This is a genomic window from Blastococcus sp. VKM Ac-2987, assembly GCF_026967805.1.
Taxonomy (GTDB): domain Bacteria; phylum Actinomycetota; class Actinomycetes; order Mycobacteriales; family Geodermatophilaceae; genus Blastococcus.
In genome coordinates this window covers 667587-1115896 of the sequence record NZ_JAPVBG010000001.1, presented here as the reverse complement: position 1 = coordinate 1115896, position 448310 = coordinate 667587, and the positions used below count along the sequence as shown (strand labels likewise).

Annotated in this window: 449 protein-coding genes, 5 tRNA genes, 1 other RNA gene and 5 pseudogenes (1 of these 460 only partly in view); 257 read left to right on the top strand and 203 right to left on the bottom strand. The window is 73.3% G+C overall.

Features of this window, described 5'->3' with window-relative positions; genetic code table 11:
• Nucleotides 1-162 precede the first annotated feature (162 nt).
• The 4 genes from O2W17_RS05515 to O2W17_RS05500 form a co-directional block, all read right to left on the bottom strand.
• The gene (locus tag O2W17_RS05515) at nucleotides 163-363 is read right to left on the bottom strand and encodes a hypothetical protein (RefSeq protein ID WP_269191392.1); all 201 of its coding nucleotides are present in this window, start codon (nucleotides 361-363) and stop codon (nucleotides 163-165) included.
• Nucleotides 364-444: 81 nt separating this feature from the next.
• Nucleotides 445-1410 (bottom strand): DMT family transporter, encoded by a 966-nt coding sequence (locus tag O2W17_RS05510; protein ID WP_269191391.1) that lies wholly within the window; start codon nucleotides 1408-1410, stop codon nucleotides 445-447.
• A 64-nt stretch (nucleotides 1411-1474) separates the two neighbouring features.
• Nucleotides 1475-2206 carry a B3/B4 domain-containing protein gene (locus tag O2W17_RS05505; protein WP_269191390.1) on the bottom strand — a complete coding sequence of 244 codons (732 nt, stop codon included), beginning with the start codon at nucleotides 2204-2206 and terminating at the stop codon, nucleotides 1475-1477.
• Nucleotides 2206-2796 carry a helix-turn-helix domain-containing protein gene (locus O2W17_RS05500; protein ID WP_269191389.1) on the bottom strand — a complete coding sequence of 197 codons (591 nt, stop codon included), beginning with the start codon at nucleotides 2794-2796 and terminating at the stop codon, nucleotides 2206-2208. The genes O2W17_RS05505 and O2W17_RS05500 overlap by 1 nt, the downstream gene beginning before the upstream one ends.
• 85 nt (nucleotides 2797-2881) lie before the next feature.
• Here O2W17_RS05500 and O2W17_RS05495 point away from each other — a divergent pair, with 85 nt between their 5' ends.
• Genes O2W17_RS05495 through O2W17_RS05485 form a run of 3 tightly spaced genes read left to right on the top strand, consistent with a single transcriptional unit; the run spans nucleotide 2882 to nucleotide 5240 of the window.
• Nucleotides 2882-4087, top strand: coding sequence for a trans-sulfuration enzyme family protein (locus O2W17_RS05495; protein WP_269192047.1), 1206 nt, complete (start codon nucleotides 2882-2884; stop codon nucleotides 4085-4087).
• A complete protein-coding gene (locus O2W17_RS05490) occupies nucleotides 4084-4956 on the top strand; it encodes an MOSC domain-containing protein (protein WP_269191388.1) in 873 nt (290 codons plus the stop codon). Before O2W17_RS05495 ends, O2W17_RS05490 begins: the two co-directional genes overlap by 4 nt.
• A gap of 17 nt (nucleotides 4957-4973) precedes the next feature.
• On the top strand, nucleotides 4974-5240 hold the full coding sequence (locus O2W17_RS05485) for a hypothetical protein (protein ID WP_269191387.1): 267 nt from the start codon (nucleotides 4974-4976) through the stop codon (nucleotides 5238-5240).
• Between the two features lie 132 nt (nucleotides 5241-5372).
• Here O2W17_RS05485 and O2W17_RS05480 read toward each other — a convergent pair whose 3' ends face one another.
• Complete coding sequence (locus tag O2W17_RS05480; protein ID WP_269191386.1) at nucleotides 5373-5642, bottom strand: hypothetical protein; 270 nt, start codon at nucleotides 5640-5642, stop codon at nucleotides 5373-5375.
• A gap of 217 nt (nucleotides 5643-5859) precedes the next feature.
• On the opposite strand from O2W17_RS05480, the gene O2W17_RS05475 reads away from it, so the two are divergent.
• Nucleotides 5860-6057 carry a hypothetical protein gene (locus O2W17_RS05475; protein WP_269191385.1) on the top strand — a complete coding sequence of 66 codons (198 nt, stop codon included), beginning with the start codon at nucleotides 5860-5862 and terminating at the stop codon, nucleotides 6055-6057.
• A gap of 34 nt (nucleotides 6058-6091) precedes the next feature.
• On the opposite strand, the gene O2W17_RS05470 is transcribed toward O2W17_RS05475, so the two are convergent.
• The 7 genes from O2W17_RS05470 to O2W17_RS05440 form a co-directional block, all read right to left on the bottom strand.
• Nucleotides 6092-7276, bottom strand: a complete 1185-nt coding sequence (locus O2W17_RS05470; RefSeq protein ID WP_269191384.1) for an NAD(P)/FAD-dependent oxidoreductase — start codon at nucleotides 7274-7276, stop codon at nucleotides 6092-6094.
• A gap of 180 nt (nucleotides 7277-7456) precedes the next feature.
• The gene (locus O2W17_RS05465) at nucleotides 7457-8326 is read right to left on the bottom strand and encodes an RNA polymerase sigma-70 factor (RefSeq protein WP_269191383.1); all 870 of its coding nucleotides are present in this window, start codon (nucleotides 8324-8326) and stop codon (nucleotides 7457-7459) included.
• A complete protein-coding gene (locus tag O2W17_RS05460; RefSeq protein WP_269191382.1) occupies nucleotides 8323-8913 on the bottom strand; it encodes a carboxymuconolactone decarboxylase family protein in 591 nt (196 codons plus the stop codon). The genes O2W17_RS05465 and O2W17_RS05460 overlap by 4 nt, the downstream gene beginning before the upstream one ends.
• A 158-nt stretch (nucleotides 8914-9071) precedes the next feature.
• Nucleotides 9072-9587, bottom strand: a complete 516-nt coding sequence (locus O2W17_RS05455; RefSeq protein WP_269191381.1) for a hypothetical protein — start codon at nucleotides 9585-9587, stop codon at nucleotides 9072-9074.
• Between the two features lie 130 nt (nucleotides 9588-9717).
• Entirely contained in the window at nucleotides 9718-10275 is a 558-nt protein-coding gene (locus O2W17_RS05450; protein WP_269191380.1) for a hypothetical protein, read from the bottom strand.
• A 73-nt stretch (nucleotides 10276-10348) separates the two neighbouring features.
• Nucleotides 10349-10585, bottom strand: a complete 237-nt coding sequence (locus O2W17_RS05445) for a hypothetical protein (protein ID WP_269191379.1) — start codon at nucleotides 10583-10585, stop codon at nucleotides 10349-10351.
• 78 nt (nucleotides 10586-10663) lie between these two features.
• A complete protein-coding gene (locus tag O2W17_RS05440) occupies nucleotides 10664-11203 on the bottom strand; it encodes a dihydrofolate reductase family protein (protein ID WP_269191378.1) in 540 nt (179 codons plus the stop codon).
• Between the two features lie 149 nt (nucleotides 11204-11352).
• On the opposite strand from O2W17_RS05440, the gene O2W17_RS05435 reads away from it, so the two are divergent.
• From O2W17_RS05435 to O2W17_RS05425, 3 genes are all read left to right on the top strand, one after another.
• Entirely contained in the window at nucleotides 11353-11805 is a 453-nt protein-coding gene (locus O2W17_RS05435; RefSeq protein WP_269191377.1) for a nuclear transport factor 2 family protein, read from the top strand.
• 129 nt (nucleotides 11806-11934) lie between these two features.
• Nucleotides 11935-12279: a PspC domain-containing protein gene (locus tag O2W17_RS05430; RefSeq protein WP_269191376.1), complete on the top strand. Its 345-nt coding sequence runs from the start codon at nucleotides 11935-11937 to the stop codon at nucleotides 12277-12279.
• 144 nt (nucleotides 12280-12423) lie between these two features.
• Entirely contained in the window at nucleotides 12424-13002 is a 579-nt protein-coding gene (locus O2W17_RS05425) for a gamma carbonic anhydrase family protein (RefSeq protein WP_269191375.1), read from the top strand.
• Between the two features lie 55 nt (nucleotides 13003-13057).
• On the opposite strand, the gene O2W17_RS05420 is transcribed toward O2W17_RS05425, so the two are convergent.
• The 3 genes from O2W17_RS05420 to O2W17_RS05410 are packed head-to-tail and all read right to left on the bottom strand — an operon-like array spanning nucleotide 13058 to nucleotide 16504.
• A complete protein-coding gene (locus O2W17_RS05420) occupies nucleotides 13058-13813 on the bottom strand; it encodes a succinate dehydrogenase/fumarate reductase iron-sulfur subunit (RefSeq protein ID WP_269191374.1) in 756 nt (251 codons plus the stop codon).
• A complete protein-coding gene (locus O2W17_RS05415; protein WP_269191373.1) occupies nucleotides 13810-15657 on the bottom strand; it encodes a fumarate reductase/succinate dehydrogenase flavoprotein subunit in 1848 nt (615 codons plus the stop codon). The genes O2W17_RS05420 and O2W17_RS05415 overlap by 4 nt, the downstream gene beginning before the upstream one ends.
• Before the next feature lie 16 nt (nucleotides 15658-15673).
• Nucleotides 15674-16504: a hypothetical protein gene (locus O2W17_RS05410; protein ID WP_269191372.1), complete on the bottom strand. Its 831-nt coding sequence runs from the start codon at nucleotides 16502-16504 to the stop codon at nucleotides 15674-15676.
• 398 nt (nucleotides 16505-16902) lie between these two features.
• Here O2W17_RS05410 and O2W17_RS05405 point away from each other — a divergent pair, with 398 nt between their 5' ends.
• From O2W17_RS05405 to O2W17_RS05380, 6 genes and pseudogenes are all read left to right on the top strand, one after another.
• Nucleotides 16903-17256 (top strand): PspC domain-containing protein, encoded by a 354-nt coding sequence (locus O2W17_RS05405; protein ID WP_269191371.1) that lies wholly within the window; start codon nucleotides 16903-16905, stop codon nucleotides 17254-17256.
• Nucleotides 17257-17365: 109 nt separating this feature from the next.
• Nucleotides 17366-17983, top strand: a complete 618-nt coding sequence (locus tag O2W17_RS05400; RefSeq protein WP_269191370.1) for a hypothetical protein — start codon at nucleotides 17366-17368, stop codon at nucleotides 17981-17983.
• Between the two features lie 140 nt (nucleotides 17984-18123).
• Complete coding sequence (locus O2W17_RS05395; protein WP_269191369.1) at nucleotides 18124-19113, top strand: LLM class flavin-dependent oxidoreductase; 990 nt, start codon at nucleotides 18124-18126, stop codon at nucleotides 19111-19113.
• 46 nt (nucleotides 19114-19159) lie between these two features.
• Nucleotides 19160-20065, top strand: coding sequence for a DUF1028 domain-containing protein (locus O2W17_RS05390; RefSeq protein WP_269191368.1), 906 nt, complete (start codon nucleotides 19160-19162; stop codon nucleotides 20063-20065).
• 168 nt (nucleotides 20066-20233) lie between these two features.
• Nucleotides 20234-20431 (top strand): hypothetical protein, encoded by a 198-nt coding sequence (locus O2W17_RS05385; protein ID WP_269191367.1) that lies wholly within the window; start codon nucleotides 20234-20236, stop codon nucleotides 20429-20431.
• Nucleotides 20432-20435: 4 nt separating this feature from the next.
• Nucleotides 20436-21820 (top strand): annotated as a pseudogene (locus O2W17_RS05380) (putative bifunctional diguanylate cyclase/phosphodiesterase).
• Nucleotides 21821-21956: 136 nt separating this feature from the next.
• Here the strand turns inward: O2W17_RS05380 and O2W17_RS05370 are convergent.
• The 3 genes from O2W17_RS05370 to O2W17_RS05360 are packed head-to-tail and all read right to left on the bottom strand — an operon-like array spanning nucleotide 21957 to nucleotide 25447.
• Complete coding sequence (locus O2W17_RS05370) at nucleotides 21957-22754, bottom strand: succinate dehydrogenase/fumarate reductase iron-sulfur subunit (RefSeq protein WP_269191364.1); 798 nt, start codon at nucleotides 22752-22754, stop codon at nucleotides 21957-21959.
• A 23-nt stretch (nucleotides 22755-22777) separates the two neighbouring features.
• Nucleotides 22778-24724: a fumarate reductase/succinate dehydrogenase flavoprotein subunit gene (locus O2W17_RS05365; protein ID WP_269191363.1), complete on the bottom strand. Its 1947-nt coding sequence runs from the start codon at nucleotides 24722-24724 to the stop codon at nucleotides 22778-22780.
• 12 nt (nucleotides 24725-24736) lie between these two features.
• Nucleotides 24737-25447 carry a succinate dehydrogenase cytochrome b subunit gene (locus O2W17_RS05360; RefSeq protein ID WP_269191362.1) on the bottom strand — a complete coding sequence of 237 codons (711 nt, stop codon included), beginning with the start codon at nucleotides 25445-25447 and terminating at the stop codon, nucleotides 24737-24739.
• Between the two features lie 155 nt (nucleotides 25448-25602).
• Here O2W17_RS05360 and O2W17_RS05355 point away from each other — a divergent pair, with 155 nt between their 5' ends.
• Together O2W17_RS05355 and O2W17_RS05350 are read left to right on the top strand one after the other, a co-directional pair.
• Nucleotides 25603-26211 carry a sulfite oxidase-like oxidoreductase gene (locus O2W17_RS05355; protein ID WP_269191361.1) on the top strand — a complete coding sequence of 203 codons (609 nt, stop codon included), beginning with the start codon at nucleotides 25603-25605 and terminating at the stop codon, nucleotides 26209-26211.
• The gene (locus O2W17_RS05350; RefSeq protein WP_269191360.1) at nucleotides 26204-26941 is read left to right on the top strand and encodes an FAD-binding oxidoreductase; all 738 of its coding nucleotides are present in this window, start codon (nucleotides 26204-26206) and stop codon (nucleotides 26939-26941) included. The genes O2W17_RS05355 and O2W17_RS05350 overlap by 8 nt, the downstream gene beginning before the upstream one ends.
• 42 nt (nucleotides 26942-26983) lie before the next feature.
• Here the strand turns inward: O2W17_RS05350 and O2W17_RS05345 are convergent, their stop codons facing one another.
• The 5 genes from O2W17_RS05345 to O2W17_RS05325 all read right to left on the bottom strand — a co-directional run bounded on the left by O2W17_RS05345 (nucleotide 26984) and on the right by O2W17_RS05325 (nucleotide 32260).
• The gene (locus O2W17_RS05345; protein WP_269191359.1) at nucleotides 26984-28441 is read right to left on the bottom strand and encodes a M1 family metallopeptidase; all 1458 of its coding nucleotides are present in this window, start codon (nucleotides 28439-28441) and stop codon (nucleotides 26984-26986) included.
• 165 nt (nucleotides 28442-28606) lie between these two features.
• The gene (locus O2W17_RS05340; protein ID WP_269191358.1) at nucleotides 28607-29212 is read right to left on the bottom strand and encodes a response regulator transcription factor; all 606 of its coding nucleotides are present in this window, start codon (nucleotides 29210-29212) and stop codon (nucleotides 28607-28609) included.
• Complete coding sequence (locus O2W17_RS05335; RefSeq protein ID WP_269191357.1) at nucleotides 29209-30408, bottom strand: sensor histidine kinase; 1200 nt, start codon at nucleotides 30406-30408, stop codon at nucleotides 29209-29211. Before O2W17_RS05335 ends, O2W17_RS05340 begins: the two co-directional genes overlap by 4 nt.
• Nucleotides 30409-30446: 38 nt before the next feature.
• Nucleotides 30447-31274, bottom strand: a complete 828-nt coding sequence (locus O2W17_RS05330; protein ID WP_269191356.1) for an ABC transporter permease — start codon at nucleotides 31272-31274, stop codon at nucleotides 30447-30449.
• Nucleotides 31274-32260, bottom strand: coding sequence for an ABC transporter ATP-binding protein (locus O2W17_RS05325; RefSeq protein ID WP_269191355.1), 987 nt, complete (start codon nucleotides 32258-32260; stop codon nucleotides 31274-31276). Before O2W17_RS05325 ends, O2W17_RS05330 begins: the two co-directional genes overlap by 1 nt.
• Nucleotides 32261-32528: 268 nt before the next feature.
• On the opposite strand from O2W17_RS05325, the gene O2W17_RS05320 reads away from it, so the two are divergent.
• Complete coding sequence (locus tag O2W17_RS05320) at nucleotides 32529-33359, top strand: formate/nitrite transporter family protein (RefSeq protein WP_269191354.1); 831 nt, start codon at nucleotides 32529-32531, stop codon at nucleotides 33357-33359.
• Between the two features lie 23 nt (nucleotides 33360-33382).
• On the opposite strand, the gene O2W17_RS05315 is transcribed toward O2W17_RS05320, so the two are convergent.
• Genes O2W17_RS05315 through O2W17_RS05305 form a run of 3 tightly spaced genes read right to left on the bottom strand, consistent with a single transcriptional unit; the run spans nucleotide 33383 to nucleotide 35528 of the window.
• On the bottom strand, nucleotides 33383-33928 hold the full coding sequence (locus O2W17_RS05315; protein WP_269191353.1) for a DUF1990 family protein: 546 nt from the start codon (nucleotides 33926-33928) through the stop codon (nucleotides 33383-33385).
• A gap of 41 nt (nucleotides 33929-33969) precedes the next feature.
• Nucleotides 33970-34365, bottom strand: a complete 396-nt coding sequence (locus tag O2W17_RS05310) for an EAL domain-containing protein (RefSeq protein WP_269191352.1) — start codon at nucleotides 34363-34365, stop codon at nucleotides 33970-33972.
• Entirely contained in the window at nucleotides 34362-35528 is a 1167-nt protein-coding gene (locus O2W17_RS05305) for a putative bifunctional diguanylate cyclase/phosphodiesterase (protein ID WP_269191351.1), read from the bottom strand. Before O2W17_RS05305 ends, O2W17_RS05310 begins: the two co-directional genes overlap by 4 nt.
• Nucleotides 35529-35675: 147 nt before the next feature.
• Here O2W17_RS05305 and O2W17_RS05300 point away from each other — a divergent pair, with 147 nt between their 5' ends.
• From O2W17_RS05300 to O2W17_RS05290, 3 genes are all read left to right on the top strand, one after another.
• Complete coding sequence (locus O2W17_RS05300; protein ID WP_269191350.1) at nucleotides 35676-36527, top strand: HipA family kinase; 852 nt, start codon at nucleotides 35676-35678, stop codon at nucleotides 36525-36527.
• A complete protein-coding gene (locus O2W17_RS05295; protein ID WP_269191349.1) occupies nucleotides 36524-36928 on the top strand; it encodes a DUF3037 domain-containing protein in 405 nt (134 codons plus the stop codon). Before O2W17_RS05300 ends, O2W17_RS05295 begins: the two co-directional genes overlap by 4 nt.
• A gap of 110 nt (nucleotides 36929-37038) precedes the next feature.
• Nucleotides 37039-39297 carry a PhoX family protein gene (locus O2W17_RS05290; protein WP_269191348.1) on the top strand — a complete coding sequence of 753 codons (2259 nt, stop codon included), beginning with the start codon at nucleotides 37039-37041 and terminating at the stop codon, nucleotides 39295-39297.
• Nucleotides 39298-39379: 82 nt separating this feature from the next.
• Here the strand turns inward: O2W17_RS05290 and O2W17_RS05285 are convergent, their stop codons facing one another.
• From O2W17_RS05285 to O2W17_RS05270, 4 genes are all read right to left on the bottom strand, one after another.
• The gene (locus O2W17_RS05285; protein WP_269191347.1) at nucleotides 39380-39670 is read right to left on the bottom strand and encodes a 4a-hydroxytetrahydrobiopterin dehydratase; all 291 of its coding nucleotides are present in this window, start codon (nucleotides 39668-39670) and stop codon (nucleotides 39380-39382) included.
• A 24-nt stretch (nucleotides 39671-39694) separates the two neighbouring features.
• Entirely contained in the window at nucleotides 39695-40420 is a 726-nt protein-coding gene (locus O2W17_RS05280; RefSeq protein WP_269191346.1) for a phosphoadenylyl-sulfate reductase, read from the bottom strand.
• 163 nt (nucleotides 40421-40583) lie between these two features.
• Nucleotides 40584-42257: a nitrite/sulfite reductase gene (locus O2W17_RS05275; protein WP_269191345.1), complete on the bottom strand. Its 1674-nt coding sequence runs from the start codon at nucleotides 42255-42257 to the stop codon at nucleotides 40584-40586.
• A 258-nt stretch (nucleotides 42258-42515) separates the two neighbouring features.
• Complete coding sequence (locus O2W17_RS05270) at nucleotides 42516-42998, bottom strand: RrF2 family transcriptional regulator (RefSeq protein WP_269191344.1); 483 nt, start codon at nucleotides 42996-42998, stop codon at nucleotides 42516-42518.
• A 27-nt stretch (nucleotides 42999-43025) separates the two neighbouring features.
• Between O2W17_RS05270 and O2W17_RS05265 the strand changes: the two genes are divergently transcribed.
• On the top strand, nucleotides 43026-43781 hold the full coding sequence (locus O2W17_RS05265; protein WP_269191343.1) for a (deoxy)nucleoside triphosphate pyrophosphohydrolase: 756 nt from the start codon (nucleotides 43026-43028) through the stop codon (nucleotides 43779-43781).
• A gap of 160 nt (nucleotides 43782-43941) precedes the next feature.
• Here O2W17_RS05265 and O2W17_RS05260 read toward each other — a convergent pair whose 3' ends face one another.
• Nucleotides 43942-44115, bottom strand: coding sequence for a CsbD family protein (locus O2W17_RS05260; RefSeq protein ID WP_269191342.1), 174 nt, complete (start codon nucleotides 44113-44115; stop codon nucleotides 43942-43944).
• Nucleotides 44116-44538: 423 nt separating this feature from the next.
• Here O2W17_RS05260 and O2W17_RS22280 point away from each other — a divergent pair.
• A pseudogene (locus O2W17_RS22280) lies at nucleotides 44539-45822 on the top strand (peptide ABC transporter substrate-binding protein); the annotation flags it as partial.
• Nucleotides 45823-45886: 64 nt separating this feature from the next.
• Here O2W17_RS22280 and O2W17_RS05250 read toward each other — a convergent pair.
• Nucleotides 45887-45963, bottom strand: a tRNA-Pro gene (locus O2W17_RS05250).
• 329 nt (nucleotides 45964-46292) lie between these two features.
• Between O2W17_RS05250 and O2W17_RS05245 the strand changes: the two genes are divergently transcribed.
• The 6 genes from O2W17_RS05245 (at nucleotide 46293) to O2W17_RS05220 (ending at nucleotide 51715) form a co-directional block, all read left to right on the top strand.
• Nucleotides 46293-47216: an ABC transporter permease gene (locus tag O2W17_RS05245; protein WP_269191340.1), complete on the top strand. Its 924-nt coding sequence runs from the start codon at nucleotides 46293-46295 to the stop codon at nucleotides 47214-47216.
• Complete coding sequence (locus O2W17_RS05240) at nucleotides 47209-48150, top strand: ABC transporter permease (protein WP_269191339.1); 942 nt, start codon at nucleotides 47209-47211, stop codon at nucleotides 48148-48150. Before O2W17_RS05245 ends, O2W17_RS05240 begins: the two co-directional genes overlap by 8 nt.
• A complete protein-coding gene (locus O2W17_RS05235) occupies nucleotides 48147-49199 on the top strand; it encodes an ABC transporter ATP-binding protein (protein WP_269191338.1) in 1053 nt (350 codons plus the stop codon). The genes O2W17_RS05240 and O2W17_RS05235 overlap by 4 nt, the downstream gene beginning before the upstream one ends.
• A complete protein-coding gene (locus O2W17_RS05230; protein WP_269191337.1) occupies nucleotides 49192-50301 on the top strand; it encodes an ABC transporter ATP-binding protein in 1110 nt (369 codons plus the stop codon). The genes O2W17_RS05235 and O2W17_RS05230 overlap by 8 nt, the downstream gene beginning before the upstream one ends.
• An 89-nt stretch (nucleotides 50302-50390) precedes the next feature.
• Nucleotides 50391-51284, top strand: a complete 894-nt coding sequence (gene mshB / locus O2W17_RS05225) for an N-acetyl-1-D-myo-inositol-2-amino-2-deoxy-alpha-D-glucopyranoside deacetylase (protein ID WP_269191336.1) — start codon at nucleotides 50391-50393, stop codon at nucleotides 51282-51284.
• On the top strand, nucleotides 51281-51715 hold the full coding sequence (locus O2W17_RS05220) for a hypothetical protein (protein ID WP_269191335.1): 435 nt from the start codon (nucleotides 51281-51283) through the stop codon (nucleotides 51713-51715). Before mshB ends, O2W17_RS05220 begins: the two co-directional genes overlap by 4 nt.
• On the opposite strand, the gene O2W17_RS05215 is transcribed toward O2W17_RS05220, so the two are convergent.
• Nucleotides 51663-52439 carry a GNAT family N-acetyltransferase gene (locus O2W17_RS05215; RefSeq protein ID WP_269191334.1) on the bottom strand — a complete coding sequence of 259 codons (777 nt, stop codon included), beginning with the start codon at nucleotides 52437-52439 and terminating at the stop codon, nucleotides 51663-51665. The genes O2W17_RS05220 and O2W17_RS05215 overlap by 53 nt on opposite strands.
• 50 nt (nucleotides 52440-52489) lie before the next feature.
• Nucleotides 52490-55390 carry an EAL domain-containing protein gene (locus tag O2W17_RS05210; RefSeq protein ID WP_269191333.1) on the bottom strand — a complete coding sequence of 967 codons (2901 nt, stop codon included), beginning with the start codon at nucleotides 55388-55390 and terminating at the stop codon, nucleotides 52490-52492.
• A 182-nt stretch (nucleotides 55391-55572) separates the two neighbouring features.
• On the opposite strand from O2W17_RS05210, the gene fdxA reads away from it, so the two are divergent.
• Together fdxA and dapC are read left to right on the top strand one after the other, a co-directional pair.
• The gene (fdxA, locus tag O2W17_RS05205; protein WP_269191332.1) at nucleotides 55573-55899 is read left to right on the top strand and encodes a ferredoxin; all 327 of its coding nucleotides are present in this window, start codon (nucleotides 55573-55575) and stop codon (nucleotides 55897-55899) included.
• On the top strand, nucleotides 55896-57017 hold the full coding sequence (dapC, locus tag O2W17_RS05200) for a succinyldiaminopimelate transaminase (RefSeq protein WP_331254277.1): 1122 nt from the start codon (nucleotides 55896-55898) through the stop codon (nucleotides 57015-57017). Before fdxA ends, dapC begins: the two co-directional genes overlap by 4 nt.
• Here dapC and O2W17_RS05195 read toward each other — a convergent pair.
• Nucleotides 57007-57957 carry an AraC family transcriptional regulator gene (locus O2W17_RS05195; protein WP_269191331.1) on the bottom strand — a complete coding sequence of 317 codons (951 nt, stop codon included), beginning with the start codon at nucleotides 57955-57957 and terminating at the stop codon, nucleotides 57007-57009. The genes dapC and O2W17_RS05195 overlap by 11 nt on opposite strands.
• A gap of 81 nt (nucleotides 57958-58038) precedes the next feature.
• On the opposite strand from O2W17_RS05195, the gene O2W17_RS05190 reads away from it, so the two are divergent.
• Nucleotides 58039-58302 carry a hypothetical protein gene (locus O2W17_RS05190; RefSeq protein WP_269191330.1) on the top strand — a complete coding sequence of 88 codons (264 nt, stop codon included), beginning with the start codon at nucleotides 58039-58041 and terminating at the stop codon, nucleotides 58300-58302.
• 4 nt (nucleotides 58303-58306) lie between these two features.
• A complete protein-coding gene (locus tag O2W17_RS05185) occupies nucleotides 58307-58768 on the top strand; it encodes an anthrone oxygenase family protein (protein ID WP_269191329.1) in 462 nt (153 codons plus the stop codon).
• Between the two features lie 16 nt (nucleotides 58769-58784).
• Here the strand turns inward: O2W17_RS05185 and O2W17_RS05180 are convergent, their stop codons facing one another.
• Nucleotides 58785-59489, bottom strand: coding sequence for a hypothetical protein (locus tag O2W17_RS05180; RefSeq protein WP_269191328.1), 705 nt, complete (start codon nucleotides 59487-59489; stop codon nucleotides 58785-58787).
• A 70-nt stretch (nucleotides 59490-59559) separates the two neighbouring features.
• Nucleotides 59560-60540: a 2,3,4,5-tetrahydropyridine-2,6-dicarboxylate N-succinyltransferase gene (gene dapD, locus O2W17_RS05175; protein ID WP_269191327.1), complete on the bottom strand. Its 981-nt coding sequence runs from the start codon at nucleotides 60538-60540 to the stop codon at nucleotides 59560-59562.
• Between the two features lie 73 nt (nucleotides 60541-60613).
• Here dapD and dapE point away from each other — a divergent pair, with 73 nt between their 5' ends.
• From dapE to O2W17_RS05150, 5 genes are read left to right on the top strand one after another with little or no spacing between them, the layout of a single operon-like run.
• Nucleotides 60614-61741: a succinyl-diaminopimelate desuccinylase gene (dapE, locus tag O2W17_RS05170; protein WP_269191326.1), complete on the top strand. Its 1128-nt coding sequence runs from the start codon at nucleotides 60614-60616 to the stop codon at nucleotides 61739-61741.
• Nucleotides 61738-62568 (top strand): TIGR00730 family Rossman fold protein, encoded by an 831-nt coding sequence (locus tag O2W17_RS05165; protein WP_269191325.1) that lies wholly within the window; start codon nucleotides 61738-61740, stop codon nucleotides 62566-62568. The genes dapE and O2W17_RS05165 overlap by 4 nt, the downstream gene beginning before the upstream one ends.
• A 1-nt stretch (nucleotide 62569) precedes the next feature.
• The gene (locus tag O2W17_RS05160; protein ID WP_269191324.1) at nucleotides 62570-62938 is read left to right on the top strand and encodes a DivIVA domain-containing protein; all 369 of its coding nucleotides are present in this window, start codon (nucleotides 62570-62572) and stop codon (nucleotides 62936-62938) included.
• Nucleotides 62931-63383, top strand: coding sequence for an SRPBCC family protein (locus O2W17_RS05155; RefSeq protein ID WP_269191323.1), 453 nt, complete (start codon nucleotides 62931-62933; stop codon nucleotides 63381-63383). The genes O2W17_RS05160 and O2W17_RS05155 overlap by 8 nt, the downstream gene beginning before the upstream one ends.
• Nucleotides 63384-63396: 13 nt before the next feature.
• Nucleotides 63397-64299 carry a DMT family transporter gene (locus O2W17_RS05150; RefSeq protein WP_269191322.1) on the top strand — a complete coding sequence of 301 codons (903 nt, stop codon included), beginning with the start codon at nucleotides 63397-63399 and terminating at the stop codon, nucleotides 64297-64299.
• On the opposite strand, the gene O2W17_RS05145 is transcribed toward O2W17_RS05150, so the two are convergent.
• Genes O2W17_RS05145 through O2W17_RS05125 form a run of 5 tightly spaced genes read right to left on the bottom strand, consistent with a single transcriptional unit; the run spans nucleotide 64300 to nucleotide 68886 of the window.
• On the bottom strand, nucleotides 64300-65802 hold the full coding sequence (locus O2W17_RS05145; protein WP_269191321.1) for a glycosyltransferase family 39 protein: 1503 nt from the start codon (nucleotides 65800-65802) through the stop codon (nucleotides 64300-64302).
• A gap of 21 nt (nucleotides 65803-65823) precedes the next feature.
• Nucleotides 65824-66333, bottom strand: coding sequence for a hypothetical protein (locus O2W17_RS05140; RefSeq protein WP_269191320.1), 510 nt, complete (start codon nucleotides 66331-66333; stop codon nucleotides 65824-65826).
• Nucleotides 66330-67568, bottom strand: a complete 1239-nt coding sequence (locus O2W17_RS05135; protein ID WP_269191319.1) for a molybdopterin-dependent oxidoreductase — start codon at nucleotides 67566-67568, stop codon at nucleotides 66330-66332. Before O2W17_RS05135 ends, O2W17_RS05140 begins: the two co-directional genes overlap by 4 nt.
• Entirely contained in the window at nucleotides 67565-68236 is a 672-nt protein-coding gene (locus tag O2W17_RS05130) for a TIGR04282 family arsenosugar biosynthesis glycosyltransferase (protein WP_269191318.1), read from the bottom strand. The genes O2W17_RS05135 and O2W17_RS05130 overlap by 4 nt, the downstream gene beginning before the upstream one ends.
• Nucleotides 68233-68886 carry a glycosyltransferase family 2 protein gene (locus O2W17_RS05125; RefSeq protein WP_269191317.1) on the bottom strand — a complete coding sequence of 218 codons (654 nt, stop codon included), beginning with the start codon at nucleotides 68884-68886 and terminating at the stop codon, nucleotides 68233-68235. Before O2W17_RS05125 ends, O2W17_RS05130 begins: the two co-directional genes overlap by 4 nt.
• 88 nt (nucleotides 68887-68974) lie before the next feature.
• On the opposite strand from O2W17_RS05125, the gene O2W17_RS05120 reads away from it, so the two are divergent.
• Nucleotides 68975-70342: a hypothetical protein gene (locus tag O2W17_RS05120; RefSeq protein ID WP_269191316.1), complete on the top strand. Its 1368-nt coding sequence runs from the start codon at nucleotides 68975-68977 to the stop codon at nucleotides 70340-70342.
• 10 nt (nucleotides 70343-70352) lie between these two features.
• On the opposite strand, the gene O2W17_RS05115 is transcribed toward O2W17_RS05120, so the two are convergent.
• On the bottom strand, nucleotides 70353-71417 hold the full coding sequence (locus O2W17_RS05115) for an NAD-dependent epimerase/dehydratase family protein (RefSeq protein WP_269191315.1): 1065 nt from the start codon (nucleotides 71415-71417) through the stop codon (nucleotides 70353-70355).
• Between the two features lie 78 nt (nucleotides 71418-71495).
• Here O2W17_RS05115 and O2W17_RS05110 point away from each other — a divergent pair, with 78 nt between their 5' ends.
• The 3 genes from O2W17_RS05110 (at nucleotide 71496) to O2W17_RS05100 (ending at nucleotide 73906) form a co-directional block, all read left to right on the top strand.
• Nucleotides 71496-72038: a DNA-3-methyladenine glycosylase I gene (locus O2W17_RS05110; RefSeq protein WP_269191314.1), complete on the top strand. Its 543-nt coding sequence runs from the start codon at nucleotides 71496-71498 to the stop codon at nucleotides 72036-72038.
• A gap of 111 nt (nucleotides 72039-72149) precedes the next feature.
• Nucleotides 72150-72317, top strand: a complete 168-nt coding sequence (locus O2W17_RS05105; protein WP_012947303.1) for a DUF3117 domain-containing protein — start codon at nucleotides 72150-72152, stop codon at nucleotides 72315-72317.
• Between the two features lie 104 nt (nucleotides 72318-72421).
• Entirely contained in the window at nucleotides 72422-73906 is a 1485-nt protein-coding gene (locus O2W17_RS05100) for a leucyl aminopeptidase family protein (RefSeq protein ID WP_269191313.1), read from the top strand.
• A 9-nt stretch (nucleotides 73907-73915) separates the two neighbouring features.
• Here the strand turns inward: O2W17_RS05100 and O2W17_RS05095 are convergent, their stop codons facing one another.
• Nucleotides 73916-74593, bottom strand: a complete 678-nt coding sequence (locus tag O2W17_RS05095; RefSeq protein ID WP_269191312.1) for a class I SAM-dependent methyltransferase — start codon at nucleotides 74591-74593, stop codon at nucleotides 73916-73918.
• A 129-nt stretch (nucleotides 74594-74722) separates the two neighbouring features.
• Between O2W17_RS05095 and O2W17_RS05090 the strand changes: the two genes are divergently transcribed.
• Nucleotides 74723-76189, top strand: a complete 1467-nt coding sequence (locus O2W17_RS05090; RefSeq protein ID WP_269191311.1) for a hypothetical protein — start codon at nucleotides 74723-74725, stop codon at nucleotides 76187-76189.
• A gap of 72 nt (nucleotides 76190-76261) precedes the next feature.
• The gene (locus O2W17_RS05085; RefSeq protein WP_269191310.1) at nucleotides 76262-77278 is read left to right on the top strand and encodes a class I SAM-dependent methyltransferase; all 1017 of its coding nucleotides are present in this window, start codon (nucleotides 76262-76264) and stop codon (nucleotides 77276-77278) included.
• Nucleotides 77279-77288: 10 nt separating this feature from the next.
• Here the strand turns inward: O2W17_RS05085 and O2W17_RS05080 are convergent, their stop codons facing one another.
• The 3 genes from O2W17_RS05080 to O2W17_RS05070 all read right to left on the bottom strand — a co-directional run bounded on the left by O2W17_RS05080 (nucleotide 77289) and on the right by O2W17_RS05070 (nucleotide 81759).
• Complete coding sequence (locus O2W17_RS05080; RefSeq protein WP_269191309.1) at nucleotides 77289-78791, bottom strand: phytoene desaturase family protein; 1503 nt, start codon at nucleotides 78789-78791, stop codon at nucleotides 77289-77291.
• A gap of 49 nt (nucleotides 78792-78840) precedes the next feature.
• Nucleotides 78841-80505 carry a SpoIIE family protein phosphatase gene (locus O2W17_RS05075; protein WP_269191308.1) on the bottom strand — a complete coding sequence of 555 codons (1665 nt, stop codon included), beginning with the start codon at nucleotides 80503-80505 and terminating at the stop codon, nucleotides 78841-78843.
• 135 nt (nucleotides 80506-80640) lie between these two features.
• Entirely contained in the window at nucleotides 80641-81759 is a 1119-nt protein-coding gene (locus O2W17_RS05070; RefSeq protein ID WP_269191307.1) for a spore photoproduct lyase family protein, read from the bottom strand.
• 52 nt (nucleotides 81760-81811) lie between these two features.
• Here O2W17_RS05070 and O2W17_RS05065 point away from each other — a divergent pair, with 52 nt between their 5' ends.
• Nucleotides 81812-82396, top strand: coding sequence for a LamB/YcsF family protein (locus O2W17_RS05065; protein WP_269191306.1), 585 nt, complete (start codon nucleotides 81812-81814; stop codon nucleotides 82394-82396).
• 4 nt (nucleotides 82397-82400) lie between these two features.
• On the opposite strand, the gene O2W17_RS05060 is transcribed toward O2W17_RS05065, so the two are convergent.
• The 9 genes from O2W17_RS05060 to glgA form a co-directional block, all read right to left on the bottom strand.
• Nucleotides 82401-83129, bottom strand: coding sequence for a GAF domain-containing protein (locus O2W17_RS05060; RefSeq protein ID WP_269191305.1), 729 nt, complete (start codon nucleotides 83127-83129; stop codon nucleotides 82401-82403).
• 116 nt (nucleotides 83130-83245) lie between these two features.
• Nucleotides 83246-84052, bottom strand: coding sequence for an ABC transporter ATP-binding protein (locus O2W17_RS05055; RefSeq protein WP_269191304.1), 807 nt, complete (start codon nucleotides 84050-84052; stop codon nucleotides 83246-83248).
• Complete coding sequence (locus tag O2W17_RS05050) at nucleotides 84049-85149, bottom strand: FecCD family ABC transporter permease (protein WP_269191303.1); 1101 nt, start codon at nucleotides 85147-85149, stop codon at nucleotides 84049-84051. The genes O2W17_RS05055 and O2W17_RS05050 overlap by 4 nt, the downstream gene beginning before the upstream one ends.
• A 10-nt stretch (nucleotides 85150-85159) precedes the next feature.
• Nucleotides 85160-86146, bottom strand: coding sequence for an ABC transporter substrate-binding protein (locus O2W17_RS05045; protein ID WP_269191302.1), 987 nt, complete (start codon nucleotides 86144-86146; stop codon nucleotides 85160-85162).
• 285 nt (nucleotides 86147-86431) lie between these two features.
• The gene (lepB, locus tag O2W17_RS05040; protein WP_269191301.1) at nucleotides 86432-86980 is read right to left on the bottom strand and encodes a signal peptidase I; all 549 of its coding nucleotides are present in this window, start codon (nucleotides 86978-86980) and stop codon (nucleotides 86432-86434) included.
• A gap of 161 nt (nucleotides 86981-87141) precedes the next feature.
• Nucleotides 87142-88470 carry a sensor histidine kinase gene (locus O2W17_RS05035; RefSeq protein ID WP_269191300.1) on the bottom strand — a complete coding sequence of 443 codons (1329 nt, stop codon included), beginning with the start codon at nucleotides 88468-88470 and terminating at the stop codon, nucleotides 87142-87144.
• 9 nt (nucleotides 88471-88479) lie between these two features.
• A complete protein-coding gene (locus O2W17_RS05030) occupies nucleotides 88480-89154 on the bottom strand; it encodes a response regulator transcription factor (protein WP_269191299.1) in 675 nt (224 codons plus the stop codon).
• A gap of 216 nt (nucleotides 89155-89370) precedes the next feature.
• Nucleotides 89371-89781: a response regulator gene (locus O2W17_RS05025; protein ID WP_269191298.1), complete on the bottom strand. Its 411-nt coding sequence runs from the start codon at nucleotides 89779-89781 to the stop codon at nucleotides 89371-89373.
• Nucleotides 89782-90179: 398 nt separating this feature from the next.
• A complete protein-coding gene (glgA, locus tag O2W17_RS05020) occupies nucleotides 90180-91364 on the bottom strand; it encodes a glycogen synthase (protein WP_269191297.1) in 1185 nt (394 codons plus the stop codon).
• A 73-nt stretch (nucleotides 91365-91437) separates the two neighbouring features.
• On the opposite strand from glgA, the gene glgC reads away from it, so the two are divergent.
• Complete coding sequence (gene glgC / locus O2W17_RS05015) at nucleotides 91438-92658, top strand: glucose-1-phosphate adenylyltransferase (RefSeq protein WP_269191296.1); 1221 nt, start codon at nucleotides 91438-91440, stop codon at nucleotides 92656-92658.
• Nucleotides 92659-92671: 13 nt separating this feature from the next.
• Here glgC and O2W17_RS05010 read toward each other — a convergent pair whose 3' ends face one another.
• Nucleotides 92672-93331 (bottom strand): O-methyltransferase, encoded by a 660-nt coding sequence (locus tag O2W17_RS05010; protein ID WP_269191295.1) that lies wholly within the window; start codon nucleotides 93329-93331, stop codon nucleotides 92672-92674.
• 199 nt (nucleotides 93332-93530) lie between these two features.
• Here O2W17_RS05010 and sigE point away from each other — a divergent pair, with 199 nt between their 5' ends.
• The 4 genes from sigE (at nucleotide 93531) to O2W17_RS04990 (ending at nucleotide 96690) form a co-directional block, all read left to right on the top strand.
• Entirely contained in the window at nucleotides 93531-94124 is a 594-nt protein-coding gene (sigE, locus tag O2W17_RS05005; RefSeq protein WP_269191294.1) for an RNA polymerase sigma factor SigE, read from the top strand.
• Nucleotides 94121-94690 (top strand): anti-sigma factor family protein, encoded by a 570-nt coding sequence (locus tag O2W17_RS05000; RefSeq protein ID WP_269191293.1) that lies wholly within the window; start codon nucleotides 94121-94123, stop codon nucleotides 94688-94690. The genes sigE and O2W17_RS05000 overlap by 4 nt, the downstream gene beginning before the upstream one ends.
• A gap of 116 nt (nucleotides 94691-94806) precedes the next feature.
• Nucleotides 94807-96243, top strand: a complete 1437-nt coding sequence (locus O2W17_RS04995; RefSeq protein WP_269191292.1) for a S1C family serine protease — start codon at nucleotides 94807-94809, stop codon at nucleotides 96241-96243.
• A gap of 81 nt (nucleotides 96244-96324) precedes the next feature.
• Complete coding sequence (locus O2W17_RS04990) at nucleotides 96325-96690, top strand: twin-arginine translocase TatA/TatE family subunit (protein ID WP_269191291.1); 366 nt, start codon at nucleotides 96325-96327, stop codon at nucleotides 96688-96690.
• A gap of 221 nt (nucleotides 96691-96911) precedes the next feature.
• On the opposite strand, the gene O2W17_RS04985 is transcribed toward O2W17_RS04990, so the two are convergent.
• Nucleotides 96912-98063, bottom strand: a complete 1152-nt coding sequence (locus tag O2W17_RS04985; RefSeq protein WP_269191290.1) for an Mrp/NBP35 family ATP-binding protein — start codon at nucleotides 98061-98063, stop codon at nucleotides 96912-96914.
• A gap of 156 nt (nucleotides 98064-98219) precedes the next feature.
• On the opposite strand from O2W17_RS04985, the gene O2W17_RS04980 reads away from it, so the two are divergent.
• The 4 genes from O2W17_RS04980 to O2W17_RS04965 are packed head-to-tail and all read left to right on the top strand — an operon-like array spanning nucleotide 98220 to nucleotide 100081.
• On the top strand, nucleotides 98220-98342 hold the full coding sequence (locus O2W17_RS04980; protein WP_269191289.1) for a hypothetical protein: 123 nt from the start codon (nucleotides 98220-98222) through the stop codon (nucleotides 98340-98342).
• An 11-nt stretch (nucleotides 98343-98353) separates the two neighbouring features.
• Nucleotides 98354-99046 carry an AzlC family ABC transporter permease gene (locus tag O2W17_RS04975; protein WP_269191288.1) on the top strand — a complete coding sequence of 231 codons (693 nt, stop codon included), beginning with the start codon at nucleotides 98354-98356 and terminating at the stop codon, nucleotides 99044-99046.
• Nucleotides 99043-99354 (top strand): AzlD domain-containing protein, encoded by a 312-nt coding sequence (locus O2W17_RS04970; RefSeq protein WP_269191287.1) that lies wholly within the window; start codon nucleotides 99043-99045, stop codon nucleotides 99352-99354. The genes O2W17_RS04975 and O2W17_RS04970 overlap by 4 nt, the downstream gene beginning before the upstream one ends.
• Before the next feature lie 58 nt (nucleotides 99355-99412).
• On the top strand, nucleotides 99413-100081 hold the full coding sequence (locus tag O2W17_RS04965) for a DUF6518 family protein (RefSeq protein ID WP_269191286.1): 669 nt from the start codon (nucleotides 99413-99415) through the stop codon (nucleotides 100079-100081).
• Nucleotides 100082-100090: 9 nt separating this feature from the next.
• Here the strand turns inward: O2W17_RS04965 and O2W17_RS04960 are convergent, their stop codons facing one another.
• Together O2W17_RS04960 and O2W17_RS04955 are read right to left on the bottom strand one after the other, a co-directional pair.
• Nucleotides 100091-100624, bottom strand: a complete 534-nt coding sequence (locus O2W17_RS04960; RefSeq protein WP_269191285.1) for a DUF1003 domain-containing protein — start codon at nucleotides 100622-100624, stop codon at nucleotides 100091-100093.
• Complete coding sequence (locus tag O2W17_RS04955; protein ID WP_269191284.1) at nucleotides 100617-101855, bottom strand: magnesium transporter MgtE N-terminal domain-containing protein; 1239 nt, start codon at nucleotides 101853-101855, stop codon at nucleotides 100617-100619. The genes O2W17_RS04960 and O2W17_RS04955 overlap by 8 nt, the downstream gene beginning before the upstream one ends.
• 24 nt (nucleotides 101856-101879) lie before the next feature.
• Here O2W17_RS04955 and O2W17_RS04950 point away from each other — a divergent pair, with 24 nt between their 5' ends.
• The 3 genes from O2W17_RS04950 (at nucleotide 101880) to O2W17_RS04940 (ending at nucleotide 104817) form a co-directional block, all read left to right on the top strand.
• Nucleotides 101880-102785, top strand: a complete 906-nt coding sequence (locus O2W17_RS04950; RefSeq protein WP_269191283.1) for a PhzF family phenazine biosynthesis protein — start codon at nucleotides 101880-101882, stop codon at nucleotides 102783-102785.
• A complete protein-coding gene (locus O2W17_RS04945; RefSeq protein WP_269191282.1) occupies nucleotides 102782-103705 on the top strand; it encodes a DMT family transporter in 924 nt (307 codons plus the stop codon). The genes O2W17_RS04950 and O2W17_RS04945 overlap by 4 nt, the downstream gene beginning before the upstream one ends.
• A gap of 158 nt (nucleotides 103706-103863) precedes the next feature.
• On the top strand, nucleotides 103864-104817 hold the full coding sequence (locus tag O2W17_RS04940; protein WP_269191281.1) for an HpcH/HpaI aldolase/citrate lyase family protein: 954 nt from the start codon (nucleotides 103864-103866) through the stop codon (nucleotides 104815-104817).
• Nucleotides 104818-104884: 67 nt separating this feature from the next.
• Here the strand turns inward: O2W17_RS04940 and O2W17_RS04935 are convergent, their stop codons facing one another.
• Together O2W17_RS04935 and O2W17_RS04930 are read right to left on the bottom strand one after the other, a co-directional pair.
• Complete coding sequence (locus tag O2W17_RS04935) at nucleotides 104885-105592, bottom strand: M23 family metallopeptidase (RefSeq protein ID WP_269191280.1); 708 nt, start codon at nucleotides 105590-105592, stop codon at nucleotides 104885-104887.
• A gap of 49 nt (nucleotides 105593-105641) precedes the next feature.
• Nucleotides 105642-106079, bottom strand: coding sequence for a DUF4190 domain-containing protein (locus O2W17_RS04930; RefSeq protein WP_269191279.1), 438 nt, complete (start codon nucleotides 106077-106079; stop codon nucleotides 105642-105644).
• 196 nt (nucleotides 106080-106275) lie between these two features.
• Here O2W17_RS04930 and O2W17_RS04925 point away from each other — a divergent pair, with 196 nt between their 5' ends.
• Nucleotides 106276-107475 (top strand): acyl-CoA dehydrogenase family protein, encoded by a 1200-nt coding sequence (locus O2W17_RS04925; RefSeq protein WP_269191278.1) that lies wholly within the window; start codon nucleotides 106276-106278, stop codon nucleotides 107473-107475.
• Nucleotides 107476-107537: 62 nt separating this feature from the next.
• Here O2W17_RS04925 and O2W17_RS04920 read toward each other — a convergent pair whose 3' ends face one another.
• The 5 genes from O2W17_RS04920 to O2W17_RS04900 form a co-directional block, all read right to left on the bottom strand.
• Nucleotides 107538-108053, bottom strand: a complete 516-nt coding sequence (locus O2W17_RS04920) for a DUF4230 domain-containing protein (RefSeq protein ID WP_269191277.1) — start codon at nucleotides 108051-108053, stop codon at nucleotides 107538-107540.
• Nucleotides 108054-108104: 51 nt separating this feature from the next.
• On the bottom strand, nucleotides 108105-108896 hold the full coding sequence (locus O2W17_RS04915) for an ABC transporter permease (protein WP_269191276.1): 792 nt from the start codon (nucleotides 108894-108896) through the stop codon (nucleotides 108105-108107).
• Nucleotides 108893-109843, bottom strand: a complete 951-nt coding sequence (locus tag O2W17_RS04910) for an ATP-binding cassette domain-containing protein (protein WP_269191275.1) — start codon at nucleotides 109841-109843, stop codon at nucleotides 108893-108895. The genes O2W17_RS04915 and O2W17_RS04910 overlap by 4 nt, the downstream gene beginning before the upstream one ends.
• Nucleotides 109844-109855: 12 nt before the next feature.
• Entirely contained in the window at nucleotides 109856-110647 is a 792-nt protein-coding gene (locus O2W17_RS04905) for a DUF4097 family beta strand repeat-containing protein (protein ID WP_269191274.1), read from the bottom strand.
• Nucleotides 110648-110729: 82 nt separating this feature from the next.
• On the bottom strand, nucleotides 110730-111233 hold the full coding sequence (locus tag O2W17_RS04900; RefSeq protein WP_269191273.1) for a toxin-antitoxin system HicB family antitoxin: 504 nt from the start codon (nucleotides 111231-111233) through the stop codon (nucleotides 110730-110732).
• Between the two features lie 98 nt (nucleotides 111234-111331).
• On the opposite strand from O2W17_RS04900, the gene O2W17_RS04895 reads away from it, so the two are divergent.
• The 6 genes from O2W17_RS04895 to O2W17_RS04870 all read left to right on the top strand — a co-directional run bounded on the left by O2W17_RS04895 (nucleotide 111332) and on the right by O2W17_RS04870 (nucleotide 119525).
• Nucleotides 111332-112267, top strand: a complete 936-nt coding sequence (locus O2W17_RS04895) for a quinone oxidoreductase family protein (RefSeq protein WP_269191272.1) — start codon at nucleotides 111332-111334, stop codon at nucleotides 112265-112267.
• 88 nt (nucleotides 112268-112355) lie between these two features.
• Nucleotides 112356-112667: an EthD family reductase gene (locus tag O2W17_RS04890; protein ID WP_269191271.1), complete on the top strand. Its 312-nt coding sequence runs from the start codon at nucleotides 112356-112358 to the stop codon at nucleotides 112665-112667.
• A 194-nt stretch (nucleotides 112668-112861) separates the two neighbouring features.
• Complete coding sequence (locus tag O2W17_RS04885; RefSeq protein ID WP_269191270.1) at nucleotides 112862-117217, top strand: FtsK/SpoIIIE domain-containing protein; 4356 nt, start codon at nucleotides 112862-112864, stop codon at nucleotides 117215-117217.
• Between the two features lie 105 nt (nucleotides 117218-117322).
• Complete coding sequence (locus O2W17_RS04880) at nucleotides 117323-117619, top strand: hypothetical protein (protein ID WP_269191269.1); 297 nt, start codon at nucleotides 117323-117325, stop codon at nucleotides 117617-117619.
• Nucleotides 117616-118863: a hypothetical protein gene (locus O2W17_RS04875; RefSeq protein WP_269191268.1), complete on the top strand. Its 1248-nt coding sequence runs from the start codon at nucleotides 117616-117618 to the stop codon at nucleotides 118861-118863. Before O2W17_RS04880 ends, O2W17_RS04875 begins: the two co-directional genes overlap by 4 nt.
• On the top strand, nucleotides 118860-119525 hold the full coding sequence (locus O2W17_RS04870) for a hypothetical protein (protein WP_269191267.1): 666 nt from the start codon (nucleotides 118860-118862) through the stop codon (nucleotides 119523-119525). The genes O2W17_RS04875 and O2W17_RS04870 overlap by 4 nt, the downstream gene beginning before the upstream one ends.
• Before the next feature lie 245 nt (nucleotides 119526-119770).
• On the opposite strand, the gene O2W17_RS04865 is transcribed toward O2W17_RS04870, so the two are convergent.
• Nucleotides 119771-120067: a WXG100 family type VII secretion target gene (locus tag O2W17_RS04865; protein ID WP_269191266.1), complete on the bottom strand. Its 297-nt coding sequence runs from the start codon at nucleotides 120065-120067 to the stop codon at nucleotides 119771-119773.
• Nucleotides 120068-120282: 215 nt separating this feature from the next.
• Here O2W17_RS04865 and O2W17_RS04860 point away from each other — a divergent pair, with 215 nt between their 5' ends.
• The 4 genes from O2W17_RS04860 to catC all read left to right on the top strand — a co-directional run bounded on the left by O2W17_RS04860 (nucleotide 120283) and on the right by catC (nucleotide 124509).
• A complete protein-coding gene (locus O2W17_RS04860; protein WP_269191265.1) occupies nucleotides 120283-121824 on the top strand; it encodes an acetolactate synthase large subunit in 1542 nt (513 codons plus the stop codon).
• A 110-nt stretch (nucleotides 121825-121934) separates the two neighbouring features.
• Entirely contained in the window at nucleotides 121935-122438 is a 504-nt protein-coding gene (locus O2W17_RS04855; protein ID WP_269191264.1) for an OsmC family protein, read from the top strand.
• Nucleotides 122439-122594: 156 nt separating this feature from the next.
• Nucleotides 122595-124073 carry an esterase gene (locus O2W17_RS04850; protein ID WP_269191263.1) on the top strand — a complete coding sequence of 493 codons (1479 nt, stop codon included), beginning with the start codon at nucleotides 122595-122597 and terminating at the stop codon, nucleotides 124071-124073.
• A 145-nt stretch (nucleotides 124074-124218) separates the two neighbouring features.
• Nucleotides 124219-124509 carry a muconolactone Delta-isomerase gene (catC, locus tag O2W17_RS04845; protein WP_269191262.1) on the top strand — a complete coding sequence of 97 codons (291 nt, stop codon included), beginning with the start codon at nucleotides 124219-124221 and terminating at the stop codon, nucleotides 124507-124509.
• A 10-nt stretch (nucleotides 124510-124519) separates the two neighbouring features.
• Here catC and O2W17_RS04840 read toward each other — a convergent pair whose 3' ends face one another.
• Together O2W17_RS04840 and O2W17_RS04835 are read right to left on the bottom strand one after the other, a co-directional pair.
• Nucleotides 124520-125515 carry a MaoC family dehydratase gene (locus tag O2W17_RS04840; RefSeq protein ID WP_269191261.1) on the bottom strand — a complete coding sequence of 332 codons (996 nt, stop codon included), beginning with the start codon at nucleotides 125513-125515 and terminating at the stop codon, nucleotides 124520-124522.
• Nucleotides 125512-126411, bottom strand: coding sequence for an HpcH/HpaI aldolase/citrate lyase family protein (locus O2W17_RS04835; protein ID WP_269191260.1), 900 nt, complete (start codon nucleotides 126409-126411; stop codon nucleotides 125512-125514). The genes O2W17_RS04840 and O2W17_RS04835 overlap by 4 nt, the downstream gene beginning before the upstream one ends.
• A 46-nt stretch (nucleotides 126412-126457) precedes the next feature.
• Between O2W17_RS04835 and O2W17_RS04830 the strand changes: the two genes are divergently transcribed.
• The 3 genes from O2W17_RS04830 (at nucleotide 126458) to O2W17_RS04820 (ending at nucleotide 129738) form a co-directional block, all read left to right on the top strand.
• On the top strand, nucleotides 126458-127255 hold the full coding sequence (locus O2W17_RS04830; RefSeq protein ID WP_269191259.1) for a GntR family transcriptional regulator: 798 nt from the start codon (nucleotides 126458-126460) through the stop codon (nucleotides 127253-127255).
• Between the two features lie 129 nt (nucleotides 127256-127384).
• Nucleotides 127385-128572 (top strand): CaiB/BaiF CoA transferase family protein, encoded by a 1188-nt coding sequence (locus O2W17_RS04825; protein WP_269191258.1) that lies wholly within the window; start codon nucleotides 127385-127387, stop codon nucleotides 128570-128572.
• 14 nt (nucleotides 128573-128586) lie between these two features.
• The gene (locus O2W17_RS04820) at nucleotides 128587-129738 is read left to right on the top strand and encodes an acyl-CoA dehydrogenase family protein (protein WP_269191257.1); all 1152 of its coding nucleotides are present in this window, start codon (nucleotides 128587-128589) and stop codon (nucleotides 129736-129738) included.
• A gap of 42 nt (nucleotides 129739-129780) precedes the next feature.
• On the opposite strand, the gene O2W17_RS04815 is transcribed toward O2W17_RS04820, so the two are convergent.
• The 3 genes from O2W17_RS04815 to O2W17_RS04805 form a co-directional block, all read right to left on the bottom strand.
• Nucleotides 129781-130368: a TetR/AcrR family transcriptional regulator gene (locus tag O2W17_RS04815; RefSeq protein ID WP_269191256.1), complete on the bottom strand. Its 588-nt coding sequence runs from the start codon at nucleotides 130366-130368 to the stop codon at nucleotides 129781-129783.
• A 67-nt stretch (nucleotides 130369-130435) separates the two neighbouring features.
• Nucleotides 130436-131278 carry an alpha/beta fold hydrolase gene (locus tag O2W17_RS04810; RefSeq protein ID WP_269191255.1) on the bottom strand — a complete coding sequence of 281 codons (843 nt, stop codon included), beginning with the start codon at nucleotides 131276-131278 and terminating at the stop codon, nucleotides 130436-130438.
• Complete coding sequence (locus O2W17_RS04805) at nucleotides 131275-132072, bottom strand: hypothetical protein (protein ID WP_269191254.1); 798 nt, start codon at nucleotides 132070-132072, stop codon at nucleotides 131275-131277. Before O2W17_RS04805 ends, O2W17_RS04810 begins: the two co-directional genes overlap by 4 nt.
• A 308-nt stretch (nucleotides 132073-132380) precedes the next feature.
• Here O2W17_RS04805 and O2W17_RS04800 point away from each other — a divergent pair, with 308 nt between their 5' ends.
• From O2W17_RS04800 to O2W17_RS04725, 16 genes are all read left to right on the top strand, one after another.
• Nucleotides 132381-133568, top strand: coding sequence for an ABC transporter substrate-binding protein (locus O2W17_RS04800; RefSeq protein WP_269191253.1), 1188 nt, complete (start codon nucleotides 132381-132383; stop codon nucleotides 133566-133568).
• 48 nt (nucleotides 133569-133616) lie between these two features.
• Nucleotides 133617-134504 (top strand): branched-chain amino acid ABC transporter permease, encoded by an 888-nt coding sequence (locus tag O2W17_RS04795; RefSeq protein ID WP_269191252.1) that lies wholly within the window; start codon nucleotides 133617-133619, stop codon nucleotides 134502-134504.
• A complete protein-coding gene (locus O2W17_RS04790) occupies nucleotides 134501-135433 on the top strand; it encodes a branched-chain amino acid ABC transporter permease (protein WP_269191251.1) in 933 nt (310 codons plus the stop codon). The genes O2W17_RS04795 and O2W17_RS04790 overlap by 4 nt, the downstream gene beginning before the upstream one ends.
• Nucleotides 135423-136178, top strand: a complete 756-nt coding sequence (locus O2W17_RS04785; protein ID WP_269191250.1) for an ABC transporter ATP-binding protein — start codon at nucleotides 135423-135425, stop codon at nucleotides 136176-136178. Before O2W17_RS04790 ends, O2W17_RS04785 begins: the two co-directional genes overlap by 11 nt.
• Nucleotides 136159-136902, top strand: coding sequence for an ABC transporter ATP-binding protein (locus tag O2W17_RS04780; protein WP_269191249.1), 744 nt, complete (start codon nucleotides 136159-136161; stop codon nucleotides 136900-136902). The genes O2W17_RS04785 and O2W17_RS04780 overlap by 20 nt, the downstream gene beginning before the upstream one ends.
• Nucleotides 136899-138530, top strand: coding sequence for an AMP-binding protein (locus O2W17_RS04775; RefSeq protein WP_269191248.1), 1632 nt, complete (start codon nucleotides 136899-136901; stop codon nucleotides 138528-138530). The genes O2W17_RS04780 and O2W17_RS04775 overlap by 4 nt, the downstream gene beginning before the upstream one ends.
• On the top strand, nucleotides 138527-139576 hold the full coding sequence (locus O2W17_RS04770) for an alcohol dehydrogenase catalytic domain-containing protein (protein ID WP_269191247.1): 1050 nt from the start codon (nucleotides 138527-138529) through the stop codon (nucleotides 139574-139576). The genes O2W17_RS04775 and O2W17_RS04770 overlap by 4 nt, the downstream gene beginning before the upstream one ends.
• On the top strand, nucleotides 139569-139964 hold the full coding sequence (locus O2W17_RS04765; RefSeq protein ID WP_269191246.1) for a Zn-ribbon domain-containing OB-fold protein: 396 nt from the start codon (nucleotides 139569-139571) through the stop codon (nucleotides 139962-139964). Before O2W17_RS04770 ends, O2W17_RS04765 begins: the two co-directional genes overlap by 8 nt.
• The gene (locus O2W17_RS04760; protein WP_269191245.1) at nucleotides 139957-141105 is read left to right on the top strand and encodes an acetyl-CoA acetyltransferase; all 1149 of its coding nucleotides are present in this window, start codon (nucleotides 139957-139959) and stop codon (nucleotides 141103-141105) included. The genes O2W17_RS04765 and O2W17_RS04760 overlap by 8 nt, the downstream gene beginning before the upstream one ends.
• Nucleotides 141106-141121: 16 nt before the next feature.
• Nucleotides 141122-141574 carry a MaoC/PaaZ C-terminal domain-containing protein gene (locus tag O2W17_RS04755; protein WP_269191244.1) on the top strand — a complete coding sequence of 151 codons (453 nt, stop codon included), beginning with the start codon at nucleotides 141122-141124 and terminating at the stop codon, nucleotides 141572-141574.
• Nucleotides 141571-142758 carry an acyl-CoA dehydrogenase family protein gene (locus tag O2W17_RS04750; RefSeq protein WP_269191243.1) on the top strand — a complete coding sequence of 396 codons (1188 nt, stop codon included), beginning with the start codon at nucleotides 141571-141573 and terminating at the stop codon, nucleotides 142756-142758. Before O2W17_RS04755 ends, O2W17_RS04750 begins: the two co-directional genes overlap by 4 nt.
• Nucleotides 142755-143531, top strand: coding sequence for an enoyl-CoA hydratase/isomerase family protein (locus O2W17_RS04745; protein WP_269191242.1), 777 nt, complete (start codon nucleotides 142755-142757; stop codon nucleotides 143529-143531). Before O2W17_RS04750 ends, O2W17_RS04745 begins: the two co-directional genes overlap by 4 nt.
• Before the next feature lie 28 nt (nucleotides 143532-143559).
• Nucleotides 143560-144795, top strand: a complete 1236-nt coding sequence (locus O2W17_RS04740; protein ID WP_269191241.1) for a CoA transferase — start codon at nucleotides 143560-143562, stop codon at nucleotides 144793-144795.
• A 46-nt stretch (nucleotides 144796-144841) separates the two neighbouring features.
• On the top strand, nucleotides 144842-145483 hold the full coding sequence (locus O2W17_RS04735) for a flavin reductase family protein (protein WP_269191240.1): 642 nt from the start codon (nucleotides 144842-144844) through the stop codon (nucleotides 145481-145483).
• An 88-nt stretch (nucleotides 145484-145571) separates the two neighbouring features.
• A complete protein-coding gene (locus O2W17_RS04730) occupies nucleotides 145572-146786 on the top strand; it encodes an MFS transporter (RefSeq protein ID WP_269191239.1) in 1215 nt (404 codons plus the stop codon).
• A gap of 173 nt (nucleotides 146787-146959) precedes the next feature.
• Nucleotides 146960-148693 (top strand): hypothetical protein, encoded by a 1734-nt coding sequence (locus tag O2W17_RS04725; RefSeq protein ID WP_269191238.1) that lies wholly within the window; start codon nucleotides 146960-146962, stop codon nucleotides 148691-148693.
• Nucleotides 148694-148775: 82 nt separating this feature from the next.
• On the opposite strand, the gene O2W17_RS04720 is transcribed toward O2W17_RS04725, so the two are convergent.
• Nucleotides 148776-148910, bottom strand: a complete 135-nt coding sequence (locus tag O2W17_RS04720) for a hypothetical protein (RefSeq protein WP_269191237.1) — start codon at nucleotides 148908-148910, stop codon at nucleotides 148776-148778.
• A gap of 169 nt (nucleotides 148911-149079) precedes the next feature.
• The gene (locus O2W17_RS04715; RefSeq protein ID WP_269191236.1) at nucleotides 149080-149571 is read right to left on the bottom strand and encodes a hypothetical protein; all 492 of its coding nucleotides are present in this window, start codon (nucleotides 149569-149571) and stop codon (nucleotides 149080-149082) included.
• An 11-nt stretch (nucleotides 149572-149582) separates the two neighbouring features.
• On the opposite strand from O2W17_RS04715, the gene O2W17_RS04710 reads away from it, so the two are divergent.
• Entirely contained in the window at nucleotides 149583-149720 is a 138-nt protein-coding gene (locus O2W17_RS04710; protein WP_269191235.1) for a hypothetical protein, read from the top strand.
• Between the two features lie 169 nt (nucleotides 149721-149889).
• Here the strand turns inward: O2W17_RS04710 and O2W17_RS04705 are convergent, their stop codons facing one another.
• On the bottom strand, nucleotides 149890-150309 hold the full coding sequence (locus O2W17_RS04705) for a hypothetical protein (protein WP_269191234.1): 420 nt from the start codon (nucleotides 150307-150309) through the stop codon (nucleotides 149890-149892).
• 118 nt (nucleotides 150310-150427) lie between these two features.
• The gene (locus O2W17_RS04700) at nucleotides 150428-150730 is read right to left on the bottom strand and encodes a hypothetical protein (protein ID WP_269191233.1); all 303 of its coding nucleotides are present in this window, start codon (nucleotides 150728-150730) and stop codon (nucleotides 150428-150430) included.
• A 676-nt stretch (nucleotides 150731-151406) separates the two neighbouring features.
• Between O2W17_RS04700 and O2W17_RS04695 the strand changes: the two genes are divergently transcribed.
• Together O2W17_RS04695 and O2W17_RS04690 are read left to right on the top strand one after the other, a co-directional pair.
• On the top strand, nucleotides 151407-151883 hold the full coding sequence (locus tag O2W17_RS04695; RefSeq protein ID WP_269191232.1) for a hypothetical protein: 477 nt from the start codon (nucleotides 151407-151409) through the stop codon (nucleotides 151881-151883).
• A gap of 80 nt (nucleotides 151884-151963) precedes the next feature.
• On the top strand, nucleotides 151964-153055 hold the full coding sequence (locus tag O2W17_RS04690; protein WP_269191231.1) for a DUF4062 domain-containing protein: 1092 nt from the start codon (nucleotides 151964-151966) through the stop codon (nucleotides 153053-153055).
• A gap of 322 nt (nucleotides 153056-153377) precedes the next feature.
• Here O2W17_RS04690 and O2W17_RS04685 read toward each other — a convergent pair whose 3' ends face one another.
• The gene (locus tag O2W17_RS04685; RefSeq protein ID WP_269192045.1) at nucleotides 153378-154280 is read right to left on the bottom strand and encodes an IS3 family transposase; all 903 of its coding nucleotides are present in this window, start codon (nucleotides 154278-154280) and stop codon (nucleotides 153378-153380) included.
• A gap of 45 nt (nucleotides 154281-154325) precedes the next feature.
• Between O2W17_RS04685 and O2W17_RS04680 the strand changes: the two genes are divergently transcribed.
• The 7 genes from O2W17_RS04680 (at nucleotide 154326) to O2W17_RS04650 (ending at nucleotide 157627) form a co-directional block, all read left to right on the top strand.
• On the top strand, nucleotides 154326-154511 hold the full coding sequence (locus O2W17_RS04680; RefSeq protein ID WP_269192061.1) for a hypothetical protein: 186 nt from the start codon (nucleotides 154326-154328) through the stop codon (nucleotides 154509-154511).
• Between the two features lie 478 nt (nucleotides 154512-154989).
• Nucleotides 154990-155211, top strand: a complete 222-nt coding sequence (locus O2W17_RS04675) for a hypothetical protein (protein ID WP_269191230.1) — start codon at nucleotides 154990-154992, stop codon at nucleotides 155209-155211.
• A 102-nt stretch (nucleotides 155212-155313) separates the two neighbouring features.
• The gene (locus O2W17_RS04670; protein ID WP_269191229.1) at nucleotides 155314-155646 is read left to right on the top strand and encodes a hypothetical protein; all 333 of its coding nucleotides are present in this window, start codon (nucleotides 155314-155316) and stop codon (nucleotides 155644-155646) included.
• Nucleotides 155643-156104 carry a GNAT family N-acetyltransferase gene (locus tag O2W17_RS04665; protein WP_269191228.1) on the top strand — a complete coding sequence of 154 codons (462 nt, stop codon included), beginning with the start codon at nucleotides 155643-155645 and terminating at the stop codon, nucleotides 156102-156104. Before O2W17_RS04670 ends, O2W17_RS04665 begins: the two co-directional genes overlap by 4 nt.
• Nucleotides 156105-156566: 462 nt before the next feature.
• On the top strand, nucleotides 156567-156752 hold the full coding sequence (locus tag O2W17_RS04660; protein WP_269191227.1) for a hypothetical protein: 186 nt from the start codon (nucleotides 156567-156569) through the stop codon (nucleotides 156750-156752).
• A gap of 155 nt (nucleotides 156753-156907) precedes the next feature.
• Nucleotides 156908-157273: a hypothetical protein gene (locus O2W17_RS04655; RefSeq protein ID WP_269191226.1), complete on the top strand. Its 366-nt coding sequence runs from the start codon at nucleotides 156908-156910 to the stop codon at nucleotides 157271-157273.
• A 105-nt stretch (nucleotides 157274-157378) separates the two neighbouring features.
• Nucleotides 157379-157627 (top strand): hypothetical protein, encoded by a 249-nt coding sequence (locus O2W17_RS04650; RefSeq protein WP_269191225.1) that lies wholly within the window; start codon nucleotides 157379-157381, stop codon nucleotides 157625-157627.
• 799 nt (nucleotides 157628-158426) lie between these two features.
• On the opposite strand, the gene O2W17_RS04645 is transcribed toward O2W17_RS04650, so the two are convergent.
• Nucleotides 158427-159476: a hypothetical protein gene (locus tag O2W17_RS04645; RefSeq protein WP_269192060.1), complete on the bottom strand. Its 1050-nt coding sequence runs from the start codon at nucleotides 159474-159476 to the stop codon at nucleotides 158427-158429.
• 113 nt (nucleotides 159477-159589) lie between these two features.
• Between O2W17_RS04645 and O2W17_RS22200 the strand changes: the two genes are divergently transcribed.
• A complete protein-coding gene (locus O2W17_RS22200; protein WP_331254269.1) occupies nucleotides 159590-159760 on the top strand; it encodes an ATPase, T2SS/T4P/T4SS family in 171 nt (56 codons plus the stop codon).
• Between the two features lie 587 nt (nucleotides 159761-160347).
• Here O2W17_RS22200 and O2W17_RS04635 read toward each other — a convergent pair.
• The 5 genes from O2W17_RS04635 to O2W17_RS04615 form a co-directional block, all read right to left on the bottom strand.
• On the bottom strand, nucleotides 160348-162594 hold the full coding sequence (locus tag O2W17_RS04635; RefSeq protein WP_269191224.1) for a major capsid protein: 2247 nt from the start codon (nucleotides 162592-162594) through the stop codon (nucleotides 160348-160350).
• Nucleotides 162595-162761: 167 nt separating this feature from the next.
• Nucleotides 162762-163565 carry a hypothetical protein gene (locus tag O2W17_RS04630; RefSeq protein WP_269191223.1) on the bottom strand — a complete coding sequence of 268 codons (804 nt, stop codon included), beginning with the start codon at nucleotides 163563-163565 and terminating at the stop codon, nucleotides 162762-162764.
• Between the two features lie 267 nt (nucleotides 163566-163832).
• Nucleotides 163833-164468 carry a recombinase family protein gene (locus O2W17_RS04625; RefSeq protein ID WP_269191222.1) on the bottom strand — a complete coding sequence of 212 codons (636 nt, stop codon included), beginning with the start codon at nucleotides 164466-164468 and terminating at the stop codon, nucleotides 163833-163835.
• Nucleotides 164469-164568: 100 nt separating this feature from the next.
• Nucleotides 164569-164847: a hypothetical protein gene (locus O2W17_RS04620; protein WP_269191221.1), complete on the bottom strand. Its 279-nt coding sequence runs from the start codon at nucleotides 164845-164847 to the stop codon at nucleotides 164569-164571.
• Nucleotides 164848-165865: 1018 nt separating this feature from the next.
• The gene (locus O2W17_RS04615; RefSeq protein WP_269191220.1) at nucleotides 165866-166552 is read right to left on the bottom strand and encodes a hypothetical protein; all 687 of its coding nucleotides are present in this window, start codon (nucleotides 166550-166552) and stop codon (nucleotides 165866-165868) included.
• 3384 nt (nucleotides 166553-169936) lie between these two features.
• On the opposite strand from O2W17_RS04615, the gene O2W17_RS04610 reads away from it, so the two are divergent.
• Nucleotides 169937-170479, top strand: a complete 543-nt coding sequence (locus O2W17_RS04610; protein ID WP_269191219.1) for an Ltp family lipoprotein — start codon at nucleotides 169937-169939, stop codon at nucleotides 170477-170479.
• A 123-nt stretch (nucleotides 170480-170602) separates the two neighbouring features.
• Here the strand turns inward: O2W17_RS04610 and O2W17_RS04605 are convergent, their stop codons facing one another.
• Nucleotides 170603-170761 carry a hypothetical protein gene (locus tag O2W17_RS04605; RefSeq protein WP_269191218.1) on the bottom strand — a complete coding sequence of 53 codons (159 nt, stop codon included), beginning with the start codon at nucleotides 170759-170761 and terminating at the stop codon, nucleotides 170603-170605.
• A gap of 48 nt (nucleotides 170762-170809) precedes the next feature.
• Complete coding sequence (locus O2W17_RS04600) at nucleotides 170810-170989, bottom strand: hypothetical protein (RefSeq protein ID WP_269191217.1); 180 nt, start codon at nucleotides 170987-170989, stop codon at nucleotides 170810-170812.
• A 234-nt stretch (nucleotides 170990-171223) separates the two neighbouring features.
• Here O2W17_RS04600 and O2W17_RS04595 point away from each other — a divergent pair, with 234 nt between their 5' ends.
• The gene (locus tag O2W17_RS04595) at nucleotides 171224-172126 is read left to right on the top strand and encodes a hypothetical protein (protein ID WP_269191216.1); all 903 of its coding nucleotides are present in this window, start codon (nucleotides 171224-171226) and stop codon (nucleotides 172124-172126) included.
• A gap of 301 nt (nucleotides 172127-172427) precedes the next feature.
• Nucleotides 172428-173129 carry a hypothetical protein gene (locus O2W17_RS04590; RefSeq protein WP_269191215.1) on the top strand — a complete coding sequence of 234 codons (702 nt, stop codon included), beginning with the start codon at nucleotides 172428-172430 and terminating at the stop codon, nucleotides 173127-173129.
• Nucleotides 173130-173216: 87 nt separating this feature from the next.
• Here the strand turns inward: O2W17_RS04590 and O2W17_RS04585 are convergent, their stop codons facing one another.
• Complete coding sequence (locus tag O2W17_RS04585) at nucleotides 173217-173804, bottom strand: hypothetical protein (protein ID WP_269191214.1); 588 nt, start codon at nucleotides 173802-173804, stop codon at nucleotides 173217-173219.
• Nucleotides 173805-174493: 689 nt separating this feature from the next.
• Here O2W17_RS04585 and O2W17_RS04580 point away from each other — a divergent pair.
• From O2W17_RS04580 to O2W17_RS04570, 3 genes are read left to right on the top strand one after another with little or no spacing between them, the layout of a single operon-like run.
• Nucleotides 174494-174700 (top strand): hypothetical protein, encoded by a 207-nt coding sequence (locus O2W17_RS04580; RefSeq protein ID WP_269191213.1) that lies wholly within the window; start codon nucleotides 174494-174496, stop codon nucleotides 174698-174700.
• Nucleotides 174690-175157: a TadE/TadG family type IV pilus assembly protein gene (locus O2W17_RS04575; RefSeq protein WP_269191212.1), complete on the top strand. Its 468-nt coding sequence runs from the start codon at nucleotides 174690-174692 to the stop codon at nucleotides 175155-175157. Before O2W17_RS04580 ends, O2W17_RS04575 begins: the two co-directional genes overlap by 11 nt.
• Nucleotides 175154-175621, top strand: coding sequence for a hypothetical protein (locus O2W17_RS04570; RefSeq protein WP_269191211.1), 468 nt, complete (start codon nucleotides 175154-175156; stop codon nucleotides 175619-175621). Before O2W17_RS04575 ends, O2W17_RS04570 begins: the two co-directional genes overlap by 4 nt.
• Before the next feature lie 161 nt (nucleotides 175622-175782).
• Here the strand turns inward: O2W17_RS04570 and O2W17_RS04565 are convergent, their stop codons facing one another.
• Both O2W17_RS04565 and O2W17_RS04560 read right to left on the bottom strand, forming a co-directional pair.
• Entirely contained in the window at nucleotides 175783-177387 is a 1605-nt protein-coding gene (locus O2W17_RS04565) for an esterase/lipase family protein (protein WP_269191210.1), read from the bottom strand.
• Between the two features lie 5 nt (nucleotides 177388-177392).
• Complete coding sequence (locus O2W17_RS04560; RefSeq protein WP_269191209.1) at nucleotides 177393-178019, bottom strand: hypothetical protein; 627 nt, start codon at nucleotides 178017-178019, stop codon at nucleotides 177393-177395.
• Between the two features lie 460 nt (nucleotides 178020-178479).
• Here O2W17_RS04560 and O2W17_RS04555 point away from each other — a divergent pair, with 460 nt between their 5' ends.
• On the top strand, nucleotides 178480-178683 hold the full coding sequence (locus O2W17_RS04555) for a hypothetical protein (protein ID WP_269191208.1): 204 nt from the start codon (nucleotides 178480-178482) through the stop codon (nucleotides 178681-178683).
• A gap of 42 nt (nucleotides 178684-178725) precedes the next feature.
• Here the strand turns inward: O2W17_RS04555 and codB are convergent, their stop codons facing one another.
• The 4 genes from codB to O2W17_RS04535 form a co-directional block, all read right to left on the bottom strand.
• Nucleotides 178726-180018 (bottom strand): cytosine permease, encoded by a 1293-nt coding sequence (gene codB / locus O2W17_RS04550; RefSeq protein WP_269191207.1) that lies wholly within the window; start codon nucleotides 180016-180018, stop codon nucleotides 178726-178728.
• Nucleotides 180015-180503: a nucleoside deaminase gene (locus O2W17_RS04545; protein WP_269191206.1), complete on the bottom strand. Its 489-nt coding sequence runs from the start codon at nucleotides 180501-180503 to the stop codon at nucleotides 180015-180017. The genes codB and O2W17_RS04545 overlap by 4 nt, the downstream gene beginning before the upstream one ends.
• Before the next feature lie 175 nt (nucleotides 180504-180678).
• Nucleotides 180679-182193, bottom strand: coding sequence for a tannase/feruloyl esterase family alpha/beta hydrolase (locus O2W17_RS04540; protein ID WP_269191205.1), 1515 nt, complete (start codon nucleotides 182191-182193; stop codon nucleotides 180679-180681).
• A 248-nt stretch (nucleotides 182194-182441) separates the two neighbouring features.
• A complete protein-coding gene (locus tag O2W17_RS04535; protein ID WP_269191204.1) occupies nucleotides 182442-182678 on the bottom strand; it encodes a hypothetical protein in 237 nt (78 codons plus the stop codon).
• Nucleotides 182679-182747: 69 nt separating this feature from the next.
• On the opposite strand from O2W17_RS04535, the gene cutA reads away from it, so the two are divergent.
• From cutA to O2W17_RS04520, 3 genes are all read left to right on the top strand, one after another.
• Nucleotides 182748-183074 carry a divalent-cation tolerance protein CutA gene (gene cutA / locus O2W17_RS04530; RefSeq protein WP_269191203.1) on the top strand — a complete coding sequence of 109 codons (327 nt, stop codon included), beginning with the start codon at nucleotides 182748-182750 and terminating at the stop codon, nucleotides 183072-183074.
• Between the two features lie 150 nt (nucleotides 183075-183224).
• Complete coding sequence (locus O2W17_RS04525; protein ID WP_269191202.1) at nucleotides 183225-184949, top strand: putative bifunctional diguanylate cyclase/phosphodiesterase; 1725 nt, start codon at nucleotides 183225-183227, stop codon at nucleotides 184947-184949.
• 121 nt (nucleotides 184950-185070) lie between these two features.
• The gene (locus O2W17_RS04520) at nucleotides 185071-186099 is read left to right on the top strand and encodes a lipase family alpha/beta hydrolase (protein WP_269191201.1); all 1029 of its coding nucleotides are present in this window, start codon (nucleotides 185071-185073) and stop codon (nucleotides 186097-186099) included.
• A 21-nt stretch (nucleotides 186100-186120) separates the two neighbouring features.
• Here the strand turns inward: O2W17_RS04520 and O2W17_RS04515 are convergent, their stop codons facing one another.
• On the bottom strand, nucleotides 186121-186411 hold the full coding sequence (locus tag O2W17_RS04515) for a DUF6343 family protein (RefSeq protein ID WP_269191200.1): 291 nt from the start codon (nucleotides 186409-186411) through the stop codon (nucleotides 186121-186123).
• A gap of 46 nt (nucleotides 186412-186457) precedes the next feature.
• Between O2W17_RS04515 and prfB the strand changes: the two genes are divergently transcribed.
• The 14 genes from prfB (at nucleotide 186458) to ssrA (ending at nucleotide 197577) form a co-directional block, all read left to right on the top strand.
• Nucleotides 186458-187567: a peptide chain release factor 2 gene (gene prfB, locus O2W17_RS04510; RefSeq protein ID WP_269191199.1), complete on the top strand. Its 1110-nt coding sequence runs from the start codon at nucleotides 186458-186460 to the stop codon at nucleotides 187565-187567.
• A 193-nt stretch (nucleotides 187568-187760) separates the two neighbouring features.
• Nucleotides 187761-188441 (top strand): cell division ATP-binding protein FtsE, encoded by a 681-nt coding sequence (gene ftsE, locus O2W17_RS04505; protein ID WP_269192043.1) that lies wholly within the window; start codon nucleotides 187761-187763, stop codon nucleotides 188439-188441.
• A 60-nt stretch (nucleotides 188442-188501) separates the two neighbouring features.
• A complete protein-coding gene (gene ftsX, locus O2W17_RS04500; RefSeq protein ID WP_269191198.1) occupies nucleotides 188502-189386 on the top strand; it encodes a permease-like cell division protein FtsX in 885 nt (294 codons plus the stop codon).
• A 129-nt stretch (nucleotides 189387-189515) separates the two neighbouring features.
• Nucleotides 189516-189992, top strand: coding sequence for an SsrA-binding protein SmpB (gene smpB / locus O2W17_RS04495; RefSeq protein WP_269191197.1), 477 nt, complete (start codon nucleotides 189516-189518; stop codon nucleotides 189990-189992).
• Between the two features lie 42 nt (nucleotides 189993-190034).
• The gene (locus O2W17_RS04490; protein ID WP_269191196.1) at nucleotides 190035-190559 is read left to right on the top strand and encodes a hypothetical protein; all 525 of its coding nucleotides are present in this window, start codon (nucleotides 190035-190037) and stop codon (nucleotides 190557-190559) included.
• A gap of 49 nt (nucleotides 190560-190608) precedes the next feature.
• Nucleotides 190609-191529: an NADP-dependent oxidoreductase gene (locus tag O2W17_RS04485; protein WP_269191195.1), complete on the top strand. Its 921-nt coding sequence runs from the start codon at nucleotides 190609-190611 to the stop codon at nucleotides 191527-191529.
• Entirely contained in the window at nucleotides 191526-192419 is an 894-nt protein-coding gene (locus tag O2W17_RS04480; protein ID WP_269191194.1) for an amidohydrolase family protein, read from the top strand. The genes O2W17_RS04485 and O2W17_RS04480 overlap by 4 nt, the downstream gene beginning before the upstream one ends.
• Complete coding sequence (locus tag O2W17_RS04475; RefSeq protein WP_269191193.1) at nucleotides 192416-192796, top strand: VOC family protein; 381 nt, start codon at nucleotides 192416-192418, stop codon at nucleotides 192794-192796. Before O2W17_RS04480 ends, O2W17_RS04475 begins: the two co-directional genes overlap by 4 nt.
• A 44-nt stretch (nucleotides 192797-192840) precedes the next feature.
• The gene (locus O2W17_RS04470) at nucleotides 192841-193839 is read left to right on the top strand and encodes a GNAT family N-acetyltransferase (protein WP_269191192.1); all 999 of its coding nucleotides are present in this window, start codon (nucleotides 192841-192843) and stop codon (nucleotides 193837-193839) included.
• Nucleotides 193840-193848: 9 nt separating this feature from the next.
• The gene (locus O2W17_RS04465; RefSeq protein WP_269191191.1) at nucleotides 193849-194730 is read left to right on the top strand and encodes an SCO6745 family protein; all 882 of its coding nucleotides are present in this window, start codon (nucleotides 193849-193851) and stop codon (nucleotides 194728-194730) included.
• A 1-nt stretch (nucleotide 194731) separates the two neighbouring features.
• The gene (locus O2W17_RS04460; protein WP_269191190.1) at nucleotides 194732-195277 is read left to right on the top strand and encodes a carboxymuconolactone decarboxylase family protein; all 546 of its coding nucleotides are present in this window, start codon (nucleotides 194732-194734) and stop codon (nucleotides 195275-195277) included.
• 285 nt (nucleotides 195278-195562) lie between these two features.
• The gene (locus tag O2W17_RS04455; RefSeq protein WP_269191189.1) at nucleotides 195563-196711 is read left to right on the top strand and encodes a magnesium and cobalt transport protein CorA; all 1149 of its coding nucleotides are present in this window, start codon (nucleotides 195563-195565) and stop codon (nucleotides 196709-196711) included.
• Nucleotides 196712-196728: 17 nt separating this feature from the next.
• Entirely contained in the window at nucleotides 196729-197139 is a 411-nt protein-coding gene (locus O2W17_RS04450; RefSeq protein ID WP_269191188.1) for a protein-tyrosine phosphatase family protein, read from the top strand.
• Between the two features lie 63 nt (nucleotides 197140-197202).
• Nucleotides 197203-197577: a transfer-messenger RNA gene (ssrA, locus tag O2W17_RS04445) on the top strand.
• A 431-nt stretch (nucleotides 197578-198008) separates the two neighbouring features.
• Here the strand turns inward: ssrA and O2W17_RS04440 are convergent.
• Together O2W17_RS04440 and O2W17_RS04435 are read right to left on the bottom strand one after the other, a co-directional pair.
• Nucleotides 198009-199181, bottom strand: coding sequence for an acyl-CoA dehydrogenase family protein (locus tag O2W17_RS04440; RefSeq protein ID WP_269191187.1), 1173 nt, complete (start codon nucleotides 199179-199181; stop codon nucleotides 198009-198011).
• A 13-nt stretch (nucleotides 199182-199194) separates the two neighbouring features.
• Nucleotides 199195-200754 carry an AMP-binding protein gene (locus O2W17_RS04435; protein WP_269191186.1) on the bottom strand — a complete coding sequence of 520 codons (1560 nt, stop codon included), beginning with the start codon at nucleotides 200752-200754 and terminating at the stop codon, nucleotides 199195-199197.
• Between the two features lie 205 nt (nucleotides 200755-200959).
• Here O2W17_RS04435 and O2W17_RS04430 point away from each other — a divergent pair, with 205 nt between their 5' ends.
• The 6 genes from O2W17_RS04430 to O2W17_RS04405 all read left to right on the top strand — a co-directional run bounded on the left by O2W17_RS04430 (nucleotide 200960) and on the right by O2W17_RS04405 (nucleotide 205517).
• Nucleotides 200960-201940, top strand: a complete 981-nt coding sequence (locus O2W17_RS04430) for a tripartite tricarboxylate transporter substrate binding protein (protein WP_269191185.1) — start codon at nucleotides 200960-200962, stop codon at nucleotides 201938-201940.
• A complete protein-coding gene (locus tag O2W17_RS04425) occupies nucleotides 201924-202412 on the top strand; it encodes a tripartite tricarboxylate transporter TctB family protein (protein ID WP_269191184.1) in 489 nt (162 codons plus the stop codon). Before O2W17_RS04430 ends, O2W17_RS04425 begins: the two co-directional genes overlap by 17 nt.
• A gap of 25 nt (nucleotides 202413-202437) precedes the next feature.
• A complete protein-coding gene (locus tag O2W17_RS04420; RefSeq protein ID WP_269191183.1) occupies nucleotides 202438-204015 on the top strand; it encodes a tripartite tricarboxylate transporter permease in 1578 nt (525 codons plus the stop codon).
• A gap of 106 nt (nucleotides 204016-204121) precedes the next feature.
• Nucleotides 204122-204718 (top strand): TetR/AcrR family transcriptional regulator, encoded by a 597-nt coding sequence (locus tag O2W17_RS04415; RefSeq protein WP_269191182.1) that lies wholly within the window; start codon nucleotides 204122-204124, stop codon nucleotides 204716-204718.
• Between the two features lie 83 nt (nucleotides 204719-204801).
• Nucleotides 204802-205176, top strand: a complete 375-nt coding sequence (locus O2W17_RS04410) for a YidH family protein (RefSeq protein ID WP_331254268.1) — start codon at nucleotides 204802-204804, stop codon at nucleotides 205174-205176.
• A 26-nt stretch (nucleotides 205177-205202) separates the two neighbouring features.
• Nucleotides 205203-205517 (top strand): DUF202 domain-containing protein, encoded by a 315-nt coding sequence (locus O2W17_RS04405; RefSeq protein ID WP_269192041.1) that lies wholly within the window; start codon nucleotides 205203-205205, stop codon nucleotides 205515-205517.
• 32 nt (nucleotides 205518-205549) lie between these two features.
• Here O2W17_RS04405 and O2W17_RS04400 read toward each other — a convergent pair whose 3' ends face one another.
• From O2W17_RS04400 to O2W17_RS04385, 4 genes are all read right to left on the bottom strand, one after another.
• On the bottom strand, nucleotides 205550-207295 hold the full coding sequence (locus tag O2W17_RS04400; protein ID WP_269191181.1) for a DUF2207 domain-containing protein: 1746 nt from the start codon (nucleotides 207293-207295) through the stop codon (nucleotides 205550-205552).
• Nucleotides 207296-207402: 107 nt separating this feature from the next.
• On the bottom strand, nucleotides 207403-207963 hold the full coding sequence (locus tag O2W17_RS04395; RefSeq protein ID WP_269191180.1) for an isochorismatase family protein: 561 nt from the start codon (nucleotides 207961-207963) through the stop codon (nucleotides 207403-207405).
• Between the two features lie 261 nt (nucleotides 207964-208224).
• Nucleotides 208225-209283, bottom strand: a complete 1059-nt coding sequence (locus tag O2W17_RS04390; RefSeq protein ID WP_269191179.1) for a potassium channel family protein — start codon at nucleotides 209281-209283, stop codon at nucleotides 208225-208227.
• 74 nt (nucleotides 209284-209357) lie between these two features.
• On the bottom strand, nucleotides 209358-211100 hold the full coding sequence (locus tag O2W17_RS04385; RefSeq protein WP_269191178.1) for a class I adenylate-forming enzyme family protein: 1743 nt from the start codon (nucleotides 211098-211100) through the stop codon (nucleotides 209358-209360).
• 76 nt (nucleotides 211101-211176) lie between these two features.
• Here O2W17_RS04385 and O2W17_RS04380 point away from each other — a divergent pair, with 76 nt between their 5' ends.
• Together O2W17_RS04380 and O2W17_RS04375 are read left to right on the top strand one after the other, a co-directional pair.
• The gene (locus O2W17_RS04380; RefSeq protein ID WP_269191177.1) at nucleotides 211177-212028 is read left to right on the top strand and encodes a patatin-like phospholipase family protein; all 852 of its coding nucleotides are present in this window, start codon (nucleotides 211177-211179) and stop codon (nucleotides 212026-212028) included.
• A 153-nt stretch (nucleotides 212029-212181) separates the two neighbouring features.
• On the top strand, nucleotides 212182-213342 hold the full coding sequence (locus O2W17_RS04375; protein ID WP_269191176.1) for a glycerophosphodiester phosphodiesterase: 1161 nt from the start codon (nucleotides 212182-212184) through the stop codon (nucleotides 213340-213342).
• 47 nt (nucleotides 213343-213389) lie between these two features.
• Here O2W17_RS04375 and O2W17_RS04370 read toward each other — a convergent pair whose 3' ends face one another.
• Both O2W17_RS04370 and O2W17_RS04365 read right to left on the bottom strand, forming a co-directional pair.
• Complete coding sequence (locus O2W17_RS04370; protein ID WP_269191175.1) at nucleotides 213390-214985, bottom strand: long-chain-fatty-acid--CoA ligase; 1596 nt, start codon at nucleotides 214983-214985, stop codon at nucleotides 213390-213392.
• Nucleotides 214986-215049: 64 nt separating this feature from the next.
• Nucleotides 215050-215703, bottom strand: coding sequence for a TetR/AcrR family transcriptional regulator (locus O2W17_RS04365; RefSeq protein ID WP_269191174.1), 654 nt, complete (start codon nucleotides 215701-215703; stop codon nucleotides 215050-215052).
• A 106-nt stretch (nucleotides 215704-215809) separates the two neighbouring features.
• Here O2W17_RS04365 and O2W17_RS04360 point away from each other — a divergent pair, with 106 nt between their 5' ends.
• The 3 genes and pseudogenes from O2W17_RS04360 to O2W17_RS04350 form a co-directional block, all read left to right on the top strand.
• Nucleotides 215810-217030, top strand: a complete 1221-nt coding sequence (locus O2W17_RS04360; protein ID WP_269191173.1) for an acyl-CoA dehydrogenase family protein — start codon at nucleotides 215810-215812, stop codon at nucleotides 217028-217030.
• Complete coding sequence (locus tag O2W17_RS04355) at nucleotides 217027-218019, top strand: acyl-CoA dehydrogenase family protein (protein ID WP_269191172.1); 993 nt, start codon at nucleotides 217027-217029, stop codon at nucleotides 218017-218019. The genes O2W17_RS04360 and O2W17_RS04355 overlap by 4 nt, the downstream gene beginning before the upstream one ends.
• Nucleotides 218020-218094: 75 nt before the next feature.
• A pseudogene (locus O2W17_RS04350) lies at nucleotides 218095-218967 on the top strand (enoyl-CoA hydratase-related protein); the annotation flags it as partial.
• Between the two features lie 61 nt (nucleotides 218968-219028).
• Here the strand turns inward: O2W17_RS04350 and O2W17_RS04345 are convergent.
• Nucleotides 219029-219529 (bottom strand): MarR family winged helix-turn-helix transcriptional regulator, encoded by a 501-nt coding sequence (locus O2W17_RS04345; RefSeq protein ID WP_269191171.1) that lies wholly within the window; start codon nucleotides 219527-219529, stop codon nucleotides 219029-219031.
• 87 nt (nucleotides 219530-219616) lie between these two features.
• On the opposite strand from O2W17_RS04345, the gene O2W17_RS04340 reads away from it, so the two are divergent.
• The 6 genes from O2W17_RS04340 to O2W17_RS04315 all read left to right on the top strand — a co-directional run bounded on the left by O2W17_RS04340 (nucleotide 219617) and on the right by O2W17_RS04315 (nucleotide 224432).
• Nucleotides 219617-220177: a YceI family protein gene (locus O2W17_RS04340; RefSeq protein ID WP_269191170.1), complete on the top strand. Its 561-nt coding sequence runs from the start codon at nucleotides 219617-219619 to the stop codon at nucleotides 220175-220177.
• Between the two features lie 144 nt (nucleotides 220178-220321).
• The gene (locus O2W17_RS04335; protein WP_269191169.1) at nucleotides 220322-220663 is read left to right on the top strand and encodes a hypothetical protein; all 342 of its coding nucleotides are present in this window, start codon (nucleotides 220322-220324) and stop codon (nucleotides 220661-220663) included.
• 102 nt (nucleotides 220664-220765) lie between these two features.
• The gene (gene typA / locus O2W17_RS04330; protein WP_269191168.1) at nucleotides 220766-222658 is read left to right on the top strand and encodes a translational GTPase TypA; all 1893 of its coding nucleotides are present in this window, start codon (nucleotides 220766-220768) and stop codon (nucleotides 222656-222658) included.
• A 266-nt stretch (nucleotides 222659-222924) separates the two neighbouring features.
• Nucleotides 222925-223425, top strand: coding sequence for a DUF5994 family protein (locus O2W17_RS04325; RefSeq protein ID WP_269191167.1), 501 nt, complete (start codon nucleotides 222925-222927; stop codon nucleotides 223423-223425).
• A gap of 72 nt (nucleotides 223426-223497) precedes the next feature.
• Nucleotides 223498-224091: an NAD-dependent epimerase/dehydratase family protein gene (locus tag O2W17_RS04320; protein WP_269191166.1), complete on the top strand. Its 594-nt coding sequence runs from the start codon at nucleotides 223498-223500 to the stop codon at nucleotides 224089-224091.
• Nucleotides 224037-224432, top strand: a complete 396-nt coding sequence (locus O2W17_RS04315; protein ID WP_269191165.1) for a hypothetical protein — start codon at nucleotides 224037-224039, stop codon at nucleotides 224430-224432. Before O2W17_RS04320 ends, O2W17_RS04315 begins: the two co-directional genes overlap by 55 nt.
• A 16-nt stretch (nucleotides 224433-224448) precedes the next feature.
• On the opposite strand, the gene O2W17_RS04310 is transcribed toward O2W17_RS04315, so the two are convergent.
• Entirely contained in the window at nucleotides 224449-225429 is a 981-nt protein-coding gene (locus tag O2W17_RS04310; RefSeq protein ID WP_269191164.1) for a sulfite exporter TauE/SafE family protein, read from the bottom strand.
• 280 nt (nucleotides 225430-225709) lie between these two features.
• Nucleotides 225710-226273, bottom strand: a complete 564-nt coding sequence (locus O2W17_RS04305) for a sigma-70 family RNA polymerase sigma factor (protein ID WP_269191163.1) — start codon at nucleotides 226271-226273, stop codon at nucleotides 225710-225712.
• Between the two features lie 74 nt (nucleotides 226274-226347).
• Here O2W17_RS04305 and O2W17_RS04300 point away from each other — a divergent pair, with 74 nt between their 5' ends.
• Genes O2W17_RS04300 through O2W17_RS04280 form a run of 5 tightly spaced genes read left to right on the top strand, consistent with a single transcriptional unit; the run spans nucleotide 226348 to nucleotide 231279 of the window.
• On the top strand, nucleotides 226348-226992 hold the full coding sequence (locus O2W17_RS04300) for a zf-HC2 domain-containing protein (protein ID WP_269191162.1): 645 nt from the start codon (nucleotides 226348-226350) through the stop codon (nucleotides 226990-226992).
• Nucleotides 226989-228770, top strand: coding sequence for a copper resistance CopC/CopD family protein (locus O2W17_RS04295; RefSeq protein WP_269191161.1), 1782 nt, complete (start codon nucleotides 226989-226991; stop codon nucleotides 228768-228770). The genes O2W17_RS04300 and O2W17_RS04295 overlap by 4 nt, the downstream gene beginning before the upstream one ends.
• A 39-nt stretch (nucleotides 228771-228809) precedes the next feature.
• Nucleotides 228810-229541, top strand: a complete 732-nt coding sequence (locus O2W17_RS04290; RefSeq protein ID WP_269191160.1) for a YcnI family copper-binding membrane protein — start codon at nucleotides 228810-228812, stop codon at nucleotides 229539-229541.
• A complete protein-coding gene (locus O2W17_RS04285) occupies nucleotides 229538-230206 on the top strand; it encodes an SCO family protein (protein ID WP_269191159.1) in 669 nt (222 codons plus the stop codon). Before O2W17_RS04290 ends, O2W17_RS04285 begins: the two co-directional genes overlap by 4 nt.
• Nucleotides 230203-231279 (top strand): hypothetical protein, encoded by a 1077-nt coding sequence (locus O2W17_RS04280; protein WP_269191158.1) that lies wholly within the window; start codon nucleotides 230203-230205, stop codon nucleotides 231277-231279. Before O2W17_RS04285 ends, O2W17_RS04280 begins: the two co-directional genes overlap by 4 nt.
• A gap of 16 nt (nucleotides 231280-231295) precedes the next feature.
• Here O2W17_RS04280 and O2W17_RS04275 read toward each other — a convergent pair whose 3' ends face one another.
• Genes O2W17_RS04275 through O2W17_RS04260 form a run of 4 tightly spaced genes read right to left on the bottom strand, consistent with a single transcriptional unit; the run spans nucleotide 231296 to nucleotide 235644 of the window.
• The gene (locus tag O2W17_RS04275) at nucleotides 231296-232111 is read right to left on the bottom strand and encodes a phosphocholine cytidylyltransferase family protein (RefSeq protein ID WP_269191157.1); all 816 of its coding nucleotides are present in this window, start codon (nucleotides 232109-232111) and stop codon (nucleotides 231296-231298) included.
• Nucleotides 232098-233231 carry a CDP-glycerol glycerophosphotransferase family protein gene (locus O2W17_RS04270; protein WP_269191156.1) on the bottom strand — a complete coding sequence of 378 codons (1134 nt, stop codon included), beginning with the start codon at nucleotides 233229-233231 and terminating at the stop codon, nucleotides 232098-232100. Before O2W17_RS04270 ends, O2W17_RS04275 begins: the two co-directional genes overlap by 14 nt.
• Nucleotides 233228-234013, bottom strand: a complete 786-nt coding sequence (locus tag O2W17_RS04265; protein WP_269191155.1) for an HAD family hydrolase — start codon at nucleotides 234011-234013, stop codon at nucleotides 233228-233230. Before O2W17_RS04265 ends, O2W17_RS04270 begins: the two co-directional genes overlap by 4 nt.
• 41 nt (nucleotides 234014-234054) lie before the next feature.
• On the bottom strand, nucleotides 234055-235644 hold the full coding sequence (locus tag O2W17_RS04260) for a mannitol dehydrogenase family protein (RefSeq protein ID WP_269191154.1): 1590 nt from the start codon (nucleotides 235642-235644) through the stop codon (nucleotides 234055-234057).
• 429 nt (nucleotides 235645-236073) lie between these two features.
• Here O2W17_RS04260 and O2W17_RS04255 point away from each other — a divergent pair, with 429 nt between their 5' ends.
• From O2W17_RS04255 to O2W17_RS04240, 4 genes are all read left to right on the top strand, one after another.
• Nucleotides 236074-236865 (top strand): M23 family metallopeptidase, encoded by a 792-nt coding sequence (locus O2W17_RS04255; RefSeq protein ID WP_269191153.1) that lies wholly within the window; start codon nucleotides 236074-236076, stop codon nucleotides 236863-236865.
• A 25-nt stretch (nucleotides 236866-236890) separates the two neighbouring features.
• Entirely contained in the window at nucleotides 236891-237304 is a 414-nt protein-coding gene (locus tag O2W17_RS04250) for a helix-turn-helix domain-containing protein (RefSeq protein ID WP_269191152.1), read from the top strand.
• A 20-nt stretch (nucleotides 237305-237324) separates the two neighbouring features.
• Complete coding sequence (locus O2W17_RS04245; protein ID WP_269191151.1) at nucleotides 237325-237738, top strand: VOC family protein; 414 nt, start codon at nucleotides 237325-237327, stop codon at nucleotides 237736-237738.
• Between the two features lie 105 nt (nucleotides 237739-237843).
• Nucleotides 237844-237916 (top strand) — tRNA-Ala (locus tag O2W17_RS04240).
• 152 nt (nucleotides 237917-238068) lie between these two features.
• Here the strand turns inward: O2W17_RS04240 and O2W17_RS22275 are convergent.
• A pseudogene (locus tag O2W17_RS22275) lies at nucleotides 238069-239142 on the bottom strand (site-specific integrase); the annotation flags it as partial.
• Nucleotides 239143-239215: 73 nt separating this feature from the next.
• Entirely contained in the window at nucleotides 239216-239515 is a 300-nt protein-coding gene (locus O2W17_RS04235) for a helix-turn-helix domain-containing protein (RefSeq protein ID WP_269191150.1), read from the bottom strand.
• 106 nt (nucleotides 239516-239621) lie between these two features.
• Between O2W17_RS04235 and O2W17_RS22270 the strand changes: the two genes are divergently transcribed.
• From O2W17_RS22270 to O2W17_RS04225, 3 genes are all read left to right on the top strand, one after another.
• Nucleotides 239622-239801 (top strand): DUF433 domain-containing protein, encoded by a 180-nt coding sequence (locus O2W17_RS22270; RefSeq protein WP_442864536.1) that lies wholly within the window; start codon nucleotides 239622-239624, stop codon nucleotides 239799-239801.
• 1757 nt (nucleotides 239802-241558) lie between these two features.
• The gene (locus O2W17_RS04230; RefSeq protein ID WP_269191149.1) at nucleotides 241559-246235 is read left to right on the top strand and encodes a hypothetical protein; all 4677 of its coding nucleotides are present in this window, start codon (nucleotides 241559-241561) and stop codon (nucleotides 246233-246235) included.
• A 2-nt stretch (nucleotides 246236-246237) separates the two neighbouring features.
• The gene (locus tag O2W17_RS04225; protein ID WP_269191148.1) at nucleotides 246238-247245 is read left to right on the top strand and encodes an ATP-binding protein; all 1008 of its coding nucleotides are present in this window, start codon (nucleotides 246238-246240) and stop codon (nucleotides 247243-247245) included.
• Between the two features lie 1658 nt (nucleotides 247246-248903).
• On the opposite strand, the gene O2W17_RS04220 is transcribed toward O2W17_RS04225, so the two are convergent.
• Together O2W17_RS04220 and O2W17_RS04215 are read right to left on the bottom strand one after the other, a co-directional pair.
• Nucleotides 248904-249758 (bottom strand): hypothetical protein, encoded by an 855-nt coding sequence (locus O2W17_RS04220; protein WP_269191147.1) that lies wholly within the window; start codon nucleotides 249756-249758, stop codon nucleotides 248904-248906.
• A complete protein-coding gene (locus O2W17_RS04215) occupies nucleotides 249748-256227 on the bottom strand; it encodes a hypothetical protein (RefSeq protein WP_269191146.1) in 6480 nt (2159 codons plus the stop codon). The genes O2W17_RS04220 and O2W17_RS04215 overlap by 11 nt, the downstream gene beginning before the upstream one ends.
• 357 nt (nucleotides 256228-256584) lie before the next feature.
• On the opposite strand from O2W17_RS04215, the gene O2W17_RS04210 reads away from it, so the two are divergent.
• Nucleotides 256585-257310, top strand: a complete 726-nt coding sequence (locus tag O2W17_RS04210; RefSeq protein ID WP_269191145.1) for a TIGR02391 family protein — start codon at nucleotides 256585-256587, stop codon at nucleotides 257308-257310.
• Nucleotides 257311-257763: 453 nt separating this feature from the next.
• Here the strand turns inward: O2W17_RS04210 and O2W17_RS04205 are convergent, their stop codons facing one another.
• The 4 genes from O2W17_RS04205 to O2W17_RS04190 form a co-directional block, all read right to left on the bottom strand.
• Complete coding sequence (locus tag O2W17_RS04205) at nucleotides 257764-258234, bottom strand: tyrosine-type recombinase/integrase (protein ID WP_269191144.1); 471 nt, start codon at nucleotides 258232-258234, stop codon at nucleotides 257764-257766.
• Between the two features lie 207 nt (nucleotides 258235-258441).
• Entirely contained in the window at nucleotides 258442-262287 is a 3846-nt protein-coding gene (locus O2W17_RS04200) for a hypothetical protein (RefSeq protein ID WP_269191143.1), read from the bottom strand.
• A gap of 219 nt (nucleotides 262288-262506) precedes the next feature.
• On the bottom strand, nucleotides 262507-263595 hold the full coding sequence (locus tag O2W17_RS04195; RefSeq protein WP_269191142.1) for a zinc-dependent alcohol dehydrogenase: 1089 nt from the start codon (nucleotides 263593-263595) through the stop codon (nucleotides 262507-262509).
• A complete protein-coding gene (locus O2W17_RS04190) occupies nucleotides 263592-264548 on the bottom strand; it encodes a Gfo/Idh/MocA family protein (RefSeq protein ID WP_269191141.1) in 957 nt (318 codons plus the stop codon). Before O2W17_RS04190 ends, O2W17_RS04195 begins: the two co-directional genes overlap by 4 nt.
• A gap of 118 nt (nucleotides 264549-264666) precedes the next feature.
• Here O2W17_RS04190 and O2W17_RS04185 point away from each other — a divergent pair, with 118 nt between their 5' ends.
• From O2W17_RS04185 to O2W17_RS04175, 3 genes are all read left to right on the top strand, one after another.
• Nucleotides 264667-265635, top strand: coding sequence for a glucosyl-3-phosphoglycerate synthase (locus O2W17_RS04185; protein WP_269191140.1), 969 nt, complete (start codon nucleotides 264667-264669; stop codon nucleotides 265633-265635).
• Nucleotides 265632-266798 carry a glycosyltransferase gene (locus O2W17_RS04180; protein WP_269191139.1) on the top strand — a complete coding sequence of 389 codons (1167 nt, stop codon included), beginning with the start codon at nucleotides 265632-265634 and terminating at the stop codon, nucleotides 266796-266798. The genes O2W17_RS04185 and O2W17_RS04180 overlap by 4 nt, the downstream gene beginning before the upstream one ends.
• A 174-nt stretch (nucleotides 266799-266972) precedes the next feature.
• Nucleotides 266973-267296 (top strand): STAS domain-containing protein, encoded by a 324-nt coding sequence (locus tag O2W17_RS04175; RefSeq protein WP_269191138.1) that lies wholly within the window; start codon nucleotides 266973-266975, stop codon nucleotides 267294-267296.
• Here O2W17_RS04175 and O2W17_RS04170 read toward each other — a convergent pair.
• The gene (locus O2W17_RS04170; RefSeq protein WP_269191137.1) at nucleotides 267283-267906 is read right to left on the bottom strand and encodes a TetR/AcrR family transcriptional regulator; all 624 of its coding nucleotides are present in this window, start codon (nucleotides 267904-267906) and stop codon (nucleotides 267283-267285) included. The genes O2W17_RS04175 and O2W17_RS04170 overlap by 14 nt on opposite strands.
• A 100-nt stretch (nucleotides 267907-268006) precedes the next feature.
• On the opposite strand from O2W17_RS04170, the gene O2W17_RS04165 reads away from it, so the two are divergent.
• Both O2W17_RS04165 and O2W17_RS04160 read left to right on the top strand, forming a co-directional pair.
• Nucleotides 268007-269278 carry a flavin-containing monooxygenase gene (locus tag O2W17_RS04165; RefSeq protein ID WP_269191136.1) on the top strand — a complete coding sequence of 424 codons (1272 nt, stop codon included), beginning with the start codon at nucleotides 268007-268009 and terminating at the stop codon, nucleotides 269276-269278.
• 16 nt (nucleotides 269279-269294) lie between these two features.
• Nucleotides 269295-270251: an NAD-dependent epimerase/dehydratase family protein gene (locus O2W17_RS04160; RefSeq protein WP_269191135.1), complete on the top strand. Its 957-nt coding sequence runs from the start codon at nucleotides 269295-269297 to the stop codon at nucleotides 270249-270251.
• 11 nt (nucleotides 270252-270262) lie between these two features.
• Here O2W17_RS04160 and O2W17_RS04155 read toward each other — a convergent pair whose 3' ends face one another.
• The 4 genes from O2W17_RS04155 to O2W17_RS22265 all read right to left on the bottom strand — a co-directional run bounded on the left by O2W17_RS04155 (nucleotide 270263) and on the right by O2W17_RS22265 (nucleotide 272602).
• Entirely contained in the window at nucleotides 270263-270556 is a 294-nt protein-coding gene (locus O2W17_RS04155) for a flagellar FlbD family protein (protein WP_269191134.1), read from the bottom strand.
• A gap of 193 nt (nucleotides 270557-270749) precedes the next feature.
• Nucleotides 270750-271688 (bottom strand): siderophore-interacting protein, encoded by a 939-nt coding sequence (locus tag O2W17_RS04150; RefSeq protein WP_269191133.1) that lies wholly within the window; start codon nucleotides 271686-271688, stop codon nucleotides 270750-270752.
• Nucleotides 271689-271902: 214 nt separating this feature from the next.
• A complete protein-coding gene (bfr, locus tag O2W17_RS04145) occupies nucleotides 271903-272364 on the bottom strand; it encodes a bacterioferritin (protein ID WP_269191132.1) in 462 nt (153 codons plus the stop codon).
• Nucleotides 272365-272371: 7 nt separating this feature from the next.
• Complete coding sequence (locus tag O2W17_RS22265; protein WP_442864507.1) at nucleotides 272372-272602, bottom strand: (2Fe-2S)-binding protein; 231 nt, start codon at nucleotides 272600-272602, stop codon at nucleotides 272372-272374.
• 140 nt (nucleotides 272603-272742) lie between these two features.
• On the opposite strand from O2W17_RS22265, the gene O2W17_RS04140 reads away from it, so the two are divergent.
• The 3 genes from O2W17_RS04140 to O2W17_RS04130 are packed head-to-tail and all read left to right on the top strand — an operon-like array spanning nucleotide 272743 to nucleotide 275268.
• The gene (locus tag O2W17_RS04140; RefSeq protein ID WP_269191131.1) at nucleotides 272743-273525 is read left to right on the top strand and encodes an isocitrate lyase/PEP mutase family protein; all 783 of its coding nucleotides are present in this window, start codon (nucleotides 272743-272745) and stop codon (nucleotides 273523-273525) included.
• A 7-nt stretch (nucleotides 273526-273532) separates the two neighbouring features.
• Nucleotides 273533-274057 carry a class I SAM-dependent methyltransferase gene (locus tag O2W17_RS04135; protein ID WP_269191130.1) on the top strand — a complete coding sequence of 175 codons (525 nt, stop codon included), beginning with the start codon at nucleotides 273533-273535 and terminating at the stop codon, nucleotides 274055-274057.
• 32 nt (nucleotides 274058-274089) lie between these two features.
• Nucleotides 274090-275268: an acyl-CoA dehydrogenase family protein gene (locus O2W17_RS04130; protein ID WP_269191129.1), complete on the top strand. Its 1179-nt coding sequence runs from the start codon at nucleotides 274090-274092 to the stop codon at nucleotides 275266-275268.
• A gap of 59 nt (nucleotides 275269-275327) precedes the next feature.
• On the opposite strand, the gene O2W17_RS04125 is transcribed toward O2W17_RS04130, so the two are convergent.
• The 5 genes from O2W17_RS04125 to O2W17_RS04105 are packed head-to-tail and all read right to left on the bottom strand — an operon-like array spanning nucleotide 275328 to nucleotide 279861.
• Nucleotides 275328-275573, bottom strand: a complete 246-nt coding sequence (locus O2W17_RS04125) for a hypothetical protein (protein ID WP_269191128.1) — start codon at nucleotides 275571-275573, stop codon at nucleotides 275328-275330.
• A complete protein-coding gene (locus O2W17_RS04120) occupies nucleotides 275570-277054 on the bottom strand; it encodes a glycosyltransferase (protein ID WP_269191127.1) in 1485 nt (494 codons plus the stop codon). The genes O2W17_RS04125 and O2W17_RS04120 overlap by 4 nt, the downstream gene beginning before the upstream one ends.
• The gene (locus O2W17_RS04115) at nucleotides 277051-277800 is read right to left on the bottom strand and encodes a histidinol-phosphatase (protein WP_269191126.1); all 750 of its coding nucleotides are present in this window, start codon (nucleotides 277798-277800) and stop codon (nucleotides 277051-277053) included. Before O2W17_RS04115 ends, O2W17_RS04120 begins: the two co-directional genes overlap by 4 nt.
• Nucleotides 277797-278786, bottom strand: a complete 990-nt coding sequence (locus O2W17_RS04110) for an ATP-grasp domain-containing protein (protein ID WP_269191125.1) — start codon at nucleotides 278784-278786, stop codon at nucleotides 277797-277799. The genes O2W17_RS04115 and O2W17_RS04110 overlap by 4 nt, the downstream gene beginning before the upstream one ends.
• On the bottom strand, nucleotides 278779-279861 hold the full coding sequence (locus O2W17_RS04105; RefSeq protein ID WP_269191124.1) for a response regulator: 1083 nt from the start codon (nucleotides 279859-279861) through the stop codon (nucleotides 278779-278781). The genes O2W17_RS04110 and O2W17_RS04105 overlap by 8 nt, the downstream gene beginning before the upstream one ends.
• Nucleotides 279862-280107: 246 nt before the next feature.
• Here O2W17_RS04105 and O2W17_RS04100 point away from each other — a divergent pair, with 246 nt between their 5' ends.
• A complete protein-coding gene (locus O2W17_RS04100; protein ID WP_269191123.1) occupies nucleotides 280108-280818 on the top strand; it encodes a response regulator transcription factor in 711 nt (236 codons plus the stop codon).
• A 185-nt stretch (nucleotides 280819-281003) separates the two neighbouring features.
• On the opposite strand, the gene O2W17_RS04095 is transcribed toward O2W17_RS04100, so the two are convergent.
• The 11 genes from O2W17_RS04095 to ypfJ all read right to left on the bottom strand — a co-directional run bounded on the left by O2W17_RS04095 (nucleotide 281004) and on the right by ypfJ (nucleotide 290133).
• Nucleotides 281004-281660, bottom strand: a complete 657-nt coding sequence (locus O2W17_RS04095) for a response regulator (RefSeq protein ID WP_269191122.1) — start codon at nucleotides 281658-281660, stop codon at nucleotides 281004-281006.
• The gene (locus O2W17_RS04090) at nucleotides 281654-282076 is read right to left on the bottom strand and encodes a hypothetical protein (RefSeq protein WP_269191121.1); all 423 of its coding nucleotides are present in this window, start codon (nucleotides 282074-282076) and stop codon (nucleotides 281654-281656) included. Before O2W17_RS04090 ends, O2W17_RS04095 begins: the two co-directional genes overlap by 7 nt.
• On the bottom strand, nucleotides 282073-282705 hold the full coding sequence (locus tag O2W17_RS04085; protein ID WP_269191120.1) for a signal peptidase I: 633 nt from the start codon (nucleotides 282703-282705) through the stop codon (nucleotides 282073-282075). The genes O2W17_RS04090 and O2W17_RS04085 overlap by 4 nt, the downstream gene beginning before the upstream one ends.
• Before the next feature lie 32 nt (nucleotides 282706-282737).
• Entirely contained in the window at nucleotides 282738-283355 is a 618-nt protein-coding gene (locus O2W17_RS04080) for a TasA family protein (RefSeq protein WP_269191119.1), read from the bottom strand.
• A 222-nt stretch (nucleotides 283356-283577) separates the two neighbouring features.
• Nucleotides 283578-285359 carry a sensor histidine kinase gene (locus O2W17_RS04075; RefSeq protein WP_269191118.1) on the bottom strand — a complete coding sequence of 594 codons (1782 nt, stop codon included), beginning with the start codon at nucleotides 285357-285359 and terminating at the stop codon, nucleotides 283578-283580.
• Nucleotides 285356-285793, bottom strand: a complete 438-nt coding sequence (locus O2W17_RS04070) for a response regulator transcription factor (RefSeq protein WP_269191117.1) — start codon at nucleotides 285791-285793, stop codon at nucleotides 285356-285358. The genes O2W17_RS04075 and O2W17_RS04070 overlap by 4 nt, the downstream gene beginning before the upstream one ends.
• Nucleotides 285794-286001: 208 nt before the next feature.
• Nucleotides 286002-286733: a DUF3618 domain-containing protein gene (locus O2W17_RS04065; protein WP_269191116.1), complete on the bottom strand. Its 732-nt coding sequence runs from the start codon at nucleotides 286731-286733 to the stop codon at nucleotides 286002-286004.
• Nucleotides 286734-286759: 26 nt separating this feature from the next.
• Complete coding sequence (locus O2W17_RS04060; protein WP_269191115.1) at nucleotides 286760-287287, bottom strand: phage holin family protein; 528 nt, start codon at nucleotides 287285-287287, stop codon at nucleotides 286760-286762.
• Between the two features lies 1 nt (nucleotide 287288).
• Complete coding sequence (locus tag O2W17_RS04055) at nucleotides 287289-288134, bottom strand: hypothetical protein (protein ID WP_269191114.1); 846 nt, start codon at nucleotides 288132-288134, stop codon at nucleotides 287289-287291.
• Between the two features lie 297 nt (nucleotides 288135-288431).
• On the bottom strand, nucleotides 288432-289211 hold the full coding sequence (locus O2W17_RS04050; protein WP_269191113.1) for an enoyl-CoA hydratase/isomerase family protein: 780 nt from the start codon (nucleotides 289209-289211) through the stop codon (nucleotides 288432-288434).
• A gap of 1 nt (nucleotide 289212) precedes the next feature.
• Complete coding sequence (gene ypfJ, locus O2W17_RS04045; protein WP_269191112.1) at nucleotides 289213-290133, bottom strand: KPN_02809 family neutral zinc metallopeptidase; 921 nt, start codon at nucleotides 290131-290133, stop codon at nucleotides 289213-289215.
• Nucleotides 290134-290244: 111 nt separating this feature from the next.
• Between ypfJ and O2W17_RS04040 the strand changes: the two genes are divergently transcribed.
• The gene (locus tag O2W17_RS04040; RefSeq protein WP_269191111.1) at nucleotides 290245-290688 is read left to right on the top strand and encodes a nitroreductase family deazaflavin-dependent oxidoreductase; all 444 of its coding nucleotides are present in this window, start codon (nucleotides 290245-290247) and stop codon (nucleotides 290686-290688) included.
• A 21-nt stretch (nucleotides 290689-290709) separates the two neighbouring features.
• Here the strand turns inward: O2W17_RS04040 and O2W17_RS04035 are convergent, their stop codons facing one another.
• Nucleotides 290710-291771 (bottom strand): winged helix DNA-binding domain-containing protein, encoded by a 1062-nt coding sequence (locus O2W17_RS04035; RefSeq protein ID WP_269191110.1) that lies wholly within the window; start codon nucleotides 291769-291771, stop codon nucleotides 290710-290712.
• A 90-nt stretch (nucleotides 291772-291861) separates the two neighbouring features.
• Between O2W17_RS04035 and O2W17_RS04030 the strand changes: the two genes are divergently transcribed.
• The 6 genes from O2W17_RS04030 (at nucleotide 291862) to O2W17_RS04005 (ending at nucleotide 295444) form a co-directional block, all read left to right on the top strand.
• Nucleotides 291862-292440, top strand: coding sequence for a class I SAM-dependent methyltransferase (locus tag O2W17_RS04030; RefSeq protein WP_269191109.1), 579 nt, complete (start codon nucleotides 291862-291864; stop codon nucleotides 292438-292440).
• Between the two features lie 30 nt (nucleotides 292441-292470).
• Nucleotides 292471-292596 (top strand): hypothetical protein, encoded by a 126-nt coding sequence (locus O2W17_RS04025; protein ID WP_269191108.1) that lies wholly within the window; start codon nucleotides 292471-292473, stop codon nucleotides 292594-292596.
• A 108-nt stretch (nucleotides 292597-292704) separates the two neighbouring features.
• Entirely contained in the window at nucleotides 292705-293004 is a 300-nt protein-coding gene (locus O2W17_RS04020) for a hypothetical protein (protein WP_269191107.1), read from the top strand.
• Between the two features lie 42 nt (nucleotides 293005-293046).
• Nucleotides 293047-294666, top strand: coding sequence for an ABC-F family ATP-binding cassette domain-containing protein (locus tag O2W17_RS04015; RefSeq protein WP_269191106.1), 1620 nt, complete (start codon nucleotides 293047-293049; stop codon nucleotides 294664-294666).
• A 121-nt stretch (nucleotides 294667-294787) separates the two neighbouring features.
• Nucleotides 294788-295048 carry a 50S ribosomal protein L31 gene (rpmE, locus tag O2W17_RS04010; RefSeq protein WP_269191105.1) on the top strand — a complete coding sequence of 87 codons (261 nt, stop codon included), beginning with the start codon at nucleotides 294788-294790 and terminating at the stop codon, nucleotides 295046-295048.
• Nucleotides 295049-295051: 3 nt separating this feature from the next.
• Nucleotides 295052-295444, top strand: coding sequence for a hypothetical protein (locus O2W17_RS04005; RefSeq protein ID WP_269191104.1), 393 nt, complete (start codon nucleotides 295052-295054; stop codon nucleotides 295442-295444).
• 69 nt (nucleotides 295445-295513) lie between these two features.
• On the opposite strand, the gene O2W17_RS04000 is transcribed toward O2W17_RS04005, so the two are convergent.
• A complete protein-coding gene (locus tag O2W17_RS04000) occupies nucleotides 295514-296416 on the bottom strand; it encodes an oxidoreductase (protein ID WP_269191103.1) in 903 nt (300 codons plus the stop codon).
• Between the two features lie 77 nt (nucleotides 296417-296493).
• Nucleotides 296494-297675, bottom strand: coding sequence for a zinc-dependent alcohol dehydrogenase (locus O2W17_RS03995; RefSeq protein WP_269191102.1), 1182 nt, complete (start codon nucleotides 297673-297675; stop codon nucleotides 296494-296496).
• Between the two features lie 277 nt (nucleotides 297676-297952).
• Here O2W17_RS03995 and O2W17_RS03990 point away from each other — a divergent pair, with 277 nt between their 5' ends.
• The 3 genes from O2W17_RS03990 (at nucleotide 297953) to O2W17_RS03980 (ending at nucleotide 301510) form a co-directional block, all read left to right on the top strand.
• The gene (locus tag O2W17_RS03990; RefSeq protein WP_269191101.1) at nucleotides 297953-299437 is read left to right on the top strand and encodes a M23 family metallopeptidase; all 1485 of its coding nucleotides are present in this window, start codon (nucleotides 297953-297955) and stop codon (nucleotides 299435-299437) included.
• Nucleotides 299438-299550: 113 nt separating this feature from the next.
• Nucleotides 299551-300468 (top strand): cation diffusion facilitator family transporter, encoded by a 918-nt coding sequence (locus O2W17_RS03985; protein ID WP_269191100.1) that lies wholly within the window; start codon nucleotides 299551-299553, stop codon nucleotides 300466-300468.
• A 37-nt stretch (nucleotides 300469-300505) separates the two neighbouring features.
• Nucleotides 300506-301510: a cytochrome c oxidase assembly protein gene (locus tag O2W17_RS03980; RefSeq protein WP_269191099.1), complete on the top strand. Its 1005-nt coding sequence runs from the start codon at nucleotides 300506-300508 to the stop codon at nucleotides 301508-301510.
• An 83-nt stretch (nucleotides 301511-301593) separates the two neighbouring features.
• Here the strand turns inward: O2W17_RS03980 and O2W17_RS03975 are convergent, their stop codons facing one another.
• Nucleotides 301594-303180, bottom strand: a complete 1587-nt coding sequence (locus O2W17_RS03975) for an MFS transporter (RefSeq protein WP_269191098.1) — start codon at nucleotides 303178-303180, stop codon at nucleotides 301594-301596.
• 79 nt (nucleotides 303181-303259) lie between these two features.
• Here O2W17_RS03975 and O2W17_RS03970 point away from each other — a divergent pair, with 79 nt between their 5' ends.
• From O2W17_RS03970 to serB, 4 genes are all read left to right on the top strand, one after another.
• Nucleotides 303260-303769, top strand: coding sequence for a metallophosphoesterase family protein (locus O2W17_RS03970; protein ID WP_269191097.1), 510 nt, complete (start codon nucleotides 303260-303262; stop codon nucleotides 303767-303769).
• Between the two features lie 11 nt (nucleotides 303770-303780).
• Nucleotides 303781-304623: a putative RNA methyltransferase gene (locus tag O2W17_RS03965; protein WP_442864535.1), complete on the top strand. Its 843-nt coding sequence runs from the start codon at nucleotides 303781-303783 to the stop codon at nucleotides 304621-304623.
• 64 nt (nucleotides 304624-304687) lie between these two features.
• A complete protein-coding gene (gene ctaD / locus O2W17_RS03960; RefSeq protein WP_269191095.1) occupies nucleotides 304688-306445 on the top strand; it encodes an aa3-type cytochrome oxidase subunit I in 1758 nt (585 codons plus the stop codon).
• Between the two features lie 148 nt (nucleotides 306446-306593).
• A complete protein-coding gene (gene serB, locus O2W17_RS03955; RefSeq protein WP_269191094.1) occupies nucleotides 306594-307868 on the top strand; it encodes a phosphoserine phosphatase SerB in 1275 nt (424 codons plus the stop codon).
• Here the strand turns inward: serB and O2W17_RS03950 are convergent.
• Genes O2W17_RS03950 through O2W17_RS03940 form a run of 3 tightly spaced genes read right to left on the bottom strand, consistent with a single transcriptional unit; the run spans nucleotide 307855 to nucleotide 310113 of the window.
• Nucleotides 307855-308211, bottom strand: a complete 357-nt coding sequence (locus O2W17_RS03950) for a hypothetical protein (protein ID WP_269191093.1) — start codon at nucleotides 308209-308211, stop codon at nucleotides 307855-307857. The two genes, serB and O2W17_RS03950, sit on opposite strands and share 14 nt — an antisense overlap.
• A 34-nt stretch (nucleotides 308212-308245) precedes the next feature.
• Nucleotides 308246-308812 (bottom strand): isochorismatase family protein, encoded by a 567-nt coding sequence (locus O2W17_RS03945; RefSeq protein WP_269191092.1) that lies wholly within the window; start codon nucleotides 308810-308812, stop codon nucleotides 308246-308248.
• Nucleotides 308813-308829: 17 nt separating this feature from the next.
• Nucleotides 308830-310113 (bottom strand): nicotinate phosphoribosyltransferase, encoded by a 1284-nt coding sequence (locus O2W17_RS03940; RefSeq protein WP_269191091.1) that lies wholly within the window; start codon nucleotides 310111-310113, stop codon nucleotides 308830-308832.
• A gap of 60 nt (nucleotides 310114-310173) precedes the next feature.
• On the opposite strand from O2W17_RS03940, the gene clpS reads away from it, so the two are divergent.
• Entirely contained in the window at nucleotides 310174-310470 is a 297-nt protein-coding gene (gene clpS / locus O2W17_RS03935; RefSeq protein WP_269191090.1) for an ATP-dependent Clp protease adapter ClpS, read from the top strand.
• A gap of 31 nt (nucleotides 310471-310501) precedes the next feature.
• Nucleotides 310502-310999 (top strand): DUF2017 family protein, encoded by a 498-nt coding sequence (locus tag O2W17_RS03930; RefSeq protein ID WP_269191089.1) that lies wholly within the window; start codon nucleotides 310502-310504, stop codon nucleotides 310997-310999.
• Here the strand turns inward: O2W17_RS03930 and O2W17_RS03925 are convergent.
• On the bottom strand, nucleotides 310938-311291 hold the full coding sequence (locus O2W17_RS03925; protein ID WP_269191088.1) for a hypothetical protein: 354 nt from the start codon (nucleotides 311289-311291) through the stop codon (nucleotides 310938-310940). The two genes, O2W17_RS03930 and O2W17_RS03925, sit on opposite strands and share 62 nt — an antisense overlap.
• Before the next feature lie 104 nt (nucleotides 311292-311395).
• Between O2W17_RS03925 and O2W17_RS03920 the strand changes: the two genes are divergently transcribed.
• The 6 genes from O2W17_RS03920 to O2W17_RS03895 all read left to right on the top strand — a co-directional run bounded on the left by O2W17_RS03920 (nucleotide 311396) and on the right by O2W17_RS03895 (nucleotide 315982).
• Nucleotides 311396-311881 (top strand): M67 family metallopeptidase, encoded by a 486-nt coding sequence (locus tag O2W17_RS03920; RefSeq protein WP_269191087.1) that lies wholly within the window; start codon nucleotides 311396-311398, stop codon nucleotides 311879-311881.
• Between the two features lie 121 nt (nucleotides 311882-312002).
• On the top strand, nucleotides 312003-312281 hold the full coding sequence (locus tag O2W17_RS03915) for a MoaD/ThiS family protein (RefSeq protein ID WP_104528681.1): 279 nt from the start codon (nucleotides 312003-312005) through the stop codon (nucleotides 312279-312281).
• A gap of 49 nt (nucleotides 312282-312330) precedes the next feature.
• Entirely contained in the window at nucleotides 312331-313281 is a 951-nt protein-coding gene (locus O2W17_RS03910; RefSeq protein WP_269191086.1) for a PLP-dependent cysteine synthase family protein, read from the top strand.
• Between the two features lie 126 nt (nucleotides 313282-313407).
• Nucleotides 313408-314232, top strand: coding sequence for a glutamate racemase (gene murI / locus O2W17_RS03905; protein WP_269191085.1), 825 nt, complete (start codon nucleotides 313408-313410; stop codon nucleotides 314230-314232).
• The gene (locus O2W17_RS03900; protein ID WP_269191084.1) at nucleotides 314229-314972 is read left to right on the top strand and encodes an MBL fold metallo-hydrolase; all 744 of its coding nucleotides are present in this window, start codon (nucleotides 314229-314231) and stop codon (nucleotides 314970-314972) included. The genes murI and O2W17_RS03900 overlap by 4 nt, the downstream gene beginning before the upstream one ends.
• A 65-nt stretch (nucleotides 314973-315037) precedes the next feature.
• Nucleotides 315038-315982: a DNA polymerase domain-containing protein gene (locus O2W17_RS03895; protein ID WP_269191083.1), complete on the top strand. Its 945-nt coding sequence runs from the start codon at nucleotides 315038-315040 to the stop codon at nucleotides 315980-315982.
• Between the two features lie 16 nt (nucleotides 315983-315998).
• Here O2W17_RS03895 and O2W17_RS03890 read toward each other — a convergent pair whose 3' ends face one another.
• Nucleotides 315999-316559 carry a GNAT family N-acetyltransferase gene (locus O2W17_RS03890; protein WP_269191082.1) on the bottom strand — a complete coding sequence of 187 codons (561 nt, stop codon included), beginning with the start codon at nucleotides 316557-316559 and terminating at the stop codon, nucleotides 315999-316001.
• A 131-nt stretch (nucleotides 316560-316690) separates the two neighbouring features.
• Between O2W17_RS03890 and O2W17_RS03885 the strand changes: the two genes are divergently transcribed.
• Nucleotides 316691-317281: a QsdR family transcriptional regulator gene (locus O2W17_RS03885; RefSeq protein WP_269191081.1), complete on the top strand. Its 591-nt coding sequence runs from the start codon at nucleotides 316691-316693 to the stop codon at nucleotides 317279-317281.
• Nucleotides 317282-317329: 48 nt separating this feature from the next.
• Here O2W17_RS03885 and O2W17_RS03880 read toward each other — a convergent pair whose 3' ends face one another.
• Nucleotides 317330-317971 carry a dihydrofolate reductase family protein gene (locus O2W17_RS03880; RefSeq protein ID WP_269191080.1) on the bottom strand — a complete coding sequence of 214 codons (642 nt, stop codon included), beginning with the start codon at nucleotides 317969-317971 and terminating at the stop codon, nucleotides 317330-317332.
• Between the two features lie 161 nt (nucleotides 317972-318132).
• Here O2W17_RS03880 and O2W17_RS03875 point away from each other — a divergent pair, with 161 nt between their 5' ends.
• Nucleotides 318133-318615 carry a DUF4262 domain-containing protein gene (locus O2W17_RS03875; RefSeq protein WP_269191079.1) on the top strand — a complete coding sequence of 161 codons (483 nt, stop codon included), beginning with the start codon at nucleotides 318133-318135 and terminating at the stop codon, nucleotides 318613-318615.
• A 4-nt stretch (nucleotides 318616-318619) separates the two neighbouring features.
• Here O2W17_RS03875 and bcp read toward each other — a convergent pair whose 3' ends face one another.
• Nucleotides 318620-319108 carry a thioredoxin-dependent thiol peroxidase gene (gene bcp, locus O2W17_RS03870; RefSeq protein ID WP_269191078.1) on the bottom strand — a complete coding sequence of 163 codons (489 nt, stop codon included), beginning with the start codon at nucleotides 319106-319108 and terminating at the stop codon, nucleotides 318620-318622.
• A 51-nt stretch (nucleotides 319109-319159) separates the two neighbouring features.
• Entirely contained in the window at nucleotides 319160-319564 is a 405-nt protein-coding gene (locus O2W17_RS03865; protein ID WP_269191077.1) for a YjbQ family protein, read from the bottom strand.
• Nucleotides 319565-319654: 90 nt separating this feature from the next.
• On the opposite strand from O2W17_RS03865, the gene rph reads away from it, so the two are divergent.
• The 5 genes from rph to O2W17_RS03840 all read left to right on the top strand — a co-directional run bounded on the left by rph (nucleotide 319655) and on the right by O2W17_RS03840 (nucleotide 323485).
• Nucleotides 319655-320377, top strand: coding sequence for a ribonuclease PH (gene rph, locus O2W17_RS03860; protein ID WP_269191076.1), 723 nt, complete (start codon nucleotides 319655-319657; stop codon nucleotides 320375-320377).
• On the top strand, nucleotides 320374-320985 hold the full coding sequence (rdgB, locus tag O2W17_RS03855) for an RdgB/HAM1 family non-canonical purine NTP pyrophosphatase (RefSeq protein WP_269191075.1): 612 nt from the start codon (nucleotides 320374-320376) through the stop codon (nucleotides 320983-320985). Before rph ends, rdgB begins: the two co-directional genes overlap by 4 nt.
• A gap of 127 nt (nucleotides 320986-321112) precedes the next feature.
• Nucleotides 321113-321628, top strand: a complete 516-nt coding sequence (locus O2W17_RS03850; protein ID WP_269191074.1) for a DinB family protein — start codon at nucleotides 321113-321115, stop codon at nucleotides 321626-321628.
• 41 nt (nucleotides 321629-321669) lie between these two features.
• Nucleotides 321670-322590 (top strand): DUF6910 family protein, encoded by a 921-nt coding sequence (locus O2W17_RS03845; RefSeq protein ID WP_269191073.1) that lies wholly within the window; start codon nucleotides 321670-321672, stop codon nucleotides 322588-322590.
• A gap of 103 nt (nucleotides 322591-322693) precedes the next feature.
• Nucleotides 322694-323485: a hypothetical protein gene (locus O2W17_RS03840; RefSeq protein WP_269191072.1), complete on the top strand. Its 792-nt coding sequence runs from the start codon at nucleotides 322694-322696 to the stop codon at nucleotides 323483-323485.
• Here the strand turns inward: O2W17_RS03840 and O2W17_RS03835 are convergent.
• Nucleotides 323482-324402: a LysR family transcriptional regulator ArgP gene (locus O2W17_RS03835; protein ID WP_269191071.1), complete on the bottom strand. Its 921-nt coding sequence runs from the start codon at nucleotides 324400-324402 to the stop codon at nucleotides 323482-323484. The genes O2W17_RS03840 and O2W17_RS03835 overlap by 4 nt on opposite strands.
• Before the next feature lie 71 nt (nucleotides 324403-324473).
• Here O2W17_RS03835 and O2W17_RS03830 point away from each other — a divergent pair, with 71 nt between their 5' ends.
• Nucleotides 324474-325091 carry a LysE/ArgO family amino acid transporter gene (locus O2W17_RS03830; RefSeq protein WP_269191070.1) on the top strand — a complete coding sequence of 206 codons (618 nt, stop codon included), beginning with the start codon at nucleotides 324474-324476 and terminating at the stop codon, nucleotides 325089-325091.
• A 23-nt stretch (nucleotides 325092-325114) separates the two neighbouring features.
• Here the strand turns inward: O2W17_RS03830 and O2W17_RS03825 are convergent, their stop codons facing one another.
• Together O2W17_RS03825 and O2W17_RS03820 are read right to left on the bottom strand one after the other, a co-directional pair.
• On the bottom strand, nucleotides 325115-325633 hold the full coding sequence (locus O2W17_RS03825) for a hypothetical protein (protein WP_269191069.1): 519 nt from the start codon (nucleotides 325631-325633) through the stop codon (nucleotides 325115-325117).
• A gap of 67 nt (nucleotides 325634-325700) precedes the next feature.
• Nucleotides 325701-325781, bottom strand: a tRNA-Leu gene (locus O2W17_RS03820).
• Between the two features lie 88 nt (nucleotides 325782-325869).
• On the opposite strand from O2W17_RS03820, the gene O2W17_RS03815 reads away from it, so the two are divergent.
• Both O2W17_RS03815 and O2W17_RS03810 read left to right on the top strand, forming a co-directional pair.
• Nucleotides 325870-326166, top strand: coding sequence for a DUF3618 domain-containing protein (locus O2W17_RS03815; protein WP_269191068.1), 297 nt, complete (start codon nucleotides 325870-325872; stop codon nucleotides 326164-326166).
• 4 nt (nucleotides 326167-326170) lie between these two features.
• The gene (locus O2W17_RS03810; RefSeq protein WP_269191067.1) at nucleotides 326171-326659 is read left to right on the top strand and encodes a DUF427 domain-containing protein; all 489 of its coding nucleotides are present in this window, start codon (nucleotides 326171-326173) and stop codon (nucleotides 326657-326659) included.
• Between the two features lie 7 nt (nucleotides 326660-326666).
• On the opposite strand, the gene O2W17_RS03805 is transcribed toward O2W17_RS03810, so the two are convergent.
• The gene (locus tag O2W17_RS03805; protein ID WP_269191066.1) at nucleotides 326667-327281 is read right to left on the bottom strand and encodes a TetR/AcrR family transcriptional regulator; all 615 of its coding nucleotides are present in this window, start codon (nucleotides 327279-327281) and stop codon (nucleotides 326667-326669) included.
• A 124-nt stretch (nucleotides 327282-327405) separates the two neighbouring features.
• Between O2W17_RS03805 and O2W17_RS03800 the strand changes: the two genes are divergently transcribed.
• Nucleotides 327406-328503, top strand: a complete 1098-nt coding sequence (locus O2W17_RS03800) for an EAL domain-containing protein (RefSeq protein WP_269191065.1) — start codon at nucleotides 327406-327408, stop codon at nucleotides 328501-328503.
• 19 nt (nucleotides 328504-328522) lie between these two features.
• Here the strand turns inward: O2W17_RS03800 and O2W17_RS03795 are convergent, their stop codons facing one another.
• Nucleotides 328523-329104, bottom strand: a complete 582-nt coding sequence (locus tag O2W17_RS03795; protein WP_269191064.1) for a histidine phosphatase family protein — start codon at nucleotides 329102-329104, stop codon at nucleotides 328523-328525.
• A 57-nt stretch (nucleotides 329105-329161) separates the two neighbouring features.
• Between O2W17_RS03795 and O2W17_RS03790 the strand changes: the two genes are divergently transcribed.
• The 4 genes from O2W17_RS03790 to O2W17_RS03775 all read left to right on the top strand — a co-directional run bounded on the left by O2W17_RS03790 (nucleotide 329162) and on the right by O2W17_RS03775 (nucleotide 332267).
• Nucleotides 329162-330016, top strand: coding sequence for an aldo/keto reductase (locus tag O2W17_RS03790; RefSeq protein ID WP_269191063.1), 855 nt, complete (start codon nucleotides 329162-329164; stop codon nucleotides 330014-330016).
• Nucleotides 330017-330152: 136 nt separating this feature from the next.
• A complete protein-coding gene (locus O2W17_RS03785; protein ID WP_269191062.1) occupies nucleotides 330153-331307 on the top strand; it encodes an acyl-CoA dehydrogenase family protein in 1155 nt (384 codons plus the stop codon).
• The gene (locus O2W17_RS03780; protein ID WP_269191061.1) at nucleotides 331300-331983 is read left to right on the top strand and encodes a PaaI family thioesterase; all 684 of its coding nucleotides are present in this window, start codon (nucleotides 331300-331302) and stop codon (nucleotides 331981-331983) included. Before O2W17_RS03785 ends, O2W17_RS03780 begins: the two co-directional genes overlap by 8 nt.
• A 62-nt stretch (nucleotides 331984-332045) precedes the next feature.
• Nucleotides 332046-332267: a hypothetical protein gene (locus O2W17_RS03775; protein ID WP_269191060.1), complete on the top strand. Its 222-nt coding sequence runs from the start codon at nucleotides 332046-332048 to the stop codon at nucleotides 332265-332267.
• Nucleotides 332268-332271: 4 nt separating this feature from the next.
• On the opposite strand, the gene O2W17_RS03770 is transcribed toward O2W17_RS03775, so the two are convergent.
• Genes O2W17_RS03770 through O2W17_RS03760 form a run of 3 tightly spaced genes read right to left on the bottom strand, consistent with a single transcriptional unit; the run spans nucleotide 332272 to nucleotide 335655 of the window.
• On the bottom strand, nucleotides 332272-333390 hold the full coding sequence (locus tag O2W17_RS03770; RefSeq protein ID WP_269191059.1) for an NAD-dependent epimerase/dehydratase family protein: 1119 nt from the start codon (nucleotides 333388-333390) through the stop codon (nucleotides 332272-332274).
• 49 nt (nucleotides 333391-333439) lie between these two features.
• Nucleotides 333440-334801 carry an MFS transporter gene (locus O2W17_RS03765; RefSeq protein WP_269191058.1) on the bottom strand — a complete coding sequence of 454 codons (1362 nt, stop codon included), beginning with the start codon at nucleotides 334799-334801 and terminating at the stop codon, nucleotides 333440-333442.
• 26 nt (nucleotides 334802-334827) lie between these two features.
• On the bottom strand, nucleotides 334828-335655 hold the full coding sequence (locus O2W17_RS03760; RefSeq protein WP_269191057.1) for an alpha/beta fold hydrolase: 828 nt from the start codon (nucleotides 335653-335655) through the stop codon (nucleotides 334828-334830).
• A 74-nt stretch (nucleotides 335656-335729) separates the two neighbouring features.
• On the opposite strand from O2W17_RS03760, the gene idi reads away from it, so the two are divergent.
• From idi to O2W17_RS03745, 3 genes are all read left to right on the top strand, one after another.
• Nucleotides 335730-336269: an isopentenyl-diphosphate Delta-isomerase gene (gene idi, locus O2W17_RS03755; protein WP_269191056.1), complete on the top strand. Its 540-nt coding sequence runs from the start codon at nucleotides 335730-335732 to the stop codon at nucleotides 336267-336269.
• A 103-nt stretch (nucleotides 336270-336372) separates the two neighbouring features.
• On the top strand, nucleotides 336373-337146 hold the full coding sequence (locus O2W17_RS03750; protein WP_269191055.1) for an SDR family NAD(P)-dependent oxidoreductase: 774 nt from the start codon (nucleotides 336373-336375) through the stop codon (nucleotides 337144-337146).
• Nucleotides 337147-337151: 5 nt separating this feature from the next.
• Nucleotides 337152-337436, top strand: a complete 285-nt coding sequence (locus O2W17_RS03745; RefSeq protein ID WP_269191054.1) for a hypothetical protein — start codon at nucleotides 337152-337154, stop codon at nucleotides 337434-337436.
• Nucleotides 337437-337448: 12 nt separating this feature from the next.
• Here O2W17_RS03745 and O2W17_RS03740 read toward each other — a convergent pair whose 3' ends face one another.
• The 3 genes from O2W17_RS03740 to O2W17_RS03730 are packed head-to-tail and all read right to left on the bottom strand — an operon-like array spanning nucleotide 337449 to nucleotide 341615.
• A complete protein-coding gene (locus tag O2W17_RS03740; RefSeq protein WP_269191053.1) occupies nucleotides 337449-339818 on the bottom strand; it encodes a SpoIIE family protein phosphatase in 2370 nt (789 codons plus the stop codon).
• Entirely contained in the window at nucleotides 339815-340456 is a 642-nt protein-coding gene (locus tag O2W17_RS03735) for a biliverdin-producing heme oxygenase (protein ID WP_269191052.1), read from the bottom strand. The genes O2W17_RS03740 and O2W17_RS03735 overlap by 4 nt, the downstream gene beginning before the upstream one ends.
• A gap of 28 nt (nucleotides 340457-340484) precedes the next feature.
• Nucleotides 340485-341615, bottom strand: coding sequence for a PucR family transcriptional regulator (locus tag O2W17_RS03730; RefSeq protein ID WP_269191051.1), 1131 nt, complete (start codon nucleotides 341613-341615; stop codon nucleotides 340485-340487).
• A gap of 176 nt (nucleotides 341616-341791) precedes the next feature.
• On the opposite strand from O2W17_RS03730, the gene O2W17_RS03725 reads away from it, so the two are divergent.
• Both O2W17_RS03725 and pruA read left to right on the top strand, forming a co-directional pair.
• Nucleotides 341792-342721 carry a proline dehydrogenase family protein gene (locus tag O2W17_RS03725; RefSeq protein ID WP_269191050.1) on the top strand — a complete coding sequence of 310 codons (930 nt, stop codon included), beginning with the start codon at nucleotides 341792-341794 and terminating at the stop codon, nucleotides 342719-342721.
• Between the two features lie 14 nt (nucleotides 342722-342735).
• On the top strand, nucleotides 342736-344361 hold the full coding sequence (pruA, locus tag O2W17_RS03720) for an L-glutamate gamma-semialdehyde dehydrogenase (RefSeq protein ID WP_269191049.1): 1626 nt from the start codon (nucleotides 342736-342738) through the stop codon (nucleotides 344359-344361).
• A 104-nt stretch (nucleotides 344362-344465) separates the two neighbouring features.
• Here pruA and O2W17_RS03715 read toward each other — a convergent pair whose 3' ends face one another.
• Nucleotides 344466-345467 carry a type IV toxin-antitoxin system AbiEi family antitoxin domain-containing protein gene (locus O2W17_RS03715; RefSeq protein WP_269191048.1) on the bottom strand — a complete coding sequence of 334 codons (1002 nt, stop codon included), beginning with the start codon at nucleotides 345465-345467 and terminating at the stop codon, nucleotides 344466-344468.
• 125 nt (nucleotides 345468-345592) lie between these two features.
• Nucleotides 345593-346141, bottom strand: coding sequence for a DUF488 domain-containing protein (locus tag O2W17_RS03710; RefSeq protein WP_269191047.1), 549 nt, complete (start codon nucleotides 346139-346141; stop codon nucleotides 345593-345595).
• 102 nt (nucleotides 346142-346243) lie between these two features.
• On the opposite strand from O2W17_RS03710, the gene O2W17_RS03705 reads away from it, so the two are divergent.
• The gene (locus O2W17_RS03705) at nucleotides 346244-347395 is read left to right on the top strand and encodes an MFS transporter (protein ID WP_269191046.1); all 1152 of its coding nucleotides are present in this window, start codon (nucleotides 346244-346246) and stop codon (nucleotides 347393-347395) included.
• 6 nt (nucleotides 347396-347401) lie between these two features.
• Here the strand turns inward: O2W17_RS03705 and O2W17_RS03700 are convergent, their stop codons facing one another.
• The 4 genes from O2W17_RS03700 to O2W17_RS03685 all read right to left on the bottom strand — a co-directional run bounded on the left by O2W17_RS03700 (nucleotide 347402) and on the right by O2W17_RS03685 (nucleotide 350867).
• Nucleotides 347402-347743: a hypothetical protein gene (locus tag O2W17_RS03700; RefSeq protein ID WP_269191045.1), complete on the bottom strand. Its 342-nt coding sequence runs from the start codon at nucleotides 347741-347743 to the stop codon at nucleotides 347402-347404.
• Nucleotides 347744-347874: 131 nt separating this feature from the next.
• Complete coding sequence (locus tag O2W17_RS03695) at nucleotides 347875-348717, bottom strand: ABC transporter permease subunit (protein ID WP_269191044.1); 843 nt, start codon at nucleotides 348715-348717, stop codon at nucleotides 347875-347877.
• On the bottom strand, nucleotides 348714-349640 hold the full coding sequence (locus O2W17_RS03690) for an ABC transporter ATP-binding protein (protein ID WP_269191043.1): 927 nt from the start codon (nucleotides 349638-349640) through the stop codon (nucleotides 348714-348716). The genes O2W17_RS03695 and O2W17_RS03690 overlap by 4 nt, the downstream gene beginning before the upstream one ends.
• Before the next feature lie 111 nt (nucleotides 349641-349751).
• Complete coding sequence (locus O2W17_RS03685) at nucleotides 349752-350867, bottom strand: NAD(P)-binding domain-containing protein (RefSeq protein ID WP_269191042.1); 1116 nt, start codon at nucleotides 350865-350867, stop codon at nucleotides 349752-349754.
• A gap of 150 nt (nucleotides 350868-351017) precedes the next feature.
• Between O2W17_RS03685 and O2W17_RS03680 the strand changes: the two genes are divergently transcribed.
• The 6 genes from O2W17_RS03680 (at nucleotide 351018) to O2W17_RS03655 (ending at nucleotide 357636) form a co-directional block, all read left to right on the top strand.
• A complete protein-coding gene (locus tag O2W17_RS03680) occupies nucleotides 351018-352331 on the top strand; it encodes an ATP-grasp domain-containing protein (protein ID WP_269191041.1) in 1314 nt (437 codons plus the stop codon).
• 243 nt (nucleotides 352332-352574) lie between these two features.
• Nucleotides 352575-353369 (top strand): ABC transporter ATP-binding protein, encoded by a 795-nt coding sequence (locus O2W17_RS03675; RefSeq protein ID WP_269191040.1) that lies wholly within the window; start codon nucleotides 352575-352577, stop codon nucleotides 353367-353369.
• Nucleotides 353366-354277 (top strand): ABC transporter ATP-binding protein, encoded by a 912-nt coding sequence (locus tag O2W17_RS03670; RefSeq protein ID WP_269191039.1) that lies wholly within the window; start codon nucleotides 353366-353368, stop codon nucleotides 354275-354277. Before O2W17_RS03675 ends, O2W17_RS03670 begins: the two co-directional genes overlap by 4 nt.
• Complete coding sequence (locus tag O2W17_RS03665; protein ID WP_269191038.1) at nucleotides 354274-355164, top strand: branched-chain amino acid ABC transporter permease; 891 nt, start codon at nucleotides 354274-354276, stop codon at nucleotides 355162-355164. Before O2W17_RS03670 ends, O2W17_RS03665 begins: the two co-directional genes overlap by 4 nt.
• On the top strand, nucleotides 355157-356395 hold the full coding sequence (locus tag O2W17_RS03660; protein ID WP_269191037.1) for a branched-chain amino acid ABC transporter permease: 1239 nt from the start codon (nucleotides 355157-355159) through the stop codon (nucleotides 356393-356395). The genes O2W17_RS03665 and O2W17_RS03660 overlap by 8 nt, the downstream gene beginning before the upstream one ends.
• Complete coding sequence (locus tag O2W17_RS03655) at nucleotides 356392-357636, top strand: ABC transporter substrate-binding protein (RefSeq protein WP_269191036.1); 1245 nt, start codon at nucleotides 356392-356394, stop codon at nucleotides 357634-357636. The genes O2W17_RS03660 and O2W17_RS03655 overlap by 4 nt, the downstream gene beginning before the upstream one ends.
• Before the next feature lie 54 nt (nucleotides 357637-357690).
• On the opposite strand, the gene O2W17_RS03650 is transcribed toward O2W17_RS03655, so the two are convergent.
• Nucleotides 357691-358848, bottom strand: coding sequence for an MFS transporter (locus O2W17_RS03650; protein ID WP_269191035.1), 1158 nt, complete (start codon nucleotides 358846-358848; stop codon nucleotides 357691-357693).
• A gap of 598 nt (nucleotides 358849-359446) precedes the next feature.
• Between O2W17_RS03650 and O2W17_RS03645 the strand changes: the two genes are divergently transcribed.
• Nucleotides 359447-360061: a hypothetical protein gene (locus O2W17_RS03645; RefSeq protein ID WP_269191034.1), complete on the top strand. Its 615-nt coding sequence runs from the start codon at nucleotides 359447-359449 to the stop codon at nucleotides 360059-360061.
• Nucleotides 360062-360343: 282 nt separating this feature from the next.
• Here O2W17_RS03645 and O2W17_RS03640 read toward each other — a convergent pair.
• A tRNA-Lys gene (locus O2W17_RS03640) sits at nucleotides 360344-360419 on the bottom strand.
• 253 nt (nucleotides 360420-360672) lie between these two features.
• On the opposite strand from O2W17_RS03640, the gene O2W17_RS03635 reads away from it, so the two are divergent.
• The 4 genes from O2W17_RS03635 to O2W17_RS03620 all read left to right on the top strand — a co-directional run bounded on the left by O2W17_RS03635 (nucleotide 360673) and on the right by O2W17_RS03620 (nucleotide 363788).
• A complete protein-coding gene (locus O2W17_RS03635; RefSeq protein WP_269191033.1) occupies nucleotides 360673-361869 on the top strand; it encodes a L,D-transpeptidase in 1197 nt (398 codons plus the stop codon).
• Between the two features lie 79 nt (nucleotides 361870-361948).
• Entirely contained in the window at nucleotides 361949-362350 is a 402-nt protein-coding gene (locus O2W17_RS03630; RefSeq protein WP_269191032.1) for a hypothetical protein, read from the top strand.
• A 66-nt stretch (nucleotides 362351-362416) separates the two neighbouring features.
• On the top strand, nucleotides 362417-363496 hold the full coding sequence (locus O2W17_RS03625; protein WP_269191031.1) for a sialidase family protein: 1080 nt from the start codon (nucleotides 362417-362419) through the stop codon (nucleotides 363494-363496).
• Between the two features lie 10 nt (nucleotides 363497-363506).
• The gene (locus tag O2W17_RS03620; protein WP_269191030.1) at nucleotides 363507-363788 is read left to right on the top strand and encodes a MoaD/ThiS family protein; all 282 of its coding nucleotides are present in this window, start codon (nucleotides 363507-363509) and stop codon (nucleotides 363786-363788) included.
• Nucleotides 363789-363867: 79 nt separating this feature from the next.
• On the opposite strand, the gene O2W17_RS03615 is transcribed toward O2W17_RS03620, so the two are convergent.
• Entirely contained in the window at nucleotides 363868-364110 is a 243-nt protein-coding gene (locus O2W17_RS03615; RefSeq protein WP_269191029.1) for a hypothetical protein, read from the bottom strand.
• A gap of 177 nt (nucleotides 364111-364287) precedes the next feature.
• Nucleotides 364288-366075 carry an AMP-dependent synthetase/ligase gene (locus tag O2W17_RS03610; RefSeq protein WP_269191028.1) on the bottom strand — a complete coding sequence of 596 codons (1788 nt, stop codon included), beginning with the start codon at nucleotides 366073-366075 and terminating at the stop codon, nucleotides 364288-364290.
• Between the two features lie 133 nt (nucleotides 366076-366208).
• Between O2W17_RS03610 and O2W17_RS03605 the strand changes: the two genes are divergently transcribed.
• The 4 genes from O2W17_RS03605 (at nucleotide 366209) to O2W17_RS03590 (ending at nucleotide 371486) form a co-directional block, all read left to right on the top strand.
• Nucleotides 366209-367351 carry an acyl-CoA dehydrogenase family protein gene (locus tag O2W17_RS03605; RefSeq protein ID WP_269191027.1) on the top strand — a complete coding sequence of 381 codons (1143 nt, stop codon included), beginning with the start codon at nucleotides 366209-366211 and terminating at the stop codon, nucleotides 367349-367351.
• A 53-nt stretch (nucleotides 367352-367404) separates the two neighbouring features.
• Nucleotides 367405-368619 carry an acetyl-CoA C-acetyltransferase gene (locus O2W17_RS03600; RefSeq protein ID WP_269191026.1) on the top strand — a complete coding sequence of 405 codons (1215 nt, stop codon included), beginning with the start codon at nucleotides 367405-367407 and terminating at the stop codon, nucleotides 368617-368619.
• Between the two features lie 13 nt (nucleotides 368620-368632).
• A complete protein-coding gene (locus O2W17_RS03595) occupies nucleotides 368633-370783 on the top strand; it encodes a 3-hydroxyacyl-CoA dehydrogenase NAD-binding domain-containing protein (RefSeq protein ID WP_269191025.1) in 2151 nt (716 codons plus the stop codon).
• A gap of 67 nt (nucleotides 370784-370850) precedes the next feature.
• Nucleotides 370851-371486, top strand: coding sequence for a TetR/AcrR family transcriptional regulator (locus O2W17_RS03590; RefSeq protein ID WP_269191024.1), 636 nt, complete (start codon nucleotides 370851-370853; stop codon nucleotides 371484-371486).
• A 59-nt stretch (nucleotides 371487-371545) separates the two neighbouring features.
• Here the strand turns inward: O2W17_RS03590 and O2W17_RS03585 are convergent, their stop codons facing one another.
• Together O2W17_RS03585 and O2W17_RS03580 are read right to left on the bottom strand one after the other, a co-directional pair.
• On the bottom strand, nucleotides 371546-373054 hold the full coding sequence (locus tag O2W17_RS03585; RefSeq protein WP_269191023.1) for an alanine/glycine:cation symporter family protein: 1509 nt from the start codon (nucleotides 373052-373054) through the stop codon (nucleotides 371546-371548).
• Nucleotides 373054-373491: a universal stress protein gene (locus O2W17_RS03580; protein WP_269191022.1), complete on the bottom strand. Its 438-nt coding sequence runs from the start codon at nucleotides 373489-373491 to the stop codon at nucleotides 373054-373056. Before O2W17_RS03580 ends, O2W17_RS03585 begins: the two co-directional genes overlap by 1 nt.
• Before the next feature lie 215 nt (nucleotides 373492-373706).
• Between O2W17_RS03580 and O2W17_RS03575 the strand changes: the two genes are divergently transcribed.
• Nucleotides 373707-373862 (top strand): hypothetical protein, encoded by a 156-nt coding sequence (locus O2W17_RS03575; RefSeq protein ID WP_269191021.1) that lies wholly within the window; start codon nucleotides 373707-373709, stop codon nucleotides 373860-373862.
• Between the two features lie 77 nt (nucleotides 373863-373939).
• Here the strand turns inward: O2W17_RS03575 and O2W17_RS03570 are convergent, their stop codons facing one another.
• The 3 genes from O2W17_RS03570 to O2W17_RS03560 all read right to left on the bottom strand — a co-directional run bounded on the left by O2W17_RS03570 (nucleotide 373940) and on the right by O2W17_RS03560 (nucleotide 377132).
• On the bottom strand, nucleotides 373940-375055 hold the full coding sequence (locus tag O2W17_RS03570; RefSeq protein WP_269191020.1) for an AI-2E family transporter: 1116 nt from the start codon (nucleotides 375053-375055) through the stop codon (nucleotides 373940-373942).
• A 122-nt stretch (nucleotides 375056-375177) separates the two neighbouring features.
• On the bottom strand, nucleotides 375178-375576 hold the full coding sequence (locus O2W17_RS03565) for a MerR family transcriptional regulator (RefSeq protein ID WP_269191019.1): 399 nt from the start codon (nucleotides 375574-375576) through the stop codon (nucleotides 375178-375180).
• Between the two features lie 65 nt (nucleotides 375577-375641).
• Nucleotides 375642-377132, bottom strand: a complete 1491-nt coding sequence (locus tag O2W17_RS03560) for a SulP family inorganic anion transporter (RefSeq protein ID WP_269191018.1) — start codon at nucleotides 377130-377132, stop codon at nucleotides 375642-375644.
• 312 nt (nucleotides 377133-377444) lie between these two features.
• Here O2W17_RS03560 and pgi point away from each other — a divergent pair, with 312 nt between their 5' ends.
• Entirely contained in the window at nucleotides 377445-379076 is a 1632-nt protein-coding gene (gene pgi / locus O2W17_RS03555) for a glucose-6-phosphate isomerase (protein WP_269191017.1), read from the top strand.
• Nucleotides 379077-379250: 174 nt separating this feature from the next.
• Here the strand turns inward: pgi and O2W17_RS03550 are convergent, their stop codons facing one another.
• Nucleotides 379251-379706, bottom strand: a complete 456-nt coding sequence (locus tag O2W17_RS03550) for a hypothetical protein (protein WP_269191016.1) — start codon at nucleotides 379704-379706, stop codon at nucleotides 379251-379253.
• A 200-nt stretch (nucleotides 379707-379906) separates the two neighbouring features.
• On the opposite strand from O2W17_RS03550, the gene O2W17_RS03545 reads away from it, so the two are divergent.
• Nucleotides 379907-381622, top strand: coding sequence for a bifunctional metallophosphatase/5'-nucleotidase (locus O2W17_RS03545; RefSeq protein ID WP_269191015.1), 1716 nt, complete (start codon nucleotides 379907-379909; stop codon nucleotides 381620-381622).
• A gap of 151 nt (nucleotides 381623-381773) precedes the next feature.
• Here O2W17_RS03545 and O2W17_RS03540 read toward each other — a convergent pair whose 3' ends face one another.
• The 5 genes from O2W17_RS03540 to orn form a co-directional block, all read right to left on the bottom strand.
• Nucleotides 381774-382511 (bottom strand): acetoacetate decarboxylase, encoded by a 738-nt coding sequence (locus O2W17_RS03540; RefSeq protein ID WP_269191014.1) that lies wholly within the window; start codon nucleotides 382509-382511, stop codon nucleotides 381774-381776.
• Nucleotides 382511-383458, bottom strand: a complete 948-nt coding sequence (locus O2W17_RS03535; protein WP_269191013.1) for a 3-hydroxyacyl-CoA dehydrogenase NAD-binding domain-containing protein — start codon at nucleotides 383456-383458, stop codon at nucleotides 382511-382513. Before O2W17_RS03535 ends, O2W17_RS03540 begins: the two co-directional genes overlap by 1 nt.
• A 180-nt stretch (nucleotides 383459-383638) precedes the next feature.
• Nucleotides 383639-385000, bottom strand: a complete 1362-nt coding sequence (locus O2W17_RS03530; protein ID WP_269191012.1) for a heparin lyase I family protein — start codon at nucleotides 384998-385000, stop codon at nucleotides 383639-383641.
• A gap of 363 nt (nucleotides 385001-385363) precedes the next feature.
• Nucleotides 385364-385439 (bottom strand) — tRNA-His (locus O2W17_RS03525).
• An 88-nt stretch (nucleotides 385440-385527) separates the two neighbouring features.
• Nucleotides 385528-386175: an oligoribonuclease gene (gene orn / locus O2W17_RS03520; protein WP_269191011.1), complete on the bottom strand. Its 648-nt coding sequence runs from the start codon at nucleotides 386173-386175 to the stop codon at nucleotides 385528-385530.
• A 157-nt stretch (nucleotides 386176-386332) separates the two neighbouring features.
• Between orn and O2W17_RS03515 the strand changes: the two genes are divergently transcribed.
• Together O2W17_RS03515 and O2W17_RS03510 are read left to right on the top strand one after the other, a co-directional pair.
• Entirely contained in the window at nucleotides 386333-387517 is a 1185-nt protein-coding gene (locus tag O2W17_RS03515; RefSeq protein WP_269191010.1) for a hypothetical protein, read from the top strand.
• A 151-nt stretch (nucleotides 387518-387668) separates the two neighbouring features.
• Complete coding sequence (locus tag O2W17_RS03510; RefSeq protein ID WP_269191009.1) at nucleotides 387669-389450, top strand: hypothetical protein; 1782 nt, start codon at nucleotides 387669-387671, stop codon at nucleotides 389448-389450.
• Nucleotides 389451-389464: 14 nt separating this feature from the next.
• Here the strand turns inward: O2W17_RS03510 and O2W17_RS03505 are convergent, their stop codons facing one another.
• The gene (locus tag O2W17_RS03505) at nucleotides 389465-390091 is read right to left on the bottom strand and encodes an SACE_7040 family transcriptional regulator (protein ID WP_269191008.1); all 627 of its coding nucleotides are present in this window, start codon (nucleotides 390089-390091) and stop codon (nucleotides 389465-389467) included.
• Nucleotides 390092-390182: 91 nt separating this feature from the next.
• Here O2W17_RS03505 and O2W17_RS03500 point away from each other — a divergent pair, with 91 nt between their 5' ends.
• From O2W17_RS03500 to O2W17_RS03490, 3 genes are read left to right on the top strand one after another with little or no spacing between them, the layout of a single operon-like run.
• Nucleotides 390183-391796, top strand: coding sequence for a carboxyl transferase domain-containing protein (locus O2W17_RS03500; RefSeq protein WP_269191007.1), 1614 nt, complete (start codon nucleotides 390183-390185; stop codon nucleotides 391794-391796).
• Nucleotides 391797-391803: 7 nt separating this feature from the next.
• The gene (locus O2W17_RS03495) at nucleotides 391804-393801 is read left to right on the top strand and encodes an ATP-binding protein (protein WP_269191006.1); all 1998 of its coding nucleotides are present in this window, start codon (nucleotides 391804-391806) and stop codon (nucleotides 393799-393801) included.
• The gene (locus O2W17_RS03490; RefSeq protein ID WP_269191005.1) at nucleotides 393801-394955 is read left to right on the top strand and encodes an acyl-CoA dehydrogenase family protein; all 1155 of its coding nucleotides are present in this window, start codon (nucleotides 393801-393803) and stop codon (nucleotides 394953-394955) included. Before O2W17_RS03495 ends, O2W17_RS03490 begins: the two co-directional genes overlap by 1 nt.
• Before the next feature lie 206 nt (nucleotides 394956-395161).
• Here O2W17_RS03490 and O2W17_RS03485 read toward each other — a convergent pair whose 3' ends face one another.
• The 5 genes from O2W17_RS03485 to O2W17_RS03465 are packed head-to-tail and all read right to left on the bottom strand — an operon-like array spanning nucleotide 395162 to nucleotide 399224.
• On the bottom strand, nucleotides 395162-396844 hold the full coding sequence (locus tag O2W17_RS03485; RefSeq protein WP_269191004.1) for a DUF885 domain-containing protein: 1683 nt from the start codon (nucleotides 396842-396844) through the stop codon (nucleotides 395162-395164).
• A gap of 34 nt (nucleotides 396845-396878) precedes the next feature.
• Nucleotides 396879-397238: a LuxR family transcriptional regulator gene (locus O2W17_RS03480; protein WP_269191003.1), complete on the bottom strand. Its 360-nt coding sequence runs from the start codon at nucleotides 397236-397238 to the stop codon at nucleotides 396879-396881.
• 21 nt (nucleotides 397239-397259) lie between these two features.
• A complete protein-coding gene (locus tag O2W17_RS03475; protein WP_269191002.1) occupies nucleotides 397260-398273 on the bottom strand; it encodes an NADPH:quinone reductase in 1014 nt (337 codons plus the stop codon).
• 35 nt (nucleotides 398274-398308) lie between these two features.
• Complete coding sequence (locus O2W17_RS03470; RefSeq protein WP_269191001.1) at nucleotides 398309-398725, bottom strand: hypothetical protein; 417 nt, start codon at nucleotides 398723-398725, stop codon at nucleotides 398309-398311.
• 58 nt (nucleotides 398726-398783) lie between these two features.
• Nucleotides 398784-399224 carry a cupin domain-containing protein gene (locus O2W17_RS03465; RefSeq protein ID WP_269191000.1) on the bottom strand — a complete coding sequence of 147 codons (441 nt, stop codon included), beginning with the start codon at nucleotides 399222-399224 and terminating at the stop codon, nucleotides 398784-398786.
• 52 nt (nucleotides 399225-399276) lie between these two features.
• On the opposite strand from O2W17_RS03465, the gene O2W17_RS03460 reads away from it, so the two are divergent.
• Entirely contained in the window at nucleotides 399277-400101 is an 825-nt protein-coding gene (locus tag O2W17_RS03460) for an alpha/beta hydrolase (RefSeq protein WP_269190999.1), read from the top strand.
• On the opposite strand, the gene O2W17_RS03455 is transcribed toward O2W17_RS03460, so the two are convergent.
• The 3 genes and pseudogenes from O2W17_RS03455 to O2W17_RS03445 form a co-directional block, all read right to left on the bottom strand.
• Nucleotides 400088-402691: a bifunctional FO biosynthesis protein CofGH gene (locus O2W17_RS03455; protein WP_269190998.1), complete on the bottom strand. Its 2604-nt coding sequence runs from the start codon at nucleotides 402689-402691 to the stop codon at nucleotides 400088-400090. The genes O2W17_RS03460 and O2W17_RS03455 overlap by 14 nt on opposite strands.
• A gap of 140 nt (nucleotides 402692-402831) precedes the next feature.
• Nucleotides 402832-402960 carry a hypothetical protein gene (locus O2W17_RS03450; protein ID WP_269190997.1) on the bottom strand — a complete coding sequence of 43 codons (129 nt, stop codon included), beginning with the start codon at nucleotides 402958-402960 and terminating at the stop codon, nucleotides 402832-402834.
• A 24-nt stretch (nucleotides 402961-402984) separates the two neighbouring features.
• Nucleotides 402985-403209: pseudogene (locus tag O2W17_RS03445) on the bottom strand (serine hydrolase); the annotation flags it as partial.
• Nucleotides 403210-403475: 266 nt separating this feature from the next.
• Here O2W17_RS03445 and O2W17_RS03440 point away from each other — a divergent pair.
• The 5 genes from O2W17_RS03440 to O2W17_RS03420 are packed head-to-tail and all read left to right on the top strand — an operon-like array spanning nucleotide 403476 to nucleotide 407571.
• Complete coding sequence (locus O2W17_RS03440) at nucleotides 403476-404975, top strand: 2-hydroxymuconic semialdehyde dehydrogenase (RefSeq protein WP_269190995.1); 1500 nt, start codon at nucleotides 403476-403478, stop codon at nucleotides 404973-404975.
• Nucleotides 404972-405757, top strand: coding sequence for a 2-keto-4-pentenoate hydratase (locus tag O2W17_RS03435; protein ID WP_269190994.1), 786 nt, complete (start codon nucleotides 404972-404974; stop codon nucleotides 405755-405757). Before O2W17_RS03440 ends, O2W17_RS03435 begins: the two co-directional genes overlap by 4 nt.
• Entirely contained in the window at nucleotides 405754-406179 is a 426-nt protein-coding gene (locus O2W17_RS03430) for a RidA family protein (protein WP_269190993.1), read from the top strand. Before O2W17_RS03435 ends, O2W17_RS03430 begins: the two co-directional genes overlap by 4 nt.
• A 28-nt stretch (nucleotides 406180-406207) precedes the next feature.
• Complete coding sequence (locus O2W17_RS03425; RefSeq protein WP_269190992.1) at nucleotides 406208-406786, top strand: 3-hydroxyanthranilate 3,4-dioxygenase; 579 nt, start codon at nucleotides 406208-406210, stop codon at nucleotides 406784-406786.
• A 5-nt stretch (nucleotides 406787-406791) separates the two neighbouring features.
• Nucleotides 406792-407571, top strand: a complete 780-nt coding sequence (locus tag O2W17_RS03420; protein WP_269190991.1) for an alpha/beta hydrolase — start codon at nucleotides 406792-406794, stop codon at nucleotides 407569-407571.
• A gap of 44 nt (nucleotides 407572-407615) precedes the next feature.
• Here the strand turns inward: O2W17_RS03420 and O2W17_RS03415 are convergent, their stop codons facing one another.
• Nucleotides 407616-408056 (bottom strand): Lrp/AsnC family transcriptional regulator, encoded by a 441-nt coding sequence (locus tag O2W17_RS03415; RefSeq protein ID WP_269190990.1) that lies wholly within the window; start codon nucleotides 408054-408056, stop codon nucleotides 407616-407618.
• 145 nt (nucleotides 408057-408201) lie between these two features.
• Here O2W17_RS03415 and O2W17_RS03410 point away from each other — a divergent pair, with 145 nt between their 5' ends.
• From O2W17_RS03410 to O2W17_RS03380, 7 genes are all read left to right on the top strand, one after another.
• A complete protein-coding gene (locus tag O2W17_RS03410) occupies nucleotides 408202-409119 on the top strand; it encodes a tryptophan 2,3-dioxygenase (protein ID WP_269190989.1) in 918 nt (305 codons plus the stop codon).
• A 5-nt stretch (nucleotides 409120-409124) separates the two neighbouring features.
• Nucleotides 409125-410453 (top strand): kynureninase, encoded by a 1329-nt coding sequence (kynU, locus tag O2W17_RS03405; protein ID WP_269190988.1) that lies wholly within the window; start codon nucleotides 409125-409127, stop codon nucleotides 410451-410453.
• Nucleotides 410450-411802: an FAD-dependent oxidoreductase gene (locus O2W17_RS03400; RefSeq protein ID WP_269190987.1), complete on the top strand. Its 1353-nt coding sequence runs from the start codon at nucleotides 410450-410452 to the stop codon at nucleotides 411800-411802. The genes kynU and O2W17_RS03400 overlap by 4 nt, the downstream gene beginning before the upstream one ends.
• Complete coding sequence (locus O2W17_RS03395) at nucleotides 411799-412842, top strand: amidohydrolase family protein (protein ID WP_269190986.1); 1044 nt, start codon at nucleotides 411799-411801, stop codon at nucleotides 412840-412842. The genes O2W17_RS03400 and O2W17_RS03395 overlap by 4 nt, the downstream gene beginning before the upstream one ends.
• A gap of 133 nt (nucleotides 412843-412975) precedes the next feature.
• Nucleotides 412976-414268, top strand: coding sequence for an amidohydrolase family protein (locus tag O2W17_RS03390; protein ID WP_269190985.1), 1293 nt, complete (start codon nucleotides 412976-412978; stop codon nucleotides 414266-414268).
• Nucleotides 414265-415881: an amidohydrolase gene (locus O2W17_RS03385; protein ID WP_269190984.1), complete on the top strand. Its 1617-nt coding sequence runs from the start codon at nucleotides 414265-414267 to the stop codon at nucleotides 415879-415881. The genes O2W17_RS03390 and O2W17_RS03385 overlap by 4 nt, the downstream gene beginning before the upstream one ends.
• Nucleotides 415874-417103, top strand: a complete 1230-nt coding sequence (locus O2W17_RS03380; RefSeq protein ID WP_269190983.1) for an amidohydrolase family protein — start codon at nucleotides 415874-415876, stop codon at nucleotides 417101-417103. The genes O2W17_RS03385 and O2W17_RS03380 overlap by 8 nt, the downstream gene beginning before the upstream one ends.
• A 27-nt stretch (nucleotides 417104-417130) precedes the next feature.
• Here the strand turns inward: O2W17_RS03380 and O2W17_RS03375 are convergent, their stop codons facing one another.
• Nucleotides 417131-417667, bottom strand: a complete 537-nt coding sequence (locus tag O2W17_RS03375; RefSeq protein ID WP_269190982.1) for a helix-turn-helix domain-containing protein — start codon at nucleotides 417665-417667, stop codon at nucleotides 417131-417133.
• A 152-nt stretch (nucleotides 417668-417819) separates the two neighbouring features.
• Between O2W17_RS03375 and O2W17_RS03370 the strand changes: the two genes are divergently transcribed.
• The 15 genes from O2W17_RS03370 to O2W17_RS03300 all read left to right on the top strand — a co-directional run bounded on the left by O2W17_RS03370 (nucleotide 417820) and on the right by O2W17_RS03300 (nucleotide 432737).
• Nucleotides 417820-419466 carry an ABC transporter substrate-binding protein gene (locus O2W17_RS03370; RefSeq protein WP_269190981.1) on the top strand — a complete coding sequence of 549 codons (1647 nt, stop codon included), beginning with the start codon at nucleotides 417820-417822 and terminating at the stop codon, nucleotides 419464-419466.
• A gap of 74 nt (nucleotides 419467-419540) precedes the next feature.
• Entirely contained in the window at nucleotides 419541-420623 is a 1083-nt protein-coding gene (locus O2W17_RS03365) for an ABC transporter permease (protein WP_269190980.1), read from the top strand.
• Complete coding sequence (locus O2W17_RS03360) at nucleotides 420620-421555, top strand: ABC transporter permease (protein WP_269190979.1); 936 nt, start codon at nucleotides 420620-420622, stop codon at nucleotides 421553-421555. The genes O2W17_RS03365 and O2W17_RS03360 overlap by 4 nt, the downstream gene beginning before the upstream one ends.
• A gap of 1 nt (nucleotide 421556) precedes the next feature.
• A complete protein-coding gene (locus O2W17_RS03355) occupies nucleotides 421557-422600 on the top strand; it encodes an ABC transporter ATP-binding protein (protein WP_269190978.1) in 1044 nt (347 codons plus the stop codon).
• Complete coding sequence (locus tag O2W17_RS03350; protein ID WP_269190977.1) at nucleotides 422597-423565, top strand: ABC transporter ATP-binding protein; 969 nt, start codon at nucleotides 422597-422599, stop codon at nucleotides 423563-423565. Before O2W17_RS03355 ends, O2W17_RS03350 begins: the two co-directional genes overlap by 4 nt.
• Before the next feature lie 99 nt (nucleotides 423566-423664).
• A complete protein-coding gene (locus O2W17_RS03345; RefSeq protein WP_269190976.1) occupies nucleotides 423665-423970 on the top strand; it encodes a TIGR04076 family protein in 306 nt (101 codons plus the stop codon).
• Complete coding sequence (locus O2W17_RS03340; protein ID WP_269190975.1) at nucleotides 423967-425088, top strand: LLM class flavin-dependent oxidoreductase; 1122 nt, start codon at nucleotides 423967-423969, stop codon at nucleotides 425086-425088. The genes O2W17_RS03345 and O2W17_RS03340 overlap by 4 nt, the downstream gene beginning before the upstream one ends.
• A complete protein-coding gene (locus tag O2W17_RS03335) occupies nucleotides 425085-426218 on the top strand; it encodes an alpha/beta hydrolase (RefSeq protein ID WP_269190974.1) in 1134 nt (377 codons plus the stop codon). The genes O2W17_RS03340 and O2W17_RS03335 overlap by 4 nt, the downstream gene beginning before the upstream one ends.
• Entirely contained in the window at nucleotides 426215-426658 is a 444-nt protein-coding gene (locus O2W17_RS03330) for a YybH family protein (RefSeq protein ID WP_269190973.1), read from the top strand. Before O2W17_RS03335 ends, O2W17_RS03330 begins: the two co-directional genes overlap by 4 nt.
• Nucleotides 426655-427638 (top strand): NADPH:quinone oxidoreductase family protein, encoded by a 984-nt coding sequence (locus O2W17_RS03325; protein ID WP_269190972.1) that lies wholly within the window; start codon nucleotides 426655-426657, stop codon nucleotides 427636-427638. The genes O2W17_RS03330 and O2W17_RS03325 overlap by 4 nt, the downstream gene beginning before the upstream one ends.
• Nucleotides 427638-428441: an IclR family transcriptional regulator gene (locus O2W17_RS03320; RefSeq protein ID WP_269190971.1), complete on the top strand. Its 804-nt coding sequence runs from the start codon at nucleotides 427638-427640 to the stop codon at nucleotides 428439-428441. The genes O2W17_RS03325 and O2W17_RS03320 overlap by 1 nt, the downstream gene beginning before the upstream one ends.
• Before the next feature lie 94 nt (nucleotides 428442-428535).
• Nucleotides 428536-429369: a 2-keto-4-pentenoate hydratase gene (locus tag O2W17_RS03315; protein ID WP_269190970.1), complete on the top strand. Its 834-nt coding sequence runs from the start codon at nucleotides 428536-428538 to the stop codon at nucleotides 429367-429369.
• On the top strand, nucleotides 429366-430316 hold the full coding sequence (locus O2W17_RS03310) for an acetaldehyde dehydrogenase (acetylating) (protein WP_269190969.1): 951 nt from the start codon (nucleotides 429366-429368) through the stop codon (nucleotides 430314-430316). Before O2W17_RS03315 ends, O2W17_RS03310 begins: the two co-directional genes overlap by 4 nt.
• Nucleotides 430313-431350, top strand: coding sequence for a 4-hydroxy-2-oxovalerate aldolase (gene dmpG / locus O2W17_RS03305; protein ID WP_269190968.1), 1038 nt, complete (start codon nucleotides 430313-430315; stop codon nucleotides 431348-431350). Before O2W17_RS03310 ends, dmpG begins: the two co-directional genes overlap by 4 nt.
• 139 nt (nucleotides 431351-431489) lie before the next feature.
• Nucleotides 431490-432737 (top strand): multidrug effflux MFS transporter, encoded by a 1248-nt coding sequence (locus tag O2W17_RS03300; RefSeq protein ID WP_269190967.1) that lies wholly within the window; start codon nucleotides 431490-431492, stop codon nucleotides 432735-432737.
• Nucleotides 432738-432746: 9 nt separating this feature from the next.
• Here O2W17_RS03300 and O2W17_RS03295 read toward each other — a convergent pair whose 3' ends face one another.
• The 6 genes from O2W17_RS03295 to O2W17_RS03270 form a co-directional block, all read right to left on the bottom strand.
• Complete coding sequence (locus O2W17_RS03295) at nucleotides 432747-433592, bottom strand: ABC transporter permease subunit (RefSeq protein WP_269190966.1); 846 nt, start codon at nucleotides 433590-433592, stop codon at nucleotides 432747-432749.
• Nucleotides 433589-434548 (bottom strand): ABC transporter ATP-binding protein, encoded by a 960-nt coding sequence (locus O2W17_RS03290; RefSeq protein ID WP_269190965.1) that lies wholly within the window; start codon nucleotides 434546-434548, stop codon nucleotides 433589-433591. The genes O2W17_RS03295 and O2W17_RS03290 overlap by 4 nt, the downstream gene beginning before the upstream one ends.
• A 19-nt stretch (nucleotides 434549-434567) precedes the next feature.
• Nucleotides 434568-435653, bottom strand: coding sequence for a hypothetical protein (locus O2W17_RS03285; protein WP_269190964.1), 1086 nt, complete (start codon nucleotides 435651-435653; stop codon nucleotides 434568-434570).
• Nucleotides 435637-436158, bottom strand: coding sequence for a sigma-70 family RNA polymerase sigma factor (locus tag O2W17_RS03280; protein ID WP_269190963.1), 522 nt, complete (start codon nucleotides 436156-436158; stop codon nucleotides 435637-435639). Before O2W17_RS03280 ends, O2W17_RS03285 begins: the two co-directional genes overlap by 17 nt.
• A gap of 168 nt (nucleotides 436159-436326) precedes the next feature.
• The gene (locus O2W17_RS03275) at nucleotides 436327-437955 is read right to left on the bottom strand and encodes a thiamine pyrophosphate-binding protein (protein WP_269190962.1); all 1629 of its coding nucleotides are present in this window, start codon (nucleotides 437953-437955) and stop codon (nucleotides 436327-436329) included.
• The gene (locus O2W17_RS03270) at nucleotides 437952-438455 is read right to left on the bottom strand and encodes a flavin reductase family protein (RefSeq protein ID WP_269190961.1); all 504 of its coding nucleotides are present in this window, start codon (nucleotides 438453-438455) and stop codon (nucleotides 437952-437954) included. The genes O2W17_RS03275 and O2W17_RS03270 overlap by 4 nt, the downstream gene beginning before the upstream one ends.
• 35 nt (nucleotides 438456-438490) lie before the next feature.
• On the opposite strand from O2W17_RS03270, the gene O2W17_RS03265 reads away from it, so the two are divergent.
• Nucleotides 438491-439912, top strand: coding sequence for a dihydrolipoyl dehydrogenase family protein (locus O2W17_RS03265; protein ID WP_269190960.1), 1422 nt, complete (start codon nucleotides 438491-438493; stop codon nucleotides 439910-439912).
• 62 nt (nucleotides 439913-439974) lie between these two features.
• Entirely contained in the window at nucleotides 439975-440781 is an 807-nt protein-coding gene (locus O2W17_RS03260; protein ID WP_269190959.1) for an SGNH/GDSL hydrolase family protein, read from the top strand.
• A gap of 69 nt (nucleotides 440782-440850) precedes the next feature.
• Here the strand turns inward: O2W17_RS03260 and O2W17_RS03255 are convergent, their stop codons facing one another.
• Nucleotides 440851-442776 carry a putative bifunctional diguanylate cyclase/phosphodiesterase gene (locus tag O2W17_RS03255; protein WP_269190958.1) on the bottom strand — a complete coding sequence of 642 codons (1926 nt, stop codon included), beginning with the start codon at nucleotides 442774-442776 and terminating at the stop codon, nucleotides 440851-440853.
• Nucleotides 442777-442974: 198 nt separating this feature from the next.
• Between O2W17_RS03255 and O2W17_RS03250 the strand changes: the two genes are divergently transcribed.
• Nucleotides 442975-444009 (top strand): LLM class flavin-dependent oxidoreductase, encoded by a 1035-nt coding sequence (locus O2W17_RS03250; protein ID WP_269190957.1) that lies wholly within the window; start codon nucleotides 442975-442977, stop codon nucleotides 444007-444009.
• A 136-nt stretch (nucleotides 444010-444145) separates the two neighbouring features.
• Here O2W17_RS03250 and nadC read toward each other — a convergent pair whose 3' ends face one another.
• Genes nadC through nadA form a run of 3 tightly spaced genes read right to left on the bottom strand, consistent with a single transcriptional unit; the run spans nucleotide 444146 to nucleotide 447758 of the window.
• Nucleotides 444146-445045: a carboxylating nicotinate-nucleotide diphosphorylase gene (gene nadC, locus O2W17_RS03245; RefSeq protein WP_269190956.1), complete on the bottom strand. Its 900-nt coding sequence runs from the start codon at nucleotides 445043-445045 to the stop codon at nucleotides 444146-444148.
• Entirely contained in the window at nucleotides 445042-446742 is a 1701-nt protein-coding gene (locus tag O2W17_RS03240) for an L-aspartate oxidase (RefSeq protein WP_269190955.1), read from the bottom strand. Before O2W17_RS03240 ends, nadC begins: the two co-directional genes overlap by 4 nt.
• Before the next feature lie 2 nt (nucleotides 446743-446744).
• Nucleotides 446745-447758, bottom strand: a complete 1014-nt coding sequence (gene nadA / locus O2W17_RS03235; protein ID WP_269190954.1) for a quinolinate synthase NadA — start codon at nucleotides 447756-447758, stop codon at nucleotides 446745-446747.
• A gap of 71 nt (nucleotides 447759-447829) precedes the next feature.
• Between nadA and O2W17_RS03230 the strand changes: the two genes are divergently transcribed.
• A protein-coding gene (locus O2W17_RS03230; RefSeq protein WP_269190953.1) for an NUDIX hydrolase crosses the window boundary here: on the top strand, nucleotides 447830-448310 show its 5' portion. The gene runs 230 nt beyond the window's last position; only the first 481 of its 711 coding nucleotides appear in the window; the start codon lies at nucleotides 447830-447832; the stop codon falls past the right edge of the window.

The following is a 448310-nucleotide window of genomic DNA, read 5'->3' as shown; positions in this document are numbered from 1 at the left end:
ACCAAATCGCGCACCTCGGGCAGCCCGGGAGGACCGGCCCGGCCCAAGGACGCGGAGCGTTCATCGCTCATGTGTGACGAGATATCTGTGAGCCGTTGCGATGTCGCAGGTACCCGTGGTCAGCGCCGCGGGTGAGATGTGCTGGAGGTCGCCAGTGACCCGTCAGCGTTCTCCTGTACTGCTCCGGTCGACCTCCGGTTCGCAGGACTCGACGAGCATCGCCAGCGCGGCGGTGCACCAGCGGTGGCCGACGGTGTTCGGGTGCGGTGGCTGATCGCCTTCTCCGGTGAACATCCAGCCGCCGTCCCGGCTCTGCGCGGCAAGATGTGCGGCCAGCATCTCGACCAGTCCGGGTGTCATCACGTGCCGATCGCCGTGAACCTCACATGGACTGGCCTGGCGCGCTGCGGCTGCCCCGGCGTAGCAGCGCTGTCGCGCGGCCGATCACGCTGGCCCTTCGCCGCGCGGGCGCTGTTCCGGCGGCAGTGCTGAATCTCGTTGGACGTCATCTCGACCCTGGTGAGGCCGAGCCCGGAGTCTGAGCTCGCTGACCAGCACGCCGGCGACGATGAGTGCGGCGCCGACGATGGCGAGGCCGGGCAGTCGGTCGCCGGCGAGGCGACCGATGACGCCGCCCCACACCGGCTCGCCGGCGTAGATGACCGTCGCCCGGGTCGGTGACACCGACTGCTGCGCCCAGTTCATGGTGATCTGGATGAGGCAGCTGGCGGCCCCGAGACCGAGCGCGGCGGCGATCCAGAGCCATGAGAAGGAGGGGACGGCCTCGCCCACGACCGGCATCATCGCGACCGACAGGGCGCCGCCGACGAGCAGCTGCACCACCGTGATCCGGCCGAGGTCGACGGTGCCGGCGAACAGGCCGATGAGGACGATCTCCGCTGCGATGGCGGCGGTGCTGACCAGCGTCAGCACCTCGCCGGTGCTCAGCGTCAGCCCCGCCGAACCGGGGTCGGCCAGCAGGAGCAGCCCGGTGAAGGCGAGCGCCACCCCGGCCCAGGCCGCGGGCTTGGGCGCGCGGCGGAACACCGCCCACTGCAGCAGTGGCACGAGCGGGACGTAGAGCGCGGTGAGGAACGCCGAGGTGCTGCTGGGAATCGTCTGCAGCCCGACGGTCTGCAGCGCATAGCCGAGGAAGATCGTCACGCCGATCGCCGCGCCGGCACCCAGCTCGCGCCGCGTGAGCCCGGTCAGCGTGTGCCGGAAGACGACCAGGCTGATCGCGCCGGCGGCGAGGAAGCGTAGGCCGACGAAGAGCAGCGGCCCGCCGTGCTGCATGGCGAGGTGGACGACGAGGAACGTCGCGCCCCAAACCGCGGTGACGGCGATCAGCGCCAACTCCTGCCGGCTGAACCGGATACCCCACCGGGGACGACGCCTCGTGTGCAACATTCAACTCACCCCTCGGCCGGCCAGGCGCGCCACAGAATGTCGTGGGCGTCGCCCCAGGGGTGGATCAGCACGGGGCATCTCCGTCGGGGAGGGTGAGCAGCCGGCGGTGGAAGGTGGCTTCCGGGCTGAGGGCGAGCAGGCTCTCGGTGAGCGCGTCGGCCGCGGCGTGCGCGTCGTCATCGGTGAGCGGCTCGAGCACGTCGAGGATGAAGACGGCACTGGTGGTGGCGGTGGTGATGCCGGTGCGGGTGCACTGCCGCCAGTTCCAGCGGCGGCAGGTGACGCCGACGTCGTCGCGCCAGACGACCTCGCCGACCTCCGGGTGCTCGACGACCGCCTCGCCGCCGGCGATGGTGTCGAACGGCTCGGTGCCGTCGGCACGGACGAGTCGCGGCGGGCTGGCGTAGGCGGCGCGGTCCTCCCCACCGAAGGGCAGCATGGAGCCGATGGAGACGGCGTTGTAGACGTCGGTGATCCGGTCGATGCGCGGCAGCCCGGCGGGGTCGAGCCGGCGCATCAGCGCCTCCACGCTCGGCCGGGTGCGCTGCGGCTTGGCACCGAAGGACCGGTAGGCCTCCCGCCACGCGGCAAGATGCGGCAACTCCTCGGGCCGGCGCCCGTCGAGCCGCTCCCGCGCGGTGTCCTCGGCAGCGGCGAGAACCCGCTCGCTGACCGCATCGCTCGGGCCGCCCTGCAGGCCGTCGGCGGTCAGCAGCACCACCCGGTAGTCCGGCCGCAGCGCGAACACCGCGTCGTCGACGGTGGCGGCGGCGAGCCACTGCTGGGGGTCGGTCATCAACGGCTCCCGGTGACGTGGGGCTGGAACACTGTGAGGGCGAAGCGGGCGGGGCCGGCGGCGTCGGCGGGGGTGGCGTAGCCGTGGGCGACGTCGCCGGCGAAGGCCGCGGAGTCGCCCACTGTCAGCCGCTCGGTGCGGTCGCCGACGCGCAGGTCCACGGCGCCCTCCAGGACGAGCAGCAGTTCCCGGGTGCCGGCGCTGTGCGCCTCGCTGGTGTTCGCATCGCCCGGCTGCAGCGTCCAGTCCCACAGCTCGACGACGTCGGGTGGCGCGGTTCCGGCGACCAGCAGCGCCTGCCCGCCGTGGTCGCCGTGCCACAGCACCGGCGCCCGCCCGGCCGCCGTCACGGTGAGGGCATGCGGGCGTTCGACGTCGACCAGCACCGGCAGCCCGACACCGAGGGCGTCACTGATCCGCAGCAGCGTGGCGATGCTGGGGTTGCCTTCGCCGTGCTCGATGGTGATGACCATGCGGCGGCTGACGCCAGAGCGGTCGGCCAGCTCGTCGAGGGTCCAGCCGCGGGCGGTCCGGTGCTGCCGCACCCGCTGCCCGATCTGCTCGTTGACCGCGACCACTTCGGCCGTCATCTGGGCCGCCTCCCTTGCGTCATCCCCGCCGCACCCGGCTACGCTGCCTCCTAGAGTGCAACATAGTGCATCAGGAGGTGCGGTGATGGCTGTGCAGGGGCACCGGTCGAGCGACGCGGGGCTGCGGTTGGAGACCCGGCTGGCGGTTCTCGGCCGCGGGGGCTCCGAGCCGGGACGGCCGTTGAACGTCCCCATCATCCCGGCGTCGAACTTCCGCGCCGCACCGGACGGCGGCGCCGGCCGGGAGTACTCCCGCGACGACGGAACCCCCGGCTGGGAGGCGCTCGAGGAGCTGGTCGGTGACCTGGAGGGTGGCCCGGCGGTCGCCTTCTCCTCCGGGATGGCCGCGATCGCCGCGGTGCTCGAGTTGCTGCCGGTCGGCGCCCGGGTGGTCGCACCCCGGGACAGCTACACCGGACTGCGCGCCCTGCTCGCCGATGGTGCTGCGGCCGGCGGTCGCTGGCAGGTGCGCACCGCCGACATGACCGACGCCGAAGCGCTCGCCGCCGCGGTCGCCGACTCCGACCTGGTGTGGCTGGAGACGCCGAGCAACCCGCTGCTGGACGTCGTCGACATCGCCGAGGTCGCCACGGCCGCCCGGGCGGCCGGTGCCCTCGTCGCGGTCGACAACACCTTCGCCACCCCGCTGCTGCAGAACCCGCTGTCCCTCGGCGCGGACTTCGTGGTGCACAGCGCGACCAAGTCCATCGGTGGCCACTCCGACCTGCTGCTGGGCCTGGTGGTGTGCCGCCGCGACGAGGACCGGGCACGGCTGAGCCGGCGCCGCGAGGTCGCCGGGGCCACACCCGGCGCACTGGAGGCCTTCCTCGCCCTGCGCGGTGCCCGCACCCTGGCTGTCCGGCTGCGACAGGAGCAGGAGACCGCCGGCGAACTCGCCCGCCGACTGGCGGCACATCCGGCGGTCGGCCGGGTGCGCTACCCGGGCCTGCCCGACGACCCGAACCACACCCGCGCCGCCGAGCAGATGCGCGGCTTCGGGACGGTGCTCAGCTTCGAGCTGGCCGACGCCGGCACCGCCGATGCCGTCTGTGCCGCTCTGCGCGTCATCTCGCACGCCACCAGCCTCGGCGGGGTGGAGTCGACCATCGAGCGGCGGGCGAAGCTCCCCGGCCAGGAGCACGTCCCTGCCGGCCTGCTGCGCCTGAGCGTGGGCTGCGAGCACGTCGAGGACCTGTGGACCGACCTGCACACCGCCCTTGAGGCCCCCGCCGCGGAAGCCCCCGCCGCGTCCACCGTCCGTTCGACAGTTCCCGCCGGGAGTCACCCGTGATCGACACGGACCTGCCGACCGCGCCGGCGACCAGCCCGCTGGCCCGCGGGTTCGCCGCCTGCCTGGCCGCGGTCACCGAGGTACCGGTGACCGACCTGCCACTGCCCGCCGGTGACCTGCCCCAGGCTCTCGGCGCGTGGCGGTCGTGGCTGGCCGGGCGAGGGTTCGGCCTGGTGCCCATCGCCGACCCCACCGCCTTCCAGTGGGCCGGGTGGTGGCTGGCGGTCGTCCAGACCACTGACACGGAGGCCGCCACGGTGGCCTTCGGGACACCGCCGGGCATCGTGCTCAGCCCGCAGGACCCCGCCCTCCTCGGTCAGCCGACCGCGGAGCTGCCCATCACCGCCGCCTACGCCGTCGCTTCCCTCGACCCGGTGCTGCCCGCAGCGACGGCGACGCCCGATCTGCACGGCACGGTCGAGGGCCTGGCGGTCGCTCCCGCGGCCGAGGCCGAGATGCGGCTGCTCGAGGTCGCCTCCGCCCGCGCCGGCCGCGGCCTCGACGGTGACCGCTACGCCGCCGGCGCCGGCACTTTCAGCCCTCGCGCCGGCCACCGGCCCGGCTACGACCTGACACTGATGGCCGCCGAGGTCCTCGACGAGCTCATCGCCGCCGGGCACGCCGTCGACTTCGCCGCCACCCGCCGCAACGTGCTCACCCGCGGCATCGACGTCAACGCCCTCGTCGGCCACACCTTCCACATCGGCGACGTGCTCTGCGCAGGCCGACGGCTGTGCGAGCCCTGCGTCCACCTGGACCGGCTCAGCGGGCCCGGCCTGCTCCGGCCACTCATCCACAAGGGCGGACTCCGGGTCGACGTCCTCACCGACGGCGAGATCCGCCTCGGAACACCGATCCGGCCCGCCTGACCCGGCTGGAGCCGCCCGTGTCCGACGGGACCGCGTTCGCCGTCGTCGACGCGTTCCCGACCGAGCACCCGTTCTCGGGCAACCTGGCCGGTGTGCTGCTCGACGAGTTGCCCGATCCCGGCTGGATGCAGGGCGTGGCGGACGAGCTGGCACAAGCAACAAGAATCCCAACTCTGGTCGTCGCCCACCAACGACGCCCGACCATGAGGCGCTGGTCAGTGGCACGTTTCGGTCGTAGTCAGAGCCGTCCGATCACGCTGGCGACGTTCCGCTTCAACGTGTGAGCTCCGGCGGGGCTCATCGCGGACCCGGTTGCCGTAGCCGGTGCCGTCGACACCGGAACAGCCGCCGACTGCGCTCGCCGACCGTCGGAACGGTCGGGCGGGTGCGCAGTCGGCGACCTCGGCTCAGGTGGGTCAGTCGCCGGTCTTGGTGACGCCGAACATCAGCACGCGACGCTCGACGTCGTAGTGCACCGTGCTGGTGTTGCTGAGCAGGTCCTGCAGGTTGTCGGCGTCGTCGGGGTCCAGGGTGAGCACCTCTTCCCAGGCGCCCTGGTCGAGCACCAGCTGCAGGGTGTACGTCCCGGGCTTGCCGGGCTCCCCGGCGGTCCAGCTGAACTGGTAGTGGCTGAGCTGGCGGACCTTGATGCTGTTGTCGGTGACCGGTTGGGGTACCTCGGGCATGACGTCTCCTTGGCTGCGTGAGGTGCTCGGGTCGTCGAGCCCCCGGCCCATACCCGGTGTGCGCCGGTTCACCACCGGCCGGCGCCGCAGCCAGGTCGCCGGTCCGGTGGAACAGTTGCCTACAGGAGCTGGTTCTCCCTGCCGATGTGTCCGGCAGCCCGGATGTCCGGTGGTCACGCCGGGACGACCAGTCGGAACCGATGACCGAGGAGACCTGATGGACTACCTGCGACAGCTGCAGGCGGAACGGCCGCTGCTCTTCGGACTCCTGCTCCTGGTGGGCTTCCTGGTCGCCTTCCAGCTGGCGATCTTCGTCATCCAGCTGCTCGTCGGACCCTTCGGGCTCCCGGGCTGGGCGCCTCTCGTGATCCTGGTCGGCGGCCTCGTCCTCATCGCCCGCCGGCAGCAGCGCTAGCGGGGATCCGGGCCCCGGTCTTCCGTTCGGCGGGTCAGACCTTGCCGCGGAGGATGCGGTGCCAGTAGACGTGCGGGAGGCCGTAGCGGTCGAAGAGCCAGGCCCACCGGCGCGGCTTGAAGGGGTCGATGAAGGGCACCGACGGGCTGGCGGCGCCGTCGCGGTCGACCTCGTTGAGCATCAGCTTGCGGTGGCTCAGGGTGATCGGCATGACCGTGTAGCCGTCGTAGCGCTTCAGCTCCTTGCCCTCCCGGGCGGCCGCGATGTTCCGGGACAGGACGTCGACCTGCTTCCGCAGCGCCCCGCCCGAGGGCCGGGTGGCGAGGTCGGCCGCGTCGCCGATCGCCCAGATCGACCCGTGCCGGCGCGACCGCAGGGTCTCCGGGTCGACGTCCACCAGCCCGGGTGAGGCGTCGACGGCCAGGTCGGCGTCGGCGATCCAGCCCGGTGCCCGGTAGTGCGGCACGGCGTGGGCGAAGGCGACGTCCTCGAGCACACGACGGCCGGTGCGCGAGGTGATCTCGAGGGCGTGGACGTCCCAGTCCACCCGCTCCACGCGCGCCTCGCGCAGCACCGCGACGCCGTAGTCCGCGAACGCCTCCTCGAGGACCCGGTCGGCCTCCGGGAGACCCGTGGCGGTCGCCGCCGGCAGCACCAGCGTGACGTCGAGGGCGGGCAGGACGCCGGTGCGCCGCCAGTGGTCGCACGCCATGAGCAGCGGCTTGAGCGCGGTCGGGGCGCACGACGCCGGCTCCGGCGGCACGGTGAAGACGACGGAACCCTCGCGCAGCGAGGACAGCCTCGGCCAGACCTGCGGCGTGCTGCCCGGCACGTAGGTGGAGGCCACCCACCCGTCGGCGTACGCCTGCAGCAGCCCCGGGGTCGCCTCCCAGTCCTCCACGAGTCCGGGGCAGAGGACGAGGGTGGTGCCGTGCAGCGTCCGCCCGCCGCGGGTACGCACGGTCGTGGCGCCCGGGTCGACGGACTCCACGCTGTCGCGGACCCAGGTGCACCCGTCGGGGACGACGTCGGCCATCGGGCGTTCCAGGTCGGCCATCGTCGCCTCCCCGGCGCCGACGTAGTTCAGCAGCGGCTTGTACCGGTGCAGCGGCTGGGGAGCCACGACGGCGACGTCCCGGACGCCGTCGCGCAGCAACCGCGCCGCCAGGGATATGCCGGCGTTGCCGCCACCGACGATGAGCACCTCGTGCTGTTCCATGCCGCCTCCTCGCTGAAGGCCGCGGACCTCTGTCAGCGCCGCAGCTCGACCACCGTGTCGGGCCTGCCCAGGATGCAGGCGTTCCGAACGGCGCACGCGCGGCTGATCAGGTCGTCCGCGCCACACGCCGGGGACCGAGCCGGCGACGGGTGCGGTCCGGCCAGGCGGCGGACACCCGCGTCACCGCCGCAGCTCGGCCACCGTGTCGAGCCGGCCCAGCTTGTGCGGGTTCCGCACGGCGTACATGCGGCTGATCCGCCCGTCCTCGACGACGAACGTGATCGCCGTGTCGAACTCGCCACCCGCATCGATCCGTGCCGCGACGCCGCCGTTCACCAGCGGGGTGGTGATCACGACGCCGGGCGCGAACGCCGCGAAGCGGGCGAGCGCGTTGGCCACCCGCTCCCGGCCGGCGATCGGACGCCGGGCGGCGGGCGCGAGCCCCCCGCCGTCGGCGACCACCACGACGTCCGGGGCCAGCACGTCCAGCAGGCCGTGCACGTCGCCGGCGGTGACGGCGGCGAGGAACCGGTCCACGACCCGTTGCTGCTCGGCGCGGCTCACCGTCGTCCGCGGACGGCGGGCGGCCACGTGCTCGCGCGCCCGGTGCGCGACCTGCCGGACCGCGGCGGCCGACCTGCCCACCGCCTCGGCGATCTCGTCGTACGGCACGGCGAACACCTCGTGCAGCACGAGGACGGCGCGCTCGGTCGGGCCGAGGGTCTCCAGCACGGTCAGCATCGCCATCGAGACGCTCTCCGCCAGTTCGACGTCGTCGGCCACGTCGGGGCTGGTCAGCAGCGGTTCGGGCAGCCACTCGCCGACGTAGTCCTCGCGGCGCCGGGAGACCGTGCGCAGCCGGTTGAGCGCCTGCCGGGTGACGATCCGCACCAGGTAGGCCCGCGGGTCGCGCACCGCCGCGTGGTCCACCTCGGCCCACCGCAGCCAGGTCTCCTGCACCACGTCGTCGGCGTCGGCGGCGGAGCCGAGCAGCTCGTAGGCGACTGTGAACAGCAGGCTGCGGTGGGCGAGGTAGGGGTCGTCGGTCATGCCGAGGCCAGGCCGTCCGCCGAGCGGGTCGCCAGCGGCGGCAGGCCGCAGGAGGCCGCGAACTCCTCGGACCGGATGCCGAGGGCGACGTTGGTCCGCGCGCTGAGGTTCATCGCGCCGACCCGGGCGGTCAGCTCGACGAGCGCGGGCGCACCCAGCTCGGCGAGCAGGGCGGCCGACAGCTCGTCGGTCACGGCCGGCGGCGTCCGGCTCATCGCCTCGGCGTACTCCATGACCCGCCGCTCGAGGGGGCTGAACACGGTCGACTGCCGCCACCGCGGCACCTCCCGCGCCTTGGCCTCGTCCAGCCCGCGGTCGTGGGTCGTGAAGTAGTGCAGGTCCAGGCAGAAGCTGCAGCCGACCTCGCCGGCCGCTGCCATGGACGCGAACGTCGCGAGGTCGCGGTCCAGCCGGTTCCACGAGTCGGCCTTCCGGCCGAGCCCCATCAGGGCCTTGAACACGGCCGGGTGGTGCCACAGCACGCCGACCGACTCCGGGACGGAACCGAACAGCTTGCGGGTGATCGCCTTCACCAGGCCGCCGTAGACGCCGGTGACCTCGGTCGCGGGGATGCGGGTGCTCGCCATGTCTCCTCCAGGTGTGTGGTGGTCCGACATGGAGACACCGGCCGCGCAGCCCGTGTGACACCCGCAGCTCCTGGAGCCGTAGGGAAGGTCGTCCGCACACGACCGGGTGGCCGTCGGGTCGGTGCCGCGACGGCCACCCGGGCGGGCGGCGTGGCCGGTCAGGTGGTGACGAGACCACGCATGTTCTCGGTGACCACCAGGGCGAAGCGGCGCGCCACGCGCAGGCTCTGGTCGGCCAGCGCGTAGGTGGTCTCGATGACCTCCTCGGGCCGGACGAGGACGGCGGGCACGAGGCTGCGCACGATCGTCGTCATGCCCTGCACGAGGCCGGCGACGGCGTCCTCGCTGCTGTCCGCCGCCGAGGCGAGCTGCCGACGGGCCTGCTGCTGCTCCTGCTCGCGCAGCTCCGCGAGCAGGTCGCGGCGGACGGCGAGCACCAGCTGGCGGGCCCGCTCGTCGTGGGAGCCGTTGCGCGACTCCTGCAGGACCTGGGCGGACAGCAGCTCCCGGGCCCGGTCCTCGGCCTCGTCGCGGGTGCGAGCCAGCTCCGCCATCTCGACGGGGGCGCCGGCGGTGGTGTCCTGCTCCTGCCGGGGCGCGTCGTCCTCGGCGCGCTTGCCACGGGTCGCTGCGGTGTCGGGTGCGGTCGAGGGCTTGGGGGACGGCGTGGTCATGGCTTCCTCCTGGAGGGATTCCGTTCGGGGCACCGTCCAGGCTCCGGCCCGGAGGTGGCCCGCAGGAGAGCAGCGCGCGCACGCCGGGGTAGCGCACAGCCAACAGACGACTCCCTCTCGCGGCGGCGGGCTACGGGCCCTGCAGGAAGCGGCCGACGACGCCGGCCCAGCGCTCCCGGGCCGCCTCGTTGAGCTCCGGCGTCCGCAGCCCCATCTGGTTCACCACGATGGAGGCGGTCGCGCCCTTCTTCGGCTCGCTGGTGACGACGACGGCGGAGCCGTCGCGGGCCCGGGTCCGCCAGGTGATCCGCCGGTCGGTGCCGCTGACCCGCGGTTCGCCGTCGACGACCATCTCCTGCACGTCCGCGTCGCCCGCGGCGAACGCCTGCCACCGCTCCATGAGCTCGGCCATCCCCATCGGCGTCGACCTGCTGACGCTCGTCTGGAACGTCCCGTCGGGCCGCTGACCGGGCTCCCGCCGGCCGATGTGCTGCTCGTAGGCGACCGTGACCGCCTGGGTCCACCAGCCGAGCCGCTCGACGGTGCCGTCGAGCTCGGCGTAGACCTCCAGCGCGATGGCCTTGTGGTCCAGGTGCTCGGCGCCGATGCCGTCCATGAACCGCAGCCACTCGTCCCACCTGCGGTGGGTGGCCCGCTCGACGGGCCCGATCCGGGCATTCGTGACCATGCCCCTGCCCTCCTCCGCGACGGCGACGCCTGGATGGTGCCGTCGCCGTCGCGGCACATCAAGGCCCGGGCGCTCAGCCGGCGAGGCGGGCGCACTCCTCGCACCGGGCGGCCGCGCGGTCGGACGTCCAGTCCTGGGCCGCGGTCGCGCGCACCAGCTGCCCGCAGAGCGAGGCCTCGAGCCCGTCCACGACCGGCTTGGCGACCGCGTGCGCGACGTCGTGCGCGCGCGCGAAGCCGTCGTCCCCCGGCAGGACGTCAGGTCCGATCCACCCGACCCGGATGCCGATCACGAAGAGGCTCGCCGTCATGCCGAGAGCGTGCGCACCCCAGGTGTCGGCCAGGTGGCGTGCGGCCGAACACTCGGCGTGTGGTGCCGGGGGACGGGCTCAGGCGCCCCGGACCGGCCGGTACACCAGGTGCAGGACGCCGGTGGGGAAGGCCTCGGAGTGCGTCAGCTCCAGCGGCGTGCGGCCCAGCTCGTCGGTCCACCGGCGCTCGCCGGAGACCACGATCGGGTCCACCATCAGCACCAGCTCGTCGAGCAGGCCGGCGTCCAGCAGGGACCGCACCGTGGTGAGGCTGCCGGACATGCCGATGGTGCCCTCGGTGCGCGCCTTCAGCGCCCGCACGTCGTCCAGGCTGCGCAGCACCGTGGTGCCGGCCCAGTCCGAGCTCTCCAGCGTCGAGGACAGCACGTACTTCGGGACGGGGTTGATGAACTCGGCGAAGTCGTCGGTGTCGTTGCCCGGCCAGTACTGCGACCACTGGTCGTGGAGCAGGCGGCCCATCAGGTAGGCCTCGCACCGCCCGGTGTGGCGGTCCACCGCCTTGCCCATCGCGTCGTCGAAGTACGGGAAGTGCCACTGGTCGGGGCGCTCGGCGGAACCGTCGACGGTGGTGAACAGGTTGGCGGCGATCAGACCCACGGGGGGCTCCTTCGTGTCGGGTGGACGTCGGGGGAGTAGACCCGACATCGATCGCGAACTCATCGCCCGGCGCGCTCGCCGGTCCCGCGAGCTCCGGGCAGGGTGGGGACGGGTGGCCGGGAGGCGGCCGCCGACCCGAGGAGGCCCGCGTGTCCCGTCCCCCGTTCCCACCGTTCACCGTCGAGACCGCCCGGCAGAAGGTGCAGGCGGCCGAGGACGGCTGGAACAGCCGGGACCCGGATCGCGTCGCGCAGGCCTACACCGAGGACACCGTCTGGCGGAACCGGGACGAGTTCGTGCGCGGCCGGGACGAGGTGGTCGCCTTCCTGACCCGCAAGTGGGAGCGCGAGCTGGACTACGCGCTGCGCAAGGAGCTCTGGGCGTTCACCGGCGACCGGATCGCCGTCCGGTTCCAGTACGAGTGGCACGACGCCGAGGGCCGGACCTGGCGCTCCTACGGCAACGAGAACTGGGAGTTCGCCGCCGACGGCCTCATGCACCGGCGCGAGGCCAGCATCAACGACGTGCCCATCGCCCCGGAGGAGCGCTGGATCCTCGGCCCGCGCGAGGACGGCGACACGACGCCGCTGCCGCTGCGCTGAGCACCGCCGTCAGGACGTCGTCGTCGGCATCCGGGGCGACGTGACGGGGGAGACCCTGAGCGCGAAACCAGGGCCGGATCCGGGGATCTCCGGATGTCCGCCGGGCGGCGGCAGCGGCACGCTCGAGCCATGACGAACTCGGTTCCCCTCCCTCCCCCCGCAGACGCTCCCGGTGGCGCGCAGCAGCTCCCGCCCGGCCGACCGGAGCTGCGGCGCAGCAGCACCGACAAGATGGCCGGCGGTGTGTGCGGCGGCCTGGCCGACTACACCGGCATCGACGCCGTGCTCTGGCGCGTCGGCTTCGTGGGCCTCACCGTCGCCGGTGGCGCCGGCGTGCTGGTCTACCTGCTCCTGTGGGTCCTCATGCCGTCGGGCCCGGCCCGCAGCGACGAGACCCCGAGCCCCCTGGAGCAGCTCGTCCAGCGCCTGCACGACGCACTGAGCCGAACCCGCGCGACGCCTCCGACCGGCTGACCGCCGTCCGGACGTGGAGGGGCCCGCGGCCGACCGGTCCACCGCGGCGGGCCGAGCGCGCCCTCCACGGTGCCGCGACCGATCCCCTCCTCGATCGCGGGCCGATCCGCAAGACTGGCCGCGAGGACGACCGGGAGGCGCGGGATGGCTGACAACTACATCGCGGAGCTGCACTTCGGTGCGCCGAAGATCGACGAGGAGGCGTTCGTGGCGCCGACGGCGGTCGTGGTGGGTGCCGTCACCCTCGGCGCGCGGTCGAGCATCTGGTACGGCGCGGTCGCCCGGGCCGACGAGGAAGTGATCGTCATCGGCCCCGACTCCAACGTGCAGGACGGCTGCTCGCTCCACTCCGACCCCGGCTTCCCCCTGACCGTCGGGCGCGGGGTCACCGTGGGGCACCGGGTCGTGCTGCACGGCGCGCAGATCGACGACGACGTCCTCGTGGGCATGGGCAGCGTGGTCATGAACGGGGTGCACATCGGTGCGGGTTCGATCGTCGCGGCCGGCGCCGTCGTCACCCCGAACACGACCGTGCCACCCCGATCGGTGGTGGCGGGCGTCCCCGCCACCGTCGTCCGGGCGGCCACCGACGACGACCTCGCCCACATCCGCGGCAACGCCGAGAGCTACACCGGCCGGCTGCCGGCCGCGCGCAAGGTGCGCCCGGTGGTCCGCCGCCCGTTGCCGCCGGCGGGGCCGGTCTTCGGCGACGGCATGCCCTGACCACCGACGAGGGGGCACCGCCCCGGGTGTGCGAGGGGTGGGGAGGCCGGCGCCCTCACCCCTTCGGACGACGCCCGATCTTCGAGCCCAGCCAGGTCAGCGGGTCGAACCTCCGGTCCACGACGCGCTCCTTCAGCGGGATGATGCCGTTGTCGGTGAGGTGGATGCCCTCGGGGCACACCTCGCTGCAGCACTTGGTGATGTTGCAGTAGCCGAGCCCGAAGTCGTCCTGGGCCGCGTCGCGGCGGTCCACGGTGTCCAGCGGGTGCATGTCCAGCTCGGCCAGGCGGATGAGGAAGCGCGGCCCGGAGAACGCGGCCTTGTTCTCCTCGTGGTCCCGGAGGACGTGGCAGGTGTCCTGGCAGAGCCAGCACTCGATGCACTTGCGGAACTCCTGCGAGCGCTCGACGTCCACCTGCTGCATCCGGTGATTCCCGTCCGCCTCCCGCGGCTTCGGCGTGAACGCCGGTATCCGCGCCGCCTGCTCGTAGTTGAAGGACACGTCCGTGACCAGGTCGCGGATGACCGGGAAGGTGCGCAGCGGGGTGACGGTCACCGTCTCCGCCTCCCCGAACGTGCTCATCCGGGTCATGCACAGCAGCCGCGGCCGGCCGTTGATCTCCGCGCTGCACGAGCCGCACTTGCCTGCCTTGCAGTTCCAGCGGACGGCGAGGTCGCCGGCCTGGGTCGACTGCAGCCGGTGGATGACGTCGAGCACCACCTCGCCCTCGTTCACCGCCACCGTGAACGTCTGCAGGCCGCCGCCGTCGGCGTCGCCCCGCCAGACCCGGAACGTCGCGTCGTAGCTCATGACGCCGAGACCTCCTCGAAGACCTCGGCCAGCTCGGCCGGCATCTGAGGGAGCGGTTGGCGGGTGAGCGCCACCGAGCCGTCGGGCGCGCGAGAGCAGATCAGGTTCGTCCTCGCCCACTCGTCATCGGTCGCGGGGAAGTCGTCGCGGGTGTGCCCGCCCCGGCTCTCCTCGCGCTGCAACGCCGCCCGGGCGATGCACTCGCTGACCACCAGCATGTGCGGCAGGTCCAGCGCCAGGTGCCAGCCCGGGTTGTACTGCCGATGCCCCTCGACCGACAGGTTCGCCACCCGTTCCTTCAGCTCGGCGATGCGCTCGAGCGCCCGCTCCATCTCCGGGGCGGTCCGGATGATCCCGACCAGGTCGTGCATCGTCTGCTGCAGGTCGTGCTGCACGGTGTAGGGGTTCTCGCCACCCTCCCGGTCGAACGGTGCCAGGGCGGCGCGGGCGGCGTCGGCCAGGTCCTCGTCCGGGAGCGCGATCCGGCCGGTCCGCCGCAGGGCGTGCTCGGCCGCGGCCAGGCCCGCACGCCGGCCGAAGACCAGCAGGTCCGACAGCGAGTTACCGCCCAGCCGGTTGGAGCCGTGCATGCCGCCGGCGACCTCACCGGCGGCGAACAGGCCGGGCACGCAGGCGGCCTCGGTGTCGGGGTCCACCTCCACGCCGCCCATGACGTAGTGGCAGGTGGGCCCGACCTCCATGGCCTCGGCGGTGATGTCGACCTCGGCCAGCTCCTTGAACTGGTGGTACATCGACGGCAGTCGCTTGCGGATGTACTCGGGCGTCCGCCGGGACGCGATGTCGAGGTACACGCCGCCGTGCGGGGTGCCGCGGCCGGCCTTCACCTCGCTGTTGATGGCGCGGGCGACCTCGTCGCGGGGGAGCAGCTCGGGCGGCCGCCGGTTGTTCTTCTTGTCGTCGTACCAGCGGTCCGCCTCCTCCTCCGTCTCCGCTGTCTCCTTGCGGAAGAAGTCGGGGATGTAGTCGAACATGAAGCGGTTGCCGGCGGAGTTCTTCAGGATGCCGCCGTCCCCCCGGACGCTCTCGGTCACCAGGATCCCGCGCACCGACGGCGGCCAGACCATGCCCGTGGGGTGGAACTGGACGAACTCCATGTTGACCAGCGTCGCGCCGGCCTGCAGTGCCAGGGAGTGGCCGTCGCCGGTGTACTCCCAGGAGTTCGACGTCACCTTGTAGGACTTGCCGATCCCGCCCGTGGCGAGCACCACCGAGGGCGCCTGCCAGGCGACGAACCGGCCCGATTCCCGCCAGTAGCCGAAGGCGCCGGTCACCTCTTCCCGACCGCCGTCCTCGGCCGCTCCGTCGTCACCCGCCCCACCACCCCGACCGGTGAGCAGCCGGGTGACCGTGCACTCCATGTAGACGTCGATGCCCAGGGCGACGGTGCGCTGCTGGAGCGTGCGGATGAGCTCCAGGCCCGTCCGGTCACCGACGTGGGCGAGGCGGGCGTAGCGGTGGCCGCCGAAGTCGCGCTGGCTGATCAACCCGTCGGGGGTGCGGTCGAACAGCGCGCCCCAGTCCTCGAGCTCGCGCACCCGGTCCGGAGCCTCCTGCGCGTGCAGCTGCGCCATCCGCCAGTGGTTGAGCATCTTGCCGCCGCGCATGGTGTCCCGGAAGTGCACCCGCCAGTTGTCCTCGGGGTAGGCATTGGCCATCGCGGCGGCGATGCCGCCCTCGGCCATGACCGTGTGCGCCTTGCCGAGCAGCGACTTGCACACCACCGCTGTGCGGGCGCCGTTCTCGTGGGCTTCGATGGCGGCCCGCAGGCCTGCACCTCCCGCCCCGATGACGACGACGTCGTACTCGTGCCGCTCGAGCTCCATCAGGAGGGCCCCACTCTCAGAAGAATCGGAGATCCGTGATCGTGCCGGTGGCCAGCAGGAAGACGTAGAAGTCGGCGAAGGCGACGCCGAACAGCGAGATCCAGGCGTACTGCATGTGCCGGGCGTTCTGCTTCGACACCCAGGTCCACGCCTTGTAGCGCAGCGGGTGCGCGGAGAAGTGGTTCAGGCGTCCACCCACGATGTGCCGGCAGGAGTGGCAGGAGATCGAGTACATGAAGAGCAGGACGGCGTTCGCCAGCAGGATCAGCGTGCCGAGCCCCATGTGGCCCCACTCGCCGGTCTCGTCCCGGAAGCTGCGGAAGGCCTCGTAGAACAGGATCACGTTGAAGACCAGTGCCGCGTACAGGAAGTAGCGGTGGATGTTCTGCCCGACGAGCGGCAGACGCGTCTCACCGGTGTACCGGCGGTGCGGCTCGGCGACCGCGCACGCCGGCGGGGAGAGCCAGAACGAGCGGTAGTAGGCCTTGCGGTAGTAGTAGCAGGTCAGCCGGATACCGAGCGGCAGCACGAGGATGTAGATCGCCGGGGAGATCCAGGACGGGCCGGTGAAGAACTCCGGGAAGCTGTCGCCCTCGCACCTGGTGGTGATGCAGGGCGAGTAGAAGGGCGAGATGTAGGGCGTGGCGTAGTAGTGCGCGTTCTGGAATGCCCGGAACGTCGAGTACGCGATGAACAGCACGAGCACGACGACGGTGACCAGCGGCTGCACCCACCACCGGTCGGTGCGCAGGGTGCGCTCGGGGATCGCGGCGCGGCGCGGCGCCGGCCCGCCGTCGCCTCGCCCGGGGATGACCCCCCCGGTCCCCCGGGGAGCGGTGGCGGTCACGACGCCGGGAGATCCGGGTCGGCGCCGGTCGCCCGGACCACGGCCACGTCCTGCCAGATCGGCATCGCTGCCTCCAGCTTCGTCGCTGACGCCGACGGCGCGGCGGGGAGGAGCGCAGTGGATCACGGACCCCCGGTGGACGAAAGGGCTTTGGTGGCGACGTCGGCGAGACGTCCGGCGAGTCGTCCGCACCTCTTCCCGTCGGCGTTCGTCGGCCCGACCATCCGGAACCGGTGCAGTCCACCGCCTGTTCGCCGAGACGGGGAGAGCTCCCGTCACGTCGTCGAGGGAGCGACCGGCGAGGGTCTGCTGCGGCCCCGACCCCGACCCGGGAACCAGGGTCGGATCCGTGGGTTCCCCGATGGTCCCGAGCAGTCCACGCTCGGCACGCTGATGGCATGACGAACACCGAACCGTTCACGGACCAGCCGACCACCGAGCATCCGGCCCGGCACCAGCCGCTCCCGGCCGTCCGCGCCGTCCCGCAGCTCCGCCGCAGCAGCACCGACCGGATGATCGGGGGCGTCTCCGGCGGCCTGGCCGACCACACCGGCATCGACGCGGTGCTCTGGCGGGTCGGCTTCGTCGGTCTCGCCGTCGCCGGTGGCGCCGGCGTGCTGGTCTACCTGCTCCTGTGGGTGCTCATGCCGTCCGGCCCGGCCCGCAGCGACGAGACCCCGAGCCCCCTGGAGCGGCTCGTCCAGCGCCTGCACGACGCCCTCACCGGACGCCGGACGGCGACACCCCGCTGAGCCCGGCGCGGCGCCGGCGGACGACACGGCGACCGGCGCAGGCCCGCGACCGGCGCCGGTCCGCCAGGATGAGCCTCCCCGCACTCCCGACCCGCAACGGAGCACCCTCGTGACCGTTCCCCCCGCGCACCAGCCGGCCCCGATGGTCGTGCCGACGTTCTTCATCAGGCAGCGGGTCACCCTCATGGTGAACCGCTACGAGATCCTGTCGGCCGGCCCGGACGGCGGCGAGGGGCCGCTCCTCGCCTTCGCCCAGCAGAAGCGGATGAAGCTGCGGGAGGAGGTCGCCTTCTACTCCGACGAATCGATGAGCCGGCGGGTGTTCTCCTTCAAGGCCCGCCAGCGGCTCGACGTCGGCGCCGAGCACGACGTCCTCGACGAGCACGGCCAGCCGATCGGCTACTTCCGCAAGCAGTTCGGCGCCAGCCTGCTGCGCTCGACCTGGAACCTCTCGGCGCCCGGTGTCGAGGCGGTCGGCCAGGAGCGCAACCAGTTCATCGCGGTGCTGCGCCGGGTGTGGAACTTCATCCCCTTCCTGAACAACATCCCGGTGCCGTTCCTCTTCCACTTCGACTTCACCGACAGCCGGACCGGCGCGCTGGTGATGAGCAGCGAGAAGCGCGTCGCGTTGCGGGACCGGTACACGGTGACGGTCCCCGACGCCCGCCTGGACTTCCGGGTGGCGGCGGCGATGGCCGTGGCCCTGGACGCGCTGCAGAGCCGCTGACCGGCCCTCACAGGGCGTCGTCCGTACTCCGGGCGTTCCGCCGGACGCACGGGGCGGGCGGAACGCTCCCGGAGCGCGGGAAGCACCCGGGCCGGGACGGCGTTGCGACGGGCAACCGACGTGAAAGGCCTGCACCGCACATGAGCATCAAGCTGTCCGTCCTCGACCTGGCTCCCATCCTGCGTGGGGAGACCCCGGGCAGCGCCATCGCCGCCAGCGTCGCCCTCGCCCAGCGCGCGGAGCAGCACGGGTACGAGCGGGTCTGGTACGCCGAGCACCACAACATGCCGAGGATCGCGTCGTCGGCCACCAGCGTGCTGATCTCGCACGTGGGCGCGCACACCAGCACCATCCGGCTCGGGGCGGGCGGGGTCATGCTGCCCAACCACTCGCCGCTGACCATCGCCGAGCAGTTCGGCACCCTCGACGCGATGTACCCCGGCCGCATCGACCTCGGCCTCGGTCGCGCTCCCGGCAGCGATCAGAACACGATGTACGCCCTGCGCCGCGACCCGCGCTCGGCCGACACCTTCCCGCAGGACGTCCTGGAGCTGCAGGCCTACCTGGCCGGCGAGACCCGCGTGCCCGGCGTCGACGCCATCCCCGGCAAGGGCTCCCGCGTGCCGCTGTACATCCTCGGTTCCTCGATGTTCGGGGCCACGCTGGCCGCGGCCCTGGGCCTGCCCTACGCGTTCGCCTCGCACTTCGCGCCGGCCATGCTCGAGCCGGCCGTCGCGGCCTACCGGCGCGAGTTCCAGCCGTCGGAGCAGCTCGCCGAGCCCTACGTCATCGCCGGGGTCAACGTCGTGGCGGCCGACAGCACCGCCGCCGCCCAGGAGCAGCTGCAGGCCGTGCGGCGCAACCTCGCCATCGGCCTCTTTGGCCGCGGGCAGGCCCTCACCGACGCGCAGGCCGACCAGCTGCTCGCCCAGGGCGCCGGGCACCACGTGAGCACGATGCTCACGCACACCGCCGTCGGCACGCCGGCCGAGGTGCGCGAGCACCTGGACGCCTTCAGCGAGGTCGCCGACGCCGACGAGCTCATCGTGGCCCACCAGTCGGGCTCCCTCGAGGGCCGGCTCCGGTCGGTCGAGCTCCTGGCCCAGGCGATGGAGCCGGTCACCGCGTGACCGGCCGGTGTTTCGCCCCCCGGGGAGCCACGGGTAGATCGCGGGCGTGACGTACTCGATCGTGGCCCGTGACCCGGAGACCGGGGAGATGGGCGTCGCCACCCAGTCGCAGGCCTTCGCGGTCGGCAACAGCGTGCCCTTCGCCCTGCCCGGGCACGGGGTCATCGCCACGCAGTCCATGGCCGAGCCGATGTACGGCGCGGTGGGGCTCGATCTGCTCCGCGGTGGCTTCACCGCCCAGGAGGTGCTGACCGCGCTCAGCAGCGTCGACCCGCAGCCGGAGCGGCGGCAGGTCGCCGTCCTCGGCGTGAACGGCGACCTGGCCGCCTACACCGGCCAGAGCTGCGTCGACTCCGCCGGGCACCTGATGGGCGACACCTGCGTGGCCCTGGCGAACATGGCCAGCTCGCCGGCGGTGTGGGAGGCGATGGTGGAGCGGTTCGAGGGCTCCGCCGGGCCGCTGGCCCAGCGGTTGCTCACCGCGCTGGTGGCGGGGGAGGAGGCCGGCGGGGACTTCCGGGGACGCCGGTCGGCGGCGATCATGGTCATCCGCGCGACCACCACCGGTCGCCCCTGGCACGACATGGTGGTCGACCTGCGGGTCGACGACGCCGCGGACCCGCTCGCCGTCCTCGCCGACCTCACCGTCACCCGCGCCCGCTACCAGGACGTCGTCCGCGCGTTCCAGCAGGCCATCGACGGCGACCCGGTCACCGCCGACCGCGAGCTGGAGCTGCTCCGGCCCATGGACCCGGTGACCGAGCCCGACCAGCTCATGTGGCGGGCGGTCGTGGCAGCGCTGGCCGGCCGGGAGGAGGCCGCCCGGGAGATGCTGGTCGAGCTCGCCGCGTCCGCACCGCAGTTCCTGGAGGCCGCGAGCAGGTTCGGCAAGGCCGGGCTGATGCCCGCCGACGTCGTCGAGCGGATCATGCCGCCGGTGCCCGCCACCTGACCCAGCCGTCCCCGGGTCGCCCGCGCGGGGCGCTCACCCCCACGGGAGAGCGCCATCGTGAGCCGCATTTCAGTCGATCCCGTACCGCGCCGATCGCGTGGTCATGGAACGCCGCCGACCGGGGACCACGCGCCGCAGGCCTGCGACGCGGACCGCACCCTGCGCGCCGTGCGGATGACCGCGGCGTTCTCGACCGGCATCTGGGTGGCCTGCATCGCGCTGGCCGCGCTCGGGGTGCCCTACGTCGGGGAGTCGCTGGCCGCCGGCGGGAAGCTGGTCTTCCTCGCTGCGCTCACCGTCATGTTCGGGATGCGGGCGGGCGTCGCCTCCACCGGGCGGCGGGCGTGGTGGTGCTTCGCGGGGTGACCCGGTGGCCGGCGCGCTGGCCCTCGGGGCGGTCCTCGCCGCGCTGGCGAGCACCGCGCTCACCTTCCGCGCCGTCCGCGCGCTGGCCGACAGCCGCCGGCAGGCGCGCACCGACGAGCTGACCGGGCTGCCCAGCCGCCGGTCGGTGTTCGAGGCGCTGGACGGGATCGACGCCCGGCTGCTCAGCGGCGAGGAGCTCGCCGTCCTGGTGCTGGACCTGGACCGCTTCAAGGAGATCAACGACTCCCTCGGCCACGGCGTCGGCGACGCCCTGCTCAGCGAGGTCGCCATCCGGCTGCAGGACCAGGTGCGCGCCGGGGACCTGCTGGCCCGGCTGGGCGGCGACGAGTTCGTCGTCCTGGCCCAGGACCTCGACGTCGACGGCGCCCTGGCGATGGCCGAGCGGCTGCGCAGCCACCTGCAGCGGCCGTTCCGGCTGGGCGGCATGGAGCTGACCGTCGACGCCGCCGTCGGCGTGGCCGTCGGGCCCGGGCACACCGAGCGCGCCGTGGAGCTGCTCCAGTTGGCCGACCTGGCCATGTACTCGGCGAAGGCCGGCCGGCTGGGCGCCGCCGTGTACGACGAGGACCGCGACGGGCACGGCCGGCACCGGCTGGAGGACGTCACCGCACTCCGGCGGGCGCTCGAGCGCGGGGAGCTGGTCCTGCACTACCAGCCGAAGCTCGCCCTGCCGACCGGCACGGTGGAGGGCGTCGAGGCGCTCGTCCGCTGGCGGCACCCGACGCGAGGGCTGCTCTACCCGGACGCCTCCATCGACCTCGCGGAGTCCGCCGGCCTCATGGCCCCCCTGACCACGCAGGTCGTCGACATGGCGCTGGCCCAGTGCCGGCGCTGGGCGGACCAGGGCCGCTCCCTGACGATGGCGGTCAACGTCAGCCCGTCGAACCTGGTCGACCAGACCTTCCCCGACGACGTCGCCCGGCTGCTGGCCGCGCACGGGCTGCCGGCGACCAGCCTCGTCCTCGAGGTCACCGAGAGCCTGCTGATGGAGGACCGCGAGCGGGCCGTCCGCGTGCTCGGCCGGCTGCGGGAGCCGGCGTGGGCGTGGCCATCGACGACTACGGCACCGGGCACTCCAGCCTGGCCTACCTCGCCGCCCTGCCCGTCACCGAGCTGAAGCTGGACCGCACCTTCATCGCCGCGATGACCGGCAGCGCCCGCGCCGCCTCCATCGTCACCTCCACCCTCCAGCTGGCGCACGCCCCCGGGCTGGTGCTGGTCGCCGAGGGGGCGGAGGACGCCGCGACGGTCGAGGCGCTGGCGGAGCTCGGCTGCGACGTCGTCCAGGGTTTCCACCTGAGCCGGCCGCTGCCGCCGGAGGAGCTGGAGGCGTGGCTGCACGAGCGGGCGCAGGTCGCGGTCGGCTGACCGGCGCCCACGAGCCCGGGGCGGGCAGCACGGGCGCGGTGTGGCAGCCCGCACGGGGCCGGGAGACGCGACGGGCGGGCACCCGGCATGGGTGCCCGCCCGTCGCGGGAGCCCCGTCACCACGACGGGGCGGTGCTCAGCTCTTCGGCCGTGCGCCGGCGCGCAGGGCGCCGAGCAGGTCGTGGTTGAGCCGGGAGATCGTCTCCATCGAGATGCCCTTGGGGCAGGAGGCGGAGCACTCGCCGATGTTGGTGCAGCCGCCGAAGCCCTCGCGGTCCTGCTGCGCCACCATGTTGACCACGCGGTCGTTGCGCTCGGGCTGACCCTGGGGGAGCAGCCCGAGGTGCGTCACCTTGGCGGCGGTGAACAGCATCGAGGAGGCGTTGGGGCAGGCCGCCACGCAGGCGCCGCAGCCGATGCAGGTCGCGGCGTCGAACGCGGCGTCCGAGTCGGCCTTGGGCACCGGCGTCGCGTGCGCCTCCGGCGCGGTCCCGGTCGGCACGCTGATGTAGCCGCCGGACTGGATGATCCGGTCGAACGCCCGCCGGTCGACGGCGAGGTCCTTGATGATCGGGAAGGCCGTGGCCCGCCACGGCTCGATGTCGATCGAGTCGCCGTCCTTGAAGGACCGCATGTGCAGCTGGCAGGTGGTCGTCTGCTGCGGGCCGTGCGCCTGGCCGTTGATCATGACGCCGCACATGCCGCAGATTCCCTCGCGGCAGTCGTGGTCGAAGGCGACCGGGTCGTCGCCCTGCATGATCAGCTGCTCGTTGAGCACGTCGAGCATCTCGAGGAACGACATGTCGGGGGAGATGTCGGTGATCTTGTAGGTCACCATCTTGCCCTTGACCGTCGGCCCCTGCTGGCGCCAGATCCGCAGCGTCAGGTTCATCCCGCGCTTCTCGGCGCCGGGGTTGCCGACGCTGGAAGTCATGGGGGCGTCGTGCCGTGTGGCTGTCACTTGTAGCTCCGCTGGGCGAGGTGGACGTACTCGTACTCGAGGTTTTCCTTGTGGAGGACCGGCGGCTGACCCTCCGGCGTCCACTCCCAGGCGGCGACGTAGGCGAAGTTCTCGTCGTCGCGGAGCGCTTCGCCCTCGGGGGTCTGGCTCTCGGCCCGGAAGTGACCGCCGCAGCTCTCCCGGCGGTGCAGCGCGTCGACGCACATGAGCTCGCCGAGCTCGATGAAGTCGGCGACGCGGCCGGCGTGCTCCAGCGTCTGGTTGAACGAGTGCCAGTCGCCGCCGACCTTGAGGTTGCTCCAGAACTCCTGGCGGATCTCCCGGATGCGGTCGATGGCCTTGCGCAGGCCCTCGTCCGTGCGCTCCATGCCGCAGAGGTCCCACATCAGCTGGCCGAGCTCGCGGTGGAAGGACGCCGGGGTGCGGTTGCCGTTGATGCTCAGCAGCCGCTGGGTCTGCTCCTGGACGCCCTGCACCGCCTCGACGACGGCCGGGTGGCTCTCGTCGATCTTGTCGAAGGGCCCGTCGGCGAGGTAGCTGCTGATCGTGGACGGGAGCACGAAGTAGCCGTCGGCGAGGCCCTGCATCAGCGCTGAAGCGCCGAGCCGGTTGGCGCCGTGGTCGGAGAAGTTGGCCTCACCGATCACGAACATGCCGGGGATCGTCGACTGCAGGTCGTAGTCGACCCACAGGCCGCCCATCGTGTAGTGCACGGCGGGGAAGATCCGCATCGGCGTCACGTAGGGGTCCTCGCCCGTGATCTGGGCGTACATGTCGAACAGGTTCCCGTACTTGGCCTCGACCGCCGGGCGACCCAGGCGCTTGATCGCCTCGGCGAAGTCCAGGTAGACCCCCAGCCCGCCGGGGCCCACGCCGCGGCCCTCGTCGCAGACGTTCTTGGCCTGGCGCGAGGCGATGTCGCGGGGCACCAGGTTGCCGAAGGAGGGGTAGAGCCGCTCGAGGTAGTAGTCGCGCTCGTCCTCGGGGATGTCGTTGGCGGGGCGGTCGTCGCCACGCTCCTTGGGCACCCACACGCGGCCGTCGTTGCGCAGCGACTCCGACATCAGGGTCAGCTTCGACTGGTAGTCGCCCTTGACCGGGATGCAGGTGGGGTGGATCTGCGTGTAGCAGGGGTTGGCGAAGTACGCGCCGCGCTTGTGCGCCCGCCAGATCGCCGTCGTGTTGGAGCCCTTGGCGTTCGTGGACAGGTAGAAGACGTTGCCGTAGCCGCCGCTGGCGATGACGACGGCGTCGGCGAAGTGCGTGCTGATCTCGCCGCTGACCAGGTCGCGGGCGACGATGCCGCGGGCGCGGCCGTCCACGACGATCAGGTCGAGCATCTCGGTGCGGGCGTTCTGCTCGACGCTGCCGGCGGCGATCTGCCGCTCCAGGGCCTGGTAGGCGCCGTACAGCAGCTGCTGACCCGTCTGGCCCCGCGCGTAGAACGTCCGGGACACCTGGGTGCCACCGAAGGAGCGGTTGTCCAGCAGGCCGCCGTACTCGCGGGCGAACGGCACGCCCTGCGCGACGCACTGGTCGATGATGTTGACGCTGACCTCGGCGAGGCGGTGCACGTTGTCCTCGCGCGAGCGGAAGTCGCCACCCTTGACGGTGTCGTAGAACAGCCGGTGCACGCTGTCGCCGTCGTTGCGGTAGTTCTTGGCGGCGTTGATCCCGCCCTGGGCGGCGACGCTGTGCGCACGGCGCGGGCTGTCCTGGTACCAGAACGACTTGACCCGGTAGCCTGCCTCGCCGAGCGTGGCGGCGGCCGAGCCGCCGGCCAGGCCGGTGCCGACGACGATGATCGTCATCTTCCGACGGTTGGTCGGGTTCACCAGCCGACCGCGGAACTGGCGCTCGCTCCAGCGCTCGCCGATCGGCACGTCGGTCGGGGCCTTGGTGTCGGCGATCGGCTCGCCTTCGGTGAAAAGCTCGAGAGACATCTGGGGAGCTCCTTAGTCGATGAGCCCGAAGAGGACGGACAGGGGCACGAGCAGGAAGCCGAGGGTGATGGCGGTCGCGAACGCCACGGCGAAGAGGCTGACGGTCTTCTCGCGGCGGCGGTTGCTCTGCCCCAGGGTCTGCGTGGCGCTCCAGATGCCGTGCCGGAGGTGCATGCCCAGGAGGATCACCGAGATGGCGTAGAAGATCGTGACGAAGGGGTTCTGGAAGCTGGCGACGAGCCGCTCGTACGGCGTGCTGTCGAAGCCCTCGGCGTTCACCGTCCCCAGGGTGAGGTCGAGGATGTGGTAGATGATGAAGGCGCCGATGATCACCCCGCCCCAGCGCATCGTGCGCGAGGCGTAGCTCTGCGCCGTGGCCTTCTTGGTCACGTAGCCCTGGGGGCGGGCCCGCTTGGCCTGGCGCCACAGCGACACGGCGGCCCAGAAGTGCGCCACCACCGCGACCAGCAGCACGATCCGGATGACCCAGAGCGTGGTCTCACCCGGCAGCGCCGGGTTGCCGACCGTCCGGATCCAGCCCGAGTACGAGTTGAACGCCTCGGCACCGGAGAAGGCCTTCAGGTTCCCGATCACGTGCGCGATCAGGTACAGCACCATGATGATGCCGGTGACCGCCATGACGGCCTTCTTGAAGACCGAGTTGGTCTTCGCAACTTTCGGGGTCCTGCGCTGCGCGTGCTCCACCGTCACCACAAGTGCCACGCTAGGACCACACGGTGCTTGCCACCAACCAAACGCGAGGTGACACACCTCATGTAAGGGGACCCTCACCGCAGGTCAGAGGGGTTCCGCGGGTATCCGCGCACGTCGAAGGCGTGACGGTGGTCCAGCGGCCCGCGGTAGGGGATCGTGTGCTCGTGCCCACCCCCACGCGTGGTTTCCTCGGCCGCCGTCGCGAGCGCGACACGCGGCTGCCCCCCGGTCAGTACGACGTCGGCAGCGACTGGCCGGTGCTCACCGCCGAGCCGACCCCCCGCATCGCTCCCGAGTCCTGGAGCATCACCGTCGACGGGAGGGTGGAGTCGCCGACGACGTGGTCCTGGGACGAGGCCCACCGGCTGCCGCTCGCGGAGTACCGCGGCGACATCCACTGCGTCACCACGTGGTCGAAGTTCGACACCCGGTTCTCCGGGATCAGCGTCGACACGCTGCTGGAGGCGGCGCGGCCGACGGCCGAGGCGCACTTCGTGATGGCGACGTCCAAGACGGGGTACACGACGAACCTGCCGCTGGCCGACGTCACCGGGGGGAAGGCCTGGCTGGTCTGGGACTTCGACGGTCGCCCGCTGACCCCGGAGCACGGCGGGCCGGTCCGGCTGCTGGTCCCGCACCTGTACTTCTGGAAGAGCGCCAAGTGGATCCACAAGCTGACCCTGCTGGTCCGCGACCAGCCGGGCTTCTGGGAGCAGAACGGCTACCACGACCGCGGGGACCCGTGGCGGCAGCAGCGGTACCAGGGTGACTGAGGCCCTGGACCCGGTCGTGCTGGGCGCCGGCGTCGCCGGTGCGCCCACCGGTGGCTGGCGCACCGCCACCGTCGCGGGCGTCCGCCGTCCGGTGCCCCGCTCGGTGCAGCTGCGGCTCGACGTGGCCGACCGGATCGACCACCTCCCCGGGCAGCACTACGTCGTCCGGCTGACCGCGCCCGACGGCTACACCGCGCAGCGGTCCTACTCGGTCGCGTCGGCGCCCGGCGACCCGCTGGTGGAGCTGTTCGTCGAGCGGCTGGACGACGGCGAGGTCTCCACCCACCTCGCCGACGTCGTCGAGCCCGGGGACGAGCTCGAGGTGCGCGGCCCGATCGGGGGGTGGTTCGTCTGGGACGGGACGACCCCGGCGCTGCTGGTCGCCGGCGGCAGCGGCGTCGTCCCCTTCGTGTCGATGCTGCGCACGGCGCGCGCGCTCGGGCGGGCCGACCTGCTCCGTACGGCGGTCTCCGTCCGGGCGCTGGAGCTGCTGCCCTACGCCGACGAGCTCCACGACGCCGGGGCGCTGATCGCCACGACGCGGGAGCCGAGCGGCATCCGCCCGGCCGGCCGGCTCACCGCGGCCGACCTCGTCCCGCTGTGGGAACCGGGGCAGACCGCCTTCGTCTGCGGCTCGGCCGCGTTCGCCGGCGCGGCCACCCGGCTGCTCGAGACCCTGGGCATCCCGGCGGCGGACATCCGGGTGGAGCAGTTCGGTCCGAGCGGCTGAGGAGCCAGGCCGGCCCCCCGGCCGCTCGGACGGCAGCCGGCGTCAGCCGGCCGCGGTCGGGTTCCCGGGGGTGAACAGCCACCGCTGGAACAGCTCGTCCAGCTGCTGACCGGACACCTTCTCCGCGAGCGCGATGAACTCCTCGGTGGTGACGGTGCCGCCGGCCTGCGACGCCACCCACTCCCGGACGATCGCGAAGAAGGCCTCGTCGCCGACCTCGTTGCGCAGCGCCTGCAGGGTCATCGCGCCGCGGTAGTACACCGCGATGTCGAAGAGGTTCTCCGTCGCCGCTCCCGGGTCCCCGATGGTGAGCTCCCAGAACTCCGGGGGCGCGTCGGCGGCGATGTTGTCGAACGCCTCCTGCGGGGTCTGCAGCCCCTCCCGCTCCAGCCAGAGCCATTCGGCGTAGGTGGCGAACCCCTCGTTGAGCCAGATGTGCCGCCACTCGTCGATGCGCAGCAGGTCGCCGGTCCACTGGTGCGCGAGTTCGTGCACCACCACGAGGTCACCGCTCACCGGGTCGGAGAAGAACGCCGAGGAGTAGATCGGCCGGGTCTGCGTCTCCAGCGCGAACTGGAACTCCGGCAGGTCGTCGACGATGCCGCCGGAGGCGCGGAACGGGTACGGGCCGAAGACGCCCGAGAGGAACTCGGTGATCTCGGGCTGCCGGGCCAGCGACCCCTCGGCCAGCTCGCCGACGCTGGGGCCCTCGGTCGCCGGGTCGGGGTCCATGGTGAACAGGTCGGGGTCCAGTGCGTCCCAGTACCCGATGCCGTCGGCGACGTACTCCCGCAGGTCGAACTCACCGATCGCCAGCGTCACCAGGTAGGTGGCCATCGGCTCCTTCGCGCGCCAGTCCCAGGTGGTCCACCCGTGCGCGGTCCGACTGTTCCGGAGGACGCCGTTCGAGACCGCCTCCAGCCCGGCGGGAACGGTGGCGCGGACGGTCACGGAGGCGGCGTCCCGGGGGTGGTCGTTGGCCGGGAACCAGGTGGCCGCGACGTCGGGCTGGCCGGCCACGATCGCGCCGTCGTCGGTGTGCATGAACCCCGAGGTGCCCAGTGCGTCGGTGATGGTCTCCGGGACGCCGTCGTAGGTGACGGTGGTGGCGTACTTCTGCCCCGCGCGCAGCGGCTTGGCGGGGGTGACTGTGAGCTCGCCACCCTCGCGCACCCAGGTCGCGTCCGCGGAGCCCACCCGTACCGACCGGACCTCCATGCCCTCCAGGTCGAGGTTGAAGCTCGAGAGGTCATGCACGGCCCGCGCCGTGATAGTCGCGACCCCCTGGAGGACGTCGGTCGCGGGGTCGTAGCGGATGTCCAGGTCGTAGTGCTCGACGTCGTACCCGCCGTTCCCGTCGAGCGGGAAGTAGGGATCCCCGATGCCGGGGGCTCCGGGCGAACCCGTACCGGGGCGATCGTCGCCGGCGGAGGCGACCCCGGTGCTCAGACCGAGCGCCGCCACCGTCGTCATGGTCAGAAGCGAGAGTTTCCGGGACATGGCTGCTCCTCCGAGCCGTCGCGGGTCTCCTGTGCGCGGAGGGCGACGGTAACGACTCCGGGCGGTGGCGTTTCGCCGCCCGGACCGGCCGTCGTGCACCGGCAGCGTGGGGCCACCGGGCGGACACGCACGGTCGCTCGGTGCGACCGGCGGTCCCGGCCGGGATCAGATCCAGCCGTGCCGGCGGGCCTCCGTGACGGCGGCGTGCCGGTTGGGCGCACCGAGCTTGGCGGCCGCGGCGGAGAGGTGGTTGCGGACCGTGCCGGGGGAGAGGTGCGCCTTCGCGGCGATCTCCTCCACCGGCGCACCGCCGGCGGCCAGCTCGAGGATGTCGGCCTCGCGCGGGGTGAGCGGGCTGTCCCCGGCGCTGATCGCCTCGGCGGCCAGCTCCGGGTCGACGTAGCGCCCACCGCCGTGCACGGTCCGGACGACGGTGGTCAGCACCGCGGAGCTCACCGTCTTGGGCAGGAAGCCGCGGACGCCCGCTTCCAGCGCCCGCTTGAGGTGGCCGGGGCGGCCGTGCCCGGTCACGATGACCAGCCCGCAGCCGGGGACGACCGCGGCGAGGTCCGCGGCCAGCGAGATGCCGTCGCGGTCGGGCAGCTGCAGGTCCAGAACGGCGACGTCGGGGGCGTGCGCCCGCGCCATGGCCAGCGCCTCCCCGGCCGACGCCGCCTCCGCGACCACCTCCAGGTCCTCCTCCAGACCGAGCAGGGCCGCGAGCGCCGAGCGGATCAGGTTCTCGTCGTCGGCGAGCAGCACCCGGATCACGCGGGGACCCGCGGCAGGGTCGCGTCGAGCAGGAAGCGGCCGCCCGCGGACCGCGCGGACAGCCGCCCGTCCAGGCCGGCCAGCCGCTCGGCCAGGCCGGTGAGGCCGTTGCCCCGGCCGGGGCCGGCCTCCCCGGCGCCGTCGTTGACCACGGACAGCCGCACCTCCTCGGACGTCACGGACAGGGTGATCGTGCACTCCGCGGCACGGCTGTGCCGGAGCACGTTGGTCACCGCCTCGCGCACCACCCAGCCCAGCGCCGTGTGCACCTGCGGCGGCAGCCCCGCCCCCGCGTCCTCGCCGACGACGGTGCACGCCACCCCGGCCGCCCGCAGCACCGACCGCGCGCCCGCCAGCTCGCCGGCCAGGTCCGCCGAGCGGTAGCCGCGCACCACCTCCCGGACCTCCCGCAGCGACCCCTCGGCGATGCGGGCGATGTCGCCGAGCTCCTCGGCGGCGCCGGGCTGGCCCCGGCGCACCAGCTCGCCGGCCAGTTGGCTCTTCACCGCGATGGTGGACAGGTCGCGGCCCATGACGTCGTGCAGGTCGCGGGCGAAGCGCAGCCGCTCCTCGGCGAGCGCCAGCTGCAGCGCGACCCCGCGGCTGCGCGCCGTCTCCTGCACCACGTCGAGCACCCAGACGGAGAACCGGAAGGCGAGCACCACCCCGATGACCGCCAGGGTGAGCGCGATCCCCTGCGCCACGGCCGCGGGAGCCGGCGTCCCGTCGAGGTGGCCGGCGAAGCCGCTGAGCACCCCGATGGTGACCGTGTGCGGCAGCAGCTGCCGGGTGGTCCAGACCGTCGCGCACGCGGTCAGCACCGTGCCGAGGGGCAGCGCCACCGACCACGGCACGGCGGGCGTGGACCCGCCGGTGCCGAACGCCCAGGCGCCCGCCGCCGCCATCAGCCCCGCGGCCGCGAAGGCGCCGGCGACGGTGCGGTAAGGCAGCGGCTCGCCCCGGCGGTGCGCGGCCAGGCCACGGCGGGTCACGAGCACCCCGCCGACCGCCGTCGCGACGGCGCCGGCGACGAACAGGCCGACGGCGAGGTCCGGCACCGGCTCGGCGGCGGAGCCGAGCACCGCGACGGCGAAGAGCGGGAGCGCGCCGAGCAGCGAGTAGAACGACCACCGCGTGTAGAGCTCGATGCGCTCGGGGTCGGAGCGGCTGCCCCACCAGCGGGTCACGGTCGGCACGGCGCCCATGCTGCCCGACCGCCGCGCCGGCGCCGTGCTCACCGCCGTGGCGCCCAGCGGAACCCCCGCCGGGCGAGCACGCCGGCGACGAGGAGCCAGCCCGCGAGCACCGCCAGAGGCAGCGCGGCAGCGGTCCACGCGCCGGCCCAGCCCACCGCATCGCCGCTCCAGGTCAGCCCCGCCAGACCGAGCTGGCTCAGCTCGACGGCGGGGGTGAGCGGCAGGAACCGCGCGGCGGTGGCGAGCGGGTCGGGCAGCACCGACAGCGGGAAGAACAGCCCGGACAGCGAGGTGGAGATCAGCAGCAGTGGGAGCGCGGTGATCTGCGCGCTCTCGGGCGTGCGGGTGAAGGCGGTGCTCGCGGCGGCCAGCAGCAGCATCAGCGCGCCGCCGCCGATCAGCGCGACCAGCGGCAGGACGACGTCCACCGGCATCGCCCACTCGCCGAGGACGGCGACCCCGGCGCCGACGAGGAGCACCTGGCCCACCGTGATCAGCAGGGTGGGGGTGGCGGTCCCGAGGATCACCTCGGCGCCGGTGAGCTCGCCGGTGCGCATCCGCTGCAGGACCAGGTCCTCCCGGCGGGCGACGAACGTGGTGAGCAGGTTGGTGTAGGTCAGGAAGACGAGCATCACGCCGATGGCGCTGACCAGCAGCCGGGGACCGACCGGGACCGCGCCGTCACCGAACCCGAGCAGCGGGACGGCGGCGACCAGCAGCAGCGGCAGCAGCGCCGAGTTCACCACGGCGGTGCGGTTGCGCAGGTAGAGCCGGGTCTCGGCGCCGGCGAGGGCGAGGGTGCGCCGGATCCGGCTCGGCCCGGCGGGCGACGTCGTGGGCGGGGTGGCGGTCGGAGGGACGGGCATCAGGCGCTCCTGCTCTCGAGGACGGATCGGTCGGTGGCCGGTGCGGCGCCGTCGGCGACCGCCAGGAAGGCCTGCTCCAGGGAGGCCGACCGGGCCTGCAGCCCGGCCAGCTGCACGCCCTCGGCGGCGGCCCAGCCCAGCAGCGCCGTCAGCGCCGCCTGCAGGTCGCGGGTGTGCAGCTCCACCCGGGGAGCGGGGGCGACCACCCGCACGCCGGGGAGCGGCGGCAGCGGGGGAGCGGCCGGCGGGAGCGAGAAGCGGATGCCGGCCGGCTGGGTCGCGTTGATCTCCTCCGGTGTGCCCTCGAGCTCGATCCGTCCCGCGCGGAGGATGGCGATCCGGTCGGCCAGCTCCTCGGCCTCCTCGAGGTGGTGCGTGGTCAGGACGACGGCGGTCCCGCCCCGCACCATCTCGCGGACCAGCGACCACACCGTCCGCCGGCTCTCCGGGTCCAGCCCGGTCGTGGGCTCGTCGAGCACCAGGACCCGCGGGCGGCCGAGGAGGGCGAGGGCGAGGTCGAGGCGGCGGCGCTCGCCGCCGGAGAGGCTGCGCACCCGGACGTCGGCGCGGCCGGCCATGCCGACCTGGGCGAGCGCCTCGGCGACCGGGCGGGGGCGGGTGAGGGTCCGGGCCCAGGTGGCGACCGTCTCCTCGACGGTCAGGTCGCCCGGCAGCCCGCTGGTCTGGAGCAGCACCCCCAGGTGCGGCCGGACGGCGGCGTGCTCGCGGCCGGGGTCGGCGCCCAGGATGCGGACGGTGCCGCCGTCCGGTGGCGACAGGCCCTCGAGCACCTCCAGCGCGGAGGTCTTGCCCGCGCCGTTCACCCCGAGCAGCGCGAACACCTCACCGGGGTGCACCTCGAAGGAGATCCCGCGGACCGCCTCGAAGTCGCCGTAGCGGCGCCGCAGATCGGTGACCTCCACCGCCGGTGGTCCGGCCTCCCGCGGTCCGGGCCGGGGGCGGGGGGAGTCGTCGACGGTGGTCATGCGCAGCCTCCTCGGCGCGTCCCGCCGGCCGCCGTCGGGCCGGTCCTCCGGGACGCAGCTCCTACGCTGCCGCCCGGGCGGGCCCGGCACAGGTGCCGTCGTGCACGACCTGCGGCGTCGTCCGCACGCCCGACCCGTGACGCGTGTCATGGGCCGCTCCGGTGAGCCGCGGTCCCGCCCGGGTGTGGCCGGGGTGCCCCCGGGTACGCGGCCGGGACGGACGTGCCGCCCGTTCCCGGTCCCGGTGTCCGACGATCGGAGGAGCACCGTGGAGGACGTGGAGCAGGACCGGAAGCGCGCGGAGCTGGGCGACACCGACGCCCCCGCCGAGGACGAGGTCGCCGAGGCGTTCGAGAAGATCGTCAGCGAGGGCGCCCAGCGCCTGCACCGCCGGTGGCGCGAGGTGCTCGCCACGGGCCTGGCCGGCGGGCTGGAGATCGCCGTCGGCGTGCTCGCCCTGCTGGCGGTCCTGGAGGCCACGGGCAGCGAGCTGCTCGCCGGCCTGGCGTTCAGCATCGGCCTGATCGCGCTGATGCTCGGGCGCAGCGAGCTGTTCACCGAGGGCTTCCTGGTCCCGGTCACCGCGGTGTTCGCCGGGCGGGCGAGCACCGCCCAGCTGGCGAAGCTGTGGGCCGGGACGCTGGTCGCCAACCTCGTCGGCGGCTGGCTGGTCATGTGGGTGGTCGTGCTCGCCTTCCCCGAGCTGGCGGACACCGCGATCGAGTCGGCGACGCACTTCGTCGAGGCGCCGCTGGACGTCCAGTCGGTTGCCCTGGCCTTCCTGGCCGGCAGCGTCATCACGCTGATGACCCGCATGCAGCACGGCGCGCACTCGGAGACCGGGAAGATCGTCGCCTCCGTCATCGGCGGCTTCCTGCTCGCCGGGCTGGTGCTGTTCCACTCGATCCTGGACTCGCTGCTGATCTTCGGTGCGCTGCACGCCGGCGCCCCGTTCGGCTACTTCGACTGGCTGGGCTGGTTCTGGTACACCCTGCTGCTCAACATGGCCGGGGGCCTGTTCGTGGTCACCCTGATCCGCCTCGTGCGGAGCAAGGAGCTGATCGAGCGGGAGCGGGCGGCGGTCGCCTCCGGTCACTGAAGCGCCGGGGTGTGCCGGGACCGTCAGCCCCGGGCGGCCCGGCGGATCGTCGAGACGTACCGGGCGGTGCCCAGCCGCTGGAGCGCCAGGCTGAGCGGGCCGGCCAGCCGGGCCGCCGGCGAGGCCAGCCGGAAGAACACCCGGATCCGGTAGACGACGTCGCCCTCCGGGGTCAGCTGCACGGTGAACCGCTCCTCGCCGCTCTCCGGGTGGCCGGGCAGCGTGCCGTAGGCGAACCCGCGCTCGGTGTCCTCGGTGCGGGCCCAGACGACCCGGCAGGGGAGGTCGTAGCCGAACCGGGGCAGCCCGGCGGTGAGGATCACGACGGTGCCCGGCACGCCGGCCGGCCCGTCGGCGCGCACCCGGAACCCGGCACCGCGCTGCGCCCGCCAGCCGAGGACCGCGGCCGTGGCCCGCTCGAACGCCGCCGGCCCGGTGCCCACGACCGCGGCGTGCTCGGCGGAGCGGTAGCCGGCCGGCAGCTCGGGGTCGCCGGTCGCGCCCACCTCGGGGTAGTTCAGCGGCGTACCGGTGAAGTCGGCCGGGTCGGTCGCGCGCAGGAGGCCCACCGCTGCAGTCTGCGGGGCGGGCGCCGAGCCCGCCGGGGCGCTCAGCCCACGCGGGGTGCGGTCAGCCGGGCCTCCAGGGCGGCCACGCACCCGGGCAGCTCCTCGCCGGGGAGCGGCCGGGCCAGCCAGTAGCCCTGGGCGGCGTCGCAGCCCAGGCGGCCGAGCTCCTCCCAGGTCGCGCGGGTCTCCACCCCCTCGGCGACGACCCGGAGCCCGAGGCTGTGCGCCAGGTCGATCGTCGAGCGCACGATCGTCCGGTCGCTCGCGTCGAGCTCCATCGTCTGCACGAAGGACCGGTCGATCTTCAGGGTGCTGACCGGCAGCCGGGTCAGGTAGGCCAGCGACGCGTGCCCCGTGCCGTAGTCGTCCACGGACAGCTCCAGCCCCAGGTCGCGCAGCCGGCGCAGCACCTCGACGGCGCGCGCGGGGTCCTTCATCGCCGCGTCTCGGTGATCTCCAGCTCCAGGCAGGCCGGCGGCAGGCCGTGCCGGCGCAGCTGCTCGGCCACCTGGTCGGCGAGCCCGGCGTCCAGCAGGCTGCGGGCGGAGAGGTTGACCCCGACGGTGAGCTCGAGCCCCGCGTCGCGCCACTGCCGGCACGCGGCCAGCGCCTGGTCCAGCACCGCCTCGGTGAGGGGGCGGATCAACCCGGTCTGCTCGGCGAGGGGGACGAACTCCGACGGGGGCACCAGCCCGCGCTCGGGGTGCTGCCAGCGCACCAGCGCCTCCACGCCGAGCACGCGGCCGCCCGCGACGGCCACCCGCGGCTGGTAGTGCACCAGCAGCTCGCCGTCGCGGATGGCGCGACGGAGCTCGCCGAAGAGGTTCAGCCGACCGGGGGCGCCGGCGTCGATCGACGGGCGGTAGACCGCCACCCCGAGGCGGTCGGCCTTGGCCGCGTACATGGCGACGTCGGCGTGCCGGAGCAGGTCCGCCGCGGGCCCGTCGACGGCGACGCCGCAGCTGCCGTCGACCTCCAGGATGAGCCCGTCGAGGGGAAAGGGGCGGCGGATCGCCCGGAGCGCCCGCTCGGCGGCCCGCGCGGCGCCGTCGGCGTCGCACCCCGGCAGCAGGAGGGCGAACTCGTCCCCGCCCAGCCGGGCCAGGACGGTGTCCCCCCGCAGCTCGCCGGCCAGGCGCCGCGCCACCGATCGCAGGAGCATGTCGCCGACGTCGTGACCGAGGGTGTCGTTGACCTCCTTGAACCGGTCGAGGTCCACCAGGACGACGGCCGGGGCCGGGCCGCCGGCGAGCGCCCCCGCCACGGCGGCCTCGACCTCCTCGACCAGCGCGGACCGGTTGAGCAGTCCGGTGAGGGAGTCGTGCCGGGCCCGGTGGCGGAGCTCCTGCTCGGCCGCGCGGCGGGACACCGCCTCGGCCTTGAGCTCGTCGGAGCGACGCTTGCCGAAGACCATCATCAGCAGGTGGGAGAAGGCCAGGACGAGCACCACGTCGTCCGCGGGGCCGCCGAGCAGCCGGGGCAGGTCCCAGCGGACGCTGGCCGCGGCGAACAGCACGGTGACCAGGGCGACGACGAGCGCCTCCCGCAGGACGCGCGTGCGGAGCGCGCGGATCCCGGCGGACCGCTCGGGCAGCTCCACCCGCACCTCCTCCGGCGCCGTCGTTCCGCGGGGGATCGGCCGGACGGCGCCGCCCCTTGAGCGGCCGTCCCCCGGAGGGGTGGCACGGCCCCCGGCCGGTGCGGCCGCGCGTGCACCGGCGCCGTCCCGGCGTAGGTTGACGGCACTGTGCTCCCCGCCGTCACCGCCACCCGCTACGTCACCCCGCTGCGCGAGGGTGGCTCGCTGCCCGGTCTCATGGAGGCCGACGACCTCGGCACGTACGTCGTCAAGTGGCGCGCGGCCGGCCAGGGCGTGAAGGTGCTGGTCGCGGAGGTCGTCTGCGCGGAGCTGGCCCGGGCGCTGGGGCTGCCGGTGCCGGCGCTGGTCACCGTCGACGTCGCCGCCGAGCTGGCGGTAGGGGAGCCGGACCACGAGGTGCAGGAGCTGCTGCAGCGCTCCGCCGGACGCAACCTGGGGCTGGACTACCTCCCCGGCGCGCTCGACTTCGAGGCCGGTGCCGACGGCGTGGACCCGGAGCTGGCCGGCCGGGTGCTGTGGTTCGACGCGCTGATCGGCAACGTCGACCGGTCCTGGCGCAACCCGAACATGCTCTTCTGGCACGGCCGGCTGCAGCTCATCGACCACGGCGCCGCGCTCACCTTCCACCACCACTGGCCCGGGGCCGAGGCGGCGGTCACGCGGCCTTACGACGCCTCGGCGCACGCGCTGGTCGAGTGCGCCCCCGACGTGCCGGCGGCCGACGCCGCGTTGGCCGGCCGCGTCACCCGCCCGCTGCTGGAGAGCGTGCTGGACCAGGTGCCCGACGAGTGGCTGGCCGACGACGAGCGGCCGGTCCACGCCGTCCGCGCCCGTTACGCGGGGCAGCTGCTGGCCCGCCTGGCCGCCCGGGACGCGTGGCTGCCCGGGCTGGTGTCGGCCGCGGCCGCCGGGGGAGCGGGGCGCCGGCGAGCCCGGGTCGGGGCCAACCGGCCGGGCTGGCTGGGGCCACCGCCGCCCGAGGGGATGAGCCAGCGATGAGCGCGCCGCGGGCGAGGGAGACCTTCGAGTACGCGGTGCTGCGGGTCGTGCCGCGCATCGAGCGCGGCGAGTCGCTCAACGCCGGCGTGCTCGTCTACTGCCGGCAACGCGACTACCTCGGCTCGCGGCTGCACCTCGACGTCGACCGGCTGCGGGCGCTGGACCCGACCGCCGACCCGGTGGCGATCGGCCGGGCCCTGCAGGCGGCCGCCGACGTCTGCGCGGCTGATCCGGGCGCCGGTGCGGCCGGGCGGGAGACGCTCGGCTCCCGCTTCCGCTGGCTCACCGCGCCGCGCAGCACCGTGATCCAGCCGGGGCCGGTGCACACCGGGCTCACGACGGACCCCGACGCCGAGGCCGACCGCCTGCTGTCGCTGCTGGTGCTCCCCGTGGTCGGCTGACCGCTTTAGGTGGCCAGCGCTCACCACCTGTTCACCGGCAGTGCACCGGTTCGTGGCGGTGGCGGGTTTGGGTGCGAGGGCCCGCTACCTCCTCGCCACCAGAGGGACCGATGACCGAGATCTCCGAGCCGCGCGCCCGCACGCTCCTGCCGCTGCTGAACACCGTCCGGCACGGCAGCCGCAGCCACGCGACGTGCTTCTACAAGTGCGGCAACGCCTGCGACAGCGCCGTCCCCAACCCGACTGACAACCCGACCTTCACCGACGCCGTCCAGAGCGCGTTCAGCCGGCGCAGCATGCTCAAGGCGGCCGGCATCGGCGCGCTCGTCGTCGCCGCCGGACCGGCCCTCCCGGCCGCCGCCCGGCCCGCCGCCCAGCGCGGCACCGGTGGCGCCGACGGTGCCCTGACGTTCGAGCCGGTCCAGCAGAACTTCCTCGACGAGCTCGTCGTCCCCGCCGGCTACGCCTCCAGCGTGGTCATGCGCTGGGGCGACCCGGTGCTGCCCGGTGCGCCGCCGTTCCGCATCGACCGGCAGACGCCCGAGGCCCAGGCCCTGCAGTTCGGCTACAACTGCGACTTCATCGGGTGGCTGCCGCTCGACGACCGGAACGCCCTGCTGGTGGTCAACCACGAGTACACCGACGAGCAGCTGATGTTCGCCGGTGTCGCCGACGAGGAGGGCGCCGGCGACATCCCCGACGAGCAGAAGCGCATCGCGATGATGGCGCACGGCATCTCGGTGGTGAAGGTCCGGCGGGACGGTCCGGCCGGCCGGTGGCGCGCCACGCGCGAGCGCGACCGCAACCGCCGGATCACGACCGACACACCCTTCCGGCTGACCGGGCCCGCTGCCGGGTCCGAGTACCTGAGGACCAGCGCCGACCCCGAGGGCAGGACCGTCCTGGGCACGCTGAACAACTGCGCCGGCGGGGTGACCCCGTGGGGGACGACGCTGCACGGCGAGGAGAACTTCAACCAGTACTTCGGGACGACCGCGCCGATCAGCGAGGCCACCCAGATGGCGGCGCTGCGCCGGTACGGCGTCAGCCCGGAGGACGTCCCGACCCGCAAATGGCACACCGTCGACCCGCGCTTCGACCTCAGCCAGGAGCCCAACGAGGTCAACCGCTTCGGCTGGGTGGTCGAGGTCGACCCCTACGACCCGACCTCGACGCCGAAGAAGCACACCGCCCTGGGGCGCTTCAAGCACGAGGGCGCGAACGTGCAGATCGCCGCGGACGGCCGGGTGGTCGCGTACTCGGGCGACGACGAGCGCTTCGACTACATCTACAAGTTCGTGTCGAAGAAGAAGTACCGGGCGGGCACCGACCGGGCGGCGCGCCAGCACAACATGACCCTGCTGGAGGAGGGCGACCTCTACGTCGCCCGGTTCACCGGGGACTCGCCGGCCGCCGAGATCGACGGCAGCGGGCGGTTGCCCTCCGACGGGGAGTTCGACGGCGTGGGCCGCTGGATCCCGCTGGTACTGGACGGCCGGTCGATGATCCCGGGCAAGGACGTCGCCTGGGTCCTGGTCTTCACCCGCCAGGCCGCCGACCGGCTCGGCAAGCAGCTGGACGAGAACGGCGACCTCCCCGACCCGGAGAACGTCCAGGTCGTCGACCCGTCGAAGGTGCCCACCAAGATGGACCGGCCGGAGGACATCCAGGTCAACCCGGTCAACGGGCGCGTCTACGCGGCGCTGACCAACAACTCCAACCGCACCGGCACGAACGGCCGGCCGGGGGCGGACGAGGCCAACCCGCTGACCCGCTCGTTCGCCTTCGTGCCCGCCGACGAGGAGGCCGGCACGCCGGCGGACTTCGTGGAGCGCCCGGGCAACCGCAACGGGCACGTCATCGAGTGGGAGGAGCTGGGCTCGGCCACCGGCGACACGTTCAACTGGCGGATCTTCCTCCTCTGCGGCGACCCGGAGTTCCCCGGCACGTACTTCGCCGGGTACGACAAGTCGCAGGTGAGCGCCATCTCGTGCCCGGACAACCTGGAGTTCGACCCGGCCGGCAACCTCTGGATCTCGACGGACGGGAACGTGCTCTCCACGCGCAACCAGGAGGCGGGCACCTTCGGCGGCGCGAACGACGGGCTCTTCGCCGTTCCCACCCAGGGCCCGGAGCGCGGTCACCTCAAGGCTTTCCTGACCGTTCCCATCGGCGCCGAGTGCAGCGGCCCGATGATCCCGCCGGACGGCCGGGCGGTCTTCGTCTCCGTGCAGCACCCCGGTGAGACGACCGGCTCGACGGTCGAGCACCCGTCCAGCCGGTGGCCCGACATGCAGGCGTACCGGCCGTTCCCGCGGCCGAGCGTGGCCGTCGTGTACCGCCCCGACGAGGGCCGCGTCGGCAGCTGAGCGATGCCCCCTGCTCCCCACCGCCCGCGGTGGGAGCAGGGTCCCCGGCCCCCGCGCCGCACGGTGCGGGGGCCGGCGTCGGTCAGGGGAGCAGCGCGTCGATGCGGCGGGCCAGTTCCAGGTCCAGTTCGCTCACACCACCGGCGGAGTGGCTGACCAGCAGCAGGTGCAATCGGCGGAAGCGCAGGTCGACGTCCGGGTGGTGGTCCAGCTCCTCGGCCACGTCGGCGATCGCGACGATGGCGGCGACGGCGTCCCGGAAGCTCGGCAGCTCGACCGTCCGCCGGAGGCCGTCCCCGTCGCCGGACCACAGCGGCAGACCGGGCAGGGCGGCGGCGAGCTCACCGGGGGTGAGGCGAGGAGGGCGCGGCACGCGCCCATCCTCCCGCTCAGCGGCTCAGGTGTGCAGGCCGCACTCGGTCTTGCCGCTGCCGGCCCAGCGGCCGGCGCGGGGGTCCTCGCCGGGAGCGACCGGGCGGGTGCAGGGCGCGCAGCCGATCGAGCCGTAGCCGATCTCCAGCAGCGGGTTGACCGGGATCTGGTGCTCGGCGGTGTACGCGTCGACGACGTCCTGGGTCCAGGCCGCCATCGGGTTGACCTTCACCATGCCGCGCTTGGCGTCCCAGTCGACCAGCTTCGTCCCCGCGCGCGTCGGCGACTCGTCGCGCCGCACGCCCGAGCCCCAGGCCGCGAACCCGGCCAGGGCCTGCGCCAGCGGCTTGACCTTGCGCAGCTCGCAGCACAGGTCCGGATCGCGGTCGTGCAGCTTCGGCCCGAAGGAGAGGTCCTGCTCCGCCACGGTCTGCGGCGGGGTGACGTTGTGCAGCGTGATCGGCAGCACGCTGCTGATCCAGTCCCGGGTCCCGATCGTCTCGGCGAAGTGGTAGCCGGTGTCGAGGAACACCACGTTGACGCCGGGGATCACCCGGGAGGCCAGGTGCGACAGCAGCCCGTCGGCCATGGACGACGTGACCGCGAACTGGTCACCGAACGTCTCGCCGGCCCAGCGGAGCACGGCGAGCGCCTGCTCCACCGGGTCGGCGATGCCCTCGAAGCGGGCGTCCGCGTCGGCGGCGAGCTCCGGCGTCGACGAGAGGGACCGGATCGTTCCAGCCGATGTCATTCCTGGACTCCCGTCCCAATCAGGCGGACGGAGAACGCGCGGAGGCAGGCGCCGCAGCGCCACCCCGTGGCCGACTCCCCGTCGTAGGGGGTCAGCTCCTCGTCCCCGCAGTACGGGCAGTGGAACACCGGCAGCTGCCGGGTCCTTCCCGCCGGCTCCTCCGTCACAGCAACCAGTCCTCCTCGGCGCGGGAGACGTAGTGCGCGAAGGACTCGCCGGACGTGCGGCGGTCGAGGAACCCGCGGAGCACGCGCTCGCAGTAGTCGGCCGTCTCGGCCTTGGTCACCTTGTGGCCGCGGAACTTGCGGCCGAAGGTGGCCTCCACGCCGAGGTGACCGCCCAGGTGGACCTGGAAGCCCTCGACCATCTCCCCGGCGTCGTCGCGGACCATGGAGCCCTTGAAGCCGATGTCGGCGGTCTGGAAGCGGGCGCAGCTGTTCGGGCAGCCGTTGACGTTGATGCCGATCGGCACGTCGAAGTCGGGCAGCCGCCGCTCCAGCTCCGCGTAGAGGTCCTGCGCGTGCTGCTTGGTCTCGACGATCGCCAGCTTGCAGAACTCCAGGCCGGTGCAGGCCATGGTGCCGCGGCGGAAGGCGCTGGGCCGCACCTGCAGGTCGTGCTCGGCCAGCGCCTCGACCAGCGGCTCCACCCGGTCGTCGGGCACGTCGAGGATGACCAGCTTCTGCTGCGTCGTCGTCCGGATGCGGCCCTGCCCGTACTCGTCGGCCAGGTTCGCGATCGTGGTGAGCAGCGAGCCGCTGATCCGGCCGGTGCGCAGCGCGAAGCCGACGGCGTTGCGGCCGTCCTTCTGCCGGCTGACGCCGACGTGGTCGCGCTGGTCGTGCTTGGCCGGTGCGGGCGCGGGACCGTCGGGCAGCTGCACGTGCAGGTACTCGTCCTGGAGCACCTGCCGGAACTTCTCCGGGCCCCAGTCGGCCATGAGGAACTTGATCCGGGCCCGGTTGCGCTGCCGGCGGTAGCCGTAGTCGCGGAAGACCGAGGTGCAGGCGGCCCAGACGTCGGTGACCTGCTCGGGGCGGACGAAGACGCCGATCCGCTGCGCGAACATGGGATTGGTCGACAGGCCGCCACCGACCCACAGGTCGTAGCCGGCCTCGCCCGCCTCGTTCACGACGCCGACGAAGGAGACGTCGTCGATCTCGGGCTCGGTGCAGTGGTCGACGCACCCGGACATCGACGTCTTCCACTTGCGGGGGAGGTTGCTGAACTCGGGGCTGCCGACGTACTTGTCGACCGTCGCGGCGATGACGTCGGTGGCGTCGAGGACCTCGTCCTCGAGGATGCCGGCCAGCGGGCAGCCGAGCATGACGCGCGGGACGTCGCCGCAGGCCTCCATGGTCGACAGGCCGACCGACTCCAGCCGGCGCCAGATCTCGGGGACGTCCTCGATGCGGATCCAGTGGTACTGCACGTTCTGCCGGTCGGTGACGTCGGCGACGTCCCGGCCGAACTCGGTGCTGATGCCGCCGAGGATCCGCAGCGCGTCGCTGGTCAGCTGCCCGCCGTCGATGCGGGCGCGCATCATGAAGTAGGAGTCCTCGAGCTCCTCGGGCTCCAGCACGGCGGTCTTGCCGCCGGGGATGCCCTGGGCGCGCTGGGTGTAGAGCCCCATCCAGCGCATCCGGCCGCGCAGGTCGCCGGGGTCGATGCCCTCGAAGCCGGTCTTCGCGTAGATGTCGAGGATCCGCTGGCGCACCTCGAGGCCGTCGGAGTCCTTCTTCATCCGCTCGTTGGGGTTGAGCGGTTCGCGGTAGCCCAGCGCCCACTGACCCTGACCGCGCTGCGGCCGGTTGCTGGTACGGGTGGGGGTGCTCACGTGGCGTACTTCTTCCTGCGCTCGCCGTCCGCCCGGCAGCTGGCCGGGGGTGCGGGGCGCTGCTGGATCGGGACGCAGCGGGAGGGCTGCGCGGGGGACCTGGGTCAGCGCGCGGCGCGACAGGCGGCGCTGGAGACGAGCGCCAGATCGATGTGCAGACGCGCGACGAGCAGGCTGCCGCGGTCCGTCATGCCGTCGATACTCCCACATCCCGGCCGATCCGCCGTGTGAACCACCCGACGCTCGCACCGGGAGCCCTCAGCCGGGGGCCGGGCCGCTGAACGAGCGCCACGCGGTGTCGATGGCGACGAGCTCGGCCGCGTGCGGCGGGAGCTCCCCGGCGACGACGTCGGCCACGGTGACGCCCTCGAGCACCTGGCGGTAGGCCTCGCGGGCGGCGACCCAGACGCCGGCCAGCCCGGCGGCCGGCCCCGGGTAGACGACCTCCTCGGGGCGCTGGCCGTGCACCTCGGCCAGGAAGCCCTGCTCCACGCGCATGACGCGGGCGATCGAGATCTCCGACGCCGGCAGCGCCAGCCGGTACCCGCCGTCCCGGCCGCGCTGGCTGGTGACCAGCCGGGCGTGCTGCAGGTCGGCGAGTATCGCCTGCAGGAAGCGGTTGGGGATGTTCTGGGCGGTCGCGATGCGGTCGCAGGTCAGTGCCTCGGGCGCGACCGCGGCGAGCTCCACGACGGCTCGGACGGCGTAGTCGACCCGGGCGTTGATGCGCACGGGACCCATAGTGCCGTCATCTGGGAGAGTGCCCTGGTGTTCCAGCTGCGTTTCACCACCATGGTGGAGGCGCCGCTGACCGTGGCGTTCGACGTCGCCCGCGCGCTCGGCCGCCCCTGGCCGGTGCCGCTGGAGGAGGTCGTGTCCGTCCGGCCGGAGCGGGACGTCTACGCGGTCGCCCGCGGTCGCGGCTGGGTCACCCACTCGCGCCGCTTCTCGGCCACCGGCGCCGGCACGCTCGTCGACGAGCAGGTCGACTGGGAGACCGGGCTGCCCGGGGCGTTCGGTGGCGTCGTCGACCAGATGGTGCTGCGCGGCCGGATCGTGCGGGCGATGCGGTCGCACCTCGACGCCTACGCCGCCGCGGCGGCCCTGCGGGCGCACGAGGTGGTGCAGGTCGTCGGCGCGGCCCTCGTCGACGGCGACCGCGTGCTGGTCGCGCAGCGCTCCGGCGGGCGCTTCGACGGCTGCTGGGAGTTCCCGGGCGGCAAGGTGGAGCCGGGGGAGCCGGAGCTGGCCGCGCTCGTGCGCGAGTGCGCGGAGGAGCTCGGCGTCGTCGTCGCGCCGCAGGCGTTCCTCGGCGAGGTGCCGCTGGACGGCGTCGTCGCCGGTGGCGCCCCGGGCGCCTCGACGATGCGGGTGTGGTGGGCGCGGATCGCCTCCGGCCGGCCGGTCGCCCACGAGCACGCCGACCTGCGGTGGGTCGGCGCCGGTGAGCTCGAGTCGCTCGACTGGATCCCCGCCGACCGCCCCCTGCTCCCCGCGGTCCGCGCCCTCCTCGCCCGCCTCTGACCCGCTTCTCCGCGGAGCGTGGGTTCCCGCTGGAAGGCGGGGTCGGTTTGCGCGGAAGGTCGGGAACGACGACGGGCGCCGCTCCCGGGGGAGCGGCGCCCGTCGGCTGACTCCCGGCTACCTCCTCGCGCGTGCGCTGAGGATCACCGGCAGGGTGCGCCTACTTCTTGAAGACGTCCTTGACCTTCTCGCCGGCCTGCTTCAGGTTGCCCGAGGCCTGGTCCGCCTGGCCCTCGGCCTGGAGATCCCGGTCGCCGGTCGCCTCGCCCACGGACTCCTTGCCCTTGCCCGACAGCTCCTCGGCCTTGTTCTTCATCTTGTCCATGCCGCTCATCGCGGTACCTCCGGTGCTCGTCGGTCGTGTGGATGCCGCTGTACCCCCGCCGCGTGACCGCGACACCACGGCTTTCTGACCTGCTGGAAGGCGTCCGGCGAACCCGGCGTAGCGGCCGGAGGACCGCCCGCCCGACCGGTTGAGAGGCGTGGAAGTTACGGTGCGCAGGCGGATCGTGAGCCCAGGTCACAACTCGATGACGTCCGTGGACACCCTCTTCGAGGCGTGCCTAGGGTCCACCCGTCACCGCTGGGACGTCATCTCCCGGTTGTGTTCGGTTCGTGACCAGTCAGTCGTCCATTCGCCCGCGCGGCCGTGGTTCGACCTGTCCGTTCCCCCCGCTGGTGCGGGTCGAGGGAGGCATTGCACGTGAATTTGAGCAAGCGCAGGACCGCGCTCGTGGCCGGCGGCGTCGCCGCCGCGATGCTGCTGTCCGCCTGTGGTGGCAGTGACGACAACGGCGGCGGCGGTGGCGACGGCGCTGCTGCCGACGGCGGCACCTTCAGCGTCTACGTCGGTGAGCCGGAGAACCCCCTCATCCCGGGCAACACGACGGAGAGCGAGGGCCACCAGGTCATCTCCTCCCTGTGGACGGGCCTGATCGAGTACGCCGCCGACGGCGCGGTCGAGTACACCGGCGTCGCGGAGTCGATCGAGTCCGAGGACAACACCACCTGGACCGTCGAGCTCAAGGACGGCTGGACGTTCCACGACGGCACTCCGGTGACCGCGCAGTCCTTCGTCGACGCGTGGAACTACACCGCCTACAGCCCCAACGCCCAGGGTGCGTCCTACTTCTTCTCGAACATCCTCGGGTACGACGACCTGCAGGCGCCGACCGACGACGAGGGCAACGTCACCGGTGACCCCGCCGCCGAGGAGCTCAGCGGCCTCCGGGTCATCGACGAGAACACCTTCGAGGTGGAGCTCGCCTCGCCGTTCGCCCAGTTCCCGGTGACCGTCGGCTACAACGCCTTCTGGCCGATGCCCGAGGCCTTCTTCGAGGACCCCGAGGGCTTCGGCGCCATGCCGATCGGCAACGGTCCGTTCCAGGCCGAGGGCGAGTTCGTCCCCGGTCAGGGCATCACCGTCACCCGGTACGAGGACTACGCCGGCGAGGACCCGGCCGTCGCGGAGTCCGTGGACTTCCGCGTCTACGCCGACCTGAACACCGGATACAACGACCTGCAGGCGGGCAACCTCGACGTCCTGCCGGACCTGCCGCCGGACGCCCTGGCCTCGGCCCAGGACGTGCTCGGCGACCGCTACCTCGAGGCCCCGTCCTCCGGGTTCACCTACCTCGGCTACCCGACCTACGACGAGCGGTTCTCCGACCCGCGCGTCCGTCAGGCGCTGTCGATGGGCGTCGACCGGCAGGCCATCTCCGACGCCATCTTCGCCGGTAGCCGCACGCCCGCCGACGCCTACGTCGCCCCCGTCGTCGACGGCTACCGCGAGGGTGTCTGCGAGTACTGCGAGCTGGACGTCGACGCGGCCAACGCGCTGCTCGACGAGGCCGGCTTCGACCGCAGCCAGCCGATCGAGCTGTGGTTCAACGCGGGCGCCGGCCACGACGCCTGGGTGCAGGCCGTGGGCAACCAGCTCCGCGAGAACCTCGGTCTCGACTACGTCCTCCGGGGCGAGCTCGACTTCGCCGAGTACCTGCCGCTGCTGGACGAGCAGGGCGTGACCGGTCCGTTCCGCCTCGGCTGGAGCATGGACTACCCGAGCCCGCAGAACTACCTGGAGCCGCTGTACTCCACGGCGGCGCTGCCGCCGGCGGGTTCGAACGCCACGTTCTACTCGAACCCCGAGTTCGACGCCCTGATCCAGCAGGGCAACAGCGCCTCGAGCAACGAGGAAGCCCTCGACTTCTACAACCAGGCCGAGGACATCCTGCTCGAGGACATGCCGATCATCCCGATGTTCTTCGACCTCGAGCAGGCCGGGCACTCGGAGAACGTCAGCGACGTGGTGATCGACGTCTTCGGTGACATCGACGTCGCCAACGTCACGCCCACCAGCTGACGTAGCCGCACACCGCAGGCCGCCGCCGGGGAACCCCGCCCAGACCGGGCAGGGCTCCCCGGCGGTCGGCCGCTCGGGCTCGTCCCGCATCATGGACGACGCGTCCGCGCCCATCACAGGGGAACGGCGCGTCCTGACCGAGGAGCGACATGGGCCGCTACATCGCGCGCCGCCTTCTACTCACGATCCCGGTCATGCTCGGGGCCTCTTTCCTGATCTTCGCGCTGGTCTACGCGCTGCCGGGCGACCCCATCCGGGCCCTGGGCGGCGACCGACCCCTCGCACCCGCCGTGGTGGCCCAGCTGACCGACGAGTTCAACCTCAACGACCCGCTCTGGCTGCAGTACGTCAAGTACGTCGGTGACCTGCTGCAGGGCGACTTCGGCACCGACTTCCGCGGCCGCGAGGTGCTCGACACGATCACCCAGCGGATGCCCGTCACCATCAAGCTGGCGCTGGTCGCCATTGCCTTCGAGATCGTGATCGGCATCGTCGCCGGCGTCATGGCCGGTATCCGGAAGAACGGCTTCTTCGACAACGTCGTGCTGGTGAGCACCACGCTGATCGTCTCGATCCCGATCCTGGTGCTCGCCTTCGTCGCGCAGTTCACCCTCGGGTTGCAGCTCGGCCTGTTCCCGATCGCCGGCGTCAACGACGGCTGGTACAGCTACCTGCTGCCGGGCCTGGTGCTGGCCGCCGGGTCGCTGGCCTACGTGGCCCGCCTGACCCGGACGAGCATCGCGGAGAACATGCGGGCCGACTACGTGCGCACCGCGCGCGCCAAGGGCCTGCCCCGCCGGGACGTCATCGTCCGGCACACGCTCCGCAACAGCCTGATCCCGGTCGTGACGTTCGTCGGCGCCGACATCGGCACGCTGATGGGCGGCGCGATCGTCACCGAGACCGTGTTCAACCTCCCGGGTATCGGGCGGGCGGTCTTCGACGCCGTGCGCGCCCAGGAGGGCGCGGTCGTCGTCGGCATCGTGACGCTCCTGGTGTTCGTCTTCATCTTCTTCAACCTGGTCGTCGACGTGCTGTACGCCGTCCTCGACCCGAGGATCCGCTATGAGTGAGCCGAACCTGACGACCGTGGGCCACGACGAGGCCGGGGCCGGCGGCGTGACGGGTGCGACCGACCAGCCGGGCGGGGGTCGCCAGAACAGCCTGTGGAGCGACGCCTGGCGCCAGCTCAGGCGCAACGCCTTCTTCTGGATCGGCGCCCTGTTCGGCTTGCTCTTCGTGGCGATGGCGCTCCTGCCGTCGGTCTTCGCCCGCGGCGTCGACCCGCGCTCGTGCAGCCTGTCGAACTCCAACGGCACGCCCTCGGCGGAGCACTGGTTCGGCTTCGACCAGCAGGGCTGCGACTACCTGGCCAACGTCGTCTACGGCGCCCGGAACTCGCTGATCATCGGCCTGCTCGCCGTCGTCGTGATCCTGGTGTTCGGCGTCCTCGTCGGCGCGATCTCCGGCTTCTACGGCGGGGTCACCGACAGCATCCTGTCGCGGATCGCCGACATCTTCTACGCGCTGCCGCTGATCCTGGGCGCCCTGGTCGTCCTGCGCAGCGGCATCCTGGGCCGTGGCGTGGTCGCGGTGGCGATCGCGCTGGCGATGTTCGGCTGGATGACCGCCATGCGGCTGGTCCGCTCGCAGGTCATCGCGGTGAAGAGCTCCGACTACGTCGCCGCCGCCCGGGCGATGGGCGCCTCCGACAGCCGGATCCTGCTGCGGCACATCCTGCCCAACGCCGTCGCCCCGGTGCTGGTCTACGCGACGATCACCATCGGGGTGCTCATCGCGGCCGAGGCGACGCTGACCTTCCTCGGCGTGGGCCTGCAGGCGCCGGCGATCTCCTGGGGGCTGCAGATCGACACCGGTCAGGATCTGCTCCGCACCGCGCCGCACGCCGTCCTCTTCCCGAGCCTCGTCCTCACCCTGACGGTGATGGCGTTCGTCCTCATGGGTGACGCTCTACGCGACGCCCTCGACCCGAAGCAGCGTTCATGAGCACCGCGTCCACGTCCGTCCCGTCCAGCCCGGCCCGCGGCGCCGGTGCGCCGCTCCTGGAGGTCGACGACCTCCGGGTCCAGTTCCGCACCGGTTCGGGCCTGGTCAACGCCGTCAACGGCGTGAGCTACACCGTCTCGGAGGGGGAGACCGTCGCGATCCTCGGCGAGTCCGGCTCGGGCAAGTCCGTCTCCGCCCAGGCGATCATGGGCATCCTCGACTCACCGCCGGCCGAGGTCACCAGCGGCCGGATCGTCTTCGAGGGGCGTGACCTGCTCACGCTGCCCGAGGAGGAGCAGCGCAGGGTCCGCGGGCCGGGGATCTCGATGATCTTCCAGGACGCGCTCTCCTCGCTGAACCCCGTGTACAGCGTCGGCTTCCAGATCGGGGAGATGTTCCGGGCACACCGGGGCACCTCCCGCAAGGAGGCCAAGCAGCACGCCGTCGAGCTCATGGAGCGCGTCCGCATCCCGGCCGCCAAGGAGCGGGTCAACGACTACCCGCACCAGTTCTCCGGCGGCATGCGGCAGCGCGTCATGATCGCGATGGCGCTGGCCCTGGATCCGCGCATCCTCATCGCCGACGAGCCGACCACCGCGCTCGACGTGACCGTGCAGGCCCAGGTCATGGACCTGCTCAAGGACCTGCAGCGGGACACCGGCATGGGGCTGATCCTCATCACCCACGACCTCGGTGTGGTCAACGAGGTCGCCGACAACGTGGCCGTCATGTACGCCGGCCGCATCGTCGAGCGGGGCACCGTCGACGAGGTGTTCGGCAACCCCGCGCACCCCTACACCGACGGGCTGATGCGCTCCATCCCGCAGGTTGAGGTCAAGGGCGGCCGGCTGCAGCCGATCGGCGGGCAGCCGCCGAACCTGGCCGCCATCCCCTCGGGCTGCCCGTTCCACCCGCGCTGCCCCAAGCGCCGCACCGGTGCGGAGGCCGCGCCCGGTCGCGACTGCGTGGCCGACGTCCCGCCGCTGCGGCTGGTCCTCCCGGGCCGCGAGGCGGCCTGCCACTACAGCGAGGAGGTCCTCGATGCCTGACGACAGCACCGGGAGCACCGCGGCGGGCCGGGCCGCGGAGGCGGACCGGCGAGCCGTGTCCGACGCCGCGGACGCGGCGACCCGCCCCGTGCACGCACCGGGCGAGGTGCTCCTGGAGGTCAAGGACCTCAAGAAGCACTTCCCGCTCACCCAGGGCATCGTCCTCAAGCGCACGGTCGGCCACGTCCGCGCCGTCGACGGCGTCAACCTCCGGCTGCGCCGCGGGGAGACCGTGGGCCTGGTCGGCGAGTCCGGGTGCGGCAAGTCGACGGTGACCAAGATGCTGGTGGCCCTGGAGAAGCCGACCGACGGGCAGATCCTCTACAAGGGCGACGACGTCACGAAGCTGAGCGGTCGCGGGCTCAAGCAGTACCGGCGCGAGGTCCAGATCATCTTCCAGGACCCGTACGCGTCGCTGAACCCGCGGATGACCGTGGGCGACATCGTGGCCGAGGGCTGGTCGGTGCACGCCGACATCGCGCCGAAGAAGGGCCGGCTGCAGCGCACCCAGGAGCTGATGGAACGGGTCGGGCTCAACCCCGACTTCGTGAACCGGTACCCCCACCAGTTCTCCGGTGGGCAGCGGCAGCGCATCGGCATCGCCCGGGCCCTGGCCCTGCAGCCCGAGGTCATCGTCTGCGACGAGCCCGTGAGCGCCCTCGACGTCTCGGTCCAGGCGCAGGTCGTCAACCTGCTCGAGGACCTGCAGGAGGACTTCGGGCTCTCCTACCTGTTCATCGCCCACGACCTGTCGGTGGTGCGCCACATCTCCGACCGGGTCGCGGTCATGTACCTGGGCAGCATCGTGGAGGAAGGCACCGAGGACCAGGTCTACGGCTCGCCCTCGCACCCGTACACCCAGGCGCTGCTCTCGTCGGTGCCGGTGCACGAGCCCCACCTGCGAGGGCTCAAGGAGCGGATCCCGCTCGAGGGCGACGTCCCGAGCCCGGCCAACCCGCCGTCGGGGTGCCGCTTCCGCACCCGCTGCTGGAAGGCGCAGGACATCTGCGCCGCCGAGGCGCCGGCGCTGGTCGACCGGGGGCAGGGCCACCCGTCGGCGTGCCACTTCGCCGAGGCGCGGCACGTCGTCCCGACGGAGTAGCCCAGGAGATCGCGGTCCTCCGGACCGCACCGTGCCTCCGTGGAGCCCTCCGGGCCCCGCGGCGGACGCGGCAGGGAGAATGCCGTCCCGTGATCCCTTCGCGGCGCCTGCTCCTGGTCCACGCGCACCCGGACGACGAGACGATCAACAACGGGGCCACCATGGCCCGCTACGTCGCCGAGGGGGCCGGCGTCACCCTCCTCACCTGCACGCTGGGGGAGGAGGGCGAGATCCTGGTGCCGGAGCTGACCCAGCTGGCGGCCGACCAGGCCGACCAGCTCGGGGGCTACCGCATCTGGGAACTGCGGGCCGCCATGGCCGCGCTCGGGGTCGAGGACGTCCGCTTCCTCGGCGGGGCGGGGCGCTACCGGGACTCCGGGATGATGGGCACGCCGGCCAACGAGCACCCGCGGGCCTTCTGGAACGCCGATCTGGACGAGGCGGTGGCGCACGCCGTTGCCGTCGTCCGCGAGGTGCGGCCGCAGGTCGTCGTCACCTACGACGAGTTCGGCGGCTACGGCCACCCCGACCACATCCAGGCCCACCGCGTGGCCATGGCCGCGGTCGGGGCCGCGGCCGACCCGGCCTACCGCGCCGACCTCGGGGAGCCGTGGGAGGTGGCCAAGGTCTACTGGAACGCCATGCCGCGCTCGGTGGTCCGGGAGGGCGTCGAGGCGATGGCCGCCCTCGGCGAGGCCTCGCCGTTCGACAGCCTGGGCGACATCGACGAGGTGCCCTTCGTCGTGCCCGACGAGGTGGTCACCTGCGCCGTCGACGGCCGGGCGCACGCCGGGCGCAAGGACGCCGCCATGCGCGCCCACCCGACCCAGATCACCGTCGACGGCCCGTTCTTCGCGCTGTCGAACAACCTCGGCCAGGAGGTCATGGCCGTCGAGTACTACCGGCTCGTGGCGGGGGAGCGGGGCCCCGGGAGCGGGCCGCACGACCGGGAGGACGACCTGTTCGCCGGTCTGACCGGGTGAGCCGCGGGCGGGGGGCCGTCGTGGCCTGGGGGGCCTGCGCGGTCGTCCTCGCCGCCTGGCTGGCGCTGGTCGAGGTGTTCTGGCTGCCGCTGCGGATCGGCGGCGTGCTCGTGCCGGTCTCGGTGGCCGCCGCGGTCGTGGGGAACGTGCTCCTCGTCCGGGCCGCGCTCCGGCTCAGCGGGTCGGCGGCCGTCGCCGCGCTCCCCGCCGTCACCTGGCTGGTGGTCGTGATCGGTGCGATGGTGCGCCGCCCCGAGGGGGACCTGCTGCTCGGTGCGGGCGGGGCGCTCGGCGGCGTCACCCTGGTCTTCCTGCTGCTCGGCGTGCTGGCCGGGGCGCTCGCCGCCGGTTCGGCGATGGGGGCACCGCGCCGCCCGGTCACGCCGGCGGGACGGGCGCCCACCGGTAGGCGTACCGGTGGTGCTCGGTGAACCCCAGCCGCGCGTAGAGGGCCAGCGCCGGGCCGTTGGACGCCGCGACCTGGAGCAGGCAGGAGTGGCCGCCGCGGGTTCGGGCGTCGGCGGCCAGCGCCGCCATCACGGCCGTCGCCAGGCCCCGCCGCCGGTGCTCGTCGTCGACGGTCACGGCGCTGACCACCAGCCAGCCGTCGCAGAGCCCGCCCCGGGCGACGGCGGCCGGCGGGGCCGGCTCGGGGACGAGGCGGACGGTGGCGAACCGCGGCTGGTCGGCGTTGCGCAGGACGGCGGCCGCGGACGGCGGGAGGGCGGCGCCGCGGTACCGGTAGCCGGCCAGCCAGGCCGCATCGGGGGCATCCGCGAGCTCGACCGGGACGCCGGTCCCCGGCCACGGGCCGGCGGGGGCGGTGAGGACCAGGGTGTCCTCGTCGCGGGTCCACCCCGCGGCGGCGAAGGCCGCGTCGGCGTCCTCCGCGCCGGACGAGGGGACGGCGGCGCACGGTCGCAGGCCGCGGTCGGCGTACCAGGAGGTCACGTCCGCGACGGCGGCGGCCGGCCCGGCCGGCGGGTCCCCGACGACGAGGACCGAGTTGGCCCGGCCGGTGAAGCCGCCGCCGGCGCGCAGCAGCCAGTCGCCGTAGGGCTGCTCCTCGAGCCCCCGCCAGGTGCGGGCGGCCAGCCGCTCCAGGTCGCCGACGGGCACGGGGGGGACGGAGGGGACGGCGGAGGACGCGGGCACGCTCCCGATCCTCGTGCCCGGCCGCGGCCGGAGCGGCGCCACCCCCTCGATCAGGGGCGGTGCCGGGGAGCGGAGCGCCAGGCTGCCGGGGTCGGGCGGGCGTCCAGCCAGCCGAGCACCCGCCCGGCCGGCATGGGCCGGGAGATGTGGTAGCCCTGCGCGACGTCGCAGCCCCACTCGCGCAGCGCAGCCAGCGAGTCGGCGTCCTCGACGCCCTCCACCACCATGCTCATGCCCAGGTCCCGGCTCAGCTGCAGGGTGCTGCGCACGATGGCGGCGGCCCGGGTGTCGCTGGTCAGGTGGGTGACGAAGCTGCGGTCGAGCTTGAGCTCGTCGACCGGCAGCGCCCGCAGGTAGGACAGCGACGAGTAGCCGGTGCCGTAGTCGTCGACCGACAGCCGGACGCCCAGCCGGCGGAGCCCGGCCATCACCTGCTGGCTGCGGGCGGCGTCGGCCATGAGCACGTCCTCGGTGATCTCCAGGACGAGGGCCTCGGCGGGCACGGAGAACGCGTCCAGCAGCATCGCCACCTGCTCGGGGAGGGCGACGTCCTGGAGGTTGGACACCGAGAGGTTCACCGCGACCGACAGGTCGTGGCCCTGGGCCCGCCACGAGCGGAGGTCGCGCAGGGCGCGCTCCAGCACGCGCAGCGCCAGCCGGCGCATCAGGCCGGCCTGCTCGGCGAGCGGCAGGAAGACGTCGGGGTAGAGCAGCCCGCGGTCGGGGTGGTTCCAGCGGACCAGCGCCTCGAGCCCGACCACGGTGCCGGTGCGCAGGTCCAGCTTGGGCTGGTAGTGGTTGTCCAGCTGCTCGCCGTCCAGGGCCGATCGCAGCTGCTCGAGGGTCTCCAGGCGGTCGCGGGTGGCCGGGGTGCCGTCGGGGGCCCATACCTCGTGCCCCATGCGGCCCCGCTTGGCCGCGTACATGGCGGTGTCGGCGCGGGCGAGCAGCAGGGAGCGGTCGCGGCCGTGGTCGGGGCACAGCGCGATACCGATGCTGGCGTCGACGTGCAGGGACATGCCGTCGAGCACGAAGGCGTCGCGCAGCTCTGCGCCGATGTCCTCGGCGACCTGCCGCGCGCGGTCGGCGTCGGCGTCGGGCAGCAGGACGGCGAACTCGTCACCGCCCATGCGGGCGAGCAGGTCGTCCGGGCCCAGCGCGCGCTGGAGCCTGGGGCCGACCAGGCAGAGCAGGTCGTCGCCGACGCTGTGCCCGAAGCTGTCGTTGATCTCCTTGAACCGGTCGAGGTCGATCATGACCAGCGCGCACCGGCGGTCGCGGTCGCCGTAGACGGTGTTCTCGACCTCCTCGATGAACCGGCGGCGGTTGGCCAGCCCGGTCAGGGGGTCGTGGTGGGCCTCGGTGGCCAGCTGCGCCAGGCGCAGCTGCTCGGCGGCGCGCAGCTCGGCGTTCTCGACGACGAGCGCCCCCTCCAGGGTCACCTGGCGGACGGCGTCGCGGACCGACGGGCTCCAGGTGCGCACCGACCCGACCGAACCGGTGACGACCAGTCCGAGGAGCCGGTCGCCGGACAGGAGCGGCACGCTGATGTAGGAGGCCAGCTCCAGGGCCCGGACCAGCTGGGGGTCGAGCAGGTCGCCCGCGGCGGCGTCCTCGACGAAGACCGGGGCCCGCCGCTCGGAGGTGAGCCGCCAGAGGCCCACGTCGTCCGCCGCCCGGCCGACCAGGCGGGCCTGGACCACCTGCTTGTGCGACTCCGGCCAGTCCACGTGCCGGATCTCGCCGATCCGGTCGTCGTCGTCGACCAGGTAGGCGGCGCTGCGGTCGGTGCCCGCGAGGCGCTGGACCGCGCGGGCCAGCACCTCCGCCGCCTCGGCGGCCCCGGTGACCCCCGAGCCGTCCACGAGCAGCTGGTGCACCACCCGGGCGGTCGTGAGGGAGGCGGCGCGGGCCTGGCTCGTGCGGGCCTGCTCGATCACCCCGCCGAGGTGCGCCCCGGCGGCGGCGGCCAGCCGGCGGACGTCCTCGGAGAACGGGCGCACGTGCGTGCTGTCGAGGATGAGGACGCCGGCCAGCTCCGGGGCGCGGCCCAGCGGGACGGCCAGGGCGGAGGCGATGCGGAAGGAGTCGACCCACCAGCCGGAGAGGAGGGCGGAGTCGCGGTCGGCGGTCAGGGCCTGGCCGGTGCGCAGCACCGTCTCGGCCAGCGGGAGGGCCACGGGGGCGGTGCGGAACTGCTGCCAGGTGGCGAGGTCGCGGCGCCCGTCGGCGTAGGCGGCCATCCGGGGGACGAGCCGGCCGTCCTCGAGCAGGAAGATGCAGGCGCGCTCCACCTCGCCGAGCTCGGCGAGCTGGCGGCACGCCGAGCCGAGCAGGTGGTCCATGGACTGCGCCTGCCCGGCGGACTCGATCAGGCGCAGGAGCACGGCGGCCTGTTCCAGCCGGCGCTGCTCCGACCGGCGGGTCCACGCCTCGGCCAGCGCCGCGGCCAGCTTCGGTGCGACCTGGCGCAGCAGGTGCGGTGCGGCGGCCGCCGCAGGCTCCACGGTGAGGACGCCGACGACCTCGCCGTCCAGCACCAGCGGCTCGCCGTGGCCGGAGCGGATGCCGATCCCGGCCAGCTGGCGGTCGACCGCGCGGCGGCCGTCGGCGTGCGCGACGACGGGGCGGCGGGAGGTGATGACGGCGGAGAGGAAGGGGGCGTCGGAGACCGACACGGGGGTGCGCAGCGCCGGGTGCTGCGGCGGCGGCTCCCCGGAGGCGCAGACGGCCTGCCGGAAGGGGACGGCGAGCCCGGTGGTGGCCTCGTGCACCCACACCGACACGCGGGTCGCCCCGGAGGACGAGCGGAGCCGGGACAGCAGCTGCACGAGCGCCGCCTGGGCGTCGAAGGGTGACGCCGGCGACGAACGCCGCGGCGTGGCCTCGGGATGCGACGTCTCGGACACGTCGTCGACATCGGCGCCTGCCCCGCCGCCTTTGAGCAGCACCTTCGACCACCACCCCGTCGGGGGGAGACGGTCCGGTGCGCCCGACCGCGCGGCACCCACCCGGGGGATGCGGCGGGTGGCCCGTCGAACGCCGCCGGGCGCCGGAGGTGATACTAGGTGCGCATCTGGTGCTCCGGCCGCGGCCGGTGGCGCCGTCAGATCGTCCCCGGGAGGGAAACCCCGTGACCTACGTCATCACCCAGGCCTGCGTCGACGTCCTCGACAAGGCGTGCATCGACGAGTGTCCGGTGGACTGCATCTACGAGGGTGACCGGATGCTCTACATCCACCCCGACGAGTGCGTCGACTGCGGGGCGTGCGAGCCGGTGTGCCCGGTGGAGGCCATCTACTACGAGGACGACGTCCCGGACAAGTGGAAGGACTACTACAACGCCAACGTGGAGTTCTTCTCCGACCTGGGCAGCCCCGGTGGTGCCGCCAAGACCGGCAAGGTCGGCAGGGACCACCCGCTGGTGGCCGCCCTGCCGCCGCAGGGCGAAGAGCACTGACGGCTCCCGCCGCAGGGCCCTCCCGGGCCCTGCCGGACTTCCCCTGGGACTCCCTGGCCGGGGCGCGGGCACGCGCCGCCGAGCACCCGGGCGGGGTCGTCGACCTGTCGGTCGGCACCCCGGTCGACGGCACCCCCGGGGTGCTCCGCGAGGCCCTGGCCGGGGCGGCCGACTCCCCGGGGTACCCGACGGCGCTGGGCACGGCCGCGCTGCGCACCGCCGCAGCGGGCTGGCTCCGGCGGCGCCTGGGCGTCGCGGTCCCCGATCCGCTGGGCGCCGTGCCGCCGCTGATCCCGACGGTCGGCTCCAAGGAGCTCGTCGCGCTGCTGCCGACGTTGCTGGGCCTGCAGGGCACCGCCAGCACGGTGGTCGTGCCCGAGGTCGCCTACCCGACCTACGAGGTGGGCGCCGTGCTCGCCGGCCTGGCCGTCCGCCGGATCGACAGCCCGCCGGCCGAAGGGGCCGGCATCTCCCTGGTCTGGCTGAACTCGCCGGGCAACCCGCACGGGCGGGTGCTCACCGCGGACCAGCTGCGCGGCTGGGTGGCGTGGGGCCGTGCCCACGGCGTGCCCGTGGTGGCGGACGAGTGCTACATCACCCTGGGCTGGGACGTGACGCCCCGGTCGATCCTGCACCCCGACGTGGCGGGGGAGGACCACTCCGGCCTGCTGGCCGTGCACTCGCTGTCCAAGCAGTCGACGGCGGCCGGCTACCGGGGCGGGCTGCTCTCCGGCGACCCCGAGCTGGTCCGCCGGGTGTGGGAGGTGCGCCGGCACCTCGGGCTGCTGGTGCCGGGCCCGGTCCAGGCCGCCATGGCCGCGGCCTTCGCCGACGACGCGCACGTCGACGCGCAGCGTGAGCGCTACCGCGGCCGGCGGGAGCGGCTCGCGGCCGCCGTGCGCGCCGCCGGCATGCGGATCGACCACTCCGAGGCCGGGCTGTACCTGTGGGCCACCCGCGACGAGGACTGCTGGGTCACCATCGACCGGCTGGCCGCGCTGGGGATCGTGGCCGCCCCGGGCACCTTCTACGGCCCGGCCGGCGCCCGCCACGTCCGGCTGGCCCTGACCGCCACCGACGAGCGGATCGACGCGGCGGTGCAGCGCCTCACCGCCTGACCGGTCGGCGCCGCGCGGGGTGCTCGGCCGGGCTCGCACCCGTCACCCGCTTGACCGCGGCGCTCAGCGCGAACGGCGACGCGTACCCGACCCGCCGGGCGATGGCGGCCAGCGTCAGGTCGGGGTCGCGCAGCAGGTCGGTGGCGAGCGCGATCCGCCAGCCGGTGAGGTAGGTCAGCGGCGGCTCCCCGACCAGCGCGGGAAAGCGGCGGGCCAGCGTCGCGCGGGCGACCCCCACCTCGGCGGCCAGCGACGCGACCGTCCAGGGGTGGGCGGGCTGCGCGTGCAGCAGGGCCAGCGCGGGGCCCACCACCGGGTCGCCGTGCGCGGAGTACCAGGCGGGGGCCCGGGCGTCGGGCCGGTCGAACCAGGCGCGCAGCGCCGACACGAGGGTCACGTCGAGCAGGCGGTCCAGCACGGCGCTCTGGCCCGGCGCCTCGCGGGCCAGCTCCGCGGCCAGCAGCCCGGCCAGCGCCCGGGTGCTCTCGTCGCCGGGGACGACGGCGAGCTCGGGCAACGCCCGCACCAGCCGGGACCCGACCTCCCCGGGCGCCGGGTAGGTGCCGGTGAGCAGCACCGTCCCGCCTCCCGCGTCGTTGCCCCACGTGCGCAGGCCGAGCGTGGTCATCCGGGTCGTCGTCCCGGCCGGGTCCAGCGGGGTGCAGACCTGGCCCGGGCCGACGACGACCTGCGGCGGCGTCGCCGGGTCGTCGGCCACGGTGTAGGGCCGCGGGCCGCGCAGGAGCGCGACGTCGCCGGGCCCCACGGGGGTCGCGGCACCGTCGGCGGGCAGCACCCAGGCCGAGCCGCGGAGGACGGTCATCGCGGTGAGCGGCGCCCCGTCGTCGATCCGCATGGCCCACGGCGCGCGCAGCACCGAGCGCAGCAGGAAGGCGCCCTGCGCGCGCGGCCCGGTGAGCAACCCGGAGACGGCGTCCATGCCGGCACCGTAGACGCTCGCGCATGCGAACGGGCGCTCGGGCGATGGACCGTCTCACGGTGCTGCGGCTGTGCTTCTCGCATGACGACGAGCGGGATCCTGGTGACGGGCGGTACCGGGACCGGCCGGCCGGTCCGCTTCCGATCCGAGCCGGTCGAGGAGCACCTGGCGGGGCTGGCCGCCCAGGGCGTGCCGGCCGAGGTCCGGGAGGTGATGCGGCACCTGTTCACCGAGGTGCTCGACGGCCGCGACACCGCGACCACCGACGGGGCCCGCCGGGTGCTCGGCCGCGAGCCGGCCGATGTCGCCGCGCACCTGCGCCACGCGCCGGCCGGGCGGAGCTGACCCGGTGCGCGAGGTGGTGGTGGCCGCGGCGGCGCTGGGCTCCGGGCTGGTGGCCGGGGCGTTCGCCGTCTTCAGCTTGATGGTCATGCCGGCGCTGGCCGCGCTGCCCGCCGCCGCGGGTGCTGCGGCGATGCAGTCGGTGAACCGGACGGCGATCCGCCCCGCGTTCCTCGCCCTGCTCTTCGGCACCGGGGTGCTGTGCCTGGCGGCCGCGGGAGCCGAGCTCGGCAGCGCCCGGCGGCCGGCGGTGCTCGCGGCGGCGGCGCTCTACGTGTTCGGCGTCCTGGGGGTGACGGTGGGGGCCAACGTGCCGCTCAACGACGCGCTGGCGCGGCTGGAGCCGGGCTCCGCCGGGACCGCGGACCACTGGCCCGGCTGGGTGCGCCGGTGGACCGGGTGGAACACGGTGCGGGCCCTCGCGGCCGCGGGCGCGGCGGCCCTGCTGATCGCCGCGCCGGCGGGGTGAGCGCCCGGCGGCGGGTTCAGGAGCAGTCGAGCGTGCCCGCGGCCAGGGCCGCCGTCAGCTGCTGCGCCATGCCCTCCCACTGCTGGTAGAGCTCGGGGAAGCCGGAGCGCTGCACGGCCTGGGCCATCTCGGTGAGCCGGCCGGCCTCCCAGCCGGGGACGGTCACCAGCCCGTCGTAGAACTTGCCGGCGGCGTAGACCGGGTCGCGCACCTGCTCCGGTGAGCCCCAGCCCTGGGAGGGGCGCTGCTGGAACAGGCCGAGGGAGTCCCGGTCGCCGTAGTCGAGGTTCCGCAGCCGGGACTCCTGCTGCGCGGTGGCGAGGGCGATGACGACGGCGCGGTCGGGCAGGCCGCGGTCCCAGCCGACCCGGGCGATCGTCGCGGCGTTCCCGGCCTGCTCGGCGGTCACGGTGACCGAGCCGTCGGGCACGGTGCAGGTCCCGCTCGCGGGGGCCTCCCAGTGGCGGTCGGCACCCCAGCCGACGCCGGCGAAGACAGCTGCGGCCACCAGCAGCGCCGGCCACCATCGGGCGACCGCGGGGACGGTCCCGGGACGTCGCCGTCCCGGCCGTCGGGCGGCGGGTCGGCGAGCCGGGCGGCGCGCCGGCGTGCGGCGGGCCGGCGTCCGGCGAGCGGTGCCGCGCCGGGCGGGTGGCCGGGACCGGGTGGTGGTGCCCGCCCGCGCGGCGGCGGCGTGCGCCGCGGTACGGGGGCTGGTCATCGCCTACCGACTGTAGGTGCCGTTCGCGGCATCGCCGGGACGCGGCGAGGTCACCCCGGCGGTGCGCCGCTCAGTTGGCGTGCAGCTCGGCGTTGAGCGTGCCCCAGTCGCCGTCGCGCGGGAGCGCCTCGAGCGCGCCGCTGATGCTGTTGCGCCGGAACAGCAGCCCGTTGCGGCCGGAGAGCTCCTTGGCCTTGACCGCGGAGCCGTCCGGGAGGGTGACGCGGGAGCCGGCGGTCACGTAGCACCCGGCCTCGACGACGCAGCCGTCGCCGAGGGAGATGCCGACGCCGGCGTTGGCGCCCAGGAGGCAGCCGCTGCCGATCGAGATCACCTGGGTGCCGCCGCCGGAGAGGGTGCCCATGATCGACGCGCTGCCGCCGATGTCGCTGTCGGCGCCCACGACGACGCCGGCGCTGATCCGGCCCTCCACCATGGACGGGCCGAGCGTGCCGGCGTTGTAGTTGACGAAGCCCTCGTGCATGACCGTGGTGCCCTCGGCCAGGTGGGCGCCCAGGCGCACCCGGTCGCCGTCGGCGATCCGCACGCCGGAGGGGATGACGTAGTCGACCATCCGCGGGAACTTGTCCACGCCGAAGACGGTGAGGTGGCCGACGGCGGCGCGCAGGCGGTGGGCGTTGAAGCCGGCGGCCTCCACCGGGCCCGCGCTGGTCCACGCCACGTTGGTGAGCAGGCCGAAGACGCCGGTCATGTCCGCGCCGTGCGGCCGGATCAGCCGGTGGGAGAGCAGGTGCAGCCGGAGCCAGACGTCGTGGGTGTCCACCGGCGGCGCGGCGAGGTCGGCGATGACCGTGCGGACGGCGATGACCTCGACGCCGCGGGCCTCGTCGCGGCGCACCAGGCCGCCGTAGTCGGGGCCGAGCTCGCCGGAGAGCTCGAGCGCTCCCAGCCGGGTGGTCCCGGTCGCCGCACCGGCGGGCGCACCCAACCGGGGTTCGGGGTACCAGGTGTCCAGCACGGTGCCGGACGGGGTGACGGTCGCCAGACCGGCGGCTACGGCTGAGACGGGAGCGGACGCTGCGTCGGTCACGGCCGGAACGCTACCGAGCGGCTGCCCGCGCCGCGGCGGCCGGGCCGCGGTGCGGGCCCTAGGCTGCCTCGTCGTGAGCACCCTGCCGCCGCTGGACCTGTCCGCCGACGTCCTCGCGCTGACCCGGGCCCTGGTCGACGCCCCCTCGGTGTCCGGCAGCGAGACCGCGCTGGCCGACGCGGTCGAGTCCGCCCTGCGCGGCCTCGGCGGCCTGGAGGTGGAGCGGGTCGGCGACGCGGTGCTGGCCCGGACGAACCTGGGTCTGCCGACCCGCGTGGTCCTCGCCGGTCACCTGGACACCGTGCCGATCGCCGACAACCTGCCCAGCCGGCTGGACGCGGCCACCGGCCGGCTCTACGGCTGCGGGACCAGCGACATGAAGGCCGGGGACGCGGTGATGCTGCGGCTGGCCGGCCGCTTCGGTATCCCGGGCGCGCAGCCGGCGCACGACCTGACGTTCGTCTTCTACGACAACGAGGAGGTCGAGGCGGTCAAGAACGGCCTCGGCCGGGTCGCCCGCGAGCGGCGCGGCTGGCTCTACGGCGACCTGGCGATCCTGCTGGAGCCGACCGACGGCGAGATCGAGGCGGGCTGCCAGGGCACGCTGCGCGCGGTGCTGGCGACGACGGGCCGCCGGGCGCACAGCGCCCGCAGCTGGCTCGGGGAGAACGCGGTCCACGGGCTCGCCGGCGCGCTGGCCACGCTGGCGGCCTACCGGGCCCGGGAGGTGGAGATCGACGGCTGCGCCTACCGCGAGGGGCTCAACGCCGTGGGCATCGCCGGCGGGGTCGCGGGCAACGTGATCCCCGACGAGGCCACCCTCACGGTCAACTTCCGCTACGCGCCCGACCGGGACGAGGACGCCGCCGAGGCGCACGTGCGCGAGGTCTTCGCCGAGGCGATCGCCGCCGGCGCCACGCTGACCGTCGTCGACCACTCCGGGGGAGCGCTGCCGGGGCTGGCCGAGCCGGCCGCCGCCGCCTTCGTCGCGGCCGTCGGCCGCCCGGCGCGGGCCAAGCTCGGCTGGACCGACGTCGCCCGGTTCGCCGCCTTCGGCATCCCCGCGATCAACTACGGCCCGGGTGATCCGCAGCTGGCGCACACCCGCGAGGAGCACGTCCGGGTCGACCGGCTCCAGCCGGCGGAGGACGCGCTGACCGCCTACCTGTCCGGAACCCCCGTCACGAGGAGCGAGGCATGACCACCCCACCGAGCGGCGAGCGCCGGGCGCGACCCACCCGCCACCGCGGGCCGATCATGCTGCGCGGTGGTGAGCCCGACCCGCAGCAGCGGGGATCGACCACCGACCAGCGGCTGCTCGACAAGCGGGGCCCCAGCGACTGGGTGCACACCGACCCGTGGCGGGTGCTCAGGATCCAGAGCGAGTTCGTCGAGGGCTTCGGGCTGCTCGCCGAGCTGCCGCGGGCGGTCAGCGTGTTCGGCAGCGCCCGCACGCCCCGCGACCACCGGCACTACGCGGTCGGGGTGGAGCTGGGCGCCGCGCTGTCCCGGGCCGGGTACGCGGTCATCACCGGTGGCGGTCCCGGTGTCATGGAGGCGGCCAACCGGGGCGCCTCCGAGGCCGGCGGCATGTCGGTCGGGCTGGGCATCGAGCTGCCGTTCGAGCAGGAGCTCAACGAGTGGGTCGACGTCGGCATCTCGTTCCGCTACTTCTTCGTGCGCAAGACGATGTTCGTGAAGTACGCGCAGGCGTTCGTGATCCTGCCCGGCGGCTTCGGCACCCTCGACGAGCTGTTCGAGGCGCTCACCCTGGTGCAGACCCGCAAGGTCACCCGCTTCCCGGTCGTGCTGATGGGCAGCGAGTACTGGACCGGCCTGCTCACCTGGATCCGCGAGACGATGGTCCCCGAGGGCACGATCAGCCCCCACGACCTCGACCTGGTCACGGTGACCGACGACGTCGCCGAGGCGGTGGCGGTCATCCAGGCCGCCGAGGCGTCGCGCCAGGCGGGGGACAACGGCGGGGGGATGCGGGCGCCGATCGACACCCGCCCCTCCGACGCCTGAGGTGCTCTCCTTCGTCGTCTTCGTCGTCGCCGTCCTGCTGGTCGGCGGGGTGCTGTTCGTGGTGGCGTCGCTGCTGCTCGGCCGGGGGGAGACCCAGCCCCCGGCCGAGCCGGACCGCTCGCCGGTGCACCTGCCCGACGACCGCCCGGTGGTGTCCGACGACCTCCGGGCGCTGCGGATCGCGGTCACCCTCCGCGGCTACCGGATGGCCGAGGTCGACTGGCTGATCGACCAGCTGGCGCTGACCCTGGACGAGCGCGACGCGCAGATCGCGGCGCTGCGGGCCGAGCTGGCCGCGCACGCCCGCGAGGAGCTGCCGACCGACCCGGAGGTCGTGTCGTCCGACGGAGAAGGGACCCGGGATGCCTGAGCTGGTCGAGCGGATCGAGGTCGCGGCGCCACCCGAGCGGGTGTGGGCCGCGCTGACCGCGTGGACCCGCCAGGGCGAGTGGATGCTCGCGACGGACGTGCGGACCGTCTCCGGGCCGGCGCAGGGCGTCGGTGGCCGGCTGGCCGCGCGCACGGGGCTGCCACTGCCCGGCGGCCGGCACGTCGGGCTGCTCGACACCATGGTGATCACCGCGTGGGACCCGCCGCGGCGGGTGGAGGTCGAGCACACCGGGCGGTTGGTGCGCGGCCCCGGCATCTTCGAGATCGAGCCGCGCGGGGAGCACAGCACCTTCGTGTGGACCGAGCGGCTCGACCTGCCCTTCGGGCTGCTGGGACGGGTCGGCTGGGTGCTGGCCCGGCCGTTCGCGCTCGTGGGCATCCGCCTGTCGCTGAAGCGCTTCGCCGCGTTCGCGCGCACCTTCTGACCGGCTGCGGCTCGTGAGCCGGCGGGGCTGGGCGCTGTTCGTCGCCATGTCGGTGATCTGGGGCGTGCCCTACCTGCTGATCAAGGTGGCCGTCGGCGAGGTGTCCCCGGTCTCGGTCGTCTTCGCCCGCTGCGTCGTCGGCGCCGCCCTGCTGCTGCCGTGGACGATCACCCGGGGGCAGCTGCGCCCGGCGCTGCGGCACTGGCGGCCGCTGCTGCTGTTCACGGTTCTGGAGATGACCGCACCGTGGCTGCTGCTGTCCTACGCCGAGCAGACCCTGTCCAGCTCGCTCACCGGTCTGCTGGTGGCGGGGGTGCCGTTCGTGGCCGCGCTCGCCGCCCGGCTGGCCGGGGAGGAGGAGCGGCTGACCCCGCTGCGGCTCCTCGGGATGGGGATCGGCGTCGTCGGCATCGCCGTCCTCCTGGGCCTGGACGCCGGGGGTGCCGGGCTCCTGCCGGTCGCCGCCGTCGCCCTCGTGGTCGTGGGGTACGCGACCGCACCGCTGGTGGTCAGCCGCGCGCTGCCCGAGGTGCCGGGCGTGGCCGCCGCCTCGGTCGCCCTGGTCGTCACCGCGGCGGTCTACGCGCCGTTCGCGGTGCCGCGGCTGGGGCAGGTGGCCGCCGCGCCGTCGGAGGCACTGCTGTCCCTGCTCGGGCTGGGCGTGCTCTGCACCGCCGTCGCGCTGGCGCTTTTCTTCGCGCTGATCCGGGAGGTGGGCCCGCAGCGGGCGCTGGTGATCACCTTCGTCAACCCGGCGGTCGCCGTGCTCCTCGGCGTCTGGCTGCTCGGCGAGCCGTTCACCCTCGGCCTGGCCCTCGGGCTCCCGCTGGTGCTGCTCGGCTGCGTCCTCGCCACCCGGCGCAGCGCCGCCGGGCCGGAGCCGAGCGTCGCGGCCGTCGACTCCTCCGCGCGCTAGTCAGCCCAGCCGGCGCAGCTGCGGCCAGATCTCCGACCACGGCAGCCGCCGGTCGGTGGCCAGCCAGACCGTGCGGCCCTGCTCGTCGTTGTCCAGCCCCACCCCGTTGTCGATGCGGCCGGCCGGCCGGACGTCGCCGAACCAGCGGGCCAGGTCCTGCGGTGCCAGGCCGACCACCACGGCGGCGCCGGCGCCCTCGGGTGGCGGACCCCAGGTCCAGTACGAGTTGTGCCCGCTGTAGGCCGGGCCCAGGGCGGGGGCGAACCGGTCGACGGCGCCGGCCTGCCCGTAGTTCCCGGTGAGGACGACGACCTCCGCCCCGGCGGGCAGCCCGGCCCGTGCCCGCTCCACGGCGGCGGCGAACCGCGGCCAGCCCACGGTCTCCCCGGCGTCGTAGTTGACCGCCGGCACGGGCGTGGCCGGCAGCCAGCGGGCCGGCAGCACCGGCAGCATGAGGACGGCGCCGGCGGCCAGGCTCAGGGCCAGCGCCGGGACGAGGGTGCGCCGGGCCCGGGCGCCGCCCCGGCGGGCCCAGGCCAGCGCCGGGTCGGCACCGGCCGCCAGCAGCAGCGGGTACAGACCGGCCAGGTAGTACGGCTTGCCGCCGGTGACGAGGAACAGCACGGCCAGGACGGCGTAGGCGACGGCGAAGCAGCGCCACGTCGCCAGCGCGGGATCGCGCAGCAGCCGCCACCACCCGGCCATCCAGACCGGGAAGAGCACCGGGCTGACCAGCACGAGCTGGAAGGGCAGGAAGAGGTACCAGGGCTCGCTCGTGCCCGAGCCGCCCGCGGCGATCGCCTCGGCCAGCGCCAGCTGCGGCCAGCCGTGCGCGGCCTGCCAGACCAGGTTGGGCGCCCAGACCGCCAGCGCGACCGCGCCGCCGGCCCACGGCCACGGCGAGCGGAACACCGACCGGGGGCCGACCAGCACCAGGCCGAGCACCACGGCCGCCAGCAGGAACGCCGGCTGCACCTTGTTCTGCAGCGCCAGCCCGGCGACCAGGCCGGGAACCAGCCAGCTAGCGCCGCCGTCGCGCAGCGCCCGCACGAGCAGCCACGACAGCAGCGCCCAGAACAGCAGGTCGAACGTCGTCGTGGAGAGCAGGTGGCCGACGGCCAGCAGGATCGACGAGACCGCCGTGCAGGCGGCCGCGAACAGCTGCGCACCCCGGCCGCCGCCGAACTCGCGCGCGATCAGGCCGGTGAGCACGACCACCGCTCCGGCCGCCAGCGCCGACGGCAGCCGCAGCACGGTCAGGGAGCCCGGGGCGAGGGCGTCCAGCGCGGCGGCCAGCAGCGGGGTGAACGGCGGCTGGTCGACGTAGCCGAGGGCGGCTTCGCGGCCGGCGCGGAGGAAGTAGAGCTCGTCGCGGTGGTAGCCGTAGCGCCCGGCCAGGGCCAGCAGCAGCGCGGCCACGCCCGCGGCGAGGGCGAGCAGCGGCCCCCGGTGCAGCGCCGGCCGCTCGGGGGTGGGCGCGTGGGGAGCGGTGCGGACGGCCACCGGCGGACGGTAGCGCCCCGGTCAGCCGCGGGGTGCCCGGCGCGTCCGCACGACGGCCCAGACCGTGGAGGCGGCGAGGACGCCGGCGACGAGCAGCAGCAGGTTCCGGGCGTAGGCCTGCGGCAGGAACCCCGGCTCCGGCACGTTCCCCGGGTCGAGCACGAAGGGCAGGGCCACCAGGGTCAGCATCCCGCTCACCACCAGCCCGACCGCGATCGGCGCCCGGGCCGGCCGCGGCAGCAGGCGGGTCAGCACGGCGCCGCCGAGGAGGACCAGCGGGGCGATGACGACGTCGTGCAGCAGCGCGCTGCCGAGGAACCACGGCGCCCACCCCGACAGCGGCACCCGGTCGCTCGCGCCGAGCAGCCCGACGACCCCCCAGCCGACGGCGGCCAGGCCCGGGACCAGGAACAGCCACCGCCACCAGGGCCGGGCGGCCGAGGCCAGCGGGCGGGCGGGATCGGAGGCGTAGGCATCCCCCCGGCCGACCCGGCGGGCCGCGCGGTCGTCCCGCGAGATGCCGGTGCTCATGCCGGCCGCACCAGGGTCAGCCACTTCGTCTGCATGGCACCCGGCCGGTTCGGGGCGATCAGCCGCACCGGGTAGCCGTGGTCGAGGGCCAGCGGCTCGCCGCGGAGCTGCAGGGCCAGCAGCGTGCGCGGATCGGCGGCGTGCGGCGGGGCCACCACGCTGGTGCGGTACAGCCCGCCGGTCTGCAGCGACTCGACGACCACCTCGGTGCCGCGGGGGAGGCCGGCCTCCTCGAGCAGGTCGGCGAGGCGGACGCCGGTCCACCGGCCGGAGGCGCTCCAGCCCTCCACGCAGGTGATCGGCAGGGTCTCGGTGTGCTGCGGCCGCCGCGCCAGGTCGGCCAGGGAGAGCTCCAGCCGGCGGGGGCCGTCGACGACCAGCCGGTACCCGGGATCGGTGGCGGTCTCCCGCACCCGGGCGGCGGCGGCCGTCTGGTTGACCGGCAGGCCCTGCGGCCCGACCGTGGGCAGCCGGGGCGCGAGCAGGGACACCGGGGCCAGCGCGGAGACCGACTGCCCCAGGGTGGTGACGGTCACCGCGCCGACGCCCAGCCCGGCGGCGAGGACGAACGCGCGGCGGCCGATCGCGCCCTCCTCCTCGGCGGCGTCCGCGGCCGCCAGCTCCGCGGCCTGCTCCGGTGCCAGCCCGGCCGTGGCCCCGGGTGACCCGCGACGGGCCAGGCCGCGCCGGATCTCCGGGGCCTTCGCCCCGACGTGCACCGCGACGGCGCCGATGGCGATCCAGCCGGTCCAGTAGTGCGCGACCGGGAAGAAGAAGCCGAACGGGTACCACTGCGCGATGTTGATCAGCCCGGTGACCAGCTGCATGGCCGCCGTGCCGACCAGCAGCAGGATCGACAGCCGGCTCACCAGCCGGGCGAGCGACCCGGCCGGCGGCCACTCGAAGAGCAGCGGGTAGACCGTCCAGAGCTTCACCAGCAGCAGCGGGATCGCCGCCAGCCCGGTGGCCACGTGCAGGCCTTGCGTCAGGCCGTAGAGCCAGACCGGGGACGACGGCCAGTAGAACCACTCCGGCCCCGACTGGATGAGGTCGCTGACCAGCCCGGTCAGGAAGCACACCAGGAAGGCCAGGCCCAGCCACACCCCCACCCGCGCCGAGCGGCGCTCGGAGTGCAGCGGGCTGGGGAAGGCGCCGGCGCGGAAGGGGCCGCGGCGCAGGCCCTCGGGCGGGTCCGGGATGCGGGCCCCCAGCAGCCGGTCCAGCCGGCCGGTCACGACGCCGTCCCGAGGGCCTCGCGCAGCCCGGTCACCACCCGGTGGGTCCGGGTGCCGGGGTCGCACAGCGCGGCGACCGCGACGGCGTCGGGGAAGTGGTCGATGTCGGTGAGCACCGGCAGGTCGAGCACGGTGAGGCCGGCGCCCTCCAGCGCCGCCCGCGTGCGGACGGCGGTGTCCTCCCGGGACATGGGCACGCCGCTGAGCACCTGCGCGGGCTCCGGCGCGTGCAGGCCCAGCGCCCACCAGCCGCCGTCGGGGGCGCCGCCGAGCACGGCCGAACCGGGGCCGGCCGCCACCAGCCGGTCGAGGCAGCCGGCGAGCAGGTCCCCGGTCACCTGGGGGGTGTCCATCCCGATGAGCAGGGTGGGCAGCGCTCCGCCGGGGCCGGCCATGGCGTCGGCGAAGGCCGCCGCCAGCCGCACGCCCAGGTCGCCCTCGGCCTGCGGCACGACGACGCAGCCGGTCAGGTTGAGCGCGCCCGCGTCCCCGTCGAGGGCCACCACCCGGCGGGCCACCGGGGCCGCGCGGACCGCGTCGAGCGTGTCGGCGACCGCCGCCCCGGCGATGGCCGCCGCCTGCTCCGGGGTGCAGGGCGGGCTGAGCCGGGTCTTGCTGCGTCCGGGCACGGGCGCCTTGGTGATGACGAGCAGCTGGCTGCCGGTCACGACGAGAGCACCTGCCGCATGTCCCGGATGGTGCGCACCGTGCCCAGCACGGTGCCGGTGACCTTCGAGCGGGTGCCCTCGGCGCGCGGCGCGTAGGGCACGTCGACCTCGCGCACCCGCCAGCCCTCGTCGGCAGCGCGGGTGACCATCTCCAGCGGGTAGCCGAAGCGGCGGTCGGTGAGCCCGAGCCCGAGCAGGGGGGTGCGCCGGGCGGCGCGCATGGGGCCCAGGTCGTGCAGCGCCAGGCCGGTGCGGCGGCGCAGCATGACGCCCAGCGCCACGTTGGCCACCCGCGCGTGCAGCGGCCAGGCGCTCCGCCGGGTCGGCCGGCGGCGGCCGAGCACGAGGTCGGCGCTGCCGGCGAGCACCGGATCGGCGACCAGCGGCAGGTCGGCGGGGTCCATCGACCCGTCCGCGTCGCAGAAGCAGACGACGTCGGCGGTGGCCGCCTCCAGCCCCGCGTGCGCGGCAGCGCCGAAACCCCGCTGCGGCGCGTGCACCACCGTCGCCCCGTGCGCGGCCGCGATCTCCGGCGAGCCGTCGGTCGAGCCGTTGTCGGCGACGATCGCGCGGTAGCCGGCGGGCAGCCGGCCGAGCACCCAGGGGAGCGCGCCGGCCTCGTCGAGGCAGGGCAGCACGACGTCGGGCACGCCAGGACACAACCACGAACGCGCCGGTCGCGCCCGCCGACGGCACCCTCCGCCGGCCCCGTCCGGCCGGGGTCCTAGGGTCCGGCTGGTGACCGGGGCGACCACGGAGGAACCGCGCACGGCGGCTCGGGTCGCGGGCGTCCGCTGGTGGCGCCCCGGCGCCGGGTTGCTCGCCGCCGTCCTGCTCGTCGCGGGCACGGCGCTGGCCGGCTGGCGGCTGACCCGCGATGGCGTGGACCTGCACCTGATCGGTGGTCTGGTGCTGCGCGGTGCGTGGGACCCGCAGCTCTCCCCGCGGGTGCTCCTGCCCGTCGCGGTCGGGCTCGCGCTCGTGCTGTGGGGGCCGGCCGCCGCCCGCCGGGCCCGGTGGCCGGTGCTGCTGGCCGGCTCGGCCGCGGCGACGGCCGGCTGGGCGGTCGCCCTCGCCCTGGCGAGCGGGTGGGGGCGGCTGGCCGAGCCGCTGGGCAGCCGGTACGAGTACCCCTACGACGTCGGCCGGGTGGGCGGCATCGGCGAGCTGCTGCGCACCTTCAACGACTCCGTCCTCGCCGACTCCGCCGACCCGTGGACGACGCACGTGTCGGGGCACCCGCCGGGGGCGCTGCTCGCCTTCGTCCTCCTGGACCGGGCCGGCCTCGGTGCCCTGGGATGGGCGGCGGCGATGTGCATCGGAGCCGGCGCGCTGGCGGTGCCCGCGGTGCTGGGAACCGTGCGGGCGGTGGCGGCGGAGGGCACCGCCCGCACGGTGGCGCCCTTCCTGGTGCTGGCGCCGACGGCGCTCTGGGTGGCGACGAGCGCCGACGCGCTGTTCGCCGGGGTGATGGCCTGGGGCGTCGCCCTGCTGGCCATCGCCGCCGCGCGGGCGCCGGGCCGGGGCGCCGCCGGCTCCGCCATCGCCGGGGGGCTGCTGCTCGGGCTGGCGCTGCACCTGTCCTTCGGGCTGGCGTCGCTGGGGCTGCTGGCGCTCGCCGTCGTGCTGGTGCACCGCGACCGGCTCGGCTGGGCGGGGGTGGTCCGCGTGCTGGCGGTCGCGGCCGCCGGCGTGCTCGTGGTGTTCGCGCTGTTCGCCGTCGGGGGCTACGACTGGTTCGAGGGGCTCTCGCTGACCGCCGAGCGGGTGCGCTCGGGGCCGTCGTACGCGGACCGGCCGCTGGCCTTCTTCCTGGTGGCCAACCTGGCGGCGGCGGCGATCGCGGCCGGCCCCGCGGCGGTGGCCGGGCTGGCCTGCCTGCGCCGCACCCGGCTGGCCCTGCTCCTGGGTGCCGTGCTGGCCGGGCTGCTGGTCAGCGACCTGACCGGCCTGGTCCGCGGGGAGACCGAGCGGATCTGGCTCCCGTTCACCGTCTGGCTGCCCGCGGCGGCCGCCTTCCTGCCGGCCGGCCGACCGCGGCTCTGGCTGGGGCTGTCGGCGGTCACCGCGCTCGCCGTGGAGGTGCTGGTCCGCACCGAGTGGTGACCCGCCCGGATCAGCCCCGCGGCGCCGGGCGCAGCGGGGCGGTGGCGAACTCGCGCATGCCGTCGCCGAAGTCGACCTCGGCGCGGAACCCCAGCTCGGCCTCCGCCCGGGCCGGGCTGGCCACCACGTGCCGCACGTCCCCGAGCCGGTACTCGCCGGTCACGGCGGGTTCCGGGCCGCCCATGGCCTCGGCCAGGGCCCGGGCCATGTCGCCCACCGAGTGCGGCCGGCCCGACGCCACGTTGTAGGCGCGCAGCGAGGACCCGGCGGGCGGGTGCTCGAGCGCGCGGAGGTTGGCCGCCGCCACGTCCGAGACGTGCACGAAGTCGCGCTGCTGGCCGCCGTCCTCGAAGACGGCGGGGGCGCGGCCGGACTCCAGGGCGCTGCGGAAGATCGACGCGACACCGGCGTAGGGGGTGTCCCGCGGCATCCGGGGGCCGTACACGTTGTGGTACCGGAGGGCGACGACGCTCCCGCCGGTCGCGCCGGCCCACGCGGCCGAGAGGTGCTCCTGGGCGAGCTTGGTGGCGGCGTAGGTGTTGCGCGGGTCCGGCACGTCGTCCTCGGTGACCAGGTCCCAGCCCAGCTGCCGGTCGCAGCGGGGGCACGGCGGCTCGAACCGGCCGGCGTCGAGGTCGGCGCGCCGCCGGGGCGCCGCCGGCACCGGACCGTGCTCGGCGCAGGAGTAGCGGCCCTCCCCGTACACGACCATGGAGCTGGCCAGGACCAGCCGGCCGATCCCGGCGCGCGCCATGGCGGCCAGCAGCACGGCCGTGCCGAGGTCGTTGATGCCCGCGTACAGGGGCATGTCCTGCACGTCGACGCCCAGGCCGACCATCGCGGCCTGGTGGCACACCGCGTCCACGCCGTCGAGCGCGCGGTCCACCGCGGCCGCGTCGCGCACGTCGCCGACCTGCAGCTCCGCGCCCGCCGGCAGCGGTGGGCCGTCGGGGTAGTCGGGGTGGACGGCCGGCAGCAGGGCGTCGAGCACCCGCACCTCGGAACCCGCGTCGCGCAGGGCGGAGACGACGGCCGAACCGATGAAGCCGGCACCGCCGGTGACGAGGACGCGCACGAGCCGCGACGCTACTGGCGGCCGCCCGCGCCCGCCGGTCGGCGCGAACCGTCGGCGGCCGGCGCTAGCGTCCCGGGGGTGCAGCGCTGCGCCTGGGCCACGAGCGCCCCCGAGTACGTCACCTACCACGACGAGGAGTGGGGGACGCCGCTGCCTGGGGACGACGCGCTGTTCGAGCGGCTCACCCTCGAGGCCTTCCAGTCCGGGCTCTCCTGGATCACCATCCTCCGCAAGCGCCCCGCCTTCCGGACGGCGTTCGCGGGCTTCTCGATCGACGCGGTCGCCGCCTTCACCGCGGACGACCAGGCGCGGCTGATGGCCGACGCGGGGATCGTGCGCAACCGCGCCAAGATCGCCGCCGCCGTCGCCAACGCACGGGCCGCGCAGCAGCTGCCCGAGGGCCTCTCCGCCCTGCTCTGGTCCTTCGCCCCGACCGGCCCGCGGGCACGCCCGGCCACCCTCGCCGACGTGCCGGCGACCAGCCCGGAGTCGGTCGCGATGGCCCGGGAGCTCAAGCGGCGGGGCTTCGTCTTCGTCGGCCCGACCACCGCGTACGCGCTGATGCAGGCCACCGGGATGGTCGACGACCACGTCGCGGAGTGCTTCCGCGCGTCACCCTGACGGGCCTGATGTTGGACGACGGCCGCTCATACGGGATCATTGCGAGAGCTCACAGCATCGGACACCACGCAGCTGCCCACGGCAGGCGCGTGGCTGGCGAAGGAGGCACGCATGGCGGCCATGAAGCCGCGCACGGGTGAAGGTCCCCTCGAGGTCACCAAGGAAGGGCGCGGCCTGGTCATGCGCGTACCGCTGGAAGGCGGCGGTCGCCTGGTGGTGGAGCTGTCGCCGGACGAGGCGGCTGCGCTGTCGGAGGCACTGAAGGGCGCGACCAGCTGAGACCACCTGCGAGCCTGCCCCCGGGCAGCCCCGCGCAGGACGACGCGGCCCCGGCCGTCGGCACACCGCCGGCGACCGGGGCCGCGCCGTTCCCGCGGCTCGAGGTGCTGGCCGCCGTCCCGGAGCTCGGGGCCGACGACGTGCTGGCGGTGCCGGTCGCCACGGGCGCCGTCCTGCCGCCGTGGCTCACCGCCGCCGCCTCGCCCGTGGTCGACCCCGGGCTGCTGGCCGGTGCGCTGGCCGACACGGGGAACACCGGCCGGCCGCGCGCCGTCACGAACGTGCCGATCGCGGGGCGCCGGCCCCGCAGCGTGGTCGCCGTCGGCATCGGCGACGGGACGCTCCCCGAGGTGCGCCGCTACGCGGCCACCGCCGTCCGCCGGGGGCAGACGCTGGCGCGGCACGGCGCCCGCCGGCTGGTGCTGCCCCTGGACGGTGCCGCCGCCCCCGCGGGAGCGGCGGAGGTCCGGGTCGCCGTGGAGGGGGCCCTGCTCGCCGGCTACCGGTTCCGGGACTCGTCGCGACCGCACCCGCCCCGGCTGTGCACCGTCGCCGTCGTCCTCGCCGACGCCGACGCGGCCGGTGCCGCCGTGCGCGCCGGGCAGGTGGCCGCCGGCGCCGTCGGCTGGGCCCGCGACCTGGTCAACACCCCGCCCAGCACCAAGACCCCCGCGTGGCTGGCCGCGCAGGCCGTCGACCGGCTCGCCGGGCTGCCGCACGTCACGGTCGACGTGCTGGGACCGCGCGAGCTGGCGGCCGGCGGGTTCGGCGGCGTCCTCGCCGTCGGCGGCGGCTCGGCCCACCCCCCGGCCGTCGTCGTCGCGGCCTACCGGCACCCGGAGGCAGGGCCGGGGCACCCCGTGCTCGTCGGCCCGGGCACCACCTTCGACACCGGGGGCCTGTCGATCACGCGCTCGGCCGCCGTGCGGCACACAAAGACCGACATGGCCGGCGGCGCTGCCGTCCTCGCCGCCGTGGACGCCGCCGCGCGGCTGGAGCTGCCGGTCGCCGTGACCGCCGTCGTGCCGGTGTCGGAGAACGCGGTGTCGGGCTCGTCCTATCGCCCGTCGGACGTGGTGCGGCACGTGGACGGGCGCTCGACCGAGGTGCGCACCACCGCGGCCGACGGTCGCCTGGTGCTCGCCGACGCGCTGGCCCACGCCCGGCTGCACCTCGGGGCCACCGCGCTGGTCGACGTCGCGCCGCTGACCGCGGCGGCGAAGGTGGCGCTCGGTGCCCGCACCGCGGCGCTGTACACCACCACCGACGGGCTGGCGGCCGCCCTCGGCGCGGCGGGGGCGCAGGCCGGTGAGCCGGCCTGGCGGATGCCGCTGGACGGGGAGTACGGCGCACTGCTCGACAGCGCCGTGGCCGACGCGACCGATGCGCCGAGCGGTCCGGGCGGGACCATGGCCGCGCTCTTCCTGCGGCCGTTCGCCGGGGACCTGCCGTGGGCCCACCTCGACATCGCCGGCCCCGCGCGTGCCGCGTCCGACGACGGGGAGCTGGCGCGGGGCGGCACCGGGTTCGGCACCCGCACGCTGCTGCACTGGCTGGAGGCCGGCGCGCCCGTCACCGGCGCCGGTTGATCGGGCCCGTCAGCCGACGGGCGCCGGGGTGCGCCGGAGGGCGGCGAACCAGCGGCCGCCGTCCGCCCAGGACTCGGTGAGGCGCAGCCCGGCGGCGGCCGCCAGCTCCTCGATCGCGTCGCAGCCCACGTGCGCCCAGTCGAACCACGAGCTCACCTCGCCGGCCCGCTCGAGGCGCAGGCGGGTGGTGCGCTGCCCGACGCCGGGGCGCTCGGTCTCCACGAGCACCAGACCGCCGGGGGTGACGAGTGCCCGGCAGCGCCGCAGCAGCGCCGTCGGGTCCCCGCCGATCCCGATGTTGCCGTCGGCCAGCAGCGTGGTGCCCCACAGGCCCTCGGCGACGACCGGCTCGAAGACCGAGCGCCGGATCACCGTGGCGCCCGACCGGCGGGCCAGCCGCAGCGCCGTGGGGGAGATGTCGAGGCCCAGCGCGTGCACGCCGCGGCGGGCCAGCTCCGCGGCCAGCCGCCCCGGGCCGCACCCGACGTCGAGGACGGTGCCGCGGGCACGGGCGAGGAAGTTCCGGTCGACGGCGTCGGCGTCGCCGGTCCACCGGTCGAGGGCGCCGGCGAGGGAGAAGGTGCGGCCGTCGGCGTCGCGCACCGACCAGGGTTCGGGCGCCGGACCTCGTGATGTCCCCGTGGACTGCAGCGCTGCCGCGTAGAAGTCGGTGGCTGCAGGAGGCATGGCGCATTGATAGCCAGGACCGGACGTGCTCAACCCAGTTGCCCCGGGGCCTCGCGACGGCGCCCCGGCGACCCCGCTGGCCGAGCGCGGGCGGCTCGGGAGAAGCTGGTCGGCGTGGTGGAACGAGCGATGAACGAGGACCAGGGGGTCGTGTTCCCGGCCGGGCCCGACGGACGGCGGAGCACCGCGGCGCTCGGCCGCGCCGTGGTCGCCGATGCGCTGCGGCCGGTCGACGCCGCCGGGGCGATGGCCGCCGAGCGGGAGACGAACTGGCGGGCGGGCTACCTGACGCACTTCCGCCGGCTGGTCGAGGCCGGGCTGCCCTCGCCTCAGGCCGCCCGGGCCATCGCCGACGCCGGCCTGGTGGCGCTGCACCGGCGCATGCAGGTGGCCGGACCCGACGGCGAGAGCGGGCTGGGCGCGCTGGCCACCGAGCCAGCCGGCCGGTCGCTGCGGACGGCGTCGGTGACCGGGACCGCCGAGCCGGAGCGGGAGTTCTCGCTGCCCTTCCGCGGCGGGCGGCTGCGGGGGGACGCCCTGCTGCGCCGGCTGGACGACTGGGTGGCGGCCGGGGTGGTCGAGCCGTCGTGCGCCGCGGCGGTGCGCACGGTCGCGGCGCACCCGGAGTGGCTGTCGCTGCCCGGCCGCACCGTCGTCGTGCTGGGTGCCGGCGCGGAGATGGGCCCGCTGACCGCGCTGCTGCGCTGGGGTGCGCAGGTGGCCGGGGTGGACCTGCCCCGCGCGCCGCTGTGGGAGCGGGTGCTCGACACCGCCCGCGCGGGGGCCGGGACGTTGCTGGTGCCGACGGCGGACGCAGCACCGGACGCCGACCCGGCGCGGGCCGGCGCCGACCTGATCGCCGAGGTGCCGGCGGTCGCCGACTGGATCGCCGGGCTGCCCGGGGGGAACCCGGTGCTGGGCAACTACGTCTACGCCGACGGCGCCACGAACGTGCGGGTGTCGGCGGCCGTCGACGCCCTCACGGTGCGGGTGGCGGCGGAGCGCGCCGACCTCGCGCTGGCGTTCCTGGCCACGCCCACCGACGTCTTCGCCGTGCCCGCCGACGCCGTGGCGCAGTCGGTGCGGGCGTACGCGGGCCGCACCCGCACGGCCAAGCTGCTCGGCCGGCCGCTGCGCACGGTGTCGGGCGGGCGGCTGCTGCAGCGCGCCTACGTGCCCGGCACCGACCCGGGCATCGCCGACAGCCTGGTGGCCCAGCAGGGGCCGAACTACGCCCTGGCCAAGCGCCTGCAGCGGTGGCGGGCGACGGTGGCGCGGGCCGCGGGCAGCACGGTCTCGATGAACGTCGCCCCGCCGACGCGGACCCGGTCGGTGGTGAAGAACCGGGCGCTGGCCGCGGCCTACGCCGGCGCCCACCGGTTCGGTGTCGAGATCTTCGAGCCGGCCACCGCCAACGTGCTCATGGCCGCGCTGCTCGTGCACGACCTGCACACCGGCGGCGGCCCGGCGCAGGAGCACCCGTGGCAGGACGAGGCGTACCAGGCGGCGCACGGCGGTCTCTGGCGCGCGGCCTACCAGCCGCGCAGCGCACTGGGCCTGGCTGCGCTGCTCGGGTACGGGGCCGCCCGCGGCTGACCGGCGCGTGGGTACTGGTGCCGGTCGCCCCGGAGCAGCACAGTGGTCGCCCGTCCACCCGGAGGAGCGGACATGGCCCGGCTGTTCAGCGCACGCACCCTGCTCACCGTCGTGCGGACCGGGAACGCCCGGGCCCGCCTGCGGGCCACGCGCGACGGTCAGGCCGCCGTCCGGCTGAACCTGGGCGCGGCCGGGCTGGCGACCGGCGTCCTCGACGCGCTCGACGGCGGTGCGGCGGCGACCCCCGCGCTCGCCCGCCGGCTCGGGGGAGCCGACGAGGACCTGCTCGGCGCCTTCCTGGGCGTGCTCGCCGCGGCCGGGCTCGTCCGGGAGGCCGCCGCCGGCTGGTCCCTGGCGCCCGCGGGCCGGGCCGTGGTGTCCGACGACCTGGTGCGGGCCTCCTACGAGGCCTTCGCCGGGTTCCACACCGGGCTCTACCGCCACCTCGGGGAGCTGCTGGCCGGCGGCCCCGGACGGCGGGACGTCGCCGAGCAGGGGGCGGTGATCGCGCGCATCTCCGCCGCCTTCGAGCCGTTCGTCGACGACGTCCTGCGGGAGACGGTGGCCGCGGTGTCCCCGCGGCGGGTCCTCGACGCCGGCTGCGGCGCGGGTCTGCAGCTGGCCGCGATGCTGGCCGCGGCCCCGGACGCCGAGGGGGTCGGCGTGGACACCGACGAGGGCGCCGCCGCGCTCGCCGTGCGGACGCTGGAGCAGCGCGGCCTGGCCGGGCGGGCCACGATCGTGCCGGCCGACGTCCGGGAGCTCGCGGACGAGGCGGCGTTCGACCTCGCGCTGCTGGCGAACGTCGTCTACTACGTCGCGGCGGAGGAGCGGGCCGCCCTGTTCGCCGACGTGGCCCGGCGGCTGGTGCCGGGAGGGACGCTCCTGGTGGTCAGCACGGTGGCGACGCCGCAGCTGTTCAGCCGGCACTTCGACCTCCTGCTGCGCGCCCAGGAGGGCCGCATGTCGCTGCCCGGGGCCGAGGATCTCGCGGCCGGGCTGCGCGCGGCGGGTCTGCGGCCCGGCGAGCCCCGGCGGATCGCACCGGGAGCGCCCCTCGTCGCCGTGGCGGCCGTCCGGCCCGGCTGAGTGCCGCGGCTCAGGCCGCGCCGACCAGCCCGGCCACGATCTCGGCCGACAGCCCGACCAGCGGCAGGCCCCCGCCGGGGTGCGACGAGCCGCCGGTGAGGAACAGCCCGGGGATGCGGGAGGCGTTCGCCGGGCGCAGGAACGCCGCCCGCGACCCGTTGCTCGAGGTGCCGTAGATCGACCCGCCGACGCTGCCGGTGCCGCGCGCCAGGTCCGCCGGTGTGCGGACCACCCGCCAGCGGAGGCGGTCGCGGACGTCCAGCCCGCGCCGCGCCATGACCTCCAGCACGCGGTCGGCGTAGCCCTCCGCCAGCCCCGGGGCGTCCCAGTCCACCCCGCGCGCGGGGTCGTGCCGCGGCGCGTTGACCAGCACGAACCACGAGGAGCTGTCGGCGTCGGGGACCAGCGCGGGATCGTCGGGTGCGCTGACGTACACGGTGGGGTCGGGCACCGGGCACGGGCGGCCCGCGTACCGGCCGGTGCCGAAGACCGCGTCGAACTCCGCGTCGTAGTCGGCGGGGAAGAGCACGGTGTGGTGCGCCGGCGGCGGGGTCCGGCCGCGCAGCGCCAGCAGCAGCACGAACCCCGACAGCGACGGGGTGGTGCGGGCCAGGTCCCGCCGGACGCCGCGGGTGCGCGGGTCCGCAGGGAGCAGGTCGGCGTGCAGCGCGGCGGCGTCGACGCCGGAGACGACGACGTCGGCGGGCAGCCGCTCGCCGTCGGCCAGTTGCACGCCCGCCGCCCGGCCGCCCTCCACCAGCACCCGGCGAACCGCGCAGCCGGTGCGCAGGACCGCGCCGTGCGCGAGGGCCCGGTCGAGCACCGCGAGGCCGAGCCGGTGCAGCCCGCCCCGCACGTACCAGGAGCCGAAGGCCTGCTCGGCGTACGGGACGGTGGCCAGCACCGCAGGGGCCCGGCGCGGATCGGAGCCGGAGTAGGTGGCGTAGCGGTCCAGGAGCGTGCGCAGGTGGGGGTGGCCCAGGTGCCGGCGGCCGAGGCCGCGCAGCGACTGCCACGGCGCGATGGCGGCGACGTCGGCCGGGCGCCGGGCCAGCCGGGCCAGCGTGGCGGCGCCCGCCAGTGGGGTGCGGAGGAACGGGCCCTCGCTGATCCGCCACATGGTCGCGGCCCGGTCCAGCAGCGCGCTCCACTCCCGGCCCGCGCCGTTCCCCAGCGCCTCGTCGAGGGCGGCGGGCACGGCGGCCGGGTCCCCGGGCACGGTCAGCCGGGTGCCGTCGGCGAAGCGGTAGGCGACCGCCGGGTCCAGCCGGACGAGGTCGACGGCGTCCTCGAGCCGGCCGCCGGTGGCGGCGAACAGGTCGCGGTACACCTGCGGCAGGGTGACCAGGCTCGGGCCGGTGTCGAAGGCGTGCCCGTCGCGGGCGAACCAGCCGAGCTTCCCGCCGATGCCCGGCGCCTGCTCGACCACGGTGACCGCGTGCCCCAGCGCGGCCAGCCGGGCGGCGGCGGCGAGCCCGCCGAGGCCGGCCCCCACCACCACGACCCGCGCCATCCGCCCACCGTAGCCAGCAGGGCGGGCCGGTCGCCGGGAGGTGCTGGCCTCAGCGGGGGACGGAGAGCGCCAGGACGGCGAGGTCGTCGTGCTCGTGCCGGGAGCCGGCCAGCTGCCGCTCCACCGCGGCGGACACCGCGGTGACGGTCTCCTGCGCCTCGCCGGTGGGCGTCTCGGCCACCACCCGCAGCAGCTCGTCCTCGCCGAACTGGGCGCCGCTGTCGTCACGCGCCTCGGTGACGCCGTCGGTGTAGAGGACCAGCGTGGCGCCCGGCGGGAGCAGGAACTCCTCCTCCGGGAACGCGACGTCGGGATCGATGCCCAGCGGCCGCCCGGCCCGGCCGACCGGGTGGGCGCCGCCGCCGGGGGAGCGCAGCAGCGGCAGCGGGTGGCCGGCGACGCCGAGCGTCGCCCGGTGCCCCTCGGCCACCGGTTCCAGCAGCAGGCAGCACGCGGTGACGAAGCGCAGCGGTCCGCCGCCCTGCTCGTGCAGCAAGGCGGTGTTCACGGCAGCCAGGATGTCCGCGGCGCCGCCCGCCGCCGCCGCGGCCCGCGCGGTGTGCCGGGTGACTGCCGTGACGGCCGCCGCCTCCGCCCCGGTCCCGCAGACGTCGGCGATGAGCACCATCCAGCGCCCGTCCGGCAGCGGCATGACGTCGTAGGTGTCGCCGCCGACGAGGGCGGCCTCGCCACCGGCGCGGTAGGTGGCCGCCAGCCGGACACCGGGGATCGTCGGCAGGTGGGAGGGCAGCAGGCTGCGCTGGAGGGTGTCGGCCAGCTCGCGGACCACCGACTCGGCCCGCAGCCGGGCCAGGAACTGGCCGATCTGCCGGCCGGCGTGGGCCAGCACCTCCACCAGCTCGTCGGGCACCGGCCGGTGCGCGGTCGAGAACAGCTCGCAGACGGCGAGCAGCGAGCCGCCGCTGAGGACGGGGAAGACCACGGCGGTCCGCAGCCCGTCCTCTCGGGCCGCCCGGCCGCGGATGAGCTGGTCGTCCGACGCCAGGTCCTCGGCCACCACCGGGGCCCGCCGCAGCCACGCCTGGCCCGGCAGCCCCTCGCCGCGCCGGAAGCTCCGGCGCGCGGCGTCGGACTCCAGCGCGGGAACGGCGGCGCCGGGCGCGGTCCAGGTGCCGGCGTGCACCAGCCGGCCGCCGTCGCCGTCGGGCTGCCACAGCTGGGCGGCGTCCCAGTCGAGCTCGGTGCAGAGCGTGGGCAGCAGCTGGCGGAAGGCGACGTCGGCGTCGCGCGCCTCGGTGAGCGCCGCGGTGACCCGGAGCGTCGCGGCCAGGTAGCGGCTGACGGCGAACTGCCGCTCCAGCAGGATCGTCGTGCTCGCGTCGCGCAGGACGGCGACCACCAGCGCGTCGTCCGGCGAGGCCCCCTCCGTCGGGGTCAGGCGGGACAGAGTGAGGTCGACCGCGACCTCGTGGCCGGCCGCGTGCAGCGCCGGCAGCTGCGTCGTCGCGCCGACGAGCTTGCCCACGCCCGTGGCGCGGTACCGGGAGAAGCCGTCGTTGTGCCCGCTGCGCAGCCGCTCCGGCATGAGCACCTGCAACGGACGGCCGACCAGCGCCGCCGGGTCGTGGCCCAGCAGCACCGTCACGGCCGGGCTCACGTAGGCGATCCGCCCGTCACCACCGGCCACGACGACCGTGTCGGGCAACGCCGCCAGCAGGGTCGCCGCGGGCACTCCGGAGGTCGACTCGGGCACCGTTCCCCCTCGACCATGACTCTCCGACGGGGCGTCAGAGCCCCGTCACAGCGCTCAGCCTCTCACACAGCGGGTGAGGGTGCGGACACGAACAGTCGATATGTGGCCTTGTCGACATCGCGACACGGCGACCGGTCAGAACGCGTACCGGATGTCCAGCCACGGCGCGTGCCGGGCCACCAGCTCCCGCAGCCGGGCGACCGCCGCCCGCTTGATCCCGGCCCGGTAGCGCACGTTGTCCTGCCCGTTCTGGCTGCGCTTGGGCTCCTGCAGGTCCGGCCGCCACAGCAGCTGCTCGGCCGTGGGGTGCCACCCGAGGTTCACCTCGTGCAGCGCCTCGTTGTGGGTCAGGAAGATCACCTCGGCGGCGGCCTGCGCCTTCGCCGCGGGGCCGAGCTCGTCGTCCAGCCGTTCCAGCAGCCGGCCCCAGTCCTCCTCCCAGCCCGGGCGCAGCACGACGGGGGAGAGGTTCAGGTGCACCTCGTACCCGGCGGCCACGAAGTCGTCGACGGCGGCGATCCGCTCGGCGACCCGGCTGGTGCGCACGTCGAGCACCCGGGCGTCGTCGTCGGGCATCAGGGAGAAGCGGACGCGGGTGCGGCCGGCCGGGTCGAGCCCGAGCAGCCCGCGGTTGACGTACTTGGTGGCGAAGGACGCCTTGGCCGTCGGCAGGCCCCGGAAGGTGGTCACCAGGTCGGCGACGTTGTCGCTGACCAGCGCGTCGACGGAGCAGTCGCTGTTCTCGCCGATGTCGTAGACCCAGGCGTCCGGGTCGCACTGGTCGGGCTCGGTCTTGGGGCCCTGCCGGGCCACGTGCCGGCGCAGGTGCGCGGTGATCTGCTCGATGTTGGTGAAGACGGTGATCGGGTTGGCGAACCCCTTCCGCCGGGGCACGTAGCAGTAGGCGCAGGCCATGGCGCAGCCGTTGGCCGGGCCCGGCGCGATGAAGTTCGCGGACCGTCCGTTGGGGCGGGTGGCGAGGCCCTTGCGGACGCCGAGCACCAGCGTCTCGGTCTTCACCCGCACCCAGCGGTCGACGTTGCCGGCGTTGCCGTGCAGCTCCGGGATCTGCCAGTGGCTCGGCACCTCGACCACCTCGGCGTCCGGGAACCGGCCCAGGACCTCGCGGCCCCGGGGGGACTCCGCCGCCGCCGGCTCGGCGTAGACGCGGCGCACCCGGAGGAGGTGGTTGGGCGGCATCGGCGCCGGCGGCGGCCCGACGTCGAAGAGCGTGAGCGGCTCGGCGGCTCCCATGCCCGGTGCAGCGTCGCGGGGCCGGTCGTCATTCCGGTGCGAGACTGCCCCGGTGAGCGCACCGGGGGCCCGTCGGATCGACCTCAACGCCGACCTCGGGGAGGGGTTCGGCGTGTGGCGGCTGGGCGACGACGACGCGCTGCTGGGGGTCGTGAGCAGCGCCAACGTCGCCTGCGGCTTCCACGCCGGGGACCCGGTGACGATGCGCCGGGTGTGCGCCGCCGCCGTGGCGGGCGGGGTCGCGATCGGCGCGCAGATGTCCTACGGCGACCTAACCGGGTTCGGCCGCCGCCTGGCCGTGCTCGGGCTGCCCGGGTCGGCGCTGCTCGGCAGCGCGGCGGCGGCCGGGCTGCCGACCGTGGGGGAGGGCTTCGCCGACCGGGGCTACGCGCCGGACGGCACGCTGGTGCCGCGCGGGGCGGCGGGCGCGCTCGTGCACGACCCCGCCGCGGTGGCCGGGCGGGCCGTCGGCATGGCCACCGACGGCACCGTCGTCGCGGTGGACGGCAGCACCGTGCGGGTGGACGTGCGGTCGGTCTGCGTGCACGGGGACACCCCGGGCGCGGTGGAGCTCGCGCGGGCGGTGCGGAGCGCGCTCGAGGCCGCCGGTCTCCGGGTCGGCCCGTTCGCCGCCTGAGGGTTCAGCCGCCGCGGCGGAGGTCCTCGACCGGTCGGCGCCCGGTGAGGAGCTCCGCGGCGACGTCGTCAACGGACCGCCCGGACGTGTAGGCGTCGGTGCGCATGCGCGCCAGCGCCTCGGCGGTGTCGATGTCCAGCGCCACGCTCACCTTCCCCATCGCCTCCCACACCGCGGCCCGCCGGCGCGGGGCCGGCCCGCGCAACCAGCCGGGCCCCTCCGCCGGCGTCCAGTCCGACCACACCGCGGCGTCGCCGAGCGCGGAGGTCACCAGCTCGCCGACGGCGACCGACGCGAACACGTCCAGCTCGGCGACCGCCGAGGCGCGCGTGAAGAACAGGTCCAGCGCCCCGTCGCCCACGGGCCCCGGGTGCAGCGGCAGCGCGACGACGGCCCGGAACGGCGTCCCGCCGAGCAGGAGGTCGGCGAACATGGGCCAGCGCCGTCGCAGGTCCTCCTCGACGGCGAACACCGGCTGACCGGTCGTCTGGGAGGTCACGCACGGGCCCTCGCCGGCGGTGAACTGCATCCGCTCGGCGCTGGACGCCACGGGGCTGCTGGCGCCCAGCGGAACGAGCCGGCCGGTGCCGTCGACCAGGCTCAGGCCGGCGCCGTCGACGCCGAGCAGGGCGGCGCACGCGCGGCTGAGCCGCACCGGCAGCAGCTCCGGCCCGGCGAGCTCGGGATCCGACTCGCGCGCGAGCGCGGCGTCGAAGCGGCTCCCGATGGTCACGCCCGATTGTCCGCCCGGCTGGTGTGATCTACATCTCGTGGGCCATCGTTTCGGGCGCCGGTCGGGGCGGCGCCGGACGGCACCTGGCCGCGGTGCGATCCGCGAGGATCGCCTGGTCATCGCAGCGGCAGGATGGCGGGGCCGTGCGGCCCGGGCACGACGCGCGCGCGGGCGCCGTAGTGGTCGGCCAGCGCGGCGGCGGTGAGCACCTCGTCCGGGCTGCCCTCGGCGGCCACCCGCCCGGAGGCCAGCAGGGTCAGCCGGTCGGCGTACTGGCCGGCCAGGGTGAGGTCGTGCAGCGTGCTCACGACGGTGAGGCCGTCCTGCCGCCGCAGCCGGTCGAGCAGGTCGAGCACCTGCTGGGCGTGGCCGAGGTCGAGCGCGGCGGTCGGCTCGTCGAGCAGCAGCACGCGCGGCTGCTGGGCCAGCGCCCGCGCCAGGACGGCGCGCTGCTGCTCCCCGCCGGAGAGGGTGACCACCGCCCGGTCGGCCAGCCCCTCGAGCTCGAGGCGCTGCATGACCTCGGCGACGACCGCTGCGTCGCTCCGGCGGGGCGCGGCCAGCAGCGGGCGGTGCGGGGTGCGGCCGAGCAGAACGTAGTCGTGCGTGCTGACGCCGTCGGGCAGGACCGGCAGCTGCGGCGCGTAGGCCAGCAGGCGGGCGCGGTCGCGCCGCGGCATCCCGGTCAGCGGGACACCGTCGATGCGCACCTGCCCGTCGTGCGGGTGCAGGCCCAGCACCGAGCGCAGCAGGGTCGACTTCCCCGACCCGTTCGGCCCGATGATGCCCAGCCAGCCGCCGGGCTCGACGGTGAACCGCACGGAGGAGAGCACGGGCCGCCGCCCGTACGCGGCGCTGAGGCCGAGCACCTCGACGCGGGCGCCGCCGCCGGTGGCGAGCGGGACCTCGGGGGACCGGCTCATCGCCGCCGGGCCCCCGCCCAGAGCAGGCCGGCGAAGAACGGGGCGCCGACGAACGCGGTGACCACGCCCAGGGGCAGCTCCGCCGGCGCCAGCACCACCCGGGCCAGCAGGTCGGCCAGCACGAGGAACGCCCCGCCGACCAGCAGCGAGACGGGGAGGACGCGGGCGTTCGCCCCGCCGACCAGCCGCCGCACGATGTGCGGCACCACCAGCCCGACGAAGCCGATCAGCCCGCTGACCGCCACGGCCGAGGCGGTCGCCAGGGAGGCGGCGAGGACGACCAGCAGCCGGAGCCGCCCGGGGTGCACGCCGAGCGAGCGCGCCTCGTCGTCGCCCACCGCCAGGACGTCGAGGGCCCGGCCGCACAGCAGCAGGACGAGGACGGCCAGGCCCAGGTAGGGCAGCACCAGCCCGACGTCGGACCACCGGGCGCCGCCGAGCTGCCCGAGCAGCCATCCGTAGATCTCGCGCAGGTTGTCGGTGTTCTGCTGCTGGACCAGCGTCTGGGCCGCCGCCAGGAAGGCGGCGACCGCGATGCCGGCCAGCAGCAGTGGGGCGCTCTGCGAGCCGCCACCGGCGGCATGGCCCAGGGCCAGGGCGCACCCGACGCCGACGAGCGCGCCGGCGAAGGCGGCCAGGGGGACCACCGCGACGGGCCCGACGTGCTGCCCGGGTGCATAGGCGATGACCAGGGTGGCGCCGAGGCCGGCGCCGGCCGCCGCCCCGAGGAGGTAGGGATCGGCCAGCGGGTTGCGGAACACCCCCTGGTACGCCGCCCCCGAGACGGCCAGCCCGGCGCCGACGAGCACCGCGAGGACCACCCGGGGGAGGCGCAGCTCCAGCAGCACGGCCGCTGCGGTGCCCTCCAGGGCGCCGGGCACGTCGACCCCGAGCGGAGCGAGCGCCCGGTCGAGCAGGGTGGCGACGACCCCGCCGGGGGCCAGCGGCACCGCCCCCACCCCGACCCCGGCCAGCACCGCCGCCACGAGCGCCACGAGCGCACCGCAGACGGCGAGCGCCGCTGACCGGCGCGACCGCACGACACCCGAGCCGGGCGCGGGGCGGCCGGACCGGGTGTCCTGGGTCGTGGTGCTCATGCCGGGTGGATCAGCCCCGCAGCGTCGCGGCGACCGACTCGGCGAAGTCGGCCACGCGCGGCCCCCAGCGGGAGGCGATGTCGTCGTCGGCCTCGAGGATCCGGCCCTCGGTCACGGCGGGCACCGAGTCGAACGCCGGTCGCTGCGCGACCGTCTCGGCGCTCTCCCCGCAGCACTCGGTGTCGGCCAGCACGATCAGCTCCGGCGCCTGGTCGACGACGTACTCGGCGGACAGCTGCGGGTAGCCACCGCTGGCCCCGGGCGCGCCGTCGGCGATGTTCTCCAGGCCGAAGCGCCCGTAGATGCCGCCGATGAAGGTGTCGCTGGTCGCGGAGTACATCGACGGGTCGAGCTCGTGGTAGACGCGCGTGCCGCTGACGTCGTCGGGTACGGAGGCGACGGCGGCGTCGATCCGCTCCTGCACGTCGGCGACCACTTCGCCGGCCTCGTCGCTGTGCCCGGTCGCCTCGCCGAGCAGCTCCAGCTGCTCGTAGGTGCCGTCGAGGTCCTGGGCGGCCTCGAGCAGGAGCACCGGGACGTCGAGGGTCTCCAGCGCGTCGGCGATCCCGTTGGTGTCGTTGCTGAGCACCACCAGGTCGGGGTCGTACTGCGCGATGGCCTCGGCGTTCGGCGTGAAGGCGGACAGGTCCGTGGTCGGCACCTCGGCCGGGTAGTCGGAGTTGTCGTCGACCGCCTCGACCTGGTCGCCGGCGCCGATGGCGAAGAGCATCTCGGTGGCCGAGGGCGACATGGAGACGATGGCCTCCGGGCGCTCCTCGAGCGTGACCTCGCCGTTGTCCGCGGTGAGGGTCACCGGGAAGGCGTCGCCGCCGGCCGAGGTGGTGACCGCAGCGGCGTCGCCGTCGCCGCCCTCGGAGGACCCGCCGCAGGCGGGCAGCGCCAGGAGCGGAGCGGCGAGGAGGGCGAGGGCGGCGCGGGAGGGCCGCCGCGGGGCGTGCCGGACGGCGCGCGCCGCGCGGGAGGAGGTGCCGAGCAAGGGAGGGGCCTCCAGAGGAGGCGGCGGGCGTCGCCCCCGAGCCGACCCGACGCCCGATGCGCGACCCCTGCCGCGAGGGTCGGTTGCACGGCGCAGGGCAGGCGATCTGGCTCCGGCCCGCGGAGGGCCGTCACAGTTGCGGGACAGCGCCGGGTTCGCACCGGACTTCGCTGCGGCTGCACCGCCGGCACACGCCGGCGGCCTGAAAGGTACCAGCGGCCGGACGGCAGGCGGCCGCGTCGGCCCCGGGGCGGGACCAGCCGTGCGGGATCGGCCGGGGCGGGCTCAGCAGGGCGTGGTGGGCAGCGGGTGCGGCAGCGGCCACGCACCGGCGACGACCACCCCGTCGACGCGGTCCTCGCCGACCGCCCCGAAGACGCGGGAGTCGATCGTCCCGTCCCGCTCGTCGCCCAGCAGGAAGACGGAGCCCTCCGGGACCCGGACCGGGCCGAACCAGACGCCGTCGAGGTGCGCCGGGTCGTTCCAGGGCTCGCAGACGGTTCCGCCGTCCACCACGAGCGCGCCGTCCTCGATGGCGACGGACTCCCCGCCCAGCGCCACGACCCGCTTGACCACCGGCTCGGCGTCCGGCCCGGGAGGGGTGGCCACCACGACGTCCCAGCGGTCCACGGACACCGGCCACCGGAGGACCAGCACGGTCTCGCCGTCGTCCAGCGTGGGCGCCATGCTGCCGGCCGCGACCCGCACCAGCTGGACCGGGAGCACGCCGATCACGGAGAGGACCAGCAGGACCAGGGCCCCCGCCGCGAGGCGCACCCACGCGGGGGAGTGCGCCCGGGATCCGGCGCTCTGGGCGGCGTGCCGTCCGGTCACGACGGCCGCGCCGGCGGTCCGGGGGCGTCCACGGGTCCTCCTGTCGGCTGCTCGCCGTCCGTGCGGTCGGTCCCACCGTGCCGGGCCGGACGCGACCCGGGCAGCCGCGCCCTGGGGCGTCGGACCCCCCCCAACGTGGGTGGTCCGGGGACCACCGCGCGTCACACCTGGCGGTCGACCGGCAGCTCGACCGCGACCCGGGCGCCGCCGCCTGGCCGGTTGCCGGTGTCGAACCGGCCGCCCAGCGCGAGGACCCGGTCGCAGCTGAGCTTCAGGCCGAGGTGGCCGTCGGGGCTGCCCTGGTGGTACGAGGGGAAGCCGACGCCGTCGTCGGCCACCTCGAGCGCGACCACCGACCGCCGTCCGGAGCCCGCCGCCTCGAGCGACACCCACACGTGCTGCGCCTGGGCGTGGTGCGCCACGTTGGCCAGCGCCTCCTTGGCGGTGCGGTAGAGGGTCGCGGCCTGCTGCGGGCCCAGCGGGGGGAGCGGCCCGGTCCGCACGTCGACCGTCAGCCCCTGCTCCTGCAGCGGCAGGACCAGGTCGTCCAGCGCGCGGGGCAGCCCGTCCGCCGACAGGTCGGGCGGGTAGACGTCGAGCATGACGCGGCGCAGCGAGGCCACGGCGGTCCGGACGACGCCCGCCAGCCGGTCGACCATCGCCTGCCGAGGCTCGGGAACGCTGTTGCGCAGGGCGCTCAGGGCGTAGCTGACACCGGCCAGGTCCTGCACCGGCCCGTCGTGCAGGTCCGCGGCGATCGCCCGGCGCTCCCGCTCGGAGGCGACGAGCGCGGCGTCGGCGAGGGCGGTGCGCTCCTCGTCGTTGCGCCGGACCCGCCTGGCCAGCGAGGCGGCGATGGGGAACTGGACCAGCTGCAGGAGCACCAGCCCGCCGAGCGCCATCGGCAGGACCTCGCCGCGCAGCCGGGATGCCTGGCGCTCGATCACGGTGTCGTCGTAGTAGACCTCGAGCACCAGGTCCCGGCCGTTCCCCGAGAGGGGCGCGTAGACCTCGAGGGCCGGGCCGGAACCGTTGCCCTCGTACGCGGTCTCGGGGGAGTCGGCGACCTCCGCCACGAGGGTGCCGGCCAGCGCGCTGCGCAGCTCGTCGCTGAGGGGGAACCGTTCCCCGATCAGCTCGCGCCGGCTGGAGTAGACCACCCGGCCCTCGTCGTCCCAGATCACGACGGACTCGATCGTCGGGTCCCGGAGGCGGTTGGCGACCGCCCGCTCGAACTCGACGCGGTCGGCGACCGACCCGTTCAGGTAGCCGGGCACCAGCGGCCCGATCGCCAGGTCGGCGATCCGCACAGTGGTCCGCTCGACCTCCTCCAGCGCGTTCGACCGGGCGATGCGCTCGCTGATCAGCACGGTGGCGGTCGACACGGCGATCAGCGCCAGGACCGCCGCGCCGGCGAAGTAGGTCAGTTCCCGGGCGTGGCCCGATCCGGGAAGACGCCGGTACCACGGGGGCGGTGCGGCAGTGGCCATCGCCCCGGTTCAGCGCTCGCGCGAGGCCGGCAGCAGCCCGACCTCCTGGGCCTTGATGACCGCCTCCAGCTGGGACCGGACGCCGAGCTTGGTGTGCAGCGACTTGACGTAACCGCGGCACGTCTCGACGGTGATGCCCAGGAGGCGGGCGATCCCCTTGACCTGCATGCCGCGGCCGAGGCAGTCCAGCACCTCCTGCTCCCGCCGGGTGAGCAGCGGGGGCGCGGCCGCGCGGGCGACCGGGGCCGACTGGCCCCCGCCGGTGAAGGCGGACGGGGCGACGAGCATCTGGCCGAGCCGCACCCGCGAGAGCACGTCGATCATCTCGTCGAGCGAGCCGTTCTTCGGGATGTAGGCCGACGCGCCGGCCTGGGCGGCGCGGACCACCCAGGTCGGGTCGCAGTGCCCGCTGACGACGGCGACCACGGTCCGCGGGGCGACCTCCCGGATCTGCCGGGTCGCCGACAGGCCGTCCTGCCGGGGCATCTCGATGTCCATGATCACGATGTCGGGCTGGAGGTCGCGGACCATGGCGACCGCCTGCGCGGCCGAGGTCGCCGTGCCCACCGGGTCCATGCCGGCCGACCGCAGGGCGACGGCCAGCAGGTCGGCGAAGGTCCGGTGGTCGTCGACGATCAGGACGCGGGCCGCGGCGACGCGAGCAGGGCGATCGGTCATGGTCATGAGGGGCACGGTGGACTCCCAGCTCGCACGGCCCCCCGGGGGGCGGCCTCCATTGCGGGGAGTATGGGGTGATCAAGCTTCTTGTGGTACGGCAACGGCCCGTATCGGGACCTTGGTCCCCGGTCCGGGTGACGCGGGACCGTCGTGCCCTCGCGCTGCGTCGCCAAAGTGCTGCTCAGCGTCGGTTTCCAGGAACCGGACGGCCGCCGCTCGCGGTCAGCCGGGTTGCCCTCCGGCCGGCACCGGCTCGGGCCAGGCACTTCCTCCGTCGGCGACGGTGCGGATGCGCTGGGGCAGCGCGTCGGAGTCCTCGCCCTTGGCGAGGAAGCCGGCTGCGCCCAGTTCCCGCGCCTCGGCCATCACGCTCGACAGGACAGTGCCGGTGAGCAGCACCACCCGGACCTCGGGGCACTCGTCCCGCAGCTGCGCGGCGGCCTGCAGCCCGGTCATCCGGGGCATGACGTGGTCGAGCAGGGCGACGTGCGGGCGGGTGGACCGGGCGGCCGGCAGCACCTCGTCACCGTCGGAGCAGGCGGCGACGACCGAGATGTCGGGGGTGGACCCGAAGAGGTCCTCGAGCGCCAGCCGGACGCCCGTGTGGTCGTCGGCGATCAACAGGCGGATCACGTGCGCCCCTGTCCTGAGGTGACGGCCGCGTGCACCGGTGGTTCCGGCTCGGTGCGGCGGAGGGAGGAAGCCGGCTGAGAACGGTTCTGCCCCGGCAGGCCGAGCGCCAATCGTGCACGGACGGCTTTCGGCGCGTCGGCCGGGTCGTCGGGGTGGTCGTGCCCGGTGCGGAACGGGCACGCCGCCGCAGCGGGAGGGGGCGGGTCTCCTGATGATCAGCGGTCGGGCGGGGCGTGGATCCGGGGCGGCATGCGGTTCTCCTGGGCGGACGGGTCTCCGAGCCCCTCCGGCGGAGCGGACCCGTGGCACAGTGTCGGGCGCCCCGCCGGTCGGCGGACAGCCGAGGGGTGGGGAGTCCGCGCCCCCAATGTGAGGGGCCCGTCCCACCCGCCGACGGCTCACCCGCGGGCGGCGAGGACCTCCGCGTAGACCTCGACGGTCTGCCGGGCGATCGCCGCCCAGCCGAACTCCGCGACGACCCGCTCCCGCCCCGCCGCGCCCATGGCGGCGGCGCGCTGCGGGTCGGCCAGCAGCTCGCCCATCCGGGCAGCCAGGCCCGCGGCGAAACCCGCCGGGTCGGCCTCGTCGTAGCGCACCAGGAGGCCGGTCCGGCCGTCGTCGACGACCTCGGGGATGCCGCCCACGGCGCTGGCGACGACGGCGGTGCCGCAGGCCGCGGCCTCGAGGTTGACGATGCCCAGCGGCTCGTAGACCGACGGGCACACGAACACGGTGGCGCCGGTGATCAGCGGCACCAGCTGCTCGCGGGGGAGCATCGCCTCGATCCAGACGACGCCGTCGCGGCGGGCCTGGAGCGCGGCGACGGCGTCGGCGACCTGCTGCCGCTCGGCCGGGGTGTCCGCGGCGCCGGCGCAGAGCACCAGACCGGCGCCGGCGGGCAGCTGGTCGGCCGCCGCGAGCAGGTGCGCCAGCCCCTTCTGGCGGGTGATCCGCCCGACGAACAGCGCGTAGGGGCGGTCGGGGTCGACGCCGAGGGCGCGGACGGTCTCCGGCTCGTGGACGGGGCGGTAGGCCTCGGCGTCGACGCCGTTGTGCACGACGTACACGCGGGCGGGGTCGAGGTCGGGGTACACGGCCAGCACGTCGTCGCGCATGCCGGCGCTCACCGCCACGACGGCGTCGGCGGCCAGGTAGGCGGTGCGCTCGGCCCAGGAGGACAGCCGGTAGCCGCCGCCGAGCTGCTCGGCCTTCCACGGCCGGCGCGGCTCCAGGGAGTGCGCGGTGATCACGTGCGGTGCGCCGTGCACCAGCGCGGCGAGCAGGCCGGCGGTGTTGGCGTACCAGGTGTGGCTGTGCACCAGGTCGGCCCCGGCGAGCGCGGCGGCGATCTCGACGTCGACCCCCAGGGCCTGCAGCGCGCCGTTGGCCTCGCGCAGGCCGGCCGGCACGCTGTGCCCGGTGGCGTCCGCACGGGCCGCGCCGAAGCAGTGGACGTCGAGCTCCAGCGGGCTCCCCGGCTCGGCGGGCAGCGCGCGCAGCGCCGCCACCAGGTGCTCGACGTGCACCCCCGCGCCGCCGTAGACGTCCGGCGGCCACTCACGCGTGACGATCCCGATGCGCACGCGCTCACCCTAGGGGGGCGGTCCCGGTGGACGGATGGCGCCGCGTCCCCGCGCAGCGGATACGGTGCGTCCCATGCGTGGCGGTCCTCGGGTGCTCGGCATCGTCCTGGCGGGCGGTGAGGGGAAGCGGCTTGCTCCGCTGACCCAGGACCGCGCGAAGCCGGCCGTCCCCTTCGGGGGCAACTACCGGCTCATCGACTTCGTGCTCTCCAACCTGGTCAACGGCGACGTCCGGCAGATCGCCGTCCTGACCCAGTACAAGAGCCACAGCCTCGACCGGCACATCACCCAGACCTGGCGGATGTCGAGCCTGCTGGGCAACTACGTGACGCCGGTGCCGGCCCAGCAGCGGCTCGGCCCGCGCTGGTACACCGGCAGCGCCGACGCGATCTTCCAGAGCCTGAACCTGATCTACGACGAGCGGCCCGAGATCGTCGTCGTCTTCGGCGCCGACCACGTCTACCGCATGGACCCGGCGCAGATGATCCAGCAGCACCTGGACACCGGGGCCGGCGTCACCATCGCCGGGTTGCGGGTGCCGCGGCGCGAGGCGACCGAGTTCGGCGTGATCGACTCCGACGCCGAAGGTCGGGTGCGGGGCTTCCTGGAGAAGCCGGCCGACCCGCCCGGCCTGCCGGACTCGCCCGAGGAGAGCTTCGCCTCCATGGGCAACTACGTCTTCAGCACCGACGCGCTGCTCGAGGCGCTGCGCACCGACGCCGAGGACCCGGACTCGGTGCACGACATGGGCGGCTCGATCATGCCGATGCTGGCCGCGGCCGGGGAGGCGTGGGTCTACGACTTCTCCACCAACGTGATCCCCGGGGCGACCGACCGGGACCACGGCTACTGGCGGGACGTCGGGACGATCGACTCCTACTACGACGCGCACATGGACCTGGTCTCGGTGACGCCGGTGTTCAACCTCTACAACGAGCGGTGGCCGATCTACACGCTGCCGCCGCAGCGCCCGCCGGCGAAGTTCGTGCTCGGCGGGCGGGCGGAGGAGTCGATGGTCAGCGCCGGCGCGATCATCGGCGGCGGCGCGGTGCGCGGCTCGGTCATCTCCCCGGGGGTCCGCGTCGAGCGGGGTGCCCGGGTCGAGGACAGCGTCGTCATGGACGGGGCGTACATCGGCGAGGGCGCGCACGTCCGGCGGGCGATCCTGGACAAGAACGCGGTCGTGCCCGCGGGGGCGCGGATCGGGTACGACCACGACCTCGACCGGGAGCGCTACCACGTGAGCGCCGGCGGGATCACCGTCCTCGGCAAGAGCGCCCGCGCGTACCTGTAGGCCCGCGCGGGGGTCAGGCCCGCCGGGTGGCGACCAGCAGGCCGCTGCCGATGGGCAGGACGGCGGGCAGCAGCGCCTCGTCGTCGCGGATCGTGCGGGCGATCTCGCGCCAGGCCACCGACTGCGGGTCGCGGGCCGTGCGGTCGGCGATCCGGCCGCCCTCGAGCAGCCCGTGGCAGGTGAGCGTGCCGCCGAGGCGGACCAGGGACAGCAGCGCGGGCAGGTGCTCGGAGTACTCGCGGGGCGGGCCGGCGCAGCACACCATGTCGTAGCCCCCGGGGGAGAGCCGGGGGAGCACCTCGCCGGGGGTGCCGAAGATCAGCCGGGCCCGGCTGGCGGGCACCTTGGCCTCGGCGAGCGCCTGGCGTGCCGCCCGGAGCTGCTCGGGATCGGCGTCCAGGGCCGTGAGCACGCCGTCGGGCCGCATGCCGCGGAGCAGCCAGAGCGCGGCGAGGCCGCCCCCGCTGCCGACGGAGACGACCGAGCGGGCCCCGGACGTGGCGGCGAGGACGGCGAGGGTGGCCCCCACGGGCGGCTCGACCGGGGCGGCCCCCGACAGGAACTGCGCGCGGTGCCGCGCGGCCGCCATCTCGGGCGACTCCGCGGCGTAGCGGTCGGCGTAGGCGGCGCCCTGGTCGGTGCCGCGCCCGCGCGGCGGTTCCTCGGCGCTCATCACCGGCCGAGGGTAGTGGCCCGGGCCTCCGCGACCGCGTGCGCGGCCACACCTGTGCGTCTCCTGTGAGCCGCGGTGCACGGGAACACCTGTGTGCCGGTCGTCCGTTGATCAGTACGTGCGCCTGAAGCGAGCCGTGCCCGCCCGACCCGCCGACGCCGGGGAGGTCCTGACCGCCCCCGTCTGCGATCCTGGTGGCGTGTCCGAGGCTCCCGCAGCGCAGCCCGCCGGCCCTGGTGCGGAGGCCGACGCCTGGGTGGCCCCCTCCTGGGAGCAGGTCGTGCGCGACCACTCCGCCCGCGTGTACCGCCTGGCCTACCGGCTCTCGGGCAACCCGCAGGACGCCGAGGACCTGACGCAGGAGACCTTCGTCCGGGTGTTCCGGTCGCTGGCCGACTACTCGCCGGGGACCTTCGAGGGCTGGCTGCACCGGATCACCACGAACCTCTTCCTCGACATGGTCCGCCGCCGGCAGCGGATCCGCTTCGACGCGCTGCCCGAGGACACCGAGCGGCTGCCCGGCCGGGCGCCGAGCCCCGAGCAGGTCTACGCCGACACCCACCTGGACCCCCAGGTGCAGGCCGCGCTGGACGCCCTCTCCCCGGAGTTCCGGGTGGCCGTGGTCCTCTGCGACATCGAGGGCCTCACCTACGAGGAGATCGCCGCGACCCTCGGCATCAAGCTGGGCACGGTCCGCAGCCGCATCCACCGCGGCCGGGTGCAGCTGCGCGAGGCGCTGGCGCACCTGGCCCCGCGCCGCGGGGGCATGGTCCCCGGGGAGGTCGGGGCGTGAGCATCCCGGAGAGCCACCTCGCGCAGGAGGCGATCGCCGCGCTCGTCGACGGCGAGCTGACCGCCGGGCCCGCGAACCGGGCGGCGCGGCACCTCGCCGGTTGCGCGTCCTGCCGCATGGCGGTGGCCGCCCAGCGGGAGGCGAAGGAGGCCCTGCACGACTCCGCGGACGTCGCGGTCCCCGGCGACCTCGTGTCGCGGCTGTGCGCGATCCCCTTCACCGCCGACGTCCCGGGCTCCGGCGGGGGCAGCGGGTCGATGAGCGCCACGCCGGGTGAGCTCACCGTCTCGGGGAGCACCGGCGCGTGGTCGCTCGACCTCACCGAGGGCGCGCACCGGCGCGGTCCGTTCGGCGGGCGCTGGTTCCGCCGCGGCGTGGCCGGGACGATCGTGGGCCTGGGCGCGGGGGTGACCGCGCTGGCGCTCACGCTCCCCGCCGACACCGGCCGCGCACCGGGCACCGACATGGCGCGTCCCGGGCAGCACACCGAGGTCGCCCCGCCGGTCCTGCGCACCGTCACCGTCGACAACTCCTCCGGTCTGACCCCCCCGGGCGGCACCCCCTGAGCGACTCCCGGGAACCCGCGGCGGGCCCGCCCGCCGACGACGCGACCTTCGCCCGGCCCGACGGCCAGTCCGGCGCCTTCGACGAGAGCGCGGCGCAGCGGCTGAGCCCCCGCCCCGTGCCCGCGCCGCAGCCCACCCCCGCGCAGGCCGGTGCGTTCGGCCGGCCCGAGCGCGAGGCGGGCGGCTTCGCCGGGAGCCGCCCGCCGGCGCCGCCGCGCCCCGTCCCGCCGCCCCCGCCGGAGGCGCTGCTGCGCGCCTTCGGCCCGCCCGCCCCCGGCCGCGGCGGGCTCCAGGACCCGCCCGGCGGACGCCCGGGCGCGCGCCGGACCGCCAGCGGCCCGTGGTGGAAGGCCGACGCGCGCAGCGATCCCTGGCGCGACCCGGCGTCCCCGGCCGCGCTCGGCGCCCCGGCCGTGTACGTCGAGGACAGCCAGCCGGGCCCGGTCGTCGTCGACGCCCAGGGGCGCCGCAAGGTCCGGCTGCGCGACGTCTCGGTGCGCCTGGCCACGCTCGCCGTGCTCGCCCTGCTCGTCGTCGGCCTGGTCGGGGGCGGGGTCGGCTGGTACCTGACCCGCACCGCCGACGAGACGCCGCTGTTCACCCCGGGCACGACTCTCTCGCAGGTCGACCCGGGCATCACCCGCGAACCGGGCTCGGTGTCCGACATCGCCGACGCCGTCATCCCCGCGGTCGTCTCCATCGAGGTGCGCGTCGGCCAGGCCGGCGCCACCGGCTCCGGCGTCGTGATCGACGGCGAGAACGGCTACATCGTCACCAACAACCACGTCATCTCCGGCGCCGACGACGTCGAGGGCGCGGAGATCCGGGCGGTGTTCTCCGACGGCAGCGGGTCCGCCGCGCGCATCGTCGGCCGCGACCCGGCCAGCGACCTCGCGGTCATCAAGGTGGAGAAACCGGGCCTGGTGACGGCGTCGCTCGGCCGCTCCGGCGACGTCGTCGTCGGCGACCCGGTGGTGGCCATCGGGTCGCCGCTGGGGCTGGCGGGCACGGTCACCAGCGGGATCGTCAGCGCGCTGGACCGGCCGGTCCGCCTCTCGGGCGAGGGCACCGACACCAACGCCGTCATCAGCGCCGTGCAGACCGACGCCCCGATCAACCCGGGCAACTCCGGTGGGGCGCTGGTGGACGCCAGCGGGGCGCTCGTCGGCATCAACACCGCCATCGCCTCCACCGGCACCGGCGGCTCGATCGGTCTCGGCTTCGCCATCCCGATCGACACGGTGACCCGGATCGCCGACCAGCTGATCTCGACCGGCTCGGCCGTGCACGCCACCCTCGGGGTCAACGCCCGGTCGGTCACCGACGGCACCCGCGACGGCGCCCTGGTGCTCAACGTGGAGCCGGCCAGCGCCGCGGCGCAGGCGGGCGTGCGCGAGGAGGACATCATCATCGCGGTCGACGACACGCCGGTCGGCAGCTCGGAGGAGCTCGCGGTGGCGGTCGACGCCCGCGAGCCGGGCGACCAGGTCACCCTCGAGCTGGTGCGCGGGGGGAGCTCCCGCACCGTCGAGGTGACGCTCGGCACCGCCTGATCAGGGGGGCGACCGCGCGGGCGCCACCCGCCTAGGCTGGAGCCGGCGACCGCGCGGGCGGTCGGTCAGACAGGAGCGACGGTGTTCGACTCGATCGGCTGGGGCGAGATCGCCGTGCTGCTGCTCGCGGCGCTGTTCATCTTCGGCCCCGAGCGGCTGCCCGACCTCGCCAAGGAGGCCGCGTCCGGGCTCAAGAAGGTGCGCTCGGCGATCACCGGGGTGCGCGAGCAGGTCAACGACTCCCTGGGCGACGAGTTCTCCGACCTGCGCGACATCGACCTGCGCAAGTACCACCCCAGGACCTTCATCCGCAGCCAGCTGATGGGCGACGACGAGGACGTGCCGGTGCGCCGGACCGGGCCCGCCGGCGCGACGTCGGCCACGGTGGTGGCCGCCCAGATGCGCGACCGCGCCGTCCCCCCGCCCTTCGACATCGACGCCACGTGACGCCGAGCGGGGGGCCGGAGGCCCTCCCGAGGCGTCACGTCACCGGCGCCGCGTAGCTACATCGGGAACAGCACCCGGGAGCGGGACCGACCGGGAGCCGCCCCCGCGGGGCACGCCGAGGAGCGGGGCCCGGAGGGTCCCCGACGAGGCGCTGGGCAGGGCTCAGCGCAGGTCGGGGACGGCTCCTGGCCGCGGTCGTCGGCCGGAGGCCGACAGATCACTCAGTGCTTGACCGGGGTGAGCCCCAGGGACATGCCGGACAGGCCGCGCTGGCGGACGGCGAGCCCGTCGGCGATCTTCTCCAGCGCCTGCGCGGCCGGGGAGTCCGGATCGGCGAGCACGATCGGCGCGCCGGCGTCGCCGGCCTCGCGGAGCCGGGTGTCCAGCGGGATCTGACCGAGCAGCGGCACCCGCGCACCGAGTGTGCGGGTGAGGGCGTCGGAGACGGTCTGCCCGCCGCCGGAGCCGAACACCTCGACGCGGGAGCCGTCGGGCAGGTCCATCCAGCTCATGTTCTCGATGACGCCGACCACCTGCTGGTGGGTCTGGGTCGCGATCGCGCCGGCCCGCTCGGCCACCTCGGCGGCGGCCAGCTGGGGCGTGGTGACGACGAGGATCTCGGCGTTGGGCAGCAGCTGCGCGATCGAGATGGCGACGTCACCGGTGCCCGGGGGGAGGTCCAGCAGCAGGACGTCGAGGTCGCCCCACCAGACGTCGGCGAGGAACTGCTGCAGCGCGCGGTGCAGCATCGGCCCGCGCCACACGACCGGGGTGTTGCCGGGGGTGAACATGCCGATCGAGATGACCTTCACGCCCATCGACTGCGGCGGCATGATCATGTTGTCGACCTGGGTGGGCTTGTCGTCGACGCCCAGCATGCGGGGCACCGAGTGCCCGTAGATGTCGGCGTCCACGACGCCGACGGCCAAACCGCGCTTGGCCAGGGACGCGGCGAGGTTCACCGTGACGCTGGACTTGCCGACGCCGCCCTTGCCGGAGGCGACCGCGTAGACGCGGGTCAGCGAGCCCGGCTGCGCGAAGGGGATCACCGGCTCGGCGGCGTCGGACCCGCGGACGGTCTTGCGCAGCTCGCTGCGCTGCTCGTCGCTCATCACGTCGAGGCTGACCTGCACCGAGGTCACGCCCGGGACGGCCGAGACGGCCTGGGTGACCCGGTTGGTGATCGTCTCGCGCATGGGGCAGCCGGCGACGGTGAGGTAGACCTCGACGGCGACCGAGCCGTCCGGCCCGATCCGCACGTCCTTGATCATGCCCAGCTCGGGGAGCGGGCGGTTGATCTCCGGGTCCTGGACGGTGGCCAGGGCGGCGTTGATCGCGTCGAGCGCCGGCTGGCCGGTCAGGGTGTCGGACATCGGGATGTGTGTCTCCTTCGACGGGGCACCCGTACCGGCCTCCGGGCCTCGGCGTCACTGCCTCCACGGGTCTCCAGCCACTGTACGGCGGCTCCTGCGGCACTCCCCCGGGTGCGGGGGTGATCTGCTGCTCAGGTCGGTGCCATGCTCGGGCGCATGACCAGCCCGGACGCGGCTCCACCGCCGGCCGGCCGCGCCACCGAGCGGATCGAGGGGAGCCGCGTGGTCCCGGGGGAGGGGCCCGGCACCCCCGGGAGCGGCGCTCAGCAGTACCCCTAGCCTTGGCGGACGTGCCCGATCCCGCCCGCGCCCGCACGCTGCGCGACGCCGTCGGCCTGGGCCTCGCCGTCGGCCTGTACGGGGTGGCGTTCGGTGCCGCCGCCGACGCGGCGGGGCTGGACGTCTGGCAGGCGCTGGTGCTGTCGGCCGTCATGTTCACCGGGGCCTCGCAGTTCGCCCTCGTCGGCGTGCTCGGCGCCGGTGGCAGCGCGCTGGCCGCCGTCGGCAGCGCGCTGCTGCTGGGCACCCGCAACACCGTCTACGGCGTGCGGCTGGTGCCGCTGCTGCGACCGCGTGGTCCGCTGCGCCGCGCGGGGACGGCGCACTGGGTCATCGACGAGACGACGGCGCTGTCGCTTGCGGCCCCCGACCGGGCGCTCGCCGGGCTGGCGTTCTGGGTGGGCGGGGCGACGCTGTACCTGACCTGGAACGCCACGACCGTCGTCGGTGCGCTCGGCGCCGCCGCGCTGGGCGGTACCGCGCGGGCGGCGCTGGACGCCGTCGTCCCGGCCGCGTTCCTCGCCCTGCTCTGGCCGCGGCTGGGCCGCGGGTTCCCCGAGCCCGCCGTGCAGCGCCGGGTGGCGCTCGGCGGCGCGGTGGTCGCCCTGGCGCTGACCCCGTTCGTCCCGCCCGGGGTGCAGGTGGTCGCCGCCGTCGTGGCGGTCGCCCTGGCCGGCCGGCCGCGGCGTGCGGTGACGTCGTGAGCGCCACCTGGACGGCGGTGCTCGTCGCCTCCGTCGGCTGCTACCTGCTCAAGCTCGCCGGGCTGTCGGTGCCCGCGTCGTGGGTGGAGCAGCCGTGGGTGGCGCGGGTCGTGGACTTCGTGCCGGCGGCGCTGCTCGCCGCGCTGGTCGTGGTGCAGGGGCTGACCAGCGGCGACGACGTCGTGGTCGACGGCCGGCTGGCCGGGCTCGCCGTCGCAGCTCTGGCCCTGGCGATGCGGGCGCCGTTCATCCTGGTTCTGGTCCTCGCCGGGGCGGCCGGGGCGCTCGTGCACGTCCTCACCGGCTGACCGGTACCGCTGCGCGCCGGAACCACCGGATCGGCCCTCCGTCGGCCACGATCGCCGCGTGACCGAGGTGCGCGAGCAGGAGCCGGCGCCCGCCCGGACGGCATCCCGCTCGCGTGGGCTGCGCCGGCCGGCCGGTCTCGCCGTGCTCGGTGCCCTCGCCGGGGTCGCGGCCAAGGCCGCGGACGAGTCGGGCTGGCAGTGGGCCGGCGACCTGGGGACCTATCCCGCGGCCTGGGTGCTGGTGGTCGCGCTGATCAGCCGGTTCGCGCCGGGGGTCGGCGCGGCGGCCCTCCGCGCCGCGGCCTTCTTCGCCGCGATGACCGCGGCGTACTACGGCTGGGCGGTGTTCGTGCTCGGGTTCGGCTACGAGCCGCAGCTGATCCTGGCCTGGCTGGCCCTGTCCGCCACCGCCGTGGCCGTATTCGCCATGGGGACGTGCTGGGCCACCCGGCGGCCTGGTCCGGCGGCCGGTGCCGTGCTCGCCCTGGCGGCGGGTACCGCCCTGGCGAACGGCGCCCTGCGGGGCGTCTGGCTGGAGCGGACGGGCAGCGACGTGGTGCTGCACCCGGTCCAGGCGGCCGTGGAGATCGTCGTCGCCCTCGTCGTCGTGCTCGTCCTGCCGCGGCACCGGAGCACCCGCCTCTGGGCGCTCGGGCTGCTGCTGCCCATGGCCTGGCTGGCGCAGGAGCTGCTGAACCGCCTGCTCCACGACACCGGGATCATCTGACCCGCCGCGTCAGGCGACCGGGTCGGCCTGCTCCCGGCGCTTCTTGCCCTTCTTCTTCCGCTCGCCGCCGCCGTCGTCGTCGGTGTCCTCGGGCAGCAGCCGGTTCAGCTCGCTGCGGATGAAGTCACGGGTGGCCAGCTCACCGACCGCCACCCGCACCGAGGCGAGCTCGCGGGCGAGGTACTCGGTGTCCGCGCGCGTCGACGCGGCCCGGGCACGGTCCTCCTCCGCCTGCACCCGGTCGCGGTCGGTCTGCCGGTTCTGCGCCAGGAGGATCAGCGGGGCGGCGTAGGCGGCCTGGGTCGAGAACGCCAGGTTGAGCAGGATGAAGGGGTACGGGTCCCAGCGCAGCCGCACGGCGAAGACGTTGAGCGCGATCCAGACGACGACGAGGATCGTCTGCACGGCCAGGAACCGGCCGGTGCCCAGGAAGCGCGCGATGCTCTCGGCGAACTGCCCGACCGCGTCGGGGTTGAGCCGCAGGAAGCTGCCGAACCGCCGCGCGCCGCCGCTGGGGACGTCGAGCCGGGGACCGTCAGCCACGGCGGGCCCGCTCCCGCCAGTCCTCGGGCAGCAGGTGGTCCAGGACGTCGTCGACGCTGACCGCACCGACCAGCCGGCCCTGCGCGTCCACCACGGGCGCGGCCACGAGGTTGTAGGTGGCGAAGTAGTGGGTGACCTCGGCCAGCGGGGCCTCCGGCCTCAGCGGCTCGAGGTCGTCGAGCACCCCGCTGACCAGCGTCGAAGGGGGCTCCCGCAGCAGCCGCTGGATGTGCGCCAGGCCCAGGTACCGACCGGTCGGCGTGGCCGACGGCGGGCGGCATACGTAGACCTGGCTGGCCAGCGCCGGGGTGATCTCCTCCTGGCGCACCCGCGCCAGCGCCTCGGCGATGGTGGCGTCCGGGGCGAGGATCACCGGCTCGCTGGTCATCATCCCGCCGGCGGTGTCCTCCGAGTACTTGAGCAGCTGGCGCACCGACTCCGCCTCGTCGGGCTCCATGAGCTCCAGCAGGCGGTCCCGGTCGACGTCGTGCAGCTCCGACAGCAGGTCGGCGGCGTCGTCGGGATCCATCTCCTCGAGCACGTCGGCCGCCCGGCCCTCGTCGAGGGTGCCGAGGATGGTGATCTGCTCGGCCTCGGGCAGCTCGCCGAGGACGTCGGCCAGCCGCTCGTCGTCCATCGCCTCGGCCACCTCGTGCCGGCGCTTGATCGGCAGCTCCTGCAGCGCGTGCGCCATGTCCGCCGCGTTGAGCTCGCGGTAGGTGGCGATCAGGGTCTCCGCGCCCTGCCCGGTCTGCGGGAGCGCCAGCCCGGTCACCTCGTCCCAGGCGAGCTGGTGCAGCTGCCCGCGGCGGCCGAGCCGGCCCGGCTCCTGGACGGCGAGTCGCGAGAGCAGCCAGTCGCCGGTGCGGGTCTGCTCCATGCCGGCGTCCACCACGTGGGCGTCCTTGCCGGACTCGTTGATCCGGACCTGCCGGTCCAGCAGCTCGCCGAGCACCAGCGTCTCGCCGGCCCGCTGCTCGAAGCGCTTGAGGTTGAGCGTGCCCGAGGCGAGCATCACCGCGCCCGGGTCGAGGGCGGTCACCCGGCCCATCGGCACGAAGATCCGGCGCCGGGCGACCACCTCCACGACCACGCCGAGCACCCGGGGGCACGCGGTGCCCACGCGGAGGCCGACGACGACGTCGCGGACCTTGCCGACCCGGTCGCCGTTGGGGTCGAAGACGGTCAACCCGGCGAGCCGGGAGACGTACGCCCTGGTCACCGTCGTCACGGCCCGAAGGCTACCGTCGGCGCCGTGGCTGCCCCGGGTGAGCTGGACTACGAGGTCGTCGACGTGTTCGCCGAGCGGGCGTTCGCCGGCAACCCGCTGGCCGTGGTGTTCGACGCCGGCGGGCTGACGACGGCGCAGTGCCAGGCGCTGGCGAACGAGTTCCACCTGTCCGAGACCTCGTTCCTGTCCGATCCGACCGGGCCGGGCGCCGACCACCCCGGGTCGGCCGGCGGTCCGGCGGCCGACTACCGGGTGCGCATCTTCACGCCGTTCGCCGAGCTGCCCTTCGCCGGGCACCCGAGCGTCGGCGCGGCGCACACGCTGGTGCGCACCGGGCGGCTGCCGGCCGGGACGCTTCGCCAGGAGTGCGGCGCCGGCATCCTCGACGTGGTGGTCGACGCCGACGGCGCGACGCTCTCCGGCGGCCGGCCCACCCTGCAGGACGGACCGGCCCCCGCGGAGCTCGCCGCCGCCCTGGGCCTCGGGGAGCCCGACGCCACGGGCGTGCCCGCCGACGTCGCCGGCTGCGGCCTGCCGTTCGCCTACGTGTCGGTGCGCCCGGAGGCGGTCGACCGGGCCGTGCCCGACCGGGCGGCGCTCGACGCGCTCGACGTGGGGGAGGGGGTCTCCGTCCTGTCGTGGGACGCCGCCTCGGCCACCATTCGGGCGCGGGTCTTCGCCCGCGACCTGGGCTGGGGGGAGGACCCGGCCACCGGGTCGGCCGCGCTCGGCACCGGGGTGTGGCTGGTGGAGAGCGGGCTGCTCGCCGGCGACGGCACGTCCTCCTACACCGTGCGGCAGGGCGAGCGCATGGGTCGGCCCTCGGTCCTCCTGTGCACCGTGACCGCCGCCGGCGGGCGGGCGGTCGCCGCGACCGTGCGCGGCGCCGTCGTCCCGGTCGCGCGCGGCCGCATCCGCGTGCCGGAGTGAGCACCGCCTCGGCCGAGGCCTGGGCGCTGCACCGCCCGGGGAGCCGGGACGTCGGCCTGCTCACCCTCGCCGTCGTCGGCATCTCGCTGTCGGCGCCGCTGACGGCGGTGGTGACCGCGCCGATGCTGGCGCTGGCGTTCTGGCGCAACGCCGCGGCCGCGGCCGCACTCGTCCCGGTGCTGCTCACCCGGGAGCGGGCGACGCTGACCGGCCTGCGCGGGCGCGACCTGCGCAGCTCCGTCGTCGCCGGGCTGTTCCTCGCGGCGCACTTCGCCGCGTGGCTGCCGAGCCTGTCGATGACGACGGTCGCCGCCTCGGTCGCGCTGGTCACCACCACGCCGATCTGGACGGCGCTGGCGGCGCGGATCTCGGGGGTGCAGCTGCCGGCCGCGGTGTGGTGGGGACTGCTGCTCGCGTTCGCCGGCGTCCTGCTCATCGTGGGGGTTGACGTGACGGTGAGCGCCGAGGCGCTCGCCGGGGACGGGCTGGCCCTGCTGGGGGCGGTCTGCGCCGGTGGTTACGTGCTGGCGGGAGCGCGCGCCCGCCGGCGGCTGGCGACCTCGGCCTACGCCATCGTCTGCTACTCCGTGTGCGCCGTCGTCATCGCGGTCGCCGCCCTGCTCCTCGACGCGCCGCTGGCCGGGTTCGAGGCCCGGGAGTGGTGGCTGATCGCGGGCATCACCGTCACCGCGCAGCTGTTCGGGCACACGCTGCTCAACCTGGTGCTCTCGTCGGTGGGGCCGACCGTCGTCAGCCTCGCGATCCTGCTGGAGGTCCCGGGCGCGCTGCTGTTCGCCCTCGTCCTGCTCGGCCAGGTCCCGCCGCTGCTGGCGCTCCCGGGTGTCGTGCTGGTGATGGCCGGGGTGGCGCTGGTCGTGCGCGCCGGCCGGCCCGCGACCCTGGTCGAGCCGGGCACCTGAGCGTCGACCGGGCAGTCCTGGTCACCCGATCCGGCGTGTCGAGAAGTGTCGTCGACCACAACTGCGCACTCGACGCGATCCGGTGATCAGCGGCCCGGGAGTCGCCTGGCTACCCTCCGGTAGCTGAAGACGCCGTCGTCTGCACGAAGAGAGGCACCGTGGCCGAGCTCCGCTCCCGTCGTTCCAACCTCGCCGTTCCCGGCAGCAACCCCCGGTTCCTGGAGAAGGCCAAGGGCCTGCCGGCCGACCAGGTCTTCCTGGACCTGGAGGACGCCTGCGCGCCGCTGGCCAAGCCCGGTGCGCGGAAGAACATCGTCGCGGCCCTGAACGAGGGCGGCTGGGGCGACAAGATCCGCACCGTCCGCGTCAACGACTGGACGACGGAGTGGACCTTCCAGGACGTGCTCGAGGTCGTCGGCGGGGCCGGCGCCAACCTCGACGCCATCATGCTGCCGAAGGTGCAGGACGCCGCCCAGGTCAAGGCGCTGGACATGCTGCTGACCCAGATCGAGAAGGCCAACGGCCTGGAGATCGGCCGGATCGGCATCGAGGCGCAGATCGAGACGGCCCAGGGCCTGATCAACGTCAACGACATCGCGTTCGCCAGCGACCGGATCGAGACGATCATCTTCGGCCCGGCCGACTTCATGGCCAGCATCAACATGAAGTCGCTGGTCGTGGGCGCGCTGCACCCGGACTACCCGGGCGACCCGTTCCACTACATCCTCATGCAGATCCTCATGGCGGCCCGCGCGCGCGGCGTCCAGGCGATCGACGGCCCCTTCCTGCAGGTGCGCGACGTGCCCGCCTTCGAGGAGGTCGCCAAGCGCTCGGCGATGCTCGGCTTCGACGGCAAGTGGGTCCTGCACCCGGGTCAGATCGACGCCGCCAACGAGATCTACGCGCCGTCCCAGGAGGACTACGACCACGCCGAGCTGATCCTCGACGCCTACGACTGGGCGACGTCGGAGGCCGGTGGCAAGAAGGGCTCGGCGATGCTCGGCGACGAGATGATCGACGAGGCCAGCCGCAAGATGGCGCTGGTCATCGCGGGCAAGGGCCGCGCCGCCGGCCTGTCCCGCACCTCGTCCTTCACCCCGCCGGAGAGCTGAGCCGCACTTCACCAGGCATAGGAAGCTATGCCTACGGATCCGACCCCGAATTCGTAGGCATAGCTTCCTATGCCTCGCCGGGCAGGGGTTCCACCACCGAACCCTCCCCGGGCATCCCCAGCTCCCGCACGAGCACGGTGCCGGTGCGGAGCTGCTCGCGGAACCGGCGGAAGACCATCGGCACGCCCTGGGCGACGGACAGGTCCGCGCTGTCCATGACCTGCAGGTGGACGTGCGGCTGGGTCGAGTTGCCCGAGTTCCCGCAGGTGCCGACCGGTTCGCCCACCGCCACCACCTGGCCGGCGGCGACCCGGACCGAGCCGCGCCGGAGGTGCACCAGGGCGACGTAGGCCTGCGCCCCGGGCAGCGCGATGATCACGTGGTTGCCGGCGATGGCGTGCACCCCCGCCCGGAGGCGGCCGGCCTGCCCGAGCGCGTAGGGCACGAGCGCCAGCTGCGACCGCCGGGCCCCGTGGTCGGGCTCGCCGTCGTGCACGGCGACGACGGTGCCGCCGGCCGGCGCGAGGATCGGCCGCCCGAACCCGGGAAAGCGCTCGGGCGGCTCGGTGGCGACGAGGGTCCGCCAGTCGCGCATCCCCGCCGTCCGGCCCTGGGCGTCCACCCCGACGAAGTCGACCGCGTACCGCTCGCCGAGCAGGTCGGTGCCGTGGCTCGGCACCCGCCGGGCCGGGCTGTTGCGGGTCAGCCAGCGGCCGGTGAACGGTAGCGCCAGCTCGACCGCCCGGGGGTCTCCTACCGGGTGCTCGGCCGCCATGGCGGGAGCGTAGGGACCGGGCGGGGCCGGGGACAGGCCCGCGGGCGGCTCAGGGGCCGAAGCCGGTGCTGGTCAGCGCCGCGAAGGCGATGATCCAGACGAGCAGGACCAGTACGTAGATGCCGGTCCCGATGCCGCCGACGATGACGCCGGCCAGCGCCATGCCGTCACCCTCCTCGCCGGTCCGGCGGATCTGCCGGCGCGCCGAGATGCATAGGCCCAGCCCCACCGGTGGGAAGACGAAGGCCATGACCAGCGCGGCGATCGCCAGGCCGCTCGTCGGCCGGCCCCACTGCGCGGGATGACCCGGAGGAGTGCCGTACCCGGGCGGAATGCCGTACCCGGGCGGAGCGCCGTACCCGGGCGGCGGACCGTACGGCTGCGCGTAGCCGGGCGGGGCGTACCCGGCTCCCGGCGGGACGGCGCCCGCGCCGGGCGCCGCCGGCGGCGGATCGCCGCGGTACAGCCCGTCGTCGCCGTGGGTCATGGGTCCTCCTGTGCCGTGCGGTGCCGCCGAGCGGCTACTCCACCACGCCCGCGGCGCGACCGCGGGAGGCGCCACGCGGCCGATGCGACGGGCGGTGCGGCGGGGAAAGGTGAGCAGGCACACGCCGGAGGGGCCCCGAGCGTGACCCATACTCCTCGGTAACTCGGACACCGCAGTCCCGAATGGAGCGCACCCGTTGACCCGCTTGGCACAGACCGCTGATCTGACCGACATCCAGCGCGAGATCCTGTCGACGGTCAGGAGCTTCGTCGACCGCGAGATCATCCCGAACGCGCAGGAGCTCGAGCACGGCGACACCTACCCGCAGGAGATCGTCGACGGGCTCAAGGAGCTCGGCATCTTCGGGCTCATGATCCCCGAGGAGTACGGCGGCCTCGGCGAGTCGCTGCTCACCTACGCGCTGGTGGTGGAGGAGATCGCGCGTGGCTGGATGAGCGTCTCCGGCGTCATCAACACCCACTTCATCGTGGCGTACATGATCAAGCAGCACGGCACGCAGGAGCAGAAGGACCACTACCTCCCGCGCATGGCCACCGGGGAGGTGCGGGGCGCCTTCTCGATGTCCGAGCCGGGGCTGGGCTCCGACGTCGCCGGCATCCGCACCAAGGCCGTCAAGCAGGCCGACGGGAACTACGTCATCGACGGCCAGAAGATGTGGCTGACCAACGGTGGCAGCTCCACCCTGGTCGCGGCGCTGGTGCGCACTGACGAGGGCGCCGAGAAGGCGCACCAGAACCTCACGACGTTCCTCGTCGAGAAGCCGGCCGGCTTCGGCGAGGTCAAGCCCGGGCTCACCATCCCCGGCAAGATCGACAAGATGGGCTACAAGGGCGTCGACACCACCGAGCTGGTGTTCGACGGCTACCACGCCGAGGCCGGCGACATCCTCGGCGGCCAGCCGGGCAAGGGCTTTAGCCAGATGATGGACGGCGTCGAGGTCGGCCGGGTCAACGTCGCGGCCCGCGCCTGCGGCATCTCCATCCGCGCCTTCGAGCTCGCCGTCGCCTACGCCCAGCAGCGGGAGACCTTCGGCAAGCCGATCGCCCAGCACCAGGCGATCGCCTTCCAGCTGGCCGAGATGGCCACCAAGGTCGAGGCCGCCCACCTGATGATGGTCAACGCGGCCCGCCTCAAGGACGCCGGCAAGCGCAACGACGTCGAGGCCGGCATGGCCAAGCTGATCGCCAGCGAGTACTGCGCCGAGGTGACCACGCAGTCCTTCCGCATCCACGGCGGGTACGGCTACTCCAAGGAGTACGAGATCGAGCGCCTCATGCGCGAGGCGCCGTTCCTGCTGATCGGCGAGGGCACCAGCGAGATCCAGAAGACGATCATCAGCCGCGGTCTGCTCAGGACCTACAAGCTCAAGGGCTGAACCCCGCACGCACGTCGGCCCCGTTCCCCGGCAAGGGGACGGGGGCCGACGTGCGTCCTCGCTCAGCCGGCGCTGTCGGCGGTGTCCTCGAAGCGGACCTCGACCTCGTCGACGCCGAGCGACCGGGCGAGACCGGTCAGCATGGCGCGGGTGTTGGTCTCGGCGCGCTCGCGGAGGTCGCTCGCCGCGGCCGCCGCGGTCAGCCGGTCCTCGGTCACCGCGTAGAGCGCGCTGTCGTCGACCGGATCGTCACCGACCGCGTCGCCGATCCGGTCGACCAGCCCGCGGTCGCGGTCGAGGACCCGGCTCTCCTGCGGGTCGATGCGGACCTCGCCCAGTCGCGGCGCGGGCAGCTCGATGGTCGCGGTCGTGCCGTCGGCGGAGAGGCTCACGGCACCGCCGTCCAGGGCCGCGAAGTCGACGTGGTTGTCGACGGTGCCGGTCGCCAGCAGCTGGACCCGCTCGTCGCCGCGTGGTACTCGTGCAGGTCGTCCAGGGCGAGCAGCAGCGGGGGAGTGCCGCGTGCAGCGCCGGCCGGCCGCCGGATGTTCCCCACCGCGCGGTCGGGTTCTGCCCACCACTGGTGGGCAGAAGCCGACTGCGCGCACAGGGAAGCCTGGCGGGCGCCGCTACCGGGCGGGGCGGCGCTCGTAGCTGCGTCGCGCCCACAGCCAGCCGACCAGGGCGATCGCGGCGCACCACGCGACGGCGACGACACCGCTGCTGCCGATCTCCGTGCCGGACAGCAGGCCGCGCACCGTCTCGATGATCGGCGTGAACGGCTGGTGCTCGGCGAACCAGCGCAGGCCGGCCGGCATGGAGTCGGTGGGCACGAAGGCGCTGCCGAAGAACGGCAGCAGCAGCATCGGCATCGGCATGTTGCTGGCCGACTCCACGCTCTTCGCCGTCAGCCCCATGGCCACCGAGAGCCAGGACAGCGCCAGGCTGACCAGGACGAGGAACGCGGCCGCCGTCAGCCACTCCAGCGGGTCGGCGTCCGGCCGGAAGCCGACCAGCAGGGCCGCACCCACGACCAGGGCCAGCCCGACCATCGTCTGGACGACCGCGCCCCCGACGTGCCCGGCCAGCACCGCGGCGCGGGCGATGGACATGGTCCGGAACCGGGTGATGATGCCCTCGGTCATGTCCATCGCGACCGAGATGGCGGTGCCCTGCGCCGCCGCGGTGATCGCCAGCACCAGCAGGCCGGGCGTCAGGTAGTCGGCGTACTCCGCGCGGCCACCCGTGACGCCGCCGAGACCGGCGCCCAGCGTGCCGCCGAACACGAAGACGAACAGCAGGAGGAAGACGATCGGCATCGCCGCGACGATCACCGTCAGCGACGGGTAGCGCAGCGCGTGCTTGAGGTTGCGCCGCAGCATCGTGGCCGAGTCCGCGACGGTCCAGCTGAGCGTGGTCATGGCGTGGTCACCTTCTCGTCGGTGGTGCGGCCGGTGAGGGCGAGGAAGACGTCGTCGAGGTCGGGCTGGTGCACGGTGAGGTTCGCGACCTCCGCCGCGGCGTCGTCGAGGCGGGCGAGCACGTCCCGGAGCGCCCGGACGCTGCCGTCGCTGGGCACCTCGAGGGCGAGCGCATCGGCGTCCACGGTGGCTCCCCGGAGCACCCGGGCGGCGGCGTCGAGCGGCCGCCGGTCGGTGAACTGCAGCCGCAGCGAGCCTCCGGGGACCAGCCGCTTGAGCTCGGCCGAGGTGCCCTCGGCGACCAGCCGGCCGCCGTCGAGCACGCCGATCCGGTCGGCGAGCTGGTCGGCCTCCTCGAGGTACTGGGTGGTGAGCAGGACGGTCACCCCGTCCGCCACGAGGCCGCGCACGACGTCCCACACCGCCCGGCGGCTGCGGGGGTCGAGGCCGGTCGTCGGCTCGTCGAGGAAGACGACGCGCGGCTCACCCATCAGCCCCATCGCGAGATCGAGCTTGCGGCGCATGCCGCCGGAGTAGGTCGTCGGGCTGGTCGCGGCGGCCTCGGTGAGGTCGAACCGGTCCAGCAGCTCCGCGGCGCGCGCGGTGCCGGTCCGGCGGCCGAGGTGCAGCAGGTCGGCCACCAGCCGGAGGTTCTCCGCACCGGTCAGCAGGTTGTCGACCGCGGTGAACTGGCCGGTGACGGCGATGGCCGAGCGCACCGCCCGCGGTTCGCGGACGACGTCGGAGCCGGCGATGCGGACCTCGCCGCCGTCGGGGGGCGTCAGGGTGGCGAGGATGTCGACGGTGGTCGTCTTGCCCGAGCCGTTGGGGCCGAGCAGGGCGAAGACCGAGCCCTCGGGGACGGTCAGGTCCAGGCCGTCGAGCACGACGTGGTCGCCGAAGGACTTGCGCAGCCCGCGGACGGAGATGGCGGCGGTGGGGTTCACGGTCAGTTCCTCTCAGGCCCGGCGGATCAGGATGTCGCCGTAGGAGGTGCGGGCATGGATCTCGACGGTCTCCGCCGACCCCTCCGGCCCCTCGCTCTCGGTGAGCAGGTTGCGGACGCGGCCGGCGCCCGAGGAGACGTCGAGCCAGGCCGCGGTTCCCTCGCGCACCCCGGCCTCGACCTCGCCGTAGGCGGTCTCGAGGACCAGCGAGCCGCGGACCGCCTGGCCCACCCGCACCTGGCCGTACTTGGTGGTGCCGGTCAGGGAGTCCAGCGCGCGGTCGACGGTGACGTTGCCGTAGCCGGTCTCCAGCCGGGCCGGTCCGGCGGTCTCGCCGATCCGGACGTCGCCGTAGGAGGTGCTGGCGTCGGTCTCGCCCGTGACGGCGGCGGCGGAGATGTTGCCGCTGGAGCTCCGGGCGCGCAGGCGCCCGGCCTGCTCCAGGCGGATGCCGCCGTGCCGGCTCTCCAGCTCGGCGTCGCCCAGCCGGCCGGTGCAGGTGACGTCGCCGGCGGTCGTGCGGACCTCCAGCGAGGACCCGGCGGGCAGGACGACGTCGACCTCGATCTCCGGGCCGGAGCCGAAGAAGGGCAACCGCGGGCGGCTGGTGGACCGGACGAGCAGCTCGCCGTCGCTGAAGGTCACGCGGGTCTGCTCGGCGGCGGTGACGTCGGCGGGCCTGCCGGCGTTGCGCGGGCGGACGGTGACGGTGGTGTCGTGCCGGTCGTCCGCGCGGACCTGCACGCCTCCGGAGACGACCTCGATGCGGGCCGTGATGGGCCCGGGGGTGTCGAACGTGGGCATGGCTGCGCCCTCCTCGGGGCAGGGGTGGGTGCCCCCGGGCCGGTCGGCCGGGGTCGTGGTGCGGAGCGGGGAGGGCGCGGGGCTAGCGCGCCCAGCCGGTGTACTGGGAGCCGCCGCCGGACCAGCGGCCGCGGCGGGTGTCGGACGACGGGCGCGGGCCGGGCTCCGCCGCGGTGGCGACGGCCCGGACCAGCCAGGTGTTCACCGAGACGCCGAGGCGGGCGGCCGCCTCGTCCACGCGGGCCTTGAGCTGCTCGGGGAGCCGCAGCGTGATCCGCAGCGTGCTGCCCTCGTCCAGGTCGACGGCGGGCTCGGGGGCTGGGGTGCCGGTGGGCGGCTCGGCCGGCGGGTGGGTGACGGCGAAGCCGAGGTCGCTGCCGCGGAGCCGCACGTCCACGGTGCCGGGGGCGAGCTGGCCGGTGATCTCCTCGGCCGCCTGGGAGAGCGCGCTGAGCAGCGCCAGGCGGACGGAGGACTCCAGCGAGGCGGTCAGCCGCTCCGCCAGGGCTCGGGACTCCTCGCCACCGGCCTCGGCAGCCGTGAGGAGGTCCCGGCGCAGCTGCTCGACGAAGGGGGTGAGGTCCATGACACCACTGTGACGCCACAGTGGTGTCATACGCAAGGTCTGATGACACCACAGTGCCGCCGCGCCCGTCCGTCGGCGGAAGCGTGTAGGCAGGAGGCATGCGTGCAGCGGGAGTGACCGAGTTCGGCGGGCCGGAGGCGTTGCACATCGTCGAGGTGGAGCCCGAGCCCCTGGGCCCGGGCCAGGTGCGGCTCCGGGTCGAGGCGGCCGCGGTCAGCCCGACCGACACGCACGCCCGCTCCGGGGCCTACGCCGAGCGGGACCCGGTGAAGACCCCACCGTGGGTGCCCGGCATGGACGTCGCCGGCACGGTCACCGAGGTCGGCGAGGGCGTGGCGCACCTCGTCGTCGGCGACCTGGCGATGGGCATCGTCGTCCCGTCCGGCCCGTACGGGGCCTACCGCGAGGAGAAGGTGCTGCCCGGCGACTCGGTGGTCCGGGCGCCCGCGGGCACCGACGCCGTGGCCGCCTCGACGCTGCCGATGAACGGGCTCACCGCCCGGCTCTCGCTGGACCTAATGGGCCTGCAGCCGGGGCAGGTGCTCGCGGTGACCGGCGCGGCGGGCGCCTACGGCGGCTACGTGGTCCAGCTGGCCAAGGCCGACGGGCTCACCGTGGTGGCCGACGCCTCGGAGGCGGACGAGGAGCTCGTCCGCGGGCTGGGCGCCGACGTCGTGGTCCGCCGCGGCGAGGACGTCGCCGACCGGATCCGGGAGCACTTCCCCGACGGCGTGGACGGGCTCGCCGACGGCTCGGTGCAGGACGCGCAGGTGCTGCCCGCCGTCCGGGACGGGGGAGCGGTGGCCACCGTGCGCGGCTACCGCGGGAACGGCGAGCGCGGGCTGCGGTTCTTCCCGACCCTCGTCCGGAAGGTGGCCACCGACCGCGCGGCGCTCGACCGGCTGCGGCAGCAGGTCGAGGAGGGCACGGTCACGCTCCGCGTCGCGCGCACCTTCCCGGCCGAGCAGGCCGCCGAGGCGCACCGGGTGCTCGAGGCCGGCGGCGTGCGCGGCCGGCTGGTGCTGACCTTCTGACCGACCGGTCGCGGGGCACGCCTCCTCCCTGGTTGGGTGCAGGGACGGCCCGGGCAGCGGAGCCCGGCGGATCGGGAGGTGCGGCGAGATGGTGCACAGGCTGGTGGTCAGCTACGGGACGCCCGAGGACCCGGCGGCGTTCGACTCCTACTACCGGGAGACCCACACCCCGCTGGCGCTGAAGCAGCCCGGGCTGGTCCGGCTCACCTTCGGGCACGGCCAGGCGATGGACCCGGCCCAGCCGGCGCCCTACCTGGTCGCCGAGCTGGATTTCGACTCCGAGGCGGCGATGGGGCAGGCGCTCACCTCGCCCGAGGGGCGGGCCGCCGGCGCGGACCTCGCCAACTTCGCCACCGGCGGCGTCTCCTTCGTGCACTTCGAGGTGCAGACCGCGAGCTGACCCCCGCCCGGGTGCCGGGGTGTCCCCCGACCGGGGATGTCCACAGGCGCCGATGGACCGGAACCGGCGCGTCCGTCTAGCGTTCCCGCGGCATCCGGCCCCGGCGGACCCCTCACCGGCGGACCGTCCCGGGATGGGCCGCTCCTCCCGGCGGGGCCGGGCACGGGGCGGGCGGGACCGGCGAGGGGTGGCGCGTGCGCGTCCAGGTGAGCGTCGGGCAGGGCGACGGAGCCCTGCTCGACGTCGCCGTCGACGTGGACGACGACCTGCCGGTCGGCCGGGTGGCTGCGGAGCTGGGCCGGGTCACCGGCCGGCCGGCCGAGGGGATCTGGGTCGCCGGCGAGCGGCTCGACGACGACCGGCCGGTGGGGGACAGCCCGCTGGTCGACGGCGCGGTGGTGCACCTGTCCGCCCCGCCGGACGTGTCCCGGCCCCCGCGCGGGTGGCAGCTGCGCGTGGTGAGCGGCCCGGGCAGCGGGCTGGTCGCCGAGCTGCCGATGGGCGACCACGAGCTCGGCCGCAGCGGCGCCCTCGGGTTCGCCGACCGGGCCATGTCCCGCCGCCACGCGCTGCTGCGGGTGGGCGCCGACGGCGCGACCCTGCGCGACCTCGGCTCGGCCAACGGCACGCTGCTGGACGGCGAGCCGGTGCCCGAGGACGAGCCCGGGGCCGCGGTCGGGCCCGGGCAGCTGGTGCAGCTCGGCGACACCCGGCTGGTCATCGGGCCGGCACCGGTGGCCGACGCCGCCGTCGAGCCGGCCGGCCCCGGGGCCCGGGCGTTCGTCCGGGCGCCACGCATCCTGCCGTCGGAGCGGGAGGTCCGCGTCGAGCTGCCGCCGGAGCCCCGGGCCCGGGAGCCGCGCCGGTTCCCGCTGGTCATGATCCTGTCGCCGCTGGCCGTCGGGGTCGTGCTGGCCGTCGTCCTGCGCTCACCGCTGTACCTGGTCCTCGCCGTCGCCGGCCCGGTGATGATGGTCGCCAACGCCGTCGCCGACCGCCGGCAGGGCGCCCGCGAGGCGCGGCTCGCCCGCGCGGAGCACGCGCGGCAGCTGGCCCGCGCACTGGAGCGGATCGGGACGGCGGTGGCCGAGGAGACCACCCGCCGGCGCGCCGCCCACCCCGATCCCGCCACGGCCCTGCTCACCGCGGTCCTGCCCGGCCGGCGGCTGTGGGAGCGGCGCCGCACCGACCCCGATGCGCTCGACCTCCGGCTCGGGTCGGCGGACCTCCCCGCGCAGGTGGTGGTCACCGACCGCTCCGCGCGCGACGAGCCGCAGGAGCCGCGGACCGTGCGGGCGGTGCCCGCGGTCGTGCCGCTGCGCGAGGCCGGCGTCGTGGGCCTCGCCGGCCCCGCCGAGCCGCTGGCCGGGCTGCTGCGCTGGGTGGTGCTGCAGCTGGCGGTCCACCACCCGCCGCGGGACCTCGGGCTGACCGTCCTCGCGCCGTCGGCCCGCACCGACTGGAACTGGGTGCGCTGGCTGCCGCACGCCCGCCCGGCCGACGGGGAGGGGCCGGTGGCGTCCGTCGGCAACGATCCCGAGACGGTGTCCGCACGGGTGGCGGAGCTGACCGCCCTGGTCAAGGCGCGGCGCGAGGTGACGACGACCGGCGCCGGGCGGGTGCTGCCGGAGTCCTTCCCCGCGCACGTGCTGGTGGTGCACGGCTTCCGCCTGCTCCGGGCCGTCCCCGGCCTGGCCCAGGTGCTGCAGGACGGTCCGGCGGTCGGCGTCTACGCGGTGTGCGCCGACGAGGAGGAGCGGTTCCTGCCCGAGGCGGCCACCGCGACGGCGGTGCTCGACCCGGACGGTGGGGCCACGCTGTCGATCCGCCGCAGCGGCTCCGACCCGGTGCCCGCCGTGCTCGCCGAACCGGTGGCGGGCGAGCTCGCCGAGCGGGCGGCCCGCGCGCTCGCGCCGCTGCGCGACGTCAGCCTCGCCGACGACGACGCCGTGCTGCCCGACAGCGTGCGGCTGCTCGACGTCCTCGGGCTGGAGCCCCCCACCGTCGACGGCATCCGCGCGCGCTGGCAGCTGTCGGGGCGGTCCACGCTCATGGTGGTCGGCGCGGGGCTGCACGGGCCGTTCGACCTCGACCTGCGCACCGACGGCCCGCACGGGCTGGTCGCGGGCACCACCGGGGCGGGGAAGTCCGAGCTGCTGCAGACGATGATCGCCTCCCTGGCGGTGGCCAACCGCCCGGACGCCCTCAACCTGGTGCTGGTCGACTACAAGGGCGGCAGCGCCTTCAAGGACTGCGTGCACCTGCCGCACACCGTCGGCATGGTCACCGACCTCGACGCCCACCTCGTCGAGCGGGCGCTCACCTCGCTGGGCGCGGAGCTGAGGTACCGCGAGCACCGGCTGGCCGCGGCCGGCGTCAAGGACATCGAGGACTACCAGGACCTGCAGGCGCGCGAGCCCGGCGCCCCGCCGCTGCCGCGGCTGCTGATCGTCATCGACGAGTTCGCCTCCCTGGCGCGGGAGCTGCCCGACTTCGTGGCCGGGCTGGTCGGCATCGCCCAGCGCGGCCGGTCGCTCGGCATCCACCTGCTGCTGGCCACCCAGCGGCCCAGCGGGGTGGTGTCCCCGGAGATCCGGGCGAACACCAACCTGCGCATCTCGCTGCGGGTCACCGACGGCGCGGACAGCAGCGACGTGCTGGACGCCTCCGACGCCGCGCGGATCCCCAAGTCCGCTCCGGGGCGCGGGTTCGCCCGGCTCGGCCACGGCGCGCTGGTGCCGTTCCAGGCCGGCCGGATCGGTGGCCGCCGTCCGGGGCAGGGCGCGGGAGCCGCCGCGCCGTCCGCCGTCCCGGTGGGCTGGCACCAGCTCGGGTACCCCGCACCGCGGCGGCCGGCCGTCGCGGGCCCGCGGGACGACGTGGAGGTCACCGACCTGTCGGTGCTCGTGGCGGCGGTGCGCGACGCCGCCGTCGCCGAGGCGGTGCCGGTGCAGCGCAGCCCGTGGCTGGCGGCGCTGCCCGACCGGCTCCTGGCCGGCGATCTGGACGAGGACGGGACGGCGCCTCTCCGGCTGCCCTACGGGCTGCAGGACCTGCCGGCCCGGCAGGAGCGCCGGACCGCCGTCTTCGACCCCGCGACCGACGGGCACCTGCTGGTCATCGGGTCGCCCCGGAGCGGCCGGTCCCAGCTGCTGCGGACGCTGGCCGGGGCGGTCGGTACGCGGTGCTCGACCCGCGACGTGCACCTCTACGCGCTCGACTGCGGCAACGGTGCGCTGCTGCCCCTGGCCGACCTGCCGCACTGCGGTGCGGTCGTCCCCCGCGCCCAGACCGAGCGCGCCGCCCGGCTGCTCGACCGGCTCGCCCGGGAGCTGGAGCGCCGGCAGCAGCTGCTCTCCGAGGGCGGCTTCGCCGACATCACCGAGCAGCGCGGCTCGGCTCCGGCCGACCAGCGGCTGCCGCACGTGCTGCTGCTGGTCGACCGGTGGGAGGGCTTCACCCCCGGTCTCGGCGAGGTCGACGGCGGGCGGCTCACCGACGTCCTGCTGACCCTCGTGCGCGAGGGGGCGTCGGCCGGCATCTCCGTCGTGCTGACCGGTGACCGGTCCCTGGGCACCGCGCGGCTGGCCTCGCTGACCGACAGCAAGCTGGTCCTCCGGCTGGCCGACCGGGGCGACTACCCGCTGGTCGGCGTCGCCGGCCGGCAGGTACCCGGCGTGCTCCCGCCCGGGCGGGGGGTCGCCGTCGACGGTGCCGTCGAGACGCAGGTGGCGCTGCTGACCGACGACGGGTCGGGGAAGGGCCAGGCGGCGGCGCTCGCCGAGATCGCCAAGGCCGCGCACGTGCGGGACGCCCTGCTGCCCCGGTCGGCCCGCCCGTTCCGCGTCGACGCGCTGCCGTCCCGGATCTCCTTCGACACGGCGTGGGCGATGCGCCCGGCGGTCCCCGGGCCGGGTCCCGCGCTGGTCGGGGTCGGTGGTGACGAGCTGGCCGTCGCCGGCCCGGACCTGCTGGGCGGCGGCCGGGCGTTCGTGGTCGCCGGGCCGGCGCGGTCGGGCCGGAGCTCGGTGCTGGCGGTCATGGCGGAGTCGCTGCTGCGGCAGGGTGCACCGATCGTGGTGGGCGCGCCGAAGGAGTCGCCGCTGCGGGCCCTGGCCGGGCGCCCCGGCGTCGTCGCGGTGGTGACGGACGCCGCCGCACCGGCCGCGCTGTGGCGGGAGCTGCTCACCGCCGACCCCGGGCGCCCGCTGGTCCTGCTGCTCGACGACGGCGACGTGCTCCGCGACTGCCCGGCCGGCGAGGTGTTCCGCGGGGTGGCGACCGGCGCCGGGCCGCCCGGGCGGAGCCTGGTGCTCGCCGGCAGCGCCGACGGCATCTGCACCGGCCTCTCCGGGTGGCAGGTGGACGTGCGCAAGGCGCGGCAGGGGCTGCTGCTCTCGCCGCAGGGCGGCACCGACGGCGACCTGATCGGCGTCCGGCTGCCGCGCAGCGCCGTCGGCGGGCCGGTGCGGCCGGGGCGGGGGCTGCTGCACCTGGGCGACGGCGTGCTGCGGACCATCGCCGTCCCCACCCCGCCGGACGTCGCCTGACCGGGCGGCGAGGGGTCCGGCCGGGGCCTGTGGACAACGGCCGTCGACCCTCTCCGATCCCTCTAGCGTGAGCGGGCCGGAGACGGCGGAGAGGCGGAGGCCGGAGTGAGCGACCTGTACATCGACGGAGCGGTCCTGGCCCGCGTCCGGTCCGACCTCCTCGGCATCCGGGACCTCCTGGAGCAGCCCGCGCGGGAGATGCGCGAGGTGTCCGGAGCCGCGATGGGTGCGCCGGCCCTCGCCCGGCGGATGGACGAGTTCGGCGACGAGTGGGCCTACGGCATCGGCAGGCTGGGCGGCTTCGCCGCGGACGCCGCCGAGGCCCTCGACTCCGTCGCCGCGGCCTTCCGCGAGGCCGACGTGTCGCTCAGCGCCGCGCTGCGGGACGCGGGCGGGCGATGAGCGGCCGGTTCCCCTCGCTGGGGTTCGACCCCGCCCCCGGGGACGTGGCGGTCGCCGGGCAGGTGGCCGCCGGCGTCACCGGGGCGGCCCAGGTGCTCGAGCGGATCGCCGAGGTGCTCACCGGAGCTGCGGACGGCGAGTGGCGCGGCTCGGCGGCCATCGCCTTCCGGAACCTGCTGTCCGACGAGTTCCGGCCCAAGGTGCAGACCGCGGCCCGCTCGTTCGACGAGGCGAGCCGCACGCTGCACGACTGGCTGGAGACCATGCACGCCGGCCGGCGCCGCGCCCTGGCCCTGGAGGCCGAGCACGCGGCCGCGGTGCGGCGCGCGCAGTCGGCGCACGCCACCTACGCAGCCATCCCGGCCGCCGCTCCGGCTCCGGCTCCGGACCCGGATGCCGCGCCGCCGACGCCGGAGCAGGCCGCCGCCGAGTCCGAGCGGCTCCGGGCCCGGGCGGCCGCGGGGCGGGCGGCGGGAACGGCCGACGCGGAGGTCGAGCGGATCGCCGGGGAGGCCCGCGCCCTCCTCGCCGGCTACGAGCAGGCCGGCCAGGACGCGGCCGGCCGGCTGCAGCGGGCCATCGACATCGCCCCGGACGAGCCCGGCTTCTGGGCGGGGCTCGCCGAGGACGTCGGAGAGGCGCTCGCCGAGATCCAGGAGTTCGCGCACGACGTCGACGACTGGATCCTCGAAGGGCTGGACGGGCTCGCACCGTTGCTGGACCTGATCGGCGACGTCACGAGCCTCCTCAGCACCGCGTGCGGTTTCCTCGCCTTCGTCCCCGGCCTGCAGTTCCTGGCGGGCCCCGCCCTGGTGCTGGGGCTGGTGTCGACGGGGTTCCACTACCTGACCGCGGTCGGGGACACGGGCAGCTTCACGGAGGCGCTCACCGACGGCACGGTGCTCATGGACGCCGCGGGGGTGGCCCTCGGGTTCGGCGCGCTGAAGGTGGGGAGCCAGGTGGTCGCGGCGGCCCGCACCGGCAGCAGCGCCTCGGTGGCCGGCGGCGCGGCGGGGCGGACGCAGCTCTTCGGCCCGCCGACCGAGACGGCGGCGAGCTGGTTCCAGCTGGCCCGCAGCACCAGCTACCGGATGGGCGAGACCGAGCTGCTCTGGCGGGTGGCGCGGTACAAGGTCAACCAGGCCGGGCTGGCCCGCACCGTCGCGGCCGGGGACCCGATCCGGTCGGAGGGCACCTGGCTCTGGGACCGCTCGCTCACCCGGCAGCCGAGCGTGGTGCGGTGACGGTCGCCACCTCGGGGCTGGTGGAGCTCTGCCTCCCGCGCGACTGGACCGAGCTCCTCCTTCCGGACGACGACGAGGCACGGGACCACCTCGACCGGCTGGTGCGCAGCACCTGGCCGGGCGGCCCGGCCGGGCCGCGGACCGGGAGCACCCGCGCGCTGATGGAGTGGCGCGCGGCGATGCTCGACGCCGGTGTGGTCAGCCACGGGGTGGTGATCGCACCGCGGCCCGAGGGCACGCCCGCCAACTGGCACGTGCAGACCAGCGTCGTGCCGCTGCCCGTCGTGCCCGACGTCGACGTCCCCGCCGTCGTCGCCGAGCTGGTGCGTGCCCGGTGGGGCGCCGGGCCGCACCACGTGGAGACCTACGAGACCGACATGGGTCTCGGGGTGGGCGTCGTCGCCGAGCGCACCGTCCCGCCGCCGCCCGGGCTGGCCGACCTCGCCGTGCGGGGGCTGGAGGTCGTCGCGGACCCCGTGCGGATGGGCGTGGCCGTGGCGCTGGCGTGCGCGCCCGGTGCGACGCAGGCGCTGCTGGTCGTCGGGGTGTGCCTGGATCCGGCGCAGGTCTGGGAGCTGGCCGGCCTGGTGGCGGTCGTCGCCGGACGTTCACGGCTGCACCCGGCGCCCGCCGCGGACGAGGGGGAGGACCGGTCGGGATGACCGCCGTGCACGGCCCGTGGGCGTGGCGATCGAGGAGACGTCCACCGCCGCCGTGTCGGCGGCCGTCACGGGTTCGATCGGTGTGCTGGCCGCCCTGGCCGGGGCTGCCACGGCGATCGCGGTCGTCCGGCGAGCCTGGGAGGAGCGGCGGCTGTGGAGGCAGCTGCTCGCCCGGAGGCCCTCCAGACGGAACCGGAGGCCGCCTCGCTGCGTGCGAGGCGGCCTCCGGTGCGCAGGACAGCCGGTCAGCGACCGAGGGCGCCGGCCAGCTGGGTGTCGGCGTCGCGGAAGGTGGCCGCGGCCTGGTTGAGGTACTGCGCCATGCCGTCCAGCCCGGCGATCATGTTCCGCGCGCCGGTGGTGAACTCGTCGTAGGACGCCTGGAAGGTACGGCTGGAGCTGTCGGTCACGTACCCCTCGGCGACGAGCTGGTCGACGAGCCCCTTGAGCTGGCCGAGCATGCCGTCGATCTCGGCGCGGCCGTTGGTGAGCCGGCCGGCGGCGTTCTCCATCTGCTGGTAGGTGACGTTGACGTTGGCCATGGTGGTGTCCAATCGGGAGGGCCGGTCCGCGGGCGCGGAAGCGGCGGATCAGCGGGTGTGAGCGGGAACGTAACAACGCCGGAGACCCCTCCGGAGCGTTGTCCACAGGCCCCCGGGAAGCCCCCGTAGCCGGGCCGGTGACCGCCGCCACGAGGTGGTCCGGAGGGGCACCGACTCGGGTCGCCTCCTCCGGCGGTCCGTGCGAGGGTCCGGACGTGAACGGCGCCCAGGCACTGATCAGGACCTTCGTCGACGCAGGCGTGGACGTCTGCTTCGCCAACCCCGGCACCTCGGAGATGCACTTCGTCGCGGCCCTGGACGACGTGCCGGAGATGCGCGCCGTGCTGACCCTCTTCGAGGGGGTCGCCACCGGTGCCGCCGACGGCTACGCGCGGATGACCGGCCGTCCGGCCGCGACCCTGCTGCACCTGGGCCCCGGCATGGGCAACGGCCTGGCCAACCTGCACAACGCCCGTCGCGGGCGGGCTCCGATGGTCAACGTGGTCGGCGACCACGCGCGCTCGCACAAGCGGCTCGACGCACCGCTGGAGTCCGACATCGACGCCGTCGCGGGCACCTTCTCGAGCTGGGTGCGCCGCTCGCTCTCGCCGGCCGACGTCGCCGCCGACGCCGTCGACGCGGTGGCCGCCGTCGGCTCGGGCGGCATCGCGACGCTCGTCCTCCCGGCCGACGTGTCCTGGGAGGACGGCGCCGAGCCGGCCGCCCCGCGGTCGGTGCGGCCGGCCCCGCAGGTCGCTCCGTCGGTGGTCGAGGGGGTGGCCGCCGTCCTCGGCGGGGACGAGCCGGTCGTGCTCCTCCTCGGTGGCGACGCGGTGAGCGAGGACGGGCTGCTCGCCGCCGGGCAGATCACCGCGGGCACCGGCGCCCGGCTGATGACCGAGACCTTCCCCGCCCGCACGGCCCGGGGCGCCGGGCTGCCCGACGTGACCCGGCTGCCCTACCCGCCGGAGATGGCCATCGCCGCGCTCGCGGGCACCAGGCACCTGGTGCTCGCCGGGGCCACCGCGCCGGTGCACTTCTTCGGCTATCCCGGCGTCCCGGGGCACCCGGTGCCGGAGGACTGCACGGTGCACCTGCTCAGCGAGCCGGGGGAGGACGGCGTCGCCGCGCTGCGGGCGCTGGCCGGGCTCGCCGCGCCGGACGCCGAGCCGGTGCTGATCGAGGCATCCCGCCCCGAGCTGCCCACCGGAGAGCTGACGCCGCGCACGATGGCCGCGGTCATCGGTGCGCTGCTGCCGGAGCGCGCGATCGTCGTCGACGAGGCGCTCACCTCCGGGGTGGGCCTGATGGAACTCACCTCGGGCGCCCCCCGGCACGACTGGCTGGCGCTCACCGGTGGCGCCATCGGCGACGGGCTCCCGATGGCCCTGGGGGCGGCGGTGGCCTGCCCCGACCGCCCGGTGATCGGCATCCAGGCCGACGGCAGTGCCATGTACACGATCTCCGCGCTGTGGAGCCACGCCCGCGAGCAGGCCGACATCACCACGATCATCTGCGACAACGGCTCGTACGCGATCCTGCAGCACGAGCTGTCACGGGTCGGCGCGGCGAACGACGGGGAGCGGGCCGCCACGCTGCTCGACCTCGGTGGCCCCGGGCTGGACTTCGTCTCCATCGCGCAGGGCATGGGGGTACCGGCCACCCGCGCCACCACGGCGGAGGAGCTGGCCGACCAGCTGCGGACGGCCCTCGCCGAGCCGGGGCCGCACCTGATCGACGCCGTCCTCCGCTCCTAGCAGGGCGTCGCCGCCGGCCGTGCGGGAGCTGTCGACGGCCGGCGGTGGTCGGCCGCCGTCGTGGTCGGGAAAGGGTTCCCGGCCCGTCGTCCGCGGGGCAGCATGGCGGCATGGACGCCACCGCGCTGCGCGCACTGCAGGCACCGCTCAAGCAGCGGTATCGCGAGGACCCCGGCTCGGCCCGCGCGCCGATGCACGCCGAGGGCACCTTCGCCGAGCCCGGCATCACCTGCACGGTTCCGACGTGGAGCGGGCCGGTGCGGGCCGGGCTGCACCCCTTCACAGGAGGCGACGGCAGCGACGCCTGCTCCGGCGACATGCTGCTGCAGGCCCTGGTCGCCTGCGCCGGGGTGACGATGCGCAGCGTAGCGACGGCGATGGGGATCGACGTCCGGGGCGCCCGGCTGACCGCCTCCGCCGACATGGACGCACGCGGCACGCTGGGCGTCGACCGCGAGGCGCGGGTCGGCTTCGGCGCGGTCGAGGTGGTCGCCGAGGTCGACACCGACGCCGACGACGCGGCGCTGACCAGGCTGGGCCAGCTCACCGAGCGGTACTGCGTGGTGGCGCAGTCGCTGGCCGGGCCGGTTCACCTCACCGTCCGCCGTAGCTGACCTCGCCATTTCAGTCACAGGCTGATTGCTTTCCGTGCTCGCCGGGCAGGTCGGCCGTGCGCGCCGGACCGGACTGTCACCTCGCTGTTGCTCCCCGGCCGGACGCGGGCGAAGGTGCTGTGAGCCCAGTCACGGAAGTCCCGAAGGAGTCGCGCCTTGTCCCAGCACCGCAACCGGTTGGTCCCCCTCGCCGTAGCCGCAGGGGTGGGCCTCGGTGTGTTCACCGTCGGTGGACCGGCCCTCGCCGCCCCGCAGTCCACCGACCAGCCGGCGTCGAACCCCGGCTGGCAGCCGGTCCAGGTGTCCCCGAAGGAGCAGGCCTACAACTTGCGCTGGACGGTCGCCGACCCGAGGTACGACTACGTGAACGGCGAGGCGGGGGCGGAGTTCGTGCCCCTCACCGACGAGGCCGGCAACCCCCTCAGCAAGGTGCTCTACGGCATCGACCGCGGCTCGGCCTACCGCATCGAGGTGCCCATCGACTGGAACGGCGACGTCGTCTTCTGGGAGCACGGCTACCGGGGCACGGGCACCACCGTGTACGTCAGCGACCCCAGCTACGACCTCCGGCGCACCTACATCGAGAACGGCTACGCCTGGGCGGCGTCGTCCTACGGCGAGAACCGGTACGACATCGAGGCCGGTGCGCTCGCCACCGAGCGGCTCGCGAAGATCTTCGACGCGCGCGTCGGGCGCGCCGACCAGCGCTACCTGCAGGGCGTCTCGATGGGCGGGCACGTGATCGGCGCGCTGCTGGAGCGCGACCGGGGCATCGAGTGGGACGGCGCGGCCCCCATGTGCGGGGTCATGGGCGACTACGAGCTCTACGACTTCTTCCTCGACTACAACCTGCTGGCGCAGACCCTGTCCGGGGTGGACGCCTACCCGTTCCCGTCCCAGGCGGAGTACTTCTCGCAGGTCGTGCCGCAGTTCAAGGCCGCCCTCGGCACCCCGACCACGGCGACCCCGGTCTACGAGGGGCTGACCGAGGCGGGCGAGGTCTTCCGCGACAACATCACGGCGATCACCGGCGGCGAGCGCCCCGGAGACGACGAGGCCTTCGGCTACTGGGAGGGGCAGAACTTCGTCTACGGCGTCGTGACCGCCGACCCGGGCGGTCTGGACGGCGTGACGCAGGGGGCGCTCTGGTCGAACGTCGAGACCGACTACCCGGTCGACTACACGTTCGAGGACGGCACCACCCTCGACCAGCAGGTGGAGCGGGTGGCGCCGGCGCCGGGCACCCGGTCGACCTACCAGGCGGTCCCCGTCCCCGCGCTGACCGGGGACATCGACGTCCCGGTGCTCTCCTCGCACACCCTCGGCGACTACTACGTGCCGTTCTCGATGGAGCAGTACTACGCCGCCGACGTCGCCGCCCAGGGCAACGCGGACCTGCTCGTGCAGCGGGCCATCCGCGCGGCCGGGCACTGCGAGTTCACCCCCGAGGAGGCGGCGGACCAGTTCCTCGACCTCGTCGACTGGGTGGACAACGGCGTGACGCCCGAGGGCGCCTCGGTGCTCGACCCCGAGGTCGTCGCCGACCCGAACTACGGGTGTGAGTTCACCACTCCGGTGCGCACCGGTACCCGGGTCTTCTACGACGAGTGCCCGGTGCCGACCCCCGGCGGCTGATCCCCGCAGCACCACAGCACGGCCAGCGGGCCCTTCCTCCCTTCCCGGGAGGGAGGGCCCGCTGCCGTCCGACCCGGCCCACCGGGCGCGGGATCGCAGGCCGGCCCGTGTGGACGGGCGGCGCCGCGGGCCCTACGGTCGCCCGATGCTGTACCTCGTCCACATGCGCGTCGACCTGCCCCACGACCTGGCGCCCGGCCGGGTGGAGGAGCTCAAGCGGGCGGAGCGGGAGCTGGCGCAGGACCTGCAGCGCGACGGCCGGTGGGTGCACCTGTGGCGGGTGGCCGGCCGGTACGAGAACTACAGCGTGTTCGACGTCGCCGACCACGACGAGCTGCACGGCCTGCTGACGTCGCTGCCGCTCTTCCCCTACCTGGACGTCACCGTCACGGCGCTCGCCCGGCACCCCTCGGCTCTCCCGACCCCGCCGGAGTGACGGAGGGGCGTCACGGCAGCAGGGCCGTGTAGCGCCAGTCCAGGACGTCGCGGTGCTCGTCACCCGGTCCGCTCCGGGCGGTCACCCGCGACCGCAGGTCGGCCAGGCGGCCGCCGTCCGGCCCGGGGCGCACGCCGGCCACCTCCACCGTGCTCTCCAGCGTGTCGCCCTCGCGCACCGGACCGGTGTGGTCGCAGCCCTGCCAGGCCAGGACGGTGACCATCTCGGGCAGCGCGCGCACGGCCTGGGTCAGCGCCAGCCCGATGGTGTGGCCGCCGTAGACCAGCCGGGTCCCGGCCTCGTCGTCGTGGTGGGTGCGGGCGATGTTGTGGGTCAACCGGGCCAGCTCGGGTGCGCTGGACACCACGTCGCCGCCGACCACCCGCCACCGCGTTCCCGGGGTCACGTCCCGCCGGAGCGACGGCGGCAGCGACGCCCGGAACGGCTCGAGCCGCCAGGCGGCCACCGAGGCGGCGGGGTCCTCGACGTCCCGGCCCACGCGGCCGAGGTCGTCGTCGTGCCCCGTCCGGGCCGAGCCGTCGCGCAGCGGGAGCATGGCGCAGCGCCAGAAGTCGAGCACCGTGCGGTCGTCCTGGTCGACCGTCGTGATCCGCAGGGCGACCAGCCCCGTGGGTGCTCGGTCCGGCCGGGGGGAGTTCTGCCGCAGGCCGACGACCTCGGTGCGGGTCCGGAGGGTGTCGCCCAGGGAGGGCAGGCGGCGGAACGCCAGCCCGCGGTAGAAGAGGTTGGCGCGCACGTGGTGGGTCACCGGCGTCGACTGCCCGACCGCCAGGTCCCACACCAGCGACGGCGGGGCGGGAGGGGCGTCGTCCCCGGTCACCCTTCGGCCCAGCGGGGCGTCCAGGGCGAGCCGCAGGCGCTCGCCCACGATGGCGCCGTGCACCGCCGCGGCGCCCTCGGTGAGGGTCGTCGGGGGTGCGGTGTCGAAGACGTCCCCGGGGGAGAGGTCGTCGAAGTACGGGCCCTCGGCCGCCAACTCGCTCACAGCCGCACCCCCGCCTGCCGGAGCACGCGCCGGGCCCCGACGGCCACGGCCTCGTCCAGCATCTGACCGTCGAGCGCCACCGCGCCGGCCCCGTGCTCCCGAGCGTGCCGCGCCAGCGCGGCGAGCACCTCGCGGGCGTACCGGATCTGCTCGTCGGTGGGGGTGAACACCGCGTTCAGCGCCTCGACCTGGCGCGGGTGGATCGCCCACTTCCCGTCGTAGCCGAGGTCCCGCGCCCGGTCGGCGCCGACCCGGAAACCCTCGTCCACGTGCACGCCCAGGTGCGGTCCGTCGATGGCCTGGAGCCCCGCGTCGCGCGCCGCCACCAGCACCGCGGACTGGGCCGGGAGCCACAGGTCGAGCTGCGCGTCGGACCCGCCGGGGCGGCCGAGCGAATTCGCCAGGTCCGCGTAGCCGAGGACGAGGGCCTCCAGGCGCCGGCTGCCGCGCGCGATGTCGCGGATCCGGGCCAGCCCGGTGGCCGTCTCGATCAGGGCGTGGACGGCGATGCGGCGGGTGCTGCCGGCCCGGGCCTCGACGCCGTCGAGCAGCCGGTCGAGGAAGGCGAGGTCCTCCGGGCCGTCGACCTTCGGGAGCACGATCGCGCCGGGCGGCACCGGTAGCTCGACCAGCGCCGCGACGTCCAGGTGGCACCACGGCGATCCGGGTGGGTTGACGCGGACGGCGGTGCGCCCGGCCCCGCCCTCGGTCAGGTTCCCGAGGTGCGCGGGGAGCAGGGCACGCGCACGGTCCTTGCTCGCGGGCTCCACCGCGTCCTCGAGATCTATGACGACGGCGTCCGCGCTCCCGGACAGTGCCTTCGCCACCTTGGGCGCGTCGCTGCCCGGGGCCACCAGGACCGACCGGCGGCGGAGGGGGAGTTCGGTACCGGGCACGGACGCTCCTGTCGTCGCTTGACCTCGACCGGCCAAAGTTCCACTATTGGCCGTACCAATCGCGACCGTACCGCCCACCGGCCGAGGAGGCACCGTCACCGCTCCCAGGGCAGCCGAGGAGAGCGCCTACCGGGCCCTGGCCCGGGAGCTGCGCACGGCGGTGCGCACCGGCCGGTACGGGGAGCGGGACCGGTTGCCCACCGACGCCGAGCTGGCCGCCACCCGGGGGCTGAGCCGGCAGACCGTCCGCCGGGCGATGCAGGAGCTGGTCACGGAGGGCCTCATCTTCCGGGTCCCCGGCCGCGGCACTTTCCCGGTCGCCCGGGACCGCCGCTACCTCCGGCAGTTCGGGTCCATCGAGGACCTCATCGGCCTGTCCCGGGACACCCTGCTGGAGCTGGTCGACCCGCTCCAGCGGCGGCTCGACCTCGCGGCCGCCGGCCGGCTCGCGCTCGAGACCGACGTCGTCTCCGGCGTCACCTTCCGCCGGCTGCACGACGGCCTGCCCCTCTGCGTCACCACCGTGGCGCTCCCACCGGCGATCGGCCGGCTGCTCGCCGACGTGCCCGAGCTGCACCGGCCGGGGGCGACCAGCACGGCCACCGTCCTCGGCCTGCTCGACGCCCGCACGGACGTGGACGTGGTGGAGGCCGACCAGAGCATCAGCGTGGCTCCGCTGCCGCCGGACGCCGCGGCGGCTCTGGGGCTGGAGCCGGGGCGGCCGGTGCTGCGGATCGACCGCCTCTACTCCGACGCGCACCGCCGTCCGGTCGAGCTGGCGGTCAGCTGGTTCCACCCCGACCACTACTCCTACCGCGTCCGCCTGCGCCGCTCCGGCGGCTGAGCCGATCCGCACCGAACGGAGACCCGTGCCCTCCCACGCCCGCGACCTCGCCCGGTGGGCGGTCGCCCTGTCCCCGACCGGGGACGGCCGAGCCCTCGCCGACGCGCGGACCGACACCGGGGGAGCGGCGTGATCCCCGGCCGGCCGCTCGAGGGGATCACGGTCGTCAGCGTCGAGCAGGCGGTGGCGGCTCCCTTCGCCACCCGCCAGCTCGCCGACCTCGGCGCCCGGGTCATCAAGGTGGAGCGCCCCGGGGACGGCGACTTCGCCCGCGGGTACGACGAGTCGATCCGCGGCCAGTCCAGCTACTTCGTGTGGCTCAACCGCTCGAAGGAGTCGCTCACCTGCGACCTGAAGTCACCCGAGGGGCGGGACGTCGTCGAGCAGCTGCTGGGCCGGGCCGACGTGTTCGTCCAGAACCTGGCGCCCGGGGCGGCCGCCCGCCTCGGGCTCGACGCCGCGTCGCTCCAGTCCCGTCACCCTCGGCTGGTCGTCTGCGGCGTCACCGGGTTCGGCAGCACCGGCCCATGGGCGGACCAGAAGGCCTACGACCTCCTGGTGCAGTGCGAGGCGGGGCTGGTGTCGCTGACCGGGACGCCGGAGACGCCGGCCAAGGCGGGCATCTCCGTGGCCGACATCGCCGCCGGGATGTACGCGTTCAGCGGCGTCCTGACCGCGCTCCTCCAGCGGGCCACGACCGGCGTCGCCCCGGCGTTCGAGGTCTCGCTGTTCGAGGCGCTCGCCGAGTGGATGGGGTCGCCGATGTACTACACGGCGGGCCTGGGCCGGCAGCCGTCCCGGGTCGGCGTCGAGCACGCCACCATCGCCCCCTACGGCCCCTATGCGACCGCCGAGGGCGATGTCGTCCTGGTCGCCGTGCAGAACGACCGCGAGTGGCGCGCCTTCTGCCGCACCGTGCTGGCCGCGCCCGAGGTGGCCGACGACCCGCGCTTCGTCCGCGGCTCCGACCGGGTGGCCCACCGCGGTGCGCTCAACGACCTGATCTCCGCCCGGTTCGCCGCGCTGGGCCAGGAGGAGTGCCGGCGGCTGCTGACCGAGGCCGACGTCGCCCACGCCCGGATCAACCAGGTGCAGGGCCTGCTCGACCACGAGGTGCTGGCCGGACGCGACCGCTGGCGGCAGGTGCAGACCCCGGCCGGGCCGGTGCCTGCCCTGCTGCCGCCCCTCGCCATCGACGGCGCCGAGCCGCGGATGGACCCGGTGCCCGCCGTCGGCGAGCACACCACGGACATCCTCGTCGCGCTCGGGTACGACGAGGACCGCATCGCCGAGCTGCGCCGCACAGGCGTGGTGTGACCCCCGGAGGAACCATGACGCAGCTGAGCACCGAGGAACAGGCGATCGTCGACCTGGTCCGGGACTTCGTCGACCGGCAGGTCAAGCCGGTCGTCCGGGACCTGGAGCAGGCGAACGAGTACCCGAAGGCCCTCATCGAGCAGATGAAGGAGCTCGGCGTCTTCGGGCTGGCCATCCCCGAGCCCTACGGGGACGCCGCCGTCTCGACCCCCTGCTACGCCATGGTGACCGAGGAGCTGGCGCGCGGCTGGATGAGCCTCGCGGGGGCGATGGGCGGGCACACCGTCGTCGCCAAGCTGCTGCTGGCCCACGGCACCGAGGAGCAGAAGGAGCGGTACCTGCCGGCGATGGCGACCGGCCGGGTGCGGGCCACCATGGCCCTCACCGAGCCCGGGGGCGGGTCCGACCTGCAGGCGCTGCGCACGACCGCCCGCCGGGACGGCGACGAGTACGTGGTCAGCGGGACCAAGACGTGGATCACCAACGCGCGCCGGTCCCAGCTGATCGCGCTGCTGGTGCGCACCGATCCCGAGGCCAGCCCGGCCCACCGGGGGATGAGCATCCTGCTGTGCGAGAAGGGGCCCGGGCTGGAGGTGTCCCGGGACCTGCCGAAGCTCGGCTACAAGGGCGTCGAGAGCTGCGAGCTGTCCTTCGACGACTACCGGACGCCGGTGTCCTCGGTCCTCGGCGGCGCGGAGGGGCAGGGGTTCAGCCAGTTCATGCAGGGGCTGGAGGTCGGCCGGATCCAGGTCGCGGCGCGGGCCACCGGCGTCGCCCGGGCCGCCCTGGAGGACTCGCTGCGCTACGCCCAGGAGCGGGAGAGCTTCGGCAAGCCGATCTGGCAGCACCAGTCGGTGGGCAACCTGCTCGCGGACATGGCCACGAAGCTGTCGGCCGCCCAGCAGCTGCTCCAGCACGCGGCCCGGACCTACGACTCCGGGGTGCGGTCGGACCTGGAGGCCGGCATGGCCAAGCTGTTCGCCTCCGAGGTGGCCGCCGAGATCACGCTCAACGCGATCCGGGTGCACGGCGGGTACGGCTACTCCACCGAGTTCGACGTGGAGCGCTACTTCCGCGACGCGCCGCTGATGATCGTCGGCGAGGGCACCAACGAGATCCAGCGGAACGTCATCGCCGCCCAGCTGGTGCGGCGCGGCGGCCTGTAGGACGCGGCGTCCGGCGGCCCTCGCGGGCCGCCGGACGCACCGTCAGGCCGGGGACCGCAGCTCGGCGGCCTCCAGCATCGCCAGCACGTACCGCACGTGCACGTCCGCCACCTCGCCCAGCGACAGCGGACCGTCCGGGCGGTACCAGGTCGGGACCGCCGCGCAGATGGAGACGATCGCGCGGGTGGCCCCTTCCGGGTGGGGCGTGCGGAACTCGCCGAGCCGCACGCCGTCCTCGATGACGCCGCGGAAGATGCTCTCGGTGGTGTCGCGCGCCTCGACGACGGCCAGCCGCCCCTCGCCGGTCAGGTAGCGGAACTCGCTCAGCGACAGCACGGCCGCCGTCTGGCACTCGCCGGAGAACCGCACGTACGCGCGGACCCCGGCGGCCATGCGCTCGGTGGCGCCGGGGCCGGCCGCATCCAACTCAGCCCGGATCCGCCGGAGCAGCTCGTCGTTCGCATCCCGCAGCAGGGCGACGAGGACGTCGGACTTGGCGGCGAAGTGGTTGTACAGGTTGGACAGGCTGGTCTCCGCGGCGCGGGCGATGTCGCGCATCGACGTCCCGTTGAAGCCGTTGGCGGCCATCAGCTCCAGCGCCGCGGCCAGGCAGCGGGTGCGGGCGCTCACCCGGCCACCGCCGGCGCGCCGTGCCCGGGGACCGACGCCCCCGCGGTTCCAGCTAGAGCCATCCGTCTCACTCCTCTGCTCCCGGTGCACCCGCTCCCGGTGCCGTGGTGCGACCGGCCCCGAGGTCGGTCAGCCAGCCGTGCAGGACCGCCGGGAAGTCGTCCATCTCCTCCATCGGGTAGTGCCCGATGCCCTCCAGCACGGTCACCTCCCCCCGGGGGATCTGCTGTGCAGTCCACACCACGTCCGCGGGATCGAGCCAGAGGTCGTCGTCACCGACCACCAGACGGGTGGGGCAGGCGATCCCGTGCAGCGACGCGCGCAGGTCGTGCGTCGCCCAGCCGAGCAGGTCCGACGTCGAGACCAGCGGGTCTTCCCGCCGGTGCATCGTCGCGATGAGCTCCGCGCGCTCGGGCGGCACGCGGCGGCCGACGACGGCCAGGGTGCCGAAGTAGGTGCGGTCGCTGCGGCTGGGCGCGGCGGCGTCCTCCAGCTCCCGCCGCAGGCCGGAGACGCTGGTCCGGCTGTTCCGCGCGTCCGCCGCCATGGCGACGACGCCGGCGAGCGATTCCCCGGCCCGCACGGCCAGGTCGAGCGCGATCTTCCCGCCGATGGAGCAGCCGACCACGAAGGGCCGCTCCACCTCGAGGAGCTCCAGCAGCTCCAGGCACCACCGCGCGTACTCGCCCAGGTCGCTGACCGGACCACCCGGCGCCGGCTCGGACCGGCCGTGGCCGGGGAGGTCCGGCACGATCACGGAGTAGCCCAGGGCGGCCAGCCGGTCGGTCGTGCCCCGCCACTGGACGCCGCTCTGACCGGCGGTGTGCAGGCAGAGGACCGCCGGGCCCTCGCCGCTGCGCTCGACGTAGGCCGGTGCACCCCCGACAGGGAGGTAGCTCGCCCGGATCACGCCGGGGCTCCCGTCGCCAGCCGGCGGGCGGCGTCGACCAGCGCCATGACCGCCCGGGACATCCGCAGGTACTCGTAGGCGTCGCCGGTCACGGTGAAGGAGTTGCCGCTCATCGCCCGCCGGAAGAAGTCGTTGGACGGGCCGGTGAGCAGGTCGGTCCAGACGTGCTCGGCGGCCTCGAGCGTGAAGGTGGCACCGAGCGGGGTCCGCGGCGCCACCTCGATGACCTCGCCCCGGTAGATCCGCAGCTGGACCGAGCCGCCCCCGGTGCGCAGCCCGATGGCGCCGTCCCAGGTGGCCGTCGCCGAGCCGAAGGCCGGGTCGTCGGCCAGCTCGCGGGCCAGCGCCTCGCCCCAGGGGCGGGTGCAGAACGCCCGCTCCGCCCGGTCGGCGGACCCGTCGGACCCCGGCCGCGCCGGCAGCAGGACGGTGATGGTCCCCTCCTGCACCGTGCGCCCCCCGGCGTCGCGCACGTCGGCGTGCCACTGCACCGCTCCCGCCTCCTCGGCAGGCACCCGCCGGCAGGCGGTCACGGTGAACGTCGCCTCCAGCGGTTCACCGACGGGCGTCGGGAACACGTGCTGCCACCGGGTCTCCAGCACGCGCAGCAGCGAGTGCGGCAGCACCTCGCTGTCAACGGCTAGACGGAGGACCGTGGTCGGCGCGGACACGACGTCCGCCCCGGGCGGCAGCGCAGCGGCCGTGCCGATCCGCCGGCCGACGCCGAAGTCCTCGAACCAGGGGCCCGCTGGGAGCGCTCCCCGGTCCCCGCGCTGCTGCGCCTCCACGCTCATGTGCAGCCTCTCCCTGGCGCTGCGCCACCCGGCCGCACGGCCGGGAGACGGTGGGACGCCCCGGTCACTGCGGCCTCAAGGGAGGTCGCGCGAAGGGCGTACGAACGATCGTTCACCACCAGGAAACCGTGCCCCGGCAGAGGCGTCAAGATGCTGCCGGCGGGTCGAAAGGAGCGCGTTCGTACCCCTTGACGTGTGACCACCCTCACTCGTACGTTCCCCGGAACGAACGATCGTTCGTGCGACGACCACGTCGCTCGGCGGGAGCCGGCCGAGAGGCGGGTCACCGATCAGGACGGGAGAACCACATGCGGGTGCAGACAGGTAACCGGCTGGTCGTCACGGTGGCAGCGGCCACGGCTGCGGTCGTCGTGTCGGGTTGCGGGACGAGCAGCAGCGGATCCGGCGGTGGCGGCGGCGCCGCGGCCGGCGGCGCCGACGGCGAGGGCTACGCGTGCGGCGCCGACGAGGTCACCATCGGCGGCCTCTGGGCGCAGAGCGGGCCGCAGGCCGCCTACGGCGAGTGGTTCGCCGCCGGCACCGAGATGGCGGTCGAGGACATCAACGACGCCGGCGGCATCGGCGGGGAGACCCAGCTGCGGCTGCAGGTCGAGGACACCCGCGCGCTGCCCGAGCCGGCCGTCGTCGCCTTCCAGGGCATGGTCTCCGACGGGATCCAGTACGTGCTCAGCTCGTTCTCCAGCCAGACGCTGGCCCTCGCGCCGATCGCGGCCAACGAGGAGGTCGTCCTGATCAACGGGGGCGCGCAGAGCGACGCCCTCGGCGAGCAGGGGCCGTTCCTGTTCAACACCATCCCGCTGCTCCGGAACGAGAGCGTGGCGCTCGCGGAGAAGCTCCGCGAGGACGGCGTCGGCAGCGCCGCGATCATTTACACCAGCGACGACGGCGGCGAGGCGGCCCGCGAGAACTTCGAGGAGGCCTTCACCGAGCAGGGCGGCCAGATCACCGGGGTCGAGAGCGCGGAGTTCGGCGGGACCGACTTCCGCTCGCAGCTGACCAAGCTGCGCGCCACCGACCCCGAGGTGCTGGTGCTCGGCGCCTTCGGCCAGGACTCGGACAACATCATCAGCCAGGTCCGCGAGATCGGCTGGGACGTGCCGCTGGCCAACACCTCCTGGGTGGCGATCCCCGCGGTGCTGGCGAACCCGGCGGCCGAGGGGCTGCGGCTCACCACCATCCCCTTCGAGCCGGGTGAGGACTTCCAGCAGGAGTACGAGCAGAAGTACGGCGAGGCCCCGGAGAGCGCCTTCATCGGCAACTACTACGACGGCGTGATGATCTTCGCCGAGGCGTTCGAGCAGGTCTGCGAGTCCGGCGCCGAGACGGTGAGCGGCGCGGCGCTGGCCGACGCCATGCGGGAGATCGGCACGTTCGACTCCGTCTACGGCTCCGAGCTGACCTTCGAGGAGGGCACCGCCAGCCGTCCGATCGAGCTCGCCGTCATCGAGGGTGGCGCGGTCCAGCCCGCCGAGTAACTGGATCCTGGCCGGCCGGGTCGCCGCACCCACCATCGAAGGAGACGCATGGACCTCTTCGTCCAGCTGCTGCTCAACGGGCTCGTCGCAGGCAGCCTGTACGCGCTCGTCGCGGTCGGCTTCGCGCTGATCTTCGCGGCGACCCGGCACTTCCACATCGCCCACGCCGCGGTCTTCGCCGCCGGTGGCTACTTCGCCTACTTCCTGACCGACTTCCTGCCGGTCGGGCCGGCGGTGGCCGCCGCGGTGCTCCTGTCGGTGGTCCTCGGGGTGGCGCTCGTGACGCTGCTCTACCGGCCCCTGGAGCGGCGCGGGGGAGCGGGCTTCGTCCTCTTCCTGGTCTCCCTGGGGGCGCTGATCGTCATCGACAACGTCTTCACGGTGGGGCTCGGCGCGCAGCCGGCCCGTCTCGCGGCGGGCAGCTGGTTCACCACCACCGTGGCGATCGGGGAGTGGTCGCTGATCGCCGGGCAGGTGGCGCTCATCGTGGTCGCCTTCCTGCTCTTCGGCGGGCTGGTGACCCTGCTGGCGAAGACCCGGATGGGCAAGCTCGTGCAGGCGTTCTCCGCGAACCCGGAGTTCGTCGAGATCGTCGGCCGCAAGCCGCAGGTGGTCCTCGTCGTGGTCTACGCCCTCGGCTCGCTGCTCGCTGCGGTGGCCGGGGTCTACGTGGCCGCCGACACCGGGATGCAGCCGGGGCTGGGTGAGACGTTCTTCATCGTCTCGGTCATGGCGGTGATCATCGGCGGCATCGGCAGCATCACCGGTTCCTTCGTCGCCGCGATGCTGCTCGGCCTGCTGCAGAACGTCCTGCTGCTCGTCATGGGGGCGGAGTGGACGCTCGCGGCGATCTTCGTCCTCTTCCTCGTCCTCATCACGGTGAGCCCTGAAGGTCTGGCGAAGATCAACTTCCGGAGGGTCAAGGCCTCGGCATGAACGAATACGTCCTCTCCATCGCCACGCTGATCGCCATCTACGCGATCCTGTCGGTCTCGCTGAGCCTGCTCGTCGGGCACACCGGCATCTTCTCGATGGCGCACGCCGCGCTCTTCGGCGTCGGTGCCTACACCTACGCGGTCCTCACCGTGCAGTTCGGCTGGGCCCCCGGTCCGGCGCTGGTCGTGGCCCTGCTGCTCGCGGCGCTGGCCGGTGCGGTGATGGCCGTCCCGTCGCTGCGGGTGTCCGGCGACTACTTCCTGGTGGCGTCGTTCGCGCTCCAGGTCGTCGCCGGCAGCGTCTTCGAGAACTGGACGTCGGTCACCGGCGGCACCGGCGGCATCCCCGGCATCGAGCGCCCGGCCATGGGTCCGCTGGACTTCGGCGACAGCGGTGCCTTCCTCGGGCTCGCCGTCGTCGTGGCGCTGCTGGTCGCGGCCGTCTCGCTGTGGCTGGTCCGCTCGCCCTACGGGCGGATGCTGCACGTGGTGCGCGACGACGAGGTCGTCGCCGCGACGCTCGGCAAGCCGGTCCGCTTCGCCAAGGTCTCGGTCACCGTCCTGGCCGGTGCGTTCGCCGGGCTCGCCGGCGTGCTGTACGCCCAGTACCTGCTGTACCTGAGCCCCGGCACCTTCGAGGTGGCCACCTCCGTCTCGATCATCACGATGGTGGTGCTCGGGGGCATGACCTCGGTCGTGGGCGCGGTGATCGGCGCCGCGGTCATCGTGCTGATCCCGCAGGGGCTGCGGCAGCTCGACATCGCCAGCTCCGCGGCCGGCCCGCTCGAGCAGGTCTTCTTCGGCCTGCTCCTCATCCTGCTGATGTTCGTGCGGCCGCAGGGCCTGCTGGGCGGCTCCCGGCGGCGCCCGACCCGGTCGACGGACGCGGTGGGCGACGCAGCCGAGGGGAAGGCCGTCCATGCTGCTTGAGGTCGAGAACGTCTCCAAGAGCTTCGGTGGCCTGCAGGCGGTCAAGAACGCCACCTTCGAGGTGCCCGAGGCGCAGGTCACCGGGCTGGTCGGCCCGAACGGGGCCGGCAAGACGACGCTGTTCAACATGATCTCGGGGACCATCCGGGCCGACGCCGGGTCCATCCGGTACCGGGACCAGGAGATCACCGGGCTCACGCCCCAGGCCCGGATCGGCCGCGGGATCGCGCGGTCGTTCCAGGACGTGCGCCTGCTGCCCCGGCTGACCGTGCTCGACAACGTGGTGGTCGGGGTCCAGGGTCAGCCCGGTGAGCGGCTGCGCACCGTCTTCACCCGCCCCTGGCGGGCGGTGGGCAGCGAGAAGGAGAGCCTCCGGCGGGCGGCCGAGTGCCTCGACTACGTGGGCTTGCCGGCGTCCGTCCACCACGAGCTCGCCGGCAGCCTCTCCTACGGGGAGCAGAAGCTCGTCTCGATCGCCCGGCTGCTCGCCACCGGAGCGGACCTGCTCCTGCTCGACGAGCCGACGTCCGGCCTGGACGAGGGCTCGCTCGACGAGTTCCGGGCGGTGCTCCGGCGGCTGATCGCCGAGGGCCGCACCGTGCTGCTCGTCGAGCACAACATGCTGCTGGTGCGCGAGCTGTGCGACCGGGCGGTGTTCCTCAGCACCGGAGAGGTGCTGGCCGTCGACGCCCCCGACCGGCTGATGGAGAACGAGGAGCTGCGCAATGTCTACTTCGGTGCCTGACGGGAACGTGGCCGCGGCGGCCCGGTCGTCGTCCACGACCCCGCTGCTGCGCCTCGACGACGTGCACGCGGAGGTCGCCGGCCAGCCGGTCCTGCGCGGCGTCTCGCTCGACGTGGCGGAGGGCGAGTTCGTCGCCGTCCTCGGCCACAACGGTGCCGGCAAGAGCACCCTGCTGCGCACCGTGCTCGGTCTCGTGCCGGTGCGCGGCGGCCGGATCTCGCTCGCCGGGGAGGACATCACCCGCACCGCGACGCCGCAGGTCGTGCGCAAGGGGGTGAGCCTGGTGCCCCAGCAGCGCGGCTACTTCGAGAACCTGTCCGTGGCCGACAACCTGACCTTCGGTGCGCGCGCCGAGGGGCGGATCGGCCTGGACGAGATCTACGAGCTGTTCCCGATCCTCCGCGACCGCCGCGCGCAGCTGGTCGGCACGATGAGCGGCGGGCAGCGGCAGATGGTCGCCATCTCGATCGCCCTCATGTCCAGCCCGCGCCTGCTCCTGCTGGACGAGCCGTCGGTCGGGTTGCAGCCCAACCTGGTGGCGCGGGTCATGGAGGTCGCCACGCAGGTCAACACCGAGTACGGCATCACGGTGGTCCTGGTGGAGCAGAACATCGAGAAGGTGCTGCAGGTGGCCGGCCGGGTGGTCGTCATCAACCAGGGGCTGGTGCAGATGGACGCGCCGGTCGCCGAGGTCACCGCCGACCGGATCTGGCAGCTGCTGTGAGCGCCGGGACCGGTTCGGGCCTCGCGATCCCGCACGAGCTCACCTTCCCGGCGATGCTGGAGTGGCTGGCCGCCGAGCGCGGGGGCGAGACCTGCCTCGTCGACGGCGACCGCACGACCAGCTTCGCCGAGCTCGACGACCGCGCGCGGCGGCTGGCGGCGGGGCTGGCCGGCCTGGGCGTGGGGCGCGGAGACGTGGTGGCCGTCTGGCTGCCCAACACCACGGCCTGGGTCGAGCTGCAGTTCGCCGCCGCCCGGCTGGGTGCGCTGGTGCTCAGCGTGAACACCAAGCTCCGCTCGCACGACGTCAGCCAGCTGCTGCACCAGGGGCAGGCCCACGTCCTGGTGCTCTGGCCGACCTTCCACGGCATCGACTTCCTGGGCATGCTCGACCGGCTGGGGGAGGACCCGCCCGACTCCCTGCGGCACGTGCTGCTGCTGGGCGACCCCGTGCCGCCGGACCGGGTGCCGGCCGGCCTGCGGGACCGGGCCCGGCCGTACGAGGACCTGTTCGGCGCCGGCCGGCACGAGGAGTCCGCCGCCGCCCCGGACCTGCCGTGCAACGCCTTCACCTCCTCGGGCACCACCTCGGCGCCCAAGCTGGTGCTGCACGTCCAGCAGGCGCTGGTCCGGCACGGGCACGCGGTGGCCGGGGCCTTCGGCTACCGGGCGGACGACGCGGTCGTGCTCGGCATGCTGCCGTTCTGCGGCGTCTTCGGCTTCAACACTCTGATCGCGGCCATGGCCGGGGGCCGGCCGCTGGTGATCCAGGCGGTGTTCGACGGCGACGAGGCCGTCGGGCTCATCGAGCGCCACCGGGTCACGCACACGACCGGTGCCGACGAGATGCTCCGCCGGATCCTCGCCGCGGCGGAGCCGGCCGCGCGGATCGGCTCGCTCCGCGAGGGGGCGTTCGCCAGCTTCGGCGGCGACCCGCACGCCCTGGTCGCGGCGGCGGAGGCGCTGGGCGCGTCGTTCTTCCAGACCTACGGGTCCAGCGAGGTGCAGGCGCTGATGACCTATCCCGCGCCGGGTGCCGACGTCGAGCGGCGCAGCCTCGGTGGCGGCGTGCCGGTGGACCCGGACATCTCCTTCCGCATCCGGGACACCACCACCGGGGAGCTGGTCGCCGAGGGCGAGGGCGAGATCGAGATCGCCGGGCCCAACGTGAGCACCGGGTACCTGCGCCAGCCCGAGGCGACGGCGCGCAGCCGCACCGACGACGGCTTCTTCCGGACCGGCGACCTGGGGCGGCAGCTGCCCGGCCGCGACATGGTCTACCTCGCCCGGCTCGGCGACGCGCTGCGGCTGGGCGGCTTCCTGGTGGGGCCGCGGGAGATCGAGTCCTACCTGGAGACGCTGCCCGGGGTGGCCGCGGCCCAGGTCGTGGGGGTCACCCGGGACGACGGCGACGTCGCCGTGGCCTTCGTGCTCGGCGACGGCTCGCACCCGCCGGCCGAGGACGAGCTGCTGGCCGCGTGCAAGGCCGACCTGGCCCGGTTCAAGGTGCCGCGGCGGGTCCTGGTCGTGGACGAGTTCCCGACCACCCGGAGCGCCAACGGCGACAAGATCCAGCGCGTGCGGCTGCGGGAGACCGCGACCGCCGTGCTCGACGAGGAGACGCGATGACCACCCGGATGCGCGCCATCCGCATGCACCGGTTCGGCGGCCCCGACGTGCTGGTCCAGGAGCAGGTGCCGGTCCCGGCGCCCGGACCGGGGCAGCTGCTGGTCGAGGTCGCCTACTGCGGCATCTGCCGGCACGACCTGCTCACCCGCGCCGGCGCCTTCCCGTCGATCTCGCTGCCGCTCACCCTCGGCCACCAGGTCAGCGGGCGCGTGGTCGAGGTGGGGTCCGCGGCCGAGGGCTTCGCCGTCGGCGACCGGGTCATGACGATGATCTACACGGGGTGCGGGACGTGCCCGCGGTGCCAGGAGGGCAACGACGCGCTCTGCGTCGGCACCCGGCCGCAGTTCCTCGGGGAGGACCGCGACGGCGGGTACGCGGAGTACGTCGCCGTCGAGGCGCGGGTGACCGTGCCGCTGCCCGACGCGGTGTCCCTGCCCGAGGCGGCGATCGCCACCTGCACGCTGGGCACCGCCTACCACGCGATCGCCACCCGCGGCGCGGTGCAGGCCGGCGAGACGGTGGCCATCACCGGTGCCAGCGGAGGCGTCGGCGTCCACGCGGTGCGCATCGCCCGCATGCTCGGCGCGACGGTCGTCGGCATCGTCTCCGGCGAGGAGAAGGCGCGGTCGGTCGAGGCGGCCGGCGCCGACCACGTGCTGGTCTCGCCGACGCGCACCTTCGCCAAGGAGCTGCGCAGCCGGCTCGGCCGGCAGGTGGACGTGGTCGTCGACGTCGTCGGTGCGCCGACCCTCCGCGAGTCGCTGCACGCGGTCCGGCCGGGCGGCCGGGTCGTCGTGGTGGGGAACGTGGAGGGCAAGGAGGTGTCGATCCCGCCGGCCTACCTGATCCTCAAGGAGGTCGCGCTCCTGGGCACCAAGTCCTGCACGACTCCGGAGATGACCGAGCTGCTCGAAGCCGTCGCGTCCGGGCGGCTGGTCGCCGAGGTGACCGACGTCGCCCCGCTGACGGGCGCCCGCGGGGTGCACGAGGACATGGAGGCCGGGCGCGGCAGCGGCCGGTCCGTGCTGGAGGTGGCCGGTGGCTGACCCGACCCCGGCCGGGGACATCGGTCCCAGCCGGTACTACTTCGAGGCGCTGCGGGCCGGCCGGCTGGTCCACCAGCGGTGCGAGCGGTGCAGCTCGGCGCTCTTCCCGCCGCGGGTGCTGTGCCCGGTCTGCAGCGCCGACGCGCTGCGCTGGGAGCCGAGCGCCGGTGCCGGGACGGTCTACTCGGCCAGCACGCTCACCCCGCGGGACGAGGACCCGTACACCGTCGTCCTCGTCGACCTCGACGAGGGATTCCGGGTGATGAGCGTGGTGGAGGGGACGTCCGCACCGCTGGGCGCGCGGGTGCGGCTGACCCCGCAGCCGGTCGACGGGCCCGCGGGGGACGCGCGCCTGGTCGCCGTCGTCGAGGGAGGGACCGATGAGTGAGCTCAGCGGGCGGACCGCGGTCGTCGGCGTGGGGGAGGACGGCGTCGGCCTGGCCGTGCCGGGAAGCACCCCGCTGGACCTGGTGGCCCGCGCCACCCGGGTGGCGCTCGAGGACGCGGGCCTGGCCCTGTCCGACGTCGACGGACTGTTCACCGCGTCGGCCTACTACCAGCTGCCGGGGCTCGACGTCGCCGAGTACCTCGGGGTCCGGCCGCGCCACACCGACAGCACGGCGGTAGGCGGCAGCTCCTTCGTCTCGCACGTCGGGCACGCGGCCGCGGCCATCGCCGCCGGTCAGTGCGACGTCGCGCTGGTCGTGTACGGCAGCACCCAGCGGTCGGACTCCGGCCGGCTGGTGTCGCAGTCGGAGGGGTCGCCGCACGAGCGGCCGTACCGGCCCCGGTACCCGGTGACGATGTACGCGCTGGCGGCCGCCCGGCACATGCACCAGTACGGGACCACCCGGGAGCAGCTGGCCGCCGTCGCGGTGGCGGCCCGGCAGTGGGCGCAGCTGAACCCGGCCGCGTTCGCCCGTGATGCGCTCACCGTGGACGACGTGCTCTCCTCGCGGATGGTCTCCTCGCCGCTGACCGTGCGGGACTGCTGCCTGGTCACCGACGGGGGTGGGGCGCTGCTCCTGACGTCGGCCGAGCGCGCCGCCGACCTGCGCCGGCCGCCGGTGTACCTGCTGGGGCACGGCGAGGCGCACTGGCACCGCAGCATCACGCACATGCCCGACCTCACGGTCACCGCCGCGGTCGACTCCGGCCGCCGGGCGTTCGCCCAGGCCGGGCTGACGCCGGCCGACGTCGACCTGCTGGAGCTCTACGACGCGTTCACGATCAACCCGGTGCTGTTCCTGGAGGACCTCGGGTTCTGCGCGAAGGGCGAGGGCGGCGACCTCGTCGCCTCCGGCGCGATCGCACCGGGAGGCCGGCTCCCGGTGAACACCAACGGCGGCGGCCTCTCCTACTGCCACCCGGGCATGTACGGGATCTTCGCGCTGGTCGAGGCGGTCCGGCAGCTCCGCGGCGAGGCGGGGGACCGGCAGGTGCGCGGGGACGTGGCCCTGGTGCACGGCAACGGCGGGGTGCTGTCCAGCCAGGTGACGGCCCTGCTCGGCACGTCCCCGACGCGATGAGAGGCGACGATCAGCTGTGAGCCTGTTCTACGACGACCTCGAGGTCGGCCAGGTGCTCCGCACGCCGGCCCGGACGGTGACCGAGACCGACCTGGTCACCTTCTCCATGGTGTCGGGCGACTGGGCCGCCATCCACAGCGACGCGGAGTTCGCCCGGACCACCTTCTACGGGCAGCGGGTCGTGCACGGGCTGTTCGGCGTCTCGATGCTGACCGGCCTGATGGAGCGCGCCGGGTGGTTCTCCGAGTCGGCGCTGGCGATGCTCGACATCGAGCGGTGGGCCTTCCGGAAACCGATCCTGATCGGCGACACCCTGCGCGGGGAGATGGAGATCCTCGCCAAGCGGCTGACCAGCGCCGGGGACCGCGGCATCATCGGCCGCCGGTTCACGCTGCTCGACCAGCACGACGAGGTGGTCCAGACCGGCGAGATCGGCATGATGATCAAGACGGCCGGGGCGGGCGCGTGATCGGCTTCGAGCTCGACGACGAGCAGCGGGAGCTGCAGGGGCTGGCCCGCGAGGTGGCCGCCGCGGTGCGGCCACAGGCCCGCCGCTGGGACGAGGAGGAGTCCTTCCCGGAGACCTCGCTCGACGTCCTCCGGTCCTCCGGCCTGCTGGGGCTGACCGTGCCGGTCGAGCACGGCGGCCGCGGCAAGGGCGTGTTCGAGGCCTGCCTGGTGCTGGAGGAGATCGCCGCCGGCTGCATGGCCACGGCGATCGTGGCGCAGATGTTCCTCAACGGCCCGCCGCGGGCGCTGGCCGTGGTGGGCACGGCCGAGCAACGCGAGCGGCTGCTGCCCGGGGTGGCCCGGGGGGAGCGGTACTTCGCGATCGCGATGACCGAGCCCGGGGCCGGCTCCAGCGGGACCGAGCTGACCACGCAGCTCGGCCGCGGGACCGACGGCGTGCTCCGGCTCAACGGGACCAAGTGCTACATCACCGGCGGCGACCGGGCCGACACCCTGCTGGTGTTCTGCCGCGCGCCGGGCTCCACCGGCTCCCGGGGCATCGGTGCGGTGGTGGTCGAGCGCGGGCAGCCCGGGTTCGAGGTGGTCGACACCTCGCCGAAGATGGGCAGCCGGGGCGTGGCCGAGGCGACGCTCAGCTTCGAGGACGTCGAGGTCGACGACGCCCAGGTGGTGATCCCGCCCGATCCGGACTCCACCGCCGGCGCCCGGCTGCTGCTGCGGCAGTTCAACCCGGAGCGGTGCGGCAACGCGGCGATGTGCATCGGGGTGGCGCGGGCCGCGCTGGAGGACTCGATCGCCTACACCGCGCAGCGCGAGCAGTTCGGCCGCCCCATCGTGGAGTTCCAGGGCCTGCAGTGGAAGCTCGCCGACATGGCGGTCCGCATCGAGACCGCCCGGCTGGCGCTGTGGCGGGCGGCGGTCTCGTCGGAGGACGGCTTCCCCGCGCTCGGGCACACCGCGGTCGCGAAGCTGGTCGCGAACGAGGCCGCGCAGTTCGTCACCAACGAGGCGATCCAGCTGCACGGCCATCGCGGCTACACCCGGGACGCGCCGGTGGAGCGGTACTTCCGGGACGTGCGCGGCATGGCCCTGGCCGGCGGCACCTCGGAGATCCTGCGCAACCTGATCGCCGAGCAGGTCACCGGCCGGCGGTTCAGCCAGCGCCCGGCGGTGACGGCATGACCGGGGTGCACAGCCGGGTCGACGACGACGGCGTCGCCGTCGTCACCCTCGACCGGCCCCAGGCCCGCAACGCGCTGGACTGGGCCGCCTGGGAGTCCCTCGGCGAGCAGCTGGCCGGGCTGGACCGCGACGACGTGCGCGCGGTGGTGCTGACCGGCGGCGACCGCTGGTTCTCCGCGGGCGGGGACGTCACCTCGATGGGCTCGAACCCCGGCAGCGGGGTGACCGCGCCCGCGGCCCGGGTGCGGCTGGCGCACCGCGTCGTCCGTGCCCTCACGACCTGCCGGGCACCGGTGATCGCCGCCGTCGAGGGGTTCGCCGTCGGGGCCGCGTGGGGGCTGGTCCTCTCCTGCGACCTGGTGGTCGCCAGCCGGGAGGCGTTCTTCGCCGCCCCGTTCGCGCAGCGCGCGCTGGTCGCCGACGCGGGCCTCGCCTGGTCGCTGTCCCGGCACGTCGGGCACCAGCGCGCCGCGGAGCTGCTGCTGCTCGGGGAGCGACTGCCGGCGGACCGGGCGCACGAGCTGGGGCTGGTCACCCGGCTGGTTGCGCCGGGGGAGGCCGGGGAATCCGCCCTGGCGCTGGCCCGCCGGCTCGCCGCCGGGCCGGCCGACGCGATCGCGCTGACGACGTCCCTGCTGCGCCGCGCGCCGGACCGGACGCTGGACGGCTTCCTCGACGACGAGCACGTCGCCGTCGCGCTCAACGGGCACAGCCCCGATCTCGCCGAGGGGCGGCAGGCGTTCCTCGAGAAGCGACCGCCCCGTTTCCGGTGAGGCGGCCCACCAGGAGGAGGTGCGTGCGATGACCGGTCCCACCGCGGACCCGGCGCCGGCGTCCGGCCGGCCGCTGGCCGACCTGTCGGTCGTGGAGTTCTCGTCGTTCGTCGCCGGCCCGTCGGCCGGCATGACCCTGGCCCAGCTCGGCGCGCAGGTGGTCCGCGTCGATCCGCTCGGCGGGGGCAACGACCACCACCGCTGGCCGGTGGCGCCCGACGGCGCGAGCATCTACTGGGCCTCGCTGAACAAGGGCAAGCGCTCGGTCACCGTCGACGTCCGGTCCGAGGCCGGCCGGGAGCTGGTCGCGGCGCTGGCGACGGCGGGCAGCGGGGTCTTCCTCGACAACGCGGTCGGCCAGCGCTGGCTGTCCTACGAGGCGCTCTCCGCCCGCCGCGCCGACCTGGTGCACGTCCGCGTGCAGGGGCACCGGGACGGGCGCCCGGCGGTCGACTACACCGTCAACGCCGAGGTGGGCGTCCCGCAGATGACCGGTCCCGAGTCGATGGACGCACCGGTCAACCACGTGCTGCCGGCGTGGGACCTGCTCACCGGGGCGACGGCGGTGGCCGGGCTGCTGTCGGCGCTGCACGAGCGGTCGGTCACCGGCCGCGGGGCGCACGTGCAGATCGCGCTCGCCGACGTCGCCCTCGCCGGCGTGGCCAACCTGGGCTGGCTGGCCGACGCCGAGCTCAGCGGGCGCGACCGCTCGCGGCTGGGCAACCACGTCTACGGCAGCTTCGGCGCCGACTTCGCCACGTCCGACGGGCAGCGCCTCATGGTGGTCGCGCTGACCGAGAAGCAGTGGCGCGCGCTGTGCCGGGTGACCGCCACCGAGGACGTGTTCCGGGCGCTGGAGCGGGCGCTGGACACCGACCTGGACAGCGAGTCGGAGCGCTACCGGCTGCGGGAGACGATCGCCGCGGTGCTGCGCCCGTGGTTCGCCGCCCGCCCGCTCGACGAGCTCGCCGAGCAGCTCGACGTCGCCCGCGTGCTGTGGAGCCCGTACCGCACGGTGCGCCAGGCCGCGGCGCGGTACGCCCCGGACCAGGACCCGGTCGTCCGGCACGTCGACCAGCCCGGGATCGGCCGGATGCTGGCCGCCGCCTCCCCGCTCCGCTGGCCCGACGGCGGGCTCCCGCCGCAGCCGGCGCCGCGGCTGGGTGCGGACACCGCGGAGGTGCTGACCGCGCTGCTGGGGCTCACCGACGCCGAGCTGGGCCGGCTGCACGAGCAGCAGGTGATCCGGCTGGTGGACGCGTGAGCGCCGCGGCCGGCGCCGGCTGCGCATCCCGACGCTGAGGACGGCGATGTACTACGACAGCGAGCGGGGGGCCCGCGGCGACGGGGACGCCGGGCTGCCGTGGAACCCGTTCAAGGCGCTGGTCGCGCCGCGGCCGATCGGCTGGATCTCCAGCCTCACCCCGGCCGGGGTGGTGAACCTGGCCCCGTTCAGCTTCTTCCAGGCGGTGGCCGACCGGCCCGACGTCGTCATGTTCAGCACCGAGGTGGTGCAGCCGGCGGGCGACGTCGGCGGGTTGAAGGACTCGCACGCGAACGCGGCGGCGACCGGCGAGTTCGTCTGCAACCTCGTCTCCTACGACCTGCGCGAGGCGATGAACGCCACCTCGCTGGAGCTGGCCCGGGACGAGAGCGAGGCGGAGCACGCCGGGCTGGAGCTCGTCCCGTCCCGGCGGGTCGCTCCGCCCCGGGTGGCCGGCGTACCGGCGGCCCTGGAGTGCGTCGTGGTCGACGCGCTGCCGGTGCCCCACCGCGGTGGGACGCACCGGTTCCACCTGGTGTTCGGCGAGGTCGTGGGCGTCTACATCGACGACCGCTTCGTCCGGGACGGCCGGGTGGACACGGCGGCGATGCGCCTCGTCGGCCGCCTCGGCTACGACGAGTACTCGGTGCTCGACCGCACCTTCCGGATGGCGCGGCCCGGCTCCTGACCACGGGCCACCCCGGGTGGCCGGCGTCGGACCGCGCTGCCTAGATTGCCTGGAAGTGGACGACGCGGAGCAGGATCCCGGACCCGCCGTGCCCCGTCCGTCGCGGCGGCTGGTCACCGACCCCGTCTTCGGGCCCTACTGGGCGGGCAAGCTGCTGGCCAACGTCGGCATCTGGATCCAGAACATCGCCAGCGCGGCCCTGGTCTGGCAGCTGACCTCGTCGGCGTTCCTCGTCGGGCTGGTGAGCTTCGCCCAGTTCGTGCCGCAGCTGGTGCTGACCCCGCTGAGCGGTGCGATGGCCGACCGGGGCAGCCCGCGCAAGCAGATCCTGCTCGGCCGGACGCTGTGCACGCTGGGTGCGGCGATCCTGGCCGGCTGGGTGCTGCTGACGCCCGACGTGTCCGACGTGCCCCCGTGGGTCGTGATGGTCACCGCGCTCGTCGTCGGGATCGGGTTCTCCGTCGGCGGGCCGGCGATGCAGGCGCTGCTCCCGTCGCTGGTGCGCCCGGGCGAGGTGGCCCGCGCCGTCGCCCTGGACAACCTCACCTTCTCGGTGGGCCGCGCCGTCGGGCCGGCCGTGGGCGGCGTGGTGGCCGCCACCGCCGGCTACGGCGTCGCCTTCCTGCTGGCCGCCGTCGGTCACCTGGTCTTCCTCGTCGCGGTGTTCCGGCTGCGGACCCCCGGCGCGGCGACCGTCCCCGGTCCGCGGCTGTCGGTCTCCGCCGGCGTCCGGTACCTGCGCACCGACCCGGTGGTCGGTGTGCTGCTGCTCGGGGTCACCGCGGTCGGCATCGGCGCCGACCCGGCGGTGACGCTGGGCCCGTCGCTGGCGGACACCCTCGGCGGCGGCCCGGAGCTGGTCGGCGTGCTGGCCTCGGCTTTCGGGGCGGGCGCCTTCCTGGGCTTCTTCGTGCAGGCGGGGCTGGTGCGGTGGATCGACCACGCATGGCTGGCCACGAGCGGGATGGTGCTGCTCGCGTCCTCGGCGGTGGGGCTGGCGCTGAGCTGGTCGGTGACCGCCGCCGTCGTCGCCTTCGTCGTGGGTGGGCTCGGCCTGACGCTGGCCATGAACGGCGTCACGACGCTGCTCTACGACCGCGTCCCGCGGGAGTACATCGGCCGGATCATGGCGCTCTGGTTGATGGGCTTCGTCGGCTCCCGGCCGCTGGCCGCGGCGCTCAACGGTGCGCTGACCGACCTGGTGTCGGTCCGCGCCGCTCTGGGGACGACGGCGGTGATCGTGCTGGCCGCGGCCGCGGTGTGCCGGCCCTCGGTGCTGCGGCGCCCGGTGCCCGGGAGCTGACGTGGGCATCCCGGTCCGCTGCATCCGGTGGCGACGCGGGAGCCGGTCGACCGGCCCTGGCGACCGGAGCCCAACAGCCCTGGCCGAGGAGCAGGGCCGTCCCCGACGATCGGGGCGACGGCGAGGGGAGCGGGGCGCCGTTGCCCCGGGCGCCGTCGCGGAAGGCGGGGACCATGCGCATCCGGGTCGGGTCGAGGCCGCTCACCGTCCTGCTGGTCGCGCTCCTGACCGTGGGCGCGGGCTTCGTCCCGGGCGCGGCGGGGGCGGCGGAGTGCACGCAGACCGACCCGCTCGAGCGCCACTACTGCGAGCTCGGCGGGGCGGCATCCTTCCTCGGCGCACCGGTGGGTGCGCCGTTCGCCGTGGCCGGCGGACGCGCTCAGGACTACGCCGGGGGAACGATCTCCTGGTCGCCCGCCACCGGCGCTCACGAGGTGCACGGCGCCGTCCTCGGGACGTGGCGGGCCCTCGGCCGGGAGTCCAGCGCGCTGGGCTTCCCCGTGACGGACGAGCAGGGGACGCCGGACGGTCGCGGGCGCTACAACGACTTCGAGCGCGGGTCGATCAGCTTCACGCCGGCGACGGGCGCGCACGAGGTGCGGGGTGCGATCTGGGGGACGTGGAACGCGCTGGGTCGGGAGTCGAGCGCGCTCGGGTACCCCATCACGGATGAGCGGGGGACGCCGGACGGCGTCGGCCGGTACAGCAACTTCGAGCACGGCACCATCTACTTCACCCCGCGGACCGGTGCGCACGAGGTGCGCGGCGCGATCTGGGCCCGGTACGGGTCGCTGGGCTGGGAGCGGAGCGCGCTGGGCTACCCGATCACCGACGAGCGGGGCACCCCGGACGGCGTCGGCCGGTACAGCAACTTCGAGCACGGCACCATCTACTTCACCCCGCGGACCGGTGCGCACGAGGTACGCGGCGCGATCTGGGCCCGGTACGGGTCGCTCGGCTGGGAGCGGAGCGCGCTGGGATACCCCGTCACGGACGAGTACGGGGTGCCCGGAGGGCGGCAGAGCGACTTCGAGCACGGGTTCATCCGCTTCGACGCGGCCACCGGCGCGACGCGCGTCGCCCTGCTGGACCCCTACGACCGGTCGGGCACCTGGGTGACCCGCTTCCGGTTCAGCCGGGAGTACGCCGGTGCCAGCCCGCCGATCACTCCGGCATCGGTGGACGCGATGGCCGACGCCGGCGTGGACACGATCTACCTGCAGGCCGCCGCCGACGAACCGCAGTACCCGGACCTGATCAGCCCCGACCTGCTGGGCCAGTTCCTGGTCCGCGCCCACGCGCGCGGCATGCAGGTGGTCGGGTGGTACCTCCCGCACTTCACCGACGTCACCGCCGACCTGCGCCGGCTGCGGGCGATCGCCGACTTCCGCGCGGACGGGCACGCATTCGACGCGGTGGCCGTCGACATCGAGGACCGCACGGTGGCCGACGTCGACCTGCGCAACGCCCGGCTGGTCGACCTCTCCCGGCGGCTGTACGACGCGCTCCCGGGCGTGACCCTCGGGGCGATAGTGCTGCCGCCGGTGGTCACCGACGTGATCAGCCCGTCGTACTGGCCACGCTTCCCGTGGCAGCAGCTCGCCGGCCTGTACCAGGTCTGGCTGCCGATGGCGTACTGGTCCAACCGGACCGACGCGACGTGGAGCGACGCCTACCGCTACACGCGGGAGAACATCACCCGGCTGCGGGCCAACCTGGGCGAGCCCTGCGCCGCGGTGGCGACCATCGGTGGCTTCGGTACGACCGAGACCGCGACCGACTACGGCGGCATGGTCCGTGCGGCGGCGGAGACCGGCGCCGTCGGGGTGTCGGTGTTCGACTGGACCACCACGCTCGCGGACACCTGGCCGGTGGTGCGCGACTACGACGTCCGCGGGCCCTGCTGATCGTGTCGTCGCCGAGCATGCCGACGGCTCCGCGGGGGCGCCCCGCGGAGCCGGCTCCGGACCGTTCCGCCGGGTAAGGCGGTCAGCGCTTCTTGCCGCGGGCCACGATCTCCGGCGGGGGCGTCGGGTCGCCCTTCGCCTTGCGGTCGAGCCGCTTCTCCTTGATCGACTTGCCGCCGGCCTTGGTCATCGACTGTCGCGGGGACTTGTCACCCATGGTGTTCGCTCCCTCATCGGGAGCCTGGACGGCTCCGTGGGGCGACGCTACGCCGCGGACCTCTCCGACGCGGTCGACGGCGCGGCCAGCCCGAAAATCACGGGGACGCCAAAATCTCTGAAGGTCACGGCGTTGACCACGAGCATCCGCAGCGAGCGGGTTGCGTGCCCTATCGGGTGGCAGCGGTAGTGGCTCGCGTCGCTCTGGAAGCCGCCGTCTGGACGCGCAGGCTGCGAGCGACCTTGGCGGGGCTGAGGAACTGCCACGGTGTGATCACCCTTCCCCCGTAGTGGGCGAGGTTCGACGCCAGTCGTTCGTCGTGCGCGGCCGCGGCGAACATGAGGCGTTCCAGGGGGTTGAGCATCCGTCCGCCCGCCAGGTCGGCGATGAAGAAGTGGTGTGCGGCCAGTTCGTGGTGGTGCCGGCGGGCATATCGCTGCAGAGCACGGTCGACGTCGGCCGCGGACGGAGCCGGCTGGGTCAGTACGGGACCGACCTCGTCGGCGAGCCATGCGGAGGACTCGAGCGCCCATCCGCAGCCGACCCCCCACAGGTAGTCGGTCGTGAGGGCCGCATCACCGACCAGGGTCAGGCCGAACAGGAGCACGGTCCGGCCGTCGGCCTTGTGGTCCAGCAGCGCCTTGTTGCCGTCCCGCGTCAAGGGCCGGGAACGTGCAGACCGTCGACGCCGGGACCGCGTTCGCCGACCTCGACACCCTCGGCGAGGCCCAGGCGCTCGCCGAGGGTGTCGGGGCCCCCGTCACTGCGCACCCGGCCGCCGTCGTTCGGATCACCATCACCGAGGCCTGACCCAACCGACCACCTGGTCGAGCGGCAACGCCACCGGGACCGAAGTCATACCGGTCGCACGCCGGAGCGATGGACGGCCCGAAGATCGGCCCCTTCAGCCCGTAGGCCCGTTGCCAGCGCCGAACCTCAGGACATGCGAGGGCCCCCCGCGCTTCGGTGCTGCAGGTGGTCAGACAGTGATGTGGTGCCAGAGCACCACATCTCTGACGAGCACCGTCTGTCCGACGAGACCGCCATCCGACTGGATGACCGTCGGATGGGCGACGAAAGAGAGCGAGTTCGCTCCTGGTCGAACGAGATCAGTCGGGACGAGTAGGTGCATGCAGCCCCACTGAGGCGGTCCAGGCCAGGTGAACCGTCCAATACCCTTGCTTACCGACTCGGTCTCGCCAATCTCCATGAACAGTTCGACGTCCGTGCGCTGGTCGTTCGGGAAGAAGAACTCCCAGAGCAGACAGCACTTCACACTGCCGTCAAGAGTGGGTGGCAGGGAAAAGGTCAGGGCCCTGGTGGAGTCTGCGCTGTCCTCCGTTCCGCGCAGGCTGAAGGTTCCGTCGAAGACAGGGGTGTACGCGGCGGCGCTCGGCATGTTGCTGCACCTCATGTCCTGGTCATTTGCCGTTTGGCCCTTCGGGCGCGTCGATCCGTCCCGGCTGCACTCCCCGTCGCACCGGGTCGGCGAGGCGGCGTCCACCGGATCGGTCGACTCAGTTCTCCTCTACCCAGAAGACGAAGACGTCGCAGGCGACTCCCCAGCCGCCGCCCCCTTCGACGGGATAGAAGATGTCGTGCCCCTCGCCGCTGCTTGCGATCTGGCAGTCCAGCCCGAACTCCGGCTTCCCTGCCGACGGGTCCGCGGGCGCCCCCTCGACGTATGCACGGTGGGGGATGACATGACGGACCCGCTCCTGCTCTGACTGGCTGAGCGAGTTCAAGTCGCGGAGGTGGATCATTCTTCGTTCCGTCGCCATGAGGATGCTCCTCCGAAGGGGTTCTCGTGACGTGTGCAAGATCGGCTCCTCGTGCAGGACTCCCGACGCTCGCGGAGTCGGATCCCGCGTCGCCGTCGGAGGTCCGATTCCGGGGTGGCCCCTCGTAGGGAGCGAAAATCTTGCAGGCGCTGTCCATGACCCTTGGCAGGGTCGCAGGCTGACTGTCACGGTGCTGTCACCGCTTGATCACCGAAGCTTTGGCGTCGTTGCCCGTCACAGTGCCCAGCCGACCCGGACGTGGTGCCGGGGTCATCCACGGCTGTTTGCATCCGCGTTCACGAGCGCTGCGCTCGAGAAGGGGGGAACGCGATGATCGGGACATGGCGTCGGATGGGCGGCCTCGCGTGGGAGCGGTCGCAGGTTCCCAATCCTGCCGCGCTGGCCGCATCACTCTGCGGGAATGTCGACGAGTCATGCCGGCGGGCCGTCCGAGACCGTGACCTGTCGTCATGCTGAGCGACCGATCGACTCTCTCCGAGTCGTTCCCTCGACTGCCAGTGCCCGGCCGTGCCCGCCCGGGAGCGGGTGACCGGCCGCCTTGCGCCGCCGAGCGGTTGGTTCCGTCACCCGACCGGGTGCTCGTGGCCCCCTTCGCGGCCGATCTTGTCCACAGATCGCCTGACGCCACCCCTACGGACTGATCCGTTTCCTTACAGTCCCACCCGATTCGACGACTGCTCGACGGGGGATGGGCGTGCCGACTGCTCTGGACGTCGTGGACGGCGAGGTCCGCGAGCTGATCCGCCGGCGTGGGCTGGATCCGTTCACCGATCCGGGCCCGGTGCGGCTGCTGGTGCGCGACGTCGTCGCCGACTATTCCGAGCGGTCGCTGTCCTCGGCACTGCCGCCGATCGGGGATGCGGAGTCGGTGGTCCGCGACGTGCTGGACCGGGTGGCCGGGTTCGGGCCGCTGCAGCGTTACCTGGACGACCCGGAGATCGAGGAGATCTGGGTCAACGAACCAGGCCGGGTGTTCATCGCCCGGCGGGGCCGCAGCGAGCTGACCACGACGATCCTGGGGCCGGGAGAGCTGGCCGACCTGGTGGAGCGGATGCTGCGCATCTCGGGTCGACGGATCGACATGTCGACGCCGTTCGTCGACGCGATGATGCCCGACGGCTCCCGGCTGCACGTGGTCATCCCCATGACAACGCGGTCAGCAGGCAAATGACGAAACCCTGATCTACGCAGTGCGGCTCTCACGAAGGTGAGGTCCGGGAGGCCGACCCGTCTCCCAACTAGGCTCAGCCCGTGGCCGTCGAGAAGCGCGAACAGGTATTCGTAAGCTCCACCTTCCTTGATCTCCAAGAGGAACGCCAAGCGGTAATCCAAACGCTTCTCCAGGCCGACTGTTTCCCAGCCGGGATGGAGCTATTCCCCGCCTCGGATGACGAGAAATGGGACCTGATTAAGCGGGTGATCGACGACAGCGACTACTACGTCGTCGTCATCGGGGGGCGTTACGGCAGCGTCGACGAAGACGGACTTAGCTTTACGGAGAAAGAGTTCGACTATGCTGTCGAAACGAAGACGCCGGTCATGGCCTTCCTGCACGGTGCGCCGGGCAACATCCCAGTCGATAAGGCAGAAGTAACTCCAAGGGCCAGGGAGCTGCTGGACGCCTTCCGGGACAAAGCAAGTCAGCGAATGGTCAAGTTCTGGACCACGCCAGCAGACCTCGCTGGCGCGGTGGCGCTAAGTCTGATTCAGACCCGCAAGACACACCCGGCCGAGGGGTGGGTTAGGGCGAGTCAGGCCCTGACTCCTGAGGTAGAGAAGGACATGGCGGAGTTGCGCGCTACCGTCGCTACTCTAACCGCTCAGCTAGAGGCTGAGAAATCCGGTGGTGCCACCGTTCGAGACACTAGCATCTACGCCCAAGGTGACGACCTGAACGACCTCTTCTGCACTATTCGGTATTGGACGAAGGAAGATGCGGAAGCGGGTCGAACCACTCGTAGCAACTCCAAGGCTCACTACTTCCACCTAGAAATCTCGTGGGATGAGATCTTCTCCCACCTAGCCCCTCTCATGCTTGATGAAGCCAGTGAGGAAGCTCTAAGTGAAGAGCTAGATGTTCTTGCTGCGGTGGTGGGTCGAGAGCAGGTGAACCTGCCGCCCGACGCTGGCAAGGCGGGTGGGATTGAGGCGGGACTCGATGAGTTCAACGACGTCAAGGTGCAGTTCTTTGCTCTGGGTCTCATCGACCACAGCGCCCGACGCCACCCAGTGCAAGACAAGCAGACCTACTGGACGCTTACGCCCAAAGGGCGGGATCACATGACGCGTCTACGGGCCAAAAAACGGCCGGAGCCAGCTCAGCAGGTGATGGATTTGCCGTAACTGGTGAGCTTGCGCACCGTCGCGGTTAACGCAAAGGCGCCTGTTGGCTCGCAGATCAGCTCCGTCGGATTCGGCCCCGACGGGCGGACCCGATGACGTCTCAACGGCCCAGATGGGGTACGGCATGTTCGGCCCTCAACCTGGGACCGCCATGTCATAGCAGCCGGGAAGCTGCCACGGTGGCGCCGAGCAAGTACGACCAACCGGGTCGAGCCGATGCTGTGCACGCCGGCGCCTGTGTTGAACTCGACGATTGTCCCGCCCCGGGTTCTGATGGAGGCTCTGGTCAGCCCCTTGTTTTGTGGAGTTCAGTTGCTGGACCTCATGCCACGGTGATTGATTGACGGTTTTCGAACTCTATGGGTGTGAGCCAGCCGAGGGCGGAGTGCCGGCGCCGGCGGTTATGGAAGATCTCGAGGTAGTCGAACATCGCGTTGGCCAGCTCCAGGCGGGTGCGCCAGCGCTGTCGGTCGAGGAGTTCGACCTGCATGCGGGACCAGAAGGATTCGATGACGGCATTGTCGTAGCAGTCACCGATTGACCCCATGCTGGGCACGAGTCCGGACTGCCTGGCTCGGGTGGTGAAGGCCCAGGAACCGAACTGCACGCCGTGATCGGAGTGGATGATCGCGCCGGCCGGTGGTCGACGGGTGTCGATGGCCATGCCCAGGGCGTTGGTGACCAGAGCCGCGGTCGGTGAGGAGTCGATCGACCACCCGACCACCCGCCGCGAGCACACGTCCAGCACGACCGCGCAGTAGACCTTGCCCTCCCGGGTCGGGTGCTCGGTGATGTCGGTGACCCACAACTGGTCCACGCCCTCGCGGGTGAAGCGCCGGTCGACGAGGTCGGTGGCCAGCAGGTCGGGGCGGGCTCGGCGCCACTTCGGGGCCCCGGTGATCCCCTTGATCCCGGCGCGGGCCATCAGCAACTCCACGGTGCCGTGCCCGACGATGATGCCGCGGCCCATGGTGAGTTCGGCATGGACACGTCGGTAGCCGTAGGTCCCCCGGGAGGCCAGGTGCACCTGGCGGATGGTCTCGGTGATCAACGCATGCCGCACCGCCCGGGTCGACGGGCCCCGGCTGCGCCAGGCGTAGTAGCCGGAGTCGGTGACGTCCAGGATGCGGGTGGCTGCCTGCACGGGCAGACCTTCGCCGGCCATCACTGCGATGGCCTCGAACCGCCTTTTGGGGGCCCGCTGGTGGACGTCTCGGAGTACCACCCGGATGACTGGCGGAATGTCAGAGATCGCGTCCCGTATGGCCCGGTGAGGTTCGAGTTCGAGGACTGGCGTCGGGACCAGGCATGGCACCTGTTCAGCCGCGCTCGGAGCGACTGGCAGGAGGAGCACGGTTGGCCGGGCGGGCTGGACTTCGTCGAGCTGTTTCAGCAGACGGTGCAGCTGCGTCGGCGCGCTTTGCGAGCTGAGGGCGGACTCAGCCCGACGGCCTGACCACGCGCGCCGCCAGGGCGCCCGAACGAGCTCCCTGCTCGCGACCACTGAGTGCATTCACATCCGAACGCGAAGGAGATCCCGACACGATGACGAGCGCTGACGACAACGAGCTGAACCGAGCACCGGCCAGGCCGTGCCCGGAGTGCCCCTGGCTGAGTAGCAACGTGGATCGGCCGGTGCCGGCGACGTCGCATGTGTTCAAGCGGGAGCAGCGGTCGAGCTGTGGGCGACCATGCGGACGGGCCGTTCGTGGGTTTGCCACTCCACGGTGGGTGACCGTGAAAAGTGGCCAGGCCCAGCCAATCCCGAGTGGGTCGCGATGGGCTACATCGTGCCCCCCGCGAACGCGCAGCCACGGGAGTGCGGCGGCTCGGTCGCTGCAGGGCTCCGAGAGCTGGAGTCGCTGGCTGAGGCCGGGTCGTGGGAGGAGTACCACCGCCGCCGCCCGCACGGTCTCACACGCGAGGGGGCGGCAATGTGGACGCAGCGACTGGATGGCGAGCAGGTGGCTGGCGCGCCGCCGTTGCGGTCGGTCAGCCTCGATGGCGACGACATCATCGACCCCGCCGTGACCGAAGGCATGGACGCGCTCGACTTGATGCTGCCCGCCGCAAGGCAATCTTTCGGGCGGACGCTCGAGAAGCTCACCGCAACGATGCCGCAGCCCGGTTCGCCAGAGCAGGGTGAGGCGTCGTGAGCCTGCTGGAGCGTCACCGAGGCGTTCACCTGCGCCTGCCCGGTCTGCACCCGGCACGGCGACGTGCACGCTCAGGCGCCACTGACGGTGCTGGGCAAGACGGTGGACGTCGACGAGGAGCTGGCGCCGCTGCTGCACGCCCTCCGCTCGCATGGCGTGCTGACCGTCGCGTCCTGCACCGACCTGGCCGACGCCGTGGAACGGTTGTGGCCGTCCCAACTGTCGAACCTGCTGACCGCCCGCGATCGGGCAACCGTCAACTACGGCCGGGTGGTCGCCGATCGCCCGGCCTACGTACGCATGGTCAACGGAGGCAAGGCCGCACCGTTCCTGGTCGCCGCCGAGTCGGCGGGCGCGCTAGTGACCCGATCGCGCATGGTCGCTCAGGTCGCCTTTCCTCGGAAGCAGCTCGACGAGCTGACCGAGCTCGCATGATCGCCGCAGCGCGCTACGACAGCCCGGCCGCGCGCGGACTGCTCGACGAGCTCGCCGGCCACTACGTGAGGGCCTACGGGGCGCACGACCTCGACGCGGATGACCCGGCCGACTACGCCCGGCCGCACGCCGGCTGTCTCGTCGGCTACGAGAACGGAAGGCCGGTCGCGGTCTCCTGCTGGCGCAGACACGAGCCGGGCGCCTGCGAGCTGCGCCGGTTCTACGTCGCCCCGGCTGCTCGTGGTCGCGGATGGTCGCGCCGCCTGCTGCTGGCCGTGCTCGACGCAGCGTCAGCCGCCGGCTACCAGCGAGCCGTCTGCGCCACCGCTGCCCCAGGCTGTCTGACGGGCGCGCCGGGGCTAGATGTCCATGAGATTGCCGGCTACGGGGTGCACAACAGGGTGCCGGACGTTTCCTGCCTTGAGGTGCGCCTCGAATCGCTCGCTTTGGTGGGGTGACGAAATGGAGACCGTGGCGAAAGTGCATCGGTAGTCAACGCTGCGTGGTTGATCCCACCGAAGGTGCTAAAGGAGTGGTCTGAGCTGTCGGCCGCGCTGGACGACGCGGGCACCGTTCCGTGCCACCAAGCCAACGCTGACGACTCGTGGCTCCAGGGTTGGAAGATCGACGGGCGCTGGCCGGCCCCGCCGAGTGCCTGGCCTACGCCGTGGCCGCCAGTGAGCGGGGAGGCATGTGGGGGCGCGAAGACCGCCGGCCGCAGCACTACCGACACGACGCCTCCACATCGCTACGGTGGTCGGGACGTTCACCTCGTAGACGTGGCGAGCTGGGCGGCAGTGTTGCGTCGCTGTGACCTGCTCGTACGGGTCAAGGACGTGCAAACGTCTGCCGATAGGCGTAGAAAGACGTCTAGAGGTAGACGCCCTTAGCGCCAGGCTGAGGGTCGGGAAGGAGTCTCGATGACCAGCCTGCTTGAGGCGCTCAATCGATGCTTGCACCCGTCGGAGGAGTTCGACGTTGAGGCTGCTGCTGCGGCGCACCATGCCCGCACCATGGGCCGTGACCTACCTCTTGAGCAGCGGCGGGACCGTGCTCGCGCCCTCACCGAGGTTGCACCGGCGCGCCGCGACCGCATCGCTGGGTGACGGGCCTTCTTGATTGGCGGGACTGCAAGGGTTCGGACGTAAAGCACCTGCAAGGGTTCGTCTGTAGCACCTACAAGCCCCCTCGAACCCTCCGTGGATGGCCGCCTAAGGGTGACGCCCACGCTGGGTGGTGGGAGTACGAGGTCCAGAGCGGCGTGCGCGCGCTTGCGCCGGAATTTTCTGCTGGTCGCTATGTACGCCTCGGCTACGACAGCGAGGGCCTCGGAGCTGTCTCTGTCGTTCAGGAGCTGGACGGTCCTGCAGAAGTTGAGTGGGAGTTCGGCGCTGTCGCCTTGCGGCTACGGGGCAAGGGTGGCGGCTATGCCGATGAGATGTGTCGGGACGTCTTTGATCAACTGACCGCCCGTGCCATAGAAGCCGGCATCTCCAACGTGAAGATCATCGGCTACGTGTACGAGGAGAACCATGCCTCGCAGAAGATGAATCGGCGCCACGGGATGCGGCACGTCAGCAACGGCGGGCCTGGTGTCCAAGTGTGGCAACGCAACCTGCCCGTGTAAGTGGGGGTCGGGGCGACTCCATCCCGGCGCCCCGATCACGCTCGTTGGGGTGATGGCCTGCAGCCAACCCGATCGAGCGCGGCTGCCCGTGGGAACCATCGGGCGATGATCTACACGGCGGCAGCTGCGTACCCGTATGAGGATCGCGAGCGGGCAACGACCGGCCTCCGCGGCCAACTGCGCCTTATGGCGATAGCCGGCGGCGGCAACGTGGAGTGGGCCAGCTTGACCGTCGAGGGGCCGACCACAGCGCCAGGGCCGCACGGTGCGACGTGGTTCGAGTGGCGGGCCAGCGTCACCGTGGTTGGCGGACGAGACCTCGTTAGCGAGCCGGTCGGCGACGAAGCCGCCTGACACGCAGCGGTAATCGCGACCGAGCGTTGCCAGCGCGGGGCTTTCGTCTCTGTTTGGGAGCGGCGACGGGCCCTAGGGTCCCGCCATTGACGCTGTCGCCGTAGACAGCGTCCAGTCTGCCGAGGGGAAACTGTGCACATCCGCAGGGCACTCGTCATCCCGGTAGCCGTGGCCGGACTCGTTTTGGCCTTGGGTTCGACCCCAGCCCCTGCGGCCGGGTCAGCCTCCCACCAGGACCACGTCCACATTTCCTTCCGCAGCTAGCCCCTCGACGGGGCGTCAATCGACGGGCTCCCTGCCTACTTTCTCTCACACACGGGGGCTTCGTCTGTCGCGCAAGAGGCGGGGCGCGCTGCTGACAGAACTCGGCAGCGATGAGGTAGACGGCAATCCGCCGCTCAGGAGGAGGCAATCATGCGAGATGCCCGTCGGTTGATCCGCGTCGTCGTCACCGGGGTCGCCGTCGCTGCCATCGTCTCGGCCTCTGGTTGGCCATTCGTTTTCAGTCGCGCCCTAGCTGCAGCGGCTGACTCCTCCGCGACCTCCACCCCGAGCACCATCTCGAGTCGAACGGCGGGGAATGGGAGCGAGTTCGCTCTTGCTGCGGCGGCTTCTACAACCGGGGGAACCTTGTACTCCGCGCTCTCGCCAGCGTGCTGCTAGCCCCACCTGAGGACAGGCCAGCGCCCCCGGGGCTGCCTGCTCAAGCCAGACGAACAGGCTCGGCAGAGCCCGTTCGACGTGTGTAGCAGGTGTCTGGGCCCTCCGACGCCCTTGATGACGTGCCGAGCCAGCATTGTCAGCGATGATGGTCGAATCGCTCCCGGGCAGATGCTATGTAGGCAAGCTCTCGCCCAGGCGCCCTCATTTCTGCTTGCGACAATCTGACCTTATGTTCGCGGAGCGTAAGAAAGTCGAGTGCGTCTCGACTTGGGCGCCCGATCACCGCTCGGATTAGGCCAGAGGGCAGGGCTAGTAGGATCCTTATGCGCTCGTGTCGTACAGTCATCTTCTCCGCCCGCATGTGGGACTCGTACTCCTGGATCAGATCCTCTAGGTCCAACCGCAGGCGCATTGGCGATGTCCTGTCCTCCAGCAGAGTCCGCTGTAACCAACGTGTCAACCGTTCCAGCCTCTTTTTCTCCTGAGCCGCCCGTTTGAAGTCGAGGATCGCTTCGAGGGGCTCAAGCTCGCCGGGGATTGGCATTGCATCAATAATCGCCTCGAACAGTTCCCACTCTGCGTTGTTCGTTGCTGGTGGAGCACCAGAACCTTCACGCCAAAGTCCTTGTAGCCTGACCGCAACTCCTGCGTTCAAGGGCGCGTAGAGCGTGGATCCAGGCGCCCCCAGTGAGGGCCAATACAAAGGCAGCGGGTCGAACAGCCGGACGACACCTTTTCCGGCGTCACGCTGTCCTGGTACATACGTGCAGTGTCCCCAGCTTTCGAGGGTCCTAGTCAGCGTGGCGGCAATAAATCGCTCGGCGCCTATGGGCAGGTGTGACCTGCCAGGGGCATAGGTCAACCGCTTGGACGTATCCACCCGCTGGCTCGCAACTACGTCAAAATAAAAATCCCCAACTCGAAGGCTTCTTGGCATACTAGCCGTGGAACTATTCTGTCGCTGCTCCTTCGAGCGTAATGAAACCGAGCCCGCGACCACCCCGTCAATCTGCACGCTCGGGGATGCGAGAAGGCCTTGATCGACGAGGTACTGGGCGTCGGCAAGTTCATGATCGCTCAGGCGCTCGAGCTCGGCGGCGAGATTGGGTACATACACTCGATCAAAGAGGAGCAGGTCCCGCTTCGGGACGACTGCGCTGCGACGCACCACCGCCAGGTTGGCCACTGGGCCAGTGTCTCGCTCGCGGCGGATGGCGAACAGTCGTCCTCTACAGGAGAACGCAGCTAAGCCGACCCCGGCCGCCCCACCTGTGTAGTAGCCCTCCCTTCGAGGCGCGGGTGCCGCTGCCCGACGTCGTCTCGATGCAGACCCGCCAGCCCAACCTCGAGGGCGCCGGGGAGATCCCGCTGCGCCGGCTGGTGAAGGAGGCGCTGCGGATGCGGCCGTCCCGCATCGTGGTGGGGGAGGTGCGGCAGGAGGAGTGCCTGGACCTGTCGGAGTCGGCCTGAACAAACGCAGGCTGCGCCAGGTCAGACGCAGTCGATCAGCTCCAGGGCTGGCCGATCGGCACGCCGCGCAGTCTCGCCTTGCGGCTCGCCGCCTGGACGTCCATCATAACCTCATAGCTCTGTCAAGGGAGAGAAGCCGTGCCTCGTCGGTCGATGAACCCTCGGGTCATCGCCGCGTGCGCCATGGCTGGCGTGGTGCCATCAGCAACTGCGCTCGCTAGTGCTTCATACATTCCTGAATGGGCGCGAATTGCTGCTACCTTGGATTAGGTGCTGCAGCCTCCGCGGCAATCGCCGCGCAATCCGTCTCTGGGGTGCAACAAAAAAAAATCCCGGCCTAAGTTACTTGCCAGTAGATCAACAGTTGCGGGTATTCAAGACGGATTCCTGGGCGTGTCTCCTTGACTCTCAGTCAGTGAAGCCGTCTAAGGCTGGATTCAGCAGTGCTTGCGCCTGCCTGGGCTGTGTGCTGTGACTCACATGCCGCTCCGGCTGGCACATCCCACTGACAGTTTCAGCCAACGGCAGCCCGGCGTGGCGGATTTGCGGCGTCGCTCTGGTCTGCTGACTGCGTCGTCCCGGCGTGGTCAGCTAGAAGGCCACAGCCTCCGGCAGCGGTTCGTGGCTGACGATCTCCGCATCCACGACCATCCGGCCCTGGGTCTCGTGGGCTCAGCGACGGCGCGTAGGTGACGTGCCACGACGTCCCGCACTCGGGTCGTGTGGGGATCGTGCCCGAGGTCGCGCACGATGCCGGTGATGGCGGCTTCCAGCGCGTCGACCGTCTGTTCGTTGAGCATGGACCGGCGCTCGTCGGTCTTGCTGCTGACCATGCCCCCGGCGAGCTGTCGCAGGTGGCCGCGCTCGGCGGTGTAGACCGCGAGCACCGCGCCGTCGTTGGGCCGCTGGGCCAGCTCGCTCTCTAGCCAGTCGATCCGCCCCTGGGTGCGGTTCAGTTCCTCCTGGAGTGCGTCGACCGCCGAGATCGAACGCGGGATGCCGAGCCGGTTGGCCAGGCCGACGGCCTGGGCCTCCGCGATGCGCTCGACGGCCTTGGTGCGCGCCATCGGGGCCGAACCACCGTGCATGCGGCACCGCTCCTGTCCTCGCATGGCCGGCTGGGTGCAGTTGCCGCCGTCGCGCCGCCGAGCACCACACAGGCGCATGTGGTCCACGGGTGCGTTCATGTAGGTCCGCGCCTGTCGGGTGCCCCCGTGCTGCACGCACATCGGCTGGACGGGGACCGCGATGTACGTGCAGCCGGGGAACTCGCAGCGCGGATCGCGCCGCCCCATCAGGCTGCGAGCTCGGCCGCGCGGGCGATGCCCGACGGAGTGAGGGCCTGGGCGATGCGGAACGCCTCGCCGCCTCGGAAGATCACGGCCTCGAACGTCTCGGTGAACGTCGAGAAGTCGTTGGCCGCGTTCAGCGTGCTGTCGCGCACCAGACCCAGGTCGAGCGTTCCGCCGTCGAGGAAGGCGAACGCCCCCCGCCGGGAACATGTACGAGACGACCTCGGTCGGCCATCCGTTAACCGGCCCCGCAGCCTGCGGGTTGAACTCCTGCCCGGCCTCACCGTCGAGCGCCCACGTCGGAGCCAGATTGCGCGTCGCCAGGTAGGCGGCCAGGTCGGCGTCGCTGACCCCGACGGTTGAGTCACCGGGCTCCTGCAGCGCCAGGTTCGACCGCAGCAGCCCACGCGCCCACGCCGGGAGGATCAACTGCAGCGGCGCGTTCGGGTCCGTCCGCAGCCGGTTGCGCATCCCCGTCGCCGCCCGGTCAAGCAGGGGAAGCAGCACGCGGGTCGCGCCGAGGCCGCCGCCTTCCTGCGCCTGGCCAGTCACCGAGGTGGATAGCGCACCGAGCTGCGTGAGCAGCTGCTGCTCTGCGATCTTGGCGTGCGCGGCCAAGGCGAGGTCCATCACGCGCTGCACGAACTCGGGATAGGCCCTGGCCAGCATGTTGCCGAAGGTCAGGATGTTGGTGACCGCCTGGACGTTCACCACAACCTCGCCGTTCGGCACCACGCGCAGGCTCGGCTTGCGCACGGCCGGGTTGTTGACGGCGTCCACGTCGCTGGCCACGTTCCAAATGCCCACGGCCCCCTGAAGATCACCCAGGGCCGGAGGACGGATAAGCCGGATGCCGCCTCGCTCGGCGGTGAAGGTGGGCAGCGAGCTCTTCACCGGCCGCTCGGTGACCTCAAAGCCGGGAAGCGCGTAGTCCGTGTCCTCCGGAGCGCCCAGGCCGCCGGCGGCGGTGATGGCCTCGATAGCGCTCAGCGCCTGCTGATCGGCGGCGACCTCGAGCGCGTTGGCGACCGACTCGGCGGAGTCGCTGATTCGCAGCGTCCGGTTCGGCCCCCGCTCGGCGCGCAACGTCGCTACGCGGACCTTCTCGCCGTTCCCACCCGAGAGCGCCTGGTGCGTCCGCAGCGCGGACACGAACTCGTCGGCCAGGCTGCCCTTGTCGGGAACGGCCATGCCGCTGGCCGTCAGCGCCCGTGCCGTGCCACCCGACGAGAAGCGGGGACGTCGATCGGCAGGGACGATCGCGCCAGCCCGCGAGAGAGGCTCGCGCCGGAACGACGCCAGGATCTGCTGAGCGTCGTGCCCGCGTGTGACGTTCTGCTCTCGCCGCTGGGACTCACGCTTCACAGCCGTAGCGGCGGAGGCCAGCACTTCCAGTTCTTCGATTGCGGCCTCACCGACCACCTGACCAGAGGGCGGATTCGTGCGACCTTCGGCGGCCCGAAGGATCAGGTCCCGCAGCTCGGTCAGTTCGTCGTCTGACAGGTCGGTGATGCGGCTGAGCATTTCTCGTACGCGGTCCACGTGTGACTCCCTGTGACGTGATCACGAAAGTGATCGACTCGCACAATCGGAAGGGCCGCCACAACGCCAGGTGCGTCGCCGGTGTCACCGCTGCTGCCCTCGCCGTCAGGCGCCGGGCCGTCGCTCCACTACATTTATACATTCAGCAAGTGAATCAAACTGCTAGGTCAACGGCGTCGAGCGAGAAGGCGGCGTCCGAGGCTTGCATCATCGGCTTCGCCGGGTTGTTTTGCCAAACGCACGGACCGCCGCGAATGTCTTTCGCGCCTCAAGGTTTGGAAGACGTCGTAGCTCAAAATAATACAGAGAACGAACACGAAAATCACGGCAGGCAAGGGAAGTCCGCCAGCCACTGCGATGATGAGGCTGGAAAAGAAGAGCGCAAAAAGTAGAGTTAGCAGCACATAGTTCATGGCGTAGCTCAATGTGGACGAGGGAGGGCTCCAGTCGGCCTCGCGACGCGGCGCGCTGGACTCCTCGAATAAGGTGGCGGAAACATTCACGTCGCCGCGGGTGCCACCGTCCACCAGTAGGCGCAGGTTATAGGCGTCGCCTTGATTCATACGGACGGGCCTTATCGTCAGCCGGTCACTCTCCTCTTGGAAAGAGAACTGGGTCTTAGGCGCCATGCGAAGCGGGTTGTACGTCACAGACCGGATCAACGAATCGGCGATATGTACGACCACGTCATCCGTGTAATGCTCGCGGTCAATGCCTCGATTTCCTGCATTCAGAATGTTGATAGAGACCATGCGCGGCCGCGTCAAATTTTTTCCGTCATAGCTAACCACAAGGCCCTCCGGGGCGTTCGGTGCTACTAGCCACTCATCGAAAGCTAGGTGCCATGCGAGGTACTTTCGCTTTCGGGACGCACGGAAGAACGACCAGCTGATTAGAAACCCGAGCAGGGCCCCGATCGCCGTGGTGACGGCGGACGCTCCGTGGTCGGACCAGAACTGCCCCCATGACATGGGAGGCAGGCTAAGGGCTGGCGCTGACACTCGGTGCGTGCAGCAGCGTTTGACCTGGCTCCCCCAGCGGGGGACAGGGAAACTCTGCAGTCGACCAGCGCGTGCCGTACGCGGCGCAGAGGCGCTGATGCACGCTTCACATGGAGCGACCGGGCGGTTCTCCTGACTGACCCTCTGGCGCCGACAACAACGCCCACTGCGGATTCGATCGCAGTGGGCGTAGTCGTGTGCGCAGCGCGGCGCTCAGCCGCCTGGCGGGCGGGCGGGTCAGGCGGAGCGAGCGAGCACCCCTCGGACAGTCGACGGCCACCAGCGGTCGCCGCCGCCAGCCGTGGGCACGCCGTCGTCGGTCAACTGATCGGCAATCTCGGCCAGGGTGGCGCCCGTGGCGCGCAGCTCAGCCACCCGCCGTGCGACGTCGTCGGTGATGACGACTGGCCGGCCGAGCCGCACACCCTTGGCCTTCGCCGCTGCGAGGCCGTCCTTCGTGCGCTGCCCGACCATGCGGCGCTCAAGCTGCGCGGCGGCGCACATGATCGTCGCCACGAACTCGCCCGTGGGGGTCGACAGGTCGAGGCCGATGTCGAGCACCACGAGGTTCCAGCGATGCTCCTTGGCCCGCGACACCAGGGCAGCGAAGTCAGCGACCGACCGACTGACCCTGTCGATCTTGGTCGCCACGATGCCGTCGGCCTGGCCGGACTCAACCAGCTCGATCGCCCGCGACCAGCCGTCTCGCCCGTCCAGGTGTGCCCCAGACACACCGGCATCGCAGCCCCAGGCAACGATCGACCAGCCCCGTGCCTCAGCCGTACGCGTGATCTCAGCCCGTTGCGCGTCCAGCCCGTGGCCGTCCTCTGCCTGCTCGCGGGTGGAGACACGGACATAGGCGACGACGCGCATCAGTCTGCCTCCCTGGTGTCGTCGTCGGGATCCTCGGGCGGGCCGTTGCGCTCGTCGTAGCCGTCGGCCTGGTCGTCGCCAGGGTGGGGGAGTGGCTCGCTCACTTCACGACCTTGAAGGTGATGCGGCAGCCCTGGCCATTGGTGTCGAACCGGCGCACGTTGAGCTTGACGCCAGCGGAGCGCCCCGCGGCGTGCAGTTTGCCCACCACGGTGAACGCCTCACACGCGCCCTTGCGGCCCTCGTACGGCGTCAGGGAGAACCGGCCGGGCAGGTCGTAGCGCTTGCCGTCCTTGGCCGCCTTGGTGACCAGCCCGGTGAACGGGTTGGGCGTGGCGTCCCTGCGGGAGGGCGCGGGCATCTCGACGTCGGGGGCCACGGTGGCACCGGCTGCGATGGTGCTTGCTGTTGCAAGCGCCCGACGACTACGAAACCAGGCCAGTGACACTGGGTAAACGGCAAACGCACGTTGCGTGTTCGTCCAGGGCTGGACGCCGGTCGCCAGGCGGCGTCCGGATCCGTGCGGCTGGCGTGGCGCCCTGGTGGTGGGAGCTCGGTCGTCGGTACACGGCGTGCCGACCGAGTCGTCGGACCCCGCTGACATGCTCACGGGCGTGGTCGACTTCTTGCTGTCCCAGGTGCCCGGCCTCGTGGTCGGCATAGTCAGCGGCCTTATCGCCGGTCTGATCAGCGGCCTCTGGGTGGCAAGAATCGTTGAGCGGCGAGAGCAGCGGCGCCACGTACGCCTGGTCACCGCCAGTATTACGGAGTCGCGAGAGCCCATCCCTGGGCAGGCCGGGGGTTGGATCGTCACCGGCGGGTCATTGGTGATCCGGAATAGTAGCGACTGGCCCGTGCGAGAAGTGCATGCCTTGCGGCCAGACTGGCTCGGGCTGGCGCACATCCCATATCTCGGGCCGGGTCGAGAGCACACTCACGAGATTCTATCGACGGCCTACCAAGTCAATCCAGGAGAGAAAGCCGCCGTAACGCTCCAGGTTACGGATGTACGGGGAAAGACGTACCAGTGGAGGCCGGCCACGGATGAACTTTTTGACACTTCCTGGAGCCCGTGGTGGAGTCGAATCGTCCAAGGAGTCGAGAAGCGACTTCCGAGGGTGTGGAAGTACCTTTTCGCTCCTTGGTTTCATCGCCTACCTGACACGCTGCTGATTCTCCTTTGGGGCTATCACCCTGCGACCGGAGAGCGACGCTCCAAAAATCCCAAAGGGCAGCCGTTGATATGAGGCAGGGCGTCTCAACCAACCGGCGGGACTAGATCACGCACCCCATGGCGAGTCGGATCGAGCGCAGAATCAGCAGTTGATCGTGTACGTCCCGATGATCTCGCCGTCGATTACAAGGGTCACCATCTCGCCGTTGGGGACCGCTGGCACCTACGGGTTGAGGAGCCCGTTGTTGTCGAAAAGATGGCCCATGCCGCCACCGAATGTCGCCCGGTACGGCAATCCCTCGGACGAGTCGAGAAACTGCACGTCGTGCCACTCTTGTATATCGCCGTACAGCGGAATCTCCCCGGAGCACATCTCGCCGACGGGGTAGAGGCCATTGGGCAGGGTCCGAACCGGGCTCGCCTGGTAATAGTCTTCGTACGTGACTTGAAAAGTCTGCCCGTCCACGAAGACGGTCCAGGTGTCGCTGGGACCGCCGAAGCCACCGCTGTAGCCGGTGCCGCGCGGCAGCGGGAAGATCGTCCCTACGCCGTTTACTACCTCGACGCTGTACACCCAGTACACGCCGGTGTACGGCTGCGAAGCAATGCCGTCGGCGAGGACGACTTCGTAGGTGTCGTTCGGGCCGCTGAACGTAAGGCCGCTGCGGACCGCCTGCCAGGCGGGGTCGTAGGTGGCATCCAGCCTGACCGTCAACTGCTCCTCGACGGGCACCTCGTGGCGACCGGCGACGCACTGGCCGAAGAGCTTGCCGGTCAGCTCGCGGCACTCTGCGACGTGCGTGGGCCGTGCCGGGGCGTCCCGAGGGTTAGCATTCGCCAGGCTCGTGCTGAGCGAACTATCGCGCTCGTGACGACGGCGACGAGAGTCACACGATCGCTGAGTTGTCACGAGTACTCCCTCGTCATGGGGGAGGCCACAGAATTGTGGGCGCTCCACTGGCATCCGGATGGGCAGTCCTGGGAGCGGCGCCCTCATCTGCACCTCGGCGATGTGCTTCTCACCCCTCAGGCGCCGGTGACGTCAAAGACGCATCTCCCGACGGGCCGGATGATGTTCGAGAACGCTATCCGCTGGGCGGTCGACTTCGGTGTCATGCCGTTGGCAGACGACTGGACCGACCGCTTGGCCTTGGCCGAGACGCCGCACATCCTGCACCGCTCCCGGAGTGCCGACCCTGGGGTCACCCGGCCGTAAATCCGCCGGCTCGTTGATCTACCGCAAGCACTCGGCCGACAACCTCGATGCGTCATACAGTGCGCACTGCTGCCGGACTCGCTCTTCAGCGACAACTAGAACACGCTCCTCGTCGAGCGCGCCAACACGCCGGCGGTACGCGCCCGCGAACTGGCCGGCGCATCAGAGGGGGGCGGCGACACGGTCCCCCAGTAGGCCGATGTACCGCTCCGCAGCCAAGCAACGCAGCGCCATACCGCCGTGCGCGGCAAGAAGGGCCTCAGTATTGCTCCGTGGAGCTGTACGAAGAGGTCCTCGCCTATCTGGCGCAGGCCGCTGCCTCGGACGTGATCGCTGCGCTCGCTCTCCTTGTAGCCACCGTGAGCTTCCTGTCCAGCCGCCGGACATCGCGACGTGCCGTCGTCCTGGCGCAGCAGGCCATCGACTCGCGGGGTCGTCTCGCTGGTGCGCGCCTGCGGCTTGGTATTGAGCACTGGATCGTCCGAGTAGTCAACGGCACTGACCCGACCGTTCTTCAAGAGGTGGTAATGCACATAGATGACCACGAAGGTTCCGTTCGGCGGCCAGTTCACCGATACGTGCGGCTAGCGGTCGACCCGACGGTCCTGCAAGGCCTCGATGGGCCCCAACCACCAATCAGAATTGAGCCGTTCCAGAGCGTCGAATGGGCTCTGCCGCGGATACCCATGTCCTGGAACGTAAACCGCGGCTGCGTGCATATGCGGGTGGAGGCTAAGGACGCGCTGGGCCGGTCGGTTGAGTCGGCGCCGATATTAGCGTGGGGATTCTGTGACGAGCTTCGCGACCGCAGCCCCTTCCCAGGGTCGAGGGGCACACACCACCTAAGCGGTCGCAACGATGACCGCTTATGGGACGACTCGCTCCATGCCATTTCAGCCGACCTGCGTGGCTGGCTCGAACGGGTCAGGGGTTTGCCTCGCCCGGGTCCGCCCGCAGTAGACAGCGCCGGTTCGCCGAGCGACTGAAAATCGGCTAGACCGTTGCCCTCCGAGTGGCGTAGACCGTCGTCGCTCTGGCCGCCGCGGCGCTGCGGCTAGGTCGACGACGTCGGCCCGGTGGAGGCCTTGCGGCGACTGCGGGTGGGTAGCGCGCCGGGCGACGTCCGGGCTGCGCGGCCAGCTCCAACTCATGGCGATAGCCGGCGGCGGCAACGTGGACTGGACCAGTCTGACCGTCGAGGGTCCGATCACGGCCCCAGGGCCGCACGGGACGACGCGGTCCGTGTAGAAGGCCACCGTCGCTGTGATGAGCGGATGGCTGCGTTCGCTCCCGGACGGGTTCAGAGGCCAAGTCCCTAGAAGCCGGTGCGACACCTCGGGATGCTGGCGCTGCGGCGGCACTACGTCGCCGCACACCTGCGGATGGGGGAATCGCTATGTCCAAGTCGGGTCCCGGTCGGCGCTGGGCCGTACGCGGTGCAACCGTAGGCGTCGCGCTGGCGGCCATTGTGGGGGTCAGCGCCGGAACGGCCGGCGCTGGCGTCTACTACCCCCCCACCGGTGTCGGTGGCAGGGGCGGGAGCGGTGGTGACGCCTTCGCCATCGCAATCCTCTGGTCCGCACTGAGTCCAGCTGACGACAGACTGGCGGGACAGCTGTTCGCTGCTATATCGGCGGGCGGTACGCCTCGTCGAGAATCTGCTGCACGTCTGCAGGAGTGAAGCGCACGACGTTGTACATGGCACTGCCGACGATTGGAGGATGTCGGGAAGTAGCGCCTGCCGGTGGCAGCTTAGGGGCCGCTCTGAGCGGACGCGCGCAGGCCCTGCAGCCGCTAACGCCACGTGTCGGGCTCGAGGTGCCCCGGCAAGACGTGCTCCTCCACGTTGGGGGGGAGACCCCTTTCCCACCTAATTTCGATGCAGAGGGCCCGTACGCGTTCCCGAGCCACAGCCGGCACACGTAACGTGACGCCTAGGGGAAGCCGCTCCAGAGGGTATTCCACCGTCTGACCTTGGATCGTTGCCTCCGTAGGAGGTATGTGCCATTCGCCTTTGTCTAGCGGGAGAACCCACCGCAGTTTACGCACTTCTCCGCTCGTGGAACGGATCTCGAGTCGATGCTCGTAGCCCTTGACCGGTACCAGGCGTGCCTCGACGTCGTCGCCTTTGAGAACCGGCCCGATCTGCCCGGCTACGGGAAGCTGGCGGCTACCCGCCTTGCGCAACTCTTTGGCGGTACTCTGCCAGGCGCCCCACAGCACAGCCACCGCCACTACGAGGCCACCAACTACGGCTAAGAACGAGTTCAGTATTCCCTCGGGATGCTCGCTAACAAAAGTGGCGGCCGCTGAGCGGGCCGAATGCGCTTGACTCCACGCCACTACCACTGCCGCTACTGTCAGGCTGGCGTACCCGAAGATCGTTTTAAGTTTCTCGAGAACTGTAATAAAGGTCGAGGTCCGCAACCACTCGACCAAGCGCCACCATCGTCCGCTGGACTCCATCTACGGAAGTTACGCTACGGTGTCCGGTCGCACAGGGCTGCACCTAGGAGATTGCGCGCTGAGCCCCCGCCGACTACGGATCGGCGGGGGGCTCGGCTGTTCAGGTACCGGGTCACGCTCGTTTGGGTGATGACCCGTTCGGGCGCCGCTGCCCGTGGGGACCATTGGGCGATGTTCTACACGGCGGCAGCTGCGTACCCATATGAGGACCGTGAGCGGGCTACGTCCGGGCTTCGTGGGCAACTTCGGCTCATGGCGATAGCCGGCGGCGGCAACGTGGACTGGTCCAGCCTGACCGTCGACGGGGCGACCACGGCGCCAGGGCCGCACGGGGCGTCGTGGTTCGAGTGGAAGCCCACCGTCACCGTGGTCGGCGGGCGCGACCTGCTCAGTGAAGCCGTCGAAGAAGACCGCGTCGCCAGAGACAGCACGGAGCCCGGACAGGTCAGAGATCCAGGTGGCTCGCGTGGCCCTGGGGCAGCGGCAACCGCTTGGGCAGTGGCCTGAGTGGCAGCCGGGTGACTTGATGCGCCCACCGTGCCCCTCGCCGTCGGCACTGCCGATGCTCAGAACTGAAGCGGGCGATACGTGCATACGACTTAGGAGAAGAACATGGCAACGACTCTCGAAGAGCCGAAGACAGTTGCAGCCAAGAAGCCCTTCTACAAGAAGGTCTGGTTCTGGCTAATCGTCGGACTCGTCGTCATCATCGCGGCGACGTCTTCAAACAGCGGCGGCGGGGAATCAAGCACGTCGGCCAACTCCAGCTCGCCCACCGCCGAGCAGCCCGCCGACAACGGAGGCGCACCGGCACCGGCACCGGCACCCGCACCGGCACCGGCACCGGACGCCGGTACCGTGAGCCAAGAGAGTGCCTTGGACAAGGCGGAGCAGTACCTCGACGTCATGGGCGGCTTCTCCCACGACGGCCTGATTCAGCAGCTGACGGTCGGGGACGGGTTCTCCACGGAGGATGCGACGTGGGCTGTCGACAACTTGAACGTGGACTGGAACGCCCAAGCCGCGGAGAAGGCCGAGCAGTACCAGGACACCATCGGCGGGTTTTCCCGCAGTAGCATGATCCAGCAGTTGACCGTCGGGGACGGTTTCACCCAGGCGGAGGCCGAGCACGGCACGAGTGCCCTCGGGCTCTGACGTCGAGGACCGAGGCCCTTGTCCCATCTCGGGCAAGGGCCTCGGTTCCTTTCCTCTCGCGCTAGCTCGACACTGAGCCCCGCCGACTACGGGTCGGCGGGGCTCAGTTGCGTTGTGGGCTGGCTACAGCGGCGGGTCCAAGTCTGCTGGGTGGTGCCCGTCGTGCGCGGTGGGCGCGTCGGCGATGAGCTCGAGGGCCGTGTCGATCTCCCTGGGCCCGACCGTGAGCAGCAGTCGGTACGCGAACCGCATGTCGTCGACGGACAAGGAGGGGCACGTCACGCCCCAGTCCACGGCGAACCGTGCTTCGTCGCCGGGCTCACCCTGGAACTACCAGCCGCCGGGAGCCTGGCCCATGATCTTGCCGGACACCTCGATCGTGCTGCCCACGCAGCCGTACGGGCCGTACCCCTCGGCGGCCACCTTGGCGTGCTCGTCCTTGTCGCACCAGGACTCGTGCTCGTGGGTCGTCGTCGGGCGCGTGCTGATCTCTTTGGGAGTGCTGGTCATGGCGGCGGTCTCCTCTCGGTGCCCCGGGTGCCCGGCGGCACGGGTAGACCATGGCTCTTGTGGTCCCGGTCGTCTTCCTGGTGCTGCCCGTCCGAAACGGCACTGTTTGAGCGGGCTCACATACGGCTCCGCTCGGCTTGGCTCTCCGAAGGGCGATTCGGCCCCGTCGAGGTATACGGTGCGTAGCGCTTCACGCTCTTCGTCCCACCGCCCACACTCGGCCTTGGAGGTCGCGTGGCCAATCCGCCGACGGTGCCGCGTCCTCGTCGCGCTTTGGGATTCATCCTTGCGCATCCATGGTGGACCGGCATCAGTGCCCTTGTCGCCATTGCAGCGCTGGCACTCAGCGTCGTCACTGCCAACGGGGACGACGATGATTCTGACACCAACAAAAACAGCGGCGACTGCAACGCCCAAGGCTCAGACAACTCGGTGAACTGCACCTTCGACAGTCAGCCAGAATCGTCAGCGAACATAAGCTTCACCGTGGATCCACAATTTGGCACGTGGTTCTTCAATGGTCAATCCTCGGAGCTGCCGTCTCCCCCGCAGTACCCGCCTTCCGATGTCTTGTACCACTGCCCCGACTGGGTTGACTGGCTCGCGGAGACTCCCCAGATATATGCCATAGGCGGTGCCGCATACCTGACCATGGTCTCCGGTGTCGAGGATCAGGTTACGTTGACGGACGTGGCGGTTCAGGTATATAACCGCCAGGAAGTTCCCGACTCAAACTATGCGCTCATTCAATGCAATCATGGGGCTGATGCGGGTGCGGGTCTACTCATTGAGGTTGAGACAGCAACCGGGGCGACGACCGTCCAGGAAATCGGGGCGGCAACTGAACCGATGCCAATGCCACCAGCCGTAGCCAAGTTGAACGGCCTTGATGTGGAGGTAGCTAACATATCCATCAAGTCGGACCATTATCTGTACCAGGCATCTATAATCGTGGAGGCCCTGATAAACGGGGAGCCGGAGACGCTGACGTTGGGCACTCCGGAAGCGCCGTATAGGTGGGTGGGAGGGGACGTCAACCTGGTGCTGGGGTCTGACGTCCCCTGGGACTGGAACATCAATGAAGAAGAATGGGTCGAAGTCCTCAACTCGGACGACGTTCTAGCTCCCGGCGACTGACCGCAGCACGCGAGGCGTTGACGCCGGACGCTTGCGACGCCTTCGTGTGGCGGCACGCCGTGCAGAGCGCATCCGCCAGCGGGCCAGCCTGGCAGGGGGGTGCCGACGGGGTCCTGCCGGTCTGAAACAGGCGCAGTAGCGCCCCGGTGTTGTCGTCCCGAGCGGACAGGCGCGCGCGACAGGCCGGGTCAGCGGACCTCTGAACGTGACCTTTCGCTGAGAAGCCATGCTCGCTGAGTCGACAAGCCGCATGCTGGGCCACACAGCCCAGGTGGCAGCCTCAGCCTAATGAGGGGGAACCGTGACGAAACCCAGACAATGGTCTGATTCGGTTAGAGGACCTTGGCTCACTCGCGAGAAGGCCCTCGCCATCATCATCGGCCCGCTCCTAGTCGCGGGCTTCACCGTCTGGCTGACCAGCCTGGCTAACGAACCCGAGACGGAACTCGACATCGTTGACCTGAGAGTTCTCGCTGGCTCTTATGATCCGGCGGAGGATGCATGGGAGCCACCTAGGGTCCAGGTGAGAGTTCGGAATGTCGGTGACCAAGTTTCGGTGATCTCTGGCGCTCGACTGAAAATTGTCGACTATCAACTCTTACCGTACTGCGAAGCGGGGGGCACCCTCACGGTCAGCGAGACCTACGATGTGTCACTGCCGGCCACCCCGGCGCCGAACCCGACGCTTGACGTCTTCGTCTCCCAAGAGGTCGGACAAGGGGAAACGGACTTCTTCGAGTTCGCTCTACAAGTTCCCGACGAGGACAGGACGCTCGCTGGCAGTCATGCGTATCAATTATCAGTGGAGATACTGCATGATGGGCAAGAATCCGGGATGGAGGCAGGTACCGCCATCATCGAAAGTCCGATGCCGTACGGTCCGGACGAGCAAGCCGCTTTCGCTGAGGATCCATCAAGTCACGAGGATTTCCGTGATTGCGTCCGAGCCGTTCTGGAAGATCACCGACGGACCCTCGGATGGGAGGGGGTTAGGGCTCAGTGACAGCAAGCCTTGCTGCTGGCGGTTCGGGGACTTGCGCATGACCCGCTATGCCGCCCGGGCAGGTGGTCAGCAGGGCCTCACTCGCCATCAAGCGCCGAAGACGGCACTCGCTATCACGGACGACACCACGCCGAGGACCAACGCAACAATGACGCCCCAGACAAGTCGTTCGCGGTTGCGTCGCCATCTGGTGTCCCGAGTTAGTCCATCGCCGATAAGAAAGGCGGTGTGGTGCGTCGGCCATGTGAGGTTCAATGCCGCTAGGGTCAATGCGTATGCCAGCAGTGTGCCGCCTAAGGTGACATAACCGGAAAGGCCGGCGCTTTCAGCCTCGTCTGGATATTCAGGAGCCGCTCGATTATCCTCCGCCAGTTGTTCTAGATCTAGAGCCCATCGTTCAAGCAGTAGATTCAGTCGATCGTCGGTGGTGCCCGAGGTGATCAACTCGTCAACTTGCGCGCGAAATGTCTCGGCATCCTCTTGATTCCGTTCGCTTCTGCCTTCGCGCCACGCCTCGTACTCGGAGTCGTACCGCGACACCGCCGCGTTGTACTCGTCCGCCTGCACATCAGTCGCCCAAACTGAGTAGATGAAAGATCCGATGAAAAACGCCAATGCAGCAAAGGCTGCTATTCGGCGATGGCGTGCCTTGAACGGCGAGACTGACGCCTTCATTCGCTCTCGCGCGAGTGCCCTAAGATCGGAAGCTGTCAAGACGGCCTTCGCCCGATCCTCGCTTTGAAGGCTGAGAGTAAGCGATTGACCCAAGCCTAGCGTCAACTGGACCCTGTTAGATCCTGTCGAGTTAGCTGTCACCGAGTCAATTCGGGTCTCTAGTCCATTCCGCTCCCTAAGGACCTCTTCTACATCAAGAGTCTTATACAGTAGGCCATCCCGCCGCCTAAGGTGGTACTCGATATCAGCGGCAGGGTCAATCTCCTGACACCTTTGGTGCAGAATGGCGTCAAGGTCTCTCAGTGTTTCGGTATCCAGGCGGTAGCGTTCAAGCAGTGTCTCCTCAATTTGAGCCGACATGTCGCCCTCTCTGTGATCCCTCCACCTCTCGGGTCTCCCTGAGGCGGGTAAGCACTACCAGACGAATCGCTGCCCATGCTTCACGACATGCTGGGAGGGGTGCTCGCGTCTAGCTAACCTCGGGACATTGCGCGTGCCGCTTCGGGATGTTCGCATGCCGTCAGGCCGCACCTTCGCTAGTCGCGAGGCGACAGTGCAAGCACGACTCGCGCGGTGCCGGTCGCCATCTTGGTGCTGCCAGTCACCGTCCTCTTCGCCCTGTTCCCGGGGCTGATCAGCATCGTCTCGCTGGCGCAGTGAGCCCGCGGACCACTGGAAAGGAAGCGGCCATGCGTGCCTACGCCTTCATCGCCGCGACCCTCGTCGCCCTGACCGAGCGGTTGCGCGGGGAGGATCCCGAGCGGGGGGACGTGCCCGGCTGGGTGATGATCACGGTGATGACCGCCGCCCTGGTGCTGGCCATCCTCATCCCGTTCCGCACGGCCATTGTCGACGCGGTCACCAACGCGTTGACGTCGGTCACAGGTGCGGGCTGAAGAAGGACCTCGCTGCCCCCCACCGCTCGCAGGCTCGCAGCGGGCCCCTGCACCGAGGCCGTTCCAGCGGCTCCGGGACGAGCGGGGCAGCGCGGTCGTCGACTTCGTCATGGTGTCGCTGCTGATCGTGGCGCTGCTGCTGGCGGTGCTGCAGGTGGCGGTCTACGTGCACGTGCGCAACGTGGTGACCGCCAGCGCCCAGGAGGGTGCGCGGTACGCCGCGAGTGCCGACGTCGACTCCGCGCTGGGTGCGGCGCGGACCGTGGAGATCGTGGCGGGGGCGACGTCGGTGCGGACGGCGCAGGGGCTGGCGTGCACGTCGGGGGAGGAGGCGGACCCCGGCGGCGCGACGCTGGTGGTGGTGCGGTGCTCGGGGTCGGTGCCTTCGCTGCTGGCCGCGCTGGGCAACGTGCTGCCGCTGGAGGTCACCGGCCGGTCGATGAAGGAGGCGGCGTGAGGTGGCTGCGGGCCCGGCTAGGGCAGGGCGACGGCGAGCGCGGCTCGGCGCTCGTGGAGTTCGTGTTCATCGCGCTGGTCGTCTTCGTGCCGCTGGTCTACATCATCGCCGGGTTCTCGGCGGTGCAGCGCGGGGTGTTCGCCTCGCAGGCCGCGGCGCGAGAGGCCGGGCGGGCGATGGGCACCGCTCCGGACCCGGTCAGCGGGCACGAGCGGGCGTTGCGGGCGGCGCAGTTGGCGGTGGAGGACCAGTCGGTGGAGGTCACCGACATGCGGCTTGCTTATGCCCCGGCCGGCGCGGGCTGCGACGGCGCGGGCAGCTACTCGCCGGCGCTGGCGCCGGGGGAGGAGTTCTCGGTCTGCGTGACCGTGACGGTGCGGATCCCGCTGCTACCGGAGTTCATCGACGCCAACACCGCGACCGGTCAGTTCGTCGTCGAGCGCGACCGCTACGTCGACGGCTGAGCCCCACCGCTCGGACGCACACGAGTGCGGTTATCAAACGGCCGACAACCGCGACGATGCGCATTCCGGCGGAAGAAACGGCCAAGTTCTCGGCCTGTGCAGATTGGTGAACTGGATCGCCTCACGTTGCCGCTGTGGCGGGCGACCAGTACTTCTCATCGTCAGGCGGCGCGGCCGATGGCCCAGGCGAGTCCGGCGCCCAGGGCCGCGACGGCTAGGCGTGGGCGGCTGCCGCGCGGCGCCACCCACCGTGCCAGGGCCACGGTGCAGCCCACGGCGAGGGGAGCGGCCGTCGCCCCGGCCAACCGTCCGACCAGCCCGAACCAGTACGGCGACGCGCCGTCCTGCTCGTCGTCCGTGCTGCCGTCCAGGAGGTACGCGGTCACGTGCGGGAGCACCCGGGGTTCCAGGGCGGCACCGTGGCCGCCGCGGTAGGCGCCGGGTTGCTCTACCACCAGCGCCGGCCGGTCGTCGAATCCGTTGACCCCCGCCGTCCCGACGTCCCGCATGCCGAGGCCCCGCAGCGCGGCGCAGAGCCAGCCGACCGGCACGTCGTGGGTCGCGCGGTCGTGCAGCACGAGTTTCTTCACCTGCTGCCGGTCGGTGATCCGCGTCCACGGATACTCCCGGGGCAGCACCGAACCGGCGAGGTAGATCCGGTCGAAGTACATGGCCGGTACCGCCTCGAGGGCCCGTCCGAGCAGATAGGTGCCGTTGCTGTGGCCGGCGAAGTGCCGCACGCTGCCGTGGGTCACGTGCACCCGGCCATACCACTCGAGGAAGCGTCGCAGATTGCGCGACCGGGTGAAGGGCAGCGCGAAGTCGACGGCGCTGAAGTAGCCGTAGCTGGGCGCCCAGACGATGGGCGTCGGCCGGTCCGGCGTGGCGGGTCGCGCGGTCAGCTCGCTGCTCAGCTGCCCCACCCAGTTCGTGTACCTACTCGTACGGATGCCGTGCAGGACGATGACCACCGGCGCGTTCGAGGGCTTCTGGGCCAGTAGGCGCTCGTGGTCCAGGTCGCCCCGCAGGGCGTGATGGAGGATCCCGTACCGGTCCGGACTCTCGTCGGCGTCGACGTCGACGACGCTGGCGTGGTCGGCCCCGGGGACGTCGATCCGCATCGCGCCGGCCATGTACTCGATGTCGAGGCTGTCGTCCCGGGTGACCAGGTCGTCGCGGTCGCCCAGCACCTGCACGACGACGACCGCCGGCGGTGACTCCCCGCGGAAGGCGTTCACCCAGCGCAGCCGCAGCTCGGTGAGGTACGGCGAGCCCGCGTGCAGGTCCTCGGCGGTCAACCGCCGCATACCGGCGGCCACCGTGTAGGGCAGTCGCAGCCGAAGCGGCAGCCGGTGCGCCCGGAAACCCGCGTTGGGCGCGGCGAGGAGCGCAATGCGCTCCACCTTCGCCGTCCACGGATAGCGCGCGGGGTGCCCACCCGCGAGCCCCGCGTCGATCAGGAACGCGTGCCGGACCAGCAGGCCGCCGATACTGTGGCCCACCAGCAGGATCCGCTCCACCGGCCGGTCGACGCCGTTGTCCCCGGCCCAGGTCCGCACCTGCACGGCGAGGCGGTGCGCCACGTCCTCCATCCGCTGGGAACTCAGCGGAGTCAGCCCATGCGGCCAGGCCCGTACCTGCCACCCGGGGCCCAGGTCGGCGCCGAGGCGCCGGAGGAACTCTGCGGACCGGTCGGCGCCCAGCCCAGGTACATACACCAGCAGCCCGGGGCCCGCGGCGTCGTTCGTGGTCGCGTAGGGGCTCATCACGATCACTTCCTGCTGTCGGCGGCCGGCGGGCCGTCGGTCAGGGCGGCGGAGAACGCTCCGGTAAGCGACAGACGGGTCAGCAGATAGGCGTCGAGAAATCCGACGATGGCGAAGAACAGCAGGAGGCTGCCGATCACGTGGTCGGCGTTCGCCAGGTCGAACGCCCCGCTGATGCTGCTCACCAGCCGGCCGAACGCTCCTGGCGCCTGCGCGATCTGCACCAGACCGACGCCCACCAGGATCTTCGTCAGCCAGTCGCTGATCTGCTCCAGGTTCGTGTTGGCCGTGACCCCGCCCCGGACAGCGTTGGTCACCGTGCCCTGCACTCCGGGGGCGGCCGGGGCGGTCGTGGTCTCGGTGGAACCGCCTTCGCTGAGCACCTTGGGGACGCCGAACAGGAAGCCCAGCAAACCGCCGACAGCCAGCGCCGCGGCGGCCACGAGCAGGAGTGCGGCCACGAGAGCCCAGAACTCCGGCGCGGTCGTCGCCGTCCCGTAGGCCCAGAGCGCGACGACCGCGACCCCGAGCAGCGGCAGCAGCCAGCTCAGCCACCACGCCCAGCGGTATCGGTTGACCTCCCTGGCATGGATTCGCTCAGGAGTGGCCTGCTTGAGGAGCCGGTCCCACATGGCGTCCCCCGTCCCTGAGCGCTGGCCGGCGTGCGGAGGAAGAGGTCACCGCCCGGGGGCGGCACCTGGACGCCGCGACCGTCCGGACCGATCGGCGGAACGGTACGAGGCCCCACGACCGGCGCACCGAGGTCGCGCACGGCCGCCGGCACCTTGCAGCGCGGCAACACGCGGCGCGGTGGTCGTGCTTGCGCACAGTGATGTCACACCGCTGACGCTTGAGTCGATACCGGCGGGATGCGTACCTGTGCGGTTATCGGCCCGCACATAGCCGCCATGATGCGCATTCCGGCGCAGAGCACGCGCGACTGAGAGCGGCGAACGCAGGGACGTCCCGTTCCTTGAACTAGGACCTTTCGGCCCTCCTGGCGGCGCTGCGCCGGGAGAAGCATGGAACCGGGTCCAACGCGGACCTGGTCCGGGCACCGGCCGGCGCCCTGGCCCTGCACAGGGAGCCGCCATGAGCGTCCACGTCCCGCACCGCCCCCACGTCGCCCCGCCCCCCGCCGCCCCTCAGCGGCCGGCCGCGAAGGAACCCCCGGAGAAGCGGGGCGCCGAGGACCGGGCCTGGCTGCTCGGCCTGGGCATCTTCGCCATCGTCGTGCTGGTCTTCGTCCTCATGGCGGTGCTGACCGCCCTCGCCGGCGGGGACACCTACTTCTAGTAGGTGACCCCGCCGGCGGGAACGCGGGCCGGCGTGCAGTGATCAGGCCGGGACGTTCTCCCGCACCGGACGCCGGCCGCGCTGCACGAGCAGCACCCCGGCGACGGCGACGACGACCCCGACCACCGGCGGGATGAACCACCCCGCCTCGTTGCTCCACCAGGCGGCGAGGGCGGCGACCACGTAGACGGCGATGTTCCGCCACTCGACGTCCGGCAGCGTCACGCTCTCCGGCATGCCGCGCCGCCACCGCGCCAGGAAGTCACCGATCACCACGCCGCCCAGCGGTGGGATCAGGATGCCCAGCCACACCAGGTAGTCGATGAGGTTCTCGTAGATGCCGGTGATGGCCAGCAGCGTCCCGATGATCACGCCGCCGATCACGAAGGGCTTCTTCGACGGCGAGTTGGCGATCTCCGCGCCGGCGACGCCGAAGTTGTAGGCGGTGTTGTCGTTCGTCGTCCAGAGGTTGGCGACGAGGAAGACCAGCCCCCAGCCGACCAGCCCCAGCTGGTAGAGCACCAGGACGAAGTCGCCCTCGCCGAACGAGATCGCCCCGATCGCGCCGAAGCCCAGCATCAGCAGCTCGCCGATGAGGAACGCGATCAGGCAGGCCCAGAAACCGCTGAGCGGCGTGCGGGCGAACCGGGTCCAGTTGGGCGCCTGGGTGCCGCCGGAGGCGAACGTGCCGACGACGATGGTGACCGCGGTGGCCAGCGGCATCGTGGTGGCCGGCTCGACGGCGGAGAGCCCGCTCCAGCCGCCGACCTCCTCCAGCGAGCGCCAGGTGACCCAGCCGGCCAGCACCAGCATCAGCGGCACGGACACCACCGACAGGGCGTACATGCCCTTGTAGCCGTAGTAGGCGGTGACGCCCATGAGCGCGCCGCCGGCCAGCATGAGCACGATCTCGGTGGCCCGCCCCTCCCACTCCAGGGCGCTGGCGGTGAGCCCGGCCAGCGTGGCCACGGTGACGCCGTACCAGCCGACCTGCGTGCCGCCCAGCAGCAGCGAGGCGAGCTTGGCCCCCCGCCGGCCGAGCGCGTAGCGGCACATCATCACGGTGGTCAGCCCGGTGCGGGCGCCGATCCCGCCGATCACGGCTACGTACACCCCGAGGACGGCGCTGCCCAGCAGCAGCACCCAGATCAGCGAGCCGACGTCGAAGGCGGCGCCGATCTGGGCGCCGGCCAGCATGGTGGGCGTGAAGAAGGTGAAGCCGAGCAGCACGATCGCCAGGGAGAACAGCGACTTCCGGGCGTGCGCCGGCACCGGGTCGATCGGGTAGTCGGGGTCGACGACGGCCGGGGCGTCCTCGGGACGGACGGTGCTCATCGGGTCTCCTCCGCGGTCGGCTCGTCCTCGCCGATGTCCTCGTTCCACAGCGCCGGGTTCGCGGCGATGAAGTCGGTCATCAGCTCCCGGCACTCGGGGTCGTCGAGCACCAGCACCTCGACGCCGTGCTCGGCCAGCCAGTCGTGCCCGCCGGAGAAGGTGGCCGCCTCCCCGACGACCAGCCGGGTGATGCCGAACTGGCGCACCAGCCCGCTGCAGTACCAGCAGGGCGACAGCGTGGTGACCATCGTGGTGCCCCGGTAGGACCGCTGCCGCCCGGCGTTGCGGAAGGCGTCGGTCTCCCCGTGCACGGACGGGTCGTCGTGCTGCACCCGGCGGTTGTGCCCCCGGCCCAGGACGTCGCCGTCCCGGCCGATGAGCGCCGCCCCGATGGGAATGCCTCCCTCGGCCAGCCCGGCCCGGGCCTCCTCGATCGCCACCGCCAACCACGAGCGGGCGGTCCGTGCATCCAGCGGCACTGTCATCGTGTCTCCTCGTCCGAGCCGATCCGTGCGCCGACCCTGGCGCGGACGGTGCCGTCCGTCCATCTCCGCGGGGTGTCGTCCCCGTTACGGGCCGGAGACCGGGCGCCACACCATGGACGCCGGACGACCTGCCGCACGACCGGGGAACGGCCGTGCGACAGGTCGCCCCGCAGGGTCAGCCGGCGACGTACTCCGGCACCACCCGGGTGCTGACGACGTCGCCGTCGGCGAGCTTGCTGGCGGTCACCTGGTCGGGCGCCTCACCGTGCTCGACCCACCGCTCGATGGCGGTCAGCCAGTCCACGGTGTCCTCGCCCGGGCCACCGGCGCAGTGGTAGACGCCGGGCAGCAGGAACAGCCGCATCCAGTCCTCGGTCGCCGCCCGGCCCCCGTTGGCGGCGACGGCGTCGCGGACGTAGTTGATCGTGCCCTCGGGCGTGATCAGCGGGTCGGCCCAGCCGTGCCACACCAGCAGCTTGCCGCCCGAGCGCTCGAAGCGCTGCATGTTCACCTGGTCGGCGTTGTAGATCTTCGCCATCGACCGCAGCTTGGGGGCGTCCCGCGTCGGGTCGAAGTCGAACAGCGAGTAGTCCGGGCCCGGGTCCCGCGGGAAGGCCAGGTACTGGAGCACCTGCTGGGCGTAGTTGCCGCCGCCGGACAGCGCGGTGTCGGTGCCGATGGACCAGCCCGGCCAGCCGGCCTCGGACCCGACCACGAGACCGCCCGGGTAGAGCTGGCGGCCGCGGTCGTCGACCGGCGGGGCGTAGAACGCCCGCACGACCTCGACCTGGTCCGACGTCAGGCAGTCCGGCTGGTCGACGTCGCCGGGGCACAGCAGGGTGCCCGGGTCGAAGTCGCAGCCCTCCGGATCGGCGAGCACCCCGTCGACGACGCCGTCGAGGTCGTCGCAGCGGGCCAGCGCCGCGGCGGCGACGACCGGGGCCTTCGTGCCCGGCAGGATGACCGTGCCGTCGGCCCGCCGGTTGACCGTCTCGAGGTGGCCCTGGGAGAGCGGGGCCAGGTAGTTCTGGTAGAGCGCCGGGGCGCCGGCCACGATCCCGTCGAAGTCGTCGGGGTAACGCTGCGCCTCCGAGAGCGCCTGCCGTCCGCCGGTGGAGCAGCCCTGGAAGTACGAGTAGGCCGGCGCCTGGCCGTAGAACTGCTGGATGTACTGCTTGGCCGCCACCGCGACCACGTGCGGCGAGCGGTAGCCCCAGTCGATCTCGGCCCGCCTGTCGTTGAACGCCCAGGAGCCGTCGCTCTGGCCCTGGTGGCCGCTGTCCTCCGCGGCCACCGCGTAGCCGCGGGAGAGCGCGTCCCCGCACGAGTCGATGGGGATGTAGCCGCAGAACCCGCCGCAGCCGGTCTGGAAGTACCGCTGGTTCCAGCTCTCCGTCGGGAACTGCATGCGGAAGCCGATGTCGCCGATGCGGCCGCCGATGTCGCAGTTCTCCGGCGTGCCGTCGGCCGCGGGGACGACGGTGGCCGTGTCGATGACCGCCCGGCCGGAGTCGACCTTGACGGTGCTGCCGACGAGCGCGGCGCAGCGCTCCGCGGCGGGTGCGCCGGGCGGTGGGCCGGCCGACGGCGGCGCGGCCGTCGCCGGTACGGCGAACGCCATGAGGGCGACGAGGGCGAGCAGCACGACGCCCACCCGCCCTCGGCCGGTGGTGCGCGGGCGGATCGTCACGCGGGCCTCCCCGAGCCGGCACGCATTGTTCCGCTGATCGGAACAATTGGTCGCGTGCGTTGCGGGCATTCAAGGAGTCGCGGGCGCGGATGGCAATGGCTGAAACGAGAAAGGCGGCGCGTTGCAGCAGATTGACATTGGTGTTCCCGCCATTGTTCCGCGCATCGGAACGAACGGTTGCTCGGCCGACGGGAGTCGGGGGGCCGGACGGCCGCGACGGTGGCACCGCCACGACCGTCCGGACGCGGTCAGCCGCCGCGCTCGACCTCGGCCTGCGCCACGCCGCGCACCGCACGCAGCAGCGCCTCGTCGGAGGTGTCACCCCGCTCGAGCGCCTCGCGGGCCGGCGCCGGCAGCAGGCTGCCGGCCACGGTGTCCAACCAGGTCACGTCGCCGCCCATCCGTCGGCCGACCTGCAGGCCGTCGCCCTCCGGGCGCAGCACGTACTCCTCGCCGTCCAGCTGGATCGTCATGTCGTCGCTCATGACCGCCCCCTACCCCCGGGGCCACCGGTTCCACGCAAGGACGGCGATCGGAGGCGGCAGGATGCCCGCATGGACGAGGAGTTCTGCGAGGTCGTCGTCACCGCCGACGACGCCGGGTGGCTGGTGGGCTGCACCCGCACGCTGGTCGAGGAGCGGCTGGTCGCCTGCGGCCACCACGTCGTCCCGATCCGCTCGGTGTACCGCTGGGAGGGCGCGGTGCACGACGCCACCGAGGCCCGGGTCGCGTTGCACACCCGCCGATCGCTGGTCCCGGCGGTGGTCGCGCGCACCCGGGAGCTGCACCCCTACGAGGTGCCGTGCGTCATCGCGATGCCGCTCGTCGGCGGCAACCCCGACTACCTGCGGTGGATCGCCGAGGAGACGCGGCAGCCCTGATACGGCACCCTGTGTCCCACCCTTCCCGAGGCGCTCGGCGGCTGTGCCGGCGGTGCCCCGTGCCGAGCGGGAGGGTGCGCCGCCGGGCGCGTCGGGACCAGCGGAGGAGTCGTGCGACCAGAACCGGGCAGAGCCGGGTTACCCCTGGACGTGCGCCGCAGCGCGGGTTCGTCCGGCCGGGACGCCGCGCTCGTGGAGGCGGTGCTCGATGCCCTCGCCTCCCCGACGGTGCTGCTCGACCCGGCCGGCCGGGTGGTCCTGGCCAACTCGGCGTGGACCGATGCAGGGAAGGAGCGCGGGGCGCCGATCCTGCCGGGCGCGGACTACCACGCGCTGGCCCTGCAGCTGCGCGACGACGCCGACGCCCGCCGACTGGTGCGCGAGCTGCGCGAGCTGTCCCGGGGCGAGCGCACCGAGGTCTCGGTCGACCGCTCGGTCCCCGACCCCGCGGGCTCCGCCACGAGCTGGTTCCACGTGCAGGCGTCCCGCGTCGACCAGGCCGGCCACGTCGTCGTCACCCACCTCGACATCACCGCCCGGGTGCGTGCGGAGCGGGCCTCGGCCTGGCGGGCGCGCCACGACTCGCTCACCGAGCTGCCCAACCGGGCCCACCTGCACGAGCTCATCGATGCCGAGCTGCAGCACGACCGCTGCCCCGCGGTCGCCGTCCTCTTCCTCGACGTCGACGGCTTCAAGGACGTCAACGACTCGCTCGGCCACGAGGTCGGGGACGAGCTGCTGCGCCAGCTGGCCGGCCGGCTGCTCGACAGCACCCGAGCCCAGGACACCGTCGGCCGGCTCGGTGGCGACGAGTTCGTCGTCCTCTGCCGGGACTGCGACGCCGGGGGCGCGGAGATGCTCGCGCACCGCTGCCAGGCCACCTTCGAGCAGCCGTTCGACCTGGGCGGCCGCACCCACCGGCTGAGCGCGAGCATCGGGATCGCCGCCGTCCCGGCCGGGGACCGCGCCGGGGTGCGCTCCACCGACCTGGTCCGCGACGCCGACCTGGCGATGTACGCGGCCAAGGCCGCGGGGCGCAACCGGGTGCGGGTCTTCAGCCCCGACCTGCGCTACCGGGTGCAGCGCAAGGTGCAGCTGGCGGCCGAGCTGCGCGGCGCGATCTCCGACGACCAGCTGCTGCTGCACTACCAGCCGGTGATTGACCTGACGACGGGGCTGGTGACCGGCGCCGAGGCGCTGGTGCGCTGGCGGCACTCCGAGCGCGGGGTGCTGCCGCCGTGCGACTTCGTGCCGGTGGCCGAGCAGCACGACCTGATCATCCCGCTCACCCGCTGGGTGCTGGGCGAAACCTGCCGGCAGGCGGCCAGCTGGCGCGACGCCGGCGCACCCGTGGTCGCCGGGGTGAACGTCAGCGCGGTGCACCTGGCCACCGGCACCCTGGTGGACGACGTCGTGACCGCGCTGCAGGGGGCCGGCCTCGACGCCCGGCAGCTGGTCGTGGAGCTGACCGAGACCAGCGCCGCCGAGGACCCGGCCCGCGCCGCGCAGCAGTTCCGGCGCCTGCGCGAGCTCGGCGTCGAGTCCTCCATCGACGACTTCGGCCGCGGCTTCTCGTCGCTGAGCCAGCTGGTCGCCATCCCCGCCGGCGTGCTCAAGATCGACAAGAGCCTGGTGGCTGGCGCGGACGACCCGGGCAGCCAGTCGGCCGCCGTGGTGGCCGCCGTCGTCGGGCTGGCGGAGGCCTGCGGCATGCGCAGCCTCGCGGAGGGGGTGGAGACGGCGGCGCAGCTGCAGCGGGTCGCCGGGCTCGGCTGCCGGTACGCCCAGGGGTTCCACATCGCCCGGCCGATGCCGGGGGACGAGTTCCTGCGGTGGTTCCGGTCGCGGCCGGAGCAGGGCCCGCCGGCCGGCTGATCCGCTCGTCCCAGTCGCCGGGCGGCGGCTCGAGTGGCGCGGAGCACAACCGTGTGGACACTTCGTCGTTGTGTTGCACAGAGCGCGCCGTCGCGCGCGCCCGGCCCGAGGAGACGACCGCATGCCGAGGTCCCGGCTGATGACCGCCCTGACCGCGGCGGCCGCCGCCGTCCTGCTGGGCGGTGGCGTCGCCTCGGCGGCACCGGCCGCGTCGACGGGGGAGTACGCCCCGCTGGACCAGCGCGGTCCCGCGCTCTCGGTGCCGACGGCCACCCTCCAGGCGAGCCTCACCTGCAACGGCCCGCTGCGCGATCTGCGGCAGGACCCGATCCTGCTGGTCCCCGGCACGACCATGGACCCCCGGGTCGGCTTCGACTGGAACTACATGCGCGCCTTCGACCAGCGCGGCTGGCGCTGGTGCGCGGTCACCCTGCCCTTCGACGCCACCGACGACATCCAGGTCGCCGGTGAGTACCTCGTGCACGCCATCCGCACCATGAGCAAGGAGGCCCGCCGCGACGTCGACGTCGTGGGCTGGAGCCAGGGCGGGATGGTGCCGCGCTGGGCGCTGCGCTTCTGGCCCGACACCCGCGAGCTGGTCGACGACCTCGTGGGGCTCTCGCCGTCCAACCACGGCACGGTGCTGGCCGACACCTCGTGCAGCACCGGCCCGTGCACGCCGGCCAACCACCAGCAGGCCTCGCAGTCGGAGTTCATGGCGGCGCTCAACAGCGGGGCGGAGACCTTCGCCGGCGTCGACTACACCGTCGCCTACACGGCCGCCGACGAGATCGTCGTCCCCAACACCCCGCCGGTGGCCAGCTCCGCGCTGCGCACCGGCGCCGGGCGGATCGCCAACATCGCCACCCAGGAGGTCTGCCCGGCCAACGCCGCCGACCACTTCGCCATCGGCAGCTACGACCCGGTCGGCTACGCGATCGTGGCCGACGCGCTCACCCACGACGGGCCGGCGGTGCGCGGGCGCATCCCGCTGACCACCTGCGCCCAGGCGTTCCAGCCGGGGGTGGACCCGGCCACCTTCACCGCCGACTACGCGGCCTTCGTCGGCTACGCGGTCGACAGCGACGGCGACGCCCCGGAGGTCGACGACGAGCCGGTGCTCGCGCCCTACGTCTACGCCCGCCGCTGAGCCCGAAGGCGACGGGTGGGGTCAGCCCGGCTCGCCGCGCGCCTTCCGCCGGAGGATCACCACGATGTCGACCACGGCGATCGCGGCGAGCACGAACAGCACGATCGGGAAGGCGACCGGCACCGGGTCGGCCCGCAGCATGAGGATCCCGCCCCCGGTGCAGACGATCAGACCGAAGATCGCCAGGGCGAGCCGCAGGGTCAGCGCCGACCGCGCGGGGGGTGCTCCACCGAGGCCGGCCGTGGGGTCGTGGTGGTCGGGGAGGCCGCGGGCGTAGTCCTCCCGGGAGCGTGGTCGGTTCGGGTCGCTCATGGCACTCCTGCCTACCCGGCCCCGGGGCCCACTACCCTGGGTCGACGTGGCCGCTGACTTCTCCGTCGTCCTGGACGAACTCGACACGACCCTGAAGTCGATCGAGGCCGTCCTCGACGTCGACCGACTCCGCCGGGAGGTGGCCGAGCTCGAGCAGCAGGCCGCCGCCCCCGATCTCTGGGACGACGTCGAGGCCGCGCAGGCGCTGACCTCCAAGCTCTCCTACATGCAGGGCGACCTGCGCCGGGTGGAGGAGCTGCGGGGCCGGCTCGAGGACGTCGGGCTGATGCACGAGATGGCCGCCGAGGAGAACGACGAGGCCACCACGGCCGAGACCGAGCAGGAGCTCGAGAGCATCCGCAGCGCCATCGCCGAGCTCGAGGTGCGCACCCTGCTCTCCGGTGAGTACGACTCCCGCGAGGCCCTGGTGACCATCCGGTCGGAGGCCGGCGGCGTCGACGCCGCCGACTTCGCCGAGATGCTCATGCGGATGTACCTGCGCTGGGCCGAGCGGCACAAGTACCCGACCGAGGTGCTCGACATCAGCTACGCGGAGGAGGCCGGCATCAAGTCGGCGACCTTCTCGGTGAAGGTGCCCTATGCCTACGGCACGCTCTCGGTCGAGCAGGGCACCCACCGGCTGGTGCGCATCTCGCCGTTCGACAACCAGGGCCGCCGGCAGACGTCCTTCGCCGGCGTCGAGGTGCTCCCGGTCGTCGAGCAGACCGACCACGTCGACATCCCGGAGAGCGAGATCCGGGTCGACGTCTTCCGCTCGTCCGGGCCCGGTGGGCAGAGCGTCAACACGACCGACTCCGCCGTCCGGATGACCCACATCCCCACCGGCATCGTCGTCTCGTGCCAGAACGAGAAGTCGCAGATCCAGAACCGCGCGGCGGCGCTGCGCGTGCTCCAGGCGCGGCTGCTCGTCGTCCGGCAGGCCGAGCAGCGGGCCGAGATGGACGCGCTCAAGGGGGAGGGCAGCAGCTGGGGCAACCAGATGCGCTCCTACGTCCTGCACCCGTACCAGATGGTGAAGGACCTCCGCACCGACCAGGAGACCGGCAACACCAGCTCGGTGCTGGACGGCGACATCGACTCGTTCATCGAGGCCGGCATCCGGTGGCGCAAGCAGCAGGAGGTCACCCCCGCCTGAGGCCGGCCGGCCGGCCCGCCGCGAGCGAGGTCACATTTCGGCGCCGTCCGGAGCCGGATGCCACCGTCCGTGACCGGGCGACCGGGCCGTTGCGGGGTTACGGTGACGCAGGGCGAGAACGAGTCCGGAGCGTTCCGTGGCGAACGAGCCGTCCGGGCCCCCGGGACTAGTACCGTGGCGCCTCGTGATCGAAATGCAACACGTCACCAAGCTGTACCCGGCCAGCGGCCGGCCGGCCCTTGACGACGTGTCCACGGAGATCGACAAGGGGGAGTTCGTCTTCCTCATCGGATCCTCCGGTTCGGGCAAGTCGACCTTCCTCCGGCTGCTGCTGAAGGAGGACGACCCGACGTCGGGCACGGTCTCGGTGAACGGCAAGCCGCTGAACACCATGAGCAAGTGGCAGGTGCCCAAGCTCCGCCGCACCATGGGCTGCGTCTTCCAGGACTTCCGTCTGCTGCGCAACCGCACCGTGGCGCAGAACGTCGCCTTCGCCCTCGAGGTCATCAACAAGCCGCACCGGACGATCAAGCGCGTCGTCCCGGAGGTGCTGGAGATGGTCGGGCTGGAGGGCAAGGCCGGCCGGCTGCCGGGGGAGCTATCCGGTGGTGAGCAGCAGCGCGTGGCGATCGCCCGCGCGTTCGTCAACCGCCCCCTGGTGCTCCTGGCCGACGAGCCGACCGGGAACCTGGACCCCGAGACCAGCGAGGGCATCATGCTGCTGCTCGAGCGGATCAACCGGACCGGCACCACGGTGATCATGGCGACGCACGACTACCACATCGTCGACTCGATGCGCCGCCGCGTGATCGAGCTCAACGGGGGAGTCCTCACCCGCGACCAGTCGCGCGGTGTCTACGGCGTGGGCCGCTAACAGCGCCCGCCGCACCGACACCGCCGACCGCGTCCGCACGCACTCCACGACAGGGAATCCATGCGCGTCAACTTCGTCCTCTCCGAGGTGGCCACCGGGCTTCGTCGCAACCTGACCATGACGGTCGCGATGATCCTGACGACGGCGATCTCCCTCGGACTCATGGGCACCGGCCTGCTGATCGCCGGGATGATCTCCGACATGAAGGAGATCTACTACGACAAGGTGCAGGTCTCCATCTTCCTGGCCGACGACGTCACCGACGAGCAGCGGACGGCGATCGAGCAGGAGCTGTCCGGCTCGCCCGAGGTCGCGAACTTCATCTACGAGACGCGCGACGAGGCCTACGAGCGGTTCCGCCAGCAGTTCAGCCAGCAGCCGGAGCTGGTGGAGAACACCCCGGCCGACGCGCTGCCGGAGAGCTTCCGCGTGGAGCTGGTGAACCCCGAGCGCTACGAGGTCATCGCCGCCGAGTTCCCGAACGGGGAGAACGGCGTCGACCAGGTGCGCGACGAGGGCGACTTCCTCGACCGCCTGTTCAGCCTGCTCAACGGCGCCCGCAACGCGACGATCGCCGTGGCGGTCGTCCAGGCGCTGGCGGCCCTGCTGCTGATCTCCAACACCATCCAGCTGGCCGCGTTCAACCGCCGCAACGAGACCAACATCATGCGGCTGGTCGGCGCCTCGCGCTGGTACACCCAGCTGCCGTTCATCCTCGAGGCCGCGTTCGCCGGCCTCATCGGCGGCCTGCTCGCCGCCGGCGGGCTGATCCTGACCAAGGTGCTCTTCATCGACCGCACCCTGGCCGGCCCGATCAAGGCGGGGATCATCCCCCCGGTCGAGTGGGACGCGATCATCACCAACAGCGTGGTCGTCTCCGGGGTCGGCGTCGCGCTGGCCGCGGTCGCCGCCTACGTGACCCTGCGCCTGTACGTAAGGTTGTAGAGGCGAGTCGCCCTGCGAGGCGGCCGAGGAGTGGGGGCCGGAGGCCTCCACGACGAGGGCCGGGGCACGCTCGTCGCAGATGGGGACGGCACCTGGCCGCGGTGTCGTCCGGAGGATGACGGAGGAACATTGCCGCGGGAACAGGGGCGCAAGTTCATCGCCCAGAACAAGAAGGCGCGGCACGACTACTCGATCCTCGACACCTACGAGGTGGGCCTGGTGCTCACCGGCACCGAGGTGAAGAGCCTGCGGGCCGGCCGTGCCTCCCTCGTCGACGGGTTCGCCTCGATCGACGACGGCGAGGTGTGGCTGCAGCACGTGCACATCCCCGAGTACACCGAGGGCACCTGGACCAACCACGCCCCGCGCCGCAAGCGCAAGGTCCTCATGCACCGCGAGGAGATCGACAAGCTCGTCGGCAAGACCCGCGAGGGCGGGCTGACGCTCGTGCCGCTGGACCTGTACTTCAAGGACGGCAAGGTCAAGGCCACGCTCGCGCTGGCGAAGGGCAAGAAGTCCTACGACAAGCGGCACGACCTCGCCGAGCGCGACTCGCGCCGCGAGATCCAGAAGGCGTTCGGGCGGTACGTGAAGGGCCGGCGCTGATCGCGCGGAAAAGCGGTTGCAGCGGCCGGAGAGGATCCGGTCGTGCGGATGACGTTCCAGCGGATGGCCGATCGCCGGCCGGTCGAGACCCTGGTCGAGCGGGACGACGGCGTCGTGTTCCTGATGCGCGGGGCCGGCGGCGGTGCCGACCTGCCGCACGACCTCGTGCACGCCGTCGTCGAGACGGCCCTGCCGCTGGCGGACGGCGTCTGGGGCTGCGTCGCCGACGGGGTGATCTGGGGCAGCATGCGGCACGTGTCGGGCCGCCTCCCTCCGCACTCCGCCGAGCGGTCGGACCGCCTGAAGCGGGAGCGCGTCCCGGCGGTGCAGCGCGCGGAGAGCCTGGCCGACGTCGTCGGCCGGCTGGCGCGCGGCGAGGAGGTCCTGCCGCAGGAGGTGGCGGGGTCGGGTGTGCCCGCCGAGCGGATCGGGTCGGCCGTCCCCGCCGTGCGGGAGGCGGCCCGTCGGTGGGCCGCCCTCCCGGTCGGGGAGCGGTGGGTGGTCGAGTGGCCGACCCCGGCGGGGCGCCCGGCCGCGCGCGGTGACCGCCGGCGGGGACGCCGCTGAGCACGTGGTCCGCGAGCCGTCCCCGGGCGCTCCGCCTACGGTTGGCCGCATGCGAGGAATGGCCTACGACCGGTTCGGGGACGACGACGTCCTGACCCTGCGCGACGACCTGCCCGAGCCGCCGGTCGGGCCCGACACCGTGCTGGTGCGGGTGCGCGCCGCCGGCGTCAACCCGGTGGACATGGGCATCCGCGCCGGCGGCCTGGCGAGCTTCTTCCCGCACCGCTTCCCGATCATCCCGGGCTGGGACGTCGCCGGCGTGGTCGAGGCGGTCGGCCCCGCGATCGTCGCCTTCCGCCCGGGCGACGAGGTGTTCGGCTACGTGCGCCGCGACGACGTCCAGTGGGGGACGTCGGCCGAGCTGGTCCCCGCCCCGCAGCGCTGCCTGGCGCACAAGCCGCAGTCGCTCTCCTTCGCCGAGGCCGGGGCCCTGCCGCTGGCGGGTCTGACCGCCTACCAGGCGCTGACCGAGGCGCTGGAGGTCACCGAGGGCGACCGCGTGCTGATCCACCGGGCGTCCGGCGGCGTGGGCTTCAACGCCGTCCAGATCGCCGTCGCCCTGGGTGCGCACGTCATCGGGACGGCGAGCCCGCGCAACCACGGCTTCCTCACCGACGCCGGCTGCGCCGAGGTGCTCGACTACTCCGCCGGCCCGATCAGCGAGCAGCTCAACGAGCCGGTGGACGCCGTCCTGGACCTGGTCGGCGGCGACACGCTCGCCGACGCCCCGGAGCAGGTGCGGGACCGGTCGCGGATCGCCTCGGTGGTCGACCCCGGCGTCAACGAGATGGGTGGCCGGTACGTGTTCGTCCGACCCGAGCAGCACGACCTCGAGGAGCTCGGCCGGATGGCCGACGCCGGTCAGCTGCGGGTGCCGATCGCCAAGGCGTTCCCGCTGGCCGACCTGGTGGAGGCCCACCGGCTGGTCGCCGGGGGGCACGTGCGCGGCAAGGTCGTCGTCACGCTGTGACGGTTCCGCCACCGGTCGACGACGCGGACGTCCCGCGGTACTGGCGGGAGCTCGGGCTCCCCGGGCTGGTGGACGTGCACGTGCACTTCCTGCCCGAGCGGGTGCAGGCGAAGGTGTGGCAGTACTTCGAGGCGGCCGGGACGCACTACGGCGCGGACTGGCCGGTCGCCTACCCGCTGCCCGAGGACGAGCGGCTCGCCGTCCTGGATCGGCTGGGCGTGCGGGCCTTCCCGACGCTGCCCTACCCGCACAAGGCCGGCATGGCGGCCTGGCTCAACGAGTGGTCCGCCGGGTTCGCCGCCGCCCACCCGCAGGTGCTGGGATCGGCGACGTTCTACCCGGAGCCGGAGGCGCCGGACTACGTGGCCGCCGCCCTCGACGGCGGTGTGCGCGTGTTCAAGGTGCACGTGCAGGTGGGCGCCTTCGATCCGCGCGACCGGCTGCTCGACGAGGTGTGGGCGCGGCTGGAGGAGACCGGCACCCCGGTCGTCATCCACTGCGGCTCCGGGCCGCTGGCCGGCGAGCACACCGGGCCCGCGCCGATGGCCGGCCTGCTCGAGCGGCACCCGCGGCTGCAGCTGGTGATCGCCCACCTCGGCATGCCCGAGTACCGGGAGTTCCTGGACCTCGCCGAGCGGTACGAGCGGGTGCACCTGGACACCACGATGTTCGCCACCGACTTCACCGAGCGGCTGATGCCCTTCGACCCGGCCGACCGCCCGCGGCTGGCGGCGCTGCAGGACAAGGTCCTGCTCGGCAGCGACTTCCCGTCCATCCCGTACCCCTACGCCCACCAGCTGCAGGCGCTGCACCGGCTCGACCTGGGGGAGGAGTGGCTGCGCGCCGTCCTCTGGCACAACGGGGCACGGCTGTTCAGGATCGGGGCGTGACCGCGAACATCCGGCTCGCCGCTCCCGTCCTCGGCACTCCCGACCCGGGCGGCCTGGCGCGCTTCTACCAGCGGCTGCTGGGGTGGCCGATCCGGGACGACGAGCCGGCGTGGGCCACGCTGCGGCCCGAGGACGGCGGTCCCGGGCTGTCCTTCCAGCGGGAGGAGGACCACGTGCCCCCGGTGTGGCCGGCCGAGCCCGGCGCGCAGCAGATGCAGGCGCACCTGGACTTCCAGGTCGAGGACCTCGCCGCGGCGGCGGCGGTCGCCGAGGAGGCCGGCGCCCGGCTGCTGAACGCCTACACCGATCCGCACGAGGACGTGCGCACCTACGCAGACCCGGCCGGGCACCCGTTCTGCCTGTTCGCCCGCACCTGAAATCCGGTGGAAGCGGCGTCGCGGTCTGCCTAGCCTTCTGCTCCGTGGCCGATCTTCCCGCCGTCCCCGCCGGCTTCACCGCCCGCTCGCTGCACACCGACGACATCCCGGCCGTGGCGGCGCTGCTCGTCGCCGCTGAGCCGCTCGACGACACCGGTGAGTTCCCCGACGCCGACGACGTCGCCGACGAGTGGACCGGGTGGGGCGTCGACCCGGCCCGCGACGGGGTCGCCGTCCTCGACGCCGGTGGCGCGCTGGCCGGGTTCGCCGTCGTCTCCGCCAGCGCCACCTTCCGCGACGTCTTCCGGATCACCCTCGACGGCCGGGTGCACCCGGACCACCGCGGTTCCGGCCTCGGCGCCGCCCTGCTGGACTGGGAGCTGGCCCGCGGCGCGGAGGTGCACGCCGAGCGGCACCCCGGGGCCCCGGCTCGGCTGGTGGTGCGCGTGCTCGGCACCCAGCCGCAGCTCGAGCGGCTGGTCGAGCGCCGGGGGCTGGCGGCCGAGCGGTGGTACCGCGTGATGGAGCGGCAGCTCACCGACCTGCCGGCGCCGGAACCTGTCCCGGGCGTGGAGCTCGCGCCCTTCACCTGGGACCGCGACGAGGAGGTCCGGCACGCGCACAACGCAGCGTTCACCGCGCACCACGGGTCCAGCGAGCGCGACGCGGCGTCGTGGCGGGCGCTGTTCACCGGGCAGCGCTCGTTCCGGCCGGACCTGTCGGTGCTCGCCGTGGCCGACGGCGCCGTCCTCGGCTACCTCCTCGCCTACGTCTACGAGTCCGACGCGCGGGCGCGCGGGTACCGCGAGGTGGTGCTCGGCCAGATCGGTGTCCTGCCGCCCGCCCGGGGCCGGGGTATCGCGGCGGCGGCCATCCTCCAGTCGCTGCGCAAGGCGGCCGCGGCCGGGTGCCGCACGTCGGCCCTCGACGTCGACAGCGACAACGTCACCGGGGCGCTGCGGCTCTACGAGCGCCTCGGGTACGGGACGGTGCGCACCAGCGTCGCGTGGTCGGTCGCGCGGCCGCCCATGACGACTCGCTAGGGTCCGGCCATGGTCAGCGTCGATCAGCCCGAGCCCGCGTTCGATCCCGCACTCGTCGGCCGCGCGCACCGCGCGATCGACCCGCTGCACTCCCACCTCTACTTCGCCCCCGAGCAGGACGAGCACCTCGGTGCGCTCGGCCTGCGGCCGGGGCGCATGGTGTACTTCGCCGGCCGCGCCGCGCCCATGGGCGCCGTGGCGGCCGGTGTCGTGACGGCGACCTTCTACAACTTCTCCCCGTCCCTGGTCGCGCACATGATCCCGCGCGCCTGGACGCTCGCCTCGCCCGAGCAGGTGCGCGCCGCCCGGCTCGACGCCGCCCGCGCCTCGCTCACCCGGCTGCTCGGCGAGGAGGCCGCCGGCTCGCCGGAGGTCGCCGAGCTGGCCGGGCTGCTCCGCGAGGCCTGCACCGGGCTGAGCGCCGAGGGGCGGCCGCTCTACGCCGGCCACGCCGACCTGCCGTGGCCGGAGGAGCCGCTGCTGGCCCTGTGGCACGGGGCCTCGCTGCTGCGCGAGCACCGCGGCGACGGGCACGTCGCCGTCCTGGTGCACGCCGGCCTGACCGGCCTGGAGGCGCTGATCACCCACTGCGCCACCGGGCGCGGCTTCACCGTGGCGGCCGCCAAGGCCACCCGCGGGTGGAGCGACGAGCAGTGGGACGCCGCCTGCGCCGCGCTCGCCGACCGGGGGCTGCTCGACGACGCCGGGCTCACAGAGGAGGGCGCGGAGCTACGCGCCCGGATCGAGGTGCAGACCGACGCCCTGGCCGCCGACCCGTGGCTGTCGCTGGGCGCGGAGAAGACCGGCCGGGTGGTCGAGCTCGGCAAGGGCCTGTCGCGTGTGCTGACCGCCAACGGCGCGTTCGGCCAGGGCATCTTCGGTCGCGGCTGACGTGGCGCACGGCGCGGAGGCCCGCCTGCCGCTCGCCGCGGAGGACGGCGAGGTCGCCGACCGCATGCGGGTGCGCCGGGGCGGGCGGCTGAGCTCGCTGGACCGGCTGCTGCTGCACAGCCCGCCCGTCGCGGAGGGGTGGAACGCGCTGCTGGGGGCGATCCGTTCGGGAACGACGCTGCCGGCCGACCTGCGCGAGCTGGTCATCCTGCGGGTCGCGGTGCTGAACGACGCGGAGTTCGAGTGGGCCGCGCACGCACCGATCGGGCAGCGGGCGGGGCTGACCGACGGCCAGCTGGAGCAGCTGAGGTCGCCCGACCCGACGGCGGGCGCCGGCTGGACGGACGCGGAGGCCGCCGTCCTCGCGTTCGTCGATGCCTCCACCCGGGCCGTCGCCGTCCCCGACCCGGTGTTCGCGGCGGTGCGGGAGCACCTCGACGACCGCCAGGTCGTCGAGCTGACCGCCACCGTGGCGGGCTACGCGATGGTCTCCCGGTTCCTGGTCGCCCTCGAGGTGCCGCTGCCGGACGGCGAGGTCGCCGGCTGATCCGTCGCGGGTGGTCACCCGTGTGGGCGATGACACCGGCGGGACGGGGCCGTTCGCGTGGGACCATGGTCGACGGCCGTGCCGCGAGGGCGGGCGGCCGGACCCGGGAGGAGGACGTCGTGCGCAGCGAGCCTCCCAGTACCGATCCTGAGGTCCTCCCCGCCTGATCGAGGACCCGGTCCCGCCCGCACCGTGCACGCATGCCCGGGGGTCGGCAGGACGGGGGCGCGGGCGAGGAGGGCCGCTCCGGTGCCCATCGCCGTCCCCTCGCCCCGGGAGCCCGTCATGACCGAGCGCCGTCTCGCGCCGCTGACCGCCCTCACCACGCTGACCCGCCGTCCCCGGCTGGAGCCCGTACCGCCGCCGAGCGGTGCCACGGCGTCCGCGGCGCTGCCGGACGGCCCCGCCGCGCAGGCGCGGATCGTGGACAACGCGGTCTACTCCGAGGGCCGCCGCATCGCCACGCCGGAGACCGCGGCCGAGAGCCGCGAGGAGCTGGCCGCCGGCGAGGAGCGGCTGGCCTGGATGGGCCTCTACCGCCCGCAGCCGAACGAGCTGGGGGCCCTGGCCGAGCTCTACGACCTGCCCGAGCTCGCCGTCGAGGACGCGATCAAGGCCCACCAGCGGCCGAAGTTCGAGCGGTACGGCAGCACGCTGTTCGTCGTCCTCAAGTCCGCCCGGTACCTGGACGCGGTCGAGGAGGTGGAGTTCGGGGAGCTGCACCTGTTCCTGGGCCGCGACTTCGCCATCACGGTGCGGCACAGCGAGTCGCCCGACCTCTCCCGGGTGCGCCGCCGGCTGGAGAGCGACCCGGCGCTGCTGGCCAAGGGCAGCGAGTCGGTGCTGTACGCGACGCTGGACGCCGTCGTCGACGGGTACCGGCCGGTGGTCGACGGGCTCGCCAACGACATCGACGAGATCGAGACCCAGGTCTTCGGTGGTGACCCCGGGGTCTCCCGGCGCATCTACGAGCTGTCGCAGGAGGTGCTGGAGTTCCAGCGCGCCGCCCAGCCGCTCAGCGGCATCATCGCCGCGCTGACCGCCGGGTTCGAAAAGTACGGGGTCGACGAGGAGCTGCGCAGCTACCTGCGCGACGTCGCCGACCACGTCATCCAGGTCACCGAGCGGGTGGAGGGCTTCCGGCTGCAGCTGCGCGACATCCTCACCGTCAACGCGACCCTGGTGGCGCAGCGGCAGAACGAGGAGATCCGCGAGCTCACCGAGACGAGCATCGCCCAGGGCGAGGAGGTCAAGAAGATCTCGGCCTGGGCGGCCATCCTGTTCGCGCCCAGCCTGGTCGGCGGCGTGTACGGCATGAACTTCGACCACATGCCCGAGCTCGACGAGTGGTGGGGCTACCCGTTCGCGCTGCTCCTGATGTTCGGGGTGAGCCTGACGCTCTACCTGGTGTTCAAGCGCCGCGACTGGATCTGACCCGCCGGGGAGCTGCGATGGCCGACGTCCGCCACGGGGTGGTCGTGCTGCCCTCCGGTGCCCGCGTGCGGGGACGGCGGCTGGGGGAGCCGGCCGTCCCGGCCGACTTCGCGCTGGTGCTGGGCCGCGGGCCGGCGCCGGACGGCCCGCACCGGCGGGTGCGCTGGCCGGACTTCTGGGTGCCGGTGGACACCGCCGACGCGGTGGACGCACTCCGCGAGGCGCACCGGCGGGCGGTGGCCGGGGAGGCCGTGGTGGTCGGCTGCTCCGGCGGGATCGGCCGGACGGGGACGGCGCTGGCCGCGCTGGCGGTGCTCGACGGCCTGCCGCCGGAGGCCGCCGTCCGGTGGGCGCGGGCCGGGTACCACCCGCGGGCGGTCGAGACGCCGTGGCAGCGCCGCTGGCTCCGGCGGCTCGCGGACGGGTGATGCCGGAGCCCGGGTGGAACAACGGGGTGGCGCCGCCCGTTACGCTGTCTGCACAACTACACAGGGGGTGATTGGTCTCGACTTCGGTCGGGTGTCCAGGGGAAGCGAGCCGAGGAAGGCAACGATGAGCTCGTTAACCACGCGTTGCAAAACACACAAGCGCCGACTCCAGTCAGCGCGAGTTCGCCCTCGCTGCCTAAGTAGCGAGGCGACTCTGTCAGCCCGGGTTCGTCATCGGCCCGGATCCTGGCATCAGCTAGATGACTCACCGTGAGTGCCGGTCGCGGGTGCTCGCGGGACATCAAACAGCGACTGGGCCCGTCACATCGACTTGTCCGCGAGATCGATGGGGTCGAGCAGAGGCAGTAGCGGACTGCGCTCGGAGAAGCCCTGGATATGCGTCGAAGGACGCGGGTTCGATTCCCGCCACCTCCACCACCACCCCTGTTGCGTGCGAGAGCCCCGGTCGATGACCGGGGCTCTCGTGCGTCCGCCCCGGGGACCGACTCTCCCGGATCCCGCCGTCAGGCCGACGGGTCGTGCACGACGGCGGCGAACAGCGGCGACCGGGTCGCCGTGTCGGTCAGCACCAGCAGGAAGGAACGGTCGAACGACACGACCGCCGAGTCGGGGACAGCAGCACGTTGCGGTCGGGCGCGCGCTCGCACACCGCGTGCGGCAGGTCGATCCCGAACCGCGTGGTCCCCGGTGGCCGTCGACCATCGCCTCGCTCCGCCCGGGACCGCCCCTGCCCACATCGAGGGTGGCGGGCGGGCCGGACCGCGTACAGGAAGGCGCAGTGTTCGTTCCTCTCCTGTGATCTGGGGTAGCCGGTGCCTGTCAACCGTGGAGGGCTTGCCGCCGGGACCTCAGCGCAGGATCTCCTTCGCGATGCCGTTCTTCTGGATCTCCGATGAGCCGGTGAGGATGCGGAACATCCGGAGCCGACGGAACAGCCACTCGACCTCCGAGCCCTGGACCATGCCGGCCTTGCCGTGGATCTGCATCGCCTCATCGGCGATGTCGAAAGCTGTCTCGGCGACGAACAGCTTGCACATGAAGGCTTCGGTCTTGGGGTCCTCCCCACGATCCAGGGCCGCCAGCGCGTCGTAGGTCATGCTGCGGGCGGCGTAGTAGTTCGTGGTCATGTCGGCGATCTTGTGCTGGATCACCTGGATGTCGGCCAACGTGCCACCGAAGATGGCACGCTGCTTGGCGTAGTCGACGGTCAGCTGAATGGCGCGTCGAGCGTGGCCCAGCACGGTCGGGCAGTGCAGGAGGCGATTGGTCGTGACCCGGCCCAGCCCGATTCGCAGACCGTCCCCGACGTTCCCGAGGAGCTGGCCCGGGCCGACATAGCAGTTCTCGAGGACGATGTCGGACTCGATGTGCTGACCGGAGATCGGGACGTCGCCGGGTTCGACGGAACAGCCCGGAGAAGCCAGATCGACGAGGAATGCGGAGTAGGCCTCCTCGGTGTCGGCCATGCGGGCGATGAGCACCGAGAAGTCGGCGAACGGACCCGCCGAACTGAACACCTTGTGCCCCGTGATGCGCCACCCGTCCCCATCCGGCGTCGCCACTGTCCGCATGGCCCGTACATCGGAGCCCGCGTCCGTCTCGGTCAGCGAGAAGCAGCACGCCCGGTCTCCCTCGACCACGGGCACCAGGTAGCGCTCCAGCTGTTCGGCGGTGGCGTACTTGAAGATGGCGCCGGCACGTAGCGGACCACCCATGTCACCGAGCACGGAGTGGTACAGGACCCGGCCGGACGCGCCGACCTCCTCCTTCAGTGCCGCCAGTTCGGTGTTGGTCAGCCCGAGACCGCCGTACTCGGGGGACAGGTGGATGCCGTAGAAGCCGAGTTCCCGGCTTCGCTTCCACACCTGCTGCAACGTGGCCCGGTCGAACTCCGACTCGGGTCCCAGCTCCAGCCGGCGTTCGTAATCAGCCAGCTCGCCGGAGAGGTAGGCGCGGAGCTTGTCCACGACGGGTTGGATGGACGGCGTCTCCCGGTAATCGGGAAAGAGCTCGAATGACATCTTCGCTGACTCCTCAGTTGACTGTCCGGGCAGAGCCGGCCCAGTAACGCTGCTTGATCTCGCGGCGGTCGATCTTGCCGTTGCGGTTGACCGGCAACCCGTCGACGAAGTCGACCGAGCGCGGCTTTTTGAACCGGTCCAGACGCTCTGCGCAGAAGTCGACGAGCACGTCCTCCTCGAGCGAGTGACCAGGCTTGAGGACGACCACGGCCTTCACCGCCTCGCCCCACTTGTCGTCCGGGATGCCGACGACGCAGGCCTCGCTCACCGACGGGTGCTCGTACAGAGCGCTCTCCACCTCGGTGCAGTAGATGTTGAAGCCGCCCGAGATGACCATGTCCTTCTTGCGGTCGACGATGAAGATGTAGCCGTCGTCCCGCATGTATCCGATGTCGCCGGTGAGGACCCAGCCGTCACGGAAGGTCTCCGCGGAGAGATCCGGCTCGTTCCAGTACGACGTGACGCAGTCCGGACCGCGGACGGCGAGCTCGCCTTTGCTGCCGAGGGGCACCGGCTGGAGGGCGTCATCGAGGATCTGCACCTCGGTGTCGAACACCGCCCGGCCGCAGGAGAGCAGCAGTTCGGGGTCCTTCTCGATCGCCGTGGCGATGTCCTGGCTGGTCAGGACCGTGACCCCGCTGGTGGTCTCCGCCTGGCCGTAGCCCTGCATCACGATCGGGCCGAACAGGCCGACGGCGTCGCGGAGTCGCTGCGGTGAGATCGGCGCTCCGCCGACGCGGAGGCACTGCAACGAGGAGAGGTCCGCCTGTCGGGCCCTCGGGTCGTTGAGCACCATGTTGAGCATCGTGGGGACGAGGAACGTGGTGGTGATCCGCTCGCGAGCAACTGTCTCGAGGAAGGCGTCGGCGCTCCAGCCGGGCAGGATGACGATCGTCGACCCGCGCGACAGCGAGGCCAGCATGCCCATGCCCGAGGCGTGGGTGATCGGTCCCGCCACGAGGTAGCGCTCGGACACGGACGCGGCCCCCTCGGGCGCCATCAGCCGCTTGCGCATGTTCGCCAGTCGGTTGCCGGTCGTCTGCACCGCGGCCTTCAGCTTGCCGGTCGAACCGGAGGTGAAGTTGAGGACGCAGGGCGCGTCCTCCTCGACGTCGACGGACACCGGGTCCGCTGCCCCTGACGCCAGCAGAGCGGCGTAGGAGGGCAGCCCCCCGGGGGAAGCGTCGTACTGGACCACCGGGATGTCGCGAGCCGACCGCTGCACGGCCTCGACGGCGAGGTCAGCATGCTCCGCGTCCACCAGGAGGAACTTGACGTCCGCGTCGGCCAGGATGTGCTGCGCTTCGTCGACACCGAGGCGGGCGTTGATCGGAACCCGCAGGAGCCCCGCCTTGTAGAGGGCGATCTCCGTCTCGACCAGCTCCGCGCGGTTGGAGGAGAACGTACCCACGGCGTCCCCCCGGGTGATCCCTCGGTCGGTCAGCGCCGAGGCCAGCCGGCTGGATCGGCCGTCCAGGTCGGCATAGGTCCAGCGCTGGGAGCCGCAGACCACCGCCTCCTGCTGTGGCCAGTAGATGGCGCTCCTCGCGACGAAGCGACCCAGGTTCAACACGTGTCCACCTCCGGCAGGGACTGCAACGACTTGTTCGAATCTGAACACACTGTATGAGGTGAGTCACTCTATCTACAACCCGCTGTGACCGTTGACACAGTGTCCGAAGCAGTACATGCTGTCTCCACATGGACACGACGCCTATGCGTCTGAGCCGTTCGAGATCAGCGTCATCGGACTCGGACGAAGGGAGCCAAGGAGCACGATGAAGTCGAAGAAGACGCTTGCCGCGCTGGTGTCCGCAGCGGCATCTGCGGCGCTCGTGGGATGCGGTGCGGATGCGGCGGGCGGCGGCGGCGAGGGCTATTCGCCCGCAGGCACCGTTCGCTACCTCGTCGGTTACCAGGCGGGCGGTGGGACCGATCTGACCGCTCGGCAGGCGGCCGAGACGCTCGAGAGCGAGGGCGTCGTCGACGCGCGCTTCACCGTGGAGAACCTGACCGGCAGTGCTGGCCTCCAGGCGTTCACCACCCTGGTGCGTCAGGGAGACGACGACACGGTGATGCAGCTCGTCGACATCCCCTCCGGCCTGTACGTCGAAGGTGCGACGGTGGAGATGGACGACTTCGTGCCGATCGGGCAGGTGGCGACGAACGCCCTGCTCATCGTCGTCCCGGCGGACTCGCCGTACCAGTCCGCCGAGGAGCTCTTCACCGCGATGGAGGAGTCGGACGACGTGGTGGTCGGACTGCCGTCCACCATCGACTCTCGCGAAGCCGGCAAGTGGTACCAGATTGCCGAGGGCTTCGGCGTGTCACCGGAGATCAACTTCGTTCCCTCGGCCGGCATCAGCGAGGTCGTCCCCGAACTGCTGGCAGGTCGGGTCAGCGCGGCCATGATGGTGCCCAACGTGGCGCAGAGCCACCTGGAGAGCGGCCAGATCCGGGCGCTGGCGGTCACGTCCACGGAACGCCTCGAGGACTATCCCGACGTGCCCACTCTCGGGGAACAGGGTTCGGACGTCACCTTCTACCGCCCCCAGGGCCTGGTGATGAACGCGGCCGCCTCGGCAGAGGCACAGGAGTACTGGACTGACGCACTGAAGGAGATGACCGAGACGGATGCGTGGGCTGAGTTCCTCTCGAACAACGGCTACGTCAGCGAGTACAAGGCTCCTGACGAGTACCAGGAGTGGCTCGACGAGGAAGTCGCGGCCTATGAGAAGTACCTTGCCAGCCTCGACTGAGGTCCAGCGGCAGCACCGGTACGTCCGACTCGGCTTCGCTTTCCTGCTCTCCTGCTGGGCGGTCAGCGTCATCGTCGAGGCGACGTCCATGCCCACGTCGGCCGCCACGCCGGCCGACGTGGGGCCGGGCTTCATGCCGCTGGTGCTGGGCCTCCTGCTGCTCGGGATGGCGCTCGCCGAGATCGCTCTGGCGCTCGTCCGCCGCCCCGTCGCGGACGCGGGCGCCGGCGACGGGAGCAGTCCGACCAACACGAAGCAGCTGCTCTACCTGGTCGCCGTGGTCATCAGCGCGGTCATCACCTATGCCATCGGCGTGCTGGCGGCCGTGGCCGCGCTGGTCCTGTGGAGCATGAAGGTCGTGGAAGAGCGCACCTGGGCGCGTTCACTCCTCGTCACTGCAGTGCTCGTCACGCTGTTGTACCTGCTCTTCGACACATTGTTGAACGTGCGGATCCCCCTGCTCCCCAGCTGATCCGCCCCCGAGGAAGAAGCCACGCATGGACATCCTCCCGATGCTCGGGGAGGGCCTCAGCGCCATCCTCTCCAGTCCGACCACCCTCCTGTGGTGTCTGCTGGGTGTGACGATCGGAACGCTCGTCAGCGCTCTCCCCGGAATCGGCACGGTCACTGCCATGGCCGTGCTCCTCCCGCTCACGTTCGGCCTCGACCCCGTGAGTGCCCTGGTGCTCCTGGTGAGCATCTACCTGGGCGGCATGTACGGCGGGCGCATCAGCTCCATCCTGCTGAACATCCCCGGCGACGCGAGTTCGGTCGTCTCGACCTTCGATGGGCATCCACTCGCTCGTCAGGGGAAGGCCGGCTTCGCACTGACGCTGAGTGCAGTCGCGTCCTTCGTGGGCGGACTCATCGGCTTCGTCGGTCTCGCCGCGCTCGCCGGGATCCTCGCCGAGGCGGCGATCCTCTTCGGGCCGGCCGAGTACTTCATGCTCGTGTGCTTCGTGCTGCTCGCCACCGCCGGTGTCTCGAACGCCTCGGTGTTCAAGTCCGTGGCGGCCGTCGTGATCGGGATCCTCGTCGCCTTCATCGGGCTGGACTCGGTCTCGGGCTCCCAGCGCTTCACGTGGGGCATCCCGGAACTATGGAACGGCGTCGACCTGGTGGTGATCGCCGTCGGCCTCTTCGGCCTCTCGGAGATTCTCGCGCGCCTGGGCGCCCCGGCCATGTCGGGAGAACGCCGTTCGGTCTCGCTCCGCTCGCTGCTCCCACCGATCCGGAGTGTCACCTCCAATTCCCCCAGCATGCTTCGTGGCGGAGTCATCGGATTCCTGATCGGCATCCTGCCGGGCGCCGGTGCCTCGATGTCCACCTTCGTCGCGTATGCCGCGGAGAAGGGGATCGCCCGAGACCGGTCCCGTTTCGGCAAGGGGGATCCGCGCGGACTGTGCGCGCCGGAAGCAGCGGACAACGGATCGGTGGGCGGTGCGCTCATTCCCACCCTGAGCCTCGGGATCCCTGGCTCGGCTGCGGGTGCGCTCATCCTGGGTGGTTTGATCATGGCCGGCTTGCAGCCCGGGCCGCTGCTGTTCCAGAACTCCCAGGACATCGTGTGGACGGTCATCGCGGCGGTGCTGGTCGCCAACGTCCTCCTGCTCGTGATGAACACCATGTTGGTGCCTCTGTTCGCGTCGGCGCTGCAGCTGCTCGACCCCTATCTCACCGCGGTCATCAGCGGCCTGTGCGTTCTCGGCGTGTACTCGCTGCGGAACAGTGCCTTCGACGTGCTTCTGATGGTGGTCTTCGGTGTCGTGGGGTACGTCATGCGAACGGCCGGCTATCCGTTGGGGAGCCTGCTCCTGGGAGTGATCCTCGGGCCGATGCTGGAAGACAACTTCCGGCAGGCTCTTCTGACGTCCCGAGGTGACTACTCCATCTTCTGGGGGTCGACGATCTCCGTGGTTCTTCTCGCCCTCTGCGTGGCGCTGATCGCGCTCACCGTCGTGCGGGGCGTCCACCTCGCACGCCGCAAGCGGAGTGCAGAGCCCATTCCTGCGGAGAGCGACACCCCCTCTGCTATGGACACAATGGAGCCATCCGGACGAGATGTACGATACTGACCGAGCTGTCCGTTCTGGGGACAGCGTCCGGATGGAAAGAGGAATGGCCGTGGCGACCGAAGACCGTCGTACCCGTCGCACTCGGCGTCTTCTCAAGGACGCATTGGTGACCCTCGTGCTGGAGCGCGGCTATGACCAGGTCACCGTCGAGGACATCACCGAGCACGCGGAGATCGGCCGGGCCACCTTCTACAAGTACTACCGGGACAAGCAGGCTCTGCTGCGCCAGATCGTCGACGACCTCCAGGCAGAGTTGGGCGAGCGCCTCGAGCCGCTGGATCTGGCATCGACCCGCGGCTTCACGGGCAAGCCGGTGCTCGAACTTTTCCGCCATGCGCAGGAGGAGCGAGCGGCGTACCGCCTGATCCTGCGCGGTGAGGGCAACGGCATCGCGCTGCGCGCCTTCCTCGAGGCGCGGACGGCCAGCGCCAAGCGCGTCTTCGCCCAGCGGGCCGAGTTCCTCGGTGTCCAGCTCCGGATCGATCCGGACGTGCTCGCCAGGGCGTGGGTCGGAGAGCAGGCCGCAGTGCTCCAGTGGTGGCTGGAGCCCGAGACGCCGAGCCTCACGGCTGAGGAGGTCACGCAGATGTTGCTGGACCTGTCGCGGTACGGCCGCTTCTGGGCCAACGGCTTCGACGGCGAGCCCCCGCCACCCGCAGCGGCTGAGTCGGAGAGCGCGGACAGCGCACGTCAGGCGCCGTGACGCCGAGCGTGGACCACCACCCGACTGTCGTGGCCGCCGGCGAATAGCTCACAGAGGGTGTGGAAGCAGTGCCAGAAGAGAGGGTGATCGCAGAGCGGCTCAGCCGCCGCTATCCCAGGCGGGTGTACACGATAGGCGAGGAGCCCGACCCGCGATTCAGCCTCGCCAACGAACGGACCTTCCTGGCCTGGATGCGGACATCGCTGGCGTTCCTGGCTGCGGGGGTGGCGCTGGAGGCCCTCGACCTGCCCATTGCCGAGGGCTTGCGGTTGGCCAGTGCCCTTGTCTTCATCGCCCTCGGCCTCTTGGCTCCCGTGCAGGCCTGGTTCGGCTGGATGGCGACCGAACGGGCACTGCGGCGATCGCGACCGCTGCCATCACCCCGGCTGGGGCTGGTCACGGCGGTCGGAGCCGGTGTTTCCGGCATGCTCGTCCTCATCGGATTGCTGCTGCGGTGAGCCGCCCCACTGGCCGCGTGTTCGACATGGGGCTGCAGGCGGAACGCACGGCGCTCGCCTGGCGGCGCACTGCTCTGGCGATGGCGGTGGCGGCGGTCGGTGCGGGCAGGCTGGCCGTCCCAGTCCTGGGTGCGGTGGCACTCGCGATTGCGGCACTGGGCCTGTTCCAGGCGCTGCTCGTGAGCGAAGCTTCCCGGCGTCGGTACTGGATCGTCCACAAGTCGCTCACCACTCAGGGGAACCTCGCCGCCGTCCGATTGGCGGGGGCACCGATCGCAGGGCTCGCCTGCTCGGGCGTTCTCGTCGGCCTCCTCGCGCTGGCATTCGTCCTCGCTGCCTGACCACGCCGTGCGCCCCGTGCCCTGACGAGCGGCTACCACGAACCGCCGCCTCCACCGCCGGCCCCGCCGCCGACGCTCGCGCCGCCGGTCCCGCTGGACGAGGACGGCGCGGTGCTGGCCGTCCCGCAGCCGGCGACGAAGACCGGTGCGTACGCCGCGTAGTGGAGGTAGCGGGTGTCGGAGGACGACCGGGCCGGCACGGAGACGGCGGAGGCCAGCTCCGCCCAGCGCTCCGCCTCGCCCAGCGCCACGGCCCACGCCGTGTAGCGGCCCAGCTGACCGGAGCCGATCGCCTGGTCCACGGCTGTAAGGGGCGAGGAGGCGAGGAACTGCCGCAGCGACTCCACCTGCAGCCAGGCCGCGGAGCCGGCCGGCGTGAGCACGCGCAGCTCCCAGCCGGCGATCGCCGCGGCCGCGCCCGCCCCGGCCAGCGCGCCGCCGATCCCGGCCAGCGCCAGGGGCAGCCCGACGTCCGAGATGGACAGGTACCCGGCGAACAGGGCCAGCGCGAAACCTGCCACCCCGGCCAGACCGCCCAGCACCCGGATCCACACCGTGCGCCGGTCGGCGTCGACGTCCCAGAGACCGCTCGCCGCCTGCCAGGCGGCGAGGTCCTTGCTCAGCTCCGCCCAGCCCTCGGCGAAGCCCTCGTCGTACTCGCCGAGCGGCAGCCGCTCGCGGTCCCGGAAGAGCAGGTCGAGCAGCCGGCGGACCGGCCCCTTCCCGGGCTCCCGCCGGACCAGGGTCACCTCGTCGGCACGCCCGTCCGCCGCCTCGAGGTCGACGGTGCCGGCCACGGCCTGGTCGATCAGCCAGGCGGACTGGTGCGCCGCCGTGACGGACCCGGCCAGCAGCACGCCGCCCTGCGCGGGGGTGAGCCCCGCCGGGAGCGTGGGGGAGGGGGAGGCGTGGTCGGCGAGCGCAGCCAGGTCGATCCGCGCCTGCTCGCCGGGGGCGGAGGTCACCGGGATGCCGACCGCCGGGACCCGTTCCCGCCCCGCGCGCCGGACCGCGACCAGCGCGACCGTCGCCGCCAGCAGCGCGACGCCGCCGGCGACGGCTCCGGGCAGCAACGCGTTCGAGCCCTCCACCGGCGGAGCGGATTCCGGCGGCCCGGGGAGCGCGGGGGCGTCGGCGAGGGCGGCGCCGGTCGTCCCGGAGACGGTGACCCCCTCGCCGGGGTCCAGCGAGTCGACCAGGGCGAGGAGGTGGCCCGGCTCGGCCCGCTCGACGTCGCACGGCTCGGTGGACCCGGGCTCACCGGCCGCGCACCGGCCCTGCGCCAGCTCGGCCGGTGCGCTCACGTGCACCCGGACGACGTCGATCGGCACGTCCCACCCCGTGCCCACGGCGTCCCAGGCCAGCGCGTCCCCCGACAGGACGCCGTCGAGGGTGTAGGTCAGCTCGTAGCGGTGCAGGCCGGTCACCGTCCGGTCGGGGTCCCCGACCCGGATCTCCCCGGCCTCGGTCACTGTGACGTCGTCGGGGGCGTCCGGCGACGACGCCTCGACCGGGGCGTCGGCGTCCAGGCCCGGGACCTGGCGGAGGATGCCGCGCCGTTCCTCGCCCCCGAAGTCGTAGTCGACCACCTCGGTGACGCGGGCGCTGCCGTCCTCGGCGACGGTCGCCGCGACCCACAGCAGCCGGACCCGCTCACCGCCCCCGGCGAGGGCGACGACGCTCGTGAGGACGCCCACCACGAGGGCGAGCAGGAGGACTCCGATGACGTCGATCCGCCGCCGGGTGCGCACGCGGTCGGACCGTCGGGGCGCTGGCACGGGCCTCCTCCTTCCGGGCCGGGCGCGTGCCCAGGCGTCGGGGTGATGATGCCGGTCGCCCGCACTCACTCCGGGGCTGCGGCACGCGAGGCCCGCGCGGGGACCGGTCAGCCGGCGGCGAAGTCGACCTCCGCGGTGGGGGTGACGGTGCCCCGGCGGCCCGGCGCGGAGGCGAAGCCCCAGTAGGCGTTCGTGTAGGCGATCGCCTGGTCGGGACCGATCGGGACGCCCCACTGGCGCAGGTCCTCGGTGGTGTGCGCGTCGGCGACCAGCGTTGCGTCGTACCCGCGCACCAGGGCGCCGTGCAGCGTGGAGCGGATGCAGGCGTCGGTCTGCGCGCCGGTGACCACCAGCCGCCCGACGGCGTGCTCGGCGAGGTGCTCCTCCAGGTCGGTGTCCTCGAACGAGTCGCCGTAGGTCTTGTGCACCAGGGGCTCGGCGTCCAGGCGGGTCAGCTCCGGGACGTACTGCCACTCCTCCGACCCTTGCGCCAGGTCCTCGTCGGAGTGCTGCACCCAGACCACCGGCACCTGCTCGGCGCGGGCCCGGTCGACGAGCTGCCGGATGTTGCCGACGACGCGGTCGCGGTCGTAGGCGTTGCCGACGAGTCCGTTCTGCACGTCGATGACCAGCAGGGCGGTGCGCGGGCGGTTCTCCAGTGCGGTCATGGCTGCCTCCGACGGCGACGGGACGACGTGGTCACCGTAGGACCGACCAGCGACAACCGATGCCCGTAGGAGCGCTGTACCGCCGACCCGCGCCGTAGGTCGTGCCGAGTGGGGCCCGCAGGGTCCCCGAGGCACGGCCTGACCTCCGCGGAGCGGGTCCTGACGACGGGGGGCCGCAGGCTCCCCAGAGGAAGGACGGGCAGGGCTCAACGCAGCAGGGGAAAGGCAATTGGCCGCGGTGCGATCCGGAGGATCGCAGTGTCACTGCGTCGGCGGCCGCATCGCCTTGCCCGGCTCGTGCGCCTTCACCACGACCAGCACGTCCTCGGACTGCAAGGTGCCGATGAGCGGGTCGTCGAAGCGCAGGGTGCGCCCGCCGCGGGTCACCGACAGCACGATGTCGCGCAGCTGGCGGGGCCCGAGCCCGACCTCGTCGGTGGTCACCGTCCGCTGGTGCAGGTCCAGGCCCTGCCCGCCGGTGACCAGGTCCTCGACGACCGCGACCACGCGCGGGGCGTCGGTGGACAGGCCCAGCAGGCGCCCGGAGGTGGCCGATGTGGTGATGACGGTGTCCGCGCCGGACTGCCGCAGCAGGTTGGCGTTCTCCTCCTCGCGGACACTGGTGGTGATCGGCACGCTCGGGTTGAGCTGGCGGACGGTCAGCGTGATGAGCACCGACGCGTCGTCGCGGTTGGCCGCCACGATCACCGCCCGGGCCCGCTCGACCGACGCCCGGCGCAGCACCTCGGTGCGGCCGGCGTCGCCGACGATGCCGGTGAGCCCGAGGGCGTTGGCCTCGTCGATCGACCGCGGGTCCGGGTCGACGACCACGATCTTCTCCAGCGGCGTGCCGCTGGCCTGCAGCGAGCGGATGGCGCTGCGGCCCTTGGTGCCGTAGCCGCACACGATGACGTGCTGGCGCACGCGGGACCTCCAGCGACGGATGCGGAACTCCTCGCGCGACCGGGCGGTCAGCGCTTCGAGGGTGGTCCCGATGAGGACGATCAGGAACATGATGCGCAGCGGCGTGATCAGCAGGACGTTGGTCAGCCGTGCGCCGGGGGTGACCGGCGTGATGTCGCCGTATCCGGTGGTGGAGAGCGAGACCGTCGCGTAATAGGCGGCGTCGAGGACGGAGATCTCGCCGCCCCGGCTGTCCTCGTACCCGTCCCGGTCCAGGTAGACGATCAGGATCACGACGACGAGCACGACGGCGGCGATGAGGACCCGGCGCCCCACCTGGCGGACGGGTGACTGCTCGACGTGCGCGATCCGCACGCCGGTGTGCTCGGTCTCCAGACCGTTCCGCTCCTCGTCCACCCCGCGGACGATAGTGAGGGCGGACCGCGGACGCGCGCCGCCGCACCCGTTCGGGGACGGCGGCGCGCCTCCGGTCAGCCCTCGACGGCCTCCCGCTCGCGCGCGGCGAGCTCGCGCTTGAGCACCTTGCCGGCCGCCGACACGGGGATCGCGTCGATGAACCGGACGTCGCGCAGCCGCTTGTACGGCGTCACCTTGTCGTTCACCGCGGCCATGACCGACTCGGCGGTGAGCGCGGCGCCGTCGGCGTCGTCCTTGCGCACGACGTAGGCCACCGGCAGCTCTCCGGCGTCCTCGTCCGGCCGCCCGACGACGGCGGCGCCACCGACCCCGGGGACACCGAACAGGATCTCCTCGAGCTCCCGCGGGAACACGTTGTAGCCCTTGTAGAGCAGCATGTCCTTGGTGCGGTCGACGATCGCCAGGTAGCCGTCCTCGTCGAGGATGCCGACGTCGCCGGAGTGGAACCAGCCGTCGGGGTCGATGGACTCGGCGGTGGCCTCCGGGCGGTGCGCGTACCCGCGCATCACCTGCGGGCCGCGGATGCAGACCTCACCGCGCTCGCCGGCGGGCAGCGGGTCGCCGCCGCCGAGCGGCCGGATGCTGATCTCGGTGTCGAAGAGCGGCACCCCGACGGTGCCCGCCTTGCGGGTGCCGGAGCGGAAGGACGGGTTGCCGGTCGCGATCATCGTGACCTCGGTCAGCCCGTAGCCCTCGCCGATGGTGGCGTTGGGCATCAGCGCCTGGAGCTTCTCGATCAGCGTGACCGGCAGCGGAGCCGCGCCGCTGCTGACCCCCCGGACGTGCGAGAGGTCGGCCTCGGCGAACCCGGGCACCTGCAGCAGGGCGACGAAGATCGGCGGTGCGCCGCCGATCGAGGTCACCTCGTGCCGGACCATGTCCTCGACGTACTTCACCGGGTCGAAGCGCATGTGGATGACGGTCATGGTGCCGCCCATGACCATGCCGTTGAGGTAGCCGATCGAGCCCATGGCGTGGAACCACGGCGTCAGGTTGATGATCCGGGCCTCGCCGAGGCGGGTGGGGCACTCGTCCGGGCCGAGCACCTGCTCGAGCGTCACGTCACCGTGCTCGTCGAGCACCGGCACCGAGCCCGACGTCCAGCAGCCCGCCTGCACCACGTTGGTGACCACCTGGCGGTGCGGCAGCTCCACGCCCTTGCTGACGCCCGTCGTCCCGCCGGTGTAGGCCAGGTGCGCGAGGTCGGCCTCGACGTCGACGGCGCTGTCCAGGTGCCGGTCGGTGGGGTCGCCGGCCAGCAGGTCGGCGAGGTCGACGTCGGTGTCCTCCAGCCCGTCGATCCGCCCGGCGAAGTCGAGGATGTGCGCCTCACCGGTGACGACGACGGTCTGCACCGCGGTCTGGGCCAGCGCGCCGCGCACGAACGGCAGCACCTGGTCCCAGGTGATGAGCACCTTCGCGCCGGCGTCGTCGAGCTGGGCGGCGAGGTCGGCGGCCGGCAGCAGCGGGTTGGTCGGGGAGAAGGTCGCGCCGGCCAGCAGGATCCCGTAGTAGAGCGGCGGGTACTGCCGGCAGTTCGGGATGTGGACGGCGACGACGTCGCCGCGCCCGATGCCGTGGTCGGCCAGCCAGCCGGCGACGGCGTGCGCGCGGGCGCCCAGCTCGGTGAAGGTCAGCGGCACGTCGTGGTCCAGGAACGCCGTCCGGTCGCCCCAGCGGCGCACGGCGGCCCTCAGGATGGAACCCACCGGCACCCGCGGGTAGTCCAGGGACCGAGGCAGCCCGGGCGGCCAGCCGGCCGTCGTCGTTCCCGGGGCGGACTGCACGGTGGTCATGCGTTTCCTCTCGTCGGTGGCACCACAGGGTGGCCCAGCTCACAGCCGGTGTCGAGGGTTCTGTGAGGATGGAGCCATGAGCGACCAGCGCACCGCCCTCGTCCTGGGCGGCGGGGGCATCACCGGCATCGCGTGGGAGATCGGCGTGCTCGCCGGGCTGGCCGAGGCGGGGGTCGACCTCACCGGCGCCGATCTGGTCGTCGGCACCTCGGCGGGCTCGGTGGTGGGGGCGCAGCTGACCAGCGGGGCGTCGCTGGAGGAGATGTACGCCCGCCAGCTGGAGCCGCCCACCCGGGAGCGGGTGGCCCGGATGACCCGCGGGAACCTGGCCCGGTACGCCTGGGCGATGCTCGTCAGCCGCGGCCGCGACGTGGAGTTCCGGCGGCGCGTCGGCGCGCTCGCCCTCGCCGCGGAGAAGGCGGGCCTGACCCCCACCGAGCAGGAGCGGCTGGACGTCATCGGCTCGCGGCTGGTCTCCCGCGAGTGGCCCGACCGGCCGCTCACCGTCACCGCGGTCGATGCCGCCACCGGCGAGTTCCGGCCCTTCGACCGCGAGTCCGGCGTCCCGCTGCTGCAGGCGGTGGCGGCCAGCTGCGCGGTGCCGGGGGTGTACCCCCCGGTCACCATCGACGGCCGCCGGTACGTCGACGGCGGCATGCGCTCGGCGGCGAACGCCGATCTGGCGCAGGGCTACGACCGGCTGGTCGTCCTCGCGCCCATTGCGCGGGGCGTCGGGCCGCTGGCCAGCGTCGACGCCCAGGTCACCGGCATGCTTGCGCGCGTCGCCGTCGTCGCGCCGGACGAGGGCAGCCGCGCGGCCATCGGCCGCAACGTCCTGGACCCCGCCGCCCGGGAGCCCTCGGCGCGGGCCGGCCGGGCCCAGGCGGCGACGGTCGCCGCACGGGTGGCGGAGGTCTGGACCGCCTGACCGCTCCACCGCTCACGGCGGCCGGGGGACCGCGTGTCCGTCCGGTCGTCACCCGGGGTTCTCCCCGCGACGGGCGTGTCGTCCACCCGGGGTCGGTGTGATGCCCCGTGGGGTCGGCGGCGAGGGTCGCCGCCCGAACCCGCGGGAGTCCTCATGATCGGCAAGAACCGCCTCCGGGCCTCGATGGCAGCCGTCGCCGTCGCGGTGCCGCTGGCCCTCGTCATCCCCGCCGCCGCGCCGGCCGGGGCCGCCCCCCGCCCGCCGGCCGTGGAGCCCGGCGAGGCCCTGGCCGACGACCTGCTGGTCGTCGGGCACCGCGGCGCCTCGGGCTACCGGCCCGAGCACACGCTCGCCTCCTACGAGCTGGCCGCCCGCATGGGCGCCGACTACATCGAGCCCGACGTCGTCAGCACCAAGGACGGCGTGCTGGTCGCCCGGCACGAGAACGAGATCTCCGGGACCACCGACGTGGCCGACCGTCCGGAGTTCGCCGCCCGCCGCACGACCAAGGTCATCGACGGGGCGCCCCTGACGGGCTGGTTCACCGAGGACTTCACCCTCGCCGAGCTGCGGACGCTGCGCGCGGTGGAGCGGCTGCCCGAGGTGCGCGAGGAGAACACCCTCTACGACGGCCTCTACCAGGTGCCGACGCTCGACGAGGTGCTGGAGCTGCGGGCCCGGCTCACCAAGGAGCTGCGCCGCGAGATCGGCGTCTACGTCGAGACCAAGCACCCCACCTACTTCGACGGCATCGGGCTCTCGCTCGAGGAGCCGCTGATGGCCGACCTGCGCGAGGCGCGCGTGCACAAGCACCACTCGCCGGTGTTCATCCAGTCCTTCGAGACGGCCAACCTGCGCGACCTCGAGGAGCAGGGCGTGCGCGTGCCCCTGGTGCAGCTGCTGTCGGGCTCGGGGCAGCCCTACGACCTCACCGCCGCCGGTGACCCGCGCACCTACGCCGACCTGACCACCGCCGCCGGGCTCCAGGAGATCGCCGCCTACGCCGAGGGTGTGGGGCCGGAGAAGAACCAGGTCATCCCGCGCAACGCCGACGGCACCCTGGGCACCCCGACGGCGCTGGTCGACGACGCGCACCGGGCCGGGCTGCTGGTGCACCCGTACACGTTCCGCAACGAGAACGTCTTCCTGCCGCCGGCGCTGCGGGACGGCGCCGAGCCGGACGACTACGGCCGGGCGCTGGAGGAGCACGCCGCCTTCTGGGCGGCCGGCATCGACGGCATGTTCACCGACAACCCGGACACCGGCGTCGTCTCCCGCGCGCTGTTCGTGACCGGCCTGGCACCGGCCGCCTGAGCCGGACCGTCGGTCCGGCGGAGCGCCCGCTCCGCCGGACCGCCGGGTCAGACCACCGGCTCGGCGACCAGCGAGCCGGCCGAGTGCTCGGTGCGCAGCTGGGTCTTGAGCACCTTGCCGCTGGGGTTGCGGGGCAGCGCCCCGACCACCGAGTACTCCCGCGGGTTCTTGTACCGGGCCAGCCGCTCGCGGCACCAGGCGCCGAGCTCGTCCGACGTCGGCGGGTCGGCCGGGTCCCGCGGCGCGACGACGGCCAGCGGCGCCTCGCCGTACCGGTTGTCGGGGACGCCGATCAGCGCCACCTCGCCGACCTTCGGGTGCGCAGCCAGGACGTTCTCCACCTCGGCGCAGTAGATGTTCTCCCCGCCGGAGATGATCATGTCCTTCTTGCGGTCGACGACGTAGAAGTAGCCGTCCTCGTCCTGGCGCACCAGGTCGCCGGAGTGGAACCAGCCACCTTCGAAAGCGATCGAGGTCTCTTCCGGTTTGTTCCAGTACTCCTTCATCACCATCGGGCTGCGGTAGACGATCTCCCCGACCTCGCCCCGCGGGACGTCCTCCATCACCTCGTCCACCACGCGGACCTCGACGTTGAGGATCGGCGTGCCGACCGAGCCGATCTTGCGCACCGAGTCCTCGCCGCGCAGCAGGCAGGTGACCGGGCTGCACTCGGTCTGCCCGAAGGCGGTGACCACCTCGGCCTGCGGGAACGCGTCGATGAGCGCGCGCAGCAGCGTGGTGGAGGCCGGCGCGGCGCCCCAGGAGACCCGGCGCAGGTGCGAGAGGTCGCGGGCGGCGAGGTCGGGGACGGCGAGCACGGCGGCCCACATGGCGGGCACGAGGAAGATGCTGGAGACCTTCTCCCGTTCCATCAGGTCCAGGGTCCCGGCCGGGTCGAAGGCGCCCGACCTCAGGATCACGTGGACGCCGCCGAGCAGCAGCGGCGGCAGCCCGCCGGCCAGCCCGGCGATGTGGAACAGCGGCGCGCCGGGCACCCCGACCCGGTCGTCGGGGTCCCAGCCGAGCGTGGTGATCTGGCTGAACGCGTGCAGGAGCAGGTTCCGGTGGGTGAGCACCGCGCCCTTGGGGCGGCCGGTGGTCCCGGACGTGTACATGATGAAGGCGGCCTCGTCCTCGTCGACGGCGACGTCGAGGGGGTCGGTGCCCGCGGCGGCGAGCGCGTCCTCGTAGGCCTCGCTGCCCGGGCCGGCGCTGCCGTCGCCGATCACCAGCACCGTGCCGACGTCCGGGGCCTGCTCGCGCGCCTTGGCGGCGACCGGCGCCAGCGCGGCGTCGACGACGAGGGCCACGGCGCCGGAGTCGCTGAGCACGTAGGCCACCTCGTCGGCCACCAGCCGGAAGTTGACCGGGACGACGATCGCGCCCAGCCGGACCCCGGCGAGGTAGGCCTCCCACGCCGCCATGCCGTTGAGGGCCAGGACGGCGACGCGGTCCCCGGTGCCGACGCCGCGCTGCCGCAGGGCGCGGGCCAGCCGGGTCACCCGCTCGTCCAGCTCGGCGTAGCTGCGCCCGGTCCCCTCGAAGCGCAGCGCCGGCGCGTCCGGCCTCGCGCGGCTCCAGCGGGCCAGCTGGTCGCTCATGGTCATGCCCCGGCCCTGCAGGGCGGGGATCTCGACGCTCACGGCTGCTCCTCGACGTAGGACGCGGGTGTGACCTGCGTCATGCTGGCGGGGTGCCGTCGGGCGGTCAACCCTGACTGTCGAGGTCGAGCAGGCGGGCGGCGAGCCTTTTCCAGAGGGCCAGGTGCGGATCGGTCGGGGCGGGGCGGTCCTCGAAGGCGTAGACCAGCGCGACCCCCCGCATGCTGGTGAACAGCAGCTCGCAGAGGTCGTCGTAGGCGGGCGCCGCGGAGATCGCCGGACCCCAGATGCCCCGGGCCACCGCGGCGATCGCCTCCCGCAGCCGGCGCTCCTCCCCGCGCAGCGCCGTCCGCAGCTCGGGATCGGTGCGGGCCGCCGTCCACAGCTCGATCGCGGCCCAGAACGGCGGCTCCTGGAACGTCGCCCACATCAGATCGATGGCCCGGTCCACCCGGTCGCGGCCGGCCGGCTCGTCCTCCATCAGCGCCGCCGCCCGGCGGCGGACCTCCGCGAGCTGGGTCGACGACAGGTGCTCGGCGGCGGCGACCAGCAGCTCGGCCCGGGAGGGGAAGTGGTGCAGCAGCCGGCCGCGGGAGACGCCGGCCCGGGCCTGGACGGCGAGGGTCGAGGCGCCCGCGTAGCCCTCCTCGACCAGGCAGGCGACCGCGGCGTCGAGGATCAGCAGCCGGCTGTCTGCGGTCCTCTCCGACCGCGAGCGCGCGGCCCGGACGGCGTTCCGGGCGAGCGGCGCGGCGGGCATCGGCGCAGCGTAGCCGCGACCGGGCCGCTTGGCAGTCATCGTTGACCGTTACGGGTGACGGCTGTCACGCTGCGCACCGTCCGTCCATCGACGAAGGGTGCCGCCCGTGGATTTCGACGACAGCCCCGACGAGGCCGGGTACCGGGCGCGCGTCCGGGCGCTGCTCGAGGAGCACGCCGGTGAGCTGCTGCACCTCGCGCCCGGCCAGGAGGGGGTCGACGCCCGCCGGCACGAACCCGAGATGCGCCGGACCCAGCAGGTGCTCGCGGACGCCGGGCTGGTCGGGGTCACCTGGCCCCGGGAGTACGGCGGGCAGGGCGGCACGCTGGTGCAGCAGGCGATCGTCGTCCAGGAGCTGGCCCGCGCCCGCGTGCCCGGGCTGATCAACCACATCGGCATCGGCATGTGCGGCCCCACCGTCATCGCGCACGGCAGCCAGGACCAGCGCGACCGCTACCTCGCCCGGCTGCTGCGCGCCGACGATGTGTGGTGCCAGCTGTTCAGCGAGCCGGCGTCGGGCTCGGACCTCGCGGCGCTGCGGACCACGGCGGTCCGCGACGGCGAGGACTGGGTGGTCAACGGCCAGAAGGTGTGGACGACGCTGGCGCACGTCGCCGACTTCGGCATCCTGCTCACCCGGACCGACCCCGACCGGCCCAAGCACGCCGGGCTGACGATGTTCGTCGTCGACATGCACGCCCCCGGCGTCACCGTCCGGCCGCTGCGCCAGATGGGCGGCCAGTCGGACTTCAACGAGGTCTTCTTCGACGACGTCCGCATCCCCGACGGCGAGCGGCTCGGGGAGCCGGGCGAGGGCTGGCGGGTCGCGCTCACCACGCTGATGAACGAGCGGGTCGCCATCGGCGGGGCCGGCGGTGACATCGGGCTGCCGGTCGAGTCCCTCGTGCAGCACGCCCGGGACCGGCTGCCCGCCCTCGACGGCGACCGGCAGGTGCTGGCGCGGCAGGCCGTCGGCCGGGCCGTCGTCGCCGCGCTCGCCGCCCGCTACACCGGCTACCGGCGGCTCACCGTGCTCAGCCAGGGCGGCATCCCCGGTCCGGAGGCGAGCGCGGGCAAGCTCGCCGGGACGGAGGCCGCGCGGCTGGTCGCCGACGCCGGTGTCCGGCTGCTCGGCGACGACGCCGTCTACGCCGCGACCTCCGACGGCGACGACCGCTGGCAGCGCACCCAGTCGTGGGTGCCCGGCATCGCCATCGCCGGCGGCACCGACCAGGTGCTGCGCAACATCCTCGGCGAGCGGGTGCTGGGCCTGCCGCCGGAGCCGCGCAGCGACAAGACCGAACCGTTCTCGGGAGGGCGGCGATGAACTTCGACCTCGACACCGACCAGCGCGACATCGCCGCCGGCGCCCGCGAGTTCTTCCGCGGGAACGCCGCCCCGGCCGCGGCGCGCGCCGGGCTGGAGGGCGGCCGGCTGGAACCGGGCCGCAAGGCGCTGGCCGACATCGGCTTCCTCGGCATCACCGTGCCGGAGGCGGCCGGCGGCGCGGGGCGGTCGGTGCTCGACCTCGCCGTCGTCGCCGAGCAGGGTGGCGCGGTCCTGGCGGCGCCGTCCCTGGTCACCGCCGCCCGGGCGGCGGTGCTGCTGGCCGACCAGCCCGAGCTGGCCGCGCAGCTGGCCGACGGGTCGACCGCCTTCGCCGTCCTCGACGGGCCGGTGCGCGGCTCGGCGCCGTCGGTCGACGCGGCCGACGCGACGCTGTTCCTCGGTCTGGACGGCGGCGACCTGGTGGTCGGGGAGGGCGAGGTCGTCCCCGGCCGGCCGTTGGACGCCACGCGGGGCCTCGCCTCGGTGCGGCTCACCTCGCGGCGGGTGCTCACCGCGGACGCGGGCGAGCTGTGGACCCGTGCCCGGCAGGTGGCCGCCGTCGTGCTGGCGGCCGAGGACCTCGGCGGCGCGGACCGCGCGGTGGAGCTGGGCATCGCCTACGCGCAGGAGCGCGAGGCGTTCGGCCGGCGGATCGGCTCCTACCAGGCGGTCAAGCACATGCTGGTCGACGCCTGGGCCGGCGTGGACCAGCTGCGCTCGCTGGTCTGGTGGGCAGCCTGGGCCGCCGACTGCGCGCCCGCGGAGCTCCCGCTGGCCTCGTCCGCCGCGAAGGCGTACGCGGCGAGCACCTTCGAGCGGGCGGCCGGGACGCTGGTCCAGGTGCACGGCGGGATCGGCTTCACCTGGGAGCACGACGCGCACCTCTTCTGGCGCCGGGCGAAGGTGGACCGGCTGCTCCTGGGTGACGAGGCCGAGCACCTCGACGCCGTCGCCCGGCTCGCGGTCGCCGGCGCCCTCGGCGGCTGACCACCCGTTCCCGGCGTTCCCGGCACCGGAGCGCCGCCCGCTGACAGGAGGAAGACCACGGACCTCACCGAGCTCCAGTACGAGGTGGCCGACGGCGTCGCGACGGTCACGCTGCACCGCCCCGACCGGCTCAACACCTTCACCCTGACCATGGCCGACGAGCTCGCGGCGGTGGCCGCGGCCGCGGACGCCGACGACGACGTGCGGGTGGTCGTGGTGACCGGCGCCGGCCGGGCGTTCTGCGCCGGCGCGGACCTGGGCGGCGGGATCGGCACCTTCGCCGGTCGGCGTACCCGCGAGCGTCCACCCGGACCGCTGAGCCAGGACATCGACGGCGTCCCCCGCGACGCGGGCGGGGTCGCCGCGCTGCCGTTCGCGGCGCTGCGCAAGCCGGTCATCGCCGCGGTCAACGGGCCGGCCGTCGGCATCGGCGCGACCCTCACCCTGCCCATGGACATCCGCATCGCGGCCCGGTCGGCGCGCTTCGGCTTCGTCTTCGGCCGGGTCGGGATCGTCCCGGAGGCGGCGTCGTCCTGGTTCCTGCCCCGGGTCGTCGGCATCAGCCAGGCGATGGAGTGGGTCGCCACGGGCCGGGTGTTCGACGCGGCCGAGGCGCTGCGCGGCGGGCTGGTGTCCCGGGTGGTGCCGGACGCCGAGCTGCTCCCGACCGCCTACTCGCTGGCCCACGAGATCGTGGCCAACACCAGCGGGGTCGCCGTCGCGGCGGCGCGCCAGCTGCTCTGGTCGATGCTGGGCGCGCCCTCGCCCTGGGACGGGCACCGGGCCGAGTCCCGGGCGCTGGTGGAGCTGGGGGAGGGGCCGGACTCCGCGGAGGGCGTGGCGGCGTTCCTGGAGAAGCGGCCGCCGCGCTTCGCCGCTCGGTTGCCCGACGGCGCCGTCGCCGGGGTGCCCCGCTGGCCCGCGCCGCCGGACGACGTCACCGGCTGACGCCTCCCGGCCGAGCTCCCGCCCGGGACGGCCCAGCCGGGTGGGGCCGTCCCGGAACGGATCAGGGCATGCGGCTGGGGTCGAGGTGGCGCAGCAGCGCCTCCCCGAAGTCGCGCATCGCGGCCACCTGCTCGGGGGAGAGCTGGTCGAACAGCTCCCGGCGCACACCCTCGACGTGGATCGGCGCCGCGCCCTCCAGGGCGGCGAACCCCTCGTCGGTGAGGACGGCCAGCTGCCCGCGGCCGTCCTCGGCGCAGACCTGCCGGCGCACCCAGCCCCGCTCCTCCAGCCGGGAGACCGCGTGCGAGAGCCGGCTGCGGGAGGACAGGCAGCGGTCGGCGAGCTCGCTCATCCGCATCATGCGCTCGGGCGTCTCGGACAGCGCGACCAGGATCTCGTAGTAGGCGTGCGAGATGCCGGTGCGGTGGGTGAGCTCGCGGTCCAGCCGGTCCTGCAGCAGCTGCGAGCTGTAGAGCCAGGCGCGCCAGGCCTTCTGCTCGTCGGTGTCGAGCCAGCGCGGCTCACCCGTGGGGAGGGACTCCGGCGACACGGATGCGGTCATGCACATAGAGTACTGGCGGAATAGTCAAGCGCTCAACTACGCTACCGACGACGTCCCGCCCACCTCGTCACGACCCTGGGAGATCCCATGACCGCCAGCACCGTCCAGATCCCCGGCTACCTCGCCGGCACCTGGGACATCGACGCCAGCCACTCCACCGTCGGCTTCTCCGTCCGCCACATGATGGTGAGCAAGGTCCGCGGCTACTTCCGCGAGTTCTCCGGCGAGATCGTCACCGCCGAGGACCCGACGCTGTCCACCGTCACCGCCACGGTGAACATGGACTCGATCGACACCCGCCAGGAGCAGCGCGACGCGCACATCAAGTCCGCGGACTTCTTCGACGTCGGCAACCACACCGCGATGACCTTCCGCTCCACCGCGGTGAAGACCGACGGCGCCGACTGGACCGTCGAGGGCGACCTCACGATCAAGGGCATCACCAAGCCGGTCGTGCTGGACCTCGAGCTCAACGGCTTCGGCCCCGACGCCTACGGCGGCACGCGGGCCGGCTTCAGCGCCAAGACCGAGATCTCCCGCAAGGAGTACGGCGTCGACATCGACATGCCGATGGACGGCGGCGGCGTGGTGGTCGGCGACAAGATCACCGTGGAGCTCGAGATCGAGGCCGTGCTCCGCGCCGCCTGATCCCGGTTGATCATCGCCGAATGGCACCCCCTTCCGGCGTGTCGGCCAGCCAGACGACGATGATCAACGGGTAGCTGTGTCACGAGGGCCCCGGACGCGAGTCCGGGGCCCTCGTGCGTCGTGGAGCGGGGCAGACTGGGCACCATGTCGACGTCCTCGCTCACGCGCACCCCCGCCTGGCTCCTGGTCGCCGTCGGTCTCGCGGCCGGCTTCGGCATCGCGCAGGGCACCGGGATCCGGGCGCTGGGCGGCGCGGTGTTCGTCGTCTGCGGGGTCGGGGCGGCCTGGATCGCCGCCCGCCGGCGCGGGCCGGTCGTCACCGCCGGGCTCGCTGCGCTCTACGTGGGGGCGTTCGTCCTGGCCCACGTCCTGGCCCTCGGCGCCGGTTTCCCGGCCTGGTTCGCGGTGAGTCTGGTCACTGTTGCCGCCGCGGGGGCCACCTACGGGGTGGTCGACCGGCAGCGGGAGACGGTCGCCGCCCGCTGAGCACCTAGAGTGGAGGGAAGGTCGGGGCCCCGAAGGGTGTTGACCTGATGCCCGCGCGCGTCCGCGCGGCGCGCTCCCGAGCTCCCCGAGGTGCCCTTCCGCATGCCCACTCGCGACGACCTGCGCAACGTGGCGATCATCGCTCACGTCGACCACGGCAAGACGACCCTGGTCGACGCCCTCCTCCGCCAGGCAGGCGCCCTCGGGCGCGCCAAGGGCGAGGGGACGGACAACGACTCCACGCAGGACCGCGTGATGGACTCGATGGACCTCGAACGCGAACGCGGCATCACCATCCTCGCCAAGAACACCGCGATCCACCTGGCCGACGAGAACGGCAACCCTGTCGTCGTCAACATCGTCGACACCCCCGGCCACGCCGACTTCGGCGGTGAGGTCGAGCGCGGTCTGTCGATGGTCGACGGCGTCTGCCTGCTCGTCGACGCCTCCGAGGGCCCGCTCCCGCAGACCCGCTTCGTGCTCCGCAAGGCGCTCGCGAAGGGGATGCCGGTCATCCTCGCGGTGAACAAGACCGACCGCGCCGACGCGCGCATCGCCGAGGTCGTCGACGAGTGCTACGAGCTGTTCATGGAGCTCATGGAGGACGCCGGCATGAGCGCCGACAACCTCGACTTCCCGATCGTCTACTGCAGCGGCCGCTCCGGGAAGGCCTCGCTCACCCGGCCGGAGAACGGCACCGAGCCCGACAGCGACGACCTGGCCCCGCTGGTCAAGACGCTGCTGGACACCATCCCGGCGCCGGTCTACGACGCCGAGGAGCCGCTGCGCGCACAGGTCACCAACCTCGACGCCTCGCCCTACCTCGGTCGCCTCGCGCTGCTGCGCATCCACTCCGGTGAGATGAAGAGCGGCCAGCAGGTCGCCTGGTGCAAGGTCGACGGCACGATCAAGAACGTCAAGATCACCGAGTTGCTCGTCACCGAGGGCCTCACCCGCACGCCGGCCGCGAGTGCGGGCCCCGGCGAGCTCGTCGCCATCGCCGGCATCGAGGACGTCATGATCGGCGACACCCTCGCCGACCCGAACGACCCGCGCCCGCTGCCGCCGCTGACCGTGGACGAGCCCTCCATCTCGATCACCATCGGGATCAACACCTCGCCGCTGGCCGGCAAGTCGGGCAAGAAGCTCACCGCCCGGCTGGTCAAGAACCGCCTCGACCAGGAGCTCGTCGGCAACGTGTCGGTCCGCATGCTGCCGACCGACCGCCCCGACACCTGGGAGATGCAGGGCCGTGGCGAGCTGGCCCTGGCCATCCTCGTGGAGCAGCTGCGCCGCGAGGAGTTCGAGCTCACCGTCGGCCGGCCGACCGTCGTCACCAAGGAGGTCGACGGCAAGCTGCACGAGCCGGTCGAGCGGGTGACGATCGACGTCCCGGGCGAGTACGTGGGCACGCTGACCCAGGCGCTGGCCGTCCGGCGTGCGCGGCTCGAGAACCTGGTGCACCACGACACCGGCTGGGCGCGGATGGAGTACATCGTGCCGTCCCGTGGCCTCATCGGGTTTCGCACCGAGTTCCTCACCGAGACCCGCGGCACCGGCGTCCTCAACCACAACCTCGAGGGCTACGAGCCGTGGCTGGGCGACATGCGCGCCCGCCCGACCGGCTCGCTGGTCGCCGACCGCTCCGGCGTGGCGACGACGTACTCGATGTTCTCCCTGCAGGAGCGCGGCCAGATGATGGTCCAGCCCGGCACCGAGGTCTACGAGGGCATGATCGTCGGTGAGAACTCCCGTCCGGACGACATGGACGTGAACATCACCAAGGAGAAGAAGCTCACCAACATGCGCAAGAGCACCTCCGAGGAGCTCGAGCGGCTGATCCCCCCGCGGGTGCTGAACCTGGAGCAGGCGCTGGAGTTCTGCGCCGAGGACGAGTGCGTGGAGGTCACCCCGGCCACGGTCCGCATCCGCAAGGTGGTGCTGGACCAGACCGAGCGCGGCAAGGCCAAGAACCGCAAGCCCAAGCCCGCCTGATCCCGCTGCACCACCGCGCCCCGCCGCAGCCCGACCGCGGCGGGGCGCGCTGCGTTCCGGGGCGCCCCACCCAGCTTCTCCGCGGAAAGTCGGGGTCGGGGCAGGAGATAGTGGTCGCGAGGTAACGGTTCGTGATGACCGGCCGTACGGCGGCGACCCGCCCGTCCCACGCTCACCGGCAACCCCGCCCGGCGCGGCCTAGGTTCGTGTCGGGGCCTGCTGTCCGGGCCCACGGCGAGCGAGCGACGAGAGGCGGCCGAACGCTGATGGCGACGACCACCCGCACGGTTCCGGTGTCCGAGGGTTTCCGGGGCGGGATCGACGTCCGGGTGAGCCTGCGCGCCGACGCCGGTTCGGGGGGCTCGGCCTTCGACGGTGCCTGGTTCCCGCGCAGCCGGGACCTCGCGGTGGAGCTGCCCGAGCTGATCGCCGCCCTGGACCGGCACGGCGTGCGGGTGGAGCGGTTCACCTACGCCCTCGACGCCTGGCAGCCCGCGCCCCGCAAGCTCGAGGTGCAGGGCCGCACCGTCCGGGCGGGTGGCTTCCGGAGCATGGACCCGCAGGTCGTCTGCCTGACGTGGGCCGGTGGCAACCGACGGGCCGACCTGCTCGTCGTCCCGCCGGAGACCGACGTCCTGACCGGTGCCCGGGCGCTGCGGCTGTGCACCCGCCGGGGCCTGCCGCCGTCGCCGCAGATGGTCCTCGCCGCGGCCCGCTCCACGCCGCTGCCGCAGGTCCCCGACCTGCCGGCCAGCCGGGCCGTGTGAGGGTTCTGCCGCGGGTACGCCCACCGCGAACCGGCTGGACGACGGGGGAGCGGCTGCGCTGAGCTGAGGCGCATGCGGCTCCTCGTCCTCGGCGGCACCTCCTTCCTCGGCCGGCACGTCGCCGCCGCGGCGCTCGCCCGCGGTCACGACGTCGCCACCCTCACCCGTGGCGTGACCGGCGCGCCGCCGGAGGGTGCCCGGGACCTGCACGGCGACCGGGACGACCCCGGCGCCTTGCCGCGGGCGCTGGGGGAGTGGGCGCCCGAGCTCGTCGTCGACACCTCCTGCCAGACGCGCGCCGCCGCCCGCAACGCCGCCGCCGTGCTCGGCGGGGTCGGCGCCTACGTCTTCGTCAGCAGCCTCAACGCCTACCGGAACTGGCCTCCGGGCCCCGTCGGCCCGGAGGCCGGCGAGCCGACCTGGGACACCGAGGACGACGAGTACGGGCCGATCAGGCGTCCGCCGAGCGGGAGCTCGCCGCAGCGGTCGGGCGCCTCGGCTGGTGGCTGGAGCGCATCGCCCGGGGCGGGCGGGTCGTCGTCCCGGCCGAGGGCCTGGCCCAGCCGATCGCGCTGGTCGACGCCCGCGACCTGGCGGCGTGGCTGGTGGAGATGGCCGAGCAGGGCCGCACCGGCGCCGTCAACGCCACCGGCCCGACCGGCATGACGACGCTCGGCGGGCTGCTCGACCTCTGCCGCACCGTCACCGGGGGCAGCGCGCAGTGGGCGCCGGTGCCCGAGGCCGACCTGCTCGCCGCCGGCGTCCAGGAGTGGGTGCACCTCCCGCTGTGGCTGCGGCAGGAGACGGCGCGGACGGCCTGGGACGTCGACACCTCCCGGGCCGTCGAGCTCGGCCTCGCCACCCGGGCGCTGGAGCGCACGGTGGCCGACACCTGGGAGTGGCTGCGGACCTCCGGCCGGCTCGCGCCGCCGGCCCACCGCCCCGCCGGTCAGCCCGGCCCCGGTCTCCCCGCCGAGCTGGAGGCGGCCCTCCTGCCGGCGCGGTGACCCCGGCGCCGGGGGATCAGTCGCGCGGGGCGCTGGGCCGGCCGGCGCCGACCGGCTCGTCCTCGGTGAGGGTCACGTCGGCGACCACGTTGCGCTCGGCGACCTCCGCCACGGCGTCGGCGGACTCCACCGCCTTGTCCTTGCGGTACTGGCGGTAGGAGTGGACGACGGCCGCCACCCAGATCGCGGCGAGCACCGCGTAGACGACGGTGCTGGTGGCGACGCCGGCGTCGACCCAGTCGCTGCGCAGCAGCGTGCGGACGTTGGTGAGCACGATCATGCCGCCCACCAGGGAGCCCAGCAGCCGCGGCGGGATGTGCCGGACCAGCCAGGCGGCGATCGGGGCGGCGACCAGGCCACCGGCGAGCAGCCCGGCCACCCACAGCATGTCGATGCCCTGCGAGCCGAGCGCCACCAGGAAGCCCGCGCTGGCGGCCAGCGCGACCAGGAACTCCGAGGTGTCGATCGAGCCGATGACCTTGCGCGGCTCCATCCGGCCGCTGGCCAGCAGCGCGGGCGTGCCGACCGGGCCCCACCCGCCGCCGCCGGTGGCGTCGACGAAGCCGGCCACCAGGCCGAGCGGGCCCAGGAAGCGGGCGCGGACGGGCTTGCCGAGGTTGCGCCGGTCGATGCCCCGGAGGGTGAAGCGCACCAGGATGTAGACGCCCAGCGAGACCAGGATCAGCGACATGACCGGGGCGGCGACCGCGGTCGAGAGGCTGGACAGGAAGTGCGCGCCGGCGAACGCGCCGACCGCTCCCGGCACGCCGACCTTGGCGACGACCTTCCAGTCGACGTTGCCGAACTTCCAGTGCGAGAGCCCGGACGCCAGCGTGGTCCCGATCTCGGCGAGGTGGATGGTGGCCGAGGCCGCCGCCGGGTTGGTGCCGATCGCCAGCAGGAGCGTCGTCGAGGTGACGCCGTAGGCCATGCCGAGGCTGCCGTCGACGAGCTGGGCGCCCAGGCCGGCGAGGGCGAGCAGGATCAAGGTCTTCACGGGGAAGGGGCTCCGGTCTCACGGATGCCGCGGCGAGCGGCCTGGCTGGGGGTTCGAACGGCGCCACGAGGTGGCGCGGCGGATCAGGACCCCGGACAGGCGGCGGTGCAGACGCGCAGCAGGTCGACGTGCAGGCGGCTCACGAGGAGGAGCGCCGTCGACCGTGTCACGGCGATATGTCTACCAGATCGATGCACTTAGGCGTCAATTCGGTCCACCAGGTGGGACGGACCACCGGCGGCGCACCCGGACCGGCCCCCGCGGGCGACCCTGGAGCCGGTCAGCTGTGCGCGGCATCGCCCCGTCCGCCGTCCGCGACACCGCTGCCGAGGGACGCCACCAGGTCGGCGCGTGCCCGCGCCACCCGCGACCGGATGGTGCCGACGGGGCAGCCCGCCACCTCCGCCGCCTCGGCGTAGGACAGCCCCAGCAGCTGGGTCAGCACGAAGGCCTCCCGCCGGTCGGCCGCCAGCCGGCCCAGCAGGTCGCTGACCGCGGCGCCCTCGGCCACGGTGTCCCCGGGGCCGGGCGCGGCCAGCAGCTCCAGGTCGGTCGTCTCGCGGACCAGCGACAGCCGGCGCCGGCGGCGGGAGCGCAGCGAGTCGGCGCAGACGCGGCGGGCGATGGCCAGCAGCCAGGTGCGCACGGAGGACCGGCCCTCGAACCGGTGCAGGGAGCCGAAGGCCCGGAGGTAGGTCTCCTGGGTGAGGTCGTCGGCGGACTCGCGGTCGCCGAGCGCGGCGCACAGCCGCCAGACGTCGGACTGCGTCTCCCGGACGAGGGTGGCCGCGGCGAGCGGATCGCCGTCGGCGGCGTCCGCGGCGGTGCGGGCCAGGTCGTCCATGTCCTCGTCAGGGTGTCACGCAGGTCACCGGGGGAGCCGGGAACCGGACGGCGTCCGGCGGCGACTAATCAACCATGTCCTGCCACACCTGCCGCGAAGCGCTCTCCGCGCGCCTGGACGGCGAGCCGTCGGGGGTGCCTGCGGACGAGCTCGACCGGCACCTGGCGGCGTGCCCGGGGTGCACCGCTTGGGCGGCCGCCGCGGAGCGGGTGACCCGCCGCGCGCGGCTGGCCCCCGCCCCGCCGGTGCCCGACCTCACCGTCGCCATCCTCGGAGCCCTGCCCCGCGAGCTGCCCGGGGCCCGGTCTGCCGCCCGCGCCCGGCTGGCGGACACCGCGCTCCGGCTGGTGCTGCTCGCGGTCGGCGTCGCGCAGGCGGCCCTGTCCTGGCCGGTGCTGGTCTCCGGTGCCGGCGCCATGAGCGCCCCGGTGCACATGGCGCGGGAGAGCGGCGCCTGGAACCTGGCGGTGGCCGCGGCGTTCCTCGCCGTCGCCGCGGGCCCGCGGCTGGCCGCGGGTGCGCTGCCGTTCCTCGGCTCCTTCACCGCGCTGCTGCTGCCGGTGACGGTCGCCGACCTGCAGGCCGGCCACGTGCACGCCGACCGGGCGCTGGCCCACCTGCTCCTCGTGGCGGGCGTCGTGCTCGTCGCCACGCTGGCGTGGCGCGGCCGCCGGGGCCGTCCGCTCCCCGCGGTGGGCGACCGGCGGGTGGCCGCGTGAGGCGCTCGGCGCTGCTGCTCCTCCTGCTGGTCGCCGGCTGGCTGGGGGCCGGGATCGGGACGGCGGGCCCGGCCGCCGCGCACGCCACGCTGGTCGCCACCGAGCCCGGCGAGGGCGCCCGCGTGGACGCCGCACCCGGGGAGGTGACGCTGCGCTTCAGCGAGGGCGTCGCGCTGGGCGCCGGGTACGCGCGGGTGCTCGGCGCCGACCAGCAGCGGGTCGACACCGGGTCCGCCTCGGTCGACGGCGACGAGGTCACCATCCCGCTGCGCAGCGACCTGCCCGACGGCGGGTACCTCGTCACCTACCGGGTGATCTCCGCCGACTCGCACCCCGTCTCCGGGGCCTTCTCCTTCGCCGTCGGCGACGGCGAGCTGCTGACCGCCGCCGCGCAGGACCAGGCGGGCAGCACCGACCCCGTCGTCGGGGTGCTGCTGCCGGTCGCGCGCTGGGTCGGGTACGCGGGGCTCGCCCTCGCCCTCGGCGTCCCGGCGCTCGTCCTCACCTGCCGGCCGGCCGGCCGCGGTCCGGACCGGCTGCGGCGGATGGCCGCCGGCGGCGCCGTCGCGGTCGCCGGCTCCGCGCTGGCGACCTTCCTGCTGCAGGGCCCGTACGCCGCCGGGACCGGGCTCGGTGCGATCGCCGACCCGGCGCTGCTCGGCGCCACGGCGCGCTCGGGGGTCGGCTGGGCGGCGCTGGCCCGGGTGGCCCTGGCCCTGGCCCTGCTGGTGGTGCTGCGCCGCATCTGGCGTGGCCCCACGTCCGCCGCCTGGACCGCCGCGGCCGCCGTCCTCGGGGGTGGTCTGGTGCTCGCGACCGCCGCGGTCGGCCACCCGGTGGCCGGACCGTGGCCGGTGCCGGCCGTCCTGGTCGCCGCCGTGCACGTGGGGGCGATGGCGATCTGGCTGGGCGGGCTCGCCGGGCTGCTGGCCGCGGTGGTGCGGCCGGGGACGGCGCCCGGCGAGGTGGCCGCCGTCCTGCCCGCGTTCTCCCGGCTGGCCTTCGGCTCGGTGGTGGCGCTGGTGGTGTCGGGCATCGTCCAGTCGGTGCGGGAGGTCGGTTCCCCGACCGCCCTGGTGCAGACGACGTACGGGCAGCTGCTCGCGGTCAAGCTGCTGCTCGTGGTGCTCCTCCTGGCCGCGGCCGGGGTGTCGCGGGTGTGGGTGCAGCAGCGCCTGGGCGTCCGCCGGCCCCGGCGGCGCCGCACGGTCACCGCGCAGGCCTTCGCCGCCGCCACCGCCGGGACCACCCGCGGTGGGGCCGCGCCCGAGGAGATCGCCGCCGCCGCGGAGCGGGACCGCGCGCAGGCCGAGAACGCCATCGACCACCTGCCCTCGCTGCGCCGCTCGGTGCTGCTCGAGGCCGGCGTGGCCGCGGTCGTGCTGGCGCTGTCGGCGGTGCTGGTCGCCACACCGCCCGCGCGCACGGCGCTGGCCCAGCCGGTGGAGACCGTGCTGCCGCTGCAGGGCGGCGCAGGCGCGGCGTCGGGCAGCGTGCAGGTGTCGGTCGACCCCGCGCGCCCCGGCGAGAACGCGTTGCACGTCTACCTCTTCGACGACGCCGGTCGGCTCACCCAGCCGGCCGAGATCCGGGTGACGCTCACCGAGCGGAGCCAGGAGATCGGCCCGCTCGACGTCGACCTCGCCCCGGCCGGGCCCGGCCACTTCGTGGGCGACGGGATGGCCATCCCCGGAGCCGGCACCTGGACCCTCACCGTCACCGTCCGGCTCGACGAGTTCACCGCGCTCAGCGCCGCCACCGACTTCCCGGTGCGCTGACGCCCCTGACCGCTCCACCTCCCGATGAACAGGAGTTCGATGTCCCCGACCCGCCCGCTGCACCGGCTGGCCGTGCTGCTGGTCGCCGCCCTGGTGGCCGGCGCGGCCGCCGTGGCGTTCGCCACGTCCGCCGCCGCGCACGTCACCGTCTCCTCCGGCGACGCCGCGCCCGGCGGCTACGGCAAGCTCACCTTCCGCGTGCCCAACGAGAGCGACACCGCCAGCACGGTCGCGCTGCGCATCCAGATCCCAGAGGAGTCCGCCATGGGCTCGCTGCGGGCCCAGCCGCTGCCCGGCTGGACGGTGACCACCACGACCGCCGACCTGGCCGAGCCGGTCGAGGTGCACGGGCAGGAGATCAGCTCCTACGTCTCGGTGGTGGAGTACCGCGCCGACGAGGGCGGCGGCATCGCACCCGGCCAGTTCCAGGAGTTCGCGCTCTCCGGCGGGCCCTTCCTGGACGGCGAGCAGCTGAGCTTCCCGGCGATCCAGAGTTACAGCGACGGTAGCGAAGCGGCCTGGATCGAGCCGACCGTCGCCGGGCAGGACGAGCCCGAGCGGCCCGCCCCGGTGCTGGCCCTGGGAGCCGGGCAGGCCGGCGACGACGCCGGCACGGAGGAGACCGCGGCCGCCGCGGACACCGCCGACGCCGGCGAGCACACCGCCGGCCCGGCCGCCCTCGCGCTGTTCCTCGCGATCCTGGCGCTGTTCGTGGCGCTCGCCGGTGTCGTCCTCGGCGTGCGCGCCCACCGACGTACCGTGTCCTCGTGATCGCAGCCGTCCGCCGCCGTCCCCGCCGGGCCGTTCCGGCACTGCTCCTGACCACCGGGCTGCTGCTGGCCGGCTGCGGGGGCGCGGCCGACGGCGGCACCGAGGCGCACGACCACTCCGCGGGCGCGCCGGCCGTGGTCGAGGGCCCCGAGGACCGGTACGCCGGCATCGACCTGCCCGAGTCCTACCGCAAGCCGACGTTCACGCTCACCGACACGACGGGTGCGCCGTACGACTTCCGGGCCGCCACGGCCGGCCGCCCGACGCTGCTCTTCTTCGGCTACACCAACTGCCCGGACATCTGCCCGACCACGATGGCCGACGTCGCGGTGGCGCTGCGCGGGGTCGACCCGGCCCTGGTGGAGCAGATGCAGGTGGTCTTCGTGACCACCGACCCGGCGACCGACACCCCCGAGGTGCTCGGGGAGTACCTGGACCGGTTCGACGCCGACCTGGCGACCTCGTTCGTCGGCCTCACCGGCGACCAGGACGCGATCGACCAGGCGCAGCTCTCGGCCGGTGTGGAGATGGCCGAGGACGAGGGCCGGCTGCACTCGACGTTGCTGTTGCTGTACGGAACCGACGACGAGGCGCGGGTCGCCTTCGACGCGGGGAACACGGCCGAGGACATCGCCGGCGACCTCCGGCTGGTGACGGGCGCGTGAGCCGGGTGCCGGCCCGGCTCCTGACCGTCCTGGCCGGCGTCCTCGCCCTGCTGGCCCTGGCCGGCCCCGCTTCGGCGCACGTCGGGGGAGAGGCGGCCGGCAGCGACTTCGACGGCCGCGTGGTCGCGGTGACCCCGCAGCTGCCCGGGATCACCGTGCGCGTCCTGCAGTTCGGGGACGAGCTGGAGCTGGTCAACGGGTCCGGCACCGAGGTCGTGGTGCCGGGGTACTCCGACGAGCCCTACCTCCGGATCGGCCCCGACGGGGTCTGGCGCAACGCGCACAGCCCGGCGACGTACATCAACCTCGACCGGTACGGGCGGACGACGCTGCCCGACTCCGCCGACCCCGACGCCACCCCGCGGTGGGAGCGGATCTCCACGGAGCCGGAGTACGTCTGGCACGACCACCGCACCCACTGGATGAGCCAGGACCTCCTGCCGCCGCAGGTCGCCGCCGACCCGACCCGGGAGCACGTGGTGTCGGAGTGGATCGTGCCGCTGCGCCACGGCAGCACCGAGGCAGAGGTCGCCGGGGTGCTGACCTGGAGCCCCCCGCCCTCGCCGTGGGTCGTGTGGCCGCTGGTAACCGCCGTGCTGCTGACGGCGGTGGCCGCCGGGCTCGTGGCCCGCACCTCGCGCCTGCTGGGCGGGCTGCTCGCCGTGGGGGCGCTCGCGGCGCTGTGGCACGCGCTGGCCACCCCGGCGCCGTCGGTGACCACCGGCTCGCACGCGGGCGCCGTCGTCTCGGCGCTCCTGCCGGCCGCGGCCACCCTGCTGTGCGCCGTCCTCGGGGTGCGCGCCGCGCTGCGCGGCCGCGGGGCGATGACCGGGTTGCTGGCCGTCGTCACCGGCTGGCTGCTGCTGGTGCAGGGGCTGCCCGACGTCGACGTGCTGTGGTCGGCGAACGTGCTCTCCGCCGGGCCGCAGCCGGCCGCCCGCATCGCGGTGGGGCTGCTGGCCACCCTCGGTCTCGGGCTGGTGGTGGGCGGCATCGCGGCGGTGCGCCGGTTCCGGGAAGCCGACACCGCACCGGCGGGGACCGCCGCCGGCCGGCCGGTGCCGGTGGCCTGACGGCGGTCCCCGGAGGTCAGCCGACCTCGGCGGCGATGTTCGGCGCCTCGGTGCCGAAGAGGGTGTTGGCCCGCTGGAGGTCACCCTCGAAGTCGACCTCGACCGCGGCGTAGGCGGAGATGTCCACCGGCCGGACCCGCAGGCCGCGCTCGGCGATCGCCGTCTCCAGGCCCCGCTCGAAGTAGTCCTCGTGCGAGCACTGCTCGAGGTGCTCGACGAGCGTGGCCTTGTCGGCCGAGGAGATGTAGTTGATCCCCACCGCCTCGCCGAGCCCGCCGCGGACGATCTTGGACAGCTCGCGGATGTAGCCGTCGCCGTCGAGGGTGTACTTGACCTCCTCCTCGGCGACCGTGCTGGTGTCGACGCAGACGAAGCTCTGGTCGGCCGCCATGTACGGGAGGGCGACCTCGAGCACCGCCGGGTCGAAGACCACGTCGCCGTTGAGCCAGAGCACCCCGCCCTCGCGGGTGGTCCGCAGCCCGCGGAGCAGGCTCTTGGACGTGTTCGTGACGGCGAAGTCGGGGTTGTACGTGAACAGCAGGTCGGGGGAGGCCTTCATGATCCGCTTGCTGCGGTAGCCGACCACCGCGGTCACGCTCACGTCGGCGCCCAGGACGGTGCGCAGACCGTCGAGCTGCCGCTGCATGATGCTGCGGCCGTCGTCGAGCCGGGTCAGCGGCTTGGGGTCCTGCCGGCCGAGCCGGGTGCCCATGCCCGCGGCCAGGATGACGACCTGCACCGAGGGCGCCTGCAGCCGTCGGGACGTCGTGCGGGCCGACAGGGGGGAGCCACCCCGACGAACGGGGTTGAGGACGTGGTCACCGGTCCGCACGGACATCATCTCCTTCAGTGGTCGTGCTGGTGTGCTGCCCGGACGCGGTCGCGGACGGGAGGATCAGGTCGAGGACGCGCTGCGTGGCGGCGCCGTCCTCGAGGTGGCAGAAGGTCTCGCGGAACCGGGCGTAGCGCTCGGCGTGCTCCGCGGTGACCGCGTCGATGTCGGCGATCGCCGAGACCAGCTCGGCGCTGGTGGCGACGAGGGGACCGGGCGCGACCTCGGCGAGGTCGAAGTAGAAGCCTCGCAGCTGGTCGCGGTACCGGTCCAGGTCGTAGGTGTAGAAGAGCTGCGGCTTGCCCGTGACCGCGAAGTCGAACATCGTCGACGAGTAGTCGGTCACCATCATGTCGGCGGCGAGGTAGAGGTCCGCGATGTCGGGGTGGTTGCACACGTCCCGGACCGCCGAGCCGTCGGTGATCTCCAGCCGGCTCATGACCATGTTGTGCAGCCGCAGCAGCAGCACGTGGTCCTCGCCCAGGCGCGCGCTGAACTCGTCGAGGTCGATCGGGAACTCGAAGTCCCGCTCGCCGCTGCCCTCGAACACCAGGTCGTCGCGCCAGGTGGGGGTGTAGAGCACCACCGTCTGGTCCGCGCCGATGCCGAGGTCCGACCGCACCCGCGCCCGGATCTCGTCCCGGCGCGGGCTGGAAAGCACGTCGTTGCGCGGCAGCCCGGTCTCGTGGATCGGGCCGCTGTAACCGAACGCCTTGCGCAGCCGCTCGGTAGTGACCGAGTTCGGCGACAGCAGCAGGTCCCAGCGGGCGATGTCCTGGTCCAGGTAGGCCAGCCGGCCCTCGGGCGCCCAGAGCACGTCGTTGTGGATGCGCTTGAGCATCGTGCCGTGCCAGGTCTGCAGGTAGGTGGTCCCGGGCCGCTTCTCCCAGTCCAGCGGGATGTGGTCGTTGGAGATGACCAGGTCGGCCCCCTCCAGCGCCGCGATCGACTCCGGGCTGCCGAAGGTCAGCGTCCGGACGTCGGGCGGGAAACCTGCCTGGGTGTGCGGCGCGGACAGCCAGGTGTGGGTGGCGTCGACGCCCTGCGCGCGCAGGGCCTCGTAGAGCGCGCGGGGGCTGTCGGAGAAGTGCCCGCGGAAGGCGGCGTAGACGATGTTCACCGGGCGGCTCCCGTCAGGGCGTCGTCGTCGGAGTCCGGTCGGCCGGCGAGCACGGGCAGGACCAGGTCGGCCAGCTCCTGCCAGGACTCGACGACGGTCACGGCACCGGCCGCGAGCAGGGCCTCGGCGCGGGCCGCGCGCTCCTCGGGGAGCACGAACAGCAGGTTGCCGACGGTGGGGCAGCCGGCGCCCACGGCCGAGCGCACGCCGGCGACGGCGTCCTCCACCGCGAGCCCCTGCTCGGGCGCGATGCCCAGGTCGGCGCAGGCGTGCCGGTAGACGGCGGGGTCGGGCTTGCTGGTCGGCACCGGCAGCGAGTCCTCGGCGCTGTAGCGGCGCGCGGGCGGGATGAGCTCGTCCAGGCCGGTGGCGGTGAAGCACGCGGCCAGCCGGGACAGCGCGCTGGAGCTGACCGCGGCGAGCTCCAGCCGGCCGGTCAGCGCGCCGAGCGCATCCAGCGTGAGCGGGTGCGGGCGCAGCGTGCGGCCGAGGTGCTCGGTGACGGCCCGGCGCTCCTCGACGACCCACGGCTCGACGTCGACGTCGGTCACGCCGGCCTCGGTGGCCAGCGCCAGGGCGGTGGACCGGAAGTTCATGCCGGTGGCCGCATGCCGCAGCTCGTCCGCGGTGTACCGGCGGTCGATGCCGATGGCGGCGAGGAAGGCGTTGGTGACCTCGGCGGAGGCGTCGAACGCCGGCTCCTCGGAGGGGAAGAGGTTGCCGTCGGCGTCGCAGAGCAGGTACTGCACCCGCTCGATGAGCGTCGGCGGAACGATCGGCACCAGGTGGGCTCCCTTCGGGGACGGGGTGGTGGAGGGGGTGGTCACCGCGGCAGAGCCGCGGGGCCGGGCGTGCGGGCGGCCACGGTGCCCCGGACGCCGTCTCGGTCGAAGGCGGTCAGGACCTCTGCCAGGTCGGCGACCAGGGCCGGGTGGGAGCCGAGGTCCCCGAACACCGACGTCTCGGTCAGCAGCGGCCGCGGGTCGCTGCCGCCGGCGCGGGCCAGGGTCTGCAGCCGCTCGGCGAGGGCGTCCTCGACGGGCAGCCGGCGACCGGCCTCGTCGGTGCCCCGCAGGTAGCGGAACCACCCGGCGACGGCGAGGGTGAGCAGGCCGTGCGGCCGTCCCTCCTCGATCGCCTGGCGCAGCGACGGCAGCAGGTGGTGGGGCATCTTGGTCGAGCCGCGCCGGCACAGCCGGGGCAGGCCGTCGGCGATCGCCGGGTTGGCGAACCGCTGCAGCAGGGTGCGCTTGTACTCGGCCAGGTCGATGCCGTCCGGCGGCGGCAGCAGCGGGGTGACCTCGACGTCCATGAGCCGGGCCACGTAGCCGGCGAGCACGGGATCGGCCATCACCTGGTCGAGGCTGGCGTACCCCACGAGGGAGCCGAGGTAGCCCAGCGCGCAGTGGCTGGCGTTGAGCAGCCGGGTCTTCATCAGCTCGTAGCTGCCGACGTCCGGGACGAACCGGACGCCGACGGCGTCCAGCGGGGGGCGGCCGGCGGAGAAGGTGTCCTCGATGACCCACTGCGAGAACGGCTCGGTGATCACCGGCCACCGGTCGTCCACGCCGTAGCGCTGGGCCACCGCGGCCCGCTCCTCGATGCTCGTGTGCGGCGTGATCCGGTCGACCATGCTGCTGGGGAAGGCCACCCGGTCGGCGATCCACCGGGCGAGCACCTCGTCGCGCAGCCGGGCGAACCCGACGACGGCGGCGCGGGCGGCGTCCCCGTTGCGGTGCATGTTGTCGCAGGAGACGACGGAGAACGGATCGAGGCCGGCCCGGCGGCGCCGGTCGAGCGCCTCCACGAGGTAGCCGAACACGGTGCTGGGGGAGGACGGCTCCGCCAGGTCCTGGCGGATGTCGTCGTCGGGGTCGAACAAGCCGGTCTGCGGGTCGAGCCGGTAACCGCTGTCGGTGATGGTCAGCGACACCATGCGCGTGCGCTCGTCGCTCAGCAGGTCGAGCACGGCGGCCGGGTCGTCGGGCGCGAAGTGGTAGCCGACCATGACGCCCACGACGCGCGCGCGCTCGCCGTCCGGGCTGCGCTCGACGACCGTGTAGAGGTGGTCCTGCGGCGCGAGCGCGTCCTTCATGGTGCGGCTGTGCAGGCCGACCCCGACGACGCCCCAGTCCTCGCTGATGCGGCGCTCGGCCAGCTCGTCGAAGTACAGGAGCTGGTGCGCCCGGTGGAACCCGCCGACGCTGAAGTGGACGACGGCCGGGGTCAGCGCCGACCGGTCGTAGGTCGGGACGCTGAGCTGCGCCTCGTGCAGCGGCAGGGTGGCATCGGTGAGGGGGTGAATGTCGGCGGCGGCCACCACGTTGGGTGCGGCCGGGACGGGAACCGCCGGATGCCCGGCCGGAGCCGTCCCGTCGGGTGCCCGCAGGGGCAGGAGCTCGGCCTGTGACATCGCGTCCCTCCTTCTCTGTCCTGAGCGCGCCGCACCAGGCCGACCGGTTCCGGTTCTCCGGAGGTCAGCAGTACACGGGTGATGCCGGGTGCCGCGCAAGGTCCGGCGCCGCTTCGCGAAGGCGGAGGCGCCGGGCCGGCGCGGATCTTTCACGCCGGAAGGAAGGGAATGCCCGTTGCGGGGGCCCCGAAACGCCCCCCAGCCTTCCGCGGCGCGTGTCCATGATCACCGATGCCTATCCGGCGCCGGCCACCGGGGGGAATCACACCGCTGTCAGTAACGCGTGTGACTTGCGGGGCAAGTGGTGCGGCTCGCGCGGCGTGTCCCGTGCGACGCGCCGGTGGCCTGGTCACGGACTCGTCACGGAATGTTTCGATGGGCGCCGCCCGACCAGGGCGCGCGACTTCCCCACGCGAGACGGACAGGTGCATGCACGCAGCGATCGGCTCGGAGGCCCGCACGGAGCAGCTCCATGCGGTGCACCCCTCCGCCGGTCGGGCCGCCGAGCGGCGCGCCCGTCGCCGTCCGGCCCAGGCGCAGGCCCGGCGGAGCCCCGCGCTGCTGCTCGCCGCGGTGCTGCTCGGCGGCGTCGTCGCGGCGGGCGTGAGCCTGCCGGGCGCCCCCTCGGCCGAGGCCACCTCCGTCATCGAGGCCTCCGACGTGCTGATGACCACCGAGGAGGGTGTCGAGGTCCTGCCCCAGGCGTCCATCTCGGTCGCCGAGGCCGAGGCCCGGCTCGAGGAGGTCGCCGCCTCCCGCGCCGCCCGCGCCGAGCGCGAGGCCGCCGAGGCCGCGGCGGCGGCGGCCGCCGCCGAGGCGGCCCGGCCCAAGGCCGTCCTGCCCGTCGCCGGGGCCCGGCTGACCAGCGGCTACGGCGGCCGGTGGGGCACCTTCCACTACGGCATCGACCTGGCCGCGCCCATGCGCACGCCGGAGTACGCGGCGGTGGACGGCGTGGTGCTGCGCGCGGGAGCCGCCAGCGGCTTCGGACTGGCCGTCTACATCCTCCACGACAACGGCGACGTCACCGTCTACGGCCACATGGACAAGATCCTGGTGCAGCCGGGCCAGTACGTGGAGGCGGGGGAGACGATCGCCCTGCTCGGCAACCGCGGGCAGTCGACGGGCCCGCACCTGCACTTCGAGGTGCACAAGGGTGGCCTGGGCGGCAAGAAGGTCGACCCGATCCCGTGGCTGGCCGCCCGCGGCGTCGAGATCTGAGGCCCGGGCCGGGCATCATCCCGGCGTGAGCCGACCCGCGGAGGACGCGACCCGGAGGCTGCTGCGCGCGCGGGACGCCATGGACCGCCGCTACGCCGAGCCGCTCGACGTGCCGACGCTGGCGCGGATCGCGCACGTCTCGGAGGCGCACTTCATCCGCACCTTCCGGGCCACGTTCGGCGAGACGCCGAAGCGGTACCTGCAGCGCCGGCGGGTGGAGCGGGCGATGTTCCTGCTGCGCACCGGCGACCGCAGCGTCACCGACATCTGCATGGACGTCGGCTTCTCCAGCCTGGGCACGTTCAGCCGCGTCTTCCGCGACGTCGTCGGCGAGCCGCCCAGCGCCTACCGGCGTCGCGGACCGCTGCCGGCGGTGCCCTCCTGCTTCGCGATGGCCTGGCTGCGGCCGAGCAGTTTCGGAGAAGCGCCGGGGGAGTGAGGCTCCCTAGCGTCGCTCCCATGCTGACCTCGCTGACCATCACCCAGATCTACGTGCCCGACCAGGACCAGGCGCTCGACTTCTACGTCGGCAAGCTCGGGTTCGAGGTCCAGACCGACATGCAGTTCGGCCCGATGCGCTGGCTCACCGTCGCCCTGCCCGGGCAGCCCGACCGCGCCGTTCTGCTGGAGCGGCCGGGGCCGCCCTCGATGAGCGAGGAGACGGCAGCCCAGGTCCGGGAGGCGATCGCCAAGGGGGTCGCCGGTGGGCACCTCTTCTTCGCCTGCGACGACGCCTACCGGACGCACGCCGATCTGGTGGCGAAGGGCGTGGAGATCACCGAGGAGCCGGTCGACCAGCCCTACGGCATCGACTTCGGCCTCCGCGACCCCTTCGGCAACCACCTGCGGATCGCGCAGATGAAGCAGGTCTGAGCACCGGTTCGCCTCGCCCCGCGCGGCGCCGACCCCCTCCGCCGGTCCCGGTGGGTGGGGTTGTACAGTTACTCCCGGCTCGGACGCACCAGACCGGGCCGGTTCGGGGCTGTGGCGCAGCTGGTAGCGCACCACACTGGCAGTGTGGGGGTCAGGGGTTCGAGTCCCCTCAGCTCCACCCCGATGACCAGGCCGTTCTCCATCTGGAGGACGGCCTGAGTCGTCCCTGGTTGCAGTTCTGGTTGCAGTTTGCCCACCCTTACCTGGCAGCAGCAGGGCGCTCATCCGGTCGGCGGCCTCGCGGGCGAGGGCCGGCATGACGTGGCTGTAGATGTCCATCGTGGTGCGCATCTGGCTGTGGCCGAGCAGCTCCATGACCACCCTCGGGTGCACGTTCTCGCTCAGCAGCAGGGTGGCCGCGGTGTGCCGACCGTCGTGCAGCCGGACGTGCCGGACGCCGGCCGCCTTGAGCAGCCGGGTCCAGTCGTCGTGGTCGGTCTTCTTGTCGATGGGCCGGCCGTTGGGCTGGGCGAAGACCAGGTCCTCGTCGTGCCACTCGGAGCCGGCCAGCATCTGCTCGCCGAGCTGGACAGCCCTGTGCTCGTGCAGGGAGGCGACGAGCGGCATCGGCAGGGCGAGCGTGCGCTGGCTGCGGCGGGTCTTGGGCTCCTCGTAGATCAGCCCGCCGCCGCGGACCCGGTGGATGCTGCGCCGGACCGTCAGCGTGCCGGTGAGCAGGTCGATGTCCTTCCACTGCAGGGCCAGCGCCTCGGACTGGCGCAGGCCGAGCGCGAGGGCGACGGTCCAGCGGGCGGAGTTGCGCACGTGAGCCGCGGCTTCCAGGACGGCGCGGGCCTCACCGAGGTCGAGGGCGGTGGCGATGTCGCTCTGCTTCTGAGCCGGTGGATCGACGAGCCCGGCCACGTTGCGGGCGACGTGGCCACGTTGCATGGCGACGGTGAGGGCACGGGACAGGATGCGGTGATGCCGCAGCACCGAGGCGGGGGAGTAGCCGTCGTCCAGCAGGGCGGTGTAGAGCTGGTCGAGGTGCTCCGGCCGCAGCCGGTCGAGGCGGTGCCGGCCGATGCCGGGGATCAGGTGCTTGCGGACGGCCGACTCGTAGCTCTCCAGCGTCCGCTGTCGCACCCGGCGCGGGGCAATGGTCGTCAGCCAGTGCTCGAGCCACCAGGCGACGGTCGGGGTCGACGTCTCGCCGACCGTCCCGGAGTCGCGCTTGCGCTCGAGTTCACGGATTTTCGTGACCACGACGCCGCGGCTCTTGCTGCTGACGTGCCGGCGGTCGAGCTTGCCGTCGAGCGTGAACCCGACGGAGACGTAGCCGTGCCAGCGGCCGTCGGCGCCCTTGTAGATCGTCGACTCGCCGTTCGAGGCGCGTCCCGCCATCGGTCACCCCTGGGTCGTGGACTGGAGGGTCAGTCTGGCCGAGCGGTCCGACACCGGCGGAGCGGTTGTGGACTCATGCGGCATCGGGCGACGTCGGGCCGAGCTCGAAGAGTCCGCGCTGGTCCGTGGTGGTCCGGGCACGGCGCAGCGCACGGGGAGCGGTGCGGGGGGCTTCCAGGCCGCGAACGTAACGTTCGAGCTCGCTGCGGGAGAGGCGGCAGCTCCGGCCGATGTGGACGGGGTGCAGGTCGCCAGCCTTCATCAGCGCGTAGACCGTCGTGCGCCCGAGGCGGAGCACCCTGGCGGCCTCCTCGGGTGTGAGCAGCAGCGGGTCGCTGGAGACCCGCTTCTGAGGTCGCTGCGCGTCGCCCATCTCGCCCTCCTCGTCATGTGGCCTCATGCGCCGGCGTCCGGCGCCGCACGCCCACCTGGAGAAGGCGCCATTTCCGGCCGGTTGGTGACAGTGCCCGGCGAAGGTCCTGTTTTTCTCCAGTCCCTGCTGTCCGAGCTCGATCGCCGGCACCCGCGTGCCGGTCAGCGTGGTGCTCGACTGCCTGGCCGCCGGGATGAGCCCCGAGGACGTTGTCGCGGAGTATCCGACCCTGACCTCGGAAGGCATGCAGGCAGCCGCCGCCTACGGGGCCGTTGCTGGCCCGTGAGGAGCTGGTGCGCTAACACCTGAGCGAAGGGTCCAACCCCACGTCCTCGGCAGGGTCGCCGCCGCGTGCGGCGCCACGTCACCCCGTCAGCGGACCTCCGCATGGTCGACCCGATCGGCTACGTACATGCGTCCTCGCCTGCGCGCTCTCCGCGGCCATCTCGACTGCCGAACCGGACAAAATCACGAGCCGACACACCTTATGCATCCAGGACTGCGCAATCCGTTGTGACGAGTAGCCGACGACGGGGGTGACAGAGGTGGAGCCGGCCATCGAAGGGCATGCGGCGGGGGCGTCACCGGGCGCCTTACCCCTCGCACCGGACCGGTGCGCCCCTCGACGGGGCGTGCTGCGCGGCCAGGGGCACTGCCGTCCAGCAGAGCTGGAAGTCATGTCGCCAGCGAGGGCCAGTGGCGCGCCGGTTGGGGTGACGTCGGGCTGGTCGGGTCGCCGCCGCCCCGTCACCTACGTCACCCCCGTTGGCCTCCCGCTCAACCGTCCCGACGTCACCGTGGACGCCGGTGCCCTACAGGAGCAGTAAAGGAGCTCCGCCCTTCGGGCACTCAGTGGAGGTCAGGTGCGCCGCTCCACCGCGCGCGCCGCCGGTAGGACCGCAGCACCGGGTCCAGTGCCCGGCCGAGGTCGGGCAGGTCCCGGTCATAGACGCGGCCGTCTCTCAGTTGACCGGCAAGCTCACCGAGCAACCTTGGCTAGTCACGGCGGGTCGGCTCGAGGGGTACACGGATTTCGACCCGCCGCTCGACCACCTGCACTGCCGTCCGGCCGGAGCTCGCCGCGCGGCTCTGCTTCCAGGCCCGGTGCCGGCAGATGGCCGAACACCACTTCGGGATCGGACCGCGGCTGTGCGGGGGGATCGGTCCGCCGCACCATCCGCAGGTCGTCGCGGCGGTCCGGCGTTCGGGCCCGTCCGCCGCAGGGCCGGCCTGGTCCGGACGGGGGCGGTTCACTGCGGTCTCCTGGTGGCGCTGACGGCGTTGTTGCTCGCCTGCCCGCCTTCCTTCCCGGTACTCAGGGGTGCCGCTGGTTCCCATGCCCTCAGTCTGCTGTGGATCCTCCTGTAACCCGTCACCACGAGCTCCCAGACCATAAATGCAGGAGCTGTGATGACTCAGGATCTTGGGGCGTCCAATGCTTCCGGCTGGCTCCCGTGCGAGCTCCTCGTCCGTGGGGATGCGCCCAGGGAGGGCTGCCGGGCGGAGCGACACGGACGAGTCGGACTGGGGAACTGGATCTCCGACGAGGCACGGGGCCTGACCTGCCGCCGGTCGGCTCGCGGGCGCGCAACGGCCACATCAAGATCACTCACACCAGCAAGGGCATCAGTTGAATCCTCGTGAGGTCACGCACCAGGACGGGATGATCCTCGACAGCAGGAGGTCGATTGTTAGCGACACGGACTGTCGCGGTGGCGCCGGTATCCCCAGGTTGCCCGCGGCGACCGTAGAGGTGGCCATGTCTGCGAGGTGAGCGATGGGCGGGCGTGCCGCCCCTCGGCGGGCAGATCGAGCGATAAGCCCTGTTGATCAATGGAGCGTGATACAAGCGAACAACCGTGGCTCCGCGTCTGGCTCCGGTCACTCGCGTTGACGTTGTGAGGGGAGCGCTGCAAGTACGTAGTGGTGGCCATGGACGACATGCCGTGTGCCCCCCTCCCCTTGTTCGACTACCCTTCCGGTGCTGACGCTGAGCGCTTCCGACCATCCCGGCTCTCGGAGAACCCGCTAAAAATGGCCGCTATGTATGACCTCTTCCTCAAATCCGCCGGAATCGGCTTGACCGTTCGCCTGCGCTATATGACCGATGGCGTGGTCAGAGCCGTGGAGGGTTCCGTCATCCACCTTGAGCCGGAACTTGTAGCAGTCCGCACGGGGGACGGGATAGAAGCAATATCCGCCGGTGAATTGCTCGGATTCTCCATGCCCGGAGAATCCGAGATGCCGTCTCTGTCCGCTAACTCTGCGCCGGTCAACAGCTCATTCAGCACATTGAGGGCGACCGGGACCACTAGCCCACACGCTACCGTTGATCACAATCAGCGACAGAGGCGGGAGCCGCTGCCAGATTCGCCGGACAGCGAGGATGACACGGGCCGCGACCTATGGGACACGAACCCCCGCTCTCATTCATCAAGCCCCTCCGTGCCGGACCCGGGAGAACATACGGCAGGCTCAGCCGATCCGCAGAGTGCAGCTGAGGCGCAGGCGACGGCAGGTTTAGCCGATCCGCAGAGTGCAGCTGAGGCGCAGGCGACGGCAGGTTCAGCCGATCCGCAGAGTGCAGCTGAGGCGCAGGCGACGACAGGAGCCCGGATTGATGATCCGGTGGCAGCTGCAGAGCCTTCCGCGTTGCATGCCCACGAGCACCCGCACAGACCAGGGCCGGATGACCATGCGGAGAACGAACGGGTTTTACCCGAATCCGGCATCCCTACGCTGATCCATTTGGTTCCTGCCCCACCAAACTTCAAACTTTCCGGTATTTCGATTGACGACCGCGCAGAGATCGTCAAGGCGATGAACCGCTATCGCTATGCGATCAAGATTGGCGAGCCGGAGCGATGTGCCCAGGACGTCGAACGCCTCGCCTGGATTGCCGAACGGGAGAATCGACCGGATATATTGGCCTTGGCTGCCAGCCTCGCCCGCGTTGGGGGGCGCGCAGATGATGCCCTCACACTCTTCGAAGACGCGGCCCTTCAAGGAGATCCGGACGCAGAGTACGGCGCTGCTGCGATGCTCTTCGACGAGCACGACCCCATTGTGGCGTCGAGATATCTAGCGCAATACCTGGGCCGCGCGGAAACGACCGTGCCAGGCCCGAGTTGGGCCGCCCTCTTCGCCCAATTCTCCATCCAATCCGACGTGCTTCCCGATAACCTACTGCGGGAGCTACTTCCGCTTATACAGCAGCGGGCTCTGACGCCACAGGAAAGCTTGATGGTGAATCAAATTCTCTCCCGAAGGGACCTCGGTTGCGGCGCGCATACTCCGCCGAACAACAGTGGACCACCTGGCGACCTAGTAAGCGTTAAAGCGAACACCGCCGCCGAGGTAACAACGGACACTCACCGGACTCGGACGCCGGACAGAATCAGTGGTCACGTCCAGAGATTGGATTCCACCAAAGGGCACGGCTTCCTGGCGGACGGCGCGGGCCAACTGCACTACTTTGAAGTACAGAACCTAGACGATCACCAGCTCCAACAAGCCCTTCGCTCCGGGTGGCGCGGAAGAGTGGAATTCTCGAGCGAGAAGCGCATCACGCCCGCTGGCGCAAAACGTACGGTCGCGTACGACCTCCGCCCCCTTGAGCCATTAGGTAACTTTGGAACTAAACGCGCCAATCGGAGCGCGGCTAGGGCAGCGGCAGACGTGGATGTCCAGAAGCGGTCGTATGCTGGTGGCGCCGCCTGGGGTGAAGCTAAGCGTTTGGAGAGAGCTGGCGAACTAAACGGAGCCAAGCAACTCTACCAGCTCGAGATTAGCAATAAGGGCCCCCGCCGCCTCAGTGCGATCAAGGACCTCGCCTGGCTGTTGAACCGTCTCGATGAGTGGAAGCCAGCATTGCACTTGCTCGAGAAGCATCGCAATGACTTCGCGGGAGAGACACGGGCTGTAGACAACCTGCGGTTGAGCATTCTGCTCAAGGGGCGTCAGTACCCGCAAGCGCGGGAGGTTATTGCGCTCCTCTATGAGTCATCCGACCGCCAGCGGCGTATGAGTCTCACCAAACAAGATGTCTTCTGCTTGATCGCCATGGACGATATCCCCGCGGCGAAGGCGTTGCTTAAGCAGGCGATCGAGGAGTACCCGAACGACGCTACCCTGCCGCAACTGCTTGAGCGCACCAATTCTCTGAGCGAAGGTCTGGCGGAGGCAGACTTGCAAAGTCTGCAAAGCTACGTCACTGGTCTCTCGCCCTTCGCCGTCTACGCGCTCGAGGGTGCCCAACTCGTGGGAGCGGATGAAAGATCAAAAGCTCGAGGATATTACGATGAGCGCGACTTCCAGGAGGTAAACGATTTCCTGACGCGTATTAGAGGGCGGCGACCGCGGGAACGGGCCGACGTCGCCCTGACGCTCGCATACATGTGCTGGCAGAACCCACAGGCAGCCGGTGATGTACAGCTCAGCGACCTGTTGAGGCGATACTTCAGCCTGATGGCGGAGTCGGCAGCCATCGGCGGTGCGGATCGGGACACAGTACGCGCCTATGCCACCGAGGCGCTTGCCCTGGCAGCGCCGGACAAGGTTCTGCTCGATGCTCCGGTATTAGTGTCGACCTACATCGGCGATACTCCCGAGAATCCAGTGTACCGGGAAAGGCTTCACGAACTTGGAGCACGTTTGGAGGGGAATCTCGCCGCATGGTCGGCGTTTCTGGATGACTTAGCCTACTACGTTACCCGCAGCAGCAATCTTCAGGACGTCGTGCGGACTGAAATATGCAACAAGAGGCCGACGCTCCAAATCCGTGCGGACTTCTCGGCAACCACACAACTGGAACGGGACCGTCAGGTCCTTGAAAGTGCTCGACTCGAGGACGTCAAGATAATCGGTGAGCTGAGCCTCTCGCGGCTGCAGGATATAGCCGGCACGCTTGCCGATGTTGCCAAGAGTGCGCGATTCGCCTTGGATAGGCAACGCCTTCTCGAGATCAACCAGATCGTCGGCGACATGGCCCGCTACTGGGGTGAAAGAGACTTCACGGAACGGGTGTCATCATTCAGTCGGGCGAAGGCCGCGTTGGACCGGCTCAGGGATCGAATGGATCAGCAACCGACGGCGCTCTCGGTGTCCTGGATCCTCGCCATCGTCGCGAACCTTAGCGAGCGGGTCCAGTTTGCCTTTGAGAAGTACTTGAGCGATGCGAAGCCAGCGCTGACCGTTGAGAACATTCTGGCCGACGACCAGTACCGCCTGGATGAAGACGGCACTGTGACAGTTGCTCTGCAGCTGGAGCTTGCGCCTGGAAGTCCGCCGATCGAGGACGTTGAGGTTGGAGTTAGTGCAGGCAGCGGCATTGCGCTCATCAAGCAGACGGCCGTGGGCGACGTCATGCGCGCGGGGACGGTGCGGGAGGTTCGCCTTCAGCTGCGCCCCTCTGAGGAACACGTCAAAGACCTGGCGTTCACCCTGGACGGCGTTGTCACGTACTCCTCGAGCGGTTCTCAGGGCGTGGAGAAGCCGTTCTCGCTCGCGGTCCGCTTGAACGAGGAACGAGACTTCGCAAAGATCGATCCGAACCCATATGAACCCTACTCGGGCGGGAGTGTCGTCGCTGACCCGCACATGTTCTTCGGCCGGCGTGATCTGCTCGAAGACATCTTGGCGCAGGTGACGCTGGGCCCCACCGGCCAATGCTTTGTCTTGTATGGCCAGAAGCGGTCGGGCAAGTCTTCGGTCCTATCGCAGGTGAGTCAACGTCTCTCGCCCCCAGTCGTTGCGGTCAATGTAACGCTGGGGGAGATCGATGCCGAGTCCGCGAACAGAAGCTTCTTGCGCGCCTGCATAGAAGAGCTAGAGGTGGCCGCGAGGCGCCACAATTTTGTCGAGTATGTATCGTGGCCGACTAGCGATGCCCTAAAGGAGTCACCGATCGAGGCGTTCCGCCGCGTCCTAAGGTCTGCTACGGAGGCTCTCGGGACCCTGACGGGTCAGCCGGGCCGGATCGTCTACCTGGTCGACGAGTTCACCTACATGTACGAGTATATCTCCGAAGGTCTCGTCGACCGGTCCTTTATGAGGCAATGGAAGGCCCTATTGGAGAGTCGACTCTTCAGCGCGGTCATCATTGGCCAGGATTCTATGCCTAGGTTCAAGCAGGAATTTCCCAACGAGTTCGGGGTTACGCGCGACGAGCGCATTTCCTACCTCCCTAGAGAGGATGCTCTTGAGCTCGCCCAGAGACCGATATTTCTTGAGGGTAAGTCTAGGTATCGTGGCAAATCACTGGACAAAATCTACCGCCTGACTGCGGGTAGTCCTTGGTTTATTCAAATCCTGTGCGATGAGCTAGTGAGGCACCTAAACCACAGACGCGCGCCGCTAATCACGGAGTTCGACATCGATAGTGTGGTACGAACCTTAGTGAATGGTTCCGCCATGTTGCCGATCGAACGCTTCGATCCGCTTATCACTGCGGCAGGTGAGTCGGTTGGCCTCGCAGCCCGCCAAGACTACATGGCCATACTCGCGGCAATCGCAGCTTATTCGTCTCCGCTGACAGGCGCGCCTCGTAGCGATCTTTCTGTGGTGGGGCTGAGCGGATCGGCTGACATGGATGTGCTGATAGAGGACATGATCGAGCGGGAAATTCTGACGCGGGATCACATGAACCGGTTACGTATTCGGGTAGGTCTCTTCGAGGAATGGTTGCGAATGAATCGCCCAGTCACCATGGCCGTAAGTTGAGCGTGGCCATCAGTCCGGTGAACCCGTATGCAGGGTACGGAACCGTCGTCACCGGGGAGAGATTCGTTGGAAGGGAGAATACACTAGGGCTCTTGCATCGCACGGTTGGCGCTGGCTATAGCAGTAGGGCCTTGGTAGGAGAGCCGCGAATAGGAAAATCTTCAATTGCTAGACTGTTCCTAGACCAGTTGTCGGGTGACCGGAAGATCAATGCCTCCTGGGTTGACCTGAGCTCCGTGGAGACGAATCTCACGCTCTTTGATGCCATCTACGACGCATTGGTCGAGACCGTCCATCTGCCGAGTCTCCGACAAGCAGGATCATCCGCTGTGCCGTTCACTGGAACGAAGGAGCTCCTTCGTTCGAGCACAGCAGACGGTCGACGTCACGTTATGGTCATCGACGAATTCGACGCCGTTCGCGGAATGGAAAGTTCGAATCTATCTGTCCGGCGGCTTAGGGAGCTAATCTCACGACCTTCCGACTTCGGTCTTACCGTTCTGCTGTGTTGCCGGCGCCGCCTCTCCTCCATTGAAAAGCAGATACCCAACCTTTCCGATCTGGTAGGGGTATGTCAGGCCATCTACGTGAAACCTTTTACTCCGGCGGAGTTGACCGAAATGGTTGCCCGTCGTTGGAAGGAGGGGCTGCCCAAGGCTGAGGCCGATTCACTGGATGAAATAGCCGGGGGGCACCCCTTCCTCAGTGAGGCATTCCTCTTCGAGTTGGCTGAGGGCTGTCACTACGAGGAGGCAATCGAACGGTCGCGGGACACGTTGAACTCCTACTTCAAAAAACTGCTTGTCCTGTTGGAGGAGGACGATCTTTTGCAGGCGGCCCGTGATGTCGCAGTCGATGGCCATAGTGTGCCGTCGACGGAACTTGACGCGTTGATCGACTACGGACTAATCAATAGGAAAACGTCGGGACTCGCGTTGTGGTCCGCGGCGTTCGCAGAACTTCTATCGAACGAGGCGCGGCCAGTCGACCGATGGTCGACGGATGCTTAGGAGGCGCCACATCGGCTTCGTAGTCACCTTCTTAGCTGGGATGGCTGTTGGAGCCCTTTTGGAGTTGTATGTGTCTGTCCCGGGTTGGTATGGGAGTCTAAAGTTCGGAGTCCTCGGCGACTATGTTGGCGCGATAGCGACGGGGGGAGGCCTCGTGATAGCGGCAGTGCAGGTGCGAGACTACCGTCGATCGAATGAGGATCTCCGCCGGCGCGAGCTTGAGGCGTTGGCGCGGGCGGTCGTGGCGTCCGGTTGGGAGATCCGCCGCACAGGTGCGCAGGCGCAACTGCATGCCATTCTTACGAATGGAGGTACCCTACCTGTGTTCGAGGTTATTGTGGTTGCCTATCTGCGGTCCCAAAGGGTCGGGCAGGTTCGGGTAGGTACGGTCGCGGCAGGCGCCAACCGTTCCATTGAGTTCCATGTGAATCAGGGCAATGTCGGCTTATTGTACGACGGTGTTAGCGTTTCGGATCGGGCGGTTTGTGAGGTCCGCTTTCGAGACGCATATGGGGGCGTGTGGGCCGGTCGAGAAGGATATGTCAAGTCGATTAGGGGCGTCGAAGCGGATCAAAATGGCCGGGGGGCACGTGAGATAGCGCCGGGCTAGCGGGGACGCCGCCCGACGGATAGTCACCCATGTCGAGCGGCGCGTACCGGCCAAGCGCCTCGAGACCTACCTGTCTAACAGCCCCCCGCTCACCACGGCCCTCGTATGGCCGCCGAGTTCGTCATCCCGCGGAACGGCCGCCTCCGCACCCTCGCATACGCGTACCGATGGTCGTGCCGCTTATCCGGTGCAACGGTCTGGCCCGCGAAGGCGCCGACTGGGACAGCACTGCTGGGAAGCGGCGAACGGGTCGCTCGTCGGGTCGGATGCCGGCCGACACCGTCCACGAGGCTTCCGTTGCGACGACTACGTGCACGCGCGTGAAACCCGCCCGTCGCGAGGGGGGCAGTTCGTTTCGGGCGCCGCTGAAAAGGGCAGCCGGCGGCGTGACACAGTTGGTTTCATGACGCGGTTCGGTGGTGCAGAGCGAAGGGCTCTCACTAGGGCTTCCTGACGAGCGGCGTGATCTATTCACGATCTATCCATCAGTGAACAGGGGTCTTGAAGGGTTGCAGTCGGGGCCTCAGAGGGTCCTCCAGGCCTCCAGGACTCATCCAGGCCCTCAGGACTCCTCCAGTATGCTTATCGGGCGCTTAAGCTGCGGATTTGCGTGGAGCGGGAGACCGAGATTCAACCGGCATGCCGGCTTGGAACGTTGGATCGATCTCTGCTGGTCAGCCGTCTATGCGCTCCCTGGAGGTCCGCTCCTGACGCACGTGCCCCGTCGCGTCCTACAGCTGCAACCGAGAGAGTTGCAGATCGTCGGTGACTTGTGGCCGCGCTCAGCATGGCGACGATGGCGCGGGCAATCTGGGCGTCGCGGACGTCGGCAGCTTACTGGTTCAGCAACGCGGCTACGGGGGAGGAGGATGAGGGGCCGGGTGAACCGGTTGCAGCGGTTGCTCGCCGAGCCGTCACAACGAGTACCCGCTACCTCAGATGCAAGACGTGTGTCGGCTCGCGATCTTGGATTCCTCAGTTTGTGGCTGGCGAGGGGTGTCGTGCTCGCCGAGCTCCAGTGGGAACTAGCAGCGGCGAAGGCTGGCGATCAGTCGGGGGCGCCGGGTCCTTCTCCATGAGGCACAGATTCGGTCAGACCAGTGGGTCCTTCGCCCTCGCCCAGAGATCGTTCCTCAAACAAGCCTGCGAACTGATCGATCAAACGGCGGCATCGGATGACGGCGCTGCCGAGCGCCACTGTGAGAGCGTCCGCTGATTCGAGCCTCTCAGCCAAGTCGTCCAGGTCCTCACCGGCAGCTGCGGGTTCCTCCGTTCCTACGTCATCGGGCACGGGTCCTGTTGACTGCACGCTGCCAGGTGCCGCAGTCGCGTGATTGTCAGCTTGCAGCGCCTCAGGACCATCCCGCCCTATCCGCAACTGGAGGCGGCGCACGAGTTGCTCGACCGCGCGGGCTGCTCGGTCCTCTTCCGTGTCCGCTATCTCCATACCGGCAACCACCCACGGCTCCTCGAGTGACGTCGCCTCCCGAGCCGCGACTGCCACAGCAAGACGGATGAGATGCCCGACCTCTCGATCAATCTCGCACGCCGTCTGTAACAGCGGGTAGGTCGTCAGTGCTTCGGCGTTCGGCCCTTGATTGTCAAAGGGGCGGTAGTACGCCCATGGGGTCGGGTCGGGATCCAGTCGCGCGATCGCGCGGAGGACGGCTTGCAGGTATCCGTACGGTTCGGTCTGGAAGCGTGCGCCGCGTTTGCGTTCCCATAGTTTCAGCACGACGTCTCTCGTGGTCACCGCCAGTTCCGCGTCGTCGGGACTCGCCTCGCACCGTTTGATCAGCTCAGCGAGGTGGTGGGACATCCAGCGCCCAACAACGTCGCTGGGATCTAGTGCGTTTGCAAGGTCACGACCCAGTTGGAGGATGGGGTCCGCGTCAGAACTCATGGACGGCCCCTGCGGTGTCCATCAGGAAGTACTTGGTGTACGGCTGCAAGAAGCGGAATCGTTCGTCCTCCTCTTGTTCGCCACCGGCACGCTGCGTGACGCGATATGAGGTGTCGTCCGAGCGTCGACGGATCTGGACCTCGAGGATGAGCCATCGGTCCAGCTCGGCGAGCACAGAAGCGAGCCACGAGCGGTTTACGGTCAGCGTGTCCCCGGTGGATCCGATCGTGTGTCTCTCCCCGCTCCCGTCGTCCCAAGTCATCGAGACCGCCACAATGCTTGGCCCGGATCGCCAGAGGCGGTAGTCCGGGTCGGCGGTCAGGGCCTGGAGTGCCGGAACGGCGTGCGTAGGGCGCGCGGGCGGGAACTCAGCCGCGCCGGCGTATGGATCTTGTCGGTCGCGCCCGTAGGCGTGCCCGGGTGGTCTTATCCAGCCGGTTAGCTCAAAGCCCGGGATGGTAGAGCTGTGCTCCTCGTCGGCCGTGTCGGGAATCCGGTATGCGTGCGTGTCGGGCGCTGTCTGCAATGCCCTGAGCAGAGCTGGGGCGGTGGCCGGAGTCACGAGCGCTGAACGCACGCTTACCGTCTCGCTCCGTGAGTAGTGCTGTACCTGTCGGAATTCCCACACAACGACTTGCTCCGGTGAGGGAAACAGCTCTTCGTTGAACCTGCTGGACGTGATGCGGTATGTCCAGTGCGCGTCGTAGTCAGTGATTCCGGTTCCCGAACGGCGGTCTGGCTCTATGACCGCATTCCGGGGCGCCGGATCACGCCGGTCGGACAGCCAGCGCCCGTCAGTGCGGCTGGGAATATGCCATTGCAGGAATCGGGTGTACTCAGACTCTCCGGTCTCGAGATCTTCGTCGTATCGCTGCACGACGGGCCGGTTTTCGAGGAGAACTCCCGCGACCTCACAGAGGCCCTGGACGGCCAAGTAGAAATCAAGGTCCTCCTCCTCTGGCCACTCACCCTTGTGAACGTAGCTGCCTTTGGGATAGAGCTTGAGCGTGTGCCGGGCATCATCCTCGGCCCGGCCACGTGATGAAGCCGCCCACCGATCGATAAGCACTTCTGCCACCAGCTTTTCGATAGAGCTGTCGCTGATACCGAAGGCATCGCCAAGTGGGTCGCACCAATACTGGCGGAAGTCGAAGAAAAACCTGAATCGCTCGTCTTCGGTGTCGTTCGTGTCAACTTCGGCGTCTGTGTTCGCGTCGGTGGCGGTCGGGGTGGACCCGGAGCCGCCTGACGCGCGGTCAGGGAGTTCGGTCGGTCTGGTCGTTCTCCGGTCGCACTCGGGGGACGACGAGCTGCGATCGCCGGTGGCGGCTGTGATCTCGCTCAGGCAGGCGAGTTCCTCGAGGTCGGCGTGCCAATCGCGGCGTACTGTCCCAATGGGTCTGCCCACTCGCTCGATGCGGGTCTTCTCGGCTGGATCGAGCGCGATTGCGCCGGCAGCCTGAAGCCGTAACAGGCTGTCGCGGGCCAGCGGCGTGTTCACTGCGTGCGGGGTACCCGTGGCGGTCTGTGTCAGCAGGGGCTTGCAGAGCGCTGCTGTGGTCAGAGCCGCCGGCTCGGCGGTCGCGCGACTGATGCCGAACAAGAGCCACTGATGCGCGTGCCGTGCGTAGAACTCGAGGCGATCGTCGAGAAAGGGCTTTGCACTGATCCGTCCGAAGGCCAGGTCGAGCAGTCGCGATACGACGCCGACGTGCCCCATGGTGAGCGCCAGGTGCACGCAATGCGCGGCTTGCCAGCGTGTCTTTCCGGCGGGATCTCCCAGGGCTGTCCAGATGACGGCGGCGACGGCCGCGTTTGGCTCCCAGCCCTCCGTCGTTCCGTTGGGGTGATGTCCGTCGTGGGCGTCGAGAGGGGCGGCGTCGTCGAAGAGCGAGGCGGCGGCGTCGAACAATCGGAGGGCATGGGCGACGTCGAGGCGGCGCCCGAGGTGGATGGCTAGTGCGTAGGCCTGGTCGGCGGTAAAGCTTGAATGATCTCCCAAGGCGCGGCTTGCGACGTGTTCGTAGTCGGTGTCGCGGCCGGTGAGGGCTCGGGCGCTGTCGAGGTCGAGCGTGCGCCAGGAGACCAGCAGGAAGTCTGACGCGAAGCGATTCAGCAGCTTCGCCAGGATCTCGTCGAGCGCCGCCTGTGTGGCCATCGAGAGCGACTTGCCGTGGAGTGACTCGAGTAGGCGATCGAGGTCCCAGTAGCTCGATGTCGGACATGCCTCGAAGGCGCGCAGGATGGTGGGCGTGGCACCAAGGTCGGTAGCGACGTAGGCGAAGAGGTCGTCTCCGGCGTGCGCGAGCTGGCGGCGCTTCAGCGCCTCTGCCCATCCGCCGCTCGTGGTGAGGTCTAGGTCGACGAAGGAGACCTTGCGTGGCTTGTAGGAGTGGCCGTCGTCGGAAGGGTTGTCATCCGTCGCACGTGCAGTCCAGAGCAAGGACGGATCGACCTGCTCAACGGATGTCCGCGGGACCCCGGACATCGTGAGGAGCTCGTCGAGCGCGTCGGTCGTGAGTGGGCTGGGGCGTCGGAACTGGAGATACGAGATGACAGTCGACGCAGCGTCCTGGGGGCTCTTGGCTAGCGTCGAAGCCAGCGCACGGTGATCCGGATGCCGTTGACCCAATGGAAGCAGTATGAGAGCCGCCAGCGGGTCGTCGTTCAGCAGTGCCGCAGGAGTTGTTGAGACTCCGTCGGCAAGGTTTCCGATCGAGGCGATGCGTCGATCGCGCCATCGCGATCCAGTGGCGAGGGCCTCGGTCAGGGAGAGTTGCGCGGCGGCGGCAAGGAGGTCGGCGTGGTACAGGTTGTCGCCGAGGTAGGGCTCGACGCTCTCGGCGATCTGGCCCAGCCGGTAGGCGCGGCCTGGCTCGTTGGAGGTGCCTCGCCCGGCCAGGCCAGCGATGGCGAGCAATGCGCCCCAGCGGGCCCAGGCGTCATCGCCGATAGCGTCCGTGATGTCTAGGGCGGCCTGAAAGTGGACCGCGGCTTCGTCGGGAGAGATGCGGTAGGTGGCCCGCGCGAGCCGCACGAAGTCGGTGGCGAGTTCGCCGGCGTCCTCTCGGGCGCTGGCCAAGCGCTGGTGGCAGCGTCTGGCGAGCTGCGAGGAGAGCGCGTGAAGCGCCGGCTGGGTAGCCGTCTGTCGTGTGACCTCTACCAGAGTGCGCCGACTGATCGCGTCGTTGTTGCGGGCCTCGAACTCGAGCAGCGCAGCATGGTCGACGATGTCGGGAAAACGGGCTACGGCACGCCCGATGAGACGCAGGACGGTGTTGACCTTGGTCTGGTCAATCCGTTCCTCTCGCCACACCGGGGGTGATGCATCTAAAAAGGCGGCTGCGCGCTGGGCGAAACTGGCCCTATTTTCGGAACTGGGGTCGAGTTGAACATCGAGCCACGCTGAGGCCCAGGCAACCAGAGGCTCGACGTTCGCACGGTATTCCCGCAGCCTGCTGGACGACTCGAACTTCTCGCGTTCTCGCGCCTCTCGAATCTGCGGACCCTGGATGTCCAGAGGGTCGAGAACACGTCCCTCGAGACGAGCGCACAGTGCGAAACCCAGGATCGGGTACCAGACGTCACGGTCGTACGGGCCTCCGGTTCGGTGCCCGAGATTCTCGGGAAGATACCGGTGCAAGATCTGCTCGGCCTTAGCAGGCGTGGTGAGGTTGTGGGCGACGGCGCGCGTGACCAACCAAACGATGGCTGTCAATCCGTTGTGGAGGGGATCGCCTGCGGCAGCATGCCGATAGTCGTCGTGACGGCTTGGCTGCAGCGCCGTCCTTCTCCTCAGGAAGGGGCGCAGAAGACGCGCCACGATCGTGCGCTCTATCGCCACGTCGCGTTCCGCGCATGCCTGGGCAATCGCGAGTTGAAGATGCGCACCTCGGGCGGCGCGGGCCAGCTCATGTAGGTCCGTCAAGCGCCCTGCGTCGAGCAGGCGACGGGCGACGTCTACTCCGACGTCGAAGGCGAGGGTAGGCGGTCGCCAGCGTCGCAGGAACCCAACGCATGCGGCGGCGCCATCGGTGTTGAGCAGTCCCCAGGTGACCTGGAGGATGTCGAGTTCCCCCAAGCCTGAGTCGGTGTCGTGGCGTCGCGCTTGATTCGCCCAAGCACTCATCCAGGTGGTCGCGCTTCGCAGACGGTTTCGGGCTTGGTCGGTCTGGCCGTCGGCGCCGGCCAGCAGCGCGCCCTCGATCGGCAGGTTAGAGCTGGGCCAGCCTGCGCTCAGGCTTCGGGTCGCGACGAGTTGCTCGAGCACGCTCGGGTCCAGGAACCGTGCGGCCAGGTCGGTGTTGTCGCGGATCAGGTCGAGGCGCCGCGTGCGTCCGGCGGTCAAGGCTCCCAGCCGTAAGGCTAGCTGTGCTGCTTCGAAGTCGCGGTCGGCGCGCAGCGCCGCGGTCAAGGCGAAGTGGGTTCGCTGTTGCGCGATCTCGCGACGTTGGATCTCGTTCCGCTGTTCCGTTGGGAGTTTGTTGTCGGGAAGCCGATCGTCGGAAAGCGCAAGCTGCACAAGGTCGTCGAACCGGTTGGCTTCGAAGAGCAGGGCGGGCAATGAGGCGGCCACGTAGGCGTCCTCATCAGCGATCGGTAGCAGGCGCCCGAGGAAGGCGTCCAGGTCCTTCCCCGCAGGGCGGTATCGATCACGGAACCACGTTTCGGTGGGTTCGTCGCGAAACTGAACGGAGCCGCCGTCTACCAGCAGCGGGCGGCCCAGATCGGAGACGAAGCTCAGCACGACTGAGGCATGCACGCCGGCCAACTCGGCCAGGACGCGAACGGGGATCATCGGCCGTAGGGCCGCGAGACCGACGCAGATCGCGTCGATGTCCGCGCCGGCCGCGTGCTGTCGGTCCCGGATCTCGGCGACCTGCCGCTCAAGGAGGGAGTCGAGGGCCGCACCAGGCGAGCTCGGGTTGGGTGCCAACCAGGCCAGCGCTTCACGGATATCCGTCGTGGCGTCCAGGACGGTTGCCTGCACTCGCGGGTTGCCGCCAGTGCGGGTGTGGAACTCCGAGGCGTCGGCGGGGGAGACGTCGGGGTAGTCGGTCTGAAGATACGACCGGGTCTCATTAAGTTCGAAGCCGTGGAGCGGGATGTCCTGGTAGTTGGCCGGGAACCCCAGTCGGTGGATCCGTTCAGTCCGGCAAGTCACGACAAGGCGGACGTTCTGTGGGAGCGGCTCGCGGATCAGGCCGCGGACGAAGGAACGTTCGCCCATCTCCTCCGCGATCATGGCGGCGTTGTCGGCCGCGTCGAGGATGATGGTGAGCAACCCGTCCGGGGCGATGGTGGCAAGCGTCTCGGCAGCATTGACGAGTCTGCGCAAGAAAGTGCGGGCGTAGTCCTCCTCGTCGGCAGTGGCTGAGGGAATCATGGGATCGCACAGCCCTCGGCCTGCTAGTTCGTTCACGAGCTGGACGAACCCTTGCTTGGGTCGGTGGCGGGGCGCGCTAGGACGTCGATAGGAGCCGTTCCCGAAGCAATCGAACACGATTGTGATTGAGCCGTGCGGCAGGTGGTGTGCGAGGGCGCCAGCCAGGACGCTCTTGCCCACACCACCAGGTCCGTGAACAAGTGTCGGGACGGTGGCGGCCTCCCCGATCTTGGCGGCGACCTCGGCGAACTGGCGTCTGGTAATCGGTCGCCTCGGAGGTTCGATCAGATTTGGCGCGGGGAGCAGTTGGTCCTCTGAGGTCTTCAGCGAGGCCAGCACGTCCGCACGAAGGACCGCGGGGTCGTCTCCGGCGACCGAGGTCGCCCGACTGGAAATCATCTCTCGCAGCAGGAGTGCCTGATCCCCCGGCGCGCCGGGCAGCAGGTCGGCGACCTCGAGGTCGAGGAGGTGCCTGAGCTTCAGCAACGAAGGTGCGCGCTCATCGACCACGAGCTGTCGGCAAAGGTCGGCGACGTCGTCCGGGCGAAGGATGGCCGTGAGCCGGGCGCGAATCGCCTTCGTCGCTGTTGAGGGGATGCCGTGGCGGAGGTCCTTGAGCGCATCAAGAGCGGACTGCGCGGGGGCCCGGTTGGTGATGAACTCGAATAGAACGCGATCCAGAACCGCCGGGTGGTCCGCCTTCAGCGAGCGATACTTGCGTGCGAAGCCGACCAGCGTCTTGGTAAGAAACGACAGCGTCCAAGCCTCGTCGGCGTGCCGAGTGGAGTGCTTGAACTGGCGGTACACCACGCGATCGGTGTGGTCGATGTCGCTCGAGCCCCAGTACTCCGCGAGGTCGATAACCTCGTTCCCGCCATCACTGTCGTCCTCAGGAGTCGAAGCGTCAGCGTCGGAGACGTCCGGGTCAGGCGCCGTCGGTTGTTCGCTGAGGTCAACGGCTTCGACAAATAGTGCGTGCAGTCCCGAGTCCCTGTCGAGGAGGCGCAAGGATTGGCGTGCCGCCCACGTGTAGTGAAACTGGTCGCCGTCACGGCTGGGTCGAAGAAGGTCGGGCTTGGTCATCGTGCGAATATCACGATCCAGGCCGGATGGTCCGCGCTGCTCGCACCTGGAGAGCGCTTCGCGGGAGCTTGGAGGCTTCCCGGCTGGACGTGTCCTCGACGGCCGGCTATCACCGAATGCGACCGTGAGGGCAGCAGCAGATGACGTGGGCGCTAGCGCCCCTTCCGTCCTGGTAGCAGCAAGCGACGACGACCATCACTTCAGCTAGCTCCTGCCTCGTCGCACTCACCTTTGCCCAGATGATGCCACCCAGACCGACACCGTCAGTGGATCTCGCGGGAGTTGGAGCAGCCCAGGGGAGGGAGGGGAGACGTACTGGCGACCTGGGCACAAGATTATGGACGTTATGTTGGATTGGTGGTCATCGACGTTGGCTGGGCGCTCGGCCAGCTCCAGCAGTTCATCTCGCTTGACGATCTCCGCCAGCAGCGGGAGCTGACCGCGGCGCGGCGCGGCGGCTACGACGACACCGCGGACCACCCGTTGGTCGCTGAAGCGCCAGTCATCGAGCAAATCCTGGATCGAGTCACCCCTGCTTGGCGCTCCCAAGTCGACCAAGACCCGATGGACCGGTGGCTCCAGCACCGCGAAGCTTCCCGCCGGGCGATGACCATGCTCAGTCGCGCCGAGGAGCTCCGGCAACGCCTCGGCGACGACGCTCCCACCCTCAACGCCGGACACCTGCATCCGTGGGTGTGGGAAGGGGCACGGTCCATGTGGCAGAGCGGCCACTTCCGCCAGGCAGTGGTCGACGCCGCTAAGCGCATCAACGCCGAGACTCAGAACAAGCTCACTACCCGGGCTAGCTCAGAAACCGACCTGACAAACCAAGCCTTCAGCGACGACCTGCCGAAGACTGACCGCCCGCGGCTCCGCTTACCCGAGGACGACGATGGCAAGACCGCGAAAAGCATGCGCCGGGGCATCCGCGCCTACGCTGAAGGCTGTTTCGCCGCCATCCGCAACCCCGCCGCCCATGATGACCTCGACGAGATGACGGAGGACGAGGCACTGGAGCAGCTGGCTGCCTTCAGCGTCCTGGCCCGTTGGATCGACCGCGCGAAGGTCGTGACCGCACCGTGAGCGAGCGGGCTGCAGCAGGGTCTCCATCGACAGACCACGCAGGGACAGCCGCGCGAGCTGCTCAAGCGCCTCGGTAGCCGTCGCGGGGTGAGTGTTGTGCGTGCCGTCCACGGCAGGGCCTCCAGTGGGGACACCGGGGGTGAGTTGCCTCGGCAGCGGGACCCATCACGGGCTCGCATCGCGGCTACGCCGCTGCTGAACGCAGGTTCCGACGCAGGTGCAAATCGCTGCCGGAAGCGACGGTAAGCGCCCACGCGGCAGATGGACGGGGAGACAGGCGAAGCGTGGCTGCGGGAGCGGCGTGGGGCGCATCGGCGGCCATCTCTGGTTGCATTTCTGGTTGCAGTTGGCTCGGTTCGATCTTGGTTCGCGGTCGTTCGCCCTCGTCCGACGGAGCGCGAACTCCCTGCTCAGCCGACCCTTTCGGACATCTGCGGACTTTGGCGAACGCGATCATGACGGCCTGGCAGTGTGGGGGTCAGGGGTTCGAGTCCCCTCAGCTCCACCCCGATGACCAGGCCGTTCCCCTTCGGGGGAGCGGCCTGAGTCGTCTCTAGTTGCAGTTTGCCTGCCCTGACCTGGCAGCAGCAGGGCGTCCAGCCGGTCGGCGGCCTCGCGGGCCAGCGCCGGCATGACGTGGCTGCAGATGTCCATGGCCGTGCGCATCTGGCCGTGGCCCAGCAGCTCCATGACCACCCGCGGGTGCACGTTCTCGCTCAGCAGCAAGGTGGCGGCGGTGTGCCGGCAGTCGTGCAGGCGAACGTGGCGGACGCCGGCTGCCTGCAGCAGGCGGGTCCAGTCGTCATGGTCGGTCTTCTTGTCGATCGGCCGGCCGTTGAGCTGGGCGAAGACCAGGTCCTCGTCGTGCCACTCGGAGCCGGCCAGCATCCGCTCGCCGAGCTGCGCGGCCCTGTGCCGGTGCATTTTGGCGACCAGCGGCAGTCATCTCCGACGTCAGCAGCGGGCTGAAGGCCGCCTTCGCCGCGGTGCTCCCCGGTGCCGCCTGGTAGCGCCGCCCTGTGCACTTGAGTCCAGGTGGGTGGCTTGTTCCGGTCATGTTCGAGGCCGCTCAACCACCCCGGGAACGTTCGCTCAGGTGTGTAGAACCAGATGAAGCGGCATGAGGACCCCTCAGTCCTGAGACAGCCAACCCTCGTTTCTGACCACGCGCAGCTGGACCTCGTGCGGGCTCCGGTGGGTCCTGGCGAGATCCTGCTGCACGGTGCGCTCGACGGCGTAGGCGCGCTTGCCCAGCGCCTCGCCGCGCGGCTCTGTTACCACCAGCCGAGCGTCCCCCTTCACCCGGCCGTCGCGGTCCCGGCGGAAACGCTGATGCACCACGCGCGCGTCCGCGACGGCGTCCTGCACCAGCTCTGCCGGGTCGAGTGTCACGTGGTCGGCGTGACTGCCCGGCCAGCTCCACTGCAGCCAGAGCGTCTCCGGCGGCGAGCCGGTCCTGGCCTCGGCCTGGCAGCACGTCTGCGGGACGTCAAGTCGAGTGACCATCAGGGCGCGCCCTTCGACGGCGCCCATCAGGTCGTGGTCGCGGGGACTGATCGCGAGGAAGCCCGCGAGCGATGCCAGGGCTGGCCTCGACGTCGCGTCGTGAGGAGATCCAGCCGACGACGGTGGTGGGGCTGTGGGTCTGCGCAGCACCAGCGAGACCAACGGTTGATCCAGTAGCCGCGTCACCGACACCGAGACGACGTCCACTCCGGCCTTCTTGACCAGGCTGCACATGCTGACGGCGGCGCCGACGTCGTAGCCGGTCGTGGACCCTGCCATCGTCACGAGCGCCACGTGACCATCGTGGCGCCGTCCGTCCACGATGGCGGCATCCGCATCCCATGGCTCGGAGGCGCACATCGTTCCGTTCCCGGGCCGGGGGTCTCGCACAACCGGCCGCCAGTGGGGTCCTGCGCCAGTCGCGGCGTCTGTCACGTAAAGTCGAGCGTCCATTTCGGCGCAGAGCCCGGCCAGGTACCGGGTTAGCGCCAGTCGACCAGTGGATTGCCCGGGTGTCTGCTCCTCAGCCTTGCGTCGCTCGGCTCCATCCGTCTTCGGCAGGTCGCTTTCCCGCCGGGAGGCCGCCGCGGCGCCAGCAGTGACCTCGCCGTCGGGCAGCGCGACGGACAGCCGCAGCACGTGCCGCTCTCTGCCCCGGGGCCCAGCGGCCGCCGTCTCGGAGTGGGACGCCCTCGGCGCTCCGGGGTACTCCAGCTCTCTGACCATCATGTCGACCGACCCAGGCCTGGCCGACCCGTCCAAGAGGCGTTCGAGCAGCTCCGCTCCCCGTGCCCCATCCGTGACCTCGATCAGGAAGTGGAACGTGCTGAGGGTGCGCGCGAAGGCGCCGGGCCCCAGGGGTGCCGCGAGGACGTAACTTCCACCGGCCGCGGTGGAGGCAGCGCTGGTCATCTGTGGACGGTCCGGGATAGCACCGTTGAGCGGACGGGCACGGACACGGACGGTGAAGTGGCCCTCGCGGCTCGTCAGGGCCTCGATCGGCTCGTCCGGCGAGGGCGTCCAGCTGGCGTCGACGGCTCGTGACGGTGTCCCTGTGGCGCCGGCATTCGGCCACGGCCCGGCGGTGACACGGCGCCGGAGGTAAGTGTCGCTCCGGGTATCGGACGAGTGCTCGACGACCAGCTCGACACCCGACCTCCCGGCGGTGACGGCACGAGCAGCGGCACGCGCCAGCTCGGCGCCGCGCAGTGACCGTCGGCTAGTTGACGTCCGCCGGTCCGCCCGAGCCGACGTGTTCTCCTCCGCCAAAACGCCCCAGGACCAGGGCCAGGGCCAGGGCCAGGGGAGAGCTTGCTCGAGCGCCGCGAGCTCTTTCCCGACCCCGACTCCGTCCCACGCCGACTCCACCCGGCGGTCCCACCGGGCGACCTGCACCGGCCGGGCGTCGATGGCGTCGAAGACCACGTCAGCGGAGCGCTCCTCCGTCTGGAGGGCCTCGGCCGGGCCTCCGGTGTGGTTCCGCAACCACCAGGGGACGTCCGCCGATGCGGGGATCGAGCGGTTTCGGCGACGGCGGCGTTGCCCCTTCTCCGCTGCACTGAAGAGCCAACACAAGAACAGGGCAGCCGCGACCCACACGTAGGGCGCCAGGTGGTCCTCCACCCACGGCAACAGGTGCGGCGGGGGTGCCCATGCCGTGGCGACGGCCACGGCGAGGCCCGAGGTGAGGATGACCGAGAAGTAGGCGACATTGCGCGGCACGGCGCGGAGCTGCCCCAGGACCGAGTTGGTGTTCGGTATGTCGAGACGGGCTAGCAGGATGCCGGGCACGAGCAACAGGACGGCTACCAAGGCGTCGGCCTGGATGTCCTTCTTCGCGGTTCCGCTGAACTGGAGCACGGCGCCGAGGCCGACGACGATGCCGAACAACCCAAGGAGCATGTAGAACACGCTGTCGGCCAGCGCAGGCCTCTCGTCGGCCAGGGTCAGGAACACCCGCGCCCGGATGGGTTCGAGACTGGGGGTTCCGAAGCCGAGTGGCTGGTGACGCCACTGGGCGTGTGCCCCGTTCTCCCGAGGATCGTTCTCGACGAGAATCTCCTCGCCGAGCCGGGCGTCGCTCAGCCAGCCGGCGATTCTCGGCAACCCCAGGGTGAAGTGCCCCGGTCGCAGGTTCTCGGTCTCGAGGCAGTCGCGGAACGTTCGGGTCGCGAGGAGATCGGCCAGCTCGTCCAGCTGGGCCAAGCTGACGTCGCCCCGGGCCAGCGCAGCGAGCGGCGAATCCTTCGGGTCTCCGGAGGGATCGGCGCCCGGCGAATCCAGGGACGCGGAGCCGAGTTCCTGATTTTCGATGTACCGGCAGTACCGCCGGTACTCGAGGTTTCGCCGCCGCCCGAGCTGGACGAGTTTAGAGACCACGGCCTCGAGTTCGAGCCACAGCGCCTCTTCCTCGACCTCCTCTGGTCCGCTTCGCCCGCGCTGCTCGAGCGCGGTGGAGAGGTCCTTCATCTCGCGGCCGAGGTCGGCCACCGCGGCCTTGTCCACATCGCTGCAGAGGATGTATCGGCGTACGTAGATCTCTTCCGCGACCTCTACGGTCACGTGGTACGAGCCGAGGGATCGAGCGATCTCGGTGCGGTAGTCGATCGTGTACTCGCGGCCAGGGGTCATTTGCAAGAGCCGCGATCTCGATTGGAGCGCGGCGGGGATCAGCGGCGCCTCGAACTGCAGGTGCGACTGCGACGTCTTCGCCGGGAGCATCACCACGAGGACGTACTCGGTGTAGGCGACCTCGATGAGCCGGTCCAGGGACTGTTGGAGATCCGGCGGCATCCCGGCCAGAAACGCCCGGGCGTCCGCGTGGGCGTCCTCGACGGGTCGCCGGCCGGCCCCGTCGGCCGACGTCGGTGGAGGCTCCGGGGAGTCGCGGCCGATCGGCCCCTCCTCGATCAGCGACTCCAGTGCCCGAATGATCAACCACATCGACTTGGGTGTCAGGCGGTCGGCCCGCGATCCCCGGATCAGCTTGAGTAGCCGGCTGAGCCCGGCGACCAAGGTCTTCGACGCTGCGCGCTGGGTCAGTCGTGGCAGCACCTGGTCGGACGCATCCCGGACGACGACGGGACTCAGGTCCATCCGGCTGTGCCGGGAGACCGGTACCCACAGGTGTGTCGCGCCATCGGCCTCGGTGGAGGCGTCCGGCGGGATGAGGCCCCGCCGGACGGTGAGTGCTGCACGTTGTTCGCCCGTCAGGCCGCGGAGGTCGACGTCTAGCGTGACCAGTCGGCGGACATGGCTCTTGTCGATGACGCGCAGGCTGTCGGTCACGCGTGAGACGTGTTCGAGCCGCAAGGACAGGTCCAGGATGACGAGTCCCGCCGCCTCGTCAGCCGCAGAGGTTTCCGGTCGGGATGTCGGTACGGCCGTGCGCTCCATCCACCGCAACAACTCATGGAAGACCGGAAGCCCGTCCTCCGCCGTCTTCCTGTCTACCCCTGCGACGTTCGGCATGGAGCCATCCCCCAGTGACGGCCAGTGTCGAACGCACATGTTGCGTCAGATGCGCGGAAGACGCCAAGCAAGCACGTCATCGGATGCGCCGCGCAGGATCGCCTCGACTTGCGGGAACTGGCGGCCGAGCATGCCGGCGACGACGTCGAATCGGGAGTGCACGCGATAGCTCTGGTCCGTTCTCGTTGGTCGAGGTGCATCCCGGTCGCGGCCGGCCGCTCAGGACGGCGCAACCTCGAGCACCGCCGACAGCGCGTGGCGGCGCCGGTCGCTGAGGTCGGCGAAGAAGGCCGGCGCGTCGTCGAAGGGGACGACGTCGGTGAGCAGGTGTGCGCGGACGAGGTCGCCGGAGCCCGCCAGCAGGGCCAGGGTCTCCCGCGAGAGCCGGGCGCGGTCCCACAGGTGCGCCAGTCCCCGCGGCACCCGTCCGATCTGGGCGCACCGCACCGACAGCCCGTTGTGGTGGAACTCCTCGCCGAGGGCGAGGTCGGCGGCGCCGCCGGTGTAGAAGGCGAGGTCGACCACGGTCGCCTGGGGCCGGGCACAGCGCAGGGCGGTCGCCAGTGCCGCGGACTGCCCGCGGCACTGGAACACCACGTCGGCGCCGTGGTCGGCCGTGCCGTGCCGCCACCTCGTCTTGAGTTCCCGGGCCACGTCCGGGGTGTCGTCGACGGCGGTCAGCCCGAGGCCGGTTGCGGCGGCCCGCCGCTCGCGGGTGGGGTCGACGACGACGACCTCGGCGGCCCCGTGCACCCGGGCGAGCAACCCGACCAGCAGGCCGATCGCCCCGCCGCCGACCACCACCACGAGCCGGCCGGCGACGCCGTCGGCCAGCCTCGTGCCCCCGGCGTCGGCGGCGGCGTGCAGCAGCCCGTTCGCGCAGATGGGCCCGAGGTGGGCCACGTAGACGCCGAGCCGCGGGTCGAGCCCGGCGGGCAGCGGCACCACGTGCTGGCCCACCGGGTCGCCGTGGACGACGGTCGAGTGGCCGTAGGCCATCGCCACGACCGCCCCCGCGGCCACCGCGGCGGTGCGGCTGTCGGTCACCCGGGCGACCTCCATGTAGCCCAGCCGTCGCACCGGGAACGACCGGGTGGCCCCGGCCGGGCCGAACAGGCCGAGCTCGGCGTCCCAGCCGGTCGCCAGGTACGGGCTGGTCCCGCGGTACCAGGTCAGCTCGGTCCCCGCGGACACCCCGCTGTACAGCGTCTCCGCCCGGAACCGGCCGTCGGCCAGTGGCGGCTCCGGTGTCTCCTCGATCTCGAGGACCCCGGCCCGCGGCACCACGAGCGTCCGCACGGTGCTCACCGGCCCACCCGGACGGACGTCCCGGTGCGCGCGGCCTCGGCCACCGCCCAGCCCAGGCGGTGGGTGGCCAGGGCCTCGGCGACGTCCACCAGCCCCGGCGGTGCGGCCCGGCCGGACACCACGTCGACGAACGCCCGGTCGACGGCGGTGCGCGGCTCGACGGTCGGGGCGGTGTCCTCGTCGCCCGCGGGGGTGCGCACCCGCAGCGTGGTCTCGGTGAGGTGGACCGACGTCCCGTCGGCGACCACCTCCAGCCCGGCCGCGGTCGGCGCCGGGAGCACGCAGGAGGTGCTGACCGTCCCCACCGCGCCCGACACCAGCCGCAGCACGGCGGCGGTCGCGTCGGGCACGTCGCGCCCCTCCCGCGTGGACGGCGCCGCGCCGCCGACCACCTCGGCGACCTCGCCGGCCAGTACCCGGACCAGGTCCAGCACGTGCGTTGCCTGCTCCACGAGCTGACCGCCCGACCGGTCCGAGCGGCTCCACCAGGCCGGCGGTGGCGTCGTGCCCCACCAGCGCGCGTCGACCAGGCGCACCGGGCGGCCGGCCAGCGCGGTCCGCGCCCGGCCGACGGTGTCCAGGTGCCGCCAGTGGTAGCCGGTCGCCGTCGGCAGGCCGGCGGCCGCCACCGCCGCGGCCACCCGCTCGGCCGTCGGCAGGTCCGCGGCCAGCGGCTTCTCCACGAAGAAGGGCAGCCCGGCGCGGATCACCGCCTGCTCGAGGTCGCCGTGGGCGAAGGGTGGGACGCAGAGCCACACGGCGTCCGGCCGCCGGCCGAGCAGGTCGGCCAGGTCGCGGGCCTCCGGTGCCCCGACCTCGGCGGCCAGGGCCGCCGCCGCACCGGGGCCGGCGTCCCAGATCCCGGTCAGCTCGACGTCCTCGAAGCCCGACAGCACACGCGCATGGCGGGCGCCGACGCCGCCCGCCCCGACCAAGCCCACCCGGATGCCCATGCCGGCATCGTGCCGTCCCGGTGCAGGTGCCGCGCGCGTTCCCGGTGACGGGCGGCCCGCCGACCGGTATCCAGTGCCGACGGGGATGAGACGGCAGCACCCGACCGAGAGGGCAGGAATGCGCACCGACGTCGCCCACTGGCTGCACCGCCGGACCTTCCGCGCGCTGGACTACGACCCGCACCTCCTGCTCGAGCGCAAACGCTGCCAGGACCTCACGGTGAGCGTGGTGCTGCCCGCGCTGGACGAGGAGCGGACGGTCGGCGCGATCGTCACCGCCCTCCGCCGCGACCTCGTCGACGGGGTGCCGCTCGTCGACGAGGTGGTCGTGGTCGACAGCGGGTCCACCGACCGGACCGCGGCCTGCGCCCGGGACGCCGGGGCGCGCGTCGTCCACGTCGACGACGTCCTGCCCGAGCGCGGGCACGTCCCGGGCAAGGGCGAGGCGCTCTGGAAGTCGCTGTACGTGACGTCCGGGGACCTGCTGGCGTTCGTGGACTCCGACCTCGTGGCGTTCGACCCCGTCTTCGTCGTGGGACTGCTCGGCCCGTTGCTCACCGACCCGACGATCGGGTACGTCAAGGGGCTCTACGACCGGCCGCTGGCGACCAGCGAGGGCCTCGCGCCCACCGGCGGCGGGCGGGTCACCGAGCTGACCGCGCGCCCGCTGCTCGGGGCGCTGTGGCCGCACCTGTCGGGGTTCGTGCAGCCGCTGTCCGGCGAGTACGCCGGCCGGCGGGAGCTGCTCGAGCAGGTGCCGTTCGTCTCCCACTACGGCGTCGAGCTGGGTCTGCTCATCGACCTCGCCGAGCTCGCCGGCATCGACGCCCTGGCCCAGGTGGACCTCGGCACGCGCCGGCACGGCCACCAGAGCGACGCCGCCCTCGGGCGGATGGCCGGGCAGGTGCTGCAGACGGCGCTGGCCCGCTGCCCGGGCGTCGGGGTCCCCGGCGACACGCTGGTGCAGTACGTGCGGACGGGCATGGCGATCGAGGCGGTGACCTGGGAGGTGGGCGTGCGCGAGCGGCCGCCGATGCGCACGGTGCCCGGCTACCGCGGAGCGCGCGTCCCCGGGGCGGGCCGGTGAAGATCCTCATGGACGCCGGCCCGTGGCTGCCGGTGCCGCCGGTCGGCTACGGGGGGCTGGAGAACGTCGTCGCGACGCTCACCACCGAGCTGCGCCGTCGCGGGCACACGGTCGTCCTGGCCACCGTCGGGGACAGCACGCTACCGGCTGACGGCCGGGTGGCCGCCTTCCCGAGCGGGCGCTTCGAGCGGCTGGCCGCCCCGTACCCGGAGGTCACGGGCGTCGCGCACGCGCACGCGTCCGCGGTCGTCGAGGAGATCCGCCGGCACGAGGACGCCGGGGTCCCCTTCGACCTGGTGCACACGCACCTGGAGGTCGTCGGCCCGGCGGTGCTGGGTGCCCTGGGCCCGGCCGCGCCGCCCGTGCTGCACACGCTGCACTGGGACCTGCGGCGCAACGCGGACTTCTACGCCCGCTTCGACGGCCGGGGTCGGGTCTTCTTCGCCGGCGTCTCGGAGTCGCAGGTTGCCCGGGGGCCCGCGGCGCTGCGGCGGCAGACCCTGGGCGCGGTGCCGCTCGCCGTCCCGATCCCGGCGCAGCCGCCGGTGCCGCGGGACGAGCGGTCCGACGCCGTCCTGGTCCTGTCCCGGCTGTGCGAGGCGAAGGGCACCGACGTCGCGCTGCGTGCCTGCCGTGCGGCCGGGGTGCCGCTCGTCCTCGCCGGGCCGGTCGGCGGGCAGCCCGACCGCGCCTCCCTCGAGGCGGCGCTCGCCGATCCGGCCCACCCGGTGGCCGGCTACCCCGATGTCCGGTGGTTCCTCGAGCACGTCGACCCGCTGCTCGACGACGACCGGGCCCGCTGGATCGGCAGCGTGTCGGGCGCGGAGAAGGAGGACCTGCTCCGCCGGTCGCGGGCGGTGCTGTTCCCGATCCGGTGGCCCGAACCCGGAGGGACGGCGGTGTGCGAGGCGCTCGCCGCGGGAACGCCGGTCATCGCCCACCCGCGGGGCTGCCTGCCCTCCCTCGTCGAGCACGGGGTCACCGGCTTCCTGGCCGAGGACGAGGACGCCTTCGTCGCGGCGCTGCACCGCCTCGACGAGATCGACCCGGCGGCGTGCGCCTCGGCGGCCGCCGGCCGCTTCGCGCCGGCCGTCATGGCCGACGGCTACGAGGCGCTCTACGCCGAGGTGCTGCACCGGGCGGCTGTTCCGCAAGCCGTGTAGGTCTGCCCCGACCCGGGCCTGGCCCGGCGGCGGATCGGATCGGGTCGGATCGAAACAGCAGGTGAGGACGCCGCGGGGTTGCGTCGGCCGGGGTCGCCGTGACAGGTTGTTTACGTCGTAAACACTGGGGTCCAGCGTCGGCCTGCCGCCCCCGACCTCCCGGAGCCCGTCTGCATGCCCCCGATCGACGTCCCTGCTGCCGGCTCGATCCGGACCGCGCCCACGGACGGCGGCCTCCTCCTCGTGCTGGCCGGGGAGGTCGACGCCGCGGTCGTCCTCGCCTTCGAGGCCTCGGCGCCGCCGCCGTCGGCCGGCGCGGTCGTCGCCGTCGATGCCGCGGCCGTGACGTTCATCGGCGCCGCCGGAGTGAGCCTGGTGCTGCGGCAGACGGCCGCCCTGCGCGCGGCCGGCCGCCGGCCGGAGCTGCACCGGCCGTCCCGTGCGATGCAGCGGATCCTCCGCCTCACCGAGCTGGAGGCCGAGTTCACCTGGCGCTAGGCGGGGGCCCGGGCGCCGCCGACGACGTGCCGATGCCGTTCAGGAGCATCGACCAGAAGTGGTCGGCCACCTCGTCGGTGGAGAGCGGGCCGCCGCGGCTGAACCACTGGTAGGTCCAGTTCATCAGCGACAGCACCGCGAGGCTCGTCATCCCCGGGTCCACGTCGCCGAACTCGCCGGCCTCGTTGCCGGCCGCGATGACGTCGGCGACCAGCTGCCGGTAGCGGGATCGCTGCGCCGCGACCGAAGTGCGGGCGTCGGGCGGCAGCTCCCGGTAGCTCTCGAAGAAGATCCGCAGGTGCCCCGGGTGGGAGTCCATCAGGCCGATGACGTCCCGCATCATCGCCCGGAGCTCGTCGCGCGGCCCGAGCCGCCCGGCCCCGAGCCGGTCCAGGTGGCGGTCGATGACGACGGTCATCAGCGTGCCGTGCAGTTCGACCAGCAGCTCGTCCTTGCTGCGGAAGTAGTGGTAGAGCGACGCCTTGCGGATTCCGGTGCGGTCGGCGATCGCCTGCATCGACGTCTCGTGGTAACCGTTCCGGTCGAACAGGTCGGCGGCGACCCCGATGATCTGGGCGCGCCGCGGGTTCGCGGCTCCGGCGCTGCTCACGGGGCCGGACAGTACCAGCGCATTGACAGCCAGAGACGCCGCTCACTAGCCTTCCGACCGGCCGGTAGGAATGGCGACGACGCACGGGACGGAGCGCTCGTTGGAGGTCTGCATCATCGGCGCGGGGGCCTCCGGCGTGACGGTCGCCAAGAGCCTGCGGCAGCGGGGTGTCGACTTCGACTGGTTCGAGAAGGGGTCGGCGCTGGGCGGTCTGTGGCGCTACGACAACGACAGCGGCACCTCGTCGGCCTACCGCTCGCTGCAGATCGACACCAGCTCGCGCAGCCTCGCGTACCCGGACTTCCCGGTGCCGCCCGGCCGGCCGGCGTACCTCCGTGCGCGCCACGTGCTGGAGTACCTGGAGAGCTACGCGGCCGAGTTCGGCGTCGCGGACGCGGTCCAGACGTCGACCGAGGTCCTCTCGGTGCAGCGGCTGGGCAGCCGGTGGTCGGTCACCACCGACCGGCACGGCGCCCGGACCTACGACGCGGTCGTCGTCGCCAACGGGCACCTGAGCGTGCCCCGGCGCCCCTCCTTCCCGGGGACGTTCACGGGGGAGGAGCTGCACTCCCACGACTACCGGACGCCGGAGCCGTTCAGCGGCAGGTCCGTCGTCGTGGTCGGGATGGGCAACTCCGGCTGCGACATCGCCGTCGACCTCGCCCGGGTCGCCGGGCAGGTGCACCTCTCCACGCGGCGCAGCGCCTGGGTCCTGCCCAAGTACCTCCTGGGCGTGCCGACCGACCGGTGGTCGGCGTTCCTGACACGCAAGCTGCGGCTGCCGACGCCGCTCGCCCGGAACGTGGTGAAGACGGTGGCCCGCGTCGCCGTCGGACCGCAGGAGCGCTTCGGCGTGCCGAAGCCGGCCCACCCGATCCACCGCGAGCACGCCACGATCGGCCAGGAGCTGCTGCAGTACGTGGCCTACGACTGGATCCGGGTGCGGCCCGACATCGCGTCGTTCGACGGGCGCGAGGTCCGCTTCACCGACGGAACCAGCACGACCGCCGACGCCGTCGTCTACGCGACCGGGTACGACCCCTCGTTCCCGTTCCTGCCCGCCGATCTCGTGGCGCGGGCCGAGAGCGGGCAGCTGTACCGCCGCATCGCGCACCCCGAGGCGCCCGGCCTGTACTTCGCGGGCCTGGTGCAGCCCGTCGGGCCGACGATCCCGCTGGTCGAGATCCAGGGCCGGTGGATCGCCCGGGTGCTGACCGAGGAGGTGCCGCTACCGGATGCGGAGACGATGGCTCAGGAGATCGCGGCGCACCGCCGGTGGGTGGACGCGACCTTCGTGAACTCGGCGCGCTACCGCCTCGAGGTCGATTTCCGGACGTACGCGGGGCAGCTGCGGCGCGACATGGCCGCGTGAGGCCCGAGGAGGAGACATGCACGTGCTCGTCACCGGTGGCACCGGGATCATCGGCAGCCTGACCGGTCGCACGCTCGCCGGGCGCGGCCACCGCGTCCGGCTGCTCGACGTCGCCCCGGACCCGGTCGCGCTGGCGCGGAACGGCGGGCAGACCGGCGACGTCGAGGTCGTCCCGGGGGACGTGCTGTCCTTCGGCGACGTCGGCGCAGCGGCTCGGGACGTCGACGTGATCGTGCACCTCGCGTACAGCCTCGGGGAGGCCACGAACCGGCGCCCGTACGCCGCCACCCAGCTGAACGTCCAGGGCACCGCGACGGTGCTCGAGGCGGCGCGGCTGTTCGGGGTGCAGCGCGTGGTGCTCGCCAGTTCCATCGCCGTCTACGGCGCCGACGGGGCGTACGCGCCGGCGGAGCTCCCGCTCACCGAGGACGCCGCTCCGTACCTCGCCGCGGGCATGCCGCTCTACGGCGCCGGGAAGCTCTACCTCGAGCAGCTCGCCCGGGTGTACCGCAGCACGCACGACCTGCTGTGCGTGGGCATCCGGCCGAGCCCGGTCTACGGGCCGGGCGGGGTGCGCGGGGTGTCGGGGTGGCTCTCCGGGGCGATCGAGGGAGCCGCCACGGGGCGGACCGTCACGGTGGGCCGCGGCGACGCGCGGATGAGCCTCGTCCACGTCGAGGACGTCGCCGAGCAGCTCGTGCGGCTGGTCGAGCTCGACGCGGCGGCGTTCGGCGACCGCCACTTCTTCAACACCGGAGGCGACGCCACGACCATGCGGGAGCTCGCCGCGCTGGTCCGGGAGATCGTGCCGGAGGCCCGGTTCGAGGTCACCTCGGACGGGGAGCGGGACGTCGCCGGCCTGGCCACGCAGGTGAGCGGCCGGGCCCTCGGCGAGCTGATCGGCTACGAGCGCCGCTACGACCTCGCCTCGGGCCTGCGCGCGCACATCGAGGCGACCCGCCCGCCCGCCTGAACCTGCGGTGATCAGTCCTGCGCGGCGCTCCGGTCCGGGACGGCGCGGGCCAGGGCGGCCGCGCGGCGGGCGAGCCGGGTCGCCGTCGGCGTGGCGGCGTAGCCGTTGACCAGCTTCGCGCGGGCCGCGAGCGCGCCGGCGCGGTGCACCGCGATGGAGCGCAGGACGTCCTCGAAGTCGCTCGCGACCACGTAGTGCGTGCCGTCGACGAGGTGGACGACGGTGTCGCCGCGCCGCTCGATGCGCTCGATGTGGTCGGGGTCGACGGAGAAGTGCTCGCCGTTGAGGCAGGTCACTGCGATCACCAGAGCGGTCCTTTCGCACCAGTCGGCCCGGGGACCGGTGGACCGGCCCGGAGATCGGTCCGGCACCGGGGCCATCGGCGCCCGGGAGCCCGTGCTGGAGCACCGCGCGGCCGACTACGCCCGATCGGGTGACCGGCCGGTCGGGACCGGAGGGGCAGGCGCGGCGCGCCGGCCCGGTGTCGGCGCAGGCCCGTCAGTCGGAGCCGCGGCCCTCGCGCCAGTAGCCCATGAAGGCCACCGACCGGCGGTCGATGCCGACCTCCTGGACCAGGTGGCGGCGCAGCCCCTTGACCACGCCGGCCTCCCCGGCCAGCCAGGCGTACACGCCGGAGGACGCCGTCGGGGCGGCGTCCACGGCGGGGATCTCCCAGAGGATCTCGGCATCGACGTCGACGTCGGACAGCTCGACCACGGGGGAGGGGGCCAGCAGGTCGCCCAGCTCGTGGACCGTCTCGGCCACCGCGGCGGCGAGCAGCTGCCCCCGCGGCGCGGCGGCCGTCCCGTCGGCGGGCCAGCGGGGGAGCCAGCTGATCCGGACGCCGCTCGGGGCCGCCACGTCCAGCGCGTCGGCGGCCGTCGGCACCTCGAGCAGGACCCGGGCGTGCTGCCCGCCCGGCAGGCTCTCGACGATCGCGCAGATCGCCGGGACCGCGGTCTCATCACCCGCGAGGAGCAGGCACGAGGCGTCCGCCGGCGGGTGCCACTCGAAGCCGCCGGTCGGTCCGGGGAACGAGGCGTTCGGGGCGACCAGCACCACCTCGTCGCCGACGCCCGCCCGCTCGGCCCAGGCCGACGCCGGGCCGGTGGCGCCGTGCAGCACGAAGTCGACGTCGACCTCGCCCACCTCGGTGCGCAGTGCCCGGATCGTGTACGTGCGGATCGGCATCCGGCGCTCCGGCGGCAGTGCCCGCCACGCGCCGTACCAGTCGTCGCCGGCCGGGCAGTCGAGGGTGCCGCGACCGGGCAGCGGGAGCATGACCTTGATCCGCTGGTCGAAGCCGTTGGAGGCGAAGGCGTCCATCTCCGGACCGGTGAAGGTGACCCGCAGGAAGCTCGGGCTCAGCCGCTGCACCCGCGCGACCCGCACCGGGAAGGTGCGGTAGGCGGGAACCTGCAGGGTCTCGACGGTCACGGCGTCTCCCGGGCTCCGGCAGGTGCAGGCCGTCTCTCGACTTAGGCTAGCCTCACCTGGCTTCCGGCAGTCTTGCACACGCCGGCCGGGCGATCCAGAGCGTGCCCACCGGGCTCGACGCGCTCGAGGGCTTCCTGGTCGGCTCACCGCGGGGACGGCGAGGGCCCCCTCCCGGGATCGGGAGGGGGCCCTCGGTGCGCCGGGGCGGGTCCGCTCAGGGCGTGTCGGTGACGATCTGCGCGGCCAGGTACTGCGGGGCGCCGACCCGCTCGATGGCGGCGAGCTGCGCTTCGAACCAGTCGGCGTGCTTCTCCTCGTCGAGGACCATCTCCTCGAAGACCGAGGCGGTGCCGTGGTCACCGAGGTCGTGGCACTCCTTGGCGGAGGCGTTGAACTGGGCGACGGCGGCCTTCTCGCTGTCGAGGGCGAGCACCAGCATCTCCTCGGCGGTCTCGCCCACCCGGATCGCACCGAGACGCTGCAGGTTGGGGTGGCCGTCGAAGAGCAGGATCCGCTGGATGAGGGCGTCGGCGTCGCGCATCTCGTCGATGGAGAGGTCGTAGAAGACCTTGCCGAGCTTGGGCAGGCCCCAGGCGTCGAGCATCCGGGCGTTGAGGAAGTACGTGTTGGTGACCGTGAGTTCGAAGGTCAGCGCGTCGTTCAGCAGTTCGACCACGCGGGGGCTAACGGGCTGCACCGGATACTCCCAGCTCTCGCTCGGCCGGGCGCTCGGTGGTGCGCTCGGCTCGCACCGGGCAATGCTGACACACGAGGTCCCGGAGCGAGTCGACGCAGTTGCCGCAGGTCCGTCCGGCACCGGTGGCCCGGGCGACGTCAGCGATGCAGGTCGCGCCGTTGGCGATCGCCTCGAGGATGTCGCGGTCGGTCACCACGTTGCAGTGGCACACGTACATGCAGCGGTCGCCTTACGGGAGACGGCGGGCGGGCGGGCCCCGGTGCGGGCACCGGGGCGTCGGGTGGAGGTTAGCCTCTCCTAACCGCTCCGCGCCAGACCGGCTGGTCAGGTTCTGCCGGCGGCCCCTAGGTTGCCGTCATGCCCGACCCGGCGTCCCGCGCCCGCGCGCTCCTGAGGCTCCAGACCGGTCCGCGGATCCTCGTCCTGGCCAACGTCTGGGACGTGACCTCGGCCAGGGTCGTCGCCGGGACGGCCGGGACCGGCGCCCTGGCCACCGCCAGCCACTCCATCGCCGCGTCCCTGGGGTACGAGGACGGCGAGCGCATCCCGCTGGACCTGCACCTGGACGTGGTGCGGCGGATCACCGCCGCCGTGGACCTGCCGGTGTCGGTGGACCTGGAGGCCGGCTACGGGGATCCGGGCGGGACGGCGCAGCGCGCGATCGCGGCCGGCGCGGTGGGCGGCAACCTGGAGGACGGGATGCGGCCGCTGGACGAGGCGGTGGCCGCGGTGGGGGAGGTGCTGGTGGCCGGCCGCGCCGCGGGCCTCGACTTCGTGCTGAACGCCCGGACCGACGCCGTCCTGCACGCTCCCGACGGCGCCGACCGCGCCGCGCTGCTCGACGAGGCGGTGCGCCGGGGGCGGGCCTTCCTGGCGGCGGGGGCGGCCGCGGTGTTCGTGCCGGGCGTGGCGGCGGCCGCCGAGATCGCCGCGCTGGTCGAGGCGCTGGGGCGCGGGCGGCTCAGCGTGCTGGCCGTCCCGGGGGCCACGCCACCGGTCGCCGAGCTGGAGCGGCTGGGCGTCGCCCGGGTCTCCACCGGTCCGTTCGCGCAGCGGGTGGCGCTCACCGCACTGCAGGACGCGACGGCGGCGCTGCTGGCGGGCGGCGCGCTGCCGCCCGGTACCCGGATGCTCAGCTGAGGTGCCCGTGCGGGCCTCCGAGCGGCTGGCCTGGGCGGCCGGCGTGGTCGCACCCGCCCCGGGGCAGCGCGTGCTGGAGGTCGGCTGCGGCCACGGCGTGCTCGTCGACCTGCTCGCCGGACGGCCGGGAGCGGGTCCGCTGGTCGCCGTCGACCGCTCGGCGACCATGGTGGCCGCGGCCACCCGGCGCAACCGCGCCGCGATCGAGGCCGGGCGGGTGAGCCTGCAGACCGCGACGCTGGCCACGGCCGACCTCCTGGAGCACTCGTTCGACGTCGTCGTGTCGTTCGACGTCCGGGCGTTCTGGACGCCGCCGGCGCCGGAGTGGGACGTCGTCCGGCGCGTGCTCGCGCCCGGCGGTCGCGTCCTCGTGGCCTTCTCGGTGATGGGCCCGGGCGCCGACGAGGCGATCCGGACGGCGGTCCGCCGCGTCGCCGGGGAGCGCGGCTTCGCCGAGCACGCCGTCCACCGGGCCGCCACGGCACCGACGCCGTCGGCCGCGATCGAGTTGCGGCCCACGCCGGACGGGTAGGGGCCGGAGGACATCGACGAGAGGACCTGCACGTGAGCGACGACGTGATCACCGGAGACCTCTACGCCTACGAGTCGCTGCTGTCGGCCGAGGAGCGCGAGGAACTGGCCGGCATCCGGGACTTCCTGCAGACCGAGGTCAAGCCCGGGGTCAACGAGCACTGGGAGGCCGCCACCTTCCCGATGGACCTGATCCCGCGGTTCGCCGAGGCCGGGCTGGTCGGCCGCAGCTACGACACCGAGGGCTCCCCGCGGGGCTCCCGCCTGTTCACCGGCTTCATCTCCCTGGAGGCCTCCCGGGTCGACCCGTCGATGGCCACCTTCCTCGGCGTGCACAACGGGCTGGCGATGGGATCGATCGTCACCCTCGGCTCCGAGGAGCAGAAGCGCCGCTGGCTGCCGGGCATGCTCGCGCTGGACAAGATCGGCTGCTTCGCGCTCACCGAGCCGCACGGTGGCTCCGACGTCGCGCTCGGCCTGGAGACCACGGCCCGGCGCGACGGCGACGAGTGGGTGATCGACGGCGCCAAGCGGTGGATCGGCAACGGCACCTTCGCCGACCTCGTTGTCGTCTTCGCCCGCGACGTCGCCGACGACTCGGTGAAGACGTTCGTCGTCGAGAAGGGCACCGCCGGGTTCACCGCGACCAAGATGGAGGGCAAGTACGCGCTGCGCACGGTGCAGAACGCGGACATCACCTTCGAGGGCTGCCGCATCCCGGCGGAGAACAAGCTCGAGCACGGCAACACGTTCAAGGACGTGAACCGGGTGCTCAAGCTGACCCGCGGCGGGGTCGCCTGGAACGCCGTCGGCTGCCAGATGGGGGCGTTCGAGGCCGCGCTGGCCTACGCCAAGGAGCGGGAGCAGTTCGGCCGCCCGATCGCCGGCTTCCAGCTGATCCAGGACCTGCTGGCGCGGATGGCCGGCAACGTCACGGCCAGCCTCGGCATGGCCGTCCGCGTGGCGCAGCTGCAGGAGGAGGGGGTGTTCCGGGACGACCACGCCGCGCTGGCCAAGAGCTACGTGACCAGCCAGGCGCGGGAGACCGTGGGCTGGGCGCGCGAGCTGCTCGGTGGCAACGGCATCCTGCTCGAGCGCGACGTCGTCCGGTTCTTCAACGACGCCGAGGCGCTCTACTCCTACGAGGGCACCCGGGAGATCAACCAGCTCATCGTCGGCCGGGCGCTCACCGGGATCAGCGCCTTCGTCTGAGGCAGCCGACGAGTGCGGACCGGCCGTCCCAGGGGCAGGGGGACGGCCGGGCCGCGGTCTCAGGCGCCGAGGACGGCGGTGCGCACCAGGTACAGCAGCACGACGACGGCGACCGCCACGGCGAGCCCGACCCACAGCCGGCGCTCGCGCACCCGGTCGGCCTCCGTCTCGTCGGCCAACGCGACCGGGTCGGCCCACACCGGGGGCAGCCCGCCGCAGCGGACGAGCAGCTCCTCGGTGAGGACGACGGGCGGGCTGACCCGGAACGGCTGCCCGGCCCCGACCAGGCGGTGGACGGTGCTCATACGGTGACCCTCCCGGTCTTCTCGGTCTTGTCCCAGGTCATCGCGGCCCCGCGGAACTCCTTGACGTAGGCGTCCACGGTGATCGCGCACATCATCGGCCCGAAGCCGACCAGGTAGAGCGCCAGCGGCGTGACCGGCCGGCCCCAGCGGGTGCCCTCCAGCTTCCGCACGCCGTAGGCCAGCGGGATGCAGAGCACCAGCCAGCTGTAGACGAAGAGCGTCCACACCGTCTCCGCGGTGCCCGACAGCGGGACGACGCCGGGGAAGGCGGCCGACAGCAGGACGACGAAGGAGATCGCGCCCGGGAACAGCAGCGCCTCCCGCCACACCTTCAGACCGGTCCGCGGGTCGACCGACATGGTCAGCGTGATCATGAAGACGAAGGTCGCGATCGGCACGAACACCGCCGCGCCGAAGACCTGCGAGGCCAGCTCGCTGTCGAGCAGGTACAGCCCGGTGAGGCCGATCGAGGTCAGCAGCATCGCCACCGGCAGCAGCAGGATCGCGAACCAGAAGACGCCGAAGAAGAAGCCGCCGAGCCCCGGGTGCACCGACCGGCGGAACCACAGGTGCCGGTACATCGAGGTGATCTGCACGTTGCCGCGCGCCCAGCGCAGCCGCTGCTTCCACAGCGCGTCGACGCCGGCCGGCTCCTCGGCCAGCACGCGGGCGTGCGGCTCGAAGACGACCCGGCGCCCGGCGAGCTGGGTGCGGAACGTCGTGACGGTGTCCTCGGCCAGGGACGAGGTGTCGATCTGGCCGCCGATCGCCACGAGGTTCTCCCGCGAGTGCAGCTGCGCGCCACCGGCCAGGCAGGCCATCGCGCCGGCCACGTTCTGCGCCCGGCGCGAGGCGGCCTGCGCGGCCAGGTAGTCGAACCCGATGAAGCGGGTGATGCCCTCGGGGTCGCCGCTGCCCTCGCGGATGTACGCGGTCACCGCGCCGACCGTGGGGTCGGCCAGGTGGCGGGTCATCTTGCGCAGCGAGGCCGGCTCGTATTTGACGTCGGCGTCCATGATCAGGAGCGCCTCCATCCAGTCGTCGGCGAGGATCTCGCGCAGCCCGTGGTTGAGCGTGTGCGCCTTGCCCTCGCCGCCCTTCTCGCGGCGCAGGTGCACGACCCGGCCGGGGAAGCGCGCGGCGCAGGCGGCGAGCACGGCAGGGGTGTCGTCGGTGCTGGCGTCGTCGACCACGTACACGCGCAGCCGGTCCGGCGGGTAGTCCAGCCCCATCAGCCGCTCGATGGAGGTGGTGAGCACCGCGGCCTCGTTCCAGGCCGGGATCACCACCGCGACGTTGGGCAGGTACGGGCCGGTCTCCCGGTAGTGGTTGCGCACCGCGTGGAACGGGATCACCAGGAACTGCGCCAGCCCGGCCACGACGGGGATCGCGCCGGTGGCGACCAGCACGAGCAGGAACCAGGTCAGCACGGTCTCCCCGATCGAGGCCACGTCGGGGGCGGCGGAGAGGACGTCGGTCACCGGGCACCCACCAGCCGGGTAGCGGACGCCGCGTCGGCCACCCACGAGTAGCGGCCCACGGTCGTCGCCTCGTGGCTGTCGGTGGAGCCGACCAGGGTCACCCCGGCCGCGGCGAGGGCCAGCACCACGCGCGGGCCGGGGCAGCGCCACTTCTCGTTGACCTCGACCGTCGTCCCGGTGCGGACGGCGGCGGTGGCGATCGCGGCGATGTGCTCGTCGAGCAGCTCGCTCTCGTGCATGCCGATCTTGGGCAGCAGGGAGAACAGGTGGGCCAGCTGGCCCCGCCCGGCCCGGTCCATCGCCCGGACGGTCGCGTCGACCAGGATCGACAGCGCGTCCTGGGCCGACAGCCCCTCGGCCATCTCGTCGAGCGTGCGCCGCGGGCTCCACGGGCCGTCCGGCCCGGGGAACTGGTGGTCGGCGATGAGGATGCGGTCCACCCCGCCGGGGCCGACGACCAGGTCCTCGGGCACGTCCAGCCGCCCGGAGGCGTCCAGGATCTTGGCCTCGACCCCGGTCAGTACCTCCAGGCCGTCGATGCGGGGCAGCGCCGCCACCTCGGCGAGGAAGCCGGGCACCCAGGCCGTCGTGGTCCGGACGTGGTCGACCATGCGGATGCTGGCCAGCCCGGTGTCGCGGGCGGCGACCAGGTTCTCCATCGGCGCGCTGAGCGCGTCGTCGGACCAGGTGGAGTGCACGTGGTGGTCGGTGAGCAGCAGGTCCAGCTGACCCAGGAGTGCGGTCATCGGGCGGTCCCCTCGGTGACGACGTCGGACGGCGCGAGGAAGACGTCCTCCAGGTACCGGACGACGGCGAGCTCGGTGAAGGGCACCTCGGCCGGCAGCGGCCGGCCCAGGGCGAGGTCCAGCGCGAGCGAGGGCATGTCCACGCCGGCCGCGACGGTCAGCGGCATGGCGCCGGGGAACCGCGGGTTGACCTCGAGCAGCGCGGGGCGGCCGTCGGCGTCGCGGCGGAGCTGGACGTTGGCCACGCCCACCAGGCCGATGGCCGAGGCGACCCGGCGGGCGGTCTCCTCCAGCTCCGGGTCGGACACGGTGGCGCCGGCGACCGAGACCCCGGAGTCGACCCGCAGCCGCGACCGGGGGACGGCGGCGACCACGTGCCCGTCGGCGTCGGCCAGGGTGTCGACCGAGTACTCGTCCCCGGGCAGGTGCGCCTGCACCAGGACGTCCTCGTCGCTGCCGAGGGCGCGCAGGGCGGCGGCGTCCTCGACCAGGTGCACGCCGCGGGAGCCGGCCCCCCGCCGTGGCTTGACGATCACCGGGTAGTCCCAGCCGTCCGGGTCCGTCTCGCCCAGCAGCGCGGTGCGCGGGGTGGGCAGGACGTCGGTGCAGCGCTGGGCCAGCGCGTACTTGTCCAGGCAGACCTCGAGGGTCTCCAGGCTCGGGGCGGCCAGCGTGGTGCCGACCGCGTCCAGCCGCTTGCGCTCGGCGGCGAGCCGGGGGAGCTCGACGTCGACGGTGGAGAACAGGACGTCGACCCGCTCCCGCTCGCACAGGGCGACGAGGGAGTCGACGAAGTCCTCGCTGAGGCCGGGCCGGACCAGGTGCCGCGCGGGGGCGTCGACCAGGTAGAGGCCGCTGGCGAAGCGGTCCATGTCGGCCGCCAGCAGCTCGACGTCGTCGCGGCGGGCCAGCGAGCGCAGCACGGCGATGCCGGCTGGGCCGCCGGCTCCGGTGACGAGGACGCGGATGGGGGTGGGATCAGACACCGAAGCGCTCCGGGGTGGTCGACGTGGCGGGGGAGGACTGCTGGACGGCCGTCCCGCTGGTCGCGCCGACGACGCCACCGGCGTCGCGTACCACCTCGAGCGGCTCGCAGTAACGGCCACCGGTGCCGTACCGCGACCAGTAGCGGGCGGTGGACAGGACGAAGTCGTCCTCGAGGTACGCGCGGATGCCGGCCTGCGAGGCGAAGCTCTGCAGCAGGTCGAGCTTCGTGCGGGTGAAGCCGTCGATGCTCACGAACCGGGTGGGCCGGAAGTCGATGGTGGCCGAGGGGCTCTGGAAGCAGGCCACGGTCGGCACGTCGCGGGTGGCCACGCTCGCGGCCTGGTGCACCGCCCGGTGGTCCTGGTGGCGGTCGTTGGCCGAGTGCGTGTAGACGATCGTGGGCCGCACCTCGGCCACCACCCGCTCGATGATCGACATGGTCGGGTCCATCGGGCTGATCCGGGTGTCCTCGAGGTCCTCGAGGAACAGGCGGGCACCGATCAGCTCGGCGGCGGCCAGCGACTCGTTCTGCCGGTCACCGGCCTCACCGCCGCGGGCACCGCGGGACAGGGTGAGGATCACGACCTGGTCGCCGGCGGAGCGGTGCGCGGCCAGCGTGCCGCCGACGCCGATCTCGACGTCGTCGGGGTGCGCGCCGATCGCCAGCACGGTCTGCCGCGGGGCGGCGGCGGCCCGCTTGGCCTGCGCGGTCTCCGCCAGCCGGCGGATCGTCGCGGCCAGGGTGTCCTTGGGCACCGGCTTGACGAGGAACTCGTCGGCCTGCCGGCGCAGGGCGTCCACGGCGTAGTCGACCGATGCGTGCGCGGTCATCACGGTGACGGGCAGGTCGGCGCGCAGCAGGCGGAGCCGGTCGAGGAACTCCAGCCCGGTCATCCCCGGCATCTCGATGTCGGTGATCGCCGCGTCGAACTCGATGCGGGACGCCAGTGCCAGGGCCTCGAGCGGGTCGGCGCACGTGGTCACGGTCATGCCGCCCCGCTTCAGCACGGTGCGCACGAAGAATGCGGTGTCGGGGTCGTCGTCGACGACCAGGACGTGCAGGGCACCGTCCACGGTTCCGGCTCCCGTCGGTGGGGTCCCCCGGGTGGGTCCGGGAGGGGGACCGGTGTCCCCGCGGGAGTTGACGGCCGTTCGGACACGTCGCATGAGCTGAGGCCCCCGGGCCTCACCCGGTCGGGTGGGACCACCCGACCGGGCGGTCCGCGCCCCGCTCAAGCCGGTCCGCACCGGTGCCGATCACCCGGTCAGGTGACCGGAGGACCAGCCTCCGCACCCTGCGTGCAGCGAGGAGGAGTCGTCGTGCCGGATCAGTCCGTGCTCGTGGTGGAGGACACCCCGGAGATCCGCGAGCTCGTGACCACGGTGCTGGAGCGCGCCGGGTTCACCGTGCGGGCCGTCGGCACCGGCGCCGCGGCGCTCGAGGAGGTGCGGCGCGACCCGCCGGACCTGATCGTGCTCGACCTCGGGCTCCCGGACGCCGACGGCACCGAGGTGTGCCGCCGGATCCGCACCGAGACGCCCTGCTACGTCCTGATGCTCACCGCCCGCGCCGAGGAGGTCGACCTGCTCATCGGGCTGGCCGTCGGCGCCGACGGGTACATGGCCAAGCCGTTCTCGCCCCGCGAGCTCGTCGCGCGCGTTCAGGCGATGCTGCGCTTCCCGCGCACCGCCGCGCCGGCGACGGCCGAGGCCGACCCGGTGCTCGAGTCGGTGCGCCGGCTCGCCGAGCTGGAGGTGGACGAGGACAGCCGCGAGGTCCGCGTCGACGGCGCCGTCGTCGATCTCACCCGGACCGAGTTCGACCTGCTGGCGGCGCTGGCGTCCCGGCCGGGACGTGTGCTGCAGCGGGAGACGCTGCTGCGCGAGGTCTGGCAGACCGACTGGGAGGGCAACCTCCGGCTGGTCGAGGCGCACATGTCCAACCTGCGCCGGAAGCTGGTCGCGGCCGGCCTGCACTCGCCGGAGATCCGTACGGTCCGCGGCGTCGGCTACCGCCTCGTCGCCGCCTGATCCGACTCAGGCATAGGAAGCTATGCCTCCGGATCGAGGGCCGGAACCATAGGCAAAGCCTCCTATGCCTCCGGATCGAGGGCCGGAACCACAGGCAAAGCCTCCTATGCCTCCGGATCGAGGGCCGAAACCAAAGGCAAAGCCTCCTATGCCTGGGGGCGGCCGGTGCGACGAGCGGGTGGCGGTCAGACGCCGGCCAGCTCCTGCAGCCGCACGACCCGGGAGTGCGCGAGCACACCGCGGCGGGCGTCGGCGGCGATCTCCCGGCAGATCGAGGCGACCTCCGGGTGGCCCAGCTGACCGCTCGTGCCGGCGAGGGTGTGCGCGGCGAAGGCCACCGCGGTCGCGTCGCCGGACCGGGTGTGCCGGTCGATCGCGGAGAGCCGGGAAGGCAGCGCGTCGGCGTAGATGCCCTGGAGCCGGGTCATGAGCTCGACGTCGACCAGGTCGTCGTCCGCACCGGCGTCCCCGGCCTGCGCGCCCGGCCCCGTGGTCCGGGCGCGCAGGAGGTCCAGCAGGGCACGCGCGCCGACCGGCGCGGCCACGGTGACCAGCGCGCCGGCGGCGGCGGCCTCGGCGCGGTCCTCGTCGGTCGGGTCGGCGGTGACGACCACGAACCGGGCGCGGGACCCGTTGCGCCGGATCCGGCGCAGCAGCTGGGCGCCCGAGCCGCCGGGCAGCACCAGGTCGGTCACGACCAGGTCGACGTCGGTGACCAGGGAGAGGCGGACGGCGTCCTCGGGGCCGGCGGCCTGCTGCACGTGCCAGCCCCCGAGGCGGAGCAGGTCGGCGACCTGGCCGCGGGTGGTGGCGTCGGCATCGACGACCAGGGCGGTCAGCACGACAGCACCGCCGACCGGGGCGTCTCCGCCGTCCAGCCGTAGCTGGTGAGCGTGATGACCGAGATCCGGGGCTGGTGGCCGAGGTAGGCCCGGTCCACCCGGGCGCTGACGGTCCGGTTAACGGCGTCGGTCTCGCCCATGACGACGGACTGGCCGGTGTTCAGGTGCGCCATCACGCGGTAGCCGACCACCCCGCGCGGCGTCGTGCTGGCCGGCCAGGTCACGACGGCCTCGTACCACCAGCCGCGACATCTGTCGTCGATCGTCACGGAGGAGGGCGCCGTGACCACGAGGGTGGAGACCGACGTCGGGACGGCGGCGCTGTCGGAGTAGGTGGCCGAGGCGGGGACGGCGGTTCCCACGGCGAGGGCGACGGCGAGGCCGGTGACGGCCAGGGCGCGACGGACGGCGTTCACGGCCGGACCTCCTCGTTCTCGTCGTGGGTGGGGCGCCAGATGGTCATGAGGAGCCAGCCGGCCAGCAGGGCGGGGGCCCCGTAGAGCAGCACCTGGCTGACGACCGGGGTGCGCAGGAGCTGGACCAGGTGGCCGAACTCCGGGATGACGGCGCGGACCTGGTAGACGGTGTCGCCCTCGAGGCCGGCGGTCCACGGGTCGATCGCGTCGTTGGCGTCGCCCTTGGTCTGCACCGTGACGCTGCCGTCCTCGGCGTGGTCGACCGAGACGACGCGGTGGGTCACGAGGCTGTGGTCGCCCACCGGCATGTGGTACGTGATCACCATGCCCTCGGTGAGCCCGGTGACGTCGATCGGGGTGGCGACGGTGATGTCGCCCGGCTCGATCTCCGGGGCCATGCTCGCGGTCAGCATGGTCATGGTGCGGTAGCCGAGCAGGTGCGGTCCGACGGCCAGGACGGCGAACGCCAGGACGGCGACCCCCATGGCCCCGCGGACCAGCCACGGGACCAGGTGGCCCAGCATCTGGCGGGCCCGGCCGGCCGGCGAACCGGCCGTGGAGCGCTCGTCCCCGGCCGGGCGCAGCGACGTGGCTGCACCCGGGGCGCGGACGGGGAGGACGGTGGTCATGGCGGGATCTCCGAGCGGTCGTCGGGCGGTGATCAGCGGGCGGTGCCGGTGCGCTGCGTGGCGGTGAAGGTCAGGCTCAGCGCGGCGGTCTTGCCCTGGAATGCGTTGTCGGCCGCGGTCGGCAGCGAGATGGAGAAGGCCAGGTGGTCGGTGCCGCCGACGGCCAGCGAGTTCACCGCGCCCAGGGCGATGGGGGCGAGGACGGCGCCCGAGCCGAGGGCCTTCTCACCGCTGGCGCAGGTCCAGGTCGGCGCCGCGGGGGTGCCGCCCTGCGTCCAGGCGACCGCGCAGGACTTCAGGCTCAGCTGCAGGCCCTCGGTGGCGTCGGTGGTGAGGACGCTCGATGCGGCGGCGGTCGCGCTCAGGTTGACCGCGGCGAGGGCGGTGTCGCCGTCGTTCACCAGGGTCACCGGACGGGTGAGGGTGTCGCCGGGCACGAAGCCGGCGGTGGTCACCGGGATGGCGGCGGGCTCGGTGAGGTCGATGGAGACGGTGCCCGAGCTGATGGTCGTGTCGACCGAGGTGCTGTCGGTGAAGCTGCCGAACGTGCCCAGGCCGGCGACCGCGGCAGCGGCGCCGAGCACGCCGAGGGAGCCGACGACCTTGCGGGCGGTGGAGCCGGCGGCGGTGGCGGCGGTCTTGGTGCTCATGTCCTGCGTCTCCTGTGTCCGTGAAGCCACCGGTTCCTCCGGCGACACCGAGGACTCTGGCCGCCGATCCGCACGCCACCCGCCGGCGTTCCGCAAGGAATCCGCAAGAAAGCGGTTCCGCTCGTGGCGCACCCGCGGCGGGGGAGCGGCGTACCGGCGCCGGAACGCACCGCGCCCCCGTCCCGGAGCGGGACAGGGGCGCGGGTGCAGGGTGCCGGGTGCTCAGGCGGGCGGCGCGACGGGCAGGGTCATGGTGAACGTCGTGCCGGCGCCCTCGCTGCTGACCAGGTCCAGCGTGCCGCCGTGCGCGGTGGTGATGGCCTTGGTGATGGTGAGCCCGAGGCCCACCCCGGGGACGGCGTTGCGCTGGGCGGTGGAGGAGCGGAAGAACCGGGTGAACAGCTGGCCCTGCTCACCCGCGGGGATGCCCATCCCGGTGTCGGCGACCGAGAGGAGGGCCACCGGCACGGTGCCAGGGAGCGCCTGCTCGGCGAGCTCGCCGTCGGCGGTCCGCCACGCGGACCGGAGGACCAGGCGTACCTGTCCTCCGGCGGGGGTGAACTTCACCGCGTTGGAGACCAGGTTGTCGCAGGCCTGACCGAGGCGGACCGCGTCCCCGGGGACGACGAGGCCCTCGTCCGGCACGTCGACGACGATCTGCACGCCCGCGGTGGCGGCGGCGACCCGTGCGGTCTCCTCCGCGGCGCGCACCACGCCGGCCAGGTCGACGTCGGCCGGCTGCAGGGTGAACCGGCCGCTCTCCACCTGGGCGGTGAACAGCAGGTCGCCGACCAGCCGGAGCAGGCGCTGGGCGTTGCGCTCCACCGTGGTCAGGTACGAGCGCTGCTCGTCGGTGAGCGGCTGGTCCTCGTCGTCCATGACCAGCTCGAGGTAGCCGAGGATCGAGCTCAGCGGGGTGCGCAGCTCGTGGCTGATCAGGCTCACGAACTGGTCCTTCATCCGCTCGGTCGCGCGCGCCTCGGTCATGTCGGTGCCCACGAAGTTCCAGCCCGCGTGGACGCCACGGTCGTCCGAGCGCGGCGTGATCGCCACCGACACCGTGCGGTGGCTCCCGTCGGCGGCGACGTAGGTCCAGTCCCGGACGTCGCTACCCTGCTCGCGGGCGACGTGCACCAGCGTTTCCAGCCCCGTTCCGCAGCCGCTGTCCGCGGCGGCGGCGGTGAGCTCCTCGGCGAGGTGGAAGTCCAGGATCGTGCGGGTGCGCACCACGTCGGGGCGCAGCAGGCCCAGCATCTTCTCCGCGCCGGGGTTCCAGACGCGGATGCTGCCGTCCCGGTCGGTGCCGATGATCGACTGCTCGGTCACGGCGTCGATGACGCTGGTCATGGTCTGGGCGCGGGCGGCCAGGATGCGGGAGGCGGTGTCCAGCTCGTCGGCGCGGCTCTGCACCTGCTCCAGCAGCGCCGCCTGCTCGCGCTGCAGCCGGGCGATGTGGTCGGTCTGGGTGGCGAGGCGTCGGGTGGTCCCGTGGACGGCGATGCCGCCGGCGGCCACCGCGAGCGGCCCCAGCAGCAGGGCCCCGGGGAGGTCGGCGGCCGCGGGGAGCGACCCCACCAGGTGGGGGACCGCCAGGACCGCGGTCGTCCCGGCCACGGCGACCGCCAGGCCCCGGCGGCCCGGGTGGGTGGCCAGCGCCCACAGCGGGCCGAGGAGGAGGAGCAGCATCGTCGGCGACGCCGTGCCGGCGTAGAGCAGCCCGACGGCGACCAGCTGCGCGACCGGCACCGCGAGGGAGCGGACGGCGCCGGTCGAGCGGCGGGCGGACCAGCCCACCGCGGTGGCGGCGAGGAGGACGGCCAGCCCGGCGTGCACGGCGCCGCGTCCGACGACCGGCACGACGCCGGCCAGCAGCAGGGCGGCCGCCACGGAGGACACGAGGGCGCCCGGCAGCGCGCCGCCGGCGGCGGACCGCCAGGTGCCGACGTCGAGCAGCCGGGGGCGGGGCCGGGGAGGCCGCGCCCGGTCGAGGACGGCGACGGTCATGCCGCCGGCTCCCGCACGGCGAGCTCCCGGACCTGGCGCACCAGGCCGGCCACGGTGAACGGCTTGGCCAGGTAGGCGTCGGCCCCCGCGGCCAGGCCGCGGGCGACCTCGTCGGGGGAGGCGCCCGCCGACAGCAGCACGATCCGGACGCCGGCAGTGGCTGGGTCGGCGCGCAGGGCCGCGCAGATCTCGAGCCCGGTCATGCCCGGCATGGAGACGTCGAGCACCGCGAGGTCGGGCAGCTGCGACCGCGCGGCGGCCAGCGCCGTGCCGCCGTCGGGTGCCGTCGTGACCACCTGGCACCCGGCCTTGCGTACGGCGAGGGCCACCAGCTCGCGGATGTCGTCCTCGTCGTCGGCCACCAGCACCCGGGCGGGCCCGGGCGGGCCGGGGCGGGCGGAGGAGCCGCCGGCAGGGTGCGGGGCCGGGTCCACGGGAGCTCCCGTCGGTCGTGGCCCGCACCGCGGGAGGCGATGGGACCGGTGGCGTCGTCCCGGGGAGGAACGGCGCCCCGACGGGGGGCCTGCAGCGGGGACCGCCGCGGCTCACCCCTTGGGGGTGGCGCCCGGACAGCACTGCGCCCCGCCGGGAGAACCCGGCGGGGCGCGGTGCGGAACGGTGCGGGTCGGGGACCCGCCTGTCTCAGGAGCCGGACTTGTTCTGGACCGACTGCTTCGACTGCTGGGCCTGGCCCTGCACGTTCTGCTTGGACTGCTCGGCCTGGCCCTGCACGTCCTGGGCCGCGGACTGGCCCTCCTGCTTGACGGTCCCCGCCGCGTCCTGCGCGGTGGACTTGACCTCCTCCATCGCGTGCTGCGCGGCCGGCTTGAGCTGCTCGCCCATCTCCTGCGCGGCCTCCTTCGCCGGCTGGAGCAGCTGGTCCTTGTGCTCGCGGAAGCTGGACTCGGCCTGCTGCGCGAGCTCCTGCTCCTTCTGCGAGGCAGGGATGAGGCTGGAGATCAGCCAGCCCGCACCGAAGGCGATCAGCCCGGCGGCGAGCGGGTTGCCCTGCGCCTGGCGCACGATCGCGTCCGGCGCCTGCTGGACGGCACCGGCCGCGGACGAGGCCGCGTGCTGGACGCTGCCGGCCGCATCGGACGCCGCGCCCTGCACGGTGCCCGCCGCGTTGGATGCCGCGTCCTGCACGGAACCCGCCGCGCCGGAGGCCCGGTGCTGGGCCGAAGAGGTGGTGTCGTGGGCAGAGCCCATGACCTTGTCCTTCAGGTTGCTCATGCGCCCCTTGGCGGCGGTCACCCGCCGGTCCACGACGCGGGACGGGTTGACCTTCTCGTTGAGGGCGTCGACGTCGTAGCTGAGCTCGCGCCGGGTGTCCTCGATCTGCCGCCGGATGACGTCCGGGTCACTGCTGGTCATTGTTGCGACTCCTCGCGGTCTGGTGGTCAGTGGGGCTTCAGCGCGCCGGGCACCTGCTGCAAGGTGTCCACGGTCCGCTCGGGCTTGGGGTTGACCTGCTGGAACTTCTTGCGTCCCATCACGAAGGCGACGGCCCCGACGATGCCCCAGAGGACGGCGACGATGAGCCCGGCCCAACCGGTGGGGATGGCGCTCGCCAGGGCCCACATGAGGGCCAGGGAGAGGAACAGCGCCACCATGTAGCCGGCGAAGCCGGCGGCACCGAACATGCCGGCACCCTGCCCGGCCTTCTTCGCCTCGGCCTTCATCTCGACCTTCGCCAGCTCGAGCTCCTGGCGCATCAGCGTGGAGAGGTCCTTGGTGACCTCGCCGATCAGCGTGCCGACCGAGATCCCCTCGACGTCCGGGTGACCGGCGTCGGTGGTCGGGGTGCCCATGTTGCCGCTGTACTGCTGGCCCTCGGAGTAGTCGGCCGTGTAGTTCTGCGACGACGGGTCCGCGTAGCCCTGGGGGGTGGCCCCTGCGGGGGTGGCCCCGGAGTAGGGAGAGCTCATCTCAGCGCACCTCACCAGGGCGACGAGCCGGGTCGTCCCAGCCCGCGGGCGTGGTCGGCGGCACCATGCTGCCGGCGGGCGGCACCGTGCCGTACGGCGGCGGGGGGAGCGGGGCTCCCGTACCGGCGCCGGCCCCCGCGCCGGTGGTGGCGCTGGAGTAGTCCGAGTACGTCGGCGCGGCGTCGACGTAGTTGGTCGGCGTGCTGCGCTGGCCGCTGTTGCTCCCGGAACCGGAGTCGCTGTGGGCGGCCTTCGCGCCGCTGGTCAGCCGACCGGCGGCGATGCCCGCGACAGCGGCACCCAGCAGGAACATGCCGGGCTTGCGGCGGGCGAAGCGCCGGACCTCGTCGAGCAGCTCGGCGGGCTCCTTGTTCTGCAGCATCGAGGCGAATCCCTCGACCGAACCCGACGCCTGCTGGAGCAGGTCGCGGACGGGGCCGGGAGCACCCTCGCTGCTGCCGTCGGCGAGCCCGCGCATCTGCTGCGCGATGGCGTTCAGGCCCTCGGCGGCCTTCTGCTGCTGCGAGACCGTCTGCTCCTTGAGCTGCGAACGGCCCTGGTCGATGAGGTCCTTCGCCTGGCGCTGGGTCTCGTTCGCCACGTGCTTGGCCTGGTCGGCCGCGGTCGAGGCGACCTGGCTACCGGCCTGCGCGGCGGTCTGCCCGACGTTGCGGGCCTCGTTCTTGGCGACGTCCTTGGTCTGCTGGGCCTCGCCCTTGGCGACGTCCTTCGTGTGCTTGGCCTCGTTCTTGGCGGCGTCCTTGGTCGACGAGCTGTCGGTCGTGGTGCTGGCGCCCGTGTTGGCCGGAACCGGTGGCGGGAACGGGGCATCGATGGAGTGAGTCATCGGTCCTCCTCGGCATGCTTCGTGGTCGGTGGTGGCGCTACCCCGCCGTCGTTGCGGCACACATCCGGGACGGTCGTTCACCGGCCCGGGTGGCCGTTCCGACGTCGGGTCAGCGCCGCTGGTGTCGGGCGGGAGAGCTGACCGAAGTCGCCCGGCGCGTCCATGCGTCTCGGGGCGGGACCGGGGAGGCGAGGGAGGGCAGCGTTGGCGCTGCGCCGTTCCTTGCGCCGCTCGCTAGAGCACCGTTCCGCGCAGCGGGTGGGGTACCCGCATCGGGGGGTGGATGAAACCGAAAGATCAGCCCGACCAGCGGAATCGGGGTGGACGGCGCTCGGCGAAGGCCGTCACGCCCTCGGCCAGCTCGCCGGCGGCGATGGTCTCGAGGTACCGCGCCGCGGCCAGCGCCTCGCCGTCCCCGCCGTCGCCCAGCTCGGCCACGGCCTCCTTGGTCGCGCGCTGGGTCAGCGCCGAGCGGGAGGCCAGCACGTCGGCGAACCGGCGCACCTCCTCGTCCAGGTCGCCCGCCTCTACCAATCGGTCCACCAGTCCGGTCCGCAGCGCGGTGGGCGCATCGATGAGCTCGCCGCTGTAGAGCAGGTACTTGGTCGTCGCCGGCCCGACGAGGTCGACGAGCGCCTTGGTGGACGACGGGGTGTAGACGATGCCGACCTTCGCCGGGGTGACCCCGAAGACCGCCGACGGGTCGGCGAACCGCAGGTCGCAGCAGGTGGCCAGCTCGACCCCGCCCCCGATGCAGTGGCCGCGGACCACCGCCACCGTCGGCTTGGGGAAGGTGCGCAGCGCGGCCTGGGCCGCCAGGTTGTGCCGCCGGACGTCGGCCATCGGGTCCTCGGGGTCGCCGCCGCCGAGCAGGTCGGAGATGTCGGCGCCCGCGCAGAAGCTGGGGCCGGCGCCGGTCACCAGCAGCACCCTGACCACGGGGTCGTCGGCGAGCGGGGCCAGGACGCCGGGCAGTGCCGCCCACATGCCGACCGTCATGGCGTTGCGCTTGTCGGGGCGGTCGATGGTGAGGACGGCGACGGAACCGTCCCGCGTCACGCGGAGGTGGTCGGTCATCTCAACCCAGGTCGTCGGTGGCGAAGGTGTCGCAGCGGCTGGGGTCACCGGTCTCGTACCCGGTGCGGAACCAGAGCTGCCGCTGCTCGGAGGAGCCGTGGGTGAACGCGTCCTGGTCCACCGTGCCCCCGCCCAGGTTCTCCTGGATGAAGTCGTCGCCGATGCGGCCGGCGGCGTCCAGCGCGCGGGCGATGTCGTCCTCGGTGATCTCGGCGATCAGCGGCGTCCCCGACTCGTCGGGGACGGTCTCGGCGTGGTTGGCCCAGGCGCCGGCGAAGCAGTCCGCCTGCAGCTCGAGCCGGACGGTGCCGCTGGTCGGCCCGCTCTCGCCGGGGGTCACCTGCCGGTTGATGCCCAGCAGGTTCTGCACGTGGTGGGCGTACTCGTGGGCGATGACGTAGGCGTTGACGAAGAGCCCGCCCTGGGCACCGAACTGCTGCTCCAGCTGGTCGAAGAAGCTCAGGTCGATGTACACGAGCTGGTCGGCGGGGCAGTAGAACGGCCCCGACCCGCTGGTCGCGCCGCCGCAGGAGGTCTGCACCGACCCGGAGAAGAAGACGGTGTCGGTGGGGACGTAGTCGGGGCCCAGCACGCCGGACCAGTAGTCCTGGATCGACTCGATGTCGGCGACCACGGCGCACTCCACCGACTCGTTCGCGTCGGCGCCGGTCCGGCAGTTCTCCTCGAGCCGGCCGTTGTCCGTCGTCTGCCCCTGGCCGAGGCCGGACAGCCCGCCGACGCCCGCGCCGCTGCCGCCGTCGCCGCCCCCGAGGACCTGGAGCAGCACCACGACGAGCAGGCCGACCACGCCGAGCCCGCCTCCGCCGACGGCGAGCCCACGCCCGCCGCCGAACCCGCCACCGCCGCCGCGGACGTCCCGGACGCTCGACGTGTCGAGGTCGGCGCCTTCGCTGTACCGCATCCCGTGCTGCTCCTCCCGCTGACCGGCCGTCCGAACGGTGCCACCGCCCGCCGGGTGCCCGCGACCCGGGTCGCCGGGCGGACCGGCTGCGGTCGCCCTAGATTCGGGTCCATGCCGCTGGAGGGTGAGTACGAACCGAGTCCGCAGCAGTGGGTCCGCGACCAGGTCGAGCGCTACGAGGCGACCGGCGGCCGCGAGGCGAACACGCTCCGGGACACCGGGTTGCCGGTGGTTGTCTTCAGCACCCGCGGGGTGCGCAGCGGCAAGGTCCGCAAGCAGCCGCTGATGAAGGTGGAGCACGACGGCGTCTACGCGATGGTGGGCTCGCAGGGCGGGGCGCCCACGGATCCCGCGTGGGTCGCCAACCTCCGGGCGCACCCCGACCAGGTCACCGTGCAGGACGGCCCCGAGCCGTGGGACGGCGTGGCGCGGGAGATCTCCGGCGCGGAGCGGGACGAGTGGTGGGAGCGGGCGGTGGCCGCCTACCCCTCGTACGCGGACTACCAGGAGAAGACCGACCGGCAGATCCCGGTCTTCCTCGTCGAACGCCGCTGAGCCGCGCCCGGCCGGCTCGGGTCAGGGCCAGCCGTCCGCGAGCCGGGCGATGGCTTTCCGCACGTCGGCGTCCCAGGCGGTGAACGGCTCGGTCTCCGGTGCACTGCCGCGGGCCCGCCCGGCGGGGCGCCAGGTGCCGGTGATCCGGCCGTCGACGACCACGGTGGGGCGGAAGACGCCGTTGCGCCCCGGGACGATGCGCTCGGCGAACGCCGGGTCGAGCACGGCGCCGCGGTCGGCGTAGCCGAGCACGAACTCGTCGAAGCCGGGCAGCAGCAGCGGTTCGCGCGCCTGTTCGCGGTGCTCGGCGTACCGGTCCGCGGTCCCGGGGTCGAGGAAGTACTCGGAGCCCCCCACCTCGACGCGCTCCAACTGGTCCCGCGCCACGGCCAGGCCGGTGCGGACGTCCCGCACGGTGGTCCCGGCCCAGCGGGCCAGGTCGTGGACGGTGGCCGGGCCGTGCCCGCGGAAGTAGCGGAGCACCAGCTCGGCCAGCGCCTCCTCGCGCGCCGGCCGGCGCGGCCGGGGCACCCACTCGTCGAGGAGCACGAACAGCTGCTCGCCGTCCTGCGTCGGGCCGAGGCAGAGGGTGCCGGTCTGCGCCAGGAACCACAGCAGGTGGTAGCCCCGCTGCCCGGTGGTCGCGACCCCGCCCGCGTCGATGGCCGACAGCAGCGCCCTGCGGGACAGCCGCCCGCCGCCGGTCAGCGCAGCGACGGCGAGCTCCCGGGCCCGCTCGGCGTCGGCGTCGGTGAGCCCGAGGGCGGCGCGCCGCCCGGCCAGCCCGGTCAGGGCCCGGGGGCCCAGCAGGTCCAGCAGCCAGGGCAGGTCCTCGGCGAGGAGCAGGTGCAGGGTGCCGCGCATCGGCCAGGAGCGCACGACCGTGCCGTCGTCGAGCGCGCGGAGCACCGCCGCCCGGTCGCGCCCCGCGGTGCGCAGGGCCACCGCGGCGACCGCACCCGGGAAGTCCTGGCCCTGCAGCGCGCCCAGCCGGTGGACGGCCGCCGCGGCGTCGGGCGCCGGCGGCCCCGCGAGCCGCTGGGCGACCAGCCGCATCAGGGCCACGTCGTGCAGCGTCGTCACGGGCACACCGTGGCAGACCGGTACGACGGCCGGGCCCGTCCGGCACCTCGACCCGGTGCCCGGGGCCGCGGTCCCTGGGAGACTGCCCCGGTGCGCGCGGAGGACTGGGACCAGCGGTACGCCGAGCAGGCGCAGTGGTCGTCCGGGCCGAACGAGCTGGTCGCCGAGCTGCTCGCCGGCCTCCCGCCCGGGGCGGCGGTCGATCTCGCCGCCGGCGAGGGGCGGCACGCGCTCTGGCTCGCCGAGCGCGGCTGGCGCGTCACCGCGGTCGACTTCTCCGACGTCGGCCTCGACCGCGGCCGCGCCCGCCCGGGTGCCGACCGGGTCGACTGGGTGACCGCCGACGTCCGCACGTGGACCGCGGCGCCGGGCTCCCTGGACCTGGTGCTCGTCGCGTACCTGCACCTCCCCGTCCAGGAGATGGCCGACCTGCTGACCCGCGCCGTCGGCCTGCTGCGGCCCGGCGGATCGCTGCTGGTCCTCGGCCACGACGTGGCGAACCTGCACGAGGGGGTGGGTGGCCCGCAGGACCCGGAGATCCTGCACAGCGTCGGCCGCCTCGAGCCGGTCGCACGGCTGCTCGACGTCGACCGGCTGGCGCAGGTCCGCCGGCCCACGCCGCACGGCATCGCGCTCGACGCCCTGCTCCTGGGACGGCGGCCGGCCTGATCCGCGCCGGCGCTAGTAGCGTCGTCGGGCGTGATGGGCATGGGTGGGGCGAACGGGCCGGACGCGGAGCGGCGCCGGCGGCTGGTGGCGGCGCTCGTCGTCCTCGCGATGGTGCTGGCGGCCGGCGCGACGGTGCTCTCCATCGCCTTCGGCTGAACCCTCGGGGCCTTTGGTCCCTGGCGCGGCAGTAGGCGGAACGACACCGTATGAAATCGCCACGGCCGCTCCCGGCCGGGCTCCCGATCCCGGAACGAAGGACCGCCGATGACCCTGGTCGTCCCGCCGAGCGCCTCCGGACCCGCCGCCGACGAGCCCACCGGGCCGGCCGACGAGGTCCGCCCCTCCGACCTGCCCGGCACCCTGCGAGCCACCGCACCGGGTGACGAGGCCGTGAGCGCGGCGGTCGGCCGGCTCAGCGGCGAGTTCTCCGGTCGGGTGGGCCGCCGGATGCTGGTCCGGGTCGTGCGGGACTGCCGGCGGGAGCTCGGTGGATCGCCGGTCGGGGCGATGCCCGAGCTGGTCGAGCGGCTGGCGCGCTACCGGCTGGACCGGCACATCGGCTGAGCGCCCGAGAAACCGGATTGCCCGACGGGGCAGGATGGCGGCGTGGGATACGTCGACGTGAGCGGGGTCCGGCACACGCTCTCGGACGGGCGGGTGCTGCTCGACGACGTCACCTTCCGCATCGGCGAGGGCGCCCGCGCGGCCCTGGTGGGCGAGAACGGCGCCGGCAAGACGACGCTGCTGCGGATCATCGCCGGCGACGTCCCGCCCGAGGCGGGCTCCATCGCCCGGACCGGTGGGCTCGGGGTGATGCGGCAGTTCATCGGTTCGGTCCGGGACGACACCACCGTCCAGCGGTTGCTGGTCGACCTCTCACCCCCCGCCGTCCGCGCCGCCTGGGACGCTGTCGAGGCGACCGAGCTCGCGCTCATGGAGTCCGACGACGAGCGCGCGCAGATGGCGTACGCCGGGGCGCTGGCGGAGTGGGGCGACGCGGGTGGCTACGAGGCCGAGGTCACCTGGGACACGGTCACCGTGGCGGCGCTGGGCGTCCCCTACGAGCGCTGCAAGTACCGGGAGCTGTCCACGCTGTCCGGCGGTGAGCAGAAGCGGCTGGCGCTGGAGGCGTTGCTGCGCGGACCCGACCAGGTGCTGCTGCTCGACGAACCCGACAACTACCTCGACGTCCCCGGCAAGCGGTGGCTGGAGCAGCGGCTGCTGGAGACCCGCAAGACCGTGCTGTTCGTCAGCCACGACCGGGAGCTGCTCGCCCGGGTCGCCGACCGGGTGGTCACGGTCGAGGGCGGGACGGCGTGGGTGCACGGCGGGGGCTTCGCCGGTTACGCCGACGCCCGGACGGCGCGGCACGAGCGGCTGGCCGAGCTGCGCCGGCGCTGGGACGAGGAGCACCAGCGGCTGGTGGACCTGGTGCGCACCCTCCAGCAGCAGGCCGCGAACTCGCCGGACATGGCCAACCGGTACCACGCGATGCAGACCCGGTTGGCCAAGTTCGAGGCGGCCGGGCCGCCGCCCGAGCGCCCGCCGGAGCAGAAGGTCGCGATGCGGCTGCGCGGTGGCCGCACCGGGGTGCGGGCGGTCATGGCCGAGCAGCTGGAGCTCACCGGCCTGATGCGGCCGTTCGACCTCGAGGTCTGGTACGGCGACCGGGTCGGCGTCCTCGGGGCGAACGGCGCCGGGAAGTCGCACTTCCTGCGGCTGCTCGCGGGCCAGGCGGTGGCGCACACCGGGGGGTGGCGGCTGGGCGCGCGCGTCGTCCCCGGCTTCTTCGCGCAGACCCACGCCCATCCCGAGTGGCAGGACCGCTCCCCGGTCGACCTGCTGTGGCACGGCGAGCCGGGCCGACCCGGCGTGGACCGCGGGCGGGCGATGGCGGCGCTGCGCCGGTACGGGCTCTCCGACTCCGCGGACCAGCCGTTCCGCACCCTGTCGGGCGGGCAGCAGGCGCGGTTCCAGATCCTGCTGCTGGAGCTGTCCGGCGCCACGCTGCTGCTGCTCGACGAGCCGACCGACAACCTGGACGTGCTGTCGGCGGAGGCGCTGGAGGAGGCGCTGGCCGCGTTCGACGGCACGGTCCTCGCGGTGACCCACGACCGCTGGTTCGCCCGGTCGTTCGACCGATTCCTGGTGTTCGGCGCCGACGGCCGGGTCTACGAGTCGGCCGAGCCGGTGTTCGACGAGACGCGGGTGGTCCGCGCCCGGTGACCGGGCCGGGGACGGCCCGCCCGGCCGGTACGCGTCGTCAGTCCTCGTAGGTGTCCGAGGGTGGGTCGATCGGCCGGACCGACACCGGGTCGATGACCGCCTCCGGGTAGCCGCCGGCCGGGTGCCGCGCCGGTGGGGCCCAGGTGCCGAGCACCCCTCCCGCGACGCCGCCGGCGGCGCCACCTACCGCACCCGGTCGACCATCGCGACGGACCGGAGCATCGCGGTGGACGGCGAGCGGCTGCCGCTCGTCGTCGTCGACATCTCCGCCGTCTCGCACCCGTTCTGGACCGGCAACCAGCGGGTGCTGGACACCGCCGGGGGGGTCGAACGGTTCGAGCAGCGCTACGGCCGGCGCGTCCGCCCGGCCCGGGCGGGCTGAGCCGTGGCGGCCGACGGCGACCCGGGCGGCCCCCTGGTCGTCCTGTGCCAGGGGCACCGGTGCGCGGCGCTGCGCCGGCTGGCCGACGGCGGCACCGGCGCCACCGAGGTCCCCGCGACCGTCGCGGGGTCCCCGGGCGGAGTGCTCGTCACGACCGGTTGCCTGGGGCCCTGCGCGCTCGGGGCCCTGGCGGGCGTCGCCCACCGGGCGGGTGGCGGCGGCCGCACGTCGCCGGCCGTCTGGCTGTGGGCGGTGGAGGGGGCCGAGCGGGGCGCCCAGCTGCGCCGGTGGCTCGCCCGGGGCGGTCCCTCGGGGGATCCGCGGCGGGAGGTGCCGGACGAGCTGCGCGGGGCGGTCGCCGGGTTCGGCCCGGCGCCGGAACTGCGTCCGGCCTGACCGCCGGCCCGCGGCGCGTCGGCAGGGCTGCGCCGGATCCCGGGGAGGGTGCGGTGGGCGCGGGCCGGGTCAGAGGTCGACGACGGGCCCGCCGGTGCCGCCGGTGCCGCCGATCCGGTCGAGCTCGTCCAGCTCGGCCGGGCCCAGCACGCGCGCGCCGGCCTGCACGTTCTCCTCGAGGTGGGCCACCGAGGAGGTACCCGGGATCAGCAGCAGGTTCGGGGAGCGGGCCAGCAGCCAGCTCAGCGCCACCTGCATCGGCGTCGTCTCCAGGCGGCGGGCGACCGTCTCCAGGGCGGCGGACTGCAGCGGGGTGAACCCGCCGAGCGGGAAGAAGGGCGTGTAGGGGATGCCCTCGCGCGCCAGGGCGTCGATGAGCGGGTCGTCGGCGCGGTGCACCAGGTTGTAGTGGTTCTGCACGCAGGCGACCGGGGCGATGGCCCGGGCCTCGGCGAACATCTGCGGCGTCACGTTGCTGACGCCGAGGTGGCGGACGAGGCCCTCCTGCTGCATCGCGGCCAGCGCCTCGAACGGCTCGGCCAGGGAGCGCTGCACCGGCTCGGCGAACCCGGGCATCCGCAGGTTGACCACGTCGAGGGCCTCGACGCCGAGGTGGTCGATGTTCTCCTGGACGGCGCGGCGCAGGTCGGCGGCGTCCAGGGCCTCGGGCCAGCCGCCGTCGGCGTCCCGGCGGGCACCGACCTTGGTGACGATGACGAGGCCCTCGGGATAGGGGTGCAGCGCCTCGCGGATCAGCTCGTTGACGACCGTGGGGCCGTAGTAGTCGCTGGTGTCGACGTGGTCGACGCCGAGCTCCACCGCGCGGCGGAGCACGGCGACGGCGGCGTCCCGGTCGGCCGGTGGTCCCATGACGTGCGGGCCGGCCAGCTGCATGGCGCCGTAGCCCAGGCGGTGGACCTCGCGGTCGCCGAGGCGGTAGGTGCCGGAACTCTCGGCGGTGGGGAGCGTCATGGCAGTGCCCTACCCGCTGCCGGGCGGACATGCGCGGCCGGGCCGGGAAGGACGCGTCCTCCCGGCCCGGCCCGGCATCACGGCTGGATCAGCACCTTGACGGCGCCGTCCTTCTTCTCGCGGAAGTTGGCGTAGGCCTCGGGCGCCTGCTCCAGCGACACCCGGTGGGTGGCGAACTCGTCGACGCCCAGCGGGTCGCCCTCCAGCAGCAGCGGCAGGATGTCGGGCACCCAGCGCCAGACGTTGGCCTGGCCCATGCGCAGCTGGATCTGCTTGTCGAACATGCGCATCAGGGGCAGCGGGTCGGTGGCACCGCCGTACACACCGGAGAGCGAGATGGTGCCGCCGCGGCGGACCGCCTCGATGGCGGTGTTCAGCGCGGCCAGCCGGTCGATGCCGACGACCGTCATGACCCGCTCCATGATCGCGTCGGGCACCACGGCCGTCGCCTTCTGGGCGATGGAGGCCAGCGGGGAGCCGTGCGCCTCCATGCCGACGGCGTCGATCACCGCGTCGGTTCCTCGTCCGTCGGTGAGGTCGCGCACCCGCGCGACGACCTCGGCCTGGTCGGTCGAGTCGATGACGGTGACGCCGTTGCGCCGGGCGCGGGCCAGCCGCTCGGGGACGACGTCGGAGGCGATGACCTGGCCGGCGCCCAGGTGCTTGGCGATGCGGGTGGCCATGTCGCCGATCGGGCCGAGGCCCAGCACCAGCACGCTGCCGCCCTCCGGGATCCCCGCGTACTGGACCGCCTGCCACGCGGTGGGCAGCACGTCCGAGAGGTAGACGAACCGGTCGTCGAGCGGGGCGTCGGGCACCTTGATCGGCAGCGTGTTGCCGAACGGCACCCGGAGGTACTCGGCCTGGCCACCGGGCACCTGACCGTAGAGCTTGGTGTAGCCGAACAGCGAGGCACCCATGCCCTGCTCGCGGTTCTGGGTGGTCTCGCACTGCGACTGCAGCCCCTGGGCGCACATCCAGCAGGTGTTGCAGGAGACGTTGAACGGGACGACGACGCGGTCGCCGGGCTTGACGGCCGTGACGTCGCGGCCGACCTCGCGCACGATGCCCATCGGCTCGTGGCCCATGACGTCGCCGACGGTCATGAAGGGCGCCAGCACCTCGATGAGGTGGAGGTCGGACCCGCAGATGCCGCTCGAGGTGATCTCGACGATGACGTCCGTCTGGTCCTGGATGGTCGGGTCCGGGACGGTGTCCACCCGGACGTCTCCTCGTCCGTGCCAGGTCACTGCGCGCATGCGGGATCTCCCTCGATCGGGCCGTTGTTAAGGGGCTTCTGCCTCTTCGTGAGCCGGATCGCGTCACTCTCAACCATCCACGGCGTGTTCGTCACGTTGCGTCAAGCCGTGCTTACGCTCAGGCGAACCACAGCGGTGCAGCTCGGTGACCCGGTTCACATAACTGCAGGTAGATACCCCTCCCGTCAGATCACGAATCCATCACGGCGTGTTTACATGGGCCCCGCTCCTCTCCCCGGGAGCCGCTCCGCAATGTCCGCCGACGGAAGTCAGGTGCATGAGTTCGCTCCACCACGACCGCCTCCTCGAGGGGGGTGCGGTGCCGGCCCGGACGGCCACCACGGCACCCGCCCCGTCCCGCTCCACCCAGGGGGACGTCGAGGGGAAGGCCGCGTCCACGGTCCCGCCGCAGCGCCAGGGGAAGGCGCAGTCGGCCGGGGTCCGCCGGGCCACCGACCCGACCACCCGTCCTGCCCCGGCACGCGCCGACGGCGCCCCGGTGGCCCGCGCCAGGGCCACCCGCACGGCCACGGCGAAGGCCGCGGGCACGAAGGCCGTCACCGCGACCGCCGCGACCGCCAAGGCGGCGACCGCGAAGGCCGCCACGGCCCGGGCCGCGACCCGCAGGGCGGCCACCGCCGCCCGCACCGCCGCCGGGAAGCCCGCCACCGCGGCGCGCCCGCCGCGGGCCCGCTCCGGAGGCCGGCCCAGCGCCGCGACGCCGGCCGCCGCCGCGCTCCCCACCGCACGCGCCGCCGTCGTGCGGGCGATCGCCGCCAAGGTCGCCGCCGATGCGGCCGCCGCGCGGCGCCGGCCGACGCCGTACAAGCGGTCCGCCGTCGACCTGGCCGCCCTGGCCCCGGTCACCGACGTGACCGCGCTGGTCGAGGCGCCGTCCGCCGGGCCCGAGGCCGTCGTCGTGGTGAAGGGCGTCCCGGCCGCGCCGGCCCCGGCGGTCGTGGTCGTCGAGCCCCTGGTCGACGCCGCCCCGGCCGGTGCCGTCGCCGTGGCCGGTGGCCGCCGCGGGCTGCTGGCCCGCCGCCTGCCGACGGAACGCCGGCGCTCCGCGCTCTACCTCGCCGCCGTCCTGGTCGGCGCGCTCGGCGTGAGCGGCGCCTCGGTGAGCGAGCCGCTCGCCGTGGAGACCCGCACGGTCAGCCACTCGATCAGCGTGGCCGAGCAGCTCGGCATTGAGGCGACCGCCGCGCCCGAGGGTGTCGACGAGGAGGACACCTCGCGGCTGCGCGAGATGGTGGTCAGCCGCAACGTGCGCGACGCCGAGCGGACCGCCGCCGCGGACGCCCAGGCGGAGGCCGACCGCCTCGCCGCCGAGGAGGCCGCGCGCGTCGCCGCCGAGGCGGCCCGGCCCAAGGCGGTCCTCCCCGTCGCCGGGGCCCGGCTCACCAGCGGCTTCGGCGCCCGGTGGGGCACCCTGCACGCCGGCATCGACCTCGCCGCCCCCATGCGCACGCCGGAGTACGCGGCGATGGACGGCGTCGTGCTCGAGGCGGGCGCGGCCAGCGGCTACGGCCTGGTCGTGTACATCCAGCACGACAACGGCGACGTCACCGTCTACGGCCACATGGACGAGATCCTGGTCGAGCCGGGCCAGGTCGTCCGCGCCGGCGACACCATCGCCCTGCTGGGCAACCGCGGTCAGTCGACCGGCCCGCACCTGCACTTCGAGGTGCACGTCGGCGGCATCGACGGGCAGCGGATCGACCCGCTCCCGTGGCTGCGGGAGCGCGGCGTCGACATCTGATCGGCGGCACCACCGCGACGACGCCCCCCCACCGGACCGGTCCGGCGGGGGGCGTCGTGCATGGGGGAGACTCCCCGGTGTCCGTCCGGAGAGGGGCAGGGGAGAGCGGGTCCATGGGGCACGGCCACGCGCACGGTGCGGGAACGGCCGCCGGGCCGCAGCGCCGCCGGCTCGGCGTCGTCCTGGTGCTCACCGTCGGGGTGCTCGTCGCCGAGGTGGTCGGAGCGGTGCTCTCGGGATCCCTCGCCCTGCTCGCCGACGCGGGGCACATGGCCACCGACGCGGCCGGCATCGCGCTGGCGCTCGGGGCGGTCACGCTCGCGCAGCGGCCGGCCCGCGGCCGGCGGACCTTCGGCTGGCAGCGCGCCGAGATCCTCGCGGCGGTCGTCAACGGGATCCTCCTGCTCGGCGTGGCCGGTTACGTGCTCGTCGAGGCGGTCCGGCGGATCGGGAACCCGCCGGAGGTGGGCTCGGGCCTGATGCTCGGGATCGCGGTGGTCGGGCTGGCGGTGAACCTCATCGGCCTCGCGGTGCTGCACCGCGGCCGCGGCGAGTCCCTGAACATGCGTGGGGCCTACCTCGAGGTGCTGGCCGACGCGCTCGGGTCGGTCGCGGTCATCGTCGCCGCCGTGGTCATAGCCGCCACCGGCTGGACCCCCGCCGACACCGTCGCCTCCCTGGTCATCGGCTGCCTGGTCCTGCCGCGAGCCTGGCACCTGCTGCGGGACGCCCTGGACGTCCTGCTGGAGGCCGCGCCCCGGGGCGTGGACCTGGACGAGGTGCGGGCGCACATCCTCGCCGTCGACGGTGTCGTGGGCGTGCACGACCTGCACGCCTGGACGATCACCTCCGGCCTGCCCGTGCTGTCCGCCCACGTCGTCGTCACCGACGAGGCGCTGGCCGCCGGCCACGGCGGCCGGGTGCTCGACGCGCTCTGCGTGTGCCTCGGGGACCACTTCGACATGGCGCACTGCACCTTCCAGCTGGAGGCCGGGACGCACGCGACCCACGAGGCGCCGGTCCACGACTGAGAGGTCGCCCTCCTCCCGGGCCGGGCGGTCCGCGCAGGTGGGACAGTGGAGCCGCACGACCGGGCGGCAGGAGGGGATCGCGGTGGAGCACGGGCACCACTCGGGCATGTGGGTCCCCGAGGAGCCGCCGACCTGGGGGCGGATGTTCCTGCCGCACCTGGACGGCTGGTCGGTCCTCGCCGTCCTCAGCATCGTCGGCCTGGTCGGCTACCTCGCCGCGGTCGTCCGGCTGCGCCGTTCGGGGGTGGCGTGGCCGTGGTGGCGCACGGCGGCCTGGACCGGCGGCACCGTGTCGCTCTTCGCGGTCACCGGCACCTGGTTCAACGGCTACAGCATGGTGGTGTTCAGCGTGCACATGACGCAGCACATGGTGCTGTCGCTGATCACGCCGCTGCTGCTGCTCCTCGCCGCTCCGGTGACCCTCGCGCTGCGCACCCTGCCGCGGGGCCGCGGTGCGGCCGGCGCGCCCCGGGCGCTGCTGCTGGATGCGCTGCACAGCCGCGTCGCGCGGTTCCTGGCGTCCCCGCTGTTCACCGTGCCGCTGTTCATCGCCAGCCTCTACGGCGTCTACTTCACGCCGCTGTTCGACGCGCTGATGTCGAACCCGGCGGGGCACCAGTTCATGCTCGCCCACTTCGTCGTCACCGGGCTGCTCTTCTTCGGCCCGATCGTCGCGCAGGACCCGTGGCCGCGGACGATGAGCCATCCCGGCCGGATGCTGGAGCTCTTCCTGCCGGTGCCCTTCCACGCCTTCTTCGGCGTCGCGATCATGATGGCCGGGTCGCTGGTGGTCGACACCTTCGCCGACCCGCCGGCCGGTTGGGGCATCGACCCGCTCCGGGACCAGGGCGTGGCCGGCGGCATCGTCTGGGCCTTCGGCGAGCTGCCCACCGTGCTCGTCCTCGCCGTCGTCTTCTTCTCCTGGGCGCGGTCCGACGACCGGCAGGCCCGCACCATCGACCGCGCCGCGGACCGCGACGGGGGCGTGGAGCTCGAGGCCTACAACGCGCGGCTCCGGGCGATGGCCCAGCAGCAGCGCTGACCCGCTCCGGGTGACCGGACGCGGCGGGGAGCCGTGGCGTCGTCCCCGACGGGACCGGTCCGGCCCGGCCGGGGACGACGGCGCTACCCGACGTGGACGACGGCGTCGCCGTCGGCCGGCAGGTCCTCCCTGGTCGCCTTGATGACGAAGGCGGACACCAGTGCGCCGACGACGAGCAGCGCGGCCGCCCACGTGAACGCGGTGGTGTACCCCTCGACCTGGGCGGCGAGCCCGACCGCCGGGTCCCGCGGGTCGGCCCCCGAGGCGAGCGCGTCGGCGGTGTAGGCGCTGATCGCTGCCACCGAGAGCGAGGCCAGGACGGCGGTGCCGATGGAGGCGCCCACCTGCTGCGTGGCGTTGAGCATCGCGCTGGCCGCGCCGGCGTCGTGCTGCCCGGCGCCGACCAGCGCCAGGTTGGACAGCGGCACGAACGTGAAGCCGAGGCCGAGGCCCAGCAGCAGCTGGCCGGGGAACGGCAGCTGCCAGAACCCGGTGTCCAGCCCGACGAACGACAGCGTGAACAGGCCCGCGGCGGCCAGCAGGCCACCGAGGACCATCAGCGGCTTCGGGCCGACCCTCGGCAGCAGGGCACTGGAGGCGCCCGCCGAGATGAAGACGCCGAGGGTGGTGGGCAGGGAGGCGAGCCCTGCCACCACGGGCTCGTAGCCCAGCACCTGCTGGAAGTACAGGCTCAGGAAGAAGAACGCCCCGATGAGCCCGGCGCCCACCAGGGTGGACGTCAGGTAGGCCCCGCCCCGGTTGCGGTCCAGCACGATCCGCATGGGCAGCAGCGGGTTGCGGGTGCGCAGCTCCAGGACGACGAACAGCGCCACCAGGACGAGCCCGGCGACGATGAACACCCACGCGAGTCCGTCGGTCCAGCCGCTGTCGGGCGTCACGAGGGTGGGGGCGCCCTGCGCCGCGGCCCGGGCGTTCGCCGCCGCGGCCTCCGCCGCGTTGGTCTGGGAGGCCTCGGCCACGCGGGTGAAGCCGTAGACGATCGAGCCGAGGCCGAGGGTGACCAGCACCGCGCCGGGGATGTCGTAGCTGGTGTCGCCCGGGGCCCTGCTCTCCGGGACGATCGGGACGGCCAGCACGATGGCCAGCAGCGCGACCGGGAGGTTCACCCAGAAGCACCAGCGCCAGTCGGCGTACTCGGTGAGCACACCGCCCAGCAGCAGGCCGATCGCCGCGCCACCGCCGGCGATGCCGCCGTAGACGCCGAACGCCTTGGCGCGCTCCTTGGGGTCGGTGAACAGCACGGTGATCAGCGCGAGCGAGGCCGGCGCCAGCAGGGCTCCGAAGACACCCTGCAGCGCGCGGGCGCCGAAGAGCATCGCCTCGTTCTGCGCGAACCCGCCCAGGGCGGAGGCGACGGCGAACCCGGCCGCACCGACGAGGTAGGTGCGCTTGCGGCCCCAGAAGTCGGCGATCCGGCCGCCGAGCAGCAGGAAGCCGCCGAAGGTGAGGGTGTAGGCGGTGACGATCCACTGCTGGCTGGCGGCGCTGATGCCGAGGTCGACGGTGACGGCCGGCAGGGCGATGTTGACGATCGTCGCGTCGAGGATGACCAGCAGGACGGTCATCGCGATGACGCCGAGCGCCAGCCAGCGCCGTTCGTAGGGCTCGCCAGCAGGTGCTGCGGGGGCGGTCGGGGCGCGGTGGGTCACGGTCGTCCTCGTCGTCGTGCGAGATGGCGGCCGGTCGATCGGCCGCGGCAGGACGGTAGCCGCCTGCGACGATGCGGTCGTGCCGCTTTCCCTGGTGTTCACCTCGGACACGCACGTCCCGAAGCGGGCGCGTGACCTACCTCATCCCCTGTGGTCGGCGATCGACGCGGCCGACGTCGTCGTGCACGCCGGGGACTGGGTCGACGCGGCGCTGCTCGACCGGTTCGAGGAGCGGGCCCGGCGGCTGGTCGCGGTGTACGGCAACAACGACCACGGACCGCTGCGGCAGCGGCTGCCGGAGGTCGCCCGCGCCGAGATCGAGGGCATCCGCTTCGCCGTCGTCCACGAGACCGGCGACGCGAAGGGGCGCGAGGCGCGGTGCGCCGCGCGGTTCCCCGACGTCGACGTGCTGGTCTTCGGGCACAGCCACATCCCGTGGGACACCACCGCACCGTCCGGCCTGCGGCTGCTGAACCCGGGGTCGCCCACCGACCGGCGCCGCCAGCCCGCCGGCACGTACGTCACCGCGGTCGCCGCGGCCGGGCGGCTGCACGACGTGACCTTCCACCCGCTGCCGCCCCGCCGGTGAGCACCCCGCCCCTGGACCCCCGCGCCGTCGCGCTGCTGGCCTGCCCGGTCTGCGCCGCGCCGTTCGCCGTCGAGCCGCAGGACGCCGGCCTGCGCTGCGCCGAGGGGCACGCCGTCGACCGCGCCCGCCAGGGCCACGTCACCCTGCTCCCGCCGGGGCGCCGGCCGGCCACCGGCGACTCCGCCGCGATGGTCGCCGACCGGGTGGCGTTCCTCTCGGCCGGTCACTACGACCCGGTCACCTCCGCCCTGGCCGGGGCGGTGACCGCACCGGGGGAGCCGGCGACCCTGCTCGACCTCGGCGGTGGCACCGGGCACCACCTGGCCCGGCTGCTGGACGGGCTCCCCGGCGCGGTCGGGGTCGTCCTCGACGCCAGCCGCTACGCCGCCCGCCGGGCGGCGCGGGCGCACCCGCGCGCCATCGCGGTGGTCGCCGACACGTGGGCGCGCCTGCCGGTGCGGGACGGCAGCGTCGACCGGGTGCTCGTGGTGTTCGCGCCGCGCAACGGCCCGGAGATCGCCCGGGTGCTCCGCCCGGAGGGCCGGCTGGTGGTGGTGACGCCGGGACCGGACCACCTGGCCGAGATCGTGGGGCCGCTCGGGCTGCTGCGGGTGGACCCGGGCAAGGCCGGCCGGCTCAGCGCGACGCTGGAGCCGCACCTGGTGCGCGAGGCCGCCGCGGGCCACCGGCGGACCCTGCTGCTGGACCACGCCGCGGTCGCGACCCTGGTGGGGATGGGGCCGCACGCGCGGCATCTCGACGCCGATCGGCTGGGGGCGTCGCTGGCGCGTCTGCCGGCCGACGTGCAGGTCACGATCTCGGTCGACGTCACCACCTACCGGCGGGTCCGGTGATCGCCCCGGCGCGCCCGACCTGCCCGGACTGAGGTGTCGCGCGGCACGGTCTAAGCTGCGAGCCGTGACGATTGCACCGGCGCCCATCGTGAGCCGGCCCAGCCCGGCTCACGTGGTCGAAAAGGGCTCGCGGCTCTCGAACCTGCTGCGGACCACCGACCACAAGACCATCGGCCTGATGTACCTGGCCACCTCGTTCGTCTTCTTCATCGGCGGCGGCCTGATGGCCCTGCTGATGCGCGGTGAGCTGGCCCGGCCGGGCCTGCAGTTCCTGTCGCCGGAGCAGTACAACCAGCTCGTCACGATGCACGGCACGGTCATGCTGCTGATGTTCGCGACGCCGCTGTTCTTCGCGTTCTCGAACCTGATCATGCCGCTGCAGATCGGCGCGCCCGACGTCGCCTTCCCGCGGCTGAACGCCTTCTCCTTCTGGCTGTTCCTCTTCGGCAGCATGATCGTGGTCGGGGGCTTCCTGACCCCGGGCGGCGCGGCCGACTTCGGCTGGTACGCCTACGCCCCGCTGTCGAACGTGGTGAACTCGCCCGGCGCCGGCGCGAACATGTGGTTCGCCGGCCTCGCGGTCAGCGGCCTGGGCACGATCCTCGGTGGCGTCAACTTCATCACCACGATCGTCTGCCTGCGCGCCCCCGGCATGACGCTGTTCCGGATGCCGATCTTCACCTGGAACACGCTGGTCACCAGCGTGCTGGTCCTGCTGGCGTTCCCCATCCTGACCGCCGCGATCATGGGCATGCTGGCCGACCGCAACCTCGGCGCCCTCATCTACTCGGATGAGAACGGCGGCCCGATGCTGTGGCAGCACCTGTTCTGGTTCTTCGGGCACCCCGAGGTCTACATCATCGCGCTGCCGTTCTTCGGCATCGTCACCGAGATCATCCCGGTCTTCGCCCGCAAGCCGCTGTTCGGCTACAAGGGCATGGTCTTCGCGACGGTGTCGATCGGGGCCCTGTCGCTGGCGGTGTGGGCGCACCACATGTACGCCACCGGCGCGGTGCTGCTGCCCTTCTTCGCCTTCCTGACCTACCTCATCGCCGTGCCGACCGGCATCAAGTTCTTCAACTGGATCGGCACCATGTGGCGCGGCCAGATGACGTTCGAGACGCCGATGCTCTTCTCCATCGGCTTCATGATCACGTTCCTGCTGGGTGGCCTGACCGGTGTGCTGCTGGCCAGCCCGCCGCTGGACTGGCACGTGAACGACAGCTACTTCGTCGTCGCCCACTTCCACTACGTCGTCTTCGGCACCGTGGTGTTCGCCGCCTACGCCGGCATCTACTTCTGGTTCCCCAAGATGTGCGGCCGGATGATGGACGAGCGGCTGGGCAAGCTGCAGTTCTGGCTGACCTTCATCGGCTTCCACGCCACGTTCCTCGTCCAGCACTGGCTGGGCAACGAGGGCATGCCGCGCCGGTACGTCGACTACCTGGACACCGACGCCTTCACGGTGCTGAACACGGTCTCCACGATCGGTTCGTTCATCCTCGGCGCCTCGATCATCCCGTTCCTCTACAACGTGGTGAAGTCCTGGAAGTACGGCGAGCTCGCCCTGCGCGACGACCCGTGGGGCCACGGCAACAGCCTCGAGTGGGCCACCTCCTCGCCGCCGCCGCGGCACAACTTCGTGGAGATCCCGCGGATCCGCTCCGAGCGCCCGGCGTTCGAGGCGCACTACCCGCACCTGGTCCAGCGACTGCAGGACGAGGCGCACGCCGGCAAGCGGCACACGCCCTACGGCGGCGTGAGCGAACTGGTCGGCGGCACCGGCCGGCGTCAGGGTGAGAACGACCCCGACCCCACGTAAGGCACGGTTCCCCCTCCCGCGAGGGAACGACCTCGAACGCCCCGCAGGCCTCCCGGCCGGCGGGGCGTTCGGCCGTTCCGGGCGGAGTCGGGTTCCCGGCCCGGGGGGAGTGCCCAGGGCGGCGTGAGGAGTGCGGCACGATGACCGCGTGCCGCTCGATGCCCCGCCGCTGCAGTTCCCGGTCCCGGACGCCTCCGCGCCACGGGCGGTGCTCACCGTCACCGGCGCCGACCGCCCCGGGGTGACCGCCCGGCTGTTCTCCGCACTGGCCGGTGTCGCGGGGGAGGCGCCCGCGGTGGAGGTGCTCGACGTCGAGCAGGTGGTCGTGCACGGGCACCTGGTCCTCGGGGTGGTCGTCGGCGCGCTGCCGGACGAGGGCCGGCCCGCGATCGACGACGCGACGTTCCTGGCGCACCTGCGGCGCACCGCCGACGTCGTCGCCGCGGCGGTCGGGGTGGACGTCAGCGTGGAGCCGGCCTCCGGAGCGGACGTCGCCGGCGCCGACCGGCCGCACCACGTCATCGTGCTGGGCCGCCCGGTGCCGCCCGAGGCGGTGGCCGGGGCCGCCCAGGCCGTGGCCGGTATCGGCGGCAACATCGACGCCATCCGGCGGCTCTCGGACTACCCGGTCACCAGCTTCGAGCTGACCGTCTCGGGCGCCGATGCCACCGCCCTGCGGACCGCGCTGGCCTCCGTGGCGGCGTCCACGGGCGCCGACATCGCCGTGGAGCAGGTCGGGGTCGCCCGGCGCAGCAAGCGGCTGATCGTGCTCGACGTGGACTCCACCCTGGTCCGGGGGGAGGTGATCGACGAACTGGCCGCCCGTGCCGGGCGGGCCGCGGAGGTCGCCCGCATCACCGCGGCGGCGATGAACGGCGAGCTGGACTTCGCCGAGTCGCTGCGCGCCCGGGTGGCCGTGCTGGCCGGGTTGCCCGAGGAGGTCCTCGACGAGGTGCGCGAGCACCTGGTCCTGACCCCGGGGGCGCGGACCCTGATCCGGACGCTCCAGCGCCTCGGCTTCCGCTGCGGGATCGTCAGCGGCGGGTTCACCCAGATCACCGACCCGCTGGCGGAGAGCCTCGGGCTGGACTTCGCGGCGGCCAACACCCTGGAGGTCGTCGACGGCCGGCTCACCGGCGGCCTGGTGGGGGAGATCGTCGACCGGCCGGGCAAGGCGCGGGCGCTGACCCGGTTCGCCGCGCAGTACGGCATCCCGCTGGACCAGACCGTGGCCGTCGGCGACGGGGCCAACGACCTCGACATGCTCAACACCGCGGGACTGGGCATCGCGTTCAACGCCAAGCCGTTCGTCCGCGAGCAGGCCCACACCGCGCTGAACCAGCCCTACCTGGACGCGGTCCTGCAGGTGCTCGGCTTCACCCGCGACGAGGTCATCGACGCAGTCCCGGTCAGCGGCCGCTGAGCCGCTGGTCGGCCTCCCAGAGCGAGACCAGCAGCTCGTCGGTCAGCTGGTAGCCGGGGCTCAGCCCGTGCACCAGGAGACTCCCGAGCCCGGCCAGCGCGACGAACGGCAGGAGGTAGACGGCGCCGGCGTTGTCGAAGCCGGCCAGCCCCAGCACGACCGCCCCGCCGACGCACAGCACGAGCGCCGCTGCCATCAGGGCCTTCCCGAGCCGTGGCGCCGGGCCGGACGTCGTGCTGTGGCCGACCGCGTCGTGCAGCCGGTTCACGTGGCGACCGCTGAGGGACTTGTACCAGGCCTCCAGTCGCGCCCGGTCCTGCGGATCGAGGGCCGGTCCGCTCACCGCACGGCCGTCGGCGGTCGACGCCCGGTCGCGATCATGCGGGGTGCACCGATCCCTCGAGCTGCACGCCCGCGGTGCGGAGCTGCTCCAGCGCCGCCTCGACCGTCCCCTCGGCGACGCCGGCGGTGAGGGGCAGCAGCACCCGGGTGGTGAACCCGGCGGCGACGGCGTCCAGGGCCGTGGCGCGCACGCAGTGGTCGGTGGCGATGCCGACGACGTCGACCGTCCCGACGCCCCGGCCGCGCAGCCAGTCGGCCAGCCCGACGCCGTCCGCGGCGCCCTCGAAGCCCGAGTAGGCGGCGGCGTACTCGCCCTTGTCGAACACCGCCTCGATCGGGCGGCGGTCCAGCGCCGGGTGCAGCTCCACACCGCCGGTGCCGACGACGCAGTGCTCCGGCCACGTCTCGACGAAGTCCGGCGCCGCGGCGAAGTGGTGCCCGGGGTCGATGTGGTGGTCGCGGGTGGCCACGACGTGGTCGTAGCCCGCCGTCCGGACGTGCTCGGTGATCGCGGCCGCGACCGCGGCGCCGCCGGCCACGGCGAGGCTGCCGCCTTCGCAGAAGTCGTTCTGCACGTCCACGACGATCAGGGCGCGGGTCATGTGGGCATCATCCCGGTTCAGGCGGACAGGGTCTCGAGGGCGGGCTCGCCGCGGGACAGCGCCCAGGCCTCGGCGGGCAGGGTCCCCCGCACCCGAGCGTGGTGCTGCCGGGCGCGCTGCAGCGCCTCGCCCGGTGAGGCGGGTTGGCACAGCTCCCCGTCCCGCACGAGCGGCACCACGAGGTCCCGGTCGCCGGGGCGGGGCTCGACGGGGGCGCTGCTGACGACCTCGGCCGTGGCCGTGCCGTCGGGGGCGTGCCGGCGCACCGCGGACTTGCGGCCGCCCACGGAGTTCTTGCCCTCCGACCGCTTCGCGACCGGGACGCCGTCCCGGGCCACCAGCTTGTAGACCATGCCCGCCGTGGGCGCCCCGGATCCGGTCACCAGCGACGTCCCCACCCCGTAGCCGTCCACGGGTGCGGCCATCAGGCCGGCGATGGCGTACTCGTCGAGGTCGCTGGTGACGATCACCCGGGTGCCGGTGGCGCCGAGCTCGTCGAGCAGCTGCCGGGCGCGGGTCGCCAGCGTCGGCAGGTCACCGGAGTCCAGCCGGATCGCGCCGAGGCCCGGGCCGGCGACCTCGATCGCCGTCCGGATGCCCTGCTCCACGTCGTAGGTGTCCACGAGCAGCGTCGTCCCGACCCCGAGGGTGTCCACCTGGGCGCGGAAGGCCGCCCGCTCGTCGTCGTGCAGCAGCGTGAACGCGTGCGCGCTGGTGCCGGTGGTCGGGACGCCGTAGCGCCGGCCGGCCTCGAGGTTCGAGCTGGCCCCGAAGCCGACCAGGTGGGCGGCGCGGGCCGCGGCGACGGCGGCCTCCTCGTGGGTGCGGCGCGAGCCCATCTCGATGCACGGCCGCTCGCAGGCGGCGGCGACCATGCGGGCGGCGGCCGAGGCGATGGCCGAGTCGTGGTTCAGGATCGACAGGGCCAGCGTCTCGAGCAGTACGCCCTCGCCGAACGGCGCGCGCACGGTGAGCACCGGTGACCCGGGGAAGAACAGCTCGCCCTCCGCGTAGCCGTCGACGTCCCCGCTGAACCGGAAGCCGGCCAGCCAGTCCAGCAGCCGCGGGTCGGTCAGCCCCTGGTCCCGGAGGGTCGCCAGCTCCGCGTCGCCGAAGCGGAACGCGGGCAGCGCCTCCAGCAGCCGGCCGGTGCCCGCGACCACCCCGTAGCGGCGGCCGTGGGGGAGCCGGCGGGCGAACACCTCGAACACGCAGTCCCGGCCGGCCGTGCCGTCGGCCAGCGCCGCGGCCAGCATCGTCAGCTCGTAGCGGTCGGTGAGCAGCGCGGTAGCCGTCGGCATGGCACCGGAGCGTAGGCGCCGACCCCGCCCGGGGGCCGCGCCACGTCCTAAGGTGGACCCGTGGCCGGACCGCTCGCCCCGACCCGGGCCCCCGAGACGACCGAGGAGGAGCTCGGCGATCTCGACCGCCCGTGGGTGACCATCGTCTGGAACGATCCGGTCAACCTGATGACGTACGTGACGTTCGTGCTGCAGGAGCTGTTCGGCTACGACGAGCCGACGGCGACCACCCTGATGCTGCAGGTGCACCACGACGGCCGGGCGATCGTCAGCTCGGGCCCCCGGGAGCGGATGGAGCACGACACCAGCCGGCTGCACGCCTACGGGCTGTGGGCCAGCTACCAGCGCGACTCGTGAGCGCACCCGTGACGAGCGGCGAGGAGGTCGCGTGAAGCCCTTCCGTGCCCGCGGCGGCCGGCTGGTCGCCCGCCTGGACCGGGCGGAGGCCGGCATCGTCGGGCTGCTGCTCGACCAGCTGGAGCAGCTGCTGGACGCCGACCGGGCCGACAGCACCGGCGACCCGGTGATCGCCCGGCTGTTCCCGGCGGGGCACCGCTCGGACGCCGCGCTGGCCGACGACTACCGCGACCTGACCGAGCAGTCGCTGCGCGGTGGCAAGGCCGACGACCTCGCCACCGTGCGCGCCACCCTGCCGGCCGACGGGGGAGAGGTGCGGCTGGACACCGACCAGGCCGGGGCCTGGCTGCGCACCAGCAACGACCTCCGGCTGGCGCTGGGCACGCGGCTGGACATCAGCGAGGACTCCGAGCCGCCCGAGGAGATCGTCGACGAGGGCGACCACCAGCTGGCGGTCTACTACTGGCTCACCGCGCTGCAGGGCTCGCTCGTCGACGCACTGGTCGCCGCTCGCGCCGGCCGAAGGTGAGCAGGACCAGCGCGGCGACCAGCAGGTCGAGCACGAAGAGCACGTAGACCATGCCGTGCAGCTCGACGTCGACGACCATCGCGCCGATCGTGGAGACCAGCAGGACGGCCGAGATGCTGAACAGCAGCAGCACGAGCAGCGCGCGCAGCACCACGATGACCACGACCGGAGCCCGGTCGCCGGGGTGGGCCGAGCTGTAACCGCGGTGCCGGAACAGCCCCCGCACGCCCAGGAGCAACGCCGGCAGGGCCAGCAGCACGACGCCGGCAGTCAGCAGTGACGGGACCCACACGGGAGCGACCGTATCGGTCCGCACCGGTCTCCCGGCGGTCCCCCGCCCGGTGCCGTCCGGGGGCGACGCCGGGACGGCCGCACGGGCACGCCTAGACTGCCCTCGTGCTGCGCATCGACCGCGCGACCTACGACGCCATCGTGGCCCACGCCCGGAAGGACCACCCGGACGAGGCCTGCGGCGTCGTCGCCGGGCCCGAGGGGACCGAGCGACCCGAGCGCTTCGTCCCGATGCTCAACGCGGCGCGCTCGCCCACGTTCTACGAGTTCGACAGCGCCGACCTGCTCGCGCTGTACCGCGACCTCGACGACCGGGACGAGTGGTCCGTCGTCGTCTACCACTCGCACACCGCCACCGAGGCCTACCCGTCGCGCACCGACATCGGGTACGCGTCCGGCCCCGCCGCCGACCCCCGCACGCACTACGTGCTGGTGTCCACCCGCCACCACGGGCCCGAGACCGGCCTGGTCGGCGACGAGGTGGAGTTCCGCAGCTACCGCATCGTCGACGGGGAGGTGTCGGAGGAGGAGGTCGAGATCGTCGAGTCCTACCTCTTCGGGCACTCGCCGACGACCGTCGTCTACGACTGACGGGCAGCTCACGCCGCCGTCCGGAATCGACGGCGGCCACCGGGCGTTGCCCCGGATCAGACGCACCACCGCTGCCCTTCGCAGCGCCCCTCACATCGACGTTCCCGAGGAGAAGCACGCCATGGCCATCGAGGTCCGGATCCCGACCATCCTGCGCACCCACACCGGCGGCAACAAGACCGTCGAGGGCAGCGGGGACACCCTGGCCGCGCTCATCGACGACCTCGACAGCAAGCACTCGGGTCTGAAGAACCGCCTCGTCACCGAGGAGGGCAAGCTGCACCGCTTCGTCAACGTCTACGTCAACGACGAGGACGTCCGCTTCACCGGCGCCCTGGACACCCAGGTCAAGGACGGCGACTCGGTGACGATCCTCCCGGCGGTCGCCGGCGGCTGCTGAGCGGTCGCCGCTCCCCGTCCCTCCGTCCCCGCCTCCCGGAAGAGTTCCCATGGCCCGCTTCGCCTCCCTCGTCGACTCGCTCGGCGGCACCCCGCTCGTCGGCCTGCCCAACCTGTCGCCGACCTCCGACGTGCGCCTGTGGGCGAAGCTCGAGGACCACAACCCGACCGGCTCCATCAAGGACCGCGCCGCGATCAGGATGATCGAGGCGGCCGAGAAGGAGGGGCTGCTGGAACCGGGCTCGACGATCCTCGAGCCGACCAGCGGCAACACCGGGATCTCGCTGGCCATGGTGGCCCGCCAGCGCGGCTACAAGCTGATCTGCGTCATGCCGGAGAACACCTCGGTGGAGCGCCGCCAGCTGCTGGAGATGTACGGGGCGCAGATCATCGGCTCGCCGGCGGCCGGCGGCTCCAACCAGGCCGTCGCCATGGCCAAGGAACTCGCGGCCGAGCACGACGACTGGGTGATGCTCTACCAGTACGGCAACCCGGCCAACGCGCTCGCGCACTACGAGGGCACCGGGCCGGAGATCGTGGCCGACCTGCCGTCGATCACGCACTTCGTCGCGGGACTGGGCACGACCGGCACGCTGATGGGCGTCTCCCGGTACCTGCGGGAGCACAAGCCCGGCGTCCAGGTGATCGCCGCCGAGCCGCGCTACGGCGAGCTGGTCTACGGGCTGCGCAACATCGACGAGGGCTTCATCCCGGAGCTCTACGACGCCTCGCTGCTGGACTCGCGGTTCTCCGTGGGCCCCGAGGACGCCATCCACCGCACCCGCCAGCTGGTGGAGCGCGAGGGCATCTTCGCCGGCATCTCCACCGGCGCGATCCTGCACGCCGCCCTCGGCATCGCCGACAAGGAGGTCGCGGCGGGCCGCTCGGCCGACATCGTCTTCATCGTCTGCGACGGCGGCTGGAAGTACCTCTCGACCGGCGCCTACGCGGGCACCCTCGAGGAGGCCACCTCGGCGCTGGAGGGCCAGCTCTGGGCCTGACCTCCCGCACCCGTGACGAGCGCCCCTCCCCGCGCCGGGAGGGGCGCTCGCGTGCGTCCCGGCCCGGTCCCGCGGGCGGGTGCGCCGCACGGGCTGTCGGTGCCGCGGTCTAGCCTGACCGGCGTCATGGGGATGCAACCTGGAGCCGACGCACCGATTGGCATCTTCGACTCGGGGGTCGGTGGGCTCACCGTCGCCCGCGCGGTGCTCGACCAGCTGCCCGGCGAGGCGGTCCGCTACATCGGGGACACCGCGAACGGTCCCTACGGCCCGCTGCCGATCGCCGAGGTGCGCCGGCACTCCCTCGCGGTGATGGACGAGCTCGTCGAGAGCGGCGTCAAGATGCTCGTCGTCGCCTGCAACTCGGCCAGCGCGGCCTCGCTCCGCGACGCCCGCGAGCGCTACGGCGTCCCGGTGGTGGAGGTGGTCCTCCCCGCCGCGCGCCGGGCCCTCGCGGCCACCCGCAACGGCCGGATCGGCGTGATCGGCACCCAGGCGACGGTCACCAGCGGTGCCTACGACGACGCGTTCGCCGCGGCGCCGCACGTCTCGGTCACCTCGGCGGCGTGCCCCAGCTTCGTCGATTTCGTCGAGCGGGGCGTCACCAGCGGCCGCCAGCTGCTCGGCCTGGCGCAGTCCTACCTCGACCCGCTGCTCGCGGCCGGCGTGGACACCGTCGTGCTGGGCTGCACCCACTACCCGCTGCTCACCGGCGTCCTGTCGGTCGTCCTCGGCGACGGCGTCACCCTGGTGTCCAGCGCCGAGGAGACCGCGAAGGACGTCTACCGGGTGCTCACCCGGACCGACCTGCTGCGCGACCCCGACGCGGCACCGCCGGAGCACGTCTTCCTCGCCACCGGCGACCCCGAGCCCTTCGCCCGCCTGGGCCGCCGGTTCCTGGGCCCCGAGGTCGGCGCGGTGCTGAGCGCCGGGCGGGTGGGCGCCGCGTGAAGCTCACCGTGGTGGGGTGCTGCGGCAGCGGTCCCGGCCCCGAGTCACCCGCCTCCTGCTACCTGGTCGAGCACGACGGCTTCCGGCTGGTGCTCGACCTGGGCAACGGCTCCTTCGGCGCGCTGCAGGGTGTGCTGGACCCGGGGAGCGTCGACGCGGTCTTCCTCTCGCACCTGCACGCCGACCACTGCCTCGACGTCGCCCCGTTCGTGGTCTGGCACCGCTACTCGGGCCGCTCGCCCGGCAAGCACGTGCCGCTGTACGCCCCGGTGGGTGCCGAGCGCCGGCTGGCCCTGGCCTACGACATGGACGGCGACGGGCTGACCGACGTCTTCGACTTCGTGCCGGTCGGTCCCGGCGCGCTCACCATCGGCCCGTTCGAGGTGGCGCTGGCCCGCACGGCGCACCCGGTCGAGACCTACGCCATCCGGCTCACCGCCGGCGGCCGCTCGCTGGTCTACACCGGCGACACCGGCCCGTGCGACCGCGTCGTCGAGCTGGCCCGCGGTGCCGACGTGCTGCTGGCCGAGGCGGCGCACCCCGACAACGTCCCCGAGCAGCCCCCGGGCCTGCACCTGACCGGCCGGCAGGCGGCCGAGCACGCGGCGGCGGCGGGAGTGGGGCGGCTGCTGCTCACGCACATCCCCGCGTGGGTCGACCACATCGGCCAGCTCTTCGCCGCCAGCTCGGTGTTCTCGGAGACCGAGCTGGTGCACCCGAAGGCCACCTACGACATCTGAGCAGCTCGGGCGCGCCGGGTGACGAACGGTTGCCGCGGCTCCTCCGGCCGGGCAGCGTGACGGGCGTGGCCGACGAGGAACGCGACGGTGTGGCGCTGAGCAGCCTCGACTCACCCCTGGGCGACGGCCTGGGCGTGCCCAAGCGGGCGCTGGTGGACCACCTCGACGCCGTCGCCGACCGGTTGGTCCCGCTGCTCGCGGGGCGTCCGCTGTCGATCATGCGGGTGCGGCCCGGCCAGGCGCCGTTCATGCAGCGCAACGTGGCCAAGGGAGCCCCCGACTGGGTGCGGACGGTGCCCGTCTGGGCAGAGTCGGCGCACCGCGAGGTGCACCAGGTCCTCTGCGATGACCGCCGCACCCTGCTGTGGCTGGCCAACCAGCGCGCGGTCGAGTTCCACGTGCCGTTCCTGCCGGCCGGCTCGCGCGAGCCCACCGGCCTCGTGCTGGACCTCGATCCGCCCGACGGGGCCGACTTCTCCGCCGTCGTGGCCGTCGCCCGGCTGGCCCGCCGGGCGCTGGAGGAGGTCGGTCTGGCCGGCGCGGTGAAGACCAGCGGCTCGACGGGCCTGCACGTCGTCGTGCCGGTGCACGGCTCCCCGGTCGAGGACGTCGCCGCGGCCACGCGGGCGCTCGCGGAGCGGGCGGCGCGGCTCGACCCCGCCGTTGCGACGACGGCCTTCCTGAAGGAGGAGCGGGCGGGCCGGGTGTTCGTGGACTCCACGCGCTCGGGGACGGGCACGGTCGTCGCCGCCTACAGCCCCCGGGTGCGACCCGGGCTCCCCGTGTCCGCGCCCGTCGACTGGGCCGACCTGGACGCGGTGCGCCCGGGTGACGTGACCGTCGCCTCGGGTGCGGAGCGGCTCGGGGACTGGGCGGCCCTCCTGCCCGCGCCGCAGCGGCTGCCGGCGGACCTGGTCGCGGAGGGCCACGAGATCCCGGTGGCGCGGGTGCAGGCCATGCACGAGGGGAAGCGGCGCAAGCGGGCGGCCCGGGCGGCCGGCGAGGGATGAGGCCTGCGCGCGCCGCTCAGCCGGAGCGCACGACGGCGTACAGGAGGACGTCGCGGCGCCGCCCGCCGATCTCCAGGTGGCCGCGCAGCAGCCCCTCCCGCGCGTACCCCGCGCGCTCCGCCGTCCGGATCGATGCGGTGTTCCAGGGTTCGATGAACAGCTGCACCCGGTGCAGCCCCGGGATCGTCCACGCGAAGGTCGTCAGGGCGGTCAGCGCATCCGCGGCGAGGCCGCGTCCCCGGGCGCCGGGTGCTACGAAGTAGCCCGCCGACGCGCGGCCGTGGGGCAGTTCGTCCACCCACAGGCCGATCTGCCCCAGCCCCTGCCCGGTGCCGGCGTCGGCGATCGCGAAGGAGAACCCCTTCCCGGTCGCCCACCGTGCCCGGTTCCGCTCGACCCAGTCCCGCGCGTCGTCCGTCGTGGCGTGCGGCGGCAGCGTGCTGACGAGCGGGACGTAGGGGTCGGTGGACAGGTCGAGCCCCACGGCGACGTCCGCGTCGACGAACTCGCGGAGCACCACGGCGCCGTGCGCCGGCGGCGTCGCGGGCCGCGGCAGGGGGGTGACGGGCGCGGTCACCGGACCGACGATATCGGCGTCCCCGGCCGAGGGACCACGGTGTTCCGGGTGCGTCCGGCGAGGGGAGCCCGGAGCGCTGCGGCGGGCGCCGACCGGGTCGGGGCCCGCCCGCGCTGTCCTACGCTGCGGGCGTGACAGCGCCCCACGAGGAGATCGTGCGTGCCGCGACGCGCACCCTGCTCAGCGGCCGGCGGCTGGACACCGGCGCGCTGGCGGCCGAGCTCGGCATCGCCCGCGCCACGCTGTTCCGCCGGGCGGGCAACCGGGACGCGATCCTCGGGGAGGCCCTCGCCTCCATGGGGGCCCGCACCCTCGCGGCGATCGAGCGCGACCACGACGCCCGGCCGTCGAGCGGGGAGCCGGGCGGGCGGCTGCGGTCGCTCGCCGTCAGCGAGGACTTCCGCTTCGCCCTCGGCACCGCCCCCGCACTCCGGCTGCTGATCGACGAGGAGCCCGCGACCGCGATCCGCGTGCTGACCGATCCGCAGGGCCGGGTCCAGCCCAGGGTGGTGGAGGGCTACACCGCCCTCCTGCAGCGCGACGTCGACGAGCACGGTCTGCTCCCGAAGGTGCCCGTACCGCTGCTGGCGCTGGCCGTGGTCCGCCTGGGCGAGTCCTTCCTCTACTCCGACGTGCTGGCGTCCCGGGCGCCCGACCTCAAGGCCGCCACGACGGTCATCGACGCGCTCGTGCTCAGCGTCTTCGGGCTCGAGGCGGCCTGAGGCCCCGCCGCGGGCGTCGTCCGCCGGGCCGGTGCCAGGGGGCTCCGGTCACCGCCAGAAGAGGTGGTGGACCACCCCGCTCGGGCTCGGCACCACGTCGCGGGAGAACCGGTCGAGCAGCTCGTCCGGCGAGTTCCACAGCCGCACCCCGGAGCCCAGCTCGACCGGCGCCACCACCACGTGCAGGGTGTCCACGAGGTCGGCGTCCAGGAACTGCCGGATGGTGGTGGCCCCGCCGCCGAGCCGGACGTCCTGGCCACGCGCCGCCTCCCGGGCCAGCCCGAGGGCCGTGGCCGGGTCGTCGTCGACGAAGTGGAACGTGGTGTCCGACAGCGAGAACGAGGGCCGCGGGTGGTGGGTCATCACGAAGACGGGCGTGTGGAACGGCGGTGCGGCGCCCCACCACCCCTGCCACGAGTGGTCCGGCCACGGTCCGCGCTGGGGGCCGAACTTGTTGCGGCCCATGATCTCGGCGCCGATCCCGTGGGCGAAGTCGCGGGTGAAGTAGTCGTCGAGGCCGCGGCTCCCCCCGGGCTGCGTGCGGTTGGGCCAGCTCGCCGTCGCGACGGCCCAGGACATCAGCTGCATGGGGTCGGCGTGGCCGAACGGTCGCTCCAGGCTCTGGTGCTCGCCGGCACCGAACCCGTCGCTGGAGACGGTGAAGTTCTGCACTCTGAGCAGCTGCTGCACGGGGCCCTCCCGGGTGGTCGATGACGGTACGACCTCCGGAGCCGGCAGTTCTCATCGCTGCTCGGGAGGAGGGACCGGGGCGCCGTCCCCAGGTGCGCGCCCGTCCACAGATCCGCCCCGGCGCCGTCCGGATGTCGGTACCGGCCCGCAGGCTGACCGGCATGACGACCGACCCGCAGACGCTCGCCTGGCTCGACCAGGAGGACAGCCGGCTGGCGCAGACGATCCGGGCGCACCGGGTCGCCGTGCAGTACGTGGTGCGGGGGGACGAGTCCGACGAACCCCCGTTCGGCTACACCGTCGGCCTGTTCGGGGTCGGCCACCCGGAGCTGGTCGTGGTGGGGGTCGGGTACGAGACGGCCTGCGGCCTGTTGAACCGGGTGGCCGGCCTGGTCCTCGGGGGCCGCGACCTGGTGCCCGGCGAGGTGATCGGCGACGGTGGGCCGGAGCTGCTGGTGGTCGAGCAGCTGCCCAACCCGGGGGAGGTGCTGTACAGCGCCAACCGCTTCTACGAGCGCCCCGACGAGTACTCCGTGCCCGCGTACCAGCTCACGTGGGCGCACCCGGACGGCGGCTTCCCGTGGGACCCGGGGTACCCCTGCCCGCCGGAGTGCCAGCCGCGGCCGGGCACGTGGCGGGCGTGAACGCTCAGTCCAGGCCGAGGTCGCGGCGGAGCTTGGCCACGTGCCCGGTCGCCTTCACGTTGTAGGAGGCGCGCTCGATCCGGCCCTCGGCGTCGATCACGAAGGTCGAGCGGATCACCCCGACGACCTCCTTGCCGTACAGCTTCTTGGTGCCGTAGGCCCCGTAGGCCTGCAGGACCTGCTTGTCCGGGTCGGAGACCAGCGTGATGCGCAGCTCCTCCTGCTCCCGGAACCGGGCGAGCTTCTCCACCGGGTCGGGGGAGACGCCGATGATGTCGACCCCGGCCTCGGCGAGGTCGCCGGCGGCGGCGGTGAAGTCGACCGCCTGGGTGGTGCAACCGGGCGTCAGGGCGGCGGGGTAGCAGTAGACGATCACGCGCCGGCCGCGGTACGAGGACAGCGACACGGGATTGCCGTCGGCGTCGGTCAGGGTGAACTCCGGCGCCGGGTCGCCGGCGGTCAGGCGGACGGGGGCGGCGTCGGTCTCGGTCATGCCGCGCATCCTGCCGTGTCCCGGTGCTCCGCCCGCAAGGGGGCGGGCACCTCACCCGGCCAGGAAGGAGAAGCGCACCTGCCGCTGGTGGTTGTCGGTGTTGGTGTCCACCAGGCAGATCCGCTGCCAGGTGCCCAGCATCAGCCGGCCCTCCAGCACCGGCACGCTGGCGTGCGGCGGGACGAAGGCGGGCAGGACGTGGTCCCGGCCGTGCCCGGGGCTGCCGTGCCGGTGCCGCCAGCGGTCGTCGCGGGGCAGCAGCTCGTCGAGCTGGGCCAGCAGGTCGTCGTCGCTGCCGGAGCCGGTCTCCAGGATCGCCAGGCCGGCGGTGGCGTGCGGCACGAAGACGTGCAGCAGGCCGTCGGCCTCCGACCGCACGAACTCGGCGCACTCGTCGGTCAGGTCGACGACGACGGGGACGCCGCCGGTCCGGACGGCACGCAGCTCCGATCTCATGACGCCGATCCTGCCCCGTCCGCCGGCCGGGCGTGCACCCGTCCGGCCGCGCGGCGGGGCGGCGGCCGGTGCCCACTACCCTCGGTGGCCGTGACCCGCCCCGACGGCCGTGCGGCCGACCAGCTCCGTCCGGTGACCATCACCCGCAACTGGCTCGACCACGCCGAGGGCTCGGTGCTCGTGGAGTTCGGGCGCACCCGGGTGCTCTGCGCGGCCAGCGTCACCGAGGGGGTCCCGCGCTGGCGCAAGGGCTCGGGCCTGGGTTGGGTCACCGCCGAGTACTCGATGCTGCCGCGCGCCACGCACACCCGCAGCGACCGCGAGTCGGTCAGGGGGAAGATCGGCGGGCGCACGCACGAGATCAGCCGGCTGATCGGCCGCTCGCTGCGCGCCGCCGTCGACCTCGGCGCGCTGGGGGAGAACAGCATCGCGATCGACTGCGACGTCCTGCAGGCCGACGGTGGGACGCGGACGGCGGCGATCACCGGTGCCTACGTGGCGCTGGCCGACGCCGTCTCGTGGCTCGACGAGCGCAAGAAGCTGGCCCGCCCGAAGGCGATCGTCCAGTCGGTCGCGGCGGTGAGCGTGGGCGTCATCGACGGCGAGCCGCGGCTGGACCTGCCCTACGAGGAGGACGTGCGCGCCGGCACCGACATGAACGTGGTGTGCACCGGCGACGGGAGCTTCGTCGAGGTGCAGGGCACGGCCGAGGGTGCGGTCTTCGACCGGCCGACCCTCGACGCGCTGCTCGACCTGGCGGTGGCCGGCTGCGGCGACCTCACCCGGATCCAGGCCGAGGCGCTGGCCCGGTGAGCACCCGGCTGCTGCTGGCCACCCGGAACGCCGGCAAGCTCGCCGAGCTGCAGCGGCTGCTGGAGAGCGCCATGCCGGGGGTGGAGGTCATCGGGCTGCGCGACGTCGAGGAGTACCCCGAGGCGCCGGAGACCGGTGCGACGTTCGCGGACAACGCGCTGCTCAAGGCCCGGGAAGCGGTCCGGTACACCGGCCTCCCCGCGGTGGCCGACGACTCGGGGCTCAGCGTCGACGCGCTGAACGGCATGCCCGGCGTGCTCTCGGCGCGCTGGTCGGGCCGGCACGGCGACGACGACGCCAACACCGCCCTCCTGCTGGGGCAGCTCGCCGACGTCCCGGACGAGCGGCGGGGCGCGGCGTTCGTGTGCGCCGCGGCGCTGGTCACCCCGGACGGGACGGAGCACGTGCTCGAGCGGGAGTGGCGCGGCACGGTCGTCCGCGCGAAGCGGGGGAGCAACGGCTTCGGCTACGACCCCGTGTTCGAGCCGGCCGGCCTGTCGCAGACCTCCGCGGAGCTCACTCCCGCGGAGAAGGACGCCCGCAGCCACCGGGGGCAGGCGTTCGCCGCGCTGGTCCCCGTCCTCGCCGAGGTCCTGGGCGCCCGCTGAGCCCGCCGCCGCTCGGTCGCGGCGGCGGGGGGAGTTCACGACGGCACCCGGGCGGGTGGCCGCGCGCCGTCCGACCGCACCGGAACCCGGCTGACAGGTCCGGGGCCGGGCGCTAGCGTCCGGCCCCGTGAGCCCGCCTCCGCGCGTCCGCCCGCCCGGGGCCGGCGACGAGCGGTCGCAGCTCGTCGGCTGGCTGGACCTGCAGCGGTCGCTGGTGCACCACAAGTGCGATGGGCTGGGCGAGGACGACGCCCACCGCGCCCTCCTGCCCACGTCGCCGCTCATGACGGTGGCCGGCCTCGTCGCCCACCTGCGCTGGGTCGAGCACTGCTGGTTCGAGGTGCTCTTCCTCGGCCGCCCCGCCGGGCCGAACCCGCAGTTCGGCGCCGACCCGAGCGCGGACTTCCGCGTCGACGGCGTCCCGCTGGCGCGGCTGCTGGCGGAGTACGCCCGCCAGTGCGAGATCTCGACGGCGATCACCGCCGCCGCGTCGCTGGACGACCGGGGCCGGTACGAGGGGTACGGGGCGGCCACGCTGTCGCTGCGCTGGATCCTGGGGCACATGGTCGAGGAGGTGGCCCGGCACGTAGGGCACCTCGACGTCATCCGGGAGCTGCTCGACGGGCGGACGGGCTACTACTGACGGCGGGCGTGAGCCGCCGTCGCCGGGGGCACACAGCGGCGATGCGGGTCTTCGTGGACGGCTCCAGGGCGTTGCGCTTCGACGACGGGACGCCGGTGACCGCCGCGTCCGGAGTAGGGCCGCTCGGCGACGGCTGGGTCGTGGTGCAGGACGACGCCACCATCGCCGCCTGGTGGCGGCCCGGCGGGGTCGCGCGGCTGCGCGTGCTGCCGCCGGTGGAGGGCCTGGACGTGTTCCGCGAGGGCGAGGGCACCAAGCACCTCAAGCCGGACCTCGAGGTGGCCTGCCCGGTGGGGGTGGACGGCGGACCGGCCGCGCTGCTGCTCGGGTCGGGCTCCTCGCCGCGGCGCATGCGCGGGGTGGTGGTGCGGCTCGACGGCGGGCACCCGGTGGTCCGGGCCGCCGAGCTGACCGCCCTCTACGAGCGGGTGGCCGAGCGGCTGGACCTGCCGATGGACGAGGTCAACCTGGAGGGCGCGAGCCGCTCCGGCGACGTGGTCCGCTGGTTCAACCGCGGCAACCTGCGGGCCGGCGTCCGCTCGGCCAGCGTGGACGTGCCCCTGGAGTCGCTGGTCGCCGCCGTCCTCGGCCGCGTGGCGGCGTCCGAGGTGCCGGTGCACCGGCCGCAGGAGTACGAGCTCGGCCAGGTCGAGGGCGTGGGCCTGGCGGTCACCGACGCGGTCGCGCTGCCCGACGGGCGGGTGCTGCTGAGCGCCGCCGCCGAGGACACCCCGAACGCCGTGGACGACGGCCCGGTGGTGGCCACCGCGCTGGCCCTGGTCGACGGGGACACCGTGGTCGCGGTCACCCCGGTCCCGGAGGTCGGCGGCCACGTGCACAAGGTGGAGGGCCTCGCCCTGCGGCACGTCGACGACGGCGTCGTCCACCTGCTCGCGGTGGTGGACGACGACGACCCGGACGCACCGTCGGCCGCGCTGGACCTGCGGGTGGAGCTCGGCTGACTCCCGGGGCGGGGGGTTCCGGCACCTGCGGCACCATGTCACGGGGTCCGGGGTCCGGGGTCCGGGGTCGTCCGGACGCCGTCCGATGCGTGCGGAGGTGGTCGTGGACGAGCCGGCCGAGGCGCTGCTGTGGGCCGCGCTGCGCGAGGGACGGCGGGACGACGCCGTCCGGGCGCTCCTGGCGCTGCCCGCGGACCGGCGCCGGCGGCTGCGTGCGCCGGTACGGCGGCACGACCGGCTGGTGGGCAGCCGGGCGATCGGCGAGCGGGCGCCGGCGGGGGAGTGGGCCGGCGAGCTCCGCGCCGGGCACCACTCCGCGGCCGCGGCCGCGGTCCTCGGCTGCTCGGCGGTGGAGCAGGCGGTGACCTACGCCCCGCTGATCCCGCCGGACTCGGCCGACCTGCCGAAGGCGTTGTTCCCCGGGCAGCTGGACGCCTTCGCGCGCGAGTGGTTCGCCAGGTTCCGGCGCAACCCGAAGGCGTGGGACCGCATCGGCGGCCTGGATGCGCCTTTCGACTGGGCGCACGAGGGGCTGATCCCCGCCCCGGTCGACGACGGCGCCGTCCTCTACCTGATCACCTCGGTGCCGCGTGCCCAGGACGGGCCGGACCTGCTCCGCTACCTCGAGGCCCGGCCGTGCCTCGTCGAGGTCACGCTGCGCCGGATCTTCGACGTGGACGGCATCCGCGGAGCGTCCCTCGCCCAGCGCGACGAACGCGAGCGCCCGGGCCGCCGGATGGCCGACTTCGTGATCCCCGAGCTCGTCCGCCGGGGCCACTGGACGGCGGAGTTCGTCGAGGACGGCATCCGTCGGGCGCTGGCCCGGGGGCAGAGCCCCTACCTGGCGCGCTGGTTCACCCGGCTGGCGGAGCACGTCGCGGCGCCGAGCCGTTAGCCGGCGTCCGTACCGTCCCAGCGGCGCAGCCGGGCGTGCGCGGCGTCGACGAGCCCACGGGCGACCCGGTCCAGCGGTCCGGACTCCAGCCGCCACTGCTGCCAGTACAGCAGGACGTCGACCGCGCCGGCCGGGTCGAACGGGACGACCGCGCCGTCGCGCCGGTCCGGGAGTGCGGGGCGGCGGTCCGCCAGCTGGAGCTCGGGCAGCAGTCCCCAACCGAAACCGAGCGCGACGGCGGTGAGGAAGTCCGCCGACGAGGGGACGTAGTGGAGGGGCGGGTCGGCCGCCGCCAGGTGCCGGTGCAGGTAGGCGTGCTGGAGGTCGTCGCGGCGGTCGAAAACCACCACGGGCGCCCGCTGCAGCGCTGCGGCATCGGGGCCGTCCGGGAACCAGCGCTCCACGAACCCCGGTGCGGCGCAGGGCAGGTAGCGCATCCGGCCGAGCGGCGTCACCCGGCAGCCGGCGACCGGCTCGGCGTCGGAGGTGACCGCACCCATCACGGTGCCCGCCCGGAGCAGCGCACTGGTGTGCGTCTGGTCGGAGCTGTGCAGGTCGAAGCGCAGCTCCCCGGCCAGCGGGGCCAGCGCCGGCAGGACCCAGGTGGCCAGCGAGTCCGCGTTGACCGCGATCGGCACGACCGGCGGCCGGCCGGGTGAGGCGGCCTCCAGGTTGCGGCCGGTGTCGTCGACGAGCATCCCCACCTGGCGGGCGAGCCGCAGCACCGGCTCCCCGGCGGTGGTGACGGTGGCCGGCCGCCCGCGCTGCACCAGGACCCGGCCGGTGGCCACCTCCAGGGCGCGCAGGCGCTGCGAGATCGCGGACGGGGTGACGTGCAGCCGTCGCGCGGCGCCCTCGAGCGAGCCCTCGTCGATGACCGCGACGAGTGTGCGGAGCTGCCCGAGGTCGACGTCCATGAAGCAACGCTAACCCGGCATGAGAAAGATGAGATGGACTGTTGCGGGGACCGCTCCTAGCGTAGGCCTCCGTGACGACGGGACTGCTGGCCGCGCTGGCCGGGCTGGGGATGGGGCTCTCGCTGATCGTGGCCATCGGCGCCCAGAACGCCTTCGTGCTGCGGCAGGGGCTGCGCGTCGAGCACGTGACCGTGGTCGTGGCGGTGTGCGCGGTGTCGGACGCCGTCCTCATCCTCGCCGGGGTGGCCGGCAACTCGTGGCTCAGCGCGCGAGTGCCCGACGCGATCACCGCCATCCGGCTGGGCGGCGCCGCCTTCCTGCTCGGCTACGCCGCCCTCGCGGCCGGCCGGGCCCTGCGTCCGACCTCGATCGCCGTGGACGCCGGCGGCACCCGGAACGGCCTGCTGGCCACCGTGCTGACCTGCGTGGCGCTGACCTGGCTCAACCCGCACGTGTACCTGGACACCGTGCTCCTGCTGGGGTCGGTGGCCGACAGCCACGGCGCGGGCCGGTGGTGGTTCGCGGCGGGCGCCGTCGTCGGCAGCCTGCTGTGGTTCGGCGCGCTCGGCTACGGCGCGCGCCTGCTCCGCCCGCTGTTCGCGCGCCCGGCCGCCTGGCGGGTCCTCGACGCCGCCATCGCCGTCGTCATGGCCGGCCTGAGTCTGGGGCTGCTGGTCAGCGCGTTCTGAGGGTCCGTGCCGGAGAGCCGGAGTCAGTCGCCCGCACGGAGGAGCTCGGCCCGCCGCGCCAGACGTGCGGGTGCGGCGAGCACGACGACGAGGAGCGCCGCGCAGGCCGCGGCGGCGAGCCACCACCAGGGCGACCGCGCGACGGCGAGGAAGCCGCTGACGACCAGCAGGACGGCGGCGGACGTGAGCGCGCGCGTCCGGGTGGCGCGGAGCCCGAGCAGCCGGTCCTCGACGAGGCGCAGCGCGGCTTCCCGCTGACCGGCGTCCTCCGGCGCGGGGCCCCGGCGGGCCGCCCGCTCCACGACGGCCCGCTCGTGCTCGGGCAGCTGCCCGGCGCCCGCCGTCGAGTCCTGGATCGTGGTCGCCGTCAGGAACCCGAGCACCGGGGCGCAGACGACCGTTCCGGCGACCCCCATGAGGGCGGCGGCCGGCCAGCTGTGGTCGCCGGTCAGGCGGAACAGCAGCACGGCGAAGGGCGCCAGGAGCAGCCCCATCGCGACGGCGAGCTTCCACCAGGGCGCACGCAGCATCCACTCGTCCACACCGGCATCCTGCGAGGAGGCCGCCGTCACCGCCTCCGTCGTCACCCGGTCGGGTGCGGTCGGATCGTGCGGGAGGGGGGACTCGAACCCCCACGCCCGAAGGCACCAGATCCTAAGTCTGGCGTGGCTGCCGTTACACCACTCCCGCGTGGCTCCGGAGTGTAGGAGCACCCCGGTCGGGCGCCCCCGACGACGGTGACCGCGCTGACCTGCGCCGCGTCTGGCAGGCTGTCGCCGTGCCCCGCGACCCACGACAGATCCAGCTCGAGATCGATTCGGCCCGCGAGTCGCTGGCCGCCACCCTGGACCAGATCGCCTACCGGAGCAGCCCGACGCGCCTGAAGGCGCAGGGCAGGGACGCCGTGCAGCGCTTCCTGCAGACCCCGGCGGGCCAGGCCACCATGGGCGCCGTCGGCCTGCTGGTCACGCTGGTCGTGGTCCAGAAGGTCCGGCACCGCAACAAGGTCGTGGTCCAGAAGGTCCGGCACCCCAACGCGGTCGTGGTCCGGAAGGCCCGGCGCCGCAACGACTGATCCGGTGCGCCGCGACCCGGTCGGACCCGGCCAGGAGTCGGTCTGGGACTACCCCCGGCCGCCCTCGGCCGAGGTGACGGGGCGGCACGTCGTCGTCGAGCTCGGCGGACGCGTGCTCGCCGACACCCGGCGGGCGGTGCGGGTCTGCGAGACCAGCCACCCGCCGGTGTACTACGTCCCGCGCGAGGACGTCGCCGACGGCGTGCTGGTGCGCGCCGCCGGCAGCTCGGTGTGCGAGTGGAAGGGCGCGGCCACCTACTGGGACGTCGTCGTCGACGGTCGCCGGTACCCCGGGGTGGGCTGGTCCTACGAGGACCCGGCGCCGGAGTACGAGCACCTGCGCTCGGCCGTCGCGTTCTACCCGGGGAAGGTGGACCGGGCGCTCGTCGACGGTGAGCAGGTGCGGCCGCAGCCGGGCGGCTTCTACGGCGGGTGGATCACCGACGAGGTCGCCGGGCCCGTCAAGGGCGGGCCCGGCACGCTCGGCTGGTGACGGGAGCTCAGGCCTGGTCGCGCACCAGCGGCAGCACGACGGTGTCCAGCACCTCGTCGGCGTAGGCGACGTCCACGGTGCGGCCGGTGAGCAGCCAGCGCTGGACGAGCAGGGCGCTGATCGTCTCGGCGGCCACCGAGGTCCGGAACTCCGGTCGCACCTCGCCGCGCGCCTCGGCGTTGGTCCACACCTGCTCGAACGACTGCTGCCAGACCGCCAGCGGGCCGTTCTTGAAGGCCTCGGCCAGCGCCGGGTGGCGCGGCACGGTGGACAGCAGCGACAGGGTGGCCGCGCCGGTCGGGCCGTTCACCACGCCGACCAGCGCGTGCATGATCTCCCGCAGGTCGCCCTCGAGGGAGCCGGTGTCAGGGCTGTGCGCCTCGTCGCGGTTGAGGTCGGAGATGGTGTCGACGACCAGGTCCTGCTTGGTGCGCCACCGCCGGTAGATCGTCGCCTTGCCGACCCCGGCCTCCGCCGCGACCGCGTCCATGGTGAGCGCGCCGTAGCCCACGTCGGCCAGCAACCGGAGGATCGCGGCGCGGATGACGCCGTCCCGGCTGGGGTCGCGCGGCCGGCCGCCGCGGCTGGGACGGGCGACGTCGGCGGTGGGGAGAGCGGCCATGGGCAAACCTTAGACAGTCAAGTTGTGAAGATGCTGAGTGTCCCCCGCGGTACCCCCGGAAGTGGTTCCGATACCGCCGCGCGCCTGTCCCGTGCGTCACTGCCGGTAGGTCACCCTGGCATCCGTGGGAACCATCTGCGGTGGTGTCTGCGGATGCCGCCAGAACTGGGAGGTGCCCGGCCGGGCGAGCCGGGCGCTGCTGGCCACCTCGATCGGGCACGTCCTGCCGCACGTCGCCCGGACGGCCAAGGCCCTCGGCCTGGCCGTCCACTCCGCGCCCCAGCTGGTCGACGTCGCCGACGACCGCGGCGGCCCCGGGCTCGAGCGGCTGTTCCAGCGGCTGGCCCGTGAGCTGACCGCTGCCGAGACCGAGGCGGTGCGGGTGGTCACCGACCCGCCGGCCGACGATCCAGCGTTCACCGCCCGCCTGCTCACCGCGCCGACCCTGGCCGTCGAACTGGCCCGGCGCGGGGTCACCGTCGAGGTCGGCGTCCTCGCCGACGCCGAGTTCTGGTCGGTCTACCAGCCGATCGTGTCGCTGGCCGACCGCTCCGCCGTCGCCCACGAGGCGCTCCTGCGGGGGCTGGTCGACGGCCGCGAGGTCGGTGGTGGCGACCTGTTCTTCGTGGCCGAGTCCGCGGGCTGGCTGCACCGCCTCGACCGGATCGGCCGGGAGGCGGCCATCACCGGTTCGATGCCGTGGCTGGGCGACGACGACCTGTTCATCAACTTCAACCCGACCTCGATCTACCGGCCGCAGGTGTGCCTGGCCAGCACCGAGCGGGTCGCCCACGAGACGGGCATCGACCCGCGCCAGCTGGTCTTCGAGGTGGTGGAGTCGCACGCGATCGCCGACCGCGGGCACCTGGTGTCGGTGCTGGAGCACTACCGCTCGCTGGGCTGGCGGGTGGCGCTGGACGACGTCGGCGCCGGCTGGTCGAGCCTGTCGCTGCTGGCCGCCGTCCGCCCCGATGTCGTGAAGCTGGACAAGGAGCTGGTGCAGGAGCTGCCCGACGACGGCGCCCGCACCGTGCTCAAGGCGGTCACCGACCTGGCCCACCAGCTCGGCGCCGTCGTCGTCGCGGAGGGCATCGAGACCGAGCAGCTCGCGGAGGAGGTCACCGCGCTCGGCGCCGACATGGGCCAGGGCTGGCTGTTCGGCCGGCCGGTCCGGCCCGAGGCGCCGGTGGAGGAGCCCGAGAGCCGCTGGCAGCCGGTCTAGCGCCCTCGCCGCCGCGGGGTCAGCCGAGGGCCCACCCGGTGAGCACCGGGCGGCCGTGCTCGTGGCCGAGGATGCCGTAGTGCCCGGCGGGCAGGGCGAACAGCGCACCGGCCTCGGGAGCCAGGCCGAGCCACCTCGCGGTGAGCACCCGCAGCACGTGCCCGTGCGCCACCAGGGCGACGTCGCCGTCGTCGAGCCGGGCGCGGGCGCGGTCCAGCACCCGGTCCACCCGCCGGCCGACGTCGTCCAGCGTCTCCCCGGGTACCGCCGCGGTGGCCGTGCCGTCCCGCCAGATCGACCACTCCCGCCCGAGCTCCGCGCTGATCTCGGCCGTGGTGCGTCCCTCGTAGCCGCCGTAGTCGAGCTCCACCAGGTCCGGGTCGACGGCGGTGGACCCGAGCCCGGCGAGGTCGGCCGTGCGGCGGGCCCGCAGCAGGGGGCTGACCCGGACCTCGGCGAACGTCCGCCCGCCGAGGACCGTGCGGAGCGCGCGGGCCTGCTGCTCGCCGTCGGCCAGCAGCGGGAGATCGGTGGACCCCGTGTGCTGACCGCTCCGGCTCCACTCCGTCTGCCCGTGCCGCAGCACCACGATCTCGCCCATGGGCCCATCGAACACGCTGCCGGGAACAGCGGCGCGGCCCGGCGTGCTGGCCCGGACATGACCACCGCGCAGAGCACCGACATCTTCTCCATCGGCGGGGACCTCCCCGTCCACCGGCTCGGCTACGGCGCCATGCAGATCACCGGGCCCGGGGTCTGGGGCGAGCCGGTCGACCGTCCTGGTGCCCTCGCCGTCGTGCGCGCCGCGATCGAGCAGGGCGTCGACTTCATCGACACCGCCGACTCCTACGGCCCGCAGGTCAGCGAGCAGATCATCGCCGAGGCCGCCTTCCCGTACCCCGACGGCCTGGTCATCGCCACCAAGGCCGGCCTGACCCGCACCGGCCCCGGCGTGTGGCCGCCGTGCGGCCGGCCGGAGTACCTCACCCAGCAGGTCGAGCTGTCGCTGCGGAACCTGAAGGTCGACCGCATCGACCTCATCCAGCTGCACCGCATCGACCCCCAGGTGCCGCTGGCCGACCAGCTCGGCGCCTTCAAGGAGCTGCAGGACCAGGGCAAGGTGCGGCACATCGGTGTCTCGGAGGTGTCGGTCGACGAGCTGGAGGCCGCCCGCGAGATCGTCGACGTCGTCAGCGTGCAGAACCTCTACAACCTGACCAACCGGCAGAGCCAGGACGTGCTCGACTACGCCGCCGCGGAGGGCATCGCGTTCATCCCGTGGTTCCCCATCGCCACCGGTGACCTCGCCGCGCCGGACAGCCCGGTCGCCGCCATCGCCCGCGAGCTGGGCGCCACGCCGTCGCAGGTGGCCCTGGCCTGGCTGCTGCAGAAGTCGCCGGTCATCCTGCCCATCCCGGGCACGAAGTCCGTCGACCACCTCACCGAGAACCTCGGCGCGGCGAAGCTGACGCTCTCCGACGAGGACATGACCCGCCTCGACGCGCTGGCCTGACCCGCCCGGCGAGGCAGAGGCATAGGAAGCTTTGCCCGCGTCCGGAGGCTTCGGGCGCAGGCAAAGCCTCCTATGCCGGGTCGGCGGCGGGGGACCCGGCGCCACATGTCGCTCGGTGAGGCGTCACCATGGCTCCGTGGACGCCGAGGACTTCCGCCAGGTCAAGACCGCCGTTCGTCAGCTGATCCGTGAATCGGTCGTGCCCCGCGAGGAGCAGATCGAGGACGAGGACCGCATCCCCGACGACCTGCGCGCGCAGGCCGCCGAGATGGGCCTGTTCGGCTACGCGCTGCCCGAGGAGCACGGTGGCCTCGGCGTCACCATGAGCGAGGACGTCGAGCTCGCCATGGAGTTCGGCTACACCACGCCGGCGTTCCGCTCCCTGTTCGGCACCAACAACGGCATCTCCGGGCAGGTGATCGCCCGGTTCGGCAACGACGAGCAGAAGAAGAAGTACCTGCCGGGGCTCTCCGCCGGGAAGCTGATCGGCTCCTTCGCCCTGACCGAGGCCGAGGCCGGTTCGGACCCCTCCGCGCTGCGGACGTCCGCCCGCCGCGACGGCGACGAATGGGTCATCAACGGCAGCAAGCGCTACATCACCAACGCGCCGATCGCCGACCTGTTCGTCGTCTTCGCCCGCACCGACCCGGAGCAGAAGGGCGGCCGCGGCATCTCCAGCTTCGTCGTCGAGACGACGACGCCGGGCGTCACCGTCGGCCCGCGCGACAAGAAGATGGGCCAGGCCGGTGCCTGGACCAGCGAGGTCTACTTCGACGACGTGCGGGTGCCCGCCGAGGCGCTGGTCGGCGAGGAGGGCCGGGGGTACGCCAAGGCCCTCACCGTCCTCTCCCGCGGTCGCCTGCACATCGCCGCGCTCTGCGTCGGCATGGCCCAGCGGGTGCTCGACGAGTCGGTCGCCTACGCCGCCACCGCCAAGCAGGGCGGGTCGCCGATCGGCCGCTTCCAGCTGGTGCAGGCGATGCTCGCCGACATGCACGCCGAACTGCTCGCCGGCCGCAGCATGGTGCGCGACGTCGCCGCCCGGTACGACTCCGGCGAGGACACCTCCGTCGGCCCGTCGTCGGCCAAGCTGTTCTGCACCGAGATGGTCGGCCGCGCCGTGGACAAGGCCGTGCAGGTGCACGGCGGCATGGGTTACCTGCGGACGACGCCGGTGGAGCGCTTCTACCGCGACGCCCGCCTCTTCCGCCTGTACGAGGGCACCAGCGAGGTCCAGCGGGTCATCGTCGGCGGCGCGCTGCTGCGCGAGGCCGGCATGGCGCGTGGCTGAGCGACCGCAGCTCTCCACCGCGGAGCGCGACGCCCGGCGCACGGCCGTCGGCGACCTCGGGTCGGCGCTGCGCGACCTCGTCGACGCCGCGGTGCGCACCGAGGTGCCGATGACGGAACTCGCCGACGTGGCGGTCGCCGTCCGGCAGCTCGCCGGGCGGCTGCGGGCCGACGGCCGGGAGGTGCACGAGATCGCCTCGGTCGACGACCCGGCGACCGGCGAGCGCTGGTACAGCCCGGTCTACGGGCCGGGCAACCCGGTCGCCCCGCCCATGGAGGTGTCCAGCACCCCGGACGGCCGGGCGACCGGCCGGGTCACGCTCGGCAAGCCGCACGAAGGGCCGCCCGGCCTGGTGCACGGGGGCGTCGTGGCCACCCTGCTCGACCACGTCCTGGCCCGCGCGGTGCGGGCGGCCGGGCGCGGCGGGCTCACGGCCACGCTGACGGTCACCTACCGGCGTCCGGTGCAGCTGGGTGTGCCGCTGGTGGTGACGGCGGAGCTGGGCACCACCGAGGGCCGGCGGACCACCGCCACCGCGCGGCTGGCCGCGGCCGACGCCCCGGCGACGACGCTGGCCGAAGCGGAGGGGCTGTTCGTCGCGCTGCGGCCCGAGCGGGCCGCCGACGTCTTCGCGCGCACCGGGCGCGACGTGGGGGCCTGGACCAGCCGGAGCTGACACCGGTTCGGGAGCCGCCCGGCACCCGTGACCGGCACCGCCCTGCACCTCGTCGCGGAGGCGTGCTCGGTGACCCGGGCGGTCCAGCCGGCCTCGGTCCGACGGCGTCACCGCGTCGAACCGCTGCGGAGCTGCTGCGGCGGGCGGCGCTGCTGGCGGCGTCCCGCATCCCGGACGGCGACCGGCTCGCGGTGTCCGCCGACGACCTGGGCGCGGCGCTCGACGAGCTGCTGGACACCCGCAACGCGATGACCCGCACCCTGCTGGTCAGCGCGCCGGGCTGACCGGTCAGTTCGCGCGCGGGCCCGGCGCGTTGGCCGGGTCGCCACCCGGGTCGAGGGAGGGCCCGCCGGCCGGGCGGAGCAGCGCGCCGGGCGCCCCCGCCCCGTCGCCGAGCGCCGCGACGAACTGGCGCAGCACGTCGTCGCCGGTGTGGAACGGCCCCCAGTCCAGCAGCTTGCGGGCCCGGGCCGTGTCCAGCGCCGGTGCCTGGGTGCCGATGTCCAGCCACCCGGGCTCGGTGGGCACGAGGTGCGCGTGGAAGGCGGCGGACAGCCCGGCGCGCAGCACGGCCGCCGGGGTGGGCACCCGCACGGTGCCGAGCGCCTTGGCCAGGGCATCGGCGTCCAGCAGGGGTTCGGCGGCGATGTTGAACGGTCCGGGCGCGCGCCGGTCCAGCATCCGCTCCAGGGCGTCGGCGAGGTCGTCGGCGTGCACGAAGGCGACCGCCAGGGCGGGCAGCGGCAGCGGCAGCAGCCGGGCGACCGCGCCGGGCAGCATCCGCGCGGCCGCGAACAGCAGCGGACCCAGGAAGTACCGGCCGATCTCGCTGCCGGCCTCCGGCTGCAGCACCAGGGTGGGGCGGACCACGGTCAGCGCGGTGTCCCGGTGACGGCCGAACACCTCGCGGACGACCCGCTCGGCCTCGGACTTGTCCCGGCTGTACTGCGCGCTCGGGATGCCGGTGGTCGGCCAGTCCTCGGTGACCCGCTGCCCACGCGCCCCGCCGGCGTAGGCGCCGATGGAGCTCATGTGCACGAACTGGTCGACGCCGGCGGCGGCCGCCGCGCGCGCCACCCGCCGGGTGCCCGCCACGTTGACCTGGCGGAGCCGGTCGGGCTGACGCCCCGGCTGCAGCGCCCAGGCCAGGTGCACGACGGCGTCGACGCCGTCCATGAACTCGGCCAGCTCGGCCTCGGAGGCGGCCTCGCCGAGGTCGGCGAGGTGCCACCGCACCCCGTCGTACGGCGCGATGGCCGGCGGACGGCGCCGCGCGAGCCCGCGCACCTCGGCCGGCCCGGCCTCGGGGCGGGTGAGCCGGCGCAGGAGCGCGGTGCCGACGTTGCCGCTGGCGCCGGTGACGGCGACGGTGCGGCCGGCGAGGTGCCCGGGGGAGAGGTTGGCCATGCCCATGCCGCTACCCGGCCCTCCCGGCGCCAACCGGGGAGCGGGGACGCTACCGGGGCGAGGCCGCCGCCGCCCGGTCCGGATCCGGTTCGAGTGACCGGCCGCGGAGCTCGGGCAGCCCCCAGGTGGCGAGCGCACCCAGCACGAAGAAGGCGGCGAAGGTGCCGAAGACCAGCCCGGTGCCGCCGGCGGCGACCAGCGGTGGCACGCACAGCGGCGCGGCGATCGAGGCGAGGCGGCCGAAGCCGGCCGCGGCGCCGGCGCCCGTCGCCCGCAGCACCGTCGGGTAGACCTCCGGTGTCACGGCGTAGAGCGCGCCCCACGCCCCGAGGTTGAAGAACGACAGCACCATGCCGGTGATCAGGATGGTGGTGTCGCTGTCCGCGGCGGCGAACAGCCCGGCGCCCAGGGCCGAGCCGACGAGGAACGTGGCCAGGGTCGGCCGGCGGCCCCACTTCTCGATCAGGAACGCGGCCAGGGCGTACCCGGGCAGCTGGGCCAGCGTGATGACCAGGGTGTAGCCGAACGACCGGGTCAGCGTGAAGCCGTTCGCGACCAGCAGGGTCGGCAGCCAGATGAAGGCGCCGTAGTAGGCGAAGTTGATGCTGAACCAGACCACCCACAGCGCAAGGGTTCGGCCCCGGGAGCCGGCCGCCCAGAGCGCCCGCGGGCCGGGCGACGGGACCGGCTCCGTCACGGGCGAGGCCACGGCGGCCACGCCGGCCGACTGCTCGAAGCGCCGCACCGCGGCCTCCGCCTCGTCGACCCGGCCGCGGGTCTCGAGGAAGCGCACCGACTCGGGCAGCCCCCACCGGACCACGGCGGCGTACAGCGCGGGGAGGGCGCCGATGGCGAGCGCCCACCGCCAGCCCTCGTCGCTGCGCGGGACGACGAGGAAGCCCACCAGCGCGGCCATGGTCCAGCCGAGCGCCCAGAACGCCTCCAGCCAGACGACCACCCGGCCGCGCACCCGCGCCGGGGCGAACTCGCTGACCAGCGTCGACGCCACCGGCAGCTCCGCGCCGAGGCCGAGCCCGATGAGGAAGCGGAAGACCAGCAGCGAGCCGACCGACCAGGACAGCGCGGCGGCGCCGGTGGCCAGTCCGAAGACCAGCAGGGTCAGCGCGAAGACCTGGCGCCGGCCGATCCGGTCGGCCAGCAGACCGCCGAGGGTGGCGCCCAGGGCCATGCCGACGAAGCCGATGGAGGCGATCCAGGACAGCTCGGAGGAGGTGACGCCCCACTGCTGCTGCGCGGCGAGGGCGGCCAGGACGAACGAGATCAGCCCGACGTCCATGGCGTCGAGGGCCCAGCCCGTGCCGGAGCCGACGACCAGCCGCCCGTGCTCCCGGGTGAAGGGCAGCCGGTCGAGGCGCTCGGCCCGGGTCGGCGGGGACGTCGGCTCCGTCATGCCGTGCAGTCTCGCAATGCCGCGGGTCAGCCGCGGACGTGGGCGGTGACCAGCTCGGCGGTGCGCTCGGCGGCGAGCTCGGGGATCCAGTGCGGCACGCCTTCGAGGACCTCGAGCCGGTAGGCGGCGTCGACGAAGCGGGCGGTGTCCTCGGTGGCCGCGCGGCCGAGGAAGGCGTCTCCGGTGCTCCAGACGTGCAGCGTGGGCACGCGCACCTTCCCGACCGGGTCCCGCCCGCTCCACGGCAGGGCGCGGTACCAGTTGATCGCCGCGGTCAGCGCACCCGGCTCGCGCATGCGTCGCACGTAGCGGTCGACGGCGTCGTCGGGGAGCCCGCCGGAGGAGAGCACCCGGCGCAGCGCCGCGCCGTCGCCGGCGAGCAGCAGCTGCTCGGGCAGCACGGGCAGCTGGAACATCCCCACGTAGTAGGAACGCAGCGCCTGGTCGCTGGTCACCATGGCGCGGGCCATCGCACCCGGGTGCGGCACGGAGAGCGCAGTCAGGGTGCGCACGCGCTCGGGGTTCCAGGAGCCCAGCGCCCAGCCGACGATCCCGCCCCAGTCGTGGCCCACCACGTGCGCGGACTCGAGCCCGGCGGCGTCGAGCAGGGCGAGGACGTCGTCCGCCGTCTCGCGCAGCCGGTAGTGCGACCGCCCACGCGGGCGGGCCATGGGTGAGTACCCGCGCTGGTCGGGTGCGAGGGTGCGCAGGCCGTGCTGGTGCAGCGCGGGCGCCACCCGGTCCCAGGCGGTCGAGTCCTGCGGGAAGCCGTGCAGGAGGACGACGGGCTCGCCGCCGGTCGGACCGGCGTCCCGGACGTCGAAGGTCAGGCCGTTCCGGCGGTAGCTGTCCATCCGACGGCTCTTCCCCACGCGGTCGTCACGCACACAGGGAGGCGCCGCTCGCGCCGATCGGGGACCATGGTGCGGTGACTGCGTCTCCTGTCGAGCTCATCGTGCTGGTCGACGACGACGGCCGGGAGATCGGCACCCTCCCCAAGCCGCAGGTGCACCACGGGGAGACGCCGCTGCACCGGGCGTTCTCCGCCTACCTGTTCGACGACGGGGGCCGGTTGCTGGTCACCCGCCGGGCCGAGGACAAGGCGACGTTCCCCGGCATGTGGACCAACACGGTCTGCGGGCACCCGGGCCCGGGCGAGGACGACGGCGCGGCGATAGCGCGTAGGGCCGGCTTCGAGCTCGGCCTGCGGGTGACCGACGTGCGCCCGGCGCTGCCCGGCTACCGGTACCGGGCGGAGTTCCGCGGCGTCGTGGAGAACGAGGTCTGCCCGGTGTACGTCGGCCGCTTCGCCGGTGAGCCGGCGCCGGAGCCGACCGAGGTGGGGGAGTGGGAGCTGCTGGACTGGGCCGCGTTCCGCCGTCGCCAGGAGACCGAGGGCGACGCCTGGTCGCCGTGGTGCCGCGAGCAGGCCCGGCTGATCGAGCAGGCCGGGCTGCACCGCGTCTGACCCTGTCCGCGGCGCCCCGTCCCGGCCGGGCTGCCCGACCTGCGGTCCCGACGATCATCGACAAGGCTGTCGGGACAGGACACGTACGACGACGGAGGGCCGCATGGAGACGTCGCTGAAGGGCCGGGTCGCACTGGTGACCGGTGGGGCGAGCGGCCTCGGGCGGGCGACCGCCCTGGCGCTGGCCGAGTCCGGTGCGCACGTGGTGATCGCCGACATCGACGCCGCGGGCAGCGAGGAGACGCTGTCCCGGGTGAGCGCCGCCGGCGGCTCGGGCGAGGTGCTGGGCCTGGACGTCACCCAGGACGAGAGCCGGCGCGCCGTCGTCGCCGACCTGTTCGACCGGCACGGCGACGCGTTCGACGTGCTGGTCAACGTGGCGGGCATCGACCGCCCGGGCTACATCACCGACATCGACCTCGCCGACTACCAGCGGGTGCAGGCGGTCAACTGCGAGGGCCCGATCTTCCTCACCAGCGAGTTCATGAAGCGGGTGCAGCACCTGCCCGAGGGGCGTACCGCCGACGTGGTGCACGTCGTCTCGCTCTCGGCCATCACCTCCGGCAGCGGGGCGATCGCCTACAACGGCTCCAAGGCCGGGTTCCTCAACGCCACCAAGTGCATCCAGCGGGAGCTCCGCGAGAAGGCGATCACGCTCCCCGGCGGCGGCGAGCGGCCGTTCCCCTGCCGTGTGCAGAGCGTCATCCCGGCCGCCATGGACACCCCGATGATGGAGCAGTGGGGCATCCCCGGGCACCTGATGATGCCGCCGTCGGCGGTCGCCGACGCCATCCGCACCCTGCTGCTGCTGCACCCGGCCGCGTTCATCCCGGAGATGCAGATCGTGCCCCGGCTCGAGCCCAACTTCCCGCGCTGACCGACATGAGGAACAACCGCGTCAGCGCCCCCGACGACCCCACCCCGGACACCGCGATGGCCTCGGGGTCCGACGCCGGCGGGCCCGGCGGCCACCTCGGCCCGGGTGACCTCGCCCCGGACGAGGAGCGGCTGCTCGCCGCGCTCGAGCGGGACGGCCGGGCGGCGGGCCCGTACTCGCCGGAGGAGACGGCCGCCTTCGTGCGGGCGGCCGAGGACGAGGCGCCGCTGCCGGCCGAGGGCGGCGTGCCCGACGACGGGCTGACGCCCCGGTTCAGCGAGCCCGGCTGAGCGCTCCGCCCGTCAGCTGTCCCGGGGGCGCAGCCGGACGGCGACGAGCGCGACGTCGTCCTCCGCGCCCTCGGGCAGCAACCGGGCGATCAGCCGGTCGCTCATCGTGGCGACCGGCAGGTCGCGCAGCTCGGCCAGCGCCCGGCCCAGCAGTTCGACGCCGTCGTCGAACACCTGGTCCCGGCGCTCGACCAGCCCGTCGGTGTAGAGCAGCAGGGTCGAGCCGGGCTCGATGACCGTCATGTGCCCGGTGCGCGGCCGGCCGGGGTCCACGCCCAGGAGCAGGCCGGGGCGGTCGGGCACGAGCAGCTGCTGGCTGCCGTCGGGCGCGACGACCAGCGGGGGGAGGTGCCCCGCGCTGGCCCACCGCAGCCGGACGCCACCGGACGGGTCGCCGCCCGGCGGGTCGAGCCGGCCGAACAGCACCGTGGCCATGGCGCCGAGGTCCAGCCCCTCGATCGCGGCGTCCAGCCGGGACAGCACCTCGGCGGGGCCGGAGGAGTCGTCGTAGGCGATCCCGCGCAGCAGGCCGCGCAGCTGGGACATGGTGGCCGCAGCCTCCGTGTCGTGCCCCACCACGTCGCCGATGACCAGCACGGTGGAGCCGTCCGGCTGCTGGAAGACGTCGTACCAGTCGCCGCCGACCTGGGCCTCGCGCGCCGCAGGCACGTACCGCACCGCGACGTCGAGGTGGTCCGGCTCGGGCGGATCGGACAGCAGGCTGCGCTGCAACGTCTCCGCGGCCCGGACCTGGCTGCGCGAGCGCGCGTACAGGGCCTCGAGCAGGTGCGTGCGCATCTCGGCGGCCTCGCCGAGCTCCGGCGTCGTCCACGGGTCCGACCGGCCGCGCACGGTCTCCTGCCAGCGCTCGAAGGACTTGCGCGGGCTGATCCGGATCTCGTCGCCCTCCCGCTCGGCGATCGCCTTGTTGTTCGGGTCGCCGCCCCAGTCGACGTGCCGCACCGCCTCGCTGCGGAACCACAGGACGTACTGGCCCTCCGGCAGGGGGAGCACCAGCACACCGGCGGCCAGCTCCGTCTGCTGGATCTCCCCGGCCTCGGCGGCCAGCATGTCGGTGGCGACGACGTCGAGGCCCCGGGAGGCGGCCCACTCGGCGATGCTGTCGGCCACGCCCGGGGGGAGTCCGGCCCCGGCGGCGCCGCGGTTGCCCTGCAGGTTCACCGCGACGCCGTCGGCGTCCAGCAGGTCCAGCAGGTTCGGCGACCCCAGCACCGTGTCGGTGAGCACCCGGTCCTCGTCCATCGCGGCCGCGGTCAGCCAGGCCAGCGTCGACCGCGCGCGCAGCGCCCGGTCGAACTCGTCCTCCTGCGCCCGGTCGATCAGCCGGACCGACAGCGTCGAGCCCAGGAACTCCGCCGCGGCCCGGGTGGCGTACGGCGGGGCGTGCGGCCCGCTGTAGTGGTGGCAGGCGATGAGCCCCCACAGCTTGTCCCCGCGCAGCAGGGAGATCGACATCGAGGCGCGCACGCCCATGTTGTGCAGGTACTCGACGTGGATGGGCGAGACGCTGCGCAGGGTGGAGTAGGTGAGGTCCAGCGGCTGGCCGCTGACCGGGTGGTCCACCGGCCCCAGCGGCACCGGCGTGTAGTCCACGTCGGAGATCAGCCGGATCCAGTTCTTCTCGTACAGCGCCCGCGCCTGGGCGGGGATGTCCGAGGCCGGGTAGTGCAGGCCGAGGAACGAGTTGAGGTCCGCGGCCTTCGCCTCGGCCACGACCTCGCCGTTGTAGTCGGCGTCGTAGCGGTAGACCATCACCCGGTCGAAGCCGGTGAGCGTCCGCACCGCCCGGGCGGTGATGTCGTACAGCTCCTGGAGGCTCGTGGCCCGGTCCAGCGCGGCGATCGTGCCGCGCACCGCCTGGTAGGTGTTCGGGAACGAGAAGGGCCGGGGGCCGAACGCCGGCTCCAGCTCCACGACCAGGTTGGTGAGCGCCGGCTCGGTGCCCGGCTCGGCGACCGGCTCCCCGTGCACGTCGGGCACGGCGCCTCCCGGCCGGATCACCGCCCGGTGCAGCAGGGCGTCGACCGGCACGGGCGCGCCGTCGACGGTCAGCGTGACCTCGACCGGGTTCCGCTCCCGCAGGTCGCCGAAGGCGCTCGCCGAGCGGACCACCGCATCGGCCGCCGCCACGCCCAGGACGTCGGACAGCGGACGTCCCATGGCCTTCTCCCACGGCACGCCGGTGACCTCGGCGAGGTTCTCCGACACCTGCTGGACCAGCCAGTCCGGGTCGCTGACCGCGATCAGCACACCCCGCGGCTGGATGCTGCCCGGGATGTGGATCGGCTCGCGCTCGCAGTTGGAGAGGTCGATCGGAGCCCCGGGAGCCAGGAACGTGGCATCGCGCTCGACGTCGGTCACGCGGGCACTCCTTGGATGCGGCCGGCGGGGCGGCACCACGCGGCGAGCGCCCGGAACGTCCCCCGGGCGGAGGAGAGGATGCGCTCGACGTCGCCACCGGCCGCCACGTGGTCGCGGGTGACCCGCCGGTAGGCCGCCCACATCGCGCCGGTCTCCGGCCCGTACGGCGAGAACGCGCGGAGGCGCACGCCGGCCAGGCCGGGCAGCCCCGCCAGGTGCCGGTCGATGAACGTCCCGCCGAGGGTGGAGCCCTCCAGCACGTACAGCCGGCCCAGCGCCTCGTCGGTGCCGGGGACGGGGGGCAGCGCGGGCGCGGCGGCCGTCACGGGGGCGCCCAGCGCGGCGAGGTCCGCGGCGAACAGCCCGGCGCGGCGGCGGCTGGCCCAGTCGACGGTCCCGGCGTCGGCGGGACGGCGGGCAGCCCACTCGTCCAGCCCGGCCTCGGCCGCCGTCCAGAAGCCGTGCATCAGGCCGAGGACCAGGGCCAGCCGATCCCGGCCGAGCTCGGGGTCCAGCAGGTCGAGGGTGTCCTCGAGGCCCTGGTGCTCCTCGGCCGTACCGGTGCGCAGCACGCGCAGCACGTCGTCGTCCCCGCTGCGGTGGTGGTCCTGGTGCGCAGCCGTCTCTCCCGCAGCCATCCCGGAAAGCGTAGGTGACCGGCAGCGATCAGGAGCGGTGAGCCCGGGAATCGCCGGTCAGCCGTGCCGCGCGCAGCCCGGCGTGCAGGAGCAGGCGGGCGTCGCCGTCGGCGAGGTCCAACCCGGTCAGCGCGGCGATCCGGCCCAGGCGGTAGTACAGCGTCTGCCGGTGGATGCGCATCGCCCCGGCCGTGCGGACGGCGCTGCCGGCGCAGTCGAGGAAGGCCTCCGCCGTCGCGGTCAGCACCGGGTCGGCCAGCAGCGGGCGGATCGCCGGGTCCGGCCCGGGCAGCGACGCGGCCAGCCGCCACCCGCCGAGCTCGCCCCAGTGGGCGACGGGGGAGAACCGCTCGACCACCGCGGCCACGCGGGCCGCGGCGCGGGCCTCGGACCACTGCTCGGTCAGCTCCCCGGTGCCGCGGCGGACCGCCGACACCCCGGCGGTGCTGCCCGGAGGCAGGGCAGCGAGCGAGGCCGCGGTGACGGCGCCGGCCGGGCGGAGGTCGGTCGACGTCGGCAGGGGCACGAGGACGGCGGCGCCGTCGTCCACGAGGCCGGCCACCGCGCCGGCCGAGGGCAGCCGCCACCCCGGGGGCACCGCACCGCCCTCCGGGCAGACGGCGACCAGCACCTGCGCCGCGTCGTCGGCCAGCCGCTCGCCCAGCCGGCGCGCCGCCTGGGTCCGCGCCCCCGGCCGGCCGGTCAGGGCGTCGGCGAGCGCCCCGCCCAGGTCGTCGGCCGGGCGGCCGGCCAGCAGCCGGCCCGCGGCGGCGGCCAGGTCCAGCGCCCGCAGCAGGGCCGGGTCGCCGTCGTCGTCGGGGTCGATCCGGCCGTCGTCGAGCAGCCACAGGTAGCCCCGGGTGCGGCCGCCGTGGCGCACCGGGATCACCAGCCGGGTGAGGATGCCGGCGGCCGGGTCGGCCGGGGTCCGCAGCGGCCGGGTCGCCGAGGCGATGCCGAACTCCTCGAACCAGCGACGGGTCGCCGGTGCGGATCCCCGGGTCAGGATGGAGCGGGTGCGGACGGCGTCCATCGGGTCGGCGCCGCTGTCGTCGTGGGCGCAGAAGGCCAGCAGCGTGAACCCGGCGTCCTCGAGGGTGGCCGGCGCCGCGAGCACGCGGGAGACCTGGTCGACCAGCTCCTGCAGGTCGTCGCGCACCGCCGTCCCCATCCCCCTGCATTCCGCGGGAACCCACCCCGGCGTCTCCGCGGAAGCGCTCCGTCATACAGCTGTATGAGAGCAGATCCCGGAATTCCGGACATCTGTCCCTGGCCCGGACGGGTGGACGTGCCTAGCGTTCGGGATGTCGGCGTCGTCCGCTCCCGGGAGGTCCCGTGCTGCTCTCCACCGCCCTGCTCGCCGCCTCCCGCCGGCCCGCCCTGCGGCGGGCGGTCACCGGCACCCCGGCCTCCCGCCGGGTGGTCGACCGGTTCGTCGCCGGGGAGTCGCTGGACGACGCGCTCGCCGCCGTCCGCTCGCTGGTCCCCGACGGGATCGCGGTGACCCTCGACCACCTCGGTGAGGACGTCACCGACCGGGCGCAGGCCCGGCGCTCCCGCGACGCCTACCTCGCCGCCCTCGAGGCGCTGGCCCCGCTCGGCCTCGGGCCCGCCGCCGAGGTCTCGGTCAAGCTGTCGGCCTTCGGCCAGGCGCTGCCCGACGGGCACGACCTCGCCCTCGAGCTGGTCCGCCCGGTCGTCGAGGCCGCCTCGGCCGCCGGCACGACCGTCACGCTCGACATGGAGGACCACCGCACGGTCGACGCCACACTCGCCACGGTCGCCGAGCTGCGCAAGGAGCACCCGCAGACCGGCGCCGTGCTGCAGTCGATGCTGTTCCGCACCGAGGACGACGCCAAGGCACTGGCCGTCACCGGCAGCCGGGTGCGGCTGGTGAAGGGCGCCTACGACGAACCGGAGACCGTCGCCCACCGGAACCGGAAGGACGTCGACGCCGCGTACGCCCGGTGCCTGGAGATCCTGATGAGCGGGCCGGGGTACCCCATGGTCGGCTCGCACGACCCGGCGGTGCTGCAGCGGGCGCACGAGCTGGCGGCTCAGCACTCCCGGGCCGCGGACAGCTGGGAGGTGCAGATGCTGTACGGCATCCGCCCCGACGAGCAGCGCCGGCTGGCCGCCGCCGGCACCCGCGTCCGGGCCTACGTGCCCTACGGCGCCGATTGGTACGGCTACTTCATGCGCCGGCTGGCCGAGCGCCCGGCCAACGTCACCTTCTTCCTCCGCTCGCTCATCACCCGCTCCTGAGAACGAGGTTCCCCATGGACGCCGTCACCCGTGTCCCCGCGCCGGTCAACGAGCCGGTGCTCAGCTACGCCCCGGGCACCCCGGAGCGCGACGAGCTCCAGGCCCGCCTGGGTGAGCTCGCCGCCGCCCCGGTGGAGCTGACCAGCACGATCGGCGGCCGGCAGCGGATGGCCGCCGGCGACCGGTTCGACGTCGTGCAGCCGCACCGGCACGCCGCCGTCCTCGGCACCGCGGCGCACGCCACGCACGCCGACGCCGCCGACGCGGTGCGCTGCGCCAAGGAGGCGGCGCCGGCGTGGCAGGAGCTCTCCTTCGACGACCGGGCCGCGGTCTTCCTGCGGGCCGCCGACCTGCTGGCCGGGCCGTGGCGGCAGACCCTCAACGCGGCCACCATGCTGGGCCAGAGCAAGACCGCCCAGCAGGCGGAGATCGACAGCGCCTGCGAGCTGATCGACTTCTGGCGCTTCAACGTCGGCTTCGCGCGGCAGATCCTCGCCGAGCAGCCCCAGTCCTCGCCCGGCGTCTGGAACCGCACCGACCACCGGCCGCTCGAGGGCTTCGTCTACGCGATCACGCCGTTCAACTTCACCGCGATCGCCGGCAACCTGCCCACCGCACCGGCGCTGATGGGCAACACCGTCGTGTGGAAGGCCGCCCCCACCCAGCAGTTCGCCGCGCACTTCCTCATGCGGCTGCTGGAGGAGGCCGGGCTCCCGCCGGGCGTCATCAACCTGGTGACCGGCGACGGGATCGCCGTCTCCGAGGTCGCGCTGGCCGACCGCGACCTCGCGGGCATCCACTTCACCGGGTCGACGCCGGTGTTCCAGCACCTGTGGCGCACCGTGGGCGAGAACATCGCGAACTACCGCGGCTACCCGCGGATCGTGGGGGAGACCGGCGGGAAGGACTTCGTCGTCGCCCACCCGTCGGCCGACGTCGACGTGCTGCGCACCGCACTGGTCCGCGGCGCGTTCGAGTACCAGGGCCAGAAGTGCTCGGCGGCGTCCCGCGCCTACGTCCCGCGCAGCGTGTGGGCGCGGCTGAAGGACGACCTCGTCGCCACCACCGAGTCGCTGGAGATGGGCGACGTCACCGATTTCTCGAACTTCATGGGCGCGGTCATCGACCGGAAGTCCTTCTCGAAGCTGTCCGGCGTCCTGGACCGGGTCGAGGACGACCCGGCGCTGTCGATCGTCGCCGGTGGGACGGCGGACGACAGCGAGGGCTTTTTCGTCCGCCCGACCATCATCGAGGGGACCGACCCCGGCCACGAGGTCTTCACCACCGAGTACTTCGGGCCGGTGCTGGCCGTGCACGTCTACGACGACGCCGACTACGACGCGGTGCTCACGCAGATGGAGTCCGCCGCGCCGTTCGCGCTCACCGGCGCCGTCATCGCCCAGGACCGGGTGGCGATCGCGCACGCGCAGAGGTTCCTGCGGCACGCGGCGGGCAACTTCTACGTCAACGACAAGCCGACCGGCGCCGTCGTCGGCCAGCAGCCCTTCGGCGGCGGGCGGGCGTCGGGCACCAACGACAAGGCCGGCGCCGCGCAGAACCTGATGCGCTGGACCAGCAGCCGGTCGATCAAGGAGACCTTCGCCGCCGCGACCGACCACCGCTACCCGCACATGGGCTGACCCCTGCCGCCCGCGATGTTGATCAGGTGACCTGATCAATCCGGGTCCTGGCTCATGGTCGACCGTGAGCCAGGACCACAGGAGGTGAGCCAGGAAGGTCGTGCTCAGGCGGCGTCGAGCCCGGACCCCGGCTCGGGACGGCGGACGACGGTGAACCGGCGCGGCCCCGGGTACGGCTGCCCCAGCATCCTGGTCAGGTCGGCGACCGTCCGCGGCCACGCGCCGCCCAGGTCCGCCTTGGTCAGCCGCAGCATCCGGACGTCGAGACGGCGCACGCGGTCCTCCCGCCGCTTCTCCTCCCACAGGACGTCGTGCGGGGAGCGCCCCCGGTACGGGTCGCGGTACTTCACCCGACCGTCGAACTCGATCGCCAGGGCCGCCTCCTCGTACCACGCGTCCAGGCGGGCGACGAACCCATGCGCGTCATGCAGATCGACCTGGAGCTCGGGCGGAGGGAGGCCGGCGGCCAGCAGCGCCAACCGTCCCTCGGTCTCCAGCGGCGACTCGGCCCGTCCGTCGCTGAGACCGACGGCGCGTGCCGCCCGGGAGGCCCCTGCCCGGTGGCGGGCGGCGTGCACCGCCTTCAGCAGGTCCGAGCGGAGGACGCGGCCTTCGTGCAACGCGGCGTCCAGCGCGATCACCGTGTCCAGCAGTGACCATTCCCGGCCGCAGTCGATCAGGGTCCGGGGAGCCGAGGTGGTCGCGAACGGCGCGATCCAGGGGACGACGTCCGCGTTGGGGAGCTGGGCACGGGCCACGCGGTAGCCACGGCCGGCGCGCCACTGGTCGACCGCGGTGACCCGGACGTCGGCGCCGGCAGACGCCGGAACGAGCAGCTCGTGCCTCCGGGCGGCCGACGCGTGGCTGAGCACCGGGCCGGGGGCGAGGCTGATGAGAACGGCGATGCCGGCCATCAGATGCCGGTCGACCTCGGTCGACGCCGCCAGCCGGGCCGACTCGGTGTAGACGCCCTTGCGCAGCCGCGTCCACCGGCGTACCCGCAGCGCCGTCCGGATGTCGTCGATCGAGTACCCGGCGGCCACAGCCTCCCGGCTGGTGAACACACCGAGGCGCTGGTCGGCGGAACGCTGCAGCAGCGGGTGCACCGGAGAAGTCTCACGGCTTCGCGAGGGCTCGAGGCGGGGACCGGCAGATCTGTGGACAACCGTCGTCCTGGCTCACCTCACGGGGTCCTGGCTCACGGTCGGCGCTGAGCCAGGACCCAGTTCGATCAGGTCACCTGATCAACATCCCGGGCGGCGGGCCAGTGGACGAGGCCGTCGTCGGCGAGCACGGCGCCGGCGGAGGGCCGGTGGGGGCTGACGCGGCCGTCGGGCATCAGGTGCCCGACGGCGGTGCCCCGGGCCAGCACGGCGACGTCGGAGACCAGCCGCCGGTGGCACCGCCACCAGACGCTCTCGCTGCACATCACCGCCACCGTCGCGCCGGCCGCCTCGGCGAGCACCTCGTCCAGGGCGGCGGCGAACCCGGGCGTGCGCGTGTGAGCGGCGTAGGCGGCGAACTGGGCGACCGTCCACCAGTCGTCGGCCACCGGCTCGCCGGGCGGCAGCCGCCGTCGCCCACCCAGCCGCTCCTCCCACCGGTAGCCGATGCCCGCGGCCGGGAGCCACTGCTCGAGCGCCTCCCGCCGGACGTCGGGGTTGTTCCGGCTGCCGGGGAAGCGGCGCACGTCGACGACCACCCCCACCCCGGCGCCGGCCAGGCGGGCACCCAGCCGGTCGCGGTCCTCCGGGCCGTGGCCCACGGTCAGCAGCGGCACCCCTCCTGCCTACCCGAGTGCGTCGGGCGGCGCCGGAGCGGCCATGATCGACGGGCACGGGACGACGGCGGAGCGGCGGAGGCGGGGGCAGCGGTGGTGGAGGTGCGGGCCCCCCTCTGGCGGTCGCGCGGGGTGCAGGCGCTGGTCGGCGTCACCGCCCTGGGTTTCAGCAGCTACTTCCTCACCCTGGCGTCCCTGCCCACCTACGCGGTGGCCGGTGGCGCCGCCGAGAACACCGCCGGGGTGGTCACTGCCGTCTTCCTCGGGGTCACCATCGCGGCCCAGGCCCTGGTTCCCGGCCTGACCGCACGGTTCGGCCTCGGCCCGGTGTTCGCCGGCGGCCTGCTGGCGCTCGGGCTGCCGGCGCCGTTCTACGCGCTCGACGACGGCGTGGCCTCGATCGCGGCGCTGTCGGCGGTGCGGGGCGCCGGGTTCGCGGTGATCACGGTGCTCGGCGCCACGCTCGCGGCCCGGGTGGCGCCGCTGGAGCAGCGCGGCGAGTCGATCGGGCTGTACGGGCTGGCCATCGCGCTGCCCAACATGGCGGCCGTCCCGGTCGGAGTCGCCCTCGTGCTCGGTGGGCACATCGGCTGGCTCTCGTGGCTGGCGGCGTCGCCGGTGCTCGGTCTGTTCTTCCTCCCGCTGCTGCTGCGGTCGGTGGACACGCGGGAGGAGCGCGGCCCCGCGGGCAACGCGCGCGCCGCGGTGCGCGCCGCCCTGGCGCCGTCGCTGGTGCTGTTCGTGGTGACGACGGCCGGCGGCGGCTTCCTGACCTTCCTGCCCATCGACCGCCCCGACGGGCAGCTGGCCACCGTGGCGCTGCTGCTGTGGGGGCTGGCCGGCGCGGTGACCCGGTGGCGCGCCGGCGTGCTCGCCGACCGGCTGGGCACGCGGCTGCTGCTGCCCCTGTCGCTGCTGGTCGGCGCAGCCGGGCTGGCGGCCGTCGGTGCGGGCCTGTGGTGGGGCCCGGCGTGGGTGCTCGTGGGCGCGACCCTGTTCGGCGCCGGGTTCGGCGGCGTGCAGAACCTGACCCTGCTGCGGGCGTTCGCCCGGGCCGGCGAGCGGGGGACGACGGCGGCCAGCGCGCTGTGGAACGCCTCCTTCGACGCCGGCACGGGGGCCGGGGCCCTGCTGCTCGGTCTCGCCTTCGGCGCCGTCGGCCTGCCCTGGACGCTGGTGCTGTCCGCCGTCGTGCTGAGCGCCGTCCTGCCGCTCGCCAGGATCGCCGCCCGGCCCGCGGTCACCCGGGGCTGAGGCCGGTCAGCGGGCGCGGGCGGCGGCGTGCAGCGACCGGATGAAGAGGACCTCCTCGCCCGACCGCCGCAGCCAGGTCCGCAGCCCCTCCGGGTCGTCCCGGTTCGCGTCGCGCAGCTGGCCGAGCCGCAGCTGCCGGGTGCTGGCCTGCGCCCGCTGCGCGGCGGGCAGCGCGCGCCCCTCGGCCCGGGCGACGGCGGTCAGGCCCGCGCCCACGAAGACGAGTTCGCGGATCTCGGTCAGCCCACCGAGCAGCCGGTCGGCGGCGGCGTCGTCGGACGCGGTCAGCGCGGTGAGCAGTTCGTCGGCGCGGCGGCGGCCCTCGGCGGCCGGGTCGGGCGTGGTCACCGCACCACTGTGCCCCGGCCGCCGGGGCCGGGGCACAGCGGGTCGGCTCAGGCGTCGCCTACTTGCCTGACTCCGCGCCCCGGTCCGCTCCTCGTTCGCTGGCGCTCGCTGCGATGCTCCCGGGGCTGTCGTCAGGCGTCGCGGCGGCGGAGCGCCAGGTAGCCGACGGCGAGGACGGCGGCGACCTCGGCGCAGAACACCGCGAAGCCGGTCCACGGCTCGAGCAGGTTCGGGTTGAACGACACCGGCGTGGCGACGACGGAGCCCGCGTTGCCCGGCATCAGCTTGGTGGCCCACTCGCCCCAGGCGCCGGGGAGCAGCATCACCATGTTGCCGACCACCAGCAGCAGCGCCAGCACGATCGACAGCGCCGCGGCGGTGTGCCGGACGAGCAGCCCGACCGCGGCCGCGAACAGGCCGATGCCGGCCAGGTAGAGCCCGCTGCCCAGCAGCGACCGGAGGACGCCGTCGTCGCCGAGCGCCAGGCCGATGCCCTCGCGCTCGAGGAACCAGTTGCCGCCCAGGTAGCCGAGCACCGCGGTGGCCGTGCCGACGACGAACAGCGTCCCGGTGAGGACGAGCGCCTTGGCCGCCAGCACCCGGCCGCGGTGCGGGGTCGCGGTCAGCGTCGCCCGGATCATGCCGGTGCCGTACTCGCTGGTGACCACGAGCGCGCCGAGGACGATGGCGGTGATCTGCGCGACCGTCATGCCCCAGGTGATGAAGGAGCCGGCGGCCTCGCCGGTGGTGCCCCCCGCGAGGTCCGCGGCGCTGACCGCGCAGACCAGCACGGTCAGGCCGGCGCCCAGGACGACCAGCGCGCCGATGGACCACGGCGTCGAGCGCACCGACCAGAACTTGATCCACTCCGCCCGCACGGTCTGCGCGAAGCCGGGGTCCCGGACACCGGGCACGTGCCGGTTCGGGTCCAGGGCGACGGTGTCGGGCACCGGCGTGCTCAGGGTTCCGGTCATCGGGTGGCTCCTGCGGGGGTCCGGTCGCGCGCGGCGTACTCGACGCTGGCGGCGGTGAGGGTCATGAAGGCGTCCTCGAGGGAGGAGCTGACGAGGGAGAGCTCGTGGAGGAGCAGCCCCTGCCGGCCGACCAGCTCGCCGATGGCGGCCGCGTCGCGCCCCTGCACGCGCAGCTCGTCGTCGACCACGCCGACGTCGAGGCCGTCGCGGCGCAGCAGCTCGGCGACCTCGGTCCGCTGGGGGCTGCGCACCCGCACGTACGAGGCTGCGTGCTCGGCGATGAAGTCGGCCATCGAGCAGTCCGCCAGCACGCGGCCGCGCCCGATGACCACCAGGTGGTCGGCGGTGAGCGCCATCTCGCTCATCAGATGGCTGGACAGGAACACCGTGCGGTCCTCGGCGGCCAGGGTCCGGGTGAGCGTGCGCACCCAGCGGATGCCCTCCGGGTCCAGGCCGTTGACCGGCTCGTCGAGGACGACGACCGGCGGGTCGCCCAGCAGGGCGACGGCGATGCCGAGGCGCTGCCCCATGCCGAGGGAGAAGCGGCCCACCCGCTGCCCGGCGACGTCGGTGAGCCCGACGACGTCGAGGACCTCGTCGACGCGGCGGACCGGCAGCCCGTTGCTCGCGGCCATCCAGCGCAGGTGGTCGCGAGCGGAGCGGCCGGGGTGCAGCGCCCGGGCCTCCAGCAGGGCGCCGACCTGCCGCAGCGGCGCCGGGAAGTCCGCGTAGCTGCGGCCGCGGACGGTGATGCTGCCGGCCGTCGGCCGGTCCAGCCCGAGGAGCATGCGCATCGTCGTCGACTTGCCGGCGCCGTTGGGGCCGAGGAAGCCGGTGACCCGGCCGGGGTGGACGGTGAACGAGACGGCGTCGACCGCGGTGCGGTCGCCGTACTTCTTGGTGAGCTCCTGGGCCTCGATCATCGCGGGGCTCCCGGGAGCGGTCGGTGAGTCATGCGGCAAGCCTGTCGGCGGCGGGGGCCCCGGCGACATCGGGGAGCGCCCTGACCCGACCCTGAACCGTCCCCGAGGTGGTCAGGCGCCGCGGGGGAGGGGAGTCCCCGGCCGCAGCTCGCGGCGCAGCGCCCGGGCCGCGGCCTGGCCGGCCCGGTTGGCGCCGATCGTGCTCGCCGAGGGGCCGTAGCCGACCAGGTGCAGCCGGGGCTCGCCGGCGACCTGCGTGCCGTCCATGCGGAAGCCCTCGCCCGGCCCGCGCAGCCGCAGCGGGGCGAGGTGGCCGACCGCCGCGCGGAAGCCGGTGGCCCACAGGATCACGTCGGCAGGCTGGAACCGGGCCTCCTGCCCGTCCGCGGCGTCCCAGACCACGCCGTCGGCGGTGATCCGGTCGAACACCGGCAGCCGTTCGAGGACACCCCGGTCCAGCCCGTCGCGCACGTACGGGGTGGACACCAGCAGCCCGGTCACCCCGACGACGCTGCCCGGGCGTCGTCCCTCCCGCACCGCCTCCTCGACCTTCGCGACGACCTCGCGGCCGACGTCCTCGTCGAACGGCCCCTCGCGGAAGACCGGCGGGCGGCGGGTGACCCAGGTCGTGGAGGTGACGCGGGAGATCTCGCCGAGCAGCTGGGTGGCGGAGGCGCCACCGCCCACGACGACGACGTGCTGCCCGCGGAACTCCTCGGCGGACCGGTAGTCGACGGTGTGCAGCTGCCGGCCGCGGAACAGCTCCTGGCCCGGGTAGCGCGGGACGAAGGGGCGGGTCCAGGTGCCGGTGGCGTTGACGACGGCGCGTGCGGTCCAGGCCCCTCGGTCGGTCTCGACGGAGAAGCGTCCGTCGTCGGTGCGGCGCACGGCGGTGACCCGCACCGGGCGGACGACGGGCAGGTCGAACCGGCGCTCGTACCCGGCGAAGTAGGCCGGCACCGTCTCGACGGCCGGTGTCGACCCGTCGGCGCGGTCGAAGGCCAGGCCGGGGAGGTCGTGCACCCGGTGGGTGGTGCTCAGGGTGAGCGAGGGCCAGCGGTGCCGCCAGGCCCCGCCGGGAGCGGGCTCCCCGTCGAGCACCACGAAGCCGGTGCCGCGCTCGAACCCCTGCCGTGCCAGGGCCCAGGCGGTCGAGAGCCCGGCCTGCCCCGCGCCGATGACGACCACGTCGACGTCGACGTCGCGGGGGAGGAGCGCACCGGTCACGCCTGCACCAACCCGGCACCGGACGCCGGGCTTCCCGGCCGTCCGGCGGCCGCCGCGGTTTCTCCGACGGACCCGCCGGTACCCGTTCCCTGGAAACCGACCGGCCGGTATGGTGCGGCCGCCACTCGACGACGACGGGGGACAGTGGACATGTCGAGGCCCGACGCACCCGATCCTGCCCTGCACCTCGCCGAGCCGGACGAGGCGTGGTTCGTCGCCGTCGAGCTGGACGAGCCCCGCGGCGCGGCGCGGCCCGAGTTCGGGGCGGGGGAGCGGCTGGACGGCCCCGGGCCGGCGCAGCTGGACCGTGCCGGACGCCGGGGCCTGCGGACCGCGGTGCTGACCCGGGACCGGTGCCAGGCGGCCGGTGGCGCGGACTGGCCGGTGGACCGGTGGGTGCACTGCGACACGGCCGACCCGGCGGCGATCGCCGCCGCGGCGCGGTCGCTGGGCGGGGAGGTCGCCGCGGTCACCAGCTCCGTCGACGGCTTCGCCGGTCCGGCCGCCGTCGCCGCCCGGCTGCTGGGGTCGCGCGGTCCCACGCCGGGGTCCGCGGCGCTGGCCGCCGACGCGGCCGCGGTGCGCACCGCCCTCGCGGCGGCCGGTGCGACCGACGTCGCCTGGGGCGAGATCGCGGCCGGCGCGGCGGCCACCTCGCCCGTCGGGTACCCGTGCGTGGTCCGGCCGGTCGACACCTGGGCCGGCTGGGACGCCGGCCTGGTCGCCGACGAGGCCGAGCTGCGGGCGTTCGCGGCACGGCACATGGCCCGCGGCACCGCCGGCCGCGGTATGCGTCCCCGGGGCCGGCTGGTGGTGGAGGAGCGGGTCCGCGGCCGGCGGTACGCCGCGGACGGCTTCGTCGACGAGCGCGGCCCCGTCGTCCTGGCCTGGTCCGAGCTGGTCATGTCCCCGCCGCCGCACCTCACCGAGCTCGCGCGGACGACGACCACGGCGGCGCCGTGCGCGGACGCCGCCGGGCACGTCGGCGCCTGGGTGAGCGCTCTCGGGTACGACCTCGGGCCGTTCCACCTGGAGTTCGTCCTGGGGTCGGCCGGCCCGCGGTTCGCCGCGCTGCACCCGCGGCTCGCCGGGGCCGGTGCCCGGAACTGCGTCGACCAGGTGAGCGGCGTGGACACCGCCGACCTGGCGGTGGCGCAGCTGCTCGGCGAGCCCGCGGGCGGCGTCGTCCCGGCGGTGGGGGCGGCCACGCTCCTGCACCTGTCCTCCCATGCCACCGGCCGGGTGCGTGCGGTCTCGGGCGTGCGTCAGGCCGGGGGGATCCCGGGGCTGCTCGCGGCCGAGGTCTTCGCCGACCTGGGTGGGGTCACCGCACCGCCGACCTGCACCGGGGAGCACCTCGGGCACGTCGTCGCCGTCGGGGAGACCGCGGAGCAGGCCCGGCGGCGGGCCGTCACCGCGCTGGACGGCATCCGGGTGGAGATCGACGGGCTCGTGCGGGCCTGACCGTTCCGGCACGCCGTGGGGCCGTTGGCAAGGTGATCAATCCGTGACCGTTCTGCTGGTTGATTGCGCGTGATCTACCCCTAGAGTCACGCCTCATGTGTGCCAGATCACTCGTTCGACGTCCCGCGGGCCGCAGGTCCCGGCGGTCCGCCGTGCGGCGGACGGTCTCGTGACGACCGTCCGCGCGCCCCGCCGCAGCGACGCCCCGGTACGGGCGGCCGGCGCCGAGCGGCAGAGCCGCCCGTGCTGAGCATCGACGCCCTGCACGTGACCTACGGCGGCGCCGTCCAGGCCGTGCGGGGGGTGTCCATGGAGGTGCCCGACGGCAAGGTCGTCGCCGTCCTGGGCAGCAACGGCGCCGGGAAGACGACGCTGCTGCGCACGATCTCGGGGACGCTGAGGCTGCACCGCGGCAAGGTGGAGTCCGGCAGCGTGACCTTCGACGGCGCCGACCTCGTCTCCCGCGACCCGGCCCAGGCCGTCCGGCTCGGGCTCGTCCAGGTGCCCGAGGGGCGGCGCATCTTCGGCCGGCTCACGGTGGAGGAGAACCTGCGGGCCGGCGGGATGGGCAACCGGGACAAGGCGGCCAAGTCGAAGGCGCAGGACCGGGTCTACGACATGTTCCCCGTGCTCAAGGAGCGCAGCTCGCAGCGCGGGGCCCTGCTGTCCGGCGGTGAGCAGCAGATGCTCGCCATCGGCCGGGCGCTGATGGCCAGCCCGAAGCTGCTCCTGCTCGACGAGCCCTCGCTCGGTCTCGCGCCCCGCATCATCGGCCAGATCGGCGAGGTCATCGCCGAGATCAACCGGCAGGGGACCTCGGTCCTGCTGGTGGAGCAGAACGCGACGATGGCGCTCGGGGTCGCCGACCTCGCCTACGTGCTCGACGTCGGGGAGGTCTCCCTCTCCGGCGACGCCCGGCAGCTGTCCCAGACCGACGAGGTGCAGCGGCTGTACCTCGGTCACGACGGCGGCGGCGAGGCCGGTGAGCGGCGGGTACGCGTGCCCTCGGGCAAGAAGCTCTCCCGGTGGACGGCATGACCGCCCCGCACGCCGCCGGCTCGCACGCCGCCGGTTCGCCCACCACCGGGCCGGACACCGGGTCGGAGACCCGGTCGGACATCCCGCCGGTCGAGGTCGACGGCGTGAGCGTCCGGTTCGGGGCGATCAACGCCCTCTCGGAGGTGTCCTTCACGGTCGCGCCGGGCTCGATCCACGCGATCATCGGGCCCAACGGCGCGGGCAAGTCGACGATGTTCAACGTCCTCTCCGGCGTCTACAAGGCCGCCGAGGGGCAGGTGCGCTTCGGCGAGCACCGGCTGGACCAGATGCGGCCGTACCAGATCGCCGGCATCGGCGTGGCCCGGGCGTTCCAGAACATCGCCCTCTCCGGCACCCAGTCGGTGGCCGAGAACCTGATGCTGGGCCGCCACCACCTGACCAAGGCCGGGTTCCTGGCGGCCGGTCTGCGGCTCCCGCGGGCCACCCGGGAGGGGAAGATCCACGGTGCCCGCGTCGCCGAGATCGCCGACTTCCTGGAGCTCGGGGAGAAGCTGCACACGCCCGTCGGCGTCCTCTCCTACGGCGACCAGAAGCGGGTGGAGGTGGCCCGGGCGCTGTGCACGGAGCCGCGGCTGCTCCTGCTCGACGAGCCGGTGGCCGGCATGAACGCCGAGGAGACCGACCGGATGGCCGACGCCATCCTGGAGATCCGGTCGGCGCTGGGCATCTCCGTCGTCCTGGTCGAGCACGACATGGGGATGGTCATGTCCCTGGCCGACCGCGTCACCGTCCTCGACTTCGGCCGGCGGATCGCCGACGGCACCCCGGCCGAGGTCCAGTCCGACCCCGAGGTGATCCGCGCCTACCTCGGCTCCGGTGACGAGGAGAGCCCCTCCGAAGCCGCCGCTCACCACCACCCCTCCGACACGCCAGGGGCGACCTCGTGACCCAGTTCCTCTCCCTGCTCCTCAACGGGATCTCCCTGGGCGCGCTGTACGCGCTGATCGCCCTGGGCTTCGTGATCATCTTCAAGTCCAGCGAGGTGGTGAGCTTCACCCACGGCTCGCTGCTGCTGCTGGGCGCCTACTCCATCGCGCGGCTGTCGGACTCGATCGGGTTCCTGCCGGCCGTCGTGGTGGGCATCCTCATCACCGCGCTCGCCGCGTTCGTCATCGAGCGCCTGATCATCAACCGGCTCCGCGGGGCCGCGGTGATCAGCCTGGCGATCGTCACCATCGGCGTCGACATCATCATCCTGACCGAGCTGATCCGGCAGATCGGCTCGGACATCCTCAACGTGCCGCACCCGTGGGGCGGGGAGTCCTTCCGGGTCGGGAGCATCGGGCTCAGCCAGAACCGGCTGATCGCCTTCGTCGTCGCGGCGGTCCTCATCGCCGCCTTCTTCGCGGCCTTCAAGTACTCCAGCTGGGGCATCGCGATGCGCGCCTCGGCGGAGGACGGCGAGACGGCGGCGCTGATGGGCATCCGGCAGGGGCGGGTCTCCGCGCTGGCCTGGGTGGTCGCCGGCGTGCTCGCCGCCGTCGCGGCGCTCTTCCTCGTCGGCTCGCCCACCCCGGGCGTCAGCCCGACGGCGTACGCCGTCGCGCTGCGGGCCTTCCCGGCGGCGATCCTCGGAGGCCTGGACTCGACGGGGGGCGCGCTCGTCGGCGGGCTCCTCATCGGCATCGCCGAGGCGATGGCCGCCGGTTACCAGGACCAGCTGCTCTTCCTCGGCCGCGGCTTCAGCGCCGTCGTCCCCTTCATCGTGATGATCGCGGTCCTCATGTTCCGGCCCTCCGGCCTGTTCGGGACGAAGGAGCTGACCCGTGTCTGAGTCGACGATGACGGCGGCGCAGGGGGCGCACCGGTCGGGCGTCGATGCGGAGTCGTCGGCCGGTGGTGGCGGCTCCCGGTTGCGGTCGCTGCTGCGGCCGCTGCTGCTGGTCGCGTTCCTGTTGGTCCTGCTGGCCCTGCCGCTCTACGTGGAGGAGTTCTGGCTGCGCACGGGGTTCGCCGCCTTCGGCGCGATCGTGGGCGCGATCGGCCTGAACCTGCTCGTGGGCACCAGTGGTCAGCTCTCCCTCGCCCACGCCTTCTTCCTCGCCGTGGGGGCGGTCAGCTACGTCTACGTCTCCGGTGAGCCGGGCGGTCTCGGCGTCGCCGAGCTCGGTGGTCTGGGTCTGCCGCCGATCATCGGCATGATCGTGGGCGTCCTCCTCGCGGGCCTGGCGGGGCTGATCTTCAGCCCCCTCGCGGCCCGGCTGCGCGGGATCTACCTCGGTGTGGCGTCGCTGGCGCTGGTCTTCATCGGCATCCACGTGCTCAACAGCTGGACCGAGGTCACCGGCGGCTTCAACGGGCGGGCGGCACCGAGCTTCTCCCTGTTCGGCTTCACCTTCGCCAACCGGGACCCCGAGCTGTTCGTGCTGGGCGTGCCCTTCCGGGAGGCGGAGCGGCTCTGGTACCTCGGGCTCGTCCTGGCGCTGGCGGCCTACCTCTTCGCCCGCAACCTGCTGCGCAGCCGCCCCGGCCGGGCACTGCAGACGCAGCGGGACAGCGAGGTCGCGGCGTCGGTGATGGGCGTAAACGTCCAGGGCTACAAGGCCAGGATCTTCCTGGTCAGCTCGATGTACGCCGGGCTGGCCGGGGTGATGTACGCACTGAGCATCGGCAGCATCGCACCGGAGTCCTTCGGCCTCGAGCTGTCCATCCTGTACCTCGCCATGATCGTCCTGGGCGGCCTCGGCTCGGTGAACGGGGCCGTGCTGGGGGCGATCTTCGTGAGCGCCCTGCCGCTGATCTTCCAGCGGTACGCCGACCTGATCCCCTTCGTGGGCCGGGGCGAGGGACTGGCGGCCGGAGAGGCGGCCCGGTTCCTGTTCGGCCTCGCCATCGTCCTGGTGATCCTCTTCGAGCCCGCCGGCCTGGCCGGCCTGGCCAACCGCATCTTCGGCCGGTTCCGCCGCCGCCCCGGAGGGCGGCTCACCGAGCGCCCACCCGACACACCCAGCCGTTCCAGCGAACCCACTCCGTCCGATCCACCAGCCCAAGGGAGCACCACGTGAGACTCAGCAAGCGTTCGACCGGCGCCACGATGCTGGCCGCCAGCTTCGTCCTGGCCGCCACCGGCTGCAGCACCAAGGCACCGGAGTCCTCCGGCGGCGGCGGGGGAGGAGCGGCCGCCGGCGACGTCACGACCGACGTCGGGGTCGAGGGCGAGACGATCAACCTCGGCGTGCTCACCGACCTCACCGGTGTCTTCGCCGCCCTGGGCAACGACATCACCAACGCCAACACGCTGTTCTGGCAGAACAACCAGGTCTGCGACACCTACGACGTCACCCTCGACGTCCAGGACACCGGGTACGTCCCCCAGCAGGGCGTCCAGCTCTACAGCGGGATGCAGGACAACGTCCTGGCCATGCAGCAGACGATCGGGTCGCCCATCAACACCGCGCTGGCGCCGGAGTACGAGTCCGACCAGATCGTCAACTTCCCCTCGGCCTGGTCGAAGACGCTGACCGAGATCCCCGGCACGGGCGTCGTGGGGGCCACCTACGACGTCGAGATCGCCAACGGCTACGACTACCTGTTCCGGGAGGGGCTCCTCCAGGAGGGCGACACCGTCGGCCACATCTACTTCGAGGGCGAGTACGGCGCCAACGGGGTCGAGGGCACCCGGGCCGTCGCCGAGGCCAAGGGCCTCGAGGTCATCGAGGCGCAGATCAAGGCGACCGACCAGGACATGAGCGCCCAGATCACCCAGTTCAACTCGGCCGGCGTCGACCTCATCGCGCTGACCGTGGCCCCGGGGCAGACGGCCTCGGTCGCGACGGTCGCCGCTGCGCAGGGGCTGGACGTGCCGATCCTGGGCAGCAACCCGGTCTTCGCGCCCGGCCTGCTCGAGGGCCCGGCCGCCGAGTGGCTGAAGACCCACCTGTACGTGGCCTCGCCGGTGTCGTCCTTCGACGCCCACCCGGAGCTGCTCCAGCAGTACCAGGAGGCCTACCCCGACGCCGTCCCGAGCCTGGGCGTCGTCGTCGGCTTCGGCATGAGCGAGATGATGAAGCAGGTGCTCGACGCCGCCTGCGAGAACGGCGACCTCACCCGTGAGGGCGTCCTGACCGCCTTCCAGGAACTGGAGGAGGTCGACACCGGCGGCCTCGTCGTCCCGATCCGCGGCTTCGAGGTGGGCCAGTCGCCCAGCCTGGAGAGCTTCATCCTCCAGCCGGCCGACGTGCCCGGTGGTGCCACCGTCCTCGAGGACGCCTTCGAGGGCGAGTTCGCGGCGGACATCGCCGGCTGACCCCGCACGACCGGCGGCGCCCCCTCCCTCCGGGGAGGGGGCGCCGCTGCGTCGTCACAACCGTCGGGCGCGGGCGACGGGCAGGAGACGGACGGCGAGCAGCGCGGTGACCGCGGCCGCCACGGCCAGCGGCAGGGCCGCCGACGTCGCCCGCGCGGCCACCGCCATGACGAACGGCACCGCGAAGCCGAGGTACGCGCAGGCCAGGAACAACGACGTCAGGGCGCCGAGGCGGGCCGGTGGGGCCAGCCGTGCCGCCAGCGTGAGCCCCGCGGCCAGGCACAGCCCGCCGCCCGCGCCCAGCAGCGGCGCGGCGAGCACCAGCCAGGCCAGCGCGCCGCTCTCCGCGAACGACGCGGCACCGGCGAACCCGAGCGCGCCGAGCGCGGTGCCGACGACCGCCGTCCACGTCCCCAGCCGGCGCTGCAGACCGGCGACGACCGTGCCGGCTCCCAGCGTCACGCCGGCCAGCACGCCGGTGACCGCCACGCCGCCGTAGGGCAGCTCCACCAGCAGCGGGACGGCGCTGATGACGGTGGAGGGGAACGCGTAGACGCACACCGCCACCGGGGCCAGCACGGTCACCAGCAGGGCGCCGTCGCCCCGCCGGATCAGCGGTGCGGCGGGTGCCGCGTCCGTCCCGGTCGGCCGGTCCCGCTGCAGGTCGACCGTCTCGGGCAGCCGCAGGGCGAAGGCCAGCCCGACGGCGACCAGCACGGTGTGCACCAGGTACGACAGCACGGTCGGCCACGGCGCGTACTGACCGAGCAGCCCGCTGGTGAGCGGGCCGAGCGAGAACCCGGCGGTCATCGCGAAGGCGGCCCGCCGTCCGCCGGCCCCTTCCCCGGACGCGCGCGAGAGCTCGCCCACCCAGGCACTGCCGACGCTGAAGACGATCCCGCTGACGACCCCTTGGACGAAGCGGGCGCCGAACAGCAGCGCCAGCGAGTCGCCGGCCGCGGCGAAGGCGAGCGAGGCCAGCCCCGACAGGACGATGCCGGGGATCGCGACCTTCCGGCGGCCGAGGCGGTCGGACAGCGGCCCGGCCAGCAGGAGAGCGGGGACGAGCCCGGCGGCGTAGGAGCCGAACAGCGCCGTCAGCACCTCGGCCGAGAGGTCCAGCCGCTCCTGGTAGACCAGCAGCAACGGGGTGGGGACGTTGGTGCCCGCTGCCACGGCGAAGAGCGCGAACACGGCGCGCTTCCAGATCACCGGGCGACCCTACGGCCCGCTGCCGGTCACCCCGTCCCAGGTCGGCCGCGTCGGCCGTCCGCCGTCCGGGGAGGCCGGCAGACCGGGATGGGGGTCGCTCACGCCTCCGTGTCGGCGCGTGCCCACCCGGGGCAGCTCTCACCGCCGCGAGATCGCGCGTGCGCCCATCACCAGGGACGCCGTGCCGAGGAGGAAGACGACGACGGCCGGCCAGCGCAGGGTGGTCGTCGGGATGGCGTTCGGCATGCGTCCAGCCTCGCGCTCACCGGCCCGCGCACGGGTGCTGTGCGCGTATGAGCACCTGACCGGGTGACCGTGCCTGCCCGCTCGAAGCCTCCCGCATCGACAGCGTCCTCGAAGGACCGCCTTGCTGTCCTCCTTCTGCCAGCACAGCCCGTGCTCTGGCTGCCGAGATGACCGCCACGCCTGCCGGCCTCTACTACGCCTCGGCCGAGACGTCGGCAGCGAACCGGGGGCGGGGTGAGGGGCGCCGCCAACGGGTGGGACCCGTTGTGGTGACGCGCATCATCGCCACCCCCTCCGGCGTTCGCAGTTCCTTTACGTTGCCGTTCACCATCAATCCGTAACGGGGGCAGCCATGACGCAGGACATCCACCAGGCGGCGGAGACGGGGCCGGCCGTGCCGCTCGAGGTGGGCCCCGAGGCGGCCACGCCACGGCAGCGGGCGGCTTGGGCCGTGCCGGCCGCGGCGCTCGTCGTCGGACTTCTCGTCGGTGGCGGGGTCGGTGCTGCGATCGCCACCAGCGACCCCACCACCTCCGAGGAGTACCAGGCGCTGCAAGGCGACCTGGACGAAGCCGAGGCGCGGGTCATCGCCATGTCGGACGCGGCGCGCAAGGCCGACGGCCGTGCTCGTGAGGCTCAGGAGGAGGCGGCGCAGCAGCGCGCGGCCCTCGACGAACAGGCCGCCGAGGTCGCCGCTCGCGAGCAGGCCGTCGCGCAGGTGGAACGGCAGATCGCAGCCACGTCCATCGGCGTGGGCACGTGGACCGTCGGCGTGGATGTCGAGCCGGGCACGTACCGCACTTCCGAGCCGGTTCTGGGTGACTGCTACTGGGGGATCTACGCCTCGGGCACCAACGGCAGCGACATCATCGAGAACGACATCGTCCAGGGAGGCTTCCCCACGGTGACCCTGCGCGAGGGGCAGGACTTCGAGAACAACCGCTGCGGGACGTTCGTGAAGCAATAGCCGGGCGCGAAGGAGACCCCTCCCTCCTTGCCGGCGGGAGGGGTCTTCGCGCTGTCGGCGCCGCTGCGTCCGGGAGCTACCGGATGCGCTGGGCGGATCGACATCGCCGCAGGGCGGATGATCTCGTCGACGGGTGAGGGGCCGGCGGAGTCGATCGAGGAAGCCGACGTCCACGGACTCGAGCCTGCAATCGCCCCGCCGATGAATGCGCTTACCTCGCGCCACGGCCCCCGAGAACGACGAAGCGGCGAAGCCCGGAGGCGTCGCCGCTGATCGATCGTGTGGTGCGCCATCAGGGACTCGAACCCCGAACCCGCTGATTAAGAGTCAGCTGCTCTGCCAATTGAGCTAATGGCGCGGTGCGCCCGGCGTGCCGGGCAACGAGAGGGAACGATACCAGCGCCGGCCCCGGTTCCCGGTGGCGGGGTGGCGTGCTCTTCGCCACGGCATCCCCCTCGTGCCGGGGCTGTCGCGCGGTGACCTCCACCGGGACCAGGGCTCCGCCCGCGGGTCGTGACCTACTGCACGGTCGGGTGTCGTAGCGGCGTGGACACTGGTGGGGATAGTCCTGCCCGGGTCCGGGCGGGGTGGGGGGAAAGGAGTCGGGACAGGTGCGACGGACAGCCGCAGTGATCGCCACCGGGGCGCTGGTCTTCCTGGCCGGGTGCAGCGGGGAGGAGCCCGCCGGCCGGTCCGGTGACCGGGAGGCCCCGGCCGCCGCCGAGCCGGCGACGATCGGGCTGGCGGTCGCCGACGGGGCGGTCGACGTCTCACCCGTGGTCCCGCTGGAGATCTCGGTGGACGACGGGGAGCTGGCCGGGGTGACCGTCACCGACGGCGCCGGTGCCCCCGTGCCCGGCGCCGTGGCCGACGAGCCGGCGGCCGCCGCGGACGACGGTGCGCAGGTCTGGACGCCGGAGACGCCGCTGGCCTACGGCACGAGCTACACCCTGACGGCCACCGCCACGAACGAGGACGCGGAGGAGACGACGGCGACGTCGACCTTCACCACGGTGGACCCGCAGACGCTCTCCACCCCGGGCATCGGCCCCCTCGACGGCCAGACCGTCGGCGTCGGCATGCCGATCCGGGTCTACTTCGACGACCCGGTGGCCGACAAGGCCGCCGTCGAGAGCCACCTGCAGGTGACCAGCACGACCCCCACCGACGGCGTCTGGAACTGGTTCAGCGACAGCGAGGTGCACTTCCGCCCGTCGACGTACTGGCCGGAGGACATCGAGGTCACCCTCGACGCGAACCTCTACGGCGTCGACTTCGGCGAGGGCGTGTGGGGGGAGAAGGACCGCTCGGTGTCCTTCTCCGTCGGCGAGCGGCACGTGTCGGTCGCCGACGCCGCCGCGCACACGCTGGAGGTCTACGACGGCGACCAGCTGGTGAAGACCTTCCCGATGAGTGCCGGCGGCCCCGACTTCCCCAGCCGCAACGGTCCGCACGTGGTCACCGAGCTCAACCGGAACCGGGTGATGGACTCCAGCACCTACGGCACCCCGGTGGACAGCCCGAACGGCTACCGCACGCCGGTCGAGTACGCCGTCCGGCTGAACGACAACGGCGAGTTCGTGCACGCCGCCCCGTGGTCGATCGCCGAGCAGGGCCGGGAGAACGTCTCGCACGGCTGCATCAACCTCTCGACCGACCGCGCCGCCTGGTTCTTCGACTTCTCCCGGCCCGGTGACGTCGTGGAGATCGTGAACTCCGAAGGGCCCACCCTGTCCGCCGCCGACGGCGCCATCTACGACTGGGCGATCTCCTGGGAGGACTGGCAGGCCGGCAGCGCCCTGGCGTGAGGACGCACCGCCGCGATACGGCGTTTCCTCCCGCCTGACCAGGGGCATCACCCGTCCGCTACACCGAGGAGGGGTTGCCGTGGACGCCTGGCTGATCGTCCTGATCGTCGTCGTGGTGCTGGTGCTGATCGCCCTCGCGGCGTTCGCGTACTCCAAGCGCAACCGCGTCTCGCGCGTGCGCCGCGAGGCGGAGCACCGCGAGCAGGCACGGGAGAACCTGCAGGAGGCGCAGGTCCGGGCGGCCCGCGCCGACCGGGAGCAGGCGCTCGCCGAGGAGCAGGCCGCCCGCGCCCGCCGGGAGCTGGCCGAGGTGCAGGAGCGCGCCGCGCGCGTCGAGCAGGAGGCCCGCCGCCGCGCCGCCGGCGCGGCGGAGGACCGCACGGCCGCCGAGCAGCTGCGGGCCGAGGCCGAGCGGCTGGCGCCCGACGTCGTCGCCGACGGCCAGCACCCCCACCCCGAGGGCGGCGCCACCCGCCGCTGAGCCCACCGCTCAGTTCCGGCCCCGCCGGCGGTCTCACCCTCGAGACCGCCGAACCGGAGGGGTGCAATGACCGATCTGCTGGCCATCGGGACGCGCAAGGGGCTGTGGCTGGCCCGCAGCGAGGACGACCGCCGGACCTGGACCCTCGACGGGCCGCACCTGCTGGCCCAGGAGGTCGCGGCGGTGTCCATCGACAACCGCCGGGCCGCGCCCCGGCTGCTCGCCGGGGTTCAGTACGGCCACTGGGGGCCGAGCGTCACCTGGTCCGACGACCTGGGCGGGAGCTGGCACGAGACCGACTCCGGCGCGATCCGCTTCCCGGCCGACACCGGCGCGGCGCTCGGCCGCGTGTGGCAGCTGCGGCCCGACACCGCCGACCGGCCGGACGTCGTCTGGGCCGGCTGCGAACCGCAGTCGCTGTGGCGCAGCACCGACGGCGGCTGCAGCTTCTCTCTCGTCCGCGGGCTGTGGGACCACCCGCACCGGCCCACCTGGGAGCCCGGCGCCGGCGGGGGCGCGGTGCACACCGTGCTCCCCGACCCGGACACCCGGCGGGTCACCGTCGCCATGAGCACCGGTGGCGTCTACGTCAGCGACGACGGCGCGACCGGGTGGCGGCCGCACAACCGCGGGATCAGCGCGGTGTTCCTGCCGGAGCCGCCGGAGTACGGCCAGTGCGTGCACAAGGTCGCCGCCGACGCCGGCGACCCGCGCCGGATGTACGCGCAGAACCACTTCGGCGTCTTCCGCACCGACGACGGCGGCGCCTCGTGGGCCTCGATCGCCGAGGGTCTGCCCGTCGACTTCGGCTTCCCGATCGCCGCCTCGCCGACCACGCCGGGCACCGCCTGGGTGGTGCCGCTGGTCGCCGACGTGCAGCGGGTGCCACCGGACGGCCGGCTGCGCGTGCACCGCACCCGGGACGCCGGCGCGAGCTGGACCGAGGTGGGCGCCGGGTTGCCCGACGGTTCGTGGACCGCGGTGCTGCGGGACGCGTTCTGCACCGACGACCACGAGGCGACCGGTCTCTACGTCGGCACGCGGGACGGCTGCGTCTACGCCAGCGCCGACGAGGGCGACACCTTCAGCACCGTCGCCGAGCACCTGCCCGACGTGCTCGTCGTCCGGGCCGCGCGGCTGCCGTGAGCAGGCGGGCATGAGCGTCGAGGTGGTGCTGCCCGGTGCCCTGGCCGACCTGGCCGGGGGCGCGCGGCACCTGGATCTCCGGCCCGACGGCGGCACGTTGGCGGCGGTGCTCGACGCCCTGGCGGCCACGCACCCGGTGCTCGGCCGCCGGATCCGGGACGAGGCGGGCGCGGTGCGCCGGTTCGTGAACGTCTACGTCGACGGGGAGGACGTCCGCTGGCAGGGCGGGCTGGCGGCGGCGGTGCCCGACGGCGCGGTGGTGCACGTCCTGCCGTCGGTCGCCGGCGGCTGACCAGGCATAGGAGGCTTTGCCTGTGGTTTGGCGCCCGAATCCGTAGGCATAGCTTCCTATGCCTGGGGGGGGGGAGGGGTCAGAGTGCGGCGAGGGTGGCGCAGTTCGGGCAGAGCTGGGTCTCCTCGTAGCCCTCCGGGGGCCACGGCAGCTGCTCGTCGATGGAGACGTAGGCGCCGCACAGCGCCTTGCGGCTCTGCCCGCTCACCCGGCCGATGGTCGCGTGGGCCGGGCCGATCTGCCGGGGCGCCAGGCCTTCGGCCCCGAAGGAACCGACCATGACGACCGCGTGAGCCGTGCCGTACGCGTAGACGCTGGTCATGCCGACCAGAGTCCGAGGCTTCCGCCCGCTGCGCCACCACCGCCGGTCACGTGTCGGCCGCACGCGTCACACCGGTCCCACCCGTGCCGGAAACGGCACCTAAAGTGCCCCGGACGGCCGGAAAAGCCCCCGTCCGCACGAGGCGGGCGGGGGCTCTCCGGGATTGCGGGGCGGGGCTCAGGCGTAGATCTTCTCCACCTCGCCGGCGAACTCCTTCATGACCACCGAGCGCTTGAGCTTCAGCGACGGCGTCAGCTGGCCGCCCTCCACGGTCCACTCGACCGGCAGGACCGCGAAGGACTTGATGGCCTCCGCCTTGGACACCTGGGTGTTCGCCCGGTCGACCGCGGCCTGGATCTCCGCCAGGACCTCCGGGTCGTCCACCAGCTGCGCGAGCGGGGTGTCGGTCGGCCGGCCCTTCGTCTCCAGCCAGCCCGGCAGCGCCTCGGCGTCCAGCGTCACGAGGCAGCCGATGAACGGGCGGTTGTCGCCGACCACGATGCACTGGCTCACCAGCGGGTGCGCCCGGATCTTGTCCTCGAGCACGGCCGGTGAGACGTTCTTGCCGCCGGAGGTCACGATGATCTCCTTCATCCGGCCGGTGATCGTCACGTAGCCCTCGTCGTCGATGACCCCGAGGTCGCCGGTGGCGAACCAGCCGTCGCGCATCGTCTCCGCGGTGGCGTCGGGGTTGTTCCAGTAGCCGCGGAAGACCTGCGGGCCGCGGACCTGGATCTCGCCGTGCTCGCTGATGCGCACCGCCGAGCCCGGCGCCGGCCGGCCCACCGTGCCGACCTTCATCGCGTCCGGGCCGCTGACCGTGCTCGGTCCGGTGGTCTCGGTGAGCCCGTAGCCCTCGAGGATCGTGACGCCGATGCCGCGGAAGAAGTGACCGAGCCGCTCGCCCAGCGGGGCACCGCCGGAGAGGGCGTACTCGACCTTGCCGCCCATCGCCGCCCGGAGCTTGCCGTAGACGAGGGCGTCGAACAGCTTGTGCTGCAGGTTCAGCCCGAGGCCGGCGCCGCCGGTGTCCTGCGCCTTGGACCAGGCGACCGCGACCCGCTCGGCGCGGTCGAAGATCGCCCCCTTGCCGCCGGCGTGCGCCTTCTGCCGTGCGCCGTTGTAGACCTTCTCGAACACCCGGGGGACCGCGACCAGGAAGCTCGGCTGGAAGGTGCCGAGATCGGCCAGCAGCTCGGTGAGGTCGGCGGTGTGCCCGAGCCGGGCGCCGTTCTCCACGCAGCCGACCTCGATGATCCGCGCGAAGACGTGGGCCAGCGGCAGGAAGAGCAGCGAGCTGGCGTTCTCGGCGGCCATGGCCGGGATGACCTGGGGGGCCAGTTCGGCGACGTACATCAGGTTGCCGTGGGTGAGCTCGCACCCCTTCGGCCGCCCGGTCGTGCCGGACGTGTAGATGATCGTGGCCAGCGTGTCGGCGGACAGCGTCGCGCGCCGCTCGGCGAGCACGCCCTCGGGCACCTCCGCCGCCCGGGCCGCGACGGTGTCGAGGTCGCCGGCGTCGATCTGCCAGACCTCGCGCAGCCCGGGGAGGCCCTCGCGCACCGACTCGACCATGGACCGGTGGTCGGCGGTCTCGACGACCACGGCCACCGCGCCGGAGTCCGACAGGATCCACTGCGCCTGCTCGGCCGACGACGTCTCGTAGATGGGGACGGCGACGCCGCCGGCGGTCCAGACGGCGTAGTCGGCCAGCGTCCACTCGTACCGGGTCCGGCTGAGGATGCCGACCCGGTCCCCGGCGCCCACCCCGGCGGCGATCATCCCGCGGGCCAGCGCCGCGACCTGCTCGGCGAACTCCCGGCTGGTGACCGGCACCCAGGTGCCGCCGACGTTGCGGCTGAACGCCGCCCGGTCGGGTGAGGTGGCGGCGTGCTCGGTGACGGCATCGGGCAGGGCGGCGGTGGCCGGGATCTCGAACGTTGCGGGGCTGGAGTGCTCCTGCACGGGTGGGCTCCTGACGCTGACGGGTGCCACGGCGGCTGTGACGTGGCGGACAAAGATACAGAACGAGCGGTCTGTATGTTCGGGTTCCCGGCGCGGTGATCGCCGGGTGGCCGCAGACCTCCGGAGGTTCCCTGTGCAGTCCGCGCTCTACGAGGCCGAGCACGAGGCGTTCCGCGCCATGCTCCGCGACTTCCTGGCCAAGGAGGTCGTCCCGCACCACGCAGCGTGGGAGGAGGCCGGGGTCGTCGACCGGTCGGTCTGGCTCAAGGCGGGGGAGCAGGGGCTGCTCGGCATGGACGTGCCCGAGGAGTACGGCGGCGGCGGGATCACGGACTTCCGCTACAACGCCATCCTCTCCGCGGAGGTCAGCCGGGTGGGCGCCAGCGGCCTGGGCTTCACGCTGCAGAACGACGTCGTCGCGCCGTACCTCACCGCGCTGACCACCGAGGAGCAGAAGCGGCGCTGGCTGCCCGGCGTCGTCAGCGGCGAGATCATCACGGCGATCGCCATGACCGAGCCGGGCGCGGGGTCGGACCTGCAGGGCCTGAGGACGACGGCCCGCCGCGACGGCGACGACTGGGTGCTCACCGGCTCCAAGACCTTCATCACCAACGGCATCAACGCCGACCTGGTCATCGTCGTGGCCCGCACCGACCCGGAGGCCGGCGCCCGCGGGTTCTCGCTGCTCGTCGTCGAGCGGGGCATGCCCGGGTTCGAGCGCGGGCGCAACCTCGACAAGGTCGGCCTCAAGGCGCAGGACACCGCCGAGCTGTTCTTCGAGGACGTGCGCGTGCCGGCGGCCAACCTGCTGGGCACCGAGGGCCAAGGCTTCTTCCACCTGATGGAGAACCTGCCGCAGGAGCGGCTCTCCATCGCCGCGGGCGCCGTCGCCTCCGCCCGGCACGTGCTCGACCTGACGGTCCGGTACTGCAAGGAGCGCACCGCGTTCGGCAAGCCCATCGGGGCGTTCCAGAACACCCGCTTCGAGCTCGCCGAGATGCACACCGAGGTCACGATCGCCGAGACCTACCTGGAGAAGGCGATCCTCGAGCACAACGCCGGGCGCTTCACCGTCGAGGACGCCGCCATGGCCAAGTGGTGGACGACGGAGCTGCAGAAGCGCGTCATCGACCGGTGCGTCCAGCTGCACGGCGGCTACGGCTACATGCTCGAGTACCCGGTCGCCAAGGCGTTCGTCGACTCGCGCATCCAGACCATCTACGGCGGGACGACCGAGATCATGAAGGAGATCGTCGGCCGCTCGCTCGGCGTCTGACCCCACCACAGCACGCTCCCGAGAGGACGAGTCATGGCCACCGAGGTACGAGCATGAGCACCGAGGCGTTCATCTACGACGCCGTGCGCACCCCGCGCGGCAAGGGCAAGAAGACCGGGGGGCTGCACTCGGTCAAGCCGATCAGCCTGGCCACCGGCCTCATCGACGCGGTCCGCACGCGTAACCCCGGGCTGGACCCGCAGCTGGTCGACGACATCGTCCTCGGGGTCGTCTCCCCGGTGGGCGAGCAGGGCGCGGTCATCGCGCGGACCGCCGCCCTTGCGGCCGGCCTGCCGGACACCGTCGCCGGCGTGCAGATCAACCGGTTCTGCGCCAGCGGGCTGGAGGCGGTCAACCTGGCCGCGCAGAAGGTGCGCTCCGGCTTCGAGGACCTGGTGCTCGCCGGCGGCGTCGAGTCGATGTCGCGGGTGCCGATGGGCTCCGACGGCGGGGCCTGGCCGATGGACCCCGAGACCGCCGCCCGGACCGGCTTCGTGCCGCAGGGCATCGGCGCGGACCTGATCGCCACGCTCGCCGGCTGGAGCCGGGAGGACGTCGACGCCTACGCCGCGGAGTCGCACGCCCGCGCGGCCAAGGCGTGGTCCAACGGCTACTTCGACGGGTCGGTCGTCCCCGTCGTCGACCGGAACGGCACCGTCGTCCTCGACGCCGACGAGCTGGTCCGACCCGGCACCACGGTCGAGTCGCTGGCCGCGCTGCCCTCGGCGTTCGCCGGCATCGGCGACATGGGTGGCTTCGACGCGGTGGCGCTGAACAAGTACCACCGGGTCGAGCGGATCGACCACGTGCACACGGCCGGCAACTCCAGCGGCATCGTCGACGGCGCCGCGCTCGTCGTCGTCGGCACCGAGGAGGCGGGCACCCGGAACGGGCTGACCCCGCGCGCCCGCATCGTGAGCGCCGCCGTCTCCGGCTCCGACCCGGTGATCATGCTGACCGGCCCGGCGCCGGCCACGCACAAGGCGCTGGCGAAGGCCGGGCTCACCGTCGACGACATCGACCTGGTCGAGATGAACGAGGCGTTCGCCGCCGTCGTCCTGCGGTTCATGGCCGACACCGGCTTCGACCACGAGCACGTCAACGTCAACGGCGGCGCCATCTCGATGGGGCACCCGCTGGGCGCCACCGGCGCGATGATCCTGGGCTCGCTCGTCGACGAGCTCGAGCGGCGCGACCTGCGCTACGGCCTGGCCACCCTGTGCGTCGGCGGCGGCATGGGCATCGCCACCGTCGTCGAACGAGTCTGAGGAGCACCCACGCATGTCCGAGAGCACCATCCGCTGGGGGCAGGACGCCGACGGCGTCGTCACGCTCACCCTCGACGACCCCTCCTCGTCGGCGAACACCATGAACGACGCGTACGTGCGGTCGATGGGCGAGACGATCGACCGGCTCGCGCGCGAGAAGAGCTCGATCCGCGGGGTCGTCCTGACCAGCGCGAAGAAGACCTTCTTCGCCGGCGGCAACCTCGGCAGCCTGATCCAGGCCACCCCCGAGGACAAGGACGCCGTCCTCGCGCAGGTGACGCTGGTCAAGAGCCAGCTCCGCCGGCTGGAGACGCTGGGCATCCCGGTCGCGGCCGCCATCAACGGCGCCGCACTCGGTGGTGGGCTGGAGATCGCCCTCGCCTGCCACCACCGCGTCGTCCTCGACGACCCGAAGGTCAAGCTCGGCTTCCCCGAGGTGACCCTGGGCCTGCTGCCCGGCGGCGGTGGCATCGTCCGCTCGGTCCGGCTGCTCGGCCTGACGACGGCGCTGCTCGAGTTGCTGCTGCAGGGCCGGCAGGTGCGGCCGGAGAAGGCGCTGGCGCTGGGGCTGGTGCACGCGACGGCCGCCGACCGCGACGAGCTGCTGGCCAGGGCCCGCGCCTGGGTGCTCGCGAACGAGACCGCCGCGCAGCCGTGGGACACCAAGGGCTACAAGGTGCCCGGCGGCACCCCGTCCTCGCCGTCGCTGGCCGCGAACCTGCCGGCGTTCCCGGCCAACCTGACCAAGCAGCTCAAGGGCGCGCCGTACCCGGCGCCGTACGGGATCCTGTCGGCCGCGGTGGAGAGCCTCCAGGTCGACGTCGACACCGCGTTCACCGTCGAGGGGCGCTACTTCGTCGATCTCGTCGTCGGCCAGATCTCGACCAACCTGATCCAGGCGCTGTGGTTCGACCTGAACCGGATCAACGGCGGCGGCTCCCGGCCGGAGGTCGCGGAGACCTTCCGTGCCGCCAAGGTGGGCGTGCTCGGCGCCGGGATGATGGGCGCGGGCATCGCGCACGCCTTCGCCACGGTGGGCGTCGACGTCGTCCTCAAGGACGTGAGCGCCGAGGCCGCGGAGAGGGGCAGGGCGCACGTCGGCGGGCTGGTCGGCAAGCAGGTGGGCCGCGGCCGGATGAGCCAGGAGGAGGCCGACGCGGTCCTGGCCCGGATCACCCCGACCGGCGACGCCGCCGACCTGGCCGGCTGCGACGTGGTCGTGGAGGCGGTCTTCGAGGACACCGCGCTCAAGCACCGCGTGCTGAGCGAGGCCGAGGCCCACGCGGCGCCGGGTGCGCTGCTGGCGTCCAACACCTCGACGCTGCCCATCACCGGGCTGGCCGAGGGCGTCTCGCGGCCCGCCGACGTGGTGGGCATGCACTTCTTCTCGCCGGTGGACAAGATGCCGCTGGTCGAGCTGATCGTGGGGGAGCGGACCTCGGACGCCGCGCTCGCCCGCGCCTACGACGTCGTCCGGCAGATCGGCAAGACGCCGATCGTCGTCTCCGACAGCCGCGGCTTCTTCACCAGCCGGGTGTTCGGCACCCTCGTCATGGAGGGTGCGGCGCTGCTGGCCGAGGGGCTCGCCCCGATGAGCATCGAGCGGGCCGCCCTGCAGGCCGGCTTCCCGGCCGGTCCGCTGACGCTGCTCGACGAGGTGACCCTGACCCTGCCGCTGAAGATCCGGGACGAGGCGGCGAAGGCCGGCGCCGGCGACGACCACCCGGGCGTCGCCGTGCTGCGGACGCTGGTCGAGCACGGCCGCACCGGCAAGCCCGCCGGCGCCGGCTTCTTCGACTGGCAGCCGGAGAAGCGGGTGTGGCCCGGGCTGGCCGAGCTCTTCCCGGCCAGCGACGCGTTGCCCTTCCGCGACGCCCAGGAGCGGCTGCTGTTCGCCATGGCTGTCGAGACGGCGCGCTGCCTCGAGGAGCAGGTGCTGCGCACCGTCGAGGACGCCAACATCGGCTCGATCATGGGCATCGGCTTCCCCGCGCTGTACGGCGGCGTCCTGCAGTACGTCGACCAGTACGCGGGCGGGGTCGCCGGGTTCGTGGCCCGCGCCGACGAGCTGGCCGACCGCTACGGCGAGCGGTTCCGCCCGCCGGCGCTGCTCCTGGAGCGGGCCGTCCCCGCCGGGAGCCTGCGCGCGGCGGCCGCGGTCTGAGCACGGGGGAGCGGGGCGGCGCCGAAGTGCGGCGCCCCGCCCCGCCGTCCTTCCTACGATTCCGGTCATGGCCGAGAGCGGGGAGTTGCAGGTGACCACCGCTCCGGTGCGCCGGACCCAGGCCGAGCGCCGCGCGAGCACCCGCGACGCGCTGGTGCGGGCGACGGTCGAGTCGCTCGTCGAGCTGGGCTACGCGCGGACCACCACCCAGGAGGTGCAGCGCCGGGCCGGGGTCTCCCGGGGGGCGCTCACCCACCAGTTCACGGCGAAGTCCGACCTGGTGCTGGCCGCCGTCGACCACCTCTACGAGGAGTTCAGCGCCAGCGTCCGGCAGGCCGCCGCCGACCTCCCGGCCGAGTCCGCCGCCCGCATCCGGCTGGGCGTCGAGCTGGTCTGGGAACGGTTCCACGGCCAGCTCTTCGTCGCGGCGATGGAGCTGTGGGGCGCCGCCCGCACCGACGCCGAGCTGCGGGCGGCGCTGCTGCCGCACGAGCGCCGGCTGGGCGTGCAGCTGCGGTCGCTGGCGATGGAGGTGTTCGGCGAGCAGGTGGCGCGGCACCCGCAGGCCGAGGCGGTCTACCAGGTGCTGCTCACCTCGATGCGAGGCCAGGCGCTCACCTACTCGCTGCAGCCCGACGCCCCGCGCACCGGCCCGCACGTCGAGCACTGGCAGTCGATCATCGAGGCCTTCACCGCCTCCTGAGCCCGCAGCCCGGGTGACCGCCCGCGCCGGGCTCCTCGCGGGCCCGGCGCGGACGGTCGTCAGGTCCGGTCGGCCATCGGCAGGATCTCGCCGCTCTCCACCTGGGCGCGGTATCCGTTGATCTCCCGCTTGACCACCCGGGCCAGGATGTAGAGCCCGATGATGTTCGGCAGCGACATCAGGAAGATCATGCTGTCGGAGAAGCCGATCACCGCGTCCAGCGTCGACGAGGCGCCGATGACCACGAAGAGGCAGAAGATCAGCTTCCACGTCCGGTCGACGACCATCGACTCGCCGAACAGGTAGGTCGCGGCCTTGAGGCCGTAGTAGCTCCAGGCCAGCATCGTCGAGTAGGCGAAGAGGATGACCGCGACCGCCAGCACGATCGGGAACCAGCTGACGACCGTCTCGAAGGCCGCCGACGTCGTCTGCACGCCCGCGTCGCTCGCGTCATCGAGGTAGGTGCCGGTGATGACGATGGCCAGCGCGGTCATCGTGCAGATGACGACGGTGTCGATGAACGGCTCGAGGACGGCCACGTGCCCCTCGGTGGCCGGGTGCTCCGTCTTGACCGCCGAGTGCGCGATCGCCGCCGAGCCCAGGCCCGCCTCGTTGCTGAACGCCGCCCGGCGGAACCCCTGGATCAGGACGCCGACGATGCCGCCGTAGCCGGCCTCCGGGCTGAACGCCTCGGTGATGATGCTGCCGAACGCGGCGGGGATCTGCCCGGCGTTCGCGAACAGCACCGTGAGGCAGGCCAGCACGTAGAAGATCGCCATGAACGGCACGAGCTTGTCGGTGACCCGGGCGATGCTGCGGATCCCGCCGATGATCACCGCGCCGACGGCCAGGGCGAGCACCAGGCCGAACACCGCACCCGCGGCGCCCCCGCCCAGGGGCCCGTCGGCCCCGCCGGTGACCGACTGGGCCTGGCTGAAGGCCTGGTTGGCCTGGAACATGTTGCCGCCGCCGACGGCGCCGCCGAGGGTGAAGATGCAGAACAGGACGGCGAGCACCTTGCCGAAGGTGCCCAGCCGCGGGCTCTTCTCCTTCAGCCCCTTGGTCAGGTAGTACATCGGGCCGCCGGAGACCCGGCCGTCGGGGTAGACGTTGCGGTACTTGACCCCGAGCGTGCACTCGACGCCCTTGGTGCACATCCCGAGGAGGCCGGCGACGATCATCCAGAAGGTGGCGCCCGGCCCGCCGAGGGTGATGGCCACCCCGACGCCCGCGATGTTGCCCAGCCCGACGGTGCCCGAGACCGCCGTCGCCAGGGCCTGGAAGTGGGTCACCTCGCCGGCGTCCCGCGGGTCGTCGTACCGGCCGCGGATGAGCTGGATCGCGTGGGTGAAGGCGCGGAACTGGAACCCGCGCAGGTAGATCGTGAAGAAGAGGCCGGCGATGACCAGCCAGACGACGATGAGCGGCAGTTCCACGCCCTCGTCGATGAAGTCCAGCGGCACCGCGAAGAACACGATCGTGGTGATCACGTCGGAGATCGGTGCGAAGAAGCCGTCGACCTGCTCGTCGAAGGTGGCGGCCAGGAGGGAGTCGGACGGCGAGGTCATCACGGCACCACGAGGACGGGGATCGGGGAGAGCTGGATGAGGCTGCTCGGCGTCGAGCCGAACAGCAGGGTGCGCACCCGGCTCTGGCCCACCCGCCCGACGGTGATCCACGCGGCGTCGTGCTCGCGGGCCAGGGCCACCAGCGTCTCCGCCGGGTGACCGTGGCGGACGACCCCCTCGACGGCGAGGTCCCCGGGCTCGGAGAGCCGGGCGATCACCGGGTCGAGCACGCGCTCCTGGGCGGCGGCGGTCTCCCGCGCCTTCTCCACGGAGCGTCGTTCGTTCTCCTCCGCGGTGGTGAACGAGTACGGCGACCAGGGGACGACGCACGCCAGGACCAGGCTCAGGTCGTGGCGGCGGGCGGCGTCGGCAGCGGCATCGGCGGCCCGGCCGCTCGATTCGCTGCCGTCCAGACCCACGACGATCGATTCGGGCACGAGCGCACCTCCGGTGGCCGACGACGACGTGGCGCGAACCGTAGCCCCGATCGGTTGTCCCCGGCAGGTCGAGACGGTGCCGTTCTGCAGCCGGTCCGTGGTCCTCCGTCGCGCCCCGACGTCACGGGAGGGTGTCGATCGGCGGGTAACGGGTGGCGGCCGGGACGGACGGGGTAGGCGCCTGGGACACGACAATCGACAAGAAGGAGGAACTCGTGCTCGGACTCATCGGATTGCTGCTGGTCATCTGGCTGGTGCTCGCTGTCGTCGGCGCCGTGGTGGAGGGGCTGTTCTGGCTCCTGGTCGTCGGCGTCGTCCTGTTCCTGGCCACCGCCGCCTACGGCTGGGTGAAGCGGAACTCCAAGGTCTGACCGACGGGTGCGGCGGCCCTCGTACCGTGCTGAGGGCCGCGTCCACCCGTCCCCGTTCCGGGGAGACGCCGTCCGCCTCAGGGCGGGGGCGGCGCGGTGCGGGCGCCGGCGATGTCCGCCCCGGGGGTCGGGTCGTCCGGCTCGGCCGCCGTCGCCTCCACCGAGCGGCGCACCTCCCGGCGCCAGCCCTGCACCGCCGCCGCGAGCACCCCGGCGACCGGGACGGCGACGAACAGGCCCAGCAGCCCGAAGGCCGAGGCGGCCCCCGTCGTCAGCAGCAGGACGACCAGCGGGTGGAACGAGATCGCGCGGGACAGCAGCAGCGGTGCCAGCACGTTGCCCTCGATCTGCTGCACCACGACGACGATGAGCAGCACCCACACTGCCGTCACCCAGCCGTTGGTGACGCCGGCCACGGCCACCGCCACCGCTCCGGCGATCGTCGCCCCGACCAGCGGCACGTACCCCAGCAGGAACGTGAGCGCGCCGATCGGGAGGGCCAGGGGGACGCCGAGCACCCACAGCCCGAGACCGATGAGCACCCCGTCGATGAGACCGGTGGCGGTGGACGCGTAGAACCACGCGCCGGCCGTGCCCATCCCGGCGCGGAAGGCCGCGTCGGTCGGCGCCCGGTGCTCCGCGGGGAGCACGTCGACGAACAGCCGCCACAGCCGGTCGCCGCTGGTCAGGGCGAACAGCGTGAAGAACAGCGCGATGACCAGCACCGTGACGACGTTCCCCACCGCGTTCAGCCCCTGGGCGGCTGCGCCGCCGAGGCCGCTCACCGCGCCGCCCACGGAGGACTCGAGCTGGTCCAGCACCTGGCTGAGCCCGGCGTTGTCCAGGTCGTCCGCGCGGCTCTGGGCCCAGCTCGTGACCGAGTCCACCGCATCGGCGCCGGCGGCGACCAGGCCCGGCCAGGCGCCGATCAGCTGCAGCACGAGGAACGTCAGCACGCTGACGAAGAAGGCCAGGTAGGCGACGACGCAGGCGATGGCGGCGAGGACGGCCGGGACGCCCCGCTGCCGCAGCCACCGGGCGATCGGCCACAGCAGCGCCACCTGGGCGAGGCCGAGCATCGCCGCGGCCGCGACGAACTGGACCTGCAGCACCAGCCAGATCGCCCCGACGGCGGCCAGGCCGATGACGAGGAGGCGCCCGGCGATGGTCGCCTCGCGCTGCAACAGCGTCACCCGGTCGGGCGGCGGTTGCGCCGGCCGCCTCCCGATCGGGGTCGCCGTCGCGGGGTCCTGCCGACGCACGCCCCCGTCCGCAGGGATCGGTCCTGCCATGGCCGGCCTCCGGTCCGATGGGCCTAGCGGCTGGCGTCCAGCCGCCCGGACAGTGTCTCGGCAAAACCCTCGGCCACGGCGAGCTGCTCCTTGAGGGCGGTGACGCGTGCCGTGGCGGCCTCGTGGAACATCCGGAGCCGGTCGAGCAGCGGCGCCCGGTCGCCGGTGCCGGAGTCGAGGTCGGCCAGCAGGACCAGCAGTTCCTGCATCTCCTCCAGGGTGAAGCCCAGCGGCTTCATGCGCTTGATGACGTCCAGTCGGGCGACGTCGTCCTCGCTGTAGAGCCGGAAGCCACCCTCCGAGCGGGCGGTCGGGATGACCAGCCCGGTCTCCTCGTAGAAGCGGATCGTCCGCAGGCTCAGACCCGTGCGTTCGGCGACCGTGCCGATCTGCATGAGCTCGCCGCGAGGTGTGTCGGTCACCCCTTCTTCGTAGGGCATGCCGCGACGGCCGTCCGCCCGGCCGGTCCTGAGCAGACGTTGTGGCATCAGTGGGAGCCGGCGAGCTGGCCGGTGTGCCGGTCGAAGCGGTCTGCGGAGTGCCCCTGCAGGCCGATGATCTCCACCTTCTTGCCGCGGGTCTCGTACTTGTGCGTGATGGCGTCCAGGGCGGCGACGGTCGAGGCGTCCCACACGTGGGCACGGGAGAGGTCGATGACCACGTTCTCCGGGTCGTCGGCGTACTCGAACTGCGTGTAGAGGTCGTTGCTCGACGCGAAGAAGAGGGCGCCGTCCACGGTGTAGTGCGCCGTGCCGTCGGCTGCGAGGGCGCGGTCGACGTCCACCAGGTGCGCGATCCGCTGGGCGAAGAGCACGCAGGCCACGAGCACGCCGACGCCGACGCCGATCGCCAGGTTGTGCGTGAACAGCGTGACCGCGACGGTCGCGAGCATCACGGCGGTCTCGCTCTTCGGCATCCGGTGGATGGTCCGGAGGCTGTGCCAGTCGAACGTCGCGATGGACACGAAGATCATGACGGCGACCAGGGCGGCCATCGGGATGATGCTGACGATGTCGCCCAGGGCGACCACGAGGATCAGCAGGAAGACCCCGGACAGGAAGGTCGAGAGCCGTGTACGGGCGCCCGACGCCTTCACGTTGATCATCGTCTGGCCGATCATCGCGCACCCGCCCATGCCACCGAAGAAGCCCGACGCCATGTTGGCGACGCCCTGGCCCCAGGACTCGCGGGTCTTGTCCGAGTGCGTGTCGGTGATGTCGTCGACCAGCTTCGCCGTCATGAGCGACTCCATCAGCCCCACGAAGGCCACGCCGAGGGCGTAGGGCGCGATGATGCTCAGCGTCTCGACGGTGAACGGCACGTCGGGCAGCAGGAAGAACGGCAGGCTGTCGGGCAGCTCGCCCTCACCGCCGACGTCGGGCAGGTCCCAGCCGGCGGCCACCGCCAGGGTCGTCAGGACGACGATCGCGACCAGCGGCGGGGGGACGGCCGTCGTCAGCCGGGGGAGCAGGAAGATGATCGCCAGCCCGGCGGCGACCATCGGGTAGACCAGCCACGGGACGTCGATCAGCTGCGGCAGCTGCGCGGTGAAGATCAGGATCGCCAGGGCGTTGACGAAGCCGACCATGACGCTGCGCGGGATGAACCGCATCAGCCGGGCGACGCCCGTCGCGGCCAGCAGGATCTGGAAGACGCCGCCGAGGATGACCGCGGCGAACAGGTACTGGACGCCGTACTCCAGCGCCAGGGGCGCGACGACCAGGGCGATCGCGCCCGTGGCGGCGGTGATCATCGCCGGGCGGCCGCCGGTGAAGGCGATGACGACGGCCATCACGAAGGAGGAGAACAGGCCGACCCGCGGGTCGACCCCTGCGAGGATGGAGAAGCTGATGGCCTCCGGGATCAACGCCAGCGCGACGACGAGACCGGCGAGGATCTCGGTGCGGGCGACGGTCGGGGAGAGCCAGGCGGGCCGGCCCGGGCGCGGCTTGGGGAGGACGGGCAGAGCAGAAGACATGGGTCCGTCTCGTTCGAGGCGCCGTCGCCGGCGCAGGCGGGCAGCACCAGAGGCGGTGCCGAGTCAGGAGTGGGTGCGACGGTGCACCCGGAGGAGCGGGGCTCGCGCCGTGGCGGCGACGTCGGTCAGGATCGGCCGACTCGTTTCGTCGCTGCGCTCGGGCGGCATCGCTCGGGTCACGGACAGTCTGCCGGGAACTCGTCTGTCACGTCAGGGTTGAGTGGTGAGCCGTTGGTCACGTTCCGGACTCGATCGGCGGAGCGATGGTCACCACGACACCGTGGGCGTACGACGCAACCAGGAGGAGCGAGCATGGACATCACCGCGACCGACGAGTGGCGTGCCCTCGCCGAGCACCACCGGGCAGTGGCCCCGGCCCACCTCCGCGACCTGTTCGCGGGGGATCCGGACCGCGGCCGGCGGCTGACCGGCGAAGTCGGCGACCTCTACGTCGACTACTCCAAGCACCGCGTGACGGACGAGACGCTCCGCCTGCTCGTCGCACTGGCCGAGCGGGCGGGACTGCGCGAGCGGATCGCGGCGATGTTCCGCGGTGAGCACATCAACACCACCGAGGACCGCGCCGTGCTGCACGTGGCGCTGCGCATGCCGGCGGACGCGGAACTCGTCGTCGACGGCCAGCACGTCGTCCGTGACGTGCACGAGGTCCTCGAGCGGATGCGCCGGTTCGCCGACCGGGTGCGCTCGGGGGAGTGGCGCGGGCACACCGGGCGGCCGATCCGGGCGGTGGTCAACATCGGCATCGGCGGCTCCGACCTCGGCCCGGCCATGGCCTACACCGCACTGCGCGACTACTCGGACCGCGGCCTGACCGTCCGGTTCGTCTCCAACATCGACCCCACCGACTTCGCCGAGGCGACGCGGGACCTGGATCCGGCCGAGACGCTGTTCGTGGTCAGCTCCAAGACCTTCACCACCCTGGAGACGCTGACGAACGCCACGGCGGCCCGCGACTGGCTGCTCCGTGGGCTGGGGGCCGACGACACCGCCGTCGCCCGGCACTTCGTCGCCGTCTCGACCAACGGCGAGGCCGTCCGGGAGTTCGGCATCGACCCGCAGAACATGTTCGGGTTCTGGGACTGGGTCGGCGGCCGCTATTCGTTCACCTCGGCCATCGGGCTCTCGCTCATGGTGGCGATCGGCCCCGAGGCCTACGACGAGATGCTCGCCGGCTGCCACGCCGTCGACGAGCACCTCCGGACCACGCCGCTCGAGGCCAACGTCCCGGTGCTGCTGGGGCTGCTCAACGTCTGGTACCGCGACTTCTTCGGGTCGCAGAGCCACGCCGTCCTGCCCTACAGCCAGTACCTGTCCCGGCTGCCCGCCTACCTGCAGCAGCTGACGATGGAGAGCAACGGCAAGTCGGTGCGCGCGGACGGGGAACCGGTGACCGTCGACACCGGCGAGGTCTACTGGGGGGAGCCCGGGACGAACGGGCAGCACGCCTTCCACCAGCTGCTGCACCAGGGGACGACGGTCGTCCCGGCCGACTTCATCGGCTTCGGCGAGCCGAACCACGACCTCGGCGAGATGCACGACCTGCTCATGGCCAACATGTTCGCCCAGTCGGCGGCCCTCGCCTTCGGCCGCACCGCCGACGAGGTGTCGGCCGACGGGACGCCGGCGTCGCTGGTGCCGCACAAGGTCATGCCAGGGAACCGGCCGAGCTCGGTGATCCTGGCGCCGCGGCTGACCCCGGCGACCCTCGGTCAGCTGGTCGCCCTGTACGAGCACGTCGTCTTCACCCAGGGCGTGGTCTGGCAGCTCGACTCGTTCGACCAGTGGGGGGTCGAGCTCGGCAAGGTGATGGCCCGGGACCTCGCTCCCGCGCTGACCGGCCAGGAGCCGGTCCCGTCGGACCAGGACGCGTCCACGACGGCGTTGGTGGCGGAGTACCGGCGGATGCGGGGACGGGCGGTCTGATCGGCCGACGGGCCGTGGTGACCCGGAGCGGCTGGGCAGCGACCGCCCCGGCGGTTTCGGCGGCGCCGTCAGGGGCGGGCGTCTCGGGCCGGTCGCCGGTCGTCCGTCCCGGTCTCGAGGAGGTCCGCGGCGTGCTGCTCGCCGGTGGCCACCAGCAGCGGCAGGGCGCGGGCTTCAGGTCCGCGTCGCGGCGGTCGCCTCGGCGGTGAGCTGGGTGACCGGGATGCCGCAGCCCTTGCGCAGCCGCGTCGGCAGGTCGCGGCGCAGCCACTGGGAGAGGCCGCGCGGCAGGGTGGAGACGACGATCTCGTCAGCGGGGAAGTGGCGGAGCGTGGCGCGCACGGCCTGCAGCGCGTCGGGGTCGCCGACCTCGCCCTCGACCGTGGCGCCCAGGGTGCGCAGCTGGTCCAGGGCACGGTCGAGGCGCTGCCGCGCGAGGGCGTAGGCGCGGTCGCCCGCGGAAGGGCCCAGGCCTGCGTACGCACTCGGGCCGTCGACCTCGTCCGCTGCCGGGGTGGCCGGGGCGACGAGGTGGAACTCGTGCGGTCCGGCCGTCATCCGCTCCTGGACGGCCTGGCTGAGCGTGTCGGTGGGAAGGGTCTGGTTGGCGACGATCAAGCAGCGGCGCATGGCCCGTGCTCCCGTTCGGTCGATGCCTCCGGATGCGGTCAGTGTGATCCGCGTCATCGCCTGCGTCCACCGGGTGACGCTTCGTGGCCGACCCGCGCCGGGACCCGCCGGGTGTCGCCCGCTGTCCACCGGCGCCTCGCCCGGATCGCGCACGGCCGACCTACGGTGACACGGCCCCGACCCCTCCCGAGGAGTACCGCATGAGGCTCCGTCCCGTGGTCACGCTCGCCGCGACCGCGTCCCTGTCCGCCCTCGCCCTCGCCGCCGCCGCGCCCGCGGTGGCCGGCGGCCCTGCGCCCCAGCCACCGGCCGGACCGAAGCCGGTCGAGGTCCAGCTGCTCGCCTTCAACGACTTCCACGGCGCCCTGGAGCCGCCGGCCGGCTCCGGCGGGCGGGTCACGCTGGCCGACGGCAGCGTCGTCGACGCCGGTGGCCTCGCCTACTTCGCCACCCACCTCCGGCAGCTGGAGGCGGAGAACCGCCAGACGCTCACGATCAGCAACGGCGACCTGCTCGGCGGCAGCCCGTTCCTGTCGGCCCTCTTCCGCGACGAGCCGACCGTCGACGCGATGGACCGGCTCGGCCTGGACGTCGCCGCGGTCGGCAACCACGAGTTCGACGAGGGGGTCGACGAGCTGCAGCGCGTCATCGAGGGCGGCGCGTGCCACCCCGAGGACGGCTGCCTGGACGGCACCGGGTACAACGGGTCCGACGCCGACTGGCTGGCCGCCAACGTGGTGGGCCGGGAGACCGGCGAGCCGATCCTGCCGCCTTACGAGGTCTACCGCTTCAAGGGTGTGGAGCTGGGTGTCATCGGGCTCACCCTCGACGAGACCCCCACCATCGTCTCGGCCGAGGGCATCGCCGGCGTCCGCTTCCTCGAGGAGGTGGAGACGATCGACCGCTACGTCGCCGAGCTGCGCGCCGACGGCGTCGAGGCGATCGTCGTCGCGCTGCACGAGGGGGGGAACGCGGGTGGCGGCATCAACGCCTGCGAGGAGCCGACCGGCCCGGCCTTCGACATCGCCCGCGCGGTCGACGACGCCGTCGACGTCGTCCTCACCGGGCACTACCACAACGGGTTCGTCTGCCAGGGCGAGGACGAGGTCGACGGCAAGCTCGTCACCCAGGCGCTGTCCAACGGGCGGCTGATCACCGACATCGACCTGAGCCTCGACCGGCGCAGCGGCGACGTCGTGGCCGCGCGCGCCGAGAACGTCGTGGTCACCCGGGACGTCCAGCCCGACCGGAAGGCGCAGGAGCTCGTCGACCGCTACGCCCAGCTCGCTCAGCCGATCGCCGACGAGCCGGTCGGTTCGATCACCGAGGACATCGTCCGGGCCCAGGAGACCCTCGTCGGGTCGGTGCAGGGGGAGTCGCCGCTCGGCAACCTGATCGCCGACGCCCAGCTGGCGGCCACCGACGACGAGGCCGGTGCGGTCGCGGCCTTCATGAACCCCGGCGGGGTGCGCGCCGACCTGCTCTACGCCTCCTCCGATGCCGGCGAGGGCGATGGCGTGGTGACCTACGGCGAGGCCTTCGAGGTCCAGCCGTTCAACAACCTGCTCACCACGCTGGACCTGACCGGTGAGCAGCTGTACGCGCTGCTCGACCAGCAGTTCGAGGTCGGCCGGGTGCTCGCCCCCTCGGACTCGGTGCGCTACGAGGTGGCGGCGGACGGCGGCAGCGTGGTCCCCGGCTCGCTCACCATCGGCGGCGAGGCCGTCGCGCCGGCGGAGACCTACCGCATCACGGTCAACAGCTTCCTGGCCGGCGGCGGGGACGGCTTCACCGTGCTCACCGAGGGCGCCGACCCGGTCAACCAGCCCGGGTTCGACGTCGACGCGCTCGAGGCCTACCTGTCGGGTGAGCCGGTGCCGGCACCGGAGACCGACCGCATCACCGTGGCCGGCTGACACCGGGCAGACGTCCACGGCGGGCGCCACCGGCTCCGGGGAGCCGGTGGCGCCCGCACTCCGGTCCCTGCCGACCGCGCCGGCCGGGCCGGGCCGGTTCCCGGGCGCAGCGTGGACCCGCCGGGCCATCGGTGCGACCACCGGCGTCGGGTCAGTCCTGCAGGTAGTCGAAGACCAGGCTCGCCCGGCCCAGCGTCAGGTCGGCGAGGATGTGGCTGACCGAGACGATCTCCCGGACCGGCAGGTCGGCGAGCGGGGCGAGCGCGTGCTCGAACAGCTGCAGCCGGGCCGGGCCGGTCCAGGCGCCGCGGACGGTGACGTCGGTGATCTGGCTGCGGACCAGTTCCAGGATGCGCGGGCGCCGGTCGTAGCCGGGCAGCATCTTGAGCCCGAAGGTGGGCCGGCCGATCTCGGCGACCGCGTCCTCCTCGCTCAGCGTCGCGTGCTTGTAGCCCATCGTCGCGGTGGCGACCCGCAGCGTCCCGTAGTCGAGGGTGCCGACGAGGGTGTCGGAGTCGACGTAGAGCTGCGGCGTGCCCGACTTCTTCGGAAAGGCGCTGATCTCCCGGCCGCTGGCGATCGATGCCAGGCTGTCGACGTACATGGCGTGCAGGTAGTCGGCGCGCTCGCCCTCGTACTCGACCTGCAGCACCTGCCCGGACTCGGTGAAGGCGCCCAGGCCGGTGACGTCGGGCATCCGCATGACCTCGAACTTCACGAGCGGGTCACCGATCGTCAGCGGCTCGGGCACCACGCGGCGCATCGCCTCGGCGTCGGTCCGGTACAGGATGTTGAGGTACTCGCGGCCGGTGAACCGGTAGCGGCCCGACGGGTAGGCGGGCGCGCCCAGCGGGGTGGTCGACTGCCGCCGGACCTCGTCGGCGTCCATCAGTCCTGCCCGCCCCGCACGGCGTCCCTCGCCTCGATGACCGCGAGCTGGGCGCGGTCGCGGACGTCGGTCAGCTCGTCGTAGCCGCGCCCGGCGAAGCGATCCTCCACCTGGCCGCTGATCAGCTCGACGGTGGCCTCGTCGAGTTCGGGCTGCTCGACGGTCTTCCAGCGCCGGGCCATACCGGGGCCGAGGTGCTCGAGGAAGTGCCGCATCCCGCCCGGGCCACCGCCGAGGTGGAAGCTCTCGAACGGCCCGGCGGTCGCCCAGCGGATCCCGATGGACTCGGTGACGATGCGGTCGAGCTCGGCGGCGCTCACCACGCCCTGGGAGACCAGCCAGACGCACTCGCGGAAGAGGGTCGACTGCAGCCGGTTGGCGACGAACCCGCTGATCTCCTTGTGCAGGACGACGGGCGTCTTACCCACCGACCGGTAGAAGGCGACCGCCCGCTCGACCGTCTCCGGTGACGTGCGCCGGCCGGGGACCACCTCCACCAGGGGGATCACCTCGGGCGGGTTGAACGGGTGCCCGACCACCAGACGCTCCGGGGTGCGCATCTCCCGGGCCAGGTCGCTGGGCATGAGCGCCGACGTCGAGGACGCGATCAGCGCGCTCACGGGGGCGGCGGCCTCGATGCGGGCGATGAGCTCCTGCTTCAGCGGCAGCCGCTCCGGGGCGTTCTCCTGGACGACGTCGGCGCCGGCGACCGCGGTCTCGACGTCGTCGACCACCTGGATGCGGGCCAGCAGCTGCCCGGGGCTCTCGCCGGCCGTGCCGGCCTGCAGGCCGGTGTAGTGACGGACCGCCGCCTCGACCTCGGAGCCGACGTCGGGACGCGGATCCTGTACCCGGACCGTGCAGCCGTGGGCGGCGAACAAGGCCGCCCACGACACCCCGATCGTCCCGGCCCCGATCACGGCGACGTCGCGCTGGCTCCGGTTCACCCGCGCCCCCACTACGCTCGACCCGTCTCCCGCCGGCATCGGACCACACCCGACCAGCGACGGCGACTCGACCGCATCCTCACGGGCTGCGCCGCCGGGCCGCCGGACCGCCCCGGTGCCGGTGGGGTGTCGTGCCTCCACCGGACCCGGGGCGGTCCGATCAGCCTGCGCAGCCGCGCGTCAGTCGAGCGAGGGGAGCCCCTCGACGGACGCGCGCGTCGGGCCGTGGCGCAGCACGCTGTGCTGGATGCGGTGGACCCGGTTGGTCCCGGCCGCCGAGTAGATCCCCTGCTTGATGTAGACCGACTGGCCCACGTAGAGGTTGGCCACGTTCTCGGACAGCACCCGCTCGCCCTGGTGCCAGACCTCGATCAGGCCCTTGCTCGGGTCCGAGGACCAGACGAAGTGGACCATGAAGTCGTTCCACGAGCCCTTGTCGATCAGGCCGAGGTCGAAGGTCCGGGTGTACTGGGCGTCACCGGCGACCCGGCCACCGGTCCCGCCGCGCACGTCGACCATGAGGTGCTCGTTCACGTCCGACCAGAAGTGGACGTTCGGGTTGCCCGAGTTCACCGTCTGGTGCCACTGGGTGAAGATGAGGAACTGGCCTCGCTCGTCCCAGTTGAAGTCGGCCGGGAAGAACGTCGGCCACGCCCACCACTGGTCGGTCCCCTCCTTCACGTTCCCCGAGTTGGCGATCGAGTCGCGGACCTCGGACCGCAGCGTCCCCCGGGTGCCGTTCCAGCCGGTGTCGCCCCGCTTCACGGTGAAGAAGGCCGACCGCGTGGTGCCGGGGTACGGGTTCTCCGTGGTGATGCCGTGCTGGTCGGACCGGAGCGCGTGGATCTCCATCCACGGCGGGACGAGGGAGCCGCCCGCCTCGTAGTCCCAGACGCGGGTCGGCTGGGCCGCCGGCTGCGCGGGTTCCGGCTCGGCCGGCGGGGGCTGGGTGGGCGCCGCCTCCGTCGTGGGGGCCGTGATGACGACGTGGACCTCCGCGGACCACGTGCCGATGACGCCGTCCGCGTCGCGGGCCGCCACGGAGTAGTAGTAGTCGGGTTCCGTCAGCGAGAGGACCGGCGAGGTGCGGGTGCTCTCGGTGACGACGCGGAGCTCCTCGGGCGTCCGACGCTCCCGGATCACGTAGTCGGTCGCGTTCTCGACATCGGCCCAGTCGGCGACGGCTCGCTGGTCGACGGAGCGGACGGTGAAGTCGGTCGGAGCCGGGAGGACGGCGCGCTCCGGCTCGGGCTCGGTCGGGGGCTCGGTCGGCTGGGTCGGGGGCTCGGTCGGCTCGGCCGGGGGCTCGGTCGGCCCGGCCGGGGGCTCGGTCGGCCCCGTCGGCTCCGTCGGGAAGGCGCCCGGGTGCTCGGCGCGGACGACGGCCTCGAGCGCCTCCACCTGCTCGAGCAGCTCGTTGTAGTCCTCGGCGGTGACCTCGGCGCCGCTGGGGAGCCGCTCGGGAGCGGCGATGGCCATGGACGAGAAGGCGACGAGGGCGACGCTCGCGAGCGCGCCGGAGGCCAGGAGGTTGCGGTTCACACGACCGACGCCCCACCGGGGACGGGCATGAGCGCCGCCCGCTCGGCCACCGCCCGCGGGAACGCCACCGTCAGGCGGCGACTGCCGCTCGTGCCCGCACCGATCCGGCTGAAGACGTTCCGTTGTGGTCATGGACAACAAGTAACCGGGTCTGATGACACATTGCAACCGGACAAGTGCTCTCCGCTACCAACGCCCCAGGTGACACGCAGGATTCGCACACCCCTCGGCGTGTGCGGTCCGGCCGGGATAGGAGCCCGAGCGGCGCTCCCCCCGCACGCCCGGCTGCTCCGCGAGGTGCGGGCCGGGTGCCGCCACAACGCAGGAAGTGCTGGTCAGCGAGCCGCTGACCAGCACTTCCGCTGGGGTGAGTGACGGGGCTCGAACCCGCGACACCCAGGATCACAACCTGGTGCTCTACCGACTGAGCTACACCCACCGTGATGCTCCCCGGACGCAGCCGCCCGGAGGGAACGGGACAACGATACCGGAGCCCGGACTCGGCTCCACCGGGGGAGTCGGAGCGGTCAGGCGGGGCCGGCGTCGCCGGAGGGCAGCAGCTCGGCGAACGCGTCGACCACCTCGCCGGCGGCCTTCTTGGCCTGGTCGCCGTGGGGGCCCGGCGCCGGGACGAACAGCGTGCGCCGGTAGTAGGCCAGCTCCCGCACCGACTCGATGATGTCGGCCAGCGCCCGGTGGGCTAGCCCCTTGGGCGGCTGGGCGAAGTACACGCGGGGGAACCAGCGGCGGGCCAGCTCCTTCACCGAGGAGACGTCGACCATCCGGTAGTGCAGGTGGTCGTCGAGCTCGGGCATGTCGCGGGCGAGGAAGCCCCGGTCGGTGCCGATCGAGTTGCCGCACAGCGGGGCCGTGCGCCGGTCGGGCACGAACCGCTTCACGTAGGCCAGGATCTGCTGCTCGGCCTCGGCGAGGGTGAGCGTCGCCGCCCGGACGGCGTCGGTCAGCCCGGACTTGGCGTGCATCTCGGCGACGAACTCCGTCATGCCGTCCAGGTCGGCGTCCTCGGCGGAGATGATGAGGTCCAGCCCCGGGTCGAGGACGTTGAGCTCGGAGTCGGTGATCAGCACCGCGACCTCGATCAGCTTGTCCTTGGCCAGGTCCAGCCCGGTCATCTCGCAGTCGATCCAGACCAGGTGCCCCGCGCTCTCCGCCACGCCGCCCGACAGTACGCACCGCCCGTCCCGGCCGCCCCGATCACCCCGCGGGTGCCCGCGTGCCCCACGCCGCCCGGAGCCGTGACCGGAATGGCTCGGAATCGGAACCGATCACGGCTAGGGTCCCCGGAACGTCCTCTCGTCAGGAAGTTCGCCCGTGTCTTCTGCCCCCGCCCCCGCCGCGCCCCCCGTGCCCGCGGCGCCGGGCACGCTCCGTGCCGGCCTGGCCCACCCGATCGCCCTCGTTCGGTGGCTGTGGGCGGGGTACATGACACCCGGTCGCCCGGGCCGGGCCACGGACCAGACGGAGCTGCGCTGGATCTACACCGCGTGGCTGGCGGCCTTCCTGCTGAAGATGCTCGGCTCCTCGTGGGACGTCTCCTGGCACTTCAAGTGGCTTCGTGACGACCTCGCGCCCCCGCACCTGCTCAACACGGTGGGCACCGCGGCCGTCGTCGTCCTGGTGCTGTTCCACAGCTACAGCGGCTACGGCGTCGACCGTCGTGCACTGCGGCTGATGCAGGCCGGCATCGGCCTGTTCCTGATCGCGGTCCCGATCGACATCGTCAACCACCGGGTCAACGGGCTGGACATCACCAGCTGGAGCCCGAGCCACGCGCTGCTCTACATCGGGACGGCGATCATGCTCGCCGGCGCGCTGCGCGGCTGGTGGCTGTACGCGGCACCGGGCCGCACCCGGGACCTGGTGTCGCTCGGCCTGTGGCTGTTCTTCGTCGAGAACGTCCTCTTCCCGAACCAGCACCAGGAGTACGGCGTCCTCTCGCTGGAGGCCTACGAAGCGGGGCTGACGACGGCCGAGCCGTCCCTGCTGGACTTCGCCGCCGCGCAGGGCCAGACGCCGACGATGTTCATGCTGCCGGTGCCCTCCTGGGTGCACCCGGCGTGGCTGGTCTGCGCCGGCCTGCTCGCGCTCGTGGTGGCCCGCAAGGTGGTCCGGCTGCGCTGGACGGCGACGGTGATCGCCGTCGTCTACCTCGGCTACCGCGGTGTCATGTGGCTCGGGCTGTCCGCCACCGGCTTCCCGCCCTCGGTGCTGCCGGTCGTGCTCATCCTGGGCGCGGTGCTGATCGACGTCGCCGTCACCCGGCGCATCCCCGGCTGGGCGGCCGCGCTGGTCGTCACGGCGGCCGTCTACGCCCTCGCGTTCCCGCTGGACGCGCTGGGCCTGCTGCCGCCGTGGGACTGGTGGTCGGTGCTGCCCGTCGCCGTCGGGTTCGCCGTGCTCTGGGGCGGCGTGGACGTGCTGGAGCGCAGCTCCTGGCTCGCCCGCTGGCGCGTCGCGGACGAGACGGCCGCCGCGCCGGAGCGCGTCGCCGCCTGACCCACCGCACCGGCCGGCGGCGCCGGGGCACCCGCACCCGTGACGTAGCGTCAGGGGACGGCTGCGCCACGGAGAACCGACCGGACCGGTGCCCCGCGTCGCGTGTCGGCGGAGCCCTGACCGCAGAACCCGAGTGCCCCCGGAGGACGACGTGCTGGCCCTGACCCCGGCGCCGCTGGAGACGGCGGGGGAGCGCGCCTTCTTCGGCGAGCTCGCGCGGTGGGACACCGGCGCGTCGGTGCGGGCGGCGGTGGTGGCCTCCCTGCCGCTGGTCGACGGGCCGCTGGGCCGCCGCCAGTCCGACGCCGTCCTGCTCGTGCCCGAGGGCGTCGCGGTCATCCGGGTGGTCGAGGTGCTGCGGCAGTCCGGCGTCGTCACGGCCCGGCCCGAGGGGGCCTGGACGATCGGCCCCGAGGGTGCTCCCGGCGAGGTGCTGCAGCTCTCCGGTGGCGGGTCCACGCCGCTGGACGGGCTGATGCGGGCCGGTATGGACACCGCGGTGAAGCTGCGGCGGGCCGGGCTGGAGCCCGGCCGGATCGCCCGCCTCACCGTGCTGGTCGGCGAGGTCACCGGCCTGGTGCCGGCCGACGGCGACCTCGGCGAGGGCGACCAGGTCGCCACCCTCGACCCGCGCTCGCTCCTCCTCGCCTTCGCCCGGGCCGGCCGCCACGTCGGCGTGGACAACCCGCGGCTGTGGACCACCGCCGACGTGCGGGCCGCGCTGGAGGCGCTCGAGCTGCCCGGCCGCGGCCCCACGGTCGAGGAGCTCAACGGCGAGGCGTTCCCGTACTCGCCCTACGTCCTGCGGCGTCCGCAGCTGTTCACCCCGGCGGCGATGGCCGCCTCCCCGCAGGTGGCACCGCCGGCGGGACGCGACGACCCGGCCCCGGACGGCGCCGTCAACGCCGCCGGGACGGCTGCGCCGGTGCACGCGGGCGGTCCGTTGAGCGCGACCGCCGTGGCGAGGGCGGTGGCGGCCTCGGTCGCCTCGGCGAACGCCGCCGCGGTGGCCGCGGCCGCGCCGGTGCCGGGACGGCCCGGGCGGCGCGACACCGTCGAGGTGGAGGGCACGCCCGCCCCGCCGGGCGGTGACGACGGCATCGGCGGCCTCTTCGCCGGCGCGGAGCGGGACGGCGGCACGGTGCCGCCCGCTGGGCCCCGGACCGCGGTGCTGCCGGCCACCCCGCGGGCAGCCGAGCCACCGGCCAGGCCACCGCTGTCCCCGGCCTGGGGCGCCGCCCCCGGCCGGGGCGCCACCGCCTCCGGGCGGGGTGTCACCGCCGCCGATCGGGGCGCCGATCCGGCGACCCCCGGGCGGGGGCGCTGGAGCGCCGTCCTCCTCGGCGCCGTCGTGGTGCTGGTCGCCCTCGTGGGGGCGGGTGCCTGGTTCCTGCTCGGCGACGGCCCGGACGACGTCCCCGGCAGCGCGACGCCCGGCCCGGGCACCGCTGCGCCCGGGCCGGCCGCGGGCGACGTGCGCGCCGTCGACGGCACCGACTTCACCGTCGAGGCGGTGCAGGTCGACGACACGTGCGCGGGCCACGCCTACGGGGCGGTGGCCGACTTCTTCGCCGCGACCGACTGCGCGGGGCTCTCCCGGGCGCTGTACTCCGCCGAGGTCGACGGCGCACCCGTCGTCGTGTCGGTGTCGCGGGTGACCATGTCCGACGCCGCCGTGGCCCGCGAGCTGCGCGTGCTCACCGACCGCAACGGCAGCGGCAACGTCAACGACCTCCTCCGCGAGGGCGTCGGCTACGACGGCGCCCCGGCGCAGCTGCGCTCGGCGCAGTACGCCAGCGCGGTCTCGGGCCCGACCGTGACCGTCGTGGAGACCGCGTGGGCGGATCCGTCCACCGCCGGCAGCACGGCCGCGGTGGACGAGGCCGCCTCCGACGGGCTGGCCCTCCCCGTGCCGCCGTCGCCCGGCGGCTGACCGCTCGGGGGCCGTCAGCCGGTGGCGGCCGCCCAGGCCATGCCGCGCAGCAGGCCGGCCATGGCGGTCCGGTCGAGCCGGCCCGCGCTGTGCGGGGTGGAGTTGATCAGCCCGAAGACGGCGTGCGCCCGGGCGCGGCAGGCGGCCGCCTCCGCGCCGGGGTGCAGCCGGGCGAGTACCGCCACCCACACCTCGACGTAGCGGCGCTGCAGCCGGCGCACCTGCCCGGCCTCGGCCTCCGGCAGCGAGGCGAGGTCCCGGTCGTGCACGACGATCAGCGCGGGGTTGTCCAGGGCGAAGTCGACCTGGAAGTCGATCAGCGCGCGCAGCTGGGCGGCCGGATCGGGGCCCGCTGCGGCCACCCGCTCGCGGCCGCCGTCGGCCAGCCGCTCGCTGATCCGGACCAGCATCTCGGCGAGCATCGCGTCCTTGCTCGCGAAGTGTCGGTAGATCGCCGGCCCGGTCACCCCGACGGCCGCGCCGACGTCGTCCACGCCGACCGAGCGCGAGCCGCGCTCGGCGAACAGCTGGGCCGCCGCCTGCAGGATCTGCTCCCGGCGCGAGGGGCGTCCGGCATCGGCGAGCAGTGCGGTGTCCTGGGCGGCGGAGCCCTGGTCCGGGCGCGTGCCGGCCGGCGTCATGCCAGGGATGCTAACCCCGCCGTGAACGCGCGTTAACCCCTCGCGCGTGTGGGGTGGACCGCAGGCGTGAACCACCGTTAACCTCGGGCCCGTGGACGCACCGGTGCTTCCCCGGACCCTCTCGGCCGATCCCGCGGCGGCCGCCCGCCATGCCGCGGCGCACGCCGAACTGGCCGCCGATCTCGCCGCCCAGCTGCAGCGGGTGGCCCTCGGCGGCGGTGAGCGGGCCCGTCAGCGGCACGTCGACCGGGGCAAGCTGCTGCCCCGCGAGCGGGTCGACGCGCTGCTCGACCCCGGCAGCCCCTTCCTCGAGCTGTCCCCGCTCGCCGCGCACGGGCTCTACGACGGCGACGCCCCGGCCGCCGGCATCATCACCGGCATCGGCCGGGTGTCCGGGCGCGAGTGCGTCGTCGTCGCCAACGACGCCACCGTCAAGGGCGGCACCTACTACCCGATGACGGTGAAGAAGCACCTGCGCGCGCAGGAGGTGGCGCTGCACAACCGGCTGCCCTGCATCTACCTGGTCGACTCCGGCGGCGCGTTCCTCCCGATGCAGGACGAGGTCTTCCCCGACCGCGAGCACTTCGGCCGGATCTTCTACAACCAGGCGAACCTCTCGAAGGCGGGCATCGCCCAGATCGCCGCCGTCCTCGGGTCGTGCACCGCGGGCGGCGCGTACGTCCCGGCGATGAGCGACGAGGCGGTCATCGTCCGCGACCAGGGCACGATCTTCCTCGGCGGGCCGCCGCTGGTGAAGGCCGCGACCGGTGAGGTCGTGACCGCCGAGGACCTCGGCGGTGGGGACCTGCACAGCCGGGTCAGCGGGGTCACCGACCACCTGGCCGACGACGACGCGCACGCCCTGCGGATCGTCCGGCAGATCGTCTCGACGCTCGGCCCGCGCGAGCCTCGCCCCTGGGACGTGGCGCCGGTCGAGGAGCCGGTGCACGCCCCGGAGTCGGTCTACGAGGTCGTGCCGCCGGACCCGCGGACGCCCTACGACGTCCGCGAGGTCATCGCCCGGCTGGTCGACGGGTCGCGCTTCGCGGAGTTCAAGCCGCTCTACGGGCAGACGCTGGTCACCGGGTTCGCCCGGCTGCACGGCCACCCGGTCGGCATCATCGCCAACAACGGGGTGCTCTTCGCCGAGTCCGCGCTCAAGGGCGCGCACTTCATCGAGCTCTGCGACCGCCGGAGGATCCCGCTGCTCTTCCTCCAGAACATCACCGGCTTCATGGTCGGCCGCGACTACGAGGCGGGCGGCATCGCCAAGCACGGCGCCAAGATGGTCACCGCCGTCGCCTGCGCCCGGGTACCGAAGCTGACCGTGGTCATCGGTGGCTCCTTCGGCGCGGGCAACTACTCGATGTGCGGCCGGGCGTACTCGCCCCGGTTCCTCTTCACCTGGCCCAACTCGCGCATCTCGGTGATGGGCGGGGAGCAGGCCGCCTCGGTGCTGGCGACCGTCCGCCGCGACGGGATCGAGACGCGCGGCGAGGAGTGGCCGGCCGAGGAGGAGGAGGCGTTCAAGGCGCCGATCCGCGACCGGTACGAGTCGCAGGGGCACCCGTACTACGCCACCGCCCGGCTCTGGGACGACGGCGTCATCGACCCCGCCGACACCCGCACCGTGCTGGGCCTGGCCCTGTCCGCCTGCGCCAACGCGCCCCTGGAGGACGTCGGCTACGGCGTCTTCCGGATGTGAGGAACTGATGTTCGACACCGTCCTGGTGGCCAACCGCGGCGAGATCGCCGTCCGGGTGATCCGCACGCTCCGCGAGATGGGCATCCGCTCGGTGGCGGTGTACAGCGACGCCGACGCCGGCGCGCTGCACACCCGGCTGGCCGACGTCGCCGTCCGGCTCGGGCCGGCTCCGGCCGCGCAGAGCTACCTCGCCATCGAGCGGGTGCTCGCCGCCGCGGCACAGACCGGGGCGCAGGCGGTGCACCCCGGCTACGGCTTCCTCTCGGAGAACGTCGAGTTCGCCCGGGCCTGCGAGGCGGCGGGGGTCGTCTTCATCGGCCCGCCGGTCGCCGCCATCGAGGCCATGGCGGACAAGATCCGCGCCAAGCAGACGGTCATGGCCGCCGGTGTGCCGGTCGTGCCGGGCCGGAGCGAGCCGGGGATGGGCGACGACGAGGTGGCCCAGGCGGCCGTCGCGGCCGGCTTCCCCGTGCTGCTCAAGCCCAGCGCCGGCGGTGGCGGCAAGGGCATGCGGGTGGTGCGCGCGAAGGAGGAGCTGCCCGACGCGATCGCCGGGGCCCGGCGTGAGGCCCGCGCCTCCTTCGGCGACGACACGCTGCTGGTCGAGCGGTACGTGGGCAACTCGCGGCACATCGAGGTCCAGGTCCTCGGCGACACCCACGGCTCGGTCATCCACCTCGGCGAGCGGGAGTGCAGCCTGCAGCGACGGCACCAGAAGGTGATCGAGGAGGCGCCGTCCCCGTTGCTGGACACGGCTATGCGCGCCTCGATGGGCCGCGCCGCCGTCGAGGCTGCGAAGGCCGTCGGCTACACCGGGGCGGGGACCGTCGAGTTCATCGTCGACGCCGACCGGCCGAGCGACTTCTTCTTCCTCGAGATGAACACCCGGCTGCAGGTCGAGCACCCGGTCACCGAGATGATCACCGGGCTGGACCTGGTGGAGCTGCAGCTGCGGGTGGCCGCGGGCGAGCCGCTGCCGATCGATCAGGGCGACGTCTCCCTCGACGGGCACGCCATCGAGGCACGTCTCTACGCCGAGGACCCGGCGCGCGGCTTCCTGCCGCAGGCGGGCACCGTCTTCGGTCTGGTGGAGCCGACGGGTCCGGGGGTCCGCGTCGACAGCTTCCTCGCCGTCGGCGCCACGGTGGGCACCGACTACGACCCGATGCTGGCCAAGGTCGTCGCCTGGGGGCCGGACCGGGAGACCGCTCGCGCCCGGCTGGTCGGCGCCCTGGGCCGCACCGCCGTCCTCGGGGTCACGACCAACGCAGCCTTCCTGCAGGCGCTGCTGCGCGACCCCGACGTCGCCGCCGGGAAGCTCGACACCGGGCTGATCGAGCGCCGCGGCGAGGGGCTCGCGGCGGCGCGGCCGGTGCCGATGACGGACTACGCCGCGGCCGCGCTCGCGCTGCTGCTCGAGTCGGAGCCGGGCGGCCGCGTGGTCGACCCGTGGGACCGTCGAGACGGCTGGCGGCCGGGAGAGCCGGCCTGGACCGTTCGCCGGCTGACCGCTGCCGGCGGTGAGCCCGTGGAGGTGGCGGTCCGCGGCACATCGGCCGACGCCGAGATCCGCATCGGCGACGGGGTGGTCCCCGCCCGCGCCGTTCGTCAGGGCGACCGGCTGAGCGTGACCTTCGGCGACCAGACCACCGGCTACGTCGTCGTGCACGAAGGCGATGCGGTGTGGCTGGCCGCCGACGGGCACGTGACCGCGTTCCGGGAGCAGGAGCGCCTGGCGTCGTCGTCCGGCATGGCCGCCGGCGATGGTGCCGTGACCTCCCCCATGCCGGGGACGGTGACGGTGGTGCGCGCGGCCGTCGGCGACGAGGTGGCGGCGGGCACCCCGCTGCTCGTCGTCGAGGCCATGAAGATGGAGCACGTGCTCACCGCCCCGGTCGCGGGGACGGTGGCCGAGCTCGCAGTGACGGCGGGCCAGACGGTCGCGCTGGACGAGCGGCTGGCGCTGGTGACCCCGGCGGCCGGGCCCGAGCAGCAGGAGAACTGATGTTGGACTACCGGCTGAGCGACGAGACCGAGGCGCTGCGCAAGACCGTGCAGGAGTTCGCCCGCGAGGTGATCGCCCCGCAGATCGGCGAGTTCTACGAGCGCGACGAGTTCCCGACCGAGATCGTGCGCCAGATGGGCGAGCTGGGGCTGTTCGGCCTGCCCTTCCCCGAGGAGTACGGCGGCGCCGGGGGCACCTACTTCGACCTTTGCGTGGCGCTCGAGGAGCTGGCCCGGGTGGACAGCTCGATGGCGATCACCGTGGAGGCCGGCGTCTCGCTGGGCGCCATGCCGATCTACCGGTTCGGCACCGAGGAGCAGAAGCAGGAGTGGCTGCCCCGGCTGTGCACCGGGGAGGCGCTGGGCGCCTTCGGCCTGACCGAGCCCGGTGGTGGGTCCGACGCCGGGGCGACCCGCACCACGGCGCGGCTCGAGGACGGGCACTGGGTCATCAACGGCTCGAAGGCCTTCATCACCAACTCCGGCACCGACCTGACGACGCTGGTGACGGTGACCGCGGTGACCGGCACCAAGCCGGACGGCAAGAAGGAGATCTCGGCGATCATCGTGCCGTCGGGCACGCCGGGCTTCGTCGTCGGCCAGCGGTACTCGAAGGTCGGCTGGAACGCCTCGGACACCCGGGAGCTGTCGTTCGACGACGTGCGCGTGCCCGAGGAGAACCTGGTGGGGGGGCGGGGGCGCGGCTACGCGCAGTTCCTCTCCATCCTCGACGAGGGACGGATCGCGATCTCGGCGCTCTCGGTCGGGCTGGCGCAGGGCTGCGTCGACGAGTCGGTGAAGTACGCCGGCGAGCGGGAGGCGTTCGGGCAGGCGATCGGGCGCAACCAGGCCATCCAGTTCATGATCGCCGACATGGAGGTGCGGGCCTCGACCGCCCGGCTGGCCTACTACCGGGCGGCGGAGAAGATGCTGCGCGGCGAGCCGTTCAAGCGCGAGGCATCCATCGCCAAGCTGTACAGCTCCGAGGTGGCGATGGACAACGCCCGCTACGCCACCCAGGTGCACGGTGGCTACGGGTTCATGAACGACTTCCCGGTGGGCCGGTTCTACCGCGACGCCAAGATCCTGGAGATCGGCGAGGGCACCAGCGAGGTGCAGCGGATGCTCATCGCCCGTGACCTCGGCGTCGGCTGACGCCGCCGGGAGCATCGCAGCGAGCGCCAGCGAGCGAGGAGCGGACCGGGGGCGGAAGCCGACCAGTGGGTTCGGCCTCGGCTGACGCCACGCCGACCGCGCGGGCCGCGGCAGAGGGCAGGTCTGGCCGCACCGCTGAGGGCCGAGCCGCGTGCGCCCGTGGTTCAACCCGTGGCTGCCCGGCTCGACCCCCAGCCTCTGCCGAGTCAGCTGCGGGCGAGCTCCGCCGCCAGCGGGTCGAGGCCGAGCTGGCCCAGCTGGAGGACGGAGCGGTGCCACTGCTTCAGGTCGAACGCGTCCCCGCCTCGCCGGCGGGCCTCCTCCCGGCAGGTGAGGAGGACCCGCTCGCCGACCTTGTAGACCGGCGCCTGACCGGGCCAGCCGAGGTAGCGGTGCAGCTCGTCGACCCGCATGGCGTCGTCCATGCTCACGTGCCGGCGGAGGAAGGCCAGGGCGACGTCGTAGCTCCAGCGGCTGCCCGCCGCGGCGCCGGCGGGGATCGGCAGGTCCAGGTGCAGCCCGATGTCGAGGACGACGCGCGCGGCCCGCAGCTCCTGCGCGTCCAGCATGCCCATCCGGTCGCCCGGGTCCGCGAGGAAGCCCAGCTCGCCCATCAGCCGCTCGGCGTACAGCGCCCACCCCTCGGCGCTACCGGAGCACCAGCACAGCAGCCGCTGCCACCGGTTGAGCCGGTCCGCGTCGTGCAGGGCCTGCCCGATCTGCAGGTGGTGGCCGGGCACGCCCTCGTGGAACACCGTCGTCGTCTCGCGCCAGGTGGTCATGTCGTCGACGCCCTCGGGCAGCGACCACCACATGCGCCCCGGACGGCTGAAGTCCTCGGTCGGCGCGCTGTAGTAGACGCCCTCGCCGGACGTCGGCGTCAGCCGTCCCTCGATCCGGCGGACGGGCTCGGGGATCTCGAAGTGGACGCCGTCCAGCGCGGCCACCGCGCGGTCGGCGGTCTCCTGCAGCCAGGCCTGCAGCGCGTCCCGGCCGTGGATCATCCGGGCCGGGTCGGCGTCGAGCGCGGCCATCGCGCCGGCGACGCCCTGCCCGGGGGCGATCTCCTCGGCCAGCCGTTCCTTCTCGGCCACGATCCGCGCCAGCTCCGCCCAGCCCCAGTCGTAGGTCTCGTCCAGGTCCAGCCGGGCGCCGGTGTGGAACCGCGACTCGAGCACGTAGCGGTCCCGGCCCACCGCGTCGGTCTCCGGCGCCAGCGGCAGGAGGACGCGCTCCAGGTGCCCGGCGAACCCGTGCAGCGCCCCGGAGGCCCGCTCCGCGGCATCGGCCAGGTCGCGGCCGAGCGAGGTGGCGACGGGGGCGTCGCGCACCAGGCGGGTGAAGAAGCCGGGCCGCTCGTCGGTGCCGGCCCACTGCCGGGCCCGTTCCGCGGCCAGCCGGACCTGGCGGGCGGCGGACACGCGGCCCCGGTCGGCCGCGTCGTCGAGGCCACGCGCGTAACCCAGCAGGGCGGCGGGCATGGCCGCCAGCCGCACGGCGACGGTCGTCCAGTCCTCCTCGGCCTCGGTCGGCATGAGGTCGAACGTCTCGCGGAACTCCTGCAGCGGGCTGCTGATGGTGTTGAGCTCCGCCTGCGCGTAGCCGGCGTCGTACCGGTCGAGCTCGGCGCCGAGCCGCTCGAGCATCGCGCTGCGCGCCACCTCGTCGCGCCGGTCCACCGGCTCCATCGCCTCCGCCCGGGCGCGCGTCCGGCGCAGCAGGTCGGCGTGGGCCGCGTGCCCGTCCGTGCTCAGGTCCGGCCACCGGTCGTCGTGCCCTCGGACGCCGATGTAGGTGGCCACCGTCGGCTGCGAGGCCGCGTAGCTCTCGACGAAGCCGTCGGCGAGCTGGTCGAGCGGGGAGGGCGGACGCAGGGGGAAGCCGGTCACCCGCCGCACGCTATCCCGGCGCGGGCCGCCGCGTTCAGCGCGCGCCGGGTGCGCGCTGCGGGACCGCGACGCTGAGCAGGACGACGGAGTTCTCGGCGGCGTGCAGGCTGTGCCGGCGGTCCGGGATGGGTGCCACCTGGTTGCCGCTCAGCTCGTCGGTGTGCTCACCGGCCACGAGCCGCACCCGGCCGCGGAGCACCAGCAGGCTGGCCGGACCGGGGCTCTCGTGCTGGGCGAGCTCGGCCCCTTCGCGGAGGGCGATCACGGTCTGGCGCAGTCCGTCGACGGGGTGCGGCAGGGTGCGGCCGGCGCGGCCCGAGCGCTCACCGGTGGCTTTCCCCAGCAGTTCCTCGGCGAGCGCGGACAGGTCGACGACGACTCCGGGATCACTCATGCCCTGAACCTAGGGGCCGCGTCACGCGGTGACGTCGATCAGCACCTTGCCGACGGCGCCGTCCTGCACGGCCTGGTGCGCCTGCGCGGTCTCGGCCAGGCCGAAGACGTGCAGCGGCAGGCCGGCCTCCTCGCCGACCCGGACGGCCCCGTCGGCGACCGCGGTGGCGACGTCCTCGAGACCGAGCACCTTGGCGCGCTCGGGCTCGGTGTAGACCAGCACGAACTGCCAGCGGGCGTTCGGGCCCATCTGCGCGCGCACCGGCACGGTCACCTCCGCGCCGCCGTCGTCGGCGTACATGGCGACCGCCCCGTGCATCCCGATCACCTGCGCGTCGGTGCCGGCGTTGACCGCCGCGGACACCTCGACGATCGCGTCCACGCCCTTCGGCGCGATCTTCCGCACCTCGGCGACGACGTCCTGCTGCGTGTAGTCCACGACGTGGTCGGCACCGGCCGCTGCTGCCAGCTGGGCCTTGCGCGGGCTGCTGACCGTGGCGATGACCGTCGCGTCGGACCAGCGGGCGAGCTGGATCGCCGCGTTGCCCACGGCACCCGCCCCGCCCTGCACCAGCACCGTGGCACCGGTCAGCGCGCCGGCGCCCAGCCGGTCGGGGAGCGACTCGGCCACGGTGAGGCAGCGGTGCGCGGTGAGGAACGGGATGCCCAGCGCGGCGCCGAGCTCGAACGACGGGTCGGCGCCCAGCAGGACGACGTGCCGGGCCGGGACGACGGTGAACTCGGCGGCGGTGCCCCACGGCCGCTGCCACGCGGCTTCCCAGATCCACACCCGCTGGCCGACGACCGCGGGGTCCACGCCCTGGCCCACGGCGTCGACCGTGCCGGAGCCGTCCTGGTTCGGCACCTGCCCCGCGGGGCCGGGCTGCGCGTTGGTCCGCGACTTCCAGTCGGTGGGGTTCACCCCGGAGAAGGCGACGCGGACGCGCACCTCACCAGGGCCGGGCTCGGGCACCGGGCGGTCGGTGAGCTGCAGGACGTCGGGGCCGCCGGGCCGGGTGTAGGAGATCGCTCGCACCGTCGCCCGCTACCCGGCGTCCGGCGAAGGATGCGTCAGCCGGGAGGCGCGTCGTCGTCGGTGGGCCACTCGGGCACCGGGAGCCCGGCGAGGACGAGCAGCCGCTCGACGGTCTGCTCGACCACCTCGTCGGTCGGGGGCACCCCGCCGGGCGAGGCCATCAGCCCGCGCACCTCGGCCGGCTCCAGCTGCGTGCCGACGGCGTCGCGCACCCACCGCGCGAAGCCCTCGGCCTGCGCGTCGGTGTCGACCGGCGCGGAGGCATCCGGCTCGTCGAAGTAGACGCGGGGCTCGTAACCCAGGAAGAACCGGCCGCCGGAGGCGTCGGCCGCGCGGTAGTCCACGGTCGCGATGTCGCTGTCGTGCACGTCGACCATCAGGAACGGCACCGCCGTCGGCCGGCCCGTGCGCCAGCGTCCCTCGCTGTAGACGAGCGTGCCGAAGTAACCCATGGCCCGAGGCTAGCCGTCGGGACCCGGCCGGCCGGGCGGTGCGTCGTCCCGCCGGTGGTCAGAGGTCGGTGAGCGAGCCCGGCGCGAGGTTGACCACGATCGCCTCCTGGCTGCTGCGGGCCAGGACGACGACCGCCTCCTCGTCACCCGGGTTCTCCTCGCGGTGCGGCGTCCACGGCGGCACGAACACGTAGTCGCCCGGCTCCGGGGTCAGCCGGATCTCCTCGCCGTCGCGCGCGAAGACGAACACCGGCCGGCCCGAGACCACGTAGATGCCGGTTTCCGAGTCGCCGTGGTGGTGGTTCGCCGAGGCGGTGCCGGGCGCGACGTGCGCCTCGCCCATCCAGACCTTCTCCGCCCCGACGCTCTTGCCGGACACCGCTTCCTTGCGGGTCATGCCGCTGCTCTGGCCGGTGGCGGTGGAGAGCTCGGCCGCCCGGACGTGGCGGAGCGGCGCGTGCCAGTGGTCGGTGCCGTCGGCGGCGTGGTCGTGTGCCATGAGCGGACGCTAGCGCTGGTCGGCCGTGAACGGCAGGCGGGACCATCGGGGGATGCTGCGCAGGGCGGTGCTGGGAGCGGCCGTCGTCGTCCTGCTGTGCACTGTCCTGGTGAGCCTGCTCTGGGCGTTCCAGCGCCACCTCGTCTACCTGCCGGACGCCGGGCCCGTCGGCCCGGCGGCGGAGGCCGTGCCGGGTGCCCGGGACGTGGTGCTCGAGACCGAGGACGGGCTGCGGCTGTCCGGCTGGTTCGTACCGGGCCGGACGCCGGACGCCCCCGGGGTGCTGGTCGCCAACGGCAACGGCGGCCACCGGGGGATGCGGGCCCCGCTGGCGCGTGCGCTCGCCGACGAGGGGCTCGCCGTCCTGCTCTTCGACTACCGCGGCTACGGCGGCAACCCGGGCAGCCCCGGCGAGGCCGGGCTGGCGCGCGACGCGCGGGCGGCACGGGAGTTCCTGCTCGGGGACGGCGGGGTGCCGGCCGACCGGCTCGTCTACTTCGGGGAGAGCCTCGGCGCGGCCGTGGCGACCGGGCTGGCGGTGGAGCACCCGCCGGCCGGTCTCGTGCTGCGCTCACCCTTCGTCGACCTGGCCGCGGTAGGGAGCGAGCACTACCCGTTCCTGCCGGTGCGGGCGCTGCTGCGCGACCGCTACCCGGTGGCCGAGCAGGTCCGCCGGATCGAGGTGCCCACGACCGTCATGTACGGCGGTGCCGACTCGATCGTCCCGCCGGCGCAGAGCCGGGCGGTGGCCGACGCCGCCGCGCGCCTGCACCGGGTGGTGGAGGTGCCGGGCGCCGACCACAACGACCTCGTCCTGCTCTCCGGGGAGGAGGTGGTCTCGGCGGTCGTGGAGCTGGCCGCTCTCAGCGGGGGGTGATGGACAGGGTGAGCCGGGCGCGGCCCTCGTCGGAGCGGGCGGTGGCCAGGCGTTCGGCCGAGGGGGTGCCGTACTCGGTGGTGCGCTGGCGGGCGGGCCGGCCGATCGCGGCGGCCATCGCCTCCAGCTCGGCGATGGTCTTCAGGGAGCCGTTCTCGCTGCCGGCCATCCGGCTGATCGTCTCCTCCATCAGCGTCCCGCCGAGGTCGTTGGCGCCGCCCTGCAGCACCGCCTTGGTCCCGGCGTCGGCGAGCTTCACCCAGGAGGTCTGGATGTTGGGGATGCGGCCGTGCAGCAGCAGCCGGGCGACGGCGTGGATGGCGCGGTTCTCCCGCACCGTGGGCCCGGGGCGGGCGACGCCGGCCAGGTAGATGGGGGAGTTGTGGTGCACGAAGGGGAGCAGCACGAACTCGCTGAACCCGCCGGTGCGGTCCTGCAGTTGGCTGAGGGTGCGCAGGTGCCCGACCCAGTGCGCCGGGGTGTCGACGTGGCCGTACATCATCGTCGACGTGGTCGGGATGCCGATCTCGTGCGCGGTGCCGATGATCTCCAGCCAGGTGGCGGTGGGCAGCTTGCCCTTGGTCAGCACCCAGCGGACGTCGTCGTCGAGGATCTCCGCGGCCGTGCCGGGGATCGAGTCGAGCCCGGCCTCCTTGAGCCCGGTCAGGAACTCCCGGAACGACAGCCCGGTGCGGGCGGCGCCGTTGACGATCTCCATCGGGGAGAAGGCGTGCAGGTGGATGCCCGGCTGCCGCTGCTTCACCTGGCGGGCGAGGTCGAAGTACGCCGTCCCCGGCAGGTCGGGGTGGATGCCGCCCTGCATGCAGATCTCGGTGGCCCCGGCCGCCCACGCCTCGTCGACCCGGTCACCCACCTGGCTCATCGAGAGCGTGTAGGCGTCGGCGTCGGTGCGCCGCTGGGCGAAGGCGCAGAACCGGCAGCCGGTGTAGCAGACGTTGGTGAAGTTGATGTTCCGGTTCACCACGTAGGTGACGTCGTCGCCGTTCACGTCGCGGCGGACGGCGTCGGCCAGCGCGCACAGCGCCTCGAGGTCGTTCCCGTCGGCGCCGAGCAGCGCCAGGTACTCGGCGTCCGACAGCCCGGCCGGGTCGGTCTCGGCGTGCGCCAGCGCGGCGTGCACCTCCGGGTCGCCGGCGGCCAGGGCGCTCGAGTGTCCGTCGCGGGCGCTCTCGGTGCGGTCGCGGAGCTCGGCCCAGTCGCCGTAGACGGCGTCGAAGTCGCTGCGCCGGTCCGACGTGCGCCCGACGGTGTCCACCTCGACGTGCAGGTCGACCCGGCCCGATGAGGTCCACGCCTCGTCCGGCTCCTGCCACGGCAGGCCGACCGGCAGCCGCCCCTGGACGGCGAGCCCGTCGGGCCCGGCGAGCGCGTCGACGTGCGGGCGCACCCGCGGGTCCAGCCACGGCTCGGGCTGCAGGACGTACGGCGGCTGGGCGGCCAGTCGCTCGCGGAGGGTGAAGCCCGCGTCGGCGGTCAGCTGCGCCAGCTTGTCGATGTTGGGCCAGGGCCGCTCGGGGTTGACGTGGTCCGGCGTGAGCGGCGAGACGCCGCCCCAGTCGTCGACGCCGGCACGCAGCAGCAGCCCGAGCTCGGTGGAGTCCGACAGGTTGGGCGGCGCCTGGACCCGCGCCTTGGGGCCGAGCAGCAGCCGGGTGACGGCGACGGCGGCGACGTACTCCTGCAGCTCCAGGTCGTCGTGGGCCTGCATCGCCGTGCGCGGCTTGGCCCGGAAGTTCTGGACGATGACCTCCTGCACGTGCCCGTGCCGCTGCGCGCTCGCCCGGATCGCGGCGACGGCGTCCACCCGCTCGGCGTAGTCCTCACCGATGCCCAGCAGCACGCCGGTGGTGAAGGGGACGGCGGAGCGGCCGGCGTCCTCCAGCACCCGCAGCCGCAGCGCGGGCTCCTTGTCCGGTGAGCCGAAGTGCGGGCCGCCGGGCTGTGACCACAGCCGGGTCGCCGTCGTCTCCAGCATCATCCCCATCGACGCCGACACCGGCTTGAGCCGCTGGATCTCCTCCCACGACAGGACGCCGGGGTTGAGGTGGGGGAGCAGGCCGGTCTCCTCCAGCACCCGGATCGCCATGGCGCGCAGGTAGCCCAGCGTCGAGTCGAACCCGTGTGCCTCCAGCCACTCGGCGGCGACCGGCCAGCGGTCCTCGGGGCGGTCGCCGAGGGTGAACAGCGCCTCCTTGCAGCCCAGCGCCGCACCGGCCCGGGCGATCTCGAGGACCTCGTCGGGGGAGAGGTAGGGCGCCTTCCCCTGGGCCCGCAGCTGACCGGGTGTCGTCACGAAGGTGCAGTAGTGGCACCGGTCGCGGCACAGGTGGGTGAGCGGGATGAACACCTTGCGGCTGTAGGTCACCACCCCTGGACGCCCGGCGCTGGCCAGCCCCGCGTCGCGCACCCGGCCGGCGGCGGTCAGCAGCCGGTCCAGCGGTTCCCCCTCGCCCAGGCCGCGGGCGTGCAGCAGGGTCTCCGCCTCGACGGCGTCGAGGGCGACGCCGCGCTCGGCGCGCACCAGGGCACGGCGGACGGCGGACTCGGACGGTGCAGGCAGAGCGCTCATAGCGCGTCCGACGCTAGCCCGCCGGGATGACGGTGGCGTTGCCGACCCGGTCGGGGCGGGTGGGGTGGCCGGCGGTCCGGCTCTGCCCAGCCGGGGTGGGCAGAGCCGGACCGTCCTGGGCGAGAAGCCGGATCAGACGCTCAGCGCAGGGCGCCGGCGACCACCGCGGCGGCCCGGGCCACCAGCGCGTCGTCGTACCCGGCGTCGGCGGACGCCCGGCTGGAGAGGACGGCCAGCACGAGCGGCGCGCCGTCCGGAGGGCGCACCACGGCGATGTCGCTGCGGGTGCCCTAGCCACCGGCGCCGGACTTGTCCGCCACGTCCCAGCCGGCGGGGACGCCGGCGTCGATCGGGGTCGCGCCGGTGGTGCTGTCCCGCATCCAGCCGGTGAGGAGGTCCCGGTCCCCGGGCGCCAGGGCTCCGTATAGCAGGAAGGCCCGCAGGTCCGTGGCGAGCGCCCGCGGGGTGCTGGTGTCCCGCTCGTCACCGGGCACTGCCTCGTTCAGTGCGGTCTCCATCCGGTCGGACGCCGCACGGCCGGGCCAGGTCATCGCTGCGCTCATCGGCTCCGGACGCCATCCGCCGGGGCCCGGCCGACTTTAAGGCGACACCCGGAGCGACCTTCCGCTCTGAAAGCGGGGCGGGGCATGTGACCGTCATTGCCCCTTCCACGCCGGGGATCACCTGTCTGAGACTTCTCCGTGCACGGCGCCACGGCTGCCGCCGGCGACGGCACACCCTGCCGTCCGTACCGCCTCGACCGCACATGAAGGTGGATCCCGCAGTGACTCAGACGACCACGGCAGCTCAGCCGGTGACCGACGCGTCGGCACCGATCATCTGCAACGTGGTGGACGGTGAGCTCGTCGAGACGGGCGAGCTGTTCGTCAAGATCAACCCGGTCGACGGCTCGACCGTCGCCCGGGTGCACGAAGCGGACGCGGTCACCGTGGACCGCGCGGTGGCGGCTGCCCGCCGGGCGCTCGACGGTCCGTGGGGCCGGTTGGGTGTGAGCGCCCGCGCCACGCTCCTGCGCCGCGTCGCCGACCGGATCGAGGAGCGGTTCGACGACTTCGTGCGGGCCGAGGTCGCCGACACGGGCAAGCCCGTCGCCCAGGCCCGCGCGCTCGACGTCGCCCGGGCCGTGGCCAACTTCCGGTCCTTCGCCGACACCATCTCCTCCGCCGGGCTCACCTCGTACCAGACGGAGACGCCGGACGGCCGCGGCGCCCTGAACTACGCGGTGCGCTCGCCGCTCGGCGTGGTCGCCGTGATCGTGCCCTGGAACCTCCCGCTCCTCCTGCTGACCTGGAAGGTCGCCCCGGCCCTCGCGTGCGGCAACGCCGTGGTCGTCAAGCCGTCGGAGGAGACGCCGTCGACCGCGACCCTGCTGGCCGAGGTGCTGCGCGACGCCGGCGTGCCCGACGGCGTCTACAACGTGGTGCACGGGTTCGGTCCCGGCTCGGCCGGGGAGTTCCTCACCTCGCACCCGGGTGTCGACGGGGTGACCTTCACCGGGTCGACGGCCGCCGGGAGCGCCATCATGCGGTCGGTCGCACCGCGGGTGCGGCCGCTGTCGTTCGAGCTCGGCGGCAAGAACCCGGCGCTGGTGTTCGCCGACGCCGACCTGGACGCGACGATCGAGGGCCTGACCAGGTCCGTGTTCGCGAACACCGGCCAGGTCTGCCTCTGCACCGAGCGGGTCTACGTGGAACGCCCGGTCTTCGACGAGGTGGCCGAGCGGCTGGCCGCCGCGGCGCGGGCGCTCCGCCTGGGCCGCCCGGACGACGAGGCCACCACGACCGGCCCGCTGATCAGCCGGGGCCACCGGGAGAAGGTGCTGTCCTACCTGGAGCTGGCCCGACGGTCCGGGGCCACCGAGCTCGTGGGCGGCGGGATCCCCGCCCTCGGTGCCGAGCTGGACGGAGGGGCGTGGATCGAGCCGACCCTCTGGACGGGCCTGCCGCAGGACGACCGCGTGCTGCGCGAGGAGATCTTCGGCCCGGTGGCTGCGCTGGTGCCGTTCGACACGGAGGAGGAAGCGGTGGCCCTGGCCAACGACACGGACTACGGGCTGGCGGCGGCCACCTGGACCACCGACCTGCAGCGCGGGCACCGGGTCGCCCAGCAGCTGCGGGTCGGCATCAGCTGGGTGAACACCTGGTTCCTGCGCGACCTGCGCTCCCCGTTCGGCGGCAGCGGGCTGTCGGGGATCGGTCGGGAGGGCGGCCAGTCCTCCCTCGAGTTCTACACGGAGCAGACGAACGTGTGCGTGAAGCTGTGACGACGACCCCGCGCGTGGACGACGCGCTCGTGCAGCGGCTCGACGACGCGGTGACCGGCGTCCGCGAGATCCGCAACGCGGAGGCGACGGACGTCGACGCCGCCTACGCCGTCCAGGAGGCCCTGGTCGCCCGCCGGCTGGACCGGGGTGCGGTCCAGGTCGGCTGGAAGCTGGGCTTCACCAGCCTGGCGAAGATGGCGCAGATGGGCGTCTCCGACGTCATCGTCGGCCGGCTGACCTCGGACATGCTCGTGCCCGACGGCGGCTCGGTGGACCTGCCCGGTCTCATCCACCCCCGCGTGGAGCCGGAGGTCGCCTACCGCCTGGCGCGGGACGTCTCCCCGGACGAGCCGGTCGACGACATCCTGTCCGCCGTGGACGCCGTCGCTCCGGCGCTGGAGATCATCGACTCGCGCTACCAGGACTTCCGGTTCACGCTCGCCGACGTCGTCGCGGACAACACGTCGGCCGCCGGGTTCGTCATCGGTCCGTGGACGTCGCTCCGGGACGCCGGGGAGCTCGGTGGGCTGCCGGTCTCGCTGGTCGTCGACGGCGAGGTCGTCGAGACCGGCTCCACCGACGCCATCCTGGGCCACCCGCTGAAGGCCCTGCCGGCGCTGGCCGGCATGGCCCTCCGGCGTGGCTTCCGGCTGCGCGCCGGGCAGGTGATCCTCGCCGGCGCCGCCACCGCCGCCGTCCCGCTGAGGCCGGGGTCGGGCGTCGTCGGGCGGGTGACCGGGCTGGGCTCGGTGCGCATCGAGGTCCGCGGAGGAGCGGAATGAGCGACAGCCGGGCCGTGACCGTCGCCGGCAAGGCGACGCCCCGCGGACGCTTCCCCCACGTCCGGGTCGCCTCCGGGATGGCCTGGGTCTCCGGCACCAGCAGCCGGCGCCCCGACGACACCATCGCCGGGGCGGAGGTGGGCGACGACGGCGAGCTGCGGCTGGACATCGCCGTGCAGACCCGGGAGGTGCTGCGCAACGTGGCCGACATCCTGGCCTCCGTGGGCGCCGGGCTGGGCGACCTGGTGCAGGTCACCACGTACCTCACGTCCATGGCGGACTTCGACGCCTACAACGCGGTGTACGCCGAGCACTTCGACGAGTCGGGGCCCACGCGGACCACCGTGGCGGTCGCCGAGCTGCCCCACCCGCACCTGCTCATCGAGATCCAGGCGGTCGCGGTCCTGCCGGCCCGCGACTGACCAAGACAAGCCCACCCGAGGAGGCACCATGCCCGACCCCCGCGAGCTCAAGGCGTTCAACTTCCAGCGCTGGATCGAGGAGCACCAGCACCTGCTCAAGCCGCCCGTCGGCAACGTGCAGGTCTGGGAGGACGCCGACCTGATGGTGACGGTCGTCGGCGGGCCGAACCAGCGCACGGACTTCCACGACGACCCGATCGAGGAGTTCTTCTACCAGCTCAAGGGCAACATGGTGCTGCGGGTGATGGCCGAGGAGGGGCAGCCGCCGACGGACATCCAGATCAGCGAGGGCGACGTCTTCCTGCTGCCCCCGCACGTGAAGCACTCCCCGCAGCGCCCGGAGCCGGGCAGCATCGGGCTGGTCGTCGAGTTCGCCCGCCCCACGGGTCAGCGGGACGCCGTCGAGTACTACTGCATGGAGTGCAACCACCGGATCTTCCGGGCGGAGCTGCAGCTGCAGTCGATCGTCGAGGACCTGCTCCCCGTCTTCGACTCGTTCCTCTCCGACGAGCAGGCGCGGACCTGCGACAACTGCGGTGCCCTCCACCCGGGGAAGCAGTGGCCGGACCACCTGCGCCCGGTGACCGGGGCCCCGGCCACCGCCTGATCGCCGTGGACGTGGTGGAGGCCCCGGGCCCGCTCCGGCCGGAGGACCGCTCGGTCCTGTCGCGTCCCGCGCCGGGGCCGGACCTCGTCCTCCGGTACGGAGCGGCGGACGAGCACGTCTGCGACGTCCGCCTCGGTGGTCCGCGCGCGGCGGGACGGCCGCTGGTCGTCCTGCTGCACGGCGGCTTCTGGCGTCCCGAGTACGACCGGGTGCACGTGCGGCCGATGACCGATGCGCTGGCCCGGGCCGGTTGGACGACGGCGACGCCGGAGTACCGGCGCATCCCGGGCCGGCCCGACGCCATGGTCGCGGACGTCCGCGCGGCGCTGCGCGAGGTCCGGCGGTCGGACGTGACCACCGCCCACAGCGACGGCCGGCTGCTGGTCGCCGGCCACTCGGCGGGCGGCCACCTCGCGCTGCTCGCGGCCGCGGGGGCGCCGGCGGGCGTCGTCGGCGTCCTCGCGCTCGCGCCGGTGGCCGACCTGGAGGTGGCCGCGGCCCTGGCGCTGGACACCGACGCGGTGCCGGCCTTCCTGGGCGGACCCGCGGCCGGGCGGGCCGACCTCGACCCGGCGCGGCTGGCCACCCCGGACGCCCGCGTGCACATCGTCCACGGCACCGGGGACGGGATCGTCCCGGCCGTGGTCAGCGAGTCCTACCGTCGCCGGCACCCGGCTGCAGCGCTCACCGCGCTCCCGGTGGGGCACTTCGCGCTGATCGACCCGAGCAGCACGGCGTGGCCGGTCGTGCTCGGCGCGCTGGACGGGCTCGCCGCGCCCGCCTGAGCGGTCCCGCGGTCCGGACTCCCGCGTCGCGGCCCGGCCGGCCCTCAGTCGGGTCGGTGGACGCGGCCGCGGTCGAGCGGGCTGGAGAGCACCAGCGTCGACGACGGCTGGCCGTAGTCGGCGAGCCGGTCCACCACCGCTTCGAACGCCTGCATCGAGGCGGCCACGACCTTCAGCTCGCAGCACACGTCACCGGTGACCCGGTGCAGCTCGAGCACCTGGGGCCAGGCCGCGACGCTCTCGGCGTGCTGCAGGATGCAGCGCGGCCCGAAGCACTGCATGCGCACCAGGGCCAGCACGCTCCAGCCGGCCGCCTCGAGGTCGACGGCGGCGTGGTACCCGGTGATGACCCCGGCCTGCTCGAGCCGGCGGACGCGTTCGGCGACCGCCGGCGAGGACATGTGCACTCGCCGACCGAGCTCGCTGAACGAGACCCGGCAGTCGTCCTGGAGCTCGGCGAGGATGGCCCAGTCCGTGGTGTCCACGCGCCCACACCCCCCCTCCACGACACGAAAGTCGTTTGCCGATCCGACCTTCCGATCGAAAGGTCGGATGGACTATACGACCCCCGCTCGCCATTCCCGGACGTCCTGCACCCGCGCAGACTTCACCCGTGAAGGAGGGCCGACAGTGACCGTGGAAGAGCGCGACAGGGGTACGGCGAGCGAGGTCGACAGCCACCCCGGCAACGGGACGGCGACCGCGGAGAGCCGTGCCGCCCTCGCCGAGGCGACCGGCGGCAAGCCGCACATGTCGTTCGACGGCGCGACCCCGTACGACCACTACGTCCGCACGGACGTCCTGCACGGCATCCAGGACACGATGACCGACGTGCCCGAGGAGCGCGCCTTCCTCGTCGCGTCGCAGATCATGGAGCTCTACTTCGGCCAGCTCCAGTTCGAGTGGGAGCTCGCGCAGCAGCACCTGCGCGCCGACGACGTCCGGGGCGCGGTCGCCGTCCTCCGCCGGTCCGTCCGGCAGTTCGAGGGGCTCGTCGCCGCCTGGTCGACCATCGACTGGCTCTCGCCCATGGCCTTCAACCGCTTCCGCGACACCCTCGGGGTGGCGTCGGGCTTCCAGTCGTGGGCCTACCGCCGGCTGGAGCTCCTGCTCGGCATCAAGCAGCGCCGGCTCACCGAGCTCTACCGCGGCAACCCGGCCGTCTACGAGCCGCTGATGGCGGCGTTCGAGGGCCCCTCGCTGTACGACGATGCGATCGCCGCCCTCGCCCGCAGCGGCATGGACATCCCCGAGGAGGTCGTGAACCGCGACTTCGGGCAGGACTACGAGGCCCGTCCCGAGGTCGAGGCCGCCTGGCTGCAGATCTACACCCGGGAGCAGCACGGCGACCCGCTGTGGGAGCTGGCCGAGGTGCTGACCGACATCTCCGCCGCCTTCACCGACTGGCGGCACAAGCACCTCCTCGCCGTCCGCAGGGGCATGGGCGACAAGGTGGGCTCCGGCGGCTCCTCGGGGACGTACTGGCTGGCCAAGAGCCTGGCCCGGGTCGTCTTCCCCGAGGTGTGGTCGGCCCGGACGGCGGTCTGACCCCGGTGACCGAGACCGTGACCGCCCGGCCCGATGGCCGGGACCTGCTCGCCGACCTGCTGGCCCGCGAGGAGCAGGCCCTCGCCCTGGACGCGGCCGACGAGCTGCCGACCCGGCGCGCCGAGTTCCACGTCCCGCCCGCCGAGGGCGGGGACCACCCCGAGACGGCGTACTTCGCCGGGAACTCGCTGGGCCTGCGCCCGCGGCGCACCTCGGTCGAGCTGCTCGAGGACATGGACGACTGGGCGCAGTGGGGCGTCGAGGGCCACACCGAGGCCCGCCGCCCGTGGCTGCCCTACCACGCGTTCCTGCGCGAGCCGATGGCCCGGCTGGTCGGTGCCAAGCCGGACGAGGTCGTGGCGATGAACTCGCTGACGGTCAACCTGCACCTGCTGATGGTGTCGTTCTACCGGCCGGAAGGTGCCCGCCGGAAGATCCTCATCGAGGACAGCGCCTTCCCCTCCGACAGCTACGCGGTGCGCAGCCAGGCGGCCTTCCACGGGCTCGACCCGGACGCGGTCGTGACCCGCATGCGCCCCCGGGAGGGCGAGGAGAGCCTGCGCACCGAGGACGTCGTGGACCTCCTCCGCCGCTCCGGGCACGAGCACGCGCTCGTGCTGTTCGGGGGCGTGAACTACCTGACCGGCGAGCTGCTCGACATGCCGGCGATCACCCGCGCCGGCCACGAGGCGGGGTGCGTCGTCGGCTGGGACCTGGCGCACGCCGCCGGCAACGTCCCGCTCGCGCTGCACGAGTGGGACGTCGACTTCGCCGCCTGGTGCACCTACAAGTACCTCAACAGCGGCGCCGGTGCGGTGGCCGGTGTCTTCGTCCACGAGCGGCACCTGGCCGGGGACCGGCCGCGGTTCGAGGGCTGGTGGACGACGCGGGAGTCGACCCGGTTCGAGATGGCGCCCGTGGCCGACCCACCGCCGACGGCCGACGCGTGGGCGCTGTCCAACCCGCCGATCTTCGCCATGGGACCGGTCCGCAGCTCGCTGGAGATGTTCGACGAGACCGGGATGCCCGCGCTCCGCGCCCGGAGCCTGCGGCTGACCGCCTACCTCGAGTCGCTGTTCGACGAGGTCTTCCGGGACCGCCCGCTGACCCAGGTGACGCCGCGGGACCCGGCCGCGCGCGGCAGCCAGCTCTCGGTCCGGATCGAGGGCCGCACCGCGAAGGAGCTGACCGCCGCGCTGCGGGTCCGGCACGGGGTGATCGCCGACGCGCGCCAGCCGGACATCGTCCGGTTCGCCCCCGTGCCCATGTACGTCACGTTCCACGACTGCTGGCGCGCCGCTGTCGCGCTGGCCCGCGAGGTGGCACCCCGATGAGCGATCCGATCCTGACCTCGTCCGACCCGACGGCGCAGCGTTCCGTGGCGGTGGTCGGCGCCGGGCTCGTCGGCTGCCTCGCGGCGTGCTTCCTCGCCCGTCGCGGGTACGCCGTGACGGTCTACGAACGGCGCCCGGACCCGCGCCTCACCGCCGAGGAGCGGGGCCGCTCGATCAACCTGGCGCTCTCGGAGCGGGGGATCGACGCCCTGCGGCGGCTCGGCCTGGACGAGCAGGTCATGGCCCCCGCCCTCCCGATGCACGGGCGGATGGTGCACGGCGTCGACGGCACGCAGACCTTCCGCTCCTACTCCGCGGACGGGCGCCAGCACATCAACTCGATCAGCCGGTCGGCGCTGAACGCGACCCTGCTCGACGCCGCGGAGAAGGCCCCCGACGTCCGGGTCGTCTTCGGGCACCGGCTCACCGGGCTGGACGTCCGGACCGCGCAGCTGACCTTCGAGACCACCGACGGGCCGCTCGAGGTGTCCCCGGACTGGGTGGTCGGCACCGACGGGGCCGGCTCGGCCGTCCGCCAGGCGCTGATGGCCGCCGGCGTGGTGACCGCGGAGGAGGACTGGCAGCCCTACGGCTACAAGGAGCTGACCATCCCGGCCCGGGACGGCGAGTTCGCCATGGACCCCGACGCGCTGCACATCTGGCCGCGGGGCGGTTCCATGATGATCGCCCTCCCCAACCCCGACCGGTCCTTCACCTGCACCCTCTTCTGGCCGCTCGACGGGCCGGGCAGCTTCGCGGAGATCACCACCGCCGAGCAGGTGGCCGAGCACTTCCGGCGGCACTACCCCGACGTCCCGCCGCTGGCGCCGGACCACGTGTCGGACTACCTGCACAACCCGATCGGCCCGCTGGGGACGCTGCACACGTCCCCGTGGCAGCACGACGGTCGGTTCGTCCTGATGGGGGACGCCGCCCACGCGATCCTCCCGTTCTTCGGGCAGGGGGCCAACTCCGGCTTCGAGGACTGCGTCGCCCTTGACCAGCTGCTGGAGAGCACCGGCGACGACCTCCGCCTGGCCCTGCCGCTGTTCGAGTCGGCGCGGCGGGAGAACGCCGAGGCGATCGCCGGCATGGCCGCGGACAACTTCACCGAGATGCGGGACAAGGTGAACTCCCGGCTCTTCCAGCTCACCACCCGGGGGGAGCACCTGCTGGAGAAGTGGCTGCCGGTCTACCGCACCCGCTACGAGCTGGTGTCGTTCACGACGGTGCCCTACGCCGAGGTCGTCCGGCTCGTGCGGCGCCAGCGGCGGCTCGTGGCGGCGGGGGCCGCGGCGGGGCTCGCGGTCCTCGCCGCCATCGGCGGGGGAGCGTGGCGGTCGCGGTGACCTCGCCCAGGCAGCCCGGCGGGATCGCGGAGATCGGCGACGGGCAGATCATCGACGTGCACACCCACTTCGTGCCCCGCGGCTGGCCAGACCTCGGTGCCGCCTGCGGGCCGGGCACGTGGCCCTCGCTGCGCATCGACTCCGAGCGCGCGGCGATGATCATGGTGGGCGAGATGGAGTTCCGCCCGATCGGCGCCGAGTGCTGGGACGCGCCCACCCGCTTCGCCGACATGGACGCCGACGGGGTCGCCGTCCAGGTGGTCTCACCCACCCCGGTGTTCTTCTCCTACGACCGCCCGCCCGCGCAGGCGGCCCGGGTGTGCGAGATCTTCAACGACCTCGCCCTCGAGCTGACCGACGGCTCCGGTGGCCGGCTGGTCCCGTTCTGCCAGGTGCCCCTCCAGGACCCCGACGCGGCGTGCGCCGAGCTCGAGCGCGCCCTGGCGGCCGGTCACCGGGGTGTCGAGATCGGCAACCACGTCGGCGACCGGGACCTCGACGACGCCGGCGTCGTGACCTTCCTGCAGCACGCGGCGTCGCTGGACGTCCCGGTGTTCGTGCACCCGTGGGACATGGCCGGCGGCCCGCGGCTGGACCGGTGGATGGCGCAGTGGCTCACCGGCATGCCCGCGGAGACCCACCTGTCGGTGCTGGCGATGGTGCTCGGCGGCGTGTTCGACCGCGTCCCGGAGTCGCTGCGGATCTGCTTCGCCCACGGTGGCGGCTCGTTCGCCTTCTGGCTCGGCCGCCTGGAGAACGCCTGGCACCGGCGTGGCGACGTCGTCCGGGGGAGCTCCACCCGACCGCCGTCGGAGTACGTCGGCCGGTTCTCGGTCGACTCGGTGGTGTTCGCCCCGCCGGCGCTCCGGATGCTCGTCGAGACGCTCGGGCCCGAACAGGTGATGGTCGGGTCGGACTACCCCTACCCGTTGGGCGAGCGCCCCGTCGGCGCCGTCGTCCACCAGGCGGGGCTGCCCGGGGAGCAGCAGCGGCAGCTGCTGTCCGGGAACGCCCGCCGGTACCTGACCGGGCAGCAGTGACACAGGAACCGGCCCGGCGCGCGACCGCCGGCTGACCACCACCTCCCGCCACCTGGCCGAAACTCCGGCCTGACCGGCCGGGCACGATGCCCACCGACGACCGCACCAGCCACCCGTGAGTCCGGAGGAACCGATGCAGCGAACCTCGGTGGTGCTCTCGCAGTGCCACGTCGCCGACGCGGACCGCGACGTCCTCCTGGAGGACGCCGCCGTCTGGGTGGACGACGGGACGATCCGTGCGGTCGGGCCCCAGGAGCGGGTCCTCGACCAGCTGCGCGAGGAACTGCCGGGCGAGGACCGGCCGGCGGAGCTCGAGCTGGGCGGCCGGACCGTGATGCCCGGGCTGTTCAACATGCACACGCACTTCTCGCTGGCGCTCCCCGGCCCGCTCGGGGCGCAGATCGCGGCGATGACGCCGCACGAGCTGGCGCTCTACATGGCCGACGGCGCCCGGCGCTCGCTGCTGTGCGGGGTGACGTCCGTCCGGTGCGTCGCGGAGAGCGACCACGCCGACTTCGCGCTGCGCGCGGCGATCGAGGCCGGGCGGGCCGAGGGCCCGCGGATTTTCACCGCCGGCCGGGCGCTGGTCTGCACGGGCGGGCACGGCCACGAGACGAGCTCCACCCTGGAGTGCGACGGGGCGGACGACTTCCGGCGCGGGGTGCGGGCGCAGATCCGGGCCGGCGCGGACCTGATCAAGGTGATGATCTCCGGCGGGATCGCGGGCGAGCACGAGTCCATCGACACCCGCCAGCTCACGTCGGACGAGATGGCGGCGGTGATCTCCACGGCGCACGAGTGGAACCGGAAGGTGACGGCGCACGCCGGGCCGGCGCCGGTCATCCTCGAGGCGGTCGAGCTCGGTCTCGACTGCGTCGAGCACGGCTACCAGCTCACGCCTGAGACCGCCGCGGCCATGGCGCGGCACGGCTGCGCGCTCGTCCCCACGCTGGGCGTCTCCCGCTGCACGGAGTTCTTCGACTCGCTGGGCGTGCCGTCGTGGATGCAGGCGCGCGCCCTCGGCGCCGGTCCGCGGCACGTGGAGAGCTACCGCATGGCGCTCGACGCGGGCGTCCCGGTGATGCTCGGGAGCGACCTGCCGCCGTTCTGGGACATCGACGGGACGAACGCCACGGCCTGGGAGTACGGGCTCATGGCCGAGCACGGGGCAGGTCCGCGCGGTGCGCTGGCGGCAGCGACCACGGTGCCGGCCGCGTGGCTCGGCGTCGGCGACCGGGTCGGCACCGTCGGCGAGGGCAAGGAGGCCGACCTGCTGGTCGTCGACGGGGATCCGCTGACCGATGCCTCTGCCGTCCGTCGCGTCTCGATGGTGCTGCAGCGGGGTCGCGTGGTCCCGGGCGCGGGCAGCGGCGCGACGACGCGCTCCGCGGCGCCCGGGGTCCCGGCCGGGCAGGCCGCGTCGTGACCGCCGACTGGCTGCTGACCGGCGGACGGGTCGAGACCTTCTCACCCGACGCCGGCGGCGGTACCGCGCTGGCGATCGCCGACGGCCGGGTCCTGGCCGTCGGCACGGACGCGGACCTCGAGCAGTTGGCCGGTCCGGCGACCCGCCGGACCGACCTGGGCGGGGCCACCGTCTGGCCCGGGTTCATCGACACCCACATCCACCTGGAGAAGGTGTCGCACGAGTTCCAGATGCTGCGGCTCGAGCAGGCCCGGTCGGTCGGTGAGGTCGTCGGGATCGTGCGCGAGCGCGCGCGGGCGGCGAGCGAGCACGTCTGGATCCGGTGCTTCGCCGACACCGCCGCCTGGAACGAGCGCAACCTCGCCGAAGGCCGGCTGCCCACCCGCGACGAGCTCGACGCGGCGGCACCGCGCACGCCGGTCTACCTCTACCGGCGACCCGACCGCGCGGTCATCAACACCGTCGGGGCGCAGCGCATGGCCGACCGGCTGGCCGGGCTGCCGGTCGAGTCCTACGACCCGGCGACGGGGTACCTGCACGGCCAGGCCGTCCGGGTGGTGAACGACGCCATCTACACCCAGAGCATGGACGACGACGAGTACCGGCTCGCCATCCTCGACGAGGCCTGCGGCCGGCTGCTCCGGATGGGCGTCACTACGGTCGTCGACCCCGGTCTCGCCGGCGCGTTCGAGCCCTCGTGGGCGCTCTACAGGGAGGCCCGGCGGCGCGACCGGCTGCCGCTGCGGGTGCGGCTGATGAACCGGTTCGACTGGCGCAAGCCGTTCCAGGAAGAGCTCGACCGGCTGCTCGCCGCCACGGCCCTGCCGATGACGGGGGACGAGAACCTGCGCGCCTGGGCCGTCAAGCTGCTGCTCGACGGCGAGTTCGCCACCGCGTGGATGCGGTCGGGCGAGGAGATCGGCGACGCGCACCCGCACTACACCGGCGAGGAGCTGCGGACGCTGCTGCGCCTCGCCGCCGACCGCGGGTGGCCGGTGTGCATCCACGCCATGGGCGGCGGCGCGATCGGCGAGATCATCTCGGCCGTGGACGACGTGCGGCGGGCGGGCGCACCGCTGGAGAGCGGTCAGGTGAGCATCGCGCACGCCTTCCTCGTCGACGTCCTCGACCTGCGCGAGTGCGCCCGGCTCGGGATCAAGATCTCGGTGAACCCGCCGCTCGGCTTCGTGTACAGCGACGAGATCCGCGCCGCGTGGGGGCCGCTCGCCGGCCGGACCATGCCGCTGGCCACCATGTCGGCGCTCGGCTTCCGCTTCGCCGCCGGGTCCGACACCCACCCGTGCGCCCCGATGCACGGCGCGCTGATGGCCGTGACGCGGCGGGTCTGGGACGGCTCGAGTCTCGGCGACCACGAGTCACTGACGCCCCGGGAGGCGTTCCCGATGTACACCCGGCACGCCGGGAACTACGTCGGCGAGCCGGACCTGGGGCACCTCGCCCCCGGCGCGCGGGCCGATCTCGCCGTCTGGCCGGAGGACCCGCTGGAGCTCGACCCGGAGGAGTGGCCCCGGCAGGAGCCCCTGGCCGTCGTCATCGGTGGCCGCCCCGTGCACCTCGACCCGTCCACCCCAGGGAGTGCCTTCCATGTCTGACTCGATCCTGCTGCACGGCTGCTCCGTCACCGACGCCGCGCGGAAGGCGCCGCTGACCGACGCGGCCGTCTGGATCCGCGGGGGACGCATCCTGGCGGTCGGCCCCGAGGCGGAGGTCCGGGCCGGCCTGGACGACGCCGACCACCGGGAGATCGACCTCGGCGGCCGCTGGCTCTCGCCCGGCCTGGTCAACATGCACACCCACCTGTCGCTGTCGCTGCCCGGTCCCCGCGGCGCCGAGGTGAAGGCCATGGACGAGGCCCAGCTGGCGCTGTACATGGCCGGCGGTGCCGCCGCGACCCTGCGGGCCGGGGTCACGACCATCCGCTGCGTGGGGGAGAAGAAGCACGTCGACTTCACGCTGCGACAGGCCATCGAGGCCGGGCACGTCGTCGGCCCGCGGATCTTCACCGCCGGGCGGCCCATCGCCTGCACCGGGGGGCACGGCCACGGGTCCTCCGGTGCCCTGGAGTGCGACGGCCCCATCGGCTTCCGGAACGGGGTCCGCCAGCAGATCCGGGCCGGCGCGGACCTGATCAAGGTGATGATCTCCGGCGGCATCTCGGGGCAGCACGAGACGATCTCCACCCGGCAGGTGGCCCGGGACGAGCTCGAGGCGGCGATCACCACGGCGCACGAGTGGAACCGCAAGGTCACCGCCCACGCGGGACCGGCCGGTGTCACCGGCGAGGCGGTGGAGCTGGGGCTGGACTGCGTCGAGCACGGCTACGAGCTGACCGACGAGGTCACCGCGGCGATGGCGGCCTCCGGCTGCGCCTACGTGCCGACCCTGGTCGTCACCCGGTGCAAGTCCTTCTTCGACGAGCTCGGTGTCCCGGAGTGGATGCAGCAGCGCTCGCTGGGGGCGGGGGAGCGGCACCTGGAGAGCTACCGCAGCGCCCTGGCCGCCGGGGTCTCGGTGATGCTGGGCTCGGACATGCCCCCGTTCTGGCGGTTCGAGGGCACCAGCGCGGCGGTGCGGGAGCTGGAGCACATGGCCGAGAACGGCCTGGACGCACCCGCCGCCGTCGCGGCTGCCACCCTCGTCCCCGCCACCTGGCTGGGCGCGCAGGACGACATCGGCACGGTGGAGGCGGGCAAGCTCGCCGACCTCGTCGCGACCGACGGCGACCCCACGGCCGACGTCGCCACCTACCGGTCGCTGTCGTGGGTCATGAAGGGCGGCGCCGTGGTCCGCGACGACGTCGCCACCGGGGCCTGACCCGTGCCCGGGACGGCGTGCTCGCGCTCAGGGGACCGGCGGGGTCACCGCCAGGAGGTACTCGGCGGGCGCACCGGAGTCGTTGAAGAAGCGGTGCGGCAGCCGGGAGTCGAAGGTCAGGCTCTCGCCGATCGCGAGGTCGTAGCGGACGCCGTCGACCTCCGCGCTCATGCTGCCCACGACCACGACGGCGCACTCGGTCGACGGGTGCGCCCACGGCTCCTCCGACGTCGCCTGCCCCGGAGCCAGCCGCCCGTGGAGCACCTCCAGGTCGGACCGCCCGGGGGTGAGCCGTTCGTAGGACATCAGCCCCGCCCCGGCCGACAGCAGCGGACGCTGCCGCGGGCGGCTGTGGTGGACCTGCGCCGGCGGCTCCTCGGCGAACAGCGTGGCGAGGTCGGCGCCGAGCACGGCGGCCAGCTTGCGGACGGTGTTCAGGCTCGGATCGGTGGTGCCGCGCTCCACCTGGCTCAGCAGTGCCGCCGAGACACCGGTCGCCGCGGCGAGCTCACGCAGGGACATGCCCCGGCTCTTGCGCAGGGTGCGCACCCGCTCGTTGAGCATGAGTTCCTCCCCGGTCCGACGACGACCGATCGTCAGACTTTTTTTGTTCACCAAGGCTATCGCCGTGTAAACACTGGCGATACATTCGCCCCCTAGGTTCTTCTTCACACCCGGCAGCGCCGCTGCCGCCCTTCGGCCAGAGGAACAGATCCATGTCGATCGCAATCTCATCCGCGCGGGGGCTACGCCCCACGCGGTACGCCGCCGTCGCAGTCGGTGCAGCAGTCCTCGTCAGCGGCTGCACCGCGGGCTCGTCGTCGTCGTCCGGCGGCAGCGGGGGCAACGGCGGCGGTGGCGGTGGCGGTGGCGGCGAGACGCTGCTGGTCAACACCTCGTTCGTCTACTCGACGCTCGACCCCGCCCGGGCGTACGAGCAGACCGGGTACCTGACGATCCACAGCCTGTGCGACACGCTCATGACCTTCGACGGTGGGAACGTCGGCGAACCCCTGCCGGAGCTCGCCGAGGGCTTCGAGGTCTCCGAGGACGGCACGACCTACACCTTCACGCTCCGGGACGACGCCGTCTTCTCCGACGGCTCGCCGGTGACGTCGGAGGACGTGCTGTTCTCCCTGAACCGGATGATGAACGTCAAGGGCAGCGGCTCGGCCTTCTTCGAGGGGCTGGAGTTCTCCGCACCCGACGAGTCCACGGTCGTCGTGACCGCCGACCGGCCCACCGCCGAGGTGCCCACACTGATGGCGATGCCGGTGACCAGCATCCTCAACCAGGAGGTGGCCACGGCGAACGGCGCGACCGACGCGGAGGACGCCGAGACGGCCGACACCGCGCAGACCTTCCTGGACAGCACCTCCGCGTGCGCCGGTCCCTACGTGCTGGAGCGCAACGACCCCGGTAACGAGATCGTGCTCACCGCCAACGAGGAGTACTGGGGCGAGGCGCCGGGCTACTCCCGGGTCGTCATCCGCAACGCCGACGCGCAGAACCAGAAGCTGGCGATCAGCCGCTCCCAGGGCGACGAGATCGCGCTCGACGTCACCGGCAACCTGCTCGACGGCCTGCCGGAGTCGGTCAACGTGTCCCAGGTGGAGGACACGCTGTACATGCTCTACATGAGCACCGACCCCGCCATCTCCCCGGCCACCTCGAACCCCGACTGGCGGGCGGCCCTGCGGTCGTCGCTGGACTACGAGGGGCTCGCCGGTCTGTACGGCCAGGGCGGCGACCGCCTCGGTGGCTTCCTCGCGAACGCCTACCCGGGCTCGCTGCCCGTCGAGGAGGGCCCGGAGCGCGACCTGGACGCGGCCCGGGCATCGCTCGAGGCCTCCGGCGTCGGGGACGAGCCGGTCCGCTTCATCTACCCGTCGATCACCTACCGGGGCGTGGACCTCGGCACGGTCGCGACGAAGATCCAGGGTGACGCCGCCGAGGCCGGCATCAACCTGGAGCTCACGCCGCTGGCGCTGCCGGCGTTCCTGGAGGAGCAGCGGGGCGGCAGCGTCGTCATGGGCCTCACGCCGCACGCGCTGATCTACCCCCGCCCCGAGTCGCTCGTCCGGCAGCTGAGCCCCGGTGGCGTCAACGCCGAGCGCGTCCGCTGGAGCGACGGGCCGGCGGCCGAGGAGGTCACGGCGGCCGCCGAGCGGGTGCTGACCGCGGTCGACGGCACCGAGTTGGAGAGCGCGCTCGTCGACTGGCAGCAGGCCATGCGGGACGGCTCGCCCTACCTCCCGGTCGCGCAGAACTCCGGTTCGGTCGTGTCGACCGAGGACGTGGCGGACGCCGAGTACACCCCCGCCGGCTGGATCCTCGACCTGGCCGCGGTGGAACCGGCATGACCGCGCACCGGCCGGGCTCCGCGGCACCCGCGGAGCCCGGTACGGGCGCCGAACGCACATCGACGTCGGCGCCCGTGCACGGAACGGGTACCGACGACGCGGCCGGGGGGACCACGGCCCGGCCGAAGCGCTCCGGCCACGGCTTCCTCCGCTATCTGGTCCAGCGGCTGCTGGTCACCGTGGGGCTGCTCCTGGGCACGACCGTGATCGGGTTCAGCCTGGTGCAGCTGGCGCCGGGCGACCCGGTCGCGGCGAACCTCTCCGACGCGGCGCTCGGCAACCCGGCCATCGTCGCGGCCTTCGAGGAGAAGTGGGGCCTGGACGAGCCGCTGCCCGTCCAGTACGTCACCTACCTCGGCAACCTGGTCCAGGGTGACCTGGGCACGTCCCAGCGCACCGGCCGCCCGGTGCTGACCGAGCTGCTGGACTACGTGCCCGCGACGATGGAGATCGCGGTGCCGACGCTGCTGATCTCCCTGGTGATCAGCATCGGGCTCGGGCTGCTGTCGGCCATCCGGAACGGCGGCGCCGCCGACCAGACCGTGCGGGTCTTCTCGCTCGTGGGGCTCTCCACGCCGCCGTTCTGGCTGGCGATCCTGGCGCTGTACCTCTTCTTCTTCGTGCTCGGGGTCTCGCCCAGCGGCGGACGGCTGAGCCCCCAGTTCAGCCCGCCGGAGCCGGTCACCGGGCTGTACACCGTCGACGCCCTGCTCCAGGGGGACGTCCTCCTCGCCTGGGACGCCGCGCAGCACGCCATGCTGCCGATCCTGGTCCTCACCCTGGTGACGGTGGCGACGCTGACCCGCTTCGTCCGCTCCGCGCTCCTCGAGGTGCTCCGCAAGGACTACATGCTGGCCGCCCGCGCGAAGGGGCTGTCCAGCCGTGTCGTCCTGACCAAGCACCTCCTCAGGGCGGGGCTGCTGCCCATCCTCACCATCGCCGGGCTGACCTTCGCGTCGCTCCTGGCCGGCACGGTGCTGGTGGAGAGCATCTTCTCCTGGCCGGGGCTGGGCTCCTACGCCTACGAGAGCGCCACCGCGCTGGACCGCTCCGCGATCCTGGGCGCCAGCCTGTTCATCGCCGCCGTCTACCTGGGGGTCAACCTGGTGGTCGACCTGCTGTACGGACTCGCCGACCCGAGGGTGCGGCTGACATGACCCGCACCCACTCCTCCCTGACCGAGCTGACGGAGGAACAGGAAGCGGCCACCGTCACGCCGTCCGACGACCCCGCCGCGCCGCGCCGGCGGTGGTGGCAGGCCCGCACGGAGGCGAGCCGGATCTGGCGCCAGCCGGTGGTCGTCGTCGCCCTCCTGGTCGCCGGCGCGTGGCTGGTCGTGGCGATCGCCGCGCCGCTCCTGGCACCGTTCGATCCCCTCCAGCAGTCCTCCGACGTCTACGCGTCACCGGGCGGGGACCACCTGTTCGGCACCGACGCGCTCGGGCGGGACGTGCTCAGCCGCGTCATCTACGGCGCGCGGCTGTCCATCCCGCTGGCGCTGACCATCGTCCTCTGCGCACTCGCCTTCGGTGGGCTGCTCGGGCTGGTCGCCGGTTACGTGCGCGGGATCATCGGCGAGAGCATCATGCGGCTCACCGACCTGTTCTTCGCCTTCCCGCAGATCATCCTGGCGATGGCGGTCGCCGCCGCCTTCGGGCCGAGCACCCTGAACGCCGTGGTCGCGCTGGTCATCGTCTCGTGGCCCATCTACGCCCGCGTCATCCGCGGAGCCGTCCTGTCCATCCGGAGCGAGGACTACCTGAACGCCTCGCGGATGCTCGGCGTCGGGCCGGTCGCGGCACTGCGCCGGGACGTGATGCCGAACAGCTTCGGCCCGGCCGTCGTCCTCGCGACCCTGGAGCTCGGGAACTCGATGCTGCTGCTGGCCGCGCTGTCCTTCCTGGGGCTCGGTCCCCGGCCCCCGGCGGCGGAGTGGGGCGCGATGATCGCGCTGGGGACCAACGACATCAGCCGGTGGTGGGTGAGCGTGTTCCCCGGGCTGGCGATCCTCACGGTCGTCATGGCCTGCAACATCATCGGGGACGCCCTGCGCGACAGGTTCGATCCGCAGTCCGTGGGAGGACGCTGACATGGGCGAGCTGCTGTCGATGTCCGGGGTCGGCGTGAGCCTCCCCGGCCTGCACCGGCCGGTCGACGTGCTCAAGGACGTCACCCTGGACGTCGATCCGGGCGAGATCGTCGGCATCGCCGGCGAGAGCGGGTCCGGCAAGAGCATGACCGGGCGGGCGCTGCTCGGGCTGCTGCCGGACGGGGCGCGCGTCCGCGGGTCGATCGTGTTCGAGGGCACCGACCTCGCCGCCGGTTCGGGAAAGGCGTTCCGGAAGGTCCGCGGCCGGCGGATCGCCATGGTGTTCCAGGACTCCACCGCGGCGCTGCACCCGATGCTCACCGTCGGCACCCAGCTCACCGAGCACATGCGCCGTCACCTCGGGCTGGGCCGCCGCGACGCCAACGCGCGCGCCGTCCAGCTGATGGAGCAGGTGCGGATCCCCGATCCCGCCCGCGCCCTGCGCTCCTACCCGCACCAGTTCTCCGGCGGCATGCGGCAGCGCATCGCGATCGCCATCGCCCTCGCGGCCGAACCGGCGCTGCTCATCGCCGACGAACCCACGACCGCGTTGGACGTCACGGTGCAGGCCGGCATCCTCCGGCTCTTCGACCGCCTGGTGCGGGAGATGGACCTCAGCATCATGTTCATCACGCACGACCTGGGCGTCCTCGCCGCCCTGGCCAACCGGACCTACGTCTTCTACGCGGGTCGGGTCATGGAGACGGGGCCGACCGAGGAGCTGCTCCTCCGCGCCCAGCACCCCTACACCGGGGCCCTGCTGTCGGCGCGTCCCGAGACGGCGGACACGGGTGGCGAGCCGGTCCCGCTGCGCCCCATCCCGGGCCAGCCGGCCACCGCGGCCTCGTCCCCGCCGGGCTGCCCGTTCCACCCGCGCTGCCCCGACCGCGTCGCCGTCTGCGACCAGGTGACGCCACCGCTGGTGCAGGTGTCGGCCACGCGCGTCGGCACCCGGGAGGCGGCGCACGCCGCGGCCTGTCACGTCCACGCGCCCGCGGCCCCCGTGCCGGTCGCGGTCCCGGCGCACCGCGAGGGAGCACCATGAGCCTGGAGCTGCGGGACATCGTCGTGGAGTACCGCGGTGCCCACAACAGCATGGTCCGTGCCGTCAACGGGGTGTCCCTGACGGTGGAGCCCGGCAAGGTCGTCGGCCTGGTGGGGGAGTCCGGGTGCGGGAAGTCCTCGCTCGCCCGCGTGGCCTCCGGTCTGATCAAGGCCAGCAAGGGCTCGGTGCTCTTCGACGGGGAGCCGGTGGCCCCGTTGAGCTGGCAGCGCCGGCCGCGCCGGGAACTGGGTCTGCAGATGGTCTTCCAGAACCCGTACTCGTCGCTCAACCCGCGCCGCCGCATCGACGCGCAGCTGCTCGACGGCGTGCCCGCGGACGTCCCGCGGCGGTCGCGACGCAGCTACGTGCTGGAGCAGCTGGACCGGGTGGGCGTCGCCCCGGACGTCGCCGGCCGGTTCCCGCACCAGTTCTCCGGTGGACAGCTGCAGCGGATCGCGATCGCCCGCGCGCTCGTGACGCGGCCGTCGGTCCTGATCGCCGACGAACCGGTGACCGCGCTGGACGCCTCGTCGCAGGTGCACGTGGTCAACACGCTGACCCAGCTGGTGCGCGACCTCGACGTCGGCATGCTGTTCATCTCCCACGACCTCGCCCTGGTCCGGCACATCGCCGACACGACCGCCGTCATGTACCTGGGCAAGCTGGCCGAGACGGCGCCGACCGCGCAGCTGTGGAGCCAGCCCGGCCACCCGTACACCAGCTCCCTCATCGCGGCCATCCCGCAGGTGAAGGCGGGTGCCGGCCTCCCCGTGGCCCTCGCCGGGGAGGTCCCGGACCCGGCGAACGTGCCGACGGGCTGCGCCTTCCGGCCCCGCTGCCCGCACGCCTCCGACGAGTGCACCCGCGAGCCGGAGCTCTGGCCGCACCGGGCCGGCCGATCGGCCTGCTGGCTCATCCACCCGGGAACCGAGATCCCCGTCCGCCCAGCGCAGCCGGTCGCCTGACCCCGCGCCCTCCCACACCTGGAAGCACCGCTGATGCCGAACGAGCACGTGCCTGCCCCGACGTCCGCCGCCGGTGAGCCGGGACCCGGCGGAACCGACATGCAGCTCCACGACCTGCGGATCTCGGTCGACCGCATCGAGGGCCGGTCGGTCTGCGGCCTCCAGGTCGGCGACCACATCGACGTGGTGCGGTCCAACGAGATGCGCCTCCCCGAGGGCAAGCACTTCTGCATGTACGCCTTCGCCGCCGTCCTGCCCATGCTCGCCGCCAAGCAGCGGGACCTGCCCGCCTGCGACTGGATGAGCCAGGACTCCCACGTCGCCTGCCCCGACCCCGAGGAGCGCCTCATCATGCGGATCGACCGCATCGGCACGTCCCACCTGAAGTCCGGTGACCTGACGTGAGCGACGTCCCGGCACCCGGCGCCGGCCCGCAGCGCGCGGGGACCTGGCCGCGCACCGACCGGGTCGAGATCGGGCTCGGGCTGCAGAGCGACAAGCCCGCGGGGGAGTACGCCCGCCTGGCGCGCATCGCCGAGCAGCACGAGATCGACGTCATCAGCGTGTTCTCGGACCTGATGTTCCAGCCACCGATCTTCGCGCTGCTGGAGATGGCCGCCGCCACCGAGCGGGTGCGGCTGGGAGCCGCCTGCTGGAACCCCTACTCCATGCACCCCTACGAGATCGCCGGCCAGGTGGCCGCGCTCGACCTCGCCTCGCACGGGCGGGCCTACCTCGGGCTGGCCCGGGGGACCTGGCTGGGCAGCGTGGGGATCGAGCAGCCCCGGGCGCTGGCGTACCTCCGCGAGTCCGTCGGCTACGTGCGCGACCTGCTGGCCGGGGAGGCGGCCGGCGTGGAGGGGAGCGTGTTCCGGCGGGACGCCGGCGTGCGCCTGCGGTACCAGGTGCAGCGCCCGCACGTGCCGCTGCTGCTGGGTGTCTGGGGCCCGCAGGCCTCCGCGGTGGCCGGTGAGCTCGCCGACGAGGTGAAGATCGGTGGCAGCGCGAACCCCGCGCTGGTCGACGTGATGCGGGAGCGCCTCGCCCCGGGTGAGCTGCGGGCGGGACGTGCCCCCGGCACCACCCGGGTCACCCTCGGCGCGGTGACCGTCGTGGACGAGGACGGCGAGAAGGCGCGGGCCAAGGCGCGCGCCGAGGTCGCGATGTACCTCGCCGTGGTCGCCGACCTCGATCCCACGGTCGAGCTGCGGCCTGGGCTGCTCGACGAGGTGCAGGCCCTGGTGACCGTCGGGGACCACGCCGGCGCCGGCGCCCTGATCCCCGACGACCTGCTCGACCTGTTCGCCTTCTCCGGGTCGCCGGAACAGGTGGCGGTGCAGGCCCAGCGGCTGATCGACGCGGGTGCCGCGCGGATCGACTTCGGCACCCCTCAGGGGCTGCAGGACGACACCGGGATCGAGCTGATCGGGAGCCGGGTCGTGCCGCTGCTCGACCGACGCCCGCGGCCGGCTGCGGACGACGGGACGGGTCTGCTCCCCACAGGGCAGGCGGCGACGCGGTGAGCCGGTTCGACGTCGTCGTCGCGCCCGGGGTGCTGGCCGACCGCCGGACGGCCGAGGAGGTGTTCGCCCGGGCGCTGGACCGGCGGGGCGAGCAGGGGACCCTGCTCTTCCCCGGGAGCGCGGCGGAGCTCGAGGAGGCCCTCGGGAAGGTGGCGGCCGCCGGGGAGTTCGGCTACCTCCCGGCCGATCAGGCCGACCTGGGCGCCCAGGACCTCCCCGGCGCGCCGGCATCGGTGCTCCGCATCGACGTCCACAAGCGCGGCGCGGACCGGTCGGCCTGCGTCCGCCGGCACATCCGCGGCCGCGGGATCGACAGCCTTCGGTTCGCCGTGGACGCCTGGCACTTCCACCGGGCGTGGCCCGCCCGGCACGTGAGCTACGGGCCCGATCCCGACCAGCACGTCGAGGTGCGGCTGCCCCGGGGCTCCGGCGGCGGCGCGTGCCCCGTCGCCGTCCTGGTGCACGGGGGCTACTGGCAGTCCCGCTGGGAGGTCGACCTCATGGACGCCCTGGCGGTGGACCTCGCCGAGCGCGGCTACGTGGCCTGGAACCTCGAGTACCGCCGCCCGGACGACCACGGCTGGGCCGCCACGGCCGACGACGTCGCGGCGGGGGTCGCCGCGCTGGCGACGGCCGACCCGGGTGCCGAGCTCGACCTGGACCGCGTCGTCCTGCTCGGCCACTCCGCGGGCGGGCAACTCGTGGCCCGGCTGGCCGCCGACCTCGCGGCGGACCCCTCGGCCGCGGTCCGGCCGGCGCTCACCGTGTCGCTGGCCGGGGTCCTGGACCTCGACGTCGCCGACCGGCGGTGGCTGGGCGAGGGGTCGATCCCGGCGGCACTGGGCGGCCGGCGCGACGAGCTGGCGGAGGTCTACCGCAGCTCCTCGCCGGTGGCGCGGCTGCCCATCGGCCTGCCCGTGGCCGTCGTCTGCGGTCTGCAGGACAGCCTCGACCTGCTGGACATCGGCCGCAGCTTCGCCGCCGCCGCGGTGGCGGCCGGCGACGACGTCGCGGTGCTCGAGGAGGCGGGGAACCACTTCTCGGTGATCGACCCCGAGCACGCCATCTGGACGTCGATCGCCGCCCTGGTGGCCGACCGGGTCCCGCCGGGCGCCGGGTCCCCGCGGTGACGGTGACGGACGCCGCCCCGCCCGGGCCGGGCGGGCCCGAGGCCGCCGCCGTGCTCGCCGGGCTCGAGGACATGTACGACGCGTTCATGGCCGGCGACCGGCAGCGGTTCGACCGGCACCTGGCCGACGACGTGACCACCTGGGAGTCCGGCGTCCCGGGGCTGCTCAGCCGGGCCCAGCTCGACGCCCACCGGGACGACCCGGCCCGATCCGGTGGGAGCCGGCCCCGAGGCCTGCGCGTGGAGCCGGTGCGGGTCGACGTGTGGGGCGACGTCGCCGCCGCCCGCTACGAGCTCGTCGTCTCCCCGCCGGACCCGGACGGAGCCGAGGAGACGACCCGCGTCACCGATCTGCTCCGCCGGACCGGCGACGGCTGGCGCATCGTCCACCACCACGCCGAGGTCGTCCCGGGGCCGGGCAGCGCCGGGGGGACCTCGTGAGGGTCCTGCGGGCCCAGCGGCTGGGCGAGCCGGGGGAGGTGCTGGAGCTCGGCGAGGCGGAGCCGCAGGACCCCGGACCGGGTCAGGTCCGCATCGCCTGCGAGGCGGTCGGGCTCAACTTCCTGGACGTGTACCTGTGCCGCGGTGGTCACCGGCACGGCTCGCCGCCGCCGTTGACGCCGGGCGTCGAGGTGGCTGGTCGCGTGGTGGGGGCCGGCGCCGGCGCCGAGCACCTCGAGGGCGCTGACGTGGTGGCCTGCCCGGCCCTCCCGGACGGCGCGCTCGCCGACGAGGTCGTGGTCGACGCCGACCTGGTCGTGCGGCGGCCCGCGGACATCGACCCGGTCGTCGCGGCCGCGCTGCCGGTCGCGTACCAGACCGCGTGGTGGGCGATGGAGCGCGCGGGCGTGGGGGAGGGCCACACGGTCCTGGTGACCGCCGCCGCGGGCGGGGTGGGTACCGCGGTGATCCAGCTGGCGCTCGCCCGTGGCGCCCGGGTGATCGCTGCCGCCGGCGGGGACGCGAAGCTCGACCTGTGCCGGCGCCTGGGTGCCGGGACCACGATCGACTACACGACCGAGGACCTGCGCGCCCGGATCGCCGAGGCGACGTCCGGGGACGGGGTGCACGCGATCGTCGACTCCGTCGGCGGTGCGCTGACCGAGCCGCTCGTCGACTCCCTGGCGTTCGAGGGTTTCCTCGTCGCGGTGGGGAGGACGGGCGGACCGTCGTCGGTGGACCCGGGGCGCCTCATGGCCCGGAACGGCTCGCTGGTGGGGCTGAGCTGGGGCTCGCAGTACCCGTGGACCCGCCGGGACGACGTGCGCCGGGTGTACGGCGAGCTGTTCGCCGGCGTCCGGGACGGCTCGGTGGCGCCGTTGATCGAGACGGTCGGTCTCGCCGAGGTGCCCGGGGCGCTGGACGCCATGGCGGCCCGCCGCACCGTCGGCAAGATCGTCGCCGTGATCCGCGACCGCTGATGGGTCCGGCGCCGGGCGGCCGGGACGCGGAGGGCACCGCTGCGCCCGCCGTCGACCGGGGCACGGTCCTCGGCAAGGTGGTCACGGTGCTCTTCGCGTTCCGCGCCGAGGACCACGGGGTCACCCTGGCCGAGCTGGGACGGCGCACCGGTCTGCCCAAGGCGACCCTGCACCGCGTGGTCTCCGACCTCGTCGAGGTGCGGCTCCTGGACCGGGTCGACGGGCGCTACCGGCTCAGCGGGCAGGTGTTCCAGCTCGGGATGCGGGCCTCGGTCGAACGCGGGCTGCTGGAGGTGGCCACCCCGTTCCTGGAGGACCTCTACGAGCGCACCCACGAGACGGTGCACCTCGGCGTCCTCGACGCGGACAGCGTCGTCTACGTCGCCAAGATCGGGGGGCACCGGCAGGCGGCGGCGCCGTCGCGCATCGGGGGCCGGATGCCGCTGCACTGCACCGCGATCGGCAAGGCGCTGCTGGCCCACTCCCCGGCCGAGGTCCTCGCCCGCGCCGTGGCCGGGGGGCTGGAGCGGCGGACGCCGCACACGGTCACCGCACCCGGCCTCCTGCGCCGCCAGCTCGACCTGGTCCGCGAGACCGGAACGGCCTTCGAGCACGAGGAGTCGGCGGTGGGCATCGTGTGCGTCGCCGCCCCGGTGCTCGACCCCGACGACCGGCCGGTGGCGGCGATCAGCGTCACCGGTCCGGTCATCCGCTTCCGTCCGGGCGCTGCCGCACCGGCGGTCCAGGCCGCCGCCGCGGGCATCGCGGCGGTCCTGGCCCGCCGCGGGCCGGCGGAGAGCTGACCCGCCCAGTGGAACGCCGGGCTAGGTCCGGGGACGGGCGCCCGTCATGGTGAGGGTTCCACCGCCCACCGCCCACCGTCGAGCCGAGGACGTCATGACGCGAGCGACCACCCCACCGGCCCCCGCCCGCCCCGGGAGCTCCGCGGTGGACCGGGCGGCCGACCGGCTCCGGACCGCTGCCCGGACCGGCACCCCGTGCCCTCCGGTGCGGGACCTGATCGGCACCGACGACGTGGACCTGGCGTACGCGGTGCAGCAGCGGCTGGTGGAGGGCCGGCTGGCCGCCGGTGCCCGGGTCGTGGGCCGGAAGATCGGCCTGACCTCGCCGGCGGTGCAGCAGCAGCTGGGCGTGGACCGGCCGGACTTCGGGGTGCTGTTCGACGACATGGACGTCAGCGCGCTGCCGGAGGTGCCCTCGGACCGGCTGATCCAGCCGAAGACGGAGGCCGAGGTGGCGTTCGTGCTGGGCGCGGACCTGGCCGAGGGCTTGCTGGACGTCGACCAGGTGCGCAACGCCGTGGCGTACGCGGTCGCCGCGCTGGAGATCGTGGACAGCCGGATCGCCGGCTGGGACATCACCTTCGGCGACACGGTCGCGGACAACGCCTCCAGCGGGCTGTTCGTGCTGGGGGAGCGCCGGCTGACCCTGGCGGAGTTCGAGCCGGTCGACGTCGCCATGACCATGCGGCTCGGTGGCGACGTCGTCTCGACGGGCACCGGGGCGGCCTGCCTCGGCGACCCGCTGGTCGCGTTGGGCTGGCTGGCCCGGACCGCGGCCGACCTCGGCGATCCGCTGCGGGCCGGGCAGGTCGTCCTCTCCGGTGCGCTGGGCCCGATGGTGGCCACCCCGCCCGGATCGGTCGTCTCGGCCGACCTCGGCCCGCTGGGCACCGTCACCGCCACGTTCTCGGGAAAGGGCCAGGCATGAGCAGGACCAAGGTCGCGGTCATCGGGTCGGGCAACATCGGCACGGACCTGATGATCAAGGTGATCCGGCACTCGGACGTGCTGGAGATGGGGGCGATGGTCGGGATCGACCCGGACTCCGACGGGCTGGCCCGGGCGCGGCGCATGCGGGTGCCGACCACGGCCGAGGGCGTGGACGGGCTCATCGCCATGGACGGCTTCGACGAGATCGAGATCGTCTTCGACGCCACCTCGGCCAAGGCGCACGTCGCGAACGCGCAGAAGCTGGCCCCCTACGGCAAGCGGCTGGTGGACCTGACGCCGGCCGCGATCGGGCCCTACGTCGTCCCGCCGGTCAACCTGGACCAGCACCTCGCCGACGAGGTGACCAACGTCAACATGGTCACCTGCGGTGGGCAGGCGACGATCCCGATGGTGGCGGCGGTCGCCCGGGTCGCTCCGGTGGCCTACGCCGAGATCGTCGCCTCGATCGCGTCGAAGTCGGCGGGCCCGGGGACGCGGGCGAACATCGACGAGTTCACCGAGACCACCGCGCAGGCCATCGAGGCCGTCGGCGGCGCGGGGCGGGGCAAGGCGATCATCGTGCTGAACCCGGCGGAGCCGCCGCTGATCATGCGCGACACGGTGCTCTGCCTGATCGGCGACGCAGACCAGGACGCCATCCGCGACTCCGTCGCCCGGATGGCCGCGGACGTCGCCGAGTACGTACCGGGTTACCGCCTCAAGCAGGAGGTGCAGTTCGCCCCGATCCCCGAGGGGGAGCCGGTGCACACCCTGCTGCCCGAGGGCGCCGGACCGGTGACCACGAAGGTGACGATCTTCCTCGAGGTCGAGGGCGCCGCGCACTACCTGCCCGCCTACGCCGGCAACCTGGACATCATGACCTCGGCGGCCCTCCGCGTGGGCGAGAGCCTCGCCCGCCGGGTCCCCGCGCAGGTGACGGCGTGACCGCCGCGCCGGACGTCTACGTCCAGGACGTGACCCTGCGGGACGGCATGCACGCCATCCGGCACCGGATCAGCCCCGCCGACGTCGGCCGCATCGTCGCCGCGCTCGACGCCGCCGGTGTGGACGCGATCGAGGTAGCCCACGGCGACGGCCTGGCCGGCGGCAGCCTCAACTACGGCCCCGGTAGCAACACCGACTGGGAGTGGATCGAGGCCGCCGCGGCCAACCTGGAGCGGGCGGTGCTCACCACGCTGCTGCTGCCGGGCATCGGCACCATCGCCGAGCTCAAGCACGCCTACTCCCTGGGCGTGCGGTCGATCCGGATCGCCACCCACTGCACCGAGGCCGACGTCGCCGCCCAGCACATCGCCACCGCCCGCGACCTGGGCATGGACGTGTCGGGGTTCCTGATGATGAGCCACATGGCCCCGGCCGCCGAGCTCGCCCGGCAGGCGGCGCTGATGGAGTCCTACGGGGCGCACTGCGTCTACGTCACCGACTCCGGCGGCCGGCTGACCATGGACGGCGTCCGCGAGCGGGTGCGCGCCTACCGCGACGTGCTGGCGGCAGAGACGCAGGTCGGCATCCACGCCCACCAGAACCTCTCGCTCGCGGTCGCCAACTCCGTGGTGGCGGTGGAGGAGGGGGTCACCCGGGTGGACGCCTCGCTGGCCGGTCACGGCGCCGGGGCCGGCAACTGCCCGATCGAGCCCTTCATCGCCGTCGCCGACCTGCAGGGCTGGACCCACCGCTGCGACCTGTTCGCGCTCCAGGACGCCGCCGACGACATCGTCCGGCCGCTCCAGGACCGGCCGGTCCAGGTCGACCGGGAGACCCTCACCCTGGGCTACGCGGGCGTCTACTCCAGCTTCCTCCGCCACGCCGAGGCGGCGTCGCAGCGCTACGGCATCGACGTCCGGACCATCCTGCTCGAGGTCGGCCGGCGCGGTCTGGTCGGCGGCCAGGAGGACATGATCGTCGACATCGCCCTCGACCTCCAGGGTGCCCGGGGGGACGACGCCGGGACCGTCTGACGCCGTCCCCGCCCGCCGGTCTCGCGACTCCGTGGCGCCGGCCGGGAGGGCACACCCCGTCGTCGACCGTGAGGAGCAGGATGCTGGCCGGGACCGGAGTGGCTCCTCGTCGTCCGCCGGTGGGCTCCGGGGCGTACGGGTGAGCGCGCCGGGTTCCGTCTCCGCCCGCGACGTCTCCCGCCGCGAGCTGCCGCTGCGGCTCGTGCTGGTCCTGGGCGGGCTGACGGCGGTCGGCCCGCTCTCGCTCACCATGTACCTCCCGGCCCTCCCGCAGCTGGCGGAGGACCTGGATAGCACGGACGCGCTGGCCCAGCTGACGATGACGGCCTGCATGGTCGGGCTGGCCCTCGGGCAGCTCGTCGTCGGGCCGCTCAGCGACCGCTACGGCCGCCGGCGTCCGCTGCTGCTGGGTGGCGCCGCCTACACGACGAGCTCGTTCCTGTGCGCGCTGGCGCCGGACATGGTGCTGCTGATCGGCCTGCGCCTGGTGCAGGGGATGGCCGGCGGTGCCGGGATCGTCATCGCCCGCGCCATCGTCCGGGACCGCTTCGACACCGACTCGGTGGCGCGGGTGTTCGCCCTCCTGCTGCTGGTCACCGGGGTGGCGCCGGTGACCGCGCCCATCCTCGGCGGGCAGCTCGTCCGCGTCACGTCCTGGCCGGGTCTCTTCGTCGCGCTCGGCGTCATCGGTGCGCTGACCTTCGCCGCCACCGCGCTGGTGGTCCGGGAGAGCCTCCCGGTGGAGGCCCGGGACCGGGGCGGGTTCCGCGCCACGGGGCGCCGGTTCGCCACGGTGCTGCGCGACGGCCGCTTCCTCGGCTTCGCCGGCGTCCTGGCGCTGGGGACGACGCTGTTGTTCACCTACCTGTCGATGAGCCCCTTCGTGCTGCAGGAGCGCTTCGGGCTCAGCCCGCAGGCCTTCTCCTACGCGTTCGCCGCCACGGCGGTGGGCATGATGGCCGCCGGGCAGCTCAGCGCCTGGCTGGTGGGCCGGCGGGGCGCCGCCTGGACCCTCCGGGCCGGGCTGGTCACGACGGCGACGCTGAACGCCGTGCTCGTCACCGCGGTGGTGCTGGGCCTGGGCAGGTCCGTCGTGCTGCCGCTACTCACCGCGGGCGTGAGCTGCATCCCCCTGGTGCTGTCCACGTCCTCCGCCCTCGCGCTCGACGCCCATCGCGCACGGGCGGGAACGGCCACCGGCCTCATGGGGATGGCCCAGTTCGGGATCAGCGGGACCGTGGCGCCGCTAATCGCCATCGGCGGGACGACACCGGTGCTGATGGTCTCGACCATGGCCTGCTCCGCGGCGCTCGCCCTCGTCGTCGGCCTGCTGCTGATCCGCGGCCGCGTCCGGCCCCGGGGCGGCGGCGGACCACCGGCGGGCTGACCCCCTGCGTCAGATGTCGCGGCGCTGGAAGGAGAGCGCGGTCAGCCCCAGGACCACGGCGATCCACACCGCGGCCCAGGCCAGGTAGACCGGCGTCGGGGCGGCGTCGGACAGGAACGGGAAGCCGCCCTCGGGGCCCATCTGCATCAGGGCCGACGGGTCCTGGAAGGCGTTCATGGCGCCGCGCCACAGCCCGTCGGTGGGCAGCAGCACCCGGGAGACGCTGCCCACCCGCTCGACGCCCTCGTTGCCCAGCGCCCCGCCGATGCCCCCGACCACGCCGGCGACCCAGGTGGCCCCGAACAGCCCCACCGCGACGATGCCCGAGGCCATCGGCGAGATGACGCTGGACAGCAGCAGGGCCAGCGTCAGCAGGGCGACCGTCTCGGCGGCCAGCAGCGCGAGCCCGGCGGCCGGCGACGGCGGCCAGTAGCCGACCACCCCGCGCACGACGAGCAGCTGCGCCAGGCCGGCCAGCACGACGTAGCCGCACCCGAAGGTGAGCAGGCCCAGCCACTTGCCGAGCAGCACCGACGACCGGCGGACCGGCCGGGCCAGCATCGCCAGGGACTGCCCCGACTCCACCTCGCCGGAGAGCGTGGGCCCGGCCAGGAAGGCCGTGCCGATCGCCGCGATCAGGCTGAAGCCGAACATGATCAGGTTGAGCAGCATCGAGGCCACCAGGCGGGCCTCGCCGCTGGTCAGCGTGCCGAGCTCGGTGTCCAGGCCGATCAGCTTCGAGAAGCCCCAGCCGCTGAGCGCGAGCAGCACCACCGTGAGGGCCAGCAGCGCCCAGACGACCTTGCGCCGGGCGGCCTCCCGCAGGGTGAGCCCCGCGACGGTCAGGGCTATCACGGCGCCGGCTCCTCGTGCCGGAGGACGGCGAGCAGCCGCTCCTCGAGGCTGATCCGCGCCGGCTCGACGGCGTGCACCCGGACGCCGAGACCGACGAGGTCGCGGACCAGGTCGGGCACGGTGACGCCGTCGTCGTCCGCGGCCAGCTGCACGGTGAACCAGTCCCCGCTGCGCGCCAGCGGGCCGGCCGCCCGCAGCCGCTGCTCGACGCCGTCGTCGACGCCGCCCAGCCGCAGCCGGACCTCGCGCTGCCCGAGCAGCTCGGCCAGCGTGCCCGACGCCGCCACCTGGCCCTTGTCGAGGATCACCACCCGGTCGCACACCCGCTCCACCTCGCCGATCAGGTGCGAGTTGAGCAGCACCGCGACCCCGCGGGACTTCAGCGCGAGCACCAGGTCCCGGACGTCGACCCGGCCCAGCGGGTCCAGCGCGCTGGTCGGCTCGTCGAGGACCACCAGCTGCGGGCGGGCGACCAGCGCGACGGCCAGGCCCAGCCGCTGCTGCATGCCCTTGGAGAAGCTGCCGACGCGGTCACCGGTCCGCTCGCCGAGGCCGACCAGCGCCAGGCACTCGCGGCGCTCCTCGGCGGGCACGTCGAGGCGGGAGAGCCGGACGTGCAGGTCGAGCACCTCGGCGGCGCTCAGCCACGGCTGGTAGCGGAACAGCTCGGGCAGGTACCCGACGGCGCTGCGGGAGCGCGGATCGGTCGACGGGCGCCCGAGCAGCAGCACCTCACCGGCGTCGGGCCGCACCAGGCCGAGCAGCATCTTGATGACGCTGGTCTTCCCGGCGCCGTTGGGGCCCAGCAGGCCGACGACCTCGCCGCGGCCGACGGTGAAGGAGACGTCGTCGACGGCGGTCCGGCGTCCGTACCGCTTGCGCAGCCCGGAGCACCAGACCGCCGGGGACGGCGGCAGGTCGTCGAGCCCGCCCGCCGCGGGAGCGTTCGAGGTCACCCCGCGGACGGTAGCGGTGTCAGCCGAGCTCACGGGCGACGGTGAGCAGCTCGTCGGCGCTGAGCGTCCCGGCCACGCCGGTCATCACGCCGTCCTCCACCCAGACCACGCCGGCGAAGAGCCCGTCGCGCGAGGTGAGCACCGTCGCCTCGGACCCGTCCACGTCGGCCGTCGAGCTGGTCACCATCTCCGCGGGGACCGGCAGCGGCAGCGTCGCGGCGTCGGGGGAGAGGTCGCGCAGCTGGTCGGCGAGGCCGTCGGGGAGGCCCGGCAGCGACAGCAGGTAGTCGCGGACGGTCTCGAACGGCACGCCCGAGGACAGCACCTTCGGCGCACCCACCCGGGCGACGACGAGGGTCGGCACGCCGGTCGGCTGCGACCACATCGCCGCGACCCCGGGGCCGGCCTCGAACCGCAGGGTGCTCCCGTCGATCCCGGCCGGCGGGGGAGGCAGGACCTCGCCCTCGGCGGCCGCGGCCTGCGCCGCCCGGTCGGCGGAGAAGGTGAAGGTCGCGCCCAGGACGCCGGCCACCTGGTACGCCGGGTCGCCGGTCACCCCCTCGGGCAGCTCGGCGACCTCGGGGACGTCGAGACCGGTGCGCTCGCGCGCGGTCGCGGCGTCGGCCACCTGCTCGGGGTCGGGCTCCTCGGTGATCTGCAGGTCGCCGTAGGCCGAGAGGTCGGGCACCTGCACCAGGTCGGTGGCGGTGATCTCGACCGGGTCGACCCGCTCGGTCTGGAAGATCGGCAGCCAGTCGTTGGCGGCCGCCACGCCGGCGCCGGTCAGCAGCACCACCGCGCCGAGCGCGGCCACGGCGGGACGCCGGACGGCGGTGCCCCAGCGGTTACGCCCCGGGACGCGCGCCGGGCGGAAGGCGGTCGTGGACGAGGGGGCGGAGGCGGCCGAGAACCGGGCCCACGCCGCGTCCGGGTCGACGGCGCCGGGGCCGCCGAGCGCCGCACCGACGAGCTGCGCGTCGGCGCGGGCGTCGTCGAGGGAGCGCAGGCAGACGGAGCAGCCGGCGACGTGCGCGCGGTCGGCGTCGGAGACGCCGGCGGGCTCGTCGATCAGCCGGCGGAGGACGCCTTCATTCGGGTGACGCATGACGGTTCAGCTCCTTGCGAAGTGCGGCTTCGGCGCGTCGGACGGTGGTGCCGACGCTGCCGGGGGACAGCTCGAGTGCGGTGGCGACCTCGGCGTAGCTGAGGCCGCTGTGGCGGAGGACGAGGGCGGTGGCCTGCGTGCGGGGGAGCCGGGCCAGGGCCGCCCGGACGCGGCTGCGGTCCTCGAGGGTGAGCACCGTGTCGGCCACGTCGGGGGTGACGGTGTCGGCGGCGGAGGCCACCGTCTCCTCGCGGGAGGCCCGGCGGCGCCCCGAGCGGATGAGGTTCAGCGCGGTGTGGGCCGCGGCGACCGAGAGCCAGCCGGGGGCCTCGGCGGCCGGGACCGACGAGCGGCCGAAGGAGAGGAAGACCTCCTGGGCGACGTCCTCGGCCTGGTCGCGCGAGCCGAGCACCCGGGCGGCCACGCCGACGACCCGCGAGTAGTCCCGCCGGAAGACCTCCTCGAGGTCGGGCCGCACCGCACCGCGGGTCGCTGCTGCCGGCACGCCGCCCGTCCCTCCGACCCGGCCCAGCGGACCGGGAAATGTCAGGACGGCCGCCGGTGCCGGCCGTCCGTTCCGTACGAGGTCCATGTACGGATAGCACCGCCGGGCCCGCGGATGTGACAACCGGCCCGGCAGGTCCTCCGGACGTGCCCGCTCAGCCGCGCCCGGTCACTCCGCCCACCGCGGCGAGGTCGTCCGCGGCGGGGTCAGCGTCGCCTCCGTGACGACCAGCCGCGGCTGCCTGCTGGCCAGGGCCGCGCCCAGCGCCTCCGCCAGCGGCGCGCCCAGCCCGGTGACCCGCGTCGCCGGAATGCCGAACGACTCGGCGAGCGCGGCGAAGTCCGGGCGGACGAGGTCGACGCCGCGGTGCTCGTCGCCGGCGTGGTCCTGGTCGTAGCGCAGCATGCCGTACCCGCCGTCGTCGACGACGAGGACCGTGACGGGGAGGGCCTCCTGCGCGATGGTCGCCAGCTCACCCACGGCGAACATGAACCCGCCGTCGCCGCAGACGGCGAGCACCGGCCGGTCGCCGAGCACCCCGGGGCCGACCGAGGCCGGCAGGGCGTAGCCGAGCGTCCCCCACCCGACGGGGTACTGCAGCGTCCGCGGCCGCCGGACCGTGCCGTAGCCGCCGAACCAGTAGCCGGGGATCGCCATGTCCGCGACGACGACCGCGCCCTCCGGCAGCGCGGTGTGCAGCGACTCCAGCAGCTCCAGCCCGGCCGCCGCGCGGGGATCGCCGGACAGCCGCGTCCAGCAGCGGTCGCGGACCTCGCTGACCCGTGCGGCTCCCGCGGGACGGGGCCCGGTCGGGAGGGCCAGCAACGCCTGCAGGGCCTGCTTGGCATCGCCGAGCACCGCGACGTCGAACGGGTAGTTCTTGGTGAGGTCCTCGGCGGCGCAGTTGATCGTCGCCATGGCCCGCGGCACCGGCATGGACCAGTTGCGGGTCATCATCCCGTCGAAGTCGCTGCCGATGCCGATCAGCAGGTCGGCGCCCGCGACGAGCTCGGCGATCTCGGGCTCGTGCGGCGGGAGCCCCACCAGGTACGGGGAGTCGGCCGGGAGGATGCCCCGGGCGGTGTAGGTGGTCACGACGGGGGCCTGCAGGCGCTCCGCGAGCGCCGCCACCTCCTCGGCCGCGTCGGCCTGGACGGCGCCCCCGCCGACCCACAGGACCACCGACGGCGACGCCTCGACCAGCTCGTGGAGGGCCTGGACGGACGCATCGTCCGGGGCGACCGACGAGATCGGGAGCGGGGGGACGGCCGGACCCGGCTGGTTCAGCACGTCGGTGGGGACGTCGACGTAGACCGGTCCCCGCGGGCTGGTCAGGGCCGTCCGGATGGCCTCGGCGACGGCCGCGCACGCGTCCTCGGCGGTCCGGGGGCGGAACACCGCCTTGGCCAGGGGCTCGAAGATGCCGGCCTGGTCCCGGGACTCGTGCAGGATGCCTCGGGACACCCCCGGGCGGGTCAGCTTGGTCGACACCTCACTGGCCACGAGGACCAGGGGCGTGCCGGAGGCGGCGGCCTCGCCGAAGGCGCCGGCGGCGTTGGCTGCGCCGGGGCCGGTGGTGGTCAGCGCGACGCCGAGACCGCCCGTGGCGCGGGCGAGCCCGTCGGCGGCGTAGACGGCGGTCTGCTCGTGGCGCACCCCGACGATCCGGGGCAGGCCCGGGCCGGTCTCCCGCCAGAACGACAGGTTGTGCACCCCGGGGAGGCCGAAGGCGGTCTGCACGCCGGCGGCCGCGAACGCTTCGAGGATCCGCCTCGCGACGGGGGACGACGAACTCATCGGGAAGCCTCTCGGTCGGACTGGTAGCGGCCGCGCACCCGCAGCAGGGGTGTCGTGGTGGGGTTCAGCACGGGCACGTCCTCGACCCGCAGCAGGGCCAGCACGTGGTCGCCGGCCTCGACCAGCCGCTCCAGGCGGCAGTCCAGGGCGGCCGGCGCCTCCTGCAGGACGATGGCGCCGCTGCCCTCGGCCCGGGTCCAGGGCACCGACTCCAGCAGGTGCCGGGCGCTCGGGCGGCCGGCGGAGGAGAACCGGGACGCGACGATGGCGTGCGGCGCGGCCAGCACCGTCAGCGCGCAGCTGCCGACCGACTCCAGCACCTCGGCGGGGTAGCCGTCGGCGGTCAGGCCGACGGCGACCAGCGGGGGTGCGGCCGAGACGCTCATGACCGAGCTGACCGTCGTCCCGACGTCGTCGATGCCGTCGCGCACGGTCAGCAGGCACACCCCGGCGGCGTACTGGGCCAGGGCGGCGGTGAACTCGCCTCGATCGACCGGCATGGCGGCCAGTCGACCACACGGGGAGTATCTGGCGCGTGAGCGGAGAAGAGCGGACGTACGACGTCGTCGTCCTGGGAGCGGGCTCGACGGGGGAGAACGTCGCCGACGTCGTCGTGCGGGGCGGCCTGTCGGCGGTGCTGGTGGAGCCGGAGCTGGTCGGCGGGGAGTGCTCGTACTGGGCGTGCATGCCGAGCAAGACGCTGCTCCGTGGCACCGAGGTGCTCGCGGAGGCGCGGGCCGTGGCCGGCGCGGCCGAGGCGGTGACGGGGGAGCAGGACGTCGCGGCCACGCTCGCCCGCCGCGACTCGTTCACCTCGCACTGGGACGACTCGGGCCAGGTCGAGTGGGTGCACGGCGCCGGCATCGACCTGCTCCGGGGCACCGGCCGGCTCGACGGCGAGCGCACCGTCGTCGTCACCGCCGAGGACGGCACGCGGACCCGGCTGACCGCCCGGCACGCCGTCGCCGTGTGCACCGGGTCGGCCGCCGCGGTGCCGCCCGTCGAGGGGCTGGCCGACGTCAGCGCCTGGGGTCCGCGCGAGGCGACCAGCGCCACGGCGGCCCCGGCCCGGCTGCTCGTGCTCGGCGGCGGTTACGTCGGCTGCGAGATGGCCACCGCCTGGCAGGCGCTCGGGTCGCAGGTGACCGTGCTGCAGCGCGGCGAGCGGCTGCTGCCGGGGGTGGAGCCGCAGGCCGGCGAGGCGGTCGCCGAGTCGCTGCGGAAGGCCGGCGTCGACGTCCGGCTCGGCACGGAGGTCACCGCCGCGCGCCGGGACGGCACGGGCGTCGTGCTGACGACGGCGGACGGCGAGGTCCGCGGGGACGAGGTGCTGGTCGCGGTCGGCCGCTCGGCGCGCACCGCCGACATCGGCGCCGGCACCGTCGGTCTCGAGCCGGGGGAGTACCTCTCCGTCGACGCCACGCTGCAGGTCGAGGGGATCCCCTGGCTCTACGGCGTCGGCGACGTCAACGGCCGGCAGCAGCTCACCCACATGGGCAAGTACCAGGCCCGGCAGGCGGGGGCGGCGATCGTGGCGCGGGCCCGCGGGGAGCAGGTCGACACCGCTCCGTGGTCGCCCTTCGTCGACACCGCGGACGACGTCGCGACGCCGTCGGTGGTCTTCACCGACCCGCAGGTCGCCAGCGTCGGGCGCACCGCCGCGCAGGCGCAGGAGGCGGGCCTGCCGCACCGCGTCGTCGAGTACCCGATCGGCAGCATCGCCGGCGCCGCGGTCTTCGCCGACGGCTACACCGGGACGGCGATCGCGGTCGTCGACACCGAGCGCGAGGTGCTGCTGGGCATGACGTTCGTCGGCCCGGCGGTCGCCGAGCTGCTGCACGCGGCGACGATCGCGGTCGTGGCCGAGGTGCCGATCGCCCGGTTGTGGCACGCCGTCCCGGCCTACCCCACGATCAGCGAGATCTGGCTGCGGCTGCTGGAGACCTACCGGGGCTGAGGTCGTCGCGGGCGGATCCCACCCCGGTTCCCGGTGCGGGGAGGGGCGTGCTGGAGTGAGCCGTGCAGTTCGACCGATCGTCCCGTTCCTCCTGGCACCGCTACATCGCCCTGGGCGACTCGTTCACCGAGGGGCTCAGCGACCCGGATCCCGGCCGCCCCGGCGGGTACCGCGGCTGGGCCGACCGGCTCGCCGGGCACCTCGCCGCCGCGGCGCCGCACGCGGACGTCGAGTACGCCAACCTGGCGATCCGCGGCCGGTTGCTGGCCCAGGTGCTCGCCGAGCAGGTGCCCGTGGCGCTCGAGGCGTCGCCGGACCTGGTCAGCCTGGTCGCCGGCGGCAACGACCTGATGCGCCCCGGCGCCGACCCGGACGAGCTGGCCGCGCAGCTCGAGGCCACCGTCGTCCGCTTCCGGGCGGCCGGCGCCGACGTGCTGCTGGCCACCGGCGTGGACACCCGCAACACCCCGATCCTGCGCCGGGTCCGCGGCAGGATGGCGATCTTCAACGCCAACGTCTGGTCGATCGCCGCGCGGCAGGGCGCCGCCGTCCTCGACCAGTGGGGCGCCGGCTGGGTGCAGGACTTCCGGCTCTGGGACACCGACCGGATCCACCTGACCGACGAGGGGCACCGCCGCATGGCGCTGGCCGCCGCGGCGGCGCTGGGGCTGCCCGGTGCCGACGGCGAGGACTGGCGCACCCCGCTCCCGCCGCAGCCACCGCGCGAGCTGCGGGCCGCGCTGGCCGAGGAGGCCGCGTGGGTGCGCGGCTTCGTCGCGCCGTGGATCGGCCGGCGCCTGCGCGGCCGCTCCTCCGGCGACGGCCGGGCGGCCAAGCGGCCGGTGCCCCTGGCCCTGCCCCGCGGGTGACGTGCTGGAACGGCCCGGTCCGGAGGCTCACCTCGAGCGTGCGAGGGGTGAGAGGGACCGGGTCCTCTTTCAGTCGTCGTCGGCGAGCTCGTCGAAGAGCGTGCGGGCGGACAACCGGCCGGTGTCGGTGACGTCGTGCCCCTCGGGGGTCAACGGCGTCCGCTGCCGGGGGAGCGCGGGCGGGACCGGCGGCTCGGGCAGCAGCTCACCGGCCACGTCCTCGGCCGGGGCCTCGGTGACCTCGCCGATCAGCACCTCCGCCGGGCTGGGCAGCGGCGCCGGGCGGCCGAACGCGTAGCCCTGGGCCATCGCGCAGCCGTGGTCGAGCAGCCAGGCGGCCTGGTCGAGGTCCTCGATGCCCTCGGCGATGACCTGCAGGCCCATGCCGCGACCCAGCTGCAGCAGCCCGTGCACGAGCGCGGCGGTGGAGGGCTCGGTGACGACGTCGGCCACGAAGGAGCGGTCGATCTTGACCGTGTGGATGGGCAGCCGGTGCAGCGCGGTGATGGCGGAGTAGCCGGTGCCGAAGTCGTCCAGCGCGAGGGTCACGCCCTGGTCGGTGACGACGGCGACCGCGTGCAGCGTGGCCTCCGCGGCGAACAGCGCCGTCGACTCGGTGATCTCCAGCTCGAGCCGGTGCGGCGGGAGGCCGGACTCCTCGAGCGCCGCGGCGACGAGCTCGCTGAAGCCCTCCTCGCCCAGGTGGCGGGCCGAGATGTTGACGTGCACCCGCAGGTCCTCGGTCCAGGTGGCGGCGTCCAGGCAGGCGCGCCGCAGCACCCACGCGCCGAGCTTCGAGGTGAGCCGGTTGTTCTCCGCGACGTCCAGGAAGGCGCCGGGCGGGAGCAGGCCGCGGGTGGGGTGCTGCCAGCGGATGAGCGCCTCGTAGCCGAGCAGCGTCTCGTCGGCCAGGTGCACGATCGGCTGGTAGAACAGCCGCAGCTCGTCGTGGTCGAGGGCGTGCCGGAGCTCGGTCTCCAGCTGCAGCGCGTCGACGTCGTTGCGGCTCAGCGCCCCCTCGTGGACCTCGATGCGGGCGCGCTGGCCATCGGCCTTGGCCCGGGTCAGCGCGCTCTGCGCCTGGCGGAGCAGGTCGTCGGGGGTCATGTCGGCGCCGAGGGTGAGCCCGACGCTGGCCGAGAGGGTGATCTCCCGGCCGTTCACCACGAACGGCTCGTCGAGCACGCTCAGCAGGCGGTCGGCCAGCGCCCGGAGCCCGTCGAGGTCCTCGACGTCCTCGGCGACGACGAGGAACTCGTCGGCGCCCAGGCGCACGGCGGTGTCCTCGACGCGGGTGCTCCAGCGCAGCCGGTCGGCGAACTGGCTGAGCAGCAGGTCGCCGGCCTCGTGGCCGAGGGCGTCGTTGACCGCCTGGAACCGGTCGATGTTGAGGTGCACCAGGCCCACCTGCAGCCCGCGGCGGCGGGAGAGCGCGACGGCGTGCCGCAGCCGGTCGGTGAGCGCGCGCCGGTTGGGCAGCCCGGTCAGCGGGTCCATGAACGCGCGGCGGACGGCGTCCTCCTCCGCGCGGCGGCGGTCGGTGACGTCGACCAGCGAGAGGACGACGAACTGCGGCGTCCCGTTGCTCTGCAGCACCAGCTCGTGCGACTGGACGACCCACAGCTCCGTGCCGTCGGAGCGGCGCAGCCGGCGCTCGCCGTCGAGGAGCAGGTTGGGGTCGAGGTCGGGCTCGCCGGGAGCCGGCGCGAGCCCGAGGTCGCCGACCGGCGGGTCGTCGGGGTGGGCGAGCAGGTCGATGTGCCGGCCCGACAGGCTCTCGGCGGTGCGGCCGGTGAGGGCGCACATCCGCGGGTTGGCGACCAGCACGTGCCCGTCGAGGTCGACGAGGGCCTTGGCGATCGGCGCGGAGAGGAACAGCGCCTGGAACAGCTGGCCCCGGTCGGCGAGCAGCGTGTCGATCGCCCGCAAGCGCTGCCCGGCGGCGCCGCCAGGCGCGCCCGGGGATCGGGGCGTCTCGGATGCGGGAAGGCTCACCGGGACAGCGTCACGCATCGCAGGCAAGAAGTGACGGAACCGCATCACGGAGAGTCGTGATCAGCCCATCACACTCCGTCGCACCAGGTCACACCGGCCCCACCGGTCGCGCCCGCTACGGGTGATTGCCACAGCGGCCGGGAATCCGGACCCCTCCCGGGGTGCTGGTGCAGCAGACATCGACGAGAGGGAAGTGTCGTGGAGAAGCGGATCGGGTTCCTGTCCTTCGGGCACTGGCAGCCCATTCCCGGGTCGCAGGTGCGCACGGGGCGGGACGCGCTGGTGCAGAGCGTCGAGCTGGCGGTCGCCGCCGAGGAGATGGGGCTCGACGGCGCCTACGTGCGGGTGCACCACTTCGCGCGGCAGCTGGCCTCGCCGTTCCCGCTGCTGGCGGCGATGGCGGCGCGGACGAGCCGGATCGAGCTGGGCACCGGCGTCATCGACATGCGGTACGAGAACCCCCTCTACATGGCCGAGGAGGCCGCGGCGACCGACCTGCTCGCCGACGGCCGGCTGCAGCTCGGCGTCAGCCGGGGATCACCGGAGACGGCGCTGCGCGGCTCGGAGGCGTTCGGCTACGTGCCGGGCCCCGACGGCAGCGACGCCGACCTGGCCCGGCAGAAGACCGGGCTGTTCCTGGCGGCGATCACCGGGCAGCCGCTGGTCGACGCCGACCCGCGGATGACCGGCGGCGCGGCCGGCAGGCTCGCGATCCAGCCGCAGTCGCCGGGGCTGGCCGACCGGATCTGGTGGGGCTCGGGCACCCGCGCCACCGCCGAGTGGACGGCGCAGCAGGGGCTGAACCTGATGAGCTCGACGCTGCTGGTGGAGGACACCGGCGTCCCCTTCGACGAGCTGCAGGCCGAGCAGATCGCCCGCTACCGCGCCGCCTGGGCCGAGGCCGGGTGGGAGCGCGAGCCGCGGGTCTCGGTGAGCCGCAGCGTGCTGCCGATCGTCAGCGACCTGGACCGGCAGTACTTCGGCGGCGCGCGGGACGGGCAGGACCAGGTCGGCATCCTCGAGGGGGTGCGCGCCAGGTTCGGCAAGAGCTACACCGGTGAGCCGGACGCGCTCGCCGAGCAGCTGGCCAAGGACGTCGCCGTCCGCGAGGCCGACAGCCTGCTGCTGACCGTGCCCAACATGCTCGGCGTCGAGTACAACGCCTCCCTGCTGCGGACGATCGTGGAGCACGTGGCACCTGCGATCGGCTGGCTGCACCCCGACCAGCGGTAGCGCGGGTGCCGGCTCGTCGTGCAGCGTGCCGTTGTCGTACGAGCACCCGGCCCCGGCCACGCTCCAGGGGTGCCTCTCGTCCTTCCGGGGTCCTGCGGGACTCCCGGAGCGCGAGGAGCACCCCCAGAGCGCCGGGTCAGCGCAGGTCGAAGCCCAGGTCGAGCACCGGGGCGCTGTGCGTGAGCGCGCCCACGGCCAGGTAGTCGACGCCGGTCGCGGCGACCTCGGCGGCCCGCTCCAGCGTGAGCCCGCCGCTGGCCTCCAGCCGGACGTCGGTCCCGCGCACCAGCGCCACCGCCGCCTCCGTGTCGGCGAGCGCGAAGTTGTCCAGCAGCACCAGCCCGACCCCGGCGGCGATCGCCTCGCGCACCTGGTCGAGGGTGTCGCACTCGACCTCGAGCGAGATCTCCGGCGAGTGGGCGCGCACCGCCTCGACCGCCGCGGTGATGCCTCCCGCGGCGGCGACGTGGTTGTCCTTGACCAGGGCGGCGTCGCCCAGCGCCATGCGGTGGTTGACCCCGCCCCCGCACCGGACGGCGTACTTCTCCAGCTCGCGCAGGCCCGGGGTGGTCTTGCGGGTGTCCCGGATCGCCGCCCCCGTGCCCGACACCGCGTCCACCCAGCGCCGGGTCAGCGTGGCGACGCCGGAGAGCCGGCCGACCAGGTTCAGCGCCGTCCGTTCCGCCGTGAGCAGCGCGCGGGTGGGGCCGGCGGCGCCGAGGACGGGGGCGTTCGGGCGCGCCGCCATCCCGTCGGCCGCGTGCAGCACCACCTCGACGTCGCGCCCGCCGACCATCTCGAACACCGCCGCCGCGACCGGGATGCCGGCCAGCACCCCGGCCGACCGCGGGACGACCTCCCCGGTGGCGTGGGCATCCGCGGGCACCGTGGCCAGGGTGGTGACGTCGGGGCCCAGTGCGAGGTCCTCGTCCAGCGCCCGCCGGATCACCCGCTCCACGGTGGCGGGGTCCAGGCCGCCGTCGCGGAGGACGTCGGCCAGCTCCGCGCGCAGCGGGATCCATTCGGTGCCGGTCATGCCACTCCCTGGGTCTGCTCGGCGCCGGGCACGCCGAGCGGCACGGTACGGGTGTGCAGCCGGCCGGCGGCGTCGACGGAGTGCGCGAGCCGCACCTGCCACTCCGGCCGGGTGCCCGGGGCGTCGGCGCGGCGGTGGCAGCCGCGGCTCTCCGGGCGGGCCAGCGCCGCGGCGGCCAGCAGGGTCGCCACGGTGTGCACCGCCGTCGCCTCGACGGCGGCGAGGTCCAGCGGCCGGCCGGCGGGCAGCCGGGCCGCACCGGCGAGCGCGGCGGTCAGCTCGGTGAGACCGGCGGCGGTGCGGACGACGCCGGCGTGCCGGCTGGTGGCCGCCCCGATCGCCGGCCGCGCCGCGGGGTCGACCGCCCCGGCGGACGAGGCCCCACCGGCTGCCGGCCCGGCCGGTGCGCCGTGCGGCAGCTCCGCGGCGAGCAGGGCGGCGCAGCGGCGGGCGGCGACCAGCCCCTCGGTGATCGAGTTCGACGCCAGCCGGTTGGCCCCGTGCACGCCGGTGCAGGCGACCTCCCCGACGGCGTAGAGGCCGGGGACGCCGGTGCGGCCGTCGAGGTCGCCCAGCACCCCGCCGCAGGTGTAGTGGGCGCCGGGCGTCACGGGCACCGGCTCGGTGCGCAGGTCGAACCCGGCCGCGCGGCAGGCTCGCACGATGCCGGGGAAGCGGCGGGTGAGGAACGGAGCACCCAGGCCGGTCGCATCCAGGAAGACGCAGTCCTCCCCGGTGGCGGCCAGGTGCGCGGCGATCGTCGCGGAGACGACGTCGCGCGGGGCGAGATCGGCCAGCGGGTGGGCGCCGGGCATGATCCGGGCACCTGCGCCGTCGACCAGCACGGCGCCCTCGCCGCGCACCGCCTCGCTGATCAGCACCTGCTGCCCGCGCGCGCCCGGTCCCCGCCACAGCACGGTCGGGTGGAACTGGACCATCTCGACGTCGGCGACCTCGGCCCCGGCCCGCAGCGCGAGCGCGAGCCCGTCGCCGGTCGCGCCGGCCGGGCTGGTGGCGGCGGCGTAGGCCTGGCCGTACCCGCCGGTGGCCAGGACGACGGCGTGCGCGCGCAGGTCCCCGGCGTCGGTCAGGGCGCCGTCGGCGGCGACGCGGGCGACCCGCAGGCCGACCACCGTGCCGTCGCCGGTGCGCAGGGCGTCGAGCGCGACGGTGTGCTCGTGCATCTCGACGCCGGCGTCCCGCAGCGCCGCGACCAGGGTGCGGGTGACCTCGGCGCCGCTGGCGTCCCCGCCGGCGTGCACGATCCGGTCCCGGCTGTGACCGCCCTCGCGGGTGAGCGCGGGGCGGCCCCGCGGGTCGAGGTCCAGCCGGGCCCCGAGGTCCTGCAGCAGCGCGATCGCGTCGGGCGCCTCGGCGACGAGCGCGGCCACGGCGTCGGGATCGCACAGCCCGGCGCCGGCGGTGAGGGTGTCCTGCAGGTGCAGCGCGGCGTCGTCGTCGGACCCCAGGACGGCGGCCAGGCCGCCCTGGGCCCAGCGGGTGCTGCCGTCGCCCAGCGCGCCCTTGGTGACGACGGCGACCCGGCGGCCCGCGCCGGCCAGCGCGAGCGCCGTCATCAACCCGGCGGCGCCGCTGCCCACGACGGCGACGTCGACGGTGCGGGACCAGCCGGCCGCGGGCAGGGGCAGCGCCGGGACGACGGCGGGGGCGACCGGCGCGGTGCGGCGGGGCCCCACAGTCACTCGCCGACCAGCGACGGGGTGCCGAGGGCGATCATCGCCTCGACGGCCGAGCGGGCGCGCGCGGCGACGTCCGGGTCGACGGTGACCTCGTCGCGGCCCTCGCGCAGCGCGCGCAGCAGCTTCTCCGGCGTCGACATCTTCATGTAGGGGCACTCGGCGCGCGGGTTCACCGCCTCGAAGGCGGCCGCCGGGTTGGCCTGGCGCAGCTGGTGCAGCATGCCGATCTCGGTGGCGACCAGCACCCGCTTCGCCGTCGTCCGCCTCGCCTGGTCGAGCATCGCGCCGGTGGAGAGGACGTGCACCCGGTCCTCGGGCAGGTCGCCCTGGCCGACCATCCACAGCGCGCTGGTGGCGCAGCCGCACTCGGGGTGCACGAGCACCTCGGCGTCGGGGGCGTCCTCGATGCTCTGCCGCAGGTCGGTGGGGGAGATGCCGGCGTGCACGTGGCACTCGCCCATCCAGATCCGCATGTTCGTCCGGCCGGTCACCCGCTGCACGTGCGCGCCGAGGAACTGGTCGGGGAGGAAGAGGATCTCGCGGTCGGCGGGGATCGACTCGACGACCTCGACGGCGTTCGACGAGGTGCAGCAGATGTCGGTCTCGGCCTTCACCTCCGCGGTCGTGTTCACGTAGGAGACGACGGCGGCGCCCGGGTGCTCGGCCTTCCAGGCGCGCAGCTGGTCGGCGGTGATGGTGTCGGCCAGCGAGCAGCCGGCGGCGGCGTCGGGCACCAGCACGGTCTTGCCGGGGCTGAGGATCTTCGCCGTCTCGGCCATGAAGTGGACGCCGGCGAAGACGATCGTGCTCGCGGTGCTGGCCGCGGCGATCCGGGAGAGGGCGAGGGAGTCGCCCACGTGGTCGGCGACGTCCTGGATCTGCGCGGCCTGGTAGTTGTGCGCCAGGACGACGGCGTCGCGCTCGGCGGCCAGCCGGCGGACCTCGTCGCGCCAGGAGTCCCGCTGGTCGGGGGTCCAGCTGGTGCTGGTGGGGGCGGGCAGCGTTGCGGTCACCGGGACCTCCGGAGGAGTGGGGTTTCATACTCGCAGTCGAAAACCTGTGCCACGACCGTAGCATTCCGGTCGTGCCTTCTGTGTGGTCCTCGCCGGACCGGCCTGCCTTTCCGCACCACGCGCTCGCCGCCGTGCTGCAGGTCCGGTCGGCGCGGCTGCACGTGATGCTGTGGCGGCGGGCCAACGAGCCGTTCTCGGGCAGCTGGGCGCTGCCGGGAGGCCCCCTGCTGGCCGACGAGCGGCTGGGCACCTCGGTCGCCCGGCAGCTGGCCAGCAAGGTGGAGGTGCGCCAGCTCGCCCACCTGGAGCAGCTCGAGACGCGCAGCGATCCCGACCGCGACCCCCGTGGGCGGACCGTGGCCACCGCCTATCTGGGGCTCGTGCCGTCACACCTCGATCCCGTGCTGCCCGACGACACCGCGTGGCAGCCGGTGGACGCCCTGCCGGAGACGGCGTTCGACCACGGCTCGATCGTGACCTCGGCGCTGGAGCGGCTGCGGGCCAAGCTGTCCTACACCAACGTCGGCTTCGCGCTGGCCCCGCCGACGTTCT

Excerpts from the sequence above, each read along its gene's own strand:
- O2W17_RS04760 (WP_269191245.1), top strand. The coding sequence starts at position 139,957 with ATGAGTGAGCTCAGCGGGCGGACCGCGGTCGTCGGCGTGGGGGAGGAC.
- O2W17_RS04895 (WP_269191272.1), top strand. The coding sequence starts at position 111,332 with ATGCGTGCAGCGGGAGTGACCGAGTTCGGCGGGCCGGAGGCGTTGCAC.
- O2W17_RS04315 (WP_269191165.1), top strand. The coding sequence starts at position 224,037 with ATGGCCGAGCAGGGCCGCACCGGCGCCGTCAACGCCACCGGCCCGACC.
- O2W17_RS05235 (WP_269191338.1), top strand. The coding sequence starts at position 48,147 with ATGAGCACCGCGTCCACGTCCGTCCCGTCCAGCCCGGCCCGCGGCGCC.
- O2W17_RS05425 (WP_269191375.1), top strand. The coding sequence starts at position 12,424 with ATGGCTGACAACTACATCGCGGAGCTGCACTTCGGTGCGCCGAAGATC.
- O2W17_RS05230 (WP_269191337.1), top strand. The coding sequence starts at position 49,192 with ATGCCTGACGACAGCACCGGGAGCACCGCGGCGGGCCGGGCCGCGGAG.
- O2W17_RS04205 (WP_269191144.1), bottom strand. The coding sequence starts at position 258,234 with ATGCACCGGCACAGGGCCGCGCAGCTCGGCGAGCGGATGCTGGCCGGC.
- O2W17_RS04820 (WP_269191257.1), top strand. The coding sequence starts at position 128,587 with ATGACGCAGCTGAGCACCGAGGAACAGGCGATCGTCGACCTGGTCCGG.
- O2W17_RS04915 (WP_269191276.1), bottom strand. The coding sequence starts at position 108,896 with ATGACCACGCTCAGCTGGACCGTCGCGGACTCGGCCACGATGCTGCGG.
- O2W17_RS03270 (WP_269190961.1), bottom strand. The coding sequence starts at position 438,455 with ATGCCGGTCGATCGAGGCGAGTTCACCGCCGCCCTGGCCCAGTACGCC.
- O2W17_RS03455 (WP_269190998.1), bottom strand. The coding sequence starts at position 402,691 with ATGAGCGCTCTGCCTGCACCGTCCGAGTCCGCCGTCCGCCGTGCCCTG.
- O2W17_RS05460 (WP_269191382.1), bottom strand. The coding sequence starts at position 8,913 with ATGGCGAGCACCCGCATCCCCGCGACCGAGGTCACCGGCGTCTACGGC.
- O2W17_RS03750 (WP_269191055.1), top strand. The coding sequence starts at position 336,373 with ATGGAGACGTCGCTGAAGGGCCGGGTCGCACTGGTGACCGGTGGGGCG.
- O2W17_RS05295 (WP_269191349.1), top strand. The coding sequence starts at position 36,524 with ATGAGCGCGCCGCGGGCGAGGGAGACCTTCGAGTACGCGGTGCTGCGG.
- O2W17_RS05345 (WP_269191359.1), bottom strand. The coding sequence starts at position 28,441 with ATGTCCCGGAAACTCTCGCTTCTGACCATGACGACGGTGGCGGCGCTC.
- O2W17_RS04455 (WP_269191189.1), top strand. The coding sequence starts at position 195,563 with ATGACCGAGCGCCGTCTCGCGCCGCTGACCGCCCTCACCACGCTGACC.
- O2W17_RS03360 (WP_269190979.1), top strand. The coding sequence starts at position 420,620 with ATGACCCGCACCCACTCCTCCCTGACCGAGCTGACGGAGGAACAGGAA.
- O2W17_RS04900 (WP_269191273.1), bottom strand. The coding sequence starts at position 111,233 with ATGGACCTCACCCCCTTCGTCGAGCAGCTGCGCCGGGACCTCCTCACG.
- O2W17_RS05455 (WP_269191381.1), bottom strand. The coding sequence starts at position 9,587 with ATGACCACGCCGTCCCCCAAGCCCTCGACCGCACCCGACACCGCAGCG.
- O2W17_RS03480 (WP_269191003.1), bottom strand. The coding sequence starts at position 397,238 with ATGAGTGATCCCGGAGTCGTCGTCGACCTGTCCGCGCTCGCCGAGGAA.
- O2W17_RS03620 (WP_269191030.1), top strand. The coding sequence starts at position 363,507 with ATGAGCGTCGAGGTGGTGCTGCCCGGTGCCCTGGCCGACCTGGCCGGG.
- O2W17_RS03600 (WP_269191026.1), top strand. The coding sequence starts at position 367,405 with ATGAGCACCGAGGCGTTCATCTACGACGCCGTGCGCACCCCGCGCGGC.
- O2W17_RS04040 (WP_269191111.1), top strand. The coding sequence starts at position 290,245 with ATGCCGCTGGAGGGTGAGTACGAACCGAGTCCGCAGCAGTGGGTCCGC.
- O2W17_RS03425 (WP_269190992.1), top strand. The coding sequence starts at position 406,208 with ATGCCCGACCCCCGCGAGCTCAAGGCGTTCAACTTCCAGCGCTGGATC.
- O2W17_RS04020 (WP_269191107.1), top strand. The coding sequence starts at position 292,705 with ATGACCCTGGTCGTCCCGCCGAGCGCCTCCGGACCCGCCGCCGACGAG.
- O2W17_RS04050 (WP_269191113.1), bottom strand. The coding sequence starts at position 289,211 with ATGACCGACCACCTCCGCGTGACGCGGGACGGTTCCGTCGCCGTCCTC.
- O2W17_RS03490 (WP_269191005.1), top strand. The coding sequence starts at position 393,801 with ATGTTGGACTACCGGCTGAGCGACGAGACCGAGGCGCTGCGCAAGACC.
- O2W17_RS05190 (WP_269191330.1), top strand. The coding sequence starts at position 58,039 with ATGACGACGAGCGGGATCCTGGTGACGGGCGGTACCGGGACCGGCCGG.
- O2W17_RS03615 (WP_269191029.1), bottom strand. The coding sequence starts at position 364,110 with ATGACCAGCGTCTACGCGTACGGCACGGCTCACGCGGTCGTCATGGTC.
- O2W17_RS04125 (WP_269191128.1), bottom strand. The coding sequence starts at position 275,573 with ATGAGCACCGTCCACCGCCTGGTCGGGGCCGGGCAGCCGTTCCGGGTC.
- O2W17_RS04985 (WP_269191290.1), bottom strand. The coding sequence starts at position 98,063 with ATGTCCGACACCCTGACCGGCCAGCCGGCGCTCGACGCGATCAACGCC.
- O2W17_RS04000 (WP_269191103.1), bottom strand. The coding sequence starts at position 296,416 with ATGACGCTCCCCACCGCCGAGAGTTCCGGCACCTACCGCCTCGGCGAC.
- O2W17_RS04625 (WP_269191222.1), bottom strand. The coding sequence starts at position 164,468 with ATGCGCGTCGTCGCCTATGTCCGTGTCTCCACCCGCGAGCAGGCAGAG.
- O2W17_RS04065 (WP_269191116.1), bottom strand. The coding sequence starts at position 286,733 with ATGACCAGCAGTGACCCGGACGTCATCCGGCGGCAGATCGAGGACACC.
- O2W17_RS04790 (WP_269191251.1), top strand. The coding sequence starts at position 134,501 with ATGAACGAATACGTCCTCTCCATCGCCACGCTGATCGCCATCTACGCG.
- O2W17_RS03910 (WP_269191086.1), top strand. The coding sequence starts at position 312,331 with ATGGCCCGCTTCGCCTCCCTCGTCGACTCGCTCGGCGGCACCCCGCTC.
- O2W17_RS03845 (WP_269191073.1), top strand. The coding sequence starts at position 321,670 with ATGCGGGTCTTCGTGGACGGCTCCAGGGCGTTGCGCTTCGACGACGGG.
- O2W17_RS03745 (WP_269191054.1), top strand. The coding sequence starts at position 337,152 with ATGAGGAACAACCGCGTCAGCGCCCCCGACGACCCCACCCCGGACACC.
- O2W17_RS04060 (WP_269191115.1), bottom strand. The coding sequence starts at position 287,287 with ATGAGCTCTCCCTACTCCGGGGCCACCCCCGCAGGGGCCACCCCCCAG.
- O2W17_RS04675 (WP_269191230.1), top strand. The coding sequence starts at position 154,990 with ATGTGGACGCAGCGACTGGATGGCGAGCAGGTGGCTGGCGCGCCGCCG.
- O2W17_RS03470 (WP_269191001.1), bottom strand. The coding sequence starts at position 398,725 with ATGGGTTACTTCGGCACGCTCGTCTACAGCGAGGGACGCTGGCGCACG.
- O2W17_RS03315 (WP_269190970.1), top strand. The coding sequence starts at position 428,536 with ATGACGCGAGCGACCACCCCACCGGCCCCCGCCCGCCCCGGGAGCTCC.
- catC (WP_269191262.1), top strand. The coding sequence starts at position 124,219 with ATGCTGTACCTCGTCCACATGCGCGTCGACCTGCCCCACGACCTGGCG.
- O2W17_RS03680 (WP_269191041.1), top strand. The coding sequence starts at position 351,018 with ATGTCGAGGCCCGACGCACCCGATCCTGCCCTGCACCTCGCCGAGCCG.
- O2W17_RS04545 (WP_269191206.1), bottom strand. The coding sequence starts at position 180,503 with ATGACAGTGCCGCTGGATGCACGGACCGCCCGCTCGTGGTTGGCGGTG.
- nadC (WP_269190956.1), bottom strand. The coding sequence starts at position 445,045 with ATGACCGGCACCGAATGGATCCCGCTGCGCGCGGAGCTGGCCGACGTC.
- cutA (WP_269191203.1), top strand. The coding sequence starts at position 182,748 with ATGGACGAGGAGTTCTGCGAGGTCGTCGTCACCGCCGACGACGCCGGG.
- O2W17_RS05280 (WP_269191346.1), bottom strand. The coding sequence starts at position 40,420 with ATGACATCGGCTGGAACGATCCGGTCCCTCTCGTCGACGCCGGAGCTC.
- O2W17_RS04190 (WP_269191141.1), bottom strand. The coding sequence starts at position 264,548 with ATGGGCATCCGGGTGGGCTTGGTCGGGGCGGGCGGCGTCGGCGCCCGC.
- O2W17_RS04650 (WP_269191225.1), top strand. The coding sequence starts at position 157,379 with ATGATCTACACGGCGGCAGCTGCGTACCCGTATGAGGATCGCGAGCGG.
- O2W17_RS03690 (WP_269191043.1), bottom strand. The coding sequence starts at position 349,640 with ATGATCGAGGCCCAGGAGCTCACCAAGAAGTACGGCGACCGCACCGCG.
- O2W17_RS05195 (WP_269191331.1), bottom strand. The coding sequence starts at position 57,957 with ATGGACGCCGTCTCCGGGTTGCTCACCGGGCCGCGCGCGCAGGGCGCC.
- O2W17_RS04515 (WP_269191200.1), bottom strand. The coding sequence starts at position 186,411 with ATGAGCGACCCGAACCGACCACGCTCCCGGGAGGACTACGCCCGCGGC.
- O2W17_RS04875 (WP_269191268.1), top strand. The coding sequence starts at position 117,616 with ATGAGCGGCCGGTTCCCCTCGCTGGGGTTCGACCCCGCCCCCGGGGAC.
- O2W17_RS05420 (WP_269191374.1), bottom strand. The coding sequence starts at position 13,813 with ATGAGCTACGACGCGACGTTCCGGGTCTGGCGGGGCGACGCCGACGGC.
- O2W17_RS04375 (WP_269191176.1), top strand. The coding sequence starts at position 212,182 with ATGATCGGCAAGAACCGCCTCCGGGCCTCGATGGCAGCCGTCGCCGTC.
- O2W17_RS04600 (WP_269191217.1), bottom strand. The coding sequence starts at position 170,989 with ATGACCAGCACTCCCAAAGAGATCAGCACGCGCCCGACGACGACCCAC.
- O2W17_RS04560 (WP_269191209.1), bottom strand. The coding sequence starts at position 178,019 with ATGTGGGACCGGCTCCTCAAGCAGGCCACTCCTGAGCGAATCCATGCC.
- O2W17_RS05445 (WP_269191379.1), bottom strand. The coding sequence starts at position 10,585 with ATGACGGCGAGCCTCTTCGTGATCGGCATCCGGGTCGGGTGGATCGGA.
- O2W17_RS04855 (WP_269191264.1), top strand. The coding sequence starts at position 121,935 with ATGGACGCCACCGCGCTGCGCGCACTGCAGGCACCGCTCAAGCAGCGG.
- O2W17_RS04980 (WP_269191289.1), top strand. The coding sequence starts at position 98,220 with ATGACCAGCCCGGACGCGGCTCCACCGCCGGCCGGCCGCGCCACCGAG.
- O2W17_RS04235 (WP_269191150.1), bottom strand. The coding sequence starts at position 239,515 with ATGGGCGACGCGCAGCGACCTCAGAAGCGGGTCTCCAGCGACCCGCTG.
- O2W17_RS04770 (WP_269191247.1), top strand. The coding sequence starts at position 138,527 with ATGACCACCCGGATGCGCGCCATCCGCATGCACCGGTTCGGCGGCCCC.
- O2W17_RS04085 (WP_269191120.1), bottom strand. The coding sequence starts at position 282,705 with ATGACCACCGTCCTCCCCGTCCGCGCCCCGGGTGCAGCCACGTCGCTG.
- O2W17_RS04705 (WP_269191234.1), bottom strand. The coding sequence starts at position 150,309 with ATGCCGAGCGCCGCCGCGTACACCCCTGTCTTCGACGGAACCTTCAGC.
- O2W17_RS05055 (WP_269191304.1), bottom strand. The coding sequence starts at position 84,052 with ATGAGCCGGTCCCCCGAGGTCCCGCTCGCCACCGGCGGCGGCGCCCGC.
- O2W17_RS05030 (WP_269191299.1), bottom strand. The coding sequence starts at position 89,154 with ATGACCATGACCGATCGCCCTGCTCGCGTCGCCGCGGCCCGCGTCCTG.
- O2W17_RS03550 (WP_269191016.1), bottom strand. The coding sequence starts at position 379,706 with ATGCGCCGCTGCTTGATCGTCGCCAACCAGACCCTTCCCACCGACACG.
- O2W17_RS04380 (WP_269191177.1), top strand. The coding sequence starts at position 211,177 with ATGAGCGACCAGCGCACCGCCCTCGTCCTGGGCGGCGGGGGCATCACC.
- O2W17_RS05470 (WP_269191384.1), bottom strand. The coding sequence starts at position 7,276 with ATGGAACAGCACGAGGTGCTCATCGTCGGTGGCGGCAACGCCGGCATA.
- O2W17_RS04720 (WP_269191237.1), bottom strand. The coding sequence starts at position 148,910 with ATGGGTGACAAGTCCCCGCGACAGTCGATGACCAAGGCCGGCGGCAAG.
- O2W17_RS03695 (WP_269191044.1), bottom strand. The coding sequence starts at position 348,717 with ATGACCGGAACCCTGAGCACGCCGGTGCCCGACACCGTCGCCCTGGAC.
- O2W17_RS04200 (WP_269191143.1), bottom strand. The coding sequence starts at position 262,287 with ATGCCGAACGTCGCAGGGGTAGACAGGAAGACGGCGGAGGACGGGCTT.
- O2W17_RS03495 (WP_269191006.1), top strand. The coding sequence starts at position 391,804 with ATGTTCGACACCGTCCTGGTGGCCAACCGCGGCGAGATCGCCGTCCGG.
- O2W17_RS04785 (WP_269191250.1), top strand. The coding sequence starts at position 135,423 with ATGCTGCTTGAGGTCGAGAACGTCTCCAAGAGCTTCGGTGGCCTGCAG.
- O2W17_RS03355 (WP_269190978.1), top strand. The coding sequence starts at position 421,557 with ATGGGCGAGCTGCTGTCGATGTCCGGGGTCGGCGTGAGCCTCCCCGGC.
- O2W17_RS05510 (WP_269191391.1), bottom strand. The coding sequence starts at position 1,410 with ATGTTGCACACGAGGCGTCGTCCCCGGTGGGGTATCCGGTTCAGCCGG.
- O2W17_RS03995 (WP_269191102.1), bottom strand. The coding sequence starts at position 297,675 with ATGCGCGCAGTGACCTGGCACGGACGAGGAGACGTCCGGGTGGACACC.
- O2W17_RS05180 (WP_269191328.1), bottom strand. The coding sequence starts at position 59,489 with ATGACCAGCCCCCGTACCGCGGCGCACGCCGCCGCCGCGCGGGCGGGC.
- O2W17_RS04930 (WP_269191279.1), bottom strand. The coding sequence starts at position 106,079 with ATGACCCACGGCGACGACGGGCTGTACCGCGGCGATCCGCCGCCGGCG.
- O2W17_RS05325 (WP_269191355.1), bottom strand. The coding sequence starts at position 32,260 with ATGACCACCGTCGACGACTCCCCCCGCCCCCGGCCCGGACCGCGGGAG.
- O2W17_RS05475 (WP_269191385.1), top strand. The coding sequence starts at position 5,860 with ATGGACTACCTGCGACAGCTGCAGGCGGAACGGCCGCTGCTCTTCGGA.
- O2W17_RS04420 (WP_269191183.1), top strand. The coding sequence starts at position 202,438 with ATGGACATCCTCCCGATGCTCGGGGAGGGCCTCAGCGCCATCCTCTCC.
- O2W17_RS04385 (WP_269191178.1), bottom strand. The coding sequence starts at position 211,100 with ATGACCACCGTGCAGTCCGCCCCGGGAACGACGACGGCCGGCTGGCCG.
- O2W17_RS03765 (WP_269191058.1), bottom strand. The coding sequence starts at position 334,801 with ATGACGGAGCCGACGTCCCCGCCGACCCGGGCCGAGCGCCTCGACCGG.
- O2W17_RS04565 (WP_269191210.1), bottom strand. The coding sequence starts at position 177,387 with ATGAGCCCCTACGCGACCACGAACGACGCCGCGGGCCCCGGGCTGCTG.
- O2W17_RS04115 (WP_269191126.1), bottom strand. The coding sequence starts at position 277,800 with ATGACCGCACTCCTGGGTCAGCTGGACCTGCTGCTCACCGACCACCAC.
- O2W17_RS04245 (WP_269191151.1), top strand. The coding sequence starts at position 237,325 with ATGCTGACCTCGCTGACCATCACCCAGATCTACGTGCCCGACCAGGAC.
- O2W17_RS03285 (WP_269190964.1), bottom strand. The coding sequence starts at position 435,653 with ATGCGTCACCCGAATGAAGGCGTCCTCCGCCGGCTGATCGACGAGCCC.
- O2W17_RS04865 (WP_269191266.1), bottom strand. The coding sequence starts at position 120,067 with ATGGCCAACGTCAACGTCACCTACCAGCAGATGGAGAACGCCGCCGGC.
- O2W17_RS03770 (WP_269191059.1), bottom strand. The coding sequence starts at position 333,390 with ATGGCCAACCTCTCCCCCGGGCACCTCGCCGGCCGCACCGTCGCCGTC.
- O2W17_RS03990 (WP_269191101.1), top strand. The coding sequence starts at position 297,953 with ATGAGTTCGCTCCACCACGACCGCCTCCTCGAGGGGGGTGCGGTGCCG.
- O2W17_RS04055 (WP_269191114.1), bottom strand. The coding sequence starts at position 288,134 with ATGACTCACTCCATCGATGCCCCGTTCCCGCCACCGGTTCCGGCCAAC.
- O2W17_RS04355 (WP_269191172.1), top strand. The coding sequence starts at position 217,027 with ATGAACTTCGACCTCGACACCGACCAGCGCGACATCGCCGCCGGCGCC.
- O2W17_RS03670 (WP_269191039.1), top strand. The coding sequence starts at position 353,366 with ATGACCGCCCCGCACGCCGCCGGCTCGCACGCCGCCGGTTCGCCCACC.
- O2W17_RS04465 (WP_269191191.1), top strand. The coding sequence starts at position 193,849 with ATGGTCAGCGTCGATCAGCCCGAGCCCGCGTTCGATCCCGCACTCGTC.
- O2W17_RS03760 (WP_269191057.1), bottom strand. The coding sequence starts at position 335,655 with ATGGACAGCTACCGCCGGAACGGCCTGACCTTCGACGTCCGGGACGCC.
- glgC (WP_269191296.1), top strand. The coding sequence starts at position 91,438 with ATGCGTGGCGGTCCTCGGGTGCTCGGCATCGTCCTGGCGGGCGGTGAG.
- O2W17_RS03545 (WP_269191015.1), top strand. The coding sequence starts at position 379,907 with ATGAGGCTCCGTCCCGTGGTCACGCTCGCCGCGACCGCGTCCCTGTCC.
- O2W17_RS04450 (WP_269191188.1), top strand. The coding sequence starts at position 196,729 with ATGGCCGACGTCCGCCACGGGGTGGTCGTGCTGCCCTCCGGTGCCCGC.
- O2W17_RS04890 (WP_269191271.1), top strand. The coding sequence starts at position 112,356 with ATGGTGCACAGGCTGGTGGTCAGCTACGGGACGCCCGAGGACCCGGCG.
- O2W17_RS04555 (WP_269191208.1), top strand. The coding sequence starts at position 178,480 with ATGAGCGTCCACGTCCCGCACCGCCCCCACGTCGCCCCGCCCCCCGCC.
- O2W17_RS03390 (WP_269190985.1), top strand. The coding sequence starts at position 412,976 with ATGCAGCGAACCTCGGTGGTGCTCTCGCAGTGCCACGTCGCCGACGCG.
- O2W17_RS04260 (WP_269191154.1), bottom strand. The coding sequence starts at position 235,644 with ATGTCACAGGCCGAGCTCCTGCCCCTGCGGGCACCCGACGGGACGGCT.
- O2W17_RS04535 (WP_269191204.1), bottom strand. The coding sequence starts at position 182,678 with ATGAGCGACGACATGACGATCCAGCTGGACGGCGAGGAGTACGTGCTG.
- O2W17_RS05090 (WP_269191311.1), top strand. The coding sequence starts at position 74,723 with ATGAACGAGGACCAGGGGGTCGTGTTCCCGGCCGGGCCCGACGGACGG.
- pgi (WP_269191017.1), top strand. The coding sequence starts at position 377,445 with ATGGACATCACCGCGACCGACGAGTGGCGTGCCCTCGCCGAGCACCAC.
- O2W17_RS04800 (WP_269191253.1), top strand. The coding sequence starts at position 132,381 with ATGCGGGTGCAGACAGGTAACCGGCTGGTCGTCACGGTGGCAGCGGCC.
- O2W17_RS03345 (WP_269190976.1), top strand. The coding sequence starts at position 423,665 with ATGCAGCTCCACGACCTGCGGATCTCGGTCGACCGCATCGAGGGCCGG.
- ftsE (WP_269192043.1), top strand. The coding sequence starts at position 187,761 with ATGCAACACGTCACCAAGCTGTACCCGGCCAGCGGCCGGCCGGCCCTT.
- O2W17_RS05290 (WP_269191348.1), top strand. The coding sequence starts at position 37,039 with ATGACCGAGATCTCCGAGCCGCGCGCCCGCACGCTCCTGCCGCTGCTG.
- O2W17_RS05365 (WP_269191363.1), bottom strand. The coding sequence starts at position 24,724 with ATGTCTCTCGAGCTTTTCACCGAAGGCGAGCCGATCGCCGACACCAAG.
- O2W17_RS03940 (WP_269191091.1), bottom strand. The coding sequence starts at position 310,113 with ATGCCGACGGCTACCGCGCTGCTCACCGACCGCTACGAGCTGACGATG.
- O2W17_RS03835 (WP_269191071.1), bottom strand. The coding sequence starts at position 324,402 with ATGGACGTCGACCTCGGGCAGCTCCGCACACTCGTCGCGGTCATCGAC.
- O2W17_RS04185 (WP_269191140.1), top strand. The coding sequence starts at position 264,667 with ATGCGCACCGACGTCGCCCACTGGCTGCACCGCCGGACCTTCCGCGCG.
- O2W17_RS04660 (WP_269191227.1), top strand. The coding sequence starts at position 156,567 with ATGACCAGCCTGCTTGAGGCGCTCAATCGATGCTTGCACCCGTCGGAG.
- O2W17_RS03275 (WP_269190962.1), bottom strand. The coding sequence starts at position 437,955 with ATGAGTTCGTCGTCCCCCGTCGCGAGGCGGATCCTCGAAGCGTTCGCG.
- O2W17_RS05330 (WP_269191356.1), bottom strand. The coding sequence starts at position 31,274 with ATGCCCGTCCCTCCGACCGCCACCCCGCCCACGACGTCGCCCGCCGGG.
- ftsX (WP_269191198.1), top strand. The coding sequence starts at position 188,502 with ATGCGCGTCAACTTCGTCCTCTCCGAGGTGGCCACCGGGCTTCGTCGC.
- O2W17_RS05165 (WP_269191325.1), top strand. The coding sequence starts at position 61,738 with ATGACCACCCCACCGAGCGGCGAGCGCCGGGCGCGACCCACCCGCCAC.
- O2W17_RS05140 (WP_269191320.1), bottom strand. The coding sequence starts at position 66,333 with ATGAGCACCGGCATCTCGCGGGACGACCGCGCGGCCCGCCGGGTCGGC.
- O2W17_RS04320 (WP_269191166.1), top strand. The coding sequence starts at position 223,498 with ATGCGGCTCCTCGTCCTCGGCGGCACCTCCTTCCTCGGCCGGCACGTC.
- O2W17_RS04725 (WP_269191238.1), top strand. The coding sequence starts at position 146,960 with ATGCGCATCCGGGTCGGGTCGAGGCCGCTCACCGTCCTGCTGGTCGCG.
- O2W17_RS04585 (WP_269191214.1), bottom strand. The coding sequence starts at position 173,804 with ATGAAGGCGTCAGTCTCGCCGTTCAAGGCACGCCATCGCCGAATAGCA.
- ypfJ (WP_269191112.1), bottom strand. The coding sequence starts at position 290,133 with ATGCGGTACAGCGAAGGCGCCGACCTCGACACGTCGAGCGTCCGGGAC.
- O2W17_RS04305 (WP_269191163.1), bottom strand. The coding sequence starts at position 226,273 with ATGGACGACCTGGCCCGCACCGCCGCGGACGCCGCCGACGGCGATCCG.
- O2W17_RS05095 (WP_269191312.1), bottom strand. The coding sequence starts at position 74,593 with ATGCCTCCTGCAGCCACCGACTTCTACGCGGCAGCGCTGCAGTCCACG.
- O2W17_RS04795 (WP_269191252.1), top strand. The coding sequence starts at position 133,617 with ATGGACCTCTTCGTCCAGCTGCTGCTCAACGGGCTCGTCGCAGGCAGC.
- O2W17_RS04905 (WP_269191274.1), bottom strand. The coding sequence starts at position 110,647 with ATGCCCACGTTCGACACCCCCGGGCCCATCACGGCCCGCATCGAGGTC.
- O2W17_RS05450 (WP_269191380.1), bottom strand. The coding sequence starts at position 10,275 with ATGGTCACGAATGCCCGGATCGGGCCCGTCGAGCGGGCCACCCACCGC.
- O2W17_RS04080 (WP_269191119.1), bottom strand. The coding sequence starts at position 283,355 with ATGAGCACCAAGACCGCCGCCACCGCCGCCGGCTCCACCGCCCGCAAG.
- O2W17_RS05085 (WP_269191310.1), top strand. The coding sequence starts at position 76,262 with ATGGCCCGGCTGTTCAGCGCACGCACCCTGCTCACCGTCGTGCGGACC.
- pruA (WP_269191049.1), top strand. The coding sequence starts at position 342,736 with ATGGACGCCGTCACCCGTGTCCCCGCGCCGGTCAACGAGCCGGTGCTC.
- O2W17_RS05245 (WP_269191340.1), top strand. The coding sequence starts at position 46,293 with ATGGGCCGCTACATCGCGCGCCGCCTTCTACTCACGATCCCGGTCATG.
- O2W17_RS03430 (WP_269190993.1), top strand. The coding sequence starts at position 405,754 with ATGAGCGACAGCCGGGCCGTGACCGTCGCCGGCAAGGCGACGCCCCGC.
- O2W17_RS04745 (WP_269191242.1), top strand. The coding sequence starts at position 142,755 with ATGACCGGGGTGCACAGCCGGGTCGACGACGACGGCGTCGCCGTCGTC.
- O2W17_RS03505 (WP_269191008.1), bottom strand. The coding sequence starts at position 390,091 with ATGACGCCGGCCGGCACGCGCCCGGACCAGGGCTCCGCCGCCCAGGAC.
- O2W17_RS03465 (WP_269191000.1), bottom strand. The coding sequence starts at position 399,224 with ATGGCACACGACCACGCCGCCGACGGCACCGACCACTGGCACGCGCCG.
- O2W17_RS03865 (WP_269191077.1), bottom strand. The coding sequence starts at position 319,564 with ATGAGATCGGAGCTGCGTGCCGTCCGGACCGGCGGCGTCCCCGTCGTC.
- O2W17_RS05405 (WP_269191371.1), top strand. The coding sequence starts at position 16,903 with ATGACGAACACCGAACCGTTCACGGACCAGCCGACCACCGAGCATCCG.
- O2W17_RS05430 (WP_269191376.1), top strand. The coding sequence starts at position 11,935 with ATGACGAACTCGGTTCCCCTCCCTCCCCCCGCAGACGCTCCCGGTGGC.
- codB (WP_269191207.1), bottom strand. The coding sequence starts at position 180,018 with ATGAGCACCGTCCGTCCCGAGGACGCCCCGGCCGTCGTCGACCCCGAC.
- O2W17_RS04175 (WP_269191138.1), top strand. The coding sequence starts at position 266,973 with ATGCCCCCGATCGACGTCCCTGCTGCCGGCTCGATCCGGACCGCGCCC.
- bcp (WP_269191078.1), bottom strand. The coding sequence starts at position 319,108 with ATGACCGAGACCGACGCCGCCCCCGTCCGCCTGACCGCCGGCGACCCG.
- O2W17_RS03625 (WP_269191031.1), top strand. The coding sequence starts at position 362,417 with ATGACCGATCTGCTGGCCATCGGGACGCGCAAGGGGCTGTGGCTGGCC.
- O2W17_RS03595 (WP_269191025.1), top strand. The coding sequence starts at position 368,633 with ATGTCCGAGAGCACCATCCGCTGGGGGCAGGACGCCGACGGCGTCGTC.
- O2W17_RS03875 (WP_269191079.1), top strand. The coding sequence starts at position 318,133 with ATGACGACCGACCCGCAGACGCTCGCCTGGCTCGACCAGGAGGACAGC.
- O2W17_RS03400 (WP_269190987.1), top strand. The coding sequence starts at position 410,450 with ATGAGCGATCCGATCCTGACCTCGTCCGACCCGACGGCGCAGCGTTCC.
- O2W17_RS04340 (WP_269191170.1), top strand. The coding sequence starts at position 219,617 with ATGACCGCCAGCACCGTCCAGATCCCCGGCTACCTCGCCGGCACCTGG.
- O2W17_RS03460 (WP_269190999.1), top strand. The coding sequence starts at position 399,277 with ATGCTGCGCAGGGCGGTGCTGGGAGCGGCCGTCGTCGTCCTGCTGTGC.
- O2W17_RS04935 (WP_269191280.1), bottom strand. The coding sequence starts at position 105,592 with ATGGCGGCCGAGCACCCGGTAGGAGACCCCCGGGCGGTCGAGCTGGCG.
- O2W17_RS03375 (WP_269190982.1), bottom strand. The coding sequence starts at position 417,667 with ATGCTCAACGAGCGGGTGCGCACCCTGCGCAAGAGCCGGGGCATGTCC.
- O2W17_RS05395 (WP_269191369.1), top strand. The coding sequence starts at position 18,124 with ATGAGCATCAAGCTGTCCGTCCTCGACCTGGCTCCCATCCTGCGTGGG.
- O2W17_RS05080 (WP_269191309.1), bottom strand. The coding sequence starts at position 78,791 with ATGGCGCGGGTCGTGGTGGTGGGGGCCGGCCTCGGCGGGCTCGCCGCC.
- O2W17_RS05495 (WP_269192047.1), top strand. The coding sequence starts at position 2,882 with ATGGCTGTGCAGGGGCACCGGTCGAGCGACGCGGGGCTGCGGTTGGAG.
- O2W17_RS04665 (WP_269191228.1), top strand. The coding sequence starts at position 155,643 with ATGATCGCCGCAGCGCGCTACGACAGCCCGGCCGCGCGCGGACTGCTC.
- O2W17_RS05270 (WP_269191344.1), bottom strand. The coding sequence starts at position 42,998 with ATGGGTCCCGTGCGCATCAACGCCCGGGTCGACTACGCCGTCCGAGCC.
- O2W17_RS03645 (WP_269191034.1), top strand. The coding sequence starts at position 359,447 with ATGACGCAGGACATCCACCAGGCGGCGGAGACGGGGCCGGCCGTGCCG.
- O2W17_RS05480 (WP_269191386.1), bottom strand. The coding sequence starts at position 5,642 with ATGCCCGAGGTACCCCAACCGGTCACCGACAACAGCATCAAGGTCCGC.
- O2W17_RS05010 (WP_269191295.1), bottom strand. The coding sequence starts at position 93,331 with ATGAGCGCCGAGGAACCGCCGCGCGGGCGCGGCACCGACCAGGGCGCC.
- O2W17_RS03585 (WP_269191023.1), bottom strand. The coding sequence starts at position 373,054 with ATGACCTCGCCGTCCGACTCCCTCCTGGCCGCCACCTTCGACGAGCAG.
- murI (WP_269191085.1), top strand. The coding sequence starts at position 313,408 with ATGGGGATGCAACCTGGAGCCGACGCACCGATTGGCATCTTCGACTCG.
- O2W17_RS04630 (WP_269191223.1), bottom strand. The coding sequence starts at position 163,565 with ATGTCATGGGGGCAGTTCTGGTCCGACCACGGAGCGTCCGCCGTCACC.
- O2W17_RS03560 (WP_269191018.1), bottom strand. The coding sequence starts at position 377,132 with ATGTCTTCTGCTCTGCCCGTCCTCCCCAAGCCGCGCCCGGGCCGGCCC.
- O2W17_RS04325 (WP_269191167.1), top strand. The coding sequence starts at position 222,925 with ATGGCGACGACCACCCGCACGGTTCCGGTGTCCGAGGGTTTCCGGGGC.
- O2W17_RS05465 (WP_269191383.1), bottom strand. The coding sequence starts at position 8,326 with ATGACCGACGACCCCTACCTCGCCCACCGCAGCCTGCTGTTCACAGTC.
- O2W17_RS03590 (WP_269191024.1), top strand. The coding sequence starts at position 370,851 with ATGGCCGAGAGCGGGGAGTTGCAGGTGACCACCGCTCCGGTGCGCCGG.
- O2W17_RS04255 (WP_269191153.1), top strand. The coding sequence starts at position 236,074 with ATGCACGCAGCGATCGGCTCGGAGGCCCGCACGGAGCAGCTCCATGCG.
- O2W17_RS04075 (WP_269191118.1), bottom strand. The coding sequence starts at position 285,359 with ATGACCGTCGCCGTCCTCGACCGGGCGCGGCCTCCCCGGCCCCGCCCC.
- O2W17_RS05260 (WP_269191342.1), bottom strand. The coding sequence starts at position 44,115 with ATGAGCGGCATGGACAAGATGAAGAACAAGGCCGAGGAGCTGTCGGGC.
- O2W17_RS03945 (WP_269191092.1), bottom strand. The coding sequence starts at position 308,812 with ATGACCCGCGCCCTGATCGTCGTGGACGTGCAGAACGACTTCTGCGAA.
- O2W17_RS04290 (WP_269191160.1), top strand. The coding sequence starts at position 228,810 with ATGTCCCCGACCCGCCCGCTGCACCGGCTGGCCGTGCTGCTGGTCGCC.
- O2W17_RS04485 (WP_269191195.1), top strand. The coding sequence starts at position 190,609 with ATGCGAGGAATGGCCTACGACCGGTTCGGGGACGACGACGTCCTGACC.
- O2W17_RS03790 (WP_269191063.1), top strand. The coding sequence starts at position 329,162 with ATGACCACCGCGCAGAGCACCGACATCTTCTCCATCGGCGGGGACCTC.
- typA (WP_269191168.1), top strand. The coding sequence starts at position 220,766 with ATGCCCACTCGCGACGACCTGCGCAACGTGGCGATCATCGCTCACGTC.
- O2W17_RS04610 (WP_269191219.1), top strand. The coding sequence starts at position 169,937 with ATGGCAACGACTCTCGAAGAGCCGAAGACAGTTGCAGCCAAGAAGCCC.
- O2W17_RS04740 (WP_269191241.1), top strand. The coding sequence starts at position 143,560 with ATGACCGGTCCCACCGCGGACCCGGCGCCGGCGTCCGGCCGGCCGCTG.
- O2W17_RS04780 (WP_269191249.1), top strand. The coding sequence starts at position 136,159 with ATGTCTACTTCGGTGCCTGACGGGAACGTGGCCGCGGCGGCCCGGTCG.
- O2W17_RS03795 (WP_269191064.1), bottom strand. The coding sequence starts at position 329,104 with ATGGGCGAGATCGTGGTGCTGCGGCACGGGCAGACGGAGTGGAGCCGG.
- O2W17_RS05310 (WP_269191352.1), bottom strand. The coding sequence starts at position 34,365 with ATGAAGGACCCCGCGCGCGCCGTCGAGGTGCTGCGCCGGCTGCGCGAC.
- O2W17_RS04345 (WP_269191171.1), bottom strand. The coding sequence starts at position 219,529 with ATGACCGCATCCGTGTCGCCGGAGTCCCTCCCCACGGGTGAGCCGCGC.
- O2W17_RS03370 (WP_269190981.1), top strand. The coding sequence starts at position 417,820 with ATGTCGATCGCAATCTCATCCGCGCGGGGGCTACGCCCCACGCGGTAC.
- O2W17_RS04440 (WP_269191187.1), bottom strand. The coding sequence starts at position 199,181 with ATGTCATTCGAGCTCTTTCCCGATTACCGGGAGACGCCGTCCATCCAA.
- O2W17_RS05370 (WP_269191364.1), bottom strand. The coding sequence starts at position 22,754 with ATGACTTCCAGCGTCGGCAACCCCGGCGCCGAGAAGCGCGGGATGAAC.
- O2W17_RS04140 (WP_269191131.1), top strand. The coding sequence starts at position 272,743 with ATGCCCGACCCGGCGTCCCGCGCCCGCGCGCTCCTGAGGCTCCAGACC.
- O2W17_RS03915 (WP_104528681.1), top strand. The coding sequence starts at position 312,003 with ATGGCCATCGAGGTCCGGATCCCGACCATCCTGCGCACCCACACCGGC.
- O2W17_RS05240 (WP_269191339.1), top strand. The coding sequence starts at position 47,209 with ATGAGTGAGCCGAACCTGACGACCGTGGGCCACGACGAGGCCGGGGCC.
- O2W17_RS05070 (WP_269191307.1), bottom strand. The coding sequence starts at position 81,759 with ATGGGAGCCGCCGAGCCGCTCACGCTCTTCGACGTCGGGCCGCCGCCG.
- O2W17_RS04580 (WP_269191213.1), top strand. The coding sequence starts at position 174,494 with ATGCGTGCCTACGCCTTCATCGCCGCGACCCTCGTCGCCCTGACCGAG.
- O2W17_RS03320 (WP_269190971.1), top strand. The coding sequence starts at position 427,638 with ATGGGTCCGGCGCCGGGCGGCCGGGACGCGGAGGGCACCGCTGCGCCC.
- O2W17_RS04805 (WP_269191254.1), bottom strand. The coding sequence starts at position 132,072 with ATGAGCGTGGAGGCGCAGCAGCGCGGGGACCGGGGAGCGCTCCCAGCG.
- O2W17_RS22265 (WP_442864507.1), bottom strand. The coding sequence starts at position 272,602 with ATGTACGTGTGCCACTGCAACGTGGTGACCGACCGCGACATCCTCGAG.
- O2W17_RS05500 (WP_269191389.1), bottom strand. The coding sequence starts at position 2,796 with ATGACGGCCGAAGTGGTCGCGGTCAACGAGCAGATCGGGCAGCGGGTG.
- O2W17_RS03350 (WP_269190977.1), top strand. The coding sequence starts at position 422,597 with ATGAGCCTGGAGCTGCGGGACATCGTCGTGGAGTACCGCGGTGCCCAC.
- O2W17_RS04230 (WP_269191149.1), top strand. The coding sequence starts at position 241,559 with ATGTATGACCTCTTCCTCAAATCCGCCGGAATCGGCTTGACCGTTCGC.
- O2W17_RS04335 (WP_269191169.1), top strand. The coding sequence starts at position 220,322 with ATGTCGACGTCCTCGCTCACGCGCACCCCCGCCTGGCTCCTGGTCGCC.
- O2W17_RS05155 (WP_269191323.1), top strand. The coding sequence starts at position 62,931 with ATGCCTGAGCTGGTCGAGCGGATCGAGGTCGCGGCGCCACCCGAGCGG.
- O2W17_RS05035 (WP_269191300.1), bottom strand. The coding sequence starts at position 88,470 with ATGGCCACTGCCGCACCGCCCCCGTGGTACCGGCGTCTTCCCGGATCG.
- O2W17_RS05050 (WP_269191303.1), bottom strand. The coding sequence starts at position 85,149 with ATGAGCACCACGACCCAGGACACCCGGTCCGGCCGCCCCGCGCCCGGC.
- O2W17_RS04220 (WP_269191147.1), bottom strand. The coding sequence starts at position 249,758 with ATGAGTTCTGACGCGGACCCCATCCTCCAACTGGGTCGTGACCTTGCA.
- O2W17_RS04300 (WP_269191162.1), top strand. The coding sequence starts at position 226,348 with ATGTCCTGCCACACCTGCCGCGAAGCGCTCTCCGCGCGCCTGGACGGC.
- O2W17_RS04430 (WP_269191185.1), top strand. The coding sequence starts at position 200,960 with ATGAAGTCGAAGAAGACGCTTGCCGCGCTGGTGTCCGCAGCGGCATCT.
- O2W17_RS05415 (WP_269191373.1), bottom strand. The coding sequence starts at position 15,657 with ATGGAGCTCGAGCGGCACGAGTACGACGTCGTCGTCATCGGGGCGGGA.
- O2W17_RS04365 (WP_269191174.1), bottom strand. The coding sequence starts at position 215,703 with ATGCCCGCCGCGCCGCTCGCCCGGAACGCCGTCCGGGCCGCGCGCTCG.
- O2W17_RS04405 (WP_269192041.1), top strand. The coding sequence starts at position 205,203 with ATGGGGCTGCAGGCGGAACGCACGGCGCTCGCCTGGCGGCGCACTGCT.
- O2W17_RS04160 (WP_269191135.1), top strand. The coding sequence starts at position 269,295 with ATGCACGTGCTCGTCACCGGTGGCACCGGGATCATCGGCAGCCTGACC.
- O2W17_RS05505 (WP_269191390.1), bottom strand. The coding sequence starts at position 2,206 with ATGACCGACCCCCAGCAGTGGCTCGCCGCCGCCACCGTCGACGACGCG.
- O2W17_RS04395 (WP_269191180.1), bottom strand. The coding sequence starts at position 207,963 with ATGACCGCACTGGAGAACCGCCCGCGCACCGCCCTGCTGGTCATCGAC.
- O2W17_RS03310 (WP_269190969.1), top strand. The coding sequence starts at position 429,366 with ATGAGCAGGACCAAGGTCGCGGTCATCGGGTCGGGCAACATCGGCACG.
- O2W17_RS04215 (WP_269191146.1), bottom strand. The coding sequence starts at position 256,227 with ATGACCAAGCCCGACCTTCTTCGACCCAGCCGTGACGGCGACCAGTTT.
- O2W17_RS03805 (WP_269191066.1), bottom strand. The coding sequence starts at position 327,281 with ATGGCCGCTCTCCCCACCGCCGACGTCGCCCGTCCCAGCCGCGGCGGC.
- O2W17_RS03380 (WP_269190983.1), top strand. The coding sequence starts at position 415,874 with ATGTCTGACTCGATCCTGCTGCACGGCTGCTCCGTCACCGACGCCGCG.
- O2W17_RS04735 (WP_269191240.1), top strand. The coding sequence starts at position 144,842 with ATGTACTACGACAGCGAGCGGGGGGCCCGCGGCGACGGGGACGCCGGG.
- O2W17_RS05105 (WP_012947303.1), top strand. The coding sequence starts at position 72,150 with ATGGCGGCCATGAAGCCGCGCACGGGTGAAGGTCCCCTCGAGGTCACC.
- O2W17_RS03985 (WP_269191100.1), top strand. The coding sequence starts at position 299,551 with ATGGGGCACGGCCACGCGCACGGTGCGGGAACGGCCGCCGGGCCGCAG.
- O2W17_RS04520 (WP_269191201.1), top strand. The coding sequence starts at position 185,071 with ATGCCGAGGTCCCGGCTGATGACCGCCCTGACCGCGGCGGCCGCCGCC.
- O2W17_RS03735 (WP_269191052.1), bottom strand. The coding sequence starts at position 340,456 with ATGGCTGCGGGAGAGACGGCTGCGCACCAGGACCACCACCGCAGCGGG.
- O2W17_RS03540 (WP_269191014.1), bottom strand. The coding sequence starts at position 382,511 with ATGGACGCCGACGAGGTCCGGCGGCAGTCGACCACCCCGCTGGGCGCG.